411 protein-coding genes, 13 tRNA genes, 6 rRNA genes, 2 other RNA genes, 5 pseudogenes and 3 riboswitches (2 of these 440 running past the window's edge) are annotated in these 461,373 nt (G+C 45.0%); of the genes and pseudogenes, 102 read left to right on the top strand and 335 right to left on the bottom strand.

The genetic code is table 11. The features are described from left to right. Both NYE35_RS02430 and NYE35_RS02425 read right to left on the bottom strand, forming a co-directional pair. On the bottom strand, positions 1-369 hold the 5' end (the start) of the coding sequence (locus NYE35_RS02430; protein WP_038568435.1) for a WecB/TagA/CpsF family glycosyltransferase. Its footprint begins 381 nt before the window's first position; 369 of the gene's 750 nt are visible here — the first part of the coding sequence; its start codon is at positions 367-369; its stop codon lies beyond the left edge, outside the window. Positions 370-755: 386 nt separating this feature from the next. Continuing rightward, positions 756-1,637, bottom strand: coding sequence for a nucleotidyltransferase domain-containing protein (locus NYE35_RS02425; RefSeq protein ID WP_038568432.1), 882 nt, complete (start codon positions 1,635-1,637; stop codon positions 756-758). Between the two features lie 187 nt (positions 1,638-1,824). Between NYE35_RS02425 and NYE35_RS02420 the strand changes: the two genes are divergently transcribed. After that, a complete protein-coding gene (locus NYE35_RS02420; protein ID WP_051491257.1) occupies positions 1,825-2,871 on the top strand; it encodes a YncE family protein in 1,047 nt (348 codons plus the stop codon). Between the two features lie 47 nt (positions 2,872-2,918). On the opposite strand, the gene NYE35_RS02415 is transcribed toward NYE35_RS02420, so the two are convergent. Further along, complete coding sequence (locus NYE35_RS02415; RefSeq protein WP_036682711.1) at positions 2,919-4,442, bottom strand: DHA2 family efflux MFS transporter permease subunit; 1,524 nt, start codon at positions 4,440-4,442, stop codon at positions 2,919-2,921. A gap of 205 nt (positions 4,443-4,647) precedes the next feature. Between NYE35_RS02415 and NYE35_RS02410 the strand changes: the two genes are divergently transcribed. The 5 genes from NYE35_RS02410 (at position 4,648) to NYE35_RS02390 (ending at position 10,110) form a co-directional block, all read left to right on the top strand. Further along, complete coding sequence (locus NYE35_RS02410) at positions 4,648-5,538, top strand: TetR/AcrR family transcriptional regulator (RefSeq protein WP_235219480.1); 891 nt, start codon at positions 4,648-4,650, stop codon at positions 5,536-5,538. A 77-nt stretch (positions 5,539-5,615) separates the two neighbouring features. Beyond that, a complete protein-coding gene (locus NYE35_RS02405) occupies positions 5,616-6,305 on the top strand; it encodes a response regulator transcription factor (protein ID WP_036682713.1) in 690 nt (229 codons plus the stop codon). Continuing rightward, positions 6,302-7,306 (top strand): sensor histidine kinase, encoded by a 1,005-nt coding sequence (locus NYE35_RS02400; RefSeq protein WP_341120083.1) that lies wholly within the window; start codon positions 6,302-6,304, stop codon positions 7,304-7,306. Before NYE35_RS02405 ends, NYE35_RS02400 begins: the two co-directional genes overlap by 4 nt. Positions 7,307-7,412: 106 nt before the next feature. Continuing rightward, a complete protein-coding gene (locus NYE35_RS02395) occupies positions 7,413-8,174 on the top strand; it encodes an ABC transporter ATP-binding protein (protein ID WP_038568421.1) in 762 nt (253 codons plus the stop codon). Continuing rightward, a complete protein-coding gene (locus NYE35_RS02390; protein WP_038568418.1) occupies positions 8,164-10,110 on the top strand; it encodes an FtsX-like permease family protein in 1,947 nt (648 codons plus the stop codon). Before NYE35_RS02395 ends, NYE35_RS02390 begins: the two co-directional genes overlap by 11 nt. Positions 10,111-10,274: 164 nt before the next feature. Here NYE35_RS02390 and NYE35_RS02385 read toward each other — a convergent pair whose 3' ends face one another. Beyond that, complete coding sequence (locus NYE35_RS02385) at positions 10,275-10,946, bottom strand: O-methyltransferase (RefSeq protein ID WP_076179680.1); 672 nt, start codon at positions 10,944-10,946, stop codon at positions 10,275-10,277. A gap of 228 nt (positions 10,947-11,174) precedes the next feature. Here NYE35_RS02385 and NYE35_RS02380 point away from each other — a divergent pair, with 228 nt between their 5' ends. After that, positions 11,175-12,071: a LysR family transcriptional regulator gene (locus tag NYE35_RS02380; RefSeq protein ID WP_076142320.1), complete on the top strand. Its 897-nt coding sequence runs from the start codon at positions 11,175-11,177 to the stop codon at positions 12,069-12,071. Positions 12,072-12,136: 65 nt separating this feature from the next. On the opposite strand, the gene NYE35_RS02375 is transcribed toward NYE35_RS02380, so the two are convergent. From NYE35_RS02375 to NYE35_RS02365, 3 genes are all read right to left on the bottom strand, one after another. Beyond that, positions 12,137-12,619: an NUDIX hydrolase gene (locus NYE35_RS02375; RefSeq protein WP_341120081.1), complete on the bottom strand. Its 483-nt coding sequence runs from the start codon at positions 12,617-12,619 to the stop codon at positions 12,137-12,139. 35 nt (positions 12,620-12,654) lie between these two features. Continuing rightward, a complete protein-coding gene (locus NYE35_RS02370; RefSeq protein WP_076297278.1) occupies positions 12,655-14,370 on the bottom strand; it encodes an ABC transporter ATP-binding protein in 1,716 nt (571 codons plus the stop codon). A gap of 306 nt (positions 14,371-14,676) precedes the next feature. Next, positions 14,677-16,929: a glycoside hydrolase family 127 protein gene (locus NYE35_RS02365; RefSeq protein WP_076297277.1), complete on the bottom strand. Its 2,253-nt coding sequence runs from the start codon at positions 16,927-16,929 to the stop codon at positions 14,677-14,679. Positions 16,930-17,074: 145 nt separating this feature from the next. Between NYE35_RS02365 and NYE35_RS02360 the strand changes: the two genes are divergently transcribed. Then, positions 17,075-17,968 (top strand): helix-turn-helix transcriptional regulator, encoded by an 894-nt coding sequence (locus NYE35_RS02360; RefSeq protein ID WP_076297276.1) that lies wholly within the window; start codon positions 17,075-17,077, stop codon positions 17,966-17,968. Between the two features lie 47 nt (positions 17,969-18,015). On the opposite strand, the gene NYE35_RS02355 is transcribed toward NYE35_RS02360, so the two are convergent. The 5 genes from NYE35_RS02355 to NYE35_RS02335 all read right to left on the bottom strand — a co-directional run bounded on the left by NYE35_RS02355 (position 18,016) and on the right by NYE35_RS02335 (position 24,148). Beyond that, positions 18,016-18,993, bottom strand: coding sequence for a phosphotransferase (locus NYE35_RS02355; protein WP_094902595.1), 978 nt, complete (start codon positions 18,991-18,993; stop codon positions 18,016-18,018). Between the two features lie 102 nt (positions 18,994-19,095). Continuing rightward, complete coding sequence (locus NYE35_RS02350; RefSeq protein WP_094902594.1) at positions 19,096-21,486, bottom strand: ABC transporter permease; 2,391 nt, start codon at positions 21,484-21,486, stop codon at positions 19,096-19,098. 266 nt (positions 21,487-21,752) lie between these two features. Next, positions 21,753-23,327, bottom strand: a complete 1,575-nt coding sequence (locus tag NYE35_RS02345; protein WP_094902593.1) for a sigma-70 family RNA polymerase sigma factor — start codon at positions 23,325-23,327, stop codon at positions 21,753-21,755. Between the two features lie 85 nt (positions 23,328-23,412). Next, on the bottom strand, positions 23,413-23,742 hold the full coding sequence (locus NYE35_RS02340) for a carboxymuconolactone decarboxylase family protein (RefSeq protein ID WP_036682746.1): 330 nt from the start codon (positions 23,740-23,742) through the stop codon (positions 23,413-23,415). A 1-nt stretch (position 23,743) separates the two neighbouring features. Further along, positions 23,744-24,148, bottom strand: coding sequence for a tautomerase family protein (locus NYE35_RS02335; RefSeq protein ID WP_038568393.1), 405 nt, complete (start codon positions 24,146-24,148; stop codon positions 23,744-23,746). A 110-nt stretch (positions 24,149-24,258) separates the two neighbouring features. Here NYE35_RS02335 and NYE35_RS02330 point away from each other — a divergent pair, with 110 nt between their 5' ends. Further along, positions 24,259-25,164, top strand: coding sequence for a LysR family transcriptional regulator (locus NYE35_RS02330; RefSeq protein WP_094902592.1), 906 nt, complete (start codon positions 24,259-24,261; stop codon positions 25,162-25,164). Positions 25,165-25,225: 61 nt separating this feature from the next. Beyond that, positions 25,226-25,744 (top strand): translation initiation factor IF-3, encoded by a 519-nt coding sequence (infC, locus tag NYE35_RS02325; protein WP_076107414.1) that lies wholly within the window; start codon positions 25,226-25,228, stop codon positions 25,742-25,744. Positions 25,745-26,275: 531 nt separating this feature from the next. Here infC and NYE35_RS02320 read toward each other — a convergent pair. The 9 genes from NYE35_RS02320 to NYE35_RS02280 all read right to left on the bottom strand — a co-directional run bounded on the left by NYE35_RS02320 (position 26,276) and on the right by NYE35_RS02280 (position 34,028). Beyond that, positions 26,276-26,449 (bottom strand): histidine phosphatase family protein, encoded by a 174-nt coding sequence (locus NYE35_RS02320; protein WP_141240311.1) that lies wholly within the window; start codon positions 26,447-26,449, stop codon positions 26,276-26,278. Positions 26,450-26,467: 18 nt separating this feature from the next. Continuing rightward, on the bottom strand, positions 26,468-27,070 hold the full coding sequence (locus NYE35_RS02315) for a response regulator transcription factor (RefSeq protein ID WP_036682756.1): 603 nt from the start codon (positions 27,068-27,070) through the stop codon (positions 26,468-26,470). Beyond that, positions 27,067-28,221, bottom strand: a complete 1,155-nt coding sequence (locus tag NYE35_RS02310; RefSeq protein WP_341120074.1) for a sensor histidine kinase — start codon at positions 28,219-28,221, stop codon at positions 27,067-27,069. Before NYE35_RS02310 ends, NYE35_RS02315 begins: the two co-directional genes overlap by 4 nt. A gap of 4 nt (positions 28,222-28,225) precedes the next feature. Then, positions 28,226-28,960 (bottom strand): ABC transporter permease, encoded by a 735-nt coding sequence (locus NYE35_RS02305; RefSeq protein ID WP_036682760.1) that lies wholly within the window; start codon positions 28,958-28,960, stop codon positions 28,226-28,228. 2 nt (positions 28,961-28,962) lie between these two features. Continuing rightward, on the bottom strand, positions 28,963-29,871 hold the full coding sequence (locus NYE35_RS02300; protein WP_094902590.1) for an ABC transporter ATP-binding protein: 909 nt from the start codon (positions 29,869-29,871) through the stop codon (positions 28,963-28,965). A 195-nt stretch (positions 29,872-30,066) separates the two neighbouring features. Continuing rightward, positions 30,067-30,819: an oxygen-insensitive NADPH nitroreductase gene (nfsA, locus tag NYE35_RS02295; RefSeq protein ID WP_076101226.1), complete on the bottom strand. Its 753-nt coding sequence runs from the start codon at positions 30,817-30,819 to the stop codon at positions 30,067-30,069. Between the two features lie 31 nt (positions 30,820-30,850). Continuing rightward, on the bottom strand, positions 30,851-33,313 hold the full coding sequence (locus tag NYE35_RS02290; RefSeq protein WP_036682766.1) for a heavy metal translocating P-type ATPase: 2,463 nt from the start codon (positions 33,311-33,313) through the stop codon (positions 30,851-30,853). Positions 33,314-33,426: 113 nt separating this feature from the next. After that, on the bottom strand, positions 33,427-33,627 hold the full coding sequence (copZ, locus tag NYE35_RS02285) for a copper chaperone CopZ (protein WP_036682768.1): 201 nt from the start codon (positions 33,625-33,627) through the stop codon (positions 33,427-33,429). A 53-nt stretch (positions 33,628-33,680) separates the two neighbouring features. Beyond that, entirely contained in the window at positions 33,681-34,028 is a 348-nt protein-coding gene (locus tag NYE35_RS02280) for a metal-sensitive transcriptional regulator (RefSeq protein ID WP_051491259.1), read from the bottom strand. A 259-nt stretch (positions 34,029-34,287) separates the two neighbouring features. Between NYE35_RS02280 and NYE35_RS02275 the strand changes: the two genes are divergently transcribed. The 8 genes from NYE35_RS02275 to NYE35_RS02240 all read left to right on the top strand — a co-directional run bounded on the left by NYE35_RS02275 (position 34,288) and on the right by NYE35_RS02240 (position 41,078). Next, the gene (locus NYE35_RS02275) at positions 34,288-35,808 is read left to right on the top strand and encodes an MDR family MFS transporter (protein WP_036682771.1); all 1,521 of its coding nucleotides are present in this window, start codon (positions 34,288-34,290) and stop codon (positions 35,806-35,808) included. A gap of 5 nt (positions 35,809-35,813) precedes the next feature. Beyond that, positions 35,814-36,380, top strand: coding sequence for a PadR family transcriptional regulator (locus tag NYE35_RS02270; RefSeq protein WP_036682773.1), 567 nt, complete (start codon positions 35,814-35,816; stop codon positions 36,378-36,380). Between the two features lie 89 nt (positions 36,381-36,469). Beyond that, positions 36,470-36,685 (top strand): hypothetical protein, encoded by a 216-nt coding sequence (locus tag NYE35_RS02265; RefSeq protein ID WP_052096730.1) that lies wholly within the window; start codon positions 36,470-36,472, stop codon positions 36,683-36,685. Between the two features lie 52 nt (positions 36,686-36,737). Then, entirely contained in the window at positions 36,738-37,715 is a 978-nt protein-coding gene (locus tag NYE35_RS02260; protein ID WP_036682775.1) for an aldo/keto reductase, read from the top strand. A 379-nt stretch (positions 37,716-38,094) separates the two neighbouring features. Then, complete coding sequence (locus NYE35_RS02255) at positions 38,095-39,288, top strand: hypothetical protein (protein ID WP_094902588.1); 1,194 nt, start codon at positions 38,095-38,097, stop codon at positions 39,286-39,288. A gap of 1 nt (position 39,289) precedes the next feature. Next, complete coding sequence (gene sipW / locus NYE35_RS02250) at positions 39,290-39,880, top strand: signal peptidase I SipW (RefSeq protein WP_076101220.1); 591 nt, start codon at positions 39,290-39,292, stop codon at positions 39,878-39,880. Positions 39,881-39,970: 90 nt separating this feature from the next. Next, positions 39,971-40,579, top strand: a complete 609-nt coding sequence (locus tag NYE35_RS02245; RefSeq protein ID WP_036682781.1) for a TasA family protein — start codon at positions 39,971-39,973, stop codon at positions 40,577-40,579. Positions 40,580-40,748: 169 nt separating this feature from the next. Continuing rightward, positions 40,749-41,078 carry a helix-turn-helix domain-containing protein gene (locus NYE35_RS02240; RefSeq protein ID WP_036682795.1) on the top strand — a complete coding sequence of 110 codons (330 nt, stop codon included), beginning with the start codon at positions 40,749-40,751 and terminating at the stop codon, positions 41,076-41,078. Positions 41,079-41,185: 107 nt separating this feature from the next. On the opposite strand, the gene NYE35_RS02235 is transcribed toward NYE35_RS02240, so the two are convergent. Continuing rightward, positions 41,186-41,341 (bottom strand): anti-repressor SinI family protein, encoded by a 156-nt coding sequence (locus tag NYE35_RS02235; RefSeq protein ID WP_232061118.1) that lies wholly within the window; start codon positions 41,339-41,341, stop codon positions 41,186-41,188. A 27-nt stretch (positions 41,342-41,368) separates the two neighbouring features. Further along, positions 41,369-41,453, bottom strand: a riboswitch (cyclic di-GMP riboswitch). 470 nt (positions 41,454-41,923) lie between these two features. Here NYE35_RS02235 and NYE35_RS02230 point away from each other — a divergent pair. After that, positions 41,924-44,791 carry a 2-oxoglutarate dehydrogenase E1 component gene (locus tag NYE35_RS02230; RefSeq protein WP_094902586.1) on the top strand — a complete coding sequence of 956 codons (2,868 nt, stop codon included), beginning with the start codon at positions 41,924-41,926 and terminating at the stop codon, positions 44,789-44,791. Positions 44,792-44,843: 52 nt separating this feature from the next. Further along, positions 44,844-46,130 carry a 2-oxoglutarate dehydrogenase complex dihydrolipoyllysine-residue succinyltransferase gene (odhB, locus tag NYE35_RS02225; RefSeq protein ID WP_094902585.1) on the top strand — a complete coding sequence of 429 codons (1,287 nt, stop codon included), beginning with the start codon at positions 44,844-44,846 and terminating at the stop codon, positions 46,128-46,130. Positions 46,131-46,708: 578 nt separating this feature from the next. On the opposite strand, the gene NYE35_RS02220 is transcribed toward odhB, so the two are convergent. From NYE35_RS02220 to NYE35_RS02140, 17 genes are all read right to left on the bottom strand, one after another. Next, the gene (locus NYE35_RS02220) at positions 46,709-47,671 is read right to left on the bottom strand and encodes a hypothetical protein (RefSeq protein ID WP_076297269.1); all 963 of its coding nucleotides are present in this window, start codon (positions 47,669-47,671) and stop codon (positions 46,709-46,711) included. Continuing rightward, positions 47,632-48,240 (bottom strand): RNA polymerase sigma factor, encoded by a 609-nt coding sequence (locus tag NYE35_RS02215; RefSeq protein ID WP_076297268.1) that lies wholly within the window; start codon positions 48,238-48,240, stop codon positions 47,632-47,634. Before NYE35_RS02215 ends, NYE35_RS02220 begins: the two co-directional genes overlap by 40 nt. 326 nt (positions 48,241-48,566) lie before the next feature. Next, entirely contained in the window at positions 48,567-50,315 is a 1,749-nt protein-coding gene (locus tag NYE35_RS02210) for a hypothetical protein (protein WP_341120068.1), read from the bottom strand. Between the two features lie 28 nt (positions 50,316-50,343). Then, positions 50,344-51,030 carry a hypothetical protein gene (locus NYE35_RS02205; RefSeq protein WP_038568362.1) on the bottom strand — a complete coding sequence of 229 codons (687 nt, stop codon included), beginning with the start codon at positions 51,028-51,030 and terminating at the stop codon, positions 50,344-50,346. Further along, positions 51,030-51,980: a sugar phosphate isomerase/epimerase family protein gene (locus tag NYE35_RS02200; protein WP_341120067.1), complete on the bottom strand. Its 951-nt coding sequence runs from the start codon at positions 51,978-51,980 to the stop codon at positions 51,030-51,032. Before NYE35_RS02200 ends, NYE35_RS02205 begins: the two co-directional genes overlap by 1 nt. Positions 51,981-52,014: 34 nt before the next feature. Further along, on the bottom strand, positions 52,015-52,887 hold the full coding sequence (locus NYE35_RS02195; RefSeq protein WP_038568356.1) for a carbohydrate ABC transporter permease: 873 nt from the start codon (positions 52,885-52,887) through the stop codon (positions 52,015-52,017). A gap of 25 nt (positions 52,888-52,912) precedes the next feature. After that, the gene (locus tag NYE35_RS02190) at positions 52,913-53,815 is read right to left on the bottom strand and encodes an ABC transporter permease (RefSeq protein ID WP_038568353.1); all 903 of its coding nucleotides are present in this window, start codon (positions 53,813-53,815) and stop codon (positions 52,913-52,915) included. A gap of 74 nt (positions 53,816-53,889) precedes the next feature. Then, complete coding sequence (locus tag NYE35_RS02185; protein ID WP_038574040.1) at positions 53,890-55,500, bottom strand: extracellular solute-binding protein; 1,611 nt, start codon at positions 55,498-55,500, stop codon at positions 53,890-53,892. Between the two features lie 379 nt (positions 55,501-55,879). After that, entirely contained in the window at positions 55,880-58,129 is a 2,250-nt protein-coding gene (locus NYE35_RS02180; protein ID WP_038568352.1) for a helix-turn-helix domain-containing protein, read from the bottom strand. A gap of 281 nt (positions 58,130-58,410) precedes the next feature. Beyond that, positions 58,411-59,307 carry a myo-inosose-2 dehydratase gene (gene iolE / locus NYE35_RS02175; RefSeq protein ID WP_076275640.1) on the bottom strand — a complete coding sequence of 299 codons (897 nt, stop codon included), beginning with the start codon at positions 59,305-59,307 and terminating at the stop codon, positions 58,411-58,413. Positions 59,308-59,346: 39 nt separating this feature from the next. Continuing rightward, positions 59,347-61,320, bottom strand: coding sequence for a 3D-(3,5/4)-trihydroxycyclohexane-1,2-dione acylhydrolase (decyclizing) (iolD, locus tag NYE35_RS02170; RefSeq protein ID WP_341120065.1), 1,974 nt, complete (start codon positions 61,318-61,320; stop codon positions 59,347-59,349). Between the two features lie 26 nt (positions 61,321-61,346). Further along, a complete protein-coding gene (locus NYE35_RS02165; protein WP_076274104.1) occupies positions 61,347-62,807 on the bottom strand; it encodes a CoA-acylating methylmalonate-semialdehyde dehydrogenase in 1,461 nt (486 codons plus the stop codon). A gap of 110 nt (positions 62,808-62,917) precedes the next feature. Beyond that, positions 62,918-63,928 (bottom strand): 5-dehydro-2-deoxygluconokinase, encoded by a 1,011-nt coding sequence (gene iolC, locus NYE35_RS02160; protein ID WP_038568343.1) that lies wholly within the window; start codon positions 63,926-63,928, stop codon positions 62,918-62,920. Between the two features lie 263 nt (positions 63,929-64,191). Next, entirely contained in the window at positions 64,192-65,202 is a 1,011-nt protein-coding gene (locus tag NYE35_RS02155) for a LacI family DNA-binding transcriptional regulator (protein WP_076101202.1), read from the bottom strand. A 185-nt stretch (positions 65,203-65,387) separates the two neighbouring features. After that, positions 65,388-66,218, bottom strand: a complete 831-nt coding sequence (iolB, locus tag NYE35_RS02150; protein ID WP_076134818.1) for a 5-deoxy-glucuronate isomerase — start codon at positions 66,216-66,218, stop codon at positions 65,388-65,390. A gap of 38 nt (positions 66,219-66,256) precedes the next feature. Continuing rightward, the gene (iolG, locus tag NYE35_RS02145; RefSeq protein ID WP_052096728.1) at positions 66,257-67,303 is read right to left on the bottom strand and encodes an inositol 2-dehydrogenase; all 1,047 of its coding nucleotides are present in this window, start codon (positions 67,301-67,303) and stop codon (positions 66,257-66,259) included. A gap of 127 nt (positions 67,304-67,430) precedes the next feature. Continuing rightward, complete coding sequence (locus NYE35_RS02140; protein ID WP_341120063.1) at positions 67,431-68,546, bottom strand: glycoside hydrolase family 88/105 protein; 1,116 nt, start codon at positions 68,544-68,546, stop codon at positions 67,431-67,433. 189 nt (positions 68,547-68,735) lie between these two features. Here NYE35_RS02140 and NYE35_RS02135 point away from each other — a divergent pair, with 189 nt between their 5' ends. Continuing rightward, positions 68,736-69,647, top strand: coding sequence for a helix-turn-helix transcriptional regulator (locus NYE35_RS02135; RefSeq protein ID WP_038568333.1), 912 nt, complete (start codon positions 68,736-68,738; stop codon positions 69,645-69,647). Positions 69,648-70,339: 692 nt separating this feature from the next. On the opposite strand, the gene NYE35_RS02130 is transcribed toward NYE35_RS02135, so the two are convergent. From NYE35_RS02130 to NYE35_RS02120, 3 genes are all read right to left on the bottom strand, one after another. Next, entirely contained in the window at positions 70,340-71,584 is a 1,245-nt protein-coding gene (locus NYE35_RS02130; RefSeq protein ID WP_036687460.1) for an L-lactate MFS transporter, read from the bottom strand. A 138-nt stretch (positions 71,585-71,722) separates the two neighbouring features. Beyond that, a complete protein-coding gene (locus tag NYE35_RS02125) occupies positions 71,723-72,451 on the bottom strand; it encodes a LytR/AlgR family response regulator transcription factor (protein WP_341120061.1) in 729 nt (242 codons plus the stop codon). Continuing rightward, positions 72,448-74,052 carry a sensor histidine kinase gene (locus NYE35_RS02120; protein ID WP_280513476.1) on the bottom strand — a complete coding sequence of 535 codons (1,605 nt, stop codon included), beginning with the start codon at positions 74,050-74,052 and terminating at the stop codon, positions 72,448-72,450. Before NYE35_RS02120 ends, NYE35_RS02125 begins: the two co-directional genes overlap by 4 nt. A gap of 261 nt (positions 74,053-74,313) precedes the next feature. On the opposite strand from NYE35_RS02120, the gene NYE35_RS02115 reads away from it, so the two are divergent. Beyond that, positions 74,314-74,829 (top strand): nucleotidyltransferase family protein, encoded by a 516-nt coding sequence (locus NYE35_RS02115; RefSeq protein WP_051491511.1) that lies wholly within the window; start codon positions 74,314-74,316, stop codon positions 74,827-74,829. A gap of 75 nt (positions 74,830-74,904) precedes the next feature. Here the strand turns inward: NYE35_RS02115 and NYE35_RS02110 are convergent, their stop codons facing one another. After that, on the bottom strand, positions 74,905-76,419 hold the full coding sequence (locus NYE35_RS02110; RefSeq protein ID WP_051491509.1) for a methyl-accepting chemotaxis protein: 1,515 nt from the start codon (positions 76,417-76,419) through the stop codon (positions 74,905-74,907). Between the two features lie 234 nt (positions 76,420-76,653). Between NYE35_RS02110 and NYE35_RS02105 the strand changes: the two genes are divergently transcribed. Beyond that, the gene (locus tag NYE35_RS02105) at positions 76,654-77,748 is read left to right on the top strand and encodes a GGDEF domain-containing protein (RefSeq protein WP_038568323.1); all 1,095 of its coding nucleotides are present in this window, start codon (positions 76,654-76,656) and stop codon (positions 77,746-77,748) included. 118 nt (positions 77,749-77,866) lie between these two features. On the opposite strand, the gene NYE35_RS02100 is transcribed toward NYE35_RS02105, so the two are convergent. Beyond that, complete coding sequence (locus NYE35_RS02100) at positions 77,867-80,989, bottom strand: EAL domain-containing protein (protein WP_341120058.1); 3,123 nt, start codon at positions 80,987-80,989, stop codon at positions 77,867-77,869. A 306-nt stretch (positions 80,990-81,295) separates the two neighbouring features. Here NYE35_RS02100 and NYE35_RS02095 point away from each other — a divergent pair, with 306 nt between their 5' ends. Further along, entirely contained in the window at positions 81,296-81,439 is a 144-nt protein-coding gene (locus NYE35_RS02095) for a hypothetical protein (RefSeq protein WP_167348483.1), read from the top strand. 173 nt (positions 81,440-81,612) lie between these two features. Continuing rightward, positions 81,613-83,895, top strand: coding sequence for a TPM domain-containing protein (locus NYE35_RS02090; RefSeq protein WP_341120056.1), 2,283 nt, complete (start codon positions 81,613-81,615; stop codon positions 83,893-83,895). Between the two features lie 91 nt (positions 83,896-83,986). Here NYE35_RS02090 and NYE35_RS02085 read toward each other — a convergent pair whose 3' ends face one another. The 20 genes from NYE35_RS02085 to NYE35_RS01990 all read right to left on the bottom strand — a co-directional run bounded on the left by NYE35_RS02085 (position 83,987) and on the right by NYE35_RS01990 (position 103,958). Further along, complete coding sequence (locus NYE35_RS02085; RefSeq protein ID WP_036687435.1) at positions 83,987-85,603, bottom strand: ATP-binding protein; 1,617 nt, start codon at positions 85,601-85,603, stop codon at positions 83,987-83,989. Between the two features lie 192 nt (positions 85,604-85,795). Next, positions 85,796-86,584: a formate/nitrite transporter family protein gene (locus NYE35_RS02080; RefSeq protein WP_038568317.1), complete on the bottom strand. Its 789-nt coding sequence runs from the start codon at positions 86,582-86,584 to the stop codon at positions 85,796-85,798. Between the two features lie 461 nt (positions 86,585-87,045). Further along, a complete protein-coding gene (locus NYE35_RS02075) occupies positions 87,046-88,146 on the bottom strand; it encodes a toxic anion resistance protein (protein ID WP_036687432.1) in 1,101 nt (366 codons plus the stop codon). An 11-nt stretch (positions 88,147-88,157) separates the two neighbouring features. Then, positions 88,158-88,874 carry a hypothetical protein gene (locus tag NYE35_RS02070; protein ID WP_370510591.1) on the bottom strand — a complete coding sequence of 239 codons (717 nt, stop codon included), beginning with the start codon at positions 88,872-88,874 and terminating at the stop codon, positions 88,158-88,160. Between the two features lie 25 nt (positions 88,875-88,899). Then, a complete protein-coding gene (locus NYE35_RS02065; RefSeq protein WP_036687430.1) occupies positions 88,900-89,955 on the bottom strand; it encodes an ATP-grasp domain-containing protein in 1,056 nt (351 codons plus the stop codon). After that, a complete protein-coding gene (locus tag NYE35_RS02060) occupies positions 89,952-90,785 on the bottom strand; it encodes an HAD family hydrolase (RefSeq protein WP_036687429.1) in 834 nt (277 codons plus the stop codon). The genes NYE35_RS02065 and NYE35_RS02060 overlap by 4 nt, the downstream gene beginning before the upstream one ends. After that, positions 90,782-91,933, bottom strand: coding sequence for a cysteine protease StiP family protein (locus NYE35_RS02055; RefSeq protein ID WP_076101184.1), 1,152 nt, complete (start codon positions 91,931-91,933; stop codon positions 90,782-90,784). The genes NYE35_RS02060 and NYE35_RS02055 overlap by 4 nt, the downstream gene beginning before the upstream one ends. After that, complete coding sequence (locus NYE35_RS02050) at positions 91,914-93,356, bottom strand: phosphoribosyltransferase family protein (protein WP_445321942.1); 1,443 nt, start codon at positions 93,354-93,356, stop codon at positions 91,914-91,916. The genes NYE35_RS02055 and NYE35_RS02050 overlap by 20 nt, the downstream gene beginning before the upstream one ends. Further along, positions 93,301-94,509: an HpcH/HpaI aldolase/citrate lyase family protein gene (locus tag NYE35_RS02045; RefSeq protein ID WP_256717344.1), complete on the bottom strand. Its 1,209-nt coding sequence runs from the start codon at positions 94,507-94,509 to the stop codon at positions 93,301-93,303. The genes NYE35_RS02050 and NYE35_RS02045 overlap by 56 nt, the downstream gene beginning before the upstream one ends. Positions 94,510-94,733: 224 nt before the next feature. Then, positions 94,734-95,474: a TerC family protein gene (locus tag NYE35_RS02040; protein ID WP_036687425.1), complete on the bottom strand. Its 741-nt coding sequence runs from the start codon at positions 95,472-95,474 to the stop codon at positions 94,734-94,736. A 27-nt stretch (positions 95,475-95,501) separates the two neighbouring features. Further along, complete coding sequence (locus tag NYE35_RS02035) at positions 95,502-96,782, bottom strand: TerD family protein (protein ID WP_036687424.1); 1,281 nt, start codon at positions 96,780-96,782, stop codon at positions 95,502-95,504. A gap of 133 nt (positions 96,783-96,915) precedes the next feature. Next, positions 96,916-97,497 carry a TerD family protein gene (locus tag NYE35_RS02030; protein ID WP_036687422.1) on the bottom strand — a complete coding sequence of 194 codons (582 nt, stop codon included), beginning with the start codon at positions 97,495-97,497 and terminating at the stop codon, positions 96,916-96,918. A 56-nt stretch (positions 97,498-97,553) separates the two neighbouring features. Beyond that, a complete protein-coding gene (locus NYE35_RS02025; protein WP_036687420.1) occupies positions 97,554-98,129 on the bottom strand; it encodes a TerD family protein in 576 nt (191 codons plus the stop codon). Positions 98,130-98,158: 29 nt separating this feature from the next. Continuing rightward, positions 98,159-98,755 carry a TerD family protein gene (locus NYE35_RS02020; protein ID WP_076107382.1) on the bottom strand — a complete coding sequence of 199 codons (597 nt, stop codon included), beginning with the start codon at positions 98,753-98,755 and terminating at the stop codon, positions 98,159-98,161. Positions 98,756-98,879: 124 nt separating this feature from the next. Further along, entirely contained in the window at positions 98,880-99,326 is a 447-nt protein-coding gene (locus NYE35_RS02015) for a tellurite resistance TerB family protein (RefSeq protein WP_036687417.1), read from the bottom strand. Positions 99,327-99,481: 155 nt separating this feature from the next. Continuing rightward, entirely contained in the window at positions 99,482-100,204 is a 723-nt protein-coding gene (locus tag NYE35_RS02010; protein WP_036687449.1) for an amino acid ABC transporter ATP-binding protein, read from the bottom strand. Between the two features lie 10 nt (positions 100,205-100,214). Continuing rightward, positions 100,215-100,865 carry an amino acid ABC transporter permease gene (locus tag NYE35_RS02005; RefSeq protein ID WP_076124698.1) on the bottom strand — a complete coding sequence of 217 codons (651 nt, stop codon included), beginning with the start codon at positions 100,863-100,865 and terminating at the stop codon, positions 100,215-100,217. Between the two features lie 93 nt (positions 100,866-100,958). Then, on the bottom strand, positions 100,959-101,768 hold the full coding sequence (locus NYE35_RS02000) for a transporter substrate-binding domain-containing protein (protein WP_445321963.1): 810 nt from the start codon (positions 101,766-101,768) through the stop codon (positions 100,959-100,961). A gap of 231 nt (positions 101,769-101,999) precedes the next feature. Then, positions 102,000-102,875: an N-carbamoylputrescine amidase gene (gene aguB / locus NYE35_RS01995; RefSeq protein ID WP_076107380.1), complete on the bottom strand. Its 876-nt coding sequence runs from the start codon at positions 102,873-102,875 to the stop codon at positions 102,000-102,002. A 54-nt stretch (positions 102,876-102,929) separates the two neighbouring features. Next, positions 102,930-103,958: an agmatine deiminase family protein gene (locus NYE35_RS01990; protein WP_038568299.1), complete on the bottom strand. Its 1,029-nt coding sequence runs from the start codon at positions 103,956-103,958 to the stop codon at positions 102,930-102,932. Between the two features lie 183 nt (positions 103,959-104,141). On the opposite strand from NYE35_RS01990, the pseudogene NYE35_RS31365 reads away from it, so the two are divergent. Then, a pseudogene (locus NYE35_RS31365) lies at positions 104,142-104,483 on the top strand (LysE family transporter); the annotation flags it as partial. A 13-nt stretch (positions 104,484-104,496) separates the two neighbouring features. Here NYE35_RS31365 and yfcE read toward each other — a convergent pair. From yfcE to NYE35_RS01965, 5 genes are all read right to left on the bottom strand, one after another. Continuing rightward, on the bottom strand, positions 104,497-105,045 hold the full coding sequence (gene yfcE, locus NYE35_RS01985) for a phosphodiesterase (protein ID WP_076107379.1): 549 nt from the start codon (positions 105,043-105,045) through the stop codon (positions 104,497-104,499). Between the two features lie 125 nt (positions 105,046-105,170). Beyond that, positions 105,171-106,655 carry a glutamate synthase subunit beta gene (locus NYE35_RS01980; protein ID WP_341120051.1) on the bottom strand — a complete coding sequence of 495 codons (1,485 nt, stop codon included), beginning with the start codon at positions 106,653-106,655 and terminating at the stop codon, positions 105,171-105,173. 250 nt (positions 106,656-106,905) lie between these two features. Beyond that, positions 106,906-108,861 (bottom strand): type I pullulanase, encoded by a 1,956-nt coding sequence (gene pulA / locus NYE35_RS01975; RefSeq protein WP_341120049.1) that lies wholly within the window; start codon positions 108,859-108,861, stop codon positions 106,906-106,908. 107 nt (positions 108,862-108,968) lie between these two features. Continuing rightward, the gene (locus NYE35_RS01970) at positions 108,969-109,592 is read right to left on the bottom strand and encodes a C39 family peptidase (protein ID WP_036687404.1); all 624 of its coding nucleotides are present in this window, start codon (positions 109,590-109,592) and stop codon (positions 108,969-108,971) included. Continuing rightward, positions 109,589-112,090 carry a PAS domain S-box protein gene (locus tag NYE35_RS01965; RefSeq protein WP_341120048.1) on the bottom strand — a complete coding sequence of 834 codons (2,502 nt, stop codon included), beginning with the start codon at positions 112,088-112,090 and terminating at the stop codon, positions 109,589-109,591. The genes NYE35_RS01970 and NYE35_RS01965 overlap by 4 nt, the downstream gene beginning before the upstream one ends. A gap of 280 nt (positions 112,091-112,370) precedes the next feature. Between NYE35_RS01965 and NYE35_RS01960 the strand changes: the two genes are divergently transcribed. Further along, positions 112,371-113,186 carry a hypothetical protein gene (locus NYE35_RS01960; RefSeq protein ID WP_341120046.1) on the top strand — a complete coding sequence of 272 codons (816 nt, stop codon included), beginning with the start codon at positions 112,371-112,373 and terminating at the stop codon, positions 113,184-113,186. On the opposite strand, the gene NYE35_RS01955 is transcribed toward NYE35_RS01960, so the two are convergent. Further along, positions 113,179-113,955 (bottom strand): YheC/YheD family protein, encoded by a 777-nt coding sequence (locus NYE35_RS01955; RefSeq protein WP_036687402.1) that lies wholly within the window; start codon positions 113,953-113,955, stop codon positions 113,179-113,181. The genes NYE35_RS01960 and NYE35_RS01955 overlap by 8 nt on opposite strands. Positions 113,956-114,136: 181 nt before the next feature. Between NYE35_RS01955 and NYE35_RS01950 the strand changes: the two genes are divergently transcribed. Further along, on the top strand, positions 114,137-115,276 hold the full coding sequence (locus NYE35_RS01950) for a glycosyltransferase family 4 protein (RefSeq protein WP_341120044.1): 1,140 nt from the start codon (positions 114,137-114,139) through the stop codon (positions 115,274-115,276). 448 nt (positions 115,277-115,724) lie between these two features. Here the strand turns inward: NYE35_RS01950 and NYE35_RS01945 are convergent, their stop codons facing one another. After that, positions 115,725-116,966, bottom strand: coding sequence for a DUF445 domain-containing protein (locus NYE35_RS01945; protein WP_076134791.1), 1,242 nt, complete (start codon positions 116,964-116,966; stop codon positions 115,725-115,727). A gap of 304 nt (positions 116,967-117,270) precedes the next feature. Here NYE35_RS01945 and NYE35_RS01940 point away from each other — a divergent pair, with 304 nt between their 5' ends. Continuing rightward, positions 117,271-118,143: a Cof-type HAD-IIB family hydrolase gene (locus NYE35_RS01940; RefSeq protein ID WP_076107368.1), complete on the top strand. Its 873-nt coding sequence runs from the start codon at positions 117,271-117,273 to the stop codon at positions 118,141-118,143. A 479-nt stretch (positions 118,144-118,622) separates the two neighbouring features. Here NYE35_RS01940 and NYE35_RS01935 read toward each other — a convergent pair whose 3' ends face one another. Further along, the gene (locus tag NYE35_RS01935; protein WP_340950201.1) at positions 118,623-120,002 is read right to left on the bottom strand and encodes a sugar phosphate nucleotidyltransferase; all 1,380 of its coding nucleotides are present in this window, start codon (positions 120,000-120,002) and stop codon (positions 118,623-118,625) included. Positions 120,003-120,004: 2 nt separating this feature from the next. Then, complete coding sequence (locus NYE35_RS01930) at positions 120,005-120,841, bottom strand: DUF6492 family protein (RefSeq protein ID WP_036687392.1); 837 nt, start codon at positions 120,839-120,841, stop codon at positions 120,005-120,007. A gap of 850 nt (positions 120,842-121,691) precedes the next feature. Here NYE35_RS01930 and NYE35_RS01925 point away from each other — a divergent pair. Continuing rightward, positions 121,692-123,989 (top strand): UvrD-helicase domain-containing protein, encoded by a 2,298-nt coding sequence (locus NYE35_RS01925; protein ID WP_341120042.1) that lies wholly within the window; start codon positions 121,692-121,694, stop codon positions 123,987-123,989. Between the two features lie 64 nt (positions 123,990-124,053). Here the strand turns inward: NYE35_RS01925 and NYE35_RS01920 are convergent, their stop codons facing one another. The 3 genes from NYE35_RS01920 to NYE35_RS01910 form a co-directional block, all read right to left on the bottom strand. Continuing rightward, complete coding sequence (locus NYE35_RS01920) at positions 124,054-124,635, bottom strand: 50S ribosomal protein L25 (RefSeq protein WP_051491503.1); 582 nt, start codon at positions 124,633-124,635, stop codon at positions 124,054-124,056. An 87-nt stretch (positions 124,636-124,722) separates the two neighbouring features. Then, positions 124,723-125,667, bottom strand: a complete 945-nt coding sequence (locus NYE35_RS01915) for a DUF1861 family protein (protein WP_341120040.1) — start codon at positions 125,665-125,667, stop codon at positions 124,723-124,725. Then, complete coding sequence (locus NYE35_RS01910; protein ID WP_051491502.1) at positions 125,633-125,929, bottom strand: helix-turn-helix domain-containing protein; 297 nt, start codon at positions 125,927-125,929, stop codon at positions 125,633-125,635. Before NYE35_RS01910 ends, NYE35_RS01915 begins: the two co-directional genes overlap by 35 nt. 216 nt (positions 125,930-126,145) lie before the next feature. Between NYE35_RS01910 and NYE35_RS01905 the strand changes: the two genes are divergently transcribed. From NYE35_RS01905 to NYE35_RS01895, 3 genes are read left to right on the top strand one after another with little or no spacing between them, the layout of a single operon-like run. Further along, positions 126,146-127,327 (top strand): glycosyltransferase family 4 protein, encoded by a 1,182-nt coding sequence (locus tag NYE35_RS01905; RefSeq protein WP_036687342.1) that lies wholly within the window; start codon positions 126,146-126,148, stop codon positions 127,325-127,327. Continuing rightward, the gene (locus NYE35_RS01900; protein ID WP_076275598.1) at positions 127,327-128,433 is read left to right on the top strand and encodes a glycosyltransferase; all 1,107 of its coding nucleotides are present in this window, start codon (positions 127,327-127,329) and stop codon (positions 128,431-128,433) included. The genes NYE35_RS01905 and NYE35_RS01900 overlap by 1 nt, the downstream gene beginning before the upstream one ends. Next, positions 128,426-129,505 carry a mannose-1-phosphate guanylyltransferase gene (locus tag NYE35_RS01895; protein WP_036687341.1) on the top strand — a complete coding sequence of 360 codons (1,080 nt, stop codon included), beginning with the start codon at positions 128,426-128,428 and terminating at the stop codon, positions 129,503-129,505. Before NYE35_RS01900 ends, NYE35_RS01895 begins: the two co-directional genes overlap by 8 nt. A gap of 104 nt (positions 129,506-129,609) precedes the next feature. On the opposite strand, the gene NYE35_RS01890 is transcribed toward NYE35_RS01895, so the two are convergent. The 13 genes from NYE35_RS01890 to NYE35_RS01830 form a co-directional block, all read right to left on the bottom strand. Next, a complete protein-coding gene (locus NYE35_RS01890; protein WP_036687339.1) occupies positions 129,610-129,846 on the bottom strand; it encodes a DUF6953 family protein in 237 nt (78 codons plus the stop codon). Between the two features lie 110 nt (positions 129,847-129,956). Then, positions 129,957-130,274 (bottom strand): hypothetical protein, encoded by a 318-nt coding sequence (locus NYE35_RS01885; RefSeq protein WP_036687337.1) that lies wholly within the window; start codon positions 130,272-130,274, stop codon positions 129,957-129,959. Between the two features lie 57 nt (positions 130,275-130,331). After that, on the bottom strand, positions 130,332-131,207 hold the full coding sequence (locus tag NYE35_RS01880) for an alkaline phosphatase family protein (RefSeq protein WP_081386806.1): 876 nt from the start codon (positions 131,205-131,207) through the stop codon (positions 130,332-130,334). 4 nt (positions 131,208-131,211) lie between these two features. After that, complete coding sequence (locus NYE35_RS01875) at positions 131,212-132,255, bottom strand: ABC transporter ATP-binding protein (RefSeq protein ID WP_076215547.1); 1,044 nt, start codon at positions 132,253-132,255, stop codon at positions 131,212-131,214. After that, positions 132,252-133,055 carry an ABC transporter permease gene (locus NYE35_RS01870; RefSeq protein ID WP_051491499.1) on the bottom strand — a complete coding sequence of 268 codons (804 nt, stop codon included), beginning with the start codon at positions 133,053-133,055 and terminating at the stop codon, positions 132,252-132,254. The genes NYE35_RS01875 and NYE35_RS01870 overlap by 4 nt, the downstream gene beginning before the upstream one ends. Then, the gene (locus NYE35_RS01865) at positions 133,052-133,972 is read right to left on the bottom strand and encodes an ABC transporter permease (RefSeq protein ID WP_076107355.1); all 921 of its coding nucleotides are present in this window, start codon (positions 133,970-133,972) and stop codon (positions 133,052-133,054) included. The genes NYE35_RS01870 and NYE35_RS01865 overlap by 4 nt, the downstream gene beginning before the upstream one ends. Positions 133,973-134,063: 91 nt before the next feature. Beyond that, the gene (locus tag NYE35_RS01860; RefSeq protein WP_036687329.1) at positions 134,064-135,176 is read right to left on the bottom strand and encodes an ABC transporter substrate-binding protein; all 1,113 of its coding nucleotides are present in this window, start codon (positions 135,174-135,176) and stop codon (positions 134,064-134,066) included. 274 nt (positions 135,177-135,450) lie between these two features. Next, the gene (locus NYE35_RS01855; protein ID WP_036687327.1) at positions 135,451-136,230 is read right to left on the bottom strand and encodes an ABC transporter permease; all 780 of its coding nucleotides are present in this window, start codon (positions 136,228-136,230) and stop codon (positions 135,451-135,453) included. Positions 136,231-136,245: 15 nt separating this feature from the next. Beyond that, positions 136,246-137,022 carry an ABC transporter ATP-binding protein gene (locus tag NYE35_RS01850; RefSeq protein WP_036687325.1) on the bottom strand — a complete coding sequence of 259 codons (777 nt, stop codon included), beginning with the start codon at positions 137,020-137,022 and terminating at the stop codon, positions 136,246-136,248. Positions 137,023-137,034: 12 nt separating this feature from the next. Continuing rightward, on the bottom strand, positions 137,035-138,075 hold the full coding sequence (locus tag NYE35_RS01845; RefSeq protein ID WP_076215544.1) for an ABC transporter substrate-binding protein: 1,041 nt from the start codon (positions 138,073-138,075) through the stop codon (positions 137,035-137,037). A gap of 22 nt (positions 138,076-138,097) precedes the next feature. Continuing rightward, on the bottom strand, positions 138,098-139,552 hold the full coding sequence (locus NYE35_RS01840; protein ID WP_076107352.1) for an aryl-sulfate sulfotransferase: 1,455 nt from the start codon (positions 139,550-139,552) through the stop codon (positions 138,098-138,100). Between the two features lie 25 nt (positions 139,553-139,577). Beyond that, on the bottom strand, positions 139,578-140,117 hold the full coding sequence (locus NYE35_RS01835) for a MarR family winged helix-turn-helix transcriptional regulator (RefSeq protein ID WP_036687318.1): 540 nt from the start codon (positions 140,115-140,117) through the stop codon (positions 139,578-139,580). A 575-nt stretch (positions 140,118-140,692) separates the two neighbouring features. After that, a complete protein-coding gene (locus NYE35_RS01830) occupies positions 140,693-146,584 on the bottom strand; it encodes an S-layer homology domain-containing protein (RefSeq protein ID WP_341120037.1) in 5,892 nt (1,963 codons plus the stop codon). A 256-nt stretch (positions 146,585-146,840) separates the two neighbouring features. Between NYE35_RS01830 and NYE35_RS01825 the strand changes: the two genes are divergently transcribed. Then, entirely contained in the window at positions 146,841-147,227 is a 387-nt protein-coding gene (locus NYE35_RS01825) for a hypothetical protein (protein WP_038568262.1), read from the top strand. A gap of 105 nt (positions 147,228-147,332) precedes the next feature. Here NYE35_RS01825 and NYE35_RS01820 read toward each other — a convergent pair whose 3' ends face one another. From NYE35_RS01820 to NYE35_RS01810, 3 genes are all read right to left on the bottom strand, one after another. Next, complete coding sequence (locus NYE35_RS01820; protein ID WP_036687315.1) at positions 147,333-148,349, bottom strand: AI-2E family transporter; 1,017 nt, start codon at positions 148,347-148,349, stop codon at positions 147,333-147,335. 140 nt (positions 148,350-148,489) lie between these two features. Continuing rightward, positions 148,490-149,674, bottom strand: coding sequence for a polysaccharide deacetylase family protein (locus NYE35_RS01815; protein WP_081384015.1), 1,185 nt, complete (start codon positions 149,672-149,674; stop codon positions 148,490-148,492). A gap of 210 nt (positions 149,675-149,884) precedes the next feature. Continuing rightward, positions 149,885-150,442 carry a GbsR/MarR family transcriptional regulator gene (locus NYE35_RS01810; protein WP_076297246.1) on the bottom strand — a complete coding sequence of 186 codons (558 nt, stop codon included), beginning with the start codon at positions 150,440-150,442 and terminating at the stop codon, positions 149,885-149,887. Positions 150,443-150,661: 219 nt separating this feature from the next. Between NYE35_RS01810 and NYE35_RS01805 the strand changes: the two genes are divergently transcribed. The 6 genes from NYE35_RS01805 to NYE35_RS01780 are packed head-to-tail and all read left to right on the top strand — an operon-like array spanning position 150,662 to position 155,859. Next, positions 150,662-151,543: a carbohydrate ABC transporter permease gene (locus NYE35_RS01805; protein ID WP_076107350.1), complete on the top strand. Its 882-nt coding sequence runs from the start codon at positions 150,662-150,664 to the stop codon at positions 151,541-151,543. A 25-nt stretch (positions 151,544-151,568) separates the two neighbouring features. Then, complete coding sequence (locus NYE35_RS01800) at positions 151,569-152,414, top strand: carbohydrate ABC transporter permease (protein WP_051491496.1); 846 nt, start codon at positions 151,569-151,571, stop codon at positions 152,412-152,414. 35 nt (positions 152,415-152,449) lie between these two features. Beyond that, entirely contained in the window at positions 152,450-153,796 is a 1,347-nt protein-coding gene (locus tag NYE35_RS01795; protein ID WP_081393476.1) for an ABC transporter substrate-binding protein, read from the top strand. Between the two features lie 15 nt (positions 153,797-153,811). Beyond that, positions 153,812-154,600 carry an HAD family hydrolase gene (locus NYE35_RS01790; protein WP_076107347.1) on the top strand — a complete coding sequence of 263 codons (789 nt, stop codon included), beginning with the start codon at positions 153,812-153,814 and terminating at the stop codon, positions 154,598-154,600. Positions 154,601-154,611: 11 nt separating this feature from the next. After that, positions 154,612-154,938, top strand: coding sequence for a DMT family transporter (locus tag NYE35_RS01785; protein ID WP_076107439.1), 327 nt, complete (start codon positions 154,612-154,614; stop codon positions 154,936-154,938). Between the two features lie 51 nt (positions 154,939-154,989). Further along, the gene (locus NYE35_RS01780) at positions 154,990-155,859 is read left to right on the top strand and encodes a metallophosphoesterase family protein (protein ID WP_036687304.1); all 870 of its coding nucleotides are present in this window, start codon (positions 154,990-154,992) and stop codon (positions 155,857-155,859) included. 94 nt (positions 155,860-155,953) lie between these two features. Here the strand turns inward: NYE35_RS01780 and NYE35_RS01775 are convergent, their stop codons facing one another. The 7 genes and pseudogenes from NYE35_RS01775 to NYE35_RS01745 form a co-directional block, all read right to left on the bottom strand. Next, the gene (locus NYE35_RS01775; RefSeq protein ID WP_036687301.1) at positions 155,954-156,403 is read right to left on the bottom strand and encodes a hypothetical protein; all 450 of its coding nucleotides are present in this window, start codon (positions 156,401-156,403) and stop codon (positions 155,954-155,956) included. 33 nt (positions 156,404-156,436) lie between these two features. Further along, complete coding sequence (locus NYE35_RS01770; RefSeq protein ID WP_280513446.1) at positions 156,437-157,354, bottom strand: ABC transporter ATP-binding protein; 918 nt, start codon at positions 157,352-157,354, stop codon at positions 156,437-156,439. After that, positions 157,347-158,366 carry an ABC transporter ATP-binding protein gene (locus NYE35_RS01765; RefSeq protein ID WP_341120034.1) on the bottom strand — a complete coding sequence of 340 codons (1,020 nt, stop codon included), beginning with the start codon at positions 158,364-158,366 and terminating at the stop codon, positions 157,347-157,349. Before NYE35_RS01765 ends, NYE35_RS01770 begins: the two co-directional genes overlap by 8 nt. Before the next feature lie 15 nt (positions 158,367-158,381). Next, positions 158,382-159,227 (bottom strand): ABC transporter permease, encoded by an 846-nt coding sequence (locus tag NYE35_RS01760; RefSeq protein WP_036687295.1) that lies wholly within the window; start codon positions 159,225-159,227, stop codon positions 158,382-158,384. A 4-nt stretch (positions 159,228-159,231) separates the two neighbouring features. After that, positions 159,232-160,182 (bottom strand): ABC transporter permease, encoded by a 951-nt coding sequence (locus NYE35_RS01755; protein ID WP_036687292.1) that lies wholly within the window; start codon positions 160,180-160,182, stop codon positions 159,232-159,234. 69 nt (positions 160,183-160,251) lie between these two features. After that, positions 160,252-161,868: an ABC transporter substrate-binding protein gene (locus NYE35_RS01750; protein WP_076141416.1), complete on the bottom strand. Its 1,617-nt coding sequence runs from the start codon at positions 161,866-161,868 to the stop codon at positions 160,252-160,254. Positions 161,869-161,995: 127 nt separating this feature from the next. Next, positions 161,996-162,156 (bottom strand): annotated as a pseudogene (locus NYE35_RS01745) (peptidylprolyl isomerase); the annotation flags it as partial. A gap of 434 nt (positions 162,157-162,590) precedes the next feature. Between NYE35_RS01745 and NYE35_RS01740 the strand changes: the two are divergent. Then, entirely contained in the window at positions 162,591-164,168 is a 1,578-nt protein-coding gene (locus NYE35_RS01740) for a glycosyltransferase family 2 protein (protein ID WP_341120032.1), read from the top strand. A 55-nt stretch (positions 164,169-164,223) separates the two neighbouring features. Here NYE35_RS01740 and NYE35_RS01735 read toward each other — a convergent pair. From NYE35_RS01735 to NYE35_RS01695, 9 genes and pseudogenes are all read right to left on the bottom strand, one after another. Beyond that, positions 164,224-165,225 (bottom strand): annotated as a pseudogene (locus tag NYE35_RS01735) (AAA family ATPase); the annotation flags it as partial. Positions 165,226-165,614: 389 nt separating this feature from the next. Further along, positions 165,615-165,884 carry a holin gene (locus NYE35_RS01730; RefSeq protein WP_076205571.1) on the bottom strand — a complete coding sequence of 90 codons (270 nt, stop codon included), beginning with the start codon at positions 165,882-165,884 and terminating at the stop codon, positions 165,615-165,617. Positions 165,885-165,886: 2 nt separating this feature from the next. Further along, the gene (locus tag NYE35_RS01725; protein WP_341120029.1) at positions 165,887-167,041 is read right to left on the bottom strand and encodes an N-acetylmuramoyl-L-alanine amidase family protein; all 1,155 of its coding nucleotides are present in this window, start codon (positions 167,039-167,041) and stop codon (positions 165,887-165,889) included. 241 nt (positions 167,042-167,282) lie between these two features. Then, complete coding sequence (locus NYE35_RS01720) at positions 167,283-171,941, bottom strand: hypothetical protein (protein WP_341120026.1); 4,659 nt, start codon at positions 171,939-171,941, stop codon at positions 167,283-167,285. A 12-nt stretch (positions 171,942-171,953) separates the two neighbouring features. Beyond that, the gene (locus NYE35_RS01715) at positions 171,954-172,184 is read right to left on the bottom strand and encodes a transglycosylase SLT domain-containing protein (protein WP_076275586.1); all 231 of its coding nucleotides are present in this window, start codon (positions 172,182-172,184) and stop codon (positions 171,954-171,956) included. A gap of 149 nt (positions 172,185-172,333) precedes the next feature. After that, the gene (locus tag NYE35_RS01710) at positions 172,334-173,725 is read right to left on the bottom strand and encodes a hypothetical protein (protein ID WP_341120023.1); all 1,392 of its coding nucleotides are present in this window, start codon (positions 173,723-173,725) and stop codon (positions 172,334-172,336) included. 378 nt (positions 173,726-174,103) lie between these two features. Then, positions 174,104-174,751, bottom strand: a complete 648-nt coding sequence (locus NYE35_RS01705; protein ID WP_341120021.1) for a hypothetical protein — start codon at positions 174,749-174,751, stop codon at positions 174,104-174,106. Positions 174,752-174,766: 15 nt separating this feature from the next. After that, a complete protein-coding gene (locus NYE35_RS01700; protein WP_341120020.1) occupies positions 174,767-175,570 on the bottom strand; it encodes a phage antirepressor in 804 nt (267 codons plus the stop codon). A gap of 56 nt (positions 175,571-175,626) precedes the next feature. Then, positions 175,627-175,833 (bottom strand): helix-turn-helix transcriptional regulator, encoded by a 207-nt coding sequence (locus NYE35_RS01695; protein WP_341120018.1) that lies wholly within the window; start codon positions 175,831-175,833, stop codon positions 175,627-175,629. 78 nt (positions 175,834-175,911) lie between these two features. Between NYE35_RS01695 and NYE35_RS01690 the strand changes: the two genes are divergently transcribed. Next, on the top strand, positions 175,912-176,442 hold the full coding sequence (locus tag NYE35_RS01690) for a helix-turn-helix domain-containing protein (RefSeq protein WP_341120016.1): 531 nt from the start codon (positions 175,912-175,914) through the stop codon (positions 176,440-176,442). A gap of 273 nt (positions 176,443-176,715) precedes the next feature. Here NYE35_RS01690 and NYE35_RS01685 read toward each other — a convergent pair whose 3' ends face one another. From NYE35_RS01685 to NYE35_RS01475, 44 genes are all read right to left on the bottom strand, one after another. Beyond that, positions 176,716-177,198, bottom strand: a complete 483-nt coding sequence (locus NYE35_RS01685) for a hypothetical protein (RefSeq protein WP_341120014.1) — start codon at positions 177,196-177,198, stop codon at positions 176,716-176,718. 47 nt (positions 177,199-177,245) lie between these two features. Then, positions 177,246-177,851 (bottom strand): hypothetical protein, encoded by a 606-nt coding sequence (locus NYE35_RS01680; protein ID WP_341120012.1) that lies wholly within the window; start codon positions 177,849-177,851, stop codon positions 177,246-177,248. Positions 177,852-177,861: 10 nt separating this feature from the next. After that, on the bottom strand, positions 177,862-179,268 hold the full coding sequence (locus NYE35_RS01675; protein ID WP_341120010.1) for a hypothetical protein: 1,407 nt from the start codon (positions 179,266-179,268) through the stop codon (positions 177,862-177,864). Continuing rightward, entirely contained in the window at positions 179,261-179,824 is a 564-nt protein-coding gene (locus NYE35_RS01670) for a phage adaptor protein (protein WP_341120008.1), read from the bottom strand. The genes NYE35_RS01675 and NYE35_RS01670 overlap by 8 nt, the downstream gene beginning before the upstream one ends. Positions 179,825-179,861: 37 nt before the next feature. Continuing rightward, positions 179,862-180,140: a hypothetical protein gene (locus NYE35_RS01665; RefSeq protein ID WP_341120006.1), complete on the bottom strand. Its 279-nt coding sequence runs from the start codon at positions 180,138-180,140 to the stop codon at positions 179,862-179,864. Between the two features lie 16 nt (positions 180,141-180,156). Next, positions 180,157-181,896, bottom strand: a complete 1,740-nt coding sequence (locus NYE35_RS01660) for a hypothetical protein (RefSeq protein WP_341120004.1) — start codon at positions 181,894-181,896, stop codon at positions 180,157-180,159. Between the two features lie 4 nt (positions 181,897-181,900). Further along, positions 181,901-182,512: a phage adaptor protein gene (locus NYE35_RS01655; RefSeq protein WP_076275576.1), complete on the bottom strand. Its 612-nt coding sequence runs from the start codon at positions 182,510-182,512 to the stop codon at positions 181,901-181,903. 180 nt (positions 182,513-182,692) lie between these two features. Next, the gene (locus tag NYE35_RS01650) at positions 182,693-182,863 is read right to left on the bottom strand and encodes a hypothetical protein (RefSeq protein WP_178944299.1); all 171 of its coding nucleotides are present in this window, start codon (positions 182,861-182,863) and stop codon (positions 182,693-182,695) included. Positions 182,864-182,868: 5 nt separating this feature from the next. Further along, complete coding sequence (locus NYE35_RS01645; RefSeq protein WP_076205503.1) at positions 182,869-183,186, bottom strand: hypothetical protein; 318 nt, start codon at positions 183,184-183,186, stop codon at positions 182,869-182,871. A gap of 49 nt (positions 183,187-183,235) precedes the next feature. After that, positions 183,236-184,195, bottom strand: a complete 960-nt coding sequence (locus tag NYE35_RS01640) for a phage head protein (protein ID WP_341120000.1) — start codon at positions 184,193-184,195, stop codon at positions 183,236-183,238. Between the two features lie 15 nt (positions 184,196-184,210). Continuing rightward, positions 184,211-184,630, bottom strand: coding sequence for a hypothetical protein (locus tag NYE35_RS01635; protein WP_341119998.1), 420 nt, complete (start codon positions 184,628-184,630; stop codon positions 184,211-184,213). An 11-nt stretch (positions 184,631-184,641) separates the two neighbouring features. Further along, positions 184,642-185,562 (bottom strand): hypothetical protein, encoded by a 921-nt coding sequence (locus NYE35_RS01630; protein ID WP_341119996.1) that lies wholly within the window; start codon positions 185,560-185,562, stop codon positions 184,642-184,644. A gap of 89 nt (positions 185,563-185,651) precedes the next feature. Next, positions 185,652-187,730: a portal protein gene (locus NYE35_RS01625; RefSeq protein ID WP_341119995.1), complete on the bottom strand. Its 2,079-nt coding sequence runs from the start codon at positions 187,728-187,730 to the stop codon at positions 185,652-185,654. Between the two features lie 11 nt (positions 187,731-187,741). Further along, positions 187,742-187,969, bottom strand: coding sequence for a hypothetical protein (locus tag NYE35_RS01620; RefSeq protein ID WP_341070334.1), 228 nt, complete (start codon positions 187,967-187,969; stop codon positions 187,742-187,744). 4 nt (positions 187,970-187,973) lie between these two features. Next, entirely contained in the window at positions 187,974-189,566 is a 1,593-nt protein-coding gene (terL, locus tag NYE35_RS01615; RefSeq protein WP_341119993.1) for a phage terminase large subunit, read from the bottom strand. Further along, positions 189,463-189,936: a terminase small subunit gene (locus NYE35_RS01610; RefSeq protein ID WP_341119991.1), complete on the bottom strand. Its 474-nt coding sequence runs from the start codon at positions 189,934-189,936 to the stop codon at positions 189,463-189,465. Before NYE35_RS01610 ends, terL begins: the two co-directional genes overlap by 104 nt. Before the next feature lie 188 nt (positions 189,937-190,124). Then, positions 190,125-190,301: a hypothetical protein gene (locus tag NYE35_RS01605; RefSeq protein WP_341119989.1), complete on the bottom strand. Its 177-nt coding sequence runs from the start codon at positions 190,299-190,301 to the stop codon at positions 190,125-190,127. A 14-nt stretch (positions 190,302-190,315) separates the two neighbouring features. Next, positions 190,316-190,519, bottom strand: a complete 204-nt coding sequence (locus tag NYE35_RS01600) for a hypothetical protein (RefSeq protein ID WP_341119987.1) — start codon at positions 190,517-190,519, stop codon at positions 190,316-190,318. Positions 190,520-190,626: 107 nt separating this feature from the next. Beyond that, positions 190,627-191,079 carry an HNH endonuclease signature motif containing protein gene (locus NYE35_RS01595; RefSeq protein WP_341119985.1) on the bottom strand — a complete coding sequence of 151 codons (453 nt, stop codon included), beginning with the start codon at positions 191,077-191,079 and terminating at the stop codon, positions 190,627-190,629. Positions 191,080-191,357: 278 nt separating this feature from the next. Then, positions 191,358-191,774 (bottom strand): hypothetical protein, encoded by a 417-nt coding sequence (locus NYE35_RS01590; RefSeq protein WP_076308619.1) that lies wholly within the window; start codon positions 191,772-191,774, stop codon positions 191,358-191,360. Positions 191,775-191,800: 26 nt separating this feature from the next. Then, complete coding sequence (locus tag NYE35_RS01585) at positions 191,801-191,953, bottom strand: hypothetical protein (protein ID WP_341119982.1); 153 nt, start codon at positions 191,951-191,953, stop codon at positions 191,801-191,803. A 31-nt stretch (positions 191,954-191,984) separates the two neighbouring features. Beyond that, entirely contained in the window at positions 191,985-192,221 is a 237-nt protein-coding gene (locus NYE35_RS01580) for a hypothetical protein (RefSeq protein ID WP_341119980.1), read from the bottom strand. A gap of 196 nt (positions 192,222-192,417) precedes the next feature. Then, the gene (locus NYE35_RS01575) at positions 192,418-193,494 is read right to left on the bottom strand and encodes a hypothetical protein (RefSeq protein ID WP_341119979.1); all 1,077 of its coding nucleotides are present in this window, start codon (positions 193,492-193,494) and stop codon (positions 192,418-192,420) included. A gap of 304 nt (positions 193,495-193,798) precedes the next feature. Next, a complete protein-coding gene (locus NYE35_RS01570) occupies positions 193,799-194,143 on the bottom strand; it encodes a DUF1064 domain-containing protein (protein ID WP_341119977.1) in 345 nt (114 codons plus the stop codon). A gap of 260 nt (positions 194,144-194,403) precedes the next feature. Beyond that, positions 194,404-194,868 carry a hypothetical protein gene (locus NYE35_RS01565; RefSeq protein ID WP_341119975.1) on the bottom strand — a complete coding sequence of 155 codons (465 nt, stop codon included), beginning with the start codon at positions 194,866-194,868 and terminating at the stop codon, positions 194,404-194,406. A 163-nt stretch (positions 194,869-195,031) separates the two neighbouring features. Continuing rightward, the gene (locus NYE35_RS01560; RefSeq protein WP_341119974.1) at positions 195,032-195,214 is read right to left on the bottom strand and encodes a hypothetical protein; all 183 of its coding nucleotides are present in this window, start codon (positions 195,212-195,214) and stop codon (positions 195,032-195,034) included. Positions 195,215-195,228: 14 nt separating this feature from the next. Beyond that, positions 195,229-195,615 carry a YopX family protein gene (locus tag NYE35_RS01555; RefSeq protein WP_341119972.1) on the bottom strand — a complete coding sequence of 129 codons (387 nt, stop codon included), beginning with the start codon at positions 195,613-195,615 and terminating at the stop codon, positions 195,229-195,231. A 53-nt stretch (positions 195,616-195,668) separates the two neighbouring features. Further along, entirely contained in the window at positions 195,669-195,842 is a 174-nt protein-coding gene (locus NYE35_RS01550; protein ID WP_341119971.1) for a hypothetical protein, read from the bottom strand. Between the two features lie 119 nt (positions 195,843-195,961). Continuing rightward, positions 195,962-196,339: a BC1872 family protein gene (locus tag NYE35_RS01545; RefSeq protein ID WP_341119969.1), complete on the bottom strand. Its 378-nt coding sequence runs from the start codon at positions 196,337-196,339 to the stop codon at positions 195,962-195,964. 20 nt (positions 196,340-196,359) lie between these two features. Further along, complete coding sequence (locus NYE35_RS01540; RefSeq protein WP_341119967.1) at positions 196,360-196,506, bottom strand: hypothetical protein; 147 nt, start codon at positions 196,504-196,506, stop codon at positions 196,360-196,362. After that, a complete protein-coding gene (locus NYE35_RS01535) occupies positions 196,506-196,802 on the bottom strand; it encodes a hypothetical protein (protein WP_341119965.1) in 297 nt (98 codons plus the stop codon). The genes NYE35_RS01540 and NYE35_RS01535 overlap by 1 nt, the downstream gene beginning before the upstream one ends. Before the next feature lie 195 nt (positions 196,803-196,997). After that, positions 196,998-197,213, bottom strand: a complete 216-nt coding sequence (locus NYE35_RS01530) for a hypothetical protein (protein WP_339245856.1) — start codon at positions 197,211-197,213, stop codon at positions 196,998-197,000. 139 nt (positions 197,214-197,352) lie between these two features. Continuing rightward, positions 197,353-197,955, bottom strand: a complete 603-nt coding sequence (locus NYE35_RS01525) for a hypothetical protein (protein WP_341119964.1) — start codon at positions 197,953-197,955, stop codon at positions 197,353-197,355. A 73-nt stretch (positions 197,956-198,028) separates the two neighbouring features. Continuing rightward, positions 198,029-198,382 (bottom strand): hypothetical protein, encoded by a 354-nt coding sequence (locus NYE35_RS01520; RefSeq protein ID WP_341119963.1) that lies wholly within the window; start codon positions 198,380-198,382, stop codon positions 198,029-198,031. Next, positions 198,379-198,702 (bottom strand): hypothetical protein, encoded by a 324-nt coding sequence (locus tag NYE35_RS01515; protein ID WP_341119961.1) that lies wholly within the window; start codon positions 198,700-198,702, stop codon positions 198,379-198,381. Before NYE35_RS01515 ends, NYE35_RS01520 begins: the two co-directional genes overlap by 4 nt. Further along, positions 198,703-198,993 carry a hypothetical protein gene (locus tag NYE35_RS01510; RefSeq protein ID WP_341119958.1) on the bottom strand — a complete coding sequence of 97 codons (291 nt, stop codon included), beginning with the start codon at positions 198,991-198,993 and terminating at the stop codon, positions 198,703-198,705. It lies immediately after the preceding gene. Then, positions 198,986-199,153, bottom strand: coding sequence for a hypothetical protein (locus NYE35_RS01505; RefSeq protein ID WP_341119956.1), 168 nt, complete (start codon positions 199,151-199,153; stop codon positions 198,986-198,988). The genes NYE35_RS01510 and NYE35_RS01505 overlap by 8 nt, the downstream gene beginning before the upstream one ends. 5 nt (positions 199,154-199,158) lie before the next feature. Next, positions 199,159-199,560 (bottom strand): hypothetical protein, encoded by a 402-nt coding sequence (locus NYE35_RS01500; protein ID WP_076273657.1) that lies wholly within the window; start codon positions 199,558-199,560, stop codon positions 199,159-199,161. A 41-nt stretch (positions 199,561-199,601) separates the two neighbouring features. Next, positions 199,602-199,712 carry a DUF1660 family phage protein gene (locus tag NYE35_RS31360; protein WP_445254885.1) on the bottom strand — a complete coding sequence of 37 codons (111 nt, stop codon included), beginning with the start codon at positions 199,710-199,712 and terminating at the stop codon, positions 199,602-199,604. A 17-nt stretch (positions 199,713-199,729) separates the two neighbouring features. Next, positions 199,730-199,855, bottom strand: a complete 126-nt coding sequence (locus NYE35_RS01495) for a hypothetical protein (RefSeq protein ID WP_341119954.1) — start codon at positions 199,853-199,855, stop codon at positions 199,730-199,732. Continuing rightward, a complete protein-coding gene (locus tag NYE35_RS01490; protein ID WP_341119952.1) occupies positions 199,852-200,001 on the bottom strand; it encodes a hypothetical protein in 150 nt (49 codons plus the stop codon). The genes NYE35_RS01495 and NYE35_RS01490 overlap by 4 nt, the downstream gene beginning before the upstream one ends. 15 nt (positions 200,002-200,016) lie before the next feature. Then, entirely contained in the window at positions 200,017-200,754 is a 738-nt protein-coding gene (locus NYE35_RS01485; protein ID WP_341122417.1) for an ATP-binding protein, read from the bottom strand. Next, the gene (locus tag NYE35_RS01480; RefSeq protein WP_341119950.1) at positions 200,702-201,565 is read right to left on the bottom strand and encodes a hypothetical protein; all 864 of its coding nucleotides are present in this window, start codon (positions 201,563-201,565) and stop codon (positions 200,702-200,704) included. Before NYE35_RS01480 ends, NYE35_RS01485 begins: the two co-directional genes overlap by 53 nt. A gap of 2 nt (positions 201,566-201,567) precedes the next feature. Next, entirely contained in the window at positions 201,568-201,726 is a 159-nt protein-coding gene (locus tag NYE35_RS01475) for a hypothetical protein (RefSeq protein WP_179086827.1), read from the bottom strand. 176 nt (positions 201,727-201,902) lie between these two features. Here NYE35_RS01475 and NYE35_RS01470 point away from each other — a divergent pair, with 176 nt between their 5' ends. Then, entirely contained in the window at positions 201,903-202,109 is a 207-nt protein-coding gene (locus NYE35_RS01470) for a helix-turn-helix domain-containing protein (protein WP_076308633.1), read from the top strand. On the opposite strand, the gene NYE35_RS01465 is transcribed toward NYE35_RS01470, so the two are convergent. The 11 genes from NYE35_RS01465 to NYE35_RS01415 all read right to left on the bottom strand — a co-directional run bounded on the left by NYE35_RS01465 (position 202,106) and on the right by NYE35_RS01415 (position 206,682). Then, positions 202,106-202,300 carry a hypothetical protein gene (locus NYE35_RS01465; RefSeq protein ID WP_076308634.1) on the bottom strand — a complete coding sequence of 65 codons (195 nt, stop codon included), beginning with the start codon at positions 202,298-202,300 and terminating at the stop codon, positions 202,106-202,108. The genes NYE35_RS01470 and NYE35_RS01465 overlap by 4 nt on opposite strands. After that, on the bottom strand, positions 202,297-202,488 hold the full coding sequence (locus NYE35_RS01460; protein ID WP_341119948.1) for a hypothetical protein: 192 nt from the start codon (positions 202,486-202,488) through the stop codon (positions 202,297-202,299). The genes NYE35_RS01465 and NYE35_RS01460 overlap by 4 nt, the downstream gene beginning before the upstream one ends. After that, complete coding sequence (locus NYE35_RS01455; RefSeq protein ID WP_341119946.1) at positions 202,485-202,706, bottom strand: zinc-finger domain-containing protein; 222 nt, start codon at positions 202,704-202,706, stop codon at positions 202,485-202,487. The genes NYE35_RS01460 and NYE35_RS01455 overlap by 4 nt, the downstream gene beginning before the upstream one ends. Positions 202,707-202,772: 66 nt before the next feature. Continuing rightward, positions 202,773-203,648: a recombination protein RecT gene (gene recT / locus NYE35_RS01450; RefSeq protein WP_341119944.1), complete on the bottom strand. Its 876-nt coding sequence runs from the start codon at positions 203,646-203,648 to the stop codon at positions 202,773-202,775. Between the two features lie 2 nt (positions 203,649-203,650). Continuing rightward, entirely contained in the window at positions 203,651-204,526 is an 876-nt protein-coding gene (locus tag NYE35_RS01445; protein ID WP_341119940.1) for a YqaJ viral recombinase family nuclease, read from the bottom strand. Positions 204,527-204,718: 192 nt separating this feature from the next. After that, positions 204,719-204,949 carry a hypothetical protein gene (locus tag NYE35_RS01440; protein WP_341119938.1) on the bottom strand — a complete coding sequence of 77 codons (231 nt, stop codon included), beginning with the start codon at positions 204,947-204,949 and terminating at the stop codon, positions 204,719-204,721. A 43-nt stretch (positions 204,950-204,992) separates the two neighbouring features. After that, entirely contained in the window at positions 204,993-205,223 is a 231-nt protein-coding gene (locus tag NYE35_RS01435; RefSeq protein ID WP_076208682.1) for a hypothetical protein, read from the bottom strand. Next, positions 205,213-205,452: a hypothetical protein gene (locus tag NYE35_RS01430; protein ID WP_341119936.1), complete on the bottom strand. Its 240-nt coding sequence runs from the start codon at positions 205,450-205,452 to the stop codon at positions 205,213-205,215. The genes NYE35_RS01435 and NYE35_RS01430 overlap by 11 nt, the downstream gene beginning before the upstream one ends. Further along, the gene (locus NYE35_RS01425) at positions 205,445-205,576 is read right to left on the bottom strand and encodes a hypothetical protein (RefSeq protein ID WP_256716097.1); all 132 of its coding nucleotides are present in this window, start codon (positions 205,574-205,576) and stop codon (positions 205,445-205,447) included. Before NYE35_RS01425 ends, NYE35_RS01430 begins: the two co-directional genes overlap by 8 nt. A gap of 82 nt (positions 205,577-205,658) precedes the next feature. Next, a complete protein-coding gene (locus NYE35_RS01420; RefSeq protein ID WP_341119934.1) occupies positions 205,659-206,420 on the bottom strand; it encodes a BRO family protein in 762 nt (253 codons plus the stop codon). Between the two features lie 13 nt (positions 206,421-206,433). After that, a complete protein-coding gene (locus NYE35_RS01415) occupies positions 206,434-206,682 on the bottom strand; it encodes a helix-turn-helix transcriptional regulator (RefSeq protein WP_341119932.1) in 249 nt (82 codons plus the stop codon). Positions 206,683-206,868: 186 nt separating this feature from the next. On the opposite strand from NYE35_RS01415, the gene NYE35_RS01410 reads away from it, so the two are divergent. Both NYE35_RS01410 and NYE35_RS01405 read left to right on the top strand, forming a co-directional pair. Next, positions 206,869-207,237: a helix-turn-helix domain-containing protein gene (locus tag NYE35_RS01410; protein ID WP_341119930.1), complete on the top strand. Its 369-nt coding sequence runs from the start codon at positions 206,869-206,871 to the stop codon at positions 207,235-207,237. A 190-nt stretch (positions 207,238-207,427) separates the two neighbouring features. After that, a complete protein-coding gene (locus NYE35_RS01405) occupies positions 207,428-207,643 on the top strand; it encodes a helix-turn-helix domain-containing protein (RefSeq protein WP_341119928.1) in 216 nt (71 codons plus the stop codon). 186 nt (positions 207,644-207,829) lie between these two features. Here the strand turns inward: NYE35_RS01405 and NYE35_RS01400 are convergent, their stop codons facing one another. Next, complete coding sequence (locus NYE35_RS01400; RefSeq protein ID WP_341119927.1) at positions 207,830-208,162, bottom strand: LytTR family transcriptional regulator DNA-binding domain-containing protein; 333 nt, start codon at positions 208,160-208,162, stop codon at positions 207,830-207,832. Between the two features lie 160 nt (positions 208,163-208,322). Between NYE35_RS01400 and NYE35_RS01395 the strand changes: the two genes are divergently transcribed. Continuing rightward, on the top strand, positions 208,323-209,048 hold the full coding sequence (locus tag NYE35_RS01395) for a stalk domain-containing protein (protein WP_341119926.1): 726 nt from the start codon (positions 208,323-208,325) through the stop codon (positions 209,046-209,048). A 79-nt stretch (positions 209,049-209,127) separates the two neighbouring features. Next, complete coding sequence (locus tag NYE35_RS01390) at positions 209,128-210,570, top strand: recombinase family protein (RefSeq protein WP_341119924.1); 1,443 nt, start codon at positions 209,128-209,130, stop codon at positions 210,568-210,570. A 16-nt stretch (positions 210,571-210,586) separates the two neighbouring features. Here the strand turns inward: NYE35_RS01390 and NYE35_RS01385 are convergent. The 3 genes and pseudogenes from NYE35_RS01385 to NYE35_RS01375 all read right to left on the bottom strand — a co-directional run. Beyond that, a pseudogene (locus NYE35_RS01385) lies at positions 210,587-212,257 on the bottom strand (Clp protease N-terminal domain-containing protein); the annotation flags it as partial. Between the two features lie 1,484 nt (positions 212,258-213,741). Then, a complete protein-coding gene (locus tag NYE35_RS01380) occupies positions 213,742-214,740 on the bottom strand; it encodes a J domain-containing protein (RefSeq protein WP_341119923.1) in 999 nt (332 codons plus the stop codon). A 175-nt stretch (positions 214,741-214,915) separates the two neighbouring features. After that, positions 214,916-215,389 carry an Hsp20/alpha crystallin family protein gene (locus NYE35_RS01375; RefSeq protein ID WP_076101144.1) on the bottom strand — a complete coding sequence of 158 codons (474 nt, stop codon included), beginning with the start codon at positions 215,387-215,389 and terminating at the stop codon, positions 214,916-214,918. Between the two features lie 409 nt (positions 215,390-215,798). Here NYE35_RS01375 and NYE35_RS01370 point away from each other — a divergent pair, with 409 nt between their 5' ends. Both NYE35_RS01370 and NYE35_RS01365 read left to right on the top strand, forming a co-directional pair. Then, entirely contained in the window at positions 215,799-217,445 is a 1,647-nt protein-coding gene (locus NYE35_RS01370) for an SWIM zinc finger family protein (RefSeq protein ID WP_341119921.1), read from the top strand. Beyond that, positions 217,442-220,462, top strand: a complete 3,021-nt coding sequence (locus NYE35_RS01365; RefSeq protein ID WP_341119920.1) for a DEAD/DEAH box helicase — start codon at positions 217,442-217,444, stop codon at positions 220,460-220,462. The genes NYE35_RS01370 and NYE35_RS01365 overlap by 4 nt, the downstream gene beginning before the upstream one ends. Before the next feature lie 50 nt (positions 220,463-220,512). Here the strand turns inward: NYE35_RS01365 and NYE35_RS01360 are convergent, their stop codons facing one another. Beyond that, positions 220,513-221,313, bottom strand: coding sequence for a hypothetical protein (locus NYE35_RS01360; protein WP_094903761.1), 801 nt, complete (start codon positions 221,311-221,313; stop codon positions 220,513-220,515). 526 nt (positions 221,314-221,839) lie between these two features. Here NYE35_RS01360 and hflX point away from each other — a divergent pair. Next, positions 221,840-223,105 carry a GTPase HflX gene (hflX, locus tag NYE35_RS01355; RefSeq protein WP_341119918.1) on the top strand — a complete coding sequence of 422 codons (1,266 nt, stop codon included), beginning with the start codon at positions 221,840-221,842 and terminating at the stop codon, positions 223,103-223,105. 156 nt (positions 223,106-223,261) lie between these two features. On the opposite strand, the gene NYE35_RS01350 is transcribed toward hflX, so the two are convergent. The 4 genes from NYE35_RS01350 to NYE35_RS01335 all read right to left on the bottom strand — a co-directional run bounded on the left by NYE35_RS01350 (position 223,262) and on the right by NYE35_RS01335 (position 228,732). Beyond that, complete coding sequence (locus tag NYE35_RS01350) at positions 223,262-223,990, bottom strand: hypothetical protein (protein ID WP_036687267.1); 729 nt, start codon at positions 223,988-223,990, stop codon at positions 223,262-223,264. A gap of 84 nt (positions 223,991-224,074) precedes the next feature. Beyond that, positions 224,075-225,328, bottom strand: a complete 1,254-nt coding sequence (locus NYE35_RS01345; protein WP_341119917.1) for a PucR family transcriptional regulator — start codon at positions 225,326-225,328, stop codon at positions 224,075-224,077. Positions 225,329-226,090: 762 nt separating this feature from the next. After that, entirely contained in the window at positions 226,091-227,224 is a 1,134-nt protein-coding gene (gene ald, locus NYE35_RS01340; RefSeq protein ID WP_076107330.1) for an alanine dehydrogenase, read from the bottom strand. 281 nt (positions 227,225-227,505) lie between these two features. After that, positions 227,506-228,732 (bottom strand): Zn-dependent hydrolase, encoded by a 1,227-nt coding sequence (locus tag NYE35_RS01335; protein WP_341119916.1) that lies wholly within the window; start codon positions 228,730-228,732, stop codon positions 227,506-227,508. A 220-nt stretch (positions 228,733-228,952) separates the two neighbouring features. On the opposite strand from NYE35_RS01335, the gene NYE35_RS01330 reads away from it, so the two are divergent. Genes NYE35_RS01330 through NYE35_RS01315 form a run of 4 tightly spaced genes read left to right on the top strand, consistent with a single transcriptional unit; the run spans position 228,953 to position 233,993 of the window. Next, positions 228,953-230,011: a glycosyltransferase family 2 protein gene (locus NYE35_RS01330; RefSeq protein ID WP_326046949.1), complete on the top strand. Its 1,059-nt coding sequence runs from the start codon at positions 228,953-228,955 to the stop codon at positions 230,009-230,011. Next, positions 230,008-231,135, top strand: coding sequence for a polysaccharide pyruvyl transferase family protein (locus NYE35_RS01325; protein ID WP_341119914.1), 1,128 nt, complete (start codon positions 230,008-230,010; stop codon positions 231,133-231,135). The genes NYE35_RS01330 and NYE35_RS01325 overlap by 4 nt, the downstream gene beginning before the upstream one ends. Further along, the gene (locus tag NYE35_RS01320) at positions 231,110-232,657 is read left to right on the top strand and encodes a sugar isomerase (protein ID WP_036687254.1); all 1,548 of its coding nucleotides are present in this window, start codon (positions 231,110-231,112) and stop codon (positions 232,655-232,657) included. Before NYE35_RS01325 ends, NYE35_RS01320 begins: the two co-directional genes overlap by 26 nt. A 19-nt stretch (positions 232,658-232,676) precedes the next feature. After that, positions 232,677-233,993: a glycosyltransferase family 2 protein gene (locus NYE35_RS01315; protein ID WP_341119913.1), complete on the top strand. Its 1,317-nt coding sequence runs from the start codon at positions 232,677-232,679 to the stop codon at positions 233,991-233,993. Here NYE35_RS01315 and NYE35_RS01310 read toward each other — a convergent pair. Next, a complete protein-coding gene (locus NYE35_RS01310) occupies positions 233,979-235,079 on the bottom strand; it encodes a threonine aldolase family protein (RefSeq protein ID WP_341119912.1) in 1,101 nt (366 codons plus the stop codon). The genes NYE35_RS01315 and NYE35_RS01310 overlap by 15 nt on opposite strands. 157 nt (positions 235,080-235,236) lie before the next feature. Between NYE35_RS01310 and udk the strand changes: the two genes are divergently transcribed. The 5 genes from udk (at position 235,237) to NYE35_RS01285 (ending at position 240,424) form a co-directional block, all read left to right on the top strand. Next, positions 235,237-235,863 carry a uridine kinase gene (gene udk, locus NYE35_RS01305; RefSeq protein WP_036687251.1) on the top strand — a complete coding sequence of 209 codons (627 nt, stop codon included), beginning with the start codon at positions 235,237-235,239 and terminating at the stop codon, positions 235,861-235,863. A gap of 146 nt (positions 235,864-236,009) precedes the next feature. Next, on the top strand, positions 236,010-237,602 hold the full coding sequence (locus tag NYE35_RS01300; protein WP_341119911.1) for a spore germination protein: 1,593 nt from the start codon (positions 236,010-236,012) through the stop codon (positions 237,600-237,602). A gap of 48 nt (positions 237,603-237,650) precedes the next feature. Further along, positions 237,651-238,763 (top strand): GerAB/ArcD/ProY family transporter, encoded by a 1,113-nt coding sequence (locus tag NYE35_RS01295; RefSeq protein ID WP_076107319.1) that lies wholly within the window; start codon positions 237,651-237,653, stop codon positions 238,761-238,763. Between the two features lie 50 nt (positions 238,764-238,813). Next, positions 238,814-240,013 (top strand): Ger(x)C family spore germination protein, encoded by a 1,200-nt coding sequence (locus tag NYE35_RS01290; protein ID WP_076101132.1) that lies wholly within the window; start codon positions 238,814-238,816, stop codon positions 240,011-240,013. Positions 240,014-240,193: 180 nt separating this feature from the next. Further along, entirely contained in the window at positions 240,194-240,424 is a 231-nt protein-coding gene (locus tag NYE35_RS01285; RefSeq protein WP_341119910.1) for a hypothetical protein, read from the top strand. A 30-nt stretch (positions 240,425-240,454) separates the two neighbouring features. On the opposite strand, the gene NYE35_RS31355 is transcribed toward NYE35_RS01285, so the two are convergent. The 5 genes from NYE35_RS31355 to NYE35_RS01265 all read right to left on the bottom strand — a co-directional run bounded on the left by NYE35_RS31355 (position 240,455) and on the right by NYE35_RS01265 (position 245,229). Further along, positions 240,455-240,730 carry an ArsR/SmtB family transcription factor gene (locus NYE35_RS31355; RefSeq protein ID WP_367946839.1) on the bottom strand — a complete coding sequence of 92 codons (276 nt, stop codon included), beginning with the start codon at positions 240,728-240,730 and terminating at the stop codon, positions 240,455-240,457. An 88-nt stretch (positions 240,731-240,818) separates the two neighbouring features. After that, positions 240,819-241,850, bottom strand: coding sequence for a LacI family DNA-binding transcriptional regulator (locus NYE35_RS01280; RefSeq protein WP_076107316.1), 1,032 nt, complete (start codon positions 241,848-241,850; stop codon positions 240,819-240,821). A 164-nt stretch (positions 241,851-242,014) separates the two neighbouring features. Then, a complete protein-coding gene (locus tag NYE35_RS01275) occupies positions 242,015-242,848 on the bottom strand; it encodes a carbohydrate ABC transporter permease (protein ID WP_036687243.1) in 834 nt (277 codons plus the stop codon). Continuing rightward, positions 242,848-243,690: a carbohydrate ABC transporter permease gene (locus tag NYE35_RS01270; RefSeq protein ID WP_036687240.1), complete on the bottom strand. Its 843-nt coding sequence runs from the start codon at positions 243,688-243,690 to the stop codon at positions 242,848-242,850. The genes NYE35_RS01275 and NYE35_RS01270 overlap by 1 nt, the downstream gene beginning before the upstream one ends. Before the next feature lie 156 nt (positions 243,691-243,846). Continuing rightward, positions 243,847-245,229: an ABC transporter substrate-binding protein gene (locus tag NYE35_RS01265; protein WP_036687237.1), complete on the bottom strand. Its 1,383-nt coding sequence runs from the start codon at positions 245,227-245,229 to the stop codon at positions 243,847-243,849. Positions 245,230-245,562: 333 nt separating this feature from the next. Between NYE35_RS01265 and NYE35_RS01260 the strand changes: the two genes are divergently transcribed. The 3 genes from NYE35_RS01260 (at position 245,563) to NYE35_RS01250 (ending at position 248,691) form a co-directional block, all read left to right on the top strand. Continuing rightward, positions 245,563-246,213, top strand: coding sequence for an N-formylglutamate amidohydrolase (locus NYE35_RS01260; RefSeq protein WP_076101130.1), 651 nt, complete (start codon positions 245,563-245,565; stop codon positions 246,211-246,213). A gap of 67 nt (positions 246,214-246,280) precedes the next feature. After that, positions 246,281-247,327: a hypothetical protein gene (locus tag NYE35_RS01255; protein ID WP_076107313.1), complete on the top strand. Its 1,047-nt coding sequence runs from the start codon at positions 246,281-246,283 to the stop codon at positions 247,325-247,327. A 14-nt stretch (positions 247,328-247,341) separates the two neighbouring features. After that, complete coding sequence (locus NYE35_RS01250; RefSeq protein WP_076107311.1) at positions 247,342-248,691, top strand: bifunctional folylpolyglutamate synthase/dihydrofolate synthase; 1,350 nt, start codon at positions 247,342-247,344, stop codon at positions 248,689-248,691. Here NYE35_RS01250 and NYE35_RS01245 read toward each other — a convergent pair. Continuing rightward, positions 248,686-249,483 (bottom strand): ATP-grasp domain-containing protein, encoded by a 798-nt coding sequence (locus tag NYE35_RS01245; RefSeq protein ID WP_076107309.1) that lies wholly within the window; start codon positions 249,481-249,483, stop codon positions 248,686-248,688. The genes NYE35_RS01250 and NYE35_RS01245 overlap by 6 nt on opposite strands. A gap of 363 nt (positions 249,484-249,846) precedes the next feature. Between NYE35_RS01245 and NYE35_RS01240 the strand changes: the two genes are divergently transcribed. From NYE35_RS01240 to NYE35_RS01210, 7 genes are all read left to right on the top strand, one after another. After that, entirely contained in the window at positions 249,847-250,740 is an 894-nt protein-coding gene (locus NYE35_RS01240; RefSeq protein ID WP_036687229.1) for a carbohydrate ABC transporter permease, read from the top strand. Continuing rightward, on the top strand, positions 250,737-251,615 hold the full coding sequence (locus tag NYE35_RS01235; protein WP_038568194.1) for a carbohydrate ABC transporter permease: 879 nt from the start codon (positions 250,737-250,739) through the stop codon (positions 251,613-251,615). The genes NYE35_RS01240 and NYE35_RS01235 overlap by 4 nt, the downstream gene beginning before the upstream one ends. Positions 251,616-251,667: 52 nt before the next feature. After that, positions 251,668-253,053, top strand: a complete 1,386-nt coding sequence (locus NYE35_RS01230; RefSeq protein WP_076101125.1) for an ABC transporter substrate-binding protein — start codon at positions 251,668-251,670, stop codon at positions 253,051-253,053. Positions 253,054-253,187: 134 nt separating this feature from the next. Beyond that, complete coding sequence (locus tag NYE35_RS01225) at positions 253,188-254,177, top strand: LacI family DNA-binding transcriptional regulator (protein WP_036687224.1); 990 nt, start codon at positions 253,188-253,190, stop codon at positions 254,175-254,177. A 31-nt stretch (positions 254,178-254,208) separates the two neighbouring features. Then, positions 254,209-255,204 carry an N-acetylglucosamine kinase gene (locus NYE35_RS01220; RefSeq protein ID WP_094902870.1) on the top strand — a complete coding sequence of 332 codons (996 nt, stop codon included), beginning with the start codon at positions 254,209-254,211 and terminating at the stop codon, positions 255,202-255,204. A gap of 6 nt (positions 255,205-255,210) precedes the next feature. Beyond that, positions 255,211-256,521, top strand: a complete 1,311-nt coding sequence (locus NYE35_RS01215) for a 6-phospho-beta-glucosidase (protein ID WP_094902868.1) — start codon at positions 255,211-255,213, stop codon at positions 256,519-256,521. Between the two features lie 189 nt (positions 256,522-256,710). Beyond that, positions 256,711-258,189 (top strand): alpha/beta hydrolase, encoded by a 1,479-nt coding sequence (locus NYE35_RS01210; protein ID WP_094902866.1) that lies wholly within the window; start codon positions 256,711-256,713, stop codon positions 258,187-258,189. Here NYE35_RS01210 and NYE35_RS01205 read toward each other — a convergent pair. Together NYE35_RS01205 and NYE35_RS01200 are read right to left on the bottom strand one after the other, a co-directional pair. After that, on the bottom strand, positions 258,171-259,145 hold the full coding sequence (locus NYE35_RS01205; protein ID WP_254924616.1) for a MerR family transcriptional regulator: 975 nt from the start codon (positions 259,143-259,145) through the stop codon (positions 258,171-258,173). The two genes, NYE35_RS01210 and NYE35_RS01205, sit on opposite strands and share 19 nt — an antisense overlap. A 457-nt stretch (positions 259,146-259,602) precedes the next feature. After that, complete coding sequence (locus NYE35_RS01200; protein ID WP_094902862.1) at positions 259,603-260,943, bottom strand: aminotransferase-like domain-containing protein; 1,341 nt, start codon at positions 260,941-260,943, stop codon at positions 259,603-259,605. 142 nt (positions 260,944-261,085) lie between these two features. On the opposite strand from NYE35_RS01200, the gene NYE35_RS01195 reads away from it, so the two are divergent. Next, positions 261,086-262,009, top strand: coding sequence for a DMT family transporter (locus NYE35_RS01195; RefSeq protein WP_341119908.1), 924 nt, complete (start codon positions 261,086-261,088; stop codon positions 262,007-262,009). 96 nt (positions 262,010-262,105) lie between these two features. Here the strand turns inward: NYE35_RS01195 and NYE35_RS01190 are convergent, their stop codons facing one another. Next, entirely contained in the window at positions 262,106-262,753 is a 648-nt protein-coding gene (locus NYE35_RS01190) for a hypothetical protein (protein WP_341119907.1), read from the bottom strand. Positions 262,754-262,913: 160 nt separating this feature from the next. On the opposite strand from NYE35_RS01190, the gene NYE35_RS01185 reads away from it, so the two are divergent. The 3 genes from NYE35_RS01185 (at position 262,914) to NYE35_RS01175 (ending at position 266,584) form a co-directional block, all read left to right on the top strand. Next, entirely contained in the window at positions 262,914-263,651 is a 738-nt protein-coding gene (locus tag NYE35_RS01185) for a response regulator transcription factor (RefSeq protein WP_038568175.1), read from the top strand. Beyond that, the gene (locus NYE35_RS01180; RefSeq protein ID WP_341119906.1) at positions 263,629-264,981 is read left to right on the top strand and encodes a sensor histidine kinase; all 1,353 of its coding nucleotides are present in this window, start codon (positions 263,629-263,631) and stop codon (positions 264,979-264,981) included. Before NYE35_RS01185 ends, NYE35_RS01180 begins: the two co-directional genes overlap by 23 nt. Before the next feature lie 847 nt (positions 264,982-265,828). After that, a complete protein-coding gene (locus tag NYE35_RS01175) occupies positions 265,829-266,584 on the top strand; it encodes an SDR family NAD(P)-dependent oxidoreductase (protein WP_038568170.1) in 756 nt (251 codons plus the stop codon). 103 nt (positions 266,585-266,687) lie between these two features. Here NYE35_RS01175 and NYE35_RS01170 read toward each other — a convergent pair whose 3' ends face one another. The 6 genes from NYE35_RS01170 to NYE35_RS01145 form a co-directional block, all read right to left on the bottom strand. Further along, positions 266,688-271,007, bottom strand: a complete 4,320-nt coding sequence (locus NYE35_RS01170; protein ID WP_341119905.1) for a glycosyl hydrolase — start codon at positions 271,005-271,007, stop codon at positions 266,688-266,690. Positions 271,008-271,404: 397 nt separating this feature from the next. Continuing rightward, the gene (locus tag NYE35_RS01165) at positions 271,405-271,749 is read right to left on the bottom strand and encodes a hypothetical protein (RefSeq protein ID WP_341119904.1); all 345 of its coding nucleotides are present in this window, start codon (positions 271,747-271,749) and stop codon (positions 271,405-271,407) included. Positions 271,750-271,966: 217 nt separating this feature from the next. Further along, the gene (locus NYE35_RS01160) at positions 271,967-273,067 is read right to left on the bottom strand and encodes a glycerol dehydrogenase (protein ID WP_076297223.1); all 1,101 of its coding nucleotides are present in this window, start codon (positions 273,065-273,067) and stop codon (positions 271,967-271,969) included. Between the two features lie 164 nt (positions 273,068-273,231). Next, complete coding sequence (locus NYE35_RS01155) at positions 273,232-274,626, bottom strand: MATE family efflux transporter (RefSeq protein WP_076297222.1); 1,395 nt, start codon at positions 274,624-274,626, stop codon at positions 273,232-273,234. A gap of 118 nt (positions 274,627-274,744) precedes the next feature. Continuing rightward, positions 274,745-274,828, bottom strand: a tRNA-Leu gene (locus NYE35_RS01150). A 227-nt stretch (positions 274,829-275,055) separates the two neighbouring features. Next, a complete protein-coding gene (locus NYE35_RS01145) occupies positions 275,056-279,396 on the bottom strand; it encodes a bifunctional 2',3'-cyclic-nucleotide 2'-phosphodiesterase/3'-nucleotidase (protein WP_341119903.1) in 4,341 nt (1,446 codons plus the stop codon). A 686-nt stretch (positions 279,397-280,082) separates the two neighbouring features. Here NYE35_RS01145 and NYE35_RS01140 point away from each other — a divergent pair. Beyond that, the gene (locus NYE35_RS01140; RefSeq protein WP_076141432.1) at positions 280,083-280,520 is read left to right on the top strand and encodes a hypothetical protein; all 438 of its coding nucleotides are present in this window, start codon (positions 280,083-280,085) and stop codon (positions 280,518-280,520) included. A gap of 36 nt (positions 280,521-280,556) precedes the next feature. Here the strand turns inward: NYE35_RS01140 and NYE35_RS01135 are convergent, their stop codons facing one another. From NYE35_RS01135 to NYE35_RS01100, 8 genes are all read right to left on the bottom strand, one after another. Further along, positions 280,557-281,471, bottom strand: coding sequence for a polysaccharide deacetylase family protein (locus tag NYE35_RS01135; RefSeq protein WP_076105215.1), 915 nt, complete (start codon positions 281,469-281,471; stop codon positions 280,557-280,559). After that, positions 281,443-282,765 carry an MFS transporter gene (locus tag NYE35_RS01130; protein ID WP_076141434.1) on the bottom strand — a complete coding sequence of 441 codons (1,323 nt, stop codon included), beginning with the start codon at positions 282,763-282,765 and terminating at the stop codon, positions 281,443-281,445. Before NYE35_RS01130 ends, NYE35_RS01135 begins: the two co-directional genes overlap by 29 nt. A gap of 154 nt (positions 282,766-282,919) precedes the next feature. Next, positions 282,920-283,453 (bottom strand): DUF1854 domain-containing protein, encoded by a 534-nt coding sequence (locus NYE35_RS01125; RefSeq protein ID WP_051491493.1) that lies wholly within the window; start codon positions 283,451-283,453, stop codon positions 282,920-282,922. Then, positions 283,446-285,641, bottom strand: coding sequence for an ABC transporter ATP-binding protein (locus NYE35_RS01120; RefSeq protein ID WP_036687198.1), 2,196 nt, complete (start codon positions 285,639-285,641; stop codon positions 283,446-283,448). Before NYE35_RS01120 ends, NYE35_RS01125 begins: the two co-directional genes overlap by 8 nt. A 160-nt stretch (positions 285,642-285,801) precedes the next feature. Beyond that, positions 285,802-288,183 (bottom strand): phosphoketolase family protein, encoded by a 2,382-nt coding sequence (locus NYE35_RS01115; RefSeq protein ID WP_341119902.1) that lies wholly within the window; start codon positions 288,181-288,183, stop codon positions 285,802-285,804. Between the two features lie 294 nt (positions 288,184-288,477). Then, positions 288,478-289,200: a GntR family transcriptional regulator gene (locus NYE35_RS01110; RefSeq protein ID WP_036687196.1), complete on the bottom strand. Its 723-nt coding sequence runs from the start codon at positions 289,198-289,200 to the stop codon at positions 288,478-288,480. A gap of 87 nt (positions 289,201-289,287) precedes the next feature. Then, positions 289,288-289,476, bottom strand: coding sequence for a hypothetical protein (locus tag NYE35_RS01105; protein WP_341119901.1), 189 nt, complete (start codon positions 289,474-289,476; stop codon positions 289,288-289,290). 115 nt (positions 289,477-289,591) lie between these two features. Continuing rightward, positions 289,592-290,290 (bottom strand): GyrI-like domain-containing protein, encoded by a 699-nt coding sequence (locus NYE35_RS01100; protein ID WP_256715495.1) that lies wholly within the window; start codon positions 290,288-290,290, stop codon positions 289,592-289,594. A 119-nt stretch (positions 290,291-290,409) separates the two neighbouring features. Here NYE35_RS01100 and guaD point away from each other — a divergent pair, with 119 nt between their 5' ends. The 3 genes from guaD to NYE35_RS01085 all read left to right on the top strand — a co-directional run bounded on the left by guaD (position 290,410) and on the right by NYE35_RS01085 (position 294,519). Further along, a complete protein-coding gene (gene guaD, locus NYE35_RS01095; protein ID WP_341119900.1) occupies positions 290,410-291,774 on the top strand; it encodes a guanine deaminase in 1,365 nt (454 codons plus the stop codon). 38 nt (positions 291,775-291,812) lie between these two features. Continuing rightward, positions 291,813-293,165 carry a uracil-xanthine permease family protein gene (locus NYE35_RS01090; RefSeq protein WP_036687191.1) on the top strand — a complete coding sequence of 451 codons (1,353 nt, stop codon included), beginning with the start codon at positions 291,813-291,815 and terminating at the stop codon, positions 293,163-293,165. 202 nt (positions 293,166-293,367) lie between these two features. Then, complete coding sequence (locus tag NYE35_RS01085; protein WP_076274191.1) at positions 293,368-294,519, top strand: glycosyltransferase; 1,152 nt, start codon at positions 293,368-293,370, stop codon at positions 294,517-294,519. Between the two features lie 48 nt (positions 294,520-294,567). Here NYE35_RS01085 and NYE35_RS01080 read toward each other — a convergent pair whose 3' ends face one another. Beyond that, positions 294,568-294,909: a nitrous oxide-stimulated promoter family protein gene (locus tag NYE35_RS01080; RefSeq protein WP_036687189.1), complete on the bottom strand. Its 342-nt coding sequence runs from the start codon at positions 294,907-294,909 to the stop codon at positions 294,568-294,570. Positions 294,910-295,113: 204 nt separating this feature from the next. Here NYE35_RS01080 and NYE35_RS01075 point away from each other — a divergent pair, with 204 nt between their 5' ends. From NYE35_RS01075 to NYE35_RS01065, 3 genes are all read left to right on the top strand, one after another. After that, positions 295,114-295,596, top strand: coding sequence for an RNA polymerase sigma factor (locus tag NYE35_RS01075; RefSeq protein ID WP_326046964.1), 483 nt, complete (start codon positions 295,114-295,116; stop codon positions 295,594-295,596). Continuing rightward, positions 295,593-296,201 (top strand): zf-HC2 domain-containing protein, encoded by a 609-nt coding sequence (locus NYE35_RS01070; protein ID WP_076274185.1) that lies wholly within the window; start codon positions 295,593-295,595, stop codon positions 296,199-296,201. Before NYE35_RS01075 ends, NYE35_RS01070 begins: the two co-directional genes overlap by 4 nt. A 213-nt stretch (positions 296,202-296,414) precedes the next feature. Then, positions 296,415-298,796: a GH36-type glycosyl hydrolase domain-containing protein gene (locus NYE35_RS01065; RefSeq protein WP_339211113.1), complete on the top strand. Its 2,382-nt coding sequence runs from the start codon at positions 296,415-296,417 to the stop codon at positions 298,794-298,796. A gap of 74 nt (positions 298,797-298,870) precedes the next feature. Here NYE35_RS01065 and NYE35_RS01060 read toward each other — a convergent pair whose 3' ends face one another. The 5 genes from NYE35_RS01060 to NYE35_RS01040 form a co-directional block, all read right to left on the bottom strand. Continuing rightward, positions 298,871-299,281, bottom strand: a complete 411-nt coding sequence (locus tag NYE35_RS01060; protein ID WP_036687183.1) for a hypothetical protein — start codon at positions 299,279-299,281, stop codon at positions 298,871-298,873. Continuing rightward, the gene (locus NYE35_RS01055) at positions 299,274-299,723 is read right to left on the bottom strand and encodes a LytTR family DNA-binding domain-containing protein (protein ID WP_038568151.1); all 450 of its coding nucleotides are present in this window, start codon (positions 299,721-299,723) and stop codon (positions 299,274-299,276) included. Before NYE35_RS01055 ends, NYE35_RS01060 begins: the two co-directional genes overlap by 8 nt. A gap of 209 nt (positions 299,724-299,932) precedes the next feature. Next, positions 299,933-302,518, bottom strand: a complete 2,586-nt coding sequence (locus NYE35_RS01050) for a metallophosphoesterase (protein WP_341119899.1) — start codon at positions 302,516-302,518, stop codon at positions 299,933-299,935. A gap of 3 nt (positions 302,519-302,521) precedes the next feature. Next, the gene (locus NYE35_RS01045) at positions 302,522-303,787 is read right to left on the bottom strand and encodes a class I SAM-dependent methyltransferase (protein WP_341119898.1); all 1,266 of its coding nucleotides are present in this window, start codon (positions 303,785-303,787) and stop codon (positions 302,522-302,524) included. 25 nt (positions 303,788-303,812) lie between these two features. Continuing rightward, complete coding sequence (locus NYE35_RS01040; protein WP_094902567.1) at positions 303,813-304,604, bottom strand: nucleotidyltransferase domain-containing protein; 792 nt, start codon at positions 304,602-304,604, stop codon at positions 303,813-303,815. A 229-nt stretch (positions 304,605-304,833) separates the two neighbouring features. On the opposite strand from NYE35_RS01040, the gene NYE35_RS01035 reads away from it, so the two are divergent. Both NYE35_RS01035 and NYE35_RS01030 read left to right on the top strand, forming a co-directional pair. Further along, positions 304,834-306,147 carry a helix-turn-helix transcriptional regulator gene (locus NYE35_RS01035; RefSeq protein WP_341119897.1) on the top strand — a complete coding sequence of 438 codons (1,314 nt, stop codon included), beginning with the start codon at positions 304,834-304,836 and terminating at the stop codon, positions 306,145-306,147. Continuing rightward, on the top strand, positions 306,134-306,931 hold the full coding sequence (locus tag NYE35_RS01030; protein ID WP_341119896.1) for a WYL domain-containing protein: 798 nt from the start codon (positions 306,134-306,136) through the stop codon (positions 306,929-306,931). Before NYE35_RS01035 ends, NYE35_RS01030 begins: the two co-directional genes overlap by 14 nt. 155 nt (positions 306,932-307,086) lie before the next feature. On the opposite strand, the gene NYE35_RS01025 is transcribed toward NYE35_RS01030, so the two are convergent. Beyond that, a complete protein-coding gene (locus tag NYE35_RS01025) occupies positions 307,087-309,876 on the bottom strand; it encodes an AAA domain-containing protein (RefSeq protein ID WP_036687169.1) in 2,790 nt (929 codons plus the stop codon). A gap of 192 nt (positions 309,877-310,068) precedes the next feature. Then, positions 310,069-310,338 (bottom strand): DUF6809 family protein, encoded by a 270-nt coding sequence (locus NYE35_RS01020; RefSeq protein ID WP_076274177.1) that lies wholly within the window; start codon positions 310,336-310,338, stop codon positions 310,069-310,071. A gap of 244 nt (positions 310,339-310,582) precedes the next feature. Here NYE35_RS01020 and NYE35_RS01015 point away from each other — a divergent pair, with 244 nt between their 5' ends. Then, positions 310,583-310,804, top strand: a complete 222-nt coding sequence (locus tag NYE35_RS01015) for a helix-turn-helix domain-containing protein (RefSeq protein WP_036687168.1) — start codon at positions 310,583-310,585, stop codon at positions 310,802-310,804. A gap of 123 nt (positions 310,805-310,927) precedes the next feature. On the opposite strand, the gene NYE35_RS01010 is transcribed toward NYE35_RS01015, so the two are convergent. Further along, positions 310,928-313,099: a pectate lyase family protein gene (locus NYE35_RS01010; RefSeq protein ID WP_341119895.1), complete on the bottom strand. Its 2,172-nt coding sequence runs from the start codon at positions 313,097-313,099 to the stop codon at positions 310,928-310,930. 343 nt (positions 313,100-313,442) lie between these two features. On the opposite strand from NYE35_RS01010, the gene NYE35_RS01005 reads away from it, so the two are divergent. Next, complete coding sequence (locus NYE35_RS01005) at positions 313,443-313,619, top strand: hypothetical protein (protein ID WP_169744731.1); 177 nt, start codon at positions 313,443-313,445, stop codon at positions 313,617-313,619. 111 nt (positions 313,620-313,730) lie between these two features. Here the strand turns inward: NYE35_RS01005 and NYE35_RS01000 are convergent, their stop codons facing one another. Continuing rightward, positions 313,731-314,051, bottom strand: a complete 321-nt coding sequence (locus NYE35_RS01000; RefSeq protein ID WP_080742373.1) for a Crp/Fnr family transcriptional regulator — start codon at positions 314,049-314,051, stop codon at positions 313,731-313,733. Further along, a pseudogene (locus tag NYE35_RS00995) lies at positions 314,015-314,355 on the bottom strand (cyclic nucleotide-binding domain-containing protein). Before NYE35_RS00995 ends, NYE35_RS01000 begins: the two are co-directional and overlap by 37 nt. Positions 314,356-314,576: 221 nt before the next feature. Here NYE35_RS00995 and NYE35_RS00990 point away from each other — a divergent pair. Further along, entirely contained in the window at positions 314,577-315,047 is a 471-nt protein-coding gene (locus tag NYE35_RS00990; RefSeq protein WP_162164288.1) for a DinB family protein, read from the top strand. 51 nt (positions 315,048-315,098) lie between these two features. After that, positions 315,099-315,545: a YdeI/OmpD-associated family protein gene (locus NYE35_RS00985; protein ID WP_036687161.1), complete on the top strand. Its 447-nt coding sequence runs from the start codon at positions 315,099-315,101 to the stop codon at positions 315,543-315,545. A 235-nt stretch (positions 315,546-315,780) separates the two neighbouring features. Here the strand turns inward: NYE35_RS00985 and NYE35_RS00980 are convergent, their stop codons facing one another. From NYE35_RS00980 to NYE35_RS00915, 14 genes are all read right to left on the bottom strand, one after another. Continuing rightward, positions 315,781-317,097, bottom strand: coding sequence for a BaiN/RdsA family NAD(P)/FAD-dependent oxidoreductase (locus NYE35_RS00980; protein WP_036687159.1), 1,317 nt, complete (start codon positions 317,095-317,097; stop codon positions 315,781-315,783). Between the two features lie 31 nt (positions 317,098-317,128). Beyond that, positions 317,129-318,436 (bottom strand): BaiN/RdsA family NAD(P)/FAD-dependent oxidoreductase, encoded by a 1,308-nt coding sequence (locus tag NYE35_RS00975; RefSeq protein ID WP_326046974.1) that lies wholly within the window; start codon positions 318,434-318,436, stop codon positions 317,129-317,131. Between the two features lie 538 nt (positions 318,437-318,974). Continuing rightward, on the bottom strand, positions 318,975-319,340 hold the full coding sequence (locus NYE35_RS00970; RefSeq protein WP_036687158.1) for a hypothetical protein: 366 nt from the start codon (positions 319,338-319,340) through the stop codon (positions 318,975-318,977). Between the two features lie 405 nt (positions 319,341-319,745). Further along, on the bottom strand, positions 319,746-320,108 hold the full coding sequence (locus NYE35_RS00965) for a hypothetical protein (RefSeq protein ID WP_341119892.1): 363 nt from the start codon (positions 320,106-320,108) through the stop codon (positions 319,746-319,748). A 298-nt stretch (positions 320,109-320,406) separates the two neighbouring features. After that, positions 320,407-320,771, bottom strand: a transfer-messenger RNA (tmRNA) gene (ssrA, locus tag NYE35_RS00960). A gap of 201 nt (positions 320,772-320,972) precedes the next feature. Beyond that, positions 320,973-321,452 carry an SsrA-binding protein SmpB gene (gene smpB / locus NYE35_RS00955; protein WP_036687155.1) on the bottom strand — a complete coding sequence of 160 codons (480 nt, stop codon included), beginning with the start codon at positions 321,450-321,452 and terminating at the stop codon, positions 320,973-320,975. 705 nt (positions 321,453-322,157) lie between these two features. Then, positions 322,158-325,025: a ribonuclease R gene (rnr, locus tag NYE35_RS00950; protein ID WP_340952824.1), complete on the bottom strand. Its 2,868-nt coding sequence runs from the start codon at positions 325,023-325,025 to the stop codon at positions 322,158-322,160. Between the two features lie 354 nt (positions 325,026-325,379). Next, positions 325,380-325,613, bottom strand: coding sequence for a preprotein translocase subunit SecG (gene secG / locus NYE35_RS00945; RefSeq protein ID WP_036687153.1), 234 nt, complete (start codon positions 325,611-325,613; stop codon positions 325,380-325,382). A 231-nt stretch (positions 325,614-325,844) separates the two neighbouring features. Beyond that, on the bottom strand, positions 325,845-327,131 hold the full coding sequence (eno, locus tag NYE35_RS00940; RefSeq protein ID WP_036687130.1) for a phosphopyruvate hydratase: 1,287 nt from the start codon (positions 327,129-327,131) through the stop codon (positions 325,845-325,847). Between the two features lie 73 nt (positions 327,132-327,204). Beyond that, complete coding sequence (gene gpmI / locus NYE35_RS00935) at positions 327,205-328,749, bottom strand: 2,3-bisphosphoglycerate-independent phosphoglycerate mutase (protein ID WP_076101073.1); 1,545 nt, start codon at positions 328,747-328,749, stop codon at positions 327,205-327,207. A 1-nt stretch (position 328,750) separates the two neighbouring features. Next, positions 328,751-329,503 carry a triose-phosphate isomerase gene (gene tpiA / locus NYE35_RS00930; protein ID WP_036687124.1) on the bottom strand — a complete coding sequence of 251 codons (753 nt, stop codon included), beginning with the start codon at positions 329,501-329,503 and terminating at the stop codon, positions 328,751-328,753. Positions 329,504-329,529: 26 nt separating this feature from the next. Then, positions 329,530-330,711: a phosphoglycerate kinase gene (locus NYE35_RS00925; RefSeq protein WP_036687122.1), complete on the bottom strand. Its 1,182-nt coding sequence runs from the start codon at positions 330,709-330,711 to the stop codon at positions 329,530-329,532. 116 nt (positions 330,712-330,827) lie between these two features. Then, positions 330,828-331,838 carry a type I glyceraldehyde-3-phosphate dehydrogenase gene (gap, locus tag NYE35_RS00920; RefSeq protein WP_036687120.1) on the bottom strand — a complete coding sequence of 337 codons (1,011 nt, stop codon included), beginning with the start codon at positions 331,836-331,838 and terminating at the stop codon, positions 330,828-330,830. Positions 331,839-331,953: 115 nt separating this feature from the next. Next, the gene (locus NYE35_RS00915) at positions 331,954-333,006 is read right to left on the bottom strand and encodes a sugar-binding transcriptional regulator (RefSeq protein ID WP_339824209.1); all 1,053 of its coding nucleotides are present in this window, start codon (positions 333,004-333,006) and stop codon (positions 331,954-331,956) included. A gap of 268 nt (positions 333,007-333,274) precedes the next feature. Between NYE35_RS00915 and NYE35_RS00910 the strand changes: the two genes are divergently transcribed. Together NYE35_RS00910 and clpP are read left to right on the top strand one after the other, a co-directional pair. After that, positions 333,275-333,349, top strand: a tRNA-Arg gene (locus NYE35_RS00910). A gap of 193 nt (positions 333,350-333,542) precedes the next feature. After that, positions 333,543-334,139, top strand: coding sequence for an ATP-dependent Clp endopeptidase proteolytic subunit ClpP (gene clpP, locus NYE35_RS00905; RefSeq protein ID WP_036687113.1), 597 nt, complete (start codon positions 333,543-333,545; stop codon positions 334,137-334,139). A gap of 89 nt (positions 334,140-334,228) precedes the next feature. Here the strand turns inward: clpP and NYE35_RS00900 are convergent, their stop codons facing one another. The 26 genes from NYE35_RS00900 to NYE35_RS00775 form a co-directional block, all read right to left on the bottom strand. Beyond that, complete coding sequence (locus NYE35_RS00900) at positions 334,229-334,867, bottom strand: GDSL-type esterase/lipase family protein (protein ID WP_341119891.1); 639 nt, start codon at positions 334,865-334,867, stop codon at positions 334,229-334,231. Between the two features lie 111 nt (positions 334,868-334,978). Next, positions 334,979-336,082: a PdaC/SigV domain-containing protein gene (locus NYE35_RS00895; protein ID WP_341119890.1), complete on the bottom strand. Its 1,104-nt coding sequence runs from the start codon at positions 336,080-336,082 to the stop codon at positions 334,979-334,981. A 126-nt stretch (positions 336,083-336,208) separates the two neighbouring features. Beyond that, positions 336,209-336,964 carry an SIMPL domain-containing protein gene (locus NYE35_RS00890; RefSeq protein WP_076101069.1) on the bottom strand — a complete coding sequence of 252 codons (756 nt, stop codon included), beginning with the start codon at positions 336,962-336,964 and terminating at the stop codon, positions 336,209-336,211. Positions 336,965-337,132: 168 nt separating this feature from the next. Beyond that, a complete protein-coding gene (locus NYE35_RS00885; RefSeq protein WP_036687106.1) occupies positions 337,133-337,402 on the bottom strand; it encodes an HPr family phosphocarrier protein in 270 nt (89 codons plus the stop codon). Between the two features lie 97 nt (positions 337,403-337,499). After that, on the bottom strand, positions 337,500-338,429 hold the full coding sequence (gene whiA, locus NYE35_RS00880) for a DNA-binding protein WhiA (protein WP_036687104.1): 930 nt from the start codon (positions 338,427-338,429) through the stop codon (positions 337,500-337,502). 45 nt (positions 338,430-338,474) lie between these two features. Continuing rightward, entirely contained in the window at positions 338,475-339,422 is a 948-nt protein-coding gene (locus NYE35_RS00875) for a gluconeogenesis factor YvcK family protein (protein ID WP_169744815.1), read from the bottom strand. A 54-nt stretch (positions 339,423-339,476) separates the two neighbouring features. After that, positions 339,477-340,376, bottom strand: a complete 900-nt coding sequence (gene rapZ / locus NYE35_RS00870; protein WP_036687099.1) for an RNase adapter RapZ — start codon at positions 340,374-340,376, stop codon at positions 339,477-339,479. Between the two features lie 46 nt (positions 340,377-340,422). Next, positions 340,423-341,373 carry an ROK family glucokinase gene (locus NYE35_RS00865; RefSeq protein WP_036687097.1) on the bottom strand — a complete coding sequence of 317 codons (951 nt, stop codon included), beginning with the start codon at positions 341,371-341,373 and terminating at the stop codon, positions 340,423-340,425. Positions 341,374-341,582: 209 nt separating this feature from the next. After that, positions 341,583-342,842: a DUF438 domain-containing protein gene (locus NYE35_RS00860; RefSeq protein WP_339824214.1), complete on the bottom strand. Its 1,260-nt coding sequence runs from the start codon at positions 342,840-342,842 to the stop codon at positions 341,583-341,585. A gap of 15 nt (positions 342,843-342,857) precedes the next feature. Beyond that, positions 342,858-343,082, bottom strand: coding sequence for a DUF1858 domain-containing protein (locus tag NYE35_RS00855; protein ID WP_036687092.1), 225 nt, complete (start codon positions 343,080-343,082; stop codon positions 342,858-342,860). 208 nt (positions 343,083-343,290) lie between these two features. Further along, entirely contained in the window at positions 343,291-344,781 is a 1,491-nt protein-coding gene (locus tag NYE35_RS00850; protein WP_036687136.1) for a UxaA family hydrolase, read from the bottom strand. A gap of 33 nt (positions 344,782-344,814) precedes the next feature. Continuing rightward, a complete protein-coding gene (locus tag NYE35_RS00845) occupies positions 344,815-346,284 on the bottom strand; it encodes a tagaturonate reductase (protein WP_341119889.1) in 1,470 nt (489 codons plus the stop codon). 157 nt (positions 346,285-346,441) lie between these two features. After that, on the bottom strand, positions 346,442-347,446 hold the full coding sequence (locus NYE35_RS00840; RefSeq protein ID WP_038568114.1) for a LacI family DNA-binding transcriptional regulator: 1,005 nt from the start codon (positions 347,444-347,446) through the stop codon (positions 346,442-346,444). A 57-nt stretch (positions 347,447-347,503) separates the two neighbouring features. Further along, positions 347,504-348,931 carry a glucuronate isomerase gene (uxaC, locus tag NYE35_RS00835; protein ID WP_341119888.1) on the bottom strand — a complete coding sequence of 476 codons (1,428 nt, stop codon included), beginning with the start codon at positions 348,929-348,931 and terminating at the stop codon, positions 347,504-347,506. 351 nt (positions 348,932-349,282) lie between these two features. After that, positions 349,283-350,236 carry a thioredoxin-disulfide reductase gene (gene trxB, locus NYE35_RS00830; protein ID WP_036687084.1) on the bottom strand — a complete coding sequence of 318 codons (954 nt, stop codon included), beginning with the start codon at positions 350,234-350,236 and terminating at the stop codon, positions 349,283-349,285. Between the two features lie 150 nt (positions 350,237-350,386). Beyond that, positions 350,387-352,126, bottom strand: coding sequence for a tetratricopeptide repeat protein (locus NYE35_RS00825; protein WP_051491491.1), 1,740 nt, complete (start codon positions 352,124-352,126; stop codon positions 350,387-350,389). Between the two features lie 233 nt (positions 352,127-352,359). Continuing rightward, positions 352,360-353,310 (bottom strand): ribose-phosphate diphosphokinase, encoded by a 951-nt coding sequence (locus NYE35_RS00820; RefSeq protein WP_341119887.1) that lies wholly within the window; start codon positions 353,308-353,310, stop codon positions 352,360-352,362. A gap of 26 nt (positions 353,311-353,336) precedes the next feature. After that, positions 353,337-354,164 carry a histidinol-phosphatase HisJ gene (gene hisJ, locus NYE35_RS00815; RefSeq protein ID WP_341119886.1) on the bottom strand — a complete coding sequence of 276 codons (828 nt, stop codon included), beginning with the start codon at positions 354,162-354,164 and terminating at the stop codon, positions 353,337-353,339. 13 nt (positions 354,165-354,177) lie between these two features. Beyond that, entirely contained in the window at positions 354,178-354,891 is a 714-nt protein-coding gene (gene hisIE, locus NYE35_RS00810; protein ID WP_341119885.1) for a bifunctional phosphoribosyl-AMP cyclohydrolase/phosphoribosyl-ATP diphosphatase HisIE, read from the bottom strand. Next, the gene (gene hisF, locus NYE35_RS00805; RefSeq protein WP_076101059.1) at positions 354,888-355,646 is read right to left on the bottom strand and encodes an imidazole glycerol phosphate synthase subunit HisF; all 759 of its coding nucleotides are present in this window, start codon (positions 355,644-355,646) and stop codon (positions 354,888-354,890) included. Before hisF ends, hisIE begins: the two co-directional genes overlap by 4 nt. Positions 355,647-356,893: 1,247 nt before the next feature. After that, positions 356,894-357,631 (bottom strand): 1-(5-phosphoribosyl)-5-[(5-phosphoribosylamino)methylideneamino]imidazole-4-carboxamide isomerase, encoded by a 738-nt coding sequence (gene hisA / locus NYE35_RS00800; RefSeq protein WP_036687075.1) that lies wholly within the window; start codon positions 357,629-357,631, stop codon positions 356,894-356,896. A gap of 147 nt (positions 357,632-357,778) precedes the next feature. Then, positions 357,779-358,396 carry an imidazole glycerol phosphate synthase subunit HisH gene (hisH, locus tag NYE35_RS00795; RefSeq protein WP_038568103.1) on the bottom strand — a complete coding sequence of 206 codons (618 nt, stop codon included), beginning with the start codon at positions 358,394-358,396 and terminating at the stop codon, positions 357,779-357,781. A 1-nt stretch (position 358,397) separates the two neighbouring features. Beyond that, the gene (hisB, locus tag NYE35_RS00790) at positions 358,398-359,006 is read right to left on the bottom strand and encodes an imidazoleglycerol-phosphate dehydratase HisB (protein ID WP_036687073.1); all 609 of its coding nucleotides are present in this window, start codon (positions 359,004-359,006) and stop codon (positions 358,398-358,400) included. Then, positions 358,993-360,303, bottom strand: a complete 1,311-nt coding sequence (gene hisD, locus NYE35_RS00785; protein ID WP_036687064.1) for a histidinol dehydrogenase — start codon at positions 360,301-360,303, stop codon at positions 358,993-358,995. The genes hisB and hisD overlap by 14 nt, the downstream gene beginning before the upstream one ends. A gap of 38 nt (positions 360,304-360,341) precedes the next feature. Further along, positions 360,342-360,980, bottom strand: a complete 639-nt coding sequence (gene hisG, locus NYE35_RS00780) for an ATP phosphoribosyltransferase (protein ID WP_036687062.1) — start codon at positions 360,978-360,980, stop codon at positions 360,342-360,344. A 69-nt stretch (positions 360,981-361,049) separates the two neighbouring features. Beyond that, the gene (locus NYE35_RS00775; protein WP_036687060.1) at positions 361,050-362,267 is read right to left on the bottom strand and encodes an ATP phosphoribosyltransferase regulatory subunit; all 1,218 of its coding nucleotides are present in this window, start codon (positions 362,265-362,267) and stop codon (positions 361,050-361,052) included. A gap of 280 nt (positions 362,268-362,547) precedes the next feature. Between NYE35_RS00775 and gntK the strand changes: the two genes are divergently transcribed. After that, on the top strand, positions 362,548-364,077 hold the full coding sequence (gntK, locus tag NYE35_RS00770; RefSeq protein WP_341122415.1) for a gluconokinase: 1,530 nt from the start codon (positions 362,548-362,550) through the stop codon (positions 364,075-364,077). A gap of 71 nt (positions 364,078-364,148) precedes the next feature. On the opposite strand, the gene NYE35_RS00765 is transcribed toward gntK, so the two are convergent. The 35 genes from NYE35_RS00765 to rpoE form a co-directional block, all read right to left on the bottom strand. Further along, positions 364,149-365,306: an acyltransferase gene (locus NYE35_RS00765; protein WP_341119884.1), complete on the bottom strand. Its 1,158-nt coding sequence runs from the start codon at positions 365,304-365,306 to the stop codon at positions 364,149-364,151. A 111-nt stretch (positions 365,307-365,417) separates the two neighbouring features. Beyond that, the gene (locus NYE35_RS00760) at positions 365,418-366,626 is read right to left on the bottom strand and encodes an acyltransferase (RefSeq protein ID WP_340962099.1); all 1,209 of its coding nucleotides are present in this window, start codon (positions 366,624-366,626) and stop codon (positions 365,418-365,420) included. Between the two features lie 293 nt (positions 366,627-366,919). Then, positions 366,920-367,429, bottom strand: coding sequence for an acyltransferase (locus NYE35_RS00755; protein ID WP_170914218.1), 510 nt, complete (start codon positions 367,427-367,429; stop codon positions 366,920-366,922). Continuing rightward, entirely contained in the window at positions 367,426-368,082 is a 657-nt protein-coding gene (ppaX, locus tag NYE35_RS00750) for a pyrophosphatase PpaX (protein WP_038568092.1), read from the bottom strand. The genes NYE35_RS00755 and ppaX overlap by 4 nt, the downstream gene beginning before the upstream one ends. Positions 368,083-368,087: 5 nt before the next feature. Next, positions 368,088-369,119, bottom strand: coding sequence for a prolipoprotein diacylglyceryl transferase (gene lgt / locus NYE35_RS00745; RefSeq protein ID WP_038568089.1), 1,032 nt, complete (start codon positions 369,117-369,119; stop codon positions 368,088-368,090). Between the two features lie 12 nt (positions 369,120-369,131). Continuing rightward, positions 369,132-370,070 (bottom strand): HPr(Ser) kinase/phosphatase, encoded by a 939-nt coding sequence (gene hprK, locus NYE35_RS00740; protein WP_036687047.1) that lies wholly within the window; start codon positions 370,068-370,070, stop codon positions 369,132-369,134. 210 nt (positions 370,071-370,280) lie between these two features. Further along, positions 370,281-371,402, bottom strand: coding sequence for an ABC transporter ATP-binding protein (locus NYE35_RS00735; RefSeq protein ID WP_036687044.1), 1,122 nt, complete (start codon positions 371,400-371,402; stop codon positions 370,281-370,283). Between the two features lie 111 nt (positions 371,403-371,513). Further along, entirely contained in the window at positions 371,514-372,608 is a 1,095-nt protein-coding gene (locus NYE35_RS00730; RefSeq protein ID WP_038568087.1) for a PucR family transcriptional regulator, read from the bottom strand. A gap of 149 nt (positions 372,609-372,757) precedes the next feature. Next, positions 372,758-372,830, bottom strand: a tRNA-Lys gene (locus NYE35_RS00725). 5 nt (positions 372,831-372,835) lie between these two features. Beyond that, a tRNA-Tyr gene (locus NYE35_RS00720) sits at positions 372,836-372,921 on the bottom strand. A gap of 8 nt (positions 372,922-372,929) precedes the next feature. Then, a tRNA-Phe gene (locus NYE35_RS00715) sits at positions 372,930-373,002 on the bottom strand. 62 nt (positions 373,003-373,064) lie between these two features. Further along, positions 373,065-373,142: transfer RNA gene (locus tag NYE35_RS00710), tRNA-Asp, on the bottom strand. Positions 373,143-373,156: 14 nt separating this feature from the next. Beyond that, positions 373,157-373,232: transfer RNA gene (locus NYE35_RS00705), tRNA-Thr, on the bottom strand. 32 nt (positions 373,233-373,264) lie between these two features. Beyond that, positions 373,265-373,340, bottom strand: a tRNA-Val gene (locus NYE35_RS00700). Positions 373,341-373,348: 8 nt separating this feature from the next. Beyond that, positions 373,349-373,425, bottom strand: a tRNA-Met gene (locus NYE35_RS00695). A 30-nt stretch (positions 373,426-373,455) separates the two neighbouring features. Further along, positions 373,456-373,547: transfer RNA gene (locus NYE35_RS00690), tRNA-Ser, on the bottom strand. An 82-nt stretch (positions 373,548-373,629) separates the two neighbouring features. Then, positions 373,630-376,556, bottom strand: a 23S ribosomal RNA gene (locus NYE35_RS00685). 138 nt (positions 376,557-376,694) lie between these two features. Beyond that, positions 376,695-376,770 (bottom strand) — tRNA-Ala (locus tag NYE35_RS00680). A gap of 24 nt (positions 376,771-376,794) precedes the next feature. After that, positions 376,795-376,871: transfer RNA gene (locus NYE35_RS00675), tRNA-Ile, on the bottom strand. 46 nt (positions 376,872-376,917) lie between these two features. Then, positions 376,918-377,034: ribosomal RNA gene (rrf, locus tag NYE35_RS00670) — 5S ribosomal RNA — on the bottom strand. A 124-nt stretch (positions 377,035-377,158) separates the two neighbouring features. Further along, positions 377,159-378,716: ribosomal RNA gene (locus tag NYE35_RS00665) — 16S ribosomal RNA — on the bottom strand. The 16S, 23S and 5S rRNA genes sit together here with 10 tRNA genes alongside, the layout of an rRNA operon. 302 nt (positions 378,717-379,018) lie before the next feature. Beyond that, positions 379,019-379,276, bottom strand: a complete 258-nt coding sequence (locus NYE35_RS00660) for a pro-sigmaK processing inhibitor BofA family protein (RefSeq protein ID WP_370510561.1) — start codon at positions 379,274-379,276, stop codon at positions 379,019-379,021. Between the two features lie 42 nt (positions 379,277-379,318). After that, positions 379,319-379,570: a DUF2508 family protein gene (locus tag NYE35_RS00655; protein ID WP_036679920.1), complete on the bottom strand. Its 252-nt coding sequence runs from the start codon at positions 379,568-379,570 to the stop codon at positions 379,319-379,321. Positions 379,571-379,707: 137 nt separating this feature from the next. Further along, the gene (recR, locus tag NYE35_RS00650; RefSeq protein ID WP_036679922.1) at positions 379,708-380,307 is read right to left on the bottom strand and encodes a recombination mediator RecR; all 600 of its coding nucleotides are present in this window, start codon (positions 380,305-380,307) and stop codon (positions 379,708-379,710) included. A 38-nt stretch (positions 380,308-380,345) separates the two neighbouring features. Continuing rightward, positions 380,346-380,657, bottom strand: coding sequence for a YbaB/EbfC family nucleoid-associated protein (locus NYE35_RS00645; RefSeq protein ID WP_036679924.1), 312 nt, complete (start codon positions 380,655-380,657; stop codon positions 380,346-380,348). Between the two features lie 47 nt (positions 380,658-380,704). Then, the gene (gene dnaX, locus NYE35_RS00640; protein WP_036679925.1) at positions 380,705-382,474 is read right to left on the bottom strand and encodes a DNA polymerase III subunit gamma/tau; all 1,770 of its coding nucleotides are present in this window, start codon (positions 382,472-382,474) and stop codon (positions 380,705-380,707) included. A gap of 137 nt (positions 382,475-382,611) precedes the next feature. Continuing rightward, positions 382,612-382,880, bottom strand: an RNA gene (ffs, locus tag NYE35_RS00635) — signal recognition particle sRNA large type. A gap of 118 nt (positions 382,881-382,998) precedes the next feature. Then, entirely contained in the window at positions 382,999-383,196 is a 198-nt protein-coding gene (gene rpmE, locus NYE35_RS00630; RefSeq protein WP_076106028.1) for a 50S ribosomal protein L31, read from the bottom strand. 121 nt (positions 383,197-383,317) lie between these two features. Further along, positions 383,318-384,595, bottom strand: a complete 1,278-nt coding sequence (locus NYE35_RS00625) for a radical SAM protein (RefSeq protein ID WP_038568079.1) — start codon at positions 384,593-384,595, stop codon at positions 383,318-383,320. A gap of 25 nt (positions 384,596-384,620) precedes the next feature. Beyond that, complete coding sequence (gene rho, locus NYE35_RS00620) at positions 384,621-385,973, bottom strand: transcription termination factor Rho (protein ID WP_036679930.1); 1,353 nt, start codon at positions 385,971-385,973, stop codon at positions 384,621-384,623. Between the two features lie 164 nt (positions 385,974-386,137). Continuing rightward, on the bottom strand, positions 386,138-387,391 hold the full coding sequence (locus NYE35_RS00615) for a UDP-N-acetylglucosamine 1-carboxyvinyltransferase (RefSeq protein WP_036679932.1): 1,254 nt from the start codon (positions 387,389-387,391) through the stop codon (positions 386,138-386,140). A 188-nt stretch (positions 387,392-387,579) separates the two neighbouring features. Then, entirely contained in the window at positions 387,580-388,434 is an 855-nt protein-coding gene (gene fba / locus NYE35_RS00610; protein WP_036679934.1) for a class II fructose-1,6-bisphosphate aldolase, read from the bottom strand. Positions 388,435-388,641: 207 nt separating this feature from the next. Continuing rightward, a complete protein-coding gene (locus tag NYE35_RS00605) occupies positions 388,642-389,028 on the bottom strand; it encodes a response regulator (RefSeq protein ID WP_036679935.1) in 387 nt (128 codons plus the stop codon). Positions 389,029-389,299: 271 nt separating this feature from the next. After that, positions 389,300-390,907: a CTP synthase gene (locus NYE35_RS00600; RefSeq protein WP_036679937.1), complete on the bottom strand. Its 1,608-nt coding sequence runs from the start codon at positions 390,905-390,907 to the stop codon at positions 389,300-389,302. 325 nt (positions 390,908-391,232) lie between these two features. Beyond that, positions 391,233-391,781 carry a DNA-directed RNA polymerase subunit delta gene (gene rpoE / locus NYE35_RS00595; RefSeq protein WP_038568074.1) on the bottom strand — a complete coding sequence of 183 codons (549 nt, stop codon included), beginning with the start codon at positions 391,779-391,781 and terminating at the stop codon, positions 391,233-391,235. 460 nt (positions 391,782-392,241) lie between these two features. Between rpoE and NYE35_RS00590 the strand changes: the two genes are divergently transcribed. Beyond that, a complete protein-coding gene (locus NYE35_RS00590) occupies positions 392,242-393,408 on the top strand; it encodes a S8 family peptidase (RefSeq protein ID WP_038568071.1) in 1,167 nt (388 codons plus the stop codon). Between the two features lie 127 nt (positions 393,409-393,535). Here NYE35_RS00590 and argS read toward each other — a convergent pair whose 3' ends face one another. The 3 genes from argS to NYE35_RS00575 form a co-directional block, all read right to left on the bottom strand. Next, complete coding sequence (argS, locus tag NYE35_RS00585) at positions 393,536-395,221, bottom strand: arginine--tRNA ligase (RefSeq protein ID WP_036679944.1); 1,686 nt, start codon at positions 395,219-395,221, stop codon at positions 393,536-393,538. Continuing rightward, on the bottom strand, positions 395,218-395,661 hold the full coding sequence (locus tag NYE35_RS00580; RefSeq protein ID WP_036679946.1) for a DUF1934 domain-containing protein: 444 nt from the start codon (positions 395,659-395,661) through the stop codon (positions 395,218-395,220). The genes argS and NYE35_RS00580 overlap by 4 nt, the downstream gene beginning before the upstream one ends. Before the next feature lie 629 nt (positions 395,662-396,290). Continuing rightward, the gene (locus NYE35_RS00575; protein ID WP_076106033.1) at positions 396,291-397,475 is read right to left on the bottom strand and encodes a YCF48-related protein; all 1,185 of its coding nucleotides are present in this window, start codon (positions 397,473-397,475) and stop codon (positions 396,291-396,293) included. A gap of 181 nt (positions 397,476-397,656) precedes the next feature. Between NYE35_RS00575 and NYE35_RS00570 the strand changes: the two genes are divergently transcribed. Further along, complete coding sequence (locus tag NYE35_RS00570; protein ID WP_076106035.1) at positions 397,657-399,723, top strand: transglycosylase domain-containing protein; 2,067 nt, start codon at positions 397,657-397,659, stop codon at positions 399,721-399,723. Positions 399,724-399,928: 205 nt separating this feature from the next. Beyond that, a complete protein-coding gene (locus tag NYE35_RS00565) occupies positions 399,929-400,402 on the top strand; it encodes an AbrB/MazE/SpoVT family DNA-binding domain-containing protein (protein ID WP_076106037.1) in 474 nt (157 codons plus the stop codon). Between the two features lie 78 nt (positions 400,403-400,480). Here NYE35_RS00565 and NYE35_RS00560 read toward each other — a convergent pair whose 3' ends face one another. After that, on the bottom strand, positions 400,481-400,987 hold the full coding sequence (locus NYE35_RS00560; RefSeq protein WP_036679953.1) for a YwhD family protein: 507 nt from the start codon (positions 400,985-400,987) through the stop codon (positions 400,481-400,483). 103 nt (positions 400,988-401,090) lie between these two features. Between NYE35_RS00560 and NYE35_RS00555 the strand changes: the two genes are divergently transcribed. The 6 genes from NYE35_RS00555 (at position 401,091) to NYE35_RS00530 (ending at position 406,941) form a co-directional block, all read left to right on the top strand. Then, on the top strand, positions 401,091-403,097 hold the full coding sequence (locus NYE35_RS00555) for a M1 family aminopeptidase (protein ID WP_076106039.1): 2,007 nt from the start codon (positions 401,091-401,093) through the stop codon (positions 403,095-403,097). A gap of 11 nt (positions 403,098-403,108) precedes the next feature. Next, positions 403,109-403,939, top strand: a complete 831-nt coding sequence (locus tag NYE35_RS00550; protein WP_036679984.1) for a hypothetical protein — start codon at positions 403,109-403,111, stop codon at positions 403,937-403,939. A 217-nt stretch (positions 403,940-404,156) separates the two neighbouring features. After that, positions 404,157-404,295, top strand: a riboswitch (cyclic di-AMP (ydaO/yuaA leader). Positions 404,296-404,352: 57 nt separating this feature from the next. Continuing rightward, a complete protein-coding gene (locus NYE35_RS00545; RefSeq protein ID WP_052097401.1) occupies positions 404,353-404,781 on the top strand; it encodes a C40 family peptidase in 429 nt (142 codons plus the stop codon). A 362-nt stretch (positions 404,782-405,143) separates the two neighbouring features. Then, positions 405,144-405,286, top strand: a riboswitch (cyclic di-AMP (ydaO/yuaA leader). Between the two features lie 5 nt (positions 405,287-405,291). Continuing rightward, positions 405,292-405,783: a C40 family peptidase gene (locus NYE35_RS00540; protein WP_036679958.1), complete on the top strand. Its 492-nt coding sequence runs from the start codon at positions 405,292-405,294 to the stop codon at positions 405,781-405,783. A 188-nt stretch (positions 405,784-405,971) separates the two neighbouring features. Then, the gene (locus NYE35_RS00535) at positions 405,972-406,457 is read left to right on the top strand and encodes a GNAT family N-acetyltransferase (RefSeq protein WP_076142534.1); all 486 of its coding nucleotides are present in this window, start codon (positions 405,972-405,974) and stop codon (positions 406,455-406,457) included. A gap of 127 nt (positions 406,458-406,584) precedes the next feature. After that, on the top strand, positions 406,585-406,941 hold the full coding sequence (locus NYE35_RS00530) for a c-type cytochrome (protein ID WP_036679962.1): 357 nt from the start codon (positions 406,585-406,587) through the stop codon (positions 406,939-406,941). An 81-nt stretch (positions 406,942-407,022) separates the two neighbouring features. Here NYE35_RS00530 and NYE35_RS00525 read toward each other — a convergent pair whose 3' ends face one another. Both NYE35_RS00525 and NYE35_RS00520 read right to left on the bottom strand, forming a co-directional pair. Further along, entirely contained in the window at positions 407,023-407,310 is a 288-nt protein-coding gene (locus tag NYE35_RS00525) for a 4a-hydroxytetrahydrobiopterin dehydratase (RefSeq protein ID WP_036679964.1), read from the bottom strand. A gap of 228 nt (positions 407,311-407,538) precedes the next feature. Beyond that, positions 407,539-407,832 carry a hypothetical protein gene (locus NYE35_RS00520; RefSeq protein WP_036679966.1) on the bottom strand — a complete coding sequence of 98 codons (294 nt, stop codon included), beginning with the start codon at positions 407,830-407,832 and terminating at the stop codon, positions 407,539-407,541. Positions 407,833-408,038: 206 nt separating this feature from the next. On the opposite strand from NYE35_RS00520, the gene motA reads away from it, so the two are divergent. Beyond that, on the top strand, positions 408,039-408,839 hold the full coding sequence (gene motA, locus NYE35_RS00515; protein ID WP_036679967.1) for a flagellar motor stator protein MotA: 801 nt from the start codon (positions 408,039-408,041) through the stop codon (positions 408,837-408,839). Then, positions 408,823-409,638 (top strand): flagellar motor protein MotB, encoded by an 816-nt coding sequence (gene motB / locus NYE35_RS00510; protein WP_341119882.1) that lies wholly within the window; start codon positions 408,823-408,825, stop codon positions 409,636-409,638. Before motA ends, motB begins: the two co-directional genes overlap by 17 nt. A gap of 113 nt (positions 409,639-409,751) precedes the next feature. On the opposite strand, the gene rluF is transcribed toward motB, so the two are convergent. Both rluF and NYE35_RS00500 read right to left on the bottom strand, forming a co-directional pair. Further along, positions 409,752-410,453, bottom strand: a complete 702-nt coding sequence (rluF, locus tag NYE35_RS00505) for a 23S rRNA pseudouridine(2604) synthase RluF (protein WP_036679985.1) — start codon at positions 410,451-410,453, stop codon at positions 409,752-409,754. Further along, a complete protein-coding gene (locus NYE35_RS00500) occupies positions 410,443-412,770 on the bottom strand; it encodes an ATP-binding protein (RefSeq protein WP_341119881.1) in 2,328 nt (775 codons plus the stop codon). Before NYE35_RS00500 ends, rluF begins: the two co-directional genes overlap by 11 nt. Positions 412,771-413,074: 304 nt before the next feature. Here NYE35_RS00500 and tadA point away from each other — a divergent pair, with 304 nt between their 5' ends. Together tadA and NYE35_RS00490 are read left to right on the top strand one after the other, a co-directional pair. Next, positions 413,075-413,596 carry a tRNA adenosine(34) deaminase TadA gene (tadA, locus tag NYE35_RS00495; RefSeq protein ID WP_341119880.1) on the top strand — a complete coding sequence of 174 codons (522 nt, stop codon included), beginning with the start codon at positions 413,075-413,077 and terminating at the stop codon, positions 413,594-413,596. Beyond that, the gene (locus NYE35_RS00490) at positions 413,597-414,166 is read left to right on the top strand and encodes a GNAT family N-acetyltransferase (RefSeq protein ID WP_341119879.1); all 570 of its coding nucleotides are present in this window, start codon (positions 413,597-413,599) and stop codon (positions 414,164-414,166) included. Positions 414,167-414,271: 105 nt separating this feature from the next. Here NYE35_RS00490 and NYE35_RS00485 read toward each other — a convergent pair whose 3' ends face one another. The 45 genes from NYE35_RS00485 to NYE35_RS00265 all read right to left on the bottom strand — a co-directional run. Beyond that, the gene (locus tag NYE35_RS00485) at positions 414,272-415,363 is read right to left on the bottom strand and encodes a hypothetical protein (protein WP_038568046.1); all 1,092 of its coding nucleotides are present in this window, start codon (positions 415,361-415,363) and stop codon (positions 414,272-414,274) included. A gap of 105 nt (positions 415,364-415,468) precedes the next feature. Then, positions 415,469-415,621 (bottom strand): small acid-soluble spore protein P, encoded by a 153-nt coding sequence (locus NYE35_RS00480; protein WP_076138623.1) that lies wholly within the window; start codon positions 415,619-415,621, stop codon positions 415,469-415,471. Positions 415,622-415,632: 11 nt separating this feature from the next. Continuing rightward, positions 415,633-415,974, bottom strand: coding sequence for a hypothetical protein (locus NYE35_RS00475; RefSeq protein ID WP_036679977.1), 342 nt, complete (start codon positions 415,972-415,974; stop codon positions 415,633-415,635). Between the two features lie 145 nt (positions 415,975-416,119). Further along, positions 416,120-416,208: transfer RNA gene (locus NYE35_RS00470), tRNA-Ser, on the bottom strand. Between the two features lie 67 nt (positions 416,209-416,275). Further along, on the bottom strand, positions 416,276-417,562 hold the full coding sequence (gene serS, locus NYE35_RS00465) for a serine--tRNA ligase (RefSeq protein ID WP_038568043.1): 1,287 nt from the start codon (positions 417,560-417,562) through the stop codon (positions 416,276-416,278). Between the two features lie 74 nt (positions 417,563-417,636). Continuing rightward, positions 417,637-418,233 (bottom strand): pyridoxal 5'-phosphate synthase glutaminase subunit PdxT, encoded by a 597-nt coding sequence (pdxT, locus tag NYE35_RS00460; protein ID WP_341119878.1) that lies wholly within the window; start codon positions 418,231-418,233, stop codon positions 417,637-417,639. 18 nt (positions 418,234-418,251) lie between these two features. After that, complete coding sequence (gene pdxS, locus NYE35_RS00455; RefSeq protein WP_076148021.1) at positions 418,252-419,133, bottom strand: pyridoxal 5'-phosphate synthase lyase subunit PdxS; 882 nt, start codon at positions 419,131-419,133, stop codon at positions 418,252-418,254. A 112-nt stretch (positions 419,134-419,245) separates the two neighbouring features. Continuing rightward, positions 419,246-420,640 carry a D-alanyl-D-alanine carboxypeptidase family protein gene (locus tag NYE35_RS00450; protein WP_036679981.1) on the bottom strand — a complete coding sequence of 465 codons (1,395 nt, stop codon included), beginning with the start codon at positions 420,638-420,640 and terminating at the stop codon, positions 419,246-419,248. A gap of 125 nt (positions 420,641-420,765) precedes the next feature. Then, positions 420,766-422,223, bottom strand: a complete 1,458-nt coding sequence (guaB, locus tag NYE35_RS00445) for an IMP dehydrogenase (RefSeq protein ID WP_036679982.1) — start codon at positions 422,221-422,223, stop codon at positions 420,766-420,768. 431 nt (positions 422,224-422,654) lie between these two features. Further along, positions 422,655-422,771: ribosomal RNA gene (gene rrf / locus NYE35_RS00440) — 5S ribosomal RNA — on the bottom strand. Positions 422,772-422,900: 129 nt separating this feature from the next. Beyond that, positions 422,901-425,827, bottom strand: a 23S ribosomal RNA gene (locus NYE35_RS00435). A gap of 258 nt (positions 425,828-426,085) precedes the next feature. Next, positions 426,086-427,643, bottom strand: a 16S ribosomal RNA gene (locus tag NYE35_RS00430). Positions 427,644-428,049: 406 nt separating this feature from the next. Beyond that, entirely contained in the window at positions 428,050-429,567 is a 1,518-nt protein-coding gene (gene lysS / locus NYE35_RS00425; protein WP_038573979.1) for a lysine--tRNA ligase, read from the bottom strand. Between the two features lie 248 nt (positions 429,568-429,815). Then, a complete protein-coding gene (gene greA / locus NYE35_RS00420; protein WP_036678719.1) occupies positions 429,816-430,295 on the bottom strand; it encodes a transcription elongation factor GreA in 480 nt (159 codons plus the stop codon). A gap of 201 nt (positions 430,296-430,496) precedes the next feature. Then, positions 430,497-431,513, bottom strand: coding sequence for a tRNA dihydrouridine synthase DusB (gene dusB / locus NYE35_RS00415; RefSeq protein ID WP_036678722.1), 1,017 nt, complete (start codon positions 431,511-431,513; stop codon positions 430,497-430,499). Positions 431,514-431,546: 33 nt separating this feature from the next. Continuing rightward, positions 431,547-431,756: a helix-turn-helix domain-containing protein gene (locus NYE35_RS00410; RefSeq protein WP_076099929.1), complete on the bottom strand. Its 210-nt coding sequence runs from the start codon at positions 431,754-431,756 to the stop codon at positions 431,547-431,549. After that, positions 431,708-432,259, bottom strand: a complete 552-nt coding sequence (gene folK, locus NYE35_RS00405; protein ID WP_036678725.1) for a 2-amino-4-hydroxy-6-hydroxymethyldihydropteridine diphosphokinase — start codon at positions 432,257-432,259, stop codon at positions 431,708-431,710. The genes NYE35_RS00410 and folK overlap by 49 nt, the downstream gene beginning before the upstream one ends. Before the next feature lie 11 nt (positions 432,260-432,270). Beyond that, positions 432,271-432,633, bottom strand: a complete 363-nt coding sequence (gene folB, locus NYE35_RS00400) for a dihydroneopterin aldolase (RefSeq protein WP_036678726.1) — start codon at positions 432,631-432,633, stop codon at positions 432,271-432,273. Between the two features lie 30 nt (positions 432,634-432,663). Beyond that, complete coding sequence (gene folP, locus NYE35_RS00395) at positions 432,664-433,521, bottom strand: dihydropteroate synthase (RefSeq protein ID WP_076099927.1); 858 nt, start codon at positions 433,519-433,521, stop codon at positions 432,664-432,666. After that, positions 433,518-434,399 (bottom strand): aminotransferase class IV, encoded by an 882-nt coding sequence (locus NYE35_RS00390; protein WP_076273190.1) that lies wholly within the window; start codon positions 434,397-434,399, stop codon positions 433,518-433,520. The genes folP and NYE35_RS00390 overlap by 4 nt, the downstream gene beginning before the upstream one ends. Further along, positions 434,396-434,977, bottom strand: a complete 582-nt coding sequence (gene pabA / locus NYE35_RS00385; RefSeq protein ID WP_036678733.1) for an aminodeoxychorismate/anthranilate synthase component II — start codon at positions 434,975-434,977, stop codon at positions 434,396-434,398. The genes NYE35_RS00390 and pabA overlap by 4 nt, the downstream gene beginning before the upstream one ends. Further along, positions 434,974-436,587, bottom strand: coding sequence for an anthranilate synthase component I family protein (locus NYE35_RS00380; protein ID WP_076105851.1), 1,614 nt, complete (start codon positions 436,585-436,587; stop codon positions 434,974-434,976). The genes pabA and NYE35_RS00380 overlap by 4 nt, the downstream gene beginning before the upstream one ends. A 338-nt stretch (positions 436,588-436,925) precedes the next feature. Further along, positions 436,926-437,864 carry a cysteine synthase A gene (gene cysK / locus NYE35_RS00375; RefSeq protein ID WP_036678737.1) on the bottom strand — a complete coding sequence of 313 codons (939 nt, stop codon included), beginning with the start codon at positions 437,862-437,864 and terminating at the stop codon, positions 436,926-436,928. A 141-nt stretch (positions 437,865-438,005) separates the two neighbouring features. Continuing rightward, on the bottom strand, positions 438,006-438,950 hold the full coding sequence (locus NYE35_RS00370) for a peptidylprolyl isomerase (protein WP_081383712.1): 945 nt from the start codon (positions 438,948-438,950) through the stop codon (positions 438,006-438,008). A gap of 9 nt (positions 438,951-438,959) precedes the next feature. Further along, complete coding sequence (gene hslO / locus NYE35_RS00365) at positions 438,960-439,844, bottom strand: Hsp33 family molecular chaperone HslO (protein ID WP_036678742.1); 885 nt, start codon at positions 439,842-439,844, stop codon at positions 438,960-438,962. Between the two features lie 48 nt (positions 439,845-439,892). Further along, the gene (locus tag NYE35_RS00360) at positions 439,893-440,660 is read right to left on the bottom strand and encodes a type III pantothenate kinase (RefSeq protein ID WP_036678745.1); all 768 of its coding nucleotides are present in this window, start codon (positions 440,658-440,660) and stop codon (positions 439,893-439,895) included. After that, on the bottom strand, positions 440,657-441,532 hold the full coding sequence (nadC, locus tag NYE35_RS00355; RefSeq protein ID WP_341119877.1) for a carboxylating nicotinate-nucleotide diphosphorylase: 876 nt from the start codon (positions 441,530-441,532) through the stop codon (positions 440,657-440,659). Before nadC ends, NYE35_RS00360 begins: the two co-directional genes overlap by 4 nt. After that, complete coding sequence (nadB, locus tag NYE35_RS00350; protein ID WP_076105842.1) at positions 441,522-443,138, bottom strand: L-aspartate oxidase; 1,617 nt, start codon at positions 443,136-443,138, stop codon at positions 441,522-441,524. The genes nadC and nadB overlap by 11 nt, the downstream gene beginning before the upstream one ends. A 39-nt stretch (positions 443,139-443,177) precedes the next feature. Continuing rightward, positions 443,178-444,116: a quinolinate synthase NadA gene (nadA, locus tag NYE35_RS00345; protein ID WP_036678753.1), complete on the bottom strand. Its 939-nt coding sequence runs from the start codon at positions 444,114-444,116 to the stop codon at positions 443,178-443,180. 259 nt (positions 444,117-444,375) lie between these two features. Then, entirely contained in the window at positions 444,376-446,430 is a 2,055-nt protein-coding gene (gene ftsH / locus NYE35_RS00340) for an ATP-dependent zinc metalloprotease FtsH (RefSeq protein ID WP_036678755.1), read from the bottom strand. A gap of 109 nt (positions 446,431-446,539) precedes the next feature. Next, positions 446,540-447,079 (bottom strand): hypoxanthine phosphoribosyltransferase, encoded by a 540-nt coding sequence (gene hpt, locus NYE35_RS00335; protein WP_036678757.1) that lies wholly within the window; start codon positions 447,077-447,079, stop codon positions 446,540-446,542. Between the two features lie 46 nt (positions 447,080-447,125). Next, positions 447,126-448,559, bottom strand: a complete 1,434-nt coding sequence (gene tilS / locus NYE35_RS00330) for a tRNA lysidine(34) synthetase TilS (protein WP_341122414.1) — start codon at positions 448,557-448,559, stop codon at positions 447,126-447,128. A gap of 45 nt (positions 448,560-448,604) precedes the next feature. Further along, positions 448,605-449,543 carry a serine/threonine protein kinase gene (locus NYE35_RS00325; protein ID WP_036678862.1) on the bottom strand — a complete coding sequence of 313 codons (939 nt, stop codon included), beginning with the start codon at positions 449,541-449,543 and terminating at the stop codon, positions 448,605-448,607. Beyond that, positions 449,533-450,279 carry a VWA domain-containing protein gene (locus NYE35_RS00320; RefSeq protein WP_038568031.1) on the bottom strand — a complete coding sequence of 249 codons (747 nt, stop codon included), beginning with the start codon at positions 450,277-450,279 and terminating at the stop codon, positions 449,533-449,535. The genes NYE35_RS00325 and NYE35_RS00320 overlap by 11 nt, the downstream gene beginning before the upstream one ends. Positions 450,280-450,807: 528 nt before the next feature. After that, positions 450,808-453,315 (bottom strand): stage II sporulation protein E, encoded by a 2,508-nt coding sequence (gene spoIIE / locus NYE35_RS00315; protein WP_076105840.1) that lies wholly within the window; start codon positions 453,313-453,315, stop codon positions 450,808-450,810. A 343-nt stretch (positions 453,316-453,658) separates the two neighbouring features. Beyond that, on the bottom strand, positions 453,659-454,159 hold the full coding sequence (locus NYE35_RS00310) for a S1 domain-containing RNA-binding protein (RefSeq protein WP_036678766.1): 501 nt from the start codon (positions 454,157-454,159) through the stop codon (positions 453,659-453,661). A gap of 124 nt (positions 454,160-454,283) precedes the next feature. Further along, positions 454,284-454,619, bottom strand: a complete 336-nt coding sequence (locus NYE35_RS00305; protein ID WP_036678769.1) for an FtsB family cell division protein — start codon at positions 454,617-454,619, stop codon at positions 454,284-454,286. Between the two features lie 24 nt (positions 454,620-454,643). Next, positions 454,644-455,207 carry a spore cortex biosynthesis protein YabQ gene (gene yabQ, locus NYE35_RS00300; protein WP_076296959.1) on the bottom strand — a complete coding sequence of 188 codons (564 nt, stop codon included), beginning with the start codon at positions 455,205-455,207 and terminating at the stop codon, positions 454,644-454,646. Further along, positions 455,204-455,488 carry a sporulation protein YabP gene (gene yabP, locus NYE35_RS00295; RefSeq protein WP_036678773.1) on the bottom strand — a complete coding sequence of 95 codons (285 nt, stop codon included), beginning with the start codon at positions 455,486-455,488 and terminating at the stop codon, positions 455,204-455,206. The genes yabQ and yabP overlap by 4 nt, the downstream gene beginning before the upstream one ends. A gap of 158 nt (positions 455,489-455,646) precedes the next feature. Beyond that, positions 455,647-455,925, bottom strand: coding sequence for an RNA-binding S4 domain-containing protein (locus NYE35_RS00290; protein ID WP_036678775.1), 279 nt, complete (start codon positions 455,923-455,925; stop codon positions 455,647-455,649). Continuing rightward, complete coding sequence (locus tag NYE35_RS00285; RefSeq protein WP_036678778.1) at positions 455,925-456,197, bottom strand: HU family DNA-binding protein; 273 nt, start codon at positions 456,195-456,197, stop codon at positions 455,925-455,927. Before NYE35_RS00285 ends, NYE35_RS00290 begins: the two co-directional genes overlap by 1 nt. A 289-nt stretch (positions 456,198-456,486) precedes the next feature. Continuing rightward, positions 456,487-457,986 (bottom strand): nucleoside triphosphate pyrophosphohydrolase, encoded by a 1,500-nt coding sequence (gene mazG, locus NYE35_RS00280; protein WP_038568022.1) that lies wholly within the window; start codon positions 457,984-457,986, stop codon positions 456,487-456,489. A gap of 27 nt (positions 457,987-458,013) precedes the next feature. Further along, on the bottom strand, positions 458,014-459,696 hold the full coding sequence (locus NYE35_RS00275) for a putative polysaccharide biosynthesis protein (protein WP_341119876.1): 1,683 nt from the start codon (positions 459,694-459,696) through the stop codon (positions 458,014-458,016). A 147-nt stretch (positions 459,697-459,843) separates the two neighbouring features. Next, a complete protein-coding gene (gene spoVT, locus NYE35_RS00270; protein WP_036678783.1) occupies positions 459,844-460,386 on the bottom strand; it encodes a stage V sporulation protein T in 543 nt (180 codons plus the stop codon). A gap of 255 nt (positions 460,387-460,641) precedes the next feature. Next, positions 460,642-461,373: the 3' portion of a peptidylprolyl isomerase gene (locus NYE35_RS00265; RefSeq protein WP_036678785.1), read on the bottom strand. 309 nt of this gene lie beyond the right edge of the window; only the last 732 of its 1,041 coding nucleotides appear in the window; its start codon lies beyond the right edge, outside the window; the stop codon is at positions 460,642-460,644.

Here is a 461,373-nt window from a genome sequence, read left to right as displayed (position 1 = left end):
CTTTTCGACCGCTTTACAACTGGTAAGCTCATCTGTTCCCAAGAAATAAAAACTCCATCCCAAGCTATTTCCTTGCTCCAAAAGCTCAAGAAGCAGCTCATATCCAGTTACCCTCTCAGCAATAGGATCGCCTTTTCTTTTTGAAGCCATCACAATGCCAATCCCGTCAGGAGTGATTAAATCCGCTTCTTGAAGTATGGTTCGTAGCAACTCGTCCGATTGACTTGTTATCGTAATTTCCGGGTTAGCCGTGATCAAATGGAAAAGTTTCGGTTCTCCGGATTGAATATGTTTTGTTAGATGAAGTGTTGTCTCATGTAGTGTTAGTTTTGAAAAGGGAACTCCTAATATTGAAACTGTCCCGTCCATATAATCACCTCTCACTAAAATTTCACTTCAATATACCTTACCATAATCAAGAGGAGGAAGGGGGGGCATTTAAGTTACTTAATCACTACAGCCACTCACCCAAACACTATAGCCACTTCAACCACCCGACCATTCCACCACCCTAGCCACCACAGCTACTACGCTACTACAGCCACTACGCTACTACAGCCACTATAGTCCACCATAGCTTCACCTCATAATAACCATTTCACTCCCTCCGCCACCTCTCCAGCCACCACAGCTACTACGCTACTACAGCCACCACAGTCCACCATAGCTTCACCTCACAATAACCACTTCACTCCCTCCGCCACCTCTCCAACCACCCCAACCACTCAACCACTACACTCACCCTATAGCTCCATTCACTCCTCCATAAACTTCCACCACTCTACTAACCAAGGTTCATCGATCCCCCGCATGCGGAATTCCTTTACAAGTATCTTCCGGAAACGTTTTTCCATTTTGACAAAGTTATTATCCTCTTGGTACATAGGGGCAAAGGATTCATCATCTCTAATAAAACTCCAAAAATCGCCCGCACACTCCGTAATCTTTCGTCCGACAGTCGTTTGTTTGGCTACAGGTACCAGCCATTTGTCGTAGGGGTAGGGATAACCTTCAATAGTAATGGCACAGCGTAATGCTTCTTTATAAAGAGAAACCGCTAAAAATAAAATAGGAAAGGCATCGCCACGCACTACAGGATTATCTAAGCTTTTGGCATAACTTCTTAACTGTATGTATGAATTCTTACGAAATCTCATTAGAACTTCAGGTTGGAGGGGCACATAGGCATCAAAAAGTGACTTTACATCCAATCGGTCATAGTAGATATAAGAAACAGAAGCATTCCACAGCCATTCCATACTTCCGCTCATTAACGCCGCTTTGATTTCTGATATTTTATGCAGTGTGTAATGTCCGGACTTGCCGCTGGGAAGTCGTAAATCCATAAAAAAACTACTTTGCTCCGGGATCAACCCCGCTTGCTCGAACCGATGATTAATGCTGCTATAATACTCGTCCTGACAAATAATGATTACATCCACATCCGACTGCTCATCCACCACACCAAGTGCGGTCGATCCATCAAGGAGAATACTTACCCGCTGACTCTCCTCTTTCATTAACGGATGATTTAGAATTTCTTGCGTGATATACTGCCCAATTTCCTCTAACAATTCACTATGAAGCTGCGTCTTATCAGGTGTTAATAAAATATCCGACAACACTGATTTCACCATCTCAACCCCAACCTCCAATCAATCTCAATTTTTCAAAAAAAATAAAACGCTTACACATAACCTAATATTTGGATAATGGAGTACCATTCTACACTCCTAATATATATCTTGCAAGGATAAATGAAGTACCCTTTTGCCTAAGCCTAAATATAATGAAGTATCTATTTACTTGGAAAGGGGTAAAAGCATGGCGCAGCCAAAAGTGATTGCTACAGTCCGCTCTGCCGGACCGATCGGAGATATAAAAGTAAATGTCGTCACGAATCGAGTATACTTTGTAAACCCAGACACCGAGGCTGGAACTATCGGGGTATTGGAGGGCAGAACTAATCGCATTATCGCTCGGATCCCTGTAGGAAGACTGCCGTCTCAGCTCGGAATCAACCCCCAAACCAACCGGATTTATGTACCTAACTTCCGTGACGAAAATGTCTCTGTCATAAACGGGCGGACAAACCAGGTAATCAAAACTGTCAAAGTAGGCCGATTCCCAGACAATATCGGAGTGAATGTTCTAACCAATCTGATTTATGTAACTAGCGCATTCGGAACCCTATTCGTCATAGACGGGAAAACAAATCAGGTCCGCAAAAAGATTGAAATCGGTGGACGCCCTTCCAGAATCGTTATCAATGAGCTTACAAACCGTGTCTATGTGACCAATACAGCAAATGATAGCGTCACCGTCATTAACGGAACTACACAGGCTATCATTGCGACAATAAAAGTCGGAAGTAACCCCGTGATAGCGCCAGCACTTAATAAAATTACCAATCGTATTTATGTCGCTAATAACTTAAGCCGGTTTCTTTCTGTGATCAATGGCCGAACCAACAAATTGTTGCGTAATGTACAGCTGGGACGTCTGCAAAGCGAGGTCGTTATAAATCCCCTGACGAACCGTATTTTTGTTTCAAGTGCACAAGTTGAAGGTAAAGGAAAGCTATTCGTCATCAATGGAAATAACAACAAAATCATTACAACAAAGGTTCTTCCTACTTCCTCCAACATAACCATTAACCCGAATACAAATCATTTATTTGTTGGTAATTTCGATAAAAATCATATGTCCGTTTATAACGCCACCACGTTTAAACGGCTCGCAAGATTCCCCTCTGTATCAGGCAGTACTGTGCTAAACCCGCTCACAAATAGAATTTATGTAGGTGGAAACGACTCCATAACGGTCATTCAGGATGGCCCAAGACTCACTCAGAGCTCTATTTTTAATTAAGACAAAAAAGACGCCCACCACAGGTGAGCGTCTTTCTGCATAGCAAATTACATCGATCTAGCGGATGAAACTTGTTTAACAGCCACTTTTTCTTCGACTGTTTCTGTATCCTTAGGCTGTATCCCTCTTTTTATGAAGAAAGCTAGGATAAAGGCAATGATGGCTACGCCTACTGACACTAAGAACGCATCGTTAATTCCTTCGATCGTTGCTTTTGCGATGACTTGGTTTTGAATACCAAGCAATTGCTCTGCAGAAGGTTTAGCCGTTAATTTACTCACAGCTTCTGCTACCATATCTTTGACATGTGAAGTGGTACTGTTAGACATAATCGTTACAAGCAGCGCCCCGCCAATCGCTCCGGAGACTTGCTGAATCGTACTGTTCATGGCTGTACCATGCGGTGTATATTTAGCCGGGATGGAGTTCAGACCATTGGTCATCACAGGCATCATAACCATTGAAATCCCGAACATTCTCACAGAATACAAAATCATAAGTGTCGAATATTTCGTTGTTTCAGTTAGATCACTAAAGAAATACGTACTGATCACTACGATAGCCAGACCCATTAACGCCAAGACTTTGCCGCCGAATTTATCGAACAATTTACCTGTGATTGGAGACATAACCCCCATAATCAATGCACCAGGCAACATTAGGAGTCCCGAATCCAGAGGTGAAATGCCTCTAATATTTTGCAGGTAAATCGGCATTAACATCATCGCTGAGAACATCGCCATATTCAGTGTAATCGAAATCGCTGAGGATAAAGCGAACATCGGATATTTGTACACTCTGAAGTTAAGCATAGGCTCCTTCATTCTCATCTGGCGCATTATGAATATCACTAAACCAATAACCCCGATAATAAGGGTGGAGTAGACCATTGGATCATCCCATCCTTTATTCCCAGCGGAACTGAAGCCGTATAGAAGACCCCCGAACCCAATCGCTGATAGAACTACAGATAGAATATCGATTTTAATAGCCACATCTTTTTTAGGATCATGCAGTTTGAAGAAGGCAAGAATGAACACCAATACGGCGATAGGTGCAATCATAAAGAACAGCACAGGCCATTCATAATGCTGAATAATCCATCCTGACAGTGTAGGACCAATGGCTGGTGCAAAAATCATAACCAAACCAAACATCCCCATGGCCGAGCCGCGTTTTTCAGGTGGAAATGTGGTAAACAATACATTCATTAATAATGGCATCATAATTGCGGCCCCTGAGGCTTGGACCATTCTCGCAATCAATAATACAGGGAAACTTGGAGCAAAGCCTCCAATAAAGGTCCCTATTGCAAATAATCCAATGGCGATTAAGAATAATCGTCTCGCTGTATACTTTTGAATTAAAAAGGCCGTTGAAGGAATCATGATCCCGTTCACTAGCATATAACCCGTCGATAGCCACTGTACCGTTGAGGCACTGACATCAAAATCCTTCATAATCGATGGTAAAGCTATATTGAGTAGTGTATTACTTAGTAAAGCAACAAATGCACCAATCATAAGGATTGCCAAAATCCCATAGGACGCTTTACTTTCTTTCGTTTTCATTTTGGAACCCTCCATTCTATAATCATACCGTCGGTTCAAATTTGAACTTATGTTACAATGTAGAATATATTACTCTTATATTTACTGCTTGGCAAGTCAGAATTCATTTAAAAACTAAATTGTATTAAGTGGAAATATAAGCTAGTCTATTCTACGTGAAGTGTTTTTTTTGCACAAAAGAGTCCAGCTTAAAGGGGCACCTAAGATGATAAATAAACGGAAAGAGCAAGTAATTCAAAAAGCACATGAATTATTTATTGAAAAAGGCTACCACGCCACATCCATACAGGACATTCTGAATCACAGCCGGATCTCCAAAGGATCTTTTTATAATTATTTCCCTTCCAAAGGGGATCTCTTTAAAGCTGTATTCACCTCTATTCATGACCAGCTGGAAGAAGGCAGAAATGGCCTGCTCATTGGCCAGGACCCCTCTGACATTGATATATTCGCTAAACAAGTTCAACTGGTTATGAAAATCAATAAGAAAAATAAATTGTTGCAGCTGGTTGAAGATGCCCTGGTCTCCAATGATCCGGACTTAATTACGTTCATCAAAAAAACTAAATTCACCTTATTAACCTGGGTGCATGAACGTTTCCTGCATATATTTTCTGAAGATAAGAAGCCCTATCTACTGGATGGAGCCATCATTTTCACAGGCATCTTGCAACATATGCTGCAAATTAACAGTGCCATGAATGAAGTCATTACCTCTCAACAAATCATTAATTATTGCACTACTCTTATCCAGACGATTGTTGAGGATGTAAGCGAAAAAGGAATCCAGCTTATCTCCCCCGATCATGTAGGGAAACTATTACCTGTAGCCGAATACACTGATTTTTTTAATAATGATTTATCGTTTGCGACCGTGAGCTTAAAAAAAATCATAGATAAATCATTCGCCGCTGATGATCCTAACCTGTCCAATGCACTAAAGCTGTTATATTTTATCCAAGAAGAGATCATGAACAACAAGGAACCAAGAGAGTTCTTAATCGAAAGCGCCCTGCTCTCCTTGAAAATGTGCCCTCAATTTAATGAAACGAAGGAATTTGCGCATTATCAGACAGTGTTATCTGCAATGCTCTAAGCACAATCAAAGTATGGCTTCAATCGTTTAAGCGTATTCTAAACGCAAGGTACGAAACTAAAAGTGTGGTGACCGATTTGTTCAAGCTTTTATTAATCGAAGATGATACAACGCTGTTTAATGAGATCAAAGAGCGGCTTACGCAGTGGTCTTATGATGTATATGGCATTCAAGATTTCAACAATGTTACACAGGAATTCACGGAAATCAAACCTGATTTAGTGATAATTGATATCCAATTACCCAAATTCGATGGATTTCATTGGTGCAGAATGATTCGCTCTCACTCTAACCTGCCGATTATCTTCTTATCCTCCCGGGATCATCCGACAGATATGGTGATGTCCATGCAGCTGGGAGCCGATGATTATATCCAAAAGCCCTTCCATTTCGATGTACTCATTGCCAAGGTGCAAGCCATTCTCCGACGTGTGTACAATTACAATTCGGATAACATTGAACTCAAAACGTGGTGCGGAGCTACCGTCGATTATGAGCGGAATTCAGTGACCAACGACACGGGATCGATTGAGCTTACCAAAAATGAGATTTTCATATTGAAATTACTCATTGAGAAAAAGAATAAAATTGTCACCCGCGAGGAATTAATTAATAGCTTATGGGACGATAAGCGCTTTATTAGTGATAACACCCTCACCGTCAACGTAAATCGGCTGCGCAAAAAGCTGGACGAGCTTGAATTAGGGGCGTTTATTGAGACGAAGGTTGGACAAGGGTACGTAGCCATTGAAGAGGATTGTCTATGATAAAAAAGTACCTGCTCGAAAGACTCGGTTGGATTCTGCTCTTTCTCTTTGTACATCTATTTATGCTCTTTATCACCTTTATGGACCCGACCATCCCCCTGTCTTCAGTGCTCTATCTGATCTCTTTATCGATGATTTTTTTCGTAATTTTCCTAGTCATTCGCTATCCTAAGGAAACCAGATTTTATAAAAGCCTGAATGAGCGGGACGATGATCTCGATCTGACAAGTATCGCTCTTGCCGAAAGTCCTTTTGAGAAAATCATCGAAGAGAGCATCACCAACCAAGTGAAACTGTTAAAGAGTACTGCTTCAGACAATCTAATGAACTTGGAGCAAGAGAAGGATGAGCTGTTATCCTGGATTCATGAAGTGAAGACTCCACTGACCGCAATGCATCTAATGATTGAACGTATAGAAGATGATGTTATGAAGAGGCACTTGACCTATGAGTGGCTGCGTATTCATCTGCTGCTGGATCAGCAGCTCCACCAAAGACGGATACCCTTTATTGAAAACGATCTGTATATGGAGCAAATCGATATAGAAACGCTTATTTTTAGTGAGATTAAGACGTTACAGTCTTGGTGTATTCAGAAGGGAATCGGCTTTGAGTTGCACTTAGAAGCTGCTGAAGTGCTTAGTGATGCTAAATGGCTGGCTTTTATCCTCAGACAACTACTAACCAACGCCGTAAAATATAGTGAAGCTTCTGATATTACAGTGAATAGCTACCAGCAAGCTGAACATATCGTTCTTGAGGTGAAGGATTCCGGGCGCGGGATAGATCCGAAGGACCTGCCGCGCATCTTCGATAGAGGGTTTACTTCCACTACTGTACATCGCGACAATGCAGCCACAGGCATGGGCTTATATTTAGCTCAGAAAGCAGCTCAATCCTTACTCATCAGCATCGGAGTTCAATCCAAGCTTGGAGCGGGATCAACATTTACTCTAACCTTCCCACTCAAAAATGAATTCGTTAAAATCTCAAGCATGTGACAACAATGTCACATGCTTTTATATTTTGTTCGGGCAATCGCAGGATAAGAACAATAAACTTTTTTATAATAAGGCTATACAAGAAGAAACGAAGGAGTGAATCATTATGGCAATTCTAGAAGCTACTAAAATTCATAAAAGCTATGGCAATAAATTAAACAAACAATCCGTGTTAAGCGGACTCGATATTCGTATAGAAGAAGGCGAATTCGTTGGCATCATGGGGCCTTCCGGTTCAGGTAAAACAACCCTACTCAACGTACTCTCGTCGATCGACAAAATCAGCAACGGATCTATTACCATTGAGGGCAATGAAATCTCCAATATGAAAGAGAAGCAGCTCGCGGAATTTCGCAAAAATCATTTAGGTTTTATTTTTCAAGAATATAATCTCTTGGACACACTGACGGTAAAGGAGAATATCCTGCTGCCACTATCCATTACCAATACACCCAAGAAAGCCGCCAATCAGAAATTCGAAAGTCTCGCAAAGGAATTGGGGATTTTGGAATTAAAAAATAAGTACCCCAATGAAATCTCTGGCGGTCAAAAACAACGTACCTCAGCAGCTCGTGCCTTCATTCATGATCCAAGTATTATTTTTGCTGATGAGCCTACCGGGGCGCTGGATTCTAAATCCGCTTCTGATTTATTAAATAAGCTAAGTGAACTCAATCAAAAACGAAAAGCAACTATCGTTATGGTTACACATGATCCAGTGGCTGCCAGTTATTGCAGTAGAGTTATTTTTATAAAAGATGGAAAAATCTATACGCAGCTAAATAAAGGAGAACAATCAAGACAAGTTTTCTTCAACGACATTATAAAAACACAGGGTGTATTAGGCGGTGTGCAGAATGAGCATTAATGTATTAATGATTCGAAATCTGCGAAAAAACATTCGAAATTACTACCTATACGTGTTTGCGCTAGTTTTTAGTGTGGCCTTATATTTCGCCTTTGTCACCTTGCAATATGATCCCTCGATGGATGAGCTGGAAAGCTCTATCAAAGGGGGCGCAGCAATCATGGCTGCCTCGATTTTACTAGTCGTAATTGTCTCTATTTTCCTGTTATATGCTAATACGATCTTCATCAAACGACGCGGTAAAGAAATTGGCTTATTTCAGTTAATTGGAATGACCAAAAATAAAATCTTCCGCATTCTTTCGGCAGAGAACTTTATTCTGTATTTCGGTTCCTTGGTCCTGGGGATATTGGTTGGCTTTTCTATCTCAAAATTAATCCTCATGATCTTATTTAAGATAATGGGGGTCGATGCTATAGCCTCCCTTCATTTCTCTATCGAAGCTTTGATTCAGACGTTGATCGTATTCTGTGTGATTTATCTTTTGATCATGCTGATGAATTATGGATTTATTAAAAGACAAAGTATTTTATCCTTGTTCCGGGTGACCTCAACAACAGAAGGTACAGTGAAAAAGTTATCCTTCTTTGAAATGATCATAGGGATTGTCGGAATTGGCCTAATCCTACTGGGCTATGTGCTCTCCTCTAAATTACTTACCGAAGACGTAACCTCAATGAATCAATTGGCTATATCCATGATTACTATTTTGGGATCCGTCATTATTGGGACCTATCTATTTTATAAAGGCTCGGTAAGTTTTATTTTTCATATCATTCGTAAGCGGAAAAACGGCTATCTGAACATTAGAGAGGTTCTATCTCTTTCCTCCATTATGTTTCGCATGAAATCCAATGCCGTATTATTAACCATCATTACAACGGTATCGGCACTAGCGCTGGGTTTATTATCCCTTAGCTACATTTCCTTTTACTCTGCTGAGAAAACTTCCAAGCAATATGTCCCAACGGATTTTGTATTCACGAATGCCCAAGAGGCTGAACAATTTACAAAGATCCTAACGGCAAATGATTTAGTATTTACAGAAAGAAGGACCCAAGTCCTTCAGGTCGATGTAGATGTTGAAGAGATTCTTGTTAAAAAACCGGACGGAGACAATATGTTTTCAAATATTATGACCCTGGCGGTCATAAGTGAAAATGCACTTGAAGACGTTGATCTAACTCCAGATAAAGCTTATTTCACGAAATCAAGCAGTACATTGGATAATTTTGTTACTATGAAAGATAAAGGTGCGATTGAACTCAAAGGGTTACATGAGGTTTTTCCGCAGGATTATAAAAGATTAGATATCGAAAGTCCCATTTCAGGGTATTACACAGGTGGTGGCTTACCGGTTGCGGTTGTAGACGAATCGATCTTTAAGCGCTTAAAGAAGGATTTAGATCCTGCCCTTCAAAGAGGATCCTCCCTTAATATCGGGATTGATATGAAAGTCCGGGCCAGCGTTGAACAGGCAAATGAACTTTTCAAGACCTTAAAATTTGATGAGAATAACAAACAAGACTCTCAATTAGAGTCGATAAAAGGTCAAAAACAAAATATGGGACTCATTATGTTTATCGTTGCTTTTCTGGGGTTAACCTTCTTGATTACCTCCGGATGTATTCTATACTTTAAACAAATGGATGAAAGTGAAAATGAAAAACCTAACTACACCATTCTGAGAAAGCTTGGATTCACGCAAGGTGATCTGCTCAGAGGTATACAGATGAAACAATTGTTCAACTTCGGTATTCCATTAGTCATAGGTCTGCTTCACAGCTACTTCGCCGTTAAATCCGGCTGGTTCTTATTCGGCACAGAGCTTTGGACACCGATGATTCTGGTGATGCTGTTATACACTGCTTTGTATTCGATCTTTGCAATATTGTCCGTCTTCTATTACAAAAAGGTGATTAAAGAGGCGCTTTAAAATAACGAAGGTGTTCCTAAATCCATCATGGCTTAGGGACACCTTTGTTTGATTTGATATCATTTACAGGTAGGAGGCACCGGCATCTATCGGACACAGATGAACCTCTTTCTAAGCAAAAGCGTCACTGGGGTCCGTAACGCTCAGAGGACCTGTGGAATCCCTCAGCTATTCACAATCCCCAATACAAATCCATCATAACCTTTGCTTCCCACCGTCTGAATGGCAGTAGCCGAAATTCTAGACTCTTCAGCCAACAGATCATAGAATTCCCGTACGCCTACTACACGAGCGTCTTCGCTATTCTCATTAATGACCTCACCTTCACGAATCACATTATCTCCAAGGATCACCGATCCGGGCTGGGAGAATTGCAGCGCCCACTTTAAATAGTTAGGATTATTCGGTTTATCGGCATCTATAAAAATAAAGTCGAAGGGTTCAACGCCCTCTTGTTTCATCTGAGACAGTTGCTCTAATGCATCCCCTACACGAAGCTCTACCAGATGATCCACCTCGGCAAGCGATAGATTAGCTTTAGCTACCTGCGCATGGATGGGATCCAGCTCCAAGGTAACTATCTGTCCGTCAGACGGCAGGGCTCTTGCCATCCAAATCGTACTGTACCCGCCCAAGGTGCCAATCTCCAAAATCCGGCGTGCACCTTTCATTTGCACCAGTAGATTCAGGAATTTCCCCTGACTGGGCGAAACATCAAAGGGCGGCAGCCCTGCCTGTTGATTGGTGACCAACACTTCTTCCAACACAGAGTCCTGTGGAATCAGGCGCTCTGTAATATACTGATCGACTTTATCCCAAGTAGTCGTTTGATTCATATTTATCACTTCTCCTTTAGTATTTGTTCATGGTTGAAATCCGGAGACAAAGGCGATCGCTACGCTCCTACAGTTCCAAACCTCCTCTCCATTACTCCTTTCCCTAATCTCATTTTTCCAAGTTCATCTTTATATCTGTATTGTAAATCAGTTATAATCATAAATATAATATATCTTTAAGTCTAATTTATATATTTAATATATGAATCAGAGAATGGGAGTTTAACCATGAACCTACATGCCTTACGCTTATTCCATGTAATCGCATCGACAGGCAGTGTGACACGCGCTTCAGAAATTTTAAATATAAGTCAGCCTGCCATCACTGCGCAGATTAAGAAGTTCGAAAAAGAACTGTCCTTTACCCTATTTAAACCTCAAGGCAGAGGAATCGCTTTAACGGATGCTGGGGAAGAGCTTACTCTACTCGCCAAGCGACTGTTCGCCGTAGAACAACAAATTGAGCAATTCACTCAAGATTATGTTAACGGCACTAACGGAAGTATCCGTCTAGCCGCAACGTATTTGCCTGCTCACTTTCTCATTCCTACCTGGATTGCAAAGTTTAAGCAACAATATGAACAAGTGGAGATGATGATCACCACTACCAACTCAAGTGATGCCCTCAAGCAGCTGTTAAATGTAGACGTGGATATAGCTATTTATGGAGGAATCGCCGAGGCTTATCCAGATACAATCCAGACAGAGGAGTTATTTCAGGACGAGTTATGGTTTGTAGTCGCACCCGATCATCGTTATGCCAATCAGCAAGTTTCTCTATCCGAAATGATGAAGGAACCCTTTGTTATGCGTGAAAAAGGAAGTTCAACGCGGGAGCGATTATTATCTTTATGCCGCACATACAACACACCCGCTCCTATCATCTCTTTGCAATTTAATGGACTACATGAAGCCATCAAAGCCGTTATCGCCGGATATGGTGCAAACTTCGTTTCTTCATTAGTCGTACGCAAATATGTAGAGCGTGGAGAATTGTGCCGAGTATATGTAGAAGGAATCCATCTGAAGAACACCATTGCGATCTGTACACGTAAAAATGAGCCCTTATCAGCAGCCGCAGTGAATTTAATTGAGATGATTCGTCACAATCCTTATACGATATAGCGGAATGATCGCTCATTCCCAACAAAAGAGGCCTTCCCTTTCGGGAAAGCCTCAAAGTTTCTTTTTTACACCGTCCGATCCAATTTAACTTCAAACGCACCTCCAGTTACATAATCCATGTACCTAGTATTTCCATCGAAATCCAAATAAGCTTGATAGCGGGTACGAATAGCCGCTGCAGAAATCAGATCCAGCACCTTCTCCTTGGCTACCCACATCACTTCAGATGTTTCCTCCGAAATACTTAATTCTCCTCCCACGGGCTTGCAGATAAAGTCTAACATGACCTTGGTAGGAACATCCGTCTCACCGTCATACCATTTATGCATACCTGTATTCGAATACACGCCAATCAATTGAGAAACAACGACATCTATTCCACTTTCCTCTTTAATCTCGCGAATTAGTGCATCCATTAGGTTTTCTCCAACTTCCACTTGTCCTCCAGGAAATACCCACCCACCATGATGTGTTTTTACTAAAAGAATATCTCCCTCTTCATTTATTGCAATTCCACCCACCGCTACAATATGTGTTGGCAAAGCCATCGATAGCACCTCTTTTTTTAGAAGAGTCTAGCAATTTATCGATAATCTGTAAACGATATTTTTCTATTCCATAACGCTTTAAAAGCTTCGCACTGTTCTATTAAATCATCAAACTTCCCTTCCCCAACAATTGACCCTTGATCCACTACCAGTATCTTATCAACGTCTTTTATAAAATTAAGCCTGTGGGCCACAATGATGATAGTTTTGTCCTTAAATTCATTCATAATCGTCTCCATAAGACTCTGCTCAGTGATATTATCAAGCGCTGACACAGGCTCATCCAGAATTAGAATATTTCTTTTTTGGGCAATGATTCTGGCAAAGGCTAATCGCTGTCTTTCGCCTCCTGATAATTTTAGACCTTTTTCGCCCACCAAAGTATCTAAGCGATCCGGCAAATGGCTTACTTTTTCCTGCAAATGAACTTTTTCCAAAATCTCATATAGCTCTTCATCGGATAGAGTATCCTCATCGAATACAATATTATCTCTTATCGTAGCATCGAAAATCGGCGTGTCTTGGGATAGATAGGAAATATGATCATAGTAGCTATTCAAACGAATCTCATCGATATCCTTACCGTCCAGTAAGAGTTCACCTTCGCCCTTTTTTAATAACCCCACAATCAATTTAATCAGCGTAGATTTCCCGCCTCCACTTAGTCCGACAATAGCAACAGAAGTTCCTCGCGTAAGCGAAAATGACAGGTTATTCAGTATCTGCACATTCCCATAAGTAAAGGACACCTCCCTAAACTCAATATTGCCTTGGAGCTCAGTGATGGCTTCTCCGGATTCCAAGTTCTTATCTTCTGGGGCAGCAATAAATTCCTCGAATCTTCTGTAAGTCACTTTATTCAGTCTGTAATCTACAAATAAAACATTGAAGATGGCAATTGGGGTATAAATTTTATCGATGAACATAAACAATGCGACCACAATACCAAGTGAGGTCTCGCCTGCGACAATGCTTTTCACACCATAAATCAGGACAACAACTTTAATGATCGTGACAAATAACTCGAATATAGCAAAAAAAGCTTCATGAATCATTTTTAGCTGAGCATTTTTATGAATGATAGTGCGTGCGGTCTGGCTTAATTTATCGATCTCTTTCTCATATCTCTTGTTGGTTCTAAAGACGACCAATTCCATAAATCCGCGGATAGAGAATCTGGACATCTTTTCTTGCTCTTGGAGAATGGTTGCCTTCATGGCATACAGAAATTTCAACAACAGATTTGTTATCAGAAAGACGACCACATAGCCAGCTGCAATCACTAACATGATCCTTAGGTCATAGAAGCTGATAAAGACTAGACTGAATAGAAGAGTAGGTAACAACTCATGTAGTGTTTTGAGAAAAAAAGAAAAAATAATGCTGTTTCCAGCCGCTGCCCCGTTTTCGATTACCTTAATCATTTGCCCTGTTCCCATATCCTGATACGCTTGATAATCCATTTTTGATATTTTGGACAGTGCAATAATCTTTAACCTCTCCGTGATGCTGTTCGATAAAAACACACTCGGGTATTCGTCTATATAATTCAGGATCGCCACCCCAGCCAGCAGAACCCCATACACTATAATTAATGTGGATATTTCACCAAAACTGTTGATTACCGTGGCCTTATCTAATATTTTTTGAAAGACAACAACACCTAAACTACTTAACAGCTGAATGGCAAAACCCAATAAAATATAACCACCTACCCACCATTTTAGGTGAGCTAGACTCTTTTTTAACATATCGTTTATCCCCTCTTTTAATTGAATTCAAAAAAGCCAGGCACCCCTATCCCACTGTAAAAAACCATCCACAAATAAACGGTTCTCTAAGTTAAATAGGTTAAGTGCCTGGCTCTACAAAAACAGCTGCCTATGGCACCGTTCAAAGCTCTAGTTAGTTGTAATCAAAAGGGTAGACTCCCCCCTTGATAGCTGGTACGCGTTTCACCCAGCCCGATAACTAGTTCCTTGTAACGGTACGGAAAGACATCCATTTCACCTCAATTAAAAGAATTGTTCCTATTATAATTCTGTAAGCCTTTTTATTCAAGAATTACGTTTAACGATACGTAGTCCGGCCACTTGGCCAACCTTATGTCCTTCATGAGAAGCAAACTTGATCGTAACCGCTGATTTGCCGCTCGTGATCGGTTGCGGGAGTTCATAACGAATCGTCTCCAGCTTATTCATCTCCTCAGACTCAAGAGTGCCTACACCAAGTTGCTCCCCATCCGCCAAAATATCGAATGCCAGCGAAGTATCGTTCGACTTCAGATACGTGACCACCAGATCCACTTGCTCATCCGGCAAAACTTCCATCGTGAAGGAGAACCAGCCATTGATCCAGCTGTCCCGATACTTGCGATTGTGGATTTTGCCTAAGCCTACAAATTCACCTGTGAAATTATGATCGCGTTCAGGCTGCATTTCAGCAGGTTGTACCGAATCGACAGTTAACTGCTCAAGCAGCAAGTTATTCTCCACGGCTTCGCGATATTCAGCCTCTGCCAGCTTCCACTCTTCCGGTGTGAATAAATCCCAATACACGGAATAACGATGATCATGCATAGGGTAGAACGGACGAAGCTCATGATCCCCTGTATACCCTAAACCTTTCATCCGGAACACATTTTTGCTCACATTAGATTGGATGAGGTTGTCCGTCAGTGTGTCCCGATCTCCGATTAATACGGAAGCAAGGGCGCGATCGCTATTGGCCTCTGCATTTATAGACCCAAAATCACCTGCGAGCACAAGTGGCCCGTAAAGGAAGGCAACTCGGTTGGGATTATCCGGCATCGTCTCGATTCTCACCGACATCGGAATATCGTATTCGACAACGTCTCCATCCTGCCACTCTCTATCCAAAGTAAAGTAGTTAGATTTGCCTACATTTACTTGAACATCTTCACCATTTACGCTAACACTCATCCCTTGCTCAGCCCAGTAAGGATGTCTTAGCTTTAATGTGAATTTCGTTGGCTGTGCTGCACTGATCCGCAGTACACCTTGTCCCTCTGCCGGGAACTTGGTCTCTTGCTGCAAGCTAATGCCTTGCTCTTTCCAAGCCACTGTAGAAGGTACGTACTGATTGACATAAAGCTCATCTGCACTATGGAAGTATATCGCCGAGCCATACATAGAATGGCTTTCCATTCCCGAGCCTACACAACACGTAAAGCTTTCGAACTGCGAATTAAACGATTTATGTCCACCCATCTCAAGAGATACGAAGTAACATACCCGGCCATCTACCGGCTCCTGAGAGGCTAAGATGTGGTTATACATCGCACGTTCGTAGTAATCCGCATACGCTGCATACGCATCCCATTGGAACATATGCTTGGTCAGCTTCAGCATGTTGTACGTGTTGCATGTCTCACAGGAGCCTTCACCCAATCGGTCATTTAACTTATCCGGTTCACCAAAATGCTCATTATAGCTGTTGCCGCCGATCACATAAGAATGATGATTCACGACCCGATCCCAGAAGAAGCGGGAAATACCTGCATAATGCTCCTGCCCTGTTACCTCATATTGTCTAGCAGCTCCGATGATTTTTGGAATCTGTGTATTAGCATGTCTTCCAGCTAGGGTATCTTTTTCTATAGCAAGATCATTAAGCACTTCCCCATGATAAAAGCTTTCCGCTAACGCGAGGAAACGCTCTTCCCCGGAATCCTCTGCCAAATCCGTCAGCGCTTCATTCATGCCGCCAAACTCACAACGCAGCACCTCTTGGATCTGATCTTTACTCAGCCCTGCAAAAATATCCTCAAGCCACAGGCCCAGCTTCGTTTCAATAACGAGCGCCTTCTGATTGCCGGCCAGTCGATAAGCATCGCGAAGACCTGCAAACAGCTTATGCATCGTGTAAAGTGGCACCCAACCTCCGTTGAGGTCAAAGCCCTGAGAGCGAATGTCGCCTGCCTTCACTTCCTCAAATAACTCCTTGCCACGAGGAATGCCGGAAATAAAGCCATTGCCATGCGCATCCTGACATTGCTCTAATTCATCTACTACATAATTCACGCGTTGTAGCAGCTCTTCATTTCCCGTAGAGGCATACATTAACGCACATCCAGAAATATAATGGCCTAACGTATGGCCGCTAATGCCCTGAGATTCCCAGCCCTCGTAGTGAGCAGCCTTAGGCTCTAAGCCAGCATATTCGCGAAAACGCGACAGAAGCCGATCTGCCTCAAGCTTGAGTAAATAATCAGTATTTAACTCCATCGCATGGAGAAGTGGACCTGAATCAATTCGTACGTTCTGTAGATCAAAAGCTTGCGTCTTCAATGAAATCGCTCCCTCGCAATCTTGTCAGGGTTAGATGACAAGTGTATATTTGTATCCATAAGATAACACCGGAACGTTGATTTGTCGGTAGATCAGTCGTACAAATAGTGGACAAACCCGACTTATTGATTGCTAGGAGGACCGCATGAGCTATTTAAAAATAAATGCAGATGTACCTGTTCATTTTACAGCGGCAGGTGAATTCATCTCAGAAACACCATGGAAGCATTTGGAGCGTGTTATGGGGAACTACGAACTAATCATTGGCGTGAACGAAACAGTATATTTGAGTGAGGAAAACAAACAATTTGAAGTAGGCCCTGACGAAGCTCTTCTGCTCATGCCTAATCGCACACATGTCGGCTATAGAGAGTCACGACCCGGGGTTAAGTTTTATTGGTTTCATTTCGAACTGACAAACGAGGGGCTATTGCTGAGTGAGGAGGAAATGAAGCCTGAGGCAGAAGAAATCTTTTCGCGCACACAGCGCTTATGGTCTGTACATGATCTATATCTGCCCCAAATCATAAAAATCGAACATAGTGACCGGATTCATATTCTGGCGAATCAAATCCTTCATGTGGCCAATTCGGGGTATTTAACCTATTCCAGCGTTAATTATTTGCTGACCTCGCTTTTAATTGAGCTATCTGAGCATGCACTTCAGCCGTTCGCCAGTAAGCTGATCCGCGCACAGCAAGATGTCACCTTCGTCAAAATAGCTGAGTGGACAAGGATACATGCAAGCGAACCGCTTACCGTGGCCATCATCGCGGATAAATTCAATTACAACAAGGACTATTTAGCTCGGCTATTTAAACAGCATACCTCCATGGGGCCATTGGAATATATCCATTCAGCACGTGTGACTAAAGCGAAGGAGCTACTAACCAGAACCGCATTAAGCGTGAGGGAAATCGCGACAGAGACGGGGTTCACCGACGATAAATATTTCATGCGCCTCTTCCGAAAATACGAAAACATGACGCCCACCCAATATCGTAACGCTTATCATAAGACGTTTATGAATAATGACTGAAGTAAAGCCACCCCTAAATATGGAGTGGCTTCTTGTTTGGGTATTGTCTATTGGATAGAATGAACTTCACACCAATTACGTAGGAATTGCAGATTAGTATTGAAGTAATGATCGTTTTGCCACCCACAACTCCAAACCTGTGCGTTCCCTGTGTGCAGACCCATCAACCATATCTCCCGGATAGCAACAAATATAGGGATTGCCTTTAGATCGTTCTCAGATAATACTTTATGCTTTTGGTATGACTCCAGGAAAACAGTCCATTGTTCATTGTCAAAATGCTCTCGTTCTTTCCCTCTAACCCTTGACCACAAAAACACGGAAACATCATAGGCCCTCCAGCCAAAACCTCCGCAATCAAAGTCGAAATGAGTCAGGGTATCCTCGTAGAAATGTACGTTCGCTCCATGAAGATCACCATGACATGCCCCCCAATCCAGCTCTGATGAGATTTCAGCTATGCTATTTGCCAATACTTCCGACAAAGATTCTAGATAATCGATATCCTCTTGCCTGTGGGATAAAGGCTTGCGAATCGATTGAAGCGGTTCTTTAAGCAGATGATCCAGATTAAGCGTAAATCTTTGCTGCCCACATTCGAAATCATCCATAGCCAGATGCATCTTAGCCACTTGTTCACCGTATAATTCACAGCTAGTTTTTTCATCGGAATAATTGCCTTTTGCAAAAGTAAACAGTACTGCGTAACGTGTTCCTTCAGGAGCCTCCAGCTCAATTAGGTAACCACCATCCCTGCTGATTACCGGAGCCGATACAGGGATATTGTTCTTATTTAAGTGATTCAATAACTCCACTTCAAAATCAATCTCATGTTTATTTCGCCAATGAGCTTTATAGATCCTAAGAATGTATTTATCAATAGAGGTCTTTAGTAAATAGGTATCATTAAGTCCGTTCTCATAAAAACTACACTCCAAAACATCCCCGATTTCATAAAGATCATTAATTACGGGTACTAAGGCATTGGAAGAAATAACGGAATGATACACCGGTAGTTTCAGCATATAAATCACCCTTCAACGTTAATTGCTACTCACTATTTATTTTCACGTTTGGCCCGTATAAAGGCGAGGGATTTATTAAATATAGCTAAACTTTCCGCATCGTTAATTTAATTGCTCTATAATGCTCTGCTTCGATATTGTTCGTCTAACAAACTGAACCATACCAGTCTGGACAAGTAAAATAACCAAGAAATACAGGAAAATAGCACTCCAAGGGAATTGGTATTGAATGTAGGAAAGCCCCCCCATATTCCCCGCACTCTTACTTATCATGTATCCCATTAGATTGCCCGTAACAAGAGCCATCGTAAAGCTTCCGACAACTAAAAATCCTGTTTCATAGGTTAACATAGCCATTAATTGTTTTCGGCCCATTCCTATGGCTTGCATAAGGCCTAGCTCCCCTTTTCTTGCAGAAATAGTGGTGATTATGGTGTTCAAGAGATTGATCATACTGAATACTGCTATAAAAACCATAAAACTATACACTGAAATAGTGATAGTTCTAAAAGCAATTCTATTGGATTCCACAACTTCGGAAAAAGACAATAATTTGAGTGTATCCTCATTGAGAATCATACCCTCTAACTCACTCTTTATTAACTCTTCATTCGCTTTATCCATAGTAATAACTTCGTAGCTCTTATTGCTATTAAAAGGGGCTGTAGTTTGCATTACTTTGGGTGGAAGATAAAATGAAGTTCCTGAATTCTTATCCGGAATATCTCCAATGATCTCAAAATCATGTTTGGCCTTCTCCTGATCATTAGCAATTATGAATGAAATATGATCACCGACAGCGTAATGAGCCCCGTAATAATCTAAGTCACTACTGGCGCTGTTCAAGAGAATGTAGGATGCATCCGATGAATCAACATCCGGGATCTTCCCCTCAGCCAAATGACTACTCCATCTTTCGTTGTTTAACGTAGGGATATTCTCAATACTGACTATCGCGGCCCCGTCATCCGTTTTTATTCCTTCGATAGCAGCTTCAATATACTGATGTTCGATTACGTCCTCAACTTCATTTATAGCTAGGATTTTATTTTTTAAAGAAGTAGATAGTTGCCCTTCCGTCTGAAGATCACTTAATGAGGTTGTTTCAGAATACAAATCATTATTAATTTGAATATCAAACTGACCATGATTTGGAAAATATTTCTCTGCTTTTGAGATTGGGTCGACCGAGTTTAACAATGTCCCCAAGGAAACAAATAGCGTTCCGCTTAAAAAAAGAGACAGCAAAGTTAACACCGTCTTTTTCCTGCTTCTTGATAAGTTCAATGCAGCTAAAGAAAATGGTGTTAGTCTTTTAGAGTTTCTTTTCTCCTTTTTTGTATTAACATCGGCATCTACATGTCTAATCGCTGTTATAGGGGAGATTCTTGATGCGAATTTAGATGGTGCGTTTAATGAAGCTCTAACTGTTACTTTGGTGAGCAAACCTGCTAAAAAAGCAAGTGAAAAACTTGGAGCTGCAGTCCAGTGAAAGCCACTTAAAATCCAGCTCATTAAACATCCAAAAATAACTCCAATAGGGATATATTTTCTTGAAAGATTTTTCCCTTCATATAGAACAAGCTGTTTTATCTGCTTTTTTGTTGCACCGATTGCTCTAAGTTGTCCGTATTGTTTAATTCGCTTAGTAATTGAAATATAAAAGATATTGTAGATGACAAGCCAACAAGCCAGTACGATAATCAGCATGATAGACAGGATGGTTATCACAGTGCTTCCTGACAGATTATTACTATCCACATTCACATTATTGATCTGAATATTTCTCTCAGGGATACCCATTCGCTGCCCTATTTCTTTGATTTTTGACTTCAGTTCCTCGTTAGAATAACTGCTGCTATTGTTGATGCTAATTGCCGCGGAGTAATCCTCTTTGGAAAGAAACGGATCCGCCTCAACGAACGCGCTTGATACCAGAGCATTGTAACCGATTCGATTCTCGTTACCTGATGCGGTTGTTTGCAGAATTCCAGTAATCACAAATTGGCTGGTTTGAAATTCTTTGCTGGCGTTGTTTCTAAATTGCAAAGAAATAGAATCGCCAAGCCCCAGGCTTCGATCATCGGATAACTGAAAGTCTTTTTCTATTGCAATTTCATTTTCTTTTGTAGGAAATTTCCCCAGAACGATATTGGCATTTGATAAATCCATCATGGCTGGATCCGTGTAGAGAATGGACAATAAACGTTCTTCTTTTTTCTCTCTGCCTATTTCCTTATAGAGTCCGATTTTATTAATTTCCTCTATTTCTTTCAATCGTGAGATTTCATTGTTATTGAGGTTATAGAATAAAGCTTGGAAATTCGACTCATTTTGTAGGTTAGTAAAAGAATTATAACCAAAGGTCATTACAACAGTTAATAAAAATGCAGCTAAAGCTATTACACTGCCTACAAAGTAATTTTTGGTTTTTTCCGCTTTTAAATTCGCTTTTGCAATTCTTATCATTACTGTTTTATTCTGTATGGACATTGATACATCATCCTCCTATCGTGTAACAAATATTCCTCCCTTTACATCAACAAGTGAATACTTTCACTATTTATTCTATAGATAATATTCTCCAACAAAGATCAATCACCCTTTAAATAGATGATATATACTATATTTACTATTCATATAATATATGGATACAACACAAAAAGACTTCCCCCTCTGGAGCGTTTGAGTATCTCCAAGTTAGTGGAAGTCTTTTCATGCTCAATATGCCTTGTGTAGCAAACATTTAGATTAATAAATTACGCCTCGGCACTTCTATCCTGAAGCGCACCGACCAACGGATTCCACCGCCAGCGCGGAGTCAATCCTTGCAGATGTACACCTCCAAACCACTCATCGCTGCCATTCTTCTGTACCCAGTCTTCGTTTCCAGTTATTACACTCTTACCTAGCTCTGTTAATACAAGCTCACAGTCTTTAAATTGCATTACTGAATCGTTATAAACAGGGAACTCATTGCATCCATGGGTTTGTAGCAAAGGGTACGTGCCTTGTACCAGCTTTCTTAGGATATGCCAATATTGCAAGTCGCCCATTCCCAAGATATGAAGCTTATCACCCACATTTTTGAACAGCTCATAGGGTGATTTTATTCCCTCATAGATCATCTCCAGCGTGAGTTGTTCTACGATACCAAGTCCGTTTGTAGTAGAGGGAAAGCGCGATAAATGCGCCTGAAAAGCGTCATGTGCAAAGGGCAAAGCCGATGTATCGGTAGTTAATCGTTGTTGCAGCAATTCTGGATTCGGTGATACATAGGCTTCCCAGAGTGCTTGACCTGCTTCTAGTTCTTTGGCTCCGATTAGCTTCCATGTGCCTGATAATGTTTCCATCTGCTCTATAGAAAGTTGTCCAAGTCCTCGAAATAACTTTATTCCCGGATACTCTCCAATGCATAGTAAGCTTAGCTTGGTGGTTAACATTTTCTGCTTCGAGAACCAATGGAGTAAATAACTGAGCATCGTCTGATCGAAAAGATCATGCTCGAACCATAACACCACTTCTTCATATTTATGAAAATCAGCTAAAATCTTCTCTTGCCTCTCACTATTTTCAATAAATTCCCTCTGCGGAATTCCCATCGTTTGTTCCAAATATTGCGCTCGAACTGCACGGTTATCTCCATCGGCAGGATCCAAAAATACGGGCCCATGCGAATATACCTCTCTCCACACCAGTACATCACCTTTAACGATTCCTTGCCGCAGCTTCTCTCCCACTACATCTCCATTTACAATGTGAAGCACATCTTTTCCCCCTTCGTACAAATGGTTGAATACGGAAAGAACATCTGCTACAGGTAATGCACCTTTCAGTTTGCGGCGGGCATCAAAAAGTCGCTTCTTCAATACCGAAACCGAAGTCCCCAGAAAGTCAGCAATCTCTTGTAGTGAGTATCCTTGAAAATAATATAATTGAACAGCAATCCGCATATTGGACGTTAATGCAGCTATAGACTCGTGAACCAGCCGCTGGGTTTCCTTTTTCTCAATAATATCTGCTATAGAAAATGAAGATTCTGTCGCTTGCGCAGCTTCATCGTAGGGTAATGCAGGATGCTGCTTTCTTCGCAAGATGCGATAACATTGCCGCACCACAATAGCTTTAAACCAGCCCGGGAATGCCTCTACTGCTCGTAATTTATTCAAATGCAAAAAGGCTTCTGTGAAAGCTTCCTGCACAGCATCTTCCGCTAACTGATAGTCACGCAGCTTTTCGGACGCAACTGCAATTGCCATCGGTGTAAAGTGCCTAACAATCTGTTCAAAAGCTTGTCGGTCTCCTTGTTTAGCCTCTTCGATATACTGAAGCATTTTCTCCCCCGCTCCCTTCTTCCGTATTATATACAAGTGCCAATGAAGTTCCTAAAGGTTACGGATGGGATTGAAAAGTTAGACGTTATTTATTTTTTCCTATTACATCCTTTGCAACCTCTAGAGCTGAAGAGGCTCGCGGCCAACCTACATAAAAAGAAAGGTGGGTGATAGCCTCCACGATTTCTTCAAGTTGTAGGCCGTTCTCTAAAGCCAAGCGCAGATGATAGGGGAGTTGTTCCGTCATGCCCCCCATCACCAAGGCAGAAATCGTAATCATGCTACGATCCCGAAGTGATAATTGCTCACGTCTCCATAAGTCCCCAAACAACACATTTTCCGAGTATTCGACGAATGCCGGAGCGAACTCGCCTAACGATTCCCGTACATTTGTGGCGATTTTCTGATGCGCCATATTACGCCTCCCTAACCGGAGGTTGTAGCATTTGAGCAACACCGTTACCAAACGACCAATCTTCGAATTCCGTATCGACGAGCACAATGAATATATCTTCTTTTCTGATGTTTAGCGTCATCGATAATTCCTCGGCTAGCCTCGCGTAAAAGCTTTTCTTCTGTTCCGTTGATCTTCCGGATTTTAGCGTAACTTGGATATATATCAGTCCGTCGCTTCGTTCAATATTTAAATAATCTTTACTATAAAAATATTCCCCCGCTTTATGCGCATGAAAAACCTGAAACATATCATCCTCCGGTACATGGAAATGCTGAATTAACGCGCTCATAATCGCTCTGCATATTCCTTCTAGCTGATGAATGTCGTATTGTTGCTCCAGATAACTGACTCTAATGAAAGGCATTTTAATTCACTCCTTCTTTGGAATTCTTTTATTGTACTCTCAGTATTTTGATTTATATAATTGAATAAGATAATAATCTTAATCAATTATACCGATAGAGGTGACAATCGATGGATCTAAAAGAACTGATGGCTTTTAAGACCATTCTTCAAGAAGGCACTTTCTCACGCGCTGCCGAGAAGTTGAATTATGCGCAGTCTACCATTACCAACCAAATTCAACGACTTGAAAAAGAACTGGGCATACAACTCTTTCACAGAGGCTGGGAAGTAGAACTGACAAGTGCTGGGCAAGTTTTTGCAGGGGAAATCGATAACCTTATTCAACATTGGAACTATGTATCAGAACTCACCAAGGCTTTACAGCATGACGAAATTGGCACACTTCATATCGGAGGCATTGAATCCATGATGGAATCCGTCCTACCGAACGCCTTGCGAAAGTTTCAGGAGCAAAAACCAAAGATGGCATGTAACTTCATTCAGGGTAACACTGATTCCCTCTCACAGCTTGTCCTCCAAAGTGAGCTGGATTTCGCCATCTGCGGTGAGCCGTCCGACCTGTCTTTCTTTTATTTCGAACCGCTCTATCACGAGAAAATCGCTTTTATAGTAGATGAAAATCATCCTTTAAGCGGACGAGACGATATTTCATTTCGAGAAATTCTTGAATATCCAATTATAGCTGGAGGGCGCACTTGCTTATATTACCTTCGGTTAGCTAAGCAATTTTCGAGATTCGAATCAAAGCCCACTTTATCCACCATAAGCCAAATTTCTGCTATTCCTCATTTTGTAAGAAAGAACCCTGGGGTAGGGGTAGTGCTTGATTCGACAGCTTTAATGACAGATATCGTAAAAATAGATGTTGAACTAAGCGAGCCGTTCATTCAAGTAGGTATATTGCAGCGGCGCAACCGAGAATATCTAGCAACATCATCTAAAAAACTAATCCTAAAAATCATAAAAGAAGAAATTGAGAGGATTAGTAACGCTAATCCTACGCTCCACATTTGAACCTCAAGCTAGTTCCATATATGATAGCTTTATCATCGTTATCAGGGGAGGATTCATAGAAGTGGCAGTATTAATCAATGAACAAATCAGAGCATCCGAAGTAGTCCTTACAGGACTTAGGGGTGAGAAGCTGGGTATCGTCTCCCGGGAAGAGGCGCTGGCCATGGCCAGATCAGCAGGTGCTGATCTGGTATGCACCTCGCTAATGAGCAGCCCACCGCCCTGCAGCCTAACTGCAAAAGGCAAAGCAAAAGCGGCCGCGCAGAAGGAGGCAGCCTCAGCACGCAAGGCCAGTGGGGGTTCAGCTGCAAAGGGCGGCAGCAAGGAGAAGGTCAAAGAGCTCCGCTTCACTGCTCATATTGAAGAGCACGACTACGATACTAAGCTCCGTCAGGCTGAGAAGCATCTCCGCTCCGGCAAGCCGGTGCAATTAGTTGTCAAAGCATCCGGTGCGAAGGAAGCTGCTGCCTCCAAGGCCGTATTGGAGCGACTAGTGACTGACTTGAAGGACGTTGGAACGAAGGAAACGGGCATACAGACAGGCGGCAAAGGTTCACAGGTGAAATTAAATCCACGGTGAAGAGTGGAATTTCAGATAGAGTAGGCTCAAAACTAAAATGAGTCGACCATTTCATGAAAAGCTGCTGCTATCTGCCAATGTAGCTTTATTGCGAGCAGAATTCAGAATTGCGTTCGGACACCACAGCCCTTATTCGTAACTATTTCGCTGTTCTGGGATGCTACGGACTTCAGAGACTTTATATCACTAAAATAGCACGATATTCCCTCCATTTATGGAAATAAGATCTCTCTAGTCCGCAACTTCCTCCAAAAGGCTTAAAATGTACAAATAGCTGCATCTAAGTCCGTTAGTACAATAGCAAGTGGAAATCAGGAACTGGGCAAGGGGCACGAATCTTATATGCAAGCAAAAACGCCTTCGATGTCCCTAAAGAACGGTAAGCGTTTATGCGAGAAATAGAAGGATAATGTATGGTGTCGAACTTTTACTTTCTTGTTGTATTTAAAAAAAAGGCCATCCTCTGCGGGATGGCCTTTCACTTCATAGACAATGTCCTTGCTCGCTCTTAATCAGTCACCTTAAACATGATTACCCATTAATCCCCTTGGGCGATAGTTCATACCCCAATGGTGAAGCATATAATTCAACCAGACCGATAGATGCCATGCGTTTTCCCAATGCCGCTGCTTCCTGATGCCCGAATTCCGTTAGATTATCTATGGAATAGTCCGGATCACCATGACGAATCAGAAATATTTGCATAACAATACCCTTCTCCCCTCAAATCCAGCCTTTTTCTTCCGCCAGCCGTACCGCCTCAATCCGGCTTTTCACTTCCAGCTTGTTGAGTATTTCAGAGATGTAATTGCGGACAGTGCCGTAAGACAGATGCAGCGAAAAGGCTATCTCGCTCGCGGTTTGCCCTTCTCCAGCCAGTTTTAAAATCTCTCGCTCCCGTGCTGTTAATGGATTCTCCTCCCGCAAACTGCCAAAGACTAACTCCGGAGATACCTCCCGATGTCCAGCCATGACACGACGAATAGATTCAGCTAGCTTATCTACAGGCTCGTCCTTCAACAAATACCCTTGAATACCAGCCTTTACTCCACGCTCAAAATATCCCGGACGGGCAAAGGTAGTCAAAATAATAATACGGGTCGGACACCCCTTACTCCGCAATATTTCTGCAACCTCCAGCCCGCTCTTGAACGGCATTTCAATGTCCATGAGACAGACATCCGGCTGAAGCTTGTCGATTAAAGCTAACGCCTCCGCCCCATCACAAGCTTCTCCGACTACTTCGATATCGTCTTCAAGATCCAGCAAAGAAGCCATCGCTCCCCGAAGCAGACGTTGATCCTCCGCTATAACAATGCTTATCATGCAGTCTCACCCCCTTGTGCATCTTTTACGATTAGCGGGATGGCAACGATCAGCTTAGCTCCCTGACCCTCAGCTGAGCTTAGCGACAGGGAGCCATCAATCAGGGATAGGCGCTCCGCCATCCCCTTCATGCCATTTCCATCGTTAAGCCCGCCGTTCCCTTTCTCCCCGTGCTGTAGGCCAATACCGTTATCTTTAACGGTAATTCGCACTTCTCCAGCCAGCTTTGCCACTCCTATGAAGCATTTATCCGCTCTGCTATGCTTCACGATATTAGTCACCGCTTCTTTGATACAGAGGCTGAGGATATTTTGCGTCAGGTCGGATACCCCCTCCAGAGAGATATCCCCTTCCACTTCTAAGGCGATCTCTGCCGTCCGCAGCATCTCTCCAGCTTCAGCCAGTTCCTCTGCTACTGAGACCGCACGCATTTCCGACACTAGCTCACGCACTTGACGGAGCGCAGCCCGTGAAGTGCGCTGGATTTCCCGCGCTTCCTCTTGGGCTCGCTCCGTATTTTTCGTCACCAGCTTCTCTACGAGTTGGCTCTTTAACGTAATCAAGGACAAGGTATGGCCAAGGGTATCATGCAGGTCACGGGCGATTCGCATTCGTTCCTCACGCTTCACCAGCTCTTTAATTACCTCATTCGCTTGATCCAGCTCTTTCTCCAGCTTCTGATTCCGATTCATGGACCTCACTCCGAACGGACTAATCAACATAATAACAATAAACGGAGCTAAAAATATCACACTTCCCCACTCCATCCCACGACCCACTAAGAACAGCACCGAAAGGATCATGATCACAAAAGAAGTAAATGCAATTTTGAAACCTTTATTCTCCGTATAATATGCGATAAAATTTGCGGTGAAAAAGCCCATGTACAGATTATAGGGGGTATAGAACACACTAAGCACCACGATGAGCAACATTTGAATAATTAACCAAACATTAAACACTCCACCCCGCACCCAATACAGCTGGCGATAGCTGAGGGCAAATACCGCTATCATAATCCCGCCCAGAATGAGCTTCATTCCAGTCTCCCCGCGCAAATTCAGGATGGGCAAAACCAGATAAACAGCCCATACAAAAGGGAAAAACCCCTGTTTTTGTGGAAATAACCGGAACTTCGCACGCTCAGCCATTCATTCACACCGCTTCCTGTTTTTTTCGAATATAGACCGATAGTAACATAAAAACTACCAAATATCCGAGCAAAATCAAGACATTACTCCACGTCGGAGCTGATCCACGAACGATCTCCCAGGCTCCATTCCCATAGTTATAGGAAGGCAACCAATGACCAATCCGCTGCATTAATCGTGGCAGTATCTCAATCGGCATCCACATGCCTCCTGCTACAGCAAGAGCCATATAAATCACGTTGCTGACTCCACTGGCTGTATCCACCCGTTTCATAGCACCTACAAGCGTACCAATCGCTAAAAATGGTAGAGAACCGATCAGGATCCACAGCCCGCTAAGCACCCATTGACCTGCGGATAAAGAGACGCCATTGATTAAATAGCCTGCGATAAAAATACAAATGACCGAAAACAGATGCATCATCGTCTGTCCGAACATTTTTCCGAAAAAATAGATCGAACCCGGCAGCGGTGTAATCCGAATAAAGGTGGTCCAGCCCTGTGTTCGCTCTTGCACCAACCGGATGCCAAGCGTCATAATGGCTGAGCCCATTACACTGAAGGTCGCCATAGACATTAAATAATGAGCACGCCACGTTAGGTCATCGCTGCCTGTATTGACCACCCGGGTGAAGATGAAATAGAACATGATGGGCATGAGCAAAGACCAGAACACATAATAGGGATTACGGATGATCCGCAGCATTTCTGCTTTACACTGTACAGTAATTAGTCTCATGGTTAGACAGCCTCCTCTTGGTTCATGGTCAATTGTTCAAAAGCCTCATCCAAACGTCCCTGATCAATTCGAACATCCTTCACGGGAAGTCCAGCCACAAAAATCGCTTTAAGCGCTTCATCTGTATCCTCTGTGGTCACATGAATGCGGCCATCTTTTTCATAACAATCCTCTATAGCAGCTAGTTCTAGCAGGTTTCTGCGCAATTGCGAGCGATCACCCACAGGCAGGAAGGACACGGAACGCTTCACAATCCGCGATTTAATCTCATCTGGACTTCCGTCCGCAACTAAGTGGCCTTTACTGAATAACAGAATACGATCCGCGATATCTTCTGCTTCCTGCAAATAATGGGTCGTGAACACAATCGTTTTTCCTTGCTCCGCAAGTCCACGAACCGTTTCCCAGAACCGCCGCCGGGAAGTAATATCAAGTCCGACTGTAGGTTCATCGAAAAAGATCAGCTCCGGATTACCCGCGAGGGCTAGCGCAAAACCCAAACTACGCTTTTGACCGCCCGAGAGCTTCTCGGCGTATCTATTCAAATCGGCTGGCGCAAGTCCAGTAGCCTTAATTAGAAACTCCATATCCATAGGCTTTGGATAATAACTGCGGATCAGATCAATGATCTCCCGCACCTTTAGCCGATCCATTACACTTACTTCCTGCAGCATCGCTCCAGTCTTTTCACGTACTGCTTTATCCTTCGGATGATGCCCGAACAACTCCACTGTACCCTCGGTAGGCTCTATTAGCCCCAGCAGCATGCCTAATGCCGTTGTTTTACCCGCTCCGTTCGGTCCCAGAATAGCTGTAATCGAACCTTTAGCAATGTTAAAGCTGATATTATCTACGGCCATTTTATCCTTATATATTTTGCTGACCCCGTGCATTTCTATAATATTATCCATAACGTAATCCCTCCGCTTCCGAATGCGTTTGATCTATTTCAATCATATGGAAAAAGAAGACATGACATTAGTATGGACTGTCATTTCTTTAAGATGACAACTGTCACCTTCCTGGCTCCGAATAAAAAAGAGAGGCTGCCCTATCAGTAGAATGAACTACTAATAAGGCAGCCTCTTTAGGTGAAGAAAGTTTAGTTATCTTCGAAGGAATCCTTTTTCCAGCAGGAACTCCTTCATATGCAGCCGTGCTGGCTGTGCCAATCGCTCCGCCATAATGGCCGACCAAGGGGTGTCTTTGGCACCGTGGGTCCGCTCACGCATATAGTCTGAAGAGACTTTATCGTAAGTTTTGACCTGCTCCACAGTGGTTTCCGCATTGTAGCGATTACGATGCAGAACAGCCTCTAGTGGAAGCCGCGGACGCAGGCCCGAAGCTCCGTCAGGATAACCCACACACATCCCAAATATCGGGTAGACCAATTCAGGCAGTCCCAGCAATTCCGATACCTCAGCGATCCGGTTACGGATTCCACCGATATATACAATTCCAAGTCCTAGTGATTCCGCAGCCACTGCAGCATTCTGTGCAGCAAGCGCAACATCAACGGTAGCTACAATCAGGTTCTCAGCAGAATCTTCATAAGAAGTCTCTCCCTGCAAATGAGGTTTCGTCACCTCGCGCAGCCGATACAGATCAGCGCACCAGACCAAAAACACTGGGCATTGTTCTATATAAGCCTGATTGCCCGCTAATCCCGCAAGCTCCGTCTTTAGTGCCGGGTCAGTAACTGCAATAACACTATAGGCCTGAACATTGCTTGAGGTTGAAGCCATCTGAGCTGCTCCAATAATAGCGCTAAGCTGATCTTCACTTACTGGCTTATCCTGAAACTTGCGGACAGATGCATGTTTCATTAACAGAGAAATTGTATCGTTATTTACTTGCACTGTGGCCACTCCCTAAATAGTGATGGTGATATTACAGCTTTACCCGCTGTAGCCGAAGTGCATTCAAGACAACAGACACGGAGCTAAATGCCATCGCAGCTCCTGCCAGCCATGGGGCTAGAAACCCAAGTGCAGCAATCGGTATTCCTATTGTATTGTAAGCAAGCGCCCAGAACAAATTTTGTTTAATATTTCTCATCGTTTTGCGGCTCATCATAATCGCATCAGGAATACTCTTCAAATCCCCGCGCATCAGCGTAATATCTGCTGCTTCCATAGCTACATCCGTTCCTGTCCCAATCGCCATACCCGTATCGGCAGTAGCCAGTGCCGGAGCATCGTTGATCCCATCCCCAACCATGGCAACCTTAGTCCCATTTTGCTGGAGCTTGCGAACCTCTTCAGCTTTGCCCTCTGGCAGAACCTCTGCTAACACTTTTTCGATCCCTGCCTGCTTCGCAATAGCCTCAGCTGTAATTTTATTGTCACCAGTGATCATAACGACTTCAATACCCATATCATGAAGCGCGGCTACAGCCGCTTTTGAGGTCGGTTTAATCGTATCAGCAACGGCCACAATTCCAGCGATTTCTCCCTCTACCGCTACTAGCATAGCTGTCTTTCCCGACTCCTCCAGCTTCTTCATAATTGGAGTCCATTCTGTGATATCGAGCTGATGATCTTCCATCATCCGCCGTGTGCCTACCATAACCTGCTGATCAGAGATAACCGCCATAATTCCACGTCCGGGCACATTATCAAACTGCTCAGCAGTAGGCAAAGCCAAACCTCTATCAGCGGCGCCAGCAACAATAGCCTCCGCAAGTGGATGCTCTGATAGCTTTTCGGCGGCTGCAGTTAAAGCTAACAAACGGTTTTCCGCGTTTTCTTTTCCATAAGCTGCAATTCCAGTTGTTGTCACAACATCAGTAAGCACGGGTTTACCATTCGTCACTGTACCTGTTTTATCTAGCACAACGGTCTGGATCCCTTGCGCTCCCTCTAAATGCTCCCCACCCTTGAAGAGGATTCCAAGCTCTGCTGCCCGGCCCGATCCTGCCATAATGGAGGTTGGCGTTGCCAGACCTAGCGCACATGGACAAGCAATTACGAGCACTGCAATAGCTTTTTCGAGGGCATCAGCGAACTGGCCAGGGGCTGCCCAGAAATACCAGATCAGAAACGTTATCACAGCAATACCCACAACAATCGGCACAAAAATCCCTGAGATTACATCGGCAATCCGTTGAATCGGAGCTTTGGAGCCTTGAGCTTCCTCCACTACTCGGATAATTTGAGCCAGCGCAGTGTCGCGACCCACTTTATTTGCTTTGATTCTCAAGATACCATTCTTATTCATAGTGGCACCGATCACGGTATCCCCTGGTTTTTTCTCCACAGGAATACTTTCTCCGGTCAACATCGACTCATCCACAGAAGAAGATCCCTCGACAACTTCTCCATCCACAGGCACCTTAGTACCGGGCTTCACCAATACAATATCGCCAGGAATGACTTCATCTGTCGGGATATTCATTTCTTGCCCATCCCGAATTACGAGGGCGGTTTTTGCCTGAAGCCCCATTAAGCTTTTGATTGCGTCAGAGGAACGGCCTTTCGCCAGCGCCTCAAACCATTTACCGACGAGGATAAGGGTAATGAGTACAGCACTCGTCTCATAATACATTTCTACAGTATGATTCATTCCCTTCATGCTTAAGGAATCAATGGTCAGATAAAGACTGTAGAAATAAGCTGCCGACGTCCCTAATACGACCAACACATCCATATTGGCACTCCGGTTACGAAGGGCTTTATAAGCACCGACGTAGAACTGCCAACCGATGATAAATTGCACAGGGGTAGCCAGAACAAGCTGGAACCAAGGATTCATAAATATATCCGGTGTTGGAATCCAGCCGGTGAAGGAGAAATGACCCGCCATCGCCCATAACAATGGGAACGAAAGAATTGCAGAAATGATCCATTTCCACTTTTTATGCTGAATTTCTTTTCCACGACGATCCACATGATCCTTGCGGTCTTCTTTAAGAGAAGCTTTATAGCCGATACTGCTTACCTTCTCCATGATCTCCCTTGGACTGATATTACCGGGTGTATATTCTACATGTGCTGTTTCCAGCGCCAAATTCACATTAACTGCTGCTATGCCCGGTGTACGGCTCAACACTTTTTCAATCCGTGAGGAACAAGCAGCACAGGTCATCCCCGATATATCAAAATCCGCAGATTCTTTAATAGTGTCATAACCAAGAGAACGGATTTTATCTTCAATTTGTGGCAACCCTGATACTGTCGGATCAAATCCAACAGTAGCCTGTTCCAAGGCTAGATTCACATTCGCACGAGATACGCCGTCCATTCGGGACAAACCTTTCTCAATCCGGGTTGCACAAGCGGAACAAGTCATCCCTGTAATCTGTACAGTTGCCTGCTGTTCGTTTGGTGAAGCTGTTGTTTTGGTTTTATCCATGATTTCCACGCCTCCACATACCCCTATAGGGTATGATAATTTCTAAAAGAAAAGGCATTGGAGCTTCGGGTTGCTTCCCCATATCACTCCAAGCCTTATTACTGTGCTTCAAACTAAACTACGTCATACCCTTGATCTTCAATCGCTTCTTTAATCGCGCCAAGGCTTACTTTGTTCTCATCATACTCGACGGAAACTTTCTTAGCAGCAAGATCAACTTTAGCTGTTGCTCCAAGATTGCCTACGGCTTTCTCTACGGAGTTAACACAGTGACCACAAGACATTCCTTCAACGTTTAATGTAGCGTTTGACATTAATATAACCTCCAATAAATGTTGTGAAGCTATGCTCTAGAAGCATTAGCTTATTATTTCATTAATTTGTTAACCGTAATTAGGAGCTCGTCGATAACCTCATGTTCACCAGCTTCGATTCGCTCAACAATGCAACTTTTCATATGCCCTTCTAGCAGCAACTTACCGACACCATTTAACGCCGCCTGTACCGCTGCGAGCTGGTTGAGCACATCATCACAATAGGTATCCCGCTCAATCATACCCTTTACCCCGCGGATCTGGCCTTCAATCCGGTTGAGGCGCGTATTCAAGTTATTCTTGAATTCTGCCGAATGATGACTTTTTCGTTCTCCTGATGATGAAGAATGACAATTTATGTCGCAGGATTCTGCAGCTTGCTCTTTCTTGGCAGTAGACATAAGAATCAGCCTCCTTGGTTATAATATAATATACCCCCGTAGGGTATGTCAAGAGGCATTCCTAATTCATCCACAGATGATCTCCACCGGTAGTTTGTCCCTTTATTACCGCCGTATTCTTCTATGGTTGGCTATACATCTCTATTTTTCAAAAAAACTATTGCCTCCCTATTCAAATTTGAATATAATAAATTTTGCTTCCAATTATGAACATTTTTCGAACAGAACTATCACTATTTAGAAGAAGGAGCTGCGAAGCATGCATACTAAAGAAAGTAATCTTAAACTCGTAGTAGTTGGCCTGCTGCTTGGTATTCTTATGTCCGCAATGGACAATACCATTGTAGCTTCAGCTATGGGAACGATAGTCTCAGATCTCGGCGGTCTGGATAAAATCGTATGGGTCACCTCGGCTTACATGGTAATGGTAATGGCCGGGACCCCTATCTTCGGCAAGCTCTCTGATATGTACGGACGTAAACGTTTTTTCATTTTCGGATTGATTGTATTCCTGATTGGCTCGGCTCTGTGCGGTACTGCCACCAGTATCACACAGCTCAGCATTTACCGTGCCATTCAAGGGATCGGCGGCGGTGCACTAATGCCAATCGCCTTCACCATCGTTTTCGACATTTACCCGCCTGAAAAAAGAGGGAAATTGACCGGTCTCTTTGGAGCCGTCTTCGGAATTTCCAGTGTACTTGGACCTTTACTCGGTGCCTATATTACCGACTATGTTGGTTGGCAGTGGGTATTCTACATTAACCTGCCGCTAGGAATTATTGCACTGTTCCTGATTGCAACTTCTTATAAGGAGTCGATCTCCCACGCTAAACAGCGCATTGACTGGGGCGGAGCCTTCACTCTGGTTGGCGCGATTATCTGCCTAATGTTCGCTCTGGAACTTGGTGGTAATCAATATGCTTGGGATTCCAGTGCCATCCTTGGCTTATTCGTAGGTTTTGCTGTTCTCTTGCTGGCGTTTATCCTTATTGAGAGAGTAGCTGCTGAACCTGTGATCTCGTTCGCTATGTTCCGCAAACGGTTGTTTGCAACAAGCAGCGTGACCAGCTTATTTTATGGTTCTGCTTTTATCGTAGCTACTATTTATATCCCTATCTTTGTGCAGGGTGTATTTGGCGGCTCAGCTACGAACTCAGGGCTGATCCTTATGCCGATGATGATCGGTACGGTCGTTGGCAGTCAGACCGGGGGGCTGCTTACAACAAAAACCAGCTTCCGCAACATTATGATCCTATCCGCAGTCTGCTTTGTCGCAGGGGTCTACAGCCTAAGCACTTTATCACCAGATACCTCCCGCCTCATGCTTAATGTATTTATGGCTCTGACTGGGTTCGGCGTAGGCTTTTCCTTCTCCGTGCTGAGCATGGCAGCTATCCATAATTTCGATATGCGCCAACGGGGGTCGGCAACATCAACCAGTACCTTCATGCGCTCCCTTGGAATGACGCTGGGAATTACGATCTTCGGGATTATTCAGCGGAATAGCTTTACTAACAGTCTAAGCGATGCTTTTGGCGGTAGTGAACAGTCAGCAGCTTTCGGAGATCCACGCGCTGCGTTAACACCTGAAGCAAGAGCGAAGATCCCTGCTGAAATATTAGAAAAAATATCAAGTGCGTTATCCACCTCTATTGCTCAAACCTTTATGTGGGCTTTGATTCCTGCAGTGCTCGGTCTAGTCTTTGTACTGCTCATGCCAAAAGACCGTCTTACCATTCCTGCTAAAGCTGTTCAGGCGTCAGAGGGCAAAAGGTAACCATTATGTCCATGAAATTAGCCATTCTAGGTTTACTGCTGGAGCGGAACATGCATCCCTATGAAATCACATTAGTGATGAAGGAACGTTCCATGGACCGGATCACCAAGCTGCAGATGGGATCACTCTATTATGCTGTGGATAAGCTTGCACAAGATGGTTATATAGAAGCTTTAGAGGTCATCCGCAGCAGTGATCGGCCGGACAAAACAATCTATGCCATAACGGAGCAAGGTAAAGCTTTATTCGAACAGCTTATCCTGCAACAAATTAAGAAAAACGAACCCTTCTATCATCCGATGTATATGGCCCTGGCTATGTCCCGTCATATCGATCAGAGCAAGGTTGAGAAGCTGCTCGAGGAACGCCTACGGGAAACAGAACATCAGGTTAATCTGGCTTATCAGGTATACGAGGAGCATATCTCCATCGTGCCTCGTTCTGCCCTGCATCTAATGTACGGTACATATGAGCACACCCTGACTGAGCTGAAATGGCTGCAGCGCCTATACGATGATGTTGTAGCACGCAAGCTAAAAGACATAGGGACACCGTTGAATTTAGAGGCCTAATGGCCTCTTTTTCTGTTTAAGGGAGTCAAAATACGTTTATTAACGAGCACAATATCCATTAAATCTCAAAGGAAGACGAGGCGGTAAAAATGACCCAAGAAAAACATCAGCTGAATAGTGGCAAACGGGATCACCCGGAACAATATCCAACAGAGAAAGAAAGTCTATTTGATCTTCATGAAAGTGAGCAGAATGTAGACCCGATTCCGATGGAAGATTTGACACTGGAAAAGCAAGAGGAAAAGAATAAAGAGGAGACCAAACACCGCTCTTCCAGCGACAAAAAATACCATACGGGCTTCTGAGAGTGTACAATAACTACAAGTACGCAATCATATTTTCCAAGGAGGAATCACATTGTTGAAAGCGTTACCTTTAAACAAGCGCGGGATTCCCGCAAGCCGCATTGCTTTAGGCTGCATGGGACTAGGCGGTGACTGGGACCATGAGCCGATTACTGCGGAGAATGTTAAACAAGGGCATGAAGCGGTCGATGCCGCACTTTCCATCGGCATCAACATGTTTGATCATGCAGATATTTACACTCGTGGCAAGGCGGAGAAGGTATTCGGTCAGATTTTTAAGGATCGTCCAGGACTACGTGAAGAAATCATAATTCAATCTAAATGTGGAATTAAGCTAATGGAGCCTGGGGACAGCACTAATACGTTTGATTTCTCTGGCCAACATATTCTGAACAGCGTGGATGGAATATTGTCACGACTTGGGACCGAATACATTGATATTCTTCTATTGCATAGACCCGATCCCTTAATGGATCCTGAGGAAGTAGCCTCCGCATTACATCAACTGAAGGCCGCTGGTAAGGTTCGCCATTTCGGGGTTTCCAATATGAGCGCCGCTCAGATCAAGCTGCTGCAGACTTATTGCGATGAACCTTTTATCGTAAACCAGCTGCATATGAGCTTGGCTAAGATCAGCTGGGTGGATGCTGGAATCAGTGTAAATCGTGAACCCTGGAAGGATATTATCTTTCCTGAGGGAACCCTTGAACATTGTCGAATGGAGAACATTCAGCTTCAAGCCTGGGGGCCACTCGCCCAAGGTCTATTTAGCGGGCGTTCATTAGAGGATCAACCGGAGAATATCGTCCAAACAGCAGCTATGGTCCAACAACTTGCAGATGAAAAAGGAACAACACCCGAAGCCATTGTATTGGCTTGGCTAATGACACATCCAGCTGCCATTCAGCCTGTTATTGGAACTGTGAATCCGAAGCGTATTACTGCCTGTGCCGATGCAGACAAGCTGGAGCTTAGCCGTAAGGAATGGTACGACCTGTATGTTAGTTCACGTGGTTCAAAACTTCCGTAACATATACATTTATATTCTCAACTTCATTACTCCACTTATACCCGGCTCGCGTTTTTACTGCGAGCCGGGTATTTTTTTGCGAATCACCCTAATAGATCGTTCTTTATTGCGAATATATTTAGTAATCGAGCGATAAATGGAGTTATTCAGAGATAAATTATCATTTTTGTTCTTTATAGAGTACAAATGCGCGTTATTGGCAGTTTTCTTTTTGTTTTATTCCATGTATGATTCATTACAGAAGTCGTTCTTAATAAAGAACGATAATAACGAACCAAAGAAACAGACATTGAGGGGAGGTATTCCTCTGAGACCCAGATCAGCAAGGAGAAGACCTAGAAGAAACAGGAAAATTGGTTTACGTATACTGCAATCAGGAATGGCTGTCTCCGTCTTATTTCTATATACCTCGCAGCAAGTTGGTGGTACCTATGGAGGCTTTGGAGCTGCTGCGCAAACCACTAGCACGATTAGCTTTTGCGAAGTATTTCCGAATTCGATCAAGGCACTGCTTACAGAGTTCAAAGAGCATGTTAATCGAGCGCTCACTTTAAAAGAATCACTACAACCCTTTTCCTCATCAGCTAACTACTCGGACGTTTCGGGAATAGAAGGGATGTCGCTGGAAGAGCTTGATGTCGCTGCACAAGAGATTTCTTCGCAAATAGCGGCGCTTCAATCCCAAATAGATAGCGTTAACGAGCAACTGGCGGCTAACAGCCAAATTTGGAATCAAATCCACAATGAGCTAAGTGCAGCAGCAGCCTTACTCTTCCAGATAGGAGGATATATGACTTCTCTAGATTCAAACTGTCTAGAAATCAAGGATGAGCAATTTTTCAGAGATTTACAAAGCAGCCTGAATCAAAGCGGTGTGATCTCGGAATCCTTGAATGCTTCCTTAAATGGAGTTATTAGTTACCTAACCTCCATACACGATGTCGGTCTTCCATTCGCTTCGGTAGTTACCAGTGATGCTTATGGACAACTTGAATTACGCGAAGGAGAGTTCCCACAGCCACTGCCATTCCTGATTACCTTCACTCAACCAGATGGCGTGATCTCTAGCGACCTCACCTCCACTTATGAAGCTCTAAATACCGAATTGACTAACCTTAAAGAATCGGCAACCTCAGGTATCACTACCCTTCAAGATAAACTCCAAATGATCAGTCAGACTCGCGAGCAAAAACTAGAAGAGCTTGAAAAAGCTCGGCTAGAAGAAGAGCAAGCAAAGAAAGAAGAAGAAGCGAAGAAGGAAGAAGAAGCGAAGAAGGAAGAAGAACGTTTGGCTGAGGAGAAAAAGCAACAAGAAGCCGAGGATAAAGCGAAAGCTGAGGCAACCCCTCCAACGTCAGGTGAAGCTGCTCCGGAAGCCCCAAATAAAGAACAACCTGAAGCCCCAGCCACTGACCCGGTTAAGCCGGAAATTGGTGAAGAGCTCACAATTCCAAAAGATGTTCCTCAGCAAGAGGCTCCACAAGAGACGCCAAAGGCGGAAGACAGTACGACTACCCCGCCGGTAGCAACCCAAGCTCCTTCGGACCCTCAACCTGAGAAAGGTGGAGAATAAGATGCGAATTAAAAAAATTATCAATAATACCTTATCGAGCTTAATGCTTGTGATCTTTATTCTGCTGGTGGCAGCCGTAGTGTTATCCAAGGCCTCCGGTGGTGAACCTGCTTTCTTCGGATATGAGATCAAAACCGTACTCTCAGGATCGATGGAACCAGGAATTCAGACAGGCTCAATTGTCGCATTAAAACCCGGAGGGGATATGAATCGTTTCAAACCAGGCGATGTCATCACCTTTAGGAACGAAGATAATCTGCTCATTACTCACCGGATTGTAGAAGCGACCGTCAATAACGCTACTGGTGAAGCTGTTTATCGCACTAAAGGCGATAACAACGACGCACCCGACATGAACCCTACCAGTTCTGCGAATGTTGTAGCTCAGTATACCGGGGTCACTGTACCCTATGTCGGTTACGCTATGAATTTCGCGGTTTCCAAAGCTGGAAGTGTAGTCCTCATGATCGTGCCTGGCTTGATGCTTCTGCTCTATGCTCTGTATACCTCTTGGAAGGCTGTAGCTGCATTAGAAAAGAAAAATGCTGCCCTACTGCCAGCCTCACCGTCCCCAACAGAAACACAGCCCTAAGTTGATTGTCCACTTCCGCTTACGAACCGGAAGATACAATATATAAATTTTATAAAAAATTCAAACACAAATTTGAGGAGGAATTTTATTATGGGTATCAAGAAAACATTGGGTCTTGGCGTAGCATCTGCAGCACTGGGTTTATCATTAATCGGCGGAGGAACCTTCGCATACTTTAGCGACACTGCGCAAAGCACAGCTACATTCGCAGCGGGTACACTCGATCTGAACTCCGACCCTTCTGTCATCGTTAATATTCCTAACCTGAAACCAGGTGATACTGTAACTAAATCCTTCAAATTGAAAAACGATGGTTCGCTCGATATCGGATCTATCATTCTGAATACATCGACTCAAATCACGGATGCTAAAGGAGATAACTACCTGGATTTAGCCGAGTTCATTAAAGTTAAATTCCTTAGAAATAATGATAAAGGGGTACCTATCGTCTCTCCTGAAAATGTAGTTTATGAGACTACACTTGCTGCTTTAAAAAGTCAGCATCCGGATCTCGTAAAAAATACAGGTTGGGATCAACTCTTTACCGAAGCATCCGGTATTAAAGCCGGTACCAATGACAGCTTCTCCGTCCAATTCGAATTTGTGGAAAATAACCAAGATCAAAATATTTTCCAAGGCGATAGCTTAACACTGACTTGGGATTTCGTAGCTAAACAAGGTGCGAAAAAAGACTACTAAGATCAATAAAGTAATTTAATAAAATACTCGAAGAGCAGCAGATCCTGAATCCGGCCACGGATAAGCAGATTGCTGCTCTTCTCTTTACAATAAACTTTGTCCGATTTATTGATATTTGCTATACTAATAACAAAAATTACGGAGGGGCGTCAGCATAGTGCCACAGAATATGGGCCAACGTATCCAGCAGCTCCGCCTAGACAAGGGTTTCTCCCTATCTGAGCTTGCGGACAGAGCAGATGTGGCTAAGTCGTATCTTAGCAACGTGGAGAGAAACATCCAATCCAATCCATCCATCCAGTTTATCGAAAAGATCGCTGACGCGCTTCAGGTATCCATTCATGCCCTACTCTATGGAGAACCAAATGATGCAGAGGAATCACATTTAGATTCGGAATGGTTCCGATTGGTGCAGGAAGCTATGGACTCAGGCATTAGCAAACGCGAATTCAAAGAATTTCTGGACTATCAGAAATGGAAGCTCGATCAAAAGGATTAATACTTCCTACTAATCTGGTACGATCCTCTCTTCTACTAAATCATATCGAAAAAGGACACAGCGAAGAACCGCTGTGCCCTTTTTCGATATGTAACCCCTCTAATGTATTACTGCACGATCTGCACAGTTTTCTCATGAAAGAACTGGCGGATTTCATCTGCCTTAATGCCAGCCTTCTTAGCTGCTAATAATAAATGTACCCACTCTTGATCCAGATCAATAAACTGCTGTTCTCTGTTGCTACCCTGGTTGGACTTTTCCAAAAAATCTCCCCCTAAGATTTTACGTCCCCAGGCAATCCGGCTGTCATAGTATCTCTACCTTAGACCCGCGACTTTGTGCCCCTGCCTTTCGGCAAGTTTACCTTTTACTGGACCCTTTTCACGAAAGGATCTGCTTAAAAAACTATAAAATTACTATCTGCAATAACATTATACAAAAAGAAAGCGGAAAAGTGTGTCGATTCCTGGTTACTTTCTATTTTAAAAACGAAAAATAAAAGATTTTTTTTCAAAGATCTTGTCCGATTATCACGATACTCGTCCGTTACATAAAATAAATTGTACTAGCAAAATAAATATTTACTGACCTAATAGTTAAAAATAAGGATAATAGAATCATTTTAATAGGCCTTTAGAATGGGTAATGAGAAGAAACACCCTTCTTTTCATTAGAACAAGCTAACCTATACCATTTTGCGAACGTATTGGACGAAAGAATGAATTGATTACAGTGGCTGAAAGTAGCACAATAAGATGAGAAATGAAACCGCAATCATCACAGCTCCAGTAAGCGTTGACACAAAATGTCACGTATGGAGTTCATCCGTTAAGGAGGATGTATTCATGGCAGCCAAAGAGCCCTATAACGAATCCATTTGGAGTAAGTATTACGGACCCAATTTAGGCTACATTCAAGAAAGATATGAACAGTTTGTGAAAGATCCCTCCACCGTAGAAAATAATTATCGCGAGCTTTTTACAAATTCGGGACCCCCTCCCCTAACTCCGGATAGCGAACCGGCTCCTCAGCCGCGCATCTCGGGAGACACCGAATGGCTTAGAAAAGCAGTAAGAGCTTCCAAGCTAATCGCCAATATTCGTATATATGGCCATATGGCCGCTGAAATTGATCCGCTGGTACGCGATCAGAATCCCATGGCAAAATATCTTGAGCCTGAAACCTATGGTCTGACCCGCGAAGACCTGATTGCACTGCCTGCCACGCTTATATGGGAAAATGCGCCGAATGATGTGCATACCGGGTGGGATGCCGTGCAACGTATGCGTCAGGCATACACCAAGACTATCGCCTATGAATTCGGGCATGTGCATGAAGAAAAAGAACTGCAATGGCTAAATAGACAGGCAGAATCCACCAGCTCACCAGCACCCCTAAATAATACAGAACGCAAAGAGCTCCTGAACCGCCTGATTCAGGTAGAGCAATTTGAAACCTTCCTCCACAAGACTTTTGTAGGTCAGAAGCGTTTCAGTCTTGAAGGCAATGATGCTCTTGTGCCGATGTTAGACGAAATCGTACGCGCTGCTGCACATGACGGTGCAGAGCATATTTTGATGGGCATGGCGCATCGCGGTCGCCTCAACGTTCTTGCACATATTTTGGGCAAACCTTATGATATCATATTTTCAGAGTTTCATCATTCTCCGAACAAGGAGCTTTTCCCTTCCGAAGGCTCCACAGGCATTAACTATGGCTGGACAGGTGATGTGAAATACCATCTCGGTGCAGACCGTGCTGTCCGTGAAGGAGAAACCGTACGCACAAGAATAACACTAGCGAATAACCCAAGTCACTTGGAATTCGTCAATCCTGTCGTGGAAGGTTTCACTCGTGCCGCACAAGAAGACCGGAGCACTGCAGGACTGCCGAAGATTGATACCAGTAAAGCTATGGCGGTGCTGATGCATGGTGATGCTGCTTTTCCAGGTGAAGGAATTGTTGCAGAAACGCTTAATATCGGCAAACTTCAAGGTTATCAAAATGGTGGGACGATCCATATCATTGTTAATAACCGAATTGGTTTTACGACTGAAAGTGAAGATTCCCGTTCTACGCATTATGCGAGTGACATCGCCAAAGGGTATGAAATCCCGATAGTCCATGTCAACGCTGATGACCCAGAGGCCTGCGTAGCAGCCGTACGTTTAGCTAGCGCATACCGCCATCAATTCAAAAAAGATTTCGTAATTGATCTCATCGGCTACCGCCGTCATGGTCACAACGAAATGGATGATCCTGAAACCACACAACCTATTGTCTACGGCAAGGTTCGCAATCATCCAACCGTCTACAAGGTTTATGCAGAGAGACTGAAAAACGAAAAGGTTCTTACCGCCGAAGACGTACAAAAGATGAATGCTGAAGCAGAAAGCGTATTGCAGCGTGCGTACGATAATATGAAGGAAGGCAATCATAAGAAAAAAGAACCCAAAGCCTTCATTCCTCTACAAACGGACCGCGCAGCGGCAAACACTACAGCGGTATCCATCTCCAGCCTGCAGGAGATCAATCGTGAACTGTTGACGGTTCCAGCTGGATTCCAGGTTTATCCGAAGCTGGAGCGCATTTTACAACGTCGTAAAGATGCACTGAATGAGGGTGAAAAGGTCGACTGGGCACTGGCTGAAACGTTAGCCTTCGCTACCATTTTGAAAAATGGGACGCCCATCCGACTGAGCGGTCAAGATGCCCAACGCGGAACCTTCGCACATCGCCATCTGGTGCTGCACGACAGTAAAACAGGAGATTTATTCTCTCCGCTACATCAGCTAAGCGATTCCCGTGCCTCCTTTGGCGTATACAACAGTCCATTGTCAGAGGCATCAGTATTAGGCTTTGAATATGGTTATAATGTGTTCGCACCGGAAACCTTCGTAATCTGGGAAGCACAGTATGGTGATTTCGCCAATGCGGGTCAGGTTATTTTTGACCAGTTCATTGCGGCTGGACGCGCCAAATGGACACAGCGCAGCAATCTCGTCATCATGCTGCCGCATGGCTACGAAGGACAGGGACCTGAGCACTCCAGCGGTAGGCTGGAACGGTTCTTGCAGCTATCCGCTGAGGAGAACTGGACAGTCGCTAATCTGACTACCGCTTCGCAATATTTCCATCTGCTGCGGCGCCAAGCAGCGTTATGCGGGCAGGAAGATGCTAAACCGCTAGTCATTATGACGCCGAAAAGTCTCATTCGGAATACGCGCAGCACTTCTGCCGGAACCGAGCTGGCTTCAGGACAATTCAAGCCTGTATTAGCTGAATCTTTGCTTGGCCAGAAACCAAGTGAAGTTAAACGGCTCGTAGTCTGCAGCGGTAAAGTCGCTATCGACATCCAAACAGAACTGGAAGCAGCACCTGATAAGGATTGGTCATGGCTGCATGTTCTTCGCCTAGAGCAGCTTTATCCGTTCCCGGAACAGGAGCTAAGCGAACATTTAAACTCCTTCAGCTCCCTCCAGGAAATTGTCTGGGTGCAAGAAGAGCCGAAGAATATGGGCGGCTGGAGTTATAGCGAGCCTCGGTTACGCGCCATCGCACCAAAGAATGCCGGCGTAAGATATATCGGCCGTCCGGAACGTTCCAGCCCGGCCAGTGGTTATGCAGATGTTCATAGCTTCGAACAACGGAGAATTGTAACAGAAGCCCTAAAATCAAATTCGAACGTACAAGCGGCTGTACCGTCCTCTTAAGAGGACGGTATCACAATAGCGTAAACCATTATGTTTGGGGAGGAAACGGCCTGTGTCAGAAATCTTAGTACCCGATCTGGGAGAATCCATATCCGAAGGAACCATCTACAAATGGCTGGTTAAAGAAGGCGACACGGTAGGTCAAGGCGATGTGCTCGCTGAGCTGGAAACGGATAAAGTGAATCTGGAAATTAGTGCAGAGGTGGAGGGTGTCATCTCCACCATCCTGCGTCAAGCGGGCGAGAACGTAGCCGTTGGCGAAGCCATCGGCATCATTGGAGTCGCAAGCGGCAGTACGCCGCGGGCCGCTGAAAGCGAAGCCGAAGCGCCTAAAGCGGCACCGGCAGGCGGCAACGCAGTAGCAACCGCCGCGCCTGTAGCCGCGCCCGAAGTGCCTGCAGCAGGTGGCGACAGCCACGCTGCATTGGCATCGCCGGGCGCACGCAAGCTGGCACGGGAGCGCGGCATCGACCTCGGCGAGGTTAGCGCCCGTGATCCTATCGGCCGGATTGGTCAGGCCGATGTGTCCGGTCATGGTGCAGCAGCGCCGCAGGCCGCTGCACCGGTAGCTCCGGCGCCGCAAGGCAAGCCGGAGCCAGCGAAGCCGGCAGCGAGCAAAGCCACGCTGGACGAGGGCAAAAACGTGGAGCGCAAGCGCATGTCGCGCAGACGGCTCACGATTGCCAGCCGCTTGGTCGAAGCGCAGCAGACCGCGGCCATGCTTACCACCTTCAACGAGGTGGACATGACAGCGATCCTCGACATCCGCAAGCGTCGCAAGGATGCATTTAAAGAGAAACATGAAGTTGGACTAGGCTTCATGTCCTTCTTCACCAAAGCCGTGATCGGTGCGCTTAAAACCTATCCACTGCTGAACGCCGAGATCGACGGTGAAGATCTGGTCGTTAAGAAATTCTACGACATCGGTATTGCTGTTGCAGCGAAAGAAGGACTTGTAGTTCCAGTAGTCCGTGATGCGGATCGGCTCAGCTTCCCGGAAATCGAGCGCCAAATTGGCGAGCTCGCTTCCAAAGCACGCGCCAATACGCTCAGCCTCTCCGAGCTGCAAGGCGGAACATTCACCATCACCAACGGTGGCGTATTCGGCTCCTTGTTATCCACACCGATTCTGAATACACCACAGGTGGGTATTCTAGGGATGCATAAGATCCAACTGCGTCCGATCGCGCTGGACGAAGAAAGAACCGTAAACCGTCCAATGATGTACATCGCCCTTTCCTATGATCACCGGATCGTTGACGGCTCTGAAGCGGTAAGCTTCCTCGTCAAAGTGAAGGAATTGCTGGAAGATCCAGAAGCACTGTTGTTAGAAGGCTAACGCTCTTCGACTTTTCGACGACATAAGAATATAAAGAAGGTATCCCTACAGCTCTCGCTTTGGGGATACCTTCTTTTATATCTGGATCGACTTGCTGCCTTCCCTGCATACGATTTAACTGTATTTTATACACTTATATCTTTCTGATCCGCTCATATCCTCTTCTCTAATTGCATTCTCTACAACTAAAATCCGTAAAAACGTCTATTTCCACTAATCTAACCAGTAATAACTGTATCAAATACAACTAAACGACCTATATACAGCTATTGGTGAACTTTAATTGCACATAATACAACTAACTTAGCGCATGCATCTACTAACTACTAACTACTAACTACTAACTACTAACTACTAACTACTAACTACTAACTACTAACTACTAACTTCAAACCTCAAACCTCAAACCTCAAACTTCAAACTTCAAACTTCAAACTTCAAACTTCAAACTTCAAACTTCAAACTTCAAAACTCAAACCTCAAACCTCAAACCTCAAACTTCAAACTTCAAACTTCAAACCTCAAACCTCAAACCTCAAACTTCAAACTTCAAACTTCAAACTTCAAACTTCAAAACTCTACTTCAATAGCTCCTCAGCCAGCTGTAAAAATTGCTCCATGGTCAAAATCTCATCTCCATAGCTGGTGAGTGTATAATACGCGTCCTGCTTCTCGTTATACCAATTCAGATAATCATAGCTGACTTCTTCCCTTACTACCTTGTTATAGATAACTTCTGTGCCTGCGACTGTGAGCTTATTAGCTTGATTCTCAGATGTTTGTTCCACGAAAACCTTGCCGCCATGCATGAGCGTTGCTGAGATCCCTATAAAAGCATTGTTCTTCGAATAAGTTACACTTAGCCCCCCTGGCTCGGACCACGGTATAGCCTTCATAAACAAATTGCGCGTCCCCTTGTCCTTATTTGCCTGAGCGGTAAGATCATTTAATGTTTCCTTATACAGAGAACCTAGCTTAGCTGTATCCGTAGTCGGAGAATTAGGATGGATTACACCATATTTAAAAGCGTACCCCGCTGCCGTTTCGGGAAGCATTGGCGCCCCTGTTCTTTTGATTTCTTTTATAAAGTCAGAATACGCATCTATCCGCTGCTCTTTATACTTAAACTGCAATTCTGTCGCCAAGCCTGCTGCACCTGCTTTATTTTTCACAAGATAGCCGATCAATTCACCCGGTTTAGCGAACTGTTCTGCTTGCTGCGCATATTTATCATAAGAAGACCTCTCTGCAGATTCGGTCGGCGCAACATGTTGAACCTTCACTACTCCTTCACTATTGCGGATTTGGATATATTCAGATGCAGCATACGCAGTCACAGAGATCAGCAGAAACAGCGTTAACATGCTAGCCACTGCCGTTGTTTTATTCATCACCCGCAGCGAGAACGATCGCTTTCGACCTGTTATGCCAGTAATACGCCCCATGACCTTATCTTCTACATCTACCTCATCCAAAAGTTCATTGCCAGCCGAGGCATAAATTATATCTTGGTATTCATTGCTGATTTTGTTTCTTTCCATGTGATCTCCTCCTCCGACTTCATAGCTTCCTGAACCTTTAGCTTGATCCGATTCATTCTTTTAGTTAGCGCATTGGGACTGACCCCTAGAATCTCACTTATCTCTGCATAAGTTTGTTCCTCAAACACCCGCAGAATAAGCATGTTTCTCTCCTCAAGCGACAATCGCGCTAAAGATGCAGACAATGAAGGACTATACAACCGAGCATCCAGCTCCTGTTCAGGGCTTGCAGACAGTACTTCCGGACGAAAAATACGCATGACTTGCTTGTGCAGACGACGCCTGCGCAGCAGATTTAAGCAATGATGATATGCGATACGATAGAGCCAAGCCGAGAAATGCATTTGCGATTTGTATTGCTGGATAGATTGATAACCCTTTACCAAAATATCCTGAACCGCGTCCTCCGCATCCTGCTTGTTTTCTAACAAACGATAGCAATAGCGATAGATCGGCTTTTGGAATGCTCTGACAATTAAAGCATACTGCTCGGAATCCCCCTCCTGAATCCTAACGATTAGCTCTTCCAACTCTGTCGAGTCTAGCGAATCCTGTGGCGATGTAAGCACCTCCTTAACCTTTATATCTCTATAACACTTGACTGCCGAAAAAAGTGCCTATGTAAACCAAACTAAAGGAAATTTTATAAAAGGTGATAATCACAGCTTCGGAGAATATTTGAATTTCTGACGGCTGGTGTGCCCGGATTTCTTACTTATACCATTATGCACGGTTTAAATCTGGTGAGTCTATGCTTAGCAGATGCATAACAAAACCTCCCATTAGACCTGATAACTCCAGGTTTGCTTCTAATGGAAGGTTTTTTAATAAGGCTTCATTATTCTAAGACTGAGGTGTAACTTCAAAGCCTACTAGATTGTAAATTGTACAAAGGCTACTCTCTTATCATGGAAGGAGATAGAGTGATCGTAATCGTCTTATCGAACGGGGTCATAAAATTGACCAACACCGCCTTGCAGTTATCCTGCAGCTTCGCCTCACGCACCGTAGCCGCCAGATGGCCAAGCTCGCCCCCTGTCAGTTCAATCCAGTCCTCTTCACAACTATAGCGGAGGTTACCGCCGTTCCAGAGATAATGGTCCTCTCCGACAGCCTGCAATTCGCCCGAAGTGAAACATCCTTCCCGTCCAAAAACGAAAGACAACTGTGTCATAACCTCTCTAGGCTCCTCAGCATGCAACCGGAGGGTCCACCCTCTGTCCGTACGCTGAACCTCCGTCTCCACACGGAATGTCTGTTCATGCGTAAGTGCGCGGCTCTGGTGCGGGAGCAGATACCAAGGGCTTACCGGCTCCGCAGATGTTTGCGGAAGCAGTTCGCCTTCGACAGGACCGTAATACCCCTTCTTTTGTTCTCCTGACAGGTGGTATCCTTCCGGCAATTTGACCATTTTCTGCATCGGTACATATCCCGGAGAAAAGTAAGAAGCCAGATGCACTGCAAGCAGCCTGACGGCACCGTGACGGAGTGCAAAAAAAGACGGCGTCTCCGTAATTAAGGTCACGCTAGTGTTCCCGTCCCTGTAGCGCGCAACCGGTGCTCCGAAATCAGTATGCAGCCGGCTGTGGTAAATTCGCCCTTGATGGCCGGACTTCTCCATACCCTGCAGATAGCCGTGTCGCGGAAAATCGCCGTTCAGTATTTTCTCATATTTTACAGGCAGAGCTGCCGAATCTTCAAAAGGTTGCTGAAGCTCCGGCTCCAGCAGCATCCGTACAAGTACGTTGACAGAGCAGACCCCCGGATTTTCCAGTGCACTGCCAGCCCATTCGGCCATCCCCGCAAACAATGGCTCCTTATCGAAACGGGCCAGAATAGCGTACGGTAAATAATATGGAGACAGGTCGTGAAAGCTCCCCAGATCCTGGCGCCCAGAATAATCGGTCACAACTTCGCCCTTAGGATGCACCAAATAGACCATCATGTGTAAATTCAGACGAACTGGCTCCAGCAACTGGGGCCGACCCAGCAGACGAGCGGCATGAATCAGCATGATGTCGCTGACCGCACTATAAATACCGTTGCTGCGTTCCGTCCATTCTCCATCAGGTGTAATATCCATCCCTTCCGCCAACCACTGATCCGCCCGCTGGACAGCCTCCTCCAGTCCGAACAGTTCATGCAGAAATCCCAGTGCTGCACACAATACCCAACGGTGATTCGGCGTGTGACAGCCCCCTGTAAGCATGACGGGAATAGTTCGCTTAAGAAACAGAAGCATATTATCAAGCACCTGTTGCAGTGGTGCCCAATCCTGCGACGCCAACAGTTGGTATAGCTGAGCGTAGCCGACGATGACAAAGGCTGTGTCCGGGGGAGAATGATAGTTCGTCCAGCCCGGAGAGATCGAGCCATCTTCATGTTGTGCACGCAGCACGAACTCCGTCGCCAGCAGCAGGCGGGCCAGAAGCAGCTCATCACGGTAGAATGCGGAACCCGGGTTAACCAGAGCCGCTCCCCAATAACACATATCGGTTGGTGTGCCGGTCGTATGATTAACCCAGGCAACGCCAGTACCCGGATCTATTGTCCCTCCGTAATAGCGGCTCGTCGGATCAAGTACCTGCCGGGATAATCCCTCCACTGACGCTCTATCATTACTGGCTACCAGTTGCTTGTACATTATACTTCCCTCCATGTTAACAATCTGCTCAATGTCTGGGTGGTAACAGGAGCTGAAGCCGCACCAGCTCTTGTCGGATACGTTCAGGAATTTCCGTGAACAGTTGAATCCAAGAAACGAACAATTCCTCCCGGTCCGCATATTCCCAGATCGAATAGGACAGGGAAGGCGTGAACCGGCAGGTTTGCAGATAACGGTGGACAAGACGGTCAGTTTCTTCATCCGATGCCAGTATATCGCGGAAAAAGTCACCATAAATCAGACCCTCCGCACCTGCCCCATCCTGTGTACTGGATGCGAATCCTGGTAACAGCTCAAAGACTTCAGGGAACGGGGCGAGGGCATGCTTGCCGGGTTGGACATAGAGGTCCACCCGTGTTCCGCTTAGATTGCTGCCCCCGCGCAGCAGCGCTTTAAGAAATTTCCCGTGAAAGCTCGCTTCGGCATCCACCACTTCCCCGTTTCTACCGATGTAAACCCACACATGCTCCAGATCATATAAATGCTGAATATCATAATCGTAATAAATCGCGTATTCCACAACGAACTGCACATCCGGATGCTTCACAGCTAGACGGCGCCGGAAGGAAGGAGACTCCTCCTCCTGCCGCATCACCGTTATACCGAGACGTACCGGAAAAAACGGCTCGTTCTGATCGAAAAATAAGCGCGGAGCATACTTCATAGCTAACCTACGGTCTTCATCGTTCAACATCAGACCTGCCCTCTACGCGCCAACTTGGCCATAAGCAGCCGATGACTTTCATCAATCTCTTCCGGCTGACAAGCTGCCTTCAGCTCATACGCCTTGACTCGCGCCCGTTCAATCATCGGCAGATAAGCATCATAGAATTCCATATTCCCGCTATTTACATAAGGACACCAGTGATCAGACAGACCGATGGTCTCATGAATGTGAACACCTACAATATCATCCATCAGACCTTCCATTTCCCCCACACTGTCGTACAAACCCAAACGGTCCATCATAATGGCATGCCCGGTGTCATACCATATGCCCACAGGCGCTCCCTTTAGCGCCTTAATAATCGTTTTGGCTTCCGCAAGCGTCGGAATCTGCTGCGGTTTGGAACGTGTTTCGATACCAAAGCGGACGTTTAGCCCCTCAGAAACTGCCCGGTTACATACTTCATCTAGGCTTTCAATAATTTTCTGCACATAGCCGGCGCTGTAAGCTTCCCGCCGCTCCATCAGTTCCGCCCATTTGCTGCGATAAGCGTTAGAATCTCTACCCTCTCCGTTATAAATTTGCTCCAGCTCTTTACTGATATCATTTGGAAAGGGTACCTCACCGGGATGCACAACAACGGCTTCTCCTCCGTAACGCTGAGCGTACTTAGCCGAGCCAATCAGCAGCTCAATCGCCCGCTGCCGCTTCTCCTTATCCTCAAAACCTAGCAGCACGGAATCTGTGCCATAATCGGAGTCCTGCACATGCGGGAAGGTGTTGTGGACACTGGAGACCCCCATCTCCCCCCGCTCAAGCATCGGCTCGATCGTTTCCAGCATTTCCTTAGTCACATTATAGTTCAGCTCCACCCGCTGAAAGCCGAGATCGCGGATTTCCCGCAGCATGGCGTCACCGGCAGTGTGGCGTTTAATGTTCCAGCAAGTTGAGAACGAAAATATGCCTTTGTCCTCCATAATTATGTTTTCCTCCCTTGTTACAGCTTACGGTTCAACCTTTTACGGCACCAAGCATTACCCCGCTGACAAAATATTTCTGCAGCCATGGATATACGGCAAGGATCGGTACTGTTGCAAAGATAACAGTGGCCGCTTTTAGGCTCTCTGGTGTCAGTGGGGTCCGGTTAGCACCTTCCATTTGTGTCAGTTCGGATACCATGTTGTTCTGCACCATCTGGAACAGCTTAAGCTGGAGCGGATACAAATCCGGATTATTGATATACATCAGAGAATCCTGAAAGCCGTTCCACCTTCCCACTGCGTAGAAAAGAGCCAACGTGGCCATAACCGGCATGGATAGCGGCAATATAATACTCATCAGTGTACGAAGATGGGAACTGCCATCGATCTCGGCGGATTCCTCCAGGCTGGCAGGAATGTTATTGAAAAAGGAGATCAGGATAATCAGGTTAAAGGGGCTGACCAGACCTGGCAGAATAAGCGACCAGACCGAATTAATCAAATGTAAATCACGGATCAACAAATATTCAGGAATAATACCGCCGCTGAAAAACATGGTGATAACGATCAGATACATAAAAAATTTGCGGCCCTTCAATTTTCTTTTGGTCAGCGGATAAGCTGCTGCGACAGTGAAAAGCATACACAGCACCGTTGTGGCAAACGTCAGAATAACCGTAAAGACAAGAGAGCGGATCATCGCATTATTGGAAAAAACATTAATGTATGCATTCCAGTTCAATTCAATGGGGAAAATCGTTACTTCTCCAGAAGTAATTGCCCGGTTGGAACTAAGCGACACGGCAATCACATGCAAAAATGGAGCCAAGCAGAACAACACGAACAAGGCAACAAACGTTATATTGACGATATCGAATATCCGGTTTGAGGTACGTTCACTCATAGCACTCCGCCTCCTTCTTTCTTTATCATAAAATACCGTCTCCGGTCACTTTTTTCGAAATATAGTTGGAGCCAAAAATAAACACCAGTCCCACCACGGCCTGGAACAATCCTACTACGGTAGCCAACGTATATTGTCCGGATTCTAGACCCACCCGGTACACAAAGGTACTAAGCACATCAGAATACTCACGCACAGCAGTGTTACCGATAATGTAAGGACGGTCAAAACCGATGCTGACCATCTTTCCCAGATTGAGGATAAGCAGCGTCACGATAGTTGGTTTTATACTGGGAAGCGTAATATAACGGATTTTCTTCAGCCTTGTCGCTCCATCCACTTCAGCAGCTTCAAACAGCTCTCGGTTGACACCGGTTAACGCCGCCAGATAAAGGATAGTCCCCCAACCAGCACTTTGCCAGACGCCTGTGAATAAGTAAGTGATCAGCCAGGGATTTTTTTCAGTCAGAAACGGAATGGGAGTAAGGCCTAAGCTCTCCAGCACACCGTTCACCATACCGGACTGGTTGCCGAATAATTGATACACAATCCCCCCGATGATCACCCAGGAAATAAAGTGGGGGATATACAAAATCGTCTGCGATATTTTCTTGAACCACACCGAACGAATTTCGAACAGCATAATCGCCAGGATAATCGGAGCCGGAAAAGAGACCAGCAAATCCAGAAAATTCAGCATAAAGGTATTGCGCAAGGTGGTATAGAACTCTCTCATTCCAAAAACCTCGCGGAACGCATCAAAGCCGATCCACTCGCTGCCTCCAATCCCTTGAAACAAATTGAAATCCTTAAAAGCAATCTGCACACCATACATCGGACCATAGCGGAAGATCAGAAAATAAATAATAGGCAGCGAAAGCAGCGCGTACAATTGCCAATACCGTCTAAAGTATGTCGCTTTGCTCAAGTCGTTTTCCTCCTAAGGAGAAAAACCGGGTGGAGCGCAGCACCATCTCCCCCCGGTTTTCACTATATATTTGTTTATTGAGCCGAAAGTTCCTTAAACGACTTCTCCAGTTCCTCTTTCAGTTTGGTTCCGCCCAAAGTCATGTAATCTTTCATTTCCTGTTCGTAAACCGCTTCAAATTGCTCCGGTTTGGCCATTGCTGTCTTTACAATAATTACGTTGAGCTTATCTTTAAGCGTTGTGCCATATTGGGATTCCGCTTCTATCGGCTTGCCGAAGACGAGCGGACCCACCGTGTCAGCGTTGGCGATAGCGATTGATTGAGTCAGCATCTCCCGGTTACGTTCCGGGAAGCCCAGCGCCCATGCTTTTTCATTAGTGGCCTGATCACCAATGTTTTTGCCGTTGGAGATAATGGCCATGTCACCCGCGTTAAACAGACGATCGGCGAACTCCTGGGAAACGTCTGTTTTAGCCACTGGAATACCGTCTACCAGATCGTAGTTTTCACCTTCAACGCCATTTTGGATATCAATCAGATTATTATCCGAAGCCATCCAATCGAGATACTTAACGGCTTCCACGGCGCGTTTACTACTCTTCGGAATCATGATGTACATGCCGTTGGAGGCATACCGGGATTTAATGTGCTTGTTATCAACGTTGGCGTTGGTTAAGACGTCTACCGGCAGCACCTTGCTTCCCTCTACATTTTTGTAGAGATTATCCAGGGTACCATCGGCATAGAACAAGACATCCACATCCTCCGACCAGTAGCCTACATTGCCGTTCTGGATATCCTTGGCCAACTGTGTTTTATCCTCGTCCAGACTGAAGTCCTTACTGATCATCCCTTCATTGTAGAGCTTATTAAGAAATTGCAGGGCATCCTTAAAGCCCTCATGCAGCGGCAGCTCATAACGTTGGCTGTAGGTCAGATCGCCGCTGATCGGCTTCATGAAAGAGAAAATCAACGTCTCGAATTGGGCTGGTGCCAGTGCCATGCCCATCGGGATGTTTTTGCTGCCGAGATTGCCCGGATCCTTTTCTTTAAACGCTTTCAAAGTGGTGTACAGCTCATCGGTCGTCGTTGGCACAGGCAATCCTAATTTATCTAACCAATCCTGACGGATGTAGGAGCTATAACGGCCTGTGATCGCCCGTTTACCAGGGATCGCATACTGTTGGCCTTCAAGCTGGCCGAACGCCAGCGTATCCTCGCCAATAAACTTTTTCAGATTCGGGCCATATTCATCGAGAATTTCTCCGACATCAGTCAAGCCACCTTGCTGGGCATACCGATAAAACACACTGGAATCATACGTAAATACGATATCGGGCACATCCGTATTGCTCGCCATCAAAACATTCAGCTTGGTAACTTCCTCAGAACGTTGGATAGGTACAAATTCCACATCAATGTTATTCGGATCTCCGAACTTTTCCTGCACTAGTTTAGTTAAGTAGTTATTGGTAATGGTATGAGGGGCTGGGCTGTTGCCGCGATCAAACACTTCCACCTTTAATGTAACGCGCTTGGCACTTTCGCCGGCTGCGGCACCCTCGGATGCTGTGTTGTTTTTAGAATCATTGGAACAGCCTGCTAGCAGAGAAACGCCCATTATTGCGGTTAATCCGATCCCGATTGCTTTCTTCAGAACTCCTTGATGTACGTTCACTGTCATTTTTCCATCCCCTTCGCCCTTGCAGGCTTTAATGGTGTATTTATGATCCCCTAGCCTTAACTCTATCCATCCCCAGCGGAATCCATAGCTCGTGATGCTTTTTACTGCCGTGCTACTGGGTCGCTTGTTGTTCTGGATGCCCACAGTATTTCACGAATTTCGGCAGTCTGACAATAAACCTCTTTCGGATGCTCATATCCCAGCAAAATCGGACTTCCGGTTTATCCATACAAACCATTTTCGTAGAATAAACCGCTTTCAAAAGTGTGAAAATAAAGACCGCATCGGTGTTCGCGCCCCCATCATAGAGGTTGGCGTGCACAGATGCGGTTATAAAAAACTATTGTTCACTTGCTATTGGATTAATAAAGTCGGCAGCCTATAGTCTGGAGGTCCCGCGCCCGCGCTTTAAAGAACGGTAGTCACCCGGCGTGATTCCTAATACTCGTTTGAATACCCTGCCGAATGTAATTGCATTCGCATACCCCACCTGGAGTGCAATATCCTGCAGCGAACATTCCGTTTCCACTAAAAGCTTTTCGGCTTCCTTCATGCGTAGCTCTGTTAGAAAATCAACAAATTTCATTTTAAATTCTGTTTTAAATAGATAGCTGGCATATTTGCCGGATACCTGAAACCGGTCGCTCAAATGCTTTAAGGAGAGATCGGGATTTGTAAAATTCTCTTCTATATAGTTCTTCATCTCGGTTACCATCGCCCGGTAGCTTTTAGTCTCACTGACAGAAACATAAGTGCGGAATAAATCAGTCAAATACTCAAACAAAATCCCCTTCATTTCATCTATGGATTCTGCCTCTTCCAGCCGCTTCAGCTGCTTCTCCGCATTTTCCGCTGACAGCTCATCCTGCAGCTGCTCAGACATGACAGCCACTTCCCGGCTCAGCATCTGTAGCATGGCCTGAATTAGAGAGCGAATATCATCATCTTGTAAATAATCCTGTTTAAAACCATCAAAAACACCTTCCAGCAGTTCCCGCCATTGGCCGCTCGACATCCGGAACTGCTTAACAAACTCAGCAATCATTTGTAGATACTTGAATGTCTCAAGAAGCGGCTGGCGCGTTTCTCCAAATTCCGTTAAAGCGATGTCTTCGTACATTAAAAGCTTGTGCTGCATCACATTCTCCGCTGCCGCATAGGAATCGCGAATCTCCCCTGGCCCAGCCGCCACTGGCCCGATAGCGAAGCTTAGGGAGAGGCGCAAATTCTGCTCCACCCAGGTGCGGCAGTCCTCAGCGAATACACGGATTTTCTCTGCCATCTCTTCATCACTTCCTGTGGTCAGGAAGAGAATTGCCGCCCGGTCAGTCCCAATCCACTCCGCCCAAGCCTGCAATTCCGCACTCCGCGCCAATTCTTGAAAGACATTCATCAGGGCAAATTTAAGCGTGTTCTGATCGCCCCTTGTATACCGATCTTGAAAAACCTTGTCGTAGCGGTTGATTTCGCTTAGCACAACCATAAAGCGGGATGTGGAATGAGCTCCGGAGAGCGGCGACAGCTCTTCCATCCGCTGGACGACATTGTCCAACCGTTCGCTTTGCAAGAGATCGTTGAAAAGCTTGCTGCGCTGTAACAGCAGATTCTCTCTGCTTTTCTTATCATAATCCGTCATATGGTTGATTAGATCTTCCAGCACCCCGTCAATGAGCATCATTTCGTCCGGTCTGTCGTTGGATTGGTCCAGCTTGCGAATTTGATGGCCTTCAATCCGGTTCATAATCACCTGAATTGGTTTATAGTTCCGCCGCGTAACATAGATCAGGTAAAAAATCGCGCACACAACCGTACCTAAGGCAATAGCTACCCAAAGGTAAGAAATCACCGACACCCAGCTGAATAGACTGCCCGTTTTGATCCCGCTGGAAAACGTCCAGCCAAGCCTTTCCATATATAAAGTGTTCAACTGCTTCCCATTCTTGGCACCTTCACTGTCCGAATGGGCCTGATAGACCACCTGTCCATCTGCGCCAAAGATGGTCAGAAAGGACAACTGTTCGTTGACCATACCGTCGACGATCTGTTCCATTCCGCTCATCTTGAGATTGATTACGAGCACTCCCTCCGAGCCGAAGGGCAGCGGCATACCTTTATTTATGGTAAGCACACGTATAGACGTACGCTGAAATTCATCTTTGTATTCCCTAACAGGCTGCCAGCCTTCCGATAAAGAGCCGGAGGTGATGCGGCCAATCCAATCCTCGTCTACAAATCCTGAAAGGTCCTTTAATCCAGTTTCTGTTAAAACGCTTTCATTTCTCTTGTCATAAAGATAGATGGACTGAATATAGGGCGATTCACGCGTCAAGCTGCGTAGATTCTGGGCAACAGCGTAGACGGTCGCCATATCAATCTGGCCTTGATTGTTAAAATAACGTTTATAAGCATCGCTGCGTTCAGCAGCCTCCAGCACTGACAATTCAGCTTCCTTGATCGTTCGGTCCACATTATCCATAAGATAGCTGGCGGTGATACGGTCCGCTTTTTTGGTTTCCATTCGTGAAATATCATTAATAAATACAAAAGAGGCAAAAATCAGTATCGTCACAGTAAGCAAAAAAATAGGAAAGTAGGACAGCAGTAATCGGCGATACCAGGAACGGAACAATAGATAACCCCCTCTGTACAACCGTTAGGATACCCGGCCACGGTTTAGCCGTTAATGCACGAGTAGTTCATAGATATTTGGCTGCACCATCATGGAAATGGAAACTCTTCCGCCTAATTTGCTGCCATTATAACACATACAACATGAACCCGACCAACGAAGCCATTCGTATTTTACACCTGCTCATTAAAAAGGCGAGGTGCGCACAGCCATAGCCGTGAACCCCCGCATATAAATCTGTCCGAGCAGCCGCCAAGCACCAAGTGGTAGCCCTCCTCGGCCTATAAACCACTCAGATCTCTGATATAACGGCGCGCCTTGATCGCATATTCCAGTGGATCGGCAAGTGCCGGATCCTGCTCCGCTTCCACTACAAACCATCCCGTATAAGAGTAACTTGCCAATTCGGTGAAAATCTCCGCAAAGGATATACATCCATCGCCAGGTACGGTGAATGCGCCCGCTTTTACAGCCTGGAGAAAACTGAGCTGATCCCGCAGCACACGCTGAACAACCTCCGGACGTATATCCTTCAAATGGACATGTTTAATTCGAGGTAAATGGATGTGCAGCACTTCTAAGGGATTCTCACCGGCAAAAGCTAGATGACCGGTATCGAACAGCAGGGACACCTCTTCCGGTTCCGTGAGCTCCATTAGCCTAGCAATTTCGCCCCCAGTCTGCACCCCTGTCCCCATATGATGATGGTATACAAGCGCCATACCTTTTTCAGCAGCCAGTCGGCCAAGCCCACCCAGTCCATCGGCAAGTGCGGCCCACTCCGCTTCTGTGAATACAGGTTTATTAGCAAATAGCGGCGTATCCATTTGTCCCTGAATACTCCGCCCTTGCTCTGAGACGACAATCACCTTCGCACCCATCTCATATAAAAAATCACGATGCGCGCAAAAAGCCTCCGCTGTCTCCTCATATGGCCGCACAGTCAGATACGCGCTGAACCAAGCGCTGGCAATCTCAAGTCCACGAAGCTCCAGTGCCCGGCGCAGCCGTTCCGGAGAGCGTGGATACTTGTTGCCCACCTCGCTTCCCTGAAACCCGGCAAGCGCCATTTCGCTAATGCACTGTTCAAAGGTATTGTCTTTTCCCAGTTCAGGCATATCATCATTAGTCCAAGCGATAGGAGCAATCGCCAGCTTGACCGCATGTTCTTTGAACATCATCGATTCTACCCCTTCCGTTTCACAGTATTACTAATACTAATAACTGCGGGCCTTTCCAAGCTGTTCAAGCTTCTGCTCGTGGGCAGCCCGAACGGCCTCACTGCCGGACACTTCTGGAACACCAACATTCCACCAGGCTCCGTAACCATGTGTCATTGTCTTGGGCAGCACCTTAATGTCGATTAGGGTGGAACGATCCTGCAGCTGAGCCTCCCTCAAAGCGTCACGCAGCTGCTCAGCCGTTGACGCACGGAAGGTCTTCACTCCATATCCCGCGGCACTTGCTGCATAATCTATGCCTATCAGTTCGCCGCTCAGCTGACCTTCCGGGCCCCGGTAGCGGAATTCAGTCGCCATGCTATCCAGTCCTTGCTCCATCTGCAGGTTGTTAATGCAGCCAAACCCCATGTTATCTAGCAGAATGACGTTGATCTTCTTGTTCTCCTGAAGACTCGTCACTAGTTCTGAATGCAGCATTTGATAGCTGCCATCGCCCACCAATGCATATACCTCCCGGTCCGGCTCCGCCAATTTCACACCGAGTGCACCGGAGATTTCATACCCCATACACGAAAAGCCATATTCCATATGGTAAGTATCCGGCACAGTGGAATTCCACATCCGCTGCATGTCGCCCGGTAAGCTGCCTGCGGCTCCTATCACAATGGCGTCTTTCGGAAGATATTCATTGAGAATCCCGAGTACCTGTGTTTGCGCCAGCGAAGTGTTCAACTTCGCCGCATATTCAGATAGCTTCTCGTCAAGATGTCCGGCAACTTCCGGCACGAAGGAAACTGAAGAACGATCTGGACGATCTGGACGATCTGCCTCCTGATTCACCGTATACTCCACATCAGATAGACGCTTTCTTTCCACTTCCCATGCCTTTTTTGCCACTACAATTTCATCTGTATAAGCGGTGCGGTAACCGCGCTCCTCCAACGTGGCAGACAGCGCTCTAAGACCTTCGGTAGCATCACAGACCACAGCCAGCGCATCCAGCTTGGAGGCATGGTAAAGGGAAGCGTTAATTGTCAGGAACTCCACCTCGGGATGGGCGAACAAACTCTTCGAACCTGTCGTGAAGTCCGTAAACCGGGTACCCACACCGATCACCAGATCCGCTTCTGCGGCCAACGTATTAGCACAGCCATTCCCGGTAACTCCTATGCCACCGAGATTGTAGGCACAGTCGCTTGCCACGGCACTTTTTCCGGCTTGCGTCTCACCGAATGGGATGGCGAATTTCTCTGCAAATGCACGTAATTCCATCCCTGCATCCGCATACCGGACTCCACCCCCACAGACCAGCAGAGGTCGCTGTTTGCTGGCAATAAGATCAGCTGCCGCAGCAAGCTCATCCGGATGCGGAGTACGGGAAACGATCCGATGGATGCGCTTGCGGAAGAACTCAAGTGGATAGTCCCAGGCCTCCCCTTGCACATCCTGCGGCAGCGCAATCGTGACTGCCCCGGTATCTGCCTGATCAGTAAGCACACGCATCGCGTTCAGCAATGCTGTCATCAGCTGCTCTGGCCGATAAATCCGGTCCCAGTATTTGCTCACCGCTTTGAAGGCATCGTTGACCGTTATCGACAGATTGTAGGTGTGCTCCATTTGCTGAAGTACCGGGTCCGGTTGACGGGTGGCAAAGGTATCGCCGGGGAGCAGCAGCACGGGAATCTGATTCGCCGTCGCAGTGGCAGCGGCTGTCAGCATATTGGCTGAACCCGGCCCTACCGAAGCGGTGCAGGCCATGATTCGCCGTCTGCGGCTCTGCTTCGCGAAGGCAGTCGCCGCATGAACCATTCCTTGCTCATTTCTCCCCTGATAGACCGTCAACTCACCCGGCGCCTCCTGAAGTGCCTGCCCCAAACCAAGTACATTGCCGTGGCCGAAAACGGTGAATATACCGTGTACAAAACGCTCCGGTCCATTGCCAAAGTCCACATATTGCTGGTTCAGAAATTTCACCAGCGCCTGCGCCGTCGTTAATCTAATCGTATCCACGTGAAACCTCCCTTTCGCCGTTTTTGTTACTGCCAGCGGGCAGTGACGACTTTTTTGCGTGTATAAAATTCAACCCCGTCGCTTCCATTCGCATGCAGATCGCCATAGAAGGAATCCTTCCAGCCGGAGAAAGGGAAAAAGGCCATCGGGGCTGGCACTCCGACATTGACACCCAACATGCCTGACTCGATATTTTCCCGGAAATAGCGCACTTTCCCGCCGTCATTCGTAAAAATACATGCCCCGTTGGCAAAACGAGAGGTATTGGCAATTTCAATCGCCTCTTCTACATCCTTGACACGGATCACTGCCAGGACAGGCGCGAAGATTTCCTCCTGCCAGATTTTCATTTCCCGGGTCACTCCATCAAACAAGGTTGGGCCGATAAAATAACCCTGTCCCTGCACCGCGGCATCCGCCCGGCCGTCCCTTAGCAACTTAGCACCCTCAGCCACGCCTTGTTCAATATAAGCGACCGTTTTGTCTTTGTGACTTTGGCGGATAACCGGCCCAAGAAACGTGTCGTCGTCCAAACCATTGCCGATGTTCATCTGCTCACATTCCCTCAGGAGGATGGAGATCAGCTCATCAGCAACCTCTTCCTGCACCGTTACCACGGAGCAAGCCATACAGCGCTCTCCCGCCGAGCCGAAGGCTGCGTTGACAATCTGTGTTGCCGAAGCCTCAAGATTCGCGTCTGCCAACACGATAGAGTGATTTTTCGCCCCTGCCAACGCCTGAACCCGCTTCAAACACGCCGTACCCTTCTTGTAGACATATTCGGCCACTGGCTGTGAGCCAACGAAGGAAATCGCCTTCACATCAGGATGCTCCAGCAGGCCGTTTACCACCTCATGCGCACCGTTAACCAGATTGAGCACGCCTTTCGGAAGCCCGGCTTCCTCTAGCAATTCGACCAAACGCGCTGCCAGCAGCGGTGTGCGTTCGGAGGGCTTCAGCACAAAGGTATTTCCACAGGCGATGGCCAACGGGAACATCCAGCAAGGCACCATCATCGGAAAATTAAACGGTGTGATCCCGCCGACTACACCGATGGGATAGCGATACATCCCAGACTCGATGCCTGTCGCGATGTCGGGCAGCTGCCGGCCCATCATCAGCGTCGGCGCACCTGCCGCAAATTCCACACACTCAATGCCGCGCTGCACCTCTCCGTAGGCCTCTTTGAAGCTTTTTCCATTCTCCAGCGTGATCGTCTTCGCCAGTTCATCCCAATGGTCCACCAGCAGCTGCTGATATTTGAACAAGATCCGCGCTCTGCGCGGCACCGGTGTCTTGGACCAGCCTGCAAAAGCCGCCTTTGCCGCCGCCACTGCCCGATCAACATCGACTCTGCTGGACAGCGGAACACTTGCCATCTCCTCACCAGACGCTGGATTGTATACCGTTTCTGTCTGCTCCGCAGCCGCCTCTACCCACTGCCCGTCAATATAGTTGTTCAGCACTTGCACGGTTTGCTGTGCCATTCTACTCACTCCTTCATCTCTATTAATGCGATCCCGCGAATGTAATCTAATCTTGCATAGCTATTCGATCTGGGGTTGTTTGAGTTGTGTCCTCTCCAACCTCCGCCTACTTACTCTGCACCTGAAGTGATTTCCTCGTTAGACAATAAAAACGCTTCCAATTCATCCAAGGTTGGCATGGCATCCGAACAGCTGTGGCGGGAGATGACAATGGATGCCGACGCGCTGCCGCGGCGCATGGCCTCACCCACGCTTTCCCCCCGCATTAGACTGTGAATAAAGGCTGAGGCGTAAGAATCTCCGGCTCCAAATGTCTTCAATACTTTAGCGGGAAAAATACCACTCCGATGCTTCTGCCCATCCGCCGTGTAGGAGATTGAACCACTCCCGCCATGCTTGATAACGACCAGCTTTGCTTGGTGCGAGAACCAGCGGTTAACTGTTGCTTCGTCATCTGCATCTGTTACATTGTACAGGCTCTCCATCATATTAAATTCCTCACGGGTACCGATGATACAATCGCATTTCTCAGCTGCCAGATTATAATAAACCGCTGTTTCTGCGGCTGACTTCCACGTATAGGGGCGGTAATCGAGATCAAAAAATACAGTGACATTGTGCTTGCGGGCGAACTCCAAAGCGACAAACACAGCCTCACGGGACGGACTTTGTGCCAGTGCAGTACCTGAGATCAGCAGTGCCTTGGACTTCCGAATATACTCTTCCGAGATCTCCTCCGTACTCAGCAGCAAATCAGCCACATGATCCCGGTACATCAGAATGCTGCACTCCTGAGGGCTCTTTATTTCAGTAAAAGCAAGCCCAGTCACTGCACCAGTCTGGTCAACACTCACCTGGCTATCGTCAATGCCATTCCTTTGCAGATAAGTTCGGATAAAACGGCCCATCTGATCATCGGATATCTTACCGATAAAGCCAGTGCGCATCCCTAGCCGTGCTGCTCCAATTATGATATTGGCAGGAGAGCCGCCAACATATTTGGTAAAGGTCAGTGTCTCTTCCATTGGTCTTCCGGTTTCATTAGCGTTCAAGTCAATACAGAGCCGACCGACAGCGATTAAATCCAGCGGTCGTGCAGGATCGAACTGTAAACCGTTCATTATGACGCCTCCTTGAGAAAACTTCAGTGAAATGGATTAATGAGAAACAACAATCATCGGGGGATGGGTTAAGCGCTTAACCTAATTTCCATTAGTATAGTTTAGAAATTGGAGTTTGGCAATCCTGAACTTAAACGAAGTTGGGATCTGAACTCATGTATCAGAAAAAAGCAAAGAAAAGACCTGTATCTCGCCGCTAAGCGAAGTACAGGTCTTCAGATAGGAGTCGGCGTTCTTACTCCGTTTGTAGAGTTTGTGTCTTCCTAATGCGGTGCCGGTCCGGTGGAATGGCGGACTATCAGTTCCGGCATCAGCATGATCTTGCGCTTAGGACTATCGGGATTGTCGATAGATTCGTTCAGCAGAATCATCGCCTGTTCCGTCATCTCACGCAGAGGCTGAGCAATACTGGTCAAGGTGGGATGGCAAATTTCAGCCAGCATTGTATTGTCAAAACCCACTACGGACAGATCACGGGGAATTGACAAGCCTGCGCTGCGCGCCTCCTTCAATATCCCAATCGCGAGCAGATCGTTGCAAGCGAATATCGCGGTCGGCCGGTCTTCCTGCGCCTGAGCTAGCATCGCGGCAGCCGCTTTGCGGCCGTTCTCCAGCGTGGCTGAGGTATGCGTGAGATTAGCCGGATTGTCAAAGCCAACACCTGCTGCCTTGAGCGCATCCATAAAGCCTTCCACGCGCAGCTTACTCCCCGGTAAATTGTCAGAGATAACGCCGAGCCTGCGATGGCCCAAGGACAACAGATATTCTGTCGCCTGATAGCCTCCCTTATAGTCATCCACCGTGACGCTGTTGCTCTCCATCATCCGGATATCAGCCGAAAATAACACAAGCGGCACGTGATCAGCCAGCAGGCGGCGGACCATATCCGGATTCCCTGTATGAGAAGCAATGATTATACCGTCCACCCGTTTGCGCAGGAGCAGTGAGATATACCGGGCCGCCTTCTCATCATCCCGGTCTGTACTGCATACAATCAAGTCGCTTCCCTGCTCCTGAGCATAATCCTCAATACCTCGGGCCGCCTCAGCAAAAAAGGGGTTGGAAATATCGGGAATCATCAGCCCGATCGTTCCCGTTCGGCGACTCGTCAGCGCAGAGGCCACCAGACTCGGCTGGTAATTCAGCTCCTCCATGATCCGATGAACCTTCTCCCGTGTCTTATCGCTAATTCTCCCGTTCTTGTTCAACACCTTGGACACCGTAGCGATGGAGACTCCCGCTTCCCGTGCCACATCATATATCGTAGGTTTCATCGTTAGTGAGCCCGCCTTTACGTTCGTACAATCAATCCTATACCTAGATTATAAGGAACTCTTCTGACAGTGTCTATTAAGCGGTGCAAGGGACTCTGTTACTGTGGCGAACATTTGGTCAATACATCGACACAAAGAAGGAGCCTCCGCCTTGCGGAAGCCCCCTTTTCGTGCGTGCTGCTACACTATTCCTTCTTATCCTTCTGGTGTTGCTGCATCTCGAACAGCCATTCATGTTCCGGATCATTATGAAAAACCCATGTGCGGACCGGACCTGCCATCACATTGAGATAATAAGAATCATAACCCGGCGGTGCCGATACAGGATGATAGCCCTCTGGAACCAATACAATACTGCGGTCAGACACCGCCATCGTCTCATCGAGGCTGCGGTCATCATTATACACCCGCTGCACTACAAAACCATGAGCCGGGTTAACCCGGTGGTAGTATGTCTCTTCCAGATAAGACTCAGCAGGTAGATTGTCACAGTCATGCTTGTGCGGAGGATAGCTGGACCAATTGCCGCCACCCGTTCGTACTTCCACGACCAGCAGGCTCTCGGCTTCACTCTGCTCAGGCAAAATGTTGACCACTCGCCGTGACATGCTGCCAGAACCGCGGGCTTCGGCTACAGTATCGCACGGAGCGATCAAACGTGGCGCATATTTGCCCGTTCCTGGTGCAAGGCAAACCGCAAGTTCCAGCTCCGTCAAGGCCGTAACTTCATAATGCCCTCCCGCCGGAATATACACCGCATACGGCGGCAAATCCTCAAATACAGACATACGTTCACCGATCCCGGCGAACAACTGGGCGCCTGCTCTCACATCCGCCTTGCCCGCCAGCAGCACCAGACAGATTTCATTCCCTTCCGCGCTGCGGCTCAGCGTATCCCCAACCTGCAGCTGGTACACTTCAAAACCTACATACTCCCATCCAGCGCTCTCCTTGCTAACTGCCGCTACAAGTCCATCTTTGCCGGGTGCTCCGGCTTTTATGATTAGATTGGACATCTTCACAGACCTCCCCCATCTTCAGCATCTGCATCCGCTTACAAAGCATGTGTCGCCGATATTCCCTCTCCGGCACAAGAAGACAACTTGACCGGAAGCCCGGTAAGATAGGATTCTTTAGCGGCTTCGGCAATCCGTTCCGCCTGTTGCCCATCAAGCCCGCTGCAAATGATAGGCTCCTGCAAGCGGATTGCCCGGGCAAATGCGGCAACCTCTTCCACGAAAGCCTGGTTATACCGCTCGAGAAAGAAATGAAGCGGCTGATCGCGTGTGACCGAAGCAGCGGTTGAAACCTCTACAGTTGTTGGACGGCAGTTGTCGGCGGTGGCTGAGCCGCAGGAACCGAACACCTCCACACGTTGATCATAACCATATACAGCCTTACGGCTGTTATCAATGACGCAGATTGCGCCACTGGCAAAGGTCAGCGTGATGACAGCTGTATCCACATCATCGCAGCGCCCAAACATCGGATCAACGAGATTGGCACCTCGGGTATAAACTTCTGTTACTTCCTCACCCATCAGATAACGGGCCATATCAAAATCGTGAATCGTCATATCCATAAACATCCCGCCGGAAGACCGCACATAAGCCTCACCCGGAGGCTGCGGATCACGTGATGTGATCTTCACAACATGTGGACTGCCTAGCTCTCCTGACTGAACCAGTTGCTTAAGTTTGCGGAAGCTAGGGTCCATTCGCCGGTTGAAGCCGACCTGTAGCAATACACCCTCATCCTCCACTATCTTCAGTGCCTGGTGGGTAAACTCCGACGACAGGCTGATCGGCTTTTCACAGAAAATATGTTTCCCAGCCCGGGCTGCTAGCTCAATCCAAGAGGCGTGGGTATCCGTAGGTGTGCAGATAAACACAGCCTCGATCTCAGGGTCATTCAGAAGGTCTTGCCCATTCACAAATGCAGAGCCAAGATTCCGGCTCTCTGCCCAGACCAGCAATTCCTCACTTACCACAGCCTCCGCAATGGATTTCAACTTAAACGACGGCATTACACGCAGATTATCTGCATGAAGCCGGCCAATTCTGCCTGCCCCAATAATGCCAACTACGATCGGATTTACCATGTTTGCTTATCCTCCTTCAAGGTAAGCGCTTAACCATCCCGAAAATAGTATACTCCAAGCACCAGCGAAGTTACAAGCAAATATTTCTCCAGCTTTTTTGACTCTCGCCTTAGCTATTTACTCAACCTCAACAGTAATGTAACGCTTCACCTAGTGCGACTAAAACCATGGCCTGCCCGTAGGCCATGGGGGCAATAATGATTTGCTTATAATCTTCTTTTGCAGCACCAATCGGAGTGCCGCCGGATACACCAAGCACCGTGCCTTCATCGTCAATTCTGTCCAGCACCGCCCGGATCGCTTTCAGGGCATGACCTGCATACGATTCCGGCAACAACCCCCTGCGTGCGCTATGCAAAATACCCGCTGCGATAGCTGCTGAGCCTGACGTTTCAGTATAACTGCTAGAGTCGTCCAGCAGCGTATGCCATAATCCGTCTCCGCTCTGGCAGGCTAATAAAGCTGTTGCCTGTGCGTTCAGGATCTGTTGGAGATATTCAAACACTCCACTGTCCAGATACGGCCCCATCAAATCCAGGTATTCAGGCAGGCCGAGTGTAAACCAGCTATTACCCCGGCACCAGAAGGCTTCGCTGAAATTATGCCGGCCGCCAAAATGCCAGCCATGAAAAAACAGCCCTGTCTTTTTATCATACAGGTATTTGATATGCAGCAGCAGTTGGTAAAGCGACGCTTGCCGCCATGCGGAATTATCGTATTTCACACCCATTTTTGCCGTGAACAAAATAGCCATAAATAACGTATCAATCCAGATTTCATTATCGTTGAGCGTAACTTCATCCTTGCTCGCTCCTGTTGTGACATGCTGATAACCAGACTCCTTCGTCCGCGGCAGGCCATGCATCAACCACTGCACCCATTCCAGGCTTAATTCCTCCGCTTCCTTCAGTTCCATCAATGACAGCAACGGCGCTGTTGTATTGATATTCCGGCTCGGCAGCCCCTTGCCCAGCTGCTTGCTCATCCAAAGCTTGGCATATTCTTGATAACGCTCATCCTTGAAATGCTGCTCAAGCTTTTGAAGTCCGTAAAGCCCCACTCCCTGCGGCCAATCCCATTCCTCCATGCCAAAATCACGAGCAAAATACCCCCGTCGTCCCGCATCCTCCCCTAAATTTTGCAGTTCGGCTTCGTTTTCCGGCCGCTCCAGCTTCAGCAGCTTATCCGTCACGCGGTTCAGCTTTTCAATGATCTCAACTTTACTAATCCGGCTGTTGTTCATCTGTTTTCCGCCCCTTCGCCTGCCATTTTGGGTCTTCCCTCATGTTGGCTAGTTCCTTCACCCGTAATATATCAAACCATTCCATACAAAAACTACTTTATATTTGCTGTAATAACCCTCATATATTGCAAATCTTGCTTTTCTGAACATATAATAAGTGCATATTACAGAATAAGGCGGTGAGAGCATTTGCTTGAAAGCGACTTACTGTACGAACAAGGATATAGCGTACGTATCAACACGCCCGTTGATCCCCTTTTTTACTATTTTGATTATGACCAGCGTTCTCACGATATCAATATGGAGTTTCAGCATTTTCATGATTTTTACGAGATTCATATTTTAATGGATTCCCGAGCCACTCATATTATCGATGGGAATGTCTGCGCCCTCCAGCAGTATGACATCGTGCTCCTGCGTCCTTATCGGATGCATAAGACACAATATCCGGAAGGGCCGCCGTTTAAGCGGCTGATCATAAACTTCGCCATGCCCAAGGATATACCCGGTTTAGAGAACGCTTACAAAAGTATGTTTCTCTCATTTTGGGAAGAAATACCGATCTACCGTTTGCCAAAAGAGTTGCGCAAAGCCGTGTTTGATCCTCTTAACGCTATCTTCACCTTATCACACAGCACTTCACCATTAAATCCAGTACTGATTCACAGCCTTTTCCAACAGTTTCTATGTGCTTTATACCAGCGCAGGGATCAGAACAGCTATGTCCCAGAGGAGATCGGAAATGCCATTATGCAAAAAATCTACTCGATCACCGCATACATCCATAGCCATTACAACAGCGAGTTATCCCTTGATTTCCTCGCTAAAGAGTTCTTTATCAGCTCCTATTATTTATCACACCAATTTAAGTTAATTACCGGCTCCACGCTGACAGAATATATTCAGATGACCCGGGTCCGTAATGCCCAGCAATTGCTGATTTACACCCGCCTGAAGATTTCCGAGATCGCCGGGCAATGCGGATTCAACAGTTTCTCCCAGTTCAACCGCATATTCAATAAACTTAGCGGGGTCTCCCCATCCGAGTTCCGCAAGAATCAGATCACATCCAACACTGCTTCGACCACACTGTCCTATTGATGTACTTGCTTACCTAGTTACAAAAAATCCGCTGTGCGTCCGACAAATCTATCCACCCTCTAAATAAACATATTGAGCAGTAACGGAGGCAATGTTTAGACGCAAAAGAGAGACAAAGGGAAAGGAATGGCAAAAGTGATGGTGCAGGCGCACAGACGTTGGTACAGATGCTGGTACTGATGTAGGTGCTGGTGTAGGTGCCTGTAGTGATATAGGTGCTAGGTGCTCCTAGTGATGTAGGTGCTAAGTGCTCCTAGTGATGTAGGTGCTAGGCGCTCGTAGTGATATAGGTGCTGGTGCTGGTGCTGGTGCTGGTGCTGGTGCTGGTGCTGGTGCTGGTGCAAGGGTAGTCACGTTTAACTGTATTTCATACAACTATTTTTTCACGCATCACGCCACCATTAGATATAGCTGTATTTGGTGCAACTATTTCCTTGGTTTTTTCGCCTCTAAGCAACATCTCGAGGTTTTAGTTGTACAGAATACAGCTAAAGTCCGAAGATTCACTATTTCATACGGAATAGTTGTACAGAATGCAGTTACTTCTCAGATCCCAGCAAAACTCCTTCTCCCAATTGAAGATAATCCGCCCAAACAAGTCTCAGCTCAGCAAGCCACCGCAAATCAAAAAAACAGGCAGCAATTCTCCACTAACCGGAGAATCGCTGCCTGGCTCTAACTTCAATTACACCTTAAGCCGTACGTTCCGTTGCTTTGAGACGCAGCGCTTTTTTCTCTTTCGACTTCGCCACTGGCGGTTTCAGAGAAATCGCGATGATGCAGGCCAGCAGGCACAAGAGGCCAAAGATAACAAAGGTTGGTTTGAACCCGCCTAGGAAGACGGCGATAAACGAACCGGAAAGGGCACCAATACCAAAACCTTGGTAGACGATTCCGTAGTTCTTACTGTGATTTTTCAGTCCGAAGAAGTCGCTGACAATGGCCGGGAACACCGTGATATTCCCGCCAAAGCAGAACGCAATGGCTGCTACACAAGTGAAGAAAAGTCCGAAATTCAGGGTCGCGTAGCTGAGGGTCAGCATAGCCGCCGCAGTTACAGCAAGTGATGCGCCTACCAGCTTCAAGCGACTCATTTTGTCAGATAAAGCACCCAGAATTAAACGTCCCGCTGTATTAAAGATCGCAATCATAGCCACCGCACTAGCTGCTGTCTGTACATCAAGTCCAGCCAGCTGCACGCCGATATCTTTTACAATACCGATCAAATACAGACCACACATACAAGCGGTGAAAAAGATGATAAATAGCAGATAAGCTTCTTTTGTCCGCAGCATTTCTTTGACCGTATAGTCTTTCGGTGAACTCATTACTGCAGCTGTCGTTGAACCCGCTGGTGCTGGGGCCGCTTGAACCGGAGCTTCTCTTACGAGCAAGGAACCGATTACAATCATGCCCATAACAATCAAACCCCAATACATAAATGTATTAGACACACCCACTGAGTCAATCAACCCGCCGTTAATATATTTAAAGATCAAACTCCCTGTTCCATAAGCACCAACGGACACGCCGGAGATTAAACCTTTATTATTCGGAAACCATTTAATTAAATTAGATAATGAAGTGATATAAGCTGTCCCATCCGCAAAACCAACGATCACCCCAACCAATAAATAGAACATGAAGAGTGAATTGGCCTGCGAGCTAAGGATCAATCCTAGTCCGAGCACAATCCCAGCAGTAGCAGTCAAACGGCGAAGCCCGAAACGATCCTGCAGCTTCCCTGCGAACAAGGTCGCGAAAGCGAGTGCAAAGCTCGTTATAGAAAAAGTAATCGAAACGGAGTTAAGCTCCCAGCCAAATTTTGTTACCAGATGCGCATTAAATAAACTCCATGTATAGATGGTACCTAGACCCATTTGCATAATTACTGTACCTAATACGATTAGCCACCGTTTGGTACTTTTGCTGTCCATTGTCGTAGTCATGGTCTTTTCCTTCTTTCTCTCTCGTTGTCTGCTACAAGAGCTTCTATCGCCTCTTTATTGTAGCTAAACCAGCCGATGTTGAGAGAAATCCGGCATGAGATGACGGAAATGAAGAATGAATTGCATTTATAAGCGCATAATCTGCCTGAATTCTTTTACCTTACTGCGACTTACCGGCACCTCAAAATCCAAATCATGCAGGCGCAGCAAATACGTATTATTGAACCACGGGATGATTTCCTTGATCTTGGACAGGTTAACAATATAGGAACGATGGCAGCGAAAAAAACGATCCTGCGGCAGCCGCTGAAAGAAATCGCTGATACTAAGTGCCATGCTGTATTCCTCACCTTTAGTCATCACACTTGTGCTTTTTTCCTGCGCGGAGGCGTAATAAATATCGTCGGCATTCACTACGATAATCTTTTCATTTTTCCACAGATTGACCTTGTCACTGACCGGATTACGTTCTTCTTCCCCATGTCGTCCACGGCTGGCAAACGCATTTTCCAGCTTGTGCAGCATGGCTTTGATGCGTACCTCACTATAAGGCTTAAGAATATAGTCAAAAGCTTCAATCTCAAACGCCTCAGCGGCATGCTCCTTATACGCAGTGATGAACACTATGTAGGGTTTTACCGAGAATCTACTGATATTCTGTGCCAACAGCACTCCGTCGATGGAGGGAATATTAATATCCAGAAAAATCACATCTATCGTATCACTCTGCAAAAATTTAAGCGCGTCCAACCCATCTTCAAACTGTGCCGTTATGTCGATCCCGCTGTGCGTCTCTATTAAATAAGCCAGCTCCTGTCTTGCCAGCTCTTCATCTTCTACGATGATCGCTCTCATTGGTCCTCCTTTTTAACATCAAAAAAAATGTTCGTACCTTTATCCAATCTCTGAATGGTAAGTCCAGTCCCATAGATCAGCTTTACCCGCTGGTGTACATTAAACAGCCCGATTTTATTCTCCGGCATATCGCCAGTATAGACCTTCTCTATCGTTTCCTCGCTGATGCCAGCTCCGGTATCGCGAATGCCCACCCGTACGGTATCCCCGTGGTCTTTTACAGAAATCGTTACTGTTCCTGTCCCTCTTACCTTCAGTATGCCATGTATAATCGCATTTTCTACAAGCGGCTGAATGATCAGACTCGGAATCCGAACCTGAACCTCATCAATATCATAAAGCACGTTAAGCCGGCTTCCAAAACGCGCCTTTTCGATCTCTACGTATTGCTGGACCTGCTGTAGCTCTCGTTTGATATCAATGAATTCATCGGTAAGCTCCAGATTGTATCTCATATAACCGGACAGATTCACAATCAGCTCACGCGCCTTATCCGGATTAATTCGAATCGAGGACGCAATCGCATTCAGTGCATTGAATAAAAAATGCGGGTTAATGCTGGTCTGCAGTGCCTTCAGCTCCGCTTTGTTCGCCATTTCCTTAATGCCTTCCACCCGCGACACTTCCATCAAGGTAGAGATCATTTGCGACAGACCCACGGCCATAGCTTGAAGTGAGTAGGTAATCTTGTGGGCTTTGGTGTAATAGATTTTGAGCGCTCCCGTCACCTCACCCTTTTCCTTCAAAGGAATAATGATCAGCGACTTGATCTGCGGATTCACGTAATCACTATCATCATTACGGATGGTAATTTCACCACTGGACAACGTTACTTTAGTTTCCTCACTGATAATATCGTTAGTTGTCTCATAATCCTCCTCACCCACACCAACATAGGCACGAATAAACCGAGTATCAGTAATCGCTACAGCGTCTGCACCGATATCCTCTTTGATGATCTGGCAGATGGTGTGCAGCGACTCCTGATTAATATTGCGAAAATACGGCAAGGTCTTATTGGCAATATCAAGCGCCAGCTTGGACTGCTTAGCCGCAATCCGTTCCTTCTCACCTTCCACGCTCTGCACTAACACGACAATCAGGCCGACACTAATCTGGCTCATAATCATCGGAAAAGCGATCTTGGACACGATATCCACACCCAGCGACATCGGCTGAGCCATCGCTAGAATGAGCAGCATCGTCAGTGCCTCACAGGCCATTCCCGCCAAAATGCCTGCTATCCAGCGACGCTCACCAGAGGTGCGGCGATAGATTATCCCAGACACTATGCCCGCGGTGATACTCGTAATCAGACAAGGAAGAGAGGTTACCCCTCCGATATCAATCAGAAAACGGTGAACCCCTGAGATGATGCCTGTTATAAGTCCAACCCATGGCCCGAACAAAATCCCGCCAGATACGATGGCGATAATTCGTACATTCACAAGCGAACCTTCCACATTAATTCCGCTATAAGTGCCGAAAATGGCAAATAAGCTGAAGATCATCGTTGCAATAGCAAGCTCTTGCGGAGCGTAACTCCCTTTTTGAAAAACCTCTTTAAACCGCGGCAGACGAGTCAATACAAATAGACACATCAGCAATAACGCAGCTCTTTCCAACAATTGCAGTAATATAGTAAACGTATATTGCACGGTCACCGCCTCCAAAGGTCTCGATGTCGATTCATTATAAAGATAGTTCATGCCTCTGTCCATTCAGCCTGTCCCTTTATACCTCTATTGAAACTCTTGTTGTATGATATTAACAGATTGGAAGCATGAATATTAGGAGGTGGCAGTTTGCGCAAGATAGAACACGAGGCAGATATCATTCAGCTTGTACATAATGATCCCTGGATGATGGATATTTTAGAAAATGCCAGATCGCTACAGTTACCTGACTGGTGGGTTTGTGCTGGGTTTGTACGTTCAAAAATCTGGGATACCTTACATGGATTTGAAGAACGGACCCCTTTGCCAGATATTGATGTTATTTATTATGACGGCAGCAATCTTCATGAGGAAGTGGAAAAGCAATGGGAGGCAAAACTAAGAGATTTAAATCCCCATGTGCCATGGTCCGTTAAGAATGAAGCAAGAATGCATACCATTAACAACCTTGCACCCTATACGTCATCTGTAGATGCCATCTCCAAGTTTCCGGAAACAGCTACAGCGCTTGGGCTTTCCTTAGATGAATACGGTAAGGTTATCCTAACCGCTCCGCATGGGATTGCGGATGTTATTAATGTAGTGTTGCGGGCTACCCCTCATTTCAACAATAATCCAAGCTTACTCCCTATTTATGAAAAACGAATTGCACAAAAAAACTGGCAGGCAACGTGGAAGCAATTGCAGGTCAGCGCTACCTAAAGCTAAGTTGTGTTAGCATCGGAATAAAAAAAACAGCAAGCCTCTGCTACAGAAGGGCTTGCTGCTGTTGCTTTATTACACCGCTAAATCAATACCCACCACGCCTACTACATCTCCCTGACGATTCCGGATTGCTCTAGATAATGTAATACAAGAACGTTTCGTAATCGCAGATACGTAAGGTTTAGAGACATATTCACCTTCATTCATGGCCCCATTCCACCAATCACGCCGCTTAGCATTCAACAAGCCAGCCGCTGGCTCGGAGTAGATAAAGGTTCCATCCGTCCGATTAGACCAAATGGCTTGTACATCTGGAATTTTCTTAATGTAAGCGTTCAAAACACCTTGATGAACTTCAGTATCTGGAGCGTAAAGTTCTTCCTTGGCGGAAATCGTCTCCAAGAGACTCTGCATTTCCTGAAGCCGGGCTGCATATTGGCTCATCTCAATTTCCGCTCTGCCCGCAATGCTAGTAACCGATTGCTGCAAGGATTGCGACTCCGCTAACAGATTGGCGCTGACTTCGTTCAGCTGCCCAATTTGATCCCGCTGCCGTGTCACCTGCTCCAGCGTAAGGTCTACATTGGCAATCGTCTCATTCACGATAGCCACCGCACCGCTCAGCTCCGTTGTCACTTCTACAATCAGCTTGCCCTGCTTCGCGGCAGCATCGATTGTTTCCGTCACGGCGCTGCCTACTTCATCTACTCTCGACGCGATATCATCGAGTCGAAGCTTCACCGTGCCGACCTCGTTCACCCCACGCTCCACTGAGACTTGCTCTTTCGTAACGGATTCCAGCACCTGCTGTACTCCATTATTAATGTCAAGCAAGATGCCTGAGGAGCGGTCTACCGAGCTCTTGCTTTGATCAGCCAGCTGCCGAATCCGGCTGGCCACTACTGCAAATCCGCGGCCCTGTTCACCGGCCCGGGCCGCTTCAATAGAAGCATTCAGCGCGAGCAATGAGGTCTCATTCACAATGGAGTTAATCAATGTATTGATCTCCTCTACCATCGCAATATGATTACTCAGGGTAGTAAACTTAGCTAACATGTCCCCACTCTGTGTTTGCAGATCCTTCATCACCCCATCTGCAATGCTCAGGGAATCTACCATTGCTGTCATTCCTTGCCGGGCATATTGCATATTCGAGCCTAGTTTTTCCGTCAATTCTTCGATATGTGCTGTAACTGAAGCTACACCGCCCATCGTCTGATAGGCCCCTTCAATATTGGCTTTAGCTTCGTTGCTGCGAATCCTTAAATCCGTTTCATACGCGTGTGAATAATCCGCTGTCTGCTGCAGCTGCTCTGTATGGCGGCTGATTTCTTCAAGTGCACCATGCAGCCGATCCGAGGTAACTACAATCTCATTGCCAAGAAGCTCCACTTTGTTCTGTGACTCCTTCAGCAGCGCTTCTTTGCGATAACCGTAGCGGGATGTATTCAGCGAGAACCATCCTAGAGAACCCATAAACAGAATAATCACCAGCTTATGAATCCAGAGCATGTCAATCAATAAGCTGTACACACTGACAAGAAGCAACAGGACGACTACAAAAATCTGGTTTGGACGGATCTGCATCTTCAATTCCACTCCACTCGATTGATGTTATGTATTCTAACATTATATCAGCAGAGTTAATTAAAGGAAATACTTTCTATAGTATTCCTTTTCGTTCAATCATTCCCCGGGCCAGGCAATCTCCCCTTATAAAGATGCTTGTTGAACTCCCGCTTCCAAGAAAGCCATCAAGAGGAAACCTGAGCTTATTGTCGAATATATAAGCATATTGCCACTGGAAAAGAGGATCACATTATGCGCGCCACACCTCAAACTCCTCGTCAGACCTATTGGAATCGTGTGCTTCTCAATTCATTCTGGATCATCCTGATTGTGTATTTAAGTATTCAGTTCATTGTTTCTCTATCCTTATGGAGCCAGCGTCCGGAAACCCCAACCAGGAACGATTATATTGAGCACTCGTTGATTTCTGATTCCATCATAGTGAGTTTGATCATTATTCTAGAAGTAATCTATAGATGGAGGCCTCTGTGGGCCCAACTCGCCATTACGGTTGCAAGCCATCTATTTGCGGTTTTGATTATCGTCAATCTCAGCGATGAGTTGCATGTTAAATCATTAATTATGCTGTTCCCGCTACTAGTCTCGATGATCTATCTGAAGAGCAGTTATATGATAGCCACTTCTGCTATTTCTCTACTGTACACGATCATTTTATTCATCAGGACACCCATTCACGAGTACTTACCGATCACCCAAACTATCATTATCGCTCTTATTTTTGCAGGCACTGCTTTGGCAGGTTTTGCAGTAATCGTTCGTGGACGTGATTTGATGCAATCCCTGCAGAACTCCGTTAAGTCAGAACAGGAATTACGCATTCAGAATATAATTATGGATCGTCTATCTAAGATAGACCCCCTGACTGATCTGTATAATCACAAGACTTTTCACGAATATTTAGGTTGGCTAATTGAGCATCAGCAGAGTAATCCATTCTCCATGCAGCTTGCCGTTATGGATATCGATAATTTCAAAAAAGTAAATGATTGCTATGGACACTCCGTTGGAGATATCGTATTACAAAAAGTCGCAGCGATTCTGCTCGAGTATATCGGTCCTGATGATTTCGCCGCGCGGTACGGTGGCGAGGAATTCATTGTCATTTTGACTACCAAAACCTTTGAGCGATCCTATGAAATCATGCAACAAATTCTAGCCAAAGTAGCCGATACCCCTTTTGCCGAAATGGAAGGTAAAAGCATAACCGTCAGTATCGGGATGCATGATTACACAGGCGCAGACTCCAAAAATTCCACTTTTCAGCAGGCTGATGATGCACTTTACGAAGCTAAAAACACCGGGAAGAATAAAATTGTCATCAGCTAGTGACAAGCTCCACAGACACTGTTTATCTGTCGGAGCTTGTTTTTTTGCAAAGACTTAATCTCAGAAGCATTACACACCAAAAACCCCCACCTTGTAGATGAGGGCTGTGTATCAACTGCTATATTCCGTAACGCTTCTGCGGTTCCAAAAGCTCCACCACTTCCTGCTTCGGAACAGGTCTGCTAACCAGATACCCCTGTACCTTATCGCAGCCCGATTTTCTGAGGAAATCCAGCTGGCTGATCTCTTCCACTCCCTCCGCAACGACCTCCAGCCCCATATTGTGTCCCAGCTGTATAATGGTCTGCACAAAAGACTGGCTGTAAGCTTTTTCCGAAAGCGAATCGATAAAGGTTTTATCCATTTTAAGCGTAGAAATCGGCAATTGCTGCAAATAACTAAGAGATGAGTACCCCGTTCCGAAATCATCCAGCGCAATACGAATGCCTTGGGATTTGAGGAATTGAAGCTTATTCACGATACTCTCAAACGATTCCATAAAGATAGACTCGGTGATTTCCAGTTCAAGACAACTAGGCTTTAGCCCGCTTTCAGCCAGACTTTCCTGCACCATCTCGACGAAATCATCCTGCAATAGTTGAATAATGGAAATGTTAACTGATATCTTGTAAGGAATGCCCATACGATCTTGAATGCCCTTCATAAAGATGCACGATTCCCTAAGCACCCATTCTCCAATATAAATAATCAGCCTGGAATCCTCGGCGATTTTGATAAAAGAAAGTGGAGATACAAAGCCCAGCGTTGGACTATTCCAGCGAATTAAAGCCTCAAAACCAGAGATTAATCCAGACTGGATATCCACCTGCGGTTGATAATATAGCTCAAACTCATTATTATTCATGGCACTGCGCAAATGCTTCTCTATATTCATCCGTTCATTAAACGCAGTATGCATGGATTTGTCATATACCACATAAGTCCCCTTGCCATCCTCTTTTGCCCGGTACATAGCGACATCCGCATTTTTTAAGATTTGCTCGGTGGTCTCCCCATCTTCCGGATAAAAGGAAATTCCGATGCTTACGGAAACGTACAAATAACTCTCTCCGATTAAAAAGGACTGCCTGAACGCTCTCATGATACGCTCCGCCAGGTCTAACACATCCTCGTGGTCTTCTATATCCTTAATAAAAATCACGAATTCATCCCCACCGAGCCGAGAGAGCATATCCCCTTCACGCACCAACGACTGCAGCCTTTTGCTAGCCTTCTGAATGAGAACATCACCGGATTTATGCCCTAAGGTATCATTGATGTATTTAAAATTATCGGTATCTACGAACAACAGCGCCGCCTTGCCTCCTGAACATTGCAGATATTTCTCCATAGATTCCAGTAGACATACACGGTTGGGTAAATTACTAAGCTCATCCACATAAGCTAGACGATGCATGTGTTTTTGATTCTCCACCAGCATATCGTATTGCTCTACAAGCTCCTGCTGTGTGGCTGTTAGCTGTTCATAGGTTGCCTCAAGCTCCTGATAACTGTTGCTCAGCTTTAGCTCTACCTGCTTCCGCTTACTAATATCAATCAGTGAACCGATAAATAACACAACTTCATCCTTTGGATCAACGATAGCTTTACCACTTACCTCAAACCAGACGAATTGATTATCTTTGGTCCGCATGCGGTATTCCGTCTCGTAGATAGGGGTTAAACCTGCCAGATGATCATGTCTTGCCTTTTGGGATGATGGCTGGTCATCGGGATGAATAATACTAAGCACCCCATTTTCGAATGAATTAATTTCATCCTCCGTATAGCCCATGAGCTTGTACCAGCGATCCGATAGATTATACAGTCCTGTCTCCCAATCAAGCTCCCACATGTAAGCACCAGAACCCTCTGTCGCGAGACTGAACCGTCGTTCACCTACCTGCAGCTTAGCAAATTGCTCCTGTAGCTCGACCTCTGTCGCTGACAGCTCTTCGTAAGTAGCTTCCAGTTCCTCATAACTTTGCTGAAGCCTTAGCTCATTTTGTTTGCGCTCATCGATATCCACTCCTACAAGCACAAAAATATCAGCTGCCTGCTTATCCAATCCTTTTAACAAGGTGGTCCGAAATGAAAAATACCGCGCTGCTGGCGAATTGTCCGGAAGTTTATGCTCAATATTATCAACATAGTCAAGCTGAACTGCCCTTTCCAGCAGATTCCGAATAGCCGCCGTACTGCCTGCCAGACCCTCGATATCCTCAATGTTTTTGCCCACTACTTCATTCTCGCATAGGCCCGTCATTCGCTCAGCGTAATTGTTAAACCGAACTACCTTTTTATCCGCCTGCACAGCCCAAACCACCATACCGCTATGCTCTATTACATCCTCAAAAAATTGCTGTTCCGAATAAACCGCACGCCGTAAGTGATTAATATACATTTTTAGCAAAACCGCACTAATGATTAGAAGACCAAGCAGAATAATGGCTCCCACAATAAATCTATTGCGCATCATAACTTTATAATAATCTGAATGAACGAAGAAATAGTGCTGATACAGCTCTTCAAAAGCACCGGAACGATGCAGTCGATCCAATCTCTCGTTAACATAAGTTACTAGCTCCGGAGCGGATTTACTTATTGCAAAAGCAACATCCCTAGGGTAGAGATTGCTCATTTTTTTGATAATACTCCCCTTCAATTTCTGTTCAGCAATCAGATAATCGATCACTTCCTGATTCTCAAATAGAAGGTCGATTTCCCCAGTTTCTAAAGCCTTCAAGGCCTCAGGAGTCGTTGCATATTCTATGTAATTTGTAATCCCCACCTTGCTGTTCAGCACGGTTGCAGAATACTGTCCATTCCCTAATCCAATCTTGTAACTTCCCAACGTCTTTAAATCGATCTCATCCTCAAGCTCTCGCCTCGCATAGATGGAAATATAGTTTTTAATAACTGGATCTGAAAATAACACCTCTTGGTTACGCGACTCCGTAATTGCCATAAGACCTGCTATCTCAATATCTCCTTGAATCAGCCGACTGTAAACTTCATCCCATTGCCCAGTACTGTAGTGAATAAGATAATCCTGCTTCTCAAAAATCATCGTGCTCAAATTAATATCAAACCCGGTCAAATACCCATTTTCTACATATTTATACGGTGGATATTCCAGTTCTACTTGGTACCTTATATCCTCTCTTTCGGCGTGAGCGGCTGTAGGAGGTACGAGCAAAAGCAGAAAAATAATCAGAAGCAACATTGTGCACCGCTTCATTGCCCAATTCCCCTTTTTGCAAAAATTTAGAATTTAAAGCATTATTCTAAAAAGTATTCGACAAAATATGGTAAGATTCCTGCTAATTCTTTCCTAAAACCACACATTATACGCAAATCCCCATCTTTCGATGGACTCTTTTATTTGTAAATGATAAAAGTTACGAAGTCTTGATTTTTATATTGCTTTTTACATAGAAAATGTGGATAATAGCAATAACGACAAAACGATGATAATGATTATCATTATTATAAGCGTTAATAATTTCAATTTACTATATTTAAGTTAAAAGGAGACTGATCACCCATGAACGTTACCTCTACCCGAACAACATTACAGGTTGACGATTATCTGGATCTGCTCAATCTTGCCGTTAAAGTTGGAGATTTGAAATGGCAAAAAGAAATTAAATCCAGACTGCAATACATTCTCTGTCTGCCGACAAGATAATGCTTCTGAATATACGCCGTGTTCCCTTATTGGGAGCATGGCTTTTTTTGTTGGTATGCCGACATACTATATAATAATAGGAGTATCTCCAGGTCACCTGATGGTTAATGATATAGTATAATTATCAGCATAATATATAGAATAAAAAGCCCTTCAGATCGGAGCGTGTCAGCTTGAAAAAGTATATAGCTTTATTCTTAATGCTCAGCCTGTTATGGATACCCGGTGCATATGCCGCTGGAATTCCTGCACAGCAGGGATTCGTTACCGATAACGCTGAAATGTTCAGTTCCGCAGAAGCCGCGTCTATTTCTGCTACCGCTACTGGAGAACTCCTGACCATCCATTTACTCACTGTAGATTCCACAGACGGTACTCCAGCTGATAAGTATGCAGACAAGGTTTACGACTCGTGGAAACTGTCCACGCGGGATCTTCTACTGCTGATCTCCGCTGGTGACCAGTCCATTGAGCTAAATTTCTTAAATCCAGGCTTTCAAAGCTCGTTAAATACTTGGTCTAAGAATCAGGGAGGGTCCTCGGGAAGTTCAGCCATCCAAAAACTGCTCGACACTTATTTCATTCCTTATGCCAAAAAAGGGGACTTCGCTGGCGGGACAAAGGCTTTGATTAATGCCATCCATTCTATTGGAGATCGTGCCGGCAATACTGGAGGAACCGCAGGAAGCGGGAGCGCAGTCGGCGCCGGGAATGGTGTAAACCGCTCCAGCAGCTCCATGTTTATGATTGCAGCGATTCTTATCGGAGCCCTTCTAATCCTCCTTGTACTCTTTGTAGTGGTTACGGGCCTGCGTCGTCGCAAGCAGCTTAGCGAGCAACAGAAACAGTTATCTAATTTAATGGTCCAGGCAAATCGGGCACTGGAATCGCTAAATCCTTTTCAAGGGATCGTTCAAGGCAAGACGGGAGAGCTAGTCGAGGGTATTTCTAAGCGGCTGTCTGCCAAGCTCGTTGAAATCTCTGCACTACAAAGCGAAGGTCAAGGCGTTCAGCCGGCATTTTATCGCTTGGCTGCCCTCAAGACAGCTGTGAAACAATTACAGCTGACCGAAGCTTCCTTCCGCGCAGCGCTTGAAGAGGAAGAGAAACACATTGCTGTCATCAGCGAAGCTGACCGCAATGTCAAACAGCGTATTACAGAGCTGAAAGAGGATACGCCGGAGCTTGAAGAGCAACTGCAAGGTGCAGTTAAAGAAACCGGATATGAGCTTCAAGAAATTGTAGAGGAACTTAAGGAGCTTGCGGAGGAGACAGCTAAGGCAGACCAATTAGAGCTTTTTGATCCCATTGCTGCACAAGAGGTTACCGAGGATGCACAGGAACGTCAGGAAAAGATCGAACAGGATCTGAAGGATGTTGATCTCTATGATGATAAGCTAAACAAATTCCCTACGGTATTAGCTGCGGCACGTGCCAAAATCACCGGGATCATTGAACAGAATTCACTGCACAATATGAAGGTTAAGCCATATGATCACCTGGAGCAGGCCCGCGCAGAATCGTTGACTCTTGAAGCGCCACTGCGTATAGGAGATATGGATGAGGTGCGCAGAATCGGCGCCAGTCTAGACCTTCTTCTGGATGAAGCTATTGCTATGACAGAGCAACAAGCACTGCTGCGGCAGAATAACCGTAGAGATCTAGAGACATTCCGCACCACATGGAGCCATTTGAAACAGCGGCGAGACGAGCTGCAGGCACGAATTACAGAAGCACGTGTACATTTCGAAGAACAGCATGTAGCTACTATAGAGAATATTCTGACGGAGTGGAGCACACGTCTTCGGGAAGGCGCAGGTGAAGTGGCGCAAATTGAGAACTGGACCAGTGATGAACGGGGCGAATATGACAAGGCCCACGATGCGCTGGAGCGCTTGCTGTCATTGCAGGATGAAGCTGGCCGGCAATATGACGGTGTCTCTGAAAGTCTAAATGTATTAAATGAAAGACTTGATAAAGTACAACGTCTCTTCTCCGAAGGACAAAGCCGGGTAGAGACGACCCAGCGAATGCTGCACAGCAGAGGCTTGTCTTCCAGAATCCGCTTTGAGTTGTCCTTATTGCCGGAATATAGCCAGTTGGAGCAACGGCTGGCATCCCGGCCTTACAACCTGGAGGAACTGGAATCGATTGGCCGCGCTTATGACGCTCAGATCACTTCCTTTGTGAATGAAGCGAACCGAATCATTCGCCAAAAGGAAGAGGAAGAACGGCTGGCCCAGCTAGCCATGATGAGAGAGCAACAGCGGCGTGCACAAGCCCGTAAACGAATGTCCTCTGGTCCTCCTTCTTCAGGTGGATTCGGTGGGGGACGTTCCTCCGGCGGCTCTTCCTGGGGCGGTGGCGGCAGTGGCGGCAAATCCTCCGGCGGTTCTTCTTGGGGCGGTGGCGGCGGCAAATCCGGTGGAAATTCATCGGGTGGCTCAAAGTGGTGATTCCTCACACTTAGATGCAAATGGATATACAAAAAGACTCTTTCGCCTATATCTGGCGGAAGAGTCTTTTTAATTATGAATTATTGCTGTTTCATTTGTGGTATGAATGTGCCATTGGAAGATAAATTGTAACGGCTGTGCCCACTCCCTTTTCACTAGCTATTGCCACATATCCTCTGTGGGCAGTCACGATTTTTTTGACAATCATGAAGCCAAGTCCATTCCCATCGCCTCTGGTCGTGTGAAAGGGCTCCCCTAATTTCTCCAGAACTTCCTTGTTCATACCCTCTCCATTATCGGTAAAGGTAATCACCTGGAATTCATCCTTCACATCAAGAGTTACTGTAATGCTCCCGCCAAAAGGCAAAGCTTCCATTGAATTTCTTAGGATATTCAGGAAAATCTGCTTAATCTGATTGCGGTCACATTCGATCTCAGCATCATAATGGATCTTTGTATTCAACGCTATATTATTCATCTCCACCTGAATCGCGAAGATATTCAATACTTCCAGAAGGATCGTACTACATTGTTCAGTCATATAATGCGCAGCCTGTGGCTTACCCAGAATAAGAAACTCGCTCACAATGAGATTCATTCTTTCCACTTCTGACATAATGAGATCATAATGCAGCAGACGTGAATCTTTATTAGCCAGTTGAAGCATCCCTTTCACCGTAGTCAGGGGATTGCGGATCTCATGTGCAATGCTCATGGCCAGTTGTCCTGCGACCACTAGCTTTTCTGTATTGCGCAGCACTTCTTCCGTTCTTTTCATCTCCGTGATGTTGCGCAAACTTCCAATCACACGCGCTAAATAACCATTCGCATCGTAAACGGGTAGTACATCTAACATATAATGCTCGAACAACCCGTTTTTCTCCTGAATCACTTCTAACCCGGCACATGCGACATGATGTATGATGACATGTTGAAAGTATGCGCCCACATTCCTAATTTCAAAGACACTAGTTCCAACAACAGACTCTTGATGCTCACCACCCAAATGAAGCATGGCTAAACCGTTCTCATTTATATTCACGACTGTTCCGAATTGATCTGTTATGATTACCCCTAAGTAATTGGTCTCTAGCAAAATCCGATTTAATAATTGCAGCTGAGAATTTCCTCTCCGCAACAAAATCTCACGTTCAATCGAGTCAGCCATCGTACAGAGCAGAGGCAGCAAATGGGGATGGGCTACATCTATATCTGCCATAAATGAAATTGTACCTAAGATTTCCTGCCCATTTTCTTTATAAAATGGAGCCGTACAGCATACTAAATGATGCAAAATATGATGGAAATGGTCTCGTCCTGTCAGCTGGAATGGCCTCTGATATTCAAGGGCTAAAGCGATTGAATTGGTACCCACCTCTTTGTTCATCTGCACGCCTTCTTTGATGCCTACCTGTCCTACGAGATCAATAATCGTTGCATCTCCCTGGAACGCCAATAGATAACCTGCATCATCCGAAATCGTAATTAGGATCGGGTTCCCCTTTACTGAGGACAGAAATTTTTTGACAAAAAATTCGATAACCTCAATCACTTCACTATATACGCTAAGCTGCGCTCCCAATTCATCAGCAGAATATCCCTTTGCAAAGACAGGCGGTTGCTCAGGATCAATTCCTTGGTCTATACAATGCTGATTGGAAGCCTTAATAATGGTCTCATCCGTCAGTATCCCTGTTGTCTCATCCAAAGCCCTTACCCCATTCTGTATGAATCTTCAATTTTGCATTGCATAATTATGTATTCTACCTCTCTCCCTCTAATCCTTTTCAATCCTTAAAAATCAAATAATCCCAATGTTAAAAAATAACTTTCTGCACAAAAAAACTCCACCCCTGTAAAAGAGCGAAGTTTTGGAGGATTATTATTTTCTGTTTTTCTGTTAATGCTTAGTGTCATCCAAAAAAGGTTTATTCACATAATAATACATTACCCCCATCAGTACGCCACCGCCAATTAAATTGCCGATCGTAACGGGGACAAGGTTATGGAACACTCCATACCACGATACCGTTCCGGGATGATCAAGTACAAGCGCAATCGCAAAGGTACACATATTGGCAATACTATGCTCATAGCCGGAGATGAAAAAACAGAATACGAATAAGACCATTGCGAACATTTTGGCCCCATCGCCTTTCATATTCATGGGTATAAAAAAAGCCATACAAACGAGCCAGTTACAAAGAATGGCCCGAAAGAAAAGCTGACCTGCCGGGGCTTCCATCTTATGCTCCACTACATATAACAAAAATCCGTTTACATCTGAGCTATAGAACAGTCCTGTCAAAAAAATCAGTAAGGCAAAAACGGCAGCTCCAAGAATATTACCGATATAACTCATGATCCACATGCGGACAACCTCAGACCATTTCATTTTCCGTCTTAGTGCCGTGTATGTGTAATAAAAAGTATCTCCGGTGAATAAATCCCCACCACCAAAAGAAATTAGAATAATAGCCGCTCCAAAAGTTATCGCAGCCATTGGATATGCAAAGGGGGATTGCTCCATAAAGAAATAGTTGCCTGTCTTAAAGGCTACAATTACACCGAATCCGATAAACATACTGGCCAGCATGGCTCTGGCAATATAGCGCATTACGCTTTGCCGGAATATCTTCTGTTTCTTAAGTGCTAAATGTTCAACCTGAAGCAGCGCCTCGTTCTCCATGTGACCTCCTTAGGGATTTTGGTATTTCCAGCTGATTATGGGCTAATCGTACAGCCTTGCGTTATTATACCCAATAACCCGCTGGAAATTACTTGAACCAATTCACGCCAAAAAATCCCTGAATACTTACGGGGAAGCGAAGCTACCTCTTGCTAATTGTCTTCATTCATTTTAGCAATGGCTTCTGCTTTTTCACTGCTGGCGACGATGATAAGCACGAGTATCAAACAGCCTAAAACCATAGCCTATCCCCACTTCCTCCACATGTAGTCTTGTGACAACTTATGTATGTGGATAGGGCTTTATGTTTGGCTACAGCAAACTTCGTTTGATTAGATCGCGTTTACGCCTATACAGCAGGTGAAGCAAACTACCCCATAACCAAAAAAAAACAGAGCAGCGAGCCCCCAGAAACGAAGGCTCACTGCTCTGCTATATTTTTACGGTCTTTTTTTAACTAATTAGTTCAAGAAACTGCTCAGTTGGCTCTCTGCTTCACCTTGTTTCAGCGCCTCAGGCTTGTCCGCTTCATTGAGACCTAGACGATTGCCCAATTGGGTATTGATCGTCGTCATTTTGGATGTATAATCCTGGCAGCTCTCGATAATACGACGGTTTGACTGTTCCGAAGTGTCTAATGCGCTAAGCAGATCGCCGATCGCTTGATTCACGGCTTCCATAGACATGGAAGGTTTGGATAGAAGCTCGGTCGTTTTTTCTGTAGTCGTACGCAGCAAGCGTGCATTTTCTTTAAACTGATCTTCAATCGTCTTATTTGTTGCTTCTACAGCATTGATAACATTCTCCTGATCGGCCAGCGACATCGCAATCATTGCCGACACTGTGATCAGATTAGAGGTCTTATCAATCGCATTATTCACGGAATCGATCAGTTTATCATTATTGTCATTGATGATATCTGTAGCAGCGATCGCTTGATTGTACAATAGAATCATCTCTGTCATGGACTGAATACGAACCATCACTTTACGTAGACCACGCTCCAGATAAGCTTTACGGAACTCATTCTCAGGCTTCGCAATCTCCACCTCGAACAGCTCTTTTAGCTTATTGCCGAAGGCAATTTTGGTCTGCAGGTTATAGATCTCCTCCATAGAGGTACGTTTCAGCTGGCGCATATTTACAATACTCTCTTCGAGGGTATCCCTGCCGTCGCGTAGACCGGTAACAATCGCATCAATATTCGTGCGGACAGACTGATATTTGTACACATAGTTCTTCATCGGACTCTTCCGCAGCATTTTGCCGAAAAAGCTAACATTCTTACTCTGTTGCAGATTTTCACACTCATTCCGCAGCTTCATAATCATGTTAGGCACTTCAACACGCTTACCGGACATCAGGTCATTTACCGGACGATCCAGCAGTTTGAGGGTTTGGCCTGCTTTTTCCTGCGTCTTCACCCCAAGCTTCCCGATATCATCCATTAAAGAATCAAGTGTGACTGTATCTGTTTGGGATACCTTCTCGATCAATTGTGCCGCTTCTTCGACTACCTTTTGTTCATCTTCTTTTTTTAATTGGATCAACTGCGTGGACATGGGTTTCCCTCCTATAATTCGGAACTGCTATACCGCTGATGAATCAGTTCCGCCTTCGTCTGAAGTTCCATCAGGTCTTTATGTTCGATCGTCGAAGCAATATCCGATATTTTGGAATCAACATCTCTTAGACCGTTCAGCAGCGTTCTCCGATTCTTCGTCTTTGCTTCACCACTTAGGCGCAAAAATGGGTTAATCACACCATTCAAATCCTTCAGAATCAATCTGCGGACCGTGTGATTAATATCGCCATTATTGAGCTCCTGCAGCAGCGGAATTACACGTTGAAGTCTCGCAAAAAGCGCCAGTGATTTCTCGACAATTTCATTGTCCAGTGTATCCTTCTGCCCTTCGGAGATAATCATATCTTCCAGAATGCTAAGGTACTCAACTACCGGAGCAAATTCCGGTCCAATCTTCGTCGGTTCTGCCTCAGTTCTACCACTATTGCCCGGATTAAATGGTGCAGCATTATTTGCCGCACTATTTAATTGCGGAGCATTTGCAGAGGGAGCTGGAGCAATAGGTACCGTCTCTGGACCTGCTGGCAGCACCTCAGCCGGAAGGTTGGTTCTCGGACTTCTCGTTGCAAGAACCCCTACAGCAGCACCTGCTACAGGCAACAGCAAGGAGAGTAACTCAGGCAGAAAAGAGCTCGTTAATACAGCGACAACATAGCCAATACCGGCATACAGCAATATTTTCGATTTAAATTTAATTTTTCTCACCTCTTGTGAGCGAGATTGCGAACGCTCAATTCACGGGATCCGAAATTACGGATTCGCCGTTTATTTTCATAATTAGCGGCTGCTCTACATGGCTGGCAAGCACATTATCGCCGAACTCCGCAGGCTGGACCTCTCCGCCGAGTGCACTTTTGACAGCCAGGTATGGAAAGTTAATTCCAGACAGACAAGAAATATGAAGACCTCCAGACATCCGGGGGTTAATCTCCAGCAGTTTAGGAATTCCCCCACTATACTTCATTTGAATATTGAAATTGAAAGGTATTTTATATACCTCTGCTACCCGAGAAGCGATCTCCTCCAGCTCCGGAATATGCTCCATCAGCCGCAGACGGCCGCCAGCTTTACGACGGGGCACAGCCGCTAACAGTCTGCCGTTCTCATCTGACAAACAATCTATACTATATTCATAACCTTCCAGCAATTCCATCACCATAAGTTCAGGGAATGTAGCTTCACTTCCCAGAATACGATAAGCCTCTTCGAAGGATATCAGCGGTGTTACATGACCAAACAGCTCCTGGAGAGGACTACGTGTGTTATCAATGATACGGAAGCCGAGGCCCCCCTCTGTCTCCGTAGGTTTAAAGCATACGCGATGCCCTTTGGCTACAAGATCATGATAAGCCTCTTTGAACTGCTCTGCTGTACTTACCACATGATAATCAGGAATTGTCATAATCCCGGTTTCCTTAACACTTTCGTAGAACTTACCCTTATCCATGATGGTCTCCAACAAGTCCAAATCTCTACAGACCAGAACCTTGGTACCAATCGCATCAAACATAGCAGCATGCAAAGCTATATCCAGCATATGTAACCGTGGAATAAAGATATCGATCTCATTGCGGCGACAGAAATCCACGCAAAATTGAACATATTCTATTCCAGTCAGTGCCGGTTCAGTCCCAGCAACATCAGCCCCTTGAAGTGACATATGGTGAATATCTGGGTGCGTGGCGAAGATTTGTACAGGAACGCCATCCTCATTATTGCGGATGAGATTCATATAATGGTAAGCGACGGAAAACCAGCGATTGAAATAAATGTTTACCTTTTTCATAGTGGCCCAACTCCCAATACGGTTAAGTTATTATAGATCATGTTTACATACTGTAGAATTTCATCACCAGCAAAAACACCCGCTTGCTTCGTAAAGGGATACCTTGATTTTACAAGACCACTCTGCTGCTCTGCAAATATTTCTCCATGACAAGGAGCAATCGCATAGTCCGCACTTTCTAGTAAACTCTTATCCAACAAGGAATCTCCCGATGCTACCATCGGTTCTGACCGAACCGTCCGGCGTACATGAACAATCGCATCACTTTTATTTACAGCGGCAGGAACGACATATAGCTTGCGCCCTTGTAAGGATACCCGCCAGCCCAAATCGTATAATCGCTCTGCCAGATTCGTAATCTCATCCATAGGTAATAAATCACGCACTACCACAAAGGTATAGAATAAATCATCACAATACCGCTCACTAATGATCCATTCCTCGTGCACTACAGACCTAACATGCATTCTAACTTCTTCTGCCGCAGCCGATTCATTTTGAACAAGCCTGCCCACAGAAGCTCTCCAGCTCTTATCCACTTCGCCACCAATCAGAATATTCCCGCCATTACTAGTAATCGCGTAGTCTGGAATAATCGTGTCTTGAAACAGATTAATACGCTTATACTGCGCGATTGTACGTGTTGTAACGGGCATAAAGATAATACGGGAAGTAAGCTCCATCAGATCAGCCAATGCTTTTTGGGAAATGTATGAAACCGTCTTGCCATCCACAACCTCCGCAGGAACCAGGCCCGGAGTATTCTCCGGGACACCGATTGCATTTAGGGAATAGATTAACGTTCGGTCCAAATCACTGGCATAGATCATTCCGTCTCACCTCTCAGCGGTTTAATAATCCCGCAACAGGAATAGGTGAGTCCAGGGAATACTTCTACTGGAACCCCCCTATCCTCTGCTAAGAGAATAATATGACGGAGATTTGGATTATCCATAGTATCGACAAGAATCTTCCACGGTACTCTGCGCAGCAGCACTCGGGTTGTTTCTCCGACTCCGGGCTTGACCAAATTGATGTTATCTATGCCGAACACTTCTTGAATACTCTGAATATCACGCAGCCCCTGCCATGTAATTTCTGGCGGGGATTGCTGCATCTGTTCAGCAATCGCTTGTGCTTCTTCCGCAACGGAGGAGAAATACGGGCAGATCGCCGCAATGAATACATTAGATACATCCGTATCGAGCCATTCCTTGTAGAATTTAGCCCCATGGAATTCTTCCGGACCGATTAAATCGTCGCGCAGCACTGTCCGGCTCATCAGCCCTGACACCGTAGAATTGAGGCATGCACTAGGAATAAGATAATCCTCTCTAGTACCGAACGTGCCTGAACAATTCCCGGGATCAGCCAATACGGCCAGGTCATCATTTAGCCGAATGCCATATTTCTCATACAGGCTGTTGCACGCTTCAATCAATACCTGGCGAATAGCTCCTTTCCCCGTCCATCCATCGACAAACTGCAAATCAGCGTCAAGCCCGTGCTTTTGCAGAATATAGAGGATTGCGTTCTCATCAATCCCCTTGCCCCGAATGATAGAGATACTATAATGCGGCAAATCAGCATCATATCGCTCTTGGATATAACGCTTAATCAGTACACCAATTGGTGTTCCCGCTCTTGCCAAAGAGACTAACACCGTATCAAGTCCCCGTTGAGCGACAATCATCTCAGAGACTACCGCTACTGCTAGAGCGACCTTCTCCGCAGATTGCTCCAGCGTCTCGTGAAATAACTCAATATACTGCTCAGTAGGCTGATATTCCACGGGCAGCATCTCAGAGTAATGTACACCTGATTGAATGGCGGCCTCTCTTTCGTCAGTCGCCCGCTCCAGTGAAACATCACTCAGATCCTTAAGTAAAAATATAACATCTGATGGAGAATAGCTGCCTAGCGGAACCGGTTCGGCTATACTTCTGTTTAGAATTTCTTCAGTTACTGTTCCCTTCATTGGTAGGGCCTCCACTTCTTCTTTCCGAGGTCAGTACAATAAGATGCACTTTATGGCGGGCCAGTTTCTTCAGTATATCAAGCATAGGTTTCATACGTTCATGCGGTACATCACGCTCAATCAGCACAAATATATCATCGTATTGATCAGGAGCTACATTATAGATAAAGTTTGTGATCTCCGGGTCGCCGGCTGAAGGATAGGCAGCAGCACTATGCACCCCATAATCCGGTCGACGCTCAGGGTGGATTGGACTTCTAGTGGAAGACTGATAAGCAATCCCTTCCCCCATTTCCGCCGCCACTCTCATCGGAAGATACATAAATTCTCCTACGCCCATTACCAAGGCTTTCGGTCCTCTACGCAATTGCCGCAGCTGTTCAGCTATTCGCTTCACACCCTGATCAAGCCCCGGATTATCCTGCGACACAATTCCGAAACGTCCACTATATTTCATATACGGCGCTGTGTTAATCTCACCATATGAATCGATAGAGGATACCTCCAGTCGTTCCATTCCATCTGGAGCATAAGTGGTTACAACCTCACACTCTAAAGCAGCCTCTCTATCCAGCTGCTCTGTATCCTTATTAAACACTGGTGAACCTATCACTTCAATATTCCCTTGCAGCAGACATAACGACTTAATGCGAATCCCCAGCTCCTGCTCAAGATCACAATAGCGTTGAAGATTGCTGCCGCTTCTCCAGTCCAAAAGGGAGACTACCACATATTCCTCCCGCGGGAACTTTGACTGAATATCCCGAATCGTATTGATCGCGGTTTTCCCAGTCGTAATCTCGTCATCTACCAATATAATAGGCTCTGTCCCAGATAAGAGTTCGGTATCCAAGGCATAACATAGATGATCAACCGCATGAGAATGTTCTTCTACAAAACTTACAACAGACTCCAAATCAGGAATATGCTCACGCGTAGTATGAATATATGATGCCTGCTCAGCAAAGATGTTGTACACACTGTGACCCAGTGCAGTTGCCGTTTCTGCGAATCCAATAAAAACCACAGGCTTGGGCAAAACCAGCTGGGCCGCTAGCAAATGTTGATAGGCTTCCTTAGCAAATTCAGGATGAATCAGCCCATGAACCGCCATATCCAATAACTCTGTCATACGATCACTGTCCACGGAATCACCGTTCATCTCCTGATATAACAGCAGCGCCAACGCTGCTCCGCTTAGAAGTGAAGTATACGGATCGACGGGGATATGCTTGCCAAGCACCTTACTGACAAACAGAAAAGTCCGCTTTTTATTAATTCGCGCCGCCATAGAGAATAAAGAATCCAGAGGCATATGAAAGGGGTTAAAGGTTTCGGTTACATTCACTTGCAGGTTCTCGACTATGTTATACGTGCGTAAATTCGTTTTCGGGTAATAATCCGACAAAATGCTGTTGTTCATGTAACACCCCGTATATTTGAGATCGTAGTAAAGTTCGTCTTGCCCAATTGAGATGGGGCTTAATTTCATTCATTTTATTAAAATATTGACTCTTAAACACGCCCAAACTGCCATCATTACTTTCTACAATGCTTAAAGCATCAACGTATTCCTCATGCATAACCGTATACATCGCCTGAACAGGTCTGAGGTGAGAAGGATGGATAATCGTCTTGCCTACAATTCCATTCTCTTTATCTAAAATAACCTCACGAATTAGCCCGTCTACACTGCTCGAAATATAGCTATTCCGCATATCACGGCCGTTTTTGCCGTAAGTATCCTCAAATGGGGTCTGCCGCAGCTGCGGCCGGAGAACTCGATGGCCTTTATTCGCAAAATACTCCCAGACGGGTCCTGAGATCACATATCCCTCTTCAACCCGCCCAAACACATTGATAATGTCCGAGATACAGTCACGAATAGGAGTAAGATCATAAATACTAACATCAGGACTGCGACGCAGTCCGAACAGACTGGAGAAATCCGTTGCCCCAATTCTGACGTTTAGGACAAGTTCACGGTAATTACGGAGTAAATCACGGATAGATAGCAGACTGTCCACTCGACTTTCCCGATAAATAATAGGTGCAGTTTCCAAGATTGGCATCCCGTAAAGCACAGGATCATTATAACCACGCGTATCGTTGTACTCAGCTAACGTTTCAAAATATTGAATTCCATTGTCCACAGAGAACTTAGGAAAAACAAACCCTGTTAACATCGTTACCAAGGATCCCAAGCGGAAAATCATTTGCCGGAGTTGGTCCGGGTTACGTACTCGTATAAAAAGAAGCGGGAGGCTGTTTGCCGAATCCAGCTCATTTTCTGCGTAAGCAGCTAGATAAATAAGATGCTGGATAATAGACTCCTCTGCATTGTCAACCTGGTCATCTCCGATTGCGTCCTCCAGATCTATAATAACCGTCACCAGACCTGCATTCTTGAGCTTAATGATGTCTTCTGCAACACTTGCACGGGTAGCCGGCATATAGAGGGCAGCGCCGACAGCGTAGGCTAGCAGTTCCTTGTTCGTGGTATGATCAAATGAGATAGGCGGAGTGTAAAACAAAGAGTTTTCTTGTTCTTTCGTCAGGTAATCGAAGTATCTCAAATCGGTTCCCCCTTATAGTTTTGCGAAGCCAAGCAAAACAAGCGTAGACCTCTCCTCATAGAGAGTGTCAGAACCGGCAATACTGTCCCTTGGGATGGCATCTTGGCTCTCTCAAATATAAGTGAAGGCCTACGCTATAACATATACGATTACCTGAAAGAAGCAGGCGTTTCTATTCTTGCATGATCGGCTCCGACTTCTCTATGGTGCACTTACTTTTTTAATCATGCACTTTTGTGGGCATCTTTTTTCTTACGTCTAGCACTGTAGAGGATCGTACCCACGAATACCGCTATAAGGATTGTAAAGAATACGACATGCGGCAATTCAAAGCCAAAAGCACCCGCTAGCATCTTACCCGCAATAATGGCGATAAGCAGGAACGCTGCCTGTTCCAATTCAGGGAATTTATCAATAAGCTTCAAGAATACCTGCGCCACTCCGCGCATCATCAGAACTCCTAATATACCACCCATAAAGAGAACCCAAACCTGATCGCTAAGTCCAAATGCAGCAATGACACTGTCAATACTGAAAGCAATATCCATTAATTCAACAAGGAGTACCGTCTTCCAAAAAGAAGTGCCTTTATTCTCCGTATGCTCTTCGCCACTGCCCTTAAATAAACCTTTATATGCGATATAAAAGAGATACAGCGCACCAAGAACCTTAACCAAAGTAAACTTAATAAGAAATGTCCCTAGTCCAATGGCCAGGAATCTGAACAAATAAGCCCCTAAGATACCGTAGAAAAGTGCCTTTTTCTGCTGCTCCTTAGGTAGATGCTTAACCATAACGGCAAGCACAAGCGCATTATCTGCAGAGAGCAAACCTTCTAGTAGAATTAAGCTTCCGATAATCCCCCAGCTCACAGGATCAGAGAGCGTGCCTACTACATCACTCCATGAGAAAAAATGCCCGTAATTCTCACTAATATTTCTAAAAAAATCTGCGAACCAATCCATTACACTTTGCGCCTCCGGTAAAATCGATTATTTGCTGCCCGCAACCCAGCGCAGCCCCCATCCATAGGCTTCATCCATCTCACGATGACCACTGTAATATTGCACCAGCCGTTCAACACTAAATGTTTCATTGCTTACATTCCGGAATAACGCAATGGCACACATCCCTTTTCGGTTGTTATGCTCGTCCAAATTTACAATGATATCAGGTCCACCGCCTTGTTTGATGGTGACAACCCCATCGGCCTCCGACCAGTTGGTTACCCCTTTATAAATAAAGGAAAACACTAGAATGCGTTCAATCTCGGAAATTTTGATACCATTTATACGCAAATTCTCACCAGTAGTTACGGAGCCTGTACGATCATCCCCATCAAGCATGACATAAGGAGGTTGATTTAATGAGCCAAAGGCATTGCCTAACGCTTGTACCACTCCTTTACTGCCATTCTTCAGTTCATACAGACAAGCAAGATCTAGATCTACGCCATTTTTACGACTAAAGAGTCCGCCCTGTTTCTGGTTCCAGTTGAGATTAATCAACACTTCCCCTAGATCACCACTGGCTGATTTTTTCAAATTGATGGAATCGCCTTTTTTCTTCAGCTCGATTTTCTTCAAGTTGAGATTTATTGGCGAAGGCGGAGGTGTGGGTGGAGGGCTCTCTTCACGTTTCACTGGCTGCGCAGGCGGCGTTGCGAAGATTCGTGGTGGAATCTGCGGCTTAACCTCCGGCTGTGGAGCAGCAGGAGCAGGCTCCTCATTCGCTTCAATACCAAAGTTGCTGCATATCTCTTTCAAACCTCCGGCAAACCCCGCTGCAATGGCACTGAACTTCCATTCACTGTTATATCTATATAATTCCCCTACCACAATGGCCGTTTCCACGGAGAAAAGATTGTCGAGATCACATCGGAGCAGTTCCGCACCTGTTACTTGATTCAGAATCCGAAAATAGGCCTGACTTACTTGCCCAAAACTTTGACCCCTTTTCTCCCCATCATAGATGGTAAGTGTAAAGGCAATCTTCATCACATCGGAAGGAATCTTATCCAATTGAACTTCGAATTGCTTGCGGTCATTGAATCCTGGCACATCCTTATACCTAATATAAGAAGTGGCTGGATTATTATAAAATATTAAATCCTCGTCTTTACTTACCTTACCCTCTGATCCAAGCAGGAAAGCAGAGCTATCAATCTCCAGAGCAGCCGGAGCATTCCAGCCGATTTCTACGATTATAGAATGAAGTCCAGCATTGCCTTTGGTCAGATCAGCTTTTTGCCCTTTGACTACGTTAACACTCATTCTTACGCCACCTTTATAAATGGAGTAAACCAACCCATAATTTTGTAAAAAAGAACCCCACAAAGTGGAGTCTGTACTGCTCTAAATATTTAGAAAAAGGGCAGGATCGGTAATGACCCCGCCCACTTGGATGCTATTGCGCGTCCAGTCCATAGTTTCTGCATAAAGCGCTTAGACCGCCGGCAAAGCCACTTCCAATCGCCTGGAACTTCCAATCCGCACCATTGCGGTAGAACTCACAGAATACAACAGCTGTTTCAGTTGAGAAGTCTTCACCCAGATCAAAGCGAAGCACTTCACGATCATTAGAAGCATCTACCACACGTACAAAGGCATTGGAGACTTGTCCAAAGTTTTGTGCCCGAGTTTCGTAATCATAGATCGTTACCGTTATTCCGATGCGCTGAATATGAGCAGGGATTTTGCTGAAGTCAACAACAATCTGCTCATCATCTCCGTCCCCCTCACCCGTACGGTTATCCCCCGTATGAGTCAAAGAACCTGCGCCACCCGAGGGATTATTGTAGAATACAAAATCATCGGAGCCCTTGGCTTTACCATCTTCATGCAGTAGAAAGGCTGAAGCATCAAGGTCAAAATCTTGGCCGCCGCTATACTTATTAGTATCCCAGCCCAATCCTACTACTACCTTAGTCAAACCCGGATTAGTCTTGGTAAGATCAATCCGTTGTCCTTTAGAGAGACTGATCGTCACTGACAAAACCTTCCTTCATTATTCATTTGGTTCATCTTTGGCATATACAACGAAATTTATTGCAGGCCGTAGTCGCGAGTCAAACCGCTCAAGCCGTCTTTATAGCCGCTGCCGATGGCATTGAACTTCCACTCTGCACCATTACGATACAGTTCGCCTACAACAACACCAGTTTCAATAGAGAAATCCTCACCGAGGTCGAAACGAATCAGCTCTTCATTGTTCAGATCGTTTACGATACGTACATAAGAACGGGAAACTTGTCCGAAGTTTTGACTTCTTGCTTCAGCATCATAAATTGTAATAGTAAAAGCTACTTTGTCTACATCAGCAGGGATGTTCTGAAGATCCACTTGAACCTGCTCATCATCACCATCGCCTTCACCTGTACGGTTATCGCCGGTATGAACAACAGAAGCATTTTCATTTTGCTTGTTATTGAAAAAAATAAAGTTTGTTTCTTTATCAACTTTACCACTAGCATTGGTCAAAAAGACGGATACGTCCAAATCGAAATCTTTTCCGCCGTCATATTTATTAGTGTCCCAACCAAGACCTACTGTGATTTTGGATAGACCTGGGTTTGTTTTCGTTAAATCGATCTTTTGACCTTTGGATAGATTAATTGCCATGATTACATACCTCTTTTCTTATATTTGGATTATACGTAGCGTTCTGCAAGTTGATTGATATGAGCGGCGTGGCTGCCTTCACCAATTGCAGCGAATTTCCATTCCCCACCTTGGCGGTAAAGCTCTCCACAAATAAGTGCCGTAAAACCTGTGTAGTTGTCTGATAAGTTAAATTTAATCAACTCATTATTCCCGGCAGCATTCATTACCCGAATATACGCTGATTTGATCATTCCAAAATCCTGTTTGCGATTCACTGCATCGTAAATGTTAACGACAACCAGAACCTTGTGAACATCGGCAGGAATGGCTTTCAAATTAACCATGATTTGCTCGTCATCTCCGTCGCCTTCACCCGTCAGATTATCTCCGGAATGAATAACCGAGTTGCAAGGACTTTGCTTGTTGTGGAAGCAGATCAGGTTACCCTTCTTAGTTAGCTTACCATCCTCATTTAATAGCAGTGCTGAGGCATCACAGTCGACATTCGCCTGTTTCTTGACTCCAAAGAATCCCCGCGAGGCTTCAATCGGATCCCAGCCTAAGCCCACAATTACATTGGACAAGCCCGCATTACCTTTAGTCAAATCAATCTTTTGACCTTTTACCAGATTAATTCCAGCCAAATCAACGTACCTCCGTTTCCGATAAAAATCATTATCTGTTAGTCTAGCTTTTAGGTGTTATATCAGTGATACGATAAAGATTAAATTACGTTTCAACGAACTTTCATCTATGACTCCACCTAATTTATAAACTGAATTCGCTAGGGTTTAATCCCAAGACGCTACAAATATTCCGCACAACTGCTTTTTCATAGTCATCAAAATCGCCATCGGCCGATCCAATTGCCGAGCATACGCCCACGATTAAACGTCCTGCATCTGGTTTGCCGCTAAACTTTGCGATGGCCTTCAAAGCCTCTTGTTTCCCTATTTCCGGTGAGAATTCGAAGTTGCTTACATAATAGTTAAATTGAGCAATGACATCTCTCATGTCAAATACCTTCAATTCATTACTCATATTCATATAGCCGGCCATTTTATTTTTCTCTGCTTCTTCTATTTTACCGTCAGCCGCAGCCACCAAAGCGCAGCCCGCAACTACAGCATTCATAAAATCTTTATTTTTGAATTTTTTCACTTGATCTGTTAGTCCGCTTTTGGTTGTGTTTAACCAGTTTTTAAATGTGCTCATCGTATTCTCCCTCTATCACTGCAAGATTATGATAACAAAAGATATCCCCAGAGCCTCCTCTCCACGTTCCGACAGATTTTGCATATAAATCCCTGAAATAACCGTTACTCTTCTAATATACCTGATAAAATAACAAGATTCTACTTTCCACAAAATTACAGCACCTTTGATAGAAAGGAGCGTGTCCGTTCTTGCACAGGATTTCCGAACAGCTGCTCCGGACTTCCTTCCTCCACAATCTCACCTTGTTCCATAAACAGCACACGATCTCCCACCTCACGCGCAAAGCCCATTTCATGCGTCACCACGACCATCGTCATCCCCTCACGGGCCAGCTCCTTCATCACCGCCAGCACTTCCCCCACCATCTCCGGGTCAAGCGCTGAGGTTGGTTCGTCAAAGAGCATAATTTGGGGCTCCATAGCCAGCGCCCTTGCAATTGCTACCCGCTGAGCCTGCCCCCCAGACAATGAGGCTGGATACATCTCTGCTTTTTCACTTAGACCTACTTTTTGCAGCAGCTCAAGCGCTTTTTGCCGCGCTTTATCCGGAGACCATTTACGCACCTGAACCGGCGCCAGCATAATGTTTTCTATAACCTTCATATGAGGAAATAGATTAAACTGCTGAAACACCATCCCAAGCTCTGTACGGATATCGTTAATCTTCGTACTCGCCGCCATCAAAGAAGTGCCTTCAATTACAATCTCGCCCCCCTGCGGCTGCTCCAGTAAATTAAGGCAACGCAAAAAGGTGGATTTACCCGATCCGGACGGCCCAATAACCACCACTACCTCCTGACTGAAAATATCGATACTTATGTCGGCCAGCACCGTATTTGTTCCAAATGATTTATGTAAGTTCCGTACTGAAATCATAGGCTCCATCCTATTTCAGCCTCCGTTCAACGTAATTCAGCAGCTTGCTAAGAGAATAGGTAAGAATGAAATAAATAAGTGCCGCTGTCAAATAAGGCTCCCATATCCGCAAATATTGCCCTTTCATCGTGTTGGTCCAATACATTATTTCCGGTGCAGCCACTAAAGCCAGAAGAGAGGAGTCTTTCACAAGCACAATAAACTCGTTACCAAAAGCCGGAACCATCCGTTTGATCGCTTGCGGTAAAATAATAAATCTCATCGCTTGCCGACTAGTCATCCCCAGTGAAATAGCCGCTTCCCGTTGCCCACGATCAACCGACTGAATGCCTGCCCGAAAAATCTCAGCCGAATAAGCAGCCGAATTAAGCGACAGAGCAACAAACGCAGTAATTAGAGCATTGGTTTTGCCGTAAAGCGGGGGAATCACTCCAAAGTGAACAATCAGAATCTGCACATACAGTGGTGTTCCTCGAAAGAAATTGATATATGAATGAAAAGGCCAGCGCAAATACCATTTAGGAGCCATTTTGCCAAATCCGATCCCCAGTCCCAAAATAGAGCCAAATAAAATAGAAACTACAGAAATGCCGATAGTCAGCAGTGTCCCTTTTAAAAGGACGGGCAAATAATGAATAATAATGTCCATTCTAAAATCCATAGGACTCTCCCCTTCTCTTCTTTATGTCATCTCTCTTTAAAAAAATAAGCATGCGCAATAGCTATCATTACGCATGCTTATTAGGTTCTTTCCTTATTTTGCGTTCAATAAGCTATCCAGGTTAGGTTCTTCGCCGAACCAAGTTTTGTAGATTTCCGTGTACTTTCCGTTTTCCAATACCTTCTTAATAGCCGGATCCAGTTTCGCTTTTAACTCACTGCCCTTAGGGTAAAGAATGCCGTAATATTCCGCTCCGAAGTTCTCCGTGTCTACAATCCCCACCAGCTTCTGCTTAGGATTGTTTTTCATGTACTCACGTACAATAGCAATATCCGCTATGACCGCATCGGCTCCGCCGCCATTCAGTTCCATCAATGCCACCGCATTGCTGTCAAAACGTTTCAAGTTAGGGTTGTCGACGCCCATTATTCCGCTCATCAGGTCGTCTGCAGTTGTGGCCCCTTGTATTGCAACTACTTTATCTTTAAGATCAAGTGCATTTTTGATGTCGCTGCCTTCTTTAACCATGATCATATTGGTAGATTCGAAATAAGGGATGGAGTAGTCATAGGTTTCTTTACGTTCATCCGTAATGGATACTGAAGACAGCCCTGCTTGATACTCCGTTCCCTGCTTCACACTTTGAAGCATCGTTTCCCAGCCTGTGTTCGTTACGTCATAGTCTATTCCCGCTTCTTCCATAACTGCCTTAATAAAATCGATGTCGAATCCTTTGATTTTATCCGTGTCCATGTACTCCATAGGAGCGTAGCTGGCATCACTGGCAAACTTAATTTTCTCTGCCGGGGATTCGTTACCAGCTTTACTGTTATTTGCTCCACAACCTACCAATCCAACCACCACCAATGAGATAAAAACTGACATTAAAGCGCGACTTTTTATTGTCATATCTCCATACCCCCTATTTTCGGAAATAACTTAAAGAGATTTTAACAGATTAAAGGATTCATGACAATTAACTTTTCTATTTTATGTAAGGTTATATAACATAATATTATTATTTTATAAGTTTTATACGTACATCACTCTCAAAAAATTACCATCAAACACAAAAAGGCACTGCCAGAGATTGTATTCTCCCTAGCAATGCCTTTAGATTTAACCTTAAACCTATTAAAGTGTGATATCTCCATCATAAGAACCGATCAATTTATACAAATCCGGCCGGCGGTCACGGAAGATTCCCCACTCGATCCGTCCAACTTCCAAAGCATCCAGATCGAATTCGCTTACCAGCACGGTTTGCTCATCACGTCCAGCCTCAACGATTTTATTGCCCTGAGGACCTGCAATGAATGATGAACCGTAGAAATTAATGCTCGAATCCTCATCAATTTCTTCACCAATACGGTTGGAAGCCACGACTGGAATAAGATTAGCAGCTGCATGTCCAAGCATACAGGTCTGCCAATGATCCTTGGAATCGATCGATCCATCCTGCGGTTCAGAACCAATAGCCGTTGGATAGAACAGAATTTCTGCTCCCATCAGGCTCATTACTCTAGCCGCTTCTGGATACCATTGATCCCAGCAGATACCTACGCCAATCTTGGCATAACGAGTGTTCCATACCTTAAAGCCAGTATCTCCCGGATTAAAGTAGAACTTCTCTTCATAACCTGGGCCATCTGGAATATGACTCTTGCGGTATTTGCCAAGCACCGTTCCATCAGCATCGATTACAGCAAGTGAATTGTAACGCGCGTAATTCTTTTTCTCATAAAAACTAATTGGCAGCACCACTTGCAGCTCCTTGGCTACTGCTTTGAAATGATTAATCGCCTTGTTATGCTCAAGCTCTGTTGCGTATGCGTAATAATCAGCTTTCTCTTTTTGACAGAAATACGGAGTCTCAAACAGCTCCTGCAGCAAAATAATTTGCGCACCCTGTGCTGCCGCTTCTCTGACCAATGTCTCGGCTTTGCTGATATTCTCCTCAATATTGCTGGAACAACTCATTTGTGTCGCAGCTACTTTTACATTTCTCAAGAATCTGTCCTCCTTGTATATAAATGTCCCTTTGGACGTTTAGTTTCCTTCAAATTATTGCTGTGCAGGCATTTGCTGCGTAGTGCAATGTACATTCCCGCCTTCGGTGATAACGGCCATTCCGTTAACTGTACGAATCTTGCGATCCGGGAACAAACCAGCGAGCACTTTCTCAGCAAGTGTATCCGTTTCTGTTGCGGTGCCGCCAAACACAGGCAAGATAATTCCGCCGTTCACGAAATAAAAGTTCAAATAACTGAGCGTCAGACGACTGCCGTCATGATCGACCCGTGGTGGCTGCTGAATCTTGATAATCTCCAGCTTACGCCCTTTGGCATCTGTAGCGTTCTCCAGAATACGCAGATTTTCTTGCGTAATCTCATAGTTCTCATCCTGCGGGTCCTCACAGACCTGGATAATAACTTTGCCTGGTGCAGCAAAACAAGCAATATTATCAACGTGACCATCGGTTTCATCGCCGCTAAGGCCACGTCTCAGCCAGATAATAGCTTCTGTACCTGTATAGTTCCGCACGTACTCTTCGATCTCTTCGCGCTTCAGCTCCGGGTTGCGGTTTAGGTTAAGCAGACACTCTTCTGTAGTAAGCAAAGTGCCTTCTCCATCCGTATGAATCGAGCCACCCTCCATCACAAGCGGTGCATCAAAACGGGTGATCTGTGCATGCTCCAGAATCTGCGGAGCCACTTCGTCATCCAGATCCCAAGGTGAATATTTACCGCCCCAAGCATTAAACTTCCAGTTCACACCTGCCATTTGTCCTTCTTTATTAACAATAAAGGTAGGTCCGTTATCACGCAGCCAAGCATCGCTATGCGCAATAGGCAGCAGCGTTACATTCGGTCCGCCGACCAGATGTTCTACCCGCTCCACGTCCTCCGGGTTCACAATGACCGTGATCGGTTCAAACTCGGCGATGGCTGTGATAATGTCAGCATAACCTTGACACACTGACTCGTGGTTGTCCGGGAAACACATAGATTCCTGCACCGGCCAGGAGATAAAAGTACGTTCATGCTTGCCCCATTCCGGTGGCATTGTATAGTTCAAATCTTTAGGATTCATGTGTTAACTACCTTTACTAATATATTTGGAGCCATTCCTACCCTTAAAACTCCTTCCTCATCATACAATAATATGTTCTAGTGCTCAATTCCCTGGGACATTAATAATGTTGGAAGGAATTTTTTTTCGCAGCCCCCATTTTACAGTTAAAAAATTTAAGTTTCATCCGTTACAACGAAGCTAACAGAACCCAATTCCCCAAAAAGCTCACTGAATTCATACACGGTAACGCTGTTGCTGACGTTGTCTAATCCCATGACAATTATTTTTTCCCTTGGCGTATTCAGCGCATCTGGCGTCCTTCTGTCTCATAGCAGCTCCAATATGCCGTTTCTAGTTAGCGGCGTCTTTCTGGGTTCCGCATTATGGTGGATGGGTTTGACAGGGAGCACCGCTTTGTTCAGAAACAACATAATGTCAGGACGTTCGAAACAGCTCTTGTTCAACAAACTATCCGGATTGGTAATGTTGTCCTTTGGCATTGTCTCCCTTGTTCAATCTCTCAATCTTCAGGAGTTCCTTTAAACGATCCCTCTCACTATACGGTAATCTTTTTTACCACATTGCCTTCAAAATCCTTAACGATAAATTCCCCGCCCTCTAGAACAGCATAGGAATTCGGATTATTCTCTTTAGGCAGCGATATGGAGCCGGGGTTCAGCACGTACACTCCCTCCTTTACATCGGCAACTGGTATATGGGTATGTCCCTGAATAAAAATATCCTTCTCGGAAAGCGCCGGCAAATGCTCAATGCTAAAGCCATGACCATGTGTAGCGTAAATCCGTCTGCCTTCGTGCAAAAACATTACATAATCGCCCATCATCGGGAATTCCAGCAGCATTTGATCTACCTCGGCGTCACAGTTTCCACGCACTGCGGTTATCGGCTTGTTTTTGTTATATACGTTAAGCTTATTAGCAACCTCTTGTGGGTTATAGTCCTTCGGCAGCGGATTTCTTGGACCATGATATAGGAAGTCTCCTAGAATAATAAGACTGTCCGGCTGCTCTTCTTCTACCTTTTCCAAAGCCCGTTCCAGCCAAAATAAAGATCCGTGAATGTCGGAAATAAACATTAACTTCATCATGTATTCTCCTTTTCAACTTAACTTAAGTAAATATGTGCTTAGACAATAATCTTAACCTTGAACATACCACAACGCAAAGCAGACGTTCCCAAAGGAACGCCCAGCTCGCTATATCTTAATACTCACGGCAAATTCGAGGATCCCATCAAAAAGCGGTCTACTTCGCGCGCAGTCTGACGCCCTTCGTCAATAGCCCATACTACAAGGCTTTGCCCGCGCCGCATATCACCTGCTGTGAACACACCTTCTACATTGGTTGCTTGTGCTCCGAACTCTGCTTTGGCGTTCCCCCGCTCATCGCGTTCCACCCCAAGCTCGCCCAGTACAGTTTCTTCAGGTCCTGTGAATCCCAAAGCCAGCAATACCAGCTGCGCTTGCAGGGTCTCCTCACTGCCCGGCACTTCGACCGGTACCATTCGTCCCTGTTCATTACTTCTCCATTCAATGCGCACTGTACGCAGCTCCTGCACTTGCCCGCCCTCATCGCCGACAAACCGTTTCGTCGAAACCAGATAACGGCGTGGATCTTCTTTATACAGTGAAGCGGCCTCCTGCTGACCATAGTCCACTTTAAGCACCTTTGGCCATTCCGGCCAAGGATTGTTAGGCTGACGAGTCAGCGGCGCCTGTGGCATAATCTCGAGCTGAGTTACACTGCGGCAGCCGTGGCGGATTGAGGTGGCCACACAGTCTGTTCCAGTATCCCCACCGCCGATTACAACTACATCCTTACCTGCTGCAGATAAATACTCGCCATCTGCAAGCCCTGAATCCAGTAGGCTCTTTGTATTCAGCGTTAAAAACTCCATAGCTTGATGAATCCCACGCAGATCACGTCCTTCTATCGGAAGATCACGTGCCTGTGTAGATCCACCACACAGTACCACAGCATCATGCTCTGCCTTGAGCTGTGAAGCTGGGAGATCTCGGCCGATCTCTGTTCGAGTTACGAAGGTAATACCCTCAGCCGCAAGCAGATCCACCCGGCGCTGCACAGTCTTTTTATCCAGCTTCATGTTGGGAATACCATAGGTAAGCAGACCGCCAATCCGGTCCGCCCGTTCATACACAGTCACCGTATGTCCAGCCTTATTAAGCTGTGCCGCACAGGCAAGGCCTGCCGGACCTGAACCCACTACAGCAACCTTCTTACCCGTGCGATGAAGTGGCGGCTCAGGCACAATCCAGCCTTCTGCAAAACCTCTATCTACAATTGACTTCTCAATAGATTTAATGGTGACAGGTTTGCCGTTCATCCCTACCGTACAAGAGCCTTCACAAGGAGCGGGACAGACACGGCCTGTAAATTCAGGAAAGTTGTTTGTCTTATGCAGACGTTTCAGCGCTATCTCCCAATTTCCACGATAGACCATATCGTTCCATTCAGGAATCAAGTTGTGCAAAGGGCAGCCGGAAGCCATACCAGACAACAGACGTCCTACATGACAAAATGGCGTACCGCAATCCATACAACGTGCCCCTTGCTCGCGCAGCTTTTCTTCATCCATAGGAATCGAAAATTCATTCCAATTCTTAATTCGCTCCAATGCCTCACACTCGGAGGGTGTCTGTCGTTCAAACTCTAAAAATCCGGTTGCTTTCCCCATCTCTTTCATCCTCTCTACCAAAGAAAAGTACTCTCTGTCACTTTCTGCTGTTATGCCACTCTAAAGCGCCAAAGTAAATGCCTTAATATTAGCATCCTAGATCTTTAACGAAAATGAGTAATGTCACCTTTTTATGTAAAATAAAAGCATCCTTTCAAAAGAAAGTTCCGCGCAAAAAAACACACAGCGCACTGTACTCATTGAGCACAATACTCCGTATGCTTTTGACGAATTATCTATAACAAACCATCTAGTTCACCGTCAGCACTACCATTCCAATCCCACTTACATTTAGCTTATTACCCGTCAGATTCTGCACAAGATCGGCTCCAAAAACCGTTTTCCATGCCCCGAGCTGTGGCAGAACCAAAGTCGTCTGTTCAACATTAGCATTAAAAAGCACATAGATATGCTTCGCCGCATCTCCTCCAGCATGGCCACGCAGCGTATAAGCTACCGAACTTACCGGTGCTTTTTCAAATACTAGATAATTCCGAATGTCATCTGCCGTTCGCATACGGAAAGCCGGATGCGCTTTTCGCAAGGCAATTAGCTGCTTCAGATAAACCACATCGTCTTGATGAGCAGCGCACAGTTCCCAATCCAATTGGTTGATCTTCACCGAGGATTTATAGCTGTTCTCCACCCCGTTTTTCGTGCGCATAAATTCCTGACCCGCATGGACAAAGGGGATTCCCTGACTCATGAACACTATCGCAGAAGCTAATCTATGCATAGATTGGCGCTGTTTGTCCGTCTCCCCTTGTGTGGACAGTAATATTTTATCCCATAACGTATGATTATCATGACATTCCACATAATTGACGGTTTGCTGAGGCTCCACGGCAAATTGTCCAATGCCTGGGGCAAAAGCAATGCCTCCCGCGACTCCGGCCTTTATCGCAAGCTCCAGACCCATCATTCCGCTGATGAAGCCCGGTTGATCATGCAGAAAAATATTCCCTTTAATTGCATCCCGGAAATCATCATTAAAGTGTCCGATTCCCGGCAAAAGCGCCGCATTCTTCTGATGGGCAAGCCGCTCCATCGGCAACTCTGTCCCCATCATCCAACCTTCACCAATCGTCATGATGGACGGGTCAATCCCATCCAGACGACGCCGGATTTCCTCCATTGTGTCGAGATCAATCAAGCCCATCAGATCAAAACGAAAACCATCGATATGGTATTCTTTGGCCCAATAAACTACGGATTCCACAATGAAGCTGGACATCATCAATCGTTCCGAAGCCACGTCATTCCCGCAGCCAGAGCCATCCGACAGGCTTCCGTCTTGCTTGTAACGCAAATAATAGCCGGGAACCAGCTTGGTAAAATTCACGCGGTAGCCATCGTACACATGGTTGTAAACCACATCCATAATGACGCGGAGGCCCCGATCATGAAGTGCTTGAATCATTGTTTTTAGTTCACGGATACGCACTCCAGGCACATAAGGATCTGTAGCATAGGAACCTTCTGGCACATTATAATTCTTCGGATCATAACCCCAGTTATAATGCGGTTCATCCAGCCTCGTCTCATCTACACTCTCTGTAGAATAATCATAAACAGGCAATAGCTGCACATGGGTTACACCGAGGTTCGCGATATGATCGAGTCCAGTGAGAATACCCTCCGGTCCGCGGGTCCCTTCTTCCGCCAAAGCAAGATATTGTCCTTTATGGGTCATACCACTTGCTGGATGGATAGATAAGTCACGCAAATGAAGCTCATAAATGATGGCATCTACAGGATCATCCAGGGGTGGTTTATCTTCCGTCCACCGCTCAGGATCTGTTTTGCGTAAATCTAAAATAGCTCCCCTATCACCGTTCACTCCTACAGCACGTGCATAAGGATCAACCGCCTCATTCCACTGTTCTCCAAGACGTACTCGGTAGGTATAGAACTTGCCATCTAAATCACCGTCAACTGTAATTCTCCACGTGCCCCGGATATCACGGATCATAGAATACTTACACTCGGCTGCTCCCTGCCATGAATTATAAAGTACCAGCTCCGCTTCTTGAGCGGTGGGCGCCCACAAACAAAAAGCTGAACTACCCGGTGAGTACGTTAGGCCAAGATCGTCCCCATCATAGCTGAATAACTGATCAAACTCCTGAGCAAACACGGAAATCCCTCTAGTAGCCGCAGGGTCCCCATAATAAATGGGTTCCTTCATTTCCCTTTGTACGGACAAAGCACCTATCCCCTTTTCCAGTTATTAACTGGATTATAGTATGATCGTCTAAGTAGTGCAAACGTTTGGACTCAAATTTTTCAAGCTATTTTGTCAGGACAACCCCTCTACCTTGATGCATCTGCAATATCTAACCCGACCATCGTAATAATGTCTTTATTTGCAAAATACGGAATACGCCGTTCTTTACCTAGAGTAACTCTACCATCCTTGTACCGCACACCATTATCGTGAACAATCAGGGTAGGACGCTCTCCGTCATCAAATACCTCATATCCTATACCTAGTACCCAATGGTAATCGTAAGTAAACTTGCCTCTCCACCGCAGACGAAACCACTTATCAAATTTAACAGCCACAGGCCGGCCGGCATCAATTTCTGTTTTATATACTTCAAAATCATTAAACGTAGTAATGAGTAACTTTTGCTGATCCTTAGGTAAAGTCGATGAATGGATATAGTTCTTCAGTTCTTTGGTAAAACAGCGCACACTCATCCCCCAAGGTCTTCCGCCGTGATGGCTGTATATGTAATTAATATGAGCGGCTTTGGAAGGAAAATGACCTTTCCCCCGAATAAAGTCCGCTCCGAAATGGGTGTTCCAATACTCCGTTAACGCTGCCATCGTAGCTGGGCCACACGCAGAGGACGGGGATTCGACCCCAACCTCCCACTGTGTATATGGCTCCGCAGGCAGTTTGTTGCTAATCCGAGGCTGTCTATGCTTCATTCAGATAGATCCCCTCTTAAAGGGCTAGACTTAGGAGTAATATGTGGAGTCGCCTCCGGAAGTAAAATCACATTTGTACCGGCATCCAATTCTCCTTCTACAACTGCTGCCCCTTCCATTGTTGTCTCCCGTTCTTCTGTCTGCACTGTATCTTCCACATCTATCTCAGCTTTACTATCAGGATGGATCTGCAGCGTGAAATAGAAATTAGAGCCTTCTCCTTCACTGCTCTCTACAGCGATAGCTCCGCCCATCAGCTCAACGAGCTTTTTACAAATCGCCAGCCCCAATCCGGTCCCGCCATATTTGCGGTTAAACGAGGAATGCAGCTGATAAAAAGACTGAAACAGCCGATGCTGCTTCTCTAGAGGAATGCCGATTCCCGTATCCCTAACATTAAATTTCAAAGTTAATTTCTTTTGATCTGCGGACAGCTTCTGCTCTACGTAAATACTGATACTGCCCCGATCTGTAAACTTGATTGCATTGCTGACCAGATTGACCAATACCTGACGCAACCGCCCGGCATCGCCCATAATCAGTGGCGGCACTTCAGGTGCCATGCTGCATGATAACTGAATATTTTTCTCCAAAGCCTTCGCTGTAAATAGATCGATTACGCTGTCCAATACGGCTTGAAGCTGCACGGGCTCATTTACAATCATCATTTTTCCGGCTTCAATTTTGCTGTAATCCAGTATTTCATTCAAAATAGATAGGAGCGAGCTGCTGCTCTCCTTAATAATGTCAGTATATCCAAGCTGTTCTTCATCAAGCTCCGTCTCCGCCAGGAGATCCGTCATCCCTACAATTCCGTTCATCGGAGTACGGATTTCATGGCTCATAATAGCTAAGAACTCAGACTTAGCCTGGTCTGCTTTTTCCGCAGATTCCTTCGCCCGAATGATTTCCTTCTCATCCGTGATGTCCCGGAACACTACAACAACACCCTTCGGCTCCCCCTTATCAAACAGAGGGGTTACCTGATATTCCGCAAGAAAGCTAGAACCGTCCTTACGCCACAAGACCGCATCATTACTCTGATAAGATACACCTGACTTAATAGCCTTCATTAGTGGAGATTCCTGCGGCCGATAATGGCTCCCATCGAGTGCTATCTGCTGAATTTGATCCAAATAAGGATGGCCCATAATTTCATCATGTTCATAGTCCAGCATTTGCAAACCTGCAGGGTTAATGAACGTCACCTTCTCCTCCATGTCGAGTCCAAAGATGCCTTCCGAAACTGCATTTAAAATAAGAGTGTACTCATTGCTAAGCTTCTCAATTTGTTCTGTATAACGGATGCGCTCTGTAATATCACGGGAAATCCCATACACACCTACTACTTGATCATCTACAATAATCGGAATATTGGTAGTATTAATCTCTACAAAGTGTCCGTCTTTATGAATAAGCGTTAGATCATAGCTTTGAGGATAACCCTGGGCGGCTAAGTTAAAATGATACAACGTCTTCTCTATGTCCTTCTCATGGACAATGGGGCCAAAGTACATTCCGATCAGTTCATCCAGCGAATACCCGGTCAACTTCTCCAAATTCGCATTGGCGGTCAAATAATCTCCATGCAAATTCATAGAGTACACGGCAGATGGATTATACTCGAACAAAGATTTATACCGTTGCTCGCTCTCCTTAAGCTTGAACTCGAACTGCTTGCGCTCCGTAATTTCACGTCCAATCGCTATAATCTCCATGACATTCCCCTCATCATCATAGGTATAACGACTGCTCGACTCGAACCAGACATAGGTGCCATTCTTATGGCGGTAGCGGTAAGCTACAGCCGGAATAACGCCAGAGCTGCGGCTCTGCTCCATTAAACCTTGCATCATAACTAGATCATCCGGATGGAGATAATTATAGGCGCTTGTCCCAACCATCTCTTCAGGCTCATAACCAAGCAGGGTACGACTAGCCGAAGAACAATATAAGAAAATACTGTCTTTGACCGCATGACGCGAGATTAAATCCAGTGAATTCTCGGACATTAATCTATAATTGCGTTCACTTTGACGAATTTGTTCTTCCATTTGCTGCTGCTGATCCCGATGATCCACCGTTTCCTGAGCTGCGATCTTTAGTTCCGTAATATCCTCAGCATATACTATAATATATGAAGGGGCTTGTCCTTCTTCTGCTCCTAACCCAGAGAACATGAGAAACAGGCAGACGGGTTGACCTTCTTTGTTTAAAAAACAATGCTCCTTCTTCCAGCTGCCCGCTGGCGATTTCTGAAGCTCATCCATTACCACTCTATAGGAGAGCTCTTTTGAATGTGCCTCTCTATTTTCCGATTCTGTAAAAAGAGCCCCGGCAAGAAACTCGGCTTCCGTAAAGCCAAGTAGATTGCAAAAAGCCGGATTGACTTTTATCCAGTTGAAATTGCCGTTATTCGAAAACAGTACGGCCATTCCTTCTGGAGACCTCATAAATGCATGATCCAGAATTGCGTTAAATTCTACCGAGCTGCCCATTTAAGCCAGACCTCCTTTGTTGCTAGCGCTAAAGCTCTTATACCTTCTTATGTCAGTATACGATAAGAGAACTGGGGAAAGAAATGTCTAGCGCATTATTTTAAATTGGAAATATTTAAATTTAAATTATTGACGCAAGCAAATAAACAACTTATATTTAACAATAAATATATCGTTCGTGACCTATTACGATGGAAGCACCCGTAATAAAGGCTTTTGCCTTTGCTACGGGTGCTTTTTTGTTGTCTTCAGGAATACGGACAAAAGGAGGAGCGAATCAATGAACGCACTAAAGTCATTCCCCTTACTACTACTGGTGATCCTGCTATCGTTAAGCACATCAACAGGAGCTTTTGCTGCAGCAACGACTGAATTAACACCCTCTATTCAAGCGGCTTTTGATCTAACAGCTGCCACTGCCGAGGCTCCTGCAAGGATGAAGATGACTAATCTGTACAATGAATTATCTACTTTAAAGATGCAACACAATAACCGTGAGGAGCAGATCCGAACCCTTCACTATAACAATGAGCAAACACTGATTGCGGTACGTAAGCAAATTAAAGAGATTGATTTAGAAGCCGTAGCTCAGCTGGAGGTCACCGTTAAGAGCTGTAAACAGCACTATCAGCCCTTATTCGACCAATACAATGCGCTTAATAAACGTATCAAGATCGCCAAGGGTCTTAAAAATAAGACTTTGAATACCGTACTACAAGCCCAAGGCGATGCTATGAAGGTCCTGGTTCAGTTGGCTCGCAAAGAGATTAGCGACAAACAGAATCAGTTGAATGCAGCCAAACAGACACGTACCCGAAAGATAACCTATGCCCGCAAAACCTTGTCTGGCATTGATAGCCCACAAGTCTCAATTAAATCTAACAAAAGCGTAGTCACCTCATTGAATAAACGGATTTCCGCAGATTGGAGTGACTTCAAAGCAGCGATTCGCAAGCAAAACCTTACATTAACCACTCAGTCTCTGTCCTCACTCGTCTCGGGTTACCGCCAAATCGCAACGCACAAGCAAAAGATCATAGAATTAGAACAAAAGATTTCTGTTGTCATTGCTAATACGAGGAAACAGATCATTTAGTATTTTTTTTCTTCTCATTCGCTCTGCGGTAAGCCATTACTTTGCGGTACATGCTTTTATCAGAAAGATGTTTAAAAATATATGGGTCCGGACTAGTATTCACTTCAATAATCCAAGGCGTCATGGATCTATCCAATCCTACATCGACACCAATCTGTCTAAACCCAGGATATTTCTTATGGTAGAAACGTCCGGTATCTTCTCCTAGCTTTCTCAGTATCCTAAGCATTTGCGCTTGCTGAGCTTCGTTCAGATAAGGAGACAGAAGCTTTTCCATAGCAGTTAGTTTGCCGCCGCTATGATAGTTGGTAACAATCTTACCTTTCTCAGCTACCCGACCAATCAGACCGGTAGTTTCCCATTTGCCCTGCGGGCTGAGCTGGACCATCACACGGATATCAAAGCGGTGTTTCCCGTGCTTTAGCAATACTATTCCTCTCTGGATCAGGTAACTACGTCCACGCGTCGCTTTCTTTAAGGATAAATGGAAGGCGTCGAAGGTTCTAAAAGTCTTAAGTCTTGTTCCACTTTGGTACTTGTATTCTGTTCCATAAGTCTCTCTACTCTGTTCAACCTTCATCACACCATTGCCATAGGTACCGTATTCTGGTTTGACATAAACCATTCCATATTTCAGCAGCATAGCTTTCAGATTGACTTTACTGAATTTTACTGTTTCGGGAATCAACGGTGAAATTTCAGTGCTTCGCATGAGCACCTTGGTTTTAATCCATTTGCTGGTCAATGCAGACTTTAACTTCTTTCCCAACTGTCCTCTCCCCTGTCCCTCAGAAAATAATCACGGCCTTAGTAAGCCTTAGTATTTTATGCTGCAACTGTACAAATGGCATGAGTGAAACGCCCTCTCCGCTTTCGGATGTATCTACTGTTTACTGTGTTGCATATGGTGGAAGAGGATATCCATTAGCGGATAAAAGGAGGCGTGAACCATGCACATTTGTATCATTGCACCGGAGCAGTTCCCAGTTCCGGGAGACGGTTCAGTAGAAATCTGCATTTGGGCCATTGCCAGAAGGCTCGCGGAGAGACATAAGGTAACCATTGTAAGTCGGAAGTTACCTGGACTACCTGCTGCCACTATATTGGAGCAGGTCAGAATTATCCGGTTGCCCGCAAGCACCCCAGCCCATTATCTTACTTCGGTATTAGAATACATTCAGAAAGAATCCTTTGATATCATTCAGGTTGATAATCGCCCCCATCTTATGTCTGCTGTAAAGAAACAGCTTCCTCATATCCCGGTATTTCTGTTCCTGCACTCTCTTACCTTCACACCGGGTACAGATAAAGTGGCAAATGCCTTGGCAAAAGCAGATCTGATCATTGCCAACAGCCACTCCTTACAGCGAAGATTGGATCGCCGCTTCCCTCAACTGACCACAGGGATTCACATTGTCTTATTGGGAGCCGATCTTGATCGGTTTACCCCTGTGCAGACATCTGAAAAACAACAGCTTCGTAGTTTTTACAGACTTCCGCAGACCTTTACCGTTTTGTTCGTTGGTCGGGTTATACCCCGCAAAGGAGTGCCTATATTAATACGTGCTATGTCGCATTTAAACAAACACCTCGCCGCTCATCTCGTCATCGCAGGCAAGGGCAAACCGTCGTACATACGGCAGTTAAAGCTACTTGCACGGCGGCTGAGAGTGTCAGTTACTTTTCTAGGAAATGTAGCTCATGAGAATATTCACACCCTTTATCAGGCAGCAGACTGCTTTGTATGCCCTTCCCAGAATCATGAATCCTTCGGGCTTGTTAATGTAGAAGCTATGGCCTCCGGTCTACCTGTTATCGCTTCTAATAATGGGGGAATCCGAGAGATTGTCGCCTCTGGCCATAACGGTTATCTGGTAGAACGATATCGCGAGGCTTTACCCTTTGCCCGACATTTGCTGCGGATAGCCCGCAATCCACAATTGGCAGTTACCATCGGATCACAAGGGAGAACAGATGCGCTTGAAGCCTTCAATTGGTTGCGTACAGCGAACCATTTAGAACAGCTGTACCAAGCTTCTACATCACCACAGCAGGGGTACAGAACTCTTGCAGGTGGAATGCAATTGTAGACTCACCAAAAGTAGGGGTCCCCATAAGCCATCAACTGGCTGCTGGGTTCCCTTCTTTTTGGTGTTTGCTTGAGCTAAACAAACACCAATCTCCGATTGAATTAGGTCATATATGCGTATAAAAGGTAGCTATCGGACACAGCTGACCCCAAACGCAGCTTTATCCCACATTTGCAATGCTAAAGGACCCTATAACCACTATTGGCATGAAAAATGCCCAATATGAACGCATCCATAGGAATAACGTCGGTGGAGTCCGTAAACATGTTCCAAAGGCCAAAAACTAACAAATAACGTCATATGGGTCCGTAAGCCTCAGAGAAGGATTATTACTCCACGATGCAGACAGGCCATAAGCAACAACAAAAAGCAGCGATCCTCCAACACGGGAGAATCGCTGCTCTGCTTTTTTTGTCAATTTTACATTAAATAGGTAATTTACTTCAATTCAAATCAATTGAATAACTGTAAGCACAAGCCCTACGACAAACCCGCATAAGGCTCCGTTCACACGAATCCATTGTAGATCTTTACCCACTTTATCTTCCAGCATATTCACTAGACTAGCGTCATCCATGCTGTCCAGATTCTCTTTTACCAAAAGACCTATTCTGTAGTGGTTAGCCTCTACAAAGGCAATTAGCGAAGCGCGAATCCGCTCTTCCCAGCTACTGATCCATTCTTGTTCCTTGCCAATACGACGTACAAGCAGGGTATATAACGTGAACAGCTTGCGTCCGCCAGCCGCCCGATCTTCTTCCAGTAGGGAAATTGCTTTGCTGCGAATGTTCTCCAATTGCGTATGCAGAAATGCGGTTGCTGCTTCGCCTTCAAGCTCATTCAGTGCCCATTCTTTTAATGAAGCCAGTCTAGCCTCATCATTAACAATCTGGAACAGGGCCACTCGAATCTCACGGATAATCTCTTCACGGTATGGGCTATCCTCTTCCCGAAAATCGCGGATACCGGACTGCAACATACCTTGCAGCATTTCACCAAGCATATCTGCATCCATAAACCCGACAAAAGCCTGAAAGGCCATGCCTTTAAGTCCGCCAAGCTTCACTTCAGCCAATTTCTCGCTGGCGATCTTGCCAAGCATAGCTTTCGTTTCAGGACGTCCGCTCCAATTAGATACCCCTTCCAGCGCATAGTCTAGAGCAGCTACATCTTTACCGTCATTCATTAACTTAGTAACTATTTTATCAGCCGCAACGCCAAGCTCAGCTTCACGAACATATTCGGAGGCTGCCTTTTGCAGAAACGGTACGGCCTTCTCTACCGGAAGACGAGACACGAATTCGCCAAGCTGCTCCAATATTTGTACTCTTGCCTTCTTTTTACTAAAGAACTTTGTCAGCAGCTTGGAGCCCATTGATATAAAGCCAAACTTACGCAGCTTGTTCTCAATGCTTTCCTTGTTAAGAAGCTCAGTCTCCATCGCGGTGATTAGTGATTGGATGATCTTATCGCGATTCTTGAGCAGTAGTGAGGTATGTGGAATACGTAATCCCATCGGATGGCGGAACAGCGCCGTTACCGCGAACCAGTCGGCAATCCCCCCCACCAAACCGGCCTCGAAACCACCTCTCAGTAGAATCACGGCTAGGTTTTCAGGTAGAAACAGTGTAATCAGAAACCCACATGCCATAAAGGCGAGTGACATGGTGGCTAAGTTTTTGGATCTCATAAATAGTCCCCTTTACATAAGCAGCTGCCGATGTCCTTACGCAGGAAAAATACCGTCGGTCACGTTCCTCGAACATAAGCTGACGATAGATTCGGCTAGTCGGTTAGTTTGACAACTATTGTACCACGCCTGAACTATTTTCTAAAAATATACTGTAAAAACTCTTATCTCTTGTTAGACGTTCATTATTGTGCATTTGCATGAAAATGGTTTTTGGTTTTCAGAATATTAATGATAAGATACAAGTAACGTTTCAATACCCCTTAAAAAGTACCACTTTACCTGGAAAAGGAGCTCATACAATATGCTGATTGCTTTAGATATGGATGGAACATTACTGAACGAAGAAGGAAACATCAGTCCAAAAAACCGCGAAGCTATTATAAAAGCTCAGAAACTAGGTCACATTGTTATCATTGCTACAGGGCGCTCTTTTATGGATGCAGAACGTCAGCTTCGGCTAGCGGATCTGGAATGTCCTGTAGTCAGTCTAAATGGCGCAGTCGTCACATTATCTGATCGCACCCTCGCGGCAAGCACGCCGCTGAATAAAGCGGACATCATTCCCGCTCTGCGCTGGATGAACGAAATTCCGGACTTGTATTACGAGGTATACACTGAGGATAACGTTTATGTAGAGCTGAACAAACGTGTACGGTTAGAGAAATTATCTGCACTAAGCGATGATGAAGTTCCTGAAGAAGTCAGCTGGCTGCTGAAAGCAATGATCGATCAACAGTTTCAACAAGCAGCGGTAACCTATGTGGAGAGTATGGAAGAAGTGTGGAGCAAGGAGGAAAATGTTATTTATAAAACATTGGCTTTTTCTCTAAACCGAGAGCTGCTCAAGGAAGCTTCCACCCGCTTCGCAGCTATTCCGGGCTTAATTATTACCGCCTCCCATGTAAATAATATCGAGATTAACCATGAAGAGGCCAACAAAGGCTCCGGGGTAACCATGCTTGCTGACCATTATGGTATATCGCTAGCGGATGTAGCTGTCATGGGCGACAGTTATAACGATCAGCCGATGTTCGAGAAGGCCGGCTACCGGATTGCTATGGCTAACGCAGCGCCAATTCTTAAGGAAATGGCGGAATTCATCACCACCAGCAATGAGGAAGACGGAGTCGCGGCAGGAATTGAGCATCTTTTAAATAGAAATTCTAAAGAATAATTTCTGTATAAAGCAGTGAATGCACAAATAGCATCGTGGGCAGTTCTGCTCACGGTGCTATTTGTGGGTTTATTTTTGTTAGGCAGGGGTCTCTCATTTACACTTTAGGTTTAGGTTTAGGTTGTGGCACGCCTATAGCTTACTTGTGGCTTACCTATAGCTTACTTAACGCTTTCCTGTAGCTTACTGTGGCTTGCCTATTGCATCCCCCGTCCCTCTCAAGAATTAGTTGTACTTCGTACAGTTAAATGCCCTCTTTTAGGCGCTAATTCGGATTTAATTGCACTCTGTACACTTATATTCAGCAAATCTATTCAAAACGCAAAAATTCGCGATTTTTAACTGTACAAACTACATCTAAATCGCAAGACATTCGCTACTCCACGAAATAGTTGCACTGAATACATCTATTTCACTTCAGCCACGCAATCTATCCATATCTATAGCAGCCTCCGGGTTAAAGCGAACTACCTTTCCATTTATCCCAAATCATCAAGGAAGCTGTCCTCCCCCTCCCATTCGGCAGACACTCGTACGTAGTCATCCACCTCAGGAAATTCCAACAGTTCAATGATAATCAATTCGAGCGCTGTAATGGCCCGCAGCCCATGCTTCGTACCAGCAGGAATCGTGACCGTGTCCCCGGCGGCAACCGCATGAAGATGGCCATTCATCCGGTATTCTCCATTCCCAGAAAGAAAAGACCAAACTTCTTTAGTATGCCGATGAAAATGGTAGCTGGTGTGCTCACCTGCCAAAATGGTTATTTTTGAGGTCGTAACCTCAATACCGGCTGCCGTGCGAGAGAAGTCCAAAATGCGTGAGGTGCCCCAGCGTTTTTCTTCAATCATCGGCTTCGCTGCATGGCCCTCCAGCTTCTGCTTAATTCGTTTTGCCTGCTCTATCCCAGCAACCAAAATGCCATCTGGCCCCGACGCCACGATTAAACCAGGAGCGCCAATGATATGCACAGGACAAGAGAGTTCGTTGATCAAATGGGTACCTTTTGAATCCTCTGAGATACTCCCCTCGCCAATCACCGTTCCTTGCAAATGGGGAACAAGCGCATCCCAGCTGCCAATATCCGCCCATACCCCAATATAGGGGATCACTACCGCACACCGTGTGTGTTCCAGCACCTCATAGTCAAAGCTTCGTTCTGGCAATTGATCATAATGCCCCAAAAACTCCATGTAATCTACTGGAAGATTCCGTTCCTTCATACTTGATAGCAAATATCCTAATGAGCAGGAAAACACGCCGCAATTCCACAGTCCTCCCTGAGAAATGAACTCAGCCGCTGTCGATTCGTTCGGTTTCTCTGCAAACTGTTTAACATTTAAAAAAGACGTCCCTCCTACCCCTGACCCTTCACCAGGTAGAATATAACCGAACTGTGTTGAAGGAAATTCAGGTAAAACACCAATCAAAGCAATATCTGCTTGTGATTCGGCAAGTACACTTGGAAATTGATGAAGCTGTTTAAAAAAAGAAGCCTCCACATACGAATCCACCGGAATGACCACTACGATCTCTTTTGAGTCCATACCCTTCACAGAATGCAGATAACTCGCCGCCAGAGCTACTGCAGTAAAAGTCCCCCGTTTCTGCGGCTCCGCTAATAAAGGGACTTGAGCACCAACGGATTTGCGTGTAATCTCCACCTGACTGCGATGAGTCACAATGCAGCTTGAATCCAACAAACCTACTTCTTCCAGCCCTCTGCATACCCGCTCGATCATCGACTCCACACCGCCAGCTTCTGTTGGAAGCAGCCTTAAAAAAGCTTTTGACCTGATCTCATTTGATAGCGGCCACAACCGCTTCCCCGATCCCCCTGAAAGGAGTACGATCTGCAATCCTATCGCCCCCCTGCGCTGGATTTAGCCCCTGGTGTTCTCACATACCCCTTTCGTTTATGAAAAGACAATGATCTATACTTCTCAGCCAGCTGATTCACTCTCTGCTTGGATAGCTGTCCTGCATTCATATGGAGACCTTTATTACGCGCTTTTTGAATCTTCATTCCCTCGCGATTCTTCGAATACAGGTAATTGGCATAGGTTTCGAATTCGGAAAAGGCAAATTGCTTGGAACGGTTCATACTGTGTAAAATAGCTCGATACCAAGGCATTTGGTGTTTTGCTTCTATCTCTCTTTTCATTTGAGTCAATTGACTGCGTTCAAACAGCATATAATGGGTCACAAATGACGATTTTGCGGTCACCTTGCGGCCCATGAGTTTCCTATAGGTTACAAAATACTGTGGTTGGCTCCAGTTCCGGCTGTAAAAGAGTGTCTTGCCGTCCGCCCGAAAACGGTGGGGGGTGATCAGAACGGTATCGGCATCAATAACCAGAAAATAATCCGCCGTGCAGAGCTTGTCGCCATTCAGTTTCAGCAGCTGTTGGAATAGCCAGCCGGAACGTTCCCAGGTGCGTGAGCGGTAATGAATATCTTTTTTCGTAATCGGCAGCACCGTATTCTCATCAATAAAGGTACAGCCTTTTGTGCGACAGAACTCAATCATCCGTTTCTTTTTGGGAGCAACAATTAATATCCGGCCGATGGGATGCTTAACATGCTTTCTAACAGCGTCAATCACATGGGGAAGGGTCTGTAAATCTTTTTCAATCGCGGGAATCAGTACGTCTATAGTAACGGCATGTCTGATGCGGACCTTACTGGGCGAGGGCATAGGGTCATCTCCATATCATGTTTTTGCTTTAGGATATGAGCATGATAGGAAAAGGGAATGGGCATCACAGAATTGTTCAGGGGAGTGGCAAACGTGCGCTGAACAATTCTGTGATGCGCGGGGCGGAAATTTTTATATTATAAAAATAGAAACAGACCTGCACCCAGCGCCCTTTAGTAGGGCGAATATGCCTCTCATTTCGCCGACACTGCCACATTCCAGCCAATCTACGGGATTTATACCGTACATTCCGCCCACGTAGCCACATTCCTGCCTATCTGCGGGATTTATACCGTACATTCCGCCCACGCAGCCACATTCCAGCTAATCTGCGGGATTTATACCGTACATTCCGCCCACGCAGCCACAATCCTACCTATCTACGGGATTTATACCGCACATTCCGTCCACGCAGCCACATTCCAGCCTATCTACGGGATTTATACCGTACATTTCGCCCACGCAGCCACATTTCAGCCCATCTGCGGGATTTATACCGTACATTCCGCCCGCGCAGCCACATTCCAGCTAATCTACGGGATTTATACCGCACATTCCGTCCACGCAGCCACATTCCGGCCTATCTACGGGATTTTTACCGTACATTTCGCCCGCGCAGCTACAATCCTACCTATCTACGGGATTTATACCACCGTTGTGTGCCACTCCCACACCAATCCCCAGATTTTTACTGGCTCAATATCCAACACTTTTCCTGTGCAGCAAAAAGCTTGGGATGGTATATTGTAGATTGGCTAAATTTTCGTCACATTTTAAGATGAACTCAAACATCATAGAACTAGGTTTGTTGAGATCACTACTCTATACAGAAATAATGAAGGTGAATCTATTGAATAAGCTTTTATTTCATACTATCCCGCTGGGAGCTACTGGTGAGCGGATCCCGCAAGCGGCTGTGGCCTCAGCGCAGACAAGCCAAGAACTGGTGAAGCGGGAGGATGAGGACTCCGCTTATTTCCGCAGGCTGGAAGAAGGCGGCATCCTGCTCAACCGTCCGCAGATTTCTGCGGTACGGCATCATAAAGGGCCGCTTCTAACACTGGCCGGCGCAGGCTCCGGCAAAACCTCGGTTCTGATCTGCAGAACCGGTTATTTGTTGTCCGTGCGCGGCGTCTCGCCAAGTCAGCTGCTATTGCTGACTTTTTCGAGTAAAGCTGCGGCGGAAATGCGCGAACGGATCACCCTATTGCCGGGAGTAGGCCCAGCGGACGTCGCGCGGCTGCAAGCCCGTACTTTTCATTCCTTTTTCTTATTTTTCTTGCGCAGACAAGGATTGCAGCAAGAAATTTTCAGTGAGACGCGGCGCCAGCACATCCTGTTGAAACAAATCATGCGTGAGCTCGGGCTACCTAAAGATGCCTATCCACCGGAAACGCTACTCTCCCTGCTCTCTTCCTGCAAGATGAACATGGGTACCGTAGAAGGCTTGCCTGAAGGAACCACCGCTGAAAAAGAAATGAAATCCATTCTGGAAATCTACGAACAATGGAAACTAGACAATTTCAAAATCGACTTCGATGATGTCCTCTTAATCGCCTATCGGATGCTGAAGGAGCGTCCAACGCTTTTGCAGGAATTGCAGATGAGATATCTATACGTGATGGTGGATGAGTTCCAGGATACAAATGCCTTGCAGTATGAGTTAGTCAAAATGATTGCTCACCCGCAGCATAATCTGATGGTGGTTGGCGACGATGACCAGACGATTTATTCCTTCAACGGGGCACGCAGTGAATTCATTCTGGAATTCGAGAAGCTGTACCCGGGAGCAAGGGTTATTACACTTGATATTAATTATCGCTCTGGTCCAGCTATAGTCGGGCTCGGCAACGGTATTATCCGGCACAATACGCGCCGCCGTTCCAAAACCCTGCAAGCTGCCAAAGGCAGCGGGAGTCAGCCCCGGTATATGCGTCCGCAGACAGCAGACGAGGAAGCTGAGCAGATGGTTGAGCATATTTTAAACGAGGTTTCGAGCGGCAAAAGAGAATATAGCGACTTCGCCATGTTATATCGAGCGTCTAGCAGCAACCGGGCCGTACTGGAATTACTTCTTTTACGCGATATTCCCTACATCGATTATGGAGAGGGCCAATTACTGTACGAACACTGGCTAATCTCCCCGGTCGTGGATCATATGCGTCTCTCCGTGAATCGGCGGAATTTTGCGGCTATGGAGAACATCCTGCCTACTCTATATATGAACCGTGAAAAAGGTATGAATCACATCCGGCAAATGGAAGCTAGACAACCAAAGCAAGGCCCACTAATCCATCTGTTGTCCATGCCCGGCATGGAGGATTTCAAGGGCACTAAGCTTAGAGAGCGGCTGGATCTAATTCGCAATATGCGCGAGTTAACCCCAATCCAAGCGATCCGCCAGATCCGCACGCAATTCTATGATTATTTCATCGAAGCAAATGAGCGGCATCAAGCAACCTTGCATCGCGAGACGTTAAAAGAAATGCTAGATGAACTAGAATCGTCTGCAGAGCGATTTGATAGTATCCCTGCCTTTCTGGATTTCATAGATAATGTTACGGAACGTAATGAACATAATCGTCAGCCGGGTACCAAAGAACAAGGGAATCGGATCGCGCTTATGACCATTCACAAATCCAAGGGCTTAGAGTTTCCTGTGGTCTTTTTGATTGGAGCCTCTGAAGGAATTCTTCCGCATAGCTCCGCACTGGAGGGCGACCGGCTCAAGGACCGCAAGCTGGCCGCTGCAAATAGTGGTAGTTCAAGCTTGGCTGCACTGGAAGAGGAGCGAAGACTGGCTTACGTAGCTGTTACTAGAGCCCGGGAAGAGCTATTTATCAGTTCACCTGCGAGGCATCGAGGCAAAAAAGCAGAGGTCTCCCGCTTCATGTTATCAGCCTTCCGCTCTGCCGTTTCCTCCACAGCAACGACTACGGTGAGCAGAACAGTGACAACAAGATCCTTACCTACCAGTCGCACAACTGCGACAAGAACTCATGTCGTTCCAGTATGGAATTGTACCAGCAATACCTGTCCTGGCTGGACGCGCATGAAAGCGGGCGGAGCTGAGGATCATTTAACCTCAAAGCCCTGCCCGTTATGTAGTTCCCCTATGGCAAAGGACCAACGAGAAGTTCCTGTATGATTCAACGCAAAAAAAGCAAGTTTCCTCTTCCCTGGAAACTTGCTTTTTTAATAAAAATATAGGTTTAGGCTGGAGTTACTACCGCTTCTTCCTCTTCTTCATGCACGGTCTTGATCTGGATCATTACGGTTGACGGTTCGGTCAACACTTCAATCCCATCCTTAAAGATCAGATCAGAGACAAGCAATTGGTCGCCAATATCCAATCCGCTAATATCCACTTCCATGGAGGTAGGAAGATCTTCAGGCATACAGCGAACTTCCACTTCATAAATTTCAACCTGAAGCGTACCGCCTGCTTTAATACCTACGGCTTCACCTGCAAAATGAATAGTCACCTTGCTGTCCATGCTCTTTTTCATATTTACATGTTGAAAATCAATATGCAGAATTTTGCCGGACAGGGTATCCTTCTGAATGTTCTGAACCACGACCGGAACCTCTAGATCTTCCGATACCTTACCTTGCAGAATTGCGCGCGGATTCTTTTTGAGAATGTCCAGAAGTTCTTTTTCATTCACTTCCAACGTCAGAGTCTCTTTACCAATACCATATAATACAGCCGGAATACGTCCTTGCTTACGCGCCTGATTGATGTTGGACTTGGTGTCAGTCTTACGTGTGTTGAATTGAATAAACTTATTCATTGGGTTTCCCGCTCTCTTTGACCATAAATTCTTGTCAAACTAAGTGTAACATGACCATATAATCTAGTCAAACCAACTGAAAGAACGCTAGGATTCATATTCGTCAAACGGGTCCGCGATCTCAATCTGATACGCTTCTGCGTCACTCACCCCTACAGACAATACCGCCCGGCCTCCTCCAAGACGTTTCAAGCCACCGCTGAAGATGACATCCTCCAGTTCTTTGCGCTTGCCCGGGCCCGCCGGAAAATCACTGCGGACTGCTATTATTTTGACCGGAGTTGCCTTATAAGTCTCAGGATTCAGCGAAAAAGCCATGGCATAATAGTGTTTGTTTCCGGCGCTATCGAAGCAAGCAATGTGGCCCAACACGCCCACCTTCCCACCCCGCAGCAGATGAGCTTCATTGGCTCCACCCCACTCTTCGGGCACGAATTGATCCTGTAGCACCTCGGCATCAATGAAGGTCTGCTCATTTAGTTCGTCCAGCGAAGGAATCACTGTGAACCCAATCTGTCCTCGCCCACCCCGCTCGCCCTGTGGCCGGGTAAATACGCCTACACTGCCATTATCAAGCTCGATAAGCCGGATATCCTTCATCGTGCCGGGACCTGAAGAAAAGTGGGTCAAAGAATCGATGTGATACCCCCGGTAGAACTGGGTCACCCAGGAGACAATCCGGTGCGGATCATCCGCTGCCGCAATCACTTCCACCCCGCCCACGATCAGTTCCCCCCTGATCCGGGTCCAGCACGGGTCCTGTAAATTGTACGTATGCGTATGCGCACGAGGTCTCCAAACCCCATCATGGCATGTAAAAAAGAAGACTTGAGAGAACTCACTGTCCCGTTCCTCAACTCTTCCCATTAGTACCTCTTCCCCGTTATACATAAACGGGGCGGTTATATTATAGACATCCCGGTGCCCAACACCGGTGAACGTCAGTTTATTTACAGTAGTTGTACCGCGTCCGGCATGATATGTATCCAGAAGCTGCTTACAGGTGGCTGTCCGTGCCGGGTTCCTTGTCATCGCCGTCCTCCTCGTAATCATTTGAACGATCGATCACCCAATCGTTGTCTTCCGCATCCATGGCAATCAGCTCGCCGGGCTGGACATTAAAGTATACACATAATTTTAGCAACAGATCCCTTGGATACTGCACCATCTCATTCTTATACATTCGGCGTACCGAATCAAAATGGTAATTGATCTCTTTAGCAAGCTTGCGGATCGATAATTTCGGATCATGCCTCTCCATGACCTCACTCAGTTTACTGCGTATGACTGGCATTCCTACACCTCCTCCAATAATATATCCGCACTAACCCCAAGGCGTCAATCGAATTGACAAGATAAAACGGTCATGTTACAGTGGGATTAGGAAATAATTTGCAACATTTCTAATTTCAGAAAACCAAATACCTTTCCCTATTCAGAAAATAGAGTCTTCTTTATTTTCTTTTTTTGTATCCAGACCAATCGCAAGACCATTAGGGAGGCTCTTTGAATGAAAAATACAGTCCGTAATCACAACATCGTGTTCTTGGGAACCAGTCTGCCGCGAGAGTGCGGTATCGCCACGTTCACACAGGATCTGCTAGATGAACTTATCCACCTTCCCGGCTTCAACCCGCCCCGGATTATTGCCATAAACAACAATGAAACCTACGCTTACGATCAGCAGGTAATACGGCAGATCGACCAGCATAATTACGCAGATTATATAGATACGGCCGATTTCCTCAACAATTCTGATACCGATTTGTTGGTCATCCAACATGAATTTGGCATCTACGGCGGAGAAAGCGGTGAATACCTGCTCCCCTTTGTCGAACGTTTGAACATTCCGTATGTTGTTGTTTTTCACACAGTGTTGACCAAGCCCTCCCCTAAGCAGCATCAGATCATCCGATGTCTGGCCGAGCGTAGCGTGCAGGTCGTGACGATGGCAGAATCAACCCTTACCGATTTATCTACTATTTATGAGATCCCAGTTTCCAAAATCACATTCATCCATCACGGTGTCCCTCAAGTTAGCACAGCCTCACGCACCAGCCTTAAAGCACAATACGGTTATCCAGACCGCAAGATCCTCTCCACCTTCGGCTTCCTCAGTCCCGGCAAAGGGATTGAATACAGCATCGAAGCCATGCGCGGCGTGGTCAAGCGCCATCCCGAAGCACTTTACATTGTCTGGGGCAAGACCCATCCGGTCGTCAAGCTGGAATCCGGGGAAGTTTACCGCCAGAAACTGACGGACCTCGTAGAAATGTTTGACTTGCAGGACAATGTCCAATTCGTCGATAAGTTGCTGACCCAAGAAGAAGTAATAGAGTCCTTGGTCATGTCAGATATCTATGTGACTCCTTATCTGGGTAAGGATCAGGCCGTCAGCGGCACCCTGGCCTACGGAGTCGGTTATGGCCGGGTCATCGTGTCGACCCCTTACCGCTACGCCCAGGAAATGCTGGCAGAAGGCCGCGGTCTACTGGCTGATTTTCATGATTCTGCTTCCTTGGAAGCCTGCATTTTGCGCTTGCTGAACAGCCCTGCTCTGGTGCAAACGATGGAAGACCGCACGTTGAAGCTCGGGCTCACTATGCGCTGGAACGAAATCGCCAAAATCTATGCCGCCTTGTTCCACAGCCATATCCAGAGCTCGGCGTCAGCTGATCGGAGCGTGATTTAATGGAAACCTCCACCACAGTACAGTCTAAACCAGGCTATATGCGCAGAATCACGGACGATACAGGAATCTTTCAGCATACCAAGTTTGGGGTTCCGGACCGTTCCAAGGGCTACACTACCGATGATAATGCCCGCGCCCTGATTGCTGCGGTCTTAATGTACGAGAATTCCCGGGATGCCGTGGCACTCGATCTCATTCATACGTATATCTCTTTTATCTATCATTCCCAGACAGCGGACGGCAATTTTCGCAATTTCATGGATTATAACCGCTCCTTTATAGAGGATAAAGGTTCTGAAGATTGCCAGGGACGTACCTTGTGGGCACTAGGGTTCGCCTTGTCGCATGCAGCTTCCCTGCCTGACAACCTGATGAATACCTGCCGGTATTTGATCAATCAGGCACTGCCGCATCTGGAAGCCTTGGGCTCACCTCGGGCCGGAGCCTATGCCATCATCGGCTTAAGTTATCTTACCGAATCACCCGGCCCATTAGGTTATGCTTTTCCATACCCGCATACTGAAAACACGACCGAAGAAGCCGCCTTTCTGCCAAGGGCAACCATTGAGAGTCTGATCGAAAATATTGCGGTTCGGCTGCATAATCAATATACCCGCTATAAGGGGCACGGCTGGAATTGGTTCGAGGACAGCATCACTTATGGCAATTCCATGCTGCCCTGGGCTCTGCTTCGGGCCTACCTAATCTCCGGGAATAAAAACCTGCGGGAGACCGCCAAGGAAAGCCTGGATTTCCTAGCTTCCACCACCTTCTCCAGCAAAGGCTACTATAAACCGATCGGCAGCCATGGCTGGCTGCTGCGCGATGGGCTGGCTGCACCCTATGATGAACAGCCCATTGAAGCCTGCGAGATGCTGCTGGCCTGCCGGGAAGCAGCTGTTGTTCTTGAGGACCCCTCTTATCTTGCGCAGGCAGAATTATGCTACAACTGGTATCTAGGGCATAATTCCTTGGGAATCCCCCTAATCGATCCGCAGACTGGTGCTTGTTATGACGGTATTCATGCGGCGGGGCTCAACCTGAATCAAGGCTCGGAGAGCATTATATCCTTCACAATTGCCCGGTTGGTGATGCATCATGAATAAATATGCTACGATCCTAGCCGGCGGGGGCGGAACACGGTTTTGGCCCCTGTCCAGACAAGAAATCCCAAAGCAGCTGCTGAACATTAGTGGCAACGACATTATGTTAAACGATACGATTGAACGCTTCAAAGGGATTATTCCTCAGGAGAATACAGTTATCGTTACTAATCGTACCCAAGCAGTATTGTTGGAGAGTATTATGCACAGCAGCGTTCTCAAAGCTAATATTCTAATTGAACCTGTGGCGCGAAATACAGCCGCTAGCATTCTTTTTGCAGCATTATCTATAGAGAAGTCTCATGGCAATTCTTTAATGGTCGTCCTTCCTTCCGATCACTATATAACGGATGAGGAACAATTCCGTCTTACACTAGACGAAGCCTGTACTGTTGCCATGGAGTCAGACAAAATAGTAACCATCGGAATCAAGCCTACTTTCCCATCTACTGGCTACGGCTATATTGCCTTTGATAAGACGCCGATTGCGACAAGCCCAGTGGCTGTATATGATGTAGATGAATTTGTAGAGAAACCAAACTTTCAGAATGCACAGAGTTATCTGGCATCCGGTAATTATCTATGGAATAGTGGGATTTTTATTTGGCAGACCTCTGTCATTATTGATAATTTCAAACGTTATCTACCTCGACTCTACAAAACCATGCTGCCCATCAGTGATTGTTTGGGTACAGATCAGGAAGAGGAAGTTATTAATGCCATCTACCCAACGCTTCAGAATATTTCGATTGATTACGGCATTTTAGAACGCTCTGATGAAGTTGTCGTGCTTTCCGGACAATTTGGCTGGAATGATATCGGTAGCTGGGATGCACTGGGTTCAATCTTCCCTCCGGATGATGCAGGCAACATTATAAAAGCAAATCATGTGGGAATAGATACCCATAACTCAATCATTTATGGAAATGGCAGACTTATCACGACCATTGGTGTAGACGGGTTCATCATTGCGGATACTGGGGATGCACTGTTAATCTGTCCCAAGGATAAAGCGCAGTCAGTCAAAGATATCGTGGAGCTTCTAAAGGAACAGGGAATGACAGAATATATCTAACTAAAAAGAATGCAAAAAGACGGGCCATTGCAGTACATGCATGGTCCGTTTTTTATCTAATTATATAAGTTGAACAGTTTGTACATGTTTTGTAAGCGCCAAACTTAGGTCCAAGCCCACAAGAACCCGTCTCGATCCCAAGCAATTCTCCCGCCATGGAGTTTCCGGAAAGCTTTCTTCACTTCTTTGGAGAGTGAGGCATTGCCGTTCTCATTCACAAATACAAATTGTTCTCCAAAATTCTCTTTCACATATTCAATCGCCGCCGTCTGATGCAAGGTACCCGTAAAACGAATCTCCTTCACCATCCATTCTGCTACTTCTTGTGCGGTTATTTCCATATGGATGCGCCTCCTCTCTGTGCTTACTGCTAAAATGTGCCCTCATTATAACATGAATACAGCCCAACCGGACAAACGTCCGAATTGGGCTGTATTGAAGTCATTTTACATCACTGTGGATAGATATGGTTCGAAGGATAACGGGACTTCTGTCCTCCACTCACCATCAACAGAATCCCAGTAATTAAGTGCAAGAACCAGCCCACAAAAGGAATCCATGCCAATAAAGAAGTTATAATTCCTAGCACTGAACCGTAGATAGACTCACGGTCTCTTGAAGATAAAATCAATGTAATCACATGTAGAATAAACATCAACCCCAGAACGGAATACCCCGTGCCAATAACAATAGCAGCACCCAGGATTGGAATTGCCAAAATAATTTCACAGGAACCCGTAATCCATTTCATAGCTTTAGAAGCGCTCAATAGACAACCTCCTAATTGGTTGAAATATATGATTTTTCTCGTGCTAATTATTTTATTTCATACCAACGGCAAAGGTTCTTCCACTTTGTCATGGGATTGCTTCTGCACAAGTGGAGGCAAGCCCTCCTTACTCATTGCTGCCGAAGGGGCCAGCCCCAAACAGTGGCACATTAAAGGAGCCATTCGCAGCTGTGGCAGTACTTCTTCCTCTTTTTCCGAAGATAATACATCTACCCCAAACGTATATAATGGCACATCTCGCTCGGAAGGAGTTATCCCGCCGTGGTACCCATTTGCGTTCATTCCGTGATCTGCCGTAATCATAATCTTATAGCCCTGTTCCATCCAAATAGGCAAAACAGTGGCCAACAGACCGTCAGCATTACGCACTGAAAACTCATATTCCTTGCTCTCTCCGCCATAACGATGCCCGGCGTCATCTATATTCATGGAGTGAATGTATAGGAAATGCGGATCATAGGCACTCCGTAAATACACAGCGTCGGCAAACACATGACTGTCGGGATAGTGATCCTCGAAATAAAAACTGCCATGCTGAATGGGCTTCATCACATTGTGCTGATGGCGATCAGCAAGCGGATCAAAAGGGGCCGAATTATAAAGCTCACTGACCCAATGATAGGCGACAGCAGCTGTGCGCAAATTAGCGCCCACTGCCAGATGGAATACGCTCTCTTCATGGCTTGGTCTCACAATATGGTTAGCCGTAATTCCATTTTTGGACACGGGTGTACCCGTCAAAAGCACTTCATAAAGCGGGCGTGACAGACTGGGTAATTCCGATTTCACTCGGTGACATGATATTTCCCCCTGCTCCACCAGATGCTCCATATACCCCATATATTCACGTGCGGCCTCATATCTAAGTCCGTCCAACACTACCACAATAAGTTTATTGTTCATTTCAGTCATCTTATTACGCTCCCTCTCGTTCCAGATGCAGCAGCTCAGAAGGGTTCAGAGCCAAGGTGACGTTAGCCCCTTCCACCAGCCTCAGCCAGCGTCCGTCATTTAAAAGATCAACCGTTAAGCAAATGTCTTCCACCTCTACCGTACACCTAATAATATTGCCCAATACGGAGACAGATTTAATGATGCCATCCACCAGTTGCACTCCGGCAGCAACCTCGTGAAGTCCCGCGCCCTCATGCAGCAGCGTAACCGCCTCAGGCCGAATAGCAAAGCGGTCCTTCGTGCTATCTATCCCCCGGAACAACGTCATCACTTCTGATCGGGTCAATACATTGTAACTGCCCATAAACCGGGCAACGAACTCTGTTCGTGGTGCGGAGTACAACCCCTCAGGTGTGCCATCCTGCACAATCCGGCCACCGTTCATAATACAGATGCGGTCTGAAAGAATCAGCGCCTCCTCCTGATCATGCGTCACGAATAGTGTCGTCATGTTAAACCTTTTTTGAATATCACGAATTTCAGCACGTAAATTCTTGCGTATCTTAGCATCAAGTGCGCTTAAAGGTTCATCCAGCAGCAATACTTTGGGCTGCACCGCTAGAGAACGAGCCAGCGCTACCCGCTGCTGCTGTCCACCAGAGAGGGACTGCGGATATACATCCCGTTTATCCTCCAGATCGACCAATGCCAGCAATTCCGCGCAGCGATGATGGCGGGCTGATTTCGATAATCCCCGCATTTTCATACCATACTCGATATTTTGGCTCACCGTCAGATTGGGGAACAAGGCATAAGACTGAAACACCATTCCTACCTCGCGCTTACGGGGCGGCAAACTTCCCAGATCTTTATTTTCCAAAAGAATTCTGCCGCCATCCAGCTCTGAAAGACCGGCTATACAGCGTAGCAATGTGCTTTTTCCACAACCGGAGGGGCCTAGCAGTGTCACAAGCTCACCTTCACGGATCTCCAAATCAACATTGTCTAACACACAGGTATTCCCAAACATTTTGCGTACACCCTGCAGCTTTAGATAATCATTCATCCCTTAATACCTCCCCCCATCTTTTTACCGAGCTTCATTAGTACCATCGAAAGAATTAGAATAAACAGAAAATAAGAGATCGCAATCGCACTGGCCAAATGTCCACTTTCACCAACCCTTTGATATAGATATACCTGAATCGTCTGAATATGTCCGCCAACTAACATGTTCGTAAGAACAAATTCGCCGAATAGAACTGAAAATGATAACAGTGTAGAGACGATAACCCCAGGCCATATATTAGGCAAAATCACATTCAAGAAGGCCGTTCTTCGGCGGGCACCAAGCAGCTCCGCAGCATGCAGCAGTTCTACGGCATTAACCGTTAACAGACTATTGCGAATGCCCTGATACATATAGGGAAGGATGACCACAAAATATGCGCCCACCAATAAATACGCTGTTCCAGCGATATCAAAAGGACCAGAGGAATAGGTACGAATAAGACCTACCGCAGCCACAACACCAGGCACCGCATAAGGCAAAACAACAATACCTTTCATAAAGCTCTCCCAGCGCGGAAAATAGAGGGTGATGACAAAAACAGCTGGCAGCATCACGGCCAGACTCAGCACCACGCTGATCAGGCATAAATAAAGCGAGGTCCAAAGCGCCTCCAGAAAGCGAATATCCTCAAACATTTCCCCAAACCAATTCAAGGTCCAAGCTCGGGGCAGCAGGGTATTCTGCCAGTCTTGTGCAAAAGCATAAATACCCGTCGCCAAAAGAGGAAGCAGCAAATACACCATGAGCAGCAGCATGAAGGTGCGTGGAGCGAAGCCTGCTTTGCGTATATTCATTGCCCTACCTCCTCACGAGCTGTCCATAAACGCCGGGAAGCTTTGATTTTCACATCCGGTTTACTGAGTGCTTTCGTTCCAAACCTCTCCGCACGCCGCACCATTAAATGGTTCAGATAAACCGCCAAAATCGTAGTCAGACCAAGCAGAACAGCAAGCGTACTCCCCATTTGTGGCTGTGTAACCACATCTCCGGCAACCAGTGAACCGATACGTACCGCCAACAGATTGTAATTTCCGCCAACCAATGCGTAAGCCGTGGCATAAGCCCCCATTGCATTAGCAAAAAGAATTCCAAGTGTGCCAAAGATCGCTGGAGTTAGAATAGGCAGGCCAATCGTCTTCCAGAACTGCCAAGGCCCAGCCCCCAGTAAGGACGCTGCCTCTCTCCACTGCTCACGGATTCCGTAAAAGGACGGGTACAAAAGCAATAAGGCTAACGGAACCTGAAAGTATACATACACCAGTATTAGACCTGACCAGCTATATAGATCAAAATCGGCAAAAACACTCCAGCCCCACTGTTTAAATAAGAGTGTAAATACCCCATTATTTCCGAGCAAAATGATATAAGCAAACGCCAGCGGAACACCTGCGAAATTAGAGGTCATATTCGACAGCATTAGAAGTCTATCGCGTACTCTCGGGGTAAACCGGGTAATGCAATAAGCACAAAAAAGTCCGACAATGATCCCTATCAGACTTGAGGTTATGGAGATTAGCAGACTGTTCTTAATCGCCTGCATGTAATAGGCACTTTGCAACGCATGCAGATAATTGCCTAACGTAAATCCCGTTCCGTCCGCTGTGCGTAAGCTTCCCGTCAGCATGGATATTATAGGTACCAGTTGAAAGGCTAACACCATTAGTGCAAATGGAATAAGTGCCAGGATCACACCGCGGCTTCTTTGTTTCATCTTACTCGCTCCTTGTCGCGGGAATAGAACAAAGGCGCCTTACGGCATCATGACGAAGGCGCCCTGCTTCTTTTTTGGAGAGAAATGAATACTAGTTCAAATGCACAAGCACACGTTCCTGCCACAATTGAGGAATGGTTTTTGCCGTCTCTTCCCATACCTTGTAATCACCAACAGGCTTAGCGTTGACATATTCTTCTTTTGGCAGCAGCTTAGCTGCAACATCATCCGGCAACGTTACACTGTCACGGATCGGACGAGCGTAACCTTTGGCAAGATTAATCTGTCCTTCATCACTAAGGATGTATTGGCGTGTAAGCTTCGCCGCGTTAGGATGCGGCGCATATTTGTTGATGATCGTGGCATACCCGCTCACGACACTGCCTTCTTGTGGAATGGCTACAGCGAAGCCATCTTTGTTGATCTGGTCTCTATAATTCAAAGCGTTGAAATCCCACAGCAGGGTAACTTCCACTTCACCTTTTTCAATGTTGGCAAGGGAAGCCTCTGCATTGGAGAGACGTCCTTTTTTAGCTAAATCCTCGAAAAAAGCAATCCCTGGTTCAATGTTCGACTCGTCGCCACCAAAGGCAATCGCTGCGGCCAATACAGCCATCTGTGCTTGAGCAGCTTTGGTTACATCACCAACGATGATTTTGTAATTGCCGTTCTTCAGATCTTCCCAGCTCTTCGGCGGATTCGCCACGAGCTTAGTGTTAGTCAGAAAAGAGATGGTGCCTTGATAGCCGACGATCCAATTTCCGTCCTTGTCCTTAGCCCAATCAGGGATTTCATCCCAGTAGGATGTTTTATAAGGCTGTGTTACCCCTTTCTCCACGGCAACCGATCCAAACGCAATCCCCACATCTCCGATGTCGGCCGTTGGTTTGTCTTTTTCCGCATCAAACTTGGCAATTTCCTCCGCGCTCGACATATCGGTATCCGAATGTGTAAGACCATACTTACTGTCCATATCACTCCATGTATCTTTCCAGTTCGCCCAAGAATCCGGCATTCCTACACTGACGATACTGCCCTCTTCTTTAGCTTTACTCTCGATCTCAGTCAGACTTAATTCTTTGGTGCCAGCCTTTCCATTCGTTGTTTCTTCAGCCTTGGCTGAATTTCCACAAGCAGCAAGCAACAGGACGAGCAAGGATAACATTAGACCCATTGATAATTGATTTTTGATCCCTTTTTTCATGATTTCCCCTTCACTCCTATTTCTTATTTGCGGGCTTCTTTATGCTCCAACTGTTAGGCACCCAATTGCAGTATAGGCGTGTACTATTTTCGCGGCATTAAGGAGAATAGGAATATTTGTAAATAAAAAGAAACGACCTGTCGTCTTTTTTAGATGACCGCCGTTTCCCTTAGAAATACAATTTACTTACAATGACAAAAAATATTCGTATAAACTTCAGTCCAAGTAAAAAACTGCCCGACATTTCCAGGCAGTTTTACATGTATGAATATAACTACCGTCTACGCGCTGCCACACTGACAACACCGTATCTGTAAAGCACCTTCTTACCGAACCAGCCAAAAAGCCGATCCGTAAAGAAGCCCATAAAGCCAAGGCAGAACAACCCGACAAAGATCCAATCCGTACGGAAAAACAACCGGGAATTCCAGATCAGATAACCTACACCTTCGTTCGAAGCAATCATTTCCGCGCCGATAATCGCCATATATGAGGTGCCCATCGCTAACCGGATACCCGTAAAAATATAAGGGATCGTCGCCGGAACGACCACATGAATCAGAATTTGCCACTCACTGGCGCCCATACTGCGGGCTGAGCGGATTTTGTCCTCTTCCACGGACATCACACCGGTTAAAGTATTCAGCACCACGATAAAAAAGGTGGCGTACATAATTAACGCAATCTTCGACTGCTCCCCAATACCAAACCATACTAGGAACAAAGTAATGAATGCAATCGGCGGGATAAAACGGATAAAGTTCAGGAAAGGCTCCGCAAAAATACGGATCAAGTTCACCTTCCCAATGATTAGTCCTACGGGAATCGCCAGTAAACTGCCGAGTACCCAACCAATGAGCACCCGATAAAAGCTAATCCCTATATATTGCAGCAAGGTTCCGTCTTCCAGCAGCTCCCGTCCGCCCTTAAGTGTACTCCATGGTCCGGGGATCACATCGGGGCCATAGATTACAGCTCCAAGCTGCCAGACGCAGAGCGCGGTAATCCATAGAAGGGTTACGGAAACCCACTTCTTCTCCACCCATTTCCTCATCTGTCTCACCCTATCCTATTCTTCGAAATGACCTTGAATTTGATTGTATAACGAGTAGAATTCCGGTGAGGTTACGTCCCGCGGATACGCCAGTGTATTGTCATAAATATCTGTAATATTAGAGGACGGTCCTACTGACATAATGCCAATTCGTTCTCCCAGCAATAACGCCTCCTGAATATCATGAGTTACAAAAATCACCGTCTTATGTGTCTGGCGCCAAATGTTGACCAATTCCTTCTGCATCGTTCGGCGCGTCATCGCATCCAGCGCACCAAATGGCTCATCCATTAGCAGAATCGCTGGATCATTCGCCAGCACCCGAGCCAGCTGAACACGCTGCTTCATACCCCCAGACAGCTCCTTCGGGAACTTCTCCTCATGCCCGTTCAGCCCAACAAGCCCGATGAACCTATCCGATATTGTGTGCCGTTCCGCCTTTGCGATTTTCTTCATCCGCAATCCGAACTCCACATTCTGCCGGACGGTTAACCAAGGGAATAAGGAGGAATCCGCCTGCTGGAACACAACCGCCCGATCTCTGCCGGGCTTATTCACCTCTACATTATCCACCCGTAGATGCCCACCAGATTTGGAGACAAACCCGGCGATCATATTCAGCAGTGTTGATTTCCCGCAACCACTCGGCCCAAGCAGAACGAAGAATTCCCCACCTTTAATTACGAGATCTACATCTTTTATAATGTAGTGAATGTCCCCAGCAGTTGGTTCGCTGTAGCTTTTACGGAGCTGCTCAATATGAATGGTATGCTGCTTAGCAGGTAATGACATTCTGAACTCCCCCTATTTCTTGTACGTAACCTCTTCTGGCAATGCCTTCGCCAGCGGCTCAAGATTCAGCTTGCTATCCAGATCGAAATCCTTCTCGATGATTCCGTTGTCGACCATATATTTCTTCTGCTTGGTCAAACTGTCATACGCTGCTTGAGTAAATCCTAGTGCCCACGGATTATTCGGCAGGTCTTTTATCGTAGATTCCTTAGGCTGCTTCACTTCCTTATACATCAGATCAGCAACCTCATCTGGGTGAGCCTGAGTATAGGCTCCAGCTTCATCCACCGCTGCTAGGAAATTCGCTATACCTTGCGGATTCTTAGCCGCAAAATCATTTTCCGTTACAATCCCCATCCCCAATCGAACCGTGGTTTTAGACATATCCGTCAGTTCATGAACACCTTTAAGCGCATAGAGCTTATCATTCAGAACCGAACCATAAAACCATGCTCCATCCACAGCACCTTGCTTCAAAGCGATATAAGCTTCATCAAAGGCACCCTGTCCTATTAACTCCACATCACTGAGAGCGGCATTATGCTCTTTCAAATATTCATCCCAAAGGTACGGAATGAAGGTGCCGCGTATGAAACTCAGCTTCTTTCCCTTCAAGTCTTCAGCCTTCTGAATATCGTCCTGTACGAACAATTTCCATTCAGTGGACGCTTCATCAGTCGCTAATCCCGCCGAGGCGATAATAGCATAATCGCCCTTCGCCACTGCGTTCAGCAATGGGAAGTCTGCCCCGAAAGCCACATCCACCTGTTTAATAAAAAGGGCATTTACACCTTCCGCAGGGGAACCAAAGTTGACTAGTTCAGCGTCAATCCCGTGTTTGGCAAAGATGCCTTTATCTAATGCCACCCGAAAAGTGGGATTCGTATTGATGTCAGCAATTTTTATCTTTAATATCTCATCTTTGCTGTTCGCCGCTCCCTCTTTAGAGGCATTAGAGGCAGCCGCATCGCCCTTGGAGCTGCAGCCCGATAAAAGGATAACCACTGATAAAGATAAGAGCAGAAAGCTTGAGCTGATCCATGATTTTTTCAACCGACACATCTCCTCAAATTTGTTAATTTACCTTGCGGCTGCTGCCTTCATCCGTCGTCGCCACACAAGCAGCTCCTTCAACAAAGGGCAGGGTTGTCGCCACACTTACCACAGAATCCGATCCTTTAGGTGCAGCCCCCGGGACTCTGAACTGTGTTACGTCTATTGGCTCAATCGCTTGTTCAACTGGCGCTTCCAACTGTGGTACCCAGGCATAAGGCACACGGTAGGAACGATAGACCATGTTGGTATTTCTGGAGTCCGTAAATGGCGAGATATATTCCCATACCAGTTCATGTTCTGGCGTAACCTCAAAGAGTCTGCCGTTAGAACCTTCTGTAATTAAGGTATTGCCATTCGGAAGCCGTTGAGCTGAGCTGATATATGGACTGTAGAATTTATAAGAATCGGTTGGGACAGAGAAACCAGCTTCTGCCGCTGTATATTGCCACTCAATCTCAAGAGTCACGGGATTAATCTCCAGAATTCGCGAGTGGTCGCGGAGTGCATTTTTTTGCCCAAAAGGAGAAGATGGATTTGGAAGACCATAACCGCCCCAGCCCCCGTTATCGAATACAAGTAAGTTACCTTCTCCCGGCAAACCTTTCGGAATGATGTGCGCATGATGCTGGCCAATGATCCAGTCGATATGCTTCACTTCTGGCAGCGAGTAATCCGGACCGATTCTCCAAACGATGGCTCCGGTACGCTTATCCGTTATCGCAATAATATTTGCTTCCCGCGCATCCCAGATCACGTTATCCGGATGGAAACGCTCGTCACCTGCATCGTAAAACTTATTGGGTCCTACATAAGAAGCCGAATTGATATGCAGCCAGTCCCCAACACCGCCACCTAGATTTCCGAAAGAGCGTGAGTTAGGATCACGGAATAGTACATTTTTGGCAGCTTCATCAAAGCCTAGCTCATCAAAATGTTCATTTGGAGCCCACTCCCAGACGATATTCCCCTCCCAGTCCACCTCAAGGATCGTGTCATCAAGCAATTGTTTGTCGGAGATCTGAGGATTGTAGATATTTTTGTGAGCAAGAATTAGCGTTTTGCCACTGTCTACCTTGGGTTCAAGCCCTGGTGCAAAATATCCGACCGGATTGCCTTCGCGCTGATAGTCATGATGCTGGCGGGCATACCAGAGGGGTTCATAACCCGGATCTTCTATATGTTCATAGCTGTTATATTTCCACACGATGTTCCCATCCCAGTCCACCTGTACCAGATCTACATTATCCTGTATGCCGAATTTGGGATCTCTTCTTCCTGTGCTGCCCAGCACATAACCACCCGGGAAGATTTTAGCCGGAAATCCAAGCAGCCCCTTCCACAAATGCACCTCTTTACCGTTCATATCTATCAGTACAACACCTTCTTCACCAGCTTGAAATACAGTATAGCCACTCCAGGCTTTGTCAGGGTTATATACGGTTGCTCCAGTTGGATAAATGGTTGAATGTCCCATCGTTCATCTCTCCTATTTTCAATTTTTAGTAGCTAAGATAATTACTTTTTTTAGTGGTTGTGCGTGGCTTCTGTTCAAGGGTTGGAGAGGTCTCTGCATTCTCCTTGGCGAGCTTCAGCAGGATATCCGAGAATCCTTCTAAATTGCTAATGATCCGCTGATAAAAGTCATTTTGCTGCGCCAATTCCTCCTCCGTAAACCCCTCAAACAAAAGCGAAATACATCGTTCTCCGATGTTGCTGTTCTGCTCCGCCAGCTTGCGGCCTTTATCCGTAATATCCAGCATTACCGTTCTACGGTCGCCTTCTTTACGTCTACGTACGGTATATCCACCCGCCTCAAGCTTATCGCTCAATGCGGTAATCGCACCTGAGGTGAAGTCTAGTTCATCCGCTAAGTCTCCTAGCCTTTGCTCACCATCGCGAATGATTTTGTGCAGAATCAGCATGCCTGGTAAGGAGATGCCTGCTACGGCGACCTTATCCCGCTCTTTCACGAATCTGCGAACCGCCTTGCGAAATGCCCAATCCGTCTCCTCCAGCTGTCTCCAATACTGTTCGCTCATGCTTACCTCTGCTTTCTCCCAATCAGCCCATAAAAAAAGACTCCCAGCACCTACCCCTGACAAGGGAAAAGTACGGGAGCCTTTGGTGGTCCAATCAGCTCGGTTGAATTATTTCACTGTTCATTTAATTACTGTTTAAGTATTGGTGATATCATATACCCCTTTATTCCTACCTGTCAAGTGCGTATTTTTAAGAATTCAAAAAAAGAGCACTCACAAAGGTGCCCTCTAACTTGTAAGCTTATTGACCACTTTCCAGTACAAGCGCATGACTGTCTTCATCATAAACCTGCATAAAAGATTATACGGCCGGTAAATAACGCTCTAACCGGTAAATATATTTTACCCGATTCCTGAAGTGGCAGATTGGAGATATTTAATTTCACTTGCACTCCTTGCAATCTATCTTTTATTTCGAAAAATTTGAAAATTAAAAATTAATCCAAAATATTATATATGAAAAATCATATGAGTAGTGAGAATTTCCTTTTTTTCATAGAAGAACATGAAGACTACACGCCAAAAATGACAAAAAGCAGACCAGAGTCACCTCTGCCTGCCTTTGCCATCCAATCTTATAAATTAATTATTCCATATAACAGTTTTGCGATTTCAGCGCGGGTTACTTTACCACGAGGGTCAAAGTTATTGTTGTCCTTGCCGTCAAGGATTCCCTTAGCCTGTAAATCAATGACTGCTTGCTTCGCCCACTCAGATACGCTATTCATATCCTTGAAGCTTGCAGTAGCAGCAACGGAAGCTTGCGATCCAGCTTTATACTGCATCAGTTTCTGCAAGACAACTGCCGCTTCCTCACGGGTAATTGCATCTTTAGGGCGGAACTTGCCATCACTGCCTTGGATCAATCCAAGCTGGACAGCTTTGTCTATCGACTGTGCATAATAAGCATCTTTAGATACATCTGCGAAAGCACTCTGGGCGATAGCTCCACTTGCCTCATCCAATCCGAGAGAACGAATGGCCAGTGTAACAAAGTCTGCGCGGGTTACATTCGCCTGTGGTCCATAATGCGTATCGTCAATCCCTTTAATCACATGCTTAGCCGTCAGCTTGGAAATATACGACTCTGCCCAGTGGCCAGCAGTATCCCTAAATTGCTTATGGTATTCCAGCACCGCAAAGGAGGAAAAGTGATTTGTTGTGAAGGTAACGGTATTATCCTTAAACACTCCACCCAAATATTCCAACGTGCTGCCATTTACATAATAGACACCCGCAAAATCCGTATCGAGCTTAGCAAACTGTTCCTTAGTCAGCGTCAAGGTAACCGTAACAGCACCTTTAAGCTGATGGATAGCTGTTTCTTTGCCGCCTGCTGATGTACTGAGGTTCATCGTAACGGTAGCTCTAGCTGGACCCATTCCAGCGACATTGGCCTGTACAGAAATCATACTCATATCAATGCTTAGTAGCAGCATATCACTGCCTGCCGGGATGGCTGGTAAGGAGCTTGTCGGTACGCTCAATGTAACGTTAGAAGACACAATATTCAGGTTCAGCTTCTTATCGATAGCCTGTTGTATACTCGCTGCATCAAGAGCAATTCTAATCTGACCTTGAGCCGAAGCGGCTCCGCCTACGCTAATCTTTAGGCTTCCCCCTGTAGCAGCTTCTTCTATCCGCTTCTTCAAGGCTGACGGATCAGCTGTATACGTTCCATTACTTCCTAATGTAAGTTCAATGTTTCCTTTTTCCGCTACCGGTGTGGTGGTAGGCGTTGGAGTCACTATTGGCACTGGTGAAACTACTGGAGGTGCCGTTGTCACCTCAGGTGTTGGTGTCGGCGTCACTTCTGGCGATGGCGATACCTCAGGTGTCGGCGTTACCTCTGGCGACGGTGTTGGTGTCACCTCTGGTGTCGGCGTCACATCCTCTTTTCCAGTGTAAAAGCCCCAGATATCTGAAAGCACACTGCCGGAGTGATCATCCTCAACCTTTGTGTACCATTGGTAGTAGCTATCCGGATTTAGCTTACTCCAAATGACCTGAGTCTCCGCGCCACTCTCTACTTGTTGATTGGCCGAAATTTCCTGATCGCTGTAAACCTTGACTCCGATATAGTCGGTAGCCACACGTTTAGTCACAGGCTGTAGATCCAGATCCAGAACGAACTCATCTTTGCCTGGATATTCGTCTTCATCATAGTAGTTATAATCATCCAAATAAGGCGAATAAGTCTTCACGCGAAGTTTGTTATTAGCAACATCGAACTGAAGCAGACGGATATAGCCAAGGCCTCCTTCTTCAGCACCTTGATAATCTGCCAGCATTTGATAGACACTGCGGTCTGGAATACCGTCACCGTTATCATCCAGCTCGTCCACCTTAAGCTCAGCATCATGATAATGGCCGGACAGTGCTGCGATTACGTTTTTGTTAGGTTTCACAACCATCTCAAAAATCTTATCCGCAATAGGTGCACGGTTATTAGAAACCAGCAAATATTCATGGAGACAAAGAATCGCTTTACGCTCTGGATAACGGGCAACGATCTCATTCATCCATTCGATTTCTTCCTCAGCCAATCCCCAGCCCATGTATACAATAACAAAATCATTTCCGTTCGCAGACACTAAATCGTAATGGCCCCTGTTGTTGTCATAAGAGCCACCGAAGGTCGGCATATTCTTGAATCTCCACTCCCCAAAATACTCCCAGAACTTCGTGTAATCCCCGGTTTGATGGCCTACGTCATGATTACCCGCAAGAACACCATAAGGAATGTTAGCTTCCTCCAGAACCTTCATGTTCCGGTCAGCTTCCTTCCACTCATACTCCTGATAGGATTTATCCACGACATCTCCTGTATGGATTACATATTTCAGGTTCAAGCTCTCTTTGTTGTCAGCTATCCATTCTACATTTTTACGGTAAATGTAAGGGTAGCTCTGTGAATAATATTGTGTATCAGACATCCATACAAAAGAGAAATCATACGTATCTTGTGTTACTGTAGGTGCTGTCTTAGCCACAGAAGCAATTTCGTCCTGAACCATTACAGCAATGCTATTTCCATTAGCATATGCTCCAGCTGTAACCGTGGATTTCAGCTCAAAATCCTCTGTTCCAGCGATTAAATGATCCAGCTGTACCCATTTTTGTTGAGCAGGGCTCCAAGCGTAGAGACTTACTTTACGTCCCGGCAACGAATTCCCTTTCCATTTAATATCTACACGATCTGACGCCTTAACCGACTCATCCAGCTTAATTTCATAACGCTGATAAGGGAATTGATCAACAGCATCATTAATTAAATATTGTCCGTCCACCGCACTTATTTTACTGTAGTCGTCACCGCTAAGCGCTTGTTCGCCCGCAGGTTCGGATTGTTTCGGCGGCTCTGTATCGGATGCGTTTATAAACCCAGCAAAGCCGTGCTCTGGATGGTTAGCATCGTACTTGAATCCTCTAAAGAAGGTAACGTTTATCTTATCCTGATTAGGATCTTCAACCTTAACCTTTAAAGTCGGATTAGTACCTACAGCAGTCTCCCAGTTCGTAGGAGAAATAAGCAGTGGTGCAAATGGATTCTCATTCGGCACATGGAATGCAATTACCTTTTCTGCCTGATTGCCGATCTTATCCAAGGCTGTGATAGAAAGCGTATGATCCCCAGCGGATAACTTCCCGGATGAAGTAGCATAGGGCAGTTCAATGACATTACCGTCCAGCTTTACACTGACCTTATCTACACCCGCATAGGTATCCTTAACTTCAGCAGCAATTTCAAAATTGCCACGGTAAGTTTGTCCTTCTTCTATCGATGCTTTAATGGATGGTGGCGTGTTATCGACAATCACGTTTGATGATACTTTCGTTCCACCTTCGGTAAGCGTTACTTTATGTTCTCCGTCAGGTACTTCTTTAGTATTCCAGTTATACGCCTTTGAACGGAACAAATCCGCTTTCAGATCAAACTGGAAGCCGAGGGATTCGTGCTTACCTGCGCTGTCCCCCATCTTGATTTCCTTATCACGTTCTGCATAAGCCGGATCCCAAATTTCGGTACCGTCTGCCAGCAGGAGACGAACATTTTTCACTTCAAAATCATCCTTATTCTCCTCAGGACGAGGGTCAAAGGGGGAAGATTTAGAGCCCGCCCGAATGTAAATCACATTATCCGCGCCCACTTGTAAAGCGGCAGAAGAAATAGGAAAAGTCAATGTAGTATACGTAGTAATCGGGTCCAGAAAGGTATACAGAATACTGGCATCTCCTAGTTCTTCCGGTCCCATCGTGATGGCATTTTTAAAATAATAATCCACATTTTTGGCTTCAAATACAAAGTAGGCATCATTCTCAAGTGCAGTATATGCCTCGTTATTGCCCAGTAGCAAACTGTCGATGCTCAAGCCTAAATCATCAGCCTTATCGGTGGCAGAGGTTCCTTTTACGGTCACAGAACCATTGATCAATTGCCCCTCCTTCACGTTCAAACGAAGTGGGGATTGATCCTGTCCTCCTGTAACTTTTACTTTTATTACTGGAGATTGTGTTTCATTCGTTCCATCAGAAACGACAAAGTAATATTGAATTTCATTTCTGCCAATCAAATCAGCAGAGGTCAATTTAAAGTGATACAAGCTGTCGTTGAATTCTTGGGATAGATTGTGGCTAACAGCCTCCGGCTGCTTGTCCGAAGATACTCTAACCTCCACAGAAGTAACAGCTTTATTGTCATCAGCAAAAGCCTTCAAATCGAGACCCATCGACTGGTCAATCTCCGTTACGCCCGTCAGATCTTCTACTGATGGTTTCTCCGTATCCGGCTCCACATGGATCGGCGTGTTTGGAAGTTGTGTTACATCCGTATGGCCTGGTGACGGAACGGCTGAGCCCGTACTGATCTTGAGCATTTTGCTTAGTCCATTGACAGGATACTTGTATAGAAGGGCTTTATTTTCTTTAGTATCGTCACCTTTAGCTCCACCATCGTAGGTGAGGTCTGCATCATAATACGCGGAGGAAATTTCTTTCTCCGTGTTACTTTTGATTACGACTGCCCGGCGGCCTGAGTTCGCCATACCATCGCTTTTGATCAAAAAGAGATTGGTGCCTTCAATTAAGTTTGTGTTGAATTCTGTATTGAAATCATTAGCAGTGTAAGTGCTATTTGCACTATTAATAACCCAAAACACCACGGACTGCTGTGCAGGAATCAGAAAGTTCTCTGGTGTCGAAGGCCACTTCACATCAGAAGCGTTACCTTTATCAGGATAACGATAATAGACCTTGTAGTCCTTGAAATTAACTGGTGCATCGGTATTGTTATAGACCTCAATGAATTCAAAAGCGTCGCTGCTCGTTCCTTTTACATTCGTCGAGTTTGGCAGCAGCTCTGTGATTAACAATGGTGGCACATTGTTCGGATCGAACGCCGGCAGATTCACATGAACAGAATAACTCTCTGTCACATTGTTAACGCGGATGCTGTAATGCAGCTCCGGCTCTTCCAGCGCAGCTGCAGGAATCATTGCCGCATAATCGTCCCCACCTTTTGAGGTCATGGTGATTACCGTATCTTTCACCTGAGAAGGAGAGCCATACTGTAGCTTCACTACGGGTAGTGATCCATCTGCCCCGCTTTCCAGATTAGTAATCTTCGCACTGATAGGGAGATCGGCTGGATCAACACTACTCTGTGCGATATGTTCAATCACTGGCTGCTTGTCCCCAGGAACTAGCTCAGGCACTTGTTCTGCCTCTACGGTTCCAGGCGTAGCCACAACCGTTCCTGAATTCGCCATGAGGTTCATAACGGAGCTATCTGCCTGCAAATATTGATAGAAGATCCCGTTATTCTCCTTCACCTGTTCTTTTCCATAGGAAGCAGAAACAATTAACGTATCTCCTGCATTGCTTTTAATTTGTAAATTACGCGCAGAAGTATTAGCCATCCCCCCGCCACCGTTGATCCGGAACAGATTCACTCCTTCCTGCAAAGCTGCAGAAGGACTAAAGTTTTTGATGAAATCCTCCGTAGGAACATTCAGATTATTGCCGTTCATAATCCAGAAAACAATATTTCCATGCGCCGGTATTACAGCATCACCATTAGGTGCCCATGTATCTTTGTCATTATAAAAGAAATAATAATCCTTAAAATTAACCGGCTTGTCCGTATTATTGTAGACCTCAACGAACTCGTAACCATCTACAGAGGTTCCATCTGTCCCTTTTACATTTTTAGTATCCGGAACAACTTCTGTAATCAGTAATGCTCCTGGATGGTTAGGTACCGCGTACACATCTGCCATTACAGTCGGTTGACTTAAAAGCGTGTCGAGCTCAACCTGTTCATCAAAATGCGCCTCTAATTCGGAAGATGTCTGCTCCATCTCCAGCTGCTGCTCCTCGGCATATCCTGCTGGAACCATGATTCCAAACATCAGACTGCTGGCAATTACGCTGGATAGAAAACGTTTAGCTTTTGCTGTTATTCTCAAAACTCCGAACACTCCCCATTTGTTTGATTGTGATTCAATGCATAAATATGCATTGAAGCTCATCTGGAAAGTATACCTGTGGTGTATTATCGCTATATCATAGCCGTGTTAAATCTTTAGGTTATTTTTAATATTGCTTAAGCTTCAGTTCAGCTTCACGGGTTACAATATAACTAGTTAGAACCCATTTTAAACGATACTTTAGACGGATGCTTAAGCAAGATAAGTTATTGCAGAACAAGAAAAGAGGACTCTAATGGATATAAAAAGAGTGATCATAGTCGGAACGGTAGTTGTAGTGATGTCTTTCGGAAATGCTTGGACTAGTCTTACCGCTAATGCAAGTTCGCCTGTAAAATGGTCCACCGCAGAGGTCGCGGATCAAGACGAATTATTGGAGGTACTTAACCAGCCAACGGACGAGGATCTATACGAGGCCATATATGACGGTAAGTCACTTCAAGATATTGCATCAGAACAAGGCCAAGATATTGAAGCTGTAATCGATCTACAAGTTGCCCAGCTAACGGATCAACTGGATTCACGGTTAGCCGCTGGAAGCATAACAACCGAGCAGTATGCGGCATATAAAGCAGAGCTGAGGGACATCGTTTCAGATAGTGTCCATACTTCCTTCGGTTAAGGGAATACATACAGCGACGCTGTAACATACACAAAAAACCCGGCTAGATGGACCTTCCATTTAGCCGGGTTTTGTATGTTTAATACTTATTCTATAACAGAATCCCTAAGTTCCTATCTTGTTCTCTCTGTTAATTTCCAGAATATCAAGGAAGAATACAAAGATCGGAATCCCCAGAATCAGACCCCATACCCCGAGATAATGCTCAGAGAATAACAACACGATAAACGTATAGAACATAGGCAAATTCATTTTGGATGACATCAGTTTAGGATTTAGGAAGTAGCCTTCTACAAAATGCAGTACGGCAATCATTGCCAGTACGTATATCGTCATGACTAGGCCACCAATATTGTAACCAATAATACAAAGTGGGATTAGCGAGATAACAAAACCTACAACCGGAATTAAACTAAGCAAGAAGATCATAATGGATAATGCGAAAAGGTAAGGAAAACCTAAAATCCAGAGTCCGATCACCGTAAAGCATGTATTAAACAACGCGATCAGAATTTGTGCTTCGATCACTTTTCCGAAAGAGGAGATAAATTTTCTGCCAAAATACTCAAGCTCTACATAGAACCAAGAGATTTTGCTCTCTTTAAGGCGGGAAGTGAAGCTAACGATCCTGTTTTTCTCAAGTATAAATACAAAGCTCAAAATGGTTGATAAAACAAAGCTGGTGCCCCAATTGCTTATTTTCAAGACATATTCAATACCGTCTTTCATGTACGACTGATAGTTCAAATCCTTAAGCTGGGCGAATATATACTGCACAATATCATTCTGCGGGATGTTCTCAGGGGTCAAATTGGTCAAAAAATTCGTTAACTGTTTAATCTGTATGAAAACCTTAGGCAGATAATTAACGAGGGTTATGACAATTACAGCGATTAAGGCAAGGTATAGAATAACAATAATCACTTTGCTGTTAACTGCTACATATTTGTTAATGCGCTTCGTGAGCAGCACTTGAAAGCTATTCATTACATACGCAATCAAAAACGTCAACAGTACCAAATTAAGCATATCTCTAATACTGAATAGCAGTAGAGCAACCAATCCTAAAATCAAAAAACGCCGGACCGTTAAATTTGCGTAATAACGCTTAAACAATTCCATCAGTTCTCTCCATTCGCCTACCAATTAGTACTCTGTTTATAGTCTACAGTAAGGAATTCACTTATAGCAACTAGTGATTCGCCTAAAATGACGAAATTACTCACTTTTTGTAATCTCATCATCAATAAAAGTGACACTTTTCATGCTCCTGCATCCATATGAGTCAATTCAACGATTCGGCGTTTCGGATCATATTTCATATCTATATGCAGATCTTTGCATAATTGATGAAACGGAACCATCAAGGTTCCCTTCCTCATTTCAGGAGAATTCCTTACCATATTCACCTTTTGGTTGTTCAAGGTCAATTCCATGGGCAAATCGATATGCTTCATCTGATCAAGCGTCAACGCAGCAGTAAGTGTCTCACTTCCCCCGTTAATTCGTGCGGCATTCCGATCCGCTCTAGTGTTAATCCCATCCTCAATTTTGAAGGTCAGTGAAATCCCCAGCGAATCACAAACAGCCAGCAATCTGTCATTGTAGGACCCATAAGGAAAAGCAATTGCCGAATCCGTATTGCCCAATTCTTCTTTCAGCCTTTGCTCCGCCTTGGCCAGATCACGTGTAACTCTGCTGTAGTATTCAACATTCATCTCATTCCTGTTCTCATCATCAACATATAACAAAGCACTTGCAGCTGGCCGCTGCCCGCCCTCGGCATCCACAATCCCATAATGGTGTAAATCATAGGTATGACTATAAAATCCCATCCCAGCATGCTTCATTTCCCGCATTTGCTCCCAAGTGAGCTTCGGCACGCTATTCGGATCTGGGTGATCAATTGTAGATACGATAACAAAATTGACGGCTGTATATCCGTATTTTTGCAAAACGGGGAACGCCAATTCATAAAAACTTTCATATCCATCATCAAAGGTCAGCAGCACTGCATTGTCCGGAACTGCGCCGTTATTCAGCATAAATTCGCGGTATTCCGCCATGGTGATCACATGAAAACCTTCCTGCTTCAGCAGATTCATTTGATCGTCGAACCGATCAACCGATAACACCCAAGGAAACTGTGGCATGGGCTTCTCGGAAAGATGATGATACATCAGCACAGCCACCTGATCTCTGTAGTAAATGCCTTTCGGAAGCGGTCCGGATTTCTGCCAGCCGATTTGTGTATTTAGTGCCTGTTCAGCTACTGCCTTCGGGATCATAAGATCATCAGACGAGGCTGGGTTGGCAGCTATCGTCTTTATCATTTGACCATTTACGTTAATAGTAATTGTTGAAGGTTCACGTTGTGTATTCAAAATAGCAGCAAGGCTTAACAGTAGAACTATGATAACAAGCAGCATATTTTTTTTCGTTTTCAATCTCAGAATCTCCTTAACAACATTTCTTGTCCCTATGTAACTATATATTTTATGGAAGTTCCACCTGCTATTGGTTACATTTTCTTCTTATTTTTGTTTCTTTATCATAAAAAAGAGGGCGAACCTCAAGCCTGAACCGTCTTAAGGAACACCCCGCAAAAATGGAGATCTATATACAATTATGTACATCTATATGTGATTGTAGACGGTCTAGGACCTTCTCTTATCTGCGAAGTAATTCTCTTCCCCAAGCTCGCCCACGAACTGCTGCAGCCAATGATAATATTGAACGGCATGCTCCAGCTTCTCCAGATCCTTCAGGCAGAATTGCCGCTCCTCCTCAGACGTATCCACGGCTTGAACCAGTCCCTCCAGCTCAGGAATGACAACGTCCAAGGCTTGCTTCATGACATCAATCTCCCGCTGCAGCTTCATCCCAAAAAAGTTCTTAAAGGTCTGAAAGAAATCTGTCTCCACTGCATACAGATCCTTTCGGTCCCGCTTCTCCTCCAGCTTAGTGACCATCTTGGAAGCCATCAAAGAACGGACCCCATAGCTCATATTACTCTTGCTCATATTCATCACATTCTTCATCTCTTCAAGCGTCATCGGACGGTCTTCAAAGAACATAATTCCATACAGCTGCCCGAATGAATAATTCGCACCATATAGGTCCATCGTCTGAGCAATCGCATCGATCATCGGACGCAGCAGCTGCTCGCGTGGAGATAAGTCTTTATTCTCTTCACCAAAGGCTACCTGTTTCATAGCTGCACCTTCATTCCACTTATAATCTACCCTTCTATTTTACACAAAATAGCAACTACCTGCGCTAATCTCTTAAATTTTTACATAATCTCGCATCGATCTTTACGTCCACTTGACCACGCAGCTGCTCGATGAGTGTACAATTTTTTTTGAACGGAAGAGCTTTCCTCAGAATTATACCGCAAAAAACAGAAGATGGAATGGGGTATCGACAGAATAATGAAACGTTCGAGATTTATAGGGGAGTTGAAACCGGTGCTCTTCACCTTGCCGGCAATGATTCCATTCGTTGTATTTTGGCTAGCGCCATTACTTTATGTATTTTATCTCAGCTTTACCGAATGGGACTTCATGAGCCCCGAGAAAACCTTTGTCGGACTAACCAACTATCTGGATCTGTTCAGCAATCCTGCCTTCTATAAAGCACTTAGAGTGACTCTGTTATTCTGTGCGGGAAGTGTGCTGCCCGTTATTCTGATCGGACTTGGACTAGCACTCCTGATGAACGGGAAGCTGAAAGGCTCCACCCTCTATCAGGTATTGCTGTTCTCCCCTTGGGTCACGCCGACCGTGGCTGTATCCATTGTGTGGTCCTGGATCTATGAACCCGAAATCGGCCTTGCCAATACTGTACTTGATCTATTAGGTCTAGAAAAAATCGGCTGGCTTCAAGACCCTAAATGGGCACTGCTCGGCATTTTGCTCGTGACGATATGGAAATCGGTAGGCTGGGCGATGATTTTTTACTTGGTAGCACTACGCAATGTCCCTACGGATCTGCTGGAAGCTGCTCAATTGGATGGAGCAAATGCTGTTCAAAAATTCATCCGCATTACCTTACCGCTCATCTCACCAACGACACTGTTTCTGTTCATCGTACAGATCATTGGCGCGTTACAGGCTTACGACCAGATTAACGTACTTACACAAGGTGGACCCTCAGGATCAACACGCACCTTGCTCTATATGTATTATCAGTCTGCTTTTGAAGCCTTCCAGATTGGAGAAGCCTCTAGTGTCGCAATGGTTCTGGTATTTATATGTATGCTGCTATCCGTAGTCTCGCTAGAGGTTAGTAAACGGACAACCCATTATCAATAACAACTGCTGTAAAGGAGAACGACTGATGAATGCAACGATCGTACGCGTGGGCAAGCTGACCCGCCATCTATTTTTTACAGCTATTGCACTGATCATGGCCTTCCCCTTCTATTGGATGGTCACCAGCGCCTTAAAAACCAATGATGAAATCTGGCAGTCTCCGCCCACAATCTGGCCTAAGGATCCGCTGTGGAGTAATTTTTCAGCCGCCTGGCACGAAGCCCCTTTCTTCAGATATATGGGCAATAGCATATTTGTCGCTGTGTCGATTGTTATTTTGCAGGTAATAAATTCCGGGATGATGGCCTATGCGCTTACGCATATGAAATTCCGCTTCAGAGGGCTGTTCTCAGGCGTTATTCTTTTCGGCTACATGGTTCCAGCCACCGCTGTTTATCTTCCCGGATATTTGGTATTGTCCCAGCTCCATCTACTGGATTCATATGCCGGATTAATTCTATCCAACTGTGTAAGTGTCTTCTCCATTTTTCTAATTCGCCAGGCCTTCCTTCAGGTTCCCCATGAGCTAGTGGAGGCTGGAGAAGTGGACGGTTCCTCGCATATGCGGATTCTGTGGACCATTCTTGTCCCCATTACACGTTCTTCCTTTGCTGTGCTAGCCCTGATCACCTTCATTGATCAGTACAATAACTATTTCTGGCCGATGCTGATCACCAAAGACCCTAATCTCCAGCTAGTCTCGGCGGGTCTGCGTAGTTTCTTTACTCAAGGAGGTGCTTACGGATTAAAATGGCCGCTGATCATGGCCGCTAGCGCATTCACCATCGCCCCGTTGCTGCTAGTATTTCTACTAGCTCAGAAAACGATCATGCAAAGTGTCAACATGACCGCTGGTTCCAGCAAAGGATAAGCTAACAATTCTATTTTAATAAGAGGAGAATGATGATGAACGTATTGAAGAGACTGTCCACCCTGTCTTTGGTTGCCGGATTTACAATGTTAACAGCTTGCGGAGGAAATGCGAATACAGGCAATGTTACAGCGGCAAATGGAGCTTCTTCCTCCCCCTCCACAGAGGCTGCACCCACACAAAATGCGCCGGTAACGATTGAATTCTGGTATGGTCTCGGCGGCAAGCTTGGTGAGAATATGGAGGCACTGATTCAGAAATTTAATACCTCTCAGCAAGAGGTCATCGTCAAAGGTATCGCGCAGGCAGACTACACTGAAACCGAACAGAAGCTGCAAGCAGCTATCGCTACAGGAAAAGTGCCTGCGGCTGCTCTCTCCTCCAATGTAGATTGGGCCCGTAAAGGATATTTCGCTCCGATAGACGAGCTTATGGCACTGCAGCCAGATTTTAATAAAGAGGATTTTGTCCAAACCTTTCTAAATCAGGGCCAGGTTGATGGTAAGCAATACTTCCTGCCGATGTATGGAACAACGCAGGTCATGTACTATCGCAAAGATGTTTTTGAGAAGAATGGAATTGATGCTAGCACACTAAAGACTTGGGAAGATCTAGCTGCCGCAGCTGCGAAAATGACAGTGAAAGACGACGGCAAAACCACCCTTTATGGTTGGGAGCCTATGTGGGGTTCAGGGAACATGATTGATGCCGTACTCAGCAAAGGAGGCACTATCCTTAGTGAGGATGGAAAACAAGTTATGGTCGACTCTAAAGAGTGGATTGAAACCTGGGATTTGTTCCGCAAGTGGATTCACGAGGATAAGATCATGCGAATTCATTCCGGCGGTCAAGGCTGGGAGTATTGGTACAAGACGATTGACGATGTAATGAAGGGTCAATCCGCAGGCTACACCGGCTCCAGCGGCGATCAGGGAGACTTGGACTTCAGCATTGTTTCGGCTATGGAGCAGCCAGGCTGGGCAGGGATCGGTGAGGGCAAACCCGTAGCCCAAGCACTTATGGCCGGCATTCTATCCAAAGCTAACGACAGTGAAAAGGAAGCAGCTATAAAATGGCTAACCTACTTCACAAATGCTGAGAATACTGCGTCCTGGTCCATTAATACGGGATATATTTCGGTGCGCCAATCCGCATTGCAAGACCCGGCATTTGTGTCATTCAGCGAAAGCAATCCACAGATTAAGGTCCCATTGATGCAAGCTTCTCATGGTTCTGCACCTTTCCAAGACCCAACTGGCGGCAAAATTAACGATGCGTTGACAATCGCCGCAGATAAGGTGCAAATTGAGAATATCCCAGCAGCACAAGCACTTAAGGAAGCACAAGAAACGGCACAAGCAGCGCTTGATAAATTAAAATAAAGGGCGGTGGACTTCATGTCTGAGCTCATCACTCCGCAAGGCAGATACACTGTAGCAGCTATTCTATTCGATAAGGATGGTACGCTGCTCCAGTTCGTATCCCTCTGGGGCAGCTGGGGCGAATGTTTTTTAGAGAGATTCACGAAGTATATGAAGGAAAAAGGACTACAGATTGCAGAAGAGCAGCTCCCTGCATTAATGGGAACTATACACAATGCCCAGGGGAGCATTACCAATTATGATCGCAACGGACCGCTGGCTATGGGGACTATGAGTGATCTTTATGCCATTCTGTCATGGCAGGGTTATCTGCAAGGTTTATCTTGGGCGGAGTCCATGGAGCTTGTCCATCAATGCCGTCTCGAAGCGGATGTTATGTTAGAAGAGAAACGCCCTGTTCACTCCCTTCCGGGACTTCATCGTTTTCTTGATGAGTGCGTGAGTGCAGGCATCCCTCTCGCCGTGGTGACCGCAGATGAAACAGAGGCCGCAGACAAACATCTCCAATGGCTGGGCATACGGCATTATTTCTCCGAAGTAATTGGAACAGATCTTGTGGATCAGGGTAAACCTTTCCCCGACATGGTGCAGCTGGCCTGCAAAAGGTTAGCCGTGGAACCCGCGTACACAGCGGTTATCGGCGATACTAACGGGGATATGCGAATGGCTAAAGCAGCGGGTGTACAGGTAGCTATCGGCCTAGCAGAAAGCGAAGGTACTAGTGCTTCAACACATATTCTCCCGGATGCAGATCTCATTGTACAATCTTATGCTGAGCTCAGAATTGAGGTTACTTCCCTGTGAGAATAGAAGGAATGTGGGCATGGATGTTTCTGACGCTGGCTATTGTGTTCGAACTCTCAGGGACCATCTCAATGAAAATATCTCAGGGGTTCACCCAGCTCTGGCCTTCCGTGCTTATGTTCCTGTTCTATGGAGCCAGCTTCACCTCCCTGAATTATGCTCTCACCTCGATTAAGGTAGGCGTAGCTTATGCGATATGGTCAGGAGCGGGAATCATCCTGATTTCCTTCATGGGAACCCTGTTCTTTGAAGAAAAGCTAACCCTATCCTCACTAGTATGGATAGCCGTCATCATTGTCGGGATCATAGGACTGAACATTAGCGGCAAGACGCATTAGCGAACAGCAACAGTATTGGATAGGTTCATAGATGAAGGAGGATGCCCAAACATGAGTACGAACACATCACCTGAAGATAAACCAGTTATCACCTTTCAGATCATTACGGATACCCATGTCACTGCTGACCGCAATCATGAGTACAATCTTAACTTCGAGCTGGCACTCCGTGATATAGCAGCGCATGGGGAAGGCAGCAGCGGGATTATGCATATCGGTGATGTCACAGACCACGGCTTCCCTGCTGAATACGAAGAAATGCTTCGTATCCTCAAACAATATAAAACCGACCTGCCCGAGATTACCTTTACCTTAGGCAATCATGATGTGGGGCTCGGAAATTGGGAATCACGTTTAGGAATGTATACGTCACAGACCGGAATGTCCGGACCCTATCATGATCACTGGATCAATGGCTATCATTTTATTTTGCTAGGGACGGAGCAAGGATTGCCCAAGTTCTGTGATCTCTCCTCTGAGCAGCTTGATTGGCTGGAGCATAAGCTTGGAGAGCAAGCTTCACCAGAGCAGCCTATCTTTCTCTTCCTGCATCAACCGCTTAAAGACACCGTAGCCGGATCACTGGAATCGCAAGATTGGTATGGTGTCACACAAGATAAGGAATTAAAAGAAATTCTGTCGAGATATCCCCAGACCTTGTTATTCACTGGACATACCCATTGGGAGCTGGAGGTAAACAACACTATGTTCCCTGGCCATGGAGAGATCGCAACGATGTTTAATGCTGCTTCTGTCGCCTATCTTTGGACTAATGAAGATAAACATAAGACGGGCAGCCAAGGCTTCTATGTGGAAGTGTATAGCGATAAAGTGCTTGTCCGGGGCAGAGATTTTAAGACAGGAAGCTGGATTGAGGCTGCACAATATGAGGTAGCTTACCCAGCGGTAAGCGTATATTAATGATAAGCATTTAAGCGAGAAATATAACAAAAAAAACGATTGTGCACAGGGAGTCCTTCCCCGCAACAATCGTTTTTTACTGTAGCTATTCAGCTTATCGTCCAATGGGCGCAATCCGGTAGACAGCTGTATCTCCATCCGCTGCCTTCGTATCGCTCTCGATCTGCCAACCGAAGGACAACACAGAGGCCAAACGTTCCTTCTCGGCCAAGGTTAAAGCCACCTCAGCGGCTTCCTTACCTTCCTCAAGCTCCAGAGCCGCTTCTTTGCCCAGAGCTACCCATATCCAGCTGCGAATCCCACGAATCGTATTGTATTTGATCTGATAGCCTGTCTTCACCGCTTGCCCGAACAACTCCGGCTGCTCTGACTGCAACGCGGTCAGCTGCTTATAATCAAATTGGTATTCGCTCTCGTCAACGGGCAAATCGCCCTCTGCCACTTTACGAAGAATATCCTCATCAGACCACCCCAAGGAGCGGAGTGATTCCACCAATAACGCATCCCACTGGGATAACTTTACCCGGTTTAAGTTCTCTGACATTCTGATCCCTCCCAATCTATATATAGAGTCTAATCATACCGTAAAATCATAAGCAACATAATGGCCCGGGCTTACTTCCTGTAGTGTAGAAGTCTCAGCTCTGCCGTACTCTTGCGAGTATCCGTCTAAAATAATTCTCTGATTGGCCCGCCGGGGATCCGTCTCCAAGATGGAAGACAGCAGCGCCTTTGTATAAGGATGAATAGGATTATCGTACAGCTCATCACTTTCGGCTACCTCTACTAGTCGACCGCCATACATCACGCCGATCCGGTCAGAAATATGCCGTACCATCGACAGATCATGTGCGACAAAGAGATAGGTCAAGCCAAATTCGGACTGCAAATCCTCCAGCATGTTCACTACCTGGGCCTGGACAGACACGTCCAGCGCTGAGATCGGCTCATCACACACGACAAACTCAGGTCTTACGGACAATGCTCTGGCAATCGAAATCCGCTGGCGTTGTCCACCGCTGAATTCATGCGGGAAGCGGTAGAGATGTTCTCTTTTTAAACCTACCTTTTCCAGCAATGCCGCAACAGCTTCTTTGCGTTCTTCACCTTCGTGGATGCCGTGGATTTTCATAGGCTCACTGATCAGATCAAGCACATTTAAGCTTGGATTAAGTGAAGAATAGGGATCTTGGAAGATCGACTGAATGCGTCTGCGAAAAGGTTTTAACTGCTTCTCTCCAAGCTTGCTCAGCGGCTGCCCGTCAAAAGACACTTCACCGTCTGTGTAATCATATAAGCGCAGCAAGCAGCGTCCAACCGTGGACTTGCCGCTTCCTGACTCTCCAACCAGCCCAAAGGTCTCTCCCTGACGAATCTGAAAGCTTACGCCATCTACTGCCTTAAGCACCGATGTATCGCGTCCCCACATATCCTTGCCTTTGGAGAAATGTTTTTTGAGATTATTTACGTCCACTAGAATCTTATTGTCACTCAACCGAACCGCTCCCTTCAACGCCAGCTACGGCTGGAGTCTCCTGCACACCATCTGCTAACCAGCACATCGAACGGTGACCGGGCGATAATTCGATTACCGGAGGACGTTCGCTGCAACGGGCAAAAGCATTAGGGCAACGTTCCATAAAGGGACAGCCAGAAGGAGGATTCAACAAATCCGGAGGTGTGCCTTCGATTGGAGTCAGACGTTCACGTGATTTGCCGTCACGTTTCGGGATCGAGCGAAGCAGACCTTTCGTGTAAGGATGCTGTGGGCGGTAAAAAATATCCTCCACCGTACCTTCCTCCATCACTAGTCCACCATACATTACGATAACCCGTGTACATACCTGAGCCACCACACCCAAATCATGGGTGATCAGTGCTATAGCTGTACTGGTATTATTTTTTAGCTCTTTAAAAAGATCAAGAATTTGGGCCTGTATCGTTACATCAAGCGCAGTTGTCGGCTCATCCGCAATCAATAGCTCTGGCTGGCAGGAAAGAGCCATGGCGATCATGACCCGCTGCCGCATCCCGCCGCTGAATTCATGCGGATACTGCTGCAGCCGCTGCTCAGGATTATTTATACCCACCTGCCGCAGGATACTTGCTGCTTCTTTGAACGCTTCTTCCTTATTTAAGCCGCGATGCCGCCGGATGACCTCCGTAAGCTGCTGGCCGATTTTTTTCACAGGATTAAGAGAGGTCATGGGATCCTGAAACACCATCGCTATGCGGTTGCCGCGTAGTTTTCTCCACTCTTTTTCCGAAAGGTTAGATAAATTCTCACCCCGAAAATTAATATTTCCAGCGATAATTTTACCCGGAGGTGTAATCAACGACATAATCGCCTTCGCAGTTACACTTTTCCCGCTTCCGGATTCACCAACAATCCCTACCGTTTCTCCAGCATCTATATGAAAGCTAACGCCACGAACTGCCTGATTCTCCCCATCTCGAGTTTGGAAGGAAACCTTCAAATTCTCAACAGACAATAGCCGTTCCGTCATGATGTCTTCACACTCCTATCTTCGGATCAGCTTCGGTTCAAAGCCAACCCGCAAAATATCGCCCAGAACATTAAAGCTCAGAACCGTTAATAGTATCAATAACCCCGGGAACAATGCCAAATAAGGTGCCTGAGCGATATATCCCTGTGCATTGTTAAGCATACTGCCCCAAGTGGCATTCGGAGGTTGTACCCCGAACCCAAGGAAGCTTAGGGACGACTCCATCATAATCGCGGAAGCGATATTATTCGTCGCACCTACAATCACAACAGGTACTAGCCCCGGAAGAATATGACGCCAGATAATTCCGAAGTTGCTCTGGCCGGAAGCTTTTGCATATAGTACATATTCCCGTTCTTTAATCGTCATCGTCTCCGCACGAATCACACGGGCAATGTTCATCCACATTAATAGAGCAATAATTAAAATGATGTTTCCTACACTCGGCTTCAGAAATACGCTGAGCAGCAGCAGCACAAGGAAAGATGGAATGGACATCACTACATCAAGCATCCGCATCAATAGATTATCAATCCATCCGCCAAAATATCCACTGATTACGCCCACCGTCACACCTATACCCGTGGCAATGATCATTGAAGCAAAACCAACTAGCAAAGATACCCGGCCACCATACAAAGCTCGGGCAAAATAGTCCCGGCCGTAATCATCCGTACCAAACCAATGATCCGCTCCGGGCGCTTTCAAACGTGCCAAAACATCCATTGCATTCGGATCATGTCCGGACAAAAAAGCAAATATAGAGCCTAGTGTGAAGACGATTAAAGTAATGAGGGCTGCGACACCCAATTTATTCGTAAATAGCTCATCTCCAACACTTTTCCATTTACTGCGATTCATGAGGTCACCTCGTTAATTTAATTCGTGGGTCCACGAAGCTATATAGAATATCCGCGACCAGATTGCCGATTATCAGCATTAAAGAAGAGAACAAAGTTATTCCCATAATTACGGGATAATCCATCCCTTTAACCGCAGTCATTCCTAAAGAGCCAATACCCGGCCATGAAAATACCGTCTCCGTTACAATTGCACCCGCCACCAGATCACCCATCGACATCCCGAGCAATGTAATTACTGGCAACAGTACATGCTTAAGCACGTGACGGAACAGAATCGTTGTCTTGCTGGATCCAAAAGCATATTGAATCTGCACATACTCTTCTTTTAGCTGTCCAATCGTACTAGAGCGGATGTATCGTACGTAACCGGCCAGAAATCCAAAAGCCAATACGGCGCAAGGCAGAATACCATGCTTCAATACATCAACCGCTGATTCCACACCAATGGTTCGCATCCCCATAATAGGCAGCAGGTGCAGCTTAATTGCAAATAAGTACATAAGTAATATGGCCAGCCAAAATAAAGGTACTGAAATTCCGATATAGGATAAAAAGTTAATTAGTTTATCCACCCAGCGGTTCCGGTTAGCTCCAGCAAGCAGACCCATCGGGATCGCCAACAGAACGGCTAAGCCGATTGCACTGCCCATCAAACCTGCTGTTGCAGGTAAACGTTCTAGAATTTGCTCCAATACAGGCTGATGATTCACAAGGGAATAACCGAAATTGCCCTGCAGTACTTCTTTGATCCATATAAAATATTGAATGTAGGCTGGCTTATCCAGCCCAAGGTTATGCCGGATGCGCTCAATATCATCCGCGTGCATATTCGGCGTAACGAAGGATAGTACCGGATCCCCCGGAGCCAGCTTAATCATCGCAAAGCACACAACCGAGACAAAAAACAGCATCGGCAGGGTTTGCAGTAATCTTCGGACGATAAGTTGTCTCATACGTATATTCTCCCAGTTCTATATCGGTAAAAAAATAAGCTGGATTGACCAGCTTATTTTTTCCCGTTCTTATTTAAGGTAGATTTTCGATAAATCTTCAAAAATAACGACAGGCTTCAAGACTGCTTCTTCTAGACCGCCGTAGTTCTTGGAGACAGCTACAATAGTCTTAGTATTAGCAATTGGATAAATCGGTGCATCGTCAGCAATGATCTCTTGGATCTTCTTATAGATCTCACCACGTTTAGTCACATCTGCTTCTCCTGCACCATCATTGAACAACTTATCGACTTCAGCATTATTATAATGCGAGTAGTTAGAGTCTGCAGTAGATGTATACAAAATTCTGTAAGCATCAGGATCGTAACCCATAATATAACCTGCAATCGCAAGTTCAAAATCTGTTGAATTCATATCACTGAATTTCTGACCATATGCCGAGGCATCCATATTTTGCAGTTCAACTTCAGCGCCAATGGCCTTTAGCTTTTGCTGCACGTATAGTGAAATGGCTTCCTGAGCTTTATTACCGCTCGATACAATCAATCTCAATTTCAGATCGCTAACCCCTGCCGATTGCAGAAGCTCTTTGGCTTTTTCTACATCATTATCAAAAGAAGGTACGTCATTAGTATAGAACAATGCATCCGGAGTCAAAAAGGACTTCGCCGGGTCTGCATACTCGTTAGAGGTATAAGCAGCCTGAATGATTTCATCACGACTTAGGGCTAGAGACAAGGCTTGACGAACTTCTTTTTTAGCAAGAGCACCTCTATCACTGTTTGCATTGAACAACAGGTAGGACAATCGGCCTTCACTATAAGGCAGGATTTCGAAATTGTTCGAAGCCTCAATCGTTCCAACATCCTGTGGATCTAGATACTTAATGTTGATCTCACCATTCTGAAGTGCGAGATTCGCAGCATTCGTATCTTTAGCAATCCGGTACGTTATAGAATCAAGATGTGGTTTGCCACCAAAGTAGTTATCAAATCTCTCGAGCGTAACATATTCGCCTGCTTTGTATTCTTTAAATTTAAATGGGCCAGATCCAACCGGAGCAGCATTCTTGGTGCTTTTCTCTAGATCCGTCTCATTCTCAAAAATATGCTTTGGAATCGGAAATACTTGCACTAGTGTAGCTTCAAAAGCTGGGCTGACCTGCGGAAGCTTGAACTCTACAGTCAGATCATCCACCTTAACTGCCTTAACGGGTTTATCACCGATGAATAAGTTCGCTCTCAACATGCTGTTTTGCTTCTCATCGAGGATGCTATCAATCGTGAACACGACATCGTCAGCTGTAAGCTTTTCTCCGTCATGCCAAGTTAGTCCACTTTTCAGTTTCAATGTATAAGTCAGGTTATCTTCGGAAAGTGTCAGGCTGTCTGCCAAGTAGAAGGTCTTCTCTCCGTTATTCACTTGGAACAATGGCGCGTAGAGCGCTTGGTCAATCGTCAGACTGACACGATCACCAGCATAGTTCGGATTTAGAATGACAGGATCTGCAGCGACCCCAATAATTAAGTTGCCACCATCTTTTGGTTCAGTGCTTGCTGTCGATCCTTCAGTAGCCGTAGGCGTCTGATTTGTATTTGTGGAAGCGGCGTTATTTCCCCCGGAGCACGCGCTAATCAAAAATGTTAACAAAACCAAAGTAATAACTCCAGATAATCCTTTACGCATAAGTTTCTCCCCCGTGTCTATATTGTCTTTGTTTGTTTTTTATATTGTATATCGGGATACTAGGAATTACAATGGATAGCATTTCACATTAATGTAATATTGAGGGAACTGAAAATTCCGACCTTTTTCATGACTCATCCCCACGCTTTAAAGTATCCACATGGTCCATACCTGAAATGACTCTTCCGAATACAGTATGCCAAGGGTCGCAATACCCCCTTGGACAATAAATCCACGAACCACACGTTGGAAAGTCAGACCGTTATAAAAACCTTGATGGACCAGCTTCATCGTGACTACTCTCCTAAACTCTGTTCAGCCACCAATATGAGCTTCAGTCTTCGCTGTCTCTTCCGGTACGTATATTTCCTCAACATCCCCATCCAGCAGAGGTCGGTATTTACCTTTGCATCATACCAGAACACATCCGCACGAGGATTCATGGCCAGTAACAGATTGATTAACTACTGAGCTTTTAGTGGTGATTTATCCATAGTCTCATTCCTGTGCTCATCTGGCTGGCATTCTTATCTAATTATCCGGTAATTGTACAGCAGATCCATAAAAATTAATATATCTAAAAAGTTCAATTTATCCAACTCTCATTTCTCATTTACTATAAGAACTTTGCGAAATAAGGATTATTACTATCTAACTGTAAATATATTGAGAACATACCTATACCTCTCGGAAGAAAGGGAGAGTCCCCCAAGGAGGCCGCAATGAATAAGACACGCGTATTAATCGGCAGCCCGATCCATCAAAAGCCCAATGTGTTGCGAGAATTTCTGAATTCCCTGCTGCGCCTGAATATCGAGCAAATCGAACTGGATTTCCATCTGATTGATGACAATGATGATGAAGCGTCCAGCCGACTGCTCCAGGAATTCAAAAGCAAGGGTGAGCATATTTTTATTCAAAGCTCCGGCTTTCACGATGCGTACATTCGCAATGATACGACCCACTTTTGGAATTCTGATTTAGTCTGGAAAGTCGCCAACTTCAAAAACCTCATGATTAACCGAGCGCAAACCCTGAACTATGACTACCTCTTCCTGATCGACTCTGACCTCATCCTCCACCCAGATACGCTAAGACATTTAATAGGGACGAACAAAGATATTATTTCAGAAGTATTTTGGACACAGTGGCAGCCAGATACCATGTTTCAGCCGCAGGTCTGGATGCATGACGAATACAATCAGTGGGAGATACTTCCCGGCGAAAAACTGCAACCCGAGGAGATCAACCGCAGATTTCATGAATTCATAGCCAAACTCCGCAATCCTGGAATCTATGAAGTGGGGGGTCTCGGCGCTTGTACATTGATTAGCCAGCATGCGTTAAAAGCCGGGGTAAGCTACAATCAGATCCGGAACATTTCATACTGGGGCGAGGATCGCCATTTCTGCATTCGTGCCGCGGCCCTTGGCATTCCACTATTTGTTGATACCCATTATCCTGCCCTTCATTTGTACAGAGATAGTGATTTGAGCAAGGTTGAAGATTTCATCAGAGAAACAACAGGGGTAAAAGCTGAATCGGCACCCACACCCATCGAGGAAAATTCCAATGAGGCTGCAGCTGCTCCTATAACCAAAAAGCGCCCCAAGCTAACCCTTACCATGGTTGTAAAAAATGAAAGCGGGCGCTTCCTGCGACAGGTTCTGGAGGAACACCGCAAATATATCGATGAGGCTGTCATTATTGATGACGGCAGCACAGACAATACAGCAGCTGTCTGTCTGGAAGCACTTGACGGCATTCCCGTTCATCTCGTGCATAATACCGAATCCAAGTTCAGCAATGAAATTGAGCTGCGAAAACAGCAGTGGGAGGAAGTCCTAAAGACAAATCCCGAGTGGATTCTGAGTCTGGATGCGGATGAGATCTTTGAAGCCAGCTTCGCGGAAAATATAGATACCTTGCTGTTTGCTGATGGGGTCGATCTGTTCTGCTTCCGCCTTTACGATTTATGGAACGCGAACCATTACAGGGAGGATACCTACTGGCGCTCTCATCTGAACTACCGCCCTTTTTTGCTTCGCTATAAAGAAGACTTCAACTATGTATGGAATGAATCCCCACAGCACTGTGGGCGATTCCCGGAAAATATCTTCGAGCTGTCTCATCAGCTAAGCAACCTGCGGCTCAAGCATCTCGGTTGGTCCAAAGCCGAGTTCCGGCTCGAAAAATATCTGCGTTATATGCTCCTCGACCCCGACGGCAAATACGGCTGGAAAGAGCAATATATGTCCATCTTGGATGAACAGCCTCATCTAATCCCTTGGGTGGAGTGAGGCTTACAATAAAAAGGACGTCCACAAAGCCGTTACGGTTTTGTGGACGCTTTTTTTATTCCGAACTCAATTCAGAACTCTGTGGCCCATCGACTTCTGGCTTCAGAATGGTTACCGCAAGCTCGTTGCCGGATTCATCTACCTGAATAACTGATCCCTCTGCGGCTTCACCAGCAATAATCGCACGTGCCACACGTGTCTCCAAGCTGCGCTGGATGAATCTTTTCAACGGTCTTGCCCCATACACAGGATCAAAACCTTCCTTAGCGATAAAACGCACCGCCGATTCAGTTAATGCCAGCCCGATCTCCCGTTCTGCCAGACGTAGACGCAATCCATCCACCAGTTTGTCCACAATTTTCTCGATCTCACCCAGTGTCAGCGGCTTGAACATTACAATGTCATCCACCCGGTTCAGGAACTCTGGACGGAAATGACCACTCAGTTCCTTCATCACTCTATCCTTGGCAGCTTCCGTGAGCTGACCTTTTTCATCGGTGCCTTGAATCAGATGAGGTGAACCGATATTGGAAGTCATAATGATGATTGTATTCTTGAAGTCAACCATTCGGCCTTGTGAATCAGTCAGCCGTCCATCATCAAGCAGCTGCAGCAGAATGTTAAACACATCGGGATGCGCCTTCTCCACTTCATCGAGCAGCACTACAGTATAAGGCTGACGCCGCACAGCTTCCGTGAGCTGCCCGCCTTCCTCATATCCAACATATCCTGGAGGTGCGCCGACGAGACGGGAGACACTATGCTTTTCCATATACTCCGACATATCTATACGGATCATGCCATCTTCGCGGTCAAAAAGAGATACCGCAAGCGACTTAGCCAGCTCAGTCTTCCCTACACCCGTCGGGCCAAGGAACAGGAATGAACCAATCGGGCGATTCGGATCTTTGATTCCTGCTCTTGCCCGAAGCACCGCATCGGCCACCAAGCTGACGGCTTCGTCTTGGCCCACTACCCGTTCATGCAGCGTATCCTCCAGACGCAGCAGCTTATCCCGTTCGCCTTCTACCAGTCGGCTAACCGGAACACCCGTCCATACATAACTATTACAAATATCATGGAATTACCGCAACCATGTAGGTGCAGCATCAACTAGTTTCCATTCTCCGTTTATGTAAATGTAACAATATGAAATTCCTTCGTGGACCACGTAGAATACATCTGATTGTTTGGGTTTAGTCGGAAATGGGGTTCTCGGGGATTTTGTTGCGATGCTCATCCATTTATGTAGTTCCTCATAGCTTGTTGCCCGTTCAAGTATTTTATGAGGTGTACAGTCGGGCCAGCCTCCGCGATTGAGTATATATGAAGAAACGTGTTCAGCCATCGGTATAGTTATGAGAGTTGGTTGTATAGGCATGTAATCACTCCTTACCACCATTATAAACAAAAATAGCCCCTGCGCTAGGCAAGGGCTTTTAGTCGTTACTTGGTGTGACCGGGATTGTTCTTCACCAGCTCGAAGATTCCTGTAGAGGATAGCCCGGCGAATGCTCCTGCCCATAGGCGCGGTACCGTTTCGAGGTCGGTGAAGATATAGCCAAGGTATCCAGCCAACAAACCGATCACAAGTCCAATGATGGGAATTAGGTTCTTCGGTACGCTGACGGTAGTCTTAACCAACTGCAGGAACGCCAACACGATTGCAGCCAGCACCGAAGCAAACACCATTACTTGATTCAGCATGTCATTCATGGTTAAACAGCCTCCTTAGGGTAAATGAGTACACGTTTGGTATTAACAGCATCAGGATCCAAGAATACACTCTTAACTAATCCAAGACTCTGTAAGTCAATTGATTTAATATAGCTGGAACCATTGATGATCTTCGTCTCAAGCACATTTCCGTTTACAACGATTGATTTTTTATCGAACAGCCATGTGTTAATTCCCAAAGCATTGAAGGAATCACGTACAGGTATCCAGCTGCGTCCTTCAATCAGCAGCCCCAACAGTGAAGTTTGACCGATGATGATCTCCACCGGAAACATTCCGGACGGAAGCACTACAGGTTTGGATACCTCGATGTACTGGCGGCCGAAGAACTGGCAAAAGCCGCGTGCGATCTCTTCTGCACATTCCTCACGGTAGGCATCGGACATCAGCAGTTTTGCTTCGTCTGGATTGTCCATGAACGCACCTTCAACAAGTATGCCAGGCATATCAGCTTCACGAGTAATGTGTAAGTTAGATGTCTTCAGTCCGCGATTGATCAATGGAGTGCCTTTTACAAGATACTCCTGTACGTCCTGCGCGAGCTTCTTACCTTCCTTTGAGCCAGCGCGGTAATAGATTTCAATTCCTTTCACCTTACTGTTCCAAGTGCTTCCTGCTGCGTTAGCATGTACGGATATGATAGCATCTGCTTTACGCCCGAATCCATTAGAGATTTTGTTGTTGGCTAGGTCCGTACGGGTTTTAAGTGGGGTGTCCTTATCCCCCGCGGATACATGCAGAACATCGAAGTTATTTCGCTTCAGGTGAACGTTCAACTTATCTATAACTGCACGATTAAATTCGTTTTCCTTCATATAAGTACCGTCTGGAAATAGCGGTGTACGTTTCCCGGCAGTTTCCATCCCATGTCCGTCATCAGTTGCTATTAGTATCTTTTGTTCGTTCATCTGGTATCGCCCTCCCTGGTCTGTGACCACCTGTGATAAGTTCGATAATGTAGTTGAGCTCTTCCGATCCAGTCTCTTTAATTGTTTCGTACGACCATACAATTTCGTCGGCTGCCATTTTCGCCCACCTAACAATTCGATTTGGTTTGTTGCCCATCTTCGCCAGTCCTCATTTTCATCTGCCAGATAAGGGAAGTGCGCGGTGAGAAATCTCTTGAACATCTTCATTCCTGACCGTTTCCCGAATAGGTAGAAAAGGTAAAACAAAAGAGCCTCCCACTTGAGAGACTCCATGTTTTTTAATAGGTAGTAAGCAATTTCATACAGCGTCTCGAGTACACTCCACAATAGTTTCACCGCCGTATAAAAAGAGATCCTTAACTTCAGGGCCATGAAAAAGCAGTATCAGATATAGTAGATCCTCCGATACTGCTGATTGTCTTAGTTCGCTTTCATCATATTCAATCATTTAATCACCCAACCTTGGGAATTCATTGACCATCTTTTCCTTGGCGGACTTAGCAGCTTCTTTTAGTATCTTCTCCATTGCCTTAGATTGATCATCTAAGCTCATTGATGTATCAAGTTCAGATACGAGACGTTTGGTTTCCTCCCCTTGGAGTTGTGAGAATCTGGAGTACTCTTTTCCTGTCAGTTTCACGCCGTTGATTGTCTTACCTGGCACACGCGGAGCTAGTGTTTCGTCACCAGTAGCAGCGATAAGGTCTACTATTTTACGAGCTTCATCGGAAAGCTTATAGTTGGCTGGAAATCCCGGATTCGCAAAGATATTGAAGGCATTTCCATCTTGATAGTGTGTTTGTTCTTGACCCAAAGTGTCGTACTTTTTAGGCAGTGTCTCAGCAAGACCAGGAATCTTCGCTTTAACGGTATTCAATACCTTTTCTCCGGTTGAAGGTGAGTATGTTTCGCGCTTTGTGTTGTCTCTGGACTGTTTGATTTGATTGGATAGCGTTGGCACGAACGAAGATGGCAGGTCCGCGACTATGCTTACGATCTTATCTGTAGTCGTTTGACCTGTGTAACCGGACAAAGCATCCTGTACTCCCTTTAATAACGATTGTTCAGCCATTGTATTCACTGCACCCGCCGCACTGTCATAAATCAGTCCGGTAGCAGTAGATCCGACTCCTTTTTTTGAGCTTCCTTCAATATTTCCTTTTATATTTGCTCCAAGTGCTATAGCTACCGATACAGGCTGCATCCAATCGTAATTGTACAGCTTATCTCCTTCTTTAATCTTTGCATCTTCTTCATTAAACCCTGATTTAACGAAGCGATACAGAGCAGATAAGTTGACTTGATAAGCCCCTTTTCCTGTTTGTGCTTGGAGTGATCGAATATCTTTATCACCACTAGCTGTTCCTGTTAGGATTTTATTATCCATCAAGAAGTAACCGAGCATACTCAGACCGCCAGAACCAACAATTGCTCGGGATAAACCTTCTACTACTGCTCGCGGGTTGTTTTCTACTCCATTTTTATACATAGGTTTTGCAATCATACCTATGGTTCTCAGGAATCCTGCAGGACTGTATTCTAAAGCCCTCATGAGCAAAGCGCCTGGAGTTTTAGGGTATTTGATAATCAGATCACCGAGACCAAAGTCTTTACCGAAATTAAGACCTCTTTTAAATTTCGTAAACCCAGTAGCTAGTGAGTTATTATCTTGGAACGTAGCGTACTTACCATACTCAGATGCAATTTTATTTATGTTTTCATCTGCATTACGGATAAACTCTTGTACATACTCTTTGCTTGGTTTAACGCCACTGTTAATTGCGTCCAGCGTTCCGAGTTCTCCTAGTGTCTTATTCATGGCTCTGGAGTAAGCAGCGTTATCAAAGCTTCTCAGTGCGGCTCCCAATGCCTTTTCGGTGTATTTCAAGGGGTTGTATTTCCCTTTGAATGCTGGACTTGATAAGTCGTACTGAGTCTCTATACCATTGATGTTAACGCCTCTCCAACCTGCAGATCCGCCTTCAATAAAGTTCTCCCAATACTTCCCTTGATTGTGTGTTCTGAATGTCACCGTCCGATCAGATCCGGTAATTTTTGAACGCGCGATGTCAATTGGCGTAGAAACGTACTTACTGATTCTCTCCAAACGATAAAACAACTCATTACCTAACACGTTACGAACCTGAGTTTTAGGGTTCAGAAGTTGAGCCTGTGTCTGGGCGCTGGATATTTTCTTACCAAGTGATGGGTTATCCAAGCTTTGCAGAATCACCTGTAAATCTTGGGAAGCTACTCTTTTCGCTTCACCTGACAATTCATCTACTTGAGAAGCCAGTTTAAGCAGTGAATTCGCCTCATGTTCACTCAATTGTTTGGAGTTGATTAACTTTTGTGTTAATCGTTCAGCAGATGCTACAGACTGAGAAGTCACTTTTTTGTTAGATAGATCATATACTTCACGTGATTTCTCATAAAGAAACTTAAGTTGTGGTCGAATGTCTTCGCCTAAGTCCTTAACCATCTGCGCTGACCAATCCGCAAAGTTGATAATGTTTCTACCCATCTTAGCAGCGCCAATCACTGCGTAATCAGCCCAGATATCAATTGGAGTCGAACTAACGCGAACCCCTTTGGCTCTCAAGCGTTCTTTTGCTGCTGCCTCCTGAGCATCAAGGAACTTCATAACGTTATCTTTCACCTTTTTATCCTTTGGAATCTTAGGTGCTTTAGGTTTGTATTCCTTACCAGACTCTTTTATGAACTGTTTGGACTCTTCAACGAACTTTTGAATAACAGAAGTCTCAGCATCCGTCAATGTTTCGCCAGCCTTAGCGCGTTTGAGAATGTCTACAGCATCATTGGATAAGTCTTTTACGCCTGTCATTTTCTGATTGATAGTAGCCAAACCTTGGAGATCATCAGCCATTTGTGCTGTAACCTCAGCCTTTTTAGCAATCTTAGTAGAGGTTTCATTGATCTTATTGGCGTAACGTTTAGCCACCATATAAACGCCTTCTGGAGAAAGCTTGTTGTACGTTGACAACGACTGTAGAAACTGTGCACTGCGTGTTGATTCTTTCAACAATGCATCTGCCATTTTTTCAGCCGCTTGGATATTCCCTTCTTTAATATGTGTGTCGATTAAACGTTGGGCTGTGATGGACTGTTCAGAAGTCATGCCACCCTTAGTATCCTCAAGGATGAATCTTGTAGCATCTGCACGATCTTTTAAACGTTCCTCTGCTTTAGCCAAATCCCCACGGTTAGTGGTCGGCTCATACTTCGTGTCGAGTTTAGTTGTGAATCCTTCCGGTGTCTTCTCAGAGTTTTTAAGCGTTTGAGAGAAACCGCGTTCGCCAACCACTTTCTTTTTAGGAGTCTTAGTGGCTGCCACTTCTGTAGTTGCTGCTACCTCTTTGTTCACTGGCTTAAGCTTTGCCTTTGGCTTAACTGGCTTAATCTCCGTTTTGGGAACAAGTTCTGATTTTGGTTTAACATATGTTGAAGTCGTTGGTGTTTCATCAGGGAAAGCCTTCGACTTGTCATACTTACCACTGAGCAAGAAATCAATATCTTCCTGCGGCAAAAACTCCCCTGCATTCACTTTGTTTTGTATCTGCTGCTCACGGGACAACTCTTGCACTGGATTGCGGATCACAGGATCCGTATATGGCGCTGGTTCCGTTGCTTTTATATTGGTGTCCTTAAGCTTACTCTCTACAATTGGAGCGTCTGTAACACGCCTATCGTCTACGTTTTGTCTAGCTTGTTCATACAGCTTCTTGTTGCTAATTTTCTTGGCATTCGTTTCTTTCAGTGTTTTATATTCGTCGATAACGTCTTGGGCGTACTTTGTACTAAGTTCTATCGGATCATAGTTTTTCATCGCTTGACGATTCGCTGTGGCCGCTGCCGTTTCAGGCGTTGCTTCGTTTAAACGGAAGGTGTACGGAGTCGATATTGTGTCACCAGATGGAGTTGTTTTAATCTCTCCAGCTAACTGCTTGCGCACTGTTCTAGGGTTAGCTTCAGGTAAAGCTAGCAGTTCAGGCGCGATTTCTGCAATTTCAGACTCAGGGATACCACTTTTACGAAAACGACTTAGCAAAGATGTTCCAAGTTCTCCCAAAGCCGCACTTGCTCCACCAAGAACAAGACCAGCAGCAGCACCCCCAAACGCGTTGCGAGCAATCTCATTTCCACTATCTTGACCTTGTTGCAATCCGAAACCTACACCTTGCAATGATCCTGCTATACCTTCTGTAGCAGCTACTTTAGCTACATTTTGCGACCCTGGTATCACCTTACTAGCTCCTTGTAATAAACGTTGACCAGCTTTTCCACTTAGAAGCTTTCCGGTTGCGTCATAAGTTGATCCAAAAATACCTTGCCCAAGAGGAGCGCCAGTAGGAGTTATAAGAGGTGTAACTAAATCATTTACTACGTCAGTTATCTTATCTACCGTTTTGTTTCCTGTACTGTCACGACTAGTTACACCAGAGTTTCCAGAAAAAGCTCTTGATATAGCCAATCCCAAGGGGGTATCAAATGCAAGTTTATTCATTGCCCTTGATGGCAATTTCAGTACTTCAGGAATATTAGTTTCATCTATTCTTTTTTCTCTTGTATCATACTCAGATATCCCGCGAATTTGCGAAGCGTTAGCAGGACCTTTTCCTGTTTGCTGCAATAGAGAAGCTGCTGGAACTTTACCCTGCAACGTAGATCCAATGTCATTCGTGATATTAGGTGTAACCGGAGCCAGTGTTTTTCCTGCGAACAGATTAGGGGCCGCTGTTGCCGCCGCCTTTTGGTTCGCTTGATCTTGTTTGAAGTCTACTGTTTTCTTTGTTTCGGTTTTGGTGTTTGTAGGCTTCATCACACTGTTTAAGGTGTCTGTAAGCACTTGACTAGTGATCGCCTTCTTATCTGCCGCGGCTTGTGATGCCTGTTGTTCAGAAAGTAGTTTATTCTGTTCAATATATTTTTGCGGATTACGTAAGAAATCGTATTTCGTGCCTAGATCTGTAGGTTCAGAAGCAGCAGGAACCGGAGTAACTGCCGCTCTGTACGCTTCGATATTGTCAGCGGTGCGTTGTGATGTTGGTTGCGCTGCTATTTTACGTAGTTCGTCATACTTTCCCATCGTTACACCGCCTTAATACCATTTATTTTTATCCCAAAATTCCAGTGCTTTTTGAGGCGTTCCGTATCTATCTTTAATGTATTTAAGACCTGCTTTGGCTTGTTCATAAGGATCTGACCAATTAACGCTATTTCCACCGTAGTTCTTGCGTGTTCCATCAAGGAATTGGAATAACCCTGCTGCCGTTGACTTAGGATTCTTAGCGTTAGAATTAAAGCTTGACTCTCTAGCTACCAACTCCAAAACATCGTTAATCCAGTTAGCCGGATATCCGCCAGCAGTTATGGCAGAAGATACTGCGCTTTTAGCTGTAGCATAGTTCTGAGGATTCGCTTTGGCGTCTTTTTCAGCTTTGTAGTAATTTGTATAAGCCCCACTAGCCTGGGGGCTATTTACTCCCCCAAGTTATAAGCCTTTTGATATGCCTTAACATCAGTATCCGTGATTCCGTATTGTCTCAGAAGTGTGTCAATCTTCTCATCGTCATAACCAGACGCGCCGATTGCAGCAATTACGTCATTCTTATTGGTTACAGCTCCTTTAGAATCACGTTTAGCAATTGGATTAACGTAAGTCTTCGCATAATCCTGCGGGGTCATGGTTTTAGCTGCTGCTTGTTGCGCTTTTGCTTCTGCATCAATGATTGCTGTTTGTTGATCCCAAGCTGAATTATCACGGCTGAGTGATAGGCTAGCGCTTGATGTGTCTGCATTCTGCTGACTAATTGCCAACTGTTGCGCAAATTGTTTAGCTGCAAGCGTCTCTGTACCTTTAGGTAGACCATACATAGTAGCTAATCCATCAGGGATAGATCCTGTTTGTTCTGCCACCGTCCAAAGATTGGTGAGCTGACGCTGTTGCTCGGCAGTGGTCTTGGATCCGTCTGGCATTGTCCCGGTGAGCTGCGCGTTTGTAATGCCTTGGTTGTATTCTTGTTGCTGTTTAGCTAATGCTTGAGCCTGAGCAGATAAGTCCTGTGACTGTCCAGCAAGAGTACGGATACCCGGATTGTTTGAACTAGCTTGTGCTGCTGTCTTATCAGCCCCATAGAAGCTTGGATCAATACCAAGTGACTTAAGTTGTGAGCGTAATTTATCAGCCTCTGTACTAAGTACAGAACGTTCTCCAGCGGTGATCCCCTTCGTCTCTGCTTGGGTTTTAAGACCCAATAGGTTATTAATTGCTGTCTTGGCTTCAGGAGGTAGATAGTTACCTGTAAGCTGTGCTTCATTCTGAGGCGTGGTAACGTCTTGCTGATATTGTAGACCGTATAAGTTACCTTGATTAGCTATGTTGTCTTGATATCTTCCATATTCTTGCTGTGCGTACTGCGGCAAAATGTTATTCGCTATATTTTCAGTGGTTTGATTCGCCAATTGGTTCGCTACCGTCTCAGAGTAAGAGGATTTACCTTGCCCCGTGGCTCTGAGCTGAGCGTTAGTGTTCTTCTGATTCACTGCTAAGTTCTGCTGTGCCGCCTTAACAGCCGCCTGATAAGCTTGGTCTGAATCAGCATCATAGGTAAATGGTGTGTTCACAGCACTAGATATGTTGCCAAGGGTCTGCTCTGTGCGTGATGGCGTAGTTGTTGCTGCTACCATTTTCTGCGCAGCACTTGCAGCTGTAGTAGGTGTCATAGTCTTTGTTGGCACTAAGCTCGTAGCCTGTGACATCGCTTGTACAGGGTTTACACGTGTGTTTGTGGTAGGCATTGTTGTTGGGTTAGCCTTATAGGACTGTTTAGCCTTACGGATCGTATCGAGATTGAACATACTCTGTGCCATGGTAGACCTCCTTGAGTGAGAGTGTATATAAAAAGGGCGCCCTGTTAGGAGCACCCTTGGATTAGTTTATAAGTCCGATCGTACGGTCAAGCGATAATATAATGCTTTCAAATGTCACATCATTCATGGAAACTATCTTTTCACGTAGCTTTTTATAGCCTTCGGAGTCCATCGGGCCCAGTGAGTCTATGATACTACCCTGTGTCAAGCTATTCGGTACATTTTGCATCATTTCCCTCCTAAAGTAGAGGGCATTGCCGCGTTCGTGTTGTAATGTTACAATGTGTATGTAAGGGCTTTGCCCTCTGTGTGGTTACCTAAACGACCGCCAAGCCTGAATAGGTAACCGGAATGAGTCACTTTGATAAGTGGCTTTTTTTATTTGACAATGTTTAAATACCTCGGTTTTGGCTTCTGTACTTTAGTAACTTCGCCAGTTTGACTATTTTCTAAATATCCTTTTCCTTTTTCATCCGTATGCATCGTGTAGTATGGTACATTTTTTTCGTCAAGGAACTCTTCCATCAACCCTTTTTGCCCTTGTGATCTACGTATGTCACTTACCAAAGACATACTATTGACTACAAATAATGATATGTCCCAATTTTGATAATCCCACAATAAATCATTGATTTTCTCGCCGATATTTGTACTCTTATCTAATTTATTTAGTACGTTTTTTGTATAAAAGTAATCTTTAACCTCATATCTAGTACCATCGTATTTCTTTTCAATAGGAAAAATATTTTCAAGTTCAGAAGGAGTTAATGAACTCATAACTAGTTTTATATATTCCGTTCTTTGTAGAACCTTAATCAAATATTTGTAATCATAAATTTCAGAGTCATCTAAATTTGTTAATTTAATTCCATAATAAACAAGTCTTTTTCTTTCAATAAGATCAGAATCTAATACAGATAAATTCTTTTCTGCCAATTTTTCTAAACATCTAATAAATGCGTTAGAATACATAGTATAGTAATCTGGCTTGTCTTTTTTTATCCCATCAATTACTTTTAAATTCATTTTAATCCTCCTCAGTTAAGCTGCTTTCAAAAACTTGTTGATAAAGTATATTTGCCCTTTTCCTGTAACCTTAGTAGTAAAGGTAAGTTTTGTCGTTCCGTTTGATCCACTTCTATATCCTGTCTTTATCTCAAATAATCCTAGTTCCATGGCGCGCTGTGTAGGTTTGTTGTAGTCAGATCCAGACTTGCAAAGATATCCTTCATCCCTCATCCATTTAAACAACCTGATTTCACCCATTTCTATGCCTTTTTGTCTTAATATTTTAGCAAGCTGCCCAATGAGTATCACATCTTCAGATATTTCTATTGCCTCGGCATAATGGACTTTAGGTTTGTCTTGTTCAATTTTTAATTCAAGTACTTTATTTTTCTCCTGCTCAGCTTTTAAGACGTTACCTAGTTGAATTAAAAAATCAGGATTAGTTGTAATTTTTTCGATTGTTGCCGAAGTCATATATGCTCCGTGCTTACTGATTGAAGGCAGAACATCCTCAAATAACCAATCTTGAAATGGTTCTGCTTTAGGCATTTCAGATTTACCCAAAACGCGATTAAGCCCGAGATTTGTTATGAATGTCTCACCAGCATTATTTAGTTTTCGGATATGGTGAATCGCCATATCTGAATTTTTTACAAGTATCACATGATCAGTTTTAACGAACTTCAATACTTCTTGTGTAGCTGATGTGCCTTGATAACCAAGTACATTAGCCACATCTTTTGCTCTAATCAAAAATTCACCTTTGAATTCAAAGTTAACCTCACCAGGAAGAAGCACTATCACTTCGTTTCCTTCAAACATCATTAACTCATTCATAATTAATCCTCCCTTGTAAAAAATAATTTACAAATGTACAATAAGACCATATTGGTCTAACTTGCGTCTGAAAATAGTTCATCTAAGGTGTTAACTTTAAAGATTGATTTTAGCTTTATCGCCATTCCCACATTGATATTTGTAGGATTTCGTTCAAGCCTTCCATAATATGCTTGAGAAATTCCTAATTTCTGTGCTACATCTTCCTGAGACATGATGTTACTCAACCGATAATACGTTAATTTATTCCTTGGTGTACGCACTTTTTCACCCCCTTTAGTACGATATGGTCTAATAATAAGACCGCAATGGTCTAATGTCAATACATGGAGGTAGTTATTTTGGAAGTTTTTTCTGCTCGTTTAAAATGGCTACGAGAATCAATGAGTTTAAGTCAGCAAGATATGGCTGATAAACTCGGTCTTTCTCAGTCTTACTATGGAAGATTTGAACGTAATAAAGGTGAACCTAATTTAGAAACTCTTTCAAAGCTTCCAGAGATATTGGGACAAAGTATTGATTTCATGCTAGGAGTCACAGATTTCACAAAGAACTGTCAAAGAATAAATGGGATATATGAGGATGCATCATCCTCTGCTTCAATTCTTAAATATGAGCTGCAAGAAATTCAGTTAAACCCACATAGCAAAATTTTAGTTTCAAAAGACTTTGATCCTGATGATCCGGTATCCGTAAAAACGAAAATTGAATTCCTAAGAAAGAATTTACCGCTATACGAAGATCGGGCGGAACAAGCTAAAACAAAAGTTTTGAATATGCTTTCTGAAATTCCTCTAGTAAAAGAATCAACAATTCAAGAGATTAATGCAGGTTCTCCTTTTGATTTATTTACAAATCCAGATACTGACTAATAACAAAAAGGACTCTCCATAATCCGGTAGTCCTTCGTTTTTTTCGTTGTATATAAATAGCCCAAAACACCCCGAAATGTAAACAAAATATTTCAGGTGTTACAGCTAACAAAAAGACCCTGCTCTTATGAGTAAGGTCTTTTATGCATTGCGCAGTTGTATTTTGCCTTCGTTAGATAAAAATAACCCAACAATACCCTTTTGTAAACAGAAAAGGCATCCGCATGTTACGCATACCTTCGTAATTGATACGCTCAAAGTTGAGCTGATTGGTTATTTTTGCAGTTCTGCTAGTTGAGCCTGAAGTTCGGCTAACTTATTCTTGTAAGATACGAGTAATTTTTCTCGCTGTTCTTTTCCTTCAGTTAAATAGTTCAGTTCATCTTCGCTTAAACTACCTGATGCAATCGAAGTATTAGCGCGTTCAATTCCTTCCTCAGTCGAAGATATCAACATGGTATACTTATCAATTTCTTTTTGGATATCCTCTGCAGAATATTGCTTTGCCTTTGTTTTCATTTTCACCACGCCCTTAGAGTAATCAACACTTAATCCAGATGCTTCGCTTACCGTTCTAACTGGAGCATAGCTAGTTCCGTTAATGATAACAGCAGAACCTATTTCCTTTTCATCCAGGGAAACAACAGCTGTTCCTTGTACCGTCTGACCAATAATAGATTTAATGTCATCTGCAAATACAGAAGTAGATAAGGTGAAAATAGCTCCTACAAGGAATCCAACAAAATACTTTTTCATGTCAATCTCCTTTTTTAGTGCCAATTTTCTCCAATATACCACATTAATTATGGTCCTTCTAGTGCTTCTAATCGGTCGTATATTTCATTCAATTCATCTTGCAATGTTTTACTCTCATCTGAATTGTATATAGTGGACCAGTTTTGAAACCTATTAGTTGGAGATGTAAATGTAATTCCATTAGGTGCGTATATCTCCAAGTCAGTATAGATAGTGCTAAACCTCGCCCTTAACACTCCTCCTGTTACGAATTCAATCGCAGGTGCATTGGCATAGTTAGCGACATAATTGATGTAATTATTCAAGTCAAAAGATGTTCTTAATAGGTTATCAGTATTGCTAATTTCAGTCCTGGGGAATCCGTTCCTGTTAGTGCTGATATAACTACCATAAATCTCTACCGACTCTATAAGACCAGCTATGATGTGCCCTAGATTAGCACTGATAGCTGAAAGCTCGTCTACATCCATTCGGTCAGCTTTAATCGACTTGGCGCGGACGTTCCTGAAATCCACGTCTCCGTTCAAGGTAAAGTCCAGATCCTTCAGCATTGAAGCGAGTTGATTGGACAAATATTTGATGTACTCTCGCAATTCCTTCACGTCATCCGTCAGTGGTGGTGCCTTGAGTTGAGACATTTTCCATATACCCATGATAACCCTCCTAAAATAGTGACAGTTGTCTGATTTGGCGTACTAATTCATGTATTTTCGCTGGTCCGGTACCGGATATTTTTACTCTTACAGTGTTTTCAAGTACCACGCTCCGAACTGGAATGATAATGCGCTCAACCTTGGAACCTGTGCCAGTAACGGTGTGCACAAGGTTAAAGTCATTTCCGTCCTTTGTGGTAGATAGATAGATGTTAACGGTCGTACCTACCGAAATCTCAGCATACAGCCACAATTTAAGCCACCGCTGACGTTGTGACATTGTAGGGTTGGTAAATGGCTTGGTGGTGAATGACCAGCTTACAGGCGATCCTGCATCGTTGGTGGAGGAATCCAGTTTTAGTACTCGTCCTAGGCTATCACCGATGTACATCACATCATCCAGCACATAGAAGAATGTTGGGTCAATGTTTGCCCATCGGCTCCAGCAATTTACGCCAGAGCGTGAATCGTACACCATAATTTCGTTTGTGTGAGTACGAAAGTACAGTCTGTCTGGGTCTGATCCGGCAGCAACATTAGTGTCCATTGCAGAAAGGTATTTACCTACGATTTGTGAGAATTCCGCACTTGGCAGGTTTCCTCCGGCGTAGTCGTATATTGTGCGTTCATCAATAATGCGCATGATGCCTTCTTGAGTGGCCGAGGACTTATTGTTTATAACGCCAACACCATCAACTATGAGCTTTACCATGAAGTTTGATGGAAGATCGCCATACAGCTCATGTATGCTGTTTTTCAAGCCAATGGTTAACCTGGATAGTGATCCAGAGAGGAAGTTAATATCCTCACCACGCGTTGATTCCATGTCCTTCACAAAGCTGTCCTCATCTGTACCACCGAAATCTGTCCATGATTCCGGCTGATCTAGCGCACACGCGTGTAGTTCCTTTCCTACGGCTCCCCAGATACGGTTAGAGTAAGTAGTAATGTACTTAAGTCCTGCTGGAACTCCGCTAAGATCAATGACTGTTGAGCCATCATAACGCTTAGCCACTAGACCGTTTACACCGATCAGGTTGATATCATCTAGGTTGCCTTGGAACACTGTAAACGACCACTCAGCCGACGTATCAAGTCCAGCGAGTAGCGTTGTCCATGTGCTTCCATTCCACCTATGCCAGACCCCGTCATTGGCGATTACATGAAGCTCACTCTTCCACGCGCCCATCCCTAATATTCTGGTGCCAAACGTACCTAAAACAGAAAACCCCGTCCTCACTGAGAGGGCAGGGTAATCACTCGTGCTCATATTGGACATGTCGGTAAGTTGGGATTCAGCAATGCTGTAAGGATCGAAGGTATTCAATCCCTGCCATTGCCGGATGCTGATAGGATCCTGAATACCTGGTAGTGGGGGCGCAATAGCAGGAATCCCACGAGGTACATAGTTAACCATTAGTCTCCACCCCCGCGTATTGCCTTGCCGCTGTATCCCATACTTTGAGATATTGCGCCTCATAAAAAGAGCCTTTGTTCATATCATCCATAGCATTCGCAATATATGAAGCCAGACCAATGTAATAACTAAAATGATACTCTTCTGGAGCCTCTGGAACCGCGCTCAGGTCGCTTGCAGTAAAGTTGGTTGTAGCAATCCTACTGTAACGTAAAACGCCCTGCAAACCGCTGCTATACGGTGCAGGACGCAATGTCAGAGTATGTGTGCTGTCGTCGAATGTATATGTGTTCTGTAACGGGTTAGGTGCGGTTGGTAATAGCTCTTTATACTTGATTAGCCCAACCGTTAGGAGGTCGATATTCTTTAATCGTATCTCTGTAGACAATGTGTATGTGGCTTGATCTACCACCGGAGTGAACGATATCACCCGTGGTATTTTGACTACGTTGAAGAAGTCTTGGTTGAGTGCGTTTAGCCACATTACCTTGTCGGCTGTAGGGACTTCATTTGGGACTAGTAGATCTGCTTCGGATATGATTTCACTTATTTGCATAGTGTCCTCCTTTCGTTAGATGATGTGCAGTAGGATTCTACTCTAAAACATCAACAGCACCTAAAAACCCCTGGAGAGTTTTAAGATACTCGTACCCCTGTTTAATAAAGTTTGGTGCGTTATCTTCTACTGATGGTTTGAACTCAAAACCTACTTGCTGCACTATACTTCTACCTGTTAAACAAGTCTCTTGATTCATAAATGTATCTAACATGATGGTTATTTTGTTTTTATTTCCACTGAGCGATCCGATTCTGCAATATGCATGATCCAACACAACTCCGCTGTCCAATTCAACTTTTAATTGAAGCGCCAATGCGATTCCACCTTTCTTAATTCCCCGTTAAGACTCTGCCATCTCTGAAAATACTACTACCAGACCCCGCAGTAACAGAAATCCACTTCTCAACAATGTATTTGCTTCCAGCAGTACCTAACTCGATGGGAGCATTATTGGTCACAACGTCTCCGATCTTCCATTGCTCTGACGTCGGTTTTGCAGACATGTCCGTTAGATTCAGGCAGTTTATCTTATTTGCGTTTCCAAATGCAACTCCTGAGACGCGTTCCCCCGTACTCCATCCAGTGAAGTTCAAGTTTTCAAGTGTCAGATTGACGATGTTCGACGCAACATCACTCGTAATCATCGCGCGCAATCCTGTTCCCCGTTTTGATATGTCTCCTGTTATCCTTACATTCTCCAACGGGCCATTAACAGGCTTATTAATCATAAATCGATCACTACCAACACTATTGATATCAACACTCAATTGCATATTTCTGCCCTGAAATAAGTCAATTCCGTCAAGTTTTACATTACGAATAATTGCGTTTACTGAAACGTCCTCGACCATGCCATTAAAACCAATGGAAAGTCCTCTATACCCTCCAGTTGCATAAAGACTTGAAACAGTAATGCCTTTTGCCGTGCTGCTGAAGTTCGTAATGATCAAAGAGGTGATATTAAACGAGGTGTTATTAGTTGTTATGGCATTCCCAATCTTTATTGAGGACCCGGCCAACATGATAGAACCCGTTTCTGATCCTGAACCCAAAGCTTTTACATTATTATTTGTGATGCTGACCGAATCAATCGTTACATGATCCACTGTTGAACCGTTAGTATTTTGGACTGCACACGGTAGGGTTCCGCCCCCCTCTACTTGAACAAGGCCAACGTGAACATTACGTACAATTTCCGTATTTGCATTGGGCTCAATATCAAGTCCACCTGGCATATCATAATGCCCAAAATGCCGACCATTTACGCTTGTTATGTCAACATTTTGGGCACTTATAATACTGACAACATTCCGACCAATATAAGCATCCGCTGTGCCATTTACAGAATTTGCAGTAATGTCATATGATCCGTTTGTAATATAAAGCACATCACCACAGCTATTATGGCTGTACATGTCCCCTATTCTTATCCTGTTGCACCCATAAAGTACCATGGAATGTTTTTGCTCTTGGGTAGAAGTGTAAGCAACCAGTTCATTACATCCGTTATTTAGCCCATTGCCATCGAAGTTCATTAAAGGAATAGATACAGAAGAGCAATTTTCCAGTCTGAGTAAAGCCCCCACCGTTGGTGAACTATCAAGTCTCTTAATAGTCCCTTCGCATCTAATACCGAATGAACTTTTATTTGATATGGTCATAACGTTAACGGATATTGTCATTTCTCGCGGGATTAGTAATGTATAGTGGTTGTCCGCCACATAGTTTATTGCATCGGTGAGAAGTGCAGATTCGTCAGTGCCATTGCCTAACAAACCTAAACTTCTTGCGTTAATTACTATATCCGCCAATTGTTCATCAATAACCTCAAACTTCGCATTCGTTGCTATATCCCCGTAATGCTCTAGCAACGCTGGATCTATTTGACGTGCTCCAACTGCCCAATCAGCTATTTTCGGCTGCGTGACGGCTCTGTCTGCGATATTTCCTGTCACGCTCACATGGGTATCTATTTTATGCTGCGCGCCGCCCGGAGTCTCATAGCGCGGATCGTCTTGTGATGCTATAGGCGGTGTGGTGTTAGAACTCCATGGGTATTGATTTGTCATTTAATCACCATCTTCCCTTCACAACATATCGTTCATATCCGCTAGTTGCAGAATTATATTCTTTAAATAACTGATTGTATCGCTCGTGGAACTCTCCGTTGTTTGGAAGTATGTCTTTTAATACTCCATAAACCAGCAACATATCGAAGTTCGGATCGAAACCACTTCCACCGTTAAGGTCATTCATCGTTAATGGACTTAGTACAGCTGTGTAAAATATCTTAATTCCGTAGAACGTATCATACAGTGGTGGCGGATATATCCCAATCTGACCAGATACGAAGTAGTAGTACGGTCTGTGTTCATGCTCATCAAACTGTCTGAGGGGAATCCTACGCCAGTCTCGAGCATCATCATTAAACGTTTGATTCGTGTAGATAGCATTGCGAATAGCCACCTCTGTGACATTACCAGGAGGGCATACAAGGTCTGTGAAGAATGTTCCTGCTGTTACATCAAACGCCTGATTAAGTACGTCTGATTGCTTCTGTGCAGGGCTTAGATTGCGAAGTAGTCTATCTCTTGTCTGGGTGATCTTACGAAGTATTGAGACTACAGGCATCGTATTATCCGGTATTTTCTCAATGATTTCCTCAACGATCTCCTGAACTAACATGGTTCACCGCCTTTATTCCTTGTGGCAGGGCGTTTGGTTTCAGATTCTTTCTGATGAACTAACTTCTGCAGTAGCTCATTCGTCTTACACTGCTGCTCATAAATCGCGTTCAAAGCATCAATTTCCAACCTAAACATGTCATTTCACCTCAATAAACAAAAAAAGGGAGCAAAGCGCCCCCTACTTTTTGTCCTCCATCAGATTATTATTGCGAAGGGTTGTGACCATTAAGTTCCAAAGGTTAACGCCTTCCTTTTCAGATGCGTTCATACTCTCGTTTGTCTTTTGTAAAGTCACATATTTAATTTTCTTCGGCTGCGAAGATTGGGTTTCAAATCCTACCTTTTGCATCTTCTTCACTTCCTAATCGCTTGAATCGTCCATGCACCGGACGGAAGATCTATAGTTGCTCCAGTTGGGTTAAAAAAAGATATCTTAACGGTATTCGCAGCCGATACATTACCTTGCGCTATAACGCCTTGAAGGTCATATGGTGGAAATAGTTCTACCCTGTCACCCAAAGCAGCACCAGTGACTGTAATAGCCGCTGTGAGTGCTCCGGTCATTGTTGCTAAGCTTGCAGGATCTACAGCTACAGTTGTCCGTGCGATGTTTGACATGTATTGTACAGCTGGTTTCCCTGTTTGCTTAATGCCGATTGACGATACGTTCATAAATGTACTCCTTTCAAAAGGACGCTCATGTGAGCGCCCCTAGGTTAGTTTATACAGGAAAAGATCCAATACCCCATGCCCAATCAATTGTTCCAAACGAGCAACGCTTAACCACTTTATATTTAGCTACTTCAGTATCGAAATCAGTAATCGATCCAGTCTCAGCTAAACGGCGGTTAAACCATTTCATCGAACGTTTCATTCGGCTATCATCAGCCAGAACCCAAGCTTTAGTGTTAGTGAAGAATGGGTTAACAACTACTTTAATGCTGCCATCAGCGTACACATTAGCATTGTGATCAGCGTTACCAGGCTCGAAGTTATCGTAACGTCCATTAGGAAGTCCAGTAATTTGAAGTGCTATTCTGCGAAGCGAAGGAGCTACATAAAGCGTATTTCCTTTAGCTGCCATCAAGTTTCCTTTATCATCTTTCCATTGTTGCATTGCTACATAAGCCTTATCAAACTCATCAATGGATAATTCAGTTGTCATAAGATTGGACTGTGTATCCACCGAATTCGTAGGGCTATACGGATGAGCAGCAGAGAACAACGCTTGTCCATCTGGAAGTCTGGCATCATACGTACGACCACGGTAGTCGATGGCCGCTGTAGTAGCTATGCCGTTGTTAAACCATTGTGCACCTTGCATTTGTTCTGTCTTGTATACAGCATCAGCCAGTGAAGTGATCCGGTCTTTGATCTGAGTTAGTTTCAAGTCATCTACAAAATCTTTGTCAATCTCACGACCCAAGGAGTACTTGATATGTTGGTAATACTTTTGCCATAGTTGTTCAACATCCTCGTACTTAACTTGGTTATTAGAGTAACCCCATTCTTCCATAAGTCCTTCGCCACCCAAGGATTCGATAGATTCAGTGGCTTTATCTGACTTTACAACATCATACATAGCAGGTATAAAGTTCGGTTTATCCTTCATTTCACGCGTATATAATTCACGGAATACTGGTTCGAGTACGTTTTTATCCCATTGAAGTGCTGTTTGCATTGTTTAGTCCCCCTATTAGCTAAATACGCGTGATTTAACTTTAACGCGTACCATTTTTGTATTTGTGTTGATTTCAGATACAGCGAATTGGCCACCCGTAATATCTGAAGCAAGGACAGACAATCCATCAGCAGCAACATCAGCACTTGTAACGCCTACAATGAACCCAACATCTGGCGTTCCTGTGTATGGTGCATCAAACCAATCTCCTTCACGTGCTAATACCACATCAAGATACTGATCTGTACCAGCTGTAAGCTTTTGGTTTGCAAATCCAGCGATGGCAGCACCGTTTGTGGCTTTGGTCCATCTTCCGGCAGCCAATTTAACAGCTTCGCCTTGAGCGAAAGCTTCAGCATTAGTGGCCATAATCTTACTCATGTGGTGCGTAGGTGCACCGTAGTCATTGAAAGCAAACTTGAATCCTTGTGGCATAGTTGATTACCTCACTTTTTAACGTATTTTTGTGCTGCTTGTGGTTCAATTCCAAATAGTGCAAATGCATCAGACAGTTCCTTAGGAACGGATGGAGCCAAGTCTTCGGATGTATTGCCTAACACAGCAGCCCGTTTGTTCAAGCGTTGCTGTTTAAGTACGTCTTGCTCAGCCAACTTACGTTGATTACCAGCAATTGCATCGCGGTTAACTAGTTCATAAGCATCGATTGGGTCATATCCGCGCTGTATCTTCGCTTGTATATCAGGCGTGTACCATGACGCTGTACCAACTTCTGGAGTTTCCTCAGCCAAGTGTGGATATTTAGCAAAAAGGTCTTCCCAGCCCTTCAGTTGCTGTGCTTGAGCCTCTTGAGCCTTCACAGATTCTTGTGCGGTTTTCTCTCGGTCTAAAACTTCCTTCGCTTGTTGTAGCAATGGGTTGTTATCAAGAAATTCTTCAAGCTGTTGCGGATCCCATCCAGCCTCGGTATATTGATCAACCATGGCTTGGCGTAGGGATTGGAAACTATCTTCTTTATGTTGAATGGCTTCTTGTTCCAAGCGGTCTAGGTTCTCAAGATACTCTTTGTGAGAAGAAAAACCGTTTAGCTTGGCTGTTCGCTCCAATGCAGCTTCATAATCTTTGGCTCGACCTTCGATCTTGTCATAGTTCAGACCCTTTCGAGCGTATTCGTCCACCTGATCTTCTGGGACAAATACCTCTTCTTTGTTGTACTTGTAGGTTCTGCCCTTGCGTTCTGGCTCAGGTTCAGTCTCTATGGATGGAGCTTCTTCCTCTGCTTCTGCGACAGGTTCAGTAGGTTCTATCCCAAACATTTCTAAAGCTTCATTGACTCCAGTGGCAGCCTGTGGTGAGGCTTCCGGTGTGATCTCTTCGCTATGGGAGGCGTTATCGGTCACGTTTTCCATGTTCAAACACTCCTATCGAATGGCTCCTATGGGTGGGAGCGAGGTAAAAGCAATATAAAAGGCCCAACGCTGCTCTGCGAAGGGCCTAACTATGCTGATTGTTTCGTATCTTTAATGAGTGATCCAGCCACCTTAGCGGCTTCTAATTGCATCTTTTGTTGTTGCATGGACTGGTCAAACTCTTTATCTTGCTGATTTACAGTTTGTTGCTCCTGTGTAACCTGTCCAACCTGCTGCTGTAACTGTTGATTTTCTACTGAAAGTTGTTCAGCTTGCTGTTGCAATTCCTGCAATTCCTGCTGTTTCTGTAGTTCTACATTCATCCGTTCCTCAATGACACTGATAGGTTCCATACGACCATGTTCAATGGTGTACAGTAACGCTCTAGCGTCTATCATTGGCATTCCAGTACGTGGATCAATGGTTTTGATTAGGTTATTGGCTGTGGCAATCCAATAATCTCGGTCAACGGGTTTATCTGCTGAGATATTCACCTTGATATCGAATATAGGGACATACTCTTCAGTAAGGTCTAGCGTCTCTTGTGTGCCATCTTCTAAATCATTCGTTAACGTTGTAGGCACTCCGCTAATTAAGCTGTCTCGACTCACTTCCACCTTACGTCCAGTGACTCTTGCAACTCTGGCGGTGGTATAAAACTGAGCGATAAGCTCGATATACAATGTGAAAACTTCTGTCATAGCCTGCGTGATAGCATCTGTAACGGGATTAAGTCGATTACTAGCTGCTGCAATCAATGCTTTTGCTTGCTCACCACTAGTAACATTGCTGGATGCCTGACCATTGGCGCTATCAAACTGTCCAGGTATCTTTTGGAGCATGTTTAGATAGTAATCAATCATACTAAACACGGTTGATGGTACAGTTACACCTTGCAATTCTTTTATTTGATTATTAGAAAGTGCTCCCATCGCTGTAGGTAGCATAGCTCCAGCCGTTGACCGTTGATCCTGCCATGTGGCTACTCGGTTAATAGAACCTTCCTCATACATAATGGCGCTGTTACCTTGCTTACTCATGGTCTCAATAGCCAACTCTGTGAACTTATTCAGCATCGTTTGCGGCTTGATCATATCTCTACCGAATCCCTTGCCATGTATGTTTCCCTCTAAAGGGAACAATGTACGGGCGCTGAATGGGTATTTACCATGATCGTAGACATATGCCTTGTGCTCCAAGAACACGCCGCCAGATGAAACGTAGATGCAGTGTATACCTTCCATCTTTCCATCAGCCTTAGCTAGCGCCTCTGACGGGTCTTTTTTCTCATTTAGCTGAGTGGTAGCTAATTCTTCGAACAACTCTTTATCCTCGGCTGTAACCATCTTAGGAAGTCCACGGTACCAGTATTCAATGAGTCCTGACACTTTATTGTTTGTGGTATCCTGTCCCAAGTAAGAATCTGTGTAGTTAAAACTGCTTTCCGAACCAATGGCGTGATTGAATATCTCTACATCGTTCACATCCATGTCTGAATGCACCTTAGCCCCTTGCTTCTCCCATCTCTCACGGAAGTATTCCAACGTTTCTGGGGTTTTGATGATCACAGCACCCATCTTTTGTAGGTAAATGTAGTCTCTCACTCGTGGATCAGGAAAGAATGTACCCAAGTCCACGGGGATGATGTCGTTCTGTCCATCAAAACGATTCATGCCTCTACCGCCTTCGACAGTAGGGTCATAGATTACCTTGAAGATCAGCGGACCATGTAGTACAGCCGTGTGGATGGCTCTGTAATACTTTGAACCAAAACCGATCTGCCTTAGTTCCGATGGCATGAAGTCATTTAGGTCTTGTGCTTTCTGTTCATCTGATTCCTCTTGCGCTTCAAAGTCTGGATAGGGATCCCAACCAGTAATCTTGCCAACAATGCTATCAATCTGAGCACCGAAGATATTGTCAACATTACTAGGACGCAAATTATTAATATTGTCAGGACGTAACCCATGCCATTGATCTCCTTTGTAGAAGCGTCCTTCCTGCCTCCATTGTTCGTCCATCTGCTGCCTATTTTCTTTGAACACATTAAAGTCCTGCATCACCATGTCAACGATCTTCTGCTGTTCTGGTGTATTGATCGGTTCCTTCGTCTCGCTATCATCCGTACCGAAGATACCCTCAATCAGCTTCTTTACTTTTCCTGCCAAGTTATCACCCCCTATTGTCCAAGTTCTTCAAGCAGATGCGTATCATCAGCCCAGCTTTGCGGCTTACGTCTTGGCACATCTGCAAACACCACTGGCTTTTGTTCTGAAGCTTTGTACTCTTTGTAGTCCTTAGCCATCACCTTTTCAGTTAAGCGGTCATTCAGACGTAGCAGATATCCTATAGCGCACAACAACAAAAAAACCACTGCCAACAGCGCAATGATTACGAATTGTTCCATATGTTCACCCCCAAAAGCTTCTAGCGGTAGATTTTACATCATCTTCGTCCTCATCAAACGGTTGTCTCTTCTCGCCTGTTGGCATCGCTGACCACGGCTTATCGTTATATACGATGGTATGAACTAACTCGCCAGCTATGGAAAGTGTATCCACCTGATCATCATGCTTGCCACGTGGGAAGCTCAGTAATTCATCTTCTAAATCAGTCAGCCACAGCGCGCCCTCTCTGTGGTATACCTTACCAGCCTCATAACGTGCAGCTATTGGTAAGCTGCGAGTTACTTTGTCCTTATCTACTTTGATTGGCATAACCGTCATTCCCTCGCGCTTCATTTCTTGAATAAGGTTCGTTCCAAACGTCTTGTCTTCAATCGCTTGGAATATTGGACGGTAACGGTAGTTCATCTCTTTCATGAGTGGCTTTTGGTCTGGTCCAGTGATGTGAGTACGGAATACGTCGTATACCAGGATGTCATTGTCAGGCGTGACGTAGAAGGTAGTAACAACGAAGAAGTCATTTATAGTCTTCTCACTGTTAGCTGTATCCACCGTTTGGAAGATCCTACATGCATTCTTCTCATATCGTTTTTCTCCTACAAGTAGATAGTGCGCCGATACATGCAGTACCTCCTCACGGAAGTATTTGAAGTGCTGGCGCTTGAATATCGTTCCTCCTGCAGCTGATGGTCTTTGTTGATACAGAGAGTTGAATACATACGAGCCAACGTCTGACTTAATCTGTTCAAGACGCTGGGTATCAAAGCCAAACTCAGGCCAGAGCGCCTCTCCAGGTTTACGACCTAAGTAATCATTGTCCTCAGCTATTGCAGGAAAGTTGATTACAGTCCAACGCTCGCCCTTATGTGTTCCGTCTTTTATTTCATCGGCTTCTTTCTTTAGCAGCCTCCCTACCAAATCGTCCTCATGCCACCGTGTCATAACGACTATGATTCTTCCATCAGGCGTTAAGCGTGTGTACAGCGTTGACGTGTACCAACTCCACAGGCTTTCTCTTGTGACTTCACTGTTTGCTTCCTCTGCATTTTTAAGCGGATCGTCAATGATCGCTATCCGTGCACCCTTACCTGTTATCGGACCACCAACACCAGCTGCATTTACGCCACCACGATGTCCCTCAATTCCCCATGATTCTGCTGATTGTCTGGCTCCAGATATCTGAACGCCAAAAATACCCGATCTATCCATGAATGTATCACGGGCAATCCGGTTGTTATCCCTACTAAGAGATAATGCATATGAAGCTAATATAATTTCATCGTTTGGGTATCTACCAATATGCCATACAGGGAACTTCTTTGACACTCTCTCTGACTTTCCATGACGCGGAGGCATAGTTACTATAAGTCGCTTTATCCTACCCTCAGAAACGTCCATAAGCGCCTTATCCAACACATCTAAGTGTTTACCATCAGCGTCGCGCCCATCGCTGTCATAGTCCATAAAGAAACTGAAGTCATGCTTAGCGAGTATCTCAAATTGTCGTTTCAAGGGTACTGGCTTGGCGTTTCCAGAGTTGTTTAAGTAATTCTGCACTGTCTGGGTCTGATGTGATTTGTTGTTCGATATGGTACTCATGATTGTGTGTCACCTCACCTTGTACATCAGCAACTAATTTATCAACTGGTTTATACCCACCACGATCTAGAATATCCTTTGCTGCTGCTATCCTATCTTTGTCCATTGCTTCAGGCTTCAACATGATCTCTTTCAGCACCTTATAAGCCTCAACAGCGTCTTCTGCAAAGATTTGTCGCAAGTCCCTGTTGAGATTCTGTTCAGTTTTGTTGAGATATTGTTGAACTTCAACACTCTTCAACAACCTACTGCCCTGACTGTATGCCGTTTTCTCACTGTATCCTGCTGAAATGGCAGCCTGTGTTGCATTGTTTCCATTCTTCAGATACTCGGTAACAAATATCATAATCTGTGGTCTTAGATCTGCCATTGTTTTCACCTCCTATCAATCATCTGTTCCTTCAACTCTGTATCCGCCACATGTGTTACATCCTTGTTCCAGCAATGTCAGTTTTGTTCCGTCAAAGAAATTGATTACAATATTCTTGCCTACTTGTTCAACATATTCTATTGTCTTTGTTTCATGAGACTTAATAATTTGGAATGAATCCATTGTTTTCACCTACCCAAATTAGTTTGTGCCAGCAACAATTGCGACTTAGCCAGTATCAACGTTGTGAACTCATGATGATATGCCAGTTTAATAGGATCGTTTCCAAGCTCCAGTACATTTTCGTTCATGTGGTCTATCATCTTATTTACATCATCCAGTAATCTCTGTATCTCCTCTTTCATGTGTTCACCTCCATCTATGCTTGATTTACCTCATCATTCACCGCATCACTAATATAACTCGTTGAGTGCGTCACACCTGATCTACTAAGACAATCCACATACGTTCTACGAAGCATATTCTTATACACCTCTTGCCTAGCCTTTACGATCTCATCATCTACCTTCGATAACTCATTCATTAGCTGTGTGCGCTTATGAGTAAGCTCTTGTAGGTTCATACACTACCACCTCGCATACAATAGGCTGTTATGATGTACATGAGTATTAGTGTGATGTATAGGTATCTAATGTCTTTGGACACTGTATACGGCCTCCACTTTCGTTATCATGCGGAAATATTAACATGTGTCCATGTTTGTCCAATCTTAATCTTATAAACGATATGGTATGTTACGTTCATTTTATGGGCTATATCGTTAGTACTCATTCCAATACTAAGCATCTTTTTTATCATGCCAGCCTCTTTATTTGTTATCTTTGACATACCATTTTTTTCTCCGAAGGCGTTTCTCCCTCTATCAATAGAATCATGCGAATTTTCTGATTTCGTTCCTAATTCAAGGTGCTCTGGGTTTATACAACTTGGATTATCACATTTATGGCGAACTACCAATTCATCTGGTATCTCTCCATAACATTCTTCATAGATAAATCGGTGCACTCTCTGGTGCCGACTATTTCGGTAAAAATAAGAATAACCATCACCATTTATCCTGTGTGAAGTAATCACAAAGCATCCGTTTTCATCGGTTTTAAACTCAATTTTCTTTTTCTTCATACTGGTTCCCTCCATTCCAGATGATTGATAAAACAAAAAGAGCAACGGCGTTAACCGTCACTCTTACGTTTGATGCAATCGCATCTATATGCATTTCCACACCACCAGGAGCGAGTCTGTCACCTTGTCAGTGTGCGGTTGTTGCTAAAAAGTAGCGCCGACCCGTAGCAATCGACGCTCAGTAAGGAGTGAACATTAGTGAATGAAAGTGACGAGGAATCAGCACTTAGGGGCGGTTCGCGCGCTACCGAATGCCAATTCCTCATACTTACATAATATCATGATGCTTTTGTAGTTTGTGTTCCCTCTTTGTTCCTTTTCATAACTTGTTTCCGCAGATAAGATTCACTATATCCAAGTTCCGGTGCCATCTGACGGTATGTTTTGTTTTCAATTATCTGTTTGTATATAACTACATTTGCCAGACCTTCGAACTGAGCTGCGTATTGTTCCATTTCGTTTTTAACTTCCTGTAGATGGTCCACCTCTGCCTGTATTAATTCCAGTTCATCAATTGCTGCGTTATACTTCTCGATCCCCTTATCAAGTGGTATATGGCAGTAAATAGATGACGGCATCCCTCCTGAGAATAACACTGCATGGGCCATATCTACCCGTCTCCTAATCTCCATCTCACGAATTTGCAGGATACGTAATTCAGAAACTGTATCATTGTACGAATCTTGCCATTTCATGTATATCCCCCCTATAGATAAAATGTTTATTTCAAGTGCTCACCACAGAATGGGCAGTAATTTATAACAATTACAGCATCACCGCAATGTGCATTCATGATCCATTCGTTTTCAGCATCTTTGTAAATTGTAGTTGAATGTCCTCCGCAACTGTCATTTTCAATACAATCATGCTCCATTGTTATTATCCTCCCCTACAGGTTGTATGGATTAATAAGCTAGCATCCTTGCTTTAACGGTGCTTCCTGAGATTATAGGCATCATTCTAACGTATACATTTTCTTTGTCTCTGATGTAATGGTTTATGATGTTCATTGTATTATCCTTTGCTTCTTCCAGATCATCACCAGACCATTTGAACATTTTCACCATTCTTCCGTTCACTTCGCCTATTTCTACCTTCGGATAAGCATCCAACTTAGCTATAAACTCTTCCCATGTTTCCATATTAATTATCCCCCCCTATAGATAACTTTTTATTCCTCTTCGATTACTTCAAGGCTACTCGCGCTATAAGGTATAGCTACGTTCATTCCATCCAACGCAACGAATATCCATGGATCTGAAATCCTCTTCACCGTGCCCTTACTACCCGACTTATGACGCACTCTATCGCCGATCTTCATGAGGGAGAAAAGGTAGCCTAAGCTACCTCCCTCACTGTAGATACTGCGCTTTCCAGACGTTTCACTGTGCTTTTAAGCGCTTCGAATTCTTCTCTCGTAACTGACGATCCAGCCATGTTTGATGTGCCTTCAGCCAATCCATGCTCTGTGCTGTTGGTATCTTCATCACGAAAGGCTGGAACCGTTACAGGCTCGTCCTCCACACTGCTATGTTGTGCCATATCCTCATGATTACGTTCTTGTTCTTGGATGTAGGCGGTTCGAAACGAGGGCGCTTCTTCGCTGGTCACCACCCGATATCTTCCTTTCATGGCTGATGGTTCCTTGATATCTCCGTTCATTGCAAAGTAAGGAAATTCAATCTGCTCGTCATTTTCAGCCAAATTAGCAAGGTAAGTATCTCTACGGATATTATCTTTCCAGCGAATGTTATAGATGACTGGTTTAGCTTCTTCTTCTTTTCTACGTTGTTCTAGCAGCTTTTCGTGAGCGCTGCGTACATCAACTTCAACAACCTTTGCAGCATTTGCCGATCCAACAGCGATTTCTTTACGAAGATCATCCAAATGACCATTCAATCTAGCGATTTCCTCATTTGCTTCGTCTAGCGCCTTAGCTGCTGCATCACGCTTACTGTTTGCGTCATTGATATCTAATTTAGCAGTGTCAACTATGTGCTTCAGAGCTTCGTTAGCTTCCTCGGACTGATTGAGTTTCTCCTGCAACGCTGCATTATCAGCTTTCAGTTTCTTGATTTCCAGCAAGTCTACCTTTTTCATTTCAACTACAGCGTTCTGTATAACAGCATTGACGTATTCATAAGATAATGTCGCTTTCTCTTCAGTGTAGTTGATAAACAGATCCTTGGGATCGTCTCCGCCAAAGTCCAGACTATCCATAAACTTTGCAGCGTCTGCCGTAACTGCCTGTAATTCCTCAGCCTTACTCTGTTCTTCGATGGTAATATCTATAGCTTTGATGTCGTTTTCTAGTTGAGTAACCTTAGCCCCATCCTTTACGGCTCCGCGCTGATTTTCCGTGTTTAACTCATACTGTAACTGTTCCCTTTTAGATACTAATTCCGATATTTCCACGAATACCCCTCTTTTCGTCCAAATGTTTTGATATTACCTATATTATACTATATTTACTACCATTATTGTACTATTATCTCTTGATTTCTTCGTTTTTCTTTCACTTTATTTCATGCTGATATTCTCTTTAGCAGTCTCTTTTCGATGAATTTATACTTATCTACTCTAAAGCCAATAGGAGGCTCATACAGCGACTTTAAGTTGCGGTGATGTATTTGCTTGTCCAACGTTATAAGAGTGCCTACATGGGCTCCATATTCGCTTACGAGCTCGTAAGACTCACCTAGGTTGATCCATGCCGCCATCATGCGCTTATCTCTCGTATCTGTAAGTCTGGATAAGCGTGCATGAACAACTTTTTCTTAAGTGAGTAGACAGGAGTCTTCATCCCTTTCACATCCTCGATCTCTTGATGACCATCTGCATAAGTTACTAAGAAGTCTGCCTTGTACTTGATAGGCTGTACACGCTTGCCTGTGGCTTTGTGTTTGAATCCTGGCATTAATACGTATGATGGCTGTAACTCGACCTCTGTGACCTCTCCAGCGCGTTTTAGGATCATTAATTCACGGTACCTCTTGGCTTCGGCGCGTGAATCGAAAATAATTTCGTCAACTTTCGTCTTTTTTGATCCGTACTTGCTGCTCATTGTCTGTACCCTCCCGATCATTTTTCTGGTTCTTTATAGTGCGGACAACTTTGATTCTGAACATCCCACCTAATCCTTCTGCAATTACTCCTAGCAATATCACTGCTCCAAGCCAGCGCCAGAAGCTTGAAAAATATAATGAACAATTTCATACATTGTGTCTTGTTCCTCTCTTTATGGGGAGCCTGATTATGTAAACCCTATCCGGCCCCCGCGTTGCTGGGATTATTCTGTCGGTAAGATGGCCTCCGGCCAATGATTTACTTTTTGTGCTCTCTAAGCTTTTCTTGGAGCTTGTGAATCACTATGCCTGCCTGACGAATTTCTTCTCTCAAATCCTTTGGAACATCCGTGTAGTCCAGCACGGTAAGCCCCCATGATAAATGGTGTGACGCATTCCCCAAATGGGCCAGTGACTGATACACGTAATCATCCAGTTTCCCGAGTCGTTTGAATCCTTCATAGTTTGGTTGGTGGGCGGCATAACTTCCGAATGGTGGATGGACAATCAGTTCAAATGATTCCTCCAACTTCAAGTTTACGGCAATGTCCAACTCACCGATGAAGACTTCACGCCCCTTTGAATCTTTAGAGAAATACTCTCCACTCTCTTCATGAAGGGTCGCAACAAATTCCTCGCCCTCCTTTGCTTCGCAGGAAACTTTTCCTTGGCAGTATTCAACAAATTCATCCTTGCACTTAACCACAATCTGTTTGTCGCTCATATCCTCTTTCCCCCCTCTACTTCCGGTGTAGTTAACCCCAAATCATCCAACCTATCAAAATGCCAATTCCCACACATACAGATACTTGGGCGAATACAATCATGAGAAATCTCATAAACACTTTTTCCTCAAGGCCGTTCAGCATACTCTTCTCCCCCTCAATTTATGAAAGTTTTACTAGCCTTCCTGTACCGTCTGTGACTGTATCCACTTCCCCATAACCTCTTTCCTTAAATTCAGCAGCTTTCTGCCGCAAATGATACTCATCTAGGGGTTCATACCACTCAGAAAAACAAACAGCCTTACCACCCGCATAAAACGTGTGAACTATAATTTTTCTACTCATTTCTCTTCTCCCCCTTATACCTCTATTAATTCTGGATTCTCGTAGATGTTGCCCACTACTTCGCATTCATATGAAATGTATTGGTAATCCTCACACAACTGACTTCCGCCTAATCTCCAACCGTATTCTTCAAAGTCGATTACGTCCGTGTGGTAAGTCGTGCTTGTATTTTCAGGAGTCTCGTAAAGGTCCGGCACCTGAAGTATGTCTCCGTCATATATCACCTTGCCGTTTTTGTCCGGTAGTCCGGTACACTGCAGATTTGTTAGTTGGGTATATTCTCCGTTCGTGATCCGGAATATGACTAATTCGCCATAGGATAAATAGGCCTGCAGGTCATCACGGGATTCTATCTCGTCACCGTCATACATCAATTTGAGTTCTTCGTCCCACGCCTTCACCTTAATCTCTCTTCCCATCGTGTATCGTCTCCTTTGATTGGGGTCTCAGCCCCCTAAATTGCTTCAATCTCGCTGTGAAAGTAGAATGTGCCAGGCTTTTCGATAATTGTGTATGTGTACCGTTGAATCTTCCCAGGTCCTCTTGTGATAGACCATCGATGAATGGTCACATTCTCACCCGTTTCCTTTAACCGAACCTTTTCGCCATCATCAAAATGTTCTTTCATGTGTCTCAGCCCCCTTATAAGTTCATCCAGCCCTGCGGCCTCCGCTACGCTAAGTATTGCGGTCGAATCGGAGGCCTGTCGGCCGTTATACTTTCATTACTGCAGCCTTACAGATTTCTTTAGACATCAGTCACCCATTTAATAGCGTCTAGATTGGCAATTAGGGCAGCTTTGCAGATCGCCAGGGGTACGATCTTGTTAACTGCTTGCCCCCGTCCAATACGCACCTCAACTTCGTTTGCGAGATTGTTCATCTTCATATCCCACGACCACCCTAACACTTGCATACGTTCCAGCACAGGCCATGCTGCGGCTATGTCAGAAGAGTACAACGGAACGTCCCGGTGAATCGTCTTTTCGTAGTCTGTGAGGAAGTATCTCGGCAACTGAGGCAGTTGTCCCTCAACCATATCCAAGGCCATTACGTGTTCGGCAATCAATGCATCTAATTCCCGTCCCGGCGTTAGTGTTTGTATCTCTTCCCTTGTGAGTGTCATTGGTTATCTCCTTCCTCAAATCAATCTATGGATTCATATTCAGTAGCTTCTGATAATTCCCCGCCGCAGACCGGACATTGTGTAAGATCATCGACTGTTAGTCCATCGGGTATTGCTTTAGATTGGGTAAGTTCATCCCATTTGCAGCGGTCACAATGTTTGATCATTAGCTATCTTCCTCCTTGGGTGCTGGGGTATCTGGGTAAAGGGAATTTAATTTCCTTCTCAGCAACTTTGCTCGAGTTAATCCAGCAGTCTCTAAATACATGATTTCGTTTTCTACCATTTCTTTCAGCCGTTGTTCCATTTCTCCGCGCTCTTTGGCTTCTTGGAGCCAGTACCCTAAAGCTACCTCCGTTGGTTCATGTTCTATGGATGGTGGAAACGGGTTGTTGCATAGCGTTTTGGCATGCTCGAAAATATTGACTCTCTCCATATCCTTTTGCCAGTTCCTTTGTGTCATTGGGCTTCCTCCCCTAAATATTATTTTGGTAACGTTCCTCTCTTGGATAACCTGCATGTCCTGCATAGATAGCCGTTGTACATACTTTGGAATGTCTTCTTGCACTCTCTGCATACACATAGTTGGTCATTCATTCTTATATCCTCCTTGTGGGAGAGGAGGGCTATTAACCCTATCTGTCCCTGTATCTTCGTACTATTCATCAATGCCCACTAGCCGTTTTGCTTTATTTAAAATTTCTGCATCTGGATCTTGATTGAAATTTTCATCCGACATTATGGACTCAATAAATGATTTTTGAACTGCGATTGGAGCAGTTTTCATCAGTTCTTTCAATTCCCTATCCATTGGAGCTTGATCGACGCTACTCCAAAGATGCAGCATTATTTCCGAAATCTCTTCTTTTTTCATACACTCACCTTCCTTCACAGTATGCGTCTACTCTGCCTTTGGGAGAGGAGGGATACTCCTACTCCCTTAATGATCTGGTTCGGCCCCCGCGTTGCTGGGTTTATGCTGTCGGACGATGGCCTGCGGCCGTTCACCATACTTAATTGTCAAACCAGAATACGACACGTATCTTTTTTGAGCGTTCATTAATCTGCTCTTCGTCGTAACAGTAGAACAGTTCCTTTGCTCGGTTTCTCAACCCTTCGATTATTGGTTTAAGAATGTTTTCTTCTACTTCCCATTCCATATATTTATGATCCGGAGCATTTGTCGATTGGCACCATGACGAAGGGCATTCCCCATTTAATGGCTTATGTGCTTCTGATTCGTGAACGTATCCACTGTATTTCGTTTTTATTTTTTTTGCTGCATACTCCTGTAGCTCGTGAAGTGTTAAGTAGCTGTGAGAATGCCCATCACCTCTCCAATATTCATTGGCTTCAAGTATTTCCGAGCAGGAATCATTAGGAATGCCTTTGCTTTCAGCAATAGGTTCTATATCAGAGTAGTTCCGCACTCCAGCTAATACCGCAAACAATCTATAGTTGCGTCCGTCATAAATTGGGGAAATTCTATATTTCTGCTCTCCGTCTTCACCTTCAGTGTAGTAAGGGTTAACTGAGTAATAGTCTCCACTGACCCATTTCTCTTCTCCGTGTATCGTTCTCTTGCCCTCTACATACATGTGAATATCGCACCCCATCGTAATCGCTCCTTTTGGTTTATGGTTTTGCGGCATAGCCGCCATCGTATCGACCGAATCAGCTCAGGCCGTATCAGGCTTTCGCCCCCTGTAGCGTGATATATGCCGCCTCTGCCCTCTCTCGGGGGCTGGCGAGCAATAGGTGTTTAACTTCAATGAGTGCTATGAGGTCATATTCTTCAACATTGGCGTACGTTGTCCCGTATACCTTCGCTGACAAAGTTTTCAAATATAGCGCTGCATCTACCTCTATAGCCTTTGCCTGTACCTCTAGGCTGGCAGCTGGGTCGGTGCAATAGTCTGTAGGCATTGAGGACATGTTTCCCTTTAGGACTCTGCCGGGACGCCCTTTATCTACCGTGTACCCCATCAACTCTGCCAGCACCATGTTAAGCTGCTGGTTTGTCTTATCCTTTACCTGTGTCATGACTTGTCGCTCCCTTCCTCAACCAATTCACCCATGCTTCCACCACTCTCATACCAATCAATCACCTTTTGTTGCCGGGCTATGGTCTGCTGTGCCTCTATCAAGTCTTCTTGTAGTCCATATACATAATCTTCATTTCCTTGGCTTACGAAGAGGATCTTAGCTTCGGCTACCTTTCTATGACGTTCTGCCTCTTGTTGTGACTCTTCTAGATCAGCCAGCAATGAATTCAGGTCGCCTACAGTGATCGGGAACAATTGACTTTTTTGATTCATCCCCGATAATATTCTCCTTACCTCTTCTATCCGTTCTGGTGTCATTCATCTCTCTCCTTCGTTGTTAGATGATGTATTAAGGGCAACCTTTATTTCTTTTAAGGAATCTTTTCCGAAACTTTCCCAACTTTCACGCTCTTGCTCTGTCCACATTTCATTAGGTTGTTCTCTCAACATGTGCTCAATTGACCATTCAGCAGATGTTAGAGCTTTATCCTTTTCTTCTAGGAGAGAAAGTAGGTGATTCATTTCATCAACTGTCATAACTACTCCGTATAAGTTTGGATCAGCGTTGAATGATTCTACTCTTTGCTTGATCTCTGTTAGTTTACTCATAGGAACCCCCAGACCCTTTACGGCTACCGCTTTGCTGAGTGTATTCAGTCGATATGATGGCCTTCGGCAAAAGGCGCTCGCTGACTTCCTTTTTGTTCTCTTCCGTCCTAAAGTAGAACTGAGGTCTGTACCCTGTAAAAAATGGTTTTCTCTTTTCCATTCCCCTCACCCTCTCAACCTTTCAAGATTTCCGTTCTTTTCCTGCTGCAGCGTCAATGATTTGCGTCCTGGTATGCGAAATCCATATACATTTCCTTCCATGCCATCGAATATTAATTTGATCGATCCATTTTCAACGTTAAATTCACACCAACTGAGGAATCCTCTTGCACTGGTATATCCTCTTTCATCAAAGTTGAACGGTTGGACATTATCATCCTCGCATTCCTTGGATACGCCGATTCTCTGTTCGTCCTCGTCATAAAACAGATATAGGCTTCCTCTTTTCTCAATTCCGAGTTTTCTTTTAAAGTTGGCGTTAAGCAAAATTCGTTTCTCTTTGTCTATCGATATGGCCATATCCGACATTCGTTCATCTACTCTACTTACTGGCTTGAACTTCCCCATTAAGCTCACCCTCTCACCTTCTGTACGCCCCGTAGTGGCGTTTAATTGTCGTTCCTATACACCGAACTCTTCCCACACCGCTTACACCGTTTGTGCCATCTCCGCATGTTGTAGTCGTACTTGTGGCCGAATAGTCTACATAGGATTCTCATGGGTCGCACTCTTCGCATTAGGCTGCTTCCTCCTCTTCTGCATCTGCAATGCTAGGATCCATACCAAATGCTTCTAGTCCGCGCCGCCACCATTCTCGAAAGTCTTCGTCGTATAAGTCGTAATCGTCGATAGGCTTTGTCATATTACACCTTGAATCATGAGAATCTCGTTCAAAATTTGCATCACCTCATGGGCTAACTCTGTTTTTCCTTCATTCCGGTATCCATCTGCTCTTTCCAGAAGACTATCTGTATAATTTGATAATTTTTCATCCAGTTCGTTGTACATTTCATCCATCCTCTCTTATTTAAGCCGCAGATTAAGTTCCATATTTCTGTTTATGATCGCCTTGTAGTCACGACACATTTCGTTTATTCTGCTACCAACCGCCTCATCAAACTGGCACATTTCAGATATAGTCCGTTCTGAGCTAATCAGCATTGGCAGTTTTTCCATGTAGCGATAATTCACGATTGCGAAAAACTGTTCACGTTGCGTCTTAGTTGGTTCCTCTCGACCCTTGTACACATCATCCAGAAACAAAACTTGAGCATGTTGTAATCTTCTTACTCGTTCTGGCATCATCTTGAAATCCTCGCTGATCTCCGTCCAGCCTTCCACCCACGGAAAGTAGATTACCTCTACGCCCCGTTGTATCAAGTTGTTGGACACTGCCATTAGCAGATGCGTCTTCCCACATCCCGGTTGACCCAGCAAGCAAATGCTATTCTGTCTATCCTTTCGAATCTCTTTGAATTTCTTCGTATATTCAAATGCAAGGTCATGAGCTTTAATCACTTCTTGATGAAGATCATCTTTTTCGAAGTTTCCGAAGCTTTTGTTCTTGAATTCTTCTGTTATATTGCTTGATTGAATTAAACGCGCCACTCTCCTTTGTTTCACGCACTCACATTCACGCCAGTATTCGTATCCTTGCTCGTTTCGGTAGAACTCACCTTCTGCACCTCGACACTTTATGCAAATAGGATCAGAAGATGGTCGGGTCGTAAGGGGCTGTGCCTGTTCTGGAGCTACTGACATCGAGGAATGCATACTCGCTCTTCTTTTGATCGCCTCCAGATCGAACGTCTTTAGTGCGTCCCTTAAACTCTCCACCGTTACCACCTCCAACAGCTATCAAAGTGTAATCTTTGTATCTCTCATCGTTTAAAAAGGTTTTGGGATGCTTTATGAACTGCTGCTCCGTCTGTTTGTTCTCGCAGTCTGTTGCATAGTTCGTAGCGCACTTGATAATGATCTCTGATGATTCGCCGTTCTTGATAACCTTTGTCCATGTTTTAAATGCTTCAACTTTTCCAAGTTTCCTAGGATACACATTCCAGAATTCATCGAATTCGGGTGGATATATCTTTTCTTCTTTTACCTTCTTTACCTTATTCTCTTTATTTACTTTCTTATTATTGTTCCCCGATTGTTCCTCCACTGTTCCAACACTGTTCCCCGACTGTTCCAAGTTCCGTTCCAAGTTGCTGTTTTTATAATTATCAAACCCTTGGTACTGCTCATAATTAAGCACTGTAAACACTGTTCCAAGTTCATGCTTTCTCGTGCATAACCTTTGCGCTTTAACGAGTGAAACTATAGCACGGTGAATCACTGAAGTTGAGTAATTTTTGATCTGTCTGTTTTCTATATAAGTAAGGTCTTCCTGAAGCTTTCGAGTCGATCGGCACCACTCCCCACGTTTCAAAATTAGGTCGTCGGCTAATCTAACACCATCTTCCGAGTACACGGCCTTACCATATATAAGGAAGAAAAGTCTGAACTCTACGATGTTTTTCCATATGGGATTGTCGAATAGCTCCCGGCTAGTTTGAAACGCTCCTGCCATATTTACACCGCCTGATCGCGTTCTAGCTTCTCCTTGATCGCTTGCACCACCCAATCATGTTTGCTATAAGGCGTTAGCTTTGCGGCCTTGGAAACAACCTCGCTGAAGTTTGTTTGTAGTCTCAATGGGAACGTCTTAACCTCTAAGCTGTTTTCGTTCACGGTTATTCCTCCTTTATTTATTTCCTGATTACTAACTAAGTTAATTGTAACTTACTAACTACCAAATGGCAACTACTTTATTACCATTTTGATGAAAAGTTTTACTGTATGGCAATTAGTCCGTTATAGTACAAAGTAGGATAAAGTAGAAAAATTCCACACGGTAGGTGTAAATCATGATAAATAGTAAATTGCACATTCTAATGGGCCATAAGAAAATCAAAAGTATCCGTCAACTATCTGAAGAAACTGAAATCACTAGACTGTCACTGACTAAGCTGTATAAGGGTGAAGCTAAGGGCATCGAGTTCGCTACTCTCAACACCCTGTGTACATTTTTCGAATGTGATATAAGCGATCTGCTGGAATACATCCCTGACTAAGCACTCTTTAACCGATGCAGTTCTTCCTCTGCCTCTTCGATACGGCGGTTTATTGTATTACGTAAATCGCCGTAATGCTCGATATCTCCCAAGACTGTGTACTTGACTGCATATCTTAAACAGTCTTCGAACATTTCAATTTCTTCACGCCAACCTGCAATGTCACTGCGTAACTGTTCTTGCCTGGTCATGCGCTCACTTTCCTCTCTCTGTATGCCTTGAATCCATAGCTCCGATCCAGCAGCCGATTATCAATCTGCACTCTTGGAGTTTCAAGAGATTTCATGTGTATCAGCATCTTGATAGCAAGTGAAGGTGATACATTGCCGTTCTCCGATATCTCACGTAGCGCCAACTTTTCATAATCTGCACTGGTCATGCGCTCATCCCCTTCTTTTTGCGTTTCTCCTTCACGATCTGATCGAGATCATCAGCAATCTTTTGTAGCTCCTTACCTGTAGGACACTCGTTTTTGCAGATGCTTTGCAACCGGTTATAGGATGGGTGTGCCCATCGCTTGTCCAGTTTCAATGAGCACGTTTTGCAGACTTCTAGGTGCTTGTCCATTTGTTGGATAACATCATCACGTTGACTCATGCTTCCTCCTTATAACTCCACGCGCGCGTGGGTGGCTTTGTAAACTCCGTTAACTACTACCCTCCATTAGAAGGGTAGCTCGCCTTGATTTGGATCAGTCGCAGTCTCTGTCGTTTCCTCAGTAACATCTTTCCAATCTGTAACGTCCACAATTTCGCTCATATTTTCAGCAGAAGAATCGAAGTATTTGGTTGTTTCGTCTTGATCTACTGCGCGTTGGAATTCAACGCTGATTGGCATATATTTCATTAGAGATTTAAGAACTGTCTTCTTAGCCATCTCGTCAAAGTGGTCTACCCATGGCCCGAAGTTCTTAGCCTTACTGAATTTATCCCGGTGGATCACGATGTCCTGTCTGCTCATGACCATGAAGGAGTAACCGCCATCCTTGAACTTGGCATAAGAGTAATACTTCACTACGGGACCACGATCACCATCGGCTGGAACGTGTCTCAACTTCTCATTAATTCCGTACTCATATTCAAATTCATCATTCTGGTGAACTGCCTGCGCCATGATGCTGCTAATCTGTCCGGTGCGGCGCGCCAGCTCAATCAGACCTTTATATCCAATCTGGAACTGGCATTCGTCTACTAATTGTCCTGTTTCTTTGTTCTTATTTCGATAAGGAATGAGGTATGCGTGACCCAAGATAGAGGGTTCAAGTCCTAACTGAGCACACTGCATAACGGCTCCAAGAAGGCTCTCAGGTGAGCAAACCTTTAGTTTAGGGTTAGTGCGGATACTGGTTGTAGCGATTCGAAGGAGACGATCAGGAGTTAAATGTTTAGGAATAGCCTGTGCAATAGCTGGCTTCATTTGTTCGAATAGGTCATTGATGGTTTTACCTTTGGTTGGTGTTGTTGTAGTTGTTGTAGCTATACTTGATAATTTTCCTGCTAAATCACTTTGACTAGTTGTTGCTTTCGTTGTCATATTCATTGTTAATTTCCTCCTAATATTTTGAATACACGACTACCGCGTGCGTTTGTTTTCCAAGAACAAAGTTTTTCATCTTTCCATATTGCTAGCTCATTTTCACCCATCAGCTGCTTAACTTTGTTTTTCACGTCCTCATGGTCTTCCTCTGCCTGTTTTAAGGCTGTCTTCGTAACAAGCAGTCTATTTACAAGGTCGTAGTAGACTTCGCTTATATTGACGCTTGTAGAAGCGCTACGAGGGAACATGTAATTCATCAAGTTTGTATCCTGTGCCTTAACTTCTGGCAGTACCTTTGCCTTCACATGGTCATTCCAAAAGTTTTCTTCTATCGTGATAAGGCTGTTAATTAAATTTTCATCACGCTCAATCACACGCCACTGGAAGTCCCAACCTCCGATTAATACTGCTACATACCACTTGTCAGCGCCTGTAACAGCCATGTAGTGATTAGCTTGTAATTGGTACTCAGTCGGAATAACTTCTGTATTACCGTCGAACCAGTGATTTCGCGAATATTCTCCAGTGTTTTTTATTTCAAGCCCGGCATTCTCTCCTGGGACCCAACGGTCGATGTTCGCAAGCATGCAAGGATGGTCTTTGTGTTGAAAGATGTAATTTTGTTTTTGAACACGTATCCCGGTTTCTTCTTCAAACCAATCAGCTACAACTGGTTCAAGGATCCGGCCAGCCTTCATTTTTGGGTTATCTGCGATAGGTGGGATCTCTCCGATTTTGTCTAAGTAGACTTCCAAAGCTGATTTATAACGACTTAGACCACAGATAGCAGCCACATCAGAACCGCCTATGCCACTTCGCCGCCATTCTAACCATTCGTCATGCTCCATGTCCTTGGTGCCCACCAAACGAATCGCTTGCATCTGTCATTCCTCCCTAATTCGTGCTATGATTTCTGTAGGTTTTTTAATAAGCAACTGACATGGGTGGCCCTCCAACGGCTGCCCATTCTCTTTTTAGCACCCTTGCATAGTTCAGAAAGCACGTCCTCACCCATCGTTTATCATTCGGCCTCTGCTTCGCCAGTTCCAGGTATAAAGTGCGGTCCTGCGGGATCATACGATTCCAAACTGTCTAAAGCGCTCTGCGTGCTCCTCAACTTCCTCCACATGTTCGGTCAACGCTTCTATCAGTTTTTTGGCATCATTTATTCCGAAATTCACCTCAACCTGTGCACCGTGTGCACCTATCTTTATTTTGAAAATTTCCTCAGAAGGATTCTTCGTGATCCGTTTTGCAGCGTATTCCATTCCGTATGTGGTGAAAATATAATCAACCTCGAACATTTCACTCTCTCCCTTATAGTGGTTTAAAATATCGGATACCGTTTTAAGCAGATTCTTTCAGCTCTCTTTCGATGTAGGCTTTACCCAGTTCTATTGATGCTTCAAGGGCTTTTTGTTCATCCATGGTGCGAACCTCTTTAATACGTAGTCCCTTTTCTGTAACTTCCCTGAGAAGGCTATCCATGCTTACCGCAGCCCACTGGAAGTTACGCCCACATTCGGTTGTGAAGTAAAATTGAATTGATGGTGCTGGTGGCGGGTACTTAGCTTGCATCGTCAAACCCTCCGATCGGTCTCACAAATGGCTTGATGGTGCTGGTCATGGCTTCCGTCATGCACGATTTGCAATGTGGCTGTAGAGTGTTGTAAACCTCGTACTCTGCTTCAGCACCGCACCCACAAGTTGGTGTGAAGATGCGCGTTTGATGCTTGGGCTTGTCCGGTCGCTTGAATGGAATTACCGTAAGTTTGCGATTTGTGATTTCATCGAGTTTTTTAGCCAACTTTCTTCTCCTCCTTTAACTTCGCCTGTTCTACTTCATTGCTCATTCGCAGTATCAATTCTGGGGATAAGTTGTTAACATTCAGTTTCACTCTCTGAAATTGCTCGATATTTGTCTTTTCCATGTTGTCCTCCTTGGAAAAATCTTCTTTTTCAGAAGGTTATTAGTTGTGTAAAATTGAATTGTTATTAATATGAAAAAATATGTTATGCTTCCTTCTTTAATTGCTCTGTTTCTGATCTTCTTTTCAGTAATCTCGCAATATAATCAAATCCTTTTGCTGTAACGCGTGTGGCCGGATCATTTACAATTACATCGCCGCTGGCTCTAGGTCTCTCGGTAACTTTGAAATATCCTGCATCAATAAACCGTTGGTATGGTAATGTAGAGTTTTTCATGATTATTCCTTCTTCTCTTAGGATTTGGTAAAGCTTTGTTCTTCCAGTTCCTAAGGACTTAGCAACTTCTTGCATTGACATGGTATTGTGAGCTGATATTGCTAAGTTGTAGATTGCCACTGGTGTGGCTTGATCCTTAAGCTTTTTATCCTTTTCAGCTGCTTCAATTGCGAGTTGTTTGTTTTCAGCTTCGATAGCTTGGTTCTTTTCTATTTCAGCAGCTAGTAACCTAAGCGTTTCAGGCATCGTTTGCGGTATCATATAACCGCCTGTTTTGCGAATACTAGGGATAACATCGTGTGTAATCCAGCGTTTGAATTGTTTAGCTTCCGGTTTTCTACTGCCGAGTATTAAGGAATAAAGGCCATACTCATTTACAACATTTGCTTCACCTTGACGACCTATGTTCAACATAGCCCGTTCGTCTGTATCTAGGCGGTTGATTGCTTGCGTTGGATTTGCGATTTCAAGAACTTCACAAACATCTTTTGCAACAAACCAAGGTTCTCCCTCGATGTTCAAAGTTCTCATTTCTTGATGGCCATACATAAATTGTTGAAGCTGGTTCATACATAATCACTCCCTATGCAGATTTTTTATTTTGCCTCATATTGTGGCAATCCTGATCAAAAAAAAGGTCTGGAAATAGTTTTTCAGATTGAATTCCGAAGTAACGTGACATTTTCAACATTAGTTTAATACTGGGATTCCTTTGCCCAATCTCAATCATGCTTAGTAGTTGTCTTGAGATTTTTAGCTTACTTGCCACACTCTCTTGGGAACCTTCAGCTTTACGTATCTCTGTTAAAAGGGTTCTTCTCTTTATATCCATGTAATCACCACCTAACTAATTGCCACATTATGTGGCTGTCTATGAGATAACTATACTGCCACAAATCGTGGAAGTCAATAGTTGTTTGCAACATTTTGTGGATCGTGTTTTTCTGACACATTCTGTGGAGTAAACTAAGGGATGGAATGTTGTATTATGTTAATTTATTGCAAAGGAGATAACGAAATGTTACTGGGGGATCGATTGTCCGAACTCAGAAAGAATAAAAAAGAAACTCAAGAACAAACTGCCAAAAATCTAGGTCTGACAAGATCAGCGTACTCTCAGTATGAATTAAATACTAGGAGTCCAGATCAAGAAACTTTAAAGAAAATGGCAAACTATTTCAATCAGTCAATAGATTATCTATTAGGAAGAGACACAAAAGAGAGCGAACCTAATTCGCTCCCAGAGGAAGTTATATTAAAAGTTATTTCACAAGCAGAGGAAGATTTTGGTGTAAGCCTTAGGGACGATCCTGTGGTTGAAGCAGCTGTGAGGGATTTAATACGCAATCTTGCGAAAATGAAGAAATCAACTCAGAAAGGTGATTAATAAGCATATCCTGCGTCATGGGAATTCCCTTTCTACTAATAATAACTTCTGCCGACTCACATAACTGTTCATCCATATCATTCTCTCCCTTGTGTCTCACACGAAGTTTTTTATAAAATAATACCATATAAATGGTACATTAGAAACACATGTTCCTATTTTTGATAAAAAAATATAAGGTGGCAGTGTGATGGAGTTAGTACCCGTCAGCTGTCGCATTCCTTACTTACTCAAAAAGATAGGCAAAAACCAACAATGGTTAGCAGATAAGACTGGGTTAAGCAAACAGAGAGTGTCGGATATTGTACACCTACGAATGGATAATATCTCGATACAAAGAGCTGCTGTCATTGCCTATTACCTTAACTGCAAGATTGATGATCTTTTTGTATGGGAATGGCGATAGCGGAGTGGCAATAGCTACTCTCGGGTAACAGTACCACTTAAATGGTACTTCATCATTCGCAGATACATAAGTTAATCTTCCACGTTGGTTTATGAACAAATTATAACAACATATGATAGGAAATGCTGTCGAATTTTGGCACAACGCCCATACCTAAAAGGGGGTTAAAGGGTATTGACTTTTCTGTTAATATATTTTTTTCCGTACAATCACAGTGCTTCCATCGTGAAACTCTACAATTGAACCGCTTTTATGTTGTTTCGCTTCTTTAACTCTCTGATTATTTACGCCAGTTGATCGGTCATATAACTCGAAGCCGTATTCACAATATGCTGAATGAGCTTCTTTTAGAGTTGATAACGCAAGAAAAGACCCCTTCGAGGTATGGAATGCGAGGACTTTATCGGAATTACTATCTTTCTTCCATAGATCAAAATAATTAACTTCATTGATATCGATCTCGACAAAGTCGCTATTATCACCGACCCTATCGTTGAGTTTCACTACTATTAATTTCATTTATGCGCTCCCTAAGATGTTTCTGATAATCGTAAGGGAGATTTCTAATAAATTCATTGCACAAAATATGACAGTAAATTAAAGTTAATATTGGGAAATGTCGATAAATACATAATTAGCAAATTCCGCAGCCGATGTGGATATATAAGGGGATATACATATGAAGAAAAAAATTATATCAATAGTAATGGCATCGAGTTTATTGGTGACGGGCGTAGTGAGCGCGGCAAGCGTTTGGGGTTCTTATAAGGGTAATGACATTATCCGCATCACTTCAAACGGCGTTGCGCTGAAGACTAGTGATGTTCCAGCGATCAGTTACAACGGTCGGACCATGATTCCTATAAGTATGTTGGGACAGATTGGAATAGGGTATAACTGGGATCAGGCTAATAAGACAGTAGATGTAAGCAACAATTCAAGTAATAACTTAGGAATAATTGAAAGTGATGAATCAACAATTAAAGACTTCATTAAGAATGCTGATTTTTTTAACAAACTCAGATCTTTAGGAGATTCATTAACACTTGTTTCTAGTGCATACAGTTTAGCTTATGACGAGATGTACGCGAAAAAAGTTAACTCTTATTTAACTACAGCTAACAAACAATTAAATGGAACAATAGATTCATATAATTCGATTTTAAACGAATCAAAAAACTATAGCGATTCTTCAATTTCACTAATATTAAATGATTATTACACTGCTATAGATAATTATAAAAATATGGATTCCTCTTTAAGTAAGTACTTTTATTCAAATTCTCAAAGTGATTTTGATAATTATTTAAATGGTAGTAAATACGGATTCAATTCTACATTCAGTGGTAAACAAAAAGCGATTAATGGGTATAACAAATATATCAATTTAGCTTTAAATAATTGAATATTATTATGAAACCGTACCTAACTAGGTATGGTTTTTTTGTTATCACTCCCCTACAATACAGACAAGGAGTGATAACATGGTGGTCAAAGCAGACGGTACCCCGTTAAGTAAAACAAAAGTTGCAATATACACAAGGGTATCCACGGAGAAACAAAGTTCAGAAGGATACTCATTGGAAGCACAACATGACCAATTGATTGAATATGTTAATTCTAATAATATGCAGTTAATTAAATTGTATAGTGATCCTGGAGTGTCAGCAAAAAATCTCAAGAGACCCGGAGTACAAGAGTTAATTCGAGATTTAGAGTCAGGAATGTTTGATACCGTTATTATTCATAAACTAGACCGTCTGACACGTAACATATCAGACCTTTATGATCTTGTTGAATTAGTAAACGCCAAAAACGTTAAATTGATCAGCCTATCTGAGCAGATTGATACTTCAAACCCGATGGGCCGTATGTTCGTGTATTTGCTAGGCATATTCGCTCAGATGTTCCGCGAGAACTTGGGTGAAGAAGTAACAAAAGGTATGCGTAAACGTGCTGAGAAGGGGTTACACAACATCACAGTGGATCTATATGGATATCAGAGGCAGGATGATGGTAGATTGCTAATTAAAGAGGACGAAGCTAAGTGGGTTCGTTTTATCTTTGAGAGATATGCTGCCGGTGACGGTTCCACCATGATAGCAAAATACCTTAACGAACATGGCATACGCAGAAATAAAGGCTCACGTTGGGATCATAGCAAGGTTCTATTAACACTAGAAAATAAACATTATTGCGGAAAAGTGCACAATAAGTTCAAAAAAGACGACGATGCGATCGTAAGAGACGGTCAGCATGATCCTATTGTTTCCGAAGAGTTATTCGAACAGGCGCAAACGGTACTTAATCGCCGTCGAGAAGGAACAATCTCACAAAACACGCAAGAATATGTTTTCGGAGGGATTTTAAAGTGTGGGAAGTGTGGGTATTCTTACACGGGAGTAACGGATAATCGGACCGAGAATAAAAACCGACATTATGTATGCGGTAATAAATCCAGATTTGGTATGTGCGATCAAGGTGGGTTGTCAGAAAAAAAATTAACAGCACTCGTGTTTAAATCTACTTATATCATTAGTGATGAATACAATAGAAAGCACGTCCCTAAAAAAACAAAGAGTGAAGAAGAAGAAATCAGAAAGGCGATACGATCCAGTGAAGATCGCCGCGAAAGATGGCAGCTTGCTTATGGGGATGGAAACATGCCGTATGCTGATTTCAGCAAACGTATGCAGGAAGAAATGCTCAGGATTACCGAACTTGAAGCAAAGTTATCCACAATTCCTAAAGAGGTTGTTAGTCATTTAACACCTGAACGTGCGATCAAGACGATTAATGAGATTAAAGATAATTGGGAGTTATATTCACAACGTACACGGAAAGATATCATGCAGGCGTTATTCAAAAAGATTTCTATCATTAAAGAGGGGAGTAACTGGAGAATTTCGGAAATAATACTGGCATAAACAGTAGTTACGAGTTGACGGGCACGCCGGTCCAGCGGGAGACAATATCTGCGATTTCCTCTTCAGTAACAGCCTCACGTAGCAATCTTGTATCCTGATCCTGCTGTGCCGCTTCTTCCGCTGCTTTCAACTGACGCTCCAGATCAGGAATAATGCCGTAGCTCAGTTCGGCTGACTTATTAAGATCATATTCCTCCTGTGCATCGACCAGATCCTTACGTGCTTGCTCCAGCCGTTTTTTGAGGTCGCGAATCCCTTGGATGGCCGACTTCTCTTTCTCCCAGCGCGCCGTCATCCCTAGCTGCTTCTCCTTCAGGTCAGCGAGCTCGCGCTGCAATATTTCGAGTCGGCGTTTGCTGGCGTCATCAGTTTCTTTTTTAAGCGCCGCTTCTTCAATCTCCATCTGCATCAGGCGGCGGGTCACTTCATCCATCTCACCCGGCATGGAGTCTATCTCTGTGCGGATCATGGCGCAAGCCTCGTCCACTAGGTCAATCGCCTTATCCGGTAAAAATCGATCCGTAATATAACGATTGGACAATACCCCTGCGGCTACCAGGGCGCTGTCATGGATTTTGACCCCGTGGTGGACTTCAAACCGCTCCTTCAGACCACGCAAAATGGAGATCGTATCCTCTACATCGGGTTCGCTCACAAGCACTTGTTGGAAACGGCGCTCCAGCGCAGGGTCCTTCTCTATATATTTGCGATATTCATCGAGCGTTGTGGCACCGATACAGTGCAGCTCACCCCGGGCCAACATCGGCTTCAGCATATTGCCCGCATCCATCGAGCCTTCGGTTTTACCTGCGCCCACAATCGTATGCAGCTCATCAATAAAAAGAATAATGCGGCCGTTGCTTTCGCGAACCTCTCTCAATACCGCCTGCAGGCGTTCTTCGAATTCACCACGAAACTTCGCGCCTGCCACAAGTGAACTCATATCCAGTGAAAAAATCGTCTTATCCTTCAGACCCTCCGGTACGTCTTTGCGTACAATCCGGTGTGCCAAGCCTTCCACAATGGCTGTTTTCCCTACACCTGGTTCACCGATCAGCACAGGGTTATTTTTCGTTTTACGGGACAAAATCCGGATTACTCGGCGGATCTCGCCATCACGACCAATGACTGGATCAATCTTGCCCGCGCGAACCTCAGCTACAAGATCACGGCCGTATTTCTCCAGCACCTCATAAGTAGCTTCTGGCTCCCGGCTGGTTACCCGCTGATGTCCACGAATCTCAGCAAGCACCGACATCAGCTTCTCACGGGTCAGCCCACGGCGGACAAAAAGATCCCTTAGCTCACGATTCTCCCCGCTCGAATCTGACACCATGGCCAGCACAGCATGCTCCACAGAAACAAACTCATCCTGCATCTTCGCCGCTTCCTTCTCCGCCTGCTCCAGCAGATGAATCAGCGATTGCGAGGCGAAACGCCTTACCGTGCTTGCTCCTGACCCGCTGATGCTCGGCTTGCGTTGAAGCAATTCATCCGTGCTGCGCATCAGCTCAGTCACAGGGATATTCATCTTTTGCAGCAATCTTGGCAGCAATCCTTCTTGCTGCTGAAGCAATGCTTTTAACAGATGGAGATTATCGATCTCCTGATGACCGCTGTCTGATGCCAGCGACTGCGCTGCAGCTACTGCTTCCTGCAGCTTTTGAGTTAATTTATTGAAATCCATAGCTCTCTCACCTTTCTATTTAAGAGTGATTATATTAAATCGGCCTTTTTGGCCGGGGATAGGTTAATTTAGCGGGATTTATCCCGCTTATTTCGAGTAACTGGCTGGTTTACGCTCAATCAGCGGGATTTTTGCCGCTCTTTTCGAGTAACTGGCCGTTTTGTGCTCATTCTGCGGGATTTATACCGTTCTTTTCGAGTAACTGGCTGGTTTGTGCTCATTCTACGGGATTTTTGCCGCTCTTTTCGAGTAACTAGCTGGTTTGCTCTCATTCTGCGGGATTTTTACCGCTCTTTTCGAGTAACTAGCCGTTTTGTGCTCAATCTACGGGATTTTTGCCGCTCTTTTCGAGTAACTGGCCGTTTTGTGCTCATTCTGCGGGATTTATACCGTTCTTTTCGAGTAACTGGCTGGTTTGTGCTCATTCTACGGGATTTTTACCGCTCTTTTCGAGTAACTAGCTGGTTTGCTCTCAATCAGCGGGATTTTTACCGCTCTTTTCGAGTAACTAGCCGTTTTGCGCTCATTCTACGGGATTTTTACCGCTCTTTTCGAGTAACTAAACGCTTTGTGCTCATTCTGCGGGATTTATACCGTTCTTTTCGAGTAACTAGCTGGTTTGCTCTCATTCTGCGGGATTTTTGCCGTTCTTTTCGAGTAACTAGCCGATTTGCGCTCATTCTGCGGGATTTTTACCGTTCTTTTCGAGTAACTGGCTGGTTTGCTCTCATTCTACGGGATTTTTACCGCTCTTTTCGAGTAACTGGCTGGTTTGCTCTCATTCTACGGGATTTTTGCCGTTCTTTTCGAGTAACTGGCCGTTTTGTGCTCATTCTACGGGATTTTTACCGTTCTTTTCGAGTAACTGGCTGGTTTGCTCTCATTCTACGGGATTTTTGCCGTTCTTTTCGAGTAACTGGCTGGTTTGCTCTCATTCTGCGGGATTTTTGCCGCTCTTTTCGAGTAACTGGCTGGTTTGCTCTCATTCTGCGGGATTTTTACCGTTCTTTTCTTATAACTAGCTGGTTTGCTCTCATTCTACGGGATTTTTACCGTTCTTTTCGCACATCGAGCCCCATTCGACGCACTCAAAGGCACTTTTGCCTCTCTTTTCGCCCAACGAGCCCCATTCGTCACATTCTAAGGCACTTTTGACTTTCTTTTCGAACAACGAGCCTAATTCAGCGCTTTCTAAGGCACTTTTGCTTCTCTTTTCGCACATCGAGCCCCATTCGGCACTTTCTAAGGCACTTTTGCCTTTCTTTTCGACCATCGATCCCAGTTTGGTACTTTCGAAGGCACTTTCGAAGACACTTCTTTTCCCACCATAGTGCCGACTTTCACCGTTTGAGCGAAAAGTTCTTTTATAGTTAGTGGCTAAATAAGTTACTGTTCTGCAACTAGCATTCAATTCAGCCTTTCACCAATCAGAGTTGATCACAAACGAGTGAAATCACCTCACCTCTACCTCTTCTACCTATCTATTAATTACCCACTTTCGCCTTTTGCCGCTGGGTGCCAGTGTTTTGACGTTTAGCTCTGGCTTCGAAAGGGCTGGAGTCTGCCAGCTTTCGGTACAGATTTTTCTCCGCTTCGCTGGTGGGTTCAGGGATAACAATCTCAATACCAAATAAAATATCGCCGTTCGCACCATTCTCACGTTTTAAGCCCTTGCCGGGGATGCGTAGCGTTTTACCGCTCTGAATTCCTGCTGGAATCTTCAATTTCACGGCGCCGCCACCCGGTAATGGAACCTTCACTTCTCCGCCCAATACCGCTTGCCAAGGAGCAATTTCAACCATGCCATATAAGTCACCATCGCGAATCTCATAAATATCATGAGGAAGAATATGAAGTGCCAGCAGCACGTCGCCACCCGGAGTGTTTCCCGCGATTTTAATAATTGTACCCTCATAGGATCTAGGCGGAATGTTCACATCCACCGTTTTGTCGCTGACCTGTACTCTTACAGTGGCGCCCTTATAAGCCTGCTCCAAGGTAATATCCAGCTGCGCCTGCATAGTACTGCGGGCCTCGCCCCACGGATTGCCATTCGCACGCCCCGTTCCACTTCCCGAGAAAAAATCAAAGCCAGCCCGATCCGCCGAGCCCCGATTTCCAAAAAACATCCCGAATAAATCTTCCTCCGAAATACCAGAACCTCCCGTTGAATAAGTCCCACCGTTCCAGCTTCCATTTCCACCAAAGTTTGAATCCCAAGAAGAGGCTCCACTCGCCGCCCCTCCACTAGCTCTGCCACGTTGAGCTCCATAAAGCAGCTCTTCATCATAGAGTTTTCGTTTATCCTCATTACCAAGCACTTCATAGGCTTCAGCTGCTTCTTTGAATTTCGCCTCTGCCTCAGGGGCTTTGTTAACATCGGGATGCCACTTCTTGGCAAGCTTATGATAAGCCTTTTTAATTTCTTGTTTAGTAGCTTTTTTGCTCACGCCCAAAGCATCATAATAGCTTTTACTAGCCACTCGCGCTTCCTCCTTTCCATCCCTAATCTCATACCGACCACCATTGCACTCCGAGAAAAGACGCACCATAGCCGGAATCCTCCACTACAATGCGCCTTCTATTCATAACACTATATTAAAAGCTCGCTGCCATCTCTAAAAGGCTGAGCGGAAGTCCATTCCGCTTAATTTATGCTTATTCAGACTGCGAACCGGTAGAATTAGAATCTCCGTCTTGAATCTCGATGCGTTTACCTTGCATTTTTTGCCGTTTGGGAACTTCCAGCTTCAGCACTCCATCTTTCAAAGACGCGCGAATTTCTTCCTCTGCAATATCTTGAACATAGAATCTGCGCACATATTCACCATATCGGCGTTCTCTGCGTACAATCTGATGTTCATTGTTCTCCTCGGCATTTTCTTCCTTACGTACCGCTTTAATCGTCAAATAAGGACTGGCATAATCAATGTCGATTTCTTCTTTTTTCAAACCAGGAAGTTCAGCTTCAATCAGGTAAGCCTGCTCACTCTCATGAATATCTGTTCTGAAGGACATCGTGGAACTCTTAATCGGTGCAAAAAAATCATCATTAAAAACATCATTCAAAGACTTAGCCAGCATACCAAAAGCATCATCTCTACGTTTACCAAAAGGAACCATATCAAACATTATCCATTCTCCTCTCATTGACTTTGACTTTATTTGACCTATGACCTTATTATAGTCCCCTAACTGAGGAATAACAAAACCGATTTAAGCCGATTATCGCTCAAATTCAGGCGAATTAACTGATTTCACACGAGAAAATTAGTTCTTTTTATTTATTTGACCAATTTTGACCTTTGTTTGATCTTTCGTAAATGACACCTATATAATCATGACCCAACTTGCAGTACGATTATTATATGTTCAGTCCTTCCGTTCAATACAAGCCATTAGCTTCTAATCATCTCCACGCCAGCTTTTAAACGGAGTTTCCTTACGAGCTATCAAAATTTAACGATTTAAAGATGAAGCCTGCAGAAGTGATATAATGAAAGACAAATAAAGACCATTTTCGTTACAGGAGACCAATTGTATGCAACCAACCTATGCTATGGATGATACGCAGTGGAGTAAGCTCATCCAAAATGTCGCCTATTATTTCGATGATCTTACCCTCAAGCGAGGGTTCCAATATTATAAACAAAATCGAGTGCAGCCGTTTACCATGACGGAGCCTCGTAAGATTAACGCTCTAGTTGAAGGTAGAGAGGATTACCGCGTCACCATTGATCTTGACGGCTTCACCAATTGTCATTGTAATTGTCCAGTATCAGGTCATTGCAAACATATGGCTGCTGTGCTGCTGAATTATGCCGAACAACAGAATAGATCTGTACAGGTTCTGGCCAACGCTAAAGCTGCATCCTTTTTGCCCAAAATATCAAGCACAGCAACAAATGCCTCTATTGGAGCCGATGCAACTCGTCAGCAGCAAATGAGAGAGATGGCCAACCGCATTGCTGGCGGAAAAATCACGGAGTGGCGGGAGTATTTTGAATTCTGTGTCTCCCCTCTAGCCCATACCACCCGAAATCCTGAATATGTGAGTCGGGCCTTGTCTGCAATCAATAAATTCAAACCGAAAATGCTTCCGGAAACGGAGAAGCTGTTCACTCTGCATGCTCATCTTTTTCTGTTGGAAAAGCTTGCTAAGCCTTCTGCGCAATCCGTCGGTCAGGCCGCTTACGCCCCTTCTCTTGGTTATTACACACAGGTAGCGGTCTCAGAGCTACAGGAAGTAATCACAGGTCTTTTAAAAAAGACACTTCCGCTGTCCCCCGAGCAAGAGCAGGATCTATGGCCATACGTCATCGATACTTTATCTTATCTGCGGCGCGAGATGTTGACGGAGTCACGGGATCGCTCACGGGATCAACCCTCTTTTTCTCTTAGCTATGATCTGCTGTGGAGAAATTGGATTTATCCGAATATAGGTGGAACTAAGCTTTACCTGAATGAAATCGAACAGCTGCAGCAAGCAGAAGGTGAATTAGGTGCTTCCCTTTCACAACATGCGTGGCTGTTAGCTCAGAGCCGTATGTATTACTATCTGATGGATGACCAGAAGGCTTGGGACTTATTGAATAAAGCGGCCGAGCGCCCGGGTCTCCATCCCGATGAGCTCATGAGCTTCACCTTTCCGCTGCTGGCTGCAGGGGACTGGTCCCGTTTGGTGGGTTGGCTTGCTCAAATCGGTCCACTGCTGAGCAGCAGACTCTATAATCTCAATAGCTATTCAACCAGTTGGGAAGAAGCTGTTCGCCACCTGCCTGAAGCTGAGCCGCAAATGTGGGATACACTAGCCACCATGTTACCTATCTCTGGCGAAGTCTATGAAGAGAAGCTAATCACCTATGAGAAATGGCAGACCTGGATGGATTATCAGCTGTCCATCGGTAAACAGCCCTCCGAATTTCGTGTCAAAGACCTCCAACCGGTGGAAAAGAATGCGCCTGAGGTTCTGCTGCCCTTTTACCATCAGGCCGCCGAAAGATTTGTGCTGGATAAGAACAGACATAGCTACAAAGCGGCTGTGAAATTATTGAAACGATTATCCAAGCTGTATAAAAAGCTGAAACAAGAAGAACGCTGGGAAGAGTTCCTCACTGCCTTCGCCATTAGGCATAGCAGGCTCCGTGCGCTGCAAGAGGAGCTTCGGAAAGGAAAGCTAATACCATGAACATGCATTTACGCACGCTGACCATCCGGCTTGCATTAAGCCAGTATGGCGATGCTTTAATATTTGGAATGAATGAGCGCGAAGATCTCGTGCCGGGCTTGCAGCTTAAGCAGCGGCTTTTCGCCTGGCATGAAGCGTCTTTTTATGGTACGGAGTTAACCGTGCAGCCAGCTGGCGAAGGCGTGGAGCTAGTGATTCTTCCTGCTGAGCAGGTCATCCCCTTCTTTGCCGAGCAGAAGCTTCTGGCGCATATCGAATGGAGCTGGGAGGGCGATGCCGCCCAGCTCACAGAACTGGCGCCACTTTTGGCAATATGTCTGGAGCACAAACAGTATATTCCCGACATCTCAGCCTACCGCGCCGGGAGGCTGCAATGGACTTGGGACGAAGGGGCTCTTGCGCAGGTGGCAGTGGACAGTGACACTGCTAAGGGAGCCCTTGAGGCGCTAAATGGCGGCAGCGAATTTAGCCGCGGATTACGTGCGGCGTTCTCTGCCGCCGTATCGCAGCGCTATTACAGCACGGAGGCCGAGGCCGGCGACCTCCGCAGCGAATTCCCGCTTCTCTTCGATAGAAGCGGAGCACTTGCAGCGGGCATGGATACCGCCGCGTGGCTTATCGCCATTGGCTGGAAGGCGGACACCGCGCCTTTCCGGCCCGCGCTACAGCTACTGGAGCCCGATGAGGATGAATCCTATTGGCGGCTGCAGCTGATCCTTCAGGACAAGCGCGATGAATCCGCGCTTGTTCCCATCAGGCTCGCCGATAACGGCGAGCCGTACGGCTTGTGGCCGGCCGCGTGGTCGGCTCACGTGCATGAACGGGCCGCGGGATGGCTGGAGCGCCTCCGCGGCAGTCTGCCGCCCGAGCGCTTCGCGGCGGGCGGCGATGTGCTGGCCGAACCGCTCAGCGATGCCATCGCTTGGCGGTTCTTGACGGCCGAGAGCCAGCGGCTGCTGGAAGCAGGCTGGCAAGTGCTGCTGCCAGCGTGGTGGGAAGCCGCCAGCCGGAAAAAGCCGCGCCTGCGCGCAAAGATCAGCTCCGGCGAAGACAAACGCAGCGGCGGTGAGTCGCTGTTCGGTCTCGATTCGATCATCGATTTCGATTGGCGCATCTCCATCGGCGACGCGGATCTCACTGAAGCCGAATTTGCCGAGCTGGTCGCAAGAGGGGAGCGGCTCGTCCGCTTCAAGGGCAAATGGGTCTCACTCGATCCGGCTCTGCTGGCGCAGATCCAAAGAGCCATGGCGGGAATGGACAAGTCGCAAGGCTTGTCCTTCCAAGACGTGCTTCAGCTCCATTTGCTAGGAGCAGGTGAAGAGGCAGACGCTGAAGCTACGGAAGAGCAGCTGCAAGAGGATGCCGCGCGTCTGCGTCTGGAGGTAGAGCTGAACGAGCATTTGATCAGCCTTATCGGTCAGCTGGGCCAGCGCTCAGAATGGCCTAAGCCGCCCGTACCTGCAAGCCTTAAGGCGGAGCTGCGCACCTATCAGCATGAAGGATTCGCTTGGCTGACCTTTCTGCGCCGCTTTGGGCTGGGGGCCTGCCTAGCCGATGATATGGGACTAGGCAAAACAGTACAGCTCATCGCCTATCTGCTACACATCCAAGAGAACACGGATGCAAGCTCAGCCCGGCGGCAGACCGACCCACCAGGTTGGCCTTCATTGATCATCTGCCCGACCTCCGTGTTAGGCAATTGGCAGAAGGAGCTGCAACGCTTCGCGCCTTCGTTGAATGTTATGCTTCATTACGGAAGCCGCCGTCTGGACGCAGGATTTTTCTATGGCGCAGCTTCGCAAGCCGATGTGGTACTCACCTCTTATGCGACTGCCGCGCTTGACCAGGAGCTGCTGAAGGAATTCACTTGGGCGACGATCTGCCTGGATGAAGCTCAAAATATTAAAAATGCCCAAACCAAACAATCCGCTGCTGTACGTAGTTTTCCAGCACTACACCGGGTTGCCTTAACAGGGACGCCTATAGAGAACAGATTATCCGAGCTGTGGTCCATTTATGATTTTATAACCCCAGGTTATCTGGGCAGCGCCAAGTCTTTTAATGACCGATTCACGAATGCTATTGAGAAGGAACACGACGCGAAACGTACAGCGGACCTACAAAATCTAGTGAAACCTTTCATGCTGCGCCGCAAGAAAAAAGACCCTAATATACAGCTCGATATACCTGATAAAAACGAAATGAAAACCTATGTTCATCTGACTGCCGAGCAAGCAGCGCTTTACGATCAGACCGTAAATGGACTCTTGGAACGGATGAAGAAGCTGGAAGGCATTGAGCGCAAAGGGGCAATTCTTGGAGCTCTGACCGGGCTTAAGCAGCTATGCGATCACCCGATGCTTGTAACAAAAGAGGCTATCCCTGAACTGGATACGGACAACAAGCTGGATACCAGCTTTCTTATTAACCGTTCCTCCAAACTCGAAAGACTGCTGGATATGGTCAAGGAGCTGCGCGCGGAAGACGAGCGTTGCCTGATTTTTACTCAATATGTGGGTATGGGAAAAATGCTTCAGGCGGTTCTCCAGCAGGAGCTGAGCGAACCTGTCCTTTATTTGAACGGAAGCACCTCCAAACAGGCGCGCGACCGTATGATCGAGCGGTTTCAGACACCAGCCCCTTCTGCGGAAGATGGGTCTACACGTCCAGACGCACCGCCGTCTGATCAGCCGAATGTATTCATCCTTTCACTCAAAGCTGGGGGAGTTGGCCTGAACTTAACTGCAGCCAATCACGTATTCCACTTCGACCGCTGGTGGAATCCAGCGGTGGAGAATCAAGCAACTGACCGCGCTTACCGCATGGGCCAGACTCGTGATGTGCAGGTGCATAAATTCATCGCCCTGGGCACACTCGAAGAACGGATTGATGAGATGCTGGAGAATAAACAGCAGCTCAGCGATAATGTGATCTCCAGCTCGGAAGGCTGGATTACCGAGCTGTCCACTGAGGCTCTGAAAGATCTCTTTACCTTGCGTAGAGACTTAAATGACTAGCAAAAAGGAACATTCGCGTAAATGCGAATGTTCCTTTTTCACAAGAATAATTACCATTGCTCGGACATTTTAAAGGTGACTGCGAGATCGTCGCCGCCCGAGAGGGAGTTTACCACCAATGTGACCGGTTCATCATGGAACTCGTATGAGAGTCGCTCATTAAGCAAATTGACCGCCAGATTCGCATACGCACCAGAAATCCCTGATCCTGTACCTTGCATAATAACTTTTCCACCCGTGACCGTAGTGCAGGTGTAGTTCACCAGCAGTGCCGTTTCCGTGACAGGAATAGCCGTAGTCGGTGTAGGATAATTCTCGAAGGTCCCATCAAGGGTCCCGCCTGCAACGACCATATAACGCACAGGTCTTTTGGACATAACATCTAAAGCTGCCGGTCGAATCTCAGCCGCAAGACCTTGTGGAATAGCAAAGCCAGGACGTCTCATAAAGCTGATCGCTGCGAAGTCAGTCGATGTAACGGTCACGTTATCACGTATTTCCGAGGTTATTCGGCTCACTTGAAACACTTCAAGATCAACGGCCGTCCATACACCGTCCACATCAACAAGGAAAACCTGAATCTTCATCTGCTCCTGCGAATATACAAAATTAAATTGGAATAAATCCTCTACCATGACATAGGTCTTGCTTAAGGTCTCCTGATATTGCAGCTCAAATAACTCTTCAACAAAAATGGCCTGGGGACTGACACTATTGGATAAGCCCGTAATATAACAAAACGCGCCAGCCGATCCATTGTTAACAACTTTGATCACTACTTGATCTATTGGCCGAGTACCGTCGACAGGTAAATTAATAATGGTGTTTGTGGACAGAACAGGCAATGTCATCACACCTCCTATATATCAATTCATATATGATATGTAAACATTGTTTAGAATTATTGGATGTAATTAAAATACAAGAGATGTTCCAGAGCCTAAATAGAGATTTGCCACTAAATAACGAATGTGGTAAACTCGACTTAACTTTTTATGAACGGAGGGTTACGTGTGATAGACTTTATCCGAGTTAGAACTTTGCGCGGCTAATTGAATAGCGCTAAAGCTCTGCCCATGTGCAGAGGACTCAGGATTGGTCTACCCATTTTTAAAGGTAACCCGATAATTTAACAACAGCGTGTAGGGAGGATTCTCTTCACCTCCATTCCTTTAAGAATTGAACATCCATAGAAGCCGATTAGCCAACTGCTGCTCGCAAGGGATCAAAGTGCCTCTTCCCTGCGACTGGACTGTTGTTTAATTCATTCTACCTATGGAGGCCCTAACTCTGACGTCCTCTAACGAACCGTAAGCACAGGCAGATTGCCTGTGTTTTTTTGCGTTTATTATTTACTATTGGAGGATGAATAAATATATGGAACAAATACGAGAAAAAGCAATTATAGTCGGTGTCCAGCTTCAGAACGAAACGAATTTCGCCTATTCGATGGAAGAGCTGAGCAATCTGGCAGCTGCCTGTAACCTTGAAGTCGTAGCAGAGCTTAGTCAAAAGGCAAGTCGAATTAACCCCTCCCATTATATCGGGACAGGTAAAATCGAGGAATTATCGGCACTTTTAGAAGCACACGATGCTCCTATTGTTATTTTTAACGACGAACTGTCACCTTCACAGATCCGCAATTTGGAGTCCGCACTGGACCGTCAGGTCATTGACCGGACCATTCTGATCTTGAATATTTTTGCGGAAAGAGCGAAGACCAAGGAAGCACAGTTGCAAGTTGAAGTAGCCAAGCTGCAATATATGCTGCCGCGCCTGACAGGTCTTCGTGAGTCGCTGGGCAGACAAGGTGGCGGAGCTGGACTTAAAAACAGAGGTGCGGGTGAAACCAAGCTAGAGCTGGACCGCAGAAGAATTGAAGAGCGGATCACTGCTTTACAGGTTGAACTGCAGCAACAAGTAGCAAGACGTCAAATCCAGCGGAAACAACGGCATAAAAATGAAGTTCCCGTCGTCTGCCTTGTAGGCTATACGAACACCGGAAAGTCCAGCTTAATGAATGTCATGGTAGAGACTTACCATCCAGGTTCCAATAAACAAGTATTCGCCAAGGATATGCTGTTCGCTACACTAGAGACATCGGTTCGCAGCATTGAGCTGCCTGATCACAAAACCTTTTTATTAACAGATACTGTCGGATTCGTCAGCCAGCTTCCCCATCATCTGGTCAAAGCGTTCCGCTCCACTCTTGAAGAGGTTACCGAAGCGGACTTATTGATTCACGTAGTCGATATTTCCGATCCGCAGCATCAACAGCATATGGCGGTTACGGATGAGACGCTTAAAGCACTCGGCGCTGACCAGATTCCAACGATCTATGCCTATAATAAGGCTGATCTGACTGATTTGCCTTACCCGCAAATTGAAGGTGACAATGTCTACCTTTCCGCCAAGCAAAATAGTGGAATGGCTGAACTTACCGCTCTGATCCGCAGCCATGTTTTTACGGACTATGTCCAGTGCGAGATTCTGGTTCCATTTGATCGGGGTAATGTAGTCTCTTATTTCAATGAACATGCCCATGTTCAATCTACTAGCTATGAAGAAACAGGCACACGCCTTGAGCTGGAATGCAGAAAATCTGATTTCGAGAAATTCCGCAACGATTTTATTGAGCTATAACAAATTAGAAACGACGTGGTAGTCCTTAATTAAAAAAGAGGGATAGAGTTTTCAGAGTTATCTGAAGCTCTATCCCTTTCTTTTGTGAATAAAAAAATGAACAATACAAAAGTGCCCTCTCTTTGCATTGCTCAGTAAGTATACAATAGGCAGACGCTAGATCTTATAAATATAGTTTCTAGACCCTATTCTTGAACATACAGTGTATCGGAAGCTTCTATTGTTGGCTGCCGGTAAAACCGTTCCTGCAGATAACCGCTGTAAGTAATTAAAGTCTGGATGCACCGATTCATCCGTTAAATAGGCCGAGATATCACTCCCATATACTCTTTCCTGATTCAGAGAGTCTATGATGATCTCTCCAGTAGTAATCCCTATGCCATGGCCGTAGAACAGATCATTTTCAAGCTTAATTGCATTCTCGCCCTGCCATTCTGGCTTGCTCGGAGCATGATCGGGATTCTTGAAATATACAACGTCTCCCCGCTGCGTGTGGTCCTTGTTGTAGTTTGTGATTAAGCGTAAATTCTCATCATAATTCCAGTCCCATAAGAACAAGTCCTTAAAATACTTATTAAAGGCTCCTTCACCTATAGCTTCAATTGTCGCCCTATACAAAACAATAACCATGGCTGTCGCGCATTCGAAGGCATATAAATGTCCATTCCGAAAAATATCTTTAATCCCCACTGTGGGTTCCACGCCAGCGTTCAGCTGAAGTCCACCAATCTCTGTACGTGTCCAAAACAGCGGATTACAGCGGGAATCATCAAATGTTGCAAAATCCACTCCACTTTCATTTAAAGCTTCAGCCGATTCCACGATGCTTTCTCTCATTTTGCGCTCAAAGTCAAGGGCATCGGGTGAACGAACTTCCTTCACCATGCTTAGTCCCTCCAATGCTATAGGTTCTAAATATAGGTTATTGTACGTGTTCGTCACCGGGTTGGTGCTTAAATCTCATGATTCTCAGGCATCGGCAAACCACTGGTTAAGCTGCCGTGTCTCTTCCGTCAAAATATCGAGGAAAATAGAAGTGCGATAACCCGTATCCTTCAAGCTTTTGCCTGTAATCTCTGCGATTCGGTTTAATCTATAAAGCAATGTATTAGTGTGTATATGTAAAAAAGCCGCGGATTCCTTTAAATTGCCGCTTAATGATAAATAGACAGCGATGGTTTTGAGAAAATCACTTTTATGCTCGCGATCATGTTCTTTTAGCGGATATAGTAACGGGCTTTTACGAATTCGACTGCGCTTTTGCTCCATAATAGCCGGTATATATGCCCAAAATCCAATCTCCTCGTACAATAGCAGCTCCCGCCCATGAAAAGGCAGCAGCTTTTTGATCTCCACAATGGATACCGCTTCCCAATAGGCAATAGCCGCGGACATATATTCGGTGTAATCGAGACTACAGCCAGCAGCCAGTGTGCAGCCTTCACTCTTATACATATCCTCCATTGTTTTATGCAGGAATAAAGATAATCCACCCGCCCCTTCGATCACAAAGCTGAAAGAAAACAAAATAATCAGCCGATTATGCTCAGCCGTCAGAAATAATAATTGCAGGCCGGAATAAGAAGCCATAACCTGCCGAAACCGGAGTATTAAATGATCATCGATTACCTTGTCACTCTCAAACACGCTAATATAATATTTTTCCGGCAAAAGAATGGACCAAAATTCCGCATCCTTTTTAATATTTGCTTCGTTGTCGTAGTGGGAGGTAATCAGCTTCCAGAAAAAATCCTCATGCGTTTTATCCTGCTTCGTTTTCCAGCCTCGCTGCTTAAGTAAATAACGACCTACGATACCTGCCGCCTTCTCAACGATATTTTCGGCATGCCCTTCTACCAGGTTGCCTGTATCTACTACCCATATGTACCCGAGAATTTCCTTCTGATGTTTAATACAAATGGCCAGCCGGGGACCAAGTCCCACCTCCAGCACCGCAGGAATTCGAATGGGATGTGCCGCGCTCTCCAGCTGCTGCATAATCCCTTTTTTGCGCAAGCCAATAATCACAGCGTTAGGTACACGCTTCCCGATAATCGTTGAAATCCGCGCGGAGTCACTCTCAAATTCATGCGAGCTGTAGCCAATCACATGATGATTGCTGTCCTCGATGGTAACTTGAGACTGTAGCGATTCACTTATCGTATCCGCCAATGATTCCATACTGTCGAAAAAACGATCAAATAATGGATCTTTATCTGTCACTAGCTTCACTCCCACCTGAAGAATAACCAAATCCTGTACTCTAGAGTGATTTCATTATAGTATGCATCCCCCTAACTGACTATAAGATAAATAGCTGGTTTAGGTGAGGGACGAGATCGGCTAGTTGAGGAAGGTGTTTGGGACGGGGATGTTTGGTGGGGGTTTTGTTGGGGGTGGTGTGGGAAGTTTTGTGGGGAGTTTTGTCGGGGTGTTTGGGAAGGTTTAATAGTTGTTGGTGTTTACCGAATGTTATAAGTGGTTTTTAGGGAATACCCCCTGGAAATTCTGTGTTTTAATCATCACACGATCATAATTAGGGAAATCCTCCCTAATATTCTGCACTTTAAGCATCACACGATCATAATTGGGGAAATCCTCCCTGATTTTCTTCCGTTTTGCGTATAAACAGGCATATTCCTCGTTTTTTAAGGAGGAATTCCCTAATAACAGCATTTATAAGCTATTTTCGCGTTTTTTTAGGGAGAATTTCCCTAAAGCATCTCTCCATCAAAGCCTTCACCATCGCAGAAGCAAAAACTAATCAAAATTAGCTTGATCTAGCCAACTTCACTACGTAATCTTTCCACCATCACACCACACGAGCAAACACCTAATGTATCTAATCACACTGAAACGCAATCTATTTACTTTAACACCGTACTGACAAACTTCCACCCGATCTCCTCCGCAAGAAACGCCAAACAGCAAGCTCCCCGCAGAGAGCTTGCTGTTTGGCTCATTCCATTATGGAACGTGTCTATTTTAGATCAATGTGAATGTCTGCTCCATGGCTTGCTCAACCGAATAAGGTGTCTCACCCAACGCTTCGGCAACAGCTTGGCAGGTGATTCTGCCATTGGCTACATTCACGCCGCTTCTTAGGCCGTCATTATCCTGAATCGCCTTGATCACACCTTTATTGGCAATTTGCAGGGCATATGGAACTGTAACATTTGTTAAGGCAATAGTTGAGGTCTTAGGAACAGCGCCCGGCATATTAGCCACGGAATAATGCAGCACGCCGTGTTTCACAAACACGGGATTATCATGTGTCGTCACTCTGTCGATGGTTTCTACAATGCCACCTTGGTCAATGGCCACGTCGACAATCACCGATCCCGGCTTCATGGTCTTGACCATTTCTTCGGTAACCAGCTTCGGTGCTTTGGCACCCGGAATTAACACGGCACCTACCAGCAGATCGGCTTCAGCCACTGCTTTCGCAATATTATAACGGTTAGAGATCAACGTATTGATCTGTGCTCCAAAAATGTCATCTAATTGACGTAGTCTCTCCGCACTGAGGTCGACTATCGTAACATCTGCACCTAAGCCAATAGCCATTTTAGCTGCATTAGTACCTACTACACCGCCGCCAATAATACTCACTTTACCTCGGCTAACGCCAGGAACACCGGAAAGAAGAATACCTTGTCCGCCGTAGTTCTTTTGCAGGAACTGCGCTCCCAATTGGACGGACATCCGGCCAGCTACTTCGCTCATCGGTGTTAACAGCGGCAAGGTGCGTCCATGAACAACCGTCTCATATCCGATCGCAAAGACACCTTTGTCTTTAAGCGCAGCAGCCAAGGCAGGCTCTGGAGCAAGATGAAGATACGTAAATAGAATAAGGCCTGGACGGAAATAGGGGTACTCCGTTGCTAATGGTTCTTTTACCTTCATCACCATTTCAGCGGAGCTCCAGACTTTTGCTGCATCCTCAATCAGTTGTGCTCCGGCAGAGACATACTCTTCGTTAGGAAATCCGCTGCCAACACCGGCTCCAGCTTCTACGAGCACTTGATGACCTTCAGTAATTAAACTAACTACACCCGCAGGGGTTATGGCAACACGATTTTCATTGTTTTTAATTTCTTTAGGTACTCCGATAATCATCATTCATCTCTCCCATCTAATGTAGATCCCTTATGTAAAGAATGATAACATATGATTAGCATTCCCATTTTGTTAAAAAATTAAAATATTATCTACCATGATTGTGTTTTTACACAAAGGATCCGACTTAACTGCCCATTAATCTTTAACCACTTTGGTACTCAACACAACCATCTTTATTATCTCATAAAAAAAGACACCCTATAGAGTGCCTTTTTGACGATTTTGTATGAAATTAAAGCGACTACCATATCGCATAATGTTATATTAAGTTACATGGACTATCTTGATAATAACAACATCACTGTTTCTAACACTACATTTACCCCTTTTTCGCAGTCTTCATAAGAGGTTAGTTCCTCTTCACAATGGCTTTTACCATTCACGCTAGGCACGAACACCATTGCGGATGGCAGAAAGCTGGCTACGAACTGTGCATCATGCCCTGCACCACTTGCGATCTTTCGACTGGAATAACCTAAGGTTTGAGCCGCTTGCTCCACCAAATCACACACATTCTGATCAAACCACACCGTATCTCGGCCCCAAAGCTTAGTTTTGCTTACTTCACAACCCAGCAGTTGCTCTGGCAAACCGTTAATAATGGCTTCCACTTCACGCACAATCTCCATATCTTTATGTCTGGCTTCAATGGTGAAAATCACTTTATTAGGAATGACGGTATGGATATTAGGAAGCACATTCATTCTGCCCATGGTATACACAAGCTCGGAATCGAGCGCCCCCAGCTTGCTCCGCAGCTCAATAATCAGGTCTGTGGCAGCAAACAAAGCATCTTTGCGCATCGCCATGGGGGTTGTGCCCGCATGATCAGATTCTCCCGTCACCTCAATCTCGTAACAGGCCATACCAACTACACAGTTAACCAGCCCAATCGCCAGCTCCTCTTTTTCAAGAACAGGCCCTTGCTCGATATGAAGCTCCAAATAAGCGGTGGCTTCGGTGATACGATTGCTCATTTCTCCCTTATATCCACTCTTCTCCAGCGCTTCACCAAAGCTAATGCCCGCTGGATCCTTTTTGTTCAACATAACACTTTTATCAAACTTTCCGGATAGCACACCAGAGGCCATCATCGATGGCTCAAAACGTGCCCCCTCTTCATTCGTAAAATTCATAATCGTCACCGGAACCTTCGGCTTAATCCCGTGATCTACAAGCGTCCGCACAACCTCTAGACCCGCGATAACCCCTAGGACGCCATCAAATCTGCCCCCTTTTTTCACAGTATCCATATGCGAGCCAATCACAATCGGAGGCCCGGAATTTTCGCCTGCCAATGTGGCATACATCGTCCCCATATCATCCATCTTCACAGACATTCCGAGCTCTTCACAACAGGCACGAAAATAATCCCGAACTTTAATATCCTCTTCCGTCAGCGATAATCGGGTCACGCCATTTTTATCTGTACGCCCATAATCGGCAAATGCCTCGATTGTACTCTTCAGTCTCTCACCGTTCACGAATATTTTTTGCAGCTGCATCCCAGATCCCTCCGCTTCGAACGTTTTGTTGGCTTTCTATCTATGTTAAACCAAACCATAATATTTTCATTTTACATATTGTAATAATTATTATTCACATGATGCTACAACGAGTAGAGCCAGCAATAAGTAAACTAAAGTAGTATATACAATCTTTTCATACGAGGGGTAAGCTTAAGATAGCTTATCGTCCCGTTTTACACAGGAAAGGAGCGAGCCCATGAATCTAAGCCTTGTGATCCCGGTATACAATATAGAGCAGTATATAACCCCTATGTTCAATTCACTCCTTGACCAAAGCGATCCGCATTTCGAGGTCATCATCGTAGATGATGGTTCTACGGATAACACTTACAACGTTATAGAAAAGATTCTTTCGCGTAATCCCGGCCTTTTCTGTAAAGTCATTCGAACGGAGAATCATGGAGTAAGCGCGGCTAGAAATAGGGGTTTAGCTGAAGCCACAGGTAATTATGTTCTTTTTGTAGATGGAGACGATTATGTCTCCGCAGACTTGGTCTCAACCCTTCAGTCTTATACCCAAGATGAACAACCCGAGATTATTTGCTGGGGTTATAATCATGTCTCCGAAGGCAGAGAAACTCTATTGAGCTGTACCTCTGATTTCAGCGACGTGACGGGAAGTGAAGCACTGGCGCGGATTTTCGTGAACAAGAGCTTGCGAATATGGACAGGGAGTATCGCTTATAAGCGAGAATTCCTACTTCTCCACGAGCTAGGTTATACAGAACGCTGTGTGAATGGAGAGGATCAAGAGTTCATCTACAAAGCCTTGTCCAGAGCGGCCAGAGTCATCTCAATCCCGGATATACTATCATTTTATTTACAGAGAAACTCCTCCATCTCCAACAGCTATAACGTGAATAAATTTGATGTAGTGGATGCTTTTAAAAGGGTGGATGAATATTTCAAAACCTATCCCTTTGCTGAACTAGATACGATCTCCCCATTGTTAATGAACCGGGAGCTAATTGAGAACTACTTTTTCAACCTCAAAACCTGTCTAAATGGTACGGAAGGGGTAAGCATTCAGGAATTACTTCGTGACATCAACCATACCTATCCCAAGCTCAATCAAGAAATGGATGAACTCATAAGACGTTATAGAGGAGATAATCGCAGATTAACCCTTTATATCAGAACATTTTTAATCTCCCCGCTTCTATATCACAGATTCATCTCTGTGGAGAGAGGCTTATCCAGGTTCAAGCGAAACCTACTTAAAGGGAACGGAACCCGAAAGGAATCTAGAATATGAAAAAGATGCTGATATACGCCTATACCGAATTTAATCTGGGTGATGATCTATTCATTAAGGTGCTATGCGAAAGATATCCGGATACCAAATTCAGAATTTGCGCACCACGCCTCTATAAACAATGTTTCAAAGAGCTCCCTAACCTCAAAGTGTATCCTTCCGATTCCCTTCTTCTAAGAGGCATTGGCTATATTTGCAGGAAGCTAAAGATACATAATGTGGCTCACAAATATCTGGCAGATCACTCCGATGGCGTCGTTCATATCGGCGGCTCGATTTTCATGGAGGCAGACCACTGGGCAGAGCATTTCAAGAATGCAGAAGTCATTCGTAATCAAAATAAGCCTTACTATCTGTTAGGATCTAATTTTGGCCCTTTTACAAATCAAGAATACTATGATGAGCACAAGCGGATTTTCAAGGATTATACAGATATATGTTTCAGAGAACAGTACTCTTATGATTTATTTAAGGATCTGGATAATGTCCGCTTAGCCCCAGATATTATTTTTCAGCTAGACCCGCCAGATATTCCAAACGAACCGGAGGATTACATCGTCTTATCCGTTATTAAACCTTCTGCGAAAGGTCTGAACGGTTTTGACAACCTCTATTATGAAAAAATGAAAGAACTCGCAATTTATTTCATTGAAAAAGGTTACGCGGTTCATTTCATGTCATTTTGCGAACACGAAGGCGATCAACTGGCAATTGAAGAGATTCAGCGCCTTATCGGTCCCTCCTACAAGGATGCTATGCAAGTGCATTTATATAAAACGAACATGGAAGAAGTATTGTCCGTGTTAGCTAATGCCAGATCTATTGTGGCTTCAAGATTCCATGCAATGATTCTGGGCTGGGTATTTAATAAACCGGTATTCCCCGTAGCCTACAGCAAAAAAATGATCAATGTAATGAAAGATGTTGGGTTCACAGGTCTGTATGCCGATTTCAATACGCTGGAACAGGTCCAGCCTGCACAGATTTTTGAAAGTATGATCACCTGCTCTATGGATGTCACACTGCAAGCAAAACAAGCCGAAAGGCATTTCGAGCATCTAGATACGTATTTATCGCTTTACGAAAGGGGGATTCGTTATGAAAGCCAAGCGGAGCATTCTTAACTTATCCTTTGGACTGGGAAGTCAACTCATCACGATCATCCTCGGTTTTTTTATACCCAGACTGATAATGGTCAACTATGGCTCTGAGGCCAATGGGTTGATCGCTTCGATTGTGCAGATTATTAGTTATTTGGCGCTGCTGGAAGCAGGTGTTGGAGCGGCCTCGATCCAAGCGCTTTATAAGCCGGTAGCTTCGAATAATAAAAACAATATTAACTCTATTCTGGCTGCCACCTCCAGCTATTATAAAAAAACAGGCATTTACTATTTCTTCGCCGTACTGCTACTCGCCATCGTGTACCCGCTGGTGATCTCTTCTGAGATCGATAAATTATCGATTATGGTCATTATTTTGCTTACAGGGATGGGCGGAGCGATCAATTATTATTTTCAGGGAAAATTCAAGGTCCTGCTCGCTGCGGAGGGAAAAAGCTATGTAGAGACTTCTATTGTCACTGTAGCTAATATTATGAACAGCCTGATCCGGATTCTGTTATTACTGCAAGGTGTGGACATTATTGCCGTTCAAGCTTCCTATTTTATCTTAACCTTACTTCAAATTATCGCTTTCTATATTTATATGAATAAGAATTACAAGTGGATCAACCTGAATCTCAAACCAGACTATGAAGCTATTGGCCAAAAGAATTCCGTATTAGTCCATGAAATCTCCTACTTGGTGTTTAGAAATACGGACGTACTCATATTAACCATCTTTACGAATCTAAAAATCGTCAGTATCTATGTTATGTACAATATGATTTTTACGATCGTGGATAATATCGTCCAGACCATAAACGGAAGTGTGAAGGCTGCCCTCGGGCAAAGCTACCATGAGAGCAAAGAAGCATTTATTAAATTTTATGATGCTTACGAAGTGTATTTTATGGGGCTTATCTTCTCGATTCTAACGGTGGCTTACATTTTGATTTTACCCTTTATGAAATTGTATACGGCTGGGGTAAACGACGTGAATTACATTGATATGTGGCTGCCGGTCCTGTTCGTAGTCATCAAATTATTAACCAATGCCAGAACGTCTTCCAATAATGTGATTACCATCGCTGGACATTTCAAAAAAACACAAAACCGTTCCATTCTGGAATCCGCCATTAATCTGGTGGCTTCTATTGTCTTCGTAATCTTCATGGGAATTTACGGTGTACTAATGGGAACGATAGCTGCCCTCTTATACCGCTCCATAGATATTGTAATCTATGCCAGCAAACATTTACTGGACCGCAGTCCTTGGGTCACTTTTAGAAGATGGCTCACGAATGCAGTAGTTTTTGTAGGCATTATTCTAATCATCACCGCCATCGACATCCCGATCCATTCCTATCTGGGGCTTATGATCTGGGGTGTACTTCTAGGATTTGTGATCTTGCCTGTATATTTCGTAATCGGCTCTTTAATGGAACGGGAAGTCTTCCTTTATACATGGGAACATCTCAAAAAGTATCGATATAAACTCAAAAATAAAATTAACGCTCAGCCTGAGGTAAGTGGTTTATCCAAATAACACAACAGGAGGACTGGAAATGGATCATAGCGAGGTTTTACAGCAAGCCTGTTACGTCTTTTTAAATGACCTAAATGATGAAATAAACCATTCACCCACCATCCAAATAGATGATACAGAACTATTGCAAAGATGCCGCCAGATCATAGATCAAGAACAAAATGTACAAATCAAACCTTATCTGGAAACCTTATCTGAGGTTATTCATGCTTATCTCACGGGGAGGGCTTCAGAGGATACCTTGAAATTCTATTTATCTGAACAATTCAGCATTGTTGCCAGCGATATCGATGGTTTAATTCAGGGGTTGGTTAAAATGGAAAGCCGCATTTCGGATACGGAAATTTCCTATCCAACGGTCCAGTCCTTAGCCGATTCCCCCAAGATCAGTGTCATTATCACTACCTATAATAGAAAAGCATTCCTATACCAAGCGATCCAAAGTATCTTAATGCAGGACTATCCCAATAAAGAGATTACAGTGATTGATGATTGTTCTACAGATGGCACGGAAGAGTTAATGCAGCAACACTTTGGGGCGGAGCCACGGGTCATTTACATGCGCAATGCTACCAATAGCGGACCTGGAAATAATCGCCGAAAAGCTTTCGCTGCACATGGTGATGGGGAATATGTTCTTTTTCTCGATGATGATGATTATCTGATCGACATGAATTATTTCAGTAAAGCGGTCCGCTTCCATCTCCTTCATCCCGAAATTTCATTCGTAGCTGCGAATGTGTTCCTGGAGTATTCCAAAGCCAAACAACTAAAAATCTCCAATCTGCAGCTTAGCAGCATTATTAAGAAACGCGATTATTTCATGAATTTTGAGAAAAAAGGATATCCAAAACCCGCCTCTACTTTAACTACTGTTTTTAAACGAGAGGCCTTAATGGCTATGGATATCCTAGATATGAATATGGTCAACGATGCTTCCATCTATTTGCGTTCCCTGCTGGTAGGTGATGCGGGCTTCATTGATGTGATTGCCGGCGTGTACAGAATACACGGGAACAATATCACCTTTAATCTGAGCCAAGGATTCTTAATTGAGAATCTGGAAGAAAAGAAACTCATTAAGAATATGGCCGTGCAGAAATATGGATATAACGCACAGGAAATGACGGAATGGTTCAACCATAATGCTTACGATACGATCTCATACTATTTATTAAATTCTGCAAAAGATGCTACAGACTTTAAATTCATGTACCATTGGGCGCTTAACCATTGCCCGCTGATCTACAATCAATTAAAAAATGAGTTTCGCATGAAGCTTATTAAAAAACAATTATTACGAATCTCCTTACTCCGTACGCTACTCGGCAGATGATTCGCTCATTAGCTTATCGAGCAGCAGAAAAAACTCTCTAAGCTTTTCTTTTGGGATGTCGGCATACTTGTCTCCAATGCTGATCTCACAATAAGAAGTATGTTCCCCGGTAGCTCTTATACCCGCGCTTAAACCGATTCCTGTCGCCTCATACACCGCTGACAGGATCGGTTCAATTTGTTCCTTAGACATTTGAAAATGCATGTGAAACATATTGGAGACAGGTTGAGCGGGCAGAGTGGTTACGTCGTGACATTGATTAACCCAAGCAGCAAGCTCCTTCGCGCCTTCATAATACTGCTGCATCCTGCCCTCTCTTTGCCGGAAATAATAATCAGAAGAAATGATGTACGGATATAAGCTGATTAAGTCTCCACCATGCCGCCGTTTCCATATCTTTGATTGCTTCGTAAAGTCTTCGCTGCCTGCAAGAATTGCCCCAGCGATTCCTCCAATTCCTTTATAAAAGGATATATACACACTATCAAAGAGTGCAGAGATTTCAGCTGCTGACTTCCCGTAATACGGAAGAATCTCAAATAATCTCGCCCCATCCAAATGCAATTTAATGCCGCGTGCACGGCAATGAGCAGAAATAGCTTCAAGCTCCGTGTACTCTGGCAGCTGACCACCAATCTCGCGCTGGGGTAATTCCAGCAACAGACAAGCGATATCGTCCTTTAGATTCGCCACATCCTCCAAAGTGATTAATCGGTCCTTATCCGCAAGCAAGATAGGCTCAATATGATGTAATTCCTTCATGCCATCCTGCTCATGGATCTCCAAGTGGCATAAGGGATGATAGGCTACTTTTTTCACCTCTTTTTCATCGCACCAGATTCTTAAAGCGATTTGCTGCGCCATCGTTCCGCTCGGAAAGAAAACTGCGGTTTCTTTGCCCAGGATATTCGCCATTTTCGTCTGGAAATCTTCAATCACTTCGCCCGTTCCATAGATATCAGATGCCGCACTGTTCTCTACGGCTGCCAAGGCTTCCTTCAACACTTGCACATCTCTATTCCCATTCCCTGCGATTCGATAGGCCGTTTCATTAAAAGCCTCTTGTACTGATTTTTTTCCGTTCATTCGTTGAATAACCCCTTCCGGATTTGCCTTGTCCCTAATATAGACGAATTTCCAAAAATCCCATCTTAATTTTACCCGATCTAAGGTGAAAAAACATGAGCGCTGTGCTACAATATTGGAATTGCAACGGCAATCTTAGGGAGGGTTATTGAATCACATGCTCATTATTGGTATCGCCGGCGGCACCGGCTCGGGAAAAACAACCGTAGCCCGCTCCGTCATTGACCGTCTTGGAACGGGAAAGGTAACTTTCATATCTCAAGATAACTACTATAAGGATCACTCACATCTCAGCTTTGCTGAACGTGAATCCATTAATTACGATCATCCTTTCGCTTTCGATAACGAGCTGCTCATTGAGCATCTTAAATCTCTGCGCGAAGAACAGACCGCATTCGCTCCAGTGTATGACTTTACAGTCCATGCCCGCTCCACTACAGAGACGGTAGAACTGAAGCCAAACAATATTGTAATCATTGAGGGACTCCACGTCCTTTCTGACGAGAATCTCCGTGAAATGCTCGACATCAAGGTATTCGTGGATGCCGATCCTGATGTGCGTATTCTCCGCCGGGTCCTTAGAGATATTGAAGAACGTGGACGGAGCATCCAGTCGATCCATCATCAATATTTGAGTACAGTTAAACCCATGCATGAAGCGTTTATCGAACCATCCAAAAAATACGCTGACCTGATCATCCCTGAAGGTGGCCATAATGAGGTTGGTATTCAGTTGTTGTCCATCCTAACGGAGAAGCATTTATATAACGATTGGACGTCTTAAAGTCTTAATTAAGCGCTTCTAGCTAGCTGCAGAGAATCTCTCTGCGGCTTTTTTGGTGTGTATGAACCCATCTATGGATCAGAATAATCCCACCTCATTATGGTAATAGCTATATTTACAGCACCAGCGGAAGAGGGATAACAACAATGGGATTTCTGAACAGAACAATAACAAAAGTTTTTAAGAACCCTTCATTAGGGCACCCCAACCCCACTAAAGAATTACCTAAGGAACTTATTAAAGAAAAACTTCAAGATAATATTCAATATATAAAAACAACACTCGGCAATAGTACAGATCTTGTGATTAGAGAATTCTTTATTGGTTCCAAACACCAGATTAAAGCAGCTATTTTCTATACAGATGGATTGGCGGATAGTAAAGCTATTCAGGATTTCATTCTGGAATCACTAATCTTAGAACTTCCAGATCCAAGTCTTGATACACAAACAGCCAACTATCAATTATTAAAAGATCACATGCTCACTGTAGGGGATATTAAAGATGCGACGGAGTTCAATTCTTTATTCACCTCTCTATTATCCGGAGATGTGATCCTCTTACTCAATGGATATACCAAAGGGTTCACCATAGGCATGCGTGACTGGAAAGACCGTGGCGTAACGGAAAGTGCCACTGAAACGGTGATTCGTGGACCAAAGGAAGCCTTCACAGAAAGCTTACGCACGAATACCGCATTAATCCGGCGGAAAATAAAAGACCCCAATCTTTGGTTAGAAACACAGCAAATTGGACGTGTAACACAGACAGACGTAGCCCTCATGTACATCAATGGCATTGTTAGTGATGAGATTCTGCAAGAAGTACACTCACGTTTAGATCGGATCGACATTGACGGTATCCTGGAAAGTGGCTATATCGAAGAATTAATCGAGGATGAAACCTATACCCCATTTCCAACCATCCATCATACGGAACGTCCTGACGTTATAGCTGCTGCTCTTATGGAAGGAAAAGTAGCCATATTAGTAGATGGGACTCCTATAGTAATGACGGTGCCTACCTTATTCGTTTCCTTCATGCAGACAGCGGAAGATTATTATCAACGTGCCGATGTCAGCACCTTAGTACGGATGCTTAGATACTTCAGTATTTTCATTTCACTACTAGCCCCATCTTTGTATGTAGCTATTACTACCTTTCATCAGGAGATGCTGCCCACAACCCTGCTGATCAGTCTAGCTGCACAACGGGAGGGCGTACCGCTTCCAGCATTTATTGAAGCACTCTTAATGGAGCTTGCCTTCGAGATTATAAGGGAAGCGAGTGTACGAATGCCTCAAACCATAGCCCAATCTGTATCCATTGTAGGCACCCTGGTGATTGGGACTGCGGCAGTTGATGCCGGCATTGTTTCTGCTGCCATGCTTATTGTCGTCGCTATTACTGCTATCTCCAGCTTTGTGCTGCCATCCTTCGATCTTGCCCTGACCATCAGAATGCTCCGTTTCCCGATGATGTTCCTTGCTGCATCTTTTGGTTTGTTCGGTATCATCATCGGGGTTATTGCGATAGTTCTTCACATGTGCAGCTTACGTTCCTTTGGCGTTCCTTATTTGAGCCCGTTTGCTCCCTATAATCTCGCCGATCAAAAGGACACCTTTTTCCGAATGCCGCATTGGGCTATGTTTACCCGCCCTAAGCTAATCAATAAAAAAAATATCGTTCGGGAAAAGAGCACACCACCGGAAAAACCGGGAGATCTCACAGAGGAATAGCCCCTGAAACCTTGACCTATGAAGTGATAAATTGGAGTGAACAAAGCCATGCTCGAAAAAGGTAAAATAAGTACTCGCCAGCTTACCATACTGGTTATGTTCCTTACGATCGGGGACTCCATTCTCGTAATCCCCCCTTCCACTACACACTACGCCAGACAAAATGCCTGGATTTCCGCATTAATTGGCATGATCGTAGGTTTACTAGCCATCTATATGTACAGCAAGTTCGCAAAGTTGTACCCCAAACTAACGCTTATTGAAGTGATTCAAAAGGCTTTTGGAAAATGGATTGGGACTATTCTATCGCTTTTGACCTTAATGTATTTTCTTATCGTCACCGTTGGAAGCATGCGAGAACTCAGTGAGTTCGTTACATCCGAAATATTACCGAGAACCCCTATTCCGGCTGTTTTAATCTTATTCATGGTGATCGTGATTATGGCTACACGACTAGGTATTGAAGTCATAGGACGAGCTGGAGAGATCTTTACACCTATGATTATTATCCTATTTCTGATTCTGACGGTCGCAATTATTCCTCAGATGGAGATTGTCAGATTACTGCCCATATTGGAGGATGGCATAAAACCAGTGGTGAGAGGGTCTATTTCCATTACGGCTTACACCTTTTTAGAACCGGTTGTTTTTCTAATGTTTCTCCCATATGTACACCAACAACAAAAGATAACCAAAGGCTTATTACAGGGCTGTTTCTTAGGCGGTATTATTATCTTCCTGACAATCACTATTTCCATATTAGTGCTGGGTCCGGATCTGACAACCAGGGATATCTATCCCAGTTATAACATTGCAAGGCGCATATCCGTTGGTGGTTTCTTCGAGCGGGTGGAAGCCATGATAGCACTACTTTGGATGTTAACCTTGTTTATAGAAGTTACCTTATACTTCTATGCTTTCGTTCTGGGGTTGTCTCAATTATTCAAACTAAAAGAGTACCGAGTGCTAACTCTACCCACAGGATTAATTTTGGTTACACTAGCACCTCTTATTGCGCCAAATTACACCTATTACAACAAAGTATTCGATAATTATTGGGTGTACTATGTTATAACCTTCGGGTTATTTCTACCCTTGGTGTTGTTGGGTGTGGGGATGTTTCGAAGGGCACTGAGCAAAGGCTTAAAATCTAGAAGCTAAAGATGGGCTGGGAGTCATGAATACCGAAAGATCTAACGGAGGATTAAACCATGAAACGAAGATCGCTTCTGATTTGTGTTCTTATTCTCATGCAAATATTTGTAACAGGTTGCTGGAGCCGCCGAGAATTAAATGATCTTGCGATTGCTGTGGGAATAGGTATCGATAAAATTGGAGATCAATATCAAGTTTCTGCACAAGTGGTCTTACCCAGTCAAATCGCTGGCTCAAAGGGAGGCTCTCCTCAGGCACCAGTCAACCTTTACAAAGCGACGGGGCATACCGTATATGAAGCCCTTAGGAAAATCACAACCGTTAGTCCACGTAAAATTTATATCTCTCATTTACGAATCCTAGTCCTTGGCGAGGATTTGGCTAAAGAGGGAATTAGTGATGTTCTTGATTTCATGTCAAGAGATACCGATACGCGAAATGATTATTTTATAGTGGTAGCAAAGGATGCAAAGGCAGAAGATGCGTTGAAAATATTAACCAGTCTTGAAAAGATTCCTGCCGTGCGATTGTTTTTCAGTCTGGAAAGCTCGGAGAAAAATTGGGCACCTACATCTACTGTGACATTAGGAACACTAATTACAGAACTTGTGAGTAGGGGTAAGAATCCAGTCTTAACAGGTGTTGTCATCGAGGGGAGTGTAGATGTAGGAGAAACTCCGAATAATGTTGAAACGGTAGACTCTCCAACAGAATTGAAATACTCCGGATTGGCCGTATTCAAGGAGGACAAATTGATTGGTTGGCTAAATCCTGAGGAATCAAAAGTGTATAACTATTTAACCAATAAAGTTGAGAGCACTGTTTTCTATATCCAATGTCCCGAAGGTAAAAAGGTTTCGCTTGATGTATTTGAAGCCCGTTCCAAAATGAAAGGCAGCATCCATAGTGACAAACCAGAAGTCAGTATTGAGCAACATATAGAATCAGATATAGGAGAGGTTCAGTGTAGAAATCTAGAACTGACAGACACAAAAACTATCACCGAATTAGAACAAATCGCCAATAAAAAAGTCCAAAATTTATTTAAAACTACTATTAAAAAGGTACAGAATGAATACAAAAGCGATATTTTTGGATTCGGCGAAATCATCCATCGTTCTAACCCGCAGGCGTGGAAGAAACTGCGAAACAATTGGGATGAGACCTTTGTTAACCTTCCAATAAGCGTAAAGATGGATATTAAGATTCGCCTGTTAGGGAAAGTGACTAACTCTTTCCTAGAAGAGACGAAGTGATGAATTGGAGTGAACAAAACCATGTATAACATCGCAAGGCGCATATTTGTAGGTGGAATCTTTGAGTATCGAGTGTTAACCTATTACTACACTTGGTTTTGTTAAGCGCAGTAATGTTCAGAAGAGCACTGAGCAAAGACTTAATATCACGAAACTAGATGGTTTGGGAGGTTGTGAATATTGGGTATAGTAGTGATTCTCATAGTTGTAGCCATTATAGCAGCCATTGAAGTTCCCCTGATGTGGAGGAAAAAATTAATCAAGGAGATGTGGATTTTCTCATTTCTTCTGTTGCTGGGAACTTTCTTCAGTCTTATTAATGCGTTACATATTTCGTTCTCTAACCCACTGGGATGGATGATATTTATCTATAAACCCGTCTCGGGTATGGTAAATGCCTGGTTATCCTAAAATGGGACTGAACCATTCCCTTGAGATGGCTTAGTCCCCATGATTAAACGACGTTGCCAAATCAGCAAGCGCCCTAAAGTTTGTTGCTAGCCGTTCACGCGCCAGCCAGTAATAGACTTCCTGGCCTCTCTTTTTATGGTCAACAATGCGGGCATCCCGTAGGATTTTGAGATGATGTGAAATCGCTGGCCTGCTTATTTCGAATTCACCTGCAATTTCCCCAACATTCAGCCGACCTTTATTCCCTAATAACGTAACAATCCGAATCCGAGTAGGATCACCAAATGCGGTGAGAAACCGTGTGATGCTGTTGATATCGTTAGGTTTAATCTCTTGCGGTTCTATCTCCCCACCCCGATTCGTAAATAAACTTAAACATACTCACTTGTTGAAACTACAATAAAGACCTCGTAGATTCTCTAACTATTAATTCTGCCGGGAAAATCTGATGCGCATGATTAACCTTCTTATTGATGAGATCAAAAAGAATCTTAATCGTCGCTTCCGCAATCTCTACTACCGGCTGTTTGATGGTAGTAATAGAAGGATTATAATAGAAGGAAATATCCAATCCGTCATAACCAGCAACCGAGTAATCTTCCGGGACTCGCTTGCCCGCTTCAAATATCGCCTTACAGGCGCCGATAGCCATACTATCTGATAAGGTGAAAATAGCGCTGAACTCTTCTCCTAACTCTAGCAATTCTTTTGTAACCGCATACCCATTTTCCATACTGTAACTGTCGATATCTTCTTTCATCCGCCGCACTAGCCGTTCATTATAAGCGATTCCATGATCAGCTAAAGCCTTTTTATACCCTTCATATCTCAACTTACCGATACTTACATCTTCTTCTGGTGCAGTAATGACCGCGATTTTCTCATGCCCTAGATTACATAGATAGTCGACAATTTTATAACTCTCATTAAAGTCATCTACAGATACAGAGGAATAGTCGCTCAAATCAAACTCTTCCGTCATCCCAATCGTACTAAGGACAAATGGAACCGTTAATTGCTGTAATTTCTCTTGAGAGTGTGAGAATAACCCCCCTAAGAAGACAATTCCCTTCAACCGTTTTTCTTTCTCCAGCTCAATCGCCACTTCGATCTCATCTTGATTCTCATCAACTCGTTGTAGGATGAAGGAGTATTTCTTGCGTTGAATCTCTTTTTCGAACACTTTGATCATCGGGCTAAAAAATGGATTGGATATCCCTTTAATCAATACTGCAATCGTTTTCGAATCAGAACGTTTTAAATTTCTTGCACTGTTGTTCGGAACATAATGATTTTCTTTGATAACCCTCATAACCATCGCTTTTGTTTCTTCATTAATATCCGGATGATTGTTAATAGCCCTTGAAACAGTAGTCACGCCAACACCGCATAATTTGGCGATGTCTATAATAGTCAGTCTCTCCATTTCTATCTATCCTTTACTTGTTAGTATCTATCAAACTCCTTAATCCTTATTCAACTTCATAGTCAAAATAAGAAAGCAGGGGATTCCTGATGGTCACCCATCAAGAAAAACACCCTACTCGCTTCTTACATGAATATTAATTTATTTAACGAGGTAGATCAAGCTTAACCCTTAACCGCACCTGCAACGACACCTTCGATGATGTACTTTTGACAAGTCAGGTAGAAAATGATGATTGGCACAATAGCTAAGACCAGCATCGCCATCATAGCTCCCATGTCAATCGATCCGTATCCACCTTTTAGGTACTGGATCGCAATAGGAATCGTTTTATACTCTGTACCAATCAGCAGGTCTGGCAATAGGAAGTCGTTCCATACCCACATTACATTAAGGATAGCTACAGTTACAGCAATAGGTTTCAGGATGGGCAATACCACTTTAAAGAAGGCCTGAGGTGGATTACAGCCATCAATCATTACCGCTTCTTCAACTTCAAGCGGGATAGACTTCACAAATCCGCTAAACATAAACACAGACAGCCCTGATCCAAACCCTAAATAGATTAAGATAATCCCAATCGGATTGTCGAGATGCAGCACGTTTGCGGTCTTAGTCATTGTGAACATAACCATTTGGAAAGGCACGATCATCGAGAATACAAATGCATAATACATCATGCCTGTGAATTTGGACTTCACCCGGGTAATGTACCATGCAGTCATGGAAGTAAATAACACGATCACAGCCACCGAGCATACCGTGATAAACAAGGACATTCCGAAGGCACTGAAAAAATCAATCTTTGCTACACCACTAGTATAGTTCTTTAAACCAACAAATGTAGTCTCATTAGGGAATAAAAACGGCGTATCACTAATGTAGAACTTACCCTTGAAGGAGTTCATCAGAACAATAAAAATAGGAGATAAGAACGCAATGGCCAAGACCAACAAAATGGTGAATATGGAGTAATCTTTTGCTCTAGTCTTTTGCATTAGTTCTCAACCTCCTTTCTTCTAGTAATGACAAGTTGTATTAAGGCGATTAAGGCTACTAAAGCAAAGAATACGACGGCTTTCGCTTGACCGACACCTTCCCATCCTGATTTTCCGTAGAATGTATTGTAGATGTCCAGTGCTAACATGGAGGTCTGCTTAGACGGAGCACCAGCGGTTAATGCTAAGTTCTGGTCAAACAATTTAAATGAATTGGATAAGGTTAAGAATAAACAAATAGTAATGGACGGCATTACGAGTGGAATAGTCACATTACGCAAAATCTTAGAACGTGAAGCTCCATCAATTCTTGCGGCTTCTACTATATCTTTAGGAACATTCTGAATACCTGCAACATAGATAATCATCATGTACCCTATCAATTGCCAATTCATAAGAACGATTAGTCCCCAAAATCCGTACGTTGCATCAGAGGTCAAAGTGACACCAAATTTGTACAAAATCCCATTAAAAATCAACTGCCAGATGTATCCTAATACGATACCGCCTATCAAGTTAGGCATAAAGAAGATCGTTCTAAATACGTTGGTACCTTTTAGCTTTCTAGTTAACAACATCGCCAAGATGAAGGCGAACACATTAATAGTAAGAACAGATAAAACTGTGAATTTAACGGTAAAACCTAATGCATTTAGAAACTCTTGATTCGAAAAAGCTTTAGCGTAATTGCCAAACCCTATCCATGTTGCATCATTGACTGTAGTAAACTCTGTAAAAGACAAATATATACCCAAAAGAAAAGGGATCACAAATGCAATTCCAAAGGCTATTATGGTCGGTAATGCAAAAAGAGCAAAATATTTTTTTATCGATTTTTCCATGGAGTCTTCTCCTATCTCAGTATGGAAAATGATGAAACGTAGCAAGATCCACTCAAATTGTTGCTTAGTGCCACTGAATCCCGAGGGAGCCCAGTGGCACTAAGCTTTTATCTGTATGACAACTGAGAGTTATTCAAGCATCTTTCCATGCATTTATTATTTTGCTTTTTCAGCCTTCCAAGTGTCCTTGAAGATGGTTACAACTTCATCCCAAGTTTTGTTTCCTTGAGCGTATTGCAAGAGGGCATCACCAAAGACGTTTTTGAATTCTTCACTTGGGAATGCTGCGAATGTCCAAGCTACAGAAGTAAGATCTTTTTCCATCCAAGCAGATACTTCTTTAGCAAGTGGATCTGCTGGTTTTTCGCTGTCTTCAAAGGTATTGAATGGAGCGATGAAACCTAGATCGTTAGTTACATAAGCTTTACCTTTTTCACTGGAGAACAACCATTCCAAGAAAGCGATAGAAGCTTGTTGGTTCTCAGCAGATACTTTGCTGTTGATTGCGAAATAGTTTTCTGTACCTACAGCCAGACCTTGTTTTTCTTCGCCTTCCATACCGGTGTAAACAGGCAAGAATTTGATTTCTTCAGCTTTAACTACGTTACCGTCAACATCGTTGATTTGTGACCAAGCCCAGTTACCGTTTTGAACCATTGCTGCGTTACCTAGTGCAAATTCAGCCATGGAGTCAGCTACGGATTTACTACCCAGCAAGGATTCTTTAGTTACAGAGTTCTTGATGTACAGATCGAAAATATTTTTAAATTTATCGTTGTATTTGAATTCAACTTCTTTAGAAGCTAGACCCGCAAGAACGGTGTTGTCAAACTCAGTATTGTCTTTGAATTCATAGTACAACGGCAAGTTTGCAAGGTGAGTCTGCCATCTCCATTGCTCGCCAGCAGCGAGGGAAGTGGAGGCGAATACACCTTTAATGCCCAGTTGGTCTTTTTTAGCCGTCATATCTTCTACTACTGCCTTCAAAGTATCGAAGTTATTGATCTCAGTTGTGGTGGAGATCGATACCGCTTTATCAGCCAAAGCGAAGTATTTCTTCATAATTGCGTCGTTGTAGATGATGCCGTATCCTTCAACTACGTAAGGGATACCATACACGCCTTCACCTTCAGTTACAGCCAAGCTTTTGTCGGACAGATAGCTGTAAAGCTTAGTATCTTTCAAATCCAAGGTGTAATCTTTCCAGGATTGAAAACCAACAGGTCCGTTAATTTGGAAAATAGTTGGCGCTTCAGACTTGGAGATTTCGGATTTCAATTTAGTTTCGTAAGTACCCGCAGCAGCCGTTACGACTTTTACCTTAACCCCTGTTTCTGCTTCGTAATCCTTAGCGATCTTTTCATATATTTCTGCAATCTCAGGTTTGAAGTTCAAGAAATAAACTGACCCTTTTTTACCAGATGTAGCGTTTCCATCATTGGATGCAGAATTATTTTCTTTATTCCCACATCCTGCCGCTAAGACAACAACCATAGACATTACTAACATGAGCCCTAAATATTTTTTGATATTCTTCATTCTTCTTCCCCCTCGTACTTTTTATTAGATTACTTCGCATGAAGACGTTCCGATGCTCTCAGTGAAAATTATGTCAGCGTTTTCATTTGCTTAAGTAATCCCCAGCCTACTTTTTGGTATCCTTATCGGTATCCTTATCGGTAACGTTTTCAATTGAAATATTAGCACACCATTTTGAACTTTTCAATAGCTAATCTTTTAGAATCATTTTATGGAAAAACTGCCCACGGCAAACCTTGCAAGCGTTATAATAGATTCATCCTTATTCATGAATGGTGAATGCTTAGGACATACTAATGGTTAACGACCCATTAAATAACTATGAATAGGTGATTGCATATTTTATCTCTGATCGAACAGTATGAGCTACAATTCTCCAATAATAATTATTTTGGCGATATCGGGGTAGATCCCTCCTACTCGATTGTAGAAGGCTCCCTTCCTGTACTTGTCTCAGCTCCACATGCCATTAACCATTTTCGAGAACATGCTGTAAAACCAGCTGACATGTATACAGGCTCCCTTGCCCTCTTGTTACAAAAGCTCACAAATTGCTACTGTATTTATTCGAATAGCTTCTCCAAAGAAGACCCAAATTACATCTTAGGTGGAGAATATAAGGCTGCGCTACGAGCGCTTGTCAAAGAACATCGCATTCAGTTTGTGATCGATCTGCACGGGGCTTCCAAACTTCGGGAGTTTGATATTGACCTAGGGACACTGTACGGAACCTCTATACGAGAGAATAATTTAAATGACGTCATAGGCATCTTTAACAATAATGGTATTACCAAAGTTCGACAAAATCATACATTTTCCGCTTCCCATCCTGGAACGATTACTTCATATTGTGCTAAGGAATTGTTAGTTCAAAGTATTCAAATTGAAATTAATCGAAATTATCGTAACCCGAATGCGTTTGATTTATTCCAAAAAACCATTCATTCCCTTGAACAAATCATTAAACTATTGGGCGGTGTCTGACATTATTATCGAGCAAACCTTTACTATTCTAGACAAACAAAGCCTTCAACCTCGTGAAGAAATCACAATGAACTCTGAAGAGTTAAAGGAATTAGGTTTAGTCCAGCATATCTTCGTTGATCTTACAGCAGAGAATGGTGTGAAAGTCAGCTGTTTAATTTTATCGGCAGATGAGGTGCCAAGAGGTACAATCCAATTATCCAAGCGGGCAAAGGACAAGCTCGGGGACTGCCTCACTACAGGATTAACTATAACGAAGCCAGAATACGACACAGTTCTTCGGGGAATTCCTAAAGTGGACGAGATTGCCAAACCCTATGTAAAAGCCTGTCCAGCACTCGTCCGTAAATATACGAATCAAGTGGAACTAATCAATCCCACAAACGGCTTCCGGGTAAACCTAACTTTACGAGAAGATAGCACAGCCAAACCGAATACCCTTTACTTCAACAGATACATCATGTTATTGCTTGAAACCCATTCCGAGGGGCATGACCCATTAATCATTACTCGCGCTAGGACGCGTTCCCAACCCAAGCCAGGTATACATAAACTTATCAATCAACTGATCCAACGGCCCTTAAGTGCATTAGGGAACTTTTTTATTGGCAAAAGAGAGCTCACCCTCAGAGTGGGCCATCCTTACCCTTTTGATGAGCACCAGAATTTATGCAGAATTCATCCGAATGTTAGAAAACTGCTAGGCATGGAAGAAACAGATCAGATCGTGATCTCCTATAATTTAAAACAAATCACCATCCCCATCTTAGACATCGATACGGAGCATATTGCCCAGTCGGTCAAGCTTCATGCGGATAATGAGCAGCTTAAATTTATCGACAGCCACTTATTTATCGGAATCACCGCCTTATCGCGTAACGAGTTAGAAATTCCAAGCATCGGCACATCAGTTACCGTAAAAAGAAGTATGTACTCCTTATTCCTAAAGCACTTAAACAAACTGGTCTTACCTGTTATCGCTTTGTTGTTCACCATAGTACAGCTATATAAAGATTTGAACTGGAGCATCGCTCTGACCGTCATCATTTCTCTTGTGTTACTTCCGATTATCATCTACACAACACTATCTGAGGAACGCGCCAAAATTAATTAAATGGAGGGATTTCCGTGGAATTCACTTCACAATCCCAAGTTGAAGATATGATCTACAGCTCTTATCTAAGAGCCATTAACAACATTACACAAACTTTGGATGAAGAAGTTAGAAAACCGGAGTTAACCAGAGTATTACTGGATGCAGTTGGAAGTCCGGATCGTAATCAAAAATACATACTGGTCACAGGCAGTAAAGGTAAAGGCTCCACCTCTAGATTTATCTCCTCTCTGTTAAGTCACTTGGGATATAAAGTGGGGTTATTCACCTCCCCTCACCTGGTGGATTTCAACGAAAGAATCCGGGTCAATGGGCAGGCAATAGCCACCGAAGATTTTGTACGATTAGGTAATGTAATTCGCGGGGGCTTCCACCAGATTGAGGAGCAGCTTGCTGCTGACGAATATCAAGGTCCGGTTGGGGTTGCTTTGGCTATTGCGGCTTTGTACTTTAAGGAGAAGGGTACAGATATCAATGTGATTGAATGCGGTAGAGGGGGAAGGTTTGATGACACCAATGTCCTGAGCAATGACTGGGCTGTCATTACCCCAATTATGGAAGAGCATGTAGCCCATTTGGGACCTGATCTGAGCAGCATTACACTGCACAAGCTGGGGATTGTCAAAAACAACACAACAAATGTCTATGTTAGCAAACAGAAATCGGGAGTTCTTGCGATCATGAAGGACAACCTCTCCTCCAACCCTGTGCAATATTATGAAGAACAGTTTTTAGCTGAATCTATCACAACCACTTCTATCGGGACTACTTTTGATGTCCGGACGAAGCAAGCCATTTATCCATCCTTGACCCTCCCGCTATTGGGACAGTTTCAAGCGGTCAATGCTGCTAGCGCAGTGTCACTTTGTGAAGAGATTACAGGGGGACCCTTGGATCAGGAGATCGTACACCACTGTTTTGAACAATTACAATGGCCGGGGCGTTGTGAAGTTATCTATCATGACCCGCTGACGATTATTGACGGAGCTATTCATAGAGATTCTGCAAGCTATCTGGCTGAACTTATTCAATTAGTGAATCCTGAGCGCAGCCGTACCGTCACATCCATCATCGGTGTCCCTAAGGATAAAGATTACACAGGGGTCATCGAAGTCATGAGCACAGTCTCGGATCAACTAATCGTAACCAAACCCGATATAAGCCATCTATTTTTCCCTACGGATGCCCTGCTAATCGCCAAAAGTTTTCTCAAAAAAAGTTCCGAATTCCCTTGTTTAGAGGATGCTCTTACGTATCTTAAAGAACAATCACCTTCGGAGATTATTGTAATCGTGGGTACGCAAACTCTAATCGGAAATGCCAAAAGATTATTCGGGCAATCGCTGCTGAATATCGGCTTATAACTGATTCATACGCTGAAGAATAACTTCCCTGTAAAGGTCTGAGAGGCCAGGTACTTCACTTGGATTTTGCTTGCAATATTCATCTAACATCACCTTATGGTTGACCTCAATCACCATCAAGCCTTGATTTGTCTCTAAGATATCTACTGAGCAGAAATCAAGGCCCAGCGCTTTAGAGGTCCGGGAGGCAAGCTCCGCCAGCGCCTCTTGTTTGGCCTGATCTTTCACCTCAATCGTAACAGCCCCGTTAATCAAATTATGCTTCCACGAACGAACTCTTTTTTTGCCAAGGAATACACGCGCCTGATGATTAAAGGTTACAATTCTATACTCAATCTCCGCTTCATAATAAGGACCTATTGCCCCATTAAGCTGTAAAGAAAATAATAAATCGAGCTTTTCGTGCAGATCGGCTATCTCATTGATTTTGTACACATGCTTTCCCTGCGCCCCGTTATCCTGCTTCATAACTACCTCCCCATTGCGCGCTTGGAAATAACGCTCAGCCAATGGATAAGGATTCAAATTGCTAAATTTGGAGTCAGGATGCGGCAAATAAATATGTTCTACGGCTGGGATATTCGCCTTATGCAAAACATCATAAGTTAGAGATTTACTCATGGCAATAATCGTAGAAGCACTGTTGTTTAGTCCGATCTCAGCGTCTACCATCACAAATGATTTCACTCCATCTGTCGCTCTATATACGAAATTTGGTGTAATTTCCTCAAAGCTAATCCCTGAGGCTGTAACAGAATGCTGGATCATTTTTAAGTAAGGTCTAGTCGTCATTCAGTTTCCTCATTTCTAACAAAATATGACCAAACCTAATCATAGCATGAGAAATATCAATCAAAAAATAATAATATTGCGTTATAATAGTTAACACAATAATCTCTCAAATCTTGTTCTAGGTCCATTTTTCACAAAAATAGCAGAATACATGTTACGTTTAATAACTGATAGCGCTTTTATAGTTAAAATAAGTGTTGATTATTTAGTGATCATCCTCTATGATAAGCTTATTAAAGCGAATCAAAAAGTTAAAGCGATTAAACTTTAATCTCTAGGCGCCTAGTATTATTGCTAATTAATAGTGTTAGTTTGATTAAAAGTTAAAGCGCTTATACTTTTAAAACGAGAGGTTGGTGTGTCATGATCAATCGCGAGAACAGGCGGCAGACGTTCTACATGTATCTGTTCATTTCTCCTTGGATTATCGGCTTCCTAGTATTCGCCCTTTATCCTATCTTATCATCGCTTTACTTCAGCTTTACTGATTATGACATCATACACCCACCTAAATTTATCGGGCTCGCTAACTACACAGAGATGTTTCACAATGACCTGTTCTGGAAATCGGTGGTTGTCACGCTGAGATATACCTTCATCGGTGTACCTATCCAGCTTGCGCTCGGTCTTGGCTTTGCGCTATTGCTCCACCAGACCATTCCTCTGCGCGGCTTTTTCAGAACAGCAATGTATTTTCCAAGCATGGTATCCGGCGTGGCCATGTCCCTGCTGTGGTACTGGATCTTCAACCCGCAGATCGGGCTCTTCAATTACATCCTTTCCTGGTTCGGTATTCATGGACCGGCTTGGCTGATGAACCCAGACACTGCGCTATATGCCTTGATTATCATGACTTTCTGGACAGCAGGCTCAGGAATGATTTTATTCCTCGCAGGTCTGCAAGGCGTACCGGCAAGCTTGATCGAAGCCGCTAACCTTGACGGTGCTGGGCGCTTCAGAATCTTCCTGAACATTACCTTACCGATGATCTCTCCCGTGCTGCTCTTCCAACTAATTATGGGACTGATCGATTCCTTCCAAGTCTTTACCCAAGCTTTTGTCATGACTCAAGGGGGGCCGAATTACTCTACCTGGTTCTATGTCTATAATCTCTACACCAGTGCTTTCAAAGAATATCGTGCCGGTTATTCCTCAGCCTTGGCATGGGTGCTCCTTATCGTAGTTATGCTGTGCACCGCACTAATTATGAAATTGTCTAACCGTTATGTTCACTATGAAGGAGGCGGACGCAAATGAGTACAGTCAGAGCGCTAAGCCCCCGGACTAAAGGAACAAAACGCCGCCGGAAAGCGGAGCCTGTTAAGATTTTCAGCTTTATTACTCTAGTAGTTACAACATTTCTGATGCTGCTTCCTTTGTTCTTCATGGTCTCCACTTCACTTAAGTCCAAACGCGAGATGCTGAAGTTCCCACCCACCTTTCTTCCGGAGAGCTGGCAGTGGAGCAATTACACAGAAATATTTGATACCCTGCAGTTCGGTACACTTTATAAAAACAGTCTGATTATCGCCGGCTTTAGTGTTGTGGGAACCTTGATTTCTTCGGCGCTAGTCGCCTATGGATTCGCCAGATTCAGAGGTACAGGTAATCAGGTGTGGTTCATCCTGCTGCTGAGCACCATGATGTTACCCTATCCAGCCATTATGATTCCGCAATTTGTACTCTTTTCGCAAATGAACTGGATCGATACCTTTTTACCCTTGATCGTGCCTGCTTTCTTCGGTTCAGCCTATAATATTTTTCTGCTGCGCCAATTCTTCTCTACATTGCCTGAAGAGCTGTTTGATGCCGGACGCATTGATGGCTGTGGCGAAATACGAATGTGGGCTACCATAGCAATCCCACTCTCCAAACCTGCACTTGCAACCGTAGCTATCTTTGCTTTTATCTACAACTGGAATGATCTGCTTACGCCAGTGCTTTACTTAAGCTCATCAGATAAGTTCACGCTACCCGTCGGGATGGCTTCTCTCACCTCATCGAGGTTCCGCATTCCACCTTGGCATCTGCTGATGGTTGCTTCGGTTCTAGCTATGGTCCCAATCGTTACGCTGTTTGCTGTAGCCCAGAAACAGTTCGTCGAAGGGATTGTACTTACAGGGATTAAGTAATAATCCGCCATCCGGCGGCCAAATATACTTGAAATCATGGAGGGTTTAGCTAATGAACAAGAACAGGAAAAGTATTGCGCTTTTACTTGCAGCAACCATGCTCGTTGTTCTAGCCTTATCAGGCTGTAGCGGCGGCAAATCGGCGGGTAACGCCCTATCTGAAGGAAACGGTGGCTCTACTAATTCTGGAGGCAAAGCAGAAACGGTAACGATTACCCATTACACAATAGATTCAGAAGACCGCACATTTGTCGAAAAATTAATCCCTGACTTCGAGAAGCAGCATCCGAATATTAAAGTGAAAGTGGAAAAAGCGCCATATGAGCAGTTCGACAGCAAGTTGCAAACGCTAATTGCCGGCGGCAAATCGCCCGACGTGACAAGTCACTGGGGGTATGGAGGTTTCGCAGAATACTACAATAAGGGTATGTTGCTCGATATGACCGACCTTATGAAAGAGGATGGTTTCAAGGCAGAGGATTATAGCATCCCAGAGAATCTGATGAGCATCTACAAGGTTAAAGATCACACTTACGGCATCCCGGTCAATATGTATGTCACCTTGATGCTCTATAACAAAGACATGTTTGATGCTGCCAAACTGACTTATCCAACAAGCGATTATGAAGATAAGAGCTGGACGTTTGAAAAAATGGTCGACGAAGCTAAACAAATGACGCTTGTATCCGATGATATCGCCAAAACTCAATATGGCGTAGACTTCACTTGGTCCGAACGCGATATGCGGCCGTTATATTTTGGAGCGGAGCCTTACTCAGAGGATACATGGACTAATGGCGGCGTACCTTCCGAGACTTATTTTGACTCCCCTGAAGTGATCGCTGCCTACAATAAGCTTTTTGATCTTGTCTTTAAGGATAAAGTCTCTCCTTCTTCCGAATGGAGCAAAAGCGTAGCTGGACAGAACGGTGATCCCTTTGTTGCTGGTAAAATCGGCATGTCTATCGGAGGCTCATGGAACCTTGCAGGCGCAAATGACTTCCCCTTCAAAATTGGCGTTGCCGCTGTGCCTTGGGGAGGCAATGATAAGGTACGCAGCACCCTTTATGTCGATCCGCTGCTGATCTTGAAGGACTCCAAACATCCGAAGGAAGCTTTTGAATGGATCAAATACCTGATCACAAGCGATGTACAGGAGAAATCCATTGAGCTTAGTGGCGGTAACCCACCAGTCAACACCGAAGCTGCAGAAGCTTACTATAAACATTTTGAAGGTATCGATCCACAGGATATCAAAAATGTCTACGAGGGTGCTGTTAACTACGGCTTCGAATCCTACAACCACTTAATTACCAACTACTCGCAAATTAATGACATGTTCATTAATGAATTGCAGCCAGTAGAAACTGGACATAAGACGGTTGAAGAGGTGATGGCGACGATTCAGAAGAAAGTTACAGAGATCATTCAGCGATAACTGTTTGGCAGGTATACCGCCCCTTTAGGGACGGTATACCTGCGTGAAATCATACGTTTAGCGGACAGTCTGCCAACCCTGTATACTGGAAGTAGAAAACAGGATCGGAAAATCTGCCGTGAGGAGAATTAAAGATGAAAGTGAGTATTTTTGATGTAGCCAAAAAATCCGGATTATCCGTTGTAACCGTATCCCGGGTGTTAAATGGGGCCGAATCGGTGCGCGAGAATAATCGCCAAAAAGTGCTGGAGGCAATTAAAGAGCTGGATTACCGCCCTAATGCTGCAGCACGCAGTCTGGCAAGCGGTAAGACGGGAATTATCGGTATTATTGTCACTACCCTGCAAGATTCCTTTTTTGACGCAGTGGTCAAAGAGCTGAATGAAATATTAGCGATGCATGGTTATTTTTTAGCGATATCCATCTCAACAGGCATCGAATCGGATGACAGCCATTATTTAATTCAGGAGGATCGTGTAGACGGTTTAATTCTGCTCTCTCCGATGGAAGAGGACAATTATATTGTGGAGTTAAAACGGCGGGGTATCCCTTATGTGCTGATAGATAATCAGAAGCCCGAAAATGATACCTACTCCATCACGATCGACAACTTCAAGGGGGGATATGCAGCTACGCGTCATCTGCTGGAGCTGGGACATACTTCAATCGCTCATCTCTGCGGTCAGGAAATGTTTCGGAGTACGCGGGAGCGGCGCAGTGGATTCCTACAGGCGCTTCAGGAACAAGGGCTGGCCCCCTTTGAGATCGTACCAGGTGATTTCGATATTGGGATGGGATACGATACCTGCAAACGTTGGCTGAAGGAAGGAAAGCTGCCCACCGCCGTATTCGCCGGGGATGACAATATCGCGCTAGGAGTCATCAATGCCCTGATGGAAGCGGGTATTCAGGTACCCGAAGAGGTGGCAGTGGTCGGCTATGACGATCATTATATTGCTTCACAGCTTCATCCACATCTGACAACAATACGTCAGCCTGCGGATAAAATCGGGCTGGCAGCCGCGGATATGCTGCTCAAACGCATCTCTGGAAAGATGAAACGCGGAGCCGGGATGCGGATTGATCCGGAACTTATCGTACGTGAGTCTACCGGAGCTGAGTAGATTAAATTTTATACACTAGGAGTGACGACCATTGACTTACTACTTGGGGATCGATGGGGGAGGCACGAAAACCTATGCTCTGCTAAGCGATGAACATGGCAATGTTCTTGGTAAAGGCAAGAGCGGTAACGGCAACCACCAGACAGGCGCCCTTGAGGCCGCCAACAGTATTCAAGAGGCCACATTCGGGGCACTGGCTGAAGCCGGACTCCGGTTGGAAGACATCCAGCATACCTATCTCGGACTTGCCGGTGCTGATCGCGAGGCCGACTACGCTATTCTCCATCCGATGATACGCCAGATAGGATTCACCAAATACACCATTAACTGTGACACTATGATCGGTCTACGCGCCGGAACGAATCGCCCATATGGAGTCGCGCTCATCTGCGGCACCGGCACCAATTCAGCAGGCAGAAACCTGCAGGGAGAGCATTATCAATGCGGCGGCTTTGACTATATGTACGGTGATTTTGGCGGAGGTGGCGCACTCAATATTGAGGTGTTTCGTTCCGTTATCCGAGCTTGGGACGGCCGGGAACAGCCCACCCTCTTAACAGGCTTACTGCTACAAATGCTAGGTTATGAGGAAGTTGGGCATATGTTTCACGATTTCCTCGATCATTGGAAAAAAGTCCCTGTAAATGTTGCTCGCCTGCTCTTTGAAGCAGCAGCTGAAGGCGATGCCGTAGCGTTGGAGATTTTACATCGGCAAGGGGTTGAACTAGGTAAGTCTGCTGCAGCTATCATTCACAAGCTAGGCATGGAGCAGGAGACCTTCGATGTGGTGCTGGCAGGAAGTCTGCTAACCCGAGGGGATCGCGGTTGGATTCGCCAGCCTATCGAGAAAGCTGTACATGCTGTAGCCCCTCAGGCAACCGTGGTTACCCTTGCCACAGAGCCTGTAGTCGGTGCAGTATGGTCAGCTATGGATCAAGATGGATTGGTCCTTAGTAGTGAAGTATATGACAAAATGCGGAAATTTCAGGATTATGAATCGATCAAACAAACTACAAGACAGGAGTGATTAATCTTGGCAGCTAACCAAGGATTAAAGATTGCAGTTATCGGTGGAGGTTCTTCGTATACCCCAGAATTAGTAGAGGGATTCATTCTTCACTATAAAGAACTTCCCGTGCGCGAATTATGGCTTGTAGATATTGAGCCTGGTCTTCGCAAGCTGAATATTGTAGGTAATTTGGCAAAACGTATGGTGGATAAATCCGGCCTTCCGATTGAGGTTCATCTGACAACAGACCGCCGTAAAGCTATCGAAGGCGCCGACTTCGTCAGCACCCAGATGCGTGTCGGCATGCTTGATGCCCGTGCCCGTGATGAGTCGATTCCGCTCAAATATGGCGTTATTGGCCAAGAAACAACAGGTCCTGGGGGAATGATGAAAGCACTGCGCACCATCCCTGTTATTCTGGATGTATGCCGTGATATCGAGGAACTGGCTCCCAACGCATGGCTGCTCAATTTCACTAACCCTGCTGGGATGGTCACCGAAGCCGTTCTGAAATATTCTAAGGTTAAAAGTATTGGCCTGTGCAACGCACCTATCGGCCTGATCAAGCAAGTCTCTGCCAAATATAATGTAGCAGCAGACCGCGTATATGCCGAATTTGTGGGCCTCAACCACTTGCACTGGATTACTCGTATCGATGTTGAAGGTGAAGACAAGCTGGATGATATGCTTGCAGATACAACCAGCTACAGCGCTAAGAACGTACCGGCAAGAGAATGGAACCCGGAATTCCTGCAATCCCTTCATGCACTGCCCTCATACTATTTAAAATATTTCTATATGACCGATGCCATGCTCGAAGAGCAGATGGAATCCCATAAACAAGGCATTAACCGTGCTGAAGTCGTCAAACGTGTAGAAGAAGAGCTCTTCGAGCTTTATGGCAATCTAGAGCTAAGCGAGAAGCCGAAGCAGCTGGAACAGCGCGGCGGTGCTTTTTACTCAGAAGCAGCTGTTAATCTCATGAGATCGCTCCATAACGGATCAAACGACATTCAGACCCTAAATGTCGCTAACCGCGGCATATTGGACTTCCTGCCAGATGACGCCAGCATTGAAGTGAACTGCGTGGTCACCAAAAACGGCCCGCTACCTCTGCCACTGACCAAAATTCCAACCATGGCTAAAGGACTCATTCATGCTGTCAAAACCTATGAACAGCTGGCGATTGACGCCGCTGTAACCGGAGATCGCGCCCTTGCCCTTCAGGCGCTCGCACATCACCCGCTTGTTCCGTCCGTGGACGTAGCGATTCGGATGCTGGACGAAATGCTGGAAGCTAATAAAGAGTTCCTGCCGAACTTTTTTGCGAATTAATTCATACCTCCTATCGAGAAATAACTAAAAGAGACCGAACCCGGTCTCTTTTTTTTCTTGTTATAAATCTTAAATAATCCTCTAAATATAGTGAAGTCACAGCGAGCAATTGATTCTCCCCTAACAGGAGGTTTTATACTTGGATTCAGTACAGCAGCCAGAAAAGAAAACCAAGGAGGATTATAGATTATGAGATTACTTGAAATCACACTTGTCTTATTTAATGTATTGTTGTTGGGTTGGCTAACCTTAGGACGGCCCAAAACACAGCGCGGGTGGCTGATCGGCGGCGGGATTTCTACTGCTTTACTGCTTATCCATGCATTCGTGGAAGGGTTGCGGTGGCCGATGATTCCAGTGTATCTGATCACACTGTGGGCAATCGTGGGCGGAACAAGACTTTTCTTCCGATCCGCAGCAAAGGCAGCAAGAAAACCGCAACGGCGTTGGAAAACACTAGTGCTGACTGGAGTTGGGGCGGTTTATGCTGCCATTTCCATTGCTTTGCCCCTCCTGTTCCCTGTATTTTCTTTTGCGGAGCCCACAGGTCCTTACAAGATAGGAACCGTCACCTACCATTGGACCGATTCTGCACGGGAAGAAAAGTTCACGGAAACATCCGGTGACTCCCGTGAATTAATGGTGCAAATCTGGTATCCAGCAAGTTCGGAGGCTACAGGGAGCCCAGCGCCATATTTATCTGATCCGACTCCGTATGTAGAAGGACTACATGAATTTTTACAATTGCCGGAGTTTTTATTCTCAGGATTAAAACTGGCCAACACCCACGCTATTGCGAATGCCGGTTTGGCAGATACGGAAACTAAATATCCGGTGCTTCTTTTCTCGCATGGATTTATGGGCTACAAAAATCAGAACACCTTTCAAGTCGAGCAATTGGCAAGCCACGGCTATATTGTCGTAGGGATTGAACATGCTTATAGCAGCGTAGCTTCGGTATTTCCAGACAAGTCTGTGGTGAAGTTTGATTCAGAAGGAAAAACAGGCTATGAGCAAATGAAGTATTCTTTTATGGATCGGCGTAATGAAATCTGGGTAGAAGATACTAAGTATGTGCTGGATCAAATGGAGGCCTTATCTGCGGACGATCCTAGTGGTCTGTTTACAGGCCGGATCGATCTTGAACATATGGGCATGTTCGGTCATTCCTTTGGGGGAGCCACAACGGTGCAGATGCTGATAGAGGATCAAAGAATTCAAGCAGGCATTGATATGGATGGGGTGCTTTACGGTGAAAAGCGGATTCCTGCAGACGGCTTGAAGAAACCTTTTCTGCTCATGAGTGCCGATGACACCTTAAAAGGAGTAGACCAAACCAGCGATGCTGAAATCGCCGCACTAGGGACGGATAGGAAAGAGATTACAGCCTACTATAATGAGCTATTCGCACGGTATGAGCCAGTAACTGCAGGCGGGAACTATTGGCTGACCTTCAAACACAGCAAGCACATGAGCTTCTCAGATCTATATCTGCTTACCCCCTTGTTTGAATGGATGGAAGATGTAGATGTGCGCGGAACACATGAGCTGATTAATGAGTATACGCTGGATTTTTTTGACCATTATTTAAAAGGACAGCCCTTGCAATATTTGAATAACAACCTGGGAGACCATCCGAAGTATACACTTCAACAAGGTGCGGAATGAGAATTCTCCTGCGCAAGCTTCCATTCTAGCCCTTCCATCAGCAAGGCGTTGCCTCTCACAATAACATCCCATTTGGGATTGAGGAGCAAGCATAGTTTATTAAAGCGTTCTATCCGTTCGGTAGCAGCAGTTTGCATCAAATGAGCATATTGGCGGAAAAAGGCAGCTTTATCGCGGAACTGATCTGGACCTGCATACATCATCACAAAATCTTCAACAATTGCCTGTACAACAGCGCTGTCTGCTGATAGTTTTTGTTGCAAGGCTGCTTCCACCCGAATTCGGATATTCTCCAGCGTCCGAATCCAAACCGCAGCGGGAACGCGGGGATGTCTAACCATATTGAAAAAAGGCAGCTCAAATCGGACAAGCTCCTCCATGTACTGTGTATCGTTCATAAGTGCTTGTAGTTGGTTCCAAGCTACGGTTTGCGCGGCTGTCACTTTGACTTCATTCATAATATATTTATTGAACAAATATAAAAAGGTATCCCGCCATTCGGACGGCAATTGACCGAGCGGCTGTATTTCTTCTATTTTACTGGAGATGAACTGGGTTCGCTTATCAGCATTCATGGACAAAGAGTCCACCAGCTCATTCATGTAATCCATGGAATCACCTGTTGAGACATGCTCTTGGGCTTGGCGCAGAATCGAAATCATATTGGTCAGCGTACTGACCTGGGTCTCCAAAGCTTCAATCTGCCAGTTGAGTGCTGTAGTGAGCTGGATTTCTCCAGCGATAACTTGGCGAATCTCGTCAATGCCGAAGTCCAAATAACGTAACGTTGTGATCAGCCGCAGGCGGGAAATATCTTCAGGAGTATATAAACGGTGCCCGCCTTCGCTGTGGCTGGATGGTTTCAATAGATCGATATCGTCATAATAACGAACGGTTTTAATGGTTGTGCCCAGCAGCTTAGCCACCTCGCCGATGGTTTTCGTATCTTTACGCAAGTGATCACCCTTTTTGATGGAATCATACGATGTTGGAATGGATTGTACCGAAAGGAACGACAGCTTTCAATTTGCTTGTTGCTGATACTCGCTACCCAAGCAAAGATGGATAAAGCATCTTGGTAATTTGCACTTAGCCAATTCGATATCGGATACAGCTGACCTTAAAGCGGCTTTTTCCCACTTTTAGAGTGCTATCGGACCCCACAGCAGTTGTTAGCGTGAACACCACTCAATATGATCACTTTCTACTTGAATAGCGGCGCTGGGGTCCGAAACTCTGCTCCAAAGGCTAAAAACTAGCAAATAACGTCATCTAGGTCCGCATGACTCGGCCGAAGATTGCACCAGAAAATGTGTTCGGATATTTATAGAGAAACCAGGGATTACTGACCTTTTATTATAGATGGCTCCCAGCATTTCGACCATTATTATCCACTCATTTATTGCTGCGCTCTCAGCGTATTTCTTGCATTACCTGTTCAATGCCAGAGCGAATATCCGGCTCTTTTACACTGGATACATTAAGCTTTAGAATCTTCTCTTTATTAAAAGAGGGCAGATACCCGCTGTCCGCCATTTCGATGCGAATGAACTTTTTTTGCAGACGTTTGATCATCTGTTCTGTCTTTACGCTGTCACTAAGCTTCAGATACGTATGCACACCAAGCTGGCCGGTTGGATGGTAGGAATAATGCTGTGCTGTCGCTGTATCTAACTCTCTCATAATCGATTCATGGAGCAGCGCGGATCTTTTTTCGTAGCAGGAACGCATCTTTTTTCGGTGGCGCTCGAACATTCCGCTTTTCAGATACAACTCCAGGGCAGCCTGAGACAGCATAGAGCTATCTATATCCATCAGTCTTTTGAATCGGTTAAAAGAGTCACACAGGACCTCTGGCAGTACAGCGACACCGACACGCAGGCCCGGAAATATAATTTTGGAAAAGCTTTTTAAATAGATCACATGGGAAGCATCGTCATAAGCGTAGATCGGATCCTCTTTTGCATCCTGCTCCAAGTCCGCCATGTAGTCATCCTCAACGATGTATACATCGTATTTAGCTGCTAGCTGAGCAATCGCCTTCTTCTGGGTACGGGTATAGGAGACGCCAAGCGGATTATGAAATCGCGGGACGGTATAAAAGAACTTGAACTGGCCTGTCTTAAATAACCGCTCTAATTCATTCAAGTCAATCCCAGCATCCGAACGCTTTATCCCCTCTGTCTCAATGCCATACGTCTTCAGATATTCCATAAACAACGGGTAACCCGGCTGCTCAATCAGCACTCGCTGCCTGCCATTCGGAAAAGGAATTCGGGTCAATACGCCAAGCGCCTGCTGCACACCTGAGGTAATAAAAATCTGATCCGGATTGGCAAATACCTGATAAGAAGCCAGATGGCGCTGCATTTCACGAATAAGAGAAGGAAGCCCCTGCGGCGTTCCATAGATGAACAAGTCATTGCGATACATATCAATCGCTTTATTAATACAATGTTGGAAATCCAGATACGGAAAAATATCCGGGTCGGGTGCAGACACCGTAAAATCGATCCAATGTGCACCTTCGTCTTTTCGCTGTCCGCTTCGTTTCATGACATAATAACCACTTTTTGAGGCGGCATAGATTAAATGTTTGTCCTGAAGATCCTGCAACGCGCGAATAACCGTACTTTTACTACATCCATAACGTAAGGACAACTCCCGGATAGACGGTAATTTATCCCCCTCACGATACGTATCCTCGGCGATTTGCAATTCCAGCTCGTTGATTAACTCCGAATACTTATACATCCCTTTCACCTTCCTCCAAGCTTATTCTGTACCGGTACAGATGAATAATAATTACATTGTAGCACAGCTACTCTAGCCTTAGAATAAAGAGCAGAACAGGACCGGTACCTAAATGCGCGCAACACTTTGGAGGTCTTTACTAATGAATACATCTTCTACTCAAAAAGCGATAGCAGCAGCTGTCTTGAATGCTATTATTGTCGGGTTTTCCTTTATATTTGTAAAAATGGCCCTAACCGTCTCGGATCCTTTTGATACGCTAGCTCATCGCTTCACGTTATCTTTCCTTGCCGCTTCTTTATTTACTTTTCCAGGGTGGGGGCGGGTGAAGTTTGGAATATCCAAGGCCGCAGTGATCATCCCACTGGCTTTAATGTATCCAGCGTTGTATTTCACCCTTCAAGCGTATGGACTTCTGTATACAACCTCCGCTGTAGCGGGTATTATTCAGGCAACAATGCCCATCTTCACCATCCTTTTGGCGGCGATGTTCTTAAAGGAAACCACGAGCAGCTTCCAAAAGATCTCTACATTAATCTCAGTTGCAGGCATTATTCTTATCTTTGCCATTCCAGGTTTGAGTATCTCTTCTTCTAGTCTTTGGGGCGTCTTGCTCATCCTAATCTCAGCTTTATCCCTTGCCGGTTATAATGTTGCGGCTCGGAAGCTGACACTTACCTGGAGTCCCAAAGAACTTACCTATATGATTACTTTGTTCGGATTTATATTTTTTAATGGACTGGCGATCATTAAGCATGGTTCGGCAGGAACCTTGGATCAGTATTTCACACCCTTTCAAGAGCCCAAATTTATATTCTCCATGCTCTATCTCGGCGTACTCTCCTCCCTCGTGACCTCCTTCCTCTCCAACTATGCTTTATCACGGATGGAAGCTTCACGCGTGAGCATTTTCGGCAGTCTTTCAACAGTTGTCTCTATTCTCGGTGGTGTACTTCTGCTGAATGAGCAACTGGAATGGTACCATTGGACTGGTACAGTGATGATCATCGCCGGGGTGATCGGTGTGAACTGGCGGAAGCAAGTAAGGGCCAAAGGCAAAGCGTGAAGATTGATATGCATACAAAAAAGACACCCCGCGAGGTGTCTTTTATCTTTACCCTTTTCAGTATCTCTATTCTGTATCAAGCCTCGCTAATCGCCGTTATTTGGCTGTTTCAAGCTCCTTGATCTTCTCTTTATATTGATCCAACAGATTAGCTAAAGCTTCCTTGATCACAATCGCATCTTTGGATTTAGCGGCACTATTCAGATCATCTTGGGCTTTGAAAAAAGCTTTATCCGCGTCGCTAAGATCTGGAATGGAAATAGCAATTGAAGTCGCGTCTACAGCTTTAATTGAAGTAGTAATATTGCTATCTACCTTCATATCATCGACTACAGGTACTACTTCAAGGTTACGACCAGCTTCAATATATCCCGCAGGTAGAGCTTCGGTGGATAGTATTTCTTTTGATAATTGAACTCCCTCCACCAGTTCCGCAGGCACAAGCTCGGCAACTCCGGTTACACTAAATCCAGCAACCTTATAATACTGATCCAAGGTGTTCTTCCAGTCTTCTTGGGTATTAGGTGCGTAGGTCTTAGCCAACTCCAGGGGATCTACCCAATCAATAGTGGTCACTTTAGTGGCAATTGTTCCTTTAGAGGCAGCAGTAACCACCGCTGCGGCCGTTGTTTTCGTGTTTCCGTCTTGTGCTCCACTTGCTGCGTTCGTTGCAGACGGTGCAGCAACGGCGGACACTAGCAGGGCGGACAGCGCTAACTTTTTAAATAACATCTGTTGATTCATAAATACAACACTCCTCGTCGATTCGAATGATCTTACAAGACCAAGCTTACAAAAGGGGTGTGGCAGAACATTGGTTAATTTGTGGAAAAACGATGGCAGCCACCCCTACCCACCTCTGGATTGATATACTTGTAGGAGAATAATCTGGAGGTAACCCGAAATGAATAATCCATACCTCATTGCCGTAGTCGACGATGATGAACATATACGCAATCTTGTTGAAGCTTATTTACAAAAAGAAAATTACCACACCATCGGCCTTGGCAGCGCTGAGGAAGCATGGACCTTGTGGCAGACAAGCCCCCCGGATATGTGGGTACTTGATGTTATGCTCCCCGGCATGGATGGTTATGAGTTCTGTAAAAGGATTCGTAACGAAGCCGAAGTACCGATTATTATGATCTCCGCAAGAGATAATGAAGTGGATAAAATATTAGGATTGGAGCTTGGCAGTGACGATTATCTAGTCAAGCCGTTCAGTCCTCGTGAGTTAGTCGCCCGGATCAAACGGCAGCTTCAACGCTGGTACAAACTGAGTAATCAGGCCGAAAAGTTGCACAGTCAGGCCACTTCCACCCGTCTTGAAATCGACCAGCTTCTACTATTGCCGGAAGAAAGACGTGTATTCTGGTGTGGTGAAGAGGTGGACTTGACCAGCAAGGAATTCACCATGCTAAAAGTATTCGCGGATGCCCCTAACCGGGCATTTACAAGAGATGAGCTGCTGAGCTATGTGTGGGGAGACGATTATTTTGGAAGTGATCGCGCCGTGGATCATCTAATTAAACGGATGCGCAAAAAACTGGAGCATTTGCCCATTGAGGCAGTATGGGGGCACGGATACCGCATGAGAACAGATGGGGGTGAGCATACGAATGAAACTAGCACATCAGATTAATTTAGCCTTTAGTATTGCATTGGTATTGCTACTATCTATTACTGCTGTCGTGATCCATTTTGTACTACTCAACCATTTTGTCGGAACACAAAAAGAGGATTTAAGAACCATTGGTGCGGCGATGTCAGCTACATTGACTGAAGAAAGTAAATACATCGGGGAGATTGGCACTCAGCTGGAAGCTCTGCCCGTGACCATACCTTCTCTAAGCACTGCAGGCGTCGAAGCCATTCTTAGCGATGAAACAGGAAAAGTCTTGTCCACATCATCAGAGATGAGTTCAATTGCAATAAACTACGATGCCAAGAGTGTCACAGGCCAAGCCACTGAGCTCCAGAACATTTGGAATGGAACAGATACACGGTATATTACTGAAGTGAAGGCTACACCTATAGGCACGCTAACTTTACTAACCCCTATGAGCGCAGTCACTGCTATTGAACAAGCTTTGCTCAAAAGACTGCTGATCGTTTTCAGTGCAGCGGGAGCATTTATGTTCCTATTTGGCCTATTTATCACCAAGAAGCTGATTCAACCTCTAATGAGGCTGCAACAAGAACTCTGCAAAGTCAAAGAACGCCGCTTCTCAGATGTTAAATTAATTAAAGCTGGTGGAGAGCTTGGATCCGTCGCTCAATCGGTATATGACATGGCAGATGAATTAAATCGTTTCAACCATGTGCAGAAACAATTTTTCCAGAATGCGTCTCATGAATTAAAAACCCCCTTAATGTCCATTTCCGGCTACGCTGAAGGGATTAAGGATGGTGTTTTTGAAGGTGAGAATGTAGTAAAAGGGCTAGACATTATCATGAGCGAAAGCAGCCGCTTGAAGAAGCTCGTGTCCGAAATGACTTTACTTGCGAAGCTGGACAGCGAGGAAGATATATTCAAGCCTACGGAAATTTGTTTAAAAGATCTACTGACAGAAACCATCGAAAGAATGAACCCTCTATTGATGAAAAAAGAATTAACCCTCCATATCTCCCACGATCATCAAGATTCTCTTACGATCCGCGCGGATAGGGATAAGCTGCTACAGGCGCTTCTTAATGTAGTATCGAATGCCACACGTTACGCTAACCAACATATCTATATCCATGTTTCGGTCAAGGAGGGCCGGTCCCTGATATCCGTAAGTGACGATGGTCCTGGAATTTCGGACGATCTGCTCCCCTATCTCTTCCATCGGTTTGTAAAAGGAAAAGACGGAGAATCCGGACTTGGACTGGCTATTTCCCGCGCAATCATCGAGCGTTGTGGAGGTCAGATCAGCGCAGGCAACCGCAGAAATGGCGGTGCGGTCATCTCGATGGGGTTTCCCTTATAATTATTCGTAAGAGGCTGTCTCAAAAGTAGTGAACTCTACTTGGGGGCAGCTTCTTTTTTATGGAATGGAATTGAAAAGAAAAGTAATGGATTTTACTGTGCCATATGACACCACGCGTAGTGTTCTATGATATTGGGTTGGGCGGTTGGGCGGTGGGCGATAGGCGGTGGGGCGGTGAGCGGCGGTGAGCGTAGGCGGTGGGCGTAGGCGGTGAGCGTAGGCGGTGAGCGTAGGCGGTGGGCGTAGGCAGTGGGCGGTGGGCGTAGGCAGTGGGCGGTGGGCGTAGGCAGTGGGCGGTGGGCGACTTGCTAGGTGTGATTTTCGTACGGCTTGCGGTAGGGTTTAAACTAATTAGGGAAAAACTCCCTGAAAATAGCCGATATTCGCTCTAAATGCACGAAATCAGGGAAAAACTCCCTAATAATTAGGGGGATTTCTTAATTAGTTACTAAATCTACTGAAAAATCAGGTAAGTTTTCCCTAATTATAAGTCTGATGAACAGAAATCTCTGAATTTCAGGGAGAAATTCCCTAATTACTCTATAAATATTTCACTTATTGCATCACTTGCAGCATCACTTGGTGCGACACATGAATCATCAATTGCTCATCAATTGGTGCGCCGCTTAATTCAATCGCTCAACATGTACATAAGAGCTGGAATAGGCGTCATCAGCTGCTGAAACATTCATCATCCCCCTCTATATTCATCTTGGGAAATGATGCCGTTTCTACTTCATGGTAAATATAGCTACTATTTTGGGTAATATATAGTCGAAGTAACAATTACACCTTACCTCGAATAAGAGTTAGATACTACATTTTTTCACAAAAAGGAGATCACAACATGAGCAGACTTGCAGGAAAAGTAGCTATTATTACTGGTGGAGCAGGCGGCATTGGTAAAGGGATGGCCCTGGCTTTTGTTAAAGAAGGCGCTAAGGTAGCTATTATTGACCTCAATGAAGAAACCGGCAAAGAAACAATTAAAGAATTACAAGAATATCAACCTGAATCTATCTTTATTCAAGCGAACCTCAAGGAACACGATAAAATAGCTCACCTTGTTAAACAAGTAGCTGATAAATTCGGAAAAATAGATATTTTAGTAAACAATGCCCACGCATCCAGAATGAAATCTATCGAAGAAACTACACAGGCTGATTTCGATTTATCTTTTGATACAGGCTTCTATCCAACCTTCTATTTCATGCAAGCAGCACTACCCTATTTAAAAGAAACTCAAGGTAAAATTATTAACTTTGCATCGGGTGCTGGCCTCAACGGTGATACCAATCAAGGAACATATGCTGCTGCAAAAGAAGCCATCCGTGGAATTACCCGGGTAGCCGCTAATGAATTTGGTCCATTTGGAATCAACGTAAACATCATTGCTCCAATTGCTAATTCCCCTGGCATGATTGAATGGGCAGAAGCAAACCCTGAGTATTACCAAAACATGATTTCAAAAATTCCTTTGAGAAGATTGGGTGAACTGGAAAGTGATATTGGTCGTGTTGCGGTATTCCTAGCGAGTGAAGATTCCGATTATATTACGGGCCAGACTATCATGGTAGATGGCGGATCTATTAAGCTTCGTTAATTTCAAGCAGATTCTCGTAGACCTTAAAATGAATAAATTTGATGCTAAATAAATAAGCCGGAAGTGAACATCGTGAAATGTTCGCTTCCGGCTTTACTACTTTCTATTTAATCGTGATTTCGTCCACATATACGGTAGCACTACCTAGAGGATCAGTTGCTGTGGTCATGACTTGCACGCCAATCGCTTGGGTCAAATTACGATCTGCTACCTTGCTGATATCCAGTGTTAGTGTAGTAAATCCATTGGCATCTACTGGTGCAGCCGTAGAAGCAGTCCATGTTCCCCAGCTTGAGCCACTTTGGGTAAACAACTGAGCCATTACACCGCTAACATCGCTTGCATCAATAGGTACAACCTTGATTTTAAGCGTAATTGTTGATGCATTCGCTAAGTTGGTAACCACCATACGACGCAGCTGGAATTGCCCTCCATTCAATGTTAAGTCCGCTTGCATCGAGTGAGTTCCCTCAGCATACACAGCATTGCTCACAGATAGATTCTGAGCCAGTGCTGTATTATATTTATTATTTTCATCCACATTGATGCTGAAGCCTTGCAGTGTATTGTCCTCGAAGCCATAGACGACAGCTTCAGGTGCAGTACCATTCTTCAGGGTCCGAACATCATCCAGATACAACGTAGAAGTTCCCGTACCGCTGAATCCCTCGAGCTTGATACCTATGGCTTTTACACTATTAAGATCAGCAATACCTGCCAAGTTGAGCGAAACCGTAGTAAATCCGCTCGAATCTACTTTCACAGCTCCACTGTCAGCCCAAGACCAGGTTGATCCCGTCTTAATATACAAACGTGCATCCGCTTTTCCGTTCGACAGTTTAATTTGTGCGCTTAATTTATCTACCGCGCTCAGATCCAGACTGCCATTTTTACTGAGCTCAAAAGCTCCACCTGAATCGAGTGAGAACAAGGCGCTTAACGAATGAGTTCCCTCAGCAGCCTCATCAGTCGAGATCACTGCCGCGCTTGCACTGGCATTATTTTGCTCTACTGTCCAGTCCTGAGTATCTTTTTCGAAGCCATACAATAGCTTCGCCTGTTCTGGCGTGCTGCCAGGGCCTTCGCCCCCGTTAGGAACGCCACCCGTTCCATCATTAAACGCTGTAATATCGTCGAAGTAGAGCGTACCAGACGTACTTGCTACTGCTTCCTTTTTATTTACGTAGATAGACACTGCCCGAATGTCCTTAAGGTTCTCTTTAGTGATTACTTTACCAGCATTTCCTGTATCCCATGGCGCTGGAGCGAACTGGCTGAATGGAATTTCCACCATGCCAGGTGTCGTACCTGCCAGTGAAGGATAAGCTTCAAAAGAGATGCCGCTTGCATTGACCTGAATAACAAGCTTGTGGTCACTACCATCAGGTGCAATCCAGAGCTTCAATTTGTTGGCGTCCGACCAGTCGGCATTATTCATGTTTTTGGTACGACCTGTATAACCTTGACCATCCACATTATAATCGAACCTCAGGCCATACTTGCCATCATTTTTATGGTCCGCATCAAGTGAGATCGTATTTAGATCGCCCGCAGGACTTAATGCCGCACGAAGTAATTCATCATTCCCTTTGTAATTCTCAAAAGTATCTACAACCAATGGATCCCCATTGCCCTGCACGTCACTTACAAAGATTTGGATCGTTTGTGAAAGTACAGAACCATCCTTTGCATAGGACTTAACAGTAAGCATCACGCCAGATTCGTCGAAGGCTACACCTGGCGTCCAATCTGCCAAGTAATAGAAACCTTCTGCGTCAGCTGCCATGCTGTACTCTGTTGTGTCATCCCCAATCAGGTAGGTTACTTTATCCACGTCTTGATTTAACACACGAACACGAAGGGTCGATGCTTTTGTCGTGGGCACTGTTTGGTTTGCCGTTGGTGAGACAATGTGTAAAAAAGGTTGCTCGGCTTCTGTAGTTACCTGTTTCGAATAAGCATCCGCAACAGCCACCTCATGGCTGAAGCTTGTATACGGATCATTATAATAGTCCACAAAATCAGGGAGCAGTTCATGATCCCCTAGTCCGTTTGGAGCATTTCTATAAGGGACAAAGATAGAATCTGTATTGAAATTCGCCCAAGTCTGCATGTAGGCCATCCGTTTAGCATCCGGATCAGACTGCAGTGCAGAGATTAGCTTGGTAAAGAACTTCAGGTCCTTCGTGCCGGTTGGCTTCACACCCGAATAACCGAACTCAGTAAATGCTGCAATTTTCCCCTTATCATCCGCCAGCTTCGAAATCAGCTTAGCATCCTTCACGACTGAATCAAACCAACCCTCAGTTGTTCCGTCATAATAATTATCGAAGCCAAGGATATCGACATAGTCATCTCCCGGATACGTCTCAAGGAAGGTCGCATCTGTGCCGTTAAACGGACTTCCCGGTGAGAACGCATACAAGAAGTTATGCACATCTTTTTTGTCCCGTAAATATTCAACGGTATAACGATAAATTTCAGCATACTGCTCCTTCGTACGGTAAGGCGCACCCCACCAGAACCAGCCACCATTTTGCTCGTGGAATGGACGGAAAATGACCGGAATAGCTTTACCATTATCATCTTTTAAGTTATTCGCAAAGTCCGCAATCATATCCAGGAATGCATTAAATTCTGCATGTTTGTCACCACCGGGTAATATATGCGTAAGCACATTCCCTTTGGTGTCATAAAAGTCCTTTCCTGTGACGAAGTTCGGCATATGTGAGCTTAATGTAAGCACGCCGCCTTTTTCATAAGCAGATTTCATCACGCCGATTAATTTATCACGATTCTCCAGCTTGGTTGCGCCTAGATCGCCTGGTTTCTCAAAACCTTCAAGACTAAGCGTATCCCAGCCGAACAGGCCCGGAAGGTCGCCTACTGCATTCTCGACCTCAGACTGCGTTCCGTCCTTTTCAGTAATAGAAAGTCCTTCTGTAGTAGCATGCTGATGTCCAAACAAGATCTCACTGCCGCGGATATCCTGTAAGTAGGCGAATAGTGATTTAGTCTCACTACTTGCATCAACATCCGCTAAATTCTCGATACGTCCCACAGGACCCGTCGGGTCGGTCGGTGTCGGTGTTGCTGTTGGTGTTGCTGTTGGTGTTGCCGTTGGTGTCGGTGTTTCCGTTGCTGTTGGTGTTGCTGTCGCTGTAGGTGCCGCGGTTGGATTAGTCGGGCCTGCCGGCGTTGTTGATGAACCCGATGCCGAGCTAGGCGCTGGGGTAGCCGTTGCTACAGGACCTTGATTGCCTTTGATAATGACAATTGTGCCAGGAGCAATGGGCTTACCGTTCAACGTTACTCCTGTTGCTTTAACGTCCGCTTTTGCAATGTCGCCCTGACCAGAAATGGTGGTTCCAGTCGCTTTATCAGCAACGTTTAGATTTGCAATCGATGCGCCTTCACCTAGGATCAGTCCCACAGTTCTATTTAGAATTCCCGTGGTGATCATCGTCCCAATTCCAAACTCCAGCCTTGCTAGACTATCTACCGTTAGCTGAGAGATTTGGGTTGTACCACTCGTGAGGACACGAACCTCACCCTCTTTACGATTTATATTTACTTTGCCTAATGAGCTATTCTTAATAAGAATGGAGTTTACCCCGCCACCTGCAATAAATGTGGTGCCCGTAACCTTAATGCCCTCAAGGGTCACTTCGCCGTTACCGATCCCAGCGGTTAGATACAGGTTTCCGTTTATCGTTGCATTTTTTAACACAACACCATCATGATTAACGACTACATTTCCAGAAACTATTCCTCCTTCAAAGCTCCCAGATTGCGAGTAATAACTCTTCACTATTTTATTAATTAACGTTATAACTTCGGCACGGGTGATCCTTCCAAGCGGCTTAAAGGTTCCATCCTCATACCCTGTGATCAATCCTGAGAGCGCATCAACTGCATCCTTAGCATAAGCTTGAATCTGAGAGGAATCATTAAATCCACTCAATGATGAAGCGCTTTCAGTAGCTTGAAGAGTAAATATCCGAGCCAACATCGTCACCGCATCCTGACGCGTTATATAATCAGTAGCTTGTGCTTTATTCTCTGAGTATCCTTCATAATACCCAGCATATCGTGCCAACGAAAGCTGATCTGCATACCAATCGGTCGCTTTTACATCGGAAAAAGATTGATCTGACTTCATATAGAAACCGAATACCTTATTCAAGATCGTAGCAAACTCAGCTCTTGTAATTCCTTCATTGGGATGAAAAGAACCATCCTGATACCCGTTTAAAACGCCATTTTCTACCCACTTCGCAATATTTTGTTGTGCCCAGTGACCCTGTGTATCACCGAATCCAACAGTGGATGGTGCTGCTGCTGCAGAAATTACAGAAGGGATAGGAGACATTATCATTGCACAGGCAAGTATACTCCCCAGCCACTTTTTCGCTTTTTTCATTCCTAATTCTCCTTCGAAAATGAATGGATTTGATAATAAGAATAGCCAACCAGCTGTTATGAACCCAATAACTATCTGTCCTTATAGAAGACAATTACAGACCTACTCGCTAACTATTCACCTCCACATCTCCAACTTTGTTATTGATAACAAACGCTAACAAAAACTTCTTATTTCGTTACACATTCCGGTATATGCAAGATTATAGCGGTTACATTGGCATAAAACAATCAAAATATCGCCTTTTGTTATAATTATTTTATCTTTTACGTTAGCATATATGTTAGTTATTTCGAAAATAAATAACAAAATTCAATACAATATAACAAAAATAGACACCCCTTAGGAGTGCCTCCCAATGATCATATAGATGAAATCCAATTCATTTATCATTTTTTTATTGGTGGCATGGAAATACAGATGTACCTTCCCGCACCTCTTTCGTCAGATCGTCCATAGTGACAAGATTACGTGTAGTTCCGAGAACGATAATGACATAATACGATTGCCCACGTGAATCCTCCAGCACTACCTGATAACCCGACCCTCCAAATAAGGGTTTGCAAACCGTTGCAACTCTCAGCGACGCACTTTCCGTGTACTCTTTGCGCACATAATCCATCCCAAGACTTCCTGCTGCCCGCTTGTTCTGACGCTCCGAATTTCCGTGAATTACCGCTATTATTACCGCTCCAATAATTATGATAATAAGGATTAGATAACCCAATTGGTTTTTTCTCATCTTTCCTTCCTCCTTATTACATAGAGTACAATTGGCACAGCGCGGGGCGATTAGCAATAATCTCGTTTCTGTAGGCACCCTATCCCGCGATTAAGTGCCGAAGCCAATAGCTATATGCAAAATTTTACCACTACAGTACTTCAAAAGCTTACCCTATATAAAAACAAAAGGCACCCCCAAGGGTGCCTTCATTATCACTGCATATTAGTTGTGCTAGTTATTTATAAGACTCTGCCAGCGAGTTCGCTACCACTATCGCATTGTACACATCTTCCGAAGTAACCGGGAACGGCATATTGCCCATTGTGTCTCCTTCTGCACAAGCAGCTTCAGCAACTTGGCGCCATTCGGATTCGATAAATTCCGTACACCCCAGATCGGCGAGGGTTAGCGGAAGATCTACATCCTTGATAAGCTTAATGACAGTTTCCAGCTCCTCATTTGAGGCATTTTCCAGTACTAGCTGGGCTAAAAGACCAAACGTAACCTTTTCACCATGCTGAGCTTTGTGTAGTGAAGGAACGGCTGTCATCCCATTATGGATAGCATGCGCGGCAGCCAGACCACCAGATTCAGCACCCACACCACTTAGATAAATTGTCGCTTCAATAGTTTCCTCCACCGCGCGTGTATAGAGCTTCTGATCAACCGCACGTTTTGCTTTTACCGCATTCTTAAGTAGAGCTTCATAACAAAGTCTTGATATACCTAGACCCGTTGTAGAAGGTTTCATGAGTACGAGATTGTCGCCATTAGAGGCATAACAGGCACGGGCTTCAAAATAAGTAGCCAGTGCATCGCCAATTCCAGCTGCGAAAAAACGGGAAGGCGCTGAAGCTAAAATCGCTGTATCAGCCAAGACTACATCCGGATTACTTGGGAGGAACAAGTATTGATCAAATGAACCATCTTTATTATAAATGACAGCCAGCGCTGTACATGGTGCATCAGTAGAAGCGATCGTCGGAAAAATAACTACAGGCAGCTTCTCATAATAAGCAGTAGCTTTGGCGGTGTCCAGTGTTTTACCTCCGCCGATACCAACGATGATATTCGCCCCAGCTTTACGGGCAAGTTCCCGATTACGATTAATCTCTTCCTGAGTACATTCATAATTGAATTTTTCAAAAGTAGCCTTATTGCCCGCACCTTCGATGGAACTTCCCGCCTCTTTCTTAGCACGTTCCAAAATGAACTCATCACAGATCACATAGGCATGATCGCCAAACGCCTTAATATACTCATTCAGATCTGAAAGTAAGTTATGGCCGGAGATAAATTTCTTTGGTGAAGTAACGGATCTAACGAAATGTGACATTGTGCAAGACTCCTTGTTGTGTGTTTTAGTAAGCATAAAGACGCAATTCCTACATATTATTACCCCGCTACCCAAGAAATACTCAAGTTGCATTCTCCAGAGGCACTCATCAGAGCATGCAAAAAAGACACCCCACAGGGCGTCCTTTGATTTTTTTATATCTATTATATAACACGATGCTGAACCCATTTCTTGCCCATAAATCGCCGTAGGAAAATCAAACCTCTGATCCCCCACTCACAATTCATCGCCAGCCAAACGCCGAGTATACCAAAGTCCAGAACAATACCTAAGATGTATCCGAGCACTACACGGAACAGCCACATCGTAAGCATTGAAACCATGGAGGTAAACTTGGAATCCCCTGCCGCTCTAAGCGCCGAAGGTGTAATAAAGCTTATGGACCATAACGGAATTTGCGCAATCGTATTGATGAGCACAATCAGGAAGATATCTCCCACAATCTCAGCAGGAGGATGGAACATCGACACTAACGGATTGAAAAACGGCATAATCAGCAAACCCATCACCACCAGAGAAAGAGAAGAGGTGACAAGGAAGGATTTAATGAATTTTCGAGCATCCTTAACATTATTACTTCCCATACATTGTCCAACCACTGTAATAATCGTCAAGGACAACGCATTCCCGGGGATTTGCATAATCCCTGCAAAGGAGGAGGCAATCGCATTAGTCGCAAGTGCATACGTACCCAGACTAACGATAAAGATCTGAGTCAGAATTTTACCACCATTAAAGAACATCTGCTCCGCCGCAAACGGCATCCCGATGAACATTATTTTTTTCAGCATAGACAGCTTAACCACTACAAGATCGCGAATACGGATATGCAGATCGTTGTCCAATCGGAATAGATAATAAAGTGCGCAAAACGCCCCCAGGTATCTAGCTATATTTATAGAAATGGTCATCCCCAGAACACCCATATGCAACAGGTTAATAAAGACGAGATTCAATAAGACATAAGTTAAATTCATAATTAGCGAAAGCACAAGCGAGGCCCTCGTTCTACCAATTCCACGAAGAGCACCACATACCGCCTCCACAACAGCTATACCAAGATAAGAGATACAGCTCCCAATCAAATATATTCGGGCGTTCTCCATAACCTCTGGTGAGGCCGCTCCAAATAGTAAATTTAACAGCGGATTGTGAAAAAGAATTCCGAACATCCCAATAGCAAATGCCATCAGCGAAACAGATGACGTAGCACCTGCCGTAGCTTTTGACACCATGAGGTCATTGCCGCTCCCTTTATACTGCGCAACAACAACCGTCCCACCTGTTGAGACGGCAATAAACACACTAATGAGAAAAATATTAAGAGAATCTATCATATTGACCGCACTGATAGCTGCCACACCAGACGAGCTTATCATAGCTGTATTCACTAGATTAAGACCCACCACAAAGGCCTGATCCACTAGGATAGGGATGAATAAAGCAATCATCTGACGATAATCTATCGATTCACCAGAGAAATACTTTTCCAGAAACCGCACACTTTGCTTCGTATTTACACCTACATTAGGCTCCATCTTTGCTTCACTTCTTTTACATAGAGTTTGTCAAATTGAATTATGCGTATAAATAGAAAAAGGCTCTTCAGGTTGAAGAGCGATTCAAAAGTATTGCCTGTTTATATGCACTTAGGTATGCGGTCGAGAGGACTCGAACCTCCACGGGGGTTAGCCCACACGGACCTGAACCGTGCGCGTCTGCCAATTCCGCCACGACCGCACAAAATATTAAAAAATACAGTGCAGAATATAAGTTAACATGATTTCACAGAAAGAGCAACAACAAATTTAACAAGTAAAAGCGCCATCGGCGTCCTTGTAAGGACAGTAAGCGTTTAAGGGAAGACTATAAGAGTATTGGTGCCACTTATACTTTCTTATATTTAAAAAAAGTGTATCGATGCCCTCACGAGGATCATCGATACACTTTTAGTTAGAACAATAGAATTATGATGCTTGTCCAAGCATGCGATAGATGATAACCGCTGCTTGAGCGCGATTAGCTATACCCTTAGGTGCAAATTTCCCACCATCAACACCGTTGACGATTCCCAATTGAGTTAGCTGTGCGATAGCCTCTTGTGCATAAGGAGCAATACTGGATTTGTCTGCAAACTTACCCAATGCTGCATTTTTATCAATCGGCTGTAGTTTGTCTTTCAGTGCGTTAGCAACCATAATGGCCATTTCTTCACGAGTCACTTCACGACCCGGTTCAAATTTGCCATTTCCAGAGCCTTGTACAAGTCCAGCCTTCACCGCAAGGGCGATAGAATCCGTGTACCAAACTCCTTGTTTAACATCGTTGAACGAACTGGTTGTTGCTGAACCCGTAAGATTCAGTGCGCGTACCAGCATCGTAACGAACTCTGCTCTAGTCACTGTTTTGGTTGGCGCAAAAGTATTTGCATCCAGACCTTTCAGAATGCCCTTAGCAGCCAATGCTTCAATAGCTTCTTGCGCCCAAGCTACCTTACCCAGATCCTTGAAGTTTGCTGCTGGCGCAGTAGTTGGTGCAGGTGTTACCGTTGGTGCTGTTGATGGCGCTGGTGTTGCTGTTGGTTTCGCGGTTGGAGTAGGCGTTGGAGTTACACCGGTAGAACCGCCTCCACTGCCATTGCCCGATCCCGAATCAGCCTTTAATTTATTAATAATACGTCCTTCAATGGCCGCTTTAATCTCTTTGCCATTAAACGTTTTTACAATGTAGTCGTAGAATACGTCCAAATCAATAGGTCCAGCCAATGAATCACTAGCTTGAGTCAGAACCTTGTAGTTATCTCCACCCGCAGCCATAAAGTTATTTACTACTGCTGTATATTTCTGCGTAGGATTAATTGGTGTTCCATCAGTTAGTGTGAGGCTCGCAATACGATCAGCTACTGGCAGATACATATTCGCTGTATATTTCAGTCCGGAAATTTGCAGCGTTTTGATATCTGGTGTTCCATCAGCTTTTACATTCCATTGCTGTTGCAGCAATGTTTTGATTTGCGCTCCGGTTAGTGTCAGCTTCACAAGCGTGTTGCCGAATGGCTGAATTTTAGCCAGATCGCCGAAGGTTACAGGACCTTTCGGAAGGTCCGCACGGATACCGCCTGGATTCATAAAGGCGAAATCGGCAGCTTTTGCACCATCGCCGAAGTCAGCATTACGCATAGAGTCAGCAATCAGATTACCAAGTGCAGCCTCATTATTGTAAGCATCGGTACGAGTGATAGTTCCGTCCGTTGTACCCACTGGTTGAGTGAGCTCAGGATGCTTCTCAAGGTAAGCATTAACCAGTGCCACACTTTCCGGATCTGGTGTTACCCCATCATGGAAGGTGGAAGTTACCACAGCAGACTTGTCCTTCACATCACCTGTTTTAGGATCAATGATCAACTTGATATCCTCAAATGCTGTACCGTAAGAATAAGCTTGTACAATCAGCTTGCCGTTTACTGTTCCATTTGCAAGTGCATGGTTATCACCAGCAACGATAACATCAACAGGGGATTCCGCAGGAAGCGCATTGGCCAGATCAGCCGCTTCACCTGTAGTCACACCATCTTTGGTCGTTGCAGGATCATGTGCAAGCACGATAATCGTCTCAACACCTTTAGATTGAAGCTCCTTAGCGTATTTCTCCACAGCCGCCACTTCCTCATCAGGCGTGAGGAAATGCACGCCGGCCGTACCGGAAGGCGCTACCTTGCTTGGTGTGGATTTTGTTACAAGACCAATAAAGCCAATTTTCACACCGCCTACTTCTTTGATTACATAAGGATTAATAATTGGCTCGCCAGTTTTGGCATCCACTGCATTCGCATTAACATAATCAAAATCAGATCCAGCATGGTTAACTTTATTATCCTTAGGGTCGATACCACCATAAAGCTGTGTCATCAGTGCATCAACACCTTGGTCAAATTCGTGATTACCAAGAGAACCCACATCAAATTTCATCATGTTCATCCAAGCATGAGTCGGCTCATCGCGCTCAAGGGATGATACTGGAGCGGATGCTCCAACGGAGTCACCATTATGGAAGAGTAATGAGTTCTCATACTTTGCACGAGTTGCTTTCAAATAAGTCGCGAGATAGGCTGCTGTGCCTACAGACTTATTGTTCACTGTAGAAACAGTGTCGAGTTGACCGTGGAAGTCATTAATTCCAAGAAGGTGAACCTCCACATCTTCCGTCGGTGCAGGTGTCTTCACACTTAGATCTAGCTTGAAAATTCCAAAGCCCTTATTATCTTGCTGTCCAGTATCGGAAATGTTCGCTGGGAGTACATTTGCCGCTTTAGGTGTTGTTGTAAATGTAACATCAACATTGCCTTTGATAGGTGCCAAGGACCAGTTACCATCAGCAGTTGGATCAATCGTACCAGCTTCACTGATGTAGTCCATCAGAACCTGACGATTCTCATCTTGAGAGTCTACAACCAGCTCTGCACCTTTAACACCCGGGAAGTTCCCGCCACCACTTGCGCGGTAATTGTTAGTAACAACAATGAAATCCTGATCTAGATCTAAAGGTTGATCATTGTAAGTGACATCCGTTACACGACTCGAAGAAGCATCATTAATCGTACCATCCGGATTGTACTTCGCGTTTTTCGTCACATCAATTTTATATTGAACCCCATCGATTACATCGAAGTTAAAAACCGAAAATTTCGTATTCAACAGAGACTGCGGAGTCGAGATCCCTGGTTTGATGCGGTTAAATGCGCCCGCACTCATTTCCAACCATTCTTTCACAACAGAACCCTTAACTTTGATTGCTTTAAGGGTATTATCATATAAATACAGGTCACTTGCGCTACGAATAGTCAAGTCACCCTTATCAATACTGGTGTACTCATCAGGTCCGTTGCGTCCTGCTTTAAAAGGAGCACCAACACTAAGAATGGCAAGGTCCTTATATTGAGGAACATTGATATCAATATAATTCTGAACGTACCACTTTTGTGCATACGTAACAAGTTGAACCGTAGGATCATCCTGAACCATTGCGAAATAGCTGTTCATCGGAGCTGTTGTAACACCCAGCTTTTGTCCAGTATAAGCAATAGTAGCCTCATGTGCTGCTGCAACAGCTGCATCTACAGCCGCATCAGGCTCAACCAGTGGTATATTCACTTTATTCTCTGTCTTATAAATAGAACGAGCAGAAGCTTTTGAACTTTGCTTGTCTACCGTCCAGTCATTACCATCGTATACAATGTTCAGATCGATTAGACCCAAATAAGCTCCGCCGTAACCAGCTTGTACAGCAGGCGTACCGTTAATGTGACCATTCACATTATCGATCACAGCCTTTTCGTTTGCATACGGTTGTTTAGTAACAGGATCTTTGAACGACGCGTCCAACGTATCGTTATTCCCTGTTGGGAATACCTTATGCGTATGAGAGAACGTAATCGCATCAATATCAGGAACCTTACTCAAAGCGTTAATATCATTCTCAGAACCGTCTCCTGTAACGGCGTTAACATCAAACCCCGTATGGGCCATAGCAACAATAACATCTGCTCCCTTAGCTTTCATTTCAGGAACAAATTTTTCTGCCGTTTTAGCAATATCTTCAACGACAACTTTGCCTTCCAGATTAACCTTGTCCCACTCCATGATTTGAGGAGTAACTAGGCCGATTAGACCAACTTGAATCGTCTGCTCATCGCCGTTACTATCCGTAACTTTCTTAGGAAGAATAACATAAGGCTGATAAGCATTTGTAACGCCATCCATTTTATATATATTCGCATTCACATAATCAAAATTGGCTCCAGTAGTCATCTCATTACCAGTGCTACCGTTTATCGTACGATCTAAAAATTGTAATCCATAATTGAATTCATGATTACCAAAAGTCGCAGCATCATATCCCATAGCGTTCATGGCTGCAATCATCGGATGGATATCAGTAACATTAGTAGGGTCCTTCAGATCCGATTCCTTCGCCACATAAGTACCTAGCGGAGTTCCTTGAATCAAGTCCCCATTGTCGAGTAGGAGGGTGTTGGGTTCTTCACTTTTGGCTTGTTTCACCAAGCTTGCTGTGCGGTCAAGACCGACAGTTACTGAAGCTGCATTCTTAAAATAGTCCCAGCCGTAGACATTGGTGTGCACGTCCGTCGTGCTCATCAGCCGGAGTTTGGCTGTGGCTGCGGATGCTGCTTCAGCTTTATCTGTACCCCAAGCTGCACCCAAACCAATACCTCCAAACACCTGCAAAGAAAGCACTGCAGTTGCTAATACAGAAGCAATCGGCTTATTCCATCGTGTCTTCCATCCCATAATAATATTAGTCCTCCCTATCATTTTCACATAATTTCTGTGATATTATATCACACAAACATAACCAATTATCATATAATTGTAAAAATAATATAAAACAATGTTAAATATAATAACATAAGAAGAAAGACCTAGACTTATGAATCCGTTTTTATAGGTCAAGAGTCAATAGATGCAAAAAGAACACATCTTCACCAGATGTGTCCTAAAAACAATCCTATATAAAGTCTAGAAAAGTCGAATCTATATCCGGCACTACTTTTTACCCATTCATAGCAGTAATCCCAAAACAGATTGCAGTTATTAGAGATAAGGGTGTCATCACAAGTTTTTCTTTCATGCTCCTCGACAATAAGTTCATTATAGTATTAAGCATTAAATAGACTGCGAAAAAATAACATACCCTTCTATCAAAAGGTAATCCAATAGAGATCACATTACCTGCCTGCAATAAGTACAGGATGGCAATTAGCTGTATCACTACTGAAACTCCACACGCGACTCTCATTTGTGGAGGCATAATTCTATGCCTTCCTCCCATTGCAAATTCCCCATAAGGCAGTCCCAGAGACAGCAGTACATAAAGAATCACTGCTCCCAAATATTTTTTTATGATGAACCAGCACAAGCAACACAAAAATATCTGAGTAATATAGAAGTAAATAGACCAATGAGGTGATCCACAAATGGCAAATACAACGAAGATTCGCAAACGTGCTGAACAGCTGAAAGGTAGACCCGTGTGTATTACGTTACATGATGGACGTACGTATATAGGATGGATAACCGGCCTCGATAAGAATGGACTTACCCTTTCCAAACCGCGTAAAAACAAACACAGAAAATCAAAAAAACACTCTTCTTCCCGCTCCCGGAAAGCAAACGTATCAGGATTAATGCCCTTATTCGGCTCACTTTTCGGAATGGGTGGAGGCGCTCTAGGCTCCGCAGGAGCAGGGGCTTCCAGTTCTGGAGGCGGTGGATTTGGCGGATTTGGGGGGTTCGGGGGAATCGGCAACTTTATTGGAATGGTACAAAAAACTATGCCGGTTATGAAGATGGGCTACAATATGATTAAATCTATTTCCCCCTTCCTTAACGGGCTAAAAGGATTAATGGGATAATCAAAAGACACCCCTCAAGGTGTCTTTTATTTTTGCTCATAATCTTATCAGGTTCTTTAACAATCTGCCTGCAGATCTTAACCGTGGACGTTTTAGATGCTCCTGTACATAACGATAATTCGTCAATTCAACCTTAGCATCACTGAGGGCATAGGTAAAATCATCATCAAAGGGCAACTTATACTCCCAAACGCGCTTACTCCAGTGCGGAATATTTGCTTGCATCCATGGATCGTCTATCCCGGGATGAATATAGGTCTCACTAACGCCATCCGGCAACGAATACAGCTTAGCAATAATAGATCTTTTAAAACTTTCATACGTCTCGCCTTCCTCTACACCAAAAGGATGCGATAGCAAATAGTCGGGAATCGGCACCCCAAACGTATCCGCCAGCCCTGCTCCAAGGGCAACTGGTCGTTTAATATTTTTCAGCGATGCCAAAAGCGGATCCTCAGCATGGATGTATCTGAAGAATCGTGAGGGCAATCCCCAGCGCGAAATTTTCCACAACGTCTGCGGTAGCAAGCTGCGTCCTGTTTCCATTCCGTATAAACTACCCATGTGGTTGTCTACATGGCTAATCACTATTCCCGACTGTTTTACTCGCTCGTACTGCGCATCTATCTCCTTTAGTACGGCTTTTGTCTGCGCTCCCTGTTCGAACTCTTTTACCGTCCTATATTGATGTCCGCTCTCGTCGTGAAGAGAAGTCTCTCCCGTCAGGCTCGCCCAGCGCAAAGCCTCAAATTCACTAGTCATCGTCAAGTGAAGTCCCACATTTCGTTGTTGCCTGCGACTACACCATGCAGCTGCCTCCTCAAACCCAGGGGCCACCGCCATAATCGTTGCGGAGGATACTTTTTCCTCTTCCAGCAGATGTTTAATCGCCTGATTCATGGGGGGACTTTGTCCAAAATCATCACAATTGATGATTAATTTTTTGTTCATAGTCAGCCTCACCTCTCAAAGAGTCCATAAATGTAAATTTCATTGTGAAGGATATGACAACAGCTATGGCCAACAGACATAATGGCACCACACTTATTAAATACCTAAATGTCGCTTCAGGATTGGACCCTGGGTCATCACCGCCTTGATAGCCAAAGATCATACCTACAATGAAAAAAGCTAACGCAGAGATTAACCCGCTTGAACGAGTAATGAATCCGCTTACAGCCGTGTAGATTCCTTCTCTTCTCAGACCTGTTTTTTCCGCATCCTCATCAATAATCTTGCCACCTACTATTGCTGGGGTCACTAGAAATCCGGCTAATCCGAAACCGACAACTACGCCAGCAGCCACACCACTTAAGAGATCATAACCAAACCATAACGGAATTACCGATAACGCATATAAGATCAGTGATAACCGCCACGCCTTGACCCCGTCCATCTTACGAATCATCCAGTACCACACGAATACTAATGGAATGACCGAAACAAACACAGCTGCGAGTAAAATCGATACCTGAGCCTCTGAGATATGAAGTACATATTTTGCATAAAAAGGAATCATCGAGCTTACAAGTCCATTCACCGTTTGAGCAAAAGAGTTCGAAATATTAAACACCCAAAACTTTTTATTCCGAATGGTCTCCCGAAAAGCTGGAATCAACTTCAAGGGTTCCTGCTCTGTGGGCTCCTTCTTTTCTTGGACATTCATCATACATAAAAACATAAATACTCCAAAGAGACAGGCATACACTATAGCCATATTAGAGAAATTAATAGCTGCAAAAATAATTGGCGTTAAGGCAGTACCGATTAACAAAGCAACGACCTGATAGCCTTGCTGAATCGCGGAAGCTTTTGCCCGAATACGGTCTCCTCGGAAGAGCTCCGGGAGTAACGCTCCATAGTTCACCCACAACACAGTAGCGACTGCCTCATAGAAAATAAGTGTGACTAAAAACCAAGTGAACAATCCATTCTCAGATAATCCGCCGGGAGGGGAGAAAACCAGTACAAATGCCAGCATAAATAACGGAATTGAGCCAAATACCCATGGTCTGCGTCGACCTAAACGAGTCTCTGTGCGATCTGACCAATAACCAAATAACGGATTGTTTACCGCATCCCAGATCAGAAAGATTGTTCTGGCTAATGTAGCTAGTCCAATGCCCAATCCTAATTTTTCTACATAAAAGTAACTGTAAAATGAACTAAATGCCTGACTTGGAACCATCATCGCAAACATCCCTAAAGCAAAGGTGTACGGCGAATTGATCCATTTACGCTTCACTCACATACCTCCCATATGGAAAAGATCCGGTTGTAATATATTACCATACCAATGAGAGAACGCCATCAATTTTTTCCTTCGTAGAATCTACGGATAAAAAAAAGAGGCTCCGCAGACCATCAACAAATGGCTGCGGAGCTTTTTCACAACTAGACTATAAAACATCCTTCAGCTTGCTCCGGCTCTGAACATCCAGGGCTAGATAATCACGGATTTCGCATCTTTTCCCATTGATATCTGTAAGAATGATTCGCTTATGACTTGGATATTGCATATGCTCGTGCAGGTTCCGCATAACGATCCGGGTCTGGCCCAGATTCGTTTGCAGCTCCCAAATCCACATATCCGCTTTTTGCTTAATAGAATCAATGCGGGTTACAACCGGAAGAAAATACCGCAGCCGGAGCTCTGTGTCCACTTCCACGCGACTTTCTTCATCGAGCTGATCAATGTCACGAATGACTCCGATCTCCTCACTCTTGGAGTTACGAACTGAAATATACTCCGTGGTATATTGGAATGGAAATATACGAAAAAGAATTAATTCCTCATAGACCTGACCCTCCACTACTCCTTGAAACACGCCACCTTGACTGCGGCTAAAAGAGATTGCACCCGGTTCAAGAATGTTAATCTCATAGGGATCTTTAGGATTCAATTCCCCGTTAACAAGATTCGGATCACTCATGCATCTCAACCCCCTTAATCTGCGACATTTCCTTCTGTGCCTCAACTAGCTTGAAGTAAGCACCTTCTGCAGCAAGCAATTCCTCATGTGTACCCACTTCAATGATCTTACCGCGTTCAAGCACTACAAGCCGGTTCGCATTTCTTAGCGTGGATAATCGATGGGCAATCGCGAATGTCGTTCTGCCTTTTACCAGTCGCGAGATCGCTTCTTGAATTTGCCGCTCGGTCACTGTATCTACAGAAGCTGTTGCTTCATCTAGGATTAGAATTCGTGGATCGTGAATTATTGCTCGGGCAATAGACACTCGCTGCTTCTCTCCACCAGACAATTTATGTCCACGTTCCCCAACTCTTGTATCATAGCCATCCGGCAATTGAACGATAAAATCATGGGCGTTGGCGATTTTTGCAGCGCGCATGATTTCTAATTCCGTAGCGTCCGGTTTAGAATAGGCAATATTCTCAGCAATCGTTCCGTCGAATAGAAACGTCTCCTGCAGCACTACACCGATCTGACTACGCAGATCTGACTGGCTGATATTTCGGATGTCCACATCATCGATGGTAATGGTTCCCTCATCTGTGTCATAGAAGCGACAGATCATATTAATGAACGTCGACTTACCGGCACCTGAATGTCCGACCAGACCAATCATCTCGCCCGCACCCACTTTTAAATCCACGTTCTTGAGCACAGGATGATGTTTTTCGTATCCATAAGTAACCCGCTTAAACTCAACCTCACCATTTACGCGGCCGATGGCTGCTGGATTTACTGTATCAGGCACATCTGACGGAGTATCCATAATCTCAAAGACCCGATCTGCTGCTGAAATCGCATGGCTGGCCCAGTTGATCATTTGGCTCACCCACTGCAAAGGTCCGAGAAGCATCCCAAGGTAGGTCACCAAAGCAATTAGCGTACCGATGGATAATTGACCCTCCAGCACCGTTTTTCCGCCATAAAACCAAATTAATAACGTACCAACACCAGCAACCAACGCAAAAGCAGGAAACATCCCCTGCCATAAGCCTTCGATCCGAATATTATGCCGCACCAACTCCTTATTGGCGACCGTATAACGTGACATCTCTGTTGTTTCCTGGCCGAATGCTTTGACTACACGAATCCCCTGCAAAGAATCGCCAACCAAAGCGTTTAATCTAAAAATAGATCTCCACTGCTGGTACCAACGTCTGCCAATCATCGGCCATAACACGGTCGACAGCACCACCATAAGCGGCATAGGCAGCATAGCAAGCAGCGTTAGCTTCCAATCCATACTGAACATAATAGTGAAAATAGCGATTACCCGCAGCGATTCACCCGAGACCCAGATTACACCGTCAGTCATAAATTGCCGCATCGCCTCTGAATCATTATTCACCCGTCCAATAAATTGCGAAGATTGTCTTCGGTCGAAAAAAGATAAAGATAATTTCATCAAGGAATGATACACATCATGACGAAGATCACCCATGATTTTGGAACCAATCCATACCCCTATAAGTCCACGTACAGTCTGCATTAAAGTTATTACTAAGGACGTGGCTGCTAGCCCGATCACAATCCATAGAAGCGTCGAGCCCATATCCTTTTCTGTCAACACATTATCAACGATCATCTTCGTCAAAAATGGTGGAACAAGCTCTACCAATGTAGTAAAAATCAACATAATCGCCGCAGCGATCATTTGGATCTTATAAGGCTTAGCGTAACTCAACATCCGAAATAGAACCTTGCCGTTACTCTTGCACACCGGACAAGCTTGTGAATCTTCCGGCAGCGGATTGCGGCATTTTGGACAATTTCTTGGAAACTCTTTTTCAGAAGCGGTTGGCCGTTCCTCGCCTTTAGCTACAGCGCCAATTAATTTAGCAGCAAAACCAAATATAGAGGTAAGTGATGCTGTATAACGTATAAGTATAATAGGCCCCGCTTGGGTATCCACAAGCAACGAACCGCCGCCTACCCCGCCTACTACCCGGGCATCGGTAATATTCGAGACTAGAAGCTTTGAGACCAGTTTCCCGTCCGTCCCCCAAACGGAAACCTCCTTCTCAGTCAATACAAGCCACTGCTCACCGAATTGCCCATCTTTCATTAAATCAGATACAGAGTGAAATAAAGGTTGTTCTGTAAGCTGTATTTCTATAGACTTGGGAAGTTTATCAATAGATGTCATACATTTCTCCCCTTTCTTTACCCACCTATTTACTCACATATATTTACAGTGGTAAAGATGAAAAAATGATTATAATTGTTTTGTATGCTTACTTGAACAAATAAAAAGACACCTCTAAAGGTGTCTTTTTGTATTACTTCCTATGGTACTGGCTATACGTTTATTTCAAAGCATTCCATACCCAGTTCTCTACTTCTGGCAAATCAATACCCTCTTCACGAATGAATTGGTGATGTTTCTTAACGATAGCATCCATTTCATCTGCGATCGCTTTATAGTCGTTAGCATTAGGCAAGCTCAGAACAGCTTCCTTCGCCAAGTCAAAGCGGTCCATTTGATTCAATACGCGCATATCGAATGGTGTTGTGATATCGCCATTCTCGCGGTATCCGTGTACGTGCAGGTTATGGTTATGGCGATCAAAGAACAAGTCTTTAATCAGACCTTCATATCCGTGGAAAGCGAAGATAACTGGTTTATCTTTTGTGAAAAATTGATCAAACTCTTCGTCAGATAAGCCACGCGGATCTAATTTTTGACTTCTCAGTTTCAACAAGTCTACCACGTTGATATATCTAATCTTAAGGTTCGGCAGTTTTTCATGCAGGATAGAGATTGCAGCCAAGCTTTCGATAGTTGGTTCTGTACCTGCAGAAGCAAAGACAACATCAGGCTCTCCACCTTGATCGGTGCTTGCCCAGTCAATAATCTTCAGTCCTTTATCCACCAGCTCTTGTGCTTCATCCGCACTGAACCATTGTGGACGAGGATGTTTGGAAGAAACGATCAAGTTAATTTTTTGACGGTCATTTAAGACGGTGTCAAAGACAGCCAGCAAGGAGTTCGCATCAGCCGGCAAATACTCACGGATAAATTCTGGTTTTTTATCAGCCAAGTGACCTAGCAAACCTGGATCTTGGTGAGTGTAACCATTGTGGTCTTGTTGGAATACAGTTGAAGTTGCTACCACATTCAATGATGGAATATCCGCACGCCAGCTTTGATCTGTTGCTTTACGCAGCCATTTGAAATGCTGAGTAATCATCGAATCCACGACACGCAAGAAAGCTTCATAGCTTGCAAAGAAACCATGGCGACCTGTCAATACGTAACCTTCAAGCAAACCTTCTGCCTGATGTTCAGACAATTGGGAATCGATAACACGGCCATAAGAAGCTAGGAATTCATCATTCGGCTCAATCACTTGATCCAACCATTGACGTTTCGTCACTTCAAAGACAGGTCCCAGACGGTTGGACATTGTTTCATCCGGTCCGAAAATTCTGAAATTGCGGTTCTCTTCGTTCAGAGAGATAACATCTTTCATGTATTTACCCAGAACGGCCATGTCTTGTGCTATTACTTCACCTGGTTTGGAATTATCAAGTGCGAACTTACGGAAATTGGGTAAGTTTAGATCTTTAATCTGGTTGCCAGCATTAGTAACTGGGTTCATTCCCATACGTCTGTCGCCAGTTGGCAGAATCTCAGCAAGTTCAGCGTTCAGACGACCATTGTCATCAAATAATTCTTCTGGTCTATAGCTGTTCATCCACTCCAATAACGCTGGAGCATGTTTCATATTCTTTTGATCCACTGGAATCGGCACCTGATGGGCACGGAACGAGTTCTCATTCGGAACACCATCCCATTGCTTTGGACCCGTCCAGCCCTTAGGAGAACGGAAGACCAACATTGGCCAAACCGGACGCGTAAGGTCATTGTTGTCACGTGCATTCTTTTGAATCGCTTCAATTCTTTCTACGATGGTATCAAGCACCTTAGCCATTTCTGGATGCATTAGATCAGGATTTTCGCCTTCAACGAAGAACGGTTCCCAACCCATACCTTTAAAGTATGCAGTAATTTCTTCTTTGGATTGACGAGACAGAATCGTTGGGTTACTGATTTTGAAACCATTTAAGTGCAAGATCGGCAGAACTGCACCATCAGTAACTGGATTGATGAACCGGTTGGAGAACCATGAAGCCGCTAATGGGCCAGTTTCAGCCTCTCCATCGCCAATAACAACAGCGGAGATTAAATCTGGATTATCCAGAATTGCACCTACACCGTGGGATAGAGAATAACCTAATTCGCCACCTTCGTGGATCGATCCAGGTGTTTCAGGGGCAGCATGGGAAGCAACTCCACCTGGGAAAGAGAATTGTTTGAACAATTTCTTCAGACCTGGGATATCTTGTGTAATTTCCGGATAAATTTCAGTATAGCTACCATCGAGATAGGAGTTCGAAACCATGACCTGACCGCCATGACCAGGACCCTCGATATAGAACATATTCAAATCATATTTAGTAATGACCCGATTCAAATGGGCATAAATAAAGTTCTGGCCGGGAATAGTTCCCCAGTGTCCAATTGGCTTAATCTTTACGTCTGCTTCTTTCAGCGGTTCTCTTAACAACGGATTATCTTTCAAATACAGTTGACCTACAGAGATGTAGTTAGTTGCGCGCCAGTATGCATCAAGTTTCTCTAAATAAGTTTTTGATGAGTAATCAACATCCATGGATAATACCATTTCTTCCACTCCCCAAAATTTTTTCTGTGTCTACATTGCCGTAATTTCTTCCACAAGTACATCATACCGCCGCCAAAAATTAATTCAACCTTTTTAACAAATGATACGGTCCAATTTTGTGAAAATATGAACATAGTATGAAAAACGGTGTCAATTGTCTGTAAAAATACGTCAATATTAATATATATGTAAAAATATGGGCTGAAGTTTGCGGGAGATATTTGCTGCTTTTCCTTCATCTATTTTGCGCAAAATAAAAAAAATAAGACCGAGAAAAATTCCCCAGTCTTACTTTTAATGAACGGACACAAAGGTATTAAATTTTAAGTATTTATAGTGGAAACGCATATGGGAGAATTCAAAGGGTGTGCCATTATCTAAAAAGAAAATCCCTTCCATAATGCTTACTGGCTCATTCGCCTGCAAATGCAGCAGCTCTTGATCCGTAGCCTCAGAGGGTTCTGCGGATATCGATAAAAAGGATTTGGTTACCGCCAGGTTCCGTGAATCCTCCAAATAATTAAAGATAGATCCTTCAATAATAGTCTGATTTAAGTTCTGCACGATTTTGATTGGGATATAACCCGTTTCAATCATAAAGGGTTCATCATCAAAAAGACGCAAGCGAACGATTTTGTATACAAAATCATGTGGTCCTAAAAACAGATCCCGTTGCAGTTCTTCCGTTGGTGGAATGACCTCGAATTTCAGAACTTTAATCTTTGGCTTCTTCCCATTCATTTGAAAATTGTCGGTGACACCTAAATTAGAGCCTTCGTAGTTAAAAATAGATTCATTTTTTATGTATAAAGGATTTATAAATGTCCCTGAGCCACGCTTTTTAAAAATAATTCCGGCATTTGCCATTTTAGTCAGAGCACTTTTAATAGAACTACGACTCACTTGATAAGTTTCACTAAGCGTTCGTTCATCCGGTAATTTCATATCGGGGAACTGCCCAGCAAAAATTTTCATTTTTAAGTCATCAATAATTTGTTTGTAGACAAACTGTGTCATGAAGTACTCCTTTTCAGGTCTATACAAGTTTTATTTCAATCTTTACTATAACATAATAACCAGACGTTTATAATCTATCCGGCCACCTTATTTACGACGGCGATTTGTCATGCGATTGTACATCACTAAACCGGCAATGACCATGCCCAGCGTTCCCATACTACTCGCTGCTTCAGCCTGCATACCAAACAAAATGCACAGGTTAGTGACCAAGCTTTTTGTAAGTACAGCAATAATAATTAACATCAACGGGCGCCAAATGTTGTATCTTCTCATCCAGGCAACACTCCTAATCCAATTTTCTCAAACTATCGATCGATTTCATCTATTATATCACAAGATGGTAACCGCATTCATTTCCTATAACCGTAAAGGAATCGAAGCCGACCTGCTATTTTTTATTAATTCTATATCTTAAAATGGTTTTCAACTTTTCGTGTTCTACTTTTCTAGCATCCGACAGATAAATTTCTCTATGAACAAGCGTTTTTAGCACATAATTGTTTTCATCTATAAACATTTTTAATTGTTGGAATGATTCAGGTTCACTATCATATGAACCAATATGCAAGATTTGCACCGATAAGCCATCTTCTAATTCATCAAAATATGCCTCTTTCAATAGGGGGTGAGGTTTCTTTTTATTTACTATCTCAAAAGCTCTTTCTACCGTCTCTCTTGTTACAAAATCCGGTTGTCTTATCATTATTGTATATAGTAATTCATCTTTTATTAAATCCTTGTGATTTCTACCTTCCTCTGTCAAATCCCATAATCCTTCGAGTGGATATACCGTATAATCAAAATAACCCTCCGGAGTAAATCCATTTTTAGGCATCATTTTCACCGCATAGGCCAGAGAGTATAGAACCCCGACTCTTTCTGAAAAATCCTCATGATTAGGATCACCTTTACCTTTTATACAGATGAATTTCTGTTTCCCAACTTCTAATAATTGCGGCTTAGCTTTGGGTTGATATAACTCCTTTTCATGCTTTCTATATTCATGTTTTGGCATTTTACTTCCCCCTATCTTTTTCTGTATTCTAGCATAGCGAACATGACGTCTATGCGTCATATTCGGTTTCAATTCCTCCGCTCCTCCTATCCGTCAATTACGCCTTTATTCGACTTTTGGTCTGGACTTATCCTTTTTCACGGATTATAATAACGAATAAACACCAAAAGACGAACATTAAGGCGGAAATCATGAGAAAATATATGCAAATATTCCTAGGCACTTCATTTTCTAGCCTATCCCCAAAAGAAATTCAAATTTTAAAGGACCATCTCTTCTGTATCAACACGGATGGGATGATAGAAATGATTGTTGCACCGAAGCACCCCGACTATCAACCCTTGCTTGATGCTTATCAAGGTCAGGACAATTTTCATGTATTAGCTGAAGGCCAGTATTTTTTGCCCGGCTTTATCGACCTGCATGTTCACGCGCCACAATGGGCTCAATCTGGAACTGCATTAGATATTCCACTCTATGATTGGCTAAATACTTCTACCTTCCCACTGGAGTCTAAATTCTCGGACCTGGCTTTTGCAAAAAAAGTCTACGATGACGTGGTTGGCACTTTGCTCGCAAACGGAACAACTACAGCACTTTATTTTGCAACGGTGCATAAAGAGGCCAGTTTATTATTGGCTAAAATATGTGCGGAAAAAGGGCAACGTGGACTCGTTGGAAAAGTGGTTATGGACGATCCGCAGGGAAATCCTGAGAATTACCGCGACTCCGACACCCATACCGCACTAGTGGATACGGAAGAATTTATACTAGCTGTACAAGAACTCGCTAAATCTACTAAACAAGGCGTATATCCAGTAGTGACACCAAGGTTCATTCCAAGCTGCACTAATGAGGCTTTACAAGGCTTGGGAGAACTAGCCGCTAAATATGATACGTATGTTCAATCGCACTGTAGTGAAAGTGATTGGGCGCACGGTTATGTGCAAGAACGGTTCCAGAAAAACGATGCTTTTGCCTTGCATGATTTTGGTCTGCTCAGTGATAAATCTGTAATGGCACATTGTAATTTTTTAGATGAAGATGATGTGAATTTGTTTGCAGAGACAGGAACAGCTATTGCTCATTGTCCGATATCCAACGCGTATTTTGCCAATAGTGTTATTCCGATCGCTGACTTCCATGCCAAAGGCGTGGAGATTGGTTTAGGCTCTGATATTTCCGGAGGTTTTTCACCTAGTCTCTTCGATAACATTAGACAAGCCGTAATGTCTTCAAGAATGCTGGAGGATGGTGTGAATCCTTCCCTGTCTGCACCAAATCGCGGAGTACCCGGATCACGGATTACGATCCATGAATCCTTTTATCTTGCTACCGCTGGCGGCGGGGAAAGCTTAAGCTTACCTATCGGCCGGTTACTAGAAGGTTATACCTGGGATGTTCAAATTATTGATACGAAATTACCGTCGGCGAAATTGCCCATCTTTGATGAGAATGAGGATTTGCAAGATATTTTTCAAAAGATAATGTATCTGGCCCGGCCTGAAAATATCCGTGAAGTCTGGGTACAGGGTGAAAAAGTTCATTCGCGTTAAAGATTAATTAAACTAAAAAACTTAAGGTGGGCATCGGAGTGAAAACACAAGCAAACGTACAAGAGCAAGCACATTTGGAATCACAGCTATTAACTGTCCTACCCGATGAAAAAGTTTCATTTAGTAAATCCGTCATTCTCGGTTTTCAACATGTATTGGCTATGGATGTCTATGTAGTGCCATTCCTTATTGCGATGTTAATCGGCTTACAACCCAATCAGTCCAGCGCGTTAATCCAATCCACCTTTATTGCCGCAGGACTTGCAACGATTGTGCAAACCTATTTCTGTATGAAGCTGCCTATCGCTCAAGGTCCTTCTTATGTTCCGCTTGGTGCGATCGTCAGTATTTATGCGGCTAGTGGTGGCGGGGAGCTCGGTTGGAGCTCCGTGTTAGGTGCCAGCTTAATCGGGGCCATCCTGGTTATTATTTTGGGCTATGCTGGAATTTTTAATAAAATCGTCAAAAACTTTATCCCACCTATCGTAGGCGGCACAATCATTTTCATTGTAGGTCTATCTTTATTGCCTGTTGCGATCAGAGATAATATCTACGGAGCCTCCGGCGCTTCAATTAATCAAAACGTATTATTAGCCCTTATTTCAGGCGCTACACTGCTTATTTTTGTGATTCTCGGTACTTTGTTCCGTAATAAAGGATCTATCTTCCGAATTCTTTCCGTAATGATGGCGTTAGTAGTCGGATGTATTTCGGCTAATATTATGGGCGTTTTAGATTTCTCAGCGATAAGCAACGCTAAATGGTTTAGCATGCCGCGGATCGCTTTTGTTGATTTCGGCTTTTCCTTCAACTTTTCAGCTATTATCACCATGGTTATTATTTATATCGTGCTGCTGGCTGAAACAACAGGCACCTGGTTTGCGGTCAGCAATGTAATCAATAAACCTTTGACAGACAAAAATATTAACCGCGGCGTAATTGGAGAAGGAATTGGCTGTCTTATTGCGTCTGTGCTCGGTTCGACTCCTGTTACAGGTTATTCAACTAATGCAGGGATCATCTCCATTACAGGTGTTGCCAGCCGCCGGGTCTTCCTCGCTGTAGGAGGATGGTTTGTCCTCTTTGGTTGTTCTGGTAAACTCGCCGCTTTGATCTCTTCCATTCCATCCGCTGTAATCGGCGGCGTCTTCGCCATCATCTGTGGCATCATCGCAATTAATGGTGTGCAAGTAATGAAGAATGTAACTATCGGCGAAAAAGAAATGTACATTATCGCCTTACCTATGATCATCACCTTGGCTTTGGTACTCATTCCTGGTGACTACTTGAATTCTTTACCTACATTCGTGCAGTATTTATTAGGCTCACCTATCCTAGCTGCTTCATTGGCAGCGATCTTATTGAATAAATTATTACCTAGTGGAAAATAGAAAATAAAAAGGAGCAGCCCCTAAAGGAATCGATAGATCTCCTTTAAGGGCTGTCTTTTTTAAAGATCATCCCATATTGGCCCCTGTCCACTGCCTATTTCGATCCTTAAAGGCGTTTGACTAGACCAGGCTAAAGTCCCTGAATATATTGTTATTATTTATCCTATTCAAGGGCTTTTATTAAATGGTGGGGGTGATCATTCTGGCTATCCGTTACAGCATCATAATTCCAACCTATAACCGACTTCAGCAGCTGCTACTTACACTCACTTCATTCGAGACACAGACCTATCCGAAGGATCGATTCGAGGTGATCGTCGCAGATGACGGTTCTACAGATGGTACCAAGGAAATGGTCGAAAGCTTTCAAACTTCTTATCCGCTTATTTATGTCGCTCAGCAGGAACAACGCGGCCGTTCTGCCGTGAGAAATCTGGGGCTGAGTCAGGCAAAAGGGAAATACGTCATCTTCTGCGATGCGGATTTTCTAGTATTCCCTGACTTCATTAGGATCGTAAACCAGTATCACCGTAAATATCCTAAGTCCATAATTTCAGGTATTCCACACTCATGGGATGACGCTTATACCCACTACTACCCAGACTTTTCTCCTGAAGAAAAAGAGCATTGCCGCAATACACTTTCGCCTTCTAACTTATGGAATCCCGACTTCGAATCAGCGACTGAAATCATCCCATTAATCACACCCAATGATATCCTTCAGCAGACGGAGACGTTATCAAAAGTCACCTTTCCCTCAAGAGTTCCTCCAAATACTAAAAAACAATTTGCCAGCACAGATGTAGCCCCTTGGATGTTACTCGTCACACGTTGTGTGTCCATAAGACGCAGCCAATTAACTCGTGCTGGAGGTTTTAATGAACAGTTTATCCTCTATGGACTCGAAGATTGGGACCTTGGGTATCGACTGCATCGATTAAAAATCCCTTTTCACAGCATCAAAGAAGTTGTCGGCGTTCACCAAGAACATCCAACCCACTTCAGAGGGAATCTCATAAATATTGAGAATCTAAAAATTATGTTCAAAAGCTACGGGTTCAATGACTCCTCCCTAAATCTGTTCGCCCTTGTTCCCCCAAACGAAGACTTAGAGAAGTACAAACATACTATACGGGTCTTGCGCAGAGGATACCGAACGAAGTTAACACGTTCATCAGCAATATTAATGAGAAGAACGTTACGGATTGCCGCCAAACAGCTCTATGAACCCAAGGATACCGCCGTATACCAAGAGTCGTTAAGACGGATAAGTGTAAAAGTAAAGAGAAGAAAAAGCCGGGTTGCCCGGGTTTTGCGAGAGATTTTGGTGAAGGCTGAAAAACTGGGAGAATGATATCTAAAAACACATTAAGCCGGGCATCAGATGATGTCCGGTTTTCACTTATTTTCTCAATTTATTGGGTAGCGGAATATGCCTAATCGACTCAATGGGATGATAGAGCAGCATCCACGGACCAGAAAAACGCATAACCCCTTTAATTCTTTGGCGATAATCCGGTTTGTAACAATGAACAGGACATTTGGCACAAGCTGTTTTCTCTTCACCAAATTTACAATAGGCTAGCCTCTTCAGCGCATACTCATTTAATTCCTGACATTCCTCACAAAACCCCTTATGATGATGTTTTTTCTTACAATATATACGAATCATTTTGGTAACAAGCTCTTGCTCTTTTTGAATTTTAGGACCCTCATTTAACTGCCGGTTTACCTTTGTTATCATATATGAACCCCCTTGTAACTTGTACAATAAGTTCTCATGTAATTATAAAGGGAAAACCAACTGTGAAACCAGCCTTAACGCTGAACCTCCTTAATTCCCTCACATACCGGGGATGAAAGCGATAATTGTATAAATCAAATTTTTTAAAAAAAACTTGTAACGTTTATAGCTTTTTACGGATATATAACTTGAGGAGGTGAATGGATGCAGGACAACGAGCAATTATACAGGGAATATTCAACCCAAGTATATAAATTCGTATTTAGCCTTTGTCATAATCACTTGCTGGCAGAAGAAATTACCCAAGAAACTTTTTATAGAGCTATAAAATCGATAGACAAATACGATGGGACCTGCAAAGTATACGTATGGCTTTGTCAAATTGCTAAACATGTGTGGTATCAGGAGCTGGACAAGCAGCGCAAGCGGAAGTCTGAGGAATTAGAAGACGCTCCTTTGGCTAACGCAAATTCAACAGAATCCCAGTTCATTTTTGCTCAGGACAAAATGGATTTATTTAAACAACTTCATTTACTTGATCCAAATACCAAAGAAGTATTATATCTGCGTTTAACCGGAGAATTCAGTTTTCGGGAAATTGGCGAAATTCTTGGAAGAGATGAAACCTGGGCAAGAGTTACCTTTTACCGTGGAAAACAAAAATTGATGAAAGGAAGATCTTCATGAAATGCGAGATTATTCAGGATTTATTACCTTCCTATATTGAAAAGCTAACCTCTGTACATAGTAACGAAGAAATCGAAAAACACCTGCAATCCTGTGAAAGCTGCCTTCAATCCTATAATGAAATGACCGCCACAGCAAATCTAAGTGTGCCTATTATTGATAAAGAGGAAGTTAACAAACTCAATTATTTTAAAAAAGTGAAAAAAAAGAATATAAAAACTCTCATTTATTCCGTCTTATCGGTACTTATACTGGCTACGGCCCTTATTGGATTTTTTGTTATCGGTTTCCCTGTATCCTCTAAAGATGTAGTCATAGATTATCAGAAGACAAAGGATCGTTTGGAGGTTCATCTAACTTTGGAAAATGGCAAGGACCTCGTGTTCTCAGGAAAAACTAAATTTATCCGCGATGAGAATAATAATGTAATCGGTTCTGAAACTAGGTATACGCCTAGAGGTTTACTTCATAATCCCTTTGATGATGTAGGAAAAAAAGTTATGTTGGGGACGGAGATTCATACCGATCTGGATTTTCCAAACAAGTTTATTCTTGAATTCAAAGATAAATCTATGACGTTTGTTAATGGTGTTTTAGTGGAGTAGACATGCCGCAAAAATAAAAAAAGACACCTTTCAAGGTGTCTTTCGCTTTACACCCACTAAAAAAGTTAGCATTTTTGTTCGTTTTTTCGCTAAAATATAGGGTTATCGATTTACTAAAAGTATCTTATAATAAAATTACACATGGATATTTCACCCCTTTGTGAACGCGCGTTTATAGATTGACCCATTAACCACTTAATAGGAGGAATGGTTATGCAATATGGTTATTTTGATGAAAAAAACAAGGAATACCTCATTACCAAGCCGAATACGCCTGCGCCTTGGGCGAATTACCTCGGCTCGCCGGAATATGGCGCGATCATCTCAGGTAACGCAGGCGGTTATAGCTTTGTAAAATCTGGCGCAAATGGGCGGCATATCCGTTACCACTTCAACTCTAAGGACGAGCCCGGACGCTATATTTACGTGAGAGATTTGGAGAACGGGGATTATTGGTCCGGCTCCTGGCAGCCTGTGGGTAAAGATCTGGAGCAATATAAGTCCGTATGCCATCATGGAACCGGATACACGAACCTCGTCTCGGATTACGATAACATCCATACAGAATCATTATATTATGTGCCACTGAACAAAACCTACGAGGTGTGGCGCATGAAGGTGCGCAATGATGACTCCAAAGCACGCAAGCTGGCTCTCTTCGGATTTGTTGAATTAACCAACAATAACAACTACGAGCAGGATACCGTCAACCTTCAGTACACTTTGTTTATCTCACGGACCTACTATAAAAATAATATGATCCTTCAAGTCATCAATGAAAACACCCCCGAAGAACAAACCTGGAGATTCTTCGGCGCTGCAGGTGCAGAAGTTACCGCTTATGACGGTGACCGGGATACGTTCCTAGGCGATTACCGCAGTTATGGCAATCCAGCCTCTGTCGAGAACGGCCAATGCTCCAATTCATTAAACTACAATACTAACTCCTGCGGTGCCCTGCAGATTAACGTAGATTTGCAGCCGGGAGAAGAGAAAGAAATCGCATTTCTACTGGGACAGTATGATGAGAAAGGCGCTTCCGAGATTCTCAGCCATTATAAAGACTTGTCCGTGGTAGATAAAGAACTCGAAGAGTTAAAAGCATTCTGGCACAGCAAGCTTAACCGCTTCCAGGTCCAGACACCAAGCGATAACCTGAACAACATGATCAACACTTGGAATGCATATCAATGCTTTATCACTTTCATCTGGTCACGAGCAGCCTCTTTCCAATACTCCGGTCTTCGTAATGGACTGGGCTATCGGGATACGGTGCAGGATATTCAAGGCATCATTCATCTGGATCATGAGATGGCCCTTGAACGTCTTAGACTGATGATATCCGCCCAGGTTTCCAACGGCGGTGGACTTCCGTTGGTGAAATTTGACCACAATCCTGGGCATGAGGGCACACCGGATGATCCGGAATATGTACGGGAAACTGGTCATCCCCATTATCGGGCCGATGACGCTTTATGGCTGTTCCCAACCGTCATTAAATACTTGAATGAAAGTGGCAACTGGGATTTTACAGATGAAATAATCCCTTATTCGGATAAAGGTGAGGGCACTGTGTACGAGCATTTGCGCCAGGCGCTTCAGTTCAGTCTGGATCGTATGGGCGCACACGGCATGCCGGTTGGGCTTCATGCCGACTGGAACGATTGTCTACGGCTTGGAGCGAAGGGCGAGTCGTTGTTCGTCGCATTCCAGCTGTATATGGCATTCAAGGTGTTCATGGAAATTGCACAAAATAAGAACAAGCCTGAAGACATTCAATGGGCGCAGGGCCTGCTTGATGAGCTGGACGATAACATTCAAAAGCACGCTTGGGAGAACGATCAATTCGTCCGCGGATTTACAGAAGACAACTATACCATCGGCTCCTGGGAGAATGATGAGGCCAAAATCTGGCTTAATCCGCAAAGCTGGGCCGTATTAAGCGGTGCAGCCCGCCCGGATCAGGCGAAGCTCTCCATGGACAAAGTGTATGAGAATCTGCGGACCGATTACGGCACTATGTTATTCTACCCACCGTTCCGTGAATACGGTTTGCCAGTAGCGTTGATGGCTCTTTTCAACGCCTCAACTAAGGAAAACGGCGGCATCTTCAGCCAGCCGCAGGGATGGCTCATTCTGGCGGAAACCATGATTGGCAACGGTCGGCGCGCGTTCGAATACTTCCTGAATTGCAGTCCGGCCAGCATGAACGATAAGGCCGAAATCCGCAAACTCGAGCCTTATGTACATGGCCAGTTTGTCGAGTCCAAGGACAGCCCATATCAAGGCCGGGCCCATGTCCACTGGCTGACCGGCACCGCTTCAACCGTAATGGTCTCCTTGGCGGAAGGTATTATGGGGGTTCAACCGCAATTTGATGGCCTTCGCCTCAACCCGTGTGTTCCTTCCGACTGGACAGACTTTTCCATGGTCCGGGAATTCCGTGGGAAGAAGCTGAACATCCAGGTGGAGAACAAGAAAGGTGTACAAAAAGGGGTTACCCATATCGTTATTAACGGTGAAGAAATTCAAGGCAACCTGATCCCCGTCGCCAAAATGGCGCCAGAAAACAACGTGCTCGTTATTATGGGTTAAAGCGTATTTATGAGGAATAGATAGGAGGACGGACCGATAAGGTGCGTCCTCCTGTTTTTACAATTAGAACGAGGTTATTTCAAAATTTTATTTAACTCCTCAGCTTGTTTCCTGCTATTAATTCTGGCGTAGAAATAGAAAGCTATAGTGTGCAGTATAACCGATAACAACAACATTCCAGGCAACCAGGGGCTTATGAAGTTGAACATTTCTTTTGAGAATAACCACACCATTCCCATTCCGCCAAATATACTGAAGGTCGAAGAAATCAGAATATTCCAAAGCGGTCTTAACGTGAAATAGTTCCACAACACATTGTACATCACTCCGAATATCCCCGCGGAAATAATGGCGATACCTGCAATACGCCATAGATATAACATATCAATAGATTGATCCTTGAAAAACACAGTTAACAGTAGCGTTATCCATAAAGAAGTTAAAGTAAACACCTGAAAAAATGAATTTTTTAATTGATTAACCATGATAGTTCCTCCTGAAATTTTTAATATAATAGCGGCTGACAAAATAACAAGAACCATTCGTCAGAATCACTTTTATTCTCGCATTATCCGTTGCTGAGAACTCTTTTATGTAGCTGGTGTTGATTATGGTCTGATTATTAATTTTTATAAACTGAGGTGAATTCAGAACTTCTTCAACAAATTTCAATCGTGTATTAAGAAGAAACATTTCTCCCGTAATTACACGTACACTGCACATACGGCCTTCCGGCTCTATGACCGCGATTGAGCTGGATACAATCGAGACATTGCGATCATTTTTGGCGTTGATGACCATGATCCGTTTCTCCGATGTTTGAATGGCTACTTCGATATTTGCCCAATGTTCCTTTTCAGCCGGGTGGGTTGTTACTTTCGTAGTACCCCGGTCCATTTCTATGTCCTCTTCAAAAATGATTTCCAAGTTGTGCTGCCTCCTCTCAGGTTTCATATTATTATCAAAAAAGGCCTATGACCACTATCTTACGTTTTCTTGCATTAATTTGTCTGTTTGTTGCAAGATAGCTGTTTCCGCTTCCTCCCCGAACGAAAAAAAGACTGCCGGGACCTTCCCGACAGCCTGAACTCATTCTCATAATTGGCAAACCAAGTTTCTTCGCCTGTAACAATCCTCTACAACCTCGGGTCGATCTCTTTCTCTTTCGTTACCTCGAATAACAAGTTTGCTGCAATTTGCTTGTAGTCCTCGTTGTCAGACGAGATCTCATCCAGCTTCACTTCTAGCATTTGTCTGCCCAGCCGGTGTTCGATTAAGGACGTACGAAGCTTAGGAGCGATATTCTTCTGCTTCATCAGCTTGGCATACTTATGTGGAAACTTGTAGTCGTACCCGTAGATGATCGACAGGTAGCCCGGATTGCGGACCTTCATGTATGGGACTACCCCCTGCTGTTCTTGCTCCGGTTTGATTACAATTCCCTCCATATGTTTCTCTACCGTTATCTTTGCGAAATACTCCTCTGCTCTGATGTAAGCATCAGGCTCTTTCAAGTCCAGAACCAGAAATTCATCCTCGTTTAAGAACCTGTATAATTCGGAGGTTTTGCCGTCAGGTACCCGTTCAGCGCCATTCTCCAGCACTTCCTTCAGGATTGCAAAAGGTTTGTATGTTAATTCCGCATCACCCGCATACAGCTCCAGTTGCTGCTTGTATACTCGGTAGGCTTCGTCACGCTGGTCAAGATCTACATACGATTCTCTTATGTCACGGACATGCTTAAAAGTCTGGTAAACATGAGACCCATAGTTATTGTTAAGCGTCTCTTTCGACATATGGTGCTGGTCTTGTTCAAACCCGCTTACTTCAAAATCCTGTATCAGTTTACCCAGTGACTCCTCAAATCCATATTGTCTTAAGAAATCCAGCTCTGTCTCCAGCGCTTTGCCAATTGGCTGGAACTGACGCTCAATTAACCCATCCCCAAGCGCTTTCCAAGGCAGCAGCTCGCCATCCAGTAAAAGCACACGGATCCCCTGCTCAGCCATATAGGTTCCGAATTTATGAAGCAGCTGTTCGTAGATAGGCGTCAGATCGACCGCCTGAACCTTATAGCCGTTCCGGCTAATTGCGTAACACTGCTCTAAGTTCCGATAAAGGTACAAACTACAGCGTGATCCCATATATTTAGGCTGCAGAACGACTTCTGAAATACGACGTTCGGCAAAATAATCCAACCCTTTTCGCAGAGACTCAAGCTCACCGGCAGCCACATCCTTATCCGCAGGTGACATCGTCCCGGAGATGAAGTTGACCCGGTTCTGCGAGGAATACTGCAGTCTGCGCACAGACTCGTAATCAAGCTCCAGCAAGGATACGGTTTGCTTTTCCCGGAACAGGATAGGTAGCTCTTCGTGCACCGTAGTCACATGCGATTTTTGACTTTTATAGAAAGGTTTAAACGACATGCGAACAGAAGTTAGTTCATTACCCTGCGCACTCCCTGTGTCAAGGTGGAGTTTGTTTTTGATCCGAAAAGTCTGCTTGGCTGCAATATGTCCGAAGAGATGAAAGGGGTGATTACTCACAGCCTCTTGCTTTAGGAAATCAAGCTGTTCCTCAAAGGAAACCTCACGATCCAGCCGAAAGTTACGCTGATGGCGTAGTGAATTCGTATCCAGCTTACCAATGTACTTATTACGGCAAGGAGCATGGGTAACATAAAAAGAAGGACCTTGCATACCGATATAGCGGTAAAAGGGCTGGGATTGCTCCACTAAAGCCGAAAATTTACTAAAAAGCGCGGGATCCTCCTTAAGCACTTGGGTGGAATCAAAGTACGTTCTTAGCAGTTCCGGATCGGTTCCTTGAATCTCCCCCTTTACGTACTTGTATACAAAGTTCTCGTGATTGCCCATAACAAATAGGAAATGCTCGCGGTTATCAAATAAGAACTCAATCGTCTCCCGCGTCTTTTTACCCTTATCAATCCAGTCACCAGCAAGAATGACTCGTGTGTTACTGAGCTTATCTGTTGCACTTAACTTACCTTCGTGCTCCCGATAGCCGTAATTACGTAATAGTCCCTGAAGCTCTTCGACACACTCATGAACATCCCCAACCACAATATACTCTTGTGCTTGTAGAAGTACCGTAGATGCGTAAGTATCCCAATCCTGTATAATCACCCGGTAGTCCGGATTAGGTATCCCTTCACCCTCGAGAATAAAATCTTTAGCACGCACTTTATGAATCTTGTTGTAACCTTCCCGTGACAGAACAGGCAAGACTTCTTTTCTGAGCCGGTTTAAATGATTGGAGATCAGCTTCTTCGAGCGCTCTGAGGCGTAGTAATCCTCCCGTTTGCGGTAATCAAACAGAATAACCTCCAGATTGTAATTATTTTGCCCGGCGATCTCACGGACTTTACTACGATAATCTTCGGATAGCCCAATGGTATCCATCACCACAAACTCCGCATTAATCGGAAAAGAGGTGACTAACTTCAATCTCTCAAACAATAATTGAAAGGTATGCGAACTCGCCTCCAGCATAACTTGATCATACTTATCATAGTCGTAGCCCAATATCTCCTGACGGATACTATCCGAGGATAAATACTGCACATTCGTACGTAAACCTTTGGAGGCATCCTCTAGTTTTAACTGCGGGATCAGAACTTCTTTAGCAAAAGTTGATTTCCCGCATTCCGTTGCTCCTACAAGCAGAAATATGGTATGTACACGCGTTTGAATTTCCACTGTCTATTCCTCCTTTCTTCGCACAATAGCGCATTGCGTCGTACGGATCTCGCCAACCCGGTCACCAACCATCAAATATTCCACCTCGACTGCTAAACCTTGAACCGTATCCAAAACCCATTGCCCGAACGCTTCCTGTCCCATTTCCCACTTGTGATCCTCATGCCGGAATCCTTCCAGCTCATAATAACGATTGAAATCAGCATTCGGTGTGGTCACAATAAGCTGTTGAAAATTCACATTACCGATTATTTGCTGAATAAGCTCTGCTGCCTCACCCTCACTCATGTGCTCTACAACTTCTGTTAGAATCACATCAACCTGCTCCCCGTTGTACGACTCCAGAAAATGGTCCAGTGAGCCAAAGGTTGCAATGTTATCAATGTCCTTAGCTTTCGCTTTCCGATTCACAACCTCCAGCAGCTCCTCAGCTATATCTACCGCATAATAGGTACTCTCTATTTTCCCGGCAAACGGAATTGCATAGAAACCTTCTCCGCAACCGATGTCCAGAATCGGCTTATTGAATGGAAGCACACTCGAAATAAAAGTACGCCGCTGCATCGCAGTACCGCCATACTCCAGCCCAATAGAATACTGGTCCGTTTGTTCGATGGAGGCTTTATATCGCTTGAACCGTTCCTTCGAGGTAAGGAAATTCCTTGCAAATAGACTTCTTATATAAAAGGGTGCATCAATGACGTTAAGGCTGCGGATATATTTATCCAAGATAGCATCCGAAATATCTATGTACTCATCCCCAAATATGGATAAGAACAAGGACAGCACACCAACAACATGCAAGAGGTGATACAAGCTTTTATGTGTGGTAATCGTCAGCGAATAGCTCTTATGTGCCTGATGCTGCAAGGAGAAGGTATATCCCTTTAAATGCTTTTGGAAAAATTCAATATAGTGTATCCGCTCAACCTGAACCATATTAATGAAAAAAGAATGCTCATATCCTTCCGCATCCCGTTCATCCTGGGCTTTGAAGGGTGTAGAGAAAAACTCATTGACCGCATTAAGCGGAAATAGAGGTGTATTAAACCGGGAGACATTTAAATACTCAAAGCTCTCGCTTCCGTTCTGCTTGTAGGATATATCGTTATCTGCATCCTTAAAATAAACGTTATAAGTTGCCTCATCAGAATACCAACCATAAGCCAATCCCTGACGAACCGGACGAAGCTGCATACCTGTCACTGGATTTTTTTTAATTAAAAAAGTGAAGTTTGGATTCGTAGATTTCAGTTGTACAATAGCCACTACCATCTTCCTCCTATCAATCTTTCTATAGGGCCCGTCCCCATACTTCCTGTAAAGCTTCTCGAAATAGAGCATCCAGCTGATGATCTCTGTTGTTCTCCTTAGCATTCAAGGACGCCGCCACCTTATCCAACACTTGGAACTGTTCTTCTAAATAATCGTTAATCACGGTTAGCTGCGGTCCGTAGTCTAGTTCTTCACCGGATTTTTTTCGTGCCAGCAATTGCTGAATCACCTGCCACAGCTCTTCATCCTTCGGAATAAGCCGCTCTACCAGTACATCGAACTCCATCGGCGGCATCTCTCCATATCGGTGAGTCCACTCACAAGCTAGAACGGGACGAAGCACATAAAAGTACTTTTTGATCTTGACCTGTTCGCCTTGCAGATAATCACGGTAGTTCCCTCTTGCCATGTTTAAATAATGGTACATACAAGACTTCCGCGAAAATGTGTACGGGGAGATGCTTCTAAGCTTCTCTGCTATACTGTACTTTTCTGCATATTGAATGGGTGATTGCAGCCACTCCAGCAGCGGTGGATTTGACTTCCGGAATAAATTCAGTGCTTTCCGCAAATCCCAGCCATTGATATCAAGCATATTGTTAATAGGACGCTCGATCACATCCCGCTTATCAAAAATAGATAGATACCATTCCGGTTTATGCAGATAAATAAATCTCACATCATAATCACTGTCATGCGATGGGAATCCCCAGGCCCGGCTACCTGATTCGCAGGCATACAATATTGTAACTTGCTCCTCATATTCAATCTGTTCCAGCTGCTCACAGATAAGCTTGTTTATAGGATCCATCTTCATCCCTCCAGATCGGTTACTTCCCTATTCTCTACCATTGATACTATTCGAACGCCTCTTCAGAATTGCTTCGGCTTCATGGATCTATCTTCGCTCATCTTCCCTGTAACGAACAGGGCGGAAGTATGGCGGCGGCCAAAAATACTTCCATTTTATTCAACTCTGGTGCTTAATATAATAAGTACTACTATTTCTAATGGATTCGCTACAGGCTGGAGGGATACAAATGGCCCGGGAAAGTTTTGACAAGGAGATTCAATTTCTTCGCATGCTCTCTTTAGCGGGGGGAGCTTACAGCAGACAACAATTCGCCGATCGTCTCGGCATTTCTGTACATACCTATGACAAAACGCTGCGCAACCTGAAGGGCATGGTAACCGTCTTACAACAAGACCTGCCTACAGAACAAGGAACGGAACTCTCTGAGTGGCTCCGCTATAACTATTATGAATCTGCCGACCCGCTGCTCCTGTTCTTGTTCCGGGCGAAGTCGCTTAAGGAAACGGAGAGCATCCGGCTTACTCTACTATTAACTGCGCTTCAGACTCAGGAGCTAACGGCTAAAGATCTACAGGATGTCTGCAGTGAGCAAATGCCAACCGATTGTCCAATGCCCGATGAGAAGACCATCCGTGGAGATCTGAAATATCTTGAGGAAGTTGGCGTTATTCTTCGTGTAAATGAGGGCCGTCCTTATCGATACAAGGCTGCTAACGATCTGATTGATCAATTATCGGGCGATCAGCTCTTGGATCTTTACGACTATGTTGATGTCATCGCCAACACGCAGACTCCGTCGGTGCAAGGTTACCTGCTGCGCGACACCTTAAAAAAGGTCCTGCGGAAGCGGGGTTATAACCCCGAAGCTACGGAAACCCATAGATACAAGTATAATTATCATTCACGTATTCTTGACGAGGCACACCTATACACAATTTTTGCAGCGATTCAGCAGCGAAAAAAAATTAAGTTTCTATATCTATCCCCTAAAAAGGGCAAAAACTACGCCTCTCAGAATACCAATCCTCTCTTTGAGCGGGAAACAAGGGGCGTCACAGAAACCGTTCTTCCCCTCCGCGTCATCTATGACCATCAATATGGGCGCTGGTATTTAATCGGACATAATTCACGTATGGGCATCATGAAATTCCGAATGGAGGGCCTTACTCAAATTGAGGAGGGCGACACTGTGGAAGAATCAGAGTTTGCTCAGAAACTCAGCAATCTGGAAGAGCAGATGACAAACAGCTGGGTTATAGATACCACCCGTGCAATTAAAATGGTGGCGAGATTTTATAACCCCAATCGCTCTGGTGTTAATTTTATTCGGGAGCGGGTTGAAGCGCAGGGACAGTGGGGAGTAATTACGGAAGAGTCCGATTCTACATTCCTTTATGAGATCACAGTGAATGGTATTTATGAAATTAAGCCGTGGTTACGAAGCTTTGGTTCGAGCTGCGAGGTATTAGAACCCCCTTGGCTGCGTAAGCAATTTATCGCGGAGTGGAAGGAGATTCACAGCTATTATGAATCCATTTGAGAAAATATTTAACTTCCAAATCATTTCACGCCTCGACGAAGTGGGTTCATTAGCGCTGACCTCCCAGGAACGTTCCTGGCTGAAAAACATGTTAATGCACCCGGCCTCAGAAGCAGCTTTTACAATGGATACCTTAAGTAAATTGAACTCCATATTGGAGGCAGAAGCGTCCACAGAAGTGCAGGGAATTATTATGGAGAAAGCAAAAAGCAAAGAGCGGCAGGTCTATCACCCAATGCTTCGTACACTCCGCCGTATAATCATGCAGAATCAAGCGATCCTTATTACTTTCCATATTAAGCATGGAGGCCAACGAACTGACCAAACCGGGTTCCCTCATAAGCTGGAATACAACATGTATAAGCGGGAGTGGTATTTGCAATGGTACAGCACCCGGCAACGTTCTCTTATGTCCACTAAACTAAAAAACATTGTTTCTGTTGAAGTAGCTCCCTTCCCTGCCAAACGGATTGATGACTTAAAAGCAAGAATAACGCGATTATTAGAGGATCAGAAAGAATGTGCATGTATTCAAGTCATTCCCACCTTTAATGCTGAGCTGTCCCGAATTCTGTACGCCTTTTCCTGTTTTGATAAATCCGTGTCCTTTGATGAAAATTCGGGCATCTATCGAATCAAAGTCATCTACATGAGAGACGACAGCGAATTCCTATTGTCCAAAATCCGTTTTCTTGGCCTGCGCGTAAAAATCGTCGAGGGTGAGCATCTTAAGCGGCGCATGCTGAAATCCGCAGCTATGGCGATTGACCGGTATGGGGAATAACCGAGAATTAGTATAGGCTGGTCAACTATCCTGAAGCGCTGAAACGTGCTTATATAGTAAAGTAAAAGACACGGTTAAGATGTCTTTTACTTTACTTACAGCAGCTTTCTTAAAAACTGAAAGGTGGACTTACGGAGTACTGTGATTATTAAACATCAGCTTGATTGCATAATAGCATCCAGCAGCTCCCTGATCTTTCTCTCCTCTGAGCTCTCATTAGTTGCGAACCTTTTTAACTTTATTCCATATGTATTAAAAATAGTATCTTTCATTTTATCCCGCTCTCTCTGTTCCGGTTTATTCTCATGAAAAGCAAATCCGTCTACCTCAATGGCAAGCGCCGCTTTCCGATCCAACTTATGATAAATGACAAAATCCACAGAGGCTCTATTACTGATATATCGCCGCTCCTGGTCTTTCAATCTAGTCACATCCTTGAATAGATTCTTGAGAAGAACCTGATTGCCGAGTGTAAATCCGCTATAAACCGGCTCCTGTAAAAGCCCCTCAAGCAGTGCCTGCATCAGATTTTCCGATTTGAATTTAGATACATTAACTCTCTTAGCCCGTTCTCTAAATGCCCGAAGCTTACCCGAATACTCCTGATACAACAGATCAAATATGGATACTATCTCACTGTCCACCACGTTCTCATCCAGCGTGCTATACTCCATATACCGTGTGAGATCCCCAATTTCATTACCATATTTCCGAAATAGGGCATGATCCGTTATCAGAATAAACTTCTTCTGCGCACGGGATACGGCCACATTAACCTTACAGGGATCATTCACAAATTTCATACCTATTTTGCCAGAGCGTGTCTGATCCAACACTGTAGACATAATCATAATAGACTTCTCCCGGCCTTGATATTTATGTATCGTGTCACTCTCGATATCATCGACAAACTGTCCTGCTGCTTTCTCTACCTGCTTGCGGTAAGGTGTGACGAAGCCAATATCCGATTGACCAGCCGCTACTTCCTCCCAACCCGCAAGGATCTCCCCTTCAATGACATCCAGCTCCCGCTGGTTGAACTTCCCTTTCTTCTCACCAATGGTTACTTCTCGCAAGTGATTACCCGGCGCAGTCCTGTAAATCAGCAGTGGAACTTCTGTATCCTCTTCAGTCGTAAAAGTAATTAAATCGCCATTATAGTACTTTTGATTGCAAAACTGAATGATTTTGGGATGGCACCGATAGTGCTCTTTAAGCATCACTTTGGGAATATCATCTCCATATAGGGCAAGCATGGATGACAGTAGATTGTGTTGGAAATAATTATAAGCTTCGTCGATGTTAGCGGATGCAGCACATCCAACCTTCTTCTCAATCTCCATACTCACAATTTGCGGCAGCTGTTTGGTATCCCCAACAATGATCGCACGTTTGCAACAGGATAGCGCAAGTGCGCCTGTCACCAGATCTACCTGAGAAGACTCGTCAATAATAACGTAGTCAAACAGATCATTGGCCGGCACGCAATTACGCAAAGAATGAGTCGTGCTTAGGACAATCGGATAATATTCGATGAATGACTTAAAGTTTTTGCTCTGCCGATAATCTTTTGCATTACATTTCAACCGAGGGAGATTACGATATTTCTCATACAACTTATGTTGGAAAAGCTGAACGGAACACTGCTGGTGTTCCTTCAGTAAAGGCTGATAGGACGCAGACTGCAGCTCTTGTTCAATCCTTACAATACGACCCGATAGCTCTTCAATCCGCAGAATATAGAACTTCCGCTGAACATTCAGAATCACATCTGCCCCCTGTTCCTTCAAATATTTAAGCTCCGTGAACCCATGTTTGACAAAAAGCTTGAACTTGTACAAAAGACCATTCTCTTTACCTTTTCTCACCGCAAGGTGGCTATCCTTCATGAACTCAAGCATCCGCTCAGGCGTCTCATGATAGAATGACAACTTCTCTAATGGCTCTATATTCTGCTTGGTGTAGTAGTTCTCAAAATGCTTCTGCTCCAGCACATACGCCGACAGCTGTTGCTTCAAACGCGCCTTCTCCATATCCAGTACCATCAGCCGATTAATACGACCATCCAGCTCCTGTATCTTGGATAGTAGCTCCGCCTCAGGCAACTCGCTTTCCCAGCCAGAGACCTCGGCGACAGGCAGATTCGCAAAGAAATTTTCTTTATTCTCATTATTGCCAAGCCCCGCAACCAAAAAGGGATAACCCTCCGCCTCCAGCTTATCGCGCACATTCTGCACCGCCGCATTGTTGCCTGAGACCACAGCCACCTTCTTCTCTTGCATCACAGCCAGGTTGGCCAATATATTGAGAATGGTCTGGGTTTTGCCTGTACCTGGAGGGCCTTCAATGATACTGATCTTACTTCGTAAGGCATGATCCAGGGCCGTCTTTTGGCTAAGGTTATACCTGAATGGGAAGATCGGCTGTAATTCAACAGTGACATCCTCGCTCACCGGAGACCCATTAACATAGTGACTCAATACACTTTCTGGGTGTACAAAACTGAGCTTGGCAAATTCCTTTTTTAAAAAAGCGTCCATCTCCGGCTGATCTTCTCCGCCCTCAATATGCCCTGAAATGGCACGCCAATACTCCATGACCTTCAACGCATCTGAGCTCTTCACTCCGCTGCTCTCGATTCGAACATGCACGGCTTCATACACCCGATTGGTTCCATCCTTAAAAAACACACGAATCCGAGATCCGAAATCCAGCACTCGCATAACATTGCTAAGAGGGTTATCCCGATGAAACACCACTTGCTCTTTGGTGATTGCTGTAATAACGGGCTTGTCTAGAATCATTACATCACTTGCATTGTAATAATAGGGTTTATTAGAACTACGATAAATCAACCTTATGTTTACGCCCAACTGTTCATATGATGCGATTTCTGAGGTGCGGTCTTTGTTTTTAACAATAATCAGGTATCTTTCTTCGTCCATGGCTATTCCTTCTGTGTTCGCGTATTTAGAATTAATATGTAGGGAATTCGGTAGAATGTAAGGATATTCCTTCATAGGAAGGACATAGTCTTATTGATAGGCTAAAAAGACACCTTGATTGGTGTCTTGAGGGGAAAGCTAATCCAAGAAAGTATTTGAGGAAACTACTTATGAAGAGAAACTATCCTATTATTAATCATCAACTAAGATTTCAATCATCATTGCCGCTCCGGTCTTGAATCCACACACAAATGCAGCAGTCATCTCCATCCCCTGGGCTTGAGAATACAGTTCCAATAAAGACTCCAGCTCATCAAAATCCCCTTCGGACAGCTTCTGCTTCCAAATTTCTAATGATTCAGTGATTTGCCTATTAATCGGACGGTAGCTGGGATCCTTGGAGATGAAATCCACGCTGGGAAATAAGCTGCCGTGGTATAGAGATTCGAGAATGTTGGGCATAGGAGCCTCCATTTTTAGATATTTGAGGAGATTTATTTTCATTATAGTTTGCTTCTAGTGATACGAATTAAATAAAGGCTCATATCCACCACTTATCCTCAACTTCTCATATGAGATACATTTTTTTGGTGAGAATTAAAAATACGCATTCAATACGCATAAGCGTACCAGTTATGGAATTATTATACGTTACGCTTATGCGTATAGTCAAGATGAAAACTCAGAGTTAGTGAGGGGATTAGAAGTGGGAAAGAGAGTTATAGTAAAAATATCAGAATTGACCAAAAAACATAAGATTTCCCTACGAGAATTGTCCAGAATATCCGATGTCCGACATGCTGCATTAAGTGAGTTAGCTAATGGAAAAAGGGAGAATATTAACTTTAGTCATATAAGCAAAATTGCAGAAGCTTTAAATATTGAGGATATTCGTGAGATTATTGATTTGGTTGATGATAAAGATTAATCAAATCAACACAAAATTGATACCAATAACTCAAGTAATAAGACCATAAGAAAAAGCAAAGAAAAGCGACCCCTACAGGTCGCTTTTCTGATACTCCATATTAAAGTAGAGGCGGTCAGTTCCCTATTCCAGCTTCATATAATACAGATTCGCCGTACTATCTTTTGTAATGTTATGCGCACCTGCGGCCAGAGAGACAGTGGCAATGCCATTGGTTATAGGGTAACTTGTTCCATCCACTTTGATTTTCGTTCCCTCTGTGTTGAACACTAGGGTTAGCGCTGAAGCTTTAGCAGAAGTGAATTGAATGCTGGTTGCACTCTCAATTTTTATACATTGGGATAGGGTTAAACCCTGATATGCCACAGTTCCCTTACTTGTTGAGAGATTGCCTTGGATATTGAAGAAGCTGCTTGTTGTTCCATCCGTAGTAAAGTTGTGAACGGTTGCTCCCGCTGTCGGCACTGGCGTTGTCGTCGGTGCTGGAGTCGCCGTTGGTACAGGAGTTGCTGTTGGAGCTGGGGTCGCTGTTGGCACAGGAGTTACTGTTGGCGTAGGTGTTACTGTTGGCGTAGGTGTTACTGAGGGAGTCGGAGTCGGGTTCGTTGGGTTTGAATTCCCCCCTACAGAGACAAGTCCCGTTGTGTAGCCTCTGATTGCAGACATCAGCGCTGTATTCAGCGCATACGAAACGTCATCCACTGAATCATTAAATTGCCATGTGAAGTCTCCGCCATTCAGACGTCCGGCTTTTGCCATAACAATCTGTTCAACATTGCTTACGTTATCAATATTAGATACGTTCACTCCTGTATTTACGCTCGTGTCGAAGTTATTATAGGCTGTTCCGCCTTTTAGTGCTTTGTATGAGCTTGGGACGGTTTCATTTCTGGACGAAGCTAAGTAAGCATCAAATGAGGTAACATTAGCAGGAGCTGTCCCTGTGTTTGAATTCGCATAGATGAGACTTGAAGCCTCAACAATAAGATTGTTATAGGCTTTAATCACACCTCCATTTTCGCCTGAGAACGTGCCCTCCCCTAAAGCATCTGTACCTTGTAAGGAGATCATCATTGGAAACTTAGCATGTCTAAAATAATTAGATTCTACAAAAGCTGAAGCACCTGTAGTTACACCCACACCGTATTTGGAGATACCATCGAAAAAGTTGTTATAGATATGGACGGAAGCCACTCTAATCCGCGGATGACGGGAGTCCGAATGGTCAAACCAGTTGTGGTGGAAGGTAACAAAAAATTCAGCCGGCTCACTCAAACCAACTAGCGAGGATTTTCCGGAATCCCAGTAATGGTTGTAAGAGATTGTAATATAGTTGGATCCATTTTTAAGGTCTGTGGAACCGTCGCCCTTGGCTTGGTCTGCATCGCCTCCAGCAGCTCCATAAAAAATATCATTATTATGCACCCAGACATTCATATTGCCGGAATCCATTGAAATGCCATCGTCAGGGAATAACATTACACCCAGGTTTCTTACTTCCACATTACCTACATATCTTAGAAGCATTCCCCAACCGTACGCGTAAGCATCATTCCCGATACCTTCAATAGTAATATTCATTTCCGAATAATTGTTTTTACCTTTGACTTCAAGATACCCACTGCTGTTAAGCTGTCCACTCAGATCAGCAGCTGTAACTTTTCCGATAATTCGGAACGCAAGTGGAGTTGTATCATAACCTTTTTGTCTCAGTGTCAGAATACCACCCAGGCCAACCCCTGTTTGTACAGCGCCGGAGCTGTTGATTTTCACACCAAGGGTTACGGTTTGCGCATTCTGAGAGGTTATATACAGCACTTGAGCACCATTCTTGAGGGTTCCATTCTCATTATAAGCCCCTGATCCTGTACCATATTGCGAACTAGTCGAAAAAGCAAATCCTGAGCGGTCATATGACGTTACGGATAGTGGATTTGAAACCGCACTTACCGTCCCACCCCCTGACAAGGTAGCTTCAACTTTCATCACATAATTACCGGCTGCAAGCCCAACAGCATCTGCTCTCCAGTAGGAAGAATATTTGCGGATTAACTCATTATTAATTTGTTGATACCCAGAATCCGCTGCACTTGCCAATTTAACATAAACGTTATACCCTGTCGCATTGCTTACAGGTGACCATTCCGCATATGCCGTTTCATTCCAGCCTCCACTGCCTGTTACCGCAAGACCAGCAGCATGCACCACCGTATTTGTCCATCCACCTACTATTAAAGAAAGAGCAAGAGAAAACAACACAACAATACTGGTTACCTTTGCAACTCTTTTTTTCATTTTATTTCCTCCCGATTTTAATTTGTTGCAGATATTATTGTAACCGCTTGCAAAAAATGAAGTTTCTCTTTTCACCTCCTAAATATTTAGAAAGAGATCCTGCATCTAGCCCCTGTATCCCTTCGAAAATAATACAAATTCTGGAACCAGAACACGTTCAACATATCAAAACTAAAAAAGGTTCCGAAACAATCATTTACTCATATCTCCCATATCTAACCGTGTTCTGAGCTAATGATTATAGGACAGCGAATGGATTGTGATCATACAACACGAATAGCCACACAGTAGCCAGCACATAATAAAATTCACAACCATTAGGTAAACAAGGAGGAATTTTCAATTGAGCGCAAATAAACCAGACAAGAATCTGATCAACACTGTAAAAGATTTGGAAGCCACGCCCGTAAACAGCCTGGAAGCCCAACAGCAGCAACAAGCCCGTAATGATCGCCGCAAGCAATCTCAGCATGACAGCGACGGCAAATTCACGGAAAATGAAACCGGGAACTTTCATTAAAGTCGGGAATACTGTTGGAATCTTCTTTTTAAGCTGCAATAACGTAAAAAGACACCCTTCAAGGTGTCTTTTCTTTTACTACCTATGGAGCCGCATCATAATGTATTTCCTCTAATCAATACGTATCAACTGCTCATCCTGTAATCCAAGCAATGATTTTTTCACGGTCTCACGCGCCGTTCCTGTCATATCCGCCAGGTGTTGATGCGTTAATTTCAAATCGATTAGAACACCTTCATCAGAGGGCACTCCGTGCTGTTCTGTTAGACGCAACAACACGCGAGCAATACGCGTACGCACGTCGATAACGGTTAAGTTTGTTATTAATTTATTGGCATCACGCAGACGATCTAATGCTGTTTCCAAAATGCCGATTAGTATTTCCGGATTACTTTTTAGTAAAGTAATGAATCGCGTTTTTTCAAAATACATAAGGTAGACTTCTCAATGGTCCTTGCAGAAGCAGAGCGCGCTCTTTCATTTTGCAACAAAGCCATCTCTCCAAAGAAATCACCTACTCTAAAATAGAGAGTACTACATCCCTAGAGTGGTTATCTTGATAGATTTGAACAACTCCAGATAGAACCAGATAGAGCTCCTCTCCCTCTTCACCCTCAAAAAAGATGGACTCTCCTTTTATATAAGTACGCTCGCCACATACCTTAGTAATTTCAGCTAAATATTCATCATCAAGATGTTCAAAGAACGGAAAATCCTGTAACAGTTGTGGGTTCATCTTCTAGAGGTTCCTCCAGTATAAGTAATAATTTTTTTATGATTGAATCGCGAACCTATCCTATATTGCAATACTTTTAATTCAAGATAAATAGCGACAGCTTCATTAAATTATTATGTGACACAAATTTTCCAAATGCACCATCGTAAAATGGAAGGTTTTGGTTGCTGAGAACAAGAATAAAGTTAAGATTCTAAAATTCAAGAAGTGAGTTGATGAACATGAGTGATAAGATGGTGGCTGTTTTAAGAAGACAGTTTGATCCAACCGTAGAAATGTTGAAGAATCTTATCGAAGTATGTCCTGATCATTTTTGGAAGAATGCCAAGCATAAATACTGGAAGCATATATTCCACGCTACAACCAGCATGAAATTTTGGTTTAGGCAGCAGAAGGATGAAGAATTCAAAATACCTGACTTCGGTAAAGATATAACAGAAGACTTAGATAAGGAGTGCTCTGACTACCCTACTAAGGAGGAAATGACGACGTACCTAGAGGAGATATTGAGTGTGGCTCGTAATTTTTTTGATGAACTTACTGACTGCAGATTATTGGAACCATGTGTACTATACGAAGAAATAACTAAAACTGATGTTATCCTCATGCAGATAAGGCATGTTCAACATCATATAGGTTATTGCAACAGCATATTGAATTCGAATCACCTAGAAACAGCAAAGTGGCTATGATAAAATGAGTGACCGAAATCAGCTTCTTTACCACGAGGAGTGTTATTTAATATGGTTTATGAATTTGATAGTGAGATAAAGCTGCTGGAAGGTAAAATGAAATGGAAAGTAGTCTATTTCCCCTATTCAGTAAGGGAGATATTCAATACTAATGGTAAAGTACCTATTCAAATCTCTGTTGACGGGTACGAATTTGACCATACTTTATTGCCGTCAAAGAATGGGCATTATTTTGTTTATAACGAATTTATTCGAAGAGCATTACAAAAAGAGCTCGGTGATACATTACATATAATACTTAAGAAATGCGAGGAAAATCGTAAACTGATTGTGCCAGATTACATTACTACAAACCTTGAAGAGTACCACATGCTGAATACATTTCTAAACCAGCCTGATTACATTAAACGAGAGCAGATTAATTATATTGAGCTTGCTAAAAAGGAAGATACAAAAAATAGACGAATACTAGCTCTAATTGATAAACTTAAGGATTAATAAAGGGACGACAATAAAGTTGAGGTAAAATGAAGACATCAGAGTTAAGCAACGAATATTGATATTTCGCTAAACCCCAACAATCATTTTTAAATGAGCACCAAACTTTAAAAAATCACAAAAAAGCGATGAGAAACAACCCTCATCGCTTTCACATTACTAAAACCAGACTTGTTACAGCAAACCTCTGCCTAGTAATAGGTGATCGTTTAAGAGTCAGCAACCATCTGCCCCCTTACGTGGTGCTAGCACGTCGATCAGCAAGCGCCATCGCGGCGGCATAGCCGGAGCTCCAGGCCCATTGCAGGTTATAGCCGCCGCAATCTCCATCGACATCCATCACCTCACCTGCCAAATACAGTCCAGGGACTAACTTAGATTCCAACGTTCCTTCGGTTAGCTCCGTCGTATCGATGCCACCAGCTGTTGTTTGTGCATTAGTAAAGCTATTGGTATCGGTCACTTTAAATTCCCAACGCTTCAAGATTTTATAAAATATTTTTTTTGTTTTCCACGAAAGATCCTGACAAAGCAGGTGCAACTGTTGATCAATTCCAGCCTCCTTCAGCAGAACTGGAATCAGTTTCTTGCTGACGATACCTATAAGGGAATCGGCAACCGTCCGGTGTCCGAAGATCCCCCAGTGGATCTCCAGAAAATCAATTAACTCTTCCTCCGTGCGCTCCGGCATTAAATCAACCGACAATGTCACCGATTCTCCTATTCCGAGATTATACGCAGCCTTTCTGCTGAGCTGAAGTATGGGCGGGCCCGAGATACCATAGTCCGTAAAAAGAATCTCACCAGACTCAGTGCGGATGACTTCATTGTTTACGATAACATGGGCCTCTCCCTCAAATTTGATGCCCGATAGTTCCTTCAAATACGGATAATCCAGCTTCAATTGTACAATGCCTGGCACCGGGTTGATCAAGGTGTGCCCCAGACGTTGGACAAGCGTATAACCGGAGCCGTCCGTTCCCGTTTTGGGAGCGGTAAGGCCGCCTGCACATAGAAAAAGATAGTCGCTGGTATACACAACCTGTTCCTCTGTCTCCGTCTGGCAGGTTATCGCGAACCGCGGATGTCCCGCCGAAACGGTAACATCCAACACTTTATGTTTATAATATACGGGAACATTCCGATCCTCCAGCGCCAGCTTAAATACACCCGGCACCGAAGCCGCCTGCAGCGACATCGGATACATCCGGCCATTCTCCAAGCTTACAAAAGGAAGCCCGAGCGAGGAGAAAAATTCGATCGTTTGGCGGACACCGAATTGCCGCAATACATGTATTGGGAATCCTTCCTGATTACTGTGATACTTGCGTGATAAAGCGGCCGCTTCATCCGTACCGGTGGCGGTGGATTGGTTCGTAATGTTGCAACGCCCGTTACCCGTCGTTATTATTTTCTTCCCCAGCCGGTCATTGCTTTCAATAATTGCTGTATCAATACCTTGATCCCTCGCTGTAACTGCAGCCATTAGACCTGCAGCACCCCCACCGATAATGAACAGCTCGTGGTGCTTAGAAGTCTGATCCTTATACATGTTAATTGATGCATCCCTTTTCCTAATAAATTTATTGAATTGACTTAGCTAGCGCCATGGCGGCCACATATCCGGAACTCCAGGCCCATTGTAGGTTATAGCCGCCGAAGTCTCCGTCCACATCCATCACTTCGCCAGCCAAATAAAGCCCAGGTACTAGCTTGGATTCCAGCGTTCCTTCGATTATTTCCGACGTATCGATGCCGCCAGCTGTCACTTGTGCATTCGTAAAGCCATTGGTATCCGTCACTTTAAATTCCCAGCGCTTCAAGATTCGATAAAATTTCTCCTTAGTTTTCAACGACAGAGCCTGGCAAAGCAGCTGTGGCTGCTGATCTAAGCCGGTCTCCTTGAGTAGGACCGTAACAAGCTTCTTGTTAAAGATGCCAACGAGAGAATCTGCAACCGTCCGGTGTCCAAAAGTCTCCCAGAGCCTTTCTAAAAACTCAACTAACTCTTCCTCCGTGCGGTCAGGCATCAGATCCACCGATAATTTCACCTGTTCTCCTCTTGCAAGATGATACGCAGCCTTCCTGCTTAGCTGGAGAATTGGCGGACCAGTAATACCATAGTCCGTAAAGGCAATTTCGCCCTGTTCACTGCCGATGACTTTACCGTTTACAATAATATGAGCTTGTCCCTGAGATTTGATAGTGGACAGTGCTCTCATATTCGGATATTGCAGCTTCAGTTGCACAATGGCCGGTAAAGGCTCAATCAGGGTGTGTCCCAGACGTTCAGCAAGTGTATACCCAGGAGGTTCTTTTCCCGCATTTGGACCGGCAAGGCCACCCGCAGATAGAAGTAGATAGTCGCTAGTATAAACAACCTCCTCCTCTGTCTCCGTTTGGCATTTTATCTTGAAGCGCGGATGATTCTTCGAAACAGTAACATCCAACACTTTGTTATTGAGGTACACCGGAACATTCCGATCCTCCAGCGCAAGCTGGAAAATATCCAGCACCGCTGCTGCCTGCAGCGACATCGGATACATCAAGCCATCCTTCAATCTTGTAAGCGGAAGCCCGAGAAAGGAGAAAAAATCTATGGTCTGACGGATGCCAAATTGCTGCAATACCGCAAGTGGAAATCCGGCCTGATTACTGTGATACTTGCGCGATAAAGCGATTGCTTCATCTGTACCCGTTGCAGTGGATTCATTTGTAATGTTACAGCGGCCATCACCTGTCATTAATATCTTCTTTCCAATCCGGTCGTTACTCTCCAGAATGGCAGTATCGATACCCATATCACACGCAGTAACAGCGGCCATTAGTCCGGCAGCACCTGCGCCGATAATAAACAGCTTGTGGTGCATAGAAGTCTGATTCTCATACATGGTTGATCAATGCATCCTTTATTCCAATTTTTCTAAAAGCACAGAAGCACTTTATTAAATTATAGCATAAGTGTACTGGTTTTCATTTATCTCCTTATGTACTCATCACATCTTAGGTTAGCCTTTTATCCCTTGACTGCAATTTAGTCCATAAACAAGAAAAAAACCGCTTTATCAGCGGGTTTCAAATAGAGCCGAGGAGTCGAACCCCTATCCAAAGATAACGGCACATAAGCTTCTACGAGTGTAGTTACAGTTTTGATGTCCCCTAGAAGCATTCTATCCAATATTTGATGAGTCATTCTGATTAAGGAGACTGATCATAGGAATAACTCCTTAGTATAGTGATCCAATTATATAAGTTAATCCTGAATATATCGGTTCTTCACAGTGCTTCTTCAATACGCAGAAAGTACCTTTGGCGCTACAGATGATGGCTGGATCCAAGCAACAATTATGATCACCAACCACAACGTTGAATAAAGAACGATAACCTTATGTATGCTACCAGAAGGTTTACTAAAGTTTTTAGAAGTTGCTAATTCCCTGCGGAATCAAGATACGCTTCAGCTTCTTCTATCGATTCGTACAAGTTTGCAATATCTTTAAACATACGATTCATTTGCGTTTTGTAGAACGCGGTAGGCGCAACATACACCCATTTATGTTTTGTAGAGATTCCAGCTTTCACAGCATCTTCACCAGTTGGAGCAAGAATTGCCATCACCTCTTGCTTAAATACCAGGCCACCAGTAATTACAGTCATACCTGTAAACCCTCGCTTAGTTTTCTTCAGTACTTTCGGAAATTGTTCTGCGTACGCAAAGGCATCCTCAACTTCCATACCGTCCGATGTTACAATAATTCTGTTTTTATTTTTAACATAATCAATAGTAAAACTCATAATAGTAATTCCTCCGAATGTTTTTGCTTTTGAGTGCTTAATGCCATAATCTAATCTTATATCAGTTCGAGCTCTTATAGATGTAGTTTCGGAAAATGTGCCACTAATTATTAACTTCAAAGTGAATGATCTAATTTTAGACGTAGACAACATGTCTACAAAAATGAATATATTAGTTCCCCATAATTCATTGTCTGCATTCGGTCTACAATTCAATCACTAAACAGCAAAAAACCGCTATCTCAGCGGTTTTTTGCTTATGGAGCCGAGGGAAGTCGAACCCCTGTCCGAAGATAACGGCACATAAGCTTCTACGAATGTAGTTACTGTTTTGATGTCACAAAATTCATGACTCCCACCAGAAAATTGTTTACGGTGTAGTTGTAATTCTAACTCAAAACTGTGCTATAGCGAAAAATCGGTAACACCCTTTTTATAGGAAAATTTAAGACTATATGTTTCTTCTTTTCCATAGGGCATTGTAGCAATTTTTATACGAGTATAATCAAGCCTGCTATCTCTTAACACTCTCTTTATCAAGGCTATACTCCGTTCTTCTTCCGTAATGATACAAAATATATTAAGAGCATATTTTTTCGGGTCGGAAATGCATTTACCCATATCAAAGCCATCAACACAACCTAAGTTAGTATCTACTAGAGATATGTCCAGGTATTCCATGACTTTATCTCTTAACCAGTTATCACGTTGGCTTCCTTTTTCAATTTTTAGAGGATACTGTACTACTAACCAAAATTTCTCACTCATTCATAATCACCAGCCAATGAAGAGATTTATTATAATAATTATAACAAAGAAACTTTGCAAAAGGGTACCGTTAACCATAGTATGGGAACCATCCTCATGCGGATGGTATTCGTGGTGGTAGAGAAATCTTTTGCAGTTTAAAAATATGCATACCAAACATTCCGAGACCACATAGTAGACATGATAAACCACAAGTACACATTTGAGGAATTGGCTGAAATCATTAAAAGGCATTGCCTAACTTTAATTATGAGGATACAAAAAAGCGACCCCTAAAGGTCGCTTTTTCTAAAACTCCATATGGAGCCGAGGGGAGTCGAACCCCTGTCCGAAGATAACGGCACATAAGCTTCTACGAGTGTAGTCACAGTTTTGATGTCACCCGAGTATCGCCCCGTAACCGGCTATACGTTGGGTCAGCCTGATTGTCTTCTTCAGCTCACCGCAGGCGGAGATGAGACAGCGTATCCCACTATTTGTTAGCCCCTATCCCTGTCACATGGGCGATGCAGAGTAGAAGCACGCACACAGTTTCTTAGGCTGCGAAAGCGTAGTTGTTTTGTTGTTTGCCGTTTAATAGGCTTTAGCGTTGATGAAGCGGACGCGTCCCCACTACTCGCTACTCATGCTCGAACTACCCCCGTCGAATCCAAGAACGGCCCCTCATTAAAAAGGGCGCTTCGGATCAAGCGGATCTTCCAAGCAAGAGAGATCCAATCTACAGCTTCTTATTCAAGAAAACTGTAACGAAGCAATAACTAACTTACTTACTCAGTATAGCACATTTATCAACACTTTAACACGTGGGTTAAAGGAATTGAAGGTTGAAACTGGAACTCATTTGAATCGTCTAGTTCTCCCAGATTATCTGGCGATCTTTTGCTTATCACGTAGTACACGCTGGATATCACGTTGAGCATCTCGCTTGGCAGCCGAGTCACGTTTGTCATACTCTTTTTTACCTTTACCAAGACCAATCAGCAGCTTCGCATAGCCATTCCGCACATAAATCTTAAGTGGCACAATCGTAAACCCATCTCGCTTGGACAAGCCCAGCAGTTTATGAATTTGCTCCTTATGCATTAACAATTTACGTGTGCGTGTGGGATCAGTAGGATTGGCACGATTACCTTGTTCAAAAGGGCTGATATGCATGTTGTGAATCTGAATCTCACCATTGCGGATCGTAGCAAAAGCATCTCCAATATTAGCGCGGCCATTACGCAGCGACTTGATCTCTGTACCCGTCAGCACCAAGCCAGCTTCATAAGTATCCTCGATAAAATAATCATGGGAAGCTTTCTTGTTCTGGGCAAGTACTTTCCCGTCTGCTTTTTTACCCATGAGAATCACTCCTTGAATCATATTCATAAGTTAAAGTAACCATGTCTGTCTAATCTTAAACGACACAGCCATCGAACGTCTGATCTATATTGTAACAAATGGAATCAAGTGAGCGCAAGGAACCTTCAACCAAATATACTTCACCTAATTTGTCATAGAGTTGTCAGTAACATTACCCAATATCTAGCATTTGTTACAAAAAAGCATTAAGCTGAGTTGATCTGGAGTTTTTCCACTAATCTCCACATATCTATATCCATCTACCCTATTTACTTATTACCTATTTGTTCTCAATTATCCGCTTCCCTCTTCTTGGATATACATCTATTCGACGCCTATTCAAATAGCGCTGCTTTTACCTATACTGTGCAATCCTATACTGTACCTATCCTATCCTCTACCTATTCACTTGCTATCACCTACGTTTTTCTATATAAATGTATTTCGTGCAACTATTTAAGCCTTATCACCGCCAAAAAACTAATTAGTTGCACTTTCTGCAGCTAAAAAAGCGAAATCAGACCAATTATGGGTAACTGATCAGATTTTGATGTACAAAATGCAATTAGCTACCACTTTTACTACATAACCCAAATTTAACTGCACATAATGCAATTAACCAAGTTGATTATTAGTTAAAAAGCACCGCCACAGGAGGGACGGTGCTTAGTATCGTTATAGAGTTATGCAGCGCATAACCGTCATTTATTTCTTTTTACGCTTACGTGGTGCTCCTTCTGGAGCGCCGCCATTATTGTCACTTCGTTTAGAAGTGACTTGCTCAGATGTCTCTACGTTGCCTGGTGTCACGGACTGGCCGATGAACACCCCGCCCTTGGTTTTCTTTTTGCGGCGGCCTTTGCCTGTAGGAGCGCCGTTACGGCCTTCTCCACCGCCAAAGTTACCCCCGCGATCCTCGCGGCTGCGGAACTTCGTGCTGCCGTCCACGCCCCGCGCTTCGCCGCCGGAGGAGTCGGACGCAGGAGCGCCGTATCCGCCTTTGCCGGAGCCAAAGCCGAAGCTGATGCCGCGTCCACCACCGGCACCGCCGGTGTCTCCGCCGCGGCCTCGCCCGCCGCTGCGCTCACGCGGCGCGCCTGCGTTGCCGCCGGCTTCGCCTCCGCGCTCTGCGCCCGGCGCAGCAACTACCCGGCTCGCATCCTCGCCGGCCTCGCGCCCGCGCTTCCGCTTACCGCGTCCGCCCGCTGCGCCAACACCGGCCGCTTCGCGCGGTCCATCACCGGCGCGCACACCTGCGCCCGGCTTGCCCTTGCCCACGCCTGCAGCAGCGCCGCCCGGCTTGCCTTTACCGCCGCGTCCCTTGCCCGCGGCGCCTTTGCCCCCGGCCGGCTTAATGAAGCCGCCGCCCGAGCGGCCGCCCTTGCCTCCGCGGCCGCCCGCAAAGCCACCACCGCGGTGCTCGCCTGGCGCGCGTGGCTTCATGTCGACCAACTCGAAATCGATCGTGTGGTCATCCATATTTACTTTGGCGACTCGGATCTTCACCTCGTCACCAATACGGAACACACGCGATGTGCGCTCGCCAATGAGCGCCATATGACCTTCGTCGAAATGATAATAATCGTCGCTCATTGCACTGAGACGAATAAGACCTTCGACGGTATTATCCAGCTCGATGAACATTCCGAAGCTGGTCACACTGCTGACCATAGCCTCGAATTCCTCGCCTACTTTATCCTGCATGTATTCTGCTTTCTTCAGTTGCTCCGTATCGCGTTCAGCTTCTACCGCCACACGCTCGCGTTCCGAAGACTGCTGAGCAATGTCAGGCATCCGGCTAGACAAATAATCATGCCGTTTCTGGGTCAATGCCCCTCCATTCTCAATCACTTCACGCATTACGCGGTGAATGACCAAATCGGGGTACCGGCGAATCGGAGAAGTGAAGTGAGAATAGTATTCCGCAGCCAGTCCGAAATGGCCCGTGCTCTCCGCATCATACTTTGCCTGCTTCATAGAACGCAGCATCATCGTACTGATGACCGTCTGCTCCTTTGTGCCTTGGATTTGCTCCAACAAATCCTGCAAAGCACGTGGATGAACCGAATTGCCACGACCCTTGACGTGATATCCGAAATTGGCCGCAAAAGCCATGAAATTTTGCAGCTTCTCTGGGTCTGGATCTTCGTGAATCCGGTAAAGGAACGGAACCTTCAACCAGTGGAAATGTTCAGCTACTGTTTCATTTGCCGCCAGCATGAACTCCTCGATAATCTGTTCAGCTACAGAACGTTCACGCTTCACGATATCTACAGCCTTGCCGTTCTCATCCACGATGATTTTGCTCTCTTCAAAATCAAAATCAACCGCACCCCGGCGCATCCGCGCATCGCGTAGCTTCATCGCCAATTCTTTCATGAGGCGGAAATCGTCAATTAGTGGACTATAACGTTCCAGCAGCTCTGGATCTTCGTCTTCGAGAATTTTACGAACATTGGAGTAAGTCATTCTCTCTTTGGTGCGAATCACGCTCGTAAAGACATCGTGCTTCACAACCTTCATTTGCTCGTTAAACTCCATTTCACAGGACATTGTTAACCGGTCTACCTGTGGATTCAAGCTGCAAATTCCGTTCGATAGACGGTGCGGCAGCATCGGAATAACCCGGTCTACTAAATACACACTACAACCGCGGTCATAGGCTTCTTTATCCAGCTCAGAGCCTTCACGCACATAATAACCTACGTCTGCTATATGGACGCCCAGCTTGTAATGTCCATTCTCCAAGCGCTGTACGTTTACCGCATCATCCAAATCCTTAGCATCTTCGCCATCAATCGTAACAATGTTCAGTCCGCGCAGGTCGCGTCTTCCTTGCTCCGCAATCTCCTCTTCTGTAATTGAATCAGGAGCGCTATCGGCTTCATCCATCACTTCAGCTGGAAATGCCTCAGGCAATTGATGTTTGCGGATAATGGAAAGAATATCAACACCCGGATCATCCTTATGTCCGAGAATCTCAATAATTTCACCTTCTGCCGCTGCTCGGCCTTCCGGATAACTCACAATTCGCACAACGACCTTTTGACCATCAACAGCACCTTTAAAGGATTGTTTCGGAATAAAAATATCACGATTAATCCGCTTATCATCAGGCAGCACAAAACCATAGGTCTCCAGGTTCTGAAATACACCTACCGTCTGCAACACGCCACGTTTTACAATACGTACTACTTCGCCTTCCATACGTCCGCCGGACGGACTTTTAGAGGTAATACGAATCAGAACGATATCGCCATTCATAGCTCCCTTAAGATCATTTGCATGGATATATACGTCAGGATGATCACGATCATCCGGGATTAGAAAAGCAAAACCCTTCGCATGTGCTTGTAAACGTCCACGCAGCAAATCCATCCGTTCTGGCACGCCATAACGTGCAGTACGGGTTAATACAATTCTTCCATCCTGCTCTAATTCAATCAGCAGTTCCTCGAACTTTTTAAACCCCTCGCTATCCTCTAGAGCAAAATGACTCACCAGCTCTTCATAAGTCATTGGTTTATATGCAGTTTCCCGCATGAAATCGAGTAATATTTCTTGTGTTATCATGTTCGTCACCCCAGCCCTCCGCGGCTTCAAGCCGCTGGCAAATATGTATATCTTGTCCTGCCCTGCAGTAATGCCAAGTAAATTTTACCTTTACTACTTCATACCCTAGTATACACGAAATCAATCCTGCGCATCCCTGTTACTGTCATCCAAAGGTTAACACAGTACAAAATTTCCTTTAAATGCTGAAATACATCCATGCCGACTTCAGGTTTACTTCCTATCGATCCAGCCTTTTTCTTTGCGAATATGAAAAGAAAAGCACCCTTAGGTGCTTTTTAACTCCTTTTAATATAACAAAAAAGCCTCCGCTCTATTCCATTTAGAACAGAGCGAGGGCTTACGGTAGATCTTTTAGTCGATTAGAACTGCAGCTAGAATCGCCATGATAAAGAAACCAGCAGCAAGTCCAACAGTTACACGTTGTAGTACGAGCTCCATACCACGAGCTTTTGTTTTACCAAAGAGATGCTCAGCACCGCCAGAGATGGCACCGGAAAGACCCGCGCTTTTCCCCTTTTGCAGAAGAACGACCGCAATAAGACCGACGGAAAAAATCAGGAGCACAACTTTCAAAAAGATATCCATTCACTTCCACCTCCTACGCCTAAGCATCACTATCTATGGTAATTTAGGTTATCACGATACATAAACAGTATTCTTATTTTATCATAGCGCTGTCGGTAATACAACAGCTTAGACTGTTAAGTCGTAGCTTTTCTTGCAAGATAAGGATAAACCTATTGAAGTCTATCTTCTTCAAATCATAAAAAAGACCCGCCATAACGGCGGGTCTTAGAAGTCTGCTATAAAAGCAGATTATCTTTTGAGGTTGTAGAAGGATTTCAGGCCGTTGTATTGAGCCAATTCACCCAACTCATCTTCGATGCGAAGCAATTGGTTGTATTTAGCAACACGGTCTGTACGGGAAGGAGCACCTGTTTTGATTTGACCAGCATTAGTCGCAACAGCGATGTCAGCGATTGTGCTATCTTCGGATTCACCGGAACGGTGGGAGATAACTGCTGTGTAACCAGCACGTTTAGCCATTTCGATAGCATCAAAAGTTTCAGTCAATGTACCAATTTGGTTAACCTTAACCAAGATGGAGTTACCGATACCTTTTTCGATACCTGTTGCAAGACGCTCAGTGTTAGTTACGAACAAGTCGTCACCAACCAATTGGACTTTGTCGCCCAATTTTTCAGTAAGCAATTTCCAGCCATCCCAGTCGTCTTCGGACATACCGTCTTCGATTGTGATGATAGGATATTTTTCAACCCATGAAGCAAGAAGGTCAACATACTCAGCGGAAGTGTAAGATTTACCTTCGCCAGCAAGGGTGTATTTACCGTCTTTGTAGAACTCAGTGGAAGCAACGTCCATACCCAAGAATACGTCAACACCTGGTTTGTAACCAGCTTTTTCAATAGCTTCGATGATTGTAGTGATTGCTTCTTCATTCGAACCAAGGTTCGGTGCGAAACCACCTTCGTCACCAACAGCTGTGTTCAGGCCTTTGGATTGAAGTACGGATTTCAAGTTGTGGAAGATTTCAGCACCTGTGCGAAGAGCTTCTTTGAAGCTTGGAGCTCCTACAGGAAGAACCATGAACTCTTGAACGTCGATGTTGTTATCCGCATGCTCACCACCATTGATGATGTTCATCATTGGTACTGGAAGAGTTTTAGCGTTGAATCCGCCCAGGTATACGTACAAAGGAATATCCAAAGCTGCTGCAGCTGCACGAGCTACTGCCATGGATACAGCTAGGATTGCGTTAGCGCCCAATTTACCTTTGTTAGGAGTTCCGTCCAAAGTAATCATCAATTTGTCGATGCCCACTTGGTCAAGAGCGTCCATACCGATAACTTCTGGAGCGATGATTTCATTTACGTTCTCAACAGCTTTCAGAACGCCTTTACCCATGTAACGGGATTTGTCGCCATCACGAAGTTCTACAGCTTCGTGAGCACCAGTGGAAGCGCCGGAAGGAACGATAGCGCGGCCTTTAGCACCGGATTCCAGATAAACGTCAACCTCTACTGTAGGGTTACCACGGGAGTCAAGGACTTCGCGAGCATATACATCAGAAATAATAGTCATGTAAGTTAATCTCCTTTTAACATTGTTTTGGTCTTACTTGTATAGCTTAAAATCAAAGGCGTTATACCTTACCTTACTTACGGCTAGCAATCATGGATTGTCCGGTCATTTCCGCAGGTTGAGGAAGTCCCATCAAATCTAGGATTGTTGGTGCTACGTCTGCAAGAATACCGGATTCACGCAATACAACATTCTCAGTAGTCACGATGAACGGAACAGGATTGGTTGTATGAGCTGTGAACGGGCGACCGTTCTCGTCAAATACCATATCTGCATTACCATGGTCAGCGATAATAATGGCAACGCCACCTTTGGCAACAACCGCATCCACTACTTTACCCACACACTCATCCGTCACTTCTACAGCCTTGATTGTTGGTTCCAGCATGCCGGAGTGTCCAACCATATCAGGATTGGCAAAGTTAAGAATGATAGCATCCTGTCTTTCCGCTTCGATTTCCGCTACGCAGGCTGCAGCCACTTCGTATGCGCTCATCTCAGGTTGAAGATCATAGGTTGCCACTTTAGGAGAGTTGATTAAGATCCGGGTTTCACCAGGAAGCTCCTCGTCACGTCCACCGCTGAAGAAGAAGGTTACATGCGGATATTTTTCAGTTTCCGCGATGCGCAGTTGCTTCTTGTTTTGTTGAACAAGCACTTCACCCAATGTGTTATCCAGGTTCTTCGGTGAGTAGGCTACATAACCTTGTACCGTTTCGCTGAAAGTAGTTAGGCATACGAAGTGCAGGTTTTGCGGGAACAAAGGACCACGGTCGAAACCGCGGAAATCTTGATTCGTGAACACTTGTGACAATTGAATAGCACGGTCAGGACGGAAGTTGAGGAACACGACGGAATCGCCGCTCTCTACTGCCGTTACAGGTTTGCCTTCACTGTCTACAATTACACTAGGTTCAACGAATTCATCAAATACCGAGTTTTCATAAGATGAAGTGATGGCTTGCACAGCATCCGTGTATTTAGGACCTTCACCATAAACCATAGCACGGTAGGCTTTCTCTACACGTTCCCAACGTTTATCACGATCCATTGCGTAATAACGTCCGGACACCGTTGCAATTGTACCCACGCCAATCTCTTCGATTTTAGCTACTAGATCTTGGACAAACTTCTTCCCACTATCAGGAGCTACGTCACGGCCGTCCATAAAAGCATGGATATACACTTCATGCATATCTTCTTTTTTAGCCAGGTCAAGCATAGCAAACAGGTGGTTAATATGGCTATGTACCCCTCCGTCGGATACAAGCGCATATAGGTGAAGCTTTTTGCCAGTGTTCTTAGCATTTCTCACTGCACTAACCAGGGTTTCGTTATCGAAGAACTCGCCCTCGCGGATCGATTTATCGATACGAGTCAAATCCTGATAAACGATCCGGCCTGCACCAATATTCAAATGCCCTACTTCGGAGTTGCCCATTTGCCCTTCCGGAAGGCCTACAGCTTCACCGCAAGCAGTGAGTGTAGTGTTAGGATATTGTTTCAGGTAACGGTCATAGTTAGGTTTGTTGGCTTGAGCAACGGCATTACCTTCTGTCGTTCCACGCAAACCAAAACCATCCATGATGATCAAAGCTACGGGTTTTGGAGCTGACATCTTACTTCGCCCCCTCAACCAATTGAACGAAGGAATCCGGTTGTAAGCTGGCACCGCCAACAAGCGCACCATCGATGTCGCTTTGGCCCATGTACTCAGTTACATTCTCAGGCTTCACGCTGCCGCCGTATTGAATACGAACAGCTTCAGCTGTTGCTGCATCATACAGATCTTTTACAAGACTGCGGATGTAAGCAATAACTTCGTTAGCATCTTGGGAAGTGGAAGATTTACCTGTGCCAATAGCCCAGATAGGTTCGTATGCAATAACAACTTTTGCTGCTTGCTCGGCACTAAGACCTTGGAATGCAGCTTCAGTTTGTACTTTACATACTGCTTTAGTTTGATCAGCTTCACGCTCTTCGAGCTTTTCGCCAACACATACGATAGGAGTAATTCCGTGACGGAATGCAGCATGCATTTTCTTATTCACGATTTCATCCGTTTCGCCAAAATAAGCACGACGCTCAGAGTGGCCAATGATAACATAGTCCACACCAAGATCACTTAGCATTACACCACTGATCTCGCCTGTGTAAGCACCGTTATCTTCAAAGTGTAGGTTTTGTGCACCAATCTTGATGTTAGTACCTTTTGCAGCTGCTACAAGTGCAGGCAGGTTAGTAAATGGAGCGCAGATTACAGTCTCAACGCCTTCTACTTCTGCTTTGCCTTTAATTTCAGCAATAAAGCTTTCTGCTTCAGGAACTGTTTTGAACATTTTCCAGTTACCTGCAATAATAGGTGTTCTCATGACTTATGTTGCCTCCTTCTTAGGTCTTACTTATCGTTCAGTGCTTCTACGCCAGGAAGCGCCTTGCCTTCCATGAACTCAAGGGATGCACCGCCACCAGTGGAGATATGATCCATTTGATCAGCCAGGTGGAATTTCTCTGCTGCTGCTGCGGAATCTCCGCCACCAATAACAGTGTAACCTTCAGTAGTTGCACAAGCTTTTGCTACTGCAAGTGTACCTTCAGCGAATTTATCGATTTCGAATACGCCCATAGGTCCATTCCAGACAACCAGCTTGGAGTTCTTGATAATATCGGCATAAAGTTCACGAGTCTTAGGTCCGATATCAAGTCCTTCCCAACCTTCTGGGATTTCATTGTAATCAACGATCTTAGTGTTAGCGTCAGCACCAAATTTATCAGCAACAACAACATCAACAGGAAGCATGAAGTTTTTACCAAGTGCTTTTGCTTTTTCGATGAATCCAAGAGCAACGTCAAGTTTGTCGTTGTCTACTAGTGATTTACCGATTTCAAAGCCTTGTGCTTTAGTGAATGTATAAGACAATCCACCGCCGATCAGGACGTTATCAGCCAAAGACAACAAGTTATCAATAACATCAATCTTGTCTTTAACTTTCGAACCACCGATGATCGCAGTGAAAGGACGTTCTGGGTTAGAAAGAGCTTTACCAAGAACGGACAATTCTTTCTCCATCAAAAGACCGGATACAGCCGGTAGGAAATGAGCGATACCTTCTGTCGATGCATGTGCACGGTGAGCCGCGCCAAACGCATCATTAACAAACAAATCAGCCAGTTCAGCGAATTGTTTAGCCAGTTCAGGATCGTTTTTCTCTTCACCTGGGTAGAAGCGAACATTCTCAAGTACAAGTACGTCGCCTTCGCCTAGCTCAGCGATTTTTGCTTTTACAGCTTCGCCAATTGCTTCGTCAGCTTTAGCTACTGGTTTGCCAAGAAGCTCGGACAGACGTTCAGCAGCAGTAGTCAAACGCATGGAATCTACGAATTCGCCTTTAGGACGACCCATATGACTCGCAAGAATGATCTTTGCACCGTTCTCGATCAAATATTTAATGGTTGGAAGTGTTTCGCGAATACGAGTATCATCAGTAATTTTACCGTCTTCTACAGGTACGTTGAAATCCACGCGTACAAATACGCGCTTACCCTTTACTTCTACATCACGGACGCTTTTTTTGTTCATGATTAATTCCTCCACACCCAAAATTGTTTCTAGCAGGAAACAAGAAATACATTTAGAAAGAGCGGAAACAAGGAATTTCTGTTTCCGCTCTATAGATGTTGCTTATATCAAGTCAATTACTTAGCGATTTTAGCGAATTTCTCCAAAGTACGAACCAATTGTGCAGTGTAGGACATTTCATTGTCATACCAAGCAACAGTTTTAACCAGTTGTTTGTCGCCAACAGTCAATACTTTAGTTTGTGTAGCATCGAACAGGGATCCGAAAGTCATACCTTTGATGTCAGAAGATACGATTTCATCTTCAGTGTAACCATAAGTGTCTGGATCGGAAGCTGCTTTCATTGCTGCGTTGATTTCTTCAACAGTAACGCTCTTATCAAGAACAGTTACAAGCTCAGTCAGGGAACCAGTTGCAACTGGAACACGTTGAGCTGCACCATCCAATTTACCTTTAAGTTCTGGAATAACCAGACCGATTGCTTTAGCAGCACCAGTAGTGTTAGGAATGATGTTCTCAGCTGCTGCACGAGCGCGTCTGAAGTCACCTTTAGCATGTGGAGCATCCAAAGTGTTTTGGTCGCCAGTGTAAGCATGAATTGTAGTCATCAAGCCTTCAACGATACCGAACTTGTCGTTCAGTACTTTTGCCATTGGAGCTAGGCAGTTAGTTGTGCAAGATGCGCCGGAAATAACAGTCTCAGTACCATCAAGAATGTCATCGTTAACGTTGTAAACGACAGTTTTCATGTCGCCAGTAGCTGGAGCGGAGATAACTACTTTCTTAGCTCCACCTTTCAAGTGTTTTTCAGCTGCTTCTTTAGTTGTGAAGAAACCTGTGCACTCAAGTACGATATCAACGCCTAGGTCGCCCCATGGCAATTCTTCAGGGTTGCGGTTAGCAAGAACCTTAACTTCTTTACCATTGACTTTGAAGAAGCCATCATGCACTTCAACATCACCTTGGAATTTACCTTGAGTTGTATCATATTTAAGCAAATGAGCAAGCATCTTAGCGTCAGTCAAGTCGTTGATTGCTACCACTTCGATACCTTCTACATTTTGAATACGGCGGAAAGCAAGGCGTCCAATACGTCCAAAACCGTTAATTCCAACTTTTACACTCATTGAATAGTTCCTCCTAGAATTCGTTTTATTTATTCAAAACAGACGGTGAGGTCTGTCATGACAACAATGTTAAGTATGATGCAAGAAGTATGTTGTATTGCCTGCAATCTAAAAACTACGAAGATAGCTGTAGTTGATTGTCAATTTCCTTGCCTATTTCTACTGCGGCAGCCTCGTCCGTGACGAGAATATTCTCCTGCCCGAAACGCAGCATGGCATGAATGGCTTTGGCCTTGGGTTTGCCTCCTGCAATACCGATGACTTTCTCTGTCCGAATAATATCTTCTAGACGTAGACCCATCGTAAGCATGGTATGGACAACCTGACCCTCTTCATTGAAATAATAGCCAAAAGATTCGGCCACTGCCCCTTCACCCTGGATTTCCGAGACTGTAGCCTCGTCCAGTTTGCGGCGGCGGGTCATTTCAATGGCATCCCCAATCCCATGTACAATAATACGCGAACTGCGGATGGTTTGTACAATCTCTCCAATATTAGAGTCAAGTGCCAGCGATTGGTATGCATCCCCACTAAGCAAATCAGGGACATGCAACAACCGGTAGTTGGCTCCAACCCGCTTTGCCATTGTTGAGGCAATCGTGTTGGCTTGAATCTCCATACTCTCTCCTAATCCTCCACGCGCCGGAACAAACCAAGCGTTCTTATAGGAAAGGGACAACGGTGGTGTCAGTTGATCAGCCATATCGGCAAGCGTCGATCCACCTGTGACGGCAACTGTATCATCTGGGCGAAGTATACTCAGCAGCGCTTTCGCACCCGCCCGGCCAAGCTCTCGTTTGGTGAACGGCGATGACTCACAATCACCCGGTACTACAATAACTTTATCCAGACCATACGTTGCTCGAATTTTCTCTTCCAGCTCATCCAGACCAAATAGGCTCTTAACAACCGGCTCTAGCAAATCAAGCAGTCTACGTCCAGCAGCGCTAATGCGCATGCCAACACTCTCGATCTCAATAAGCCCTTGCGATTTCAGAAGATCCGTCTCGGCACGCAGTACCCGCTCAGTCATATCTAGCGAAGCGGCTAGCGTTCTGCGCCCAATAATATCGGACAGCATGATCTGATGAAGAATCGTGTACCGTCTCTTAAGGGTTTCCATGAGATCAGGCAGAAGCTGCTTTTGGATATCTAATAAATTACGCATACTTTCACTCCTGCAACTTCGTCTTCCTCTATTCCCTTGTTCATGGTCTCAAAACGTCCCGGGTAAACTTTTTAAGTCCCACCCATATTCTAACCAAATATTGCTCGAAGCGCAAGTCTTCCGAGAGTAGAATTCTCAAGCGCTTGTCTTCTTATACATTAATAAGGTCAGAAAAAGATATAGCGCCCGATGCCTGTCCCTAAAGCGCTTGTCCAGTATTAATATTACATTGCAATTGTGTAAAAATTGTATTATAATCATTTTTGTTGCGCCCGTGGTCCAATGGATATGACGTAGGCCTCCGAAGCCTGAGATCCAAGTTCGATTCTTGGCGGGCGCGCCATTAATTTCATTTTTGCACATAATTTAGTAGTGCCTATACTACTACTTAACCAAAGAGCCGCTTGTCGGCTCTTTTTTTTGAATATAAGTTTGACTTTCTTTGACTTTTTGTTTGAATTTGTTTATCATGTGGGTAATACGGCAAGAGTAAAAATGAATACATTTAAAGAACCAATATCAAGGAGGTTTTCCACGTGAGTTATATTCCTATGGTAGTAGAACAGAGCAACCGCGGCGAGCGCGCTTATGACATCTATTCCCGCCTGCTGAAGGACCGCATCATTTTCCTTGGAACGGAGGTTAATGACGTGGTAGCCAATTCTATCATCGCACAAATGCTGTTCTTGGCTGCCGAAGATCCTGACAAGGACATTCACCTTTACGTGAATAGCCCAGGCGGTTCCATTACTGCAGGTATGGCTATTTTTGATACAATGCAGTACATTAAACCAGACGTTTCCACCATCTGTGTGGGTATGGCAGCTTCCATGGGAGCTTTCCTGCTAAACGCTGGCGCCAAAGGCAAACGCTTTGCACTGCCTAACAGCGAGATCATGATCCACCAGCCTCTGGGTGGTGCTCAAGGTCAAGCAACGGACATTGAAATCCGTGCCCGCCGCATCCTCAAATTGCGCGATAAGCTGAACCGTATTCTAGCAGAACGTACGGGTCAACCTCTAGAACGTATTGAGAAGGATACAGATCGCGACTACTTCATGACTGCTGCAGACGCGGCTGAATACGGTATCGTAGATAAAGTAATCGAGAAGACATTGCCTAGCGGTGTGTAAGCTATAAAGTAAAAATATAAAGAGGCTGTGCTCTAACCATAAAGGATAGGGCACAGCCTCTTTATATTTTATAGAAGACCTAAATCCAATCAATTCAGCCCTCCATAACCTAGTGCATCCAGCTTCTCGGCAATTACGCGATAACCCCGGCCATTCGGATGCAAATGATCAATGGATAACAGCCCTCTCTCATTTCCTGCGAACTCACTGTAAATCGAAGCAAATCCACATACTCGGCTGCTGTACTGTGCTGCGTATTGATTAAACTGTCTGACCCACTCTGTCGCACCAACCACCTGAGGATAGGGATTATATAATCCCACAATTCTAATGATAAAAGGTCTACGCGTCCTCACCTTCAATTGTATAAGGATATTCATAATTGCAGAGAAATTTTGTTTGCATTCCTGAAGCGATCTGCGCAGTTCTGCGGATAAGTTCCCTTGCTGTCTTGCTGCTGATTTGGCCGCGTGAATCAAATCATTACCACCGATAGACACAGTGATGATATCGGCTTCTCGAACGGCCTCACGCATCATGGAATTTCCGCGCAGCCGCTGCTCCAGCTCTGAAGTAGTCATTCCGTTCACGCCTAAATTCGTAGAGGCTACAGCAGTCCGCAGTCTCCCTTCTGCCATTCTACGGTACACCGGAACAAAACCGTTACCTGGCAGAGCACCAAATCCAGTCGTCAAGGAATCGCCAATTGCAGTATATTGGTAGCCCATAGCTCTCCCCCGTTCATAAACTAGTTACTCCCTTTAGCATATGAACTAGAGACAACTCCGGTAAGGGGGAGATGCCTTGTGCTGACATTAGCGGAGACGAGGTATCTCCATTTATTTCATGCCAGCAAACGGGCTGCTGTCATCCGGCAAAAGCTCTTTGAAACTAAAGGTATACTCAGGGAAGCCTGCAGCATACGCTGTGTACTCATATAATTGGAAGAACAGAACAACCTTGTCATCCTTCAGATAGAAATATTTCTCCGTATTCAATCCGTTGAATCCTCCCAAATAACTATCCTCTGCCTTCAGCAGCTTGCTCAGCTTAGCATTCAGCTGTTTTTTGTAGTTTGGATTAGCTCCAAACAGGTCGCCCAACAATAGACGTTTACCATCTTTAAGCGAGAAGGTGAATGCCTCACGGTTAGTCATTCCATGAGCGCCGCCCGTATCACTATACTGATGCATCACTATGCTGATCACACCATTCTGATTGTAGGTCACTACATAACCTGAATCATAGGTGTATTTGGGCTCTGCTCCATCTCGATCGGAGATATCCTGTTCTGCACCCGCCGCGAATTTCATAACACTTTCCTTCAAAGTATTATTAATAGCTTGTTGCGCACTGGAATTGCCCAATCCACTGATCTTCGGATAATCAAGCTGAATAAAAGCTTCTGTCCGATCTTTAGCATAAGTTTCCGTGGTTACCGTCAGCGCGTTCTGCGGTCTGTTCACCACATTCAGCTTACTGGCGGCCCGACTCCAATCTACCTTATAACCCATATAATCATTTAACAATCCTGATGGAACATAGAGGCGATTATTAATTAACTTCCCTTCATACTCTCGAATGAAATAGTTGTTCACCCACACAGAAGTACCGTAACTGGATAACATCAACTTCGCCTTGGCCGATCCTTTTCCAATCATGTACGCATTTTCCTTCTTATCATACGCAAGCGGTAATCCCAACACATCTCGCATAAAAGTTATGGGAATCCAGGCCTGTCCTTCCTTCAAAATACCTTCCTGTAACGAATTTATCCCGTTTGCCTTTAAAACGATACGCGAATCAATAGCTTTATTCTCCGTTTTACTAGCTGCTGCATAACCCGTTTCGCTGGGCAGCAGACCTCCACCAAACAATAAACCTGCCGACATCAGACCTATGCCCCATTTGCGTACTGTTTCTTTTGAAATAATATTCATCATCTTATTTTTCCTCTCCTTTCCAATTTATTAAACAGAATTGTAGAGAACTTACACAAAAAAAGAGGCGCCCCCCACTATTATTAGTGGAAGATCACCTCTCCTCTCTGCATTCACCTTGTTCTGATACTATTTCAATTCATACATTACGCTTAGCTGAGTTGTAACTTTAACTACTCCGGGTTGCACGGATGTGCTTGCACCAGCATCTGCTGCAGCCATATTCATTTTTAGATTCTGTTCAAAATAAACCGGAGTGATATCGCCATCATTTTGGCTGACCGTGATCACTTGACCCAAGCTGCGTTTAGCTGCCTTAGCAATAGCACCTGCTTTAACATCTGCATTCGCCATCGCTTTTTCAATCACCTGAGCTTCAAATGCAGAAGTATCTTCCACAGAAAAACGTGCATTTCCGATATTATTTGCCCCTGCCGCAGATGCAGCGTCCAGCAATTCACCAACCTTGGTCAGATCTCTATAAGACACTAACAGCGTATGATTGGCGTTGTACCCCTTCACTTGCTGTCCTTCTTTTTCGCTGTAACTATAATTGGGTTGCACATAAAACTGCGTGCTTTGAATATCTTTATCTGCAATTTTCCAAGTATTCTTTAGTAAAGTCATAATCTTCTGAATTTTAGCGGCATTGGTCTTCTGCGCTTCTTGCGCAGTTGTGGCCGTAGTATCCACACCGATGGTCAAGTATACGATATCCGGCTTGAGGGACAATTCGCCTTTACCTACTACACTAACGACATTTTTCTGCACTTCATCTGCGTAAGCCTTTGCAGGACCTTGGAAAACACCACTCATGCTGATCCCTCCAATTAACAAACTCCCTACGATCATCACTGAACCAATTTTCTTCAATAAACCTTTCATATTTGCCAGCCCCTTTCATTTCTTGTGATTTGTTATTATCCTCTAGACGAGTCATTTTGGTAAATGTTGCACGTCTCAATCTATTTTTTGGTATTAAAAAAAGCCCCGAAGGGCTTTTGGTCATGCGATAAATAAAGTCTTCCTAGCAGAAACGATGTTGTCTTCCTATTATTGGTTCTCAAGCTCTTCTTTGCTGACCAGACTTGTCAAAGCGTTTACAGCTTGATCGGCATCCGCACCGTCCGCGCTAATGTAAATCTCCGTGCCGGAACTGATAGCGAGGCTCATAATCCCCATAATACTTTTAGCATTTACTTTTTTATCATCTTTTTCCACGAAAATCTCCGACGAAAACTTGTTAGCTTCTTGCACAAACAATGCTGCCGGTCGGGCATGAAGCCCTGTCTTCAACCGAACAACTACCGGGTGCTTTGTCATGAAACGCTTACCCCCTAATTGAGTTCTCCCCAAAAGTTTCACATTAATTTTATATTATTATATCATTATAACGTAAACCACACTAGAAAAAAAGTAATTAGCCGCCTCGAACCTTGTCCGCCAGCTCATCAATCTTACGAAGCCGATGATTTACTCCCGACTTACTGACTGTACCTTTGAGCATTTCACCAACCTCCTTGAGGTTGATATCTGGATGCGCCATTCGAATTTCTGCTACTTCACGCAGTTTATCCGGCAAATTCTCCAGTCCCATTTCTCGCTGCAACAGCTTGATATTCTCAATCTGCCGCACCGCAGCACTTATTGTTTTGTTGAGATTTGCGGTCTCGCAGTTCACGATCCGATTCACGGAATTACGCATATCGCGCATAATTCTTACATCCTCAAATTTGAACAACGCCTGATGCGCTCCAATCAAACTTAAGAATTCAATGATCTTCTCGCCTTCTTTAATGTAAAGAATGAATCCTTTTTTACGTTCAATACAGCGTGCATTTAAGTGGAATTCCCCAGCCAGATCCACTAATGCTTTACAATGTTCCTCATACATCGAGGAAATCTCCAAATGGTAGGAGGAGCCTTCCGGATTATTAACCGATCCGCCAGCCAGAAAGGCACCACGCAAATAAGCACGCTTGCAGCAGTTATTCCCAACAATCTCATCATCAATACCATCGGTAAAAATAAATCCTTCCGACACAATTCTAAGATCCTTTAGGATCTCTTGTACACGGTTTGGAATTCTGACGATATAGACGTTATTTTTCTTCAAACGCATTTTTTTACGCACGAGTAGCTCAATATGGACCTGGTAATATTTCTTAAGTAAAGAATATACCCGCCTTGCAATCGCGGCGTTCTCCGTCGAAATGTCGAGAATAACCTTTTTGCTTGAAAGCTGCACAGATCCATTCATACGGATAAGCGCTGACATTTCCGCCTTCTCGCAGCAGGGTTCACTCTCCACCATCGTCAGCTCTTTTTTGGTAAGGGCCGCAAAAGACAAGGGTCTCACCTCTTTCTTGATAAGTACTTCATTCTCATCTATAAGTTATACCCTAGGGTTTCTGTTTATCCAATCCTGCACAAGCTGATAAATGTGATGGCTAAGCTTATCGGTATCATGTCTCAAATAAGTTCGGAATAAAACCAGTTTATCGGCTATAACCTTGTATCCATTGCCATCCAGCGCTTCTTTATCAAGCTGCACCGGGCGCGCGCCCTTCTCGGCGTACTTCGTCTGGACCTGTTCCGGAATCTCACCGTCATTAACAATAACATAATCGAATAAATCGATCCCGATATGATCATATACAGCTTGAAGATGATCGCTGACGGTATAGTTATCCGTTTCACCCGGCTGAGTCATTACGTTGCAGACGAAAATTTTGATAGCATTCGAAGATACAACCGCTTCTGCCAGTTTCGGAACAAGCAGGTTGGGAAGAATGCTCGTATACAGACTGCCAGGACCCAGCAGGATCGCATCTGCATTCCGAATCGCCTCAAGCGCTTCGGGCAACGGTTCTACATCTGGCGGCTCCAAGGACACTCGTCTGATGATCCCGCCAGCTTCAGGGATTTTGGACTCCCCTGTGATAATCGTGCCGTCCGACATTTCTGCATGCAGGATTACAGCTTCACCGGCCGCAGGCAATACCCGGCCGCGAACAGCGAATAATCTACTGAGCTCCCGAACAGCCGTAACGAAATCGCCAGATATATCCGTGAGCGCAGCAAGAATCAAGTTGCCGAGACTATGACCAGCTAGTCCCTCACCCGTGTTGAAACGGTATCTCATAATCTCTGCCATGAGCGGCTCAACATCAGCCATAGCTGTCAATACGTTGCGGATGTCCCCAGGAGGAGGCATTTGCAGTTCACTGCGTAAAATACCAGAGCTTCCCCCATCATCGGCAACGGTAACAATAGCAGTAATATCTAATGGCTTCTCTTTTAAACCACGAAGCATGACAGATAACCCCGTGCCACCGCCCATAACGACGATACGTGGACGCTGTCTTTGTTCTTCAGCCACTATGACCCCTTCTCTCTAGTGCCGATCACGCTCGGAATCCCTATGACTAACGGTTACGGATTCCGTCTCGCTAACGCCCAGCATTTTACCCAAATACTCGGATATGGCTACGGAACGGTGTTTACCTCCCGTACAGCCAATGCCAATGATAATCTGGGACTTACCTTCCTTACGATATTGCGGAATTAGAAAATGAAGCATATCGAGCAGTTTGGTCAGGAACACCTGTGTTTCAGGCCACTTCATTACATAATCGTAGACTTCACTATCCTGGCCGGTTTTAGGCCGCAGATGGTCCACATAATGTGGGTTAGGCAAGAAGCGGACATCGAAGACAAGATCTGCATCAATAGGAATACCGTACTTAAATCCGAAGGATGTAATATTGACGGAAAGCGTACTTTTTCCTAGATGCGAAAACCGTGAAATGATCTTCTCCTTAAGCTGCACGGGCTTCATACTGCTGGTATCTAAACATAACGTAGCTGAATTTTTCAATTCTTCAAGCATCTTACGTTCTAGCTTGATACCATCAAGCGGCAGCCCCTTAGGTGCTAATGGATGATGACGTCGACTTTCCTTGTAACGCTGAACAAGTACTGAATCTGTAGCATCCAAAAACAAGATCTCACAGCCAATGGTTGACTCATCCTTGATATAGGCAAGAGACTCAGACAAAGCAGTGAAGAATTCTCGACCACGCAGGTCAATTACAAGGGCTACCTTGGCAATCTTACCCTTCGACTGTTCAATTAGCTCTGCGAACTTGGGAATCAGTACCGGTGGTAAATTATCGACACAGAAGAACCCTAGGTCTTCCAGACTCTGTACAGCAATTGTCTTCCCCGCACCTGACATTCCCGTAATAATAATCAGGGTGGCTCCAGCCGTTGGGGTATTGTCCAATTCGGTCATAAAAGCGTCCCCTCCCTAGATTTAGTATATGAATACTTCCCGTCTTTTAAGAACGCAGCAAAAGGCCGGCAGCCCCAACAATACCTGCGTCATTGCCAAGCTCAGCTGGAATAATCGAAACACCAGTTTGAAGCGGAGCCGGTGTCAATTTCGCAAACACACGACGAACCTCATCAAATAGAATATCTCCAGCCTTAGACACGCCGCCGCCAACGATAAATACTTCAGGGTTAAGCACAGCCGCAACAGAAGCCATGGATTTACCCAGATAGTACGCTGCACGATTTACTATACGGATAGCTACTTCATCGCCAGCCTTAGCCGCATCAAAGACTTCTTTCGCAGCAATCTTCTCTACCATAGAGAGGGAAGTACGATCGCCACGAGCTACTGCATCATTAGCCATGCGGATAATACCTGTAGCGGAGGAAACGGTTTCCAGACAGCCCATGTTGCCACAGCCGCATTGAATAGCTTCCAGATCCGGCACTACTGTGATATGTCCAAGCTCACCAGCTAATCCCGCAAAACCTTGATAAATCTTTCCATTAATAATGATTCCGCCACCGACACCTGTTCCAAGCGTATAGCAGACACAGTTATCAACGCCACGTCCCGCACCACTCCAAGCTTCCCCCAGTGCAGCCACATTCGCATCATTGTCTATTTTGACAGGCTTGTTCCAACGATCTTCCAAAATGGAACGGATCGGCACATCTCTAAATCCTATGTTAGGCGCAAGGATGATGATTCCTTCACGAATATTTGTGAACCCGGCTACACCCGCTCCTACACCTGCAAGCTGATCCCAAGAGTACGGGGAATCCTCCACAATTTGGCGTACATACTTCTCGATATTATCGATAACAGTATCGACACCCTCTGCAGTTCCTGTAGGTCCCTCATAAGTATGTAGCAGGGTACCTTCAGCATTACAGATTCCAACCTTAATTGCAGTTCCACCCAAATCCACGCCAACGTAGATATTCTCAGACATGTAACAAGCCACCTTTTTTTATACTAAAATAGTTAATCCTAAGTACCAACTATAATAGAAGCCCTCTCTGTGGTCAAGGAAAGACAACACACCCGGGAATTCCTTATTTTAAGAGTATACTCTATTATATTCTAAAAAGACCCCCTTACACCTAAGTAAGAGAGTCTCGTACCTATATTATTATCTGGAAAATAACCCAACGTACCGATTTATTCTGATAAAATGCGCTTTTGTCCCTCTAGTGCTCGGATTGGAGCGATATTCTGTGTGAACTCTAGCGTGCCCATATATTGGCCTGACTCGTCTCGTACAGCGAAGTAACGGATGTAGATAAACTTATCCTTGATGTTGATCCAGAAGTCTTCAGCATCCTTACGACCTGCCTTAAAGTCTTCCAAAAGCTTCTCTACCACATGAACACTTTGCGGGGGATGACAGTTCTGTACTGTACGGCCGATAACCGCTTTAGTTCGAGCAAAGATACGTTCCTTCCCGTGTGAAAAATATCGAACGACATCATTCTCGTCAATGAAGGTTAGATCTACAGGCAGATGGTTGAGTACGGTCTCGAGCTGATGCAGTGACAACAACCCTGTCTCAAAACGGATGAACCCGCCTTGCGGCGTCGCTCCTTCTGTTTCTTCCGGCACTGCGCCTTCCGGATCTGCAGCCCGCTCAGGGATCCACTCCTGCTCTGGTGCGGTTAGGCAGAACCCGATCTCATCGCTCTCCCGGGCGATTTTGACCCATTCATCTTCCGTCAGTTTGTCCAGGGCCATGGGCAGTAGAATATTTTCCTCCTTAAAGATCATTTCATTAACTTCCTTGATGATCTCCTCAAGCTGAACGCCTATTTCTGCTGCGTTTCCGCTATAAGTGCTGAGCGCTGCTTTTGCCTCTTTAATCATACGGCGGATATTATCATCCACTCCCCACATTACCTTGGTTGGGCCATAAATGCCGTATTTTTCGAGGTATGGGAACAGCAGATTTTCTTTTCGGCTATAGTGCTTATCAAGATCCAGCAGCAAGCTAAGATCCTCCAACAACTTGAAGATCAATTCCTCACTATCGTTCTTTTGAAACTTTGTTGCGTGCAGATCCATGCGGAAGTTAACAAGTCTTTCGATCTCACGATTCTCCAATTTGAAGGTGTGTACTGGATGGCCTGGCTGCTCCTCGGGCTTAGACGAGCGGTGAATCTGCTCAATAGAGCCTTTAAAGATGGCTGTATGCACCGAACAAAGACGTTGGACCTCGGATACCGGAATTCCTTCTTCGGTCATTAATGAATGCTCCATCGCGGAAATCTCCGCTACGGTAACATCACCCACAGCTTCGGCGAACCGCGCCTTAACCTCTTCTACACTTTTGCCTGCATGCAGCTCTTTAATAATTTCCTTAAGCATAGCCTGGCGACGAGTCTGTTCCGGCACATCAACTTCACGGTTGTTAATTAGTTCGCTCATATTAACACTCCTTTATTAAATAATCTCGAAACCATGACGTTCAAAAGTTAGCTTCACGTGCTCGAGATCCATTTTCTTCAGCTTAATTCCTTTGGATAAGGTCATGAAACGGCCAGCGGTCTGCAGCATGCCAGGCTTGGCAATATCCTTAAAGCCCAGCTCTACCATAATCTCGATGACCTCCGGATGCCGTGATACCATCTCGAATATAGATTCATCCAAACTCAGCACTTTTTCCATTTGACTCTTCTCCTTTATGTGAGAACTATTCTCAATAAAAGATTAGCACAGGCCGTACAGGACCATTGTGATTGCAATCACTAATTTCCAAGAATGCAATTATCGTTCTTTTAAAGACGAATTATGTATGCTTTGAACCTAAAAAAAACTGTCCCCTACGCTTAAAAAGCATAAGAGACAGCCTGATCTGTCATTAATTAATTATTTATTATAGCGTTACTCCTGTTTTGAATATGGAGATCTCACGGAAATTATTCTTTTCATTATTAACCCATTCACCGCTGGCCACCGAAATAATATAGTTTATGAAGCTGCGCAGGACCTCATCTGGAGAACCATCTTCCACCAATACACCTGCATTAAAATCGATCCAGTGACGTTTGCCTTCATACAATGGGGTATTGGTAGATACCTTCATCGTTGGCACGAATGTACCAAATGGTGTTCCCCGCCCGGTCGTAAAGATCACCAATTGGCAGCCAGCAGCAGCCAGTGCAGAGGAAGCCACTAGATCATTGCCAGGTGCGTTAAGGAGATTTAAGCCTTTGTTAGTGATAAGCTCTCCATACTTGAGTACATCCATCACTGTAGCGTTCCCGGATTTTTGAGTACAACCCAATGATTTATCCTCAAGCGTAGTAATCCCTCCGGCTTTATTCCCTGGAGAAGGATTTTCATATACCGGCTGTTTATAGTCCATAAAATACTGCTTAAAGTCATTAATGAGATCGACAATTTTGTGGAAAATATTTTCGTCCGCAGCACGTTCCATTAGAATTTTTTCGGCACCGAACATTTCAGGTACTTCAGTCAGTACAGTGGTCCCGCCTTGAGCAGCCATATAATCAGACAGACGTCCAAGGAGCGGATTCGCAGTAATACCGGATAACCCGTCGGAGCCTCCACATTTCAGACCGATTTTCAGCTCAGAGAGTGATACCTCTTCCCTTTGATCGCCTTGGACATTATTATAGATTTCCTTCAGCAGCTTCACGCCTTCTTCAATCTCATTCCCAACCTCCTGGGAGACAAGGAAACGCACACGATCCTCATCATAACTGCCAAGCATATCTTTAAAAATATGCAAATTGTTATTCTCACAGCCCAATCCGAGCACAAGCACGCCGCCCGCATTCGGGTGTTTAACCGCGTTAGCCAGTATCGTACGTGTATTGTCATGATCATCGCCCAGCTGGGAGCAACCGTAGTTATGCTTAAGCACGAGCACGTTATCGAAAGGTGCGATATCCCCAACCTCTGCTTTGAAAATATTGATGATCTGCTCCGCCACTCCATTCACACAACCAACAGTAGGGACGATCCACAGCTCATTGCGGATACCTACAGATCCATCAAAGCGGCGATACCCCTTAAAGGTCAAATTCTCCGCTGCAAAAGGATTCGGCGTCAGCTTCTGCTCAAAGGTATATTCCTCTACCCCTGTTAGGTTTGTCTTAGTGTTATGGGTATGCACCCACTGCCCCGGCGCGATAGACGCTATAGCATGACCAATGGGGTAACCATATTTCAATACGTTTTCACCTTCGCTAATGCTGGACAGTGCAATTTTATGGCCTCTAGCGATATCTTCAGTAATTTTAATCTCTTTTGAACCAATCACAATGGTGTCGCCTGCTTTATAGTCTTTAAGTGCAACAGCGACATTATCAGCCTCATTAATCTGCAATACTTCTTTCATCGTCTTGATCATATCATTGTCACCTCCAGGGTATTAGTTGTGTGCCGGTCTCTTCACGAACGCTTTTAAGGCTTGCTTCATGCCATTTTTCTCAATCGCAATCAGTCCTTCTGTCACCTTGTCAGTAAGTCCAGCCACTTCATTCAGATCACAGCCCCAGCGATTGGTTGCGGCAAGTACTTCGACGGCCAGTGCGCGCAGCCCGGTGTCTGTGCCATCCCATCCTCCCCATAAGGAGGCGAACCATTCCAAAATATCCGCATCATCAGCCAGTTGAATGTTTTCTTCCCCTCTGCGTCCTCTATAGAAGGCAATTAATGCGCTCAATGAGAAGACAAGCTTTTCAGGCAATTGTCCTTTGGCCTCTACATATCGCAGTAAAGAAGGCAGATCTCTTGTCTTAAACTTCGATATAGAATTGAGGGAAATGCTCATCAAGTAATGCTGCACATAAGGGTTCAGGAATCTTTCTAATACCGCGTCTGCAAAAGAATTCAATTCCTCTGCCGGCAGATCCAGCGTTGGAATAATCTCATCGTAGATTAAGGACTTCACGTACGCCCCAACCTCTTCGTGCTCAATGGCCTCAGCAACCGTATCAATACCGTACAAATACGCTACTGGTGTCATAGCTGTATGAGCTCCGTTTAAAATCCTCACTTTACGAGTCCGATAAGGGGCCATATCATCCACCACCAACACATTAAGACCTGCTAGTTCAGCCGGGAACTCCTTTTTAATCCACTGTGGTCCTTCAATTACCCAAAGATGGAATTGCTCGCCGACAACGACCAGCTTATCCTCATAACCCAACTCTTCTGTAATCTCGGCAATGCTGTCTCTTGGATAACCGGGAACAATGCGGTCCACCAGACTGCAGCAGAAGGTATTAGCTTCATTCAACCAGTTCACAAAACCTTCTCCAAGATTCCACAGCTCAGCATATTTCAAAATAACCTTTTTGAGCTCATCACCATTCCGGTCAATCAGCTCACATGGAATGATGATAAAACCTTTAGAAGCATCCCCATTAAAAATTTGATAACGTTTGTACAATAAGGCCGTCAGCTTGCCCGGGAAACTACTCTGCGGCGTATCGGTTAACTTGTCGCCGGCTTCAAAAGCAATTCCCGCTTCAGTAGTATTAGACACGATAAAGCGCAGCTCAGGGTTCTCAGCCAGCTTCATATACTCCTCATGCTGTGAATAGGGATTAAGCGTCCGCGTAATACAATTAATTACCTCGTGCTCTTTTACAGCCGCTCCGTCTTTAATGCCTTGCAGATAAAGGGTATACAGCCCATTCTGATCATTTAGCATTTCCGCCAGTCCGTTAGCCAGCGGCTGTACAACAACCACTCCACCATTGAAATCCGTTTTTTGATTCATGGTATGAATCTGCCAATCTACAAAAGCGCGCATGAAATTGCCTTCGCCAAATTGTAGGACCTTCTCAGGATACTGCTTGTAAGCTGTCCAATTATCGCTATTTAATCTTTTCATATAAACGCCTCCTAATAGTAAATGCACACGATAAACTAATTAAACAAACTATATAAAATCATATTTATATTGATAATTAATTAAATATATGCACACGTGAAAATTTTAGATAGCAACCCTTTACGATAGTAAAGGATTAGGCTGCTATACGCAGCCTCTACTTCTGCAACTTCCTGACTGATTCTCTGGCAATAAGCTCTGTCTCGATCGAGATCCGCCCGTCTTTTTCTGAGGGCTCCTTGACCAAGCTTAACAGCTGGCGAGCGCCTTGCTCACTAATCTTCTCAATAGGACGTTTGACCGTGGTGAGTGAAGGATTGGCAAAAAGTGAAAACCCAATGTCGTCAAAACCAACAACAGAGATATCATTTGGCACCTGCAGCCCTCGCTCAAACACACCTTTCATAGCCCCAATCGCCATATCATCATTGGAGCAAAATACAGCAGTTGGTGGTTTCTCGAGATCCAGTAGCTTGCCCATCGCCTCATATCCACTTTGCATATCATAATTACCACTTATCATGTAGTCATTACGAACAGGGATATTATGGTCAATCAAAGCTTTTATAAAGCCATCTCTGCGTTCCTGTGTGGATTTAAAGCCCTCGACACCTTCAATAATTGCAATGTCTTGATGCCCGTTTTCGATCAGGTATTTGCCTGCATTATAAGCACCTTCCCGGTCGTTCGAGATGATGTTGATAATGGAGCGGTCATCAATTTCCCGGTTCAGCACAACGATTGGAATGCCTTGCTGGACAACATGGTAAATGAATTTATTATCTGCTTCACTCTGGCTCATTAGAATAATTCCATCAAAACGTTTGCGATGAATAGAGGAATATTCCGCATAATCGTCGATCCCACGGATGAACAGATTGTACTCTACATCTATGACACTATTTACACCACGAATCGTGTCAGAGAAGAAACCCGAAGTTGTGCCGTTGGCAATACTCGTGAAGAACAGACCAATGGTATAGGATCGCTGCATCACAAGGCTTTTGGCATTGTAATTAGGGACGTAGCCCACTTGCGCAGCGATCTCGGCAATTTTTTTACGTGTGACCTCTTTAATTAGTGGACTATTGTTAAGTGCTCTCGATACAGTTGTATGCGATACATTCGCCAATTTGGCGATATCCTTGATTGTAGGTGCCATGGGTCAACCTTCCTTATCAAACGGGTTTGGCTCTTCCATGTAAGGATATCATAACGATTACCTAGTCACCAATGCCTGTTTCGAGAAATTAAAATAATGATCAGCGTTATTGTAACAGATGTTCTCAATCATACTGCCCAGTAACTCCATATCATCCGGGGCTTCTCCAGCCTCTACCCAAGAGCCTACCAGATCACACAAGATTCTTCTAAAGTACTCATGTCTGGTATACGATAAAAAGCTTCTGGAGTCTGTTAGCATCCCAACAAATTGGCTAAGTACGCCTAGATTAGCAAGTGTCTTCATCTGTTCCAGCATGCCGTCTTTATTATCGTTGTACCACCATGCGGTTCCGAATTGAATCTTCCCTGGAATACCGCCGCCCTGGAAGCTGCCCATTAAACTGGCAATAACATGATTATCATTAGGGTTCAGTGAGTACAAAATGGTCTTAGGCAATGCATTCTCACGATCCAGCGCATCGAGCAGACCCGCCAAAGGCTTAGCAATCACGCCGTCATTGATGGAATCATAACCCGTGTCAGGTCCGAGACGTCCGAACATTACGCTGTTGTTATTCCGAAGCGCATGAATATGGAATTGCATCGCCCAATCCAGCTCGTTGTACAATTTGCCGAGGAATACTAGCGTGAATCCTTTATATTTCTTTTCTTCACTCTCACTTACAGTGCCTTCATGAAGTGCTTTAGCGAATATAGCTGTAGCTTCCTCCAAGGTAGTTGGCTCAAACATTACCGCATCCAAAGCATGGTCAGATACACGGCCGGCTCTCGCGTGGAAGAATCTCACTCTGCTCTCCAATGCTGCAAGAAACTGTCCGTAATTCTCAACAGCCATTCCCGAAACTTCGCTTAGCTGGGCTACCCACGGCTGGAAGGTTGGACGGTTGATTTCAAGCGCTTTATCTGGCCGGAATCCCGGCACAACGCTAGCATTGAACCCACTCACATTACTGATTTTCTCATGATATTCCAGATTATCTACAGGATCATCGGTAGTACAAACCGTAGTCACCTTCGATTTAATGATCAAATCTCTTGCTCCGAATCCTTCACTTTGTAGCTGTCTATTCACTTCATCCCAAATTTTTGGTGCGTTAGCTTCATTCAGCAACTCATATACACCGAAGAAACGTTGCAGCTCCAGATGCGTCCAATGGTATAGCGGATTCCCGATAATCATCGGAACCGTTCTAGCCCAGGCCATAAATTTATCATAATCACTGGCATCGCCAGTAATGAATTTCTCTTCTATACCGTTAGCGCGCATCACTCTCCATTTATAATGGTCGCCATACAGCCAAGCTTCGGTAATATTGTTGAACGTTTTGTTCTCATAAATTTCTTTTGGACTGAGGTGGCAATGATAATCGATAATGGGCATGTCTTTCGCGTGATTATGAAACAGCTTAATTGCGGTCTCGCTCGACAATAGAAAGTTCTCATCCATGAATTTTTTACTCATGAGGTTTGCTGCTCTCCTTTAAGTTCAAATGGGAGTTACACAAAGTTTAACGTGAACATTTATTCAATCAGTTGATTTCCTAATAAATATTTTAAACTTAAAATTATTGCTTGTAAAAGGTATCAATATAAATTGTTCACGTTAACATTATATCTTCATTGTAAACGTATTTTTAAAATGCGCAAGTCTTTTTATAAGGACATTGTTACAGTTATTTTAACTTCCGAGCGGTAATAAATAAACAACATATTTAATTTCCGGACACGGCCCCACCATTATAAAAAAAGCAGGCAACCTTTTAGAAAAAGGATAACCTGCTTATATGTCATCGGACTACGATTTCTCGCAAAATTAACTATCCAGTGTTTCGCTCCAGTCATGCACCATCGTGCCCTCTAGGTACTTCTCGGCATCCATTGCTGCCATACAGCCAGATCCGGCTGCAGAAATTGCCTGACGATAACGGGTATCCTGCACGTCGCCACAAGCGAATACGCCCGGGATGTTCGTTTCTGTCGTTCCAGGGTTGACCACAATGTAGCCGTTGGTATCGGTCGTAATTTGTCCCCCTAAAAATCCGGTGTTCGGCGTGTGCCCGATCGCGACAAACACTCCGTCCGCTTCGATGAGTTCATCAATTCCCGTCTCATTGTTGCGAACCGTCAGCCCTTTAACGCCAGACTCGTCGGTTGTAACCTCAAGCGGTGTACGGTTAAGAGCCCACGATACCTTACTGTTATCCCGTGCGCGAGCCTGCATAATCTTCGAAGCTCTAAGCTCATCACGACGGTGAACCAATGTTACATTGGAAGCGAATCGGGTTAAAAAGCTGGCTTCCTCCATCGCTGAATCTCCACCACCGACGACAATAATCTTTTTGCCACGGAAAAAGAATCCGTCACAAGTAGCACAAGTGCTGACCCCACGGCCCACATTCTCCTGCTCCCCGGGAATTCCTAAATATCTGGCAGATGCGCCGGTTGAGATGATCACTGACTCCGCTTCTAATACTCCCAATCCATCTACAGTCACTTTAAATGGACGCTGTGAAAAATCAACTGAATCCACCCAGCCATTCTTAAATTCAGCCCCAAAACGTTCAGCCTGCTTGCGCATGTTGTCCATTAAATCCGGGCCTAGAATTCCTTCAGGAAAGCCTGGGAAGTTCTCGACTTCTGTTGTCGTTGTCAGTTGTCCACCTGGTTGCATACCTTCAATCACAAGTGGGTTTAGGTTGGCACGTGCCAAATAAATTGCAGCAGTAAGCCCGGCTGGGCCTGTTCCGATTACAATCGTTTTGTACATAACAGTGGCCTCCTCACAATAGGGTTTATTTAGAAGAAACGGGCCCTTTTTTGGCAAGCATAGACGCCTTCGGTGTCCCTAGAAGGACATTAACGTTTACGCAAGACATATAAAAAGGGCTCCGTTTCTACGAAATACTACATGATCGTTTTAGATATTCTCGGTAAATGGCGGAAGACTGTCGCTCACACTTCCCTCGAAACTACATTCCTCATCTATGCGCCGAGCATAACGACTGACCATAGATACAGAAACATTGTAACGCTGAGCTACTTCACGGTAGGTGACCGGCAGGTTATGCGTTTTAGCAATTAGATATTCTAAGGCAGCACACCAGCCATTCGCATGACGGATAAACGGAATATCCGGATAAAGGCTGCTCAGAAATTGCTTCCAAAGTAATTCAGCATCTTTTTTGTGGATTGCATCATATCTTCGATCCATCATACTAAGGGTCTGATCGATAACTTTCTGCCAATCCTCTCTCCATTCCGGCAGTCCCTTCAGACGCGGGGAAGAGGTTTCTTTGACTTCCTGAAGCACATTCTCTTCAGGAACACTTCCAATCAGCCGCTGCAGACTAAGAAGTGCCGCTTCTTGCAGCTTTTCTTCCTGCAAGGGCTGCTGCTTCAGAAGTCCTTGCAGAATTTCGGACATCTCTTCATCTTCAATCCACCGCAGAGCTTCTGTAACCTGAAGCTTCGTATTGGCATCCCCGTAGCGGAGCGCCCAGAAGAAGGAAGAGCGAAGCAGCGGATTGTTCCGTACCTCTTCGGTAAAGCTGCCCTTGTTGTCCTTCCACAGCTTCAGCTGCTCCTGAAAAGGAAGCTGATAGTTGTAGCTGACCAGCGACAGCGTTTTGCCTTCCCCCTGCGCCTGCTGCAGCTGAGCTAGAAAAAATCTCGGCACAGCCGATTCCGGATCGAGCTTAGCCGCCTTCTGCCAGCAGCGCTGGGCTTCTGTATACAGGCCACTATTGCTGGCAGCAGCCGCACAATAATGATAGAGACTGGCGTCGCCACCGACCTCTTCATCCTTCAACAGACGTCTAAAATGGCCATAGGCGGTTCTATGGCGTCCCAGAATCCCCATGGTGGTGGCCATTTTGAACAGATGCTCCTGATGAAACGGAATAGTGGTCTCCAGAAGGCGTAACAATCCATCCAGTTGTCCGCGGTCACCTTCATACTGAAGGAAGATCGCTAAGTTACAGAGTGCATGCAGATTCCCGGAGTCCTGCTCCAGCACCCGCATAATACATTCCTTAGCTTTGGTAAAACGACCCATGTAAAAATACGCTAGGGCTAGGTTGTTATGTGCCGCCAGGAAGTCAGGCGTATTGCTCACAATCTCTTCAAGCAAAGTGACGGCTTGTGTAAACTTGCCCTCCTCCAACAGTGCTCGGGCTCGCTCATGCTCTATTACACCTTCCCGGCTTCTAATCCGGATAAGTGGAGCAGGACGGTCCAGCTCATATTGCAGCAGCTCCATCAATTCTTCCGATTCGGCCAGAAATTCACCGTTCACATCTTCTTCGAGATAAGTGACGAGTGAGCGTTCTGCCTCCTCATAGCTTTCCATATTGGCGAAGTTGTTAGCCATATAGAAATAACATTCCGTCATTGCCGGATCAATATTCTCCAGTACATGGGTTAAAATGTCGTTGGATGCTTCATAATTACCCATTTCTGATAATACGCCAGCCACGTTGCAATGATTGACCGGATTCTCCGGCTCGTACTCTACAGCTTTGCGAAAATTCTTTAATGCCTTATCATATTGAAAGCGATCCAAGGACCGAACGGCTCTTTCAAAGAAAAAATTGGCATTCAGAGTTACAGGAATCACATTATCATTCCCCAGTTCATACTCTGAAGTTCTCTCAATCATGGAAGCAAGGCACCTCCCTTATAAGAAGCTTCCTTATACTAACGAAAAATAGGAGGGCGGCGCCCTATGGGGTATGCCGGAGCTCCATCCTTAATCGCTATTCCGTTCCCTTATTGGGCGCGGGTATCTCCACACAGTATACCACATGTGACAGCGAGAATCTCAAGTTGAGAAAGACTCTACCACTCTGCTTACAACATCTTTTTTGACAAAAAAATAAAAAAGACGGGGAATTAAATTCCCGCGTCTCTAAATAGCTTATCGATTGAACCACCCTCAAGGATGATGTGCGTAGCCTGGGCAAGCATCGGTGCAACAGATAATACCGTAAACCGACTTGAATGGTCATCAGGCAGTGCAATAGAATCTGTCGTAACCACTTCCTGAATAGAAGGATGGTCAAGCCGCTGTAGCGCGGGCCCTGAGAATAATCCGTGCGTCGCGCAGACAATACTGTCCTTCGCACCTCTCTCCTTCAGACCTTCTACCACATTCACAATGGTCGTCCCAGTATCGATCAGATCCTCAATAATGATTGGTGTCCGTCCCTCGACATCACCAATCACATGAGTGATTACCGATTCATTATGGGCTGGACGCTTCTTGATCATAATGGCAAAAGGTGAATCCAGCTTATTCGCCAGCTTCTCAGCCATAGACGCACGCCCTGCATCCGGGGAAACAATGACCAGATCAGACATTACCTTGGCTTTCAAATGGCTGCTGATCAAATCGAGTGCAGTCAGATGATCGACCGGAATGTTGAAAAAGCCTTGAATCGCCGCTGCGTGCAAATCGATAGTGATCACGCGGGTTGCTCCAGCGGTCGTCAGCACATCAGCCACCATCTTAGCCGAGATCGGCTCACGAGGTGCGGACTTCCGCTCCTGCCGAGCATATCCATAATACGGCACAATAATGTTCACTGTGCGAGCTGAAGCCCGTTTGGCAGCATCTATCATCACCAGCAGTTCCACGAACATCTCATTAATGGGATGCGAAAGGGATTGCACCAAAAATACGTCGCAGTTCCGGATGCTTTCTTCGTAATGAACGTAAATCTCGCCGCTCATGAAGCGGGTCAGCTTTATCTGCCCCAATTCAACACCAAGTCGCTCCGCAATATCAGCCGCTAACTTTGGATTCGACGAACCGGAAAAAATACGTAATTGTTGATGATGCATAATACCCTCCTGCGGATTATAAATTATTATAGTTTGAACTGAACAGTGGTACGGCGGCGTCCCTCAAATACAGCCAGCTCACGAAAACCAGTGTGCCAAAGCATGCTACGCGCCTCTTGCAGCCCGTCCCCCAGCTTGGCAGGATCATGTGCATCGGAGCCTAATGTCAGCGGTATGCCGAGCCTTAGGGCCTCCTGTAGCAGATGCTCTGCCGGGAACATCTCAGCGCAAGGCTTCGTAAGTCCGGAAGCATTCAGCTCCATGGCGATTCCACTATCCGCTATAACCTTTAAGGTCTCTAGCTCCAGCGCCTTCACCTCAGCCTTGCTCTCCGGTGTTTGTGGACCATAACCGAACCGTTTAATAACATCCATATGTCCTATAATATCATATAATCCCGATAACGCCGACTTCTTTACCGCATCGTAATAAAGACGATACACCTCTAGCGCATCTCTGCCTTCCCAACCATGAACCTGGCGGTGATCCGTAATATCCCACTCCCCAAGAAAATGCACAGAACCTATAAGATAATCCCATGGATACGGCGACAAAATCTCGCGGATTTGCTCTTCGTATCCTTCGATATAATCGGCTTCCAGCCCCACCCGCAGGTCTATGACTCCACGGTAACGCTCCTTTAGGGTCAGACATTCCTCCACATAACGAGGCAGCTCAGCCATTGGCATAGCCATTTCAGGATAATAGCTGGCGGGATCTACGTGGATGAGCGGCAAGTGGTCGGACAACCCCAGCTGCTGAAGTCCAAGCTCTATCCCGCGCTGCACATACTCCTCAAGCTTACCCACGGCATGGCCACAGCGTTCATGATGCGTGTGGTAATCAATATGCATCACTCAGTCCCCCTTAGTACTGATCCCGGCGTGGGCGTTCGTGACGGGTACTCAACTCTTCCATAATCTCATCCAGTGGAAGCTTACGTTCTTGCAGCAATACCAACAGATGATAGATCAGATCACTGACTTCAAGGCGCAGCTCGGCGTTATCTTTATTTTTGGCGGCAATAATGGTCTCGGAAGCTTCCTCGCCTACCTTTTTGAGGATCTTATCCACGCCTTTATCAAACAAATAAGTGGTATACGCGCCTTCCGGGCGTTCCACTTCCCGCTCAGCAATCACACGTTCCAGCTCACCAAGAACAGCAAAACGCTCACCATCTGTCAAACTAGACACTGGTTTCGAAGCATCTGTTATTGGGTTATTCAAAGGAATCTCACGGAAAAAGCATGACGCAGCTCCACTATGGCAAGCTGGTCCTTCAGGCACAACCTTCACGAGTAGTGTGTCGCTATCACAATCATAGGATATGGAGGTAATAGCTTGTGTGTTGCCTGAGGTTCCGCCTTTATGCCAAAGTTCGCTGCGTGAGCGGCTCCAAAACCAAGTCTGACCACTCTCCAGTGAAAGCTGTAATGATTCGGAGTTCATATAAGCAACCATCAGTACCTCTAAACTGCTAGCATCCTGAACAACCGTAGGCACCAGACCGGCTTCATTCCAGCGAATGCCTGCCAGAGCTTCTTTTTGGCTTATTGTTGTATTCTTTTGTGTTTCGCTCATCGGATTTCTACCCCTTTTTGCTTCAAATCTGCCTTTAAATCATTAATTGCAATCTCTTTATAGTGAAAAATGGTCGCCGCAAGTCCCGCATCGGCTTTCCCTTCCGTAAATACATCGTAAAAATGCTCCTTCTTCCCAGCGCCGCCAGAAGCAATCACAGGAATACTGAGCAAATCGCATACTGCCGAGGTTAGCTTCAGATCGAAGCCGTCTTTTGTGCCATCTGCATCCATACTAGTGAGCAAAATCTCGCCTGCGCCCAGCTTTTCAGCTTCTTTAGCCCAAGCCAGAGCACGGATGCCGGTGGGCTTACGCCCGCCATGAGTGTACACTTCCCATTCACCAAAAGCCTCATTATATTTAGCATCTATCGCTACTACAATACACTGGGAGCCAAATCGGCGAGCACCCTCCAAAATTAACTGAGGATTAGTGATGGCTGCCGTATTAATGCCGATTTTGTCTGCGCCTGCACGAAGAATCCTTTTCATATCATCAGTTGTAGAGATCCCTCCACCCACTGTAAAAGGAATGGCAATCTCACCGGCGGTCTGCCGCACAACCTCGATCATCGTTGCTCTACCTTCTACGGAAGCCGATATATCTAGAAACACAAGCTCGTCTGCGCCCTCGCGGTCATACAGTGCCGCTAGCTCTACCGGATCTCCAGCATCACGCAGATTCACAAAGTTAACGCCTTTGACTACCCGTCCATCCTTAACGTCAAGACAAGGGATGATACGTTTTGCTAACATTATGAAATCCCCCTTTCTTTAAAAAGCGTTTCAAACGCCTAAAGTGTGTCGGTCCCCCTAAAGCCCTCTTAGCCCAGGGGGAGCCCAAGGGCCCCTGCCCTTTGGAAACCTTGATTGTTGGCATGGCGGATCATAGCCCACCCGGCTGAACCATAGCCCACACTACTGAACATGTGCTATGATCGCTAACCCCTTCGGGGCCACTTCCTAGATCCATAACACCTTCATGTTCCGCGGTTTTGACCCTTATGTGGTCGTAAGAGCTCGCGCCACCTGCAAGCCCACGAGTATTTAGTTGCACAACGTGCAGTTATTTTATCAGCCTTTTTGCAAGCCACTCTTTTAACTGCATTTCGTACAACTAAATCTGGGGATGAGCTTATAAATCAACTCATCTCTGAGTTATAGCTGCACGAAATACAACTAAATTAGCTAATCAGCTCTAAAAAGGAAAAATAGCTGTATAAAGTACACTTAAATCATCATCCGAGGAAAAATACCCCCCCGCCGCCTAATTATGCCTATTGTAGCAGATTGTGCTGCGGGTTTTAGCCGATAACCAGCTTAGTTCAACATTCTATTGCACTCAGTGCAATAGAATCGAACTCATACCATCTAGTTGAGCAGTCTGTTGCATTTCATACAATAATTTCCTTTAGAATTCACGAAAAGGAGATTTTTAACCAGTTTTGATTGTACAAAGTGAAACACATTAGCTAGTTGGGTTTGTTGCTTTATTGGTCAGCTGGTTTGTTTTAGCTCTTTTGTTGCTTTGTTGGTTTGTTGTTAAGCCCATTTGCTGGTTTACTTGTTTGGTCGTTTGTTCGTTTGGTCGTTTAAACTTTTGCTAGTTTGCTTCTCTGTGCGTTCATTTAATTATTATTAGTTACTCATTTACTGTTACGTCTATTTCTTTTATCCACTGCTCATTGGATTGCTCAACTGTTGTCTTTTTGTTCATTCGCTCGTCTATTAATTAGTTTGGTCATTGGTGATTTGCTACTTTATTCATTACACCTATTTCTTTTACCCACTGCTCATTGGCCAGTTCATCTATTGTCTTTTTGTTCATTCGCTCGTCTATTAATTTAGTTTGGTGATTTGGTGATATGTGTTCACTACGTTACTGTTAAGTCTATTTCTTTAACCCACTGTTGGTTCTGTCTGTTTCATTGATCCACTATTCCTTGGCTAACCCATGTCGTCTTTTTGTTCATCCGCTCATCAATTAGCGCGTTCGCCCAACGCTACTTCTGCCCAAGCGCTCGCAAAGCTTCAGAAAGATCAATATTGCCCGTGTATAACGCCTTGCCAACAATAGCTCCACCCACACCGCTGCCGCTGTGCACGTTCAGACGCAACAGATCATCAAGACTGGTGACTCCGCCGGAGGCGATCACTGTTTTACCGCTGGCTTGCGCCATGGACAGGATACCGTCCACGTTCGGCCCCTGCATCATCCCGTCTCGGGAGATGTCGGTGTAAATGAACGTCTCGGCTCCTTTTGCCGCCAATTCTTTGGCAAGAGCTTCAGCACGAACTTCGGAAGTGTTCAGCCAGCCGTGTGTCGCAACATAACCGTTGCGCGCATCAATGCCGATCGCTACTTTATCGCCGTATTTTGCCAATACCTCTTCGGTAAAAGCATGATCGTTAATCGCAGCAGTACCAATAATAACGCGGCTAACGCCAAGTCCGAGCAATTTCTCTACGTCCGCAAGATTGCGAAGACCGCCGCCCACCTGCACAGGAACGTTAGCATTAGCAGCAATAGCACCGATGATCGCATCGTTCACAGGATGACCTGCTTTCGCACCATCTAAGTCCACCAAATGAATGAACTTTCCACCTTGCTCTTCCCATGATTTTGCCACCTTTAGTGGACTATCATTGTATATCGTTTCCTGATTGTAATCCCCCTGCTGCAGCCTGACGCACTTTCCATCCCGGATATCAATCGCCGGATATACAATAAAAGAAGACATTTGGCGCTCCCCACTTTCGTTACATTATATTTATAGCGTGGCTTACGCCCGCTCTCTCTTAATCTTCAAGTATAAACGCCTTCGTCGTCCTTATAAGGACGGTAAGCGTTTAAGCGAGAAATATAAGGATAAAGTGTATTGTGAAACTTATACTTTCTTATATTTCAAAAAATTACCCAACAGCTTGATTCCCAGCTCTCCGCTTTTTTCCGGATGGAACTGCATACCGAACACATTATCTTGCCCGACAATAGCCGTGACTGGGTAACCGTAATCTGTGACAGCCAGCAGATCACTCTCTTTTGCTACAAGCGCGTGATAAGAGTGGACAAAATACACATGCCCCTCCTCAAGGCCAACAAAAAGCGGATTCTCCGGCTGTCTAAAGCTGAGCTTGTTCCACCCCATATGCGGCACCTTATAGCCATCTCTAGGAGCGAACCGCACCACTGAACCCGAGAGAATATCTAGCCCCTCATGGCTGCCATGCTCTTCACCGGTGCTAAACAACAGCTGCATGCCAAGACAGATCCCAAGCAGAGGCTGCTCTCCAGCGGCTACCTGTTTGACGACAAGATCCAAACCATTCTCCCGCAGATGCCCCATCGCATCGCCAAATGCACCGACACCTGGCAGAATGACACTATCAGCAGCGAGAATTTGCTCGGCATCACCCGTCACTACACACTCATAACCGAGACGTTCTACCGCCTTGCTCACACTGTGCAGGTTGCCCATGCCATAATCGACGATTGCAACAGTCATCCTACAGCACTCCCTTCGTAGAAGGCACACCCTTCACACGTGGATCAATCAAAGTTGCCTCATCCAGCGCCCGTCCAAGCGCTTTGAATACAGCCTCAATCATGTGATGAGTGTTAGAACCGTAGTGTACGATAACATGCAACGTAATCCGTGCTTCGAGCGCGAACTTCCACAGGAACTCCTGAACAAGCTCCGTCGAAAAGCTGCCTACCTGCTGTGAAGGATAGGTTGCACGATATTCAAAGTGCGGGCGATTGCTGATATCGATCACAACCTGCGCCAAAGCTTCATCCATCGGTACAAAAACACTCGCATAACGTTTGATTCCTTTTTTATCACCCAGTGCTTCGTGCAGCGCCTGCCCTAGGCAGATCCCAATGTCTTCAACCGTGTGGTGGTCATCAATCTCGATGTCTCCACGCGCCTGTACAGACAGGTCAAATTGTCCGTGCTTCGTGAACAGATCCAACATATGATTCAGAAAAGGAACATCCGTCTCCAGCTCTGAAACTCCACTTCCATCTACATTAAGAGACAACTTTATATCCGTCTCGTTTGTTTTGCGGCTTAATCCAGCTTGGCGCAAGGCCTGTTCGTTATTGTTCTCCATATCCGTCTCCACCTTTTCCTTCGTTCTTGAGTCGAATCTCAATGGCTCGTGCGTGGCCTTCTAACCCTTCGCGGCGTGCCAGCTCTATAATGGTCTTCCCATCACGCAAGAGTGCTTCCTTACTGTAATAGATCAGACTTGATTTTTTAATAAAATCATCCACATCCACTGGTGACGAGAAACGTGCGGTCCCATTGGTTGGGATAATATGATTTGGCCCGGCAAAATAATCACCCACGGGCTCAGAGCTATACGCTCCCAGGAAGATGGCTCCAGCATTCTCAATGCTGCCTACGAGGCCCATAGGATCTTCGACAACAATCTCCAGATGTTCTGGTGCCAGTCTATTCACTACGGAGATCCCTTCCTCCATAGATTCCACAACAATGATCGCGCCGTAATTCTCTACGGAAGAACGGGCGATCGCCTGACGCGGCAGTTCTTGCAGCTGACGCTCCACTTCGGCCGCCACGCTATCCGCCAGGCTCTGCGATGGCGTGACCAGAATCGCCGAGGCCATCTCGTCATGCTCGGCCTGCGAGAGCAGATCCGCTGCGACATAGGCCGGCTCAGCGGTCTCATCTGCCAGCACGACAATTTCGCTGGGACCCGCGATACTGTCGATATCCACGGCGCCATATACCTCGCGTTTAGCCAGCGCAACGTATATGTTGCCGGGCCCACATATTTTATCTACCGGCGCTATGCTCTCCGTACCAAAAGCCAAAGCAGCTACCGCCTGTGCTCCGCCCACACGGTAGATTTCATTAACACCTGCTTCTGCAGCAGCAACCAGGATGTAAGGGTCAATCCCTTCTTTGCCGCCGGTGGATGGCGGAGTCACCATGACGATCTCCGGCACACCCGCGATCTGAGCTGGGATCACGTTCATCAGCACCGAGGAGGGATAAGCTGCTTTGCCACCAGGTACATATACCCCTACCCGCTTCAGCGGACGAATAATCTGCCCCAAGATCGTGCCATCCGGCTGCAAGTCCATCCATGAATTCCGTTTCTGTCTGGCATGGAACGCCCGGATATTGGCTGCAGCCGCTTGAATAGCGGATACGAAAGATTGCTCTACTCGGCCATATGCTGCCTGAAGCTCTTCCGGGGTTACCCGCAGCTGATTCGGCGTAAGTACGACCCGGTCAAATTGCTCCGTATAGCGAAGAAGCGCCGTGTCTCCTTCTTTTTTAATGGCGGCCACAATTTCCTTTACCGCCTGATTTTGCTCTGGCGTACCATACTCCACTTCCCGCTCTAGCTTAAAGTCCTTGCTCGACACAACCTTCATCGCTGGTTCCTCCCTTTACCCCTAACATCTGTTGCCGCCTACCGCAAATTAGGTTGCCCTATAACTGCCTGTAGTCGGTCACACAGTTGCTGTATCTCTTCATTTTTCATCCGATAGCTCACACGATTCGCCACCAGGCGGCTTGTAATTTCGAATATACTCTTCATTTCGATTAATCCGTTGTCCCGCAGCGTTTGCCCGGTCTCTACCATATCCACGATACGATCGGCCAGACCAATCAGTGGTGCAAGCTCGATGGATCCATTCAGCTTCACGACCTCGACCTGTTGGCCCTGCTCCCTAAAATACCTTGAAGCTACATTCGGATATTTCGTCGCTACACGCTGCTGAATCCCCGGCTGCCAGTTCGGCAATCCGATGATAGACATCCGGCAGCGGGCAATGCCAAGATCAAGCAGCTCGTATACATCACGATCTTCCTCCAGCAAAACATCCTTGCCCACGATCCCAATATCCGCCACGCCATATTCTACATATGTAGGTACATCTACTGGTTTCGCCAATATAAACTCCATCCCTGCCTCAGGCAGCGGAATAACAAGCTTGCGTGATGCCTCACCGTCCGGTGGAATCGGAAGACCTGCCTGGCGGAACAGCTCAGCAGCCTTTTCGTAAATCCGGCCTTTTGGCATAGCCACCTTCAATATCTGTGCCATTGTTAAGTTGCCTCCTTTTCCATCTCCATGCAAAATTTATGTTAATCGCTTTTTGTACTAGCGATATCCTCAGCCATGCTCACTTACAAAAGATACGAATGTATAGATTTCACCGTACCGTACACCCTCTGCTTCAACCGTGTCCGTATCCAAACGCTTCACCGTTTCAAGCTCTTCTGGACCTGCAGCAAGTCTAGTAACGACTGCATGACCCTCTGACCGCAGGCGTGTTGCCTCTTCCAAGCCTTCTTTTCTGCGAATCGCATCATATTGGATCAAAATAGGCAGCTCTTCCTCTTCGACCACTCCAGTTACACCATCCAGGATGCGATTCGTTTTTAAGGAAAATCCTGTGGATGGGATCGGACGCCCAAACTGTTGCAGCAGATTGTCGTATCTACCACCGCTGCATACCGGAAATCCTAATTCCGCTGCATAACCTTCAAAAGTCATGCCTGTATAATAGGAAAAGTCCCCGATCATCGTCAGATCAATCAGTACATGCTGTGATACGCCGTAAGAGACCAGCACCTCCCACACCTTGCACAAATGATCAATCGAATGACGCGCGAGCGGATGATTGCTCAGCTCTAGCGCCTGTCCACAAATCTCCTTGCCTCCGCGCAGACGCAGCAGCCCATCCAGTTCGTTCTTCTGCGCTTCTGTAAGATCCAGCCGCCGTAAAGTCTCCCGGAAAGAAACATAGTCACGGCCCAGCAAATGACTTTTCAGCTCCTCTTGAGCCTCGGGTAATTCAGGAAGTGCCTCTTGAAATAACCCATTCAGAAAGCCTACATGCCCCATAGCGATCTTAAAAGACTTCACACCCGCGGCTTGCAGCGAAGAAATAGCAAGCGCCACTACCTCCGCATCGGCCTCTGGTGAATCATCACCTACCAGCTCTACACCTGTCTGGAAGAACTCCGCTTCCCGCCCCGCTTCTTCCTCAATAGCACGGAATACATTCGCGTGATATGACAGACGCAATGGCAGTGGCTCATCCTTCAATAGAGAGGCAACAACACGGGCAACCGGGGCAGTCATTTCTGATCGAAGCACCAAAGCCTGACCACGATTGTTAAGTAATTTATAGAGCTTCTGGTCGGACGTAGAGCTAGCCACGCCAACTGTATCGTAATATTCCAACGTTGGAGTCATCATTTGCTGATATCCCCAGCGACTCATGCAATGCAGTACATCGTTCTCAATTTTGCGCAATTTCGTTACGGCCCGGGGCAGATAGTCCCGAACGCCAGACGGCTTCTCAAATCCCTTTGGTTTGGACATCTTCATTGTTCACCTCGTCAGTTATCATTAGATACTGTTTATGTTTACTTTACTATGGTAAAGTGGTAGCAAATTAAAGTATTTTCAATATCGTATCATGTTCACTGCTTTTTCGTCAATCAAACCCTTAGTCGAGCGTTTGGCATTTTCTTTATTTTTGCCTCCCCGCTTATCGAATACTATAATGAGCTAATACGATTGTACTTCATAATTTTGTAATTGGTGTTCTAAAAATATACTTTCACCTAGAAAGAAGGGCTAACGCTTGACTAAATCCTATATGATTGGCGTTGATATTGGTACTACAAGTACAAAGGCAGTTCTCTTCGAGGAGAATGGAGCCATAGTTGCACAAGCTAATATGGGTTATCCCTTGCATCAACCCTCCCCTTCTATAGCGGAGCAGGACCCAGAGCAAATCCTACGTGCAGTCTTTCATACCATCTCTAATGTCATGCGGCAAAGCGCCGTAACTCCAGATAAGATCCTATTCGTCTCTTTCAGTTCAGCCATGCACAGTGTCATTGCAATTGATCAGCTAGGTAAACCACTTACTGCCTGCATCACTTGGGCTGACAACCGTAGTGCCGGGTCTGCACTTCGCCTGAAGAACGAGTTTAACGGACATGAGTTGTATTTGCGCACAGGAACACCTATTCATCCTATGTCACCGATTACCAAGCTAATGTGGCTTCGGGATGAGCAGCCTGAGTTGTTCCAACAAGCCTATAAATTCATTTCTATAAAAGAATACATATTCGCTCGGCTGTTCGGCGAATACATCATCGATCATTCCATTGCCTCTTCTACAGGCATGCTCAACCTTAAACTTTTGGAGTGGGATAAAGAGGCCCTGGAGATAGCCCATATTTCACCAGATCAACTCTCACGGCTTGTTCCTACCACAGAGATCATGCAAGGCCTGCTTCCCGGTCTAGCAGAGGAGCTGTTACTGCTCCCGGCCACACCTTTTGTCGTAGGAGCCAGTGATGGCGTCTTGTCCAACCTTGGCGTAGGTGCGATTAAGCCCGGTGTAGTGGCCGCTACGATTGGAACAAGCGGAGCGATTCGTACCGTAGTCGATCACCCGCTTACCGACCCTAAAGGACGGACCTTCTGTTATAACTTAACCCCAAAACATTGGGTGATCGGAGGACCCGTTAATAACGGCGGTATGTTGTTCCGCTGGGTACGGGATGAGTTCGCTGCTTCTGAAGTCGAAACCGCCAAACGTCTTGGCATTGACCCTTACGAGGTTCTAACGCGCATCGCGGAACAAGTTCCGGCAGGTAGCGGTGGTCTTTTGTTCCATCCTTACTTAACTGGTGAACGGGCACCGCTGTGGAATCCTGATGCTCGTGGCTCCTTCTTCGGCCTTTCGATGAATCACCATAAGGAGCATATGATTCGCTCGGTACTAGAAGGCGTAATTTTCAATATGTATATGGTTCTGCTAGCTATGGAAGAGCAAATCGGGCGTCCTAGCAAAATTCTGGCTACAGGGGGCTTTGCCCGCTCCTCAGTATGGCGACAGATGATGTCTGATATTTTTGATCAAGAAGTCATCATTCCGGAGAGTATCGAAAGCTCCTGCCTCGGAGCAGTAGTGCTTGGACTTTACGCAACGGGCCGCGTGGACTCCTTCGATGTTGTATTCGACATGATCGGCTCAACTTACCAGCATGATCCGATTGATGAACATACCAAAGTGTACAAGCAGCTGCTGCCGATTTATATTTCCGTCTACCGTAGTCTGGAAAGCCAGTATCAAGCTATTGCGGAGTTTCAGCGGGAACAAGCTGGAGAATAGACGAAAAATAAAAAGCGCCGGTCAACCCGCATATACGGGAGACTGGCGCTTTTATATTACCTAGCAGTAAACTATGCGCTTTGGGAACCTGTTTTAGCTTTCTTTGGTGCGCCTGATCCGAAAATAATCCAAGACGCAGGCACATACCGGAAGACGAGAGCCACTGCCAGCCATGAGACCAGCAGCGCAACAAGCCATCCTCCAACAATCGCTGCGATGTACGCAAGAGAACCCCCGTGAAACGGTAATTTTCTATAGAAATACAGCAGCATAGGGTGTAATAGATAAATCCCGAAGGAGCATGCTCCCACCGATACCAAAAGTCTTGTCAGTAAGCTTCGACCCGCTCCATAGAGCAAGAAGGAGATTTGCAACAGCACCACACAAGAGAGCAGCGCATGTAGATTAGAGAAACCCTCATACCATAAGCTGTTGATGACAGTTTTTTTCGTGTAGTTGTTAAACCATAGCTCAACATGAACAACCCCTGCTACAATCCATAACAACCACAACGTAATCCAAACCGGACCTTTACCGGCGCGCCAGCCTTCACGTGAAGGCACTAGCCATTTTTTCAAAGAAGAATAATACACCGCAATCCCAGCACCCAGCAGGAAATACGAGAAATAAGTGATCGCCAGACTCCCCTTGGATAACTGCCAATACCCATGATTGGTCATGTATTTATTCAGCAGCACAAAACCCCACTGTAGTAATAACCCGATCAGCGGCGCCCAAGCCGCCAGATGACGAACCTTTTGCAAGCACCACAAAATAAGCGGAAATAACACGTAAAACTGAATAATGATAATAATATAATACAGATGCGTATATGCCGTTCCTGTCCATAAATACTTCCATAGCTTAGAAGCCATCTCCCCTGGAGGTAAGCCCCAAGTATTCCCGGCATTCATTTTTAACGCAAAATACAGCAGTGAAAATACTACATAAGGCACAATAATATAAAGCAGCCTTCTAGAGTAGAACTTTCCTAGCGTTTTGCCACCCAGCGGACGGTCAATATAGTTATAGAAGAGCACGAACCCACTCAAAAATATGAATGAAGGTACGGCGAACTGGCTGAATTTATTAATAAATAAGAACGGATGAAACATGTTTGTGCCTAGTGTCTCCGCCAACGTTCGTGAAGTAGCATGAATAGCCAGCACTGCAAAAATAGCAATCGCCCGAAAAATATCCAGCTGCGGAATTCTTTCTTTTTGTCTCATAATCTTTCCTCCTGTTAAGCTCCGCATCGAAGTGATGCCTTTTTAATCAAGTATTATGAAGGCTACCTCCCCACGTTTAAGCGTGTGCGTGTATGAGACCTTCTTTTAACGTTATTTCTCCTGCTGCACGAATCCCTTTGCCCGTTCCTCAGGGATATAACCTGACTTTTCCTGCGGACTGGACTCCAAAGAGCGAGGCACGCTTCCAAAAATAATCCATGAACCCGGAACTCGCCGGAAAGCAAACTGCACAATAAGCCAGCTCCCTCCCAGTGCGACCACAAGCCCACCGTAGATGAACAAAACATATGTTAGCGACTCTAGGGGAATATGATATCTGAACCTGCGATATACCGCCAGCAATAGCGGATGAATCAAATATATCGCAAAGGAGAGTTCACCCAAACGAGTTAAAAAAGCAACAATCCCGCGAGGAGCCTTACGATAGATCAGAAATGTAGCATACAACAGAACCAATGCAGATAACATCGTATGGACATTCCATAATAGCTCGTACCACAGCGAATCCGTCCACACCCCAAAATGGCGGGCCACATACCATAGCTGCACATGGATAAAGGCTGCAATTAACCACCCGCTCACTAACAGGGCAGTCCATCCTTTTTGTTTGGCAGTTAGCTCCCTCCATGGCTTCATCAGCCACGTCTTCACCTTCTCAAAGTGAATTGCGATATAAGCACCCATCATATAATAAGCCAGATAAGAGATCGCCAAGCTCCCTTTTTCAACAATGTGCAGTTCGTATTTATTCCAGAAAATAAACCCCCACTGAAGTGCCAATCCGAGTGGAATCGCCCATTTTATTAAAAAGCGGGAACTCTGGAGTAGCTTAAGCAGTACTGGAAAAAGCAAATAAAACTGAATGCTGATAAATACAAAATACAAATGCGCATATGCGGAACCTGAGAATAACGCTCTAATAAAGCTGTACAGGTTGCCACCGAGGTTCTGGGTCAATCGTCCGTTCACATATAAGGTTAGTGCGTAATAGCCCATAGAGGCTAGCAGATAAGGCAATAAAATATACTTTAATCGACGACGGTAGAAATTAATAATCAAGCTGCGTGTCACAGGGCGCCCATAATAATTATAAAACAATACAAAGCTGCTCAGAAAAATAAATGAGGGCGTACCGAATTTAAAGAAAATGTTGATCCAGTTCAGCCAGTAATAATAAGGTGAATGCAGTGCCTGCTCTCCAGCGGCAAAAGATGAGGAATGCACATGCAGTACACCTAAGATCGCTAATGCTCTGAAGATATCCAGCTGGGGCAGCCTTTCCTTTCTCGCAGTGTTCATATTATATTCCTCTTCTCTACTATGATGGTTGTTCATAGAGACGCTAAGCGGAATGTGGAAACTGAAAATACCAGGAAGCCTGCACCTGCTGATTTTACATTCTGATATTTGAAGCTGAATGCCTAGCGTGGGATTCGCCTTATCACTAACGCTAATTATATCGAATGTATCTGTTCTAAAAACTTAAGAAGAACTTAAAGTTTCCTTAATAATCTTCTCTAAGACGCAAGAAACCCTGCAGAACCTGCGCTAAAAAAACGCAATATGTAACTGCAGGGTTAAAAAAGCATCGTTTACACTTGTTCCGCATGTTCTTCCGTTGAAGAGGGGCGCAGCTCTCGCAGTGGATTGCCTCCGACAAAAGAGCCAGCCGCCACATTTTTGTGCACCACGGAGCCAGCAGCTATAACTGCCCAATCTCCAATGGTTACACCGGGAAGAATCGTTGTATTCGCGCCGATCAATACATTTTCACCGATCACCACTTCGCCCAGGCGATATTCCTTGATCAGATACTCATGCGCCAGAATCGTCGTGTTATAACCAATAATAGAATTCTCACCTACCGTTATTTTCTCCGGAAAAAACACATCCACCATTGCCATAAGACCAAAAGCCGTGTGTTTACCAACCTTCATCCCCAGCATCCGTCGATAGATCCAATTCTTTAACGGTAGAATCGGACAATAGCGGGCAATCTGAATAAAAATAAAGTTGCGGACACCCTTCCAAGGGCTGACCGTACGGTAAATATACCAAAGTGAGTTATGACCTTCTACTGGATAACGGGTTACGTTTCTCACGATTCATTCGTTCCTCGCTCCATAATTTCTATAATATCCTTCATGTTATGGATGATAAAGTCCGGATCATACTTGCGGAGCGTATCCTCGCCCTTCAAAGACCAAGATACTCCAACAGCGTATACACCGGCAGCTTTGGCTGATTGAATATCAACCGCACTGTCACCTATCATTAAGGTTTTACGAGGATCAACGCCAAGGTTTTTGACCGCTGTCAGAACGGGCTCCGGATGTGGCTTTGGTTCAGTAACATCGTTCACAGTCACAATCGTATCCATGTACTTAAGCAAATCGAACCTTTCCAGAGTCTTGATCGTTGTTGGACGGATCTTAGTAGTTACAATCCCAAGTTTGATCCCACGACTCGAGAGCTCCTCAATGGTCTCCTTTACAAGCGGGAAGGACCGCACTAACTCATCATGATGCTCATTATTATAAGAACGATAGGACTTTTCTAACGTACCATTTACATCCTCTAGTCCAGAGAATACTCTCATCTGTTGCTGAAGGGTTGTTCCCATATGCGGAATTATCTCTTCTCTGGTCAGTGGAGCCAGACCATTGTCCTTCAGCGCGTACATAAATGAACTAATGATTAGCTCATTCGTATCGACAATCGTTCCATCCAGATCAAAAAGAACGCATTCTATCATAAGTTTTACTGCTCCTTCTTATCTCCATCCGCTGGCTGTCCTTGCTCAGGTTGTGTTCCTTGACGAGTTTTCTGCGGTGTATTTACTGCGCTTTCTGGCACTACAGTATCTGCTTGGATCAGTTTAGTACATACGATAGGGTCAGAATAATGTGCTTTAGGCTCTCCGGTTACTCTGCGAATAACGATTAATAATATAGCTGCCACAATAATCAGTAGAGAAAGCAGCTGAGAAATACGAATATTACCATAGGCAGGATCCAGATATCCTTGTTCAAAACCTAACCATTCCATCGGACTCCATAAGCCATTTATAAACGAAGCCAGTCCTGCACTTCCGTTAAAAGCTAAACTGTCAGTACGCACAGCCTCGATGAAGAACCGACCGATGGAATACCATATAAAGTAAGACATGAAGATTTCTCCAGCACGTACAAACTTCTGACGACGGAGAACCATCAATAACGCAATCCCTAGTAAGCTCCAAAGAGATTCATACAGGAAAGTCGGATGATGAAAAGCATCCCCTATGTACATTTGATTAACGATGAAGTCAGGTAAATGCAGTTTATCCCGTAAAAAAGATTCCTCAACTACGCTGCCGTATGCCTCTTGGTTGACAAAGTTTCCCCAGCGGCCAATCATTTGACCCGCCAGTAGTCCAGGTGCGCAAATATCAACAATACGCCAGAAAGGGTAACCCTTATAACGGAAATAAATAATTCCGCAAATAATCGCTCCTATTAATGCGCCGTAAATGGCGATGCCGCCATTCCAGATCTTAAAGACGTCTATCAGATTATGCTTATAATCGTCCCATTTAAAAGCTACAAAATAAATCCGTGCCCCTATAATTGCCGAGGGTACACCCAGTAGCAGCATATCCATAAAGAATTCTTGCGGGATTCCGAACCGTTTGCCCTCGCGGATCGCAAGAAATAATCCCGCGAGTGCACCGACCCCTAGTATTAACCCGTACCAGTGTACAGGCAGTGATCCAATTGAGAATACAATAGGATCTATTGCTAATGGGAACATTGTCTCACACTCCTAATCGAGATCGTCCATATCCTCAGATATGGTCGCAGTTAACTTATTCGTAAACTGCAGGGCTGCATTAAAGCCCATTTGCTTCAGGCGATAGTTCATCGCAGCAACCTCAATAATAACGGCAAGGTTACGTCCTGGACGTACAGGAATGGTTACAAGTGGAACATCGGTATCAATAATCCGCGTCGTTTCCTCATCAAGTCCAAGCCGGTCATACTGCTTGTCTTGCTGCCAAGCCTCTAATCTAACGACAAGTGTAATCCGTTTATGATTACGGATAGCACCCGCACCAAAAAGTGTCATTACGTTAATGATACCTACTCCGCGAATTTCCAACAAGTGACGGATCAACTCAGGGGCTGTACCATGCAGCTGGTTATCTGAAGTCTGGCGGATTTCCACGGCATCATCAGCGATCAGTCTATGTCCACGTTTTACAAGTTCAAGGGCTGTCTCACTCTTACCAATACCACTACTGCCAGTAATCAGCATACCTACACCATATACATCACAGAGTACACCATGAATCGTTGCTGTAGGGGCTAATCTCCCTTCTAAGAAGCTCGTCAAACGGCTGGAGAAAATAGTCGTAGCCATCGAGCTACGAAGCACAGGAAGTCCCTTTTCATTACTTATATCAATTAACTCCTGTGGTACATCCAAACTACGGGTAATTACGATACAAGGGGTATTGTCATTACAGATTCCACGAAGCCTACTTTTACGTTCAGCTTCAGGCAGCATGGAGAAGAATGCGAGTTCTGTCTTACCTAATAGTTGAACACGTTCTTCCGGATAATATTCGAAATAACCAGCAATCTCTAGTCCAGGGCGATTCAGGTCATCTACCGTAATAGGTCGCTTTAGACCTTCCTGGCCGGAAATAACCTCTAATTGAAAATGTTGTACCAATTCAGATACTTTTACTTTCTTAGCCATGTAAATTCGTCCTTTCGTCACCTGCGGTATATGTCCGCTTACTGCGTCCGGTTGACAGCGATCTCATTACAATTCCGGAGGTAATTCTCCTGCTATCTTAATTGATAACGCTTGTGAATGCAATCTTAACGCCTATCCATTACGACCCTAATTAAACAATAAAGCCACCCTTTCGGGTGGCTTTATCAAGAGAGAAAAGATCCTGCGATCTTATCCCAACAGAATGTTAACTTCGGATTCTTTATCGAAGAAGTGAACTTTGTTCATATCAATAGCCAATTTTGGCTTGCTGCCTTCGCGAGTAGTGGAACGTCCATCTACACGAGCGATTACAGTAGATTTACCAAGGCCGCTCAAGTAAAGGAGCATTTCGTGACCAAGGTTTTCAGTTACATCAACCAATGAAGTAAAGATTGTGTTCGGGGAAGCTTCCAAGAATACTGGCTCTTCATGGATATCTTCTGGACGAACGCCCATAATTACTTCTTTGCCAATGTAGCCTTTGCTGCGGATGATTTGAGCTTTTCCGCCTGGTACTTCAACATCAAGGTTCTCAGCACGGAAACGGACAGAACCGTTTGCTTCGGACAAAGTACCATTGATAAAGTTCATTGTAGGGGATCCGATAAATCCAGCTACGAACAGGTTAGTTGGTTCATTGTACAACTCTTCAGGGGAAGCAGCTTGTTGAATGATACCATCATACATAACTACGATACGGTCACCCATTGTCATAGCTTCTGTTTGGTCATGCGTTACGTAGATACAAGTGGTTTCAAGGCGTTTAACCAGTTTAGTGATTTCAGCGCGCATTTGACCACGAAGTTTAGCATCCAAGTTGGAAAGAGGCTCATCCATCAAGAAGACTTGTGGATCACGTACGATAGCGCGTCCCAAAGCGACACGTTGGCGTTGACCACCGGAAAGTGCTTTTGGTTTACGATCTAGCAAATGCTCGATATCGAGAATTCTAGCAGCTTCACGTACTTTCTTGTCGATTTCATCTTTCTTCACTTTACGAAGTTTCAAACCGAAAGCCATGTTTTGGTATACGCTCATATGCGGATACAGGGCGTAGGATTGGAATACCATCGCGATATCGCGGTCTTTAGGTGCAACGTCGTTGACTACACGATCGCCAATGTACATTTTACCTTCGGAGATTTCTTCCAGACCAGCGATCATACGCAAAGTTGTGGATTTACCGCAACCGGATGGTCCAACCAATACTAGAAATTCCTTATCTTTAATATCAAGATTGATATCCATTACTGTTGCTTTATCTGAACCCGGGTATTTTTTGAAAATATGCTCTAAACGTACGCCTGCCATTGTATTTCCCCCTCGAGTTAATTATTGATTAATTGAAAAATTCTTTTTTCCTTGTACATTTATATTACCCTAGACGGGACACGGTGGCTATTTGTAACGTTCACAAAAAACCTATTTCCTTTTCGTCACTTTATACAAAAGCATAGTAAGCTTCACAATAGCAGCGTCCCCAAAGCTACGCACATCCGCACCAGTCTCCTGTTTGATCTTGTCCAGACGGTATAAAAGCGTGTTGCGATGAATATATAGCTTCTTGGCTGTTTCACTCACATTACAATCCATCTCAAAAAACGTCTCCAGGGTCATCAGCATCTCTTTATCCGATAATACGGAAGAATAGTCGCCAATCTGTCCAAGTAACTGTTTACGCCGTGCATCAGGAATGCTGTTAACCAAACGTTCCAGATGCAGCTCCCAAGGTAAATGAATATATTCACCCACTTGGAAAATACGTCCGAGTACAATAGTCTCCCTCAGCAAGGCCACGGATCCCGTCAATCCCTTAACAGGAACAATAGCCGGAGCTACAGCCAAATGGAATACACCTACCCATTCGCTGGCTATCAGTTCGTGTAAGCCCATGCTGGTCTGAGCCAGAATTTCATCTACACTCTCTTCTTCCTCATCCTTATCATCTCCGCCCGTGAGTAGTTCCTTCCGGGCCAATATTAACCATTCTTTTTCTTGAAGAGGTATAAGCAGAATTTCATTCTCAAAATAGCTGCGCAACAACTTCATTAAGGAACGATAAGTGATCTGCGGGCTATGTGCATTCTCACTGCTAAGTAGGAATGGAACCATATCTCCGAATAAACGTCCCTTTAGAGCCATCTCATCGGGTATCTCAGAGTCATTTTTCTCTTGCTCCAGTTCGGTGTTCAACCAGGTACCCAGCTGCCGAGCCTCCGCTTCCCCTTCTTCTCTAACCCCAGTAGCTTTTAGTGCAATTGCAAAGTTTCGAACCGCATAATTCACTAATTGAATTTCCAAAGAGTTAAGTCCATCCAATTCCACCCAGACAGCGGTTACACGTCCATCAGTCTCATATAATGGTGCCCAAAGATGACCCTCATGGATTACCGGCTGTTCCTGTGCTTCCAATCCCATGCTAAAAAGAGAAGCTGAATGTTGCCTACCTAACTGCTTGATTCCGGTTTTCTTTCCGGTGAGCTGCTCTAACTTTTTCCGCAATGTTTCGCTATCCATAGTCACCATACTCCACCACTTTTGCTCTTTTCGCCTATTTTAGCATATTCTCTAATATTATGTTAATCACTACAGCAGCGCGCTACTATAATACGACATAAAAACACAAAAAAAGCCACCACCATAAGGTGATGACTTTCTGTTTGGGATGAGCCATGAAGGACTCGAACCTTCGACACCCTGATTAAAAGTCAGGTGCTCTACCAACTGAGCTAATGGCTCATAAATGGTGGGGGATGATGGATTCGAACCACCGAACACGTACGTGAGCAGATTTACAGTCTGATGCGTTTGGCCACTTCGCTAATCCCCCAAAAAAGGTGGCTCGGGACGGAATCGAACCGCCGACACGAGGATTTTCAGTCCTCTGCTCTACCGACTGAGCTACCGAGCCATAAGATTACATGACAATTAAGCGGAAAAGTCTTACACTTCCCACTCATTTTGTGGAAAAAATGGCGGAACCGACGGGATTCGAACCCGCGGTCTCCTGCGTGACAGGCAGGCATGTTAGGCCAACTACACCACGGTTCCGCATTAATTAAAAATGGTGCCGGCGAGAGGACTTGAACCCCCAACCTACTGATTACAAGTCAGTTGCTCTACCAGTTGAGCTACACCGGCACGGTGTAAAAGCAATTCTAAAAAGATGAAAATGGTGGAGGCTGAGGGGATCGAACCCCCGACCCTCTGCTTGTAAGGCAGATGCTCTCCCAGCTGAGCTAAGCCTCCAGGTATTATGGTAGCGGCGAAGGGGATCGAACCCCCGACCTCACGGGTATGAACCGTACGCTCTAGCCAGCTGAGCTACACCGCCACAATAATTAGTATTGCTATGGATTGAAAATGGCGGAGAGAGTGGGATTCGAACCCACGCACCGCTTACGCAGTCTAACCCCTTAGCAGAGGGTCCCCTTATAGCCACTTGGGTATCTCTCCAAACGATATCAGTACCACAGCAATCCAAACAGGAATTTGACTCCCTGAAAACTGAATCCGAAACGAATTTGCATTCTAAGTATAGGATAAGCCCTCGACCGATTAGTATTGGTCAGCTCCATGCATTGCTGCACTTCCACCTCCAACCTATCTACCTCGTCGTCTTCAAGGGGTCTTACTAATTGGGAAATCTCATCTTGAGGGGGGCTTCACGCTTAGATGCTTTCAGCGCTTATCCCGTCCGTACGTAGCTACCCAGCCATGCTCCTGGCGGAACAACTGGTGCACCAGCGGTACGTCCATCCCGGTCCTCTCGTACTAAGGACAGCTCCTCTCAAATTTCCTGCGCCCACGACAGATAGGGACCGAACTGTCTCACGACGTTCTGAACCCAGCTCGCGTACCGCTTTAATGGGCGAACAGCCCAACCCTTGGGACCTACTTCAGCCCCAGGATGCGATGAGCCGACATCGAGGTGCCAAACCTCCCCGTCGATGTGGACTCTTGGGGGAGATAAGCCTGTTATCCCCAGGGTAGCTTTTATCCGTTGAGCGATGGCCCTTCCATGCGGTACCACCGGATCACTAAGTCCGACTTTCGTCCCTGCTCGACTTGTAGGTCTCGCAGTCAAGCTCCCTTATGCCTTTGCACTCTGCGAATGATTTCCAACCATTCTGAGGGAACCTTGGAACGCCTCCGTTACTCTTTAGGAGGCGACCGCCCCAGTCAAACTGCCCGCCTGACACGGTCCCCGTACCCGATAAGGGTACTAGGTTAGAACCTAGATACGATCAGGGTGGTATCCCAACGGCGCCTCCACCGAAGCTTGCGCTCCGATTTCTACGGCTCCCACCTATCCTGTACAGATCGTACCCAAATTCAATATCAAGCTGCAGTAAAGCTCCATGGGGTCTTTCCGTCTTGTCGCGGGTAACCTGCATCTTCACAGGTATTAAAATTTCACCGGATCTCTCGTTGAGACAGCGCCCAAGTCGTTACGCCATTCGTGCGGGTCAGAATTTACCTGACAAGGAATTTCGCTACCTTAGGACCGTTATAGTTACGGCCGCCGTTTACTGGGGCTTCGGTTCATAGCTTCGGGTTACCCCTAACCACTCCCCTTAACCTTCCAGCACCGGGCAGGCGTCAGCCCGTATACTTCGCCTTGCGGCTTCGCACAGACCTGTGTTTTTGCTAAACAGTCGCTTGGGCCTTTTCACTGCGGCCCCCTCGTGCTATTCACACTACCGGGGCACCCCTTCTCCCGAAGTTACGGGGTCATTTTGCCGAGTTCCTTAACGAGAGTTCTTCCGCGCGCCTTAGAATTCTCTTCTCGCCTACCTGTGTCGGTTTGCGGTACGGGCACCTTCTCCTGGCTAGAGGCTTTTCTTGGCAGTGTGAGATCATGACCTTCGCTACTATAATTTTCGCTCCCCATCACAGCCCAGCCTTAATGATGTGCGGATTTGCCTACACATCAGCCTCACTGCTTAGACGGACATCCATCAGTCCGCGTCACTACCCTCCTGCGTCACCCCATCGCTCATAGCGGATTACGGTGGTACAGTAATTTCAAACTGTTGTCCTTCGACTACGCCTTTCGGCCTCGCCTTAGGTCCCGACTTACCCTGAGCGGACGAGCCTTCCTCAGGAAACCTTGGGCTTTCGGCGGATCAGATTCTCACTGATCTTTTCGTTACTCATACCGGCATTCTCACTTGTGTAGTGTCCAGCGCTCTTTTCAGTACACCTTCAACCCCTACACAACGCTCCCCTACCCCAGATACATACGTATCTAGCCATAGCTTCGGTGGTGTGTTTAGCCCCGTTACATTTTCGGCGCAGAGTCACTCGACCAGTGAGCTATTACGCACTCTTTCAATGGTGGCTGCTTCTAAGCCAACATCCTGGTTGTCTGTGCAACTCCACATCCTTTCCCACTTAACACACACTTGGGGACCTTAGCTGATGGTCTGGGCTGTTTCCCTTTTGACAATGGATCTTAGCACTCACTGTCTGACTCCCGGCAATAAGTATATGGCATTCGGAGTTTGACTGAGCTTGGTAATCCTTGCGGACCCCGCACCCAATCAGTGCTCTACCTCCACTACTCTTATACCGAGGCTAGCCCTAAAGCTATTTCGGGGAGAACCAGCTATCTCCGAGTTCGATTGGAATTTCTCCGCTACCCCCACCTCATCCCCGCACTTTTCAACGTACGTGGGTTCGGGCCTCCAGTGCGTGTTACCGCACCTTCACCCTGGACAGGGGTAGATCACACGGTTTCGGGTCTACGTCCACATACTAAATCGCCCTATTCAGACTCGCTTTCGCTGCGGCTCCACCTTCTCGGCTTAACCTTGCATGTTAAACGTAACTCGCCGGTTCATTCTACAAAAGGCACGCCATCACCCATTAATAGGGCTCTGACTTTTTGTAAGCACACGGTTTCAGGTTCTATTTCACTCCCCTTCCGGGGTGCTTTTCACCTTTCCCTCACGGTACTGTTTCACTATCGGTCGCCAGGTAGTATTTAGCCTTAGCAGATGGTCCTGCTGGATTCATACGGGGTTTCACGTGCCCCGCACTACTCGGGATCCGTCTCGGAGAGAACACAGTTTAGGTTACAGGGCTTTTACCTCTATCGCGGGCCTTTCCAGACCTCTTCACCTACCATATTCCTTTGTAACTCCATGTGAGACGTCCCACAACCCCAAGAGGCAAGCCCCTTGGTTTAGGCTGTTCCGCGTTCGCTCGCCGCTACTGACGGAATCACTATTGTTTTCTCTTCCTCAGGGTACTTAGATGTTTCAGTTCCCCTGGTCTGCCTCTACACACCCTATGTATTCAGGTATGAGTAACTGCGAATTACCACAGCTGGGTTTCCCCATTCGGACACCCCCGGATCAAAGCTTGCTTACAGCTCCCCGAGGCAGTTTCGTTGTTCGCCACGTCCTTCGTCGGCTCCTGGCGCCTAGGCATCCTCCGTGTGCTCTTATTAGCTTAACCTTGATTTTTCCGAAGAAAAATCTCACTAATAACATTTACTTGTTTACACAAGTTGCTAAAAGATGTTCTAAAACGCAAATTCGTTTCGGTATCCAGTTTTCAAGGATCAAGTAAAAAAGTTATTCATTTAAAAATTTATGGTGGAGCCAAGCGGGATCGAACCGCTGACCTCCTGCTTGCAAGGCAGGCGCTCTCCCAGCTGAGCTATGGCCCCATAAAATTACTCTATAATGTTATATGGTGGGCCTTGGTGGACTCGAACCACCGACCTCACCCTTATCAGAGGTGCGCTCTAACCAACTGAGCTAAAAGCCCATATAACATATATAACATTGTGAATCAACCAATGAATTGGTTGTCCGCTTGGCAACGTCCTACTCTCCCAGGACCCTTCGGTCCAAGTACCATCGGCGCTGGAGGGCTTAACGGTCGTGTTCGGGATGGGTACGTGTGGAACCCCTCCGCTATCGCCACCAAACGCATGCGAAAGAGACTTGCTCTTTCAAAACTGAACACGAGTGAGTGTTCGAACCCGAAGGTTCTATTATGGAAGTTAAACTTCCGATTTGAATGTCCTCATTGCAGAGAACGATTCTCCATAGAAAGGAGGTGATCCAGCCGCACCTTCCGATACGGCTACCTTGTTACGACTTCACCCCAATCATCTACCCCACCTTCGGCGGCTGGCTCCCTTGCGGGTTACCCCACCGACTTCGGGTGTTGTAAACTCTCGTGGTGTGACGGGCGGTGTGTACAAGACCCGGGAACGTATTCACCGCGGCATGCTGATCCGCGATTACTAGCAATTCCGACTTCATGCAGGCGAGTTGCAGCCTGCAATCCGAACTGAGACCGGCTTTGATGGGATTGGCTCCACCTCGCGGCTTCGCTTCCCGTTGTACCGGCCATTGTAGTACGTGTGTAGCCCAGGTCATAAGGGGCATGATGATTTGACGTCATCCCCACCTTCCTCCGGTTTGTCACCGGCAGTCACTCTAGAGTGCCCAGCATTACCTGCTGGCAACTAAAGTTAAGGGTTGCGCTCGTTGCGGGACTTAACCCAACATCTCACGACACGAGCTGACGACAACCATGCACCACCTGTCTCCTCTGTCCCGAAGGCCGCTGCTATCTCTAGCAGATTCAGAGGGATGTCAAGACCTGGTAAGGTTCTTCGCGTTGCTTCGAATTAAACCACATACTCCACTGCTTGTGCGGGTCCCCGTCAATTCCTTTGAGTTTCAGTCTTGCGACCGTACTCCCCAGGCGGAGTGCTTACTGTGTTAACTTCGGCACCAAGGGTATCGAAACCCCTAACACCTAGCACTCATCGTTTACGGCGTGGACTACCAGGGTATCTAATCCTGTTTGCTCCCCACGCTTTCGCGCCTCAGCGTCAGTTACAGCCCAGAAAGTCGCCTTCGCCACTGGTGTTCCTCCACATATCTACGCATTTCACCGCTACACGTGGAATTCCACTTTCCTCTTCTGTACTCAAGCCACCCAGTTTCCAGTGCGACCTCAGGTTGAGCCCAAGGTTTAAACACCAGACTTAAATAGCCGCCTGCGCGCGCTTTACGCCCAATAATTCCGGACAACGCTTGCCCCCTACGTATTACCGCGGCTGCTGGCACGTAGTTAGCCGGGGCTTTCTTCTCAGGTACCGTCACTCCGATAGCAGTTACTCTACCGGACGTTCTTCCCTGGCAACAGAGCTTTACGATCCGAAAACCTTCATCACTCACGCGGCGTTGCTCCGTCAGGCTTTCGCCCATTGCGGAAGATTCCCTACTGCTGCCTCCCGTAGGAGTCTGGGCCGTGTCTCAGTCCCAGTGTGGCCGTTCACCCTCTCAGGTCGGCTACGCATCGTCGCCTTGGTGGGCCGTTACCCCACCAACTAGCTAATGCGCCGCAGGCCCATCCCTCAGTGACAGATTGCTCCGTCTTTCATTCTTCTCTCAGGAGAAAAAAGAAATTATCCGGTATTAGCTACCGTTTCCGGTAGTTATCCCAGTCTGAAGGGCAGGTTGCCTACGTGTTACTCACCCGTCCGCCGCTAAGTTATTTTGAAAGCAAGCTTTCAAAATAACTCCGCTCGACTTGCATGTATTAGGCACGCCGCCAGCGTTCGTCCTGAGCCAGGATCAAACTCTCCAATTAGTATTGAAAAGAGCGATATGCTCATTTTGAAACATCTGACGAGAAAATTAATTCTCTAATTTTGGATTTCACTTACGTGATTTCCCACTCACTCGTTGTTCAGTTTTCAAAGATCAATGTCTCATCTTTCGTCGTCGTTGCTTGTCAGCAGCGACCTTTATAATATATCACAGCGCCTTTGTTTTCGTCAAGCATTTTTTTAATTTCTTTTTTTGCTTGACCATTTCAGCAAGTTGTTAATCAACAGCTTGTCCAAACGGGCGAGACTTAATGTATCATATTTTTCAAAGCCACGTCAAGCATTAAAATAAAATTATTCTTAATCCGAGTAACATAACCACGCCAGGAAGCCCAAGAACCGTTACTGCGCCTATAGTTGCAGGGTTCAAAGGGATATACACCTGCGTGAGCAAACCCGAGAAGTTCACTACATATATCCCGAGTGCAGCCAATACCAAATGAACCCCAAATAAGCTTAGCCACCCAAAACCCAGCTTTTTTCTAAATACAACTAAACCTAATAAGATAACGGATAATATCAATACGCCCATAGCTATCATTCTAAGCATGTAGATCCCCCTTATACATTTATTTATAAGCCCTTATATTTGACTACTGTTCAACCCCAAGCTTTTTGCATGTTTGAGATGTATCTGATATTTACGTTCTGCAGCCTCCAGAATATATATCGCGTAATCTATCTGATCCTGTCCCAATGCCTCGTCGAACATTAGATATGCTCTCTCCCACTCTGAATGCGCCTTACGGACCTCTAAGAGGGTTTCCCATCCCTCACTTTCCTTTTTGCCTTGTTCCTTATCCACTCCCCGCCACAGCTCTCTCCACCATCCCATTTCAATTCCTCCTCAGAATAATTTTGATGCAAAATACACATCTCGTTATTCTCATTCATATCGGGATAGGGACAAACTTAGAACAAAAAAAAGGAAACCCGAGGGCTTCCTTTTTGAAAAATACCACTATAGAGCTGCTAGAATAGCTCGCGACGGCCTTCCAACGCTTTGGACAAGGTAACTTCATCAGCGTATTCAAGATCGCCACCTACAGGCAAGCCATGAGCTATCCTGGTGATTTTAATCTCAAACGGCCGAACAAGACGAGAAATGTACATCGCCGTTGCTTCTCCCTCGATGTTGGGGTTGGTCGCCATAATAAGCTCGCTTACTCTCTCATCACTCAGACGGGTCAATAATTCTTTCAAGCGAATATCATCAGGGCCGATACCTTCCATAGGTGAAATTGCGCCCTGAAGAACATGGTAATATCCATTAAACTCCTTGGTTCGTTCTATAGCCACCAAATCCTTAGAGTCTTGTATCACACATATCACTGAAGGATCTCTAGTTTTGTCCTGACATATCTTACATGGGTCCGTATCCGTAATATTACAGCAGACCGAGCAATAGTGAAGATTGCGTTTGACGCTTACTAGCGCTTTTGCAAAATCAATGACTTCATCCTCTTTCATGTTAAGCACATGAAAAGCTAACCGGGCGGCTGTCTTCGGTCCAATCCCGGGCAAACGCGTAAAAGCATCGATCAGCTTAGCTAGCGGTTCGGGATAATACAAATTAATAATTCTCCTTTAGACTGAAGTGGAGTGGGCTATTAGAACAAGCCTGGGATCTTCATTCCACCAGTGAATTTACCCATGTCATTGTTAGCAAGCTCTTCAGCTTGAGTCAATGCATCATTTACAGCAGTGATTACAAGATCTTGCAACATTTCAACATCTTCCGGATCAACGGCTTCCGGTTTAATTTGAATAGACAGCAATTTTTTGTGGCCGTTTACTTGGACAGTAACTACGCCGCCACCTGATGAACCCTCAATAACCTTGCCTCCGAGTTCCTCTTGAGCTTTGAGCATTTGCTCCTGCATTTTCTTAACTTGCTTCATCATTTGGTTCATATTATTCATACTTCGTCTCTCCTTTGGAATGCGCAATTAGCGCTAGTATGTTTATATTACTCTTTTATGACAACAAGGTCTTCTCCAAAAAGCTGGATAGCCTCATCAATCCAAGGTTCAGGTTTAGCTTCTGCAGTATCGTGTTCATGCTCCAGCTGCAGTTCTTCTTTGCCAGTCTGTCCCACAGACTTCTGGGCAGCTTCATTCCAGTCACGAAGCATCATGGTTACAAGTCTATAAGGTTTGCCTAGACGCGCTGCAAGCACACTCTCAATAACCTGTCTGTTTGCCGGCTTCTCAGTAGTATCGCGGTGAATCGTGTTCTTGAATGCAACAAGCACCGCATCCTCCATAATCGATACTGGCTCACCGTCTACAAACCATGCATGAACCGTTACCTTTTCCTCTTTTACTCCCTGCAGGACAAGGCTCCACTGTTTATAGATTGCTGCAAAATCGGGACTATCTTTACCAGCAATAAACTTATCTACGTTAGGAGGCATTTTTGAGGCTGAAGAAACCCGCGGTGTTGGAACCGCATGCGATTTCGGTGCAGGAGCACCATCACGCCCTCCTCCGGAAATACCACCGGATTGCATAGCCTGTTCCAGCTTCTTCTCCAGTGCTGCGATCTGTCTTTTGAGAAGATCCAATTCACCAGAGTCAACGCTCGAATTATTCGCGCCTACTCCGGCATTTGTTTCACCTAACGGAGCAAATGCGGCGCTCTGACTTACCTCTTGCTGCAAGCTGCAAAGCTTCATCAGCGCCACTTCAAACAGTGTCTGAGGATGTGTTGCGTATTTCATTTCACCTAGGTATTTATTGATTGTATCTACAATCTGAAATAGACGCTCCCGAGAAAATGCGGTGGCCATATCTTTAAATTCAGCAGGATTCAGCACCCGCTCTGTTAATTGATCGGCCTCGGGTACCATCTTAATCATCAATAAATCACGGAAATAATACATGAGATTCTCTAAGCATTTATCTGCACTTTTACCTTCATGCATAAGCTGCTCAACGAGCTCCAGAAGAAGACCCATATCACCTTCCAATATGGCAGTGGCAAGACGTGCAAATTGCTCGGAGGGAATTCCTCCTGTCATTCCTAACACTTGTTCGTACGTAACATTACCATCTGTAAAGGATGAAATCTGATCCAGCAAGCTCAATGCATCACGCATACCACCATCAGATAGACGGGCAATATACTGCAATGCGTTGTTATCCGCTGTAATCCCTTCCTTCTCACAAATAGCAGTCAGATGGGCGGTCTGTTCTTCTAACGCCACTCTACGGAAGTCAAAACGCTGACAACGGGAAATTATTGTCGCTGGCAATTTGTGAGGTTCCGTTGTCGCAAGAATAAACATCGCATGTGACGGAGGTTCCTCCAACGTCTTTAATAGAGCATTAAAAGCTTCTGTAGTCAGCATATGCACTTCATCAATGATATACACTTTACGGCGTACCTCGGTAGGTGCATACTTCACCTTTTCACGCAGATCACGGATCTCCTCTACGCCCCGGTTTGATGCCGCATCTATTTCCTGCACATCCATTACATTACCCGCAGCGATTCGCAGGCAGGATGGACATTCGTTACAAGGTTCCGGACCTGGCCCACGTTCACAGTTAACCGCTTTAGCTAAGACTTTAGCAGCACTTGTCTTACCAGTTCCCCGCGGACCGCTGAACAGATAGGCATGCGAAACCCGCTGTTCACGAATTGCGTTCTGCAGCGTTTGGATAATGTGCTGTTGTCCAACCATGTCTTGAAACGACTGCGGCCGCCAAGCACGGTACAGCGCGATATGTTCCACTATGCATTACCCTCTCTTAAGCTGCCGCTTTCCCGGCATTTGTCGCAAATTTATTATACTATATTCATCGGCTATTGACCAAAAACAAAAAGCATCTTTGCTTGTGGCAAAGATGCTATGATAAACAGAATTATAAACCGTGCACCTGTTATTGATGGCTACGATCCAAGCGGCAACCCTACATGACTGCTCGAGTTAGGCCACCCTCCGGCACAAGAGTAATCTTACTTATGGCTGCTTCCTTCCGGACCTGACCAGGTTCATAAGCACTCATTGCGGAGGACCCAACTGTCAACACAGCCCATAGGAACCAAGGCCTCACATCGATAGCACCTCTAACAGGAATTCAACCTCGCTACAGCGGATTGCGAGTTACAGGGCACCGCTACCTCCCCGTCTAGCACGGCGAAGATAAGTATAGCTCACGCTCGGACAAAAATCAACTCCAAGACATAAAATGAGCCCCTCAGCTATACAGCTGGGGGGCTCAATCTAACCGTTAAGCCGCAAAGCGACTGTTCAAATTAGATACCATATTTCTTCTTAAATTTATCTACGCGACCGCCGGCATCCAGGAACTTCTGCTTGCCAGTGAAGAACGGATGGCAGTTGGAGCAAATTTCGACACGAAGCTCTTGTTTAACAGAGCCAGCTTCGAAAGTGTTGCCACATGCGCAGGTTACCTTAGTTAAATTATACTTTGGTTGAATTGCTTCTTGCATTTTGAATTTCACCTCTCATGCCCTAAGCCTCATGCGGACCCAGAGTTATATGATTACACTGTGGTATTTTAGCACGAAATATCGAATTGGGCAATATGTTTCATTTTTACATTTTAGCCGCTTAAATATTGATTCCCCGCCGCTTAGCCCGCGCCATATCTGCTGGTGGCACATGTGTATAAGAGCCTATAACTACATCCGGCAGTTCATCGCGGAAAATATCAAGCATCGTCTTCATCCCAAGGATTTCACCCTGGGCAGGAGGAATCAACTCTAAATAGCTCTCCGGGTCAATGTTTAGATTACGCATCTGAATAAGCTTCAGATCAGTACGTCTTACAAACTCCAGCATCGCTTCAATCTCTTCTTCGCGATCAGTCACTCCAGGGAAGATTAGATAATTGATCGATGTGTAAACCCCCTGCGAAGCAGCGTATTTCAAAGATTTCTCTACATTGGCCAATGTATAACCGCGTGGTTTGTAATAAGCATTATAATGGTCATCAAGGGCACTGATTGTGCTGACACGCATCAAATCGAGCCCAGCATCAACGATTCCTCGCATATGATCGCTTAATCCCGCATTGGTGTTGATATTGATATAGCCCATATCAGTAATCGAGCGCACTTCACGAATAGCTTCTATAATAAGTTTTGCCTGCGTGGAAGGTTCCCCTTCACAGCCTTGTCCAAAGCTGATAATCGATTCAGGCGTCTTTAAATGCTCCAACATAACTTGTGAAATTTCGTTGACCGTAGGCCGGAAATTCATGCGAGTCTGCGGAGATACAAAGCCGCTATCATCAGGTTGCTCAGAAATACAGCCAAAACATCCAGCATTACATGAATAAGAGACGGGTACACCGCCCTCCCAACGCCCTAAAAAGGTATTGGAGGAAGTCAGGCATTCATAGCCAAGCGCACAGTTAGAAAGATGCTCATAGAGGCGGTTATCAGGATATTTGGCTGTCATCTCACCAACACTGACTTCAAGATCTTCTTTGTCACAATTAAGTGGATTCCATTTCTCCGGATTATCGGTAGGGTCTGCCGCAACATAGAACCCGCCATCCTTCCACACTACAGCCGAATACCCAAACAGAGGAAGCTTATAAGACTTATCTGTCTTCACATAACCAGGAAGACATAGACGAGTGTAGCCTTGCGGCAGCAGCGCTCCGACAGCCTGCGAGCCTTCCGGCAAAGACATCATTTCACCCGTCTCAGGATTCATACCCACAGCACGTGTACTAGGCAACCCCACGAGCGTAGCACCTTCTGGTAATGGAATTAATTCTTCCTCCAGCATTTCAACAATCATATCCCCACTTCGGGCTAGCCCGTACAGTTCAGGATGATCATATACGTTTCCTTGCCCGTCGGCATATACCAAATACATGTTAGTCTCCTCTTATTATCAATTCTCAAGTTGTAGGTACTGAAGGTGTCTTCGCCCGCGTGGTACGACGAGCAGCTGTACCACTGTTGGAAGTGCCCCCGTTACTTGCAGTCCCGTTTGGTGTTGTTTTTGCCCCAGCAACGTCAAAGGATGCCAAGAACTCAGCATTAGTCTTCGTATCACGCAGCTTTTTGATGAATCCCTCCACAAAATCGTAGGATTCGTTCATATTTTTGCGAATCGCCCAAATCGTATCCAGTTCTTCTTTGCTCAAGAGCACTTCTTCGCGACGTGTACCTGAACGACGAATATCGATAGCTGGGAATATCCGGCGTTCCGCCAATTTGCGGTCCAAATGAAGCTCCATATTACCGGTACCCTTAAATTCTTCATATATAATATCATCCATACGCGAGCCAGTATCTATTAATGCTGTTGCCAAAATAGTTAATGAGCCGCCTTCTTCCACATTCCGTGCAGAACCAAAAAACCGCTTCGGCCGGTGAAAAGCCGCCGGGTCAATCCCCCCGCTAAGTGTACGTCCAGAGGGTGGAACCACCAGATTATAAGCACGCGCCAGACGCGTAATGCTATCCAAAAGAATAACTACATCCTTCTTGTGCTCAACTAAACGAAGTGCCCTTTGCAACACAAGCTCAGCCACTTTAATATGATTCTCTGGAAGCTCATCAAACGTCGATGCAACCACTTCGCCTTTTACAGAACGCTGCATATCGGTTACTTCTTCAGGACGTTCATCAATCAGCAATACAAAGAGCTCAATCTCAGGATTATTAGTGGAAATACTATTGGCAATTTCTTTTAAGAGGAGCGTTTTTCCTGCTTTTGGAGGTGCTACAATCAAACCCCGCTGCCCCAAACCTACAGGAGCGAGCAAATCCATTATTCGGGTAGACAAATGAGTAGGGGATGTTTCAAGCGGTAGCTTGTCTTGCGGATAAAGTGGTGTTAATGCTGGAAAATGAAGACGCTCCGCTGCACTAGCAGGGTTCTCGCCATTAACGGCATTGACTTGAAGCAGGCCAAAATATCGTTCATTTTCTTTTGGTGTCCGACATTTACCAGACACAAGATCTCCGCTTCTGAGATCAAACTTACGAATTTGTGAAGCTGAGATGTAAATATCTTCAGCACTGGGCAAATAGTTAATTGGCCTAAGAAATCCATAGCCCTCAGGCAAAATTTCTAGCACGCCTTCCATAAACATGAGACCGCTCTGCTCTGCCTGTGCCCGAAGGATCGCAAAGATCAGTTCCCGTTTCTTCAGCTGTCCGTAATAAGGGATCTGGTATTTCTTGGCCAGCTTATATAACTCGGTCAGCTTCATTTCTTCCAGATCGGAAATTTGAAGATCCATGTAATAACCACCTATTCAATTTTTAAATGAGTTCTTCCTAGTCTATCTACTAGGCAAAAATATGATTCTATTAAAATGCTCATTAGGTTAGTATTACCCCAAATGGAAGGAAATATGCGGTTTGGCCGCAAATTAATACTCCTTCCAAGCGGGATATCCTAATATTATTCATTCTCACGCCAAACATGAGCACCAAGTTGCCGAAGGTTGCTCACTAAATTATCATAACCACGATCAATATACTCTACGCCGGTCACTTCAGTAATACCATCCTCTACTGTTAACCCGGCAATGACAAGGGCTGCACCCGCACGCAGATCAGCTGCTTTTACTTTTGCAGCATTAAGTTTACTGCCCTCAATAATTGCAGATCGGCCCTCAACACGAATCTTTGCGCCCATTCTTACCAACTCTGGCACATGCTTGAAGCGGTTGCTGTAAACGAAATCGCTAAGCACACTAACCCCTTCTGCCTGTGTCAGCATACTTGTCATAGGAGATTGTAAATCTGTAGGAAATCCAGGATAGGTCAGTGCTTTAACATCTGCATGTTCATAATTAGCTCTACCTATAACTCGGATACTTTCATCAAGCTCTTCAATATCCACGCCCATCTCTAAAAGCTTGGCTGTTAAGGCTTCCAAGTGCTTAGGAATAACATTATCTATCAACACATTACCACGCGTAGCCGCAGCGGCAATCATATAAGTTCCTGCTTGAATCCGATCGGGAATAATGGAATGACGGCAACCGTGCATTTCCGAGACCCCTTCGATCCGGATGGTTTCTGTACCAGCGCCTTTAATAACAGCGCCCATAGAGTTCAATAGGGTAGCTACATCTATAATCTCAGGCTCTTTAGCCGCATTTTCAATAATTGTAGAGCCTTTGGCTCGTGAAGCCGCCAGCATGATGTTTATAGTGGCACCTACGCTTGATACGTCCAGATAAATCTTCGCACCGCGTAGCTCTTTTGCATATAAATGGATAGAACCATGTTCGTTGGTAACTGTTGCTCCTAAAGCCTCGAAACCCTTGATATGTTGATCAATTGGACGAGGTTCAAAATTACAGCCACCAGGAAGACCTATTGTCGCTTCTTTGAATCTTCCAAGCAGAGCTCCCATCATATAATACGAAGCTCTAAGTTTCTTAACCGGCCCATTGGGCATTGGAATAGATACAATACGTGAAGGGTCAATTCTCATCTGATTGCCTGACCAGGATACATTAGCGCCAAGCTCTTGCAAGATTTCGGAGTAAACGGCTACATCACTAAGGGACGGTAAATTATCCAGAACAACTTCAGATTCGGCCAAAATTGCCGCAGGAATGAGCGCAATGGCACTATTCTTTGCTCCACTGATGGTTACAACGCCCTCTAGCGGACGTCCACCGCCAATCATTAATTTTTCCATAGATTTATCAATTTCCCCCTACGTGTATTGCAGCTGGGTGGGCAATACGTGCTGTGGACTTTTAGTGATGAAAATGGAAAGACACCGGCTAAGCGGTGTGCTTTCCTCATCAAACTATTCAACTGGACAGAGTAATAGCCCTATCCTTTAACAAATTGCTTGTCCACCTGAGGCGGAAGCTACAATGATTAGGCTTTGTTGTTGGATCCAAATTCGCGAATTTTACCAATAACGGTTTCTTTGATTGCATCGCGACCTGGTGCGATGAATGTACGTGGATCGTAAGCATCAGGTTTAGCAGCTAGAACTTCGCGAACCACTTTTGCGAACACGATTTGGTTCTCAGTGTTCACGTTGATTTTGGAAGTACCCAGGGAGATGGCTTTCTTGATGTCATGTTCAGGAATACCTGTACCACCATGAAGAACCATTGGGATGTTAGTAGCGTCACGGATTTCTTCCATTTCTTTGAATCCGAGGTTAGGCTCGCCATGGTAAGGTCCATGAACGGAACCAAGTGCAGGAGCCAGGGTGTCGATACCTGTTTCTTTCACAATACGTACGCACTCATCAAGCTTAGCATACATGATGCCGCCGATAACGTCGTCTTCTTGTCCACCAACAGTACCTACTTCAGCTTCTACAGAAACGCCTTTAGCGTGAGCATATTCAACGACTTTTTTAGTCATATCGATGTTCTCATCGATTGGGTGATGGGAACCGTCGATCATTACGGATGTAAATCCAGCATCAATTGCTGCTTTACATTTATCAAAGCTAGATCCATGGTCAAGGTGGATAGCTACAGGAACAGTGATATTCATGTCAATAATTAGACCTTCAACCATTTTAACAACAGTAGTGAAGCCGCCCATGTGGCGTGCTGCGCCTTCAGATACACCAAGGATTACTGGTGATTTTTCTTGTTCAGCGGCACCAAGAATAGCTTGAGTCCACTCCAAGTTGTTAATGTTGTACTGACCTACTGCATATTTTCCTTCAAGTGCTTTGTTCAACATGTCTGTCATAGATACTAATGGCATGGTTTCATCCTCCTAAGAATGTTGGTTGGCTATGTTTTTAAACCGACATCACATACAGGCTTATTATAGCACATCCTGTGTCAAATACTAAATAGGGTAAACAAAAAAATGTCCCGGTGGGACGATTTTTATCCAGCCCATATAGCAATTAGACTCATCCTCTTCGGAGTCACCACGCGAAATAGGACCGATACAGAAATCACCGTTCTAACTGCATTGATCCACAGACTTGTTATGAAGATGCATGTTTACCGCTACGCGCATTTCGTCTATGTCGAACGGCTTTGTAAAATGCATTAACGCCCCTAGCTTGGTCGCCTCCTTAATCATGTCCAGTTCACCATATGCCGTCATCATAATGACCTTAATGGACGGATTGATCTCCTTTAGATGCTTCAGGATCTCGAGTCCATCCATTCCCGGTATTTTCATATCGAGTAAGACCAAATCGGGTGACTCGCTGCGAACAATGTCTAATGCCAATTTTCCGTTAGCCGCTTGAAATGTTGTATATCCCTCACTATTGAACACTTCCATAAGAAGAATCCGGATCCCGTTCTGATCATCGACAATTAATACTTTCTTCTTTTCCATACGATACCCTCCCAGAAATTAAGGCAGATTGACTATACCGCGCTCTCCACAGCGACCGGCCCCTTTAGAAACTACTCCATACGAAACCTATTATTCGTGCTTTACTGTCCAAATCCTGCTAATTGGATAAAATGGGTAAATAAAGAGTCTAAAATGAAATAAATGTCAGTTACAATATTTCTATTAAAGGGTAATACAAAAAGAGAGCCTTCGGATGAAGGCTCTCTTAGACTATTTAAGAACCGATGGGTTCTTTCTGTCTGTGTATAAATTATTGCTGCTCGGAATGCGTCAAAGAGGCTTTGACAAATTCACGGAATAGCGGTTGCGGACGGTTCGGACGTGAAGTGAATTCCGGGTGGAATTGAACCGAGAGGAACCACGGATGCTCTGGAAGCTCTACGATCTCAACTAGACGGCCATCCGGAGAAGTTCCGGAGATAACCAGTCCCGCTTTTTCAATTTCATCACGGTAAGTATTGTTGAACTCATACCGGTGACGATGACGCTCATATACCAGTTCATCATCATAGCAAGACATTGCCAGAGAGTCCGGAATAATCTTACAAGGATACAACCCAAGACGCATAGTGCCACCCATATCTTCAATATCTTTTTGCTCAGGAAGCAAATCAATCAATGGATATTGTGTATTTGGATCGATTTCGGAGCTGTTTGCACCTTGTAGTCCAAGAACAGAACGGCCATATTCAATTACAGAAACCTGCATTCCAAGGCAAATACCAAAGAAAGGTATCAATTGCTCACGGGCATAACGAATAGCGGAGATTTTACCTTCGATTCCCCGATCACCGAAACCACCAGGAACAAGAATACCGCCAATGCCACGCAGCATTTCGTCCACGTTCTCATCCGTAATTTCCTCTGCGTTCACCCAGCGGATCTTAACCTCTGCATTCGCAGCAAAACCTGCGTGTGAAAGTGATTCAACAACGCTCAGATAAGCATCATGCAGTGCTACGTACTTACCTACAATTGCTATTTCTACTGTCTTCTCTAATTTCTGAATCCGGCTAAGCATACTTTCCCATTCGCGCATATCTGGCGCAGGTGTTGTAAGCTTCAAATGATTAACAACAATCTCGTCCAATCCTTCATCACGAAGGTTCAATGGAACTTCATATAACGTCGAAGCATCGCGGCATTCCACAACAGCATTAGCATCAATATCGCAAAAGAGTGCGATTTTGGCTTTCATATCTGCGGAAAGCTCATATTCCGTACGGCACACGATGACATTCGGTTGAATACCGATACTGCGCAGCTCTTTAACGCTATGCTGTGTCGGCTTCGTCTTCACTTCTCCAGCAGCCTTGATATAAGGAATCAAGGTTACGTGGATATACATCACATTTTCCCGGCCAATATCACTCTTGATTTGACGAATCGCTTCCAGGAACGGAAGACTTTCAATATCCCCTACAGTACCGCCGATCTCTGTGATAACAACATCAGAGTTAGTCTCGCGGCCCGCGCGGAACACGCGTTCTTTGATCTCATTCGTAATATGCGGGATAACTTGTACAGTTCCACCCAAGTACTCTCCACGACGTTCCTTGCTGATTACGGATGAATAGATCTTACCTGTCGTCACATTGCTGTTCTTCGACAGATTGATATCAATAAACCGTTCATAGTGCCCAAGGTCAAGGTCAGTCTCTGCACCGTCATCCGTTACGAAGACTTCTCCGTGCTGGTAAGGGCTCATTGTTCCAGGGTCTACGTTAAGATACGGATCAAATTTCTGAATCGTTACCTTTAGACCTCTGTTCTTGAGCAGCCTGCCCAGCGAAGCGGCGGTAATGCCTTTACCCAGGGAAGACACAACGCCACCCGTTACAAAAATATACTTTGTCACTGTAAAACCCTCCTAAATAAAGTCCAAACATAAAAGCGGCACATGGTGTTTATCGTAACCCGTTTTACTATCATCAAAACAGGGGAAATCAAAAGTTTAATTCACCGGGGAAAACATAAAACGTCATCCCGCAAATTCCATTAATCTACAGCTACTTTGCATCTAAAAAAACAAAAAAGTGACACCCGTAGAACCGGGGCACTTTTTATTTTAGAAAACACGTTTATTAACTTACATGATAAGCCCATGCAATAGTTTACTCTGACGATCCCCCACTGTCAAGGGAGGAATTATGCCACAGACAAGACTCTTCTGATTATTGATCTTACTTGTCATCCTCGGAATCTTCATCGTCGCTATCTTCTGCATCGTCTTCGTCCGTATCGTCTTCGTCTATGTCATCTTCATCGATCACGACATCTTCGTCGACTTCTTCTTCGCTGTCGTCGTCAGAATAGAGGTCGTCGCGATCTTCATCGATAGCGTCGAAATCCTCTTCTTCAGCTGTGTAGTTTTCTTCTTCATCAGCAAAATCGTCATCTTCCAAATCATCGTCTTCATCGTTGATGATGCGCACCCGTTTAGTGTTACCAACCGGATCATCGGAGCGCTCTAGAGGATACCAGCGTTTCAGTCCCCAAAGGTTGGTTCCGACACAGGCAAAACGCCCGTCAATGTTAATCTCGGTATATAACTGGGCAATAGTATCTTGGCTTTCTTGATCGGTCATACCGCGTAACTTGGCTACCTCGACCATCAGATCACGGTAATAATACGGTGTATTGGCTGCTTTAAGCACCAGAAAGGCAAGATCCACCATTGGCATTTCTTTAACTTTCTCAGGGTCTAGCTTTAAATTGAGTGGCGTACTCACTAAAGGACACTTCCTCTCACGCATTGTTCACATTACGGTTTATTTCAATAATATCCATTAACAAAACTAAGTAAAACCTATTTAACAACAAAATGCAAGTCAAATGCAAGAACCTCCCAACAGAAAAAGCCTCCTGCTTATTATCCATACAGGAAACCTGTCTTCATCAAGAAGAGTTGATATGTAATTGTAGCAAGGGTCGCCGCACCCAAAGTTTTCAGAAATGGGATTTAAAAAGGCGGAGGAAGACCTCCGCGCATGACTGTATCCACGCCAAGGATCGGCTCCTTACGGGATGTTACAAAGAGAGTTTTAATCTCTTCTGTTTATTTTATGTAAAGCGCCGTCTTTTGACACGCTGGGCAGCCCATTTCCTTAAAAAAGGGCAAGTTCCCATTCGGACCCCTCCCTCCGCTCATACAATATGGCAGCAGGGCACCGAGGGGGGACAGCGAAACCTATGGACTATTACAAATTTTGGAACATGCTTCTTGAAGAAATATCGGTTGCCCCAAAAAATGGTGAGCGGCGTATTCTTACCTTCAACGATCCCCGCCAGTATGCCGGAGCTTTCTCCCAATGGAAGGCTCTAAAAGCAAAGCAGCCCGAGCTGCGTCAAGTACAGGTATCTCCGCTGATTCGGGCCTTCTTCGTGCCCGCTGCCGCCGGAAAGCTGATGAACCGATTTGCAGACCTTCTAAACGTCGAAGACGATCTGCAGATTCAAATTCATTCCATAGCTAACGAAAAAAGCGGAATCGCCGCGCTCCCTTGGGGGGTGAAAGCGATTCATGCTCCTCAGGCATGGTCTAAATCAACCGGAGTTCACGTCAAAATCGGCGTCATTGACACCGGCGCGGATTACCGTCATCCCGATCTGAAGCATTCATTAGCCTCTGGAGTCAACCTACTACACCGCGGGATGCTGCCGCTGGATGATAACGGGCACGGAACTCATATCGCCGGAACCTTAGCGGCAGCAGGGGGAAATCGCGGAATGATGGGAGTGGCGCCTCGAGCGCTGCTATATCCAGTCAAGGCCTTTGATCATAGTGGATCAGCCTATGTGTCCGATATTGTGCTAGGTATTGATTGGTGTGTGCAGAACCGAATCGACGTCATTAATATGAGCTTTGGAATGAAGACTAGAAGCAAGGCGCTCCACAATGTGGTTATAAAAGCATATCGGGCCGGAATCGCCGTCATTGCCTCCTCTGGGAATGACGGCAAACGTGGCGGGGACTATCCCGCACGTTATCCCGAGACGATAGCCGTGGGCGCCATCGATAAAAGACACCGGGTTGCCGGCTTCAGCAATCGCGGTTCATATATCGATGTATACGCGCCCGGCGAAGGCGTGCCCTCCTGCTGGCTGAAGGAGGGCTACAAAGAAATGAGCGGCACCTCCATGGCGACCTCGCATGTCACGGGAGCCGCCGCATTGCTGCTCGCACTGCGACCGGGCCTCACGCCAAGGGAGCTGAAGCTGCTCTTGCGCCGCACCGCGTCCCCGGTGCGGCTACGCAAGGGGCAACGCCGCGCATCCCTAGGCGGCGGCTCTGCCGATGCCCTGCGACTGCTGAGAGCAGGAGTAAGGGCGAAGCGTTCGGTCTCCGCGAACGTGTAGACCCCGCCCGGGCACCGGGTGGGTCACTCTGACGTGAGCGCAGCTGATGCCAGTGCGAAGAACGGCAGCAAAGAAAAATCCGCCCCCAGGAAACCGGAAGGCGGATTTTTTGTCGTTTGCTGTTGATTTACATGCGATCCGGTGCAGAAACTCCGACAAGACGCAGTACATTGGCAATAGTAGTACGCGTTGCGCCAAGCAATGCAAGACGCGCCACGGTTTGAGCAGCATCCTCAGTAATTACACGTTCAGCTTTGTAATAACTGTGGAACATCGCAGCCAGCTCATATACATAACGGATGAGGCGATGTGGAGCATAACCTTCAGCCGCAACAGCGATTTCTGCCGGGAGCTCACCAATTTTTCGCAGCAGGTCATATTCATGCACTGCTGTCAGCTTGGAGAAGTCAATTTCAGCGTAATCAGGGATAGAAATCCCTTGCTCCTCTGCCTGACGGAAAATACTGCAAATACGGGCATGCGCATATTGAACATAGAATACAGGATTTTCATTAGAAGTAGAGATCGCCAAATCCATATCGAAATCAAGATGAGAATCCATGCTGCGCATGGTGAAGAAATAACGAATCGCATCGATTCCTACTTCCTCCATCAAATCTTCCATCGTAACCGCTTTGCCGGTACGTTTGGACATTTTGACCTTTTCACCATTCTGGAACAGGCTGACCATCTGAGCAATCAGAACCACTAGCTTCTCAGGATCATTGCCAAGGGCTGACATTGCCGCCTTCATCCGCGGAATATAACCATGGTGATCAGCGCCCCAAATGTTAATCATTTTATCGTAACCGCGGCCATACTTATCGCTGTGATAAGCAATATCCGGGGTAAGGTAGGTATATGTGCCATCATTTTTGATCAAGACACGGTCTTTATCATCGCCGTATTTTGTCGTTTGCAGCCAGGTTGCCCCATCTTGCTCGTACACTTCTCCACGATCACGGAGCTCGTCCAGCGAGCGCAGTACTTCTCCGTTCTCATACAGCGAGGTTTCACTGAACCAGATATCGAAGTTTACACGGAAAAGACCTAGATCACGTTTGATTTTATCCAACTCTTTATTAAGTCCATAGGTCCGGAAAAAAGCAGCACGCTCACTAGGGCTCATCTCGAGCAAGGTATCGCCCTTTTCTGCCACAAGCTCCTTCGCAAAACCCTTAATATCCTCACCATGGTAACCATCTTCCGGCATTTCTGCCTCTTGACCCAGCTCCTGCAGGTATCTGGTTTCAATGGATTTACACAGATTAGCCACTTGGTTACCGGCATCATTAATATAATATTCCCGGGTCACCTCATAACCTGCATAATCAAGCACATTACACAGCGCATCACCGACAGCAGCACCACGGGCATGCCCTAAATGTAGGCTACCTGTTGGATTGGCACTGACGAACTCCATTTCAACCTTCTGACCTTGACCCAGATTAATACGGCCATAGTCATCCCCCTGCTCAGCAACAAGGCTGATGATTGGGTACAAGTAGTTCTTAGACAGGGTAAAGTTAATAAAGCCTGGTCCTGCAATTTCCGCTTTCTCAATAGAAGCTCTGCTCGTATCCAAATGCTCAATAATAGCTTCCGCAATCTGGCGTGGATTACGTTTAGCAATTTTGGTCAGCTGCATAGCAGCGTTCGTAGCCAAATCACCGTGCGCCTTATCTCTTGGTACTTCCAGTACAATATCCGGAACCTCTTCCGGTGCAACCAGCCCAGCATTCACAATCGCATCGGCGATGGCTTCTTTTACCCGTTCATTTACAAGCTCTAACGGATTCTTACTATGTGTCATAATTTCGGTTCCTCCTGTATATGCAAACTAATAGCGAACTTTCCTGTCAATTCCTCGTAAACGTACAAATCATATTCCCAGGCAACCGTTAAAGAGCGCCCTTCGCGCACAACTTCCAGCTTGTTCGTTTCCGTAGAAAGATTGAACTGCGTATATGGCGAGCGGTAGAATCCTGGCAGACGCCGTCCAGCTTCAAAGCTCTGCTCTGACTGAATCCCGCCATGGCGGATTAGCTTCAGTTGATTACCTGCAATCTTTATCGTTGTACGAACAGAAACTTCCTCCCCGCGAGGACCCTGCTCTAATTCTTCATATTGAATATATAGATGCGGTCCTTTGGATGTTACTTCTCCATTCGCTTCCATAACATTTCGCTGACCATCTTGAAGGCTCACGAGCGTAATAGAGACATCATATTTGTCAGACTGTATTTCAGGCATCACACGTTCCTCCATTCTGCAAGCCTCTGCATTCTGCATAAGAAAAACGTCTAATGGCAAAGCTTAAACATTTTTATATTAATCAAAGGCCTATTTCGCTTTCCCATTGTACACTATAATCCAGTTCAAAGAAGCATTTCAATACAGAATCAAGCATATCTTCATAAGCACATAAAATATTACCATATTGATGATTAAAAGCACACTTTGAACGTCCATTCTCTATGTATATCATTTACTTCGATAATATTTGCACCTACCAAGCACCTATCGGACATAAATGACCCTATGCGCAGTATGATTCCATATTTGGTGCGATAACGGACTTCATAGTCGCTATTAGCCTAAAAAACAACCCATGTGAACCTCTTTCTAGAGAATAGTGTTACTGGAGTCCGAAACTCTATCCCAAAGGCCGAAAATTTGCAAATAACGTCATCTGGGTCCGTAACCCTCCGAGGATGAGGGATCTGATTAGGGCACTGATAAGGGTACTATTGAAGCAAGCAAAGATACCAACGACAAAAATACAGAGCAGCGATTCCCCAAGTATCCGGAGAATCGCTGCTCTGCTGTCTATTTGCGATTTTCACAATACATCGGAACTTATATTCTTGCACTGTAAAGAATTATTGGGTCATCACTTTCAAAGAAAACCTGCGTTCCCATGAAGCTCCGCCGTCTTTGGTCACATACAAGGAAGAGTAATCAAGCTCACGGATGGCGAGCCAGCCCTCTTTATTACTAGTGAAGGAGATTACCCCCTCATAACCAGCGAGCGCCGGAAGATTAGTCCATTGCTTACCGCCGTTATAAGAGCGTCCAACCGCCACTTTCTCTGCTGCTGGGGAAAACCCCACTAAAAAGGAGGTGCTGTTTCCCACAAGTTGCAGGTTCCCAGGTTTGCCAGCAGCTGGCCCTTTATTGAATTCAGCCTTGCCACTTCCTGGCGCAGGTCCGCCGCCCGCAGTTTCCTGAGCGATCACACGATTCCAACTTCCCCCCCTGTTCGCACTTTCATACAGCGAGTAGGAGGTCTGACTCATCCCCGTACCGCCATAGAGCACTACAGCGACCTGATCTCCCTTAGCGGAGATTTGTCCAAACTCGGGCTCGGCAAAAGCCGCCTTAAGTGAAAGGCTCCAAGTTGCCCCTCCATCTGTGGTCTTCATTACCCGATACCCGCTTCCCGGCACGATTACAACCGCCCAGCCGGTATTCCGGTCACTAAAATAAGCACCTCTTGTATTGGGTGGGGTGGAAATCTTACTCCAGCTCAGCCCCCCGTCTTTGGTGTGATACGTTGCGGCTCTCTCATAAGCAAAACCTTTCTTACTATCGATAAAATTTATTCTTTCAAAGCTGACGGCTTTGTTCGAAAGTCTCTTCCACTCCGAGCCACCGTTAGAGGTACCGATTAAATATTGAGCCTGCCCCTCCTCTACAGAAGCAAGCGCAAAGCCATGTACATTATCGGGAAAATCGAATTGTTTGAAGCTCCATTGGCCTTGATAGATCTCTTGAAAATGGCAGCCTCCGTCAGAGGTACCAATCATAAATCCATTACCTGCTGCCCGTCCGGTATTCCCTTTCAAAAACTGAACATCAGAAAAGCTAAGCGGTGTGGATATATCACCTGAGTGCTTGTTTTGCAGGGCCTGTAGCAAGCCGTGATCTCCTGTGCCGCAAGTCGCTGGTGCTGGTGCAGCCGCAGCATGTACAGAAGTTACTGGTGCACTCCAGCCTGATACCATAATAAGCGTCGCCGAGAGGGCGGTTATTGTCGTCTTATGAATCTTTTTCGTCCATTTCATGATGACACCTCCTAATATGTATATACCCTTACTTACAATCCCTACTCTGTTATACCGCCAGAGATGATGGCCTATCTACCTTAAACAATCACAAAATAGAAACAATTTGTTACCCTCCATATCCCTAATGAATATCCTTCCAGATCCTTCCCCATAATATGAGAGAAAGGAGTCTGGTGCCATGACACGCGAATCAACGAATCCACCGAAACGAAAAAGCCGCTTCCGGCGTTTATTTCGGCTGCTGGCAGCCTTGATCATATTATTTGTAATAACCACCGGAGCTCTGCTCGGTTATCTATATCAAAAAGATCTTCCACCGATTAGCGATGATGTGCGCTCCAAGCTGTTTGACTCCCGGGGCAATGTTCTTGCCACCTTTACCTCAGACGGCCGCAGCCGCGAACCCGTCAAATTAAGTCAAATTTCTCCCCTGCTCATTGAAGCTACACTAGCAGTCGAGGATCGTAAATTTTATGAACATTCCGGATTTGATCTGAAGGGGATGGCGCGAGCTGTTCTAGTCAATCTGGAAGAGGGAAACCGGTCGCAGGGTGCTAGTACGCTAACTCAGCAGCTCGCACGTAACCTCTACCTATCCCATGAAAAAACATGGACGCGCAAGGCTAAAGAAGCTGTCTATACGATGCAGCTGGAGATGAAATACAGCAAAGATGAAATCCTGAACATGTATTTAAATAATATCTACTATGGCCACGGTGCTTACGGCATTGAAGCAGCCTCACGGATGTATTTTGGTAAATCTGCAGCGGATTTAGACCTGGCAGAGAGTACCATGCTGGCTGGAATTCCAAAGGGACCTACCTATTATTCACCTTACAACCACATGGACAATGCTAAAAAGCGCCAGAGAATCATCCTGACCGTCATGGCCAATTTAGGCAATATCACTCAGGAAGAAGCGGGACAAGCCGTCCAAGAGAACTTAAACTTCAAGCCGCAAGGACAAAAGGATACGCTTGTAGCTGCGCCTTATTTCCGGGATTATATCCGCAATTTGGCCATAGAGTCTCTCCACATCAGTAATGATGAGCTGGAGCAAGGCGGATTAAATGTCTATACCACCCTTGACCCTGACATGCAGCATGCCGCAGAAAATGCCGTTGACAAAGAGATGGATCAAACTAGTGATCTGGAGACTGCACTTGTATCCATCGATCCTCGCACCGGTTACATCAAAGCAATGGTCGGCGGAAAAAATTATCGTACCAACCAGTACAATCATGCTTTGGCCACCACACGCCAGCCGGGTTCTTCCTTTAAGCCGATTATGTATTTGGCCGCACTCTCATCCAAAGAGATGACAGGACTTTCGGTCTTTAATAGTCAGCCAACGATGTTTCATTATGATAACAACCGCAAAACGTATCAGCCCCGAAACTTTGGGGATAAGTATCTGGGTGAAATTAATATGCGGCAAGCTATCGCAGCATCCGACAATATCTATGCTGTTAATACAATTATGAAGATCGGCGCGGATAAAGTAAGCGAAATGGCTGCGAAGATGGGCATTGACAGTCCACTTCAAAGCGTACCATCACTGGCCCTAGGCACTTCACCGATCAGTCCGCTTGAAATGGCTGCAGCTTTCGCTGTAATTGGAAACGGCGGTCAGAAAATGCCGATCACAGCCATTCTAAAAATAACCGATTCAAATGGCATGGTCCTGTATGAAGCACCTCAACCCAAAGGAGTAACCGTCGTAGAACCTTCAGCTGCCTATGTACTGACTCGTTTAATGGAGGGAGTATTCGAGACTGGGGGGACGGGTAATCGTGTGGCTTCCATAATTAAACGTCCGGTAGCCGGCAAGACCGGCACCACGGATACAGATGGCTGGATGGTAGGTTTCACCCCGGAGCTATCAACTGCAGTCTGGGTTGGTTACGACAAGGGGCGCGACATCGCAACTACCGACGGACGGCGCGCAGCCCCCATTTTCGCCCAATTTACTGAAAAAGCGCTGGAAAATGTCCCTCCAAAAATTTTCCCTATTCCAGATGGAATAGTCAGCGTATACGTCAATCCGCAATCCGGCAAACTTGCTACAGCAGCATGTCCCGACAAAGAACTGGAAACTTTTATTAGTGGAACTGAGCCCACCGAATACTGCGAACTGCATGGCACAGGCTCCGCTCCTGCTGTGGATGACACACAAAGTAAGGTAGATTCTGCTGAAGAAAACCGTTCCCTGTGGAAGAACATTAAACGCTGGTGGTTGAATTAGCCTCTTCATTTATATTGAAGGGGTTTTTCTTTTTTTATAAGTTATATATTGTAGTAACAACAGGATTGCCAAACTCAAATATCACTTATCGCACAAGGGATGTAACCGTTTTATTTATTATGCTTACCCCATTCTCTTAACTCTCAATTACTGCTATAATAGTTATTAGAAACCAAAATATAATGATGTAAATGAGGGACATGGGATGAAGGATACAGGCATGATCCGGAGTTTAGACAGTCTTGGGAGAATTGTGGTTCCCGCAGAAATCCGTATGACGCGTAATATTGACATTGGTGATCCTATCGAATTTTTTGTTTTAGACGAAAAAATCATCGTCCTTAGGAAGTACACCTCGACAGAGTGTACATTTTGCAGAAGCCACGACCATGTCACCTACTATAAAGAGCAGTTTATTTGTAGCAACTGTCTAAAAGAAATTGTCGATCCTGAACGCATGTCTCAATTGCCAGAGTCACGTGAGGATTTTGTTGTTGAGGCACCTGAGCACAACACCAGCATCCGAAAGTCGAAGACAGAGGAAATGTGCCAACGTCTGGAACAAGCTATTGAAGATCATCCCTATGCCAACCAAAAAGAACTTGCAGAAATCCTCGGGATTAGCCAAGCCAGAGTGAGTCAGCTCAAACGCAAGCTTAGCAGCACAAGCAAATCATAAATTAAAAAGCTTCGACGCTCCTATTTCCGGAGGTCGAAGCTTTTTCTATATCGGATAACCCTTCTGGAGGCTCCTATACTATTCAGTCAGTGCAGCTTTAAGCTCATCTGAGGATGCATTCCACCATGCTTCATTATGAGAGATCAGAAGGGATTTGAGCGCCGACTTCTCAATGGCTCCAAGCCCTGCCACATCGATCTTGCGTTTAAGAGCTGCATCCAGCTTATTGACATGCTCGGCAAGAATTTTCCATCCGCGGCGCGCTTCTGTATCAATCCACATTTCACAGGCTGTGATTCCACCATAAAATTGAGCTTCCAATGTACGGTCTACCGCTACCCATACCACCCAAACCTGTCTTCCATTCGGTACATCTTCACGATTCATGGAAAATTTAATTCCTTTTTCCACTTTGCTCTTGGCATGCATGGCACCGATATCAATAACCGCCACATCACCATCAATAATGACAGGTGAAACGTTGTTGAGATCTATAGAGCCTGCTCCAAAGCCTTTATGTTTACTTTTAGCGTTCACAATATTTAAGGCAATCTGTTTCTTGCCCTCCGGTTGTATGTTGTCCACGAGTGCACACCCTTCCTCTTACGAATAATTTAATTTTAGCTAATAATGCGGCGATTGCAAACATATACATCCCGTAGATGCTTGTCACGGGAGGAATCACACTATGAAGTCACTGTCATTAAAGTACATCATCTTTGCGACCCTGGCCATCCTCGCGCTGCTGGGAGGAGGAATATGGGCCTTTTCAGGGGATAGCTCTACAGCTTCTGTTACTAGCTTTGCTTCAAAAGAGGCCAAGTCCTCCAGCGGCACAGCGCCTGCAGCCCTACCACAGCAGGTATTGCCTGAGAGCGCGCCCGTCCCGGCAGAGGAGGCTTTAAGCCAGCGGGTAGTCGAGTATCACATTGATGTCCAGCTTGTTCCTGACACAGAAACCTTAAAAGCTTCTGAGACAGTAACCTGGACACACCCCGGAGTAAAGCCAGTAAGTGATTTATATTTTCACATGTATCCAAATGCATTTGCCTCATCAGATACCACCTTTATGAAGGAATCCGGGGGGACGCTCAGAGGCGACAGTATGCCTGAGAATGGCTTCGGAAATATGACGCTGACCGATCTGCGCACGACAGAAGGAACTTCGCTAATGCAAAGAGTGCAATATGTCCAACCTGATGACGGCAATATCAACGATAAGACGCTCCTAAAGGTACATCTTCCTCAGCCTGTTAATGGTGGGGAAAGTGTAACACTTAAGCTTCAGTATGAAGTCCAGCTTCCCAAAATCTTTGCACGCATGGGTGCTTCAGGTAACTTCGTTATGGCTGGGCAATGGTTCCCTAAGCTTAGTGTATACGAGCCGAGGGGCACACGCGGAGTTAAAGAAGAAGGCTGGGACCTGCATCAGTATCACGGAACCTCTGAGTTTTACAGTGATTTTGGCATCTTTAATGTAACGATTGCCGTCCCTTCCAACTATACGGTGGCTGCGACCGGATTTCCTGTAAAAAATGCCAAGCTCAAACAAGATCAGAAAATATATCAGTTCTACGCCGATGATGTCCACGATTTCGCTTGGGCCGCTTCCCCTGATTTTACAGTAGCTGAGGAAGCCTTCTCTACGCCGGAGGTGCCTGGAGTACGAATTAAGGTGTATCTCGACCCACTACACAAAGATTTAAAAGAGCGTTACCTTCAGGCTGCCAAGGCTGCCCTGACCTACTTCAGCAAATGGTATGGTCCTTATCCCTACTCTACGCTGTCTATTGTCGTCCCACCTAAGGAGGGCAACGGTGCTGGAGGAATGGAATACCCTACCCTTATTACAGCCTTTGGGGCCGCGGATTCTTCTCCAGATACCTCACTTGAAAGAACCGTCATTCATGAAATCGGCCATCAATACTTCTACGGTATGATAGCCAGTAATGAATTCGAGGAGGCCTGGCTGGATGAAAGCTTCACTTCCTATGCCGAAGACAGACTTATGGAGCAAGAATACGGTATCAAGTCTAATTTGCCTTTACAGGCCAGCCTGGTAACTATACCTGAGCCGTTAAATCTGGAAACGTGGAAATATGCAGGGGCGGATTCCTATAGCCGAAATGTTTATATCCGCGGCAAGCTTGTACTTAAAGATATCGAACGCCAGGTAGGTACCAAAGCAATGAACAACATCATGTCCTCCTACGCTCGTAAGTTCCGTTTCGAGCATCCTGCTACGTCAGATTTTCAGAAAGTCGTTGAGAAGGTAACCAAAAAATCATGGCAGGCCTATTTCGATGATTACATTTATGGTGATGGAGCGCCTGACTTCTCAGTAGATACGATTACTTTTAAAAAAAATAACAGCGGCGATGCCCCAAGCTACGAATCATTAGTGAAGATTTCAAACAAAGGGAGCCATTACGTTGATGTTCCCGTGAAATTCACATTCGCCGACAGCTCTTCGGTGCAGCGGGTCTGGAACGGTGAAGGAGCAGAGACTACGTTTCAATTGTTAAGCGATAAGCCTCTTCTCTCTGCTGAGATTGACCCTGAACATTCCATCTTATTGGAGAGCAAACATCTAAACAACTTTAGGCTGGCGGAAATAGAGCCCAAGACGCTCTCTCGCTGGACATTAAGTGTAACTAAACTACTTGAAACCGTGCTCGGAACTCTTGTCTGGTGAGGTGAATGATTGTGAGAACATCGATAACCCGCGGCTGGCAAAGCATGAAGGAGCAATTTTATATTTTAATTCTGCTCTTCATCTACCGACTGCTCTGGGGCTACTTTATGTATGGTTTCATCCGATCTGCTATTATTCCAATTCTACTGCGCTATCCGGATAAAGACGCCGGAGGCAGCGGTATGGGCAGACTGTTGTATTATATCGAGGGACAGTTCAGCTTGAATACGGACCCTGCGATACGCACTTGGTTATGGATGCTTCTGGCGCTTGTTGTCTTGCGACTTCTGCTTTCCCCTTTCATAAGGGCAGGATTGCTGCATGAGCTCCACCAGGAGCGAAAGGGCGAGCGTGGACTGTTCTTTTTCCCTGGCATGAAGATCTATGGACTACCTGTCTTAGTCTTTAGCCTAATCGAATGGGTGCTGACCCTGCTGCCGCTTTACTGGCTTGCTCCAAAAATGTACGGGCTGTTCTTATCCTCTTTGTTTAACTACGCTTTGTTACTTCATTTAGTACCATACGTATTGGCATGGCTTATATATATTTTTATCGTGCGCCTGTTTCTTCTATATATGCAGTTTGGTTACACCGGCGGTACAGGAATGTTCTCCTCACTGATCATCTGCTTGCGGTCACTGATTCCTGCTATAGGTGTTTCCATTGTACTTGGGGCGGGAGGCCTGCTCTTACTGCTAGTGTGCGGACTGACGGGTCTGTTCTGTCCCGGCCTACCGGCACTTATAATACGGCAAATCTCACCACTACCTTCTACGCTCTTAAAAATGTGGGGAATCTCTGCACAATATCATCTATGGCGTAGCAAAGCATTTCCACAATAAATCAACCTTATTTGACATAATAAAAAGGTCCCAATTCCTGTATTCAGGAGCTGGGACTTTTTCTCATTACGGATAACTTAAGAGTATTTGCAAAATCGTAAAAGCTCTGTTACAATAAGTCCTGTGCTATTAGTAACAATTTTGTAATCAATTGAAACGATTCCTACATAACTAAATGTATTTATCGTAAGTGTAACTGTCGAAACGTCATTCTCTGGTGCTTAACACGCCTAATTCCTTTGCACCGGGAAGTGGGGGAACCATATTTTGGGTGAATTGATCTCGCTTTACAGGGATCATAGGGAATCTTCTACCGAACCCTTAAGCTAACCTCGCAGGCCTTGGAAGGAGTACATCTTTTGAAAAGACATAATTTAAGAAAAAAATGCGTCGCTGCGGCGCTAGGACTTGTAATGGCATTATCTATTGGTGGAGGAAGCGCCTTTGCCGACTCTAAAATGGACTCTGTAATCTCAAAGACTATTGGAGTTGCCTATAAAACCGGAGGTACAAGCACTGCCGGATTTGATTGCTCTGGATTTACAAAGTATGTATTCAAGAATGTGGGTCTTACTTTACCTCGTACATCAAAAGCTCAATATAGCGTTGGAACTGCTGTATCCAAAAGCAATCTGCGTTCTGGTGATCTAGTGTTCTTTAACACACTTGGCAATGGAGTATCCCATGTCGGCATTTATGTTGGAAACGGAAAATTCGCACAATCGTCCTCTTCGCGTGGAGTGACCATCACTTCACTCAGTCAGGCCTACTGGGCCAATCGTTATGTTGGCGCTAAAAGAGTAATGAGTACTTCAGCTTATCAAGCTGTAGCCTTCGATTGAAACCTTCCTCACAACTATAACCTCACAATTACAACTATATGAACCTGAATCTGATTATGCCCGTAATCAAATTCGGGTTTTTCTTTATTCCATAATATATTTTTACACTATTAGAGCCCAATTGAAACACGTTTATTTGATAAAAATTGCAATTATATTAAAAATTAGGTCATTATTAACGCTTACATATGCCTTTCTACCGTAAAAATTCCAATTTTTCTGCATTAATATGTTAAAAACGATTGCCAAGCGGCTTTCTGTTTGTTACAATTAGCGCAGTGAGATTTTAGTAACATTTTTGTAATCATTAAGTTGTTATTTACAAAGGTTTTGTCATGTATTGATTACAAGCTAATCCTAATCAACAGTATGAGCCGAGTTTCCTAACTATTAGGAAAACGGGGGAACCAACTTTGGGTGAATTGACCTCCATTATATAGAGGGGTCATAGGGGACCTTCAACCGAACCCTTAAGCTAACCTCGTAGGCATTTGGAAGGGGTATACACTTTTGAAGAAGAAGTTAGCAGCAGCAGTACTAAGCTTTTCCATCATCCTCACCATCGGAGCAGGAAGCGCTTTCGCAGATTCCAAAATGGATAAAGTGATTGACAAGGCCATCGGTACTAAATACGTATCCGGCGGTATATCCACTAACGGATTTGATTGCTCCGGATTTACAATGTATGTGTTTGATAAGATTGGCATTAACCTTCCACACCAATCAGGTTCCCAATATCAAATGGGCACAGCAATCTCCCGTGATGATATAAGAGCCGGAGATCTTGTATTCTTCAATACAAGTGGCAAAGGTGTCTCCCATGTCGGCATTTATGTCGGTGAAGGTAAGTTCGCACACGCTTCTACCTCACGCGGTGTTACGATTAGCTCTCTGAGTGATAGCTACTACGTGAAACGCTACGTTGGTGCCAAGCGCATTATGAGCACAGACGCTTACCAATCGGTTGCTGCTGAATCGGAAGACAATGATGATGTGCAATAAATAACGTACATAGGCTCTTTTCCAAGGTACTCTTGGAGGAGAGCTTGTTTTTTTGTCTTATTACTTATTTACCCCTCTCATAATTTGTAAAACATTCCCCTCATATAAAGTTTCTGAGTCGAACCTCCCCCATTTTGTATATAATTAGTAATATAGCAATGTCCTCGTGAAAGGAGATCGTTGACCTTATGATAAACCCCTCGGTAACTTTTCATGTTGTTCCTATGGAGGCAATTCACGGAGAAGCTATTTGTAAGTGGAGCTATACGCCCCCATATAATATTTATGGCTGGATGCCGTGGGAGCAGATGCAGGCTCTTGGCATCGAGTTTGGTGATCCGCAGCTCCGGGAGGAACAATATATCTCCATATTAAATGAAAATAAGGTTTTGTGCGGATTCGCACAGTTGTTCCCGATGGAAGGAGTCGTCCGTTTAGGAGTTGGGATGCGCCCCGATCTATGCGGCCATGGTTTAGGCAAACTATTCGTAGATGCCATCGTCCAGACAGCCTTGAGTCGTTATCCTGATCGTGAGATAGATCTGGAAGTCCTGACCTGGAACCAACGCGCCATTCGAACTTATCAAAAATGTGGATTTACGATTACAGATACGTATGAACGCCGCACACCTACAGGAGACAAACCTTTTTATTGCATGGTCTATGACAAATGATATTAAATACCAGATATTTCATAAGAATGATTGTATTCTCGTTCATTTTTTTGTCACAAACCCTATGATAACGCTTCACCATAAGCTATAATGTAGGGAGCAGCTTACATAGAAGGGACGAATTGGGATGCAGAAATGGATCATGAGCGGTTTGTTTTTTGCCGCCTGTGCCTTTGCGGTAGTACTCATGTTTACACTTCCGGGTAAAGAAGAGGTAGCAGAAGAAAATAAGCCCACGATGCCGGTAGTTCAACTGGACGCCGCAAAGGCAGAAGCAACCGTGAAAGCCAGCTGTATCACCTGTCACGGCGATCAGCTTCAAGGTGGAGTTGGACCAAGTCTTCAGAATGAAGGCGGTCAGCATGACGCTGAGGAAATCTACAGCATCGTCACCAAAGGACGTGGCCAAATGCCTTCCTTTAAGGAGAAGCTAGCTCCTGAAGAGATCGCCAACGTCGCACTCTGGCTCTCAGAGAAAAAGTAACCAGCCAAGCAACCAAAAACGCCCGTGTATGAGATAGGTGACTATCTGTGCACGGGCGTTTATTTTATGATTTTGGCTAAACTAATGATTTTTTTCAAAGGCTTCATTAAATTCATGCGCCTCTCGAAGATCTAGAGCTGTAATCCCATCTTCTTCATTAGATTTCAGGCGCAGGGTAACTGTTTTATAATCAATCGTAATATGTGGATGGTGATCGAAGGCTTCTGAAATCGTGGCTACTTCATCAACGAACGCAATGCCCTTCATATATTGGCTGAACATATATTTTCGCACCATAACATTATCTTCCAGTTTCCAGCCCTCCAGCTTGGTGATCTCCTCACGCAGTTCCTCTTCCGTAAATAACAATTCGTTTCCTCCCTTACAAAAAATTGCAGTAAAGTGCGTAGTTCCCTTTACTTGTCTTAGGCGTTAAACAAAACATCCCTTAGCTTCTGAGGTCCAAGGGATGTGCCAGGATAAAGGCGATATTTTCGATTAAATGTATTCACAAATCCCAGCGATTATAACTCGGCTTTATCAATTTTAACACGGGCTACTAACTACGGGCAAATTACGTCCAGACGTCTCCTCTGCCTAAATCAAAACTACTGAAGCCAAATCCTCTTCGCCAACTAGAATATTAATGCGGTGCGTGTCCTTATCGTAAATAATTACGCCGCTCCCCACTTCAATCATAGGTTCATTACCCAGCGCGAAGAAAAGATCCTCAGCCAATGCTTCCCATACCTCCAGCTTTGATTCTTGGGGTAGTTCCTGCCACTCGTCCGGATCCATCTCAAAAAATAAATATCCATCGGAAATTCGTCCGACGGCTTCGGTCAAATCGGTTAGAATTTCACCGTAATCTCTACCATGCTTTACACCCACGTATATCACTCCGTTTTCTTCACAGATGAATAATTACTTACCTTATCCATTATAGCCGAAAAAATGACTTCACAAAAAACCGAATGATGTCGATAAATAAGAATATACGTTAATTCGGTTTCGCACAGAGTGCCCTGCCGCTGTTTCAAGGATGATATACGCGGCATTGTCGGAACACATCTTAAATCTCACGGACGAGGTGCAAAATGGAAATTTCAACAATAATTGGTTTAATTTTTGGTTTGGTTGCTGTAATCTGGGGCATGATCCTCAAGCACGCTCCACTTCATGCTTTGGCCACACCCGCTGCTTACGTTATTATCTTGGTGGGTACGGCAGCTTCTATTTTCATGGCCTTTCCTTTCAACGAGGTCAAAAAGATTCCAAGTCTGTTCAAAATGATTTTTATCAAAAAGAAATTAATCAGTAAACCCGAATTAATCACTATGTTCATGGAATGGGCTTCTATCACACGGCGTGAAGGTCTGTTGGCTCTAGAATCAAAGGTCGATGAAATAGAAGATAACTTCCTCAGAAACGGCATGCGGATGATTATTGATGGAAATGATCAGGATTTTGTCCGCGATGTCCTCATGGAGGATATCCACGCCACAGAGGATAGACATAAAGCAGGAGCCCTCATTTTCTCACAGGCAGGTATGTATGCTCCTACCCTCGGGGTGCTCGGGGCGGTTATCGGTCTCATCGCCGCTCTGGCTGATATGAGTGATATGAACAAACTGGCTGCGGCAATCGGGGCTGCCTTCATCGCCACATTGCTTGGTATCTTTACAGGTTACGTATTATGGCATCCTATTGCTAATAAGCTGAAACGTCTCTCCAAACAAGAAATCGAAGTTCGAATGATGATGGTCGAAGGTCTTTTGTCCATACAGTCCGGTGTATCTACTATTGCCATCAATCAGAAGCTTGCTGTATTCCTAACACCTTCGCAACGCGTTAAGTTAAATGAGAAGGACGGTGGATCAGGTGAGCAAAAAGACTAGACACGAAGAGCATGAAGAACATGCCGATGAATCGTGGCTGTTACCTTACTCCGACCTCATGACTCTTCTGGTGGCTCTGTTCATCGTTATGTATTCTATGAGTGCAACGGATGCCAAGAAATTTGAAGAGATGAGTCAGGCCTTCAGTTCCGCACTTAATGGCGGTACAGGTATTCTTGAAGAGCGGGCAGCAATGCCTAGTAAGACTCAAGAAGATCTAGGGAAAAATGATAAGATGGGTAGCTCTACTTCCAAGAAAGCTGAAGAAGCAGAAATGGCAAAGCTACGACAAAAGGAACAAGAGGATTTAGAGAAGCTTAAGAAACAATTCGATCAATATATTAAGAGCAACGGCCTAACTGATCTGCTCAGTACGAAGCTTAATCAATCTCAGCTAATGATTACGATCAGTGATAACGCATTGTTCGCTTCTGGCCAAGCCATTGTTAAGGATGATTCGCGGCAATTAGCTAAATCCATCTCAACGATGCTGCAGCAATTCCCGGATTATGATGTAGTAGTGCAAGGGCACACCGACGATATTCCGATTTCTAATAGCAACTATTCATCCAACTGGGATCTGAGTGCGGATCGGGCACTTCAGTTCATGAAGATTTTGCTGCAGAACACGAATTTAAATCCACGCAAATTTAGTGCGATTGGATACGGCGAGTATCATCCTATTTCCGATAATGACACAGCTACCGGTCGAAGCAAGAATCGCCGGGTAGAGGTTTCCATTATTCGAAAATATCAAGAAACCAAAGAGTTTACAGGGATTATTCCCTCTGCTGAATAAGTGATTTCGTAAGGTAATAAAAAGAGCTGTCCAAAGGTCTTAGACCCCGGACAGCTCTTTTTTTTGTTGCAGTACTACATTCTATATGGAACTGTATTATTGTAATGACACTCCTACAGTAACTCGTAGTTCAGCGTAGCTCCAAGCTCTTTCTTCTCATCAGCAGACAGCTCACGCCATTCTCCCGTTTGCAATGCCCCCAGGCGAATATTCATAATCCGAATGCGTTGCAGCTTTCGAACCTCATACCCAAAAGCGCTGCACATACGACGAATCTGGCGATTTTTGCCCTCTGTCAAAATAATACGGAAGACACGCTCCGTAATACGCGTTACCTCACAGGGCAGCGTCTTCTCGCCTAATATTTTCACACCGCTGGACATGCCGGTAATAAAAGAAGGCGTAATGGGTCTGTCCACGGTAACCACGTATTCTTTTTCATGCCGGCCTTCCGCCCGCAAAATTTTATTAACGATGTCGCCATCATTGGTAAGCAGGATTAATCCTTCCGAATCCTTATCGAGACGACCAATCGGGAATATACGCTCATGATGACCTACAAAATCGACAATATTCCCCTTGATATGCTGTTCTGTGGTTGATGTAATCCCTACCGGCTTGTTTAGAGCAATGTAGACCGTCTGGCTTGAGGTTTCAAGCGCTATACCATCTATTCGCACATCATCGCCCGGAACAGCCTGACTGCCCAGCACAGCAGGCTCTCCGTTGATCGTAACTCTGCCGGCATCCACAAGCTTGTCTGCTTCTCGGCGTGAACAGTACCCTGTCTCACTGATGAATTTATTAATTCTCACGTTGTTCTTCACTCCGTTCATCCTTAATGTTAAGCCAAGGTGTACCCCCTCCAGCTGCAGGCAGCTTAATCATAACGGTTGTCCCCCGGCCAACTTCACTTTGTATTTCCAAATGACCCTTATGAGCCTGAATAATACGCTGGCTAATCATTAACCCAAGGCCTGTCCCCGATTCTTTATTCGTGAAGAACGGTTCACCCAGCTTAGGCAGCACGTCCTCTGGAATCCCTTCACCCTGATCTTTGATTACAATAAAGACGCAATCCACAGAGTTCCACAGTTCCATTGAAATGACGCCACCCTCAGGCATGGCCTCAATTGCATTTTTAACAATATTAATAAATACCTGCTTCAACTGGTTCTCTTCACAATGTACAGTAGCGGGTTGTTCAGAGAATTTCGTACTAAATTGAATATCATGTAGATGAGCCTGACTATCCAACAGAGACACTACATCGCCTAATATGTAGCGAAGATCTTTTTCCTGAAAATGAACGGCTTGTGGCTTAGCCAGGATTAAAAATTCACTGACGATAAGATTAATCCGCTCCAGCTCAGATAACATCAGCTCTACATGAAGCGGAACTAAGAGCTCCTTCTCCTGTTGAAGCTGTAGAAATCCTTTTAATGTGGTAAGAGGGTTACGAATCTCATGAGCTACTCCTGCGGCCAATTGGCCGACTGTAGTTAGTTTCTCAGAGCGTCTAAGCAGCTCCTCCATTCGATTGCGTTCCGTCATATCACGAGAAACGTGAATAAAGGAATGGGGGTAACCCTCTTCATCTCGAATTATCGAGGTACTAACGCTAACCTCAACTAATGATCCGTCCCGTTTAAGTCTCACTGTCTCGATCGGCGGCAGAACTGCACCATTTCTTAACGCGTCAAGCCGCTCTTCCTCTTGCTTAAGCGCTGTCGCGGGTACAAGATATGGCATATTGCCTATCACTTCTGTTGCACTCCATCCATACAGCTCCTCAAAGGCCCTGTTAGTGCTAGTGATTCGTCCCTCCATATCCAACGTATGAATCGCATCAGACGTACCGTTAATTACGGATTCCAAATGTTCCTTAACCGCCCGGTTCTCTTCTAGCGTCTGCTTAAGACGATTGGTGCGTTGCATAAGATGAGAAGTCATAGCGTTAATCCGCAAGGCTAATTGACCTAACTCATCACGAGAGGTTACCTTTAATGGAGGTTCGAACTTACCTCGCGCTACATCATTGACTTTGGCAAGTATAGCCTGAATTGGACGAGTAATAAAACCTGAAAGTATGTAACTACATAGCAAAAATAATGCTAGCAATAACAGAGACGTAGTCAAATAATTGGCTAATTGTTCATGAACTACGGATGAAATCACAGAATAATCCAAAACTACACCGATTACGTAAGGCTCCATTTTAGGATTCTGAATAGGAATGAAGCTTTTGAGCACTCTTTTCCCACGTACCCTCGTCTCCAGTGTAACTGGTTTCTGCTTCTGCTGAGCTAATAGAATAGCTGCTTTATCTTGCTCCACATTACCATAAGTATAGGTACCGAACTTAATTGGGCGGTTGCCAAGTTTCTTTTTAAATGCATCGCTTCCATCGCCCGCCATACTTGCTAAACCAAATGTTGTTGGATTAAATCCTGTAAGCTCTAAAATCCCTGGATTAACTTCTTTGGTTCGCTCTACAATTTGATCGGGGTTGGTGATTTCGATATATTCACTTGCCGCAGTATTGAGAATAACAGGATTAATGATGTAGTTGCTTGCTTCATCATGATAATAACCCCACTTCTCAATGAAATCGGGATTGTAGGTTGAATATTCAAATGGGCCTGACCAAAAATGATCCAAAGCCTGTCCTTGTCCCACAGTGACTTCCTGATTATCAAATAACTCCAAAAGGGCAAGGTACCAGTACCCCCAACCTTGAGTGGACATTCCAATATCAATCGGATTTGATGCCCTTGTCACCACGATATCATTATCAGTCTTTACCAGAATTGAAATATTAGACACGCCCAACTTGGAAGTTAGGGCCTTTAGTTGAGCGTTGGTTATATTCTTATAATCCGGACCCAATTCCTTAGAGGCAAAGATGGCAGCCATTCTTAAGTTATGCGCGATTTGATATTCTACATAGTTAGAGCTATAGTTACTTTGTTCTACAGAAACAGCCATTTGCATAGCGGTGATCTGCATATTATTTACGTTTTCATTTCTTAGATTATTCTGAGCGGCATAAAGGTTAAATGTCAGATTCAATGCTAAAATTAGCAGTACCGCTCCAAAAATAATAGCAGATAGTTTTGTCTTTATGGACAAACTGTTATTCACCTCTTATCCACTGGTAAATCCTTGCGGAGCCTATAATAAACATCATACCTTTTGCCCCCTCATTTGAAAAGGACATTTAAAACAAGCCTATTAATTCACCAAATATTGAAATTCAAAAGGTGTTTCTCTACAATATATAAGAAACCATCCACATCTTATGCACATATAAACAAATTATTAAAGTCCGGTGTGTACAAAAATGTGTATAAGTAGGCTGTTATCCACAGAGTTATGCACATTTTGTTAAGAACGAATATTTGTTCGTTGTACAATGGTTATAGAAGAAGGGAAGATGATCTTGAATATTAAAGCCAGTGAATCGCCAGAAGATATACAAGCGGTTCATGAATATTGGATGAGGCAGGCGATCGCAGAAGCACGTAAAGCTGAGGCATTAGGTGAGGTTCCTATTGGCGCTGTCATTGTTCGACATGGTGAAATTATAGGACGTGGATACAATTTACGAGAAACGACAATGGATTCGACAGCCCATGCTGAGATGGTAGCCATTCGTGAGGCCAGCAATGTCATGAATTCTTGGCGTCTGCTGGATTGCCAGCTGTACGTCACCCTAGAACCTTGTCCGATGTGTGCAGGAGCAATAGTGCAGTCCAGAGTGCCTCTCACGGTATATGGAACGCCTGACCCTAAAGCTGGATGTGCCGGCACCCTCATGAACTTGCTTGAAGAGCCGCGATTTAATCATAGAACTGAGGTAATACAGGGTGTTTTACAAGAAGAATGTGCAGATCTACTCACCTCCTTCTTTCGCCGTTTACGTAAAAAGCCAATAAAACAAAAGGAGGACTCCTAAATGACCCTTACTCTATATCATACCTCTCAAGGCATCTATATTTCTCCACTTGAGCTTAAGGATGCACAGAGCCTGCTGGAGCTTCGTTTAAATAACCGGGTAACCCATGAACCGTTTGAGCCAAAACGTGATGATCACTTCTTTACCTTGGAGAGTCAACAACAGATCATCAATCAGCGTATTGAGGACGCCCTACAGGACAGAGCTTATATGTTCGGCATTTATCTGCTGGATGGACAGCTAATCGGTCAGATCACATTGTCCAACGTCTCACGAGGTATAGCACAATATGCTGATTTAGGATATTTAATGGATCATCGGATGCAAGGACAAGGTTATATGACAGCAGCAGTCGGATTAGTCCTCGGCTATGCGTTCCGGGCCTTAGGTCTACATAGAGTTCAAGCAGCTATTTTATTGCATAATGAAGCTTCCCGAAGCGTCCTGGAGAAGAGTGGGTTCAAACCTGAAGGGATCGCCCGTCAGTATCTTAAAATAAATGGACAGTGGCAGGATCACCAAACCTACGCAATCTTAACCGAAGATGTGCTGACTGAGGAACGGAAATAAGATTCTGCATTGTCGCAGGAATGAGTGCTACTTTTTTTCCTAAAAAAAGACCCGCATGGGCGTATAATATACGCATCATGCGGGTCTTAATCTTGCGAACTGGGATTAATAAGTTCCCATACCACCGAATTCTTCTCCAAGTTGATCCATTGTAATTACATCATCACCTTGAGGGATGCCAATCTTGAATACCGGCTTCTCGTTGATCTTACTGTATTGGCCCGTTCCATTTACTGAGAAGGCCACTTTTGTGCCATCTTCCGGATCATTTACTTTAACATCCATCAATAAATCCTGATACACAGCGTATCCATCTTTATCGATCGCAGTATTATAGTGGAACTGGTTGATGGTAAGGTACTTATCAAGATCAGCTAAGCCCTTATCCAATTCAGTTCTAGCTTCACCTGATGTCAGTTCTTCTTTAGCCTTAGCTAGATCTGCATCTTTAATCTGCAGCATATCCTTGTATTCTTCCTTGCTTACGATATCAATAATTTTAGGCAGGGCATTATTCACCAAGATAGTGATTGCTTCTTTAACATTATCGTTAGTCACTTGGAACTGAACAACTTGTTTAGCTTCCACACCTTCTGGTAAATTAGCATCTTTGGGATCAATCTCGTTAAAATATTTTTCTTCGTCATATTCAGCTAGGACAGTGTCCACCACTTCATTAGACAGCTTCTGCATTTTTTGAGTATCCATCGTACTTGGGTTAAATTCTGCACCCTCCTGCTCTGCCAACGCCTTCAGATCAACCTCTACAAACTTATTGAGGATCGTCTCAGGAATCGGTACGAAAGGAATAGATGGAATCTTAACATACAACTTCTCGGCAGTCATTACCATAGGAACATTAAAGCTCATGCTCATATCGCCTTTCAGATTCAGAACCATAGTTAGTTCTGTCTGCATTGGCTCTGCTTGATATACCCCATCAATGGTAATATCAGCATTCTTAAGCATACTAAGTACCTGTGTAGTCATTGCAGCAGATTCAGCGTCAGAAGTCTCGATCGTAAGATCGTTGATCGTGAATTTACTCTTCATCTCATAAGATGACATTGTAGTCGCTTTAGTAGCGGCTGATTTTAAGGCCTCTTTTGGCGCCTCCTGTTTACTTGCACATCCCGGCAGAATTACTGCTGCTGTAAGCAGCAATGCAGCGGCCGACAAACCCCACTTTTTGTTCATTATTGTTCTCCTCTCCCATTGTAAAAGAAATCTCTCCCCCTCCTATGATAAACCATTTGTAAAAATCAAGAAACACTTCTTTAAAATTCTTAACGTTTTTATTTGTTAACCTTGTGGATTATGGTGGTCAACATGGTTCGCTTGTTTCACCTTTTTAGAACCTGAAAGCGGTTCTGGACCTGAAGGAGTATGGTCTTTTCTCCGCTCACCACTTGTTGGCTCTGCCCCAGGAACAGGGATACTTTTTGGTTTCGACATTTTCATTCCTCCTAAGGATTGGTCAAGTTCTGAAGAGCCTGAGCACATTCATGAATTTGCCGTGAGTATTGCTGTGCCAGCTGCTGTACGGCATCACTACGCTCATCAATATGGAGACCGCTCTGTTCCACATCCAGCAGATCCACTGCCACTTCTCTGCTATCTACATACTTGCAGCGAAAATCCAGTGAATAGCCTTGATGACCTGCCGCATTAAAATGAATCAGCAAGCTATTCGGATCCCCATTATCCGCCAGCACACTGAAACTATCCCCATCATCCATCAACGCCGGCAAACGCTCCTGCCAGGCTGAGACAAGCTTATGCTGATCAACTTCTAATGATCTATCCATGATTATGATCATCCTCCTTCTCTAATACATTGCGGAGAAATGAAGCTTTTTATTCTCAATAGAACTCGGTCTACCAAACAAAACAAAAAACCGTCCCCCAGAGGGAACGGTTTCTATCTAATTATTCTTTAAGTTCATAAAGGAATGGCGGAGAGGATGGGATTCGAACCCATGTGGGCTTGCACCCTAACGGTTTTCAAGACCGCCCCGTTATGACCGCTTCGGTACCTCTCCAAATGCATTTAAATTTCACATGCATTAGGATTGTACCATACAATGCAAAGAAAAAGCAACTATATCTTTAAATAGTTTTTGGTTGTATCGATTTTACATTGCGCATATAAGGTTGTAGGCATTCTGGAATCAGAACACTGCCATCCTCTTGCTGATAATTCTCAAGAATTGCAGCAACTGTACGTCCAACCGCCAAAGCAGAGCCGTTCAGCGTATGAACAAATTCAGGCTTCGATTTTGGATCCTTACGGAAACGAATATTTGCCCGGCGTGCTTGGAAGTCTTCTGTATTTGAGCAAGAGGAGATCTCACGGTACATCCCACTCTCAGGCAACCACACTTCCAAATCGTACGTCTTAGCCGATGTAAAGCCCATATCAGCCGTACATAACCCAAGTACACGATAAGGCAGTCCTAACAGCTGCAGCACACTTTCAGCGTCTGCTGTCATTTTTTCTAATTCCTCATAAGAGGATTCAGGGGTGGTGAGCTTCACCAACTCTACCTTGTTGAATTGATGCTGGCGAATCAAACCGCGAGTATCACGGCCCGCCGAGCCCGCCTCAGAACGGAAACAAGAGCTGTAAGCTACATGGTATTTAGGCAGGTCAGCTGCCGTCAAAATCTCTTCGCGATAGTAGTTCGTTACCGGTACTTCAGCTGTAGGAATCAAATAGTATTCGGTATCCCGCAGCTTGAACAGATCCTCTTCGAATTTAGGCAGTTGTCCTGTACCATACAAGCTATCTTTGTTCACAATGTAAGGCGGCAGCATTTCCTCATAGTTATGCTCACCACTGTGAAGATCCATCATAAAGTTAATCAGCGCCCGTTCTAGACGTGCTCCGAGTCCTTTATAGAAAACAAACCGGGATCCTGTAACCTTTGCTGCAGCTTCGAAATCAATAATATCAAGCTGCTGCGCAAGCTCCCAATGTGATTTCGGAGTGAATCCGAACTCTTTGGGCTCCGACCAGCGGCGTAATTCAACGTTATCATCCTCAGACTTCCCTACTGGAACTGAATCATGAGGAATATTAGGGATATTCATAGTAAGATCAGCAATCTGAGCTTCCAGTTCACGTACTTCATCATCAAGCTCTTTAATTCGGTCAGATACTGTACGCATTTCTGTAATTAGATCATCTGCTGGCTCGCCGTTCTTTTTCTTTTTCGCTACTTCACCCGAAACTGTATTACGACGGTTCTTAAGACCTTCGGTTTCTTGCAGTAATTCACGTCGACGCAAATCAAGTTGTGGAAAATCAGCAATTAAGTCCAGCGATTTGCCCCGTTTTTCTAAAGCCTCTTCCACTCTTGCGTAATCACTACGTAGTATTTTTACATCTAACACAATGTTTCCCTCCTGAAAACAGCCTAAACTCTTTCAAAATGCTGATTACAGCTTTGAAAGAGTCAGGATGTTCTTTATATGCAATTTTGTTGTTGGACTTCCCTATTCGCCTCTACCATATCGGCAAAATATTGGTGCAGTCTGAAATCATCGGTCAGTTCTGGATGAAAAGAAGACACCAGCAAGTTCCCTTCGCGCGCGGTTACAATCTCATCATTATAGACTGTAAGCACATCAACTCCCGGTCCTACCTCGTTGATAAGCGGTGCACGTATAAATACAGCACGAACCGGCTCATCAATGCCTTTAACCTCCAGATCACATTCAAAGCTTTCCCGTTGGCGGCCGAATGCATTCCGGGCTACGGTAATATCCATCAGCTCCAAATGCCCCGGTTCACCACCGGCAATTTTTTTGGCCAGCACGATCATACCCGCACATGTGCCAAAAATAGGCTTGCCCTGATCAGAAAAATCACGGATGGCTTCTATGAAACCATATTTCCGCATTAGCTTTCCAATCGTTGTACTTTCTCCGCCGGGGATAATCAGGCCTTCAACTTCTTCTAGCTGCTCCACACGCTTGATAGGCACGCCTTCTACACCGGTCTTCTCTATACTAACAATATGCTCCGTAACAGCGCCTTGAAGCGCCAATACTCCTATCTTCATCCTACAACCTTCTCTCTATTAACGGCCACGCTCCGACATACGTTCAGCCGGGGTGAGAGTTGCAATATCAATCCCCTTCATTGGTGCACCAAGGTTCTTGGATACTTCAGCAATCAGTTTGTAATCAGTATAGTGTGTAGTGGCTTCAACAATCGCACGCGCAAATTTCTCAGGATTGTCCGATTTAAAAATACCCGAGCCTACGAATACACCATCAGCACCCAAATGCATCATAAGAGCAGCATCGGCAGGAGTAGCTACACCCCCAGCGGCAAAGTTAACAACCGGCAGTTTGCCAAGCTCATGCACTTCGAGCAACAGCTCGTAGGAAACTCCCAGGTTCTTTGCTTCATTATATAGCTCGTCCTTGGACAAATTCGTTACTTTACGGATTTGACTGTTGATAAAGCGCATATGACGCACGGCCTCAACAATGTTGCCTGTTCCTGGTTCACCTTTTGTACGGATCATGGAGGCACCTTCGTTAATACGTCTCAATGCTTCTCCCAGATCCTTCGCTCCACATACAAAAGGAACGGTGAACTCACGTTTATCAATATGGAATACTTCATCAGCAGGAGTAAGAACTTCACTCTCATCCAAGTAATCAACACCCAAAGATTCTAGAACTTTCGCTTCTACATAATGGCCGATACGAGCCTTAGCCATAACAGGGATACTTACCACTTTGAGAACCTCTTCTACAATTGTAGGATCGGCCATCCGTGCTACACCGCCAGCTGCACGAATGTCAGAAGGTACGCGTTCCAGAGCCATAACAGCAACTGCACCAGCGGCCTCAGCAATTTTTGCTTGCTCTGCATTCATGACGTCCATAATGACGCCGCCTTTTTGCATTTCTGCCATGCCTCTTTTAACTCGCGATGTACCTGTTTCCATGTCCTAACCCCCCGAATGATCTATCTTAATCTAACTTGTAATTTTACCCCAATGAAGGGAAATCTACAACCCATTTACTCGGATTTACTGCTGATTTCGACACCGAACTGCATTAGAACAAGTTCTTGATCCCTGAAAATAAATCACCGAAGAAATCGCCAATCGCTCTAAGGAACAACTTGAACCAGCCAGCTTTCTCAGCTTCCTCTACAGTGATCAGATTAACTGTTTTCTCCTGTGCTGCTTGCATGCCTTCAGCCTTGTAGGAATAGGTAACTTTACCTACTTTAGAGGATTGGGCTATAGGAGCAACTAAAGTTGCAGGGTCATTTGTTACAACAGTTGTAGTAACTTCAGGAGAAACAGTTCCCTTAGGAACAATGAAAGAAACTCCTTCATCAGTAACTATAGAAACATCTTTATTCTTGCCTTTCAGTACCGGAACTGTTTCCGTGCCAGCAATAACAGCCTTCGGAGCTACAACCTGTTTGATTTCAAAGTTGTTAAACCCGTAGTCGAGCACTTTTTTAGTTTCTGTGAATCGATGTGCCTCTGAATTAGCACCCATAACAACACTGATTAGACGCATTCCATCACGCACAGCAGTACCTGTAAAGCAGTTACCTGCATTTGTGGTATGGCCAGTCTTCAGTCCATCTAGACCTGGATAAGCATATGCCTTAAAGTTGGGGATACTTTTGTTAGCTTCCAGCATCCAGTTGTAGTTAATGATCGGCGCTGTATCCCGATCACGGAATTTATAAGACTGAATCGTTGTAAATTCAGTGAAGTCCGGGTGGTCAGTAACTATAAATTTAGCAAGAGTAGCTGCATCTCTAGCTGACATTACAGTCTCTTTATCAAGATCAGGACGGAATTTCTTCGGCATGTCTGCCCGATCAAGTCCAGTTGAGTTAATAAAATAGGTATTTTTCATGCCCATCTTCTGTGCAGTCTGATTCATTAGTTCTACGAATTGTTCTTCTGAACCCGATACCAATTCTGCCAAAGCAACTGTGGCATCATTCGCCGATCCTACGGCCATCGCTATGTATAGCTCTTTAACCGTATGTTCATCTCCAGCTGCCAGAAAAATTCGTGATCCGACCTGTTTGGAAGCATTCTCTTGAATGATAACTTTCTGATCCCAAGAGATGTCTCCTTTTTTCACGGCATCAGATACAAGATATTCAGTCATCATCTTGGTCATACTCGCAGGTGGGAGTGGTGTATCTGGATTTAGAGCCATAAGTACTTGGCCTGTAGTTGGTTCTATTAGAATAGCAGAACTCAATTCCAAGTTAAGAGATTCCACAGAAGGGATCTTAACTGCGTTGGTCTTGGGTGCAGTTTCAGTAGTAGTTGCGGCACCTTCGGTTGTAACCGGAGTTTTGCCCGCTTCAGCCAATGCTGGAATTACTGGGTTCATTAACATATTTAAAAGCAGACCTACAGTCGCTGTCTTAATTACAATTTGCTTACCATTAAATTTTCGTTTGTGCTTCAATGATTACGACTCTCCTTTAAATCTCATATCAATAGCTTGTTCTATTCTAACACAGGGGTACCCGCAAAAAAAGACAGACAGGACGAAATAGTCCTGTCTGTCCAAAAAATAATACGGTTAGTCCATTATACGGAATAGTTTGGTGCTTCTTTTGTAATTTGCACATCATGCGGGTGGCTCTCACGAAGTCCAGCACTTGTGATGCGAATGAAAGAAGTATCGTTACGCAGTTCTTCCAATGACTTCGTACCGCAATAGCCCATACCTGAGCGCAATCCGCCGATCAATTGATGAACAGTGTCAGAAAGAGGCCCTTTAAAAGCAATACGTCCCTCAATTCCTTCAGGAACGAGCTTTTTATCATCATCTTGGAAATAACGGTCTTTACTGCCTTGTTTCATGGCACTCATGCTGCCCATACCACGATATACTTTAAATTTACGGCCTTGATAGAGCTCAGATTCCCCTGGGCTTTCTTCTGTACCCGCAAACATACTTCCCATCATTACAGCATGAGCACCAGCTGCGATAGCCTTTGTGATCTCCCCAGAATACTTAATACCGCCATCAGCGATAATAGGAATTCCATACTCACGAGCAACTGTCGCACAATCATAAATGGCTGTAACCTGAGGTACGCCGATACCAGCGATAACGCGTGTTGTACAGATCGATCCTGGTCCAATACCTACTTTAACTACAGATGCACCAGCTTCAATAAGTTCACGGGTTGCTTCGCCTGTAGCTACGTTACCAGCAACAATCGTAAGATCAGGATACAACTCACGAATTTGGCGAACCGCTTCAATAATATTAATGTGGTGACCATGTGCAGAATCGACGACGATCAGATCTACACCAGCTTTTACTAATGCTGCAGTACGTTCGAACGTGTCTTTAGAGATACCAACAGCTGCTCCAACAAGTAGACGGCCATGTGCATCTTTGGCTCCGTTAGGGAATTGAATAGCTTTTTCAATATCCTTAATGGTGATGAGACCCTTAAGAATATTATTCTCGTCCACAAGGGGAAGCTTCTCAATCTTATGACGTTGCAGGATACCTTCTGCTTCCTGAAGGGTTGTACCAACAGCAGCTGTTACAAGATTCTCATGTGTCATAACTTCTTTAATCTGAATATTGAAATCATGAATAAAGCGTAAGTCTCTATTAGTTAGAATACCGACAAGTTTATTGTCACTGTCTACAATCGGCACTCCGGAAATGCGATATTTACCCATTAAAAGCTCTGCATCAGATACCATGTGTTCTGCCGTAAGTGAGAATGGATTCGTAATAACTCCGCTCTCGGAACGCTTCACACGATCTACTTCTTCCGCTTGCTGCTCTACAGGCATATTCTTGTGTATAATCCCGATGCCACCCTCACGAGCAATTGCAATGGCCATGGCTGCTTCTGTGACTGTGTCCATCCCTGCACTCATAAGTGGAATATTCAACTTCACATTCTTACTTAGAACTGTGGTCAAATCCACTTCTTTAGGCAGTACCTCAGATTTACGCGGAACCAGCAGCACATCATCAAAAGTTAGACCTTCTTTACCAAACTTATCTTTCCACACCTGGGTCATTCCTCCTCGGTTGTTTTAAATTATACCCGCCTACAAACTTTATGAAAGAAGAACCTTTGACTCCAGTCCATTCACGACAGACAATTCTGTACATCTGGGGGCTGAACAAGTGTAGATCTTCAATTAAGGTTTGAGATGCTTATCCAAAAATATATTATTGCCATCTTAGCAAAGGGCATTTGGACTGTCAAGAACATTACATCATCAGAGTAGGTATTCAAAAAACGGCCCCCGGGTAAGCGAATTATTGGACGTTAGTCCGTGCTCAGTGGACATATAGTGTATAAAAAATCCACAATGCATTTCTGCTCATCTTATTACCCACGCTTATCTCCATCATAGTATTTCAAAATATAGCCTAATGAATTCTCTATTTATATAACAAAAAGACCACTGTCGATTACTCAACAGTGGTCTTGTGTGCTTGGCAACGTCCTACTCTCCCAGGACCCTTCGGTCCAAGTACCATCGGCGCTGGAGGGCTTAACGGTCGTGTTCGGGATGGGTACGCGTGGAACCCCTCCGCTATCGCCACCAAACATGCGTCTGTGAAACAGACGCTGCCGCGTGAAATTCGGTTCATCACCAGAAGTGACAATGAATTTCTAAGCGTGTTACAGGCTTAATCGCCTGAAAACTGAATCCGAAACGAATCTGCATTCTAAGTATAGGATAAGCCCTCGACCGATTAGTATTGGTCAGCTCCATGCATTGCTGCACTTCCACCTCCAACCTATCTACCTCGTCGTCTTCAAGGGGTCTTACTAATTGGGAAATCTCATCTTGAGGGGGGCTTCACGCTTAGATGCTTTCAGCGCTTATCCCGTCCGTACGTAGCTACCCAGCCATGCTCCTGGCGGAACAACTGGTGCACCAGCGGTACGTCCATCCCGGTCCTCTCGTACTAAGGACAGCTCCTCTCAAATTTCCTGCGCCCACGACAGATAGGGACCGAACTGTCTCACGACGTTCTGAACCCAGCTCGCGTACCGCTTTAATGGGCGAACAGCCCAACCCTTGGGACCTACTTCAGCCCCAGGATGCGATGAGCCGACATCGAGGTGCCAAACCTCCCCGTCGATGTGGACTCTTGGGGGAGATAAGCCTGTTATCCCCAGGGTAGCTTTTATCCGTTGAGCGATGGCCCTTCCATGCGGTACCACCGGATCACTAAGTCCGACTTTCGTCCCTGCTCGACTTGTAGGTCTCGCAGTCAAGCTCCCTTATGCCTTTGCACTCTGCGAATGATTTCCAACCATTCTGAGGGAACCTTGGAACGCCTCCGTTACTCTTTAGGAGGCGACCGCCCCAGTCAAACTGCCCGCCTGACACGGTCCCCGTACCCGATAAGGGTACTAGGTTAGAACCTAGATACGATCAGGGTGGTATCCCAACGGCGCCTCCACCGAAGCTTGCGCTCCGATTTCTACGGCTCCCACCTATCCTGTACAGATCGTACCCAAATTCAATATCAAGCTGCAGTAAAGCTCCATGGGGTCTTTCCGTCTTGTCGCGGGTAACCTGCATCTTCACAGGTATTAAAATTTCACCGGATCTCTCGTTGAGACAGCGCCCAAGTCGTTACGCCATTCGTGCGGGTCAGAATTTACCTGACAAGGAATTTCGCTACCTTAGGACCGTTATAGTTACGGCCGCCGTTTACTGGGGCTTCGGTTCATAGCTTCGGGTTACCCCTAACCACTCCCCTTAACCTTCCAGCACCGGGCAGGCGTCAGCCCGTATACTTCGCCTTGCGGCTTCGCACAGACCTGTGTTTTTGCTAAACAGTCGCTTGGGCCTTTTCACTGCGGCCCCCTCGTGCTATTCACACTACCGGGGCACCCCTTCTCCCGAAGTTACGGGGTCATTTTGCCGAGTTCCTTAACGAGAGTTCTTCCGCGCGCCTTAGAATTCTCTTCTCGCCTACCTGTGTCGGTTTGCGGTACGGGCACCTTCTCCTGGCTAGAGGCTTTTCTTGGCAGTGTGAGATCATGACCTTCGCTACTATAATTTTCGCTCCCCATCACAGCCCAGCCTTAATGATGTGCGGATTTGCCTACACATCAGCCTCACTGCTTAGACGGACATCCATCAGTCCGCGTCACTACCCTCCTGCGTCACCCCATCGCTCATAGCGGATTACGGTGGTACAGTAATTTCAAACTGTTGTCCTTCGACTACGCCTTTCGGCCTCGCCTTAGGTCCCGACTTACCCTGAGCGGACGAGCCTTCCTCAGGAAACCTTGGGCTTTCGGCGGATCAGATTCTCACTGATCTTTTCGTTACTCATACCGGCATTCTCACTTGTGTAGTGTCCAGCGCTCTTTTCAGTACACCTTCAACCCCTACACAACGCTCCCCTACCCCAGATACATACGTATCTAGCCATAGCTTCGGTGGTGTGTTTAGCCCCGTTACATTTTCGGCGCAGAGTCACTCGACCAGTGAGCTATTACGCACTCTTTCAATGGTGGCTGCTTCTAAGCCAACATCCTGGTTGTCTGTGCAACTCCACATCCTTTCCCACTTAACACACACTTGGGGACCTTAGCTGATGGTCTGGGCTGTTTCCCTTTTGACAATGGATCTTAGCACTCACTGTCTGACTCCCGGCAATAAGTATATGGCATTCGGAGTTTGACTGAGCTTGGTAATCCTTGCGGACCCCGCACCCAATCAGTGCTCTACCTCCACTACTCTTATACCGAGGCTAGCCCTAAAGCTATTTCGGGGAGAACCAGCTATCTCCGAGTTCGATTGGAATTTCTCCGCTACCCCCACCTCATCCCCGCACTTTTCAACGTACGTGGGTTCGGGCCTCCAGTGCGTGTTACCGCACCTTCACCCTGGACAGGGGTAGATCACACGGTTTCGGGTCTACGTCCACATACTAAATCGCCCTATTCAGACTCGCTTTCGCTGCGGCTCCACCTTCTCGGCTTAACCTTGCATGTTAAACGTAACTCGCCGGTTCATTCTACAAAAGGCACGCCATCACCCATAGATCGGGCTCTGACTTTTTGTAAGCACACGGTTTCAGGTTCTATTTCACTCCCCTTCCGGGGTGCTTTTCACCTTTCCCTCACGGTACTGTTTCACTATCGGTCGCCAGGTAGTATTTAGCCTTAGCAGATGGTCCTGCTGGATTCATACGGGGTTTCACGTGCCCCGCACTACTCGGGATCCGTCTCGGAGAGAATACAGTTTAGGTTACAGGGCTTTTACCTCTATCGCGGGCCTTTCCAGACCTCTTCACCTACCATATTCCTTTGTAACTCCATGTGAGACGTCCCACAACCCCAAGAGGCAAGCCCCTTGGTTTAGGCTGTTCCGCGTTCGCTCGCCGCTACTGACGGAATCACTATTGTTTTCTCTTCCTCAGGGTACTTAGATGTTTCAGTTCCCCTGGTCTGCCTCTACACACCCTATGTATTCAGGTATGAGTAACTGCGAATTACCACAGCTGGGTTTCCCCATTCGGACACCCCCGGATCAAAGCTTGCTTACAGCTCCCCGAGGCAGTTTCGTTGTTCGCCACGTCCTTCGTCGGCTCCTGGCGCCTAGGCATCCTCCGTGTGCTCTTATTAGCTTAACCTTGATTTTTCCGTAGGAAAATATCGAACGATATCTTCTTTGAAAAATCTCACTAATAACATTTACTTGTTTGCACAAGTTGCTAAAAGATGTTCTAAAACGCAAATTCGTTTCGGTATCCAGTTTTCAAGGATCAAGTCTTACTTGAGAGCTTAAACTCTCAAAACTGAGCAACGAGTGAGTAACAGGCCTAAACCTGAGTTTTGGAAGCTTAGCTTCCGATTTGAATGTCTTCATTGCAGAAGACGATTCTCCATAGAAAGGAGGTGATCCAGCCGCACCTTCCGATACGGCTACCTTGTTACGACTTCACCCCAATCATCTACCCCACCTTCGGCGGCTGGCTCCCTTGCGGGTTACCCCACCGACTTCGGGTGTTGTAAACTCTCGTGGTGTGACGGGCGGTGTGTACAAGACCCGGGAACGTATTCACCGCGGCATGCTGATCCGCGATTACTAGCAATTCCGACTTCATGCAGGCGAGTTGCAGCCTGCAATCCGAACTGAGACCGGCTTTGATGGGATTGGCTCCACCTCGCGGCTTCGCTTCCCGTTGTACCGGCCATTGTAGTACGTGTGTAGCCCAGGTCATAAGGGGCATGATGATTTGACGTCATCCCCACCTTCCTCCGGTTTGTCACCGGCAGTCACTCTAGAGTGCCCAGCATTACCTGCTGGCAACTAAAGTTAAGGGTTGCGCTCGTTGCGGGACTTAACCCAACATCTCACGACACGAGCTGACGACAACCATGCACCACCTGTCTCCTCTGTCCCGAAGGCCGCTGCTATCTCTAGCAGATTCAGAGGGATGTCAAGACCTGGTAAGGTTCTTCGCGTTGCTTCGAATTAAACCACATACTCCACTGCTTGTGCGGGTCCCCGTCAATTCCTTTGAGTTTCAGTCTTGCGACCGTACTCCCCAGGCGGAGTGCTTACTGTGTTAACTTCGGCACCAAGGGTATCGAAACCCCTAACACCTAGCACTCATCGTTTACGGCGTGGACTACCAGGGTATCTAATCCTGTTTGCTCCCCACGCTTTCGCGCCTCAGCGTCAGTTACAGCCCAGAAAGTCGCCTTCGCCACTGGTGTTCCTCCACATATCTACGCATTTCACCGCTACACGTGGAATTCCACTTTCCTCTTCTGTACTCAAGCCACCCAGTTTCCAGTGCGACCTCAGGTTGAGCCCAAGGTTTAAACACCAGACTTAAATAGCCGCCTGCGCGCGCTTTACGCCCAATAATTCCGGACAACGCTTGCCCCCTACGTATTACCGCGGCTGCTGGCACGTAGTTAGCCGGGGCTTTCTTCTCAGGTACCGTCACTCCGATAGCAGTTACTCTACCGGACGTTCTTCCCTGGCAACAGAGCTTTACGATCCGAAAACCTTCATCACTCACGCGGCGTTGCTCCGTCAGGCTTTCGCCCATTGCGGAAGATTCCCTACTGCTGCCTCCCGTAGGAGTCTGGGCCGTGTCTCAGTCCCAGTGTGGCCGTTCACCCTCTCAGGTCGGCTACGCATCGTCGCCTTGGTGGGCCGTTACCCCACCAACTAGCTAATGCGCCGCAGGCCCATCCCTCAGTGACAGATTGCTCCGTCTTTCATTCTTCTCTCAGGAGAAAAAAGAAATTATCCGGTATTAGCTACCGTTTCCGGTAGTTATCCCAGTCTGAAGGGCAGGTTGCCTACGTGTTACTCACCCGTCCGCCGCTAAGTTATTTTGAAAGCAAGCTTTCAAAATAACTCCGCTCGACTTGCATGTATTAGGCACGCCGCCAGCGTTCGTCCTGAGCCAGGATCAAACTCTCCAATTAGTATTGAAAAGAGCGATATGCTCATTTTGAAACATCTGACGAGAAAATTAATTCTCTAATTTTGGATATCACTTACGTGATTTCCTACTCACTCGTTGTTCAGTTTTCAAAGATCAAGTTCTCGTTGGCGCCGTTTAATGTCTCAGCAGCAACTCTTATACTATATCATGTTCGGCTATTTAATGTCAAGCTCTTTTTTCAATTTCTTTTTCGAGCTCGGCATGTGTATTTCTTGGCCGGACTTAGAATATATCATGTATGGAGAAGCATTGCAAGAGTTTTTTTGAAACTAATATTAAATCTCTACATTCTATAGGAGCAATGAAGTGAAAGCACCGCTTCTAATCAACAGTAGCCAAGAGAACTGTCCTTAGACAGCTCCCTTAAGCCCTGTGTTGTATAGATACTATTCAGTACGGTTACGCATATGTGGAAACAGCAATACATCGCGAATCGATGCAGAATTGGTAAGCAGCATGATCAAACGGTCTACACCGATTCCCAGTCCGCCAGTAGGTGGCATACCATATTCCAGGGCGCGGATGAAATCATCATCCATCTCATGAGCTTCGTCATTACCTTGCTCTTTCTCCTGGATCTGTGCCTCAAAGCGTTGACGCTGGTCAATCGGATCATTCAATTCACTAAATGCATTAGCGTGCTCACGACCCACAATAAACAGCTCAAAACGATCGGTAAAGCGTGGATCCTCATCGTTTTTCTTCGCAAGTGGTGAAATTTCAACAGGGTGTCCCATTACAAAGGTTGGCTGAATTAGCGTTTCCTCTACAAATTGCTCGAAGAAAGCGTTAAGGATATGACCGAACGTCATATGTTTCTCAACAGGCACACGATGTTCTTTTGCCAAAGCTTGTGCTTCGTCATCTGTCATGTGAACACTGAAATCAACACCGGTTACTTCTTTAACAGCATCAACCATAGTTACACGACGCCATCCTGGAGACAGATTTACCTCTTTGCCTTGGTAATCCAGCAGTTGTGTACCTAATACCTCTTGGGCAATATGTGCAATCATATTCTCCGTGAGATTCATGATGTCCTTGTAGTCAGCATATGCTTCGTACAACTCAATCATAGTAAACTCTGGATTATGACGAGTCGACATTCCCTCGTTACGGTATACACGGCCGATTTCGTACACTTTTTCCAAACCGCCAACAATAAGGCGTTTCAAGTGAAGCTCGATAGCAATCCGCATATACAGCTGCATTTCAAGTGTGTTGTGGTAAGTAATAAACGGACGCGCAGCTGCTCCGCCGGCGATCGTATGAAGTGTAGGTGTTTCAACTTCAAGATAACCAAGTGAATCCAAATAGCGACGCATCGATTGAATAATTCTTGAACGGGCAATAAAGGTCTGTTGAACTTCCGGATTAATAATCAAATCAACATAGCGCTGGCGATAACGCAGTTCTACATCTTTAAGACCATGATATTTCTCAGGAAGTGGCAGCAGGGATTTGGACAAGACTTCGAGATTATGCACTTTGATGGAGGTCTCGCCTGTTTTGGTTTTGAATACTGTTCCACGAACGCCAATAATATCTCCCAGATCGAGAACATTAAACGCCGCGTATTGAGTTTCAGGAATGCTGTCTTGACGAACATAAAGCTGAATTCTTCCACTAAGGTCCTGGATATGTGCAAAGCTGGCTTTACCCATAACGCGTTTTGCCATAATACGTCCAGCAATGCTTACTTCAACAGAAAGCTCGTCCAATTCCTCTTTGGAAAGTCCATCATACTTAGCTACGATGTCGCCAGCGTTAGCTGTGCGTTCGTATTTTTTGCCGAAAGGATCAATACCAAGTCCTCTTAGCTCGTCCAGTTTGGCACGGCGGATCTGCAAAAGCTCACTAAGTTCGTTCTCTGCATTGTCCACATTGTTCATTTCCTCGGTCATGCGATTCATCCCCTTATAACTCAGTAATATCATATACACAAGAAGAAACGGCTCCGTCTCCATAGTTAGAGGACAGTCCCGTTCCAGCTCAAAATATAAGCAGTTTGTTTTACCTATCGTTTCTGGATGATTTGAAAAAAGCTTCCCTAAGGAAGCTTTCCCAAACATGTTCCCTTATCTACCTATGTACAGTGAAATGACTAATACATACGGCAGCACATCTATTGACAGACATTAAGGTCTGTATATTACTTCATTCTGATATCGAGAATTTTATATTGAATAACTCCTGCAGGTGTAGAAACATCAACAACCGTACCTATTTTTTTCCCGATAATAGCTTTGCCTACCGGACTTTCATTGGAAATCTTGTTATTCAGTGGATCAGACTCTGCTGTACCTACGATCGTATACTCCATAGTGTCCCCATATTCCAAATCCTCGACACTTACAGTAACACCAATACTTACTACGTCAGTAACGATCTCGTCGCTATTGATGATACGCGCGTTGCGAAGCATCTTCTCCAAAGTTAGAACGCGTCCTTCGATAAAAGCTTGCTCATTCTTCGCGTCTTCATACTCCGAGTTCTCACTGATATCTCCGTAGCCAATCGCTACCTTAATCCGTTCAGCAACCTCACGGCGTTTTACGGATTTGAGGGTCTCCAGCTCATCTTCCAGACGTTTTAGCCCGTCCGGCGTAAGGATGACTTCTTTATCGCTCATCTCAACCGATTCTCCTGTCGTATACAATTATTGAAAACACCATACTATATGCTAATCTAGAAGGATAAGAACCCTCCCTGCTGCATTGCTCTTACTGTAACGGCGATTTTATACTGTGAAATTATATTGGAACCGCTACAAAATGTCAATGACACCACATATAAAGTCAGATGTGTTCAAATATCAGCAGAAAAAAGGTGATTATACAGCAGAAGAAGACATTTCAATGCCCTTGCTCTCTTCTTCATGCTTTAATTGAACGACAAAATCATTCAATATCCTCACCATTCCATCGCGTTTTGTTTCTGTCATGAGAACATCCTTCACTCTAGCGGCAGCCTTCAAGCCTTTTAAGTACCAGGCCATATGCTTACGCATCTCACGGACAGCGACAGCTTCTCCCTTAAGAGCTACCAGTCGATCCATATGAAGAATAGCAACCTTAATCTTCTCATCCAAGCCAGGTTCAGGCATAAGCTCGCCGGTGCTCAAATATTGAATCGTACGATACAACATCCAAGGATTGCCGAGTGCTCCACGCCCGATCATTACGCCATCGCAGCCAGTCTGATCCAACATAGCCCGAGCATCTTCAGGTGTATTAACATCCCCGTTGCCAATAACAGGAATAGAAACTGCTTCTTTTGCCATCTTGATATAGTTCCAGTCCGCATGGCCTGTGTAAAGCTGCTCCCGGGTACGACCGTGTACGCTGACAGCCTTACCCCCGGCACGTTCAACCGCACGCGCATTATCTTCGACAAAAATATGCTCGCTATCCCAGCCAATCCGCATTTTCACGGTTACGGGTTTATCGACAACATCGACAACCGCAGAGACCATTTCATAGATTTTGTCGGGATTCAAAAGCCAGCGGGCTCCCGCATCACATTTAGTTACTTTAGGCACTGGGCATCCCATATTGATATCGATAATATCAGCATTGGTTTCTTTATCAACCACTTTTGCTGCTTGCACCAGTGATTCTCTATCCCCGCCAAAAATCTGCAAACTAAGCGGTTTCTCCCGTTCATCTACAAACAACATTTCGCGAGTACGTGTATTTCCGTGAATAATGGCCTTATCGCTTACCATTTCCGCACAGACCAGACCTGTACCAAATTCCTTAGCGATCAGACGAAAAGCCGGATTGCACACGCCAGCCATAGGTGCCAGAACAACCTGATTTTTCATCTCGATATCGCCAATCTTCAGCATTCGTATCACTTCCTGCCTTTTAATTCTTGGAAATTATGAGTTGGGATCCACAAGCTCTTCTGTTGTAACCCCTAGGACATTCGCAATTTTATCTAAAATTTGATCTTCTAATCGTCTGTTACCCCTCTCGACTGCACCAAGCACAGCCAAGGAAATTCCGGCAAGATCCGCAAGATCCTGTTGAGTATACCCTTTTAGCTTACGGAATGCCCTGACCCTCCGTCCCAAACGCTTGTTGTCCACAACCGAATTCCTTCCTTCCCGTCTATGTCTTGAAGCGCTGCTGTAATCAGCTTGCGAAGTCCGGAAGATTGTTCATTCTGTGGAACGATGTCACTGAGCGGAAACAATACAAAAGCACGCTCTAACATGCGTGGATGCGGTAACGTTAAATGTGGTGTATCGAGCACCTGACCCTCAACCCACAACAAATCCAAATCTACCGTTCTCGGTCCATAGCGGATATCCCGGATACGACCCAACTGCGTTTCAATCCCCAACATCACTTCCAGCAAGGACTCGGGCGCAAGTGTCGTTCGCAAAGCTGCTGCCATATTGAGAAACTGCGGCTGATCTAAATAACCTACTGGCTCTGTCTCGTAAACTTTGGAGCAGCGGACCACCGATATTTCATCATGAGCGTCCAGTCTGTTCAAAGCCTCTGACAGTGTGCCCTCGCGGTCACCTAAATTAGCCCCTAAAGCAATATAAGCCTCTGATTCTTCAGAGGTGGAATGTATATTCATGGACCTTGTTCTCACTTTCTAGTTCTGCGCAGCTCTACAGTCACTCCCTGAAAATGAATGTCGAAAGGCGGATGGGGTTTAGTTACCTTAACCGTTACTGCATTGATAACAGTATAAGTGTCCAGTACGGAGGATGCAATATATTCTGCCAAAGCTTCGATCAACTTAAAAGACTTTATTTCGACAATGTTTTTGACTAATTCATGAACTTCAGCATAATTCACGGTTTGACTCAAATCATCATTCAAGCCCGCACCCTGCAAATCAAGCTCCAGCTCTAAATCAATGTAAAAACGTTGTCCCAGCTTACGTTCTTCCTCAAATACACCGTGGTATCCGTAATATTCCATGCGATGCATTGTCATTTTATCCATGATTAATCCGCCCTTTTTCGTAAAATATAGCTATTCACGCACCACTGGAGGTGCAGCATACAACATCGCATCACACATCTTAACCGTTCGTTTAATCAGAGATACATCATGTACACGTACGATCTGGCAACCCTGAGCTATCCCAAAAGCTACTGTAGCTGCGGTGCCTTCCACAACATCATCAGACGGCAAATCAAGTACCGTGCGGATGAATTTTTTGCGGGAAGTCGCCAGTAACAACGGATAACCTAACTCAGTCAACCCGTCTAAAAGCGTCATTGCCTGCAGGTTTTCATTATAATCCTTAGCAAAGCCGATACCTGGATCCAATATGATATTGGCCGGCTTAACGCCTGCGGCTACCGCAAGATCAATACTTTCCTTAAGGTCAGCCGACATATCCGCACTCAGATTCGTATAATTACGGTCCTGCCGGTTATGCATCAAAATAATAGGACAGTCAGCAGCAGCGGCCACTGCCGCCATTTCCGGATCGGCCTTACAACCCCATATGTCATTAATGATATGGGCACCCGCAGCTATAGCTTGGCGGGCTACTTCAGCTTTATAGGTATCGATAGATAACGGAAGGTGAGGTGCCGCCTTATGAATACTCTCGATCACAGGCAATACACGGGCTAACTCCTCTTCAAGTCCCACCGGTTGATGACCAGGACGAGTAGATTCACCGCCGATATCAATAATATCAGCACCCTCTGCAGCCATACGCAGCGCATGCTCAACTGCTTTGTCCGGATGATCCCAAAGTCCTCCATCCGAAAAAGAATCCGGGGTCACATTAAGGATGCCCATAATCAATGTTCGATTTCCTAACTCCAAGTCTGTATTTCCACAACGGTATGTCCGCTTAAAGAGGACTGGTCTCATTTCGAAATCGCCGTCCTATCTCTATATAATGAAATCAAGCCAGCAGTAATTGTTCCACACTGGCCAGTACCTATAGTAAATCTTGCATCTCCGTGCCACACCCCAGTAACAGGAACGATTTCTTGTACGGAATTGGTAAGAAACACTTCATCAGCAGCTTTTAACTGCTCCCAGTGATATGTTCCTTCTTCAACACTAAGGCCTGCACTAAGAGCCAGCTCCATTACCATTTCCCGGGTAATTCCCGGAAGTATCCCTGTTGTAAGATCTGGGGTATAGAGCCTGTTGTTTTTTACAAAAAAGATGTTGCTGACAATGCCCTCGGCAATAAATTCTTCTGCCGTCAGCATTAGTCCTTCAGCACCATTTGCCGCAGAAGTATACCCTCTAAGCTCTCGCTTAGCCAGAATGTTATTCATATAATGCAGCGACTTGAATCGCACTGTTCCCTCAGGAGTATTACGCCGCAAGGACAACAGCTGCAGCTCTTTGCCTTCACTATAGAGTTTATCTGGTACTTTCGGCAGCGCTTTGATGTACAACAAATGATTAGGCTTTTGATAATCACCAGCAGGTAATCCGAGAATATCCTCACCGGCTGTTACGGTATAGCGTATATAAGCTTCTTTTAATTCATTTTTGTCCATAACGCGCTTAATCCAGTCAAGTAGATGTGCCGCTTCTGCTTCAAATGGAATGCCCAGTGCCTTGCAACCCTCTGCCATACGCTTCAAATGACGCTCCAGCAAAAAGGGAACTCCCCCATAGGTCCTAAAGGTTTCGAACAAGCCAATGCCGTACAAAAAGCCGTGATCCAAGGCAGAAACCACGGTTTCTCGGGCGTCAATGACACCATTGTTAAATCCTATATATTTCATGCCGTTTCTCCGGCTCTCCGTTTCAAGAAATTACGCAGCATCGTATGACCATGATCCGTAATAATAGATTCCGGGTGGAACTGCACACCTTCAATAGGGTATTCTTTATGGCGCAATGCCATAATCTCCCCTTCTTCAGTCTCAGCCGTAATCTCCAAGCAATCTGGGAGACTCTCCCGCTCTACAATCAGTGAATGATATCGGGTAGCTGTAAATGGAGACTCCAGACCTTCAAAAACTGAGGTCCCGTTATGGTAAATAGGCGATGTCTTCCCATGCATCAAACGCTCAGCACGGATGACATTGCCACCAAATGCTTGTCCAATCGCTTGATGTCCAAGGCATACGCCGAAGATCGGAATGATCCCCTTGAAATGATGCAACAATTCCAGACTAATTCCCGCTTCATTTGGCGTACATGGGCCTGGTGAAATTAGAATATGGTCAGGTGCCAGCTTTTCAATCTCTTCGATGGTAATTTCATCATTGCGGTGCACTTTAACCTCTTCCCCAAGCTCACCTAAATACTGTACGAGGTTATACGTAAAGGAATCATAATTATCGATGACCAAGATCACAGTGCTACTCCCCCTTCGGCTCCGCTGGTAGCTGGCAATTCCTGCTGCAGTTCACTACAGAGTACTGCCTTCACTACCGCTTTGGCTTTATTATGGCATTCACGGTATTCACGGTAGGGATCGGAATCGATCACTATGCCGGCACCTGTCTGAATATATCCGACCCCGTCTTTTACAGCCAGCGTTCTTATAATAATATTTAATTCCATATTGCCGTTATAGTCAATAAAACCCATCGATCCTGTATAGGGTCCACGTCGAACCGGCTCCAATTCTTCAATAATCTCCATTGTCCTTACCTTGGGAGCCCCTGTAATAGTCCCCCCGGGGAATAAAGCTGCGATAACCGCATACGCGTCTTTATCCGGCGCAATCTGGCCCTCTACCTGCGAAACGAGATGCATCACATGAGAGTAGCGCTCCACCGTCATCAGCTCCGGCACGCTGACGGAACCGTATGCAGCGACACGCCCGATGTCGTTGCGTTCCAGATCGACAAGCATGATATGCTCGGCGATCTCTTTTTCGCTCCCGCGAAGCTCCGCCTCCATGGCGGCATCCTCCGCGGGAGTGAGTCCCCGGCGCCGGGTGCCGGCGATTGGCCGGGCGCTCACTTTGTCCCCGTGCAGCTTGACGAGCAGCTCCGGTGAAGCGCTGGACAGCGCGAAGCCGGGCGACCGCAAGAGCCCCATGTACGGGGACGGGTTGAGCTTGCGCAGCCACTCGTAAACATCCTCCGGCGGGGACTTCAGCTGCGCCTCCTGGCGCAGCGAGAGGTTCACTTGGAAGACATCGCCTTGGCGGATGTATTCCTGAACGTCCAGCACTGCCTGCTGAAACTTCTCAGGCGAGAAAGCCGAAGCCATGCCCGGCCACTCTCCTGATGAAACTGTAAGGGCCTCAATGCTGCCCACAGCCTCATCATCCAACCCTGCGGCTGAAGATATCAGCTGCCACTGCTCTACCATTTGTCCAGCCTGTTCTATACTGCCAAGATAAAGATTTTGCAGCTCTTCCATCCCACAGTCTGCTGGAACTGGAACGTGAACAGCACAATAAAGCACATGCTCTTCGTGATCATAGATCCATATCTCGTCAAACCTCATAAAAAGAAAATCAGGAAAACCAGGATCATCTTGGGCAAGAGACGGCAATCGTTCCAAAGAACGAACCACATCATAACCAAGGAAACCAATACATCCACCAGAAAAAGGAGGAACATCTTCATCCTTTAACTTAGGCGACGTAAAATCCGACATCCATTGCTGCAGTAGCTCCAGCGGTTGTCCATGCAGTGTTGTTGCCTCAGGTATCCTCTCCTCGTCCACTGATGCTGATTCCAAAGATTCAGTAGGGAAGCTAAATACTTCCGCATTATCCTCCTTGCCCTTCAATATCGAAACAGGGTTCAAGCCCAAGTACGTATAACGGCCACCCTTACCACTTTCTAAAACTACAGAATACTGGGAAGCTAACTCCCAGGCTTTCTCCCAGGACGCAGGTAATTCGTTGGTGCACCGGGGAGATTTTATAATCAAGGGAAACATGCTCCAGTCTTCAGCAGCCCATTGTTCCCACTCGTTCCAGGTTGTTATGATTTCCAAAGCCATCCTCCTAAAAGTTTTGTCTAGCATCATCTTACAGTTTAATCTTCGAGACAAAACTCGCTTCGTAAGCATTTGCTTAGTTTTGTCCAATCATCAGTAGTATATTGCCTGTCAGTATACTGTACTTAAGGCATTATTGAAAAGCCCTCAGCGATAGGAAATTATTATGATTTTTTCGTTTTCTGCAAAAACCAGAGCTTTTTTCAACAATAATAAAATTACCACGTCTAGCCTGCCATATATGCACAGTACCTAATGCCTTTTAAATCAACGAAAAGAGTCTCCATCACCACCAAAAAAGTGGTATGAAGACTCTTATAGATTTACGTTATTGCAAACAATTACGCTTCGAAATTGTAAAGTGGTGTGCTCAGGTAACGTTCGCCGTTACTTGGGATAATGACTACTACTTTTTTGCCAGGGCCTAAATCTTTGGCTACTTTAAGTGCGGCAAATACAGCAGCACCTGAAGAAATACCAGACAAGACGCCTTCTTCTTTAGCTACACGACGTGCAGTTTCGAAAGCTTCATCATTCTCAACGTGGATGATTTCATCATAGATATCTTGGTTCAGAATCTCAGGGATAAAGTTAGCTCCGATACCTTGGATTTTGTGAGGGCCTGGTTTGCCTCCAGCCAAGATTGGGGAAGCAGCAGGCTCCACAGCATAAATCTTAATATCAGGATATTGGCTTTTCAGCACTTCACCCGCACCAGTGATCGTTCCGCCTGTTCCGATACCTGCAATAAAAGCATCCAAAGGACCGCCGATGGATTCAATAGCGTCAATGATTTCAGGTCCAGTAGTCTCACGGTGAATCTTCACGTTCGCTTTATTCTTGAATTGCTCGGATGGGAAATAGCTTGGGTTCTCTTTCAGAATTTCGTCTGCTTTCTTAACCGCACCATTCATACCTTCCGATCCTGGAGTCAGCACCAATTCCGCTCCATATGCGCGAAGGAGATTACGGCGCTCCAAGCTCATTGTTTCCGGCATTACGATAACTGCCTTATAACCTTTAGCAGCAGCTACAAGTGCCAGGCCGATACCAGTGTTACCACTAGTAGCTTCTACAATCGTACCTCCTGGTTTCAGTAGACCTTCACGCTCAGCTTCTTCCACGATGCTGATTGCAATCCGGTCTTTTACGCTTGATCCCGGGTTCTGATATTCCAATTTCAAATAAATATCTGCGGAGCCTTCCTGTGCCAGACGATTCAAACGAACGAGCGGAGTACCTCCGATCAATTCTGTTACGTTGTTAACGACTTTAGCCATGAGCAAAAACCTCCTTAGAATGATAAATGCGATATAAGAACGTAAATTGTGACTTTATGCTTCTGTGTGTGGAGTTTAAATTGTTGACCACCGTCAGTTATTTCCGACTAAAACGGTAGGGTTTACGTTAATATCATATTATCAATCTTGCAGGCTGTTGTCAATATTTATTGACACCTCATATTTATTGCGTAAATTGCTTTCCACCTGCTGCAAGGGAGGGGCTTGCTCCAAAGCCAGCTCTTGACGTACAAGCGCCCGAATTTCTTTCTGATCTGGCATTTCTGGAGAGTGAATACTCTCCAAGCGAATAATGGCGAAGTCTTCCCCTGTCTCGATCGGACCGGCTATATCACCCACATCCAATCCAGCCGCAGTCTTTAACATTCCCTCTGGCCAAAAAGGGTCGTCTTCCTCTACTTTGCCTAAACTGCCTCCATGCTGCCGACTCTCTTCATCAATAGACACTTCCCTAGCCAAATCAGCGAAATCCTCACCCTGTTCCAAGCGATCCATTACCTGCTGACCTTCCTCATAGGATGAAACCTTGATCATAGAAAGCTGCATTTCCTTTTTTGGAACGAAGCGCTCGGCATTTTGCTCTAAATAAGCATCTATATCGGCATCACTGATTGTAATGCCCACCGTGGCTATCGCTTGTAAGGACAGACGATAAGCTGTCTCTGCGAACACTTCCTGACGAGATAATCCCAGCTGAGATTGCATTTGAGCATAATATTGCGCTTCTGATTCGTATCCAACTATAGTGCGTGCCAGTTCCTGCTTAACCTCATCGTCTGTCACGGTAATTCCTAAAGCCTTAGCTTCCATGTCCACGACAATATGGTTAAGCATACTGATTAACACTTCTTCTCCATGCTTTTTTTTGAGCTCATCCATCCACTGCTGATCCGTTATCGGTTGTCCGCCTGCAGTCGCTACATCCGGTGATTCATTGTCTGTTGTATCTCCTTTAAGTAGGGCCATGGCGCGCAAACTCCAGAATAATAGACCCCCGAGCATTAAAGTTGCAACAGCTAGAATAATAACCGTATTGCGAAGTGCACGTTCCTGTCTCGTCATCATCCCAATGCCCTACGAATTCGCTTGTTCTAAAATGACCTGTAAATCGTCCTTATTGAAAACATAAGCCTCATTGCAAAAATGGCATACGACTTCAGCCTGTTCATCTTCTGCAATTAATCTCTCCAGTTCATCCCGCCCTAAGCTAACCAATGTCTGCTCTACCCGCTCACGCGAACACTGACAAGCAAAGTTAATATCCAGTTCATCCATAACCACTGCATCCGGCAAAAGGTAGCGCAGCATTTCTTCTGGCTCCAGCCCCTGATCGAGAAGTGCTGTTACAGAAGGCATCGCCCCTACAGCTTTTTCAATCTCAGTAATCTCCGCATCTGTCAGACCAGGAAGAAGTTGAACAATAAACCCTCCAGCCACAATTACCGACTCATCGGTATCTACCAATACACCTAGGCCAACCGCAGCTGGAGTTTGCTCAGAAACCGCAAAATAATAAGTAAAATCATCGCCAAGCTCCCCGGAGATAATAGGAATACTACCTCGGTACGGCTCTTTCATGCCTAAATCTTTTATAACATCAATGAACCCTTCAGTTCCCACCGCTCCAGCTACATCCAGTTTCCCCATACTATTGCTCGGTAAATGAATGTGTGGATTATGCACATAACCACGCACTTCTCCCAATGCATTGGATTCTGCAACGATTTGTCCGATCGGTCCATTCCCTTTAACCATAATACTCAGCTTCTCACTACCCTTGAGCATAGCGCCCATCATGGCTGCAGCGGTAACTGTACGTCCCATTGCGGCTGTAGCCGTTGGATACGTATCGTGTCTGCGTCTCAGTTCTTCAACCAATTCAGTTGTGCGGACAGCAAACGCTCTCACTTTACCATTAAGAGCCGTGCCGCGGATTAGTCGATCCTTCTTTTTTTCCATTGGGTGCATAGCCCTCCTATCTCTTCGCCTTTTTAGGCTTCTTTATCTTTATTGGTTACGATCGTAAATAATTCTTAATCCTTCTAGCGTTAACATAGGATTTACTTCATCAATACAGTCCGTTTCACCCGCAATTAGCGAGGCGAGGCCTCCGGTCGAAATAACCTTCAGTTCGGGAGCGTTCATCTCGACTTTAATTCGTTTAACGATGCCCTCAACCTGACCCGCATAGCCAAAAATAATTCCGGCCTGCATCGCATGCACCGTATTACGTCCGATGACCTTTTTAGGCTTCTCCAATTCAATTCGCGGCAGCTTAGATGCCCGCTGGTATAATGCCTCTGTTGAAATGCCTAGACCAGGAACTATCGCGCCACCAAGATAATTAGCACCTGCATCAATGCAATCAAAAGTCGTAGCCGTACCAAAATCAACAACCACAAGTGGACATTTGTATTGTTCAATCGCAGCAACTGCATTAACAATCCGGTCTGCGCCAATTTCACGCGGATTCTCATAACGTAAGTTAAGCCCCGTCTTAATCCCTGGTCCAACAATCAATGGGTCTTTCCCTATATATTTAATACACATATCCTCAATAGTCTTAACCAGTGGTGGAACAACCGAAGATATAATTACACCTTCAACGTCTTTGACAGATATACCTGACATGTGAAAAAGATTGTGTATCATTACTCCATATTCATCCACGGTCGATTGGCGCGCAGTGCTTAGCCGAAAATGATGCAGCAATTCGCGTTTTCTATATACACCGAGAACAATATTGGTATTACCGATATCGACAGCAAGCATCATGACAAAGGCCCTTCCTTCTTAGCATTAAGGTCTAGACTAATATCCAGACTGGAGAAGGAGTACGTAAGGCGCCCGACAGAAATCACATCCACACCCGTTTCAGCAATCCCGCGTACGGTTTCTAACGATACATTTCCAGAAGCCTCTGTCTTAACATGCGGAGCTTGGGATTTAATCCTAGCCACGGCTTGCTTCATCATATCGTTAGACATGTTATCGAGCATTATAATGTCGGCACCTGCTGCCAGCGCCTCTTCGACTTGCTCTAAATTTTCGGTCTCCACTTCGATGCTCATCGTATGCGGGATGTTCTTCCGAGCACGACCTACAGCCTGCCGAATACCACCCGCGCCTTTGATATGATTATCCTTGATCATAACTGCATCATATAAGCCAAAACGGTGATTAAAGCCTCCACCAATACGAACAGCATATTTCTCCAGCATCCGGTGACCTGGTGTTGTCTTACGTGTATCCACTAAGCGAGTCGGTAATCCCTCCAGCACCTGCACGAAAGAAGCTGTACGTGATGCCACACCCGAAAGACGCTGCATCAAGTTAAGCGCAAGCCGCTCACCTGTTAGAATCGCATGTGTGCTGCCCTCAACCTCAATAATTACAGTCCCTTTGGTTACAGCTTGACCTTCCTCGACAAGGGCTGTAAAACTAAGCGCCGGATCCACAATTTCAAAGACCAGCTCTGCAATTGGGATGCCACAAATTATCCCGTCTTCCTTGGCATGAATAATCCCTTTGGACTCATGGCCCACTGAAATCGTCATCTGCGTGGTTACATCTCCGGAACCAACATCTTCCCGCAACCAAGCCTTGATGGATTGTACTAGCTCTTCATTGTAACCATTAAACATCATCGCTTAATTCCTCCACTATTCCCAGTTCGCGAATTTGAAGCAGGTGCTTACGCCACTGATCATCATCCCGCTGCGGATAATCCTCACGGTAATGCGCCCCACGGCTCTCTTCCCGTGCCAGAGCAGACTCTGTCACAAGCAAACAGCAGGTCAGCATATTAGCAAATTCATATTCCTCACGTTTGGACAAAGCTGATCCAAAGATTGGCAGCTGTCGTTTTAATTCATCTAATCCTTTAAGTAACATCTCTTCGTTACGACGTAGTCCGGCATATCGAACCATTACCTTCTGTAGCTTCAAACGACGTTCCACAATAGCTTGAGTTGGCGAATCTACACGGCCCTCGTTACTGATAACCGATAAAACATCACGGTCCAGCGGGGAAAGCTCATGAATCCGATCAATAATACGCTGTCCAAATACAATGGCCTCAGATAAAGAATTACTAGCTAAACGGTTAGCGCCATGCAGGCCTGTGGAGGAAACCTCTCCGCAAGCAAACAGACGCGGGACGGTACTCTCTCCATTCAGATCGGTCTTAATCCCCCCCATCATATAATGCGCAGCAGGAGCCACTGGAATCCAATCACTTGTAATATCCAGTCCATAGCCCATACATGTCTCATATATTGTGGGAAACCGATGCTTCACCATCTCTGGAGATTCATGTGTAATATCCAAATAAACGAACGTTGATTTAGTAAGTTCCATTTCACTTACAATAGCTCGCGCTACAATATCCCGCGGGGCTAGTTCAAGCAGGTTATGATAACGCTCCATGAACCGCTCTCCATTAATATTGCGCAAGACTGCTCCTTCCCCACGCACAGCTTCGGAGATTAAAAATCTAGGAGCTCCTGGGTAACTAAGTGCTGTAGGATGAAATTGAATAAATTCCATATCTCGTATATGAGCACCAGCGCGATAGGCGATCGCTACACCATCTCCTGTAGCTACCTCAGGGTTGGTAGTGTATCGATATAATTGTCCTGCTCCACCAGAGCACAAAATGGTCGCATCCCCTTGCAGGAACAACCGTCCACCACCGGGCCGCTGCAATAATGCGCCTACACATTCTCCACCTTCAGTGATGAGATCGATAACATAATGATCATCCCAGACCTCGATATTCTCATGTTCCGCTACCTGTTCCGCCAATGCACGAACAATCTCATAACCGGTAGCATCCCCATTAGCATGCAAAATACGGCGGTGGCTGTGCGCTCCTTCCTGAGTCAAAGCCAGTACCCCATCTTCCTTATCAAACAGGGTTCCTAAGCGAATTAACTCATGAACGCCTTCCGGCCCTTCATTAACAAGTGCATCGACAGCTGTTGAGGAGCAAAGACCTGCACCGGCCATTAAGGTATCCTGCCGGTGGTATGCAGGGGAATCATCCTCAGCTATAACAGCTGCGATCCCCCCCTGTGCATAGCGAGTATTACTTTCCATTACTGATTTCTTTGTGATCATTATGACACGCCGATCTTCACTGGCTTTAATAGCCGTGAATAATCCGGCAATCCCTGAACCAATAACAATACAATCTGTCTTTACCGTAGGAATATCCCGAAGATCAAAATCAACCAAATATTGTGGAATCATGACCGCTTTTCACCTGTTTCAACGAAAGAGTAGCGCATGCTACCGGACTTGTAGCATGCGCTCTAGGGATGTTCTGGCTTTGTCGGCGACAGCAGGCGGTACATAGATTTGTGGCTTCATCGTCTCCAGGCATTTCACCAGTTTTTTTAGATTATTAACTTTCATATTGGGACAAACAAGAAATTTGGTAGCAAAATGGAATTCTTTATCTGGACTATCCTTACGAAGCTGATATCCGGTACCATCTTCCGTTCCAACGATAAATTGCTTACGATCCGATTTCCGGCAATACTCCAGAATTGATGTAGTGCTGCCTACATAGTCACCCATGGCCACTACTTCAGGACGACACTCTGGATGAACTACAAATTCCGCATCTGGATATTTTGCTCTCATTTCTACTACATCTTTGACGGTCAACATGTCGTGAGTGTTGCAATAGCCTTCCCAAATAATCAGCTTCTTGCCCGTCTGATCTTGTACATATTGACCAAGATTCTTATCTGGGACCCAAATAATCTCTTCAGCATCAAGGGATTCGATTACTTTCACAGCATTAGCTGAGGTACAACAAATATCGGTTTCTGCTTTAATCTCGGCAGACGAGTTGATATAAGTGACTACTTTAGCATTTGGATGTTGAGCTTTAAGCTTACGCAAACCGTCTACATTGACCATATCTGCCATTGGACAGCCTGCACGTTCATCAGGAATAAGAACGGTTTTGTTCGGGGCTAGAATTTTTGCACTTTCCCCCATGAAATGAACACCGCAGAATACAATAACTTCCGCATCTGTCTCTGCAGCCTTCTGAGCGAGTAAAAAAGAGTCGCCCCGGAAATCGGCAACCTCCTGAATTTCATCACGCTGATAATAATGAGCTAAAATGATTGCGTTTCGTTCCTTTTTAAGCTGTTCAAGACGTATACGAAGTTCTCGATTCTGTTCCTGCTTGCGCTCAAGCGCCAGAGCTTCCACCGATTGTTCTCCCCCTTAAATCCTCGCGGCTTTTCGCCGACATGATGTTATCAAATGGCATGCGCCATCATGGTGAAAAAATGAACATGCTGATATAAATAGTAAGTAATATTAATCACTAATGTACACAACGTTCCAGCCCCTGTCAATGTAACTGGACAGGCTTTAAGGCATAGAATCCCTTAAAAATTAAAATAAAAAATCCGGAGAACAGTTACGTTCTCCGGATAAATTTACATCATATGAATGGTGGACCCAATTAGGTAAGGCTAGTGCCCCCACCTTTGTTGTCATCACCGGAACCGTCATTACCCTCAGAATCAGGGTTATTCGGGATATCCTTTGATAAGTCAGGAAGTGTGGACTGTTCATCCTCAGGCTTGCCTTGAATGCGAACTCGCACATCACCGATATTGTCGATGACAGGCTCGCCAACTTCATGGGCAACACCTTCGCCACCCTCTGGTTTACCATCCTCGGAAAGGAATCCTTGTTCAATCAGTTGTGTGATCTGATCAAGCTCAAGTGTTTCTTTCTCAAGTAATGTATTGGCAATCAAGTGCATTTCTTTGGAGTGTTTGATCAACAGATCTTTACAACGTTCGTAACTCGAAGTAATAAAGTTCTGCATTTCCTGATCAATCTCATAAGCAATGGAGTCACTGTAATTCTGTTCATGCCCAATATCACGACCTAAGAATACTTGACCTTGAGAAGATCCGAACTGCATAGGTCCAAGCTTATCGCTCATACCGTACTCCATAATCATGGCACGCACGATGCGCGTAGCCTGTTGGAAGTCACTGTATGCACCCGTACCGATCTCACCAATAAACAATTCTTCGGCAACACGTCCACCAAGTAATCCAGTAACCTTATCTAAAAGCTCCTGCTTGGTAACGATCATCCGATCTTCCTTCGGAAGCATAATAACGTATCCGCCTGCACGTCCGCGTGGGATAATAGTAACTTTATGCACCATATCGGCGTGCTCAAGGAAGTAACCAGCAATAGTATGGCCTGCTTCATGATAAGCTACAATACGTTTCTCGCGGTCACTGATCACACGGCTGCGTTTCTCAGTACCTACGATAACACGGTCAATAGCTTCATCCACTTCAATCATGGAAATATCTTTACGGTTACGGCGTGCAGCTAGCAAAGCTGCCTCATTCAGCAGATTCTCCAAATCAGCACCTGTGAATCCGGTTGTGCGTTTAGCAACAACATCCAGTCTTACATCTTTCGTAAGCGGTTTGTTACGAGCGTGCACCTTAAGTACAGCTTCACGGCCTTTCACATCAGGACGGTCAACCGTAATTTGACGGTCAAAACGTCCTGGACGAAGCAATGCCGGATCAAGTATATCAGCGCGGTTAGTCGCCGCTACAATAATAATGCCTTCGTTACCACCGAATCCATCCATCTCAACCAGCAATTGGTTAAGCGTCTGCTCACGCTCGTCATGTCCGCCACCAAGACCGGCACCACGCTGACGACCCACAGCATCAATTTCATCAATGAAGATAATACATGGAGCATTCTTCTTAGCATTCTCGAACAAATCACGTACCCGAGAAGCACCGACACCCACGAACATTTCCACAAAGTCAGAACCGGAAATACTAAAGAAAGGAACGCCAGCTTCACCTGCTACCGCACGGGCAAGCAATGTTTTACCTGTTCCCGGAGGACCTACAAGCAATACGCCCTTAGGAATACGTGCGCCGACAGCTGCAAATTTGCGTGGATCTTTCAGGAACTCAACGACTTCGACAAGCTCTTGCTTCTCTTCGTCCGCCCCTGCAACATCCTCAAAGCTGATTTTCTTCTTCTCTTCATTATATAACCGAGCCTTGCTCTTGCCGAAATTCATGACTTTACCGCCGCCACCTTGCGCCTGATTAAACAGGAAGAAGAACAAGATGAACATAATTACCAGTGGGATAATTGAAGAAAGGAATGTCAGCCAAATGCTGGTACCTTCCATTTTCTTCTGAGTTAATTCAATCCCATTAACATCACTGGCTTGAATCAGTTCATTGATAGCGGCATCTGTAGGAGGAATATATGTGGAGAAGCTTTTCGATTTAGTATCGGCAGGCAGCTCTCTATACTCGCCTGTGACCAGAAAGGCATTACCCTCAAACTGAACCGTCAAATCCTTCACATTGTTGTTCTTGATCTCCTGCCGTAACTCGTCGTATCTAGGGAAATCGGCGGCTTCATTTCCATTGCTCACAAACTGGACAATACCCACCACGACTAAAAATAAAATCAAATAAAAACCAGAATTCCGGATGAACCGATTCATCCCCTACCTCCTCTCACAACACTCAAGTTATTGTACCATAGCCTCTTGGGACACCTCAAATAAAGGAAGTTGTGGGTATCCGATCCGTATGATCGAGGCAGTCCTTAGTTCAATTGGAATAAATCTCAGGTTTCAGTACTCCAACATATGGGAGGTTCCGATACCGCTCGGCATAATCCAATCCGTAGCCTACTACAAATTCGTCAGGTAACACGAAGCCTGTGTAGCTGGCTTCAAGATTAACAGTGCGGCCTGATGGTTTATCAAACAAGGTAACCACAGAGATAGTAGCAGCATTCCGGTTGCGGAGCAACTCAATTAAATAGCTGAGTGTAAGACCACTGTCAATAATATCTTCAACGATCAAGATATCGCGGCCTTCTACCGATACATCCAAATCCTTAATAATTTTGACTACTCCAGAGGACTTGGTGGATGCTCCATAGCTGGACACTGCCATGAAATCCATCTCAACAGGTACTGTAATGGCTTTAACCAAATCTGCCATAAATATAAACGCACCTTTTAGTACACAAATGACTAAAGGGGTACGACCTGCGTATTCTTCGCTCAGTGTTCGACCGAGCTCCTTAATTTTCTGCTGAAGTTCCTCTTCGGTGATCAATACTTCTTGAATATCGTTTTGCAACTTGCGAAACCTCCTAAGTTATACTATGAAAGACTTACTTCGACCATTACGTTTCTTCGCGGTCATCCAGCTCTGCCAGAGACAATAGAAGTACGGAGGTCGTGTGCCGCCCTACTGCGGCATGCATCGAGCGTCTTACGCCCGGAATCCAGACGATATTGCCCAAACCATCACAAACGAGGGGAATCAATGACCGTTCGGAAGCAGGTATTTTATCATCAATATAAATATCTTTTACCTTTTTGCTTCCGTTTAATCCCATGATCCTTATGGTATCTCCAGGCAATCGGGATCGTATCGTCAGTGGAAAGACCAGTTCATCACGGTCAAACCAAGCCGACATCTTCCCATAATCCTCCCCCTGTACAAAAAAGTTTTCTCTCTCCAGTACCGCCATCGACATCACCTTACCTATTTCCTCCAATTTAAGCTCAGAGTCCGGTAAAAACAGACGATATGTATAGCTTGCCTGTGGCGTCGTGGGCTTGGACGAGAACAAGATACTATCATATTGCCGCACACAAGTCAGGCCTCCACCCAAATCCAAGCTCCAGGTGGTGGGATAGCTCTGCAGCGTTCCCCGACGTACAGTTTCGATCTTGGGGAAATCAAGGGCAGATAAATCCGCCGACAGATAATTTAATATTAGTTTAATCAAACGCCGTTGTAAAGCGGAGGGTATGGCAGCAAATGAAGCTCTGTTAAAGGTGTATTTCCCATCCCCTTCCGAAACTAGCTCTTCAAAGCATTTTGCCGCAGACGTCTCCATATACTCATCTTCAGCTCCCGCAATTTCCGCAAGCTGTACGAGGGATTGCCTCACTCTGCCATTATACTTTTCCAGAAAAGGGAGAACTTCCAAACGAATGGCATTTCGCTTGTATTTCGTCAGCAGATTGGTGGCATCCTCAGCATAAGTGAAACCTTCATTTTGGCATAACCCTAAAAGTGCTGTTTTGTTAATACGTAGGAATGGGCGAATGAGTTCCACCTTTTTTTCTGTTCTTTTCCACTTGATACCCGACAGTCCAGATAAGCCACTTCCGCGTAATAGACGCATAATTACAGTTTCTGCCTGATCATCAGCATGATGAGCCAGAGCAACAGAACGCGCCCCATATCGGTGTGCCGTATCAATCAGAAATTCGTACCGCTTCTCACGTGCAGTACCCTCAGGACCAAGTCCACTCTCTTTAGCCAAGGAGGGAATATCGAATTCCGCAAACTCAAAGGGCAGTCCCAGTTCTTCAGCCATACCACGTACGAGCTCTGCCTCTTCCTTCGACTCCGGCCTAAATCCATGATTCACATGAGCACATATTAAGGTAAGCGGTATAAATTTTAAAGATATTTCATGTAAAACATGCAAAAGAGCCACAGAATCCGGGCCGCCGGAAACTGCGACTACAATGGTGTCATGGGGCGCCCACAGCTCATGCTCGGCTGCTGACTCCAATACAGACTCCACCAGTCCATTCATTTGCTCCACATGCGCCCCCCTCTCTCTCCAACTATATGTATGAGTTCAAAAACGGAATACCCAATAAATCGTAAAGGCGAGCAAAAACAAAGACAATGCGAATGCATTTTTTAACCACCGGGGGGTGTCCATACTATCCGGGCGCTTTCTGCGCGAGTTATAAATATGGTTTCGCCAGACCTCAGTAGCATCCGCAGAGCCTGAGAACCCCCCTTTTAACGCCATACAAATCCAGGAGGATAGTTTCTTATTGGGTAAATTTCTAGCCAGCTTAAATAATTCGTCCACACTTCTCGTCTGCGGCAGCTGTAAGGCTGCCTTTTTGAGCCCTTCTTCATTGAGCAAACGAAGACACAGCACAGCAAATGCGAAAAGATCGTAACCCTCATCGCTGATTCGACTGCCCGCATTCCAGAAACCACGATCATGCCATTCGGTAAACTGCTTCACACTACGACCAATAGGGCTTGTGCCCCCAAAGTCGATCAGTTCCACTTCACCGTATTTCGATACCATGACGTTCTCGGGCTTCAAATCACCGAACACAAATCCACATTCATGCAGTGTACGCAGCTTTTCAAGCAGACCAAGACCTACCAGGCCTAACCAATCGGGACCGTTTTTCGATAAAAAATGATGCAGCGGTTTGCCTTCAACATACCTCATCACATAGAAGGGGATATTATCCCCATTCGCAAAATCATCCGCTTCCAAAAAATAAGAAGACAATGGATTCTCACGACGAGCCCGATGTTCATTCCGCTTTCGTCGCGATTGCAGCGAGGTCAGTACATTGATCTCCGATTGAAGTTCAAGTGTATCGTATCCGATTTTTAGCGCGTACCTTTCCCGTCTGCCTTCTCTTTGCACAAGATATACGGTTCCGTTCGCGCCCCTTCCCAGCATCCGCTCAACGACATAACGGTTACCCCGCCATTTGCCGTTAATTAAGGTACCAGTAGGATAGGACGGATTAGACGACATACCCACCAATCATCCCTTCTCTTTCGTCGTGGTCATCGCTTAGTCGGCGTCCACGATGTTCATCCAGTGTATCATAACGATAATGTTCAAGCACCTTGAAAATAGCTGGGCCAGTCGGTGTTGCGCCTCTCATGTGTAATTTAGAGAATAGCGTACGAATACCTGACATGTCATGCGTCCAATCTAGATCAAGCTTGGCATCTTCACTGCTGTTATTTCCGGGAAAATGAAACACAGCGATCTCACTCTTGCCTTCCCGTGCTTCTAAACTGAGTGCCAAATCGCGGATTGCATCTTCCACAGCACCCAGTTTAGGCTTCATACTGGCACTGGCATCGATAAGAAGTGCAATGCGCAGCGGCGTTGTTTCTGTCAGTTCATCTACAACTGTAACAACCTGTGAACGTTGAACAGGAGGCAGCTGATCCAGTGAGCCGTCGCCTAGTATCTTTTTTACCTCTTTATTAACCGCCTGCTGGATCGTCTGAACCACGGTCTTGCGTGTCATCATCTGAATCGTCTGCGCCAGTTGTGGTGTTCCGACTATTCGGCTAAGGCCTCCCCCGGCCTTGGCAATGTCGGCAATCTCCCGGCTGCCGATTTCACCGATCGTACCATAATCAACTACACCGACCACATTTACGGTGATTCCCTCCTGCAGAGCATGCGCCGCTGCCAACACCGGACTTTCTCCTACATTCGAACAACCGTCAGTAATGAGCATAATTTGCTTCATAACCCTCAACTCCCCCTTTGTTTGAACCTCTGTTTCTAGCATATCCAGAAATGAGAGATTTCAAACGGTCGATGTTAAGTGAGGAGTCTAGATCAAAACAGAGGGGGTTAGTGAATAGGGGAACTACGAGAAATGTTTGGGCTTTCGATCGCTGTTGTCCTCAGATTCCTTGATTAGAACCGCCTCTCGCGGTTGGAATCCGAGGACAAAGGCGAACGCTCCGCTTCTACAGCTCCAAACTTTCTCTCCGTTCCATACCTTTACTAGTAAACAGTTTAGATCTACAGATTCCGTCCCAAGTCAGCCGACCATTGAAACGAGAATAGTAGAGGCCGGCGAGTTACACATCACGGACTCGCCTCGAATACCTCCATCAGCACGACACCTTACGCGTGCTACAAACCCACAAGCAACACGGCGCTTCGCGCGTGCCCCAAGCAGCACGATATCTTACGCGTGCCTTAAACTATACAAGCAGTACGACGCTTCGCGCGCACCCAACATTAAAACCTACTAAACCTAAAATAACTAACTTACCGTACGCGGGCGCTCCATACGGCCAATGCCCGGCATATGCAGACTGGACCATTCCGGATGGAAATGATCAAGACGGCTGACGACAATAGTCATGTCATCAAGGATCTCATTGCCCTGATAACGGATCACTTTCTCCAACAGGCTGTCCGCTAAATCTTGAGGATCATCACCCTCAAGCTCTTGGATCATCCGTTTCATCCATATCTCCTTATTAACGGCATATCCAGGCGCATCATAAATACCATCGGTCATCATAATTAAAATATCGCCGGGGCGAAGCTGCATACTGATTAAATCCACATCAATATCTTTAATGATTCCTATCGGCAGATTACTAGAGGTTATTGGAATGACCTCACTCCCCCTCCGGATAAAGCTTGGTGCAGAAGCAATCTTCATAAACGTTGTCTGCGCAGAATATTGATCGATTAAAGCCATGTCGACAGTAGCATAGAATTCATCAGGGGAGCGTAATAAAAGAATTGAGTTGACCGACTTTACAGCCAGCTTCTCATCCATTCCGGATTGCAGCAGCTTTTCTAACATGCCGAGTGCGGCACTGCTCTCCATCCTTGCCCGTTCACCATTCCCCATTCCATCACTGATGGAAACTGCAAAGGTGCCATTTCCAAGCTCTACGGTGCTGAAGCTATCGCCAGATAGCATATCTCCACCTTTAGAAACAACTGCCACACCCGTATTTACCTCAAAGGCTTTGGCTGAACCAAAGGTAACCATCGAGAGTCCTTCCCGGGGATGAACCGCCGTCTCACTCATGACAGCAATATTCTCATCCAGAATGTCGGAGAGGAGTGGGGCAATCATTTTACGGCATTCATCAAAACCGCGATTATAAGCGTGCACTACTTCTATTTCTACGCGTCCGGGGTCCAGACTTAAAATTTCAATGCCATGAATAGACAGTCCCAATTTCTCAAGAGCCTCGCGGATTTGCGCTTCCTGCCGATACATGGCCTGTCCCTCACGCTTAATTTCCTTGGCCAAGTCTTCCATAACCTGTGACACGCCGGACAGCTGCTCGGCAACAAATTGCCGACTATCGTATATTTGTCTTTTCCACCGCATATCATGTTGGTAGAGATCATATTGTCCCTTCATGACCTCAAGCACTTCACCGGTTTTGCCACAAATACGGCTCCATTCCGGTGGCAGCTGAGCAGCCGTAATATCAGGGCACTCCTCAACAGTTGTCATCATATCTGTCATGTATCTATATGTCTGATAGAATTTTGCATCCCAGCAGTGAGTACGGCGAATGCAGCCAGCGCAGGCTCCTTCTGTGACCGTATTCATAAAATCTTCCATTTCACGATCCGATTTGCCCACTTCTCCGGCACGTGGAATCTGACCAAAGCTACTGGAGAGCTGTTGGAATACCTGTGAGAATTGAGTGACCCGTTCTGCAGTCAGATCCCTGACCCTGCGGGCATATTCATGTTGAGATCGGCTATGATCTGACGTGCCCGGTACATATTTTGCAATCGCTGATATCATCGCCTTAGGTGTTATTAGAAACAGCACTACTGCTGCGCAGGTCTCCCATGTTGAGGCCATCATATCACCCGGACCCGTAAAATAGACGGAAAGGATCGTTGATCCTAGCAGCATGCCAATAGATACCGCACCCTTTCGCCCACCTTGCATCATTCCCGCTAGCATTCCGGAAAAAGCAAGCAGACTCATCTGATAGATAGCACTGATATCGGCTAGACTAAGGATCAACCCCGTCACCACCCCAACAGCTGCACCGAGGGGAGCGCCCCCTGCCATGGCAAAGAGCAGAATTAAATAACGAGACAATATATGCTCTAATGACAAACCATTAAGGGTCCATCCCACAAGGCCTGTCATTACGGAGGCTAACAGAATAATAAGGCATAAAACCTCCTCGTTCCTCAGCGATCTGCTCTTTTGTTTGTAAGTTAGTAGAGGAAGTGCCTGAATGAACACAAGAGTAAGTACAAACCCAAGTAAAGCATCCAGAGTTGTCATCATAAAGGGGTACCAGGAAAGAGAAGGTCCGAGAACAATCTTGAACAGGCCAACCATAAACGAGGATACGAATACCATAAGGGGTGCATAGGACAAATCTATTCGTTCGAAACTTTCAAGCCCTCTATAAACAAGAAAGAAGATAATCAGTTCAGCCGTAGTAACCAAGGCACCCGGAAACGGAGTGAAGAGACTTCCAGCTATAATAGCACCTGCTACAGGTAACATAGAGTCTCGACGCATAAACACAATGACGGCAAAATATGCGACAGCAAAAGGGGACAGCTCGTCCAGAATCATAGCTCTACCTAGCAGAAACCCCATAAAGCTTAACAGAAGCATCCACTTCTTCGCTGTTATAAGCTGAATATAACGCTGCTTCTGACCCCAAGCTATAATACGCGTGCCTAAGGCTTGTCTCTGCTTCTTATCTTCGCTTCCCACTCTTGTCCACTCTGGCAAATTCACCACATTGCTTTTACTCATTTCCCTACACCACCCGTTTAAGAATTTATGGTTCTCATTATATAGCGGGTCATTTGAGAAAGTTTGTCAGAAATGGAGGGACAGTCATAAGAAATTTCCGACAAAAAAGCCTTTGTTCATTATTCCTAAAAAAATAGAGCGATCCCTTGCGGCGCAGTAGTTTGCTTCTCCTCAAGCTTGATTCCAGTGCAGTTTTAGGCGCAAGCCTGGCGGTCATTCGCCAGCGATTGCCCTAGAGTTATGTGAAAATGACATGGATGCTGTCGGCAAGTTTATATGACACGACAAAAAAACCGCAAGGGCGAAATGCCCTTGCGGTTATTTATGATGTACAGGTATTGGATTATACGCGTTTGGCTCCACGGCCTCCGCGCTTTCCTTCTGTGTTCTTCTTAATCGAAGATATCCGTTCTTCGCTGTCTTTCAGGAATCGCGACATTTTATCCTCGAATGAAGGTTTACCGGCTGCAGGCTTAAATGGACGCCCACCCCGTTCACGATTGAATCCACCGCCGCCTCCACCACTGCCGCCACCGCCGCCGAAACGGTCTCCGCCGCTAGGACGTTCTGGTCTTGGAGCTCTAGGCGGACGTACTTCCGATGCTGGCTTGTCAACAGCCTGCTTAATGGAAAGTCCGATCTTGCCGTCCTTATCGACGTTGATCACCTTGACGGTTACTACATCACTAATCTTCAGATGATCGTTAACATCCTTGACGTAATTATCGGCGATTTCCGAGATGTGAACGAGACCTGTGACACCTCCTGACAGATCCACAAATGCTCCGAAATGCGTGATGCCTGTCACTTTGCCTTCTAACTTGGTGCCCACTTCAATTGCCATAGAATAAAATGATCCTCCCTTAAAAATATACAGACGAATATTAAGGTCATCCTGTCTGCGGTGATTTGATTATACAGTAAAGAGCAAAGCAAGGCAACAGAGTAAAAGCCTCTTTTAGCCAGTATTATTGCTCTGATTGCTCTGTTCGAATAGGAGTTTCCCCTTGAGGATAGATATTGTACCATTTACGCGCTAATTGGCCAATATACTCATCATCATTAAGTCTGGACACTTCATATTTCAGTTGATTCAAAGATGACGTGACACTCTCGCTAGTCTTTTGTTTCTTGGCGAGTTGCTCGCCCTTGTCCGCAATAACTGCACTTTGATTGAAGTAAGTATAACCCGCCCAGCCAAAAAATACTGCCACAAAGAGAATCCACATGAATCTTCTTCTCTTCGCGCCTGCGGCCGAATTTTTGCTAGGATTACTTTTCTCTTCCGCAGTGAATCTGTTCATGCAGCGTACCCCCTAATTCAAAGGTCAGCGTTTCCGCCATTTGGTAATCCATCCAGTGATCTTCACGATCCAGGCGCTATGCTTAAGCCGTGATAACCATGGAGAAATCCACCTTACAGGTAATACCCAAATTGGCTTCGTTAGACGCAGCAGAAGCTTAAGGATGAATAATAGAATACGACCTAGCAGCACTAGCAACCCTATAATAAGGCGCCAAAACCAGCGAAGAGGTTTACCTATCATAATCTCCATAAGTCTCCATAGCAATCTGCACATATACTGAACCGATTGAATTAACATTAACACAAAACGCCGCACCGTAACACTGAAGATCAAAAAATAGATCCATATTCCTAGAAATAAACCTAAAAAGACATAAAATCGCAATTGCCCCTGATTTCCGGCATAGAGCATTCTAAAAACAAACAAAGCAGCACAAAGCCAATACAGCAGGTCAAGCATGGCATTCAGCCATTTGGGAAAATTGAACTTGAGCGACAGCACCCGGTAGCTGTCATAGGCCAGTCCCATTGTCACCCCGGCCAATATCATGTAGAACAGCGTCAGCCACTGAACTGCAGGATTCATTTAAATAGCTTACCAAGTAGACCTTTATTTTTGCCCTGCGATCCGGGATCTAGATAAATCAGGGAATGTACATTGCCCTCCAAGGACAACAGTCCATTCTCCAGACTTAAATTTTTGATATGTAAATGATTCCCGCGAATGGTGAGATGGCCGAGTTCTGTACGAAGCAAAAATTCCTCGCTATCAAAGCTCTCCACATTTTGCACGCCCGTCAACTCTAGCTGTTTACGACTGCGCATGTGCAGATCATGCTGTTTATTTACCTTTCCTGGCTCGATCATAGCATGTACCCCTCCTTCTTACCTCTAATCTATGGCAGTAGAAGAAGTTATAGAACATTCCAATCCACTAAAATAAGAGAGACAAAAAGAAAAAAAGAAGGTGCAACTCTACAATATGTAAAGTTGCACCTTCTTATTTACTATTCATTATGTTACTCCTACCAGTCCAATCCGCTGCTTTTGGCAACAGGCTCTTCCCGAAGTAGAGTATACATACCAGCGGCTTCGTCCTTGCGCGTCGTTTCGACTAGCTTTTCGACTTTGACCGTTACAAGCTTTTGTCCAAATTGCACAGTAATCTCGTCACCGATCTTAACTGCACTACTTGGTTTAGATTCCCGCCCGTTAATCAGCACCCGGCCTTGTTCGGACACATCCTTGGCCACTGTCCGGCGCTTGATTAATCGGGACACTTTCAGGAATTTGTCAAGACGCATTAGTTAACGGCTTCTTTAAGCTTGTTACCAGCTTTGAATGCCGGTACAGTTGATTCTGGAATTTCAATCGTTGTGCCCGTTTGCGGGTTGCGACCAGTACGTCCTGCACGTTTACGAGTTTCGAATGTACCGAAACCGATCAGTTGGACTTTATCGCCTTTTGCCAAAGCTTCTGTGATCTCACCCAAGAATCCGTTCAATACTGCTTCTACATCTTTTTTTGCCAATCCGTTTTTCTCGGAAATGTTGTTTACCAAATCTGTCTTGTTCATAATTTAAAGTTCCTCCTAGGATACGAAAAAATAAATGAAACGAGATTCACCGCCATATTATGGGGCAAGTCGTCATTTCGTCTTTATGATATTCTTGATGTCATCTTAAAATCCTGCCACGAATCGTCGTTTTTTAAAAAAAGAAACAGTTATTTCTCAGAAATCGTCGCAGAATCTATTCTATAGCACTATTAAACTACTCGCCATAATCTAAATCAGAGATGAATGCTACTTTCACAGCATTGCCTCATCTTAAGGTCCGTATACCGTACATAGTCTGAGAAAATCACTATACTTTTCGTTCCTCAGTCTTTGCCTCCTGCCACAACTCTTCCATCTCTTCCAAGCTGCTATCCTCTACACTCACACCCTTGGCTCGCAAACTTTGCTCGATATACTGAAACCGACGCACAAATTTGCGGTTGGTCCGGGTTAAAGCTTCTTCCGGATCTGCACCAATAAATCGGGCAACATTGGTAACAGCAAATAATAGATCGCCCAGCTCCAGGATTTGATCCTCCGCGGCTGCGTCAGTATCGATGGCTTCTTGCAGCTCTTCTATTTCTTCACGAACCTTAGCTAAGCAATCCGTAGCGTTGTCCCAATCAAAGCCCACCTTGGATGCTTTTTTCTGAAGCTTGTACGCCTTCATAAGAGCAGGCAAATCACGCGGAACTCCACTGAGTACGGATAGTTCCTCGGGCTTTACGCCTTTCCGCCGCTTCTCCTCTGCCTTCATGCCCTCCCAATTGATCAGAGCTTCTTCAGCGTCATTCGCATTCTTGTCACCAAATACATGAGGATGGCGGAAGATAAGCTTATCATTCAGTCCTTCTATGACGTCAAATACGTTAAACGTGCCTAGCTCCTCTTCCATTTGGGAGTGCAGCATGATCTGCAGCAAAAGGTCGCCCAGCTCCTCTTTCATATGGTCTGGGTCATCCTCATCAATCGTCTCAAGCACTTCATAGGTTTCTTCGATTAGATTTTTACGTAAAGATTCATGAGTCTGCTCCCGATCCCACGGACAACCGTCCGGACTGCGCAAAATATCGACAATCTCATGCAAGCGAGCGAAAGTACGACTTCTTAGCTTCTCATCACGATTCGCAGGTACATAGACCAGAGACAAATTGCCATAACCCTCAAGCCGGTCCAATTCGTATAGAGGAACAGTCACAATGCTTTCTTCGTTCTCCACGCCAAGGGCATGACCCACCACCACTTCATATTCCGGCGGATACAGCTCCATCAGACATAACTTTGTCTCCGAAGCTGTAAAGCTGTCATAAACCTGGCCAATCAGAGTATGCAATTCAGGTTGAAGCTGAGCGCTGCGAATGCCTGAAGCATCTAATAACTGGAACCCTTCAATAGGGTCAAATCCCAGTCGTACAAACGCCTCGTCCAGAAAACTCTCCCCGCCTAATATTTGCAGTTCTATTCCTTCTTCCGGGCAACGCTGACGCAGCTGTGAAACAGCTGACTCTGCAACCATGGGATGCCCCGGAACCGCATAGACAATATCTGTACCGTCTGCGGCAGAGCGAGCCTCTTCAATCAATTTTGAAGTAATTGCCGTATAGACCTCAGGAAACGAAGATAATGTTTCATACAGTCCATCAAAGGATTGCGTGGCGATTTCAAGCTCGGTGAGAGCAGCCATGACTGGATGCTCTTGGGTACGAACGTAGACAACGGATGCTGCCTTCAGTTTTTTTATAATTCCTAGTGTCAGGCGATCGGGATTACCTGACCCGAGACCAACAACTGTTAATGTTGCACTCATATGTGTTCCTCCTTTTAAGCGAGTTAATTATGGAAATAACCGCAGCTTTTTGAACTTGTCCGCCAGAGACGGGCCGATGCCCGGAAGCTGGCGAAGTTCGCTTTCGCTGAGCAGCCGCAGCACCACCGCGCCTACGGCAAAGATAACGCAGCCTGCGAGCACCCCAAGCAGGCTCTGCGCCAAGCTGGCGGTGCGTCCGCCGCCGATGCCAGCGGCCGTAGCCGCGGCGCCAGTGCCCCAGCTGGCAGCTGCGGCGGCAAGAGCCAGGCCCGCTGTGAGCAGCGCGGGCCGTGCCAGGGCATCTGCGAGGCGAAGCCGCAGATGGCCCTGGCGGTACAGCAGCAGCACGTTAAGCGCTGCTGCGAACGAATGCGCGGCCACGCCAGCGATGGCCGCGCCGGTAATGCCCTGCTGCGGAACCAGCAGCAGGTTCAGGGCCGCCTTGAGCAGCGCGGCGGCCAAAAGGTGCAGGGCCGGGGCGCGCACGTAGCCGAGGCCCTGCAGGAGCGCAGCAGAGATGATGCTGACTGTACCGCCAACAGCGGTAAAAGCCAGCCAAGTCATTGTGCTGCTGCCAGCGGTATCGCCGTAAAGAGCCATATTAATCGGCTCAGCAAGCACTGCAAGGCCCGCTGAGGCCGCTAGACCTAACAGCCAGAACCAACGCAGCGACAAGCTGCAGCGGGTCTCAATCAGCTTCATATCTCCCTTGTACTTCGCTTCCGCCAAAGCGGGAATGAACACAACAGACAGTGAGGTGGCAATCATCGTTATAATCTGCACAAGTGGCAAACCCCGATTGTACACACCAAACTGGGCCATCGCAGCTACTTCACTTCCGTCAGACGACAGCAGTCGAGGCACAGTGAATACATCTACAAGACCGATAAGAGGCATAGCCAGTGCACCTAGCATTACGGGAATTCCATAAGCCAGCAGTGCACCTGCTTTAATGCCCATGAACCCTTGCTTGGAACCTAGTCCATGTCCTGCATCCAGCGCTCTTACACGCTGACTTTCGACAGCAGCAGCTACTTCAGCAGCAGCTTCCTGTTTTACCCTCCGGCGGTGACGTCTCAAGTACAGCAGCATAATTACAAGCCCTGCGGCTCCCCCTCCGGCAGAACCAAGCAGCGCGCCAGCAGCGATGCTCTCAGCTCCTGCTCCCTGCGAAGTGAGATATAAAAGAAGAACAATCATCACTGTAACCCGTACAGACTGCTCTACAATCTGTGACACGGCAGTAGGAACCATATTATGCAGCCCCTGAAAATACCCGCGTATGGCCGACATGACAGGGACAACTGCCAAACCCCAGGCGCTTGTCCGCAAGGCAGGCATTACATGTGAGTTACCTACCCATTCGGCAATGATGGGTGCACCTGCATAGGTGATGGCGCCGATAATCAAGCCGCTGATGCCTGTAATTAGCGCGGATAATAGTAGAATCCGGCGGCCTTCTTCATCGCGTCTCCCAGCCGAAGCTTCGGCGACAAATTTGGAGATCGCCGCAGGCAGACCTAGCATAGCTACTGTTAACAGCATCGTATACAAGGGATACACTGTGTTGTATATACCAAATACAGCATCTCCGCCTAGATTTTGCAGCGGAATTTTTTGGAGTGTGCCAATAAGCTTTGAGATAATGGCCGCGGCACTAAGGATAAATGCGCCTTGCAGCAATCGTGATGTTTGTGTACTGGATTTCATATAATACCTGCTTCTACAACTTTGATGGGATGAATTTCTATATTATAACTTATGTATGCCCACAAGTAGAAACGGTTTGTGTAAACGACAAAACCCCGTTTGCCCTTTGTATATCTTACCAAAAGGAAACCGGGGTCTAAATTAAGATTACTGCTCCATTTGTTTGCCCAGGAAAGCGGCAGCCGTTTCGGCCATTTTTATTTCCATTTGCGCCATCTTCGCCGAATCATCCTTGCTCACCATCACTACACAACCAATAGGATCTCCACCGGAAATGATCGGTGAGGCTACATATGAGGACACCAAATCCGGATGATCTTTAGCGATTTCATAACTGCCTTCATTGGTTTCTAACACAGTCTTACGGCTGTCCATGACTTTCTCCAACAGCACTCCCACCTGTTTCTCCAAATAATCTTTTTTGGAGCCGCCTGCAAGGGCAATGAAGGTGTCACGATCAGCAATCATCGTAATGTGCCCAGTACCTTCGAACAATGACTCCGCGTACTCTTTTGCAAAGTCACCCAACTCACCAATCGGAGAATATTTCTTGAGAATGACTTCACCGTCCCGATCGACGAATATTTCCAGTGGGTCTCCTTCTCTAATACGAAGAGTACGTCTAATTTCTTTGGGAATAACCACGCGTCCGAGGTCATCAATACGGCGAACAATTCCAGTAGCTTTCATTTCACATGTGCCCCGCTTTCTTAAGAAGTATGGTCTTACTACTGTCCATTATGGGAAAGGATAATCCCAGTGATTTATCGTAATATCTGACCATAGTATTCATCTCTTCCCAGATCCTTATACATAAGCTGACATGTATTAATATCTGCATCAAGATAAAGGTAGTTCTACAACCGTTTCTGCGAAATAAAAAGCCATCTTCACTTTAAGTGAAGATGGCTTTTCTAAGGTAAGCTTGTCCATATTTACCGATGTTTATTCAGCGGCATCTGTAGCACTTGGGGATGCGCTTGGAGCTGTAGTGGCTTCTGTTCCACTATTTGTTCCGGTTTCATCTGCGGAAGCAGAGCTTTTTGGCAGATTGATGTTCTCAATAATGCCTTCCAGATCCTTTTCCATGAACGTTTCTAGGTTCTTGGATACAATTGAGCTCTTAATGCCTTCTTTTTGCTCATCCGTTAACTGGTCGAAAGTCTTGTCTGTACGGGACTCCACCTTGATGATGTGGTAACCGTAAGAAGTTTCTACAGGATCACTGATGGTATTTAGAGGCAAGGTCTGTGCAGCCTTCTTAAATTCATCCACATAAGTGCCTACAGCTTTATCTTTATATTCTCCGCCTGCCTCTTTAGAGCCAGTATCGTCAGAATATTCCTTAGCGATGGCTGCGAAATCAGCACCGCCATCCAGCTTCGCCTTAACTTCTTTCGCTATTTTAAGCGCTTCTTCGCTGGTACGCTCTTTGTTGTCTGCATCTGTCAGACCAATTAGCACATGACGCAGTGTGGCAACCGTAAAGTCGCCTTTAGTCGCTTCGAATTCTTTGACAACTTGATCATCAGTCACTTTAAGCAGCATATCCTGATAAACTGACAGCACACGCTCCATATAAGTACGAATATCTTTCTCTGTAACGTCAGCATCTTTCAGTGTCTTCTTATAGGTATCGCCCAATTGTTCCTTAATGCTTGCAATTTGAGTATCGGC

Source organism: Paenibacillus sp. FSL L8-0494 (assembly GCF_038003695.1).
Classification (GTDB): domain Bacteria; phylum Bacillota; class Bacilli; order Paenibacillales; family Paenibacillaceae; genus Paenibacillus_AQ; species Paenibacillus_AQ odorifer.
The sequence above is the reverse complement of the archived record's forward strand: the minus strand, read 5'-3'. Positions and strand labels throughout refer to the sequence as shown.

Excerpts from the sequence above, each read along its gene's own strand:
- NYE35_RS02425 (WP_038568432.1), bottom strand. The coding sequence starts at position 1,637 with ATGGTGAAATCAGTGTTGTCGGATATTTTATTAACACCTGATAAGACG.
- NYE35_RS02420 (WP_051491257.1), top strand. The coding sequence starts at position 1,825 with ATGGCGCAGCCAAAAGTGATTGCTACAGTCCGCTCTGCCGGACCGATC.
- NYE35_RS02415 (WP_036682711.1), bottom strand. The coding sequence starts at position 4,442 with ATGAAAACGAAAGAAAGTAAAGCGTCCTATGGGATTTTGGCAATCCTT.
- NYE35_RS02410 (WP_235219480.1), top strand. The coding sequence starts at position 4,648 with ATGATAAATAAACGGAAAGAGCAAGTAATTCAAAAAGCACATGAATTA.
- NYE35_RS02400 (WP_341120083.1), top strand. The coding sequence starts at position 6,302 with ATGATAAAAAAGTACCTGCTCGAAAGACTCGGTTGGATTCTGCTCTTT.
- NYE35_RS02395 (WP_038568421.1), top strand. The coding sequence starts at position 7,413 with ATGGCAATTCTAGAAGCTACTAAAATTCATAAAAGCTATGGCAATAAA.
- NYE35_RS02390 (WP_038568418.1), top strand. The coding sequence starts at position 8,164 with ATGAGCATTAATGTATTAATGATTCGAAATCTGCGAAAAAACATTCGA.
- NYE35_RS02385 (WP_076179680.1), bottom strand. The coding sequence starts at position 10,946 with ATGAATCAAACGACTACTTGGGATAAAGTCGATCAGTATATTACAGAG.
- NYE35_RS02380 (WP_076142320.1), top strand. The coding sequence starts at position 11,175 with ATGAACCTACATGCCTTACGCTTATTCCATGTAATCGCATCGACAGGC.
- NYE35_RS02375 (WP_341120081.1), bottom strand. The coding sequence starts at position 12,619 with ATGGCTTTGCCAACACATATTGTAGCGGTGGGTGGAATTGCAATAAAT.
- NYE35_RS02370 (WP_076297278.1), bottom strand. The coding sequence starts at position 14,370 with ATGTTAAAAAAGAGTCTAGCTCACCTAAAATGGTGGGTAGGTGGTTAT.
- NYE35_RS02360 (WP_076297276.1), top strand. The coding sequence starts at position 17,075 with ATGAGCTATTTAAAAATAAATGCAGATGTACCTGTTCATTTTACAGCG.
- NYE35_RS02355 (WP_094902595.1), bottom strand. The coding sequence starts at position 18,993 with ATGCTGAAACTACCGGTGTATCATTCCGTTATTTCTTCCAATGCCTTA.
- NYE35_RS02350 (WP_094902594.1), bottom strand. The coding sequence starts at position 21,486 with ATGTCCATACAGAATAAAACAGTAATGATAAGAATTGCAAAAGCGAAT.
- NYE35_RS02345 (WP_094902593.1), bottom strand. The coding sequence starts at position 23,327 with ATGCTTCAGTATATCGAAGAGGCTAAACAAGGAGACCGACAAGCTTTT.
- NYE35_RS02340 (WP_036682746.1), bottom strand. The coding sequence starts at position 23,742 with ATGGCGCATCAGAAAATCGCCACAAATGTACGGGAATCGTTAGGCGAG.
- NYE35_RS02335 (WP_038568393.1), bottom strand. The coding sequence starts at position 24,148 with ATGCCTTTCATTAGAGTCAGTTATCTGGAGCAACAATACGACATTCAT.
- NYE35_RS02330 (WP_094902592.1), top strand. The coding sequence starts at position 24,259 with ATGGATCTAAAAGAACTGATGGCTTTTAAGACCATTCTTCAAGAAGGC.
- NYE35_RS02320 (WP_141240311.1), bottom strand. The coding sequence starts at position 26,449 with ATGCAAATATTTCTGATTCGTCATGGTGATCCGGACTATTCCATAGAT.
- NYE35_RS02315 (WP_036682756.1), bottom strand. The coding sequence starts at position 27,070 with ATGATAAGCATTGTTATAGCGGAGGATCAACGTCTGCTTCGGGGAGCG.
- NYE35_RS02310 (WP_341120074.1), bottom strand. The coding sequence starts at position 28,221 with ATGGCTGAGCGTGCGAAGTTCCGGTTATTTCCACAAAAACAGGGGTTT.
- NYE35_RS02305 (WP_036682760.1), bottom strand. The coding sequence starts at position 28,960 with ATGAGACTAATTACTGTACAGTGTAAAGCAGAAATGCTGCGGATCATC.
- NYE35_RS02300 (WP_094902590.1), bottom strand. The coding sequence starts at position 29,871 with ATGGATAATATTATAGAAATGCACGGGGTCAGCAAAATATATAAGGAT.
- NYE35_RS02290 (WP_036682766.1), bottom strand. The coding sequence starts at position 33,313 with ATGGATAAAACCAAAACAACAGCTTCACCAAACGAACAGCAGGCAACT.
- copZ (WP_036682768.1), bottom strand. The coding sequence starts at position 33,627 with ATGTCAAACGCTACATTAAACGTTGAAGGAATGTCTTGTGGTCACTGT.
- NYE35_RS02280 (WP_051491259.1), bottom strand. The coding sequence starts at position 34,028 with ATGTCTACTGCCAAGAAAGAGCAAGCTGCAGAATCCTGCGACATAAAT.
- NYE35_RS02275 (WP_036682771.1), top strand. The coding sequence starts at position 34,288 with ATGCATACTAAAGAAAGTAATCTTAAACTCGTAGTAGTTGGCCTGCTG.
- NYE35_RS02270 (WP_036682773.1), top strand. The coding sequence starts at position 35,814 with ATGTCCATGAAATTAGCCATTCTAGGTTTACTGCTGGAGCGGAACATG.
- NYE35_RS02265 (WP_052096730.1), top strand. The coding sequence starts at position 36,470 with ATGACCCAAGAAAAACATCAGCTGAATAGTGGCAAACGGGATCACCCG.
- NYE35_RS02255 (WP_094902588.1), top strand. The coding sequence starts at position 38,095 with ATGGCTGTCTCCGTCTTATTTCTATATACCTCGCAGCAAGTTGGTGGT.
- sipW (WP_076101220.1), top strand. The coding sequence starts at position 39,290 with ATGCGAATTAAAAAAATTATCAATAATACCTTATCGAGCTTAATGCTT.
- NYE35_RS02245 (WP_036682781.1), top strand. The coding sequence starts at position 39,971 with ATGGGTATCAAGAAAACATTGGGTCTTGGCGTAGCATCTGCAGCACTG.
- NYE35_RS02240 (WP_036682795.1), top strand. The coding sequence starts at position 40,749 with ATGGGCCAACGTATCCAGCAGCTCCGCCTAGACAAGGGTTTCTCCCTA.
- NYE35_RS02230 (WP_094902586.1), top strand. The coding sequence starts at position 41,924 with ATGGCAGCCAAAGAGCCCTATAACGAATCCATTTGGAGTAAGTATTAC.
- NYE35_RS02220 (WP_076297269.1), bottom strand. The coding sequence starts at position 47,671 with ATGGAAAGAAACAAAATCAGCAATGAATACCAAGATATAATTTATGCC.
- NYE35_RS02210 (WP_341120068.1), bottom strand. The coding sequence starts at position 50,315 with ATGTACAAGCAACTGGTAGCCAGTAATGATAGAGCGTCAGTGGAGGGA.
- NYE35_RS02205 (WP_038568362.1), bottom strand. The coding sequence starts at position 51,030 with ATGTTGAACGATGAAGACCGTAGGTTAGCTATGAAGTATGCTCCGCGC.
- NYE35_RS02200 (WP_341120067.1), bottom strand. The coding sequence starts at position 51,980 with ATGGAGGACAAAGGCATATTTTCGTTCTCAACTTGCTGGAACATTAAA.
- NYE35_RS02195 (WP_038568356.1), bottom strand. The coding sequence starts at position 52,887 with ATGAGTGAACGTACCTCAAACCGGATATTCGATATCGTCAATATAACG.
- NYE35_RS02185 (WP_038574040.1), bottom strand. The coding sequence starts at position 55,500 with ATGACAGTGAACGTACATCAAGGAGTTCTGAAGAAAGCAATCGGGATC.
- iolE (WP_076275640.1), bottom strand. The coding sequence starts at position 59,307 with ATGTTCAAAGAACATGCGGTCAAGCTGGCGATTGCTCCTATCGCTTGG.
- NYE35_RS02165 (WP_076274104.1), bottom strand. The coding sequence starts at position 62,807 with ATGGCACAGCAAACCGTGCAAGTGCTGAACAACTATATTGACGGGCAG.
- iolC (WP_038568343.1), bottom strand. The coding sequence starts at position 63,928 with ATGAACGGTTTACAGTTCGATCCTGCACGACCGCTGGATTTAATCGCT.
- NYE35_RS02155 (WP_076101202.1), bottom strand. The coding sequence starts at position 65,202 with ATGAAACCTACGATATATGATGTGGCACGGGAAGCGGGAGTCTCCATC.
- iolB (WP_076134818.1), bottom strand. The coding sequence starts at position 66,218 with ATGTCCAATCTAATCATAAAAGCCGGAGCACCCGGCAAAGATGGACTT.
- iolG (WP_052096728.1), bottom strand. The coding sequence starts at position 67,303 with ATGGTAAATCCGATCGTAGTTGGCATTATTGGGGCAGGCAGAATTGGC.
- NYE35_RS02140 (WP_341120063.1), bottom strand. The coding sequence starts at position 68,546 with ATGAACAACAGCCGGATTAGTAAAGTTGAGATCATTGAAAAGCTGAAC.
- NYE35_RS02130 (WP_036687460.1), bottom strand. The coding sequence starts at position 71,584 with ATGGACAGCAAAAGTACCAAACGGTGGCTAATCGTATTAGGTACAGTA.
- NYE35_RS02125 (WP_341120061.1), bottom strand. The coding sequence starts at position 72,451 with ATGAGAGCGATCATCGTAGAAGATGAAGAGCTGGCAAGACAGGAGCTG.
- NYE35_RS02120 (WP_280513476.1), bottom strand. The coding sequence starts at position 74,052 with ATGTGTCTATTTGTATTGACTCGTCTGCCGCGGTTTAAAGAGGTTTTT.
- NYE35_RS02115 (WP_051491511.1), top strand. The coding sequence starts at position 74,314 with ATGATGGATATTTTAGAAAATGCCAGATCGCTACAGTTACCTGACTGG.
- NYE35_RS02110 (WP_051491509.1), bottom strand. The coding sequence starts at position 76,419 with ATGCAGATCCGTCCAAACCAGATTTTTGTAGTCGTCCTGTTGCTTCTT.
- NYE35_RS02105 (WP_038568323.1), top strand. The coding sequence starts at position 76,654 with ATGCGCGCCACACCTCAAACTCCTCGTCAGACCTATTGGAATCGTGTG.
- NYE35_RS02100 (WP_341120058.1), bottom strand. The coding sequence starts at position 80,989 with ATGAAGCGGTGCACAATGTTGCTTCTGATTATTTTTCTGCTTTTGCTC.
- NYE35_RS02095 (WP_167348483.1), top strand. The coding sequence starts at position 81,296 with ATGAACGTTACCTCTACCCGAACAACATTACAGGTTGACGATTATCTG.
- NYE35_RS02080 (WP_038568317.1), bottom strand. The coding sequence starts at position 86,584 with ATGGAGAACGAGGCGCTGCTTCAGGTTGAACATTTAGCACTTAAGAAA.
- NYE35_RS02075 (WP_036687432.1), bottom strand. The coding sequence starts at position 88,146 with ATGTCCACGCAGTTGATCCAATTAAAAAAAGAAGATGAACAAAAGGTA.
- NYE35_RS02065 (WP_036687430.1), bottom strand. The coding sequence starts at position 89,955 with ATGAAAAAGGTAAACATTTATTTCAATCGCTGGTTTTCCGTCGCTTAC.
- NYE35_RS02060 (WP_036687429.1), bottom strand. The coding sequence starts at position 90,785 with ATGATCTATGCCAGTGATTTGGACCGAACGTTAATCTATTCCCTAAAT.
- NYE35_RS02055 (WP_076101184.1), bottom strand. The coding sequence starts at position 91,933 with ATGAAGGGAACAGTAACTGAAGAAATTCTAAACAGAAGTATAGCCGAA.
- NYE35_RS02050 (WP_445321942.1), bottom strand. The coding sequence starts at position 93,356 with ATGAACAACAGCATTTTGTCGGATTATTACCCGAAAACGAATTTACGC.
- NYE35_RS02040 (WP_036687425.1), bottom strand. The coding sequence starts at position 95,474 with ATGGATTGGTTCGCAGATTTTTTTAGAAATATTAGTGAGAATTACGGG.
- NYE35_RS02035 (WP_036687424.1), bottom strand. The coding sequence starts at position 96,782 with ATGAGTGTTAACGTAGTCAAAGGGCAAAAAGCTGATCTGACCAAAGGC.
- NYE35_RS02025 (WP_036687420.1), bottom strand. The coding sequence starts at position 98,129 with ATGGCAATTAATCTATCCAAAGGTCAAAAGATCGATTTAACGAAAACA.
- NYE35_RS02015 (WP_036687417.1), bottom strand. The coding sequence starts at position 99,326 with ATGAGCACATTTAAAAACTGGTTAAACACAACCAAAAGCGGACTAACA.
- NYE35_RS02010 (WP_036687449.1), bottom strand. The coding sequence starts at position 100,204 with ATGATTTCAGTACGGAACTTACATAAATCATTTGGAACAAATACGGTG.
- NYE35_RS02005 (WP_076124698.1), bottom strand. The coding sequence starts at position 100,865 with ATGGATTTTAGAATGGACATTATTATTCATTATTTGCCCGTCCTTTTA.
- NYE35_RS01990 (WP_038568299.1), bottom strand. The coding sequence starts at position 103,958 with ATGAATCCTAAAGATTTGAACTATACAATGCCACCGGAATGGGGCAAG.
- yfcE (WP_076107379.1), bottom strand. The coding sequence starts at position 105,045 with ATGAAGTTAATGTTTATTTCCGACATTCACGGATCTTTATTTTGGCTG.
- NYE35_RS01980 (WP_341120051.1), bottom strand. The coding sequence starts at position 106,655 with ATGGGGAAAGCAACCGGATTTTTAGAGTTTGAACGACAGACACCCTCC.
- NYE35_RS01970 (WP_036687404.1), bottom strand. The coding sequence starts at position 109,592 with ATGAAGCATAGACAGCCTCGGATTAGCAACAAACTGCCTGCGGAGCCA.
- NYE35_RS01965 (WP_341120048.1), bottom strand. The coding sequence starts at position 112,090 with ATGGGCAGCTCGGTAGAATTTAACGCAATTCTGGATCATGCATTTATG.
- NYE35_RS01960 (WP_341120046.1), top strand. The coding sequence starts at position 112,371 with ATGAACGCACTAAAGTCATTCCCCTTACTACTACTGGTGATCCTGCTA.
- NYE35_RS01950 (WP_341120044.1), top strand. The coding sequence starts at position 114,137 with ATGCACATTTGTATCATTGCACCGGAGCAGTTCCCAGTTCCGGGAGAC.
- NYE35_RS01945 (WP_076134791.1), bottom strand. The coding sequence starts at position 116,966 with ATGAGATCCAAAAACTTAGCCACCATGTCACTCGCCTTTATGGCATGT.
- NYE35_RS01940 (WP_076107368.1), top strand. The coding sequence starts at position 117,271 with ATGCTGATTGCTTTAGATATGGATGGAACATTACTGAACGAAGAAGGA.
- NYE35_RS01930 (WP_036687392.1), bottom strand. The coding sequence starts at position 120,841 with ATGCCCTCGCCCAGTAAGGTCCGCATCAGACATGCCGTTACTATAGAC.
- NYE35_RS01920 (WP_051491503.1), bottom strand. The coding sequence starts at position 124,635 with ATGAATAAGTTTATTCAATTCAACACACGTAAGACTGACACCAAGTCC.
- NYE35_RS01915 (WP_341120040.1), bottom strand. The coding sequence starts at position 125,667 with ATGACAAGGAACCCGGCACGGACAGCCACCTGTAAGCAGCTTCTGGAT.
- NYE35_RS01910 (WP_051491502.1), bottom strand. The coding sequence starts at position 125,929 with ATGCCAGTCATACGCAGTAAACTGAGTGAGGTCATGGAGAGGCATGAT.
- NYE35_RS01905 (WP_036687342.1), top strand. The coding sequence starts at position 126,146 with ATGAAAAATACAGTCCGTAATCACAACATCGTGTTCTTGGGAACCAGT.
- NYE35_RS01900 (WP_076275598.1), top strand. The coding sequence starts at position 127,327 with ATGGAAACCTCCACCACAGTACAGTCTAAACCAGGCTATATGCGCAGA.
- NYE35_RS01895 (WP_036687341.1), top strand. The coding sequence starts at position 128,426 with ATGAATAAATATGCTACGATCCTAGCCGGCGGGGGCGGAACACGGTTT.
- NYE35_RS01890 (WP_036687339.1), bottom strand. The coding sequence starts at position 129,846 with ATGGAAATAACCGCACAAGAAGTAGCAGAATGGATGGTGAAGGAGATT.
- NYE35_RS01880 (WP_081386806.1), bottom strand. The coding sequence starts at position 131,207 with ATGACTGAAATGAACAATAAACTTATTGTGGTAGTGTTGGACGGACTT.
- NYE35_RS01875 (WP_076215547.1), bottom strand. The coding sequence starts at position 132,255 with ATGAATGATTATCTAAAGCTGCAGGGTGTACGCAAAATGTTTGGGAAT.
- NYE35_RS01870 (WP_051491499.1), bottom strand. The coding sequence starts at position 133,055 with ATGAATATACGCAAAGCAGGCTTCGCTCCACGCACCTTCATGCTGCTG.
- NYE35_RS01865 (WP_076107355.1), bottom strand. The coding sequence starts at position 133,972 with ATGAAACAAAGAAGCCGCGGTGTGATCCTGGCACTTATTCCATTTGCA.
- NYE35_RS01860 (WP_036687329.1), bottom strand. The coding sequence starts at position 135,176 with ATGAAAAAAGGGATCAAAAATCAATTATCAATGGGTCTAATGTTATCC.
- NYE35_RS01855 (WP_036687327.1), bottom strand. The coding sequence starts at position 136,230 with ATGAGGAAATGGGTGGAGAAGAAGTGGGTTTCCGTAACCCTTCTATGG.
- NYE35_RS01850 (WP_036687325.1), bottom strand. The coding sequence starts at position 137,022 with ATGTCATTACCTGCTAAGCAGCATACCATTCATATTGAGCAGCTCCGT.
- NYE35_RS01840 (WP_076107352.1), bottom strand. The coding sequence starts at position 139,552 with ATGGGACATTCAACCATTTATCCAACTGGAGCAACCGTATATAACCCT.
- NYE35_RS01835 (WP_036687318.1), bottom strand. The coding sequence starts at position 140,117 with ATGAGCGAACAGTATTGGAGACAGCTGGAGGAGACGGATTGGGCATTT.
- NYE35_RS01825 (WP_038568262.1), top strand. The coding sequence starts at position 146,841 with ATGGATATAAAAAGAGTGATCATAGTCGGAACGGTAGTTGTAGTGATG.
- NYE35_RS01820 (WP_036687315.1), bottom strand. The coding sequence starts at position 148,349 with ATGGAATTGTTTAAGCGTTATTACGCAAATTTAACGGTCCGGCGTTTT.
- NYE35_RS01810 (WP_076297246.1), bottom strand. The coding sequence starts at position 150,442 with ATGAAACAGGTAGCCTTTGGTGAAGAGAATAAAGACTTATCTCCACGC.
- NYE35_RS01805 (WP_076107350.1), top strand. The coding sequence starts at position 150,662 with ATGAAACGTTCGAGATTTATAGGGGAGTTGAAACCGGTGCTCTTCACC.
- NYE35_RS01800 (WP_051491496.1), top strand. The coding sequence starts at position 151,569 with ATGAATGCAACGATCGTACGCGTGGGCAAGCTGACCCGCCATCTATTT.
- NYE35_RS01795 (WP_081393476.1), top strand. The coding sequence starts at position 152,450 with ATGAACGTATTGAAGAGACTGTCCACCCTGTCTTTGGTTGCCGGATTT.
- NYE35_RS01790 (WP_076107347.1), top strand. The coding sequence starts at position 153,812 with ATGTCTGAGCTCATCACTCCGCAAGGCAGATACACTGTAGCAGCTATT.
- NYE35_RS01785 (WP_076107439.1), top strand. The coding sequence starts at position 154,612 with ATGTGGGCATGGATGTTTCTGACGCTGGCTATTGTGTTCGAACTCTCA.
- NYE35_RS01780 (WP_036687304.1), top strand. The coding sequence starts at position 154,990 with ATGAGTACGAACACATCACCTGAAGATAAACCAGTTATCACCTTTCAG.
- NYE35_RS01775 (WP_036687301.1), bottom strand. The coding sequence starts at position 156,403 with ATGTCAGAGAACTTAAACCGGGTAAAGTTATCCCAGTGGGATGCGTTA.
- NYE35_RS01765 (WP_341120034.1), bottom strand. The coding sequence starts at position 158,366 with ATGACGGAACGGCTATTGTCTGTTGAGAATTTGAAGGTTTCCTTCCAA.
- NYE35_RS01760 (WP_036687295.1), bottom strand. The coding sequence starts at position 159,227 with ATGAATCGCAGTAAATGGAAAAGTGTTGGAGATGAGCTATTTACGAAT.
- NYE35_RS01755 (WP_036687292.1), bottom strand. The coding sequence starts at position 160,182 with ATGAGACAACTTATCGTCCGAAGATTACTGCAAACCCTGCCGATGCTG.
- NYE35_RS01750 (WP_076141416.1), bottom strand. The coding sequence starts at position 161,868 with ATGCGTAAAGGATTATCTGGAGTTATTACTTTGGTTTTGTTAACATTT.
- NYE35_RS01740 (WP_341120032.1), top strand. The coding sequence starts at position 162,591 with ATGAATAAGACACGCGTATTAATCGGCAGCCCGATCCATCAAAAGCCC.
- NYE35_RS01730 (WP_076205571.1), bottom strand. The coding sequence starts at position 165,884 with ATGAATGACATGCTGAATCAAGTAATGGTGTTTGCTTCGGTGCTGGCT.
- NYE35_RS01725 (WP_341120029.1), bottom strand. The coding sequence starts at position 167,041 with ATGAAGATGTTCAAGAGATTTCTCACCGCGCACTTCCCTTATCTGGCA.
- NYE35_RS01720 (WP_341120026.1), bottom strand. The coding sequence starts at position 171,941 with ATGGGAAAGTATGACGAACTACGTAAAATAGCAGCGCAACCAACATCA.
- NYE35_RS01710 (WP_341120023.1), bottom strand. The coding sequence starts at position 173,725 with ATGGCACAGAGTATGTTCAATCTCGATACGATCCGTAAGGCTAAACAG.
- NYE35_RS01705 (WP_341120021.1), bottom strand. The coding sequence starts at position 174,751 with ATGAATTTAAAAGTAATTGATGGGATAAAAAAAGACAAGCCAGATTAC.
- NYE35_RS01700 (WP_341120020.1), bottom strand. The coding sequence starts at position 175,570 with ATGAATGAGTTAATGATGTTTGAAGGAAACGAAGTGATAGTGCTTCTT.
- NYE35_RS01685 (WP_341120014.1), bottom strand. The coding sequence starts at position 177,198 with ATGAAAAAGTATTTTGTTGGATTCCTTGTAGGAGCTATTTTCACCTTA.
- NYE35_RS01680 (WP_341120012.1), bottom strand. The coding sequence starts at position 177,851 with ATGGGTATATGGAAAATGTCTCAACTCAAGGCACCACCACTGACGGAT.
- NYE35_RS01675 (WP_341120010.1), bottom strand. The coding sequence starts at position 179,268 with ATGGTTAACTATGTACCTCGTGGGATTCCTGCTATTGCGCCCCCACTA.
- NYE35_RS01670 (WP_341120008.1), bottom strand. The coding sequence starts at position 179,824 with ATGCAAATAAGTGAAATCATATCCGAAGCAGATCTACTAGTCCCAAAT.
- NYE35_RS01660 (WP_341120004.1), bottom strand. The coding sequence starts at position 181,896 with ATGACAAATCAATACCCATGGAGTTCTAACACCACACCGCCTATAGCA.
- NYE35_RS01655 (WP_076275576.1), bottom strand. The coding sequence starts at position 182,512 with ATGTTAGTTCAGGAGATCGTTGAGGAAATCATTGAGAAAATACCGGAT.
- NYE35_RS01650 (WP_178944299.1), bottom strand. The coding sequence starts at position 182,863 with ATGCAAAAGGTAGGATTTGAAACCCAATCTTCGCAGCCGAAGAAAATT.
- NYE35_RS01645 (WP_076205503.1), bottom strand. The coding sequence starts at position 183,186 with ATGAACGTATCGTCAATCGGCATTAAGCAAACAGGGAAACCAGCTGTA.
- NYE35_RS01640 (WP_341120000.1), bottom strand. The coding sequence starts at position 184,195 with ATGCAAACAGCACTTCAATGGGATAAAAACGTACTCGAACCAGTATTC.
- NYE35_RS01635 (WP_341119998.1), bottom strand. The coding sequence starts at position 184,630 with ATGCCACAAGGATTCAAGTTTGCTTTCAATGACTACGGTGCACCTACG.
- NYE35_RS01630 (WP_341119996.1), bottom strand. The coding sequence starts at position 185,562 with ATGGAAAACGTGACCGATAACGCCTCCCATAGCGAAGAGATCACACCG.
- NYE35_RS01620 (WP_341070334.1), bottom strand. The coding sequence starts at position 187,969 with ATGGAACAATTCGTAATCATTGCGCTGTTGGCAGTGGTTTTTTTGTTG.
- terL (WP_341119993.1), bottom strand. The coding sequence starts at position 189,566 with ATGAGTACCATATCGAACAACAAATCACATCAGACCCAGACAGTGCAG.
- NYE35_RS01610 (WP_341119991.1), bottom strand. The coding sequence starts at position 189,936 with ATGGCAGATCTAAGACCACAGATTATGATATTTGTTACCGAGTATCTG.
- NYE35_RS01605 (WP_341119989.1), bottom strand. The coding sequence starts at position 190,301 with ATGAAAGAGGAGATACAGAGATTACTGGATGATGTAAATAAGATGATA.
- NYE35_RS01600 (WP_341119987.1), bottom strand. The coding sequence starts at position 190,519 with ATGAACCTACAAGAGCTTACTCATAAGCGCACACAGCTAATGAATGAG.
- NYE35_RS01595 (WP_341119985.1), bottom strand. The coding sequence starts at position 191,079 with ATGAAGAAAAAGAAAATTGAGTTTAAAACCGATGAAAACGGATGCTTT.
- NYE35_RS01590 (WP_076308619.1), bottom strand. The coding sequence starts at position 191,774 with ATGAAATGGCAAGATTCGTACAATGATACAGTTTCTGAATTACGTATC.
- NYE35_RS01585 (WP_341119982.1), bottom strand. The coding sequence starts at position 191,953 with ATGGAGCATGATTGTATTGAAAATGACAGTTGCGGAGGACATTCAACT.
- NYE35_RS01580 (WP_341119980.1), bottom strand. The coding sequence starts at position 192,221 with ATGGAAACATGGGAAGAGTTTATAGCTAAGTTGGATGCTTATCCGAAG.
- NYE35_RS01570 (WP_341119977.1), bottom strand. The coding sequence starts at position 194,143 with ATGAGCAGCAAGTACGGATCAAAAAAGACGAAAGTTGACGAAATTATT.
- NYE35_RS01565 (WP_341119975.1), bottom strand. The coding sequence starts at position 194,868 with ATGAGCGACAAACAGATTGTGGTTAAGTGCAAGGATGAATTTGTTGAA.
- NYE35_RS01560 (WP_341119974.1), bottom strand. The coding sequence starts at position 195,214 with ATGAGTAGAAAAATTATAGTTCACACGTTTTATGCGGGTGGTAAGGCT.
- NYE35_RS01550 (WP_341119971.1), bottom strand. The coding sequence starts at position 195,842 with ATGAAAGAACATTTTGATGATGGCGAAAAGGTTCGGTTAAAGGAAACG.
- NYE35_RS01545 (WP_341119969.1), bottom strand. The coding sequence starts at position 196,339 with ATGACACTCACAAGGGAAGAGATACAAACACTAACGCCGGGACGGGAA.
- NYE35_RS01540 (WP_341119967.1), bottom strand. The coding sequence starts at position 196,506 with ATGATCAAACATTGTGACCGCTGCAAATGGGATGAACTTACCCAATCT.
- NYE35_RS01535 (WP_341119965.1), bottom strand. The coding sequence starts at position 196,802 with ATGACACAAAGGAACTGGCAAAAGGATATGGAGAGAGTCAATATTTTC.
- NYE35_RS01530 (WP_339245856.1), bottom strand. The coding sequence starts at position 197,213 with ATGAAAAAAGAAGAGATTTCGGAAATAATGCTGCATCTTTGGAGTAGC.
- NYE35_RS01525 (WP_341119964.1), bottom strand. The coding sequence starts at position 197,955 with ATGGGGTGCGATATTCACATGTATGTAGAGGGCAAGAGAACGATACAC.
- NYE35_RS01520 (WP_341119963.1), bottom strand. The coding sequence starts at position 198,382 with ATGACACAGGTAAAGGATAAGACAAACCAGCAGCTTAACATGGTGCTG.
- NYE35_RS01515 (WP_341119961.1), bottom strand. The coding sequence starts at position 198,702 with ATGACACCAGAACGGATAGAAGAGGTAAGGAGAATATTATCGGGGATG.
- NYE35_RS01510 (WP_341119958.1), bottom strand. The coding sequence starts at position 198,993 with ATGAGTAAACTAACAGAGATCAAGCAAAGAGTAGAATCATTCAACGCT.
- NYE35_RS01505 (WP_341119956.1), bottom strand. The coding sequence starts at position 199,153 with ATGGAAAAGAGAAAACCATTTTTTACAGGGTACAGACCTCAGTTCTAC.
- NYE35_RS01500 (WP_076273657.1), bottom strand. The coding sequence starts at position 199,560 with ATGGGGAAGTTCAAGCCAGTAAGTAGAGTAGATGAACGAATGTCGGAT.
- NYE35_RS31360 (WP_445254885.1), bottom strand. The coding sequence starts at position 199,712 with ATGAGAATCCTATGTAGACTATTCGGCCACAAGTACGACTACAACATG.
- NYE35_RS01495 (WP_341119954.1), bottom strand. The coding sequence starts at position 199,855 with ATGACAAAGCCTATCGACGATTACGACTTATACGACGAAGACTTTCGA.
- NYE35_RS01490 (WP_341119952.1), bottom strand. The coding sequence starts at position 200,001 with ATGTACAACGAACTGGATGAAAAATTATCAAATTATACAGATAGTCTT.
- NYE35_RS01485 (WP_341122417.1), bottom strand. The coding sequence starts at position 200,754 with ATGTCAGTAGCTCCAGAACAGGCACAGCCCCTTACGACCCGACCATCT.
- NYE35_RS01480 (WP_341119950.1), bottom strand. The coding sequence starts at position 201,565 with ATGGCAGGAGCGTTTCAAACTAGCCGGGAGCTATTCGACAATCCCATA.
- NYE35_RS01470 (WP_076308633.1), top strand. The coding sequence starts at position 201,903 with ATGATAAATAGTAAATTGCACATTCTAATGGGCCATAAGAAAATCAAA.
- NYE35_RS01465 (WP_076308634.1), bottom strand. The coding sequence starts at position 202,300 with ATGACCAGGCAAGAACAGTTACGCAGTGACATTGCAGGTTGGCGTGAA.
- NYE35_RS01460 (WP_341119948.1), bottom strand. The coding sequence starts at position 202,488 with ATGACCAGTGCAGATTATGAAAAGTTGGCGCTACGTGAGATATCGGAG.
- NYE35_RS01455 (WP_341119946.1), bottom strand. The coding sequence starts at position 202,706 with ATGAGTCAACGTGATGATGTTATCCAACAAATGGACAAGCACCTAGAA.
- recT (WP_341119944.1), bottom strand. The coding sequence starts at position 203,648 with ATGAATATGACAACGAAAGCAACAACTAGTCAAAGTGATTTAGCAGGA.
- NYE35_RS01445 (WP_341119940.1), bottom strand. The coding sequence starts at position 204,526 with ATGCAAGCGATTCGTTTGGTGGGCACCAAGGACATGGAGCATGACGAA.
- NYE35_RS01440 (WP_341119938.1), bottom strand. The coding sequence starts at position 204,949 with ATGTTCGAGGTTGATTATATTTTCACCACATACGGAATGGAATACGCT.
- NYE35_RS01435 (WP_076208682.1), bottom strand. The coding sequence starts at position 205,223 with ATGCAAGCTAAGTACCCGCCACCAGCACCATCAATTCAATTTTACTTC.
- NYE35_RS01425 (WP_256716097.1), bottom strand. The coding sequence starts at position 205,576 with ATGGAAAAGACAAATATCGAGCAATTTCAGAGAGTGAAACTGAATGTT.
- NYE35_RS01420 (WP_341119934.1), bottom strand. The coding sequence starts at position 206,420 with ATGAACCAGCTTCAACAATTTATGTATGGCCATCAAGAAATGAGAACT.
- NYE35_RS01415 (WP_341119932.1), bottom strand. The coding sequence starts at position 206,682 with ATGGATATAAAGAGAAGAACCCTTTTAACAGAGATACGTAAAGCTGAA.
- NYE35_RS01410 (WP_341119930.1), top strand. The coding sequence starts at position 206,869 with ATGTTACTGGGGGATCGATTGTCCGAACTCAGAAAGAATAAAAAAGAA.
- NYE35_RS01405 (WP_341119928.1), top strand. The coding sequence starts at position 207,428 with ATGGAGTTAGTACCCGTCAGCTGTCGCATTCCTTACTTACTCAAAAAG.
- NYE35_RS01400 (WP_341119927.1), bottom strand. The coding sequence starts at position 208,162 with ATGAAATTAATAGTAGTGAAACTCAACGATAGGGTCGGTGATAATAGC.
- NYE35_RS01395 (WP_341119926.1), top strand. The coding sequence starts at position 208,323 with ATGAAGAAAAAAATTATATCAATAGTAATGGCATCGAGTTTATTGGTG.
- NYE35_RS01390 (WP_341119924.1), top strand. The coding sequence starts at position 209,128 with ATGGTGGTCAAAGCAGACGGTACCCCGTTAAGTAAAACAAAAGTTGCA.
- NYE35_RS01375 (WP_076101144.1), bottom strand. The coding sequence starts at position 215,389 with ATGTTTGATATGGTTCCTTTTGGTAAACGTAGAGATGATGCTTTTGGT.
- NYE35_RS01370 (WP_341119921.1), top strand. The coding sequence starts at position 215,799 with ATGCAACCAACCTATGCTATGGATGATACGCAGTGGAGTAAGCTCATC.
- NYE35_RS01365 (WP_341119920.1), top strand. The coding sequence starts at position 217,442 with ATGAACATGCATTTACGCACGCTGACCATCCGGCTTGCATTAAGCCAG.
- NYE35_RS01360 (WP_094903761.1), bottom strand. The coding sequence starts at position 221,313 with ATGACATTGCCTGTTCTGTCCACAAACACCATTATTAATTTACCTGTC.
- hflX (WP_341119918.1), top strand. The coding sequence starts at position 221,840 with ATGGAACAAATACGAGAAAAAGCAATTATAGTCGGTGTCCAGCTTCAG.
- NYE35_RS01350 (WP_036687267.1), bottom strand. The coding sequence starts at position 223,990 with ATGGTGAAGGAAGTTCGTTCACCCGATGCCCTTGACTTTGAGCGCAAA.
- ald (WP_076107330.1), bottom strand. The coding sequence starts at position 227,224 with ATGATTATCGGAGTACCTAAAGAAATTAAAAACAATGAAAATCGTGTT.
- NYE35_RS01335 (WP_341119916.1), bottom strand. The coding sequence starts at position 228,732 with ATGCAGCTGCAAAAAATATTCGTGAACGGTGAGAGACTGAAGAGTACA.
- NYE35_RS01330 (WP_326046949.1), top strand. The coding sequence starts at position 228,953 with ATGAATCTAAGCCTTGTGATCCCGGTATACAATATAGAGCAGTATATA.
- NYE35_RS01325 (WP_341119914.1), top strand. The coding sequence starts at position 230,008 with ATGAAAAAGATGCTGATATACGCCTATACCGAATTTAATCTGGGTGAT.
- NYE35_RS01320 (WP_036687254.1), top strand. The coding sequence starts at position 231,110 with ATGAAAGCCAAGCGGAGCATTCTTAACTTATCCTTTGGACTGGGAAGT.
- NYE35_RS01315 (WP_341119913.1), top strand. The coding sequence starts at position 232,677 with ATGGATCATAGCGAGGTTTTACAGCAAGCCTGTTACGTCTTTTTAAAT.
- NYE35_RS01310 (WP_341119912.1), bottom strand. The coding sequence starts at position 235,079 with ATGAACGGAAAAAAATCAGTACAAGAGGCTTTTAATGAAACGGCCTAT.
- udk (WP_036687251.1), top strand. The coding sequence starts at position 235,237 with ATGCTCATTATTGGTATCGCCGGCGGCACCGGCTCGGGAAAAACAACC.
- NYE35_RS01300 (WP_341119911.1), top strand. The coding sequence starts at position 236,010 with ATGGGATTTCTGAACAGAACAATAACAAAAGTTTTTAAGAACCCTTCA.
- NYE35_RS01295 (WP_076107319.1), top strand. The coding sequence starts at position 237,651 with ATGCTCGAAAAAGGTAAAATAAGTACTCGCCAGCTTACCATACTGGTT.
- NYE35_RS01290 (WP_076101132.1), top strand. The coding sequence starts at position 238,814 with ATGAAACGAAGATCGCTTCTGATTTGTGTTCTTATTCTCATGCAAATA.
- NYE35_RS01280 (WP_076107316.1), bottom strand. The coding sequence starts at position 241,850 with ATGGAGAGACTGACTATTATAGACATCGCCAAATTATGCGGTGTTGGC.
- NYE35_RS01275 (WP_036687243.1), bottom strand. The coding sequence starts at position 242,848 with ATGCAAAAGACTAGAGCAAAAGATTACTCCATATTCACCATTTTGTTG.
- NYE35_RS01270 (WP_036687240.1), bottom strand. The coding sequence starts at position 243,690 with ATGGAAAAATCGATAAAAAAATATTTTGCTCTTTTTGCATTACCGACC.
- NYE35_RS01265 (WP_036687237.1), bottom strand. The coding sequence starts at position 245,229 with ATGAAGAATATCAAAAAATATTTAGGGCTCATGTTAGTAATGTCTATG.
- NYE35_RS01255 (WP_076107313.1), top strand. The coding sequence starts at position 246,281 with ATGAACTCTGAAGAGTTAAAGGAATTAGGTTTAGTCCAGCATATCTTC.
- NYE35_RS01245 (WP_076107309.1), bottom strand. The coding sequence starts at position 249,483 with ATGACGACTAGACCTTACTTAAAAATGATCCAGCATTCTGTTACAGCC.
- NYE35_RS01240 (WP_036687229.1), top strand. The coding sequence starts at position 249,847 with ATGATCAATCGCGAGAACAGGCGGCAGACGTTCTACATGTATCTGTTC.
- NYE35_RS01235 (WP_038568194.1), top strand. The coding sequence starts at position 250,737 with ATGAGTACAGTCAGAGCGCTAAGCCCCCGGACTAAAGGAACAAAACGC.
- NYE35_RS01230 (WP_076101125.1), top strand. The coding sequence starts at position 251,668 with ATGAACAAGAACAGGAAAAGTATTGCGCTTTTACTTGCAGCAACCATG.
- NYE35_RS01225 (WP_036687224.1), top strand. The coding sequence starts at position 253,188 with ATGAAAGTGAGTATTTTTGATGTAGCCAAAAAATCCGGATTATCCGTT.
- NYE35_RS01210 (WP_094902866.1), top strand. The coding sequence starts at position 256,711 with ATGAGATTACTTGAAATCACACTTGTCTTATTTAATGTATTGTTGTTG.
- NYE35_RS01200 (WP_094902862.1), bottom strand. The coding sequence starts at position 260,943 with ATGTATAAGTATTCGGAGTTAATCAACGAGCTGGAATTGCAAATCGCC.
- NYE35_RS01195 (WP_341119908.1), top strand. The coding sequence starts at position 261,086 with ATGAATACATCTTCTACTCAAAAAGCGATAGCAGCAGCTGTCTTGAAT.
- NYE35_RS01190 (WP_341119907.1), bottom strand. The coding sequence starts at position 262,753 with ATGAATCAACAGATGTTATTTAAAAAGTTAGCGCTGTCCGCCCTGCTA.
- NYE35_RS01185 (WP_038568175.1), top strand. The coding sequence starts at position 262,914 with ATGAATAATCCATACCTCATTGCCGTAGTCGACGATGATGAACATATA.
- NYE35_RS01180 (WP_341119906.1), top strand. The coding sequence starts at position 263,629 with ATGAAACTAGCACATCAGATTAATTTAGCCTTTAGTATTGCATTGGTA.
- NYE35_RS01175 (WP_038568170.1), top strand. The coding sequence starts at position 265,829 with ATGAGCAGACTTGCAGGAAAAGTAGCTATTATTACTGGTGGAGCAGGC.
- NYE35_RS01170 (WP_341119905.1), bottom strand. The coding sequence starts at position 271,007 with ATGAAAAAAGCGAAAAAGTGGCTGGGGAGTATACTTGCCTGTGCAATG.
- NYE35_RS01165 (WP_341119904.1), bottom strand. The coding sequence starts at position 271,749 with ATGAGAAAAAACCAATTGGGTTATCTAATCCTTATTATCATAATTATT.
- NYE35_RS01160 (WP_076297223.1), bottom strand. The coding sequence starts at position 273,067 with ATGTCACATTTCGTTAGATCCGTTACTTCACCAAAGAAATTTATCTCC.
- NYE35_RS01155 (WP_076297222.1), bottom strand. The coding sequence starts at position 274,626 with ATGGAGCCTAATGTAGGTGTAAATACGAAGCAAAGTGTGCGGTTTCTG.
- NYE35_RS01145 (WP_341119903.1), bottom strand. The coding sequence starts at position 279,396 with ATGGGATGGAAGACACGATGGAATAAGCCGATTGCTTCTGTATTAGCA.
- NYE35_RS01140 (WP_076141432.1), top strand. The coding sequence starts at position 280,083 with ATGGCAAATACAACGAAGATTCGCAAACGTGCTGAACAGCTGAAAGGT.
- NYE35_RS01135 (WP_076105215.1), bottom strand. The coding sequence starts at position 281,471 with ATGAACAAAAAATTAATCATCAATTGTGATGATTTTGGACAAAGTCCC.
- NYE35_RS01125 (WP_051491493.1), bottom strand. The coding sequence starts at position 283,453 with ATGAGTGATCCGAATCTTGTTAACGGGGAATTGAATCCTAAAGATCCC.
- NYE35_RS01120 (WP_036687198.1), bottom strand. The coding sequence starts at position 285,641 with ATGACATCTATTGATAAACTTCCCAAGTCTATAGAAATACAGCTTACA.
- NYE35_RS01115 (WP_341119902.1), bottom strand. The coding sequence starts at position 288,183 with ATGGTATTATCCATGGATGTTGATTACTCATCAAAAACTTATTTAGAG.
- NYE35_RS01110 (WP_036687196.1), bottom strand. The coding sequence starts at position 289,200 with ATGACACAGTTTGTCTACAAACAAATTATTGATGACTTAAAAATGAAA.
- NYE35_RS01105 (WP_341119901.1), bottom strand. The coding sequence starts at position 289,476 with ATGAGAAGATACAACATTTGGCGCCCGTTGATGTTAATTATTATTGCT.
- guaD (WP_341119900.1), top strand. The coding sequence starts at position 290,410 with ATGAGAAAATATATGCAAATATTCCTAGGCACTTCATTTTCTAGCCTA.
- NYE35_RS01080 (WP_036687189.1), bottom strand. The coding sequence starts at position 294,909 with ATGATAACAAAGGTAAACCGGCAGTTAAATGAGGGTCCTAAAATTCAA.
- NYE35_RS01075 (WP_326046964.1), top strand. The coding sequence starts at position 295,114 with ATGCAGGACAACGAGCAATTATACAGGGAATATTCAACCCAAGTATAT.
- NYE35_RS01070 (WP_076274185.1), top strand. The coding sequence starts at position 295,593 with ATGAAATGCGAGATTATTCAGGATTTATTACCTTCCTATATTGAAAAG.
- NYE35_RS01065 (WP_339211113.1), top strand. The coding sequence starts at position 296,415 with ATGCAATATGGTTATTTTGATGAAAAAAACAAGGAATACCTCATTACC.
- NYE35_RS01060 (WP_036687183.1), bottom strand. The coding sequence starts at position 299,281 with ATGGTTAATCAATTAAAAAATTCATTTTTTCAGGTGTTTACTTTAACT.
- NYE35_RS01040 (WP_094902567.1), bottom strand. The coding sequence starts at position 304,604 with ATGGATCCTATAAACAAGCTTATCTGTGAGCAGCTGGAACAGATTGAA.
- NYE35_RS01035 (WP_341119897.1), top strand. The coding sequence starts at position 304,834 with ATGGCCCGGGAAAGTTTTGACAAGGAGATTCAATTTCTTCGCATGCTC.
- NYE35_RS01030 (WP_341119896.1), top strand. The coding sequence starts at position 306,134 with ATGAATCCATTTGAGAAAATATTTAACTTCCAAATCATTTCACGCCTC.
- NYE35_RS01025 (WP_036687169.1), bottom strand. The coding sequence starts at position 309,876 with ATGGACGAAGAAAGATACCTGATTATTGTTAAAAACAAAGACCGCACC.
- NYE35_RS01020 (WP_076274177.1), bottom strand. The coding sequence starts at position 310,338 with ATGCCCAACATTCTCGAATCTCTATACCACGGCAGCTTATTTCCCAGC.
- NYE35_RS01010 (WP_341119895.1), bottom strand. The coding sequence starts at position 313,099 with ATGAAAAAAAGAGTTGCAAAGGTAACCAGTATTGTTGTGTTGTTTTCT.
- NYE35_RS01000 (WP_080742373.1), bottom strand. The coding sequence starts at position 314,051 with ATGTATTTTGAAAAAACGCGATTCATTACTTTACTAAAAAGTAATCCG.
- NYE35_RS00990 (WP_162164288.1), top strand. The coding sequence starts at position 314,577 with ATGAGTGATAAGATGGTGGCTGTTTTAAGAAGACAGTTTGATCCAACC.
- NYE35_RS00985 (WP_036687161.1), top strand. The coding sequence starts at position 315,099 with ATGGTTTATGAATTTGATAGTGAGATAAAGCTGCTGGAAGGTAAAATG.
- NYE35_RS00980 (WP_036687159.1), bottom strand. The coding sequence starts at position 317,097 with ATGTATAAGGATCAGACTTCTAAGCACCACGAGCTGTTCATTATCGGT.
- NYE35_RS00975 (WP_326046974.1), bottom strand. The coding sequence starts at position 318,436 with ATGTATGAGAATCAGACTTCTATGCACCACAAGCTGTTTATTATCGGC.
- NYE35_RS00970 (WP_036687158.1), bottom strand. The coding sequence starts at position 319,340 with ATGAGTTTTACTATTGATTATGTTAAAAATAAAAACAGAATTATTGTA.
- NYE35_RS00965 (WP_341119892.1), bottom strand. The coding sequence starts at position 320,108 with ATGAGTGAGAAATTTTGGTTAGTAGTACAGTATCCTCTAAAAATTGAA.
- smpB (WP_036687155.1), bottom strand. The coding sequence starts at position 321,452 with ATGGGTAAAAAAGCAGACGGGAAAGTACTTGCCCAGAACAAGAAAGCT.
- rnr (WP_340952824.1), bottom strand. The coding sequence starts at position 325,025 with ATGATAACACAAGAAATATTACTCGATTTCATGCGGGAAACTGCATAT.
- secG (WP_036687153.1), bottom strand. The coding sequence starts at position 325,613 with ATGGATATCTTTTTGAAAGTTGTGCTCCTGATTTTTTCCGTCGGTCTT.
- eno (WP_036687130.1), bottom strand. The coding sequence starts at position 327,131 with ATGACTATTATTTCTGATGTATATGCTCGCGAAGTCCTTGACTCCCGT.
- gpmI (WP_076101073.1), bottom strand. The coding sequence starts at position 328,749 with ATGTCAGCTCCAAAACCCGTAGCTTTGATCATCATGGATGGTTTTGGT.
- tpiA (WP_036687124.1), bottom strand. The coding sequence starts at position 329,503 with ATGAGAACACCTATTATTGCAGGTAACTGGAAAATGTTCAAAACAGTT.
- NYE35_RS00925 (WP_036687122.1), bottom strand. The coding sequence starts at position 330,711 with ATGAACAAAAAAAGCGTCCGTGATGTAGAAGTAAAGGGTAAGCGCGTA.
- gap (WP_036687120.1), bottom strand. The coding sequence starts at position 331,838 with ATGAGTGTAAAAGTTGGAATTAACGGTTTTGGACGTATTGGACGCCTT.
- NYE35_RS00915 (WP_339824209.1), bottom strand. The coding sequence starts at position 333,006 with ATGCGTAATTTATTAGATATCCAAAAGCAGCTTCTGCCTGATCTCATG.
- NYE35_RS00900 (WP_341119891.1), bottom strand. The coding sequence starts at position 334,867 with ATGGGCTACCAATATACTGCAATTGGCGATTCCTTGACGACTGGATTT.
- NYE35_RS00895 (WP_341119890.1), bottom strand. The coding sequence starts at position 336,082 with ATGATGAATATTATTTCAAAAGAAACAGTACGCAAATGGGGCATAGGT.
- NYE35_RS00890 (WP_076101069.1), bottom strand. The coding sequence starts at position 336,964 with ATGAAAGGTTTATTGAAGAAAATTGGTTCAGTGATGATCGTAGGGAGT.
- NYE35_RS00885 (WP_036687106.1), bottom strand. The coding sequence starts at position 337,402 with ATGACAAAGCACCCGGTAGTTGTTCGGTTGAAGACAGGGCTTCATGCC.
- NYE35_RS00875 (WP_169744815.1), bottom strand. The coding sequence starts at position 339,422 with ATGGGCGGTGGCACGGGGTTATCTGTCATGCTTCGTGGTTTAAAAGAG.
- rapZ (WP_036687099.1), bottom strand. The coding sequence starts at position 340,376 with ATGACCGAATTGGACAATACCCCAACGGCTGGAGCCACCCTGATTATT.
- NYE35_RS00865 (WP_036687097.1), bottom strand. The coding sequence starts at position 341,373 with ATGTCTGAGAATATCTACGTTGGCGTGGATTTGGGTGGAACTGCAATT.
- NYE35_RS00860 (WP_339824214.1), bottom strand. The coding sequence starts at position 342,842 with ATGAGCGAACTAATTAACAACCGTGAAGTTGATGTGCCGGAACAGACT.
- NYE35_RS00855 (WP_036687092.1), bottom strand. The coding sequence starts at position 343,082 with ATGGAAAAAGTGCTGAGTTTGGATGAATCTATATTCGAGATGGTATCA.
- NYE35_RS00850 (WP_036687136.1), bottom strand. The coding sequence starts at position 344,781 with ATGAAAGAAGTATTGCAGATTAATGAGGCTGATAATGTCGCTGTTGCA.
- NYE35_RS00845 (WP_341119889.1), bottom strand. The coding sequence starts at position 346,284 with ATGAAAAGATTAAATAGCGATAATTGGACAGCTTACAAGCAGTATCCT.
- NYE35_RS00840 (WP_038568114.1), bottom strand. The coding sequence starts at position 347,446 with ATGGCACCTACAATCAAGGATATCGCCAAATTGGCGAATGTATCGCAT.
- uxaC (WP_341119888.1), bottom strand. The coding sequence starts at position 348,931 with ATGAGTAAAAAATTCATGGATGAGAACTTTCTATTGTCGAGCGAGACC.
- trxB (WP_036687084.1), bottom strand. The coding sequence starts at position 350,236 with ATGTACAAAACGATTGTAATCGGAACAGGCCCAGCCGGGCTTACTGCT.
- NYE35_RS00825 (WP_051491491.1), bottom strand. The coding sequence starts at position 352,126 with ATGATTGAGAGAACTTCAGAGTATGAACTGGGGAATGATAATGTGATT.
- NYE35_RS00820 (WP_341119887.1), bottom strand. The coding sequence starts at position 353,310 with ATGCATCATCAACAATTACGTATTTTTTCCGGTTCGTCGAATCCAAAG.
- hisJ (WP_341119886.1), bottom strand. The coding sequence starts at position 354,164 with ATGCATATTGATTACCACACGCATCATGAACGCTGTGGCCATGCCGTG.
- hisIE (WP_341119885.1), bottom strand. The coding sequence starts at position 354,891 with ATGAGCGAAACACAAAAGAATACAACAATAAGCCAAAAAGAAGCTCTG.
- hisF (WP_076101059.1), bottom strand. The coding sequence starts at position 355,646 with ATGTTAGCAAAACGTATCATCCCTTGTCTTGACGTTAAGGATGGACGG.
- hisA (WP_036687075.1), bottom strand. The coding sequence starts at position 357,631 with ATGTCTTCTTTTATTGTATATCCGGCGATTGATATCCGGGATGGAAAG.
- hisH (WP_038568103.1), bottom strand. The coding sequence starts at position 358,396 with ATGACTGTTGCAATCGTCGATTATGGCATGGGCAACCTGCACAGTGTG.
- hisB (WP_036687073.1), bottom strand. The coding sequence starts at position 359,006 with ATGGAGAACAATAACGAACAGGCCTTGCGCCAAGCTGGATTAAGCCGC.
- hisD (WP_036687064.1), bottom strand. The coding sequence starts at position 360,303 with ATGAAGGTTGTGTCGAGCAAGGACTTTAAGCTAGAGCGGGAAGTGGAG.
- hisG (WP_036687062.1), bottom strand. The coding sequence starts at position 360,980 with ATGGCACAGATATTGAAGGTGGCTATGCCAAAAGGCCGGATTTACGAA.
- NYE35_RS00775 (WP_036687060.1), bottom strand. The coding sequence starts at position 362,267 with ATGTCCAAACCAAAGGGATTTGAGAAGCCGTCTGGCGTTCGGGACTAT.
- gntK (WP_341122415.1), top strand. The coding sequence starts at position 362,548 with ATGATTGGCGTTGATATTGGTACTACAAGTACAAAGGCAGTTCTCTTC.
- NYE35_RS00765 (WP_341119884.1), bottom strand. The coding sequence starts at position 365,306 with ATGAGACAAAAAGAAAGAATTCCGCAGCTGGATATTTTTCGGGCGATT.
- NYE35_RS00760 (WP_340962099.1), bottom strand. The coding sequence starts at position 366,626 with ATGAACACTGCGAGAAAGGAAAGGCTGCCCCAGCTGGATATCTTCAGA.
- ppaX (WP_038568092.1), bottom strand. The coding sequence starts at position 368,082 with ATGATAGAATGCGTTCTTTTTGATCTGGATGGAACGATTGTCGATACG.
- lgt (WP_038568089.1), bottom strand. The coding sequence starts at position 369,119 with ATGTTCCCATTAGCAATAGATCCTATTGTATTCTCAATTGGATCACTG.
- hprK (WP_036687047.1), bottom strand. The coding sequence starts at position 370,070 with ATGGCTAAGAAAGTAAAAGTATCTGAATTGGTACAACATTTTCAATTA.
- NYE35_RS00735 (WP_036687044.1), bottom strand. The coding sequence starts at position 371,402 with ATGGCAGGCGTACGTTTAGAGCATATTTTCAAAAAATACCCGGGTTCA.
- NYE35_RS00730 (WP_038568087.1), bottom strand. The coding sequence starts at position 372,608 with ATGGATAGCGAAACATTGCGGAAAAAGTTAGAGCAGCTCACCGGAAAG.
- NYE35_RS00660 (WP_370510561.1), bottom strand. The coding sequence starts at position 379,276 with ATGATAGCTATGGGCGTATTGATATTATCCGTTATCTTATTAGGTTTA.
- NYE35_RS00655 (WP_036679920.1), bottom strand. The coding sequence starts at position 379,570 with ATGGGATGGTGGAGAGAGCTGTGGCGGGGAGTGGATAAGGAACAAGGC.
- NYE35_RS00645 (WP_036679924.1), bottom strand. The coding sequence starts at position 380,657 with ATGAATAATATGAACCAAATGATGAAGCAAGTTAAGAAAATGCAGGAG.
- rpmE (WP_076106028.1), bottom strand. The coding sequence starts at position 383,196 with ATGCAAGAAGCAATTCAACCAAAGTATAATTTAACTAAGGTAACCTGC.
- NYE35_RS00625 (WP_038568079.1), bottom strand. The coding sequence starts at position 384,595 with ATGTATTTGGTATATGCCGACGGGCAAGGAAACGTATATGATCATCCT.
- rho (WP_036679930.1), bottom strand. The coding sequence starts at position 385,973 with ATGGATCTTCAAATTTCCGATCTGGAAGAAATGAAGCTGACCGAGTTA.
- NYE35_RS00615 (WP_036679932.1), bottom strand. The coding sequence starts at position 387,391 with ATGGAAAAATTAATGATTGGCGGTGGACGTCCGCTAGAGGGCGTTGTA.
- fba (WP_036679934.1), bottom strand. The coding sequence starts at position 388,434 with ATGCCATTAGTATCTATGACAGACATGTTGAACAAAGCACTTGAAGGA.
- NYE35_RS00605 (WP_036679935.1), bottom strand. The coding sequence starts at position 389,028 with ATGGAAAAGAAGAAAGTATTAATTGTCGATGATCAGAACGGGATCCGG.
- NYE35_RS00590 (WP_038568071.1), top strand. The coding sequence starts at position 392,242 with ATGGACTATTACAAATTTTGGAACATGCTTCTTGAAGAAATATCGGTT.
- argS (WP_036679944.1), bottom strand. The coding sequence starts at position 395,221 with ATGACACATAGTAAGAATCCGTTAGAGCTTGTAAATGAACGGGTAAAA.
- NYE35_RS00580 (WP_036679946.1), bottom strand. The coding sequence starts at position 395,661 with ATGCCTGAAATACAGTCTGACAAATATGATGTCTCTATTACGCTCGTG.
- NYE35_RS00575 (WP_076106033.1), bottom strand. The coding sequence starts at position 397,475 with ATGAAATGGACGAAAAAGATTCATAAGACGACAATAACCGCCCTCTCG.
- NYE35_RS00570 (WP_076106035.1), top strand. The coding sequence starts at position 397,657 with ATGACACGCGAATCAACGAATCCACCGAAACGAAAAAGCCGCTTCCGG.
- NYE35_RS00565 (WP_076106037.1), top strand. The coding sequence starts at position 399,929 with ATGAAGGATACAGGCATGATCCGGAGTTTAGACAGTCTTGGGAGAATT.
- NYE35_RS00555 (WP_076106039.1), top strand. The coding sequence starts at position 401,091 with ATGAAGTCACTGTCATTAAAGTACATCATCTTTGCGACCCTGGCCATC.
- NYE35_RS00545 (WP_052097401.1), top strand. The coding sequence starts at position 404,353 with ATGGCATTATCTATTGGTGGAGGAAGCGCCTTTGCCGACTCTAAAATG.
- NYE35_RS00535 (WP_076142534.1), top strand. The coding sequence starts at position 405,972 with ATGATAAACCCCTCGGTAACTTTTCATGTTGTTCCTATGGAGGCAATT.
- NYE35_RS00530 (WP_036679962.1), top strand. The coding sequence starts at position 406,585 with ATGCAGAAATGGATCATGAGCGGTTTGTTTTTTGCCGCCTGTGCCTTT.
- motA (WP_036679967.1), top strand. The coding sequence starts at position 408,039 with ATGGAAATTTCAACAATAATTGGTTTAATTTTTGGTTTGGTTGCTGTA.
- tadA (WP_341119880.1), top strand. The coding sequence starts at position 413,075 with ATGATCTTGAATATTAAAGCCAGTGAATCGCCAGAAGATATACAAGCG.
- NYE35_RS00490 (WP_341119879.1), top strand. The coding sequence starts at position 413,597 with ATGACCCTTACTCTATATCATACCTCTCAAGGCATCTATATTTCTCCA.
- NYE35_RS00485 (WP_038568046.1), bottom strand. The coding sequence starts at position 415,363 with ATGAACAAAAAGTGGGGTTTGTCGGCCGCTGCATTGCTGCTTACAGCA.
- NYE35_RS00480 (WP_076138623.1), bottom strand. The coding sequence starts at position 415,621 with ATGTCGAAACCAAAAAGTATCCCTGTTCCTGGGGCAGAGCCAACAAGT.
- NYE35_RS00475 (WP_036679977.1), bottom strand. The coding sequence starts at position 415,974 with ATGGATAGATCATTAGAAGTTGATCAGCATAAGCTTGTCTCAGCCTGG.
- pdxT (WP_341119878.1), bottom strand. The coding sequence starts at position 418,233 with ATGAAGATAGGAGTATTGGCGCTTCAAGGCGCTGTTACGGAGCATATT.
- pdxS (WP_076148021.1), bottom strand. The coding sequence starts at position 419,133 with ATGGAAACAGGTACATCGCGAGTTAAAAGAGGCATGGCAGAAATGCAA.
- lysS (WP_038573979.1), bottom strand. The coding sequence starts at position 429,567 with ATGACCGAGGAAATGAACAATGTGGACAATGCAGAGAACGAACTTAGT.
- greA (WP_036678719.1), bottom strand. The coding sequence starts at position 430,295 with ATGAGCGATAAAGAAGTCATCCTTACGCCGGACGGGCTAAAACGTCTG.
- dusB (WP_036678722.1), bottom strand. The coding sequence starts at position 431,513 with ATGCTGAAGATTGGCGATATCGAGATGAAAAATCAGGTTGTTCTGGCA.
- folK (WP_036678725.1), bottom strand. The coding sequence starts at position 432,259 with ATGAATATACATTCCACCTCTGAAGAATCAGAGGCTTATATTGCTTTA.
- folB (WP_036678726.1), bottom strand. The coding sequence starts at position 432,633 with ATGGATAAAATGACAATGCATCGCATGGAATATTACGGATACCACGGT.
- folP (WP_076099927.1), bottom strand. The coding sequence starts at position 433,521 with ATGAGACCAGTCCTCTTTAAGCGGACATACCGTTGTGGAAATACAGAC.
- NYE35_RS00390 (WP_076273190.1), bottom strand. The coding sequence starts at position 434,399 with ATGAAATATATAGGATTTAACAATGGTGTCATTGACGCCCGAGAAACC.
- NYE35_RS00380 (WP_076105851.1), bottom strand. The coding sequence starts at position 436,587 with ATGGCTTTGGAAATCATAACAACCTGGAACGAGTGGGAACAATGGGCT.
- cysK (WP_036678737.1), bottom strand. The coding sequence starts at position 437,864 with ATGGCTAAAGTCGTTAACAACGTAACAGAATTGATCGGAGGTACTCCG.
- NYE35_RS00370 (WP_081383712.1), bottom strand. The coding sequence starts at position 438,950 with ATGATGACGAGACAGGAACGTGCACTTCGCAATACGGTTATTATTCTA.
- hslO (WP_036678742.1), bottom strand. The coding sequence starts at position 439,844 with ATGGAAAAAAAGAAGGATCGACTAATCCGCGGCACGGCTCTTAATGGT.
- NYE35_RS00360 (WP_036678745.1), bottom strand. The coding sequence starts at position 440,660 with ATGATGCTTGCTGTCGATATCGGTAATACCAATATTGTTCTCGGTGTA.
- nadC (WP_341119877.1), bottom strand. The coding sequence starts at position 441,532 with ATGATGTTTAATGGTTACAATGAAGAGCTAGTACAATCCATCAAGGCT.
- nadB (WP_076105842.1), bottom strand. The coding sequence starts at position 443,138 with ATGATTCCACAATATTTGGTTGATTTTGATCTTCGGGATATTCCTACG.
- ftsH (WP_036678755.1), bottom strand. The coding sequence starts at position 446,430 with ATGAATCGGTTCATCCGGAATTCTGGTTTTTATTTGATTTTATTTTTA.
- tilS (WP_341122414.1), bottom strand. The coding sequence starts at position 448,559 with ATGAATGGACTGGTGGAGTCTGTATTGGAGTCAGCAGCCGAGCATGAG.
- NYE35_RS00325 (WP_036678862.1), bottom strand. The coding sequence starts at position 449,543 with ATGTCGTCTAATCCGTCCTATCCTACTGGTACCTTAATTAACGGCAAA.
- NYE35_RS00320 (WP_038568031.1), bottom strand. The coding sequence starts at position 450,279 with ATGAAGCAAATTATGCTCATTACTGACGGTTGTTCGAATGTAGGAGAA.
- spoIIE (WP_076105840.1), bottom strand. The coding sequence starts at position 453,315 with ATGAGTAAAAGCAATGTGGTGAATTTGCCAGAGTGGACAAGAGTGGGA.
- NYE35_RS00310 (WP_036678766.1), bottom strand. The coding sequence starts at position 454,159 with ATGGCAATTGAAGTGGGCACCAAGTTAGAAGGCAAAGTGACAGGCATC.
- NYE35_RS00305 (WP_036678769.1), bottom strand. The coding sequence starts at position 454,619 with ATGAACAGATTCACTGCGGAAGAGAAAAGTAATCCTAGCAAAAATTCG.
- yabQ (WP_076296959.1), bottom strand. The coding sequence starts at position 455,207 with ATGAATCCTGCAGTTCAGTGGCTGACGCTGTTCTACATGATATTGGCC.
- yabP (WP_036678773.1), bottom strand. The coding sequence starts at position 455,488 with ATGATCGAGCCAGGAAAGGTAAATAAACAGCATGATCTGCACATGCGC.
- NYE35_RS00290 (WP_036678775.1), bottom strand. The coding sequence starts at position 455,925 with ATGCGTCTTGACAAATTCCTGAAAGTGTCCCGATTAATCAAGCGCCGG.
- NYE35_RS00285 (WP_036678778.1), bottom strand. The coding sequence starts at position 456,197 with ATGAACAAGACAGATTTGGTAAACAACATTTCCGAGAAAAACGGATTG.
- mazG (WP_038568022.1), bottom strand. The coding sequence starts at position 457,986 with ATGAGTGCAACATTAACAGTTGTTGGTCTCGGGTCAGGTAATCCCGAT.
- NYE35_RS00275 (WP_341119876.1), bottom strand. The coding sequence starts at position 459,696 with ATGAAATCCAGTACACAAACATCACGATTGCTGCAAGGCGCATTTATC.
- spoVT (WP_036678783.1), bottom strand. The coding sequence starts at position 460,386 with ATGAAAGCTACTGGAATTGTTCGCCGTATTGATGACCTCGGACGCGTG.